Annotated in this window: 366 protein-coding genes, 3 tRNA genes and 4 pseudogenes (1 of these 373 running past the window's edge); 185 read left to right on the top strand and 188 right to left on the bottom strand. The window is 60.9% G+C overall.

What is annotated here, in order from left to right; all coding sequences use genetic code 11:
• Positions 1–652 precede the first annotated feature (652 nt).
• The 23 genes from AB7M32_RS19375 to nudC all read left to right on the top strand — a co-directional run bounded on the left by AB7M32_RS19375 (position 653) and on the right by nudC (position 28,704).
• A complete protein-coding gene (locus tag AB7M32_RS19375; RefSeq protein WP_003201697.1) occupies positions 653–2,062 on the top strand; it encodes a circularly permuted type 2 ATP-grasp protein in 1,410 nt (469 codons plus the stop codon).
• 3 nt (positions 2,063–2,065) lie between these two features.
• Entirely contained in the window at positions 2,066–3,016 is a 951-nt protein-coding gene (locus AB7M32_RS19370; RefSeq protein WP_003201699.1) for an alpha-E domain-containing protein, read from the top strand.
• Positions 3,013–3,810: a transglutaminase family protein gene (locus tag AB7M32_RS19365; protein ID WP_072405718.1), complete on the top strand. Its 798-nt coding sequence runs from the start codon at positions 3,013–3,015 to the stop codon at positions 3,808–3,810. The genes AB7M32_RS19370 and AB7M32_RS19365 overlap by 4 nt, the downstream gene beginning before the upstream one ends.
• Positions 3,811–4,414: 604 nt before the next feature.
• A complete protein-coding gene (locus AB7M32_RS19360; protein ID WP_060742202.1) occupies positions 4,415–5,017 on the top strand; it encodes a transposase in 603 nt (200 codons plus the stop codon).
• 68 nt (positions 5,018–5,085) lie between these two features.
• On the top strand, positions 5,086–6,648 hold the full coding sequence (locus tag AB7M32_RS19355; protein WP_454252172.1) for a ShlB/FhaC/HecB family hemolysin secretion/activation protein: 1,563 nt from the start codon (positions 5,086–5,088) through the stop codon (positions 6,646–6,648).
• A 17-nt stretch (positions 6,649–6,665) separates the two neighbouring features.
• Positions 6,666–8,465, top strand: coding sequence for a DUF2341 domain-containing protein (locus AB7M32_RS19350; protein WP_454250994.1), 1,800 nt, complete (start codon positions 6,666–6,668; stop codon positions 8,463–8,465).
• Between the two features lie 10 nt (positions 8,466–8,475).
• Positions 8,476–8,901 (top strand): ExbD/TolR family protein, encoded by a 426-nt coding sequence (locus AB7M32_RS19345; protein WP_454250993.1) that lies wholly within the window; start codon positions 8,476–8,478, stop codon positions 8,899–8,901.
• Between the two features lie 2 nt (positions 8,902–8,903).
• The gene (locus AB7M32_RS19340; RefSeq protein WP_454250992.1) at positions 8,904–9,608 is read left to right on the top strand and encodes an energy transducer TonB family protein; all 705 of its coding nucleotides are present in this window, start codon (positions 8,904–8,906) and stop codon (positions 9,606–9,608) included.
• Between the two features lie 39 nt (positions 9,609–9,647).
• Positions 9,648–11,339: a putative porin gene (locus AB7M32_RS19335; protein WP_454250991.1), complete on the top strand. Its 1,692-nt coding sequence runs from the start codon at positions 9,648–9,650 to the stop codon at positions 11,337–11,339.
• A 15-nt stretch (positions 11,340–11,354) separates the two neighbouring features.
• Positions 11,355–12,002 (top strand): DNA repair protein, encoded by a 648-nt coding sequence (locus tag AB7M32_RS19330; RefSeq protein ID WP_454250990.1) that lies wholly within the window; start codon positions 11,355–11,357, stop codon positions 12,000–12,002.
• A 22-nt stretch (positions 12,003–12,024) separates the two neighbouring features.
• Entirely contained in the window at positions 12,025–12,504 is a 480-nt protein-coding gene (locus AB7M32_RS19325; RefSeq protein WP_454250989.1) for a YbjN domain-containing protein, read from the top strand.
• Positions 12,501–13,445: a peptidylprolyl isomerase gene (locus AB7M32_RS19320; RefSeq protein ID WP_454250988.1), complete on the top strand. Its 945-nt coding sequence runs from the start codon at positions 12,501–12,503 to the stop codon at positions 13,443–13,445. Before AB7M32_RS19325 ends, AB7M32_RS19320 begins: the two co-directional genes overlap by 4 nt.
• 203 nt (positions 13,446–13,648) lie before the next feature.
• On the top strand, positions 13,649–14,629 hold the full coding sequence (locus tag AB7M32_RS19315) for a LysR substrate-binding domain-containing protein (protein WP_454250987.1): 981 nt from the start codon (positions 13,649–13,651) through the stop codon (positions 14,627–14,629).
• Positions 14,630–14,991: 362 nt separating this feature from the next.
• On the top strand, positions 14,992–15,489 hold the full coding sequence (locus tag AB7M32_RS19310) for a GNAT family N-acetyltransferase (RefSeq protein ID WP_072405708.1): 498 nt from the start codon (positions 14,992–14,994) through the stop codon (positions 15,487–15,489).
• A 97-nt stretch (positions 15,490–15,586) separates the two neighbouring features.
• Complete coding sequence (locus AB7M32_RS19305; protein WP_454250986.1) at positions 15,587–16,081, top strand: hypothetical protein; 495 nt, start codon at positions 15,587–15,589, stop codon at positions 16,079–16,081.
• 92 nt (positions 16,082–16,173) lie between these two features.
• A complete protein-coding gene (locus AB7M32_RS19300; protein WP_454250985.1) occupies positions 16,174–16,845 on the top strand; it encodes a DUF3313 domain-containing protein in 672 nt (223 codons plus the stop codon).
• A 115-nt stretch (positions 16,846–16,960) separates the two neighbouring features.
• Positions 16,961–17,461, top strand: a complete 501-nt coding sequence (gene tpx / locus AB7M32_RS19295; RefSeq protein WP_024779993.1) for a thiol peroxidase — start codon at positions 16,961–16,963, stop codon at positions 17,459–17,461.
• A gap of 191 nt (positions 17,462–17,652) precedes the next feature.
• Complete coding sequence (locus tag AB7M32_RS19290; protein WP_454250984.1) at positions 17,653–18,966, top strand: MdtA/MuxA family multidrug efflux RND transporter periplasmic adaptor subunit; 1,314 nt, start codon at positions 17,653–17,655, stop codon at positions 18,964–18,966.
• The gene (locus tag AB7M32_RS19285) at positions 18,963–22,058 is read left to right on the top strand and encodes an MdtB/MuxB family multidrug efflux RND transporter permease subunit (RefSeq protein WP_454250983.1); all 3,096 of its coding nucleotides are present in this window, start codon (positions 18,963–18,965) and stop codon (positions 22,056–22,058) included. Before AB7M32_RS19290 ends, AB7M32_RS19285 begins: the two co-directional genes overlap by 4 nt.
• 199 nt (positions 22,059–22,257) lie before the next feature.
• Positions 22,258–25,362, top strand: coding sequence for an efflux RND transporter permease subunit (locus tag AB7M32_RS19280; RefSeq protein ID WP_454250982.1), 3,105 nt, complete (start codon positions 22,258–22,260; stop codon positions 25,360–25,362).
• Positions 25,359–26,834: an efflux transporter outer membrane subunit gene (locus AB7M32_RS19275; protein ID WP_454250981.1), complete on the top strand. Its 1,476-nt coding sequence runs from the start codon at positions 25,359–25,361 to the stop codon at positions 26,832–26,834. Before AB7M32_RS19280 ends, AB7M32_RS19275 begins: the two co-directional genes overlap by 4 nt.
• Positions 26,835–27,054: 220 nt before the next feature.
• Positions 27,055–27,867 (top strand): crotonase/enoyl-CoA hydratase family protein, encoded by an 813-nt coding sequence (locus AB7M32_RS19270; RefSeq protein WP_454250980.1) that lies wholly within the window; start codon positions 27,055–27,057, stop codon positions 27,865–27,867.
• Positions 27,868–27,873: 6 nt separating this feature from the next.
• Positions 27,874–28,704: an NAD(+) diphosphatase gene (gene nudC, locus AB7M32_RS19265; RefSeq protein WP_454250979.1), complete on the top strand. Its 831-nt coding sequence runs from the start codon at positions 27,874–27,876 to the stop codon at positions 28,702–28,704.
• Here nudC and AB7M32_RS19260 read toward each other — a convergent pair.
• The 3 genes from AB7M32_RS19260 to AB7M32_RS19250 form a co-directional block, all read right to left on the bottom strand.
• Positions 28,672–29,451, bottom strand: a complete 780-nt coding sequence (locus AB7M32_RS19260) for a TSUP family transporter (protein ID WP_092143641.1) — start codon at positions 29,449–29,451, stop codon at positions 28,672–28,674. The two genes, nudC and AB7M32_RS19260, sit on opposite strands and share 33 nt — an antisense overlap.
• A 112-nt stretch (positions 29,452–29,563) precedes the next feature.
• Positions 29,564–30,736, bottom strand: a complete 1,173-nt coding sequence (locus tag AB7M32_RS19255; protein WP_454250978.1) for a zinc-dependent alcohol dehydrogenase — start codon at positions 30,734–30,736, stop codon at positions 29,564–29,566.
• A complete protein-coding gene (locus AB7M32_RS19250; protein ID WP_454250977.1) occupies positions 30,736–31,557 on the bottom strand; it encodes an SRPBCC family protein in 822 nt (273 codons plus the stop codon). Before AB7M32_RS19250 ends, AB7M32_RS19255 begins: the two co-directional genes overlap by 1 nt.
• 363 nt (positions 31,558–31,920) lie before the next feature.
• Here AB7M32_RS19250 and AB7M32_RS19245 point away from each other — a divergent pair.
• From AB7M32_RS19245 to AB7M32_RS19235, 3 genes are all read left to right on the top strand, one after another.
• A tRNA-Cys gene (locus AB7M32_RS19245) sits at positions 31,921–31,994 on the top strand.
• Positions 31,995–32,187: 193 nt separating this feature from the next.
• A tRNA-Leu gene (locus tag AB7M32_RS19240) sits at positions 32,188–32,274 on the top strand.
• Positions 32,275–32,508: 234 nt separating this feature from the next.
• A complete protein-coding gene (locus AB7M32_RS19235) occupies positions 32,509–32,976 on the top strand; it encodes a hypothetical protein (protein WP_454252171.1) in 468 nt (155 codons plus the stop codon).
• Positions 32,977–33,072: 96 nt separating this feature from the next.
• Here the strand turns inward: AB7M32_RS19235 and AB7M32_RS19230 are convergent, their stop codons facing one another.
• Complete coding sequence (locus AB7M32_RS19230; protein ID WP_454250976.1) at positions 33,073–33,435, bottom strand: NUDIX hydrolase; 363 nt, start codon at positions 33,433–33,435, stop codon at positions 33,073–33,075.
• Between the two features lie 283 nt (positions 33,436–33,718).
• Between AB7M32_RS19230 and AB7M32_RS19225 the strand changes: the two genes are divergently transcribed.
• The gene (locus AB7M32_RS19225) at positions 33,719–33,904 is read left to right on the top strand and encodes a hypothetical protein (RefSeq protein ID WP_060742221.1); all 186 of its coding nucleotides are present in this window, start codon (positions 33,719–33,721) and stop codon (positions 33,902–33,904) included.
• Positions 33,905–33,992: 88 nt separating this feature from the next.
• The gene (locus AB7M32_RS19220) at positions 33,993–34,220 is read left to right on the top strand and encodes a PLD nuclease N-terminal domain-containing protein (protein WP_042731642.1); all 228 of its coding nucleotides are present in this window, start codon (positions 33,993–33,995) and stop codon (positions 34,218–34,220) included.
• A 35-nt stretch (positions 34,221–34,255) separates the two neighbouring features.
• Here AB7M32_RS19220 and AB7M32_RS19215 read toward each other — a convergent pair.
• The 3 genes and pseudogenes from AB7M32_RS19215 to AB7M32_RS19205 all read right to left on the bottom strand — a co-directional run bounded on the left by AB7M32_RS19215 (position 34,256) and on the right by AB7M32_RS19205 (position 35,434).
• Positions 34,256–34,680, bottom strand: a pseudogene (locus AB7M32_RS19215) (hypothetical protein).
• Between the two features lie 117 nt (positions 34,681–34,797).
• Complete coding sequence (locus AB7M32_RS19210) at positions 34,798–35,028, bottom strand: hypothetical protein (protein ID WP_454250975.1); 231 nt, start codon at positions 35,026–35,028, stop codon at positions 34,798–34,800.
• A 151-nt stretch (positions 35,029–35,179) separates the two neighbouring features.
• Positions 35,180–35,434 carry a DUF6555 family protein gene (locus tag AB7M32_RS19205; protein ID WP_060742222.1) on the bottom strand — a complete coding sequence of 85 codons (255 nt, stop codon included), beginning with the start codon at positions 35,432–35,434 and terminating at the stop codon, positions 35,180–35,182.
• Positions 35,435–35,673: 239 nt separating this feature from the next.
• Here AB7M32_RS19205 and AB7M32_RS19200 point away from each other — a divergent pair, with 239 nt between their 5' ends.
• Complete coding sequence (locus AB7M32_RS19200; protein WP_454250974.1) at positions 35,674–36,573, top strand: polysaccharide deacetylase family protein; 900 nt, start codon at positions 35,674–35,676, stop codon at positions 36,571–36,573.
• Between the two features lie 101 nt (positions 36,574–36,674).
• Positions 36,675–36,866 carry a DUF2188 domain-containing protein gene (locus AB7M32_RS19195; RefSeq protein ID WP_072405740.1) on the top strand — a complete coding sequence of 64 codons (192 nt, stop codon included), beginning with the start codon at positions 36,675–36,677 and terminating at the stop codon, positions 36,864–36,866.
• A gap of 186 nt (positions 36,867–37,052) precedes the next feature.
• Here the strand turns inward: AB7M32_RS19195 and AB7M32_RS19190 are convergent.
• The 3 genes and pseudogenes from AB7M32_RS19190 to AB7M32_RS19180 form a co-directional block, all read right to left on the bottom strand.
• Positions 37,053–38,850, bottom strand: a pseudogene (locus AB7M32_RS19190) (DAHL domain-containing protein).
• A 262-nt stretch (positions 38,851–39,112) separates the two neighbouring features.
• Positions 39,113–39,967: an SPFH domain-containing protein gene (locus AB7M32_RS19185; protein ID WP_454250973.1), complete on the bottom strand. Its 855-nt coding sequence runs from the start codon at positions 39,965–39,967 to the stop codon at positions 39,113–39,115.
• A gap of 124 nt (positions 39,968–40,091) precedes the next feature.
• Positions 40,092–40,179: transfer RNA gene (locus AB7M32_RS19180), tRNA-Ser, on the bottom strand.
• 124 nt (positions 40,180–40,303) lie between these two features.
• Here AB7M32_RS19180 and AB7M32_RS19175 point away from each other — a divergent pair.
• Both AB7M32_RS19175 and AB7M32_RS19170 read left to right on the top strand, forming a co-directional pair.
• Positions 40,304–40,975 (top strand): Bax inhibitor-1/YccA family protein, encoded by a 672-nt coding sequence (locus AB7M32_RS19175; protein ID WP_025213780.1) that lies wholly within the window; start codon positions 40,304–40,306, stop codon positions 40,973–40,975.
• Between the two features lie 384 nt (positions 40,976–41,359).
• Complete coding sequence (locus AB7M32_RS19170) at positions 41,360–42,706, top strand: hypothetical protein (protein ID WP_454250972.1); 1,347 nt, start codon at positions 41,360–41,362, stop codon at positions 42,704–42,706.
• Between the two features lie 41 nt (positions 42,707–42,747).
• Here the strand turns inward: AB7M32_RS19170 and AB7M32_RS19165 are convergent, their stop codons facing one another.
• Positions 42,748–43,185, bottom strand: a complete 438-nt coding sequence (locus tag AB7M32_RS19165; protein WP_003202176.1) for an Lrp/AsnC family transcriptional regulator — start codon at positions 43,183–43,185, stop codon at positions 42,748–42,750.
• Between the two features lie 133 nt (positions 43,186–43,318).
• Here AB7M32_RS19165 and AB7M32_RS19160 point away from each other — a divergent pair, with 133 nt between their 5' ends.
• The gene (locus AB7M32_RS19160) at positions 43,319–44,212 is read left to right on the top strand and encodes a DMT family transporter (protein ID WP_454250971.1); all 894 of its coding nucleotides are present in this window, start codon (positions 43,319–43,321) and stop codon (positions 44,210–44,212) included.
• 25 nt (positions 44,213–44,237) lie between these two features.
• On the opposite strand, the gene AB7M32_RS19155 is transcribed toward AB7M32_RS19160, so the two are convergent.
• The 16 genes from AB7M32_RS19155 to AB7M32_RS19080 form a co-directional block, all read right to left on the bottom strand.
• Complete coding sequence (locus tag AB7M32_RS19155; RefSeq protein WP_454250970.1) at positions 44,238–45,863, bottom strand: NADP-dependent glyceraldehyde-3-phosphate dehydrogenase; 1,626 nt, start codon at positions 45,861–45,863, stop codon at positions 44,238–44,240.
• 265 nt (positions 45,864–46,128) lie between these two features.
• On the bottom strand, positions 46,129–47,046 hold the full coding sequence (locus tag AB7M32_RS19150; RefSeq protein WP_454250969.1) for an autotransporter domain-containing protein: 918 nt from the start codon (positions 47,044–47,046) through the stop codon (positions 46,129–46,131).
• Positions 47,047–47,340: 294 nt separating this feature from the next.
• A complete protein-coding gene (locus AB7M32_RS19145) occupies positions 47,341–49,800 on the bottom strand; it encodes an autotransporter family protein (protein WP_454250968.1) in 2,460 nt (819 codons plus the stop codon).
• A 180-nt stretch (positions 49,801–49,980) separates the two neighbouring features.
• Positions 49,981–50,745 (bottom strand): endonuclease/exonuclease/phosphatase family protein, encoded by a 765-nt coding sequence (locus tag AB7M32_RS19140; protein WP_454252170.1) that lies wholly within the window; start codon positions 50,743–50,745, stop codon positions 49,981–49,983.
• Positions 50,746–51,052: 307 nt separating this feature from the next.
• Positions 51,053–51,817 (bottom strand): PIG-L deacetylase family protein, encoded by a 765-nt coding sequence (locus tag AB7M32_RS19135; RefSeq protein WP_454250967.1) that lies wholly within the window; start codon positions 51,815–51,817, stop codon positions 51,053–51,055.
• Between the two features lie 251 nt (positions 51,818–52,068).
• Complete coding sequence (gene glgX / locus AB7M32_RS19130; protein ID WP_072405682.1) at positions 52,069–54,228, bottom strand: glycogen debranching protein GlgX; 2,160 nt, start codon at positions 54,226–54,228, stop codon at positions 52,069–52,071.
• A gap of 226 nt (positions 54,229–54,454) precedes the next feature.
• Positions 54,455–54,808, bottom strand: a complete 354-nt coding sequence (locus AB7M32_RS19125; RefSeq protein WP_072405681.1) for a DUF2934 domain-containing protein — start codon at positions 54,806–54,808, stop codon at positions 54,455–54,457.
• Positions 54,809–54,828: 20 nt separating this feature from the next.
• Entirely contained in the window at positions 54,829–57,615 is a 2,787-nt protein-coding gene (locus tag AB7M32_RS19120) for a malto-oligosyltrehalose synthase (protein ID WP_454250966.1), read from the bottom strand.
• Positions 57,612–59,690 (bottom strand): 4-alpha-glucanotransferase, encoded by a 2,079-nt coding sequence (gene malQ / locus AB7M32_RS19115; protein ID WP_454250965.1) that lies wholly within the window; start codon positions 59,688–59,690, stop codon positions 57,612–57,614. The genes AB7M32_RS19120 and malQ overlap by 4 nt, the downstream gene beginning before the upstream one ends.
• Positions 59,687–61,489: a malto-oligosyltrehalose trehalohydrolase gene (treZ, locus tag AB7M32_RS19110; RefSeq protein WP_454250964.1), complete on the bottom strand. Its 1,803-nt coding sequence runs from the start codon at positions 61,487–61,489 to the stop codon at positions 59,687–59,689. Before treZ ends, malQ begins: the two co-directional genes overlap by 4 nt.
• Before the next feature lie 7 nt (positions 61,490–61,496).
• Entirely contained in the window at positions 61,497–63,068 is a 1,572-nt protein-coding gene (gene glgA / locus AB7M32_RS19105; RefSeq protein ID WP_454250963.1) for a glycogen synthase GlgA, read from the bottom strand.
• A 638-nt stretch (positions 63,069–63,706) separates the two neighbouring features.
• The gene (locus tag AB7M32_RS19100; RefSeq protein WP_454250962.1) at positions 63,707–64,669 is read right to left on the bottom strand and encodes a D-2-hydroxyacid dehydrogenase family protein; all 963 of its coding nucleotides are present in this window, start codon (positions 64,667–64,669) and stop codon (positions 63,707–63,709) included.
• Positions 64,670–64,680: 11 nt separating this feature from the next.
• Positions 64,681–65,712, bottom strand: a complete 1,032-nt coding sequence (locus tag AB7M32_RS19095; RefSeq protein ID WP_072405675.1) for an alpha/beta fold hydrolase — start codon at positions 65,710–65,712, stop codon at positions 64,681–64,683.
• 85 nt (positions 65,713–65,797) lie between these two features.
• Positions 65,798–66,232, bottom strand: a complete 435-nt coding sequence (locus AB7M32_RS19090; protein ID WP_454250961.1) for a YqaA family protein — start codon at positions 66,230–66,232, stop codon at positions 65,798–65,800.
• On the bottom strand, positions 66,232–66,678 hold the full coding sequence (locus AB7M32_RS19085) for a DUF411 domain-containing protein (protein WP_060742242.1): 447 nt from the start codon (positions 66,676–66,678) through the stop codon (positions 66,232–66,234). Before AB7M32_RS19085 ends, AB7M32_RS19090 begins: the two co-directional genes overlap by 1 nt.
• A 219-nt stretch (positions 66,679–66,897) precedes the next feature.
• On the bottom strand, positions 66,898–68,892 hold the full coding sequence (locus tag AB7M32_RS19080) for a methyl-accepting chemotaxis protein (protein ID WP_454250960.1): 1,995 nt from the start codon (positions 68,890–68,892) through the stop codon (positions 66,898–66,900).
• A 239-nt stretch (positions 68,893–69,131) separates the two neighbouring features.
• Between AB7M32_RS19080 and AB7M32_RS19075 the strand changes: the two genes are divergently transcribed.
• Positions 69,132–69,320 (top strand): hypothetical protein, encoded by a 189-nt coding sequence (locus AB7M32_RS19075; RefSeq protein ID WP_454250959.1) that lies wholly within the window; start codon positions 69,132–69,134, stop codon positions 69,318–69,320.
• 9 nt (positions 69,321–69,329) lie between these two features.
• On the opposite strand, the gene AB7M32_RS19070 is transcribed toward AB7M32_RS19075, so the two are convergent.
• Both AB7M32_RS19070 and AB7M32_RS19065 read right to left on the bottom strand, forming a co-directional pair.
• On the bottom strand, positions 69,330–69,710 hold the full coding sequence (locus tag AB7M32_RS19070; RefSeq protein WP_060742244.1) for a hypothetical protein: 381 nt from the start codon (positions 69,708–69,710) through the stop codon (positions 69,330–69,332).
• Between the two features lie 114 nt (positions 69,711–69,824).
• Positions 69,825–69,989 carry a hypothetical protein gene (locus AB7M32_RS19065; protein ID WP_454250958.1) on the bottom strand — a complete coding sequence of 55 codons (165 nt, stop codon included), beginning with the start codon at positions 69,987–69,989 and terminating at the stop codon, positions 69,825–69,827.
• A 17-nt stretch (positions 69,990–70,006) separates the two neighbouring features.
• Between AB7M32_RS19065 and pvdQ the strand changes: the two genes are divergently transcribed.
• Positions 70,007–72,355: a bifunctional acylase PvdQ gene (pvdQ, locus tag AB7M32_RS19060; protein WP_454250957.1), complete on the top strand. Its 2,349-nt coding sequence runs from the start codon at positions 70,007–70,009 to the stop codon at positions 72,353–72,355.
• A gap of 183 nt (positions 72,356–72,538) precedes the next feature.
• On the opposite strand, the gene AB7M32_RS19055 is transcribed toward pvdQ, so the two are convergent.
• Entirely contained in the window at positions 72,539–73,537 is a 999-nt protein-coding gene (locus tag AB7M32_RS19055; protein ID WP_454250956.1) for a FecR family protein, read from the bottom strand.
• 167 nt (positions 73,538–73,704) lie between these two features.
• A complete protein-coding gene (locus AB7M32_RS19050) occupies positions 73,705–78,534 on the bottom strand; it encodes a dermonecrotic toxin domain-containing protein (RefSeq protein WP_454250955.1) in 4,830 nt (1,609 codons plus the stop codon).
• A gap of 220 nt (positions 78,535–78,754) precedes the next feature.
• On the opposite strand from AB7M32_RS19050, the gene AB7M32_RS19045 reads away from it, so the two are divergent.
• Both AB7M32_RS19045 and AB7M32_RS19040 read left to right on the top strand, forming a co-directional pair.
• Positions 78,755–79,786 carry an Ldh family oxidoreductase gene (locus tag AB7M32_RS19045; RefSeq protein WP_454250954.1) on the top strand — a complete coding sequence of 344 codons (1,032 nt, stop codon included), beginning with the start codon at positions 78,755–78,757 and terminating at the stop codon, positions 79,784–79,786.
• Positions 79,787–79,875: 89 nt separating this feature from the next.
• On the top strand, positions 79,876–80,589 hold the full coding sequence (locus tag AB7M32_RS19040) for a GntR family transcriptional regulator (protein WP_003202123.1): 714 nt from the start codon (positions 79,876–79,878) through the stop codon (positions 80,587–80,589).
• Positions 80,590–81,560: 971 nt separating this feature from the next.
• On the opposite strand, the gene AB7M32_RS19035 is transcribed toward AB7M32_RS19040, so the two are convergent.
• Both AB7M32_RS19035 and AB7M32_RS19030 read right to left on the bottom strand, forming a co-directional pair.
• Entirely contained in the window at positions 81,561–82,511 is a 951-nt protein-coding gene (locus AB7M32_RS19035; protein ID WP_454250953.1) for a PDR/VanB family oxidoreductase, read from the bottom strand.
• Positions 82,508–83,593 (bottom strand): Rieske 2Fe-2S domain-containing protein, encoded by a 1,086-nt coding sequence (locus AB7M32_RS19030; RefSeq protein ID WP_454250952.1) that lies wholly within the window; start codon positions 83,591–83,593, stop codon positions 82,508–82,510. The genes AB7M32_RS19035 and AB7M32_RS19030 overlap by 4 nt, the downstream gene beginning before the upstream one ends.
• 270 nt (positions 83,594–83,863) lie before the next feature.
• On the opposite strand from AB7M32_RS19030, the gene AB7M32_RS19025 reads away from it, so the two are divergent.
• The 4 genes from AB7M32_RS19025 to AB7M32_RS19010 all read left to right on the top strand — a co-directional run bounded on the left by AB7M32_RS19025 (position 83,864) and on the right by AB7M32_RS19010 (position 91,242).
• Complete coding sequence (locus AB7M32_RS19025) at positions 83,864–84,286, top strand: GlcG/HbpS family heme-binding protein (protein ID WP_072405664.1); 423 nt, start codon at positions 83,864–83,866, stop codon at positions 84,284–84,286.
• A gap of 193 nt (positions 84,287–84,479) precedes the next feature.
• On the top strand, positions 84,480–85,316 hold the full coding sequence (locus tag AB7M32_RS19020; protein WP_454250951.1) for an AraC family transcriptional regulator: 837 nt from the start codon (positions 84,480–84,482) through the stop codon (positions 85,314–85,316).
• 53 nt (positions 85,317–85,369) lie between these two features.
• Positions 85,370–85,972: a LysE family translocator gene (locus AB7M32_RS19015; RefSeq protein ID WP_454250950.1), complete on the top strand. Its 603-nt coding sequence runs from the start codon at positions 85,370–85,372 to the stop codon at positions 85,970–85,972.
• 146 nt (positions 85,973–86,118) lie between these two features.
• Entirely contained in the window at positions 86,119–91,242 is a 5,124-nt protein-coding gene (locus tag AB7M32_RS19010; RefSeq protein ID WP_454250949.1) for a dermonecrotic toxin domain-containing protein, read from the top strand.
• Here AB7M32_RS19010 and AB7M32_RS19005 read toward each other — a convergent pair.
• Positions 91,211–92,167, bottom strand: coding sequence for a class I SAM-dependent methyltransferase (locus AB7M32_RS19005; protein WP_454250948.1), 957 nt, complete (start codon positions 92,165–92,167; stop codon positions 91,211–91,213). The two genes, AB7M32_RS19010 and AB7M32_RS19005, sit on opposite strands and share 32 nt — an antisense overlap.
• Before the next feature lie 86 nt (positions 92,168–92,253).
• Positions 92,254–92,937 (bottom strand): murein L,D-transpeptidase catalytic domain family protein, encoded by a 684-nt coding sequence (locus AB7M32_RS19000; protein ID WP_454252169.1) that lies wholly within the window; start codon positions 92,935–92,937, stop codon positions 92,254–92,256.
• Positions 92,938–93,099: 162 nt separating this feature from the next.
• On the opposite strand from AB7M32_RS19000, the gene AB7M32_RS18995 reads away from it, so the two are divergent.
• Positions 93,100–94,662, top strand: coding sequence for a L,D-transpeptidase family protein (locus AB7M32_RS18995; RefSeq protein ID WP_454250947.1), 1,563 nt, complete (start codon positions 93,100–93,102; stop codon positions 94,660–94,662).
• Positions 94,663–94,664: 2 nt separating this feature from the next.
• On the opposite strand, the gene AB7M32_RS18990 is transcribed toward AB7M32_RS18995, so the two are convergent.
• The gene (locus AB7M32_RS18990; RefSeq protein ID WP_454250946.1) at positions 94,665–95,288 is read right to left on the bottom strand and encodes an NAD(P)H-dependent oxidoreductase; all 624 of its coding nucleotides are present in this window, start codon (positions 95,286–95,288) and stop codon (positions 94,665–94,667) included.
• A gap of 82 nt (positions 95,289–95,370) precedes the next feature.
• Between AB7M32_RS18990 and AB7M32_RS18985 the strand changes: the two genes are divergently transcribed.
• From AB7M32_RS18985 to AB7M32_RS18970, 4 genes are all read left to right on the top strand, one after another.
• Entirely contained in the window at positions 95,371–95,994 is a 624-nt protein-coding gene (locus AB7M32_RS18985; protein WP_454250945.1) for a TetR/AcrR family transcriptional regulator, read from the top strand.
• A gap of 528 nt (positions 95,995–96,522) precedes the next feature.
• On the top strand, positions 96,523–99,084 hold the full coding sequence (gene nirB, locus AB7M32_RS18980) for a nitrite reductase large subunit NirB (protein ID WP_454250944.1): 2,562 nt from the start codon (positions 96,523–96,525) through the stop codon (positions 99,082–99,084).
• A complete protein-coding gene (nirD, locus tag AB7M32_RS18975; protein WP_060742269.1) occupies positions 99,084–99,470 on the top strand; it encodes a nitrite reductase small subunit NirD in 387 nt (128 codons plus the stop codon). Before nirB ends, nirD begins: the two co-directional genes overlap by 1 nt.
• Before the next feature lie 180 nt (positions 99,471–99,650).
• A complete protein-coding gene (locus tag AB7M32_RS18970; protein ID WP_454250943.1) occupies positions 99,651–100,091 on the top strand; it encodes a CBS domain-containing protein in 441 nt (146 codons plus the stop codon).
• 187 nt (positions 100,092–100,278) lie between these two features.
• On the opposite strand, the gene AB7M32_RS18965 is transcribed toward AB7M32_RS18970, so the two are convergent.
• From AB7M32_RS18965 to AB7M32_RS18945, 5 genes are read right to left on the bottom strand one after another with little or no spacing between them, the layout of a single operon-like run.
• A complete protein-coding gene (locus tag AB7M32_RS18965; protein WP_454250942.1) occupies positions 100,279–101,172 on the bottom strand; it encodes a helix-turn-helix domain-containing protein in 894 nt (297 codons plus the stop codon).
• Between the two features lie 32 nt (positions 101,173–101,204).
• On the bottom strand, positions 101,205–101,672 hold the full coding sequence (locus AB7M32_RS18960) for a response regulator (RefSeq protein ID WP_092164443.1): 468 nt from the start codon (positions 101,670–101,672) through the stop codon (positions 101,205–101,207).
• Positions 101,669–103,981, bottom strand: a complete 2,313-nt coding sequence (locus AB7M32_RS18955; protein ID WP_454250941.1) for an ATP-binding protein — start codon at positions 103,979–103,981, stop codon at positions 101,669–101,671. Before AB7M32_RS18955 ends, AB7M32_RS18960 begins: the two co-directional genes overlap by 4 nt.
• A complete protein-coding gene (locus AB7M32_RS18950) occupies positions 103,978–104,646 on the bottom strand; it encodes a response regulator (RefSeq protein WP_454250940.1) in 669 nt (222 codons plus the stop codon). The genes AB7M32_RS18955 and AB7M32_RS18950 overlap by 4 nt, the downstream gene beginning before the upstream one ends.
• Positions 104,643–105,827: a sensor histidine kinase gene (locus tag AB7M32_RS18945; protein ID WP_454250939.1), complete on the bottom strand. Its 1,185-nt coding sequence runs from the start codon at positions 105,825–105,827 to the stop codon at positions 104,643–104,645. The genes AB7M32_RS18950 and AB7M32_RS18945 overlap by 4 nt, the downstream gene beginning before the upstream one ends.
• Before the next feature lie 172 nt (positions 105,828–105,999).
• Between AB7M32_RS18945 and AB7M32_RS18940 the strand changes: the two genes are divergently transcribed.
• From AB7M32_RS18940 to AB7M32_RS18925, 4 genes are all read left to right on the top strand, one after another.
• Positions 106,000–106,521: an SgcJ/EcaC family oxidoreductase gene (locus AB7M32_RS18940; protein ID WP_060742280.1), complete on the top strand. Its 522-nt coding sequence runs from the start codon at positions 106,000–106,002 to the stop codon at positions 106,519–106,521.
• 201 nt (positions 106,522–106,722) lie between these two features.
• The gene (locus AB7M32_RS18935; protein WP_192260229.1) at positions 106,723–107,232 is read left to right on the top strand and encodes a sigma-70 family RNA polymerase sigma factor; all 510 of its coding nucleotides are present in this window, start codon (positions 106,723–106,725) and stop codon (positions 107,230–107,232) included.
• Entirely contained in the window at positions 107,232–108,176 is a 945-nt protein-coding gene (locus tag AB7M32_RS18930) for a FecR domain-containing protein (RefSeq protein ID WP_454250938.1), read from the top strand. Before AB7M32_RS18935 ends, AB7M32_RS18930 begins: the two co-directional genes overlap by 1 nt.
• 75 nt (positions 108,177–108,251) lie before the next feature.
• Complete coding sequence (locus tag AB7M32_RS18925) at positions 108,252–110,675, top strand: TonB-dependent siderophore receptor (RefSeq protein ID WP_454250937.1); 2,424 nt, start codon at positions 108,252–108,254, stop codon at positions 110,673–110,675.
• Positions 110,676–110,711: 36 nt separating this feature from the next.
• Here the strand turns inward: AB7M32_RS18925 and AB7M32_RS18920 are convergent, their stop codons facing one another.
• The 3 genes from AB7M32_RS18920 to AB7M32_RS18910 form a co-directional block, all read right to left on the bottom strand.
• The gene (locus AB7M32_RS18920) at positions 110,712–111,113 is read right to left on the bottom strand and encodes a hypothetical protein (RefSeq protein ID WP_060742284.1); all 402 of its coding nucleotides are present in this window, start codon (positions 111,111–111,113) and stop codon (positions 110,712–110,714) included.
• Positions 111,114–111,826: 713 nt separating this feature from the next.
• Positions 111,827–112,306, bottom strand: coding sequence for a nuclear transport factor 2 family protein (locus AB7M32_RS18915; RefSeq protein WP_060742285.1), 480 nt, complete (start codon positions 112,304–112,306; stop codon positions 111,827–111,829).
• 43 nt (positions 112,307–112,349) lie between these two features.
• Positions 112,350–112,913, bottom strand: coding sequence for a TetR/AcrR family transcriptional regulator (locus AB7M32_RS18910; protein WP_454250936.1), 564 nt, complete (start codon positions 112,911–112,913; stop codon positions 112,350–112,352).
• 123 nt (positions 112,914–113,036) lie between these two features.
• Between AB7M32_RS18910 and pssA the strand changes: the two genes are divergently transcribed.
• The 11 genes from pssA to AB7M32_RS18855 all read left to right on the top strand — a co-directional run bounded on the left by pssA (position 113,037) and on the right by AB7M32_RS18855 (position 125,183).
• A complete protein-coding gene (gene pssA / locus AB7M32_RS18905; RefSeq protein WP_072405634.1) occupies positions 113,037–114,380 on the top strand; it encodes a CDP-diacylglycerol--serine O-phosphatidyltransferase in 1,344 nt (447 codons plus the stop codon).
• An 11-nt stretch (positions 114,381–114,391) separates the two neighbouring features.
• On the top strand, positions 114,392–115,408 hold the full coding sequence (locus tag AB7M32_RS18900) for an AraC family transcriptional regulator (RefSeq protein WP_454250935.1): 1,017 nt from the start codon (positions 114,392–114,394) through the stop codon (positions 115,406–115,408).
• A gap of 260 nt (positions 115,409–115,668) precedes the next feature.
• Positions 115,669–116,640 (top strand): NAD-dependent epimerase, encoded by a 972-nt coding sequence (locus tag AB7M32_RS18895; RefSeq protein ID WP_454250934.1) that lies wholly within the window; start codon positions 115,669–115,671, stop codon positions 116,638–116,640.
• Between the two features lie 26 nt (positions 116,641–116,666).
• Positions 116,667–117,410: a glycosyltransferase family 2 protein gene (locus AB7M32_RS18890; RefSeq protein WP_454250933.1), complete on the top strand. Its 744-nt coding sequence runs from the start codon at positions 116,667–116,669 to the stop codon at positions 117,408–117,410.
• Between the two features lies 1 nt (position 117,411).
• Positions 117,412–117,705 carry a lipid-A-disaccharide synthase N-terminal domain-containing protein gene (locus AB7M32_RS18885; RefSeq protein WP_092164466.1) on the top strand — a complete coding sequence of 98 codons (294 nt, stop codon included), beginning with the start codon at positions 117,412–117,414 and terminating at the stop codon, positions 117,703–117,705.
• A gap of 67 nt (positions 117,706–117,772) precedes the next feature.
• Positions 117,773–119,230, top strand: a complete 1,458-nt coding sequence (locus tag AB7M32_RS18880) for an ArnT family glycosyltransferase (protein WP_454252168.1) — start codon at positions 117,773–117,775, stop codon at positions 119,228–119,230.
• 264 nt (positions 119,231–119,494) lie between these two features.
• Positions 119,495–121,159, top strand: a complete 1,665-nt coding sequence (locus tag AB7M32_RS18875; RefSeq protein ID WP_454250932.1) for an AMP-binding protein — start codon at positions 119,495–119,497, stop codon at positions 121,157–121,159.
• 16 nt (positions 121,160–121,175) lie between these two features.
• Entirely contained in the window at positions 121,176–121,937 is a 762-nt protein-coding gene (locus AB7M32_RS18870) for an SDR family NAD(P)-dependent oxidoreductase (RefSeq protein WP_454250931.1), read from the top strand.
• Positions 121,938–121,953: 16 nt separating this feature from the next.
• Positions 121,954–123,141: an acetyl-CoA C-acyltransferase gene (locus tag AB7M32_RS18865; protein ID WP_454250930.1), complete on the top strand. Its 1,188-nt coding sequence runs from the start codon at positions 121,954–121,956 to the stop codon at positions 123,139–123,141.
• A 9-nt stretch (positions 123,142–123,150) separates the two neighbouring features.
• Complete coding sequence (locus AB7M32_RS18860) at positions 123,151–124,278, top strand: acyl-CoA dehydrogenase (RefSeq protein WP_454250929.1); 1,128 nt, start codon at positions 123,151–123,153, stop codon at positions 124,276–124,278.
• A gap of 131 nt (positions 124,279–124,409) precedes the next feature.
• The gene (locus tag AB7M32_RS18855; RefSeq protein ID WP_454250928.1) at positions 124,410–125,183 is read left to right on the top strand and encodes an enoyl-CoA hydratase; all 774 of its coding nucleotides are present in this window, start codon (positions 124,410–124,412) and stop codon (positions 125,181–125,183) included.
• A gap of 660 nt (positions 125,184–125,843) precedes the next feature.
• On the opposite strand, the gene AB7M32_RS18850 is transcribed toward AB7M32_RS18855, so the two are convergent.
• The 8 genes and pseudogenes from AB7M32_RS18850 to AB7M32_RS18815 all read right to left on the bottom strand — a co-directional run bounded on the left by AB7M32_RS18850 (position 125,844) and on the right by AB7M32_RS18815 (position 134,000).
• A complete protein-coding gene (locus AB7M32_RS18850) occupies positions 125,844–126,995 on the bottom strand; it encodes an acyl-CoA dehydrogenase family protein (RefSeq protein ID WP_454250927.1) in 1,152 nt (383 codons plus the stop codon).
• A gap of 3 nt (positions 126,996–126,998) precedes the next feature.
• Entirely contained in the window at positions 126,999–128,105 is a 1,107-nt protein-coding gene (locus AB7M32_RS18845) for an enoyl-CoA hydratase/isomerase family protein (protein WP_454250926.1), read from the bottom strand.
• 134 nt (positions 128,106–128,239) lie between these two features.
• On the bottom strand, positions 128,240–128,947 hold the full coding sequence (locus AB7M32_RS18840; protein WP_454250925.1) for an HPP family protein: 708 nt from the start codon (positions 128,945–128,947) through the stop codon (positions 128,240–128,242).
• 176 nt (positions 128,948–129,123) lie between these two features.
• Positions 129,124–130,504, bottom strand: a pseudogene (locus AB7M32_RS18835) (UDP-glucose dehydrogenase family protein).
• 97 nt (positions 130,505–130,601) lie between these two features.
• Positions 130,602–131,537, bottom strand: a complete 936-nt coding sequence (locus AB7M32_RS18830) for a LysR family transcriptional regulator (RefSeq protein ID WP_454250924.1) — start codon at positions 131,535–131,537, stop codon at positions 130,602–130,604.
• A 58-nt stretch (positions 131,538–131,595) separates the two neighbouring features.
• Positions 131,596–132,129 (bottom strand): hypothetical protein, encoded by a 534-nt coding sequence (locus tag AB7M32_RS18825; protein ID WP_454250923.1) that lies wholly within the window; start codon positions 132,127–132,129, stop codon positions 131,596–131,598.
• 40 nt (positions 132,130–132,169) lie between these two features.
• Complete coding sequence (locus AB7M32_RS18820) at positions 132,170–132,961, bottom strand: putative hydro-lyase (protein ID WP_454250922.1); 792 nt, start codon at positions 132,959–132,961, stop codon at positions 132,170–132,172.
• A gap of 91 nt (positions 132,962–133,052) precedes the next feature.
• Entirely contained in the window at positions 133,053–134,000 is a 948-nt protein-coding gene (locus AB7M32_RS18815; RefSeq protein ID WP_454250921.1) for a LysR family transcriptional regulator, read from the bottom strand.
• A 241-nt stretch (positions 134,001–134,241) separates the two neighbouring features.
• Between AB7M32_RS18815 and AB7M32_RS18810 the strand changes: the two genes are divergently transcribed.
• Positions 134,242–135,483 (top strand): OprD family porin, encoded by a 1,242-nt coding sequence (locus AB7M32_RS18810; protein ID WP_454250920.1) that lies wholly within the window; start codon positions 134,242–134,244, stop codon positions 135,481–135,483.
• A 39-nt stretch (positions 135,484–135,522) separates the two neighbouring features.
• Here AB7M32_RS18810 and AB7M32_RS18805 read toward each other — a convergent pair whose 3' ends face one another.
• Together AB7M32_RS18805 and AB7M32_RS18800 are read right to left on the bottom strand one after the other, a co-directional pair.
• Positions 135,523–136,203: a class I SAM-dependent methyltransferase gene (locus tag AB7M32_RS18805; protein WP_454250919.1), complete on the bottom strand. Its 681-nt coding sequence runs from the start codon at positions 136,201–136,203 to the stop codon at positions 135,523–135,525.
• A 64-nt stretch (positions 136,204–136,267) separates the two neighbouring features.
• Positions 136,268–136,897 (bottom strand): LysE family translocator, encoded by a 630-nt coding sequence (locus tag AB7M32_RS18800; RefSeq protein WP_060742303.1) that lies wholly within the window; start codon positions 136,895–136,897, stop codon positions 136,268–136,270.
• A gap of 152 nt (positions 136,898–137,049) precedes the next feature.
• Here AB7M32_RS18800 and AB7M32_RS18795 point away from each other — a divergent pair, with 152 nt between their 5' ends.
• Positions 137,050–138,432 (top strand): XAC2610-related protein, encoded by a 1,383-nt coding sequence (locus AB7M32_RS18795; RefSeq protein ID WP_454250918.1) that lies wholly within the window; start codon positions 137,050–137,052, stop codon positions 138,430–138,432.
• A 53-nt stretch (positions 138,433–138,485) separates the two neighbouring features.
• On the opposite strand, the gene AB7M32_RS18790 is transcribed toward AB7M32_RS18795, so the two are convergent.
• Positions 138,486–139,109 carry a TetR/AcrR family transcriptional regulator gene (locus AB7M32_RS18790; RefSeq protein WP_454250917.1) on the bottom strand — a complete coding sequence of 208 codons (624 nt, stop codon included), beginning with the start codon at positions 139,107–139,109 and terminating at the stop codon, positions 138,486–138,488.
• 110 nt (positions 139,110–139,219) lie between these two features.
• Between AB7M32_RS18790 and AB7M32_RS18785 the strand changes: the two genes are divergently transcribed.
• Entirely contained in the window at positions 139,220–140,224 is a 1,005-nt protein-coding gene (locus AB7M32_RS18785; protein ID WP_454250916.1) for an NAD(P)-dependent oxidoreductase, read from the top strand.
• 37 nt (positions 140,225–140,261) lie between these two features.
• Here AB7M32_RS18785 and AB7M32_RS18780 read toward each other — a convergent pair whose 3' ends face one another.
• Positions 140,262–141,368: an NAD(P)/FAD-dependent oxidoreductase gene (locus AB7M32_RS18780; RefSeq protein ID WP_454252167.1), complete on the bottom strand. Its 1,107-nt coding sequence runs from the start codon at positions 141,366–141,368 to the stop codon at positions 140,262–140,264.
• Positions 141,369–141,400: 32 nt separating this feature from the next.
• On the bottom strand, positions 141,401–142,948 hold the full coding sequence (locus tag AB7M32_RS18775; RefSeq protein WP_454250915.1) for a TerC family protein: 1,548 nt from the start codon (positions 142,946–142,948) through the stop codon (positions 141,401–141,403).
• A gap of 333 nt (positions 142,949–143,281) precedes the next feature.
• Between AB7M32_RS18775 and AB7M32_RS18770 the strand changes: the two genes are divergently transcribed.
• The 3 genes from AB7M32_RS18770 (at position 143,282) to AB7M32_RS18760 (ending at position 146,603) form a co-directional block, all read left to right on the top strand.
• A complete protein-coding gene (locus tag AB7M32_RS18770; protein ID WP_454250914.1) occupies positions 143,282–144,811 on the top strand; it encodes an amino acid permease in 1,530 nt (509 codons plus the stop codon).
• Positions 144,808–145,599: an SDR family NAD(P)-dependent oxidoreductase gene (locus AB7M32_RS18765; RefSeq protein WP_454250913.1), complete on the top strand. Its 792-nt coding sequence runs from the start codon at positions 144,808–144,810 to the stop codon at positions 145,597–145,599. The genes AB7M32_RS18770 and AB7M32_RS18765 overlap by 4 nt, the downstream gene beginning before the upstream one ends.
• A 92-nt stretch (positions 145,600–145,691) precedes the next feature.
• Positions 145,692–146,603: a helix-turn-helix domain-containing protein gene (locus AB7M32_RS18760; RefSeq protein ID WP_454250912.1), complete on the top strand. Its 912-nt coding sequence runs from the start codon at positions 145,692–145,694 to the stop codon at positions 146,601–146,603.
• A gap of 221 nt (positions 146,604–146,824) precedes the next feature.
• Here the strand turns inward: AB7M32_RS18760 and AB7M32_RS18755 are convergent, their stop codons facing one another.
• Positions 146,825–147,280 (bottom strand): DNA methylase, encoded by a 456-nt coding sequence (locus AB7M32_RS18755; protein WP_454250911.1) that lies wholly within the window; start codon positions 147,278–147,280, stop codon positions 146,825–146,827.
• A gap of 416 nt (positions 147,281–147,696) precedes the next feature.
• Here AB7M32_RS18755 and AB7M32_RS18750 point away from each other — a divergent pair, with 416 nt between their 5' ends.
• The 3 genes from AB7M32_RS18750 to AB7M32_RS18740 are packed head-to-tail and all read left to right on the top strand — an operon-like array spanning position 147,697 to position 151,546.
• Complete coding sequence (locus AB7M32_RS18750; protein ID WP_454250910.1) at positions 147,697–148,152, top strand: (2Fe-2S)-binding protein; 456 nt, start codon at positions 147,697–147,699, stop codon at positions 148,150–148,152.
• A gap of 49 nt (positions 148,153–148,201) precedes the next feature.
• Entirely contained in the window at positions 148,202–150,334 is a 2,133-nt protein-coding gene (locus AB7M32_RS18745; protein ID WP_454250909.1) for a molybdopterin cofactor-binding domain-containing protein, read from the top strand.
• A 21-nt stretch (positions 150,335–150,355) separates the two neighbouring features.
• Positions 150,356–151,546 carry an XdhC family protein gene (locus AB7M32_RS18740; RefSeq protein WP_454250908.1) on the top strand — a complete coding sequence of 397 codons (1,191 nt, stop codon included), beginning with the start codon at positions 150,356–150,358 and terminating at the stop codon, positions 151,544–151,546.
• A gap of 16 nt (positions 151,547–151,562) precedes the next feature.
• Here the strand turns inward: AB7M32_RS18740 and AB7M32_RS18735 are convergent, their stop codons facing one another.
• On the bottom strand, positions 151,563–152,471 hold the full coding sequence (locus AB7M32_RS18735) for a LysR family transcriptional regulator (protein WP_454250907.1): 909 nt from the start codon (positions 152,469–152,471) through the stop codon (positions 151,563–151,565).
• Positions 152,472–152,638: 167 nt separating this feature from the next.
• On the opposite strand from AB7M32_RS18735, the gene AB7M32_RS18730 reads away from it, so the two are divergent.
• From AB7M32_RS18730 to AB7M32_RS18680, 11 genes are all read left to right on the top strand, one after another.
• Positions 152,639–152,956: a DUF3861 domain-containing protein gene (locus AB7M32_RS18730; protein WP_454250906.1), complete on the top strand. Its 318-nt coding sequence runs from the start codon at positions 152,639–152,641 to the stop codon at positions 152,954–152,956.
• On the top strand, positions 152,953–154,095 hold the full coding sequence (locus AB7M32_RS18725; protein WP_454250905.1) for a DUF3500 domain-containing protein: 1,143 nt from the start codon (positions 152,953–152,955) through the stop codon (positions 154,093–154,095). The genes AB7M32_RS18730 and AB7M32_RS18725 overlap by 4 nt, the downstream gene beginning before the upstream one ends.
• Before the next feature lie 195 nt (positions 154,096–154,290).
• The gene (locus AB7M32_RS18720; RefSeq protein ID WP_454252166.1) at positions 154,291–155,010 is read left to right on the top strand and encodes a response regulator; all 720 of its coding nucleotides are present in this window, start codon (positions 154,291–154,293) and stop codon (positions 155,008–155,010) included.
• A complete protein-coding gene (locus tag AB7M32_RS18715) occupies positions 155,007–156,422 on the top strand; it encodes an ATP-binding protein (protein ID WP_454250904.1) in 1,416 nt (471 codons plus the stop codon). Before AB7M32_RS18720 ends, AB7M32_RS18715 begins: the two co-directional genes overlap by 4 nt.
• A 362-nt stretch (positions 156,423–156,784) precedes the next feature.
• On the top strand, positions 156,785–157,279 hold the full coding sequence (locus AB7M32_RS18710) for a DoxX family protein (RefSeq protein WP_454250903.1): 495 nt from the start codon (positions 156,785–156,787) through the stop codon (positions 157,277–157,279).
• A gap of 22 nt (positions 157,280–157,301) precedes the next feature.
• Positions 157,302–158,483 (top strand): efflux RND transporter periplasmic adaptor subunit, encoded by a 1,182-nt coding sequence (locus tag AB7M32_RS18705; protein WP_454250902.1) that lies wholly within the window; start codon positions 157,302–157,304, stop codon positions 158,481–158,483.
• Positions 158,483–161,578 (top strand): efflux RND transporter permease subunit, encoded by a 3,096-nt coding sequence (locus tag AB7M32_RS18700; protein ID WP_454250901.1) that lies wholly within the window; start codon positions 158,483–158,485, stop codon positions 161,576–161,578. Before AB7M32_RS18705 ends, AB7M32_RS18700 begins: the two co-directional genes overlap by 1 nt.
• A complete protein-coding gene (locus AB7M32_RS18695; protein ID WP_454250900.1) occupies positions 161,575–162,951 on the top strand; it encodes an efflux transporter outer membrane subunit in 1,377 nt (458 codons plus the stop codon). The genes AB7M32_RS18700 and AB7M32_RS18695 overlap by 4 nt, the downstream gene beginning before the upstream one ends.
• A 733-nt stretch (positions 162,952–163,684) precedes the next feature.
• Complete coding sequence (locus AB7M32_RS18690) at positions 163,685–164,350, top strand: class I SAM-dependent methyltransferase (RefSeq protein ID WP_454250899.1); 666 nt, start codon at positions 163,685–163,687, stop codon at positions 164,348–164,350.
• Positions 164,350–165,039 carry a lipopolysaccharide kinase InaA family protein gene (locus AB7M32_RS18685; protein ID WP_454250898.1) on the top strand — a complete coding sequence of 230 codons (690 nt, stop codon included), beginning with the start codon at positions 164,350–164,352 and terminating at the stop codon, positions 165,037–165,039. Before AB7M32_RS18690 ends, AB7M32_RS18685 begins: the two co-directional genes overlap by 1 nt.
• Before the next feature lie 163 nt (positions 165,040–165,202).
• The gene (locus tag AB7M32_RS18680; protein WP_454250897.1) at positions 165,203–165,748 is read left to right on the top strand and encodes a hypothetical protein; all 546 of its coding nucleotides are present in this window, start codon (positions 165,203–165,205) and stop codon (positions 165,746–165,748) included.
• A 44-nt stretch (positions 165,749–165,792) separates the two neighbouring features.
• Here AB7M32_RS18680 and AB7M32_RS18675 read toward each other — a convergent pair whose 3' ends face one another.
• The 10 genes from AB7M32_RS18675 to gabT form a co-directional block, all read right to left on the bottom strand.
• Positions 165,793–166,428 (bottom strand): hypothetical protein, encoded by a 636-nt coding sequence (locus tag AB7M32_RS18675; protein ID WP_454250896.1) that lies wholly within the window; start codon positions 166,426–166,428, stop codon positions 165,793–165,795.
• A gap of 214 nt (positions 166,429–166,642) precedes the next feature.
• On the bottom strand, positions 166,643–167,269 hold the full coding sequence (locus AB7M32_RS18670) for a hypothetical protein (RefSeq protein ID WP_454250895.1): 627 nt from the start codon (positions 167,267–167,269) through the stop codon (positions 166,643–166,645).
• Positions 167,269–167,967, bottom strand: a complete 699-nt coding sequence (locus tag AB7M32_RS18665) for a hypothetical protein (protein WP_454250894.1) — start codon at positions 167,965–167,967, stop codon at positions 167,269–167,271. Before AB7M32_RS18665 ends, AB7M32_RS18670 begins: the two co-directional genes overlap by 1 nt.
• Before the next feature lie 94 nt (positions 167,968–168,061).
• The gene (pstB, locus tag AB7M32_RS18660) at positions 168,062–168,823 is read right to left on the bottom strand and encodes a phosphate ABC transporter ATP-binding protein PstB (protein ID WP_025214260.1); all 762 of its coding nucleotides are present in this window, start codon (positions 168,821–168,823) and stop codon (positions 168,062–168,064) included.
• A 75-nt stretch (positions 168,824–168,898) separates the two neighbouring features.
• Entirely contained in the window at positions 168,899–169,810 is a 912-nt protein-coding gene (gene pstA, locus AB7M32_RS18655) for a phosphate ABC transporter permease PstA (RefSeq protein WP_060742349.1), read from the bottom strand.
• The gene (gene pstC / locus AB7M32_RS18650) at positions 169,810–170,775 is read right to left on the bottom strand and encodes a phosphate ABC transporter permease subunit PstC (protein WP_454250893.1); all 966 of its coding nucleotides are present in this window, start codon (positions 170,773–170,775) and stop codon (positions 169,810–169,812) included. Before pstC ends, pstA begins: the two co-directional genes overlap by 1 nt.
• Positions 170,776–170,847: 72 nt before the next feature.
• On the bottom strand, positions 170,848–171,879 hold the full coding sequence (gene pstS / locus AB7M32_RS18645) for a phosphate ABC transporter substrate-binding protein PstS (protein ID WP_454250892.1): 1,032 nt from the start codon (positions 171,877–171,879) through the stop codon (positions 170,848–170,850).
• A gap of 295 nt (positions 171,880–172,174) precedes the next feature.
• The gene (locus tag AB7M32_RS18640) at positions 172,175–172,663 is read right to left on the bottom strand and encodes an Lrp/AsnC family transcriptional regulator (protein WP_008146530.1); all 489 of its coding nucleotides are present in this window, start codon (positions 172,661–172,663) and stop codon (positions 172,175–172,177) included.
• Positions 172,664–172,709: 46 nt separating this feature from the next.
• On the bottom strand, positions 172,710–173,366 hold the full coding sequence (locus AB7M32_RS18635) for a 2-haloalkanoic acid dehalogenase (protein ID WP_454250891.1): 657 nt from the start codon (positions 173,364–173,366) through the stop codon (positions 172,710–172,712).
• Between the two features lie 90 nt (positions 173,367–173,456).
• Entirely contained in the window at positions 173,457–174,749 is a 1,293-nt protein-coding gene (gabT, locus tag AB7M32_RS18630) for a 4-aminobutyrate--2-oxoglutarate transaminase (RefSeq protein WP_454250890.1), read from the bottom strand.
• A gap of 286 nt (positions 174,750–175,035) precedes the next feature.
• On the opposite strand from gabT, the gene AB7M32_RS18625 reads away from it, so the two are divergent.
• The 4 genes from AB7M32_RS18625 to AB7M32_RS18610 all read left to right on the top strand — a co-directional run bounded on the left by AB7M32_RS18625 (position 175,036) and on the right by AB7M32_RS18610 (position 178,108).
• A complete protein-coding gene (locus AB7M32_RS18625; protein WP_454250889.1) occupies positions 175,036–175,962 on the top strand; it encodes a 2-hydroxyacid dehydrogenase in 927 nt (308 codons plus the stop codon).
• Positions 175,963–176,188: 226 nt separating this feature from the next.
• Entirely contained in the window at positions 176,189–177,046 is an 858-nt protein-coding gene (locus AB7M32_RS18620; protein WP_454250888.1) for a GNAT family N-acetyltransferase, read from the top strand.
• A gap of 49 nt (positions 177,047–177,095) precedes the next feature.
• Positions 177,096–177,803, top strand: a complete 708-nt coding sequence (locus AB7M32_RS18615; protein WP_454250887.1) for a cupin domain-containing protein — start codon at positions 177,096–177,098, stop codon at positions 177,801–177,803.
• 83 nt (positions 177,804–177,886) lie between these two features.
• Positions 177,887–178,108 carry a twin-arginine translocase TatA/TatE family subunit gene (locus tag AB7M32_RS18610; protein ID WP_072405590.1) on the top strand — a complete coding sequence of 74 codons (222 nt, stop codon included), beginning with the start codon at positions 177,887–177,889 and terminating at the stop codon, positions 178,106–178,108.
• Positions 178,109–178,269: 161 nt separating this feature from the next.
• Here the strand turns inward: AB7M32_RS18610 and AB7M32_RS18605 are convergent, their stop codons facing one another.
• The 11 genes from AB7M32_RS18605 to AB7M32_RS18555 all read right to left on the bottom strand — a co-directional run bounded on the left by AB7M32_RS18605 (position 178,270) and on the right by AB7M32_RS18555 (position 192,732).
• Positions 178,270–179,349 (bottom strand): tartrate dehydrogenase, encoded by a 1,080-nt coding sequence (locus AB7M32_RS18605; RefSeq protein WP_454250886.1) that lies wholly within the window; start codon positions 179,347–179,349, stop codon positions 178,270–178,272.
• Positions 179,350–179,383: 34 nt separating this feature from the next.
• A complete protein-coding gene (locus AB7M32_RS18600) occupies positions 179,384–180,841 on the bottom strand; it encodes an NAD-dependent succinate-semialdehyde dehydrogenase (RefSeq protein ID WP_454250885.1) in 1,458 nt (485 codons plus the stop codon).
• Between the two features lie 210 nt (positions 180,842–181,051).
• Positions 181,052–182,209: an acetylornithine deacetylase gene (gene argE / locus AB7M32_RS18595; RefSeq protein ID WP_454250884.1), complete on the bottom strand. Its 1,158-nt coding sequence runs from the start codon at positions 182,207–182,209 to the stop codon at positions 181,052–181,054.
• A gap of 70 nt (positions 182,210–182,279) precedes the next feature.
• On the bottom strand, positions 182,280–184,121 hold the full coding sequence (locus AB7M32_RS18590) for an ABC transporter ATP-binding protein (RefSeq protein WP_454250883.1): 1,842 nt from the start codon (positions 184,119–184,121) through the stop codon (positions 182,280–182,282).
• A 1-nt stretch (position 184,122) separates the two neighbouring features.
• Positions 184,123–184,998, bottom strand: a complete 876-nt coding sequence (locus AB7M32_RS18585; protein WP_053121195.1) for an ABC transporter permease — start codon at positions 184,996–184,998, stop codon at positions 184,123–184,125.
• Positions 184,995–185,951, bottom strand: a complete 957-nt coding sequence (locus AB7M32_RS18580; protein ID WP_454252165.1) for an ABC transporter permease — start codon at positions 185,949–185,951, stop codon at positions 184,995–184,997. The genes AB7M32_RS18585 and AB7M32_RS18580 overlap by 4 nt, the downstream gene beginning before the upstream one ends.
• 40 nt (positions 185,952–185,991) lie before the next feature.
• Complete coding sequence (locus AB7M32_RS18575; protein WP_454250882.1) at positions 185,992–187,638, bottom strand: ABC transporter substrate-binding protein; 1,647 nt, start codon at positions 187,636–187,638, stop codon at positions 185,992–185,994.
• 84 nt (positions 187,639–187,722) lie between these two features.
• Positions 187,723–188,997 (bottom strand): NAD(P)/FAD-dependent oxidoreductase, encoded by a 1,275-nt coding sequence (locus tag AB7M32_RS18570; RefSeq protein WP_454250881.1) that lies wholly within the window; start codon positions 188,995–188,997, stop codon positions 187,723–187,725.
• Between the two features lie 36 nt (positions 188,998–189,033).
• Positions 189,034–189,702, bottom strand: coding sequence for a haloacid dehalogenase type II (locus tag AB7M32_RS18565; protein ID WP_072405582.1), 669 nt, complete (start codon positions 189,700–189,702; stop codon positions 189,034–189,036).
• Between the two features lie 357 nt (positions 189,703–190,059).
• Positions 190,060–191,385: an NAD(P)/FAD-dependent oxidoreductase gene (locus AB7M32_RS18560; protein ID WP_454250880.1), complete on the bottom strand. Its 1,326-nt coding sequence runs from the start codon at positions 191,383–191,385 to the stop codon at positions 190,060–190,062.
• A gap of 462 nt (positions 191,386–191,847) precedes the next feature.
• Entirely contained in the window at positions 191,848–192,732 is an 885-nt protein-coding gene (locus tag AB7M32_RS18555) for a LysR family transcriptional regulator (protein WP_454250879.1), read from the bottom strand.
• 96 nt (positions 192,733–192,828) lie between these two features.
• Between AB7M32_RS18555 and AB7M32_RS18550 the strand changes: the two genes are divergently transcribed.
• The 3 genes from AB7M32_RS18550 (at position 192,829) to AB7M32_RS18540 (ending at position 195,973) form a co-directional block, all read left to right on the top strand.
• Positions 192,829–193,965 carry a DSD1 family PLP-dependent enzyme gene (locus AB7M32_RS18550; RefSeq protein ID WP_454250878.1) on the top strand — a complete coding sequence of 379 codons (1,137 nt, stop codon included), beginning with the start codon at positions 192,829–192,831 and terminating at the stop codon, positions 193,963–193,965.
• On the top strand, positions 193,955–194,359 hold the full coding sequence (locus AB7M32_RS18545) for a RidA family protein (RefSeq protein ID WP_454250877.1): 405 nt from the start codon (positions 193,955–193,957) through the stop codon (positions 194,357–194,359). Before AB7M32_RS18550 ends, AB7M32_RS18545 begins: the two co-directional genes overlap by 11 nt.
• A gap of 126 nt (positions 194,360–194,485) precedes the next feature.
• Positions 194,486–195,973: an aldehyde dehydrogenase family protein gene (locus tag AB7M32_RS18540; protein WP_454250876.1), complete on the top strand. Its 1,488-nt coding sequence runs from the start codon at positions 194,486–194,488 to the stop codon at positions 195,971–195,973.
• Positions 195,974–196,025: 52 nt separating this feature from the next.
• Here AB7M32_RS18540 and AB7M32_RS18535 read toward each other — a convergent pair whose 3' ends face one another.
• The 7 genes from AB7M32_RS18535 to AB7M32_RS18505 all read right to left on the bottom strand — a co-directional run bounded on the left by AB7M32_RS18535 (position 196,026) and on the right by AB7M32_RS18505 (position 202,613).
• A complete protein-coding gene (locus AB7M32_RS18535; RefSeq protein ID WP_454250875.1) occupies positions 196,026–196,526 on the bottom strand; it encodes a lipocalin-like domain-containing protein in 501 nt (166 codons plus the stop codon).
• A gap of 72 nt (positions 196,527–196,598) precedes the next feature.
• Complete coding sequence (locus AB7M32_RS18530) at positions 196,599–197,921, bottom strand: NTP/NDP exchange transporter (RefSeq protein ID WP_454250874.1); 1,323 nt, start codon at positions 197,919–197,921, stop codon at positions 196,599–196,601.
• Positions 197,922–197,989: 68 nt separating this feature from the next.
• The gene (locus AB7M32_RS18525) at positions 197,990–199,036 is read right to left on the bottom strand and encodes an oxidoreductase (protein ID WP_454250873.1); all 1,047 of its coding nucleotides are present in this window, start codon (positions 199,034–199,036) and stop codon (positions 197,990–197,992) included.
• A gap of 44 nt (positions 199,037–199,080) precedes the next feature.
• Positions 199,081–199,341, bottom strand: a complete 261-nt coding sequence (locus AB7M32_RS18520; protein WP_072405574.1) for a DUF2790 domain-containing protein — start codon at positions 199,339–199,341, stop codon at positions 199,081–199,083.
• A 112-nt stretch (positions 199,342–199,453) separates the two neighbouring features.
• On the bottom strand, positions 199,454–200,845 hold the full coding sequence (locus tag AB7M32_RS18515) for a heavy metal sensor histidine kinase (protein WP_072405573.1): 1,392 nt from the start codon (positions 200,843–200,845) through the stop codon (positions 199,454–199,456).
• Entirely contained in the window at positions 200,845–201,549 is a 705-nt protein-coding gene (locus AB7M32_RS18510; RefSeq protein WP_092253525.1) for a heavy metal response regulator transcription factor, read from the bottom strand. Before AB7M32_RS18510 ends, AB7M32_RS18515 begins: the two co-directional genes overlap by 1 nt.
• A 131-nt stretch (positions 201,550–201,680) precedes the next feature.
• Complete coding sequence (locus AB7M32_RS18505; RefSeq protein ID WP_454250872.1) at positions 201,681–202,613, bottom strand: LysR family transcriptional regulator; 933 nt, start codon at positions 202,611–202,613, stop codon at positions 201,681–201,683.
• A gap of 124 nt (positions 202,614–202,737) precedes the next feature.
• Between AB7M32_RS18505 and ilvD the strand changes: the two genes are divergently transcribed.
• The 15 genes from ilvD (at position 202,738) to AB7M32_RS18430 (ending at position 221,250) form a co-directional block, all read left to right on the top strand.
• The gene (ilvD, locus tag AB7M32_RS18500; protein ID WP_454250871.1) at positions 202,738–204,450 is read left to right on the top strand and encodes a dihydroxy-acid dehydratase; all 1,713 of its coding nucleotides are present in this window, start codon (positions 202,738–202,740) and stop codon (positions 204,448–204,450) included.
• On the top strand, positions 204,447–205,730 hold the full coding sequence (locus AB7M32_RS18495) for an aconitase X (RefSeq protein WP_454250870.1): 1,284 nt from the start codon (positions 204,447–204,449) through the stop codon (positions 205,728–205,730). The genes ilvD and AB7M32_RS18495 overlap by 4 nt, the downstream gene beginning before the upstream one ends.
• On the top strand, positions 205,727–206,209 hold the full coding sequence (locus AB7M32_RS18490; RefSeq protein WP_454250869.1) for an aconitase X swivel domain-containing protein: 483 nt from the start codon (positions 205,727–205,729) through the stop codon (positions 206,207–206,209). Before AB7M32_RS18495 ends, AB7M32_RS18490 begins: the two co-directional genes overlap by 4 nt.
• Before the next feature lie 93 nt (positions 206,210–206,302).
• A complete protein-coding gene (locus tag AB7M32_RS18485) occupies positions 206,303–207,580 on the top strand; it encodes an FAD-dependent oxidoreductase (protein ID WP_454250868.1) in 1,278 nt (425 codons plus the stop codon).
• An 81-nt stretch (positions 207,581–207,661) separates the two neighbouring features.
• Positions 207,662–209,026 (top strand): MFS transporter, encoded by a 1,365-nt coding sequence (locus AB7M32_RS18480; protein WP_454250867.1) that lies wholly within the window; start codon positions 207,662–207,664, stop codon positions 209,024–209,026.
• Positions 209,027–209,140: 114 nt separating this feature from the next.
• On the top strand, positions 209,141–210,370 hold the full coding sequence (locus tag AB7M32_RS18475; protein ID WP_454250866.1) for an OprD family porin: 1,230 nt from the start codon (positions 209,141–209,143) through the stop codon (positions 210,368–210,370).
• Positions 210,371–210,419: 49 nt separating this feature from the next.
• A complete protein-coding gene (locus AB7M32_RS18470; protein ID WP_454250865.1) occupies positions 210,420–211,784 on the top strand; it encodes an MFS transporter in 1,365 nt (454 codons plus the stop codon).
• Between the two features lie 332 nt (positions 211,785–212,116).
• The gene (locus AB7M32_RS18465; protein ID WP_454250864.1) at positions 212,117–214,342 is read left to right on the top strand and encodes a type VI secretion system Vgr family protein; all 2,226 of its coding nucleotides are present in this window, start codon (positions 212,117–212,119) and stop codon (positions 214,340–214,342) included.
• 16 nt (positions 214,343–214,358) lie between these two features.
• On the top strand, positions 214,359–214,817 hold the full coding sequence (locus AB7M32_RS18460; protein ID WP_454250863.1) for a DUF6484 domain-containing protein: 459 nt from the start codon (positions 214,359–214,361) through the stop codon (positions 214,815–214,817).
• 14 nt (positions 214,818–214,831) lie between these two features.
• Positions 214,832–215,944 carry a DUF2169 family type VI secretion system accessory protein gene (locus AB7M32_RS18455; protein ID WP_454250862.1) on the top strand — a complete coding sequence of 371 codons (1,113 nt, stop codon included), beginning with the start codon at positions 214,832–214,834 and terminating at the stop codon, positions 215,942–215,944.
• A complete protein-coding gene (locus tag AB7M32_RS18450; RefSeq protein ID WP_092326538.1) occupies positions 215,941–216,981 on the top strand; it encodes a 3-oxoacyl-ACP synthase in 1,041 nt (346 codons plus the stop codon). Before AB7M32_RS18455 ends, AB7M32_RS18450 begins: the two co-directional genes overlap by 4 nt.
• Complete coding sequence (locus AB7M32_RS18445; RefSeq protein WP_454250861.1) at positions 216,981–218,171, top strand: PAAR-like domain-containing protein; 1,191 nt, start codon at positions 216,981–216,983, stop codon at positions 218,169–218,171. The genes AB7M32_RS18450 and AB7M32_RS18445 overlap by 1 nt, the downstream gene beginning before the upstream one ends.
• A 23-nt stretch (positions 218,172–218,194) precedes the next feature.
• The gene (locus AB7M32_RS18440; protein ID WP_454250860.1) at positions 218,195–219,118 is read left to right on the top strand and encodes a hypothetical protein; all 924 of its coding nucleotides are present in this window, start codon (positions 218,195–218,197) and stop codon (positions 219,116–219,118) included.
• A 33-nt stretch (positions 219,119–219,151) separates the two neighbouring features.
• Positions 219,152–220,411 carry a TIGR02270 family protein gene (locus AB7M32_RS18435; RefSeq protein WP_454250859.1) on the top strand — a complete coding sequence of 420 codons (1,260 nt, stop codon included), beginning with the start codon at positions 219,152–219,154 and terminating at the stop codon, positions 220,409–220,411.
• A gap of 59 nt (positions 220,412–220,470) precedes the next feature.
• Complete coding sequence (locus tag AB7M32_RS18430; protein ID WP_454250858.1) at positions 220,471–221,250, top strand: SDR family NAD(P)-dependent oxidoreductase; 780 nt, start codon at positions 220,471–220,473, stop codon at positions 221,248–221,250.
• A 132-nt stretch (positions 221,251–221,382) separates the two neighbouring features.
• On the opposite strand, the gene AB7M32_RS18425 is transcribed toward AB7M32_RS18430, so the two are convergent.
• Positions 221,383–222,264: a LysR family transcriptional regulator gene (locus tag AB7M32_RS18425; protein ID WP_454250857.1), complete on the bottom strand. Its 882-nt coding sequence runs from the start codon at positions 222,262–222,264 to the stop codon at positions 221,383–221,385.
• A 153-nt stretch (positions 222,265–222,417) separates the two neighbouring features.
• On the opposite strand from AB7M32_RS18425, the gene AB7M32_RS18420 reads away from it, so the two are divergent.
• The 10 genes from AB7M32_RS18420 to AB7M32_RS18375 all read left to right on the top strand — a co-directional run bounded on the left by AB7M32_RS18420 (position 222,418) and on the right by AB7M32_RS18375 (position 233,750).
• The gene (locus AB7M32_RS18420; RefSeq protein WP_454250856.1) at positions 222,418–223,626 is read left to right on the top strand and encodes an MFS transporter; all 1,209 of its coding nucleotides are present in this window, start codon (positions 222,418–222,420) and stop codon (positions 223,624–223,626) included.
• A 137-nt stretch (positions 223,627–223,763) separates the two neighbouring features.
• Positions 223,764–224,783 (top strand): LacI family DNA-binding transcriptional regulator, encoded by a 1,020-nt coding sequence (locus tag AB7M32_RS18415; protein ID WP_454250855.1) that lies wholly within the window; start codon positions 223,764–223,766, stop codon positions 224,781–224,783.
• Complete coding sequence (locus tag AB7M32_RS18410) at positions 224,767–225,771, top strand: ABC transporter substrate-binding protein (RefSeq protein WP_407804323.1); 1,005 nt, start codon at positions 224,767–224,769, stop codon at positions 225,769–225,771. Before AB7M32_RS18415 ends, AB7M32_RS18410 begins: the two co-directional genes overlap by 17 nt.
• A gap of 15 nt (positions 225,772–225,786) precedes the next feature.
• Positions 225,787–226,641 (top strand): ABC transporter permease, encoded by an 855-nt coding sequence (locus AB7M32_RS18405; RefSeq protein WP_454252164.1) that lies wholly within the window; start codon positions 225,787–225,789, stop codon positions 226,639–226,641.
• Positions 226,638–227,432, top strand: a complete 795-nt coding sequence (locus AB7M32_RS18400; protein WP_092326518.1) for an ABC transporter permease — start codon at positions 226,638–226,640, stop codon at positions 227,430–227,432. Before AB7M32_RS18405 ends, AB7M32_RS18400 begins: the two co-directional genes overlap by 4 nt.
• Complete coding sequence (locus AB7M32_RS18395) at positions 227,429–228,460, top strand: ABC transporter ATP-binding protein (RefSeq protein ID WP_454250854.1); 1,032 nt, start codon at positions 227,429–227,431, stop codon at positions 228,458–228,460. The genes AB7M32_RS18400 and AB7M32_RS18395 overlap by 4 nt, the downstream gene beginning before the upstream one ends.
• 25 nt (positions 228,461–228,485) lie before the next feature.
• Entirely contained in the window at positions 228,486–229,316 is an 831-nt protein-coding gene (locus AB7M32_RS18390; RefSeq protein WP_454250853.1) for a phosphodiesterase, read from the top strand.
• A 189-nt stretch (positions 229,317–229,505) separates the two neighbouring features.
• Positions 229,506–230,825: an OprD family porin gene (locus AB7M32_RS18385; protein WP_454250852.1), complete on the top strand. Its 1,320-nt coding sequence runs from the start codon at positions 229,506–229,508 to the stop codon at positions 230,823–230,825.
• A 198-nt stretch (positions 230,826–231,023) separates the two neighbouring features.
• Positions 231,024–231,497 carry a (2Fe-2S)-binding protein gene (locus tag AB7M32_RS18380; protein ID WP_072405555.1) on the top strand — a complete coding sequence of 158 codons (474 nt, stop codon included), beginning with the start codon at positions 231,024–231,026 and terminating at the stop codon, positions 231,495–231,497.
• Positions 231,498–231,509: 12 nt separating this feature from the next.
• Complete coding sequence (locus AB7M32_RS18375; protein WP_454250851.1) at positions 231,510–233,750, top strand: molybdopterin cofactor-binding domain-containing protein; 2,241 nt, start codon at positions 231,510–231,512, stop codon at positions 233,748–233,750.
• Between the two features lie 33 nt (positions 233,751–233,783).
• Here AB7M32_RS18375 and AB7M32_RS18370 read toward each other — a convergent pair whose 3' ends face one another.
• Positions 233,784–234,851 carry an alpha/beta fold hydrolase gene (locus tag AB7M32_RS18370; RefSeq protein ID WP_454250850.1) on the bottom strand — a complete coding sequence of 356 codons (1,068 nt, stop codon included), beginning with the start codon at positions 234,849–234,851 and terminating at the stop codon, positions 233,784–233,786.
• 329 nt (positions 234,852–235,180) lie between these two features.
• Positions 235,181–236,686, bottom strand: coding sequence for a methyl-accepting chemotaxis protein (locus AB7M32_RS18365; RefSeq protein WP_454250849.1), 1,506 nt, complete (start codon positions 236,684–236,686; stop codon positions 235,181–235,183).
• Between the two features lie 179 nt (positions 236,687–236,865).
• On the opposite strand from AB7M32_RS18365, the gene AB7M32_RS18360 reads away from it, so the two are divergent.
• Positions 236,866–238,014 (top strand): MalY/PatB family protein, encoded by a 1,149-nt coding sequence (locus AB7M32_RS18360; RefSeq protein ID WP_454250848.1) that lies wholly within the window; start codon positions 236,866–236,868, stop codon positions 238,012–238,014.
• A gap of 71 nt (positions 238,015–238,085) precedes the next feature.
• Here the strand turns inward: AB7M32_RS18360 and AB7M32_RS18355 are convergent, their stop codons facing one another.
• Positions 238,086–238,490 (bottom strand): VOC family protein, encoded by a 405-nt coding sequence (locus tag AB7M32_RS18355; RefSeq protein ID WP_072405549.1) that lies wholly within the window; start codon positions 238,488–238,490, stop codon positions 238,086–238,088.
• A 187-nt stretch (positions 238,491–238,677) separates the two neighbouring features.
• Here AB7M32_RS18355 and AB7M32_RS18350 point away from each other — a divergent pair, with 187 nt between their 5' ends.
• Positions 238,678–239,535: an SDR family oxidoreductase gene (locus AB7M32_RS18350; protein ID WP_454250847.1), complete on the top strand. Its 858-nt coding sequence runs from the start codon at positions 238,678–238,680 to the stop codon at positions 239,533–239,535.
• Between the two features lie 177 nt (positions 239,536–239,712).
• Here AB7M32_RS18350 and AB7M32_RS18345 read toward each other — a convergent pair whose 3' ends face one another.
• Genes AB7M32_RS18345 through AB7M32_RS18335 form a run of 3 tightly spaced genes read right to left on the bottom strand, consistent with a single transcriptional unit; the run spans position 239,713 to position 241,198 of the window.
• On the bottom strand, positions 239,713–240,162 hold the full coding sequence (locus AB7M32_RS18345; protein WP_454250846.1) for a DUF421 domain-containing protein: 450 nt from the start codon (positions 240,160–240,162) through the stop codon (positions 239,713–239,715).
• A gap of 7 nt (positions 240,163–240,169) precedes the next feature.
• Positions 240,170–240,688 carry a hypothetical protein gene (locus tag AB7M32_RS18340; RefSeq protein ID WP_454250845.1) on the bottom strand — a complete coding sequence of 173 codons (519 nt, stop codon included), beginning with the start codon at positions 240,686–240,688 and terminating at the stop codon, positions 240,170–240,172.
• A gap of 9 nt (positions 240,689–240,697) precedes the next feature.
• On the bottom strand, positions 240,698–241,198 hold the full coding sequence (locus AB7M32_RS18335; RefSeq protein WP_413791057.1) for a CinA family protein: 501 nt from the start codon (positions 241,196–241,198) through the stop codon (positions 240,698–240,700).
• A gap of 168 nt (positions 241,199–241,366) precedes the next feature.
• On the opposite strand from AB7M32_RS18335, the gene AB7M32_RS18330 reads away from it, so the two are divergent.
• Complete coding sequence (locus tag AB7M32_RS18330) at positions 241,367–241,978, top strand: Yip1 family protein (RefSeq protein WP_092441755.1); 612 nt, start codon at positions 241,367–241,369, stop codon at positions 241,976–241,978.
• Positions 241,979–242,175: 197 nt separating this feature from the next.
• On the opposite strand, the gene ligD (AB7M32_RS18325) is transcribed toward AB7M32_RS18330, so the two are convergent.
• Genes ligD (AB7M32_RS18325) through AB7M32_RS18310 form a run of 4 tightly spaced genes read right to left on the bottom strand, consistent with a single transcriptional unit; the run spans position 242,176 to position 248,329 of the window.
• On the bottom strand, positions 242,176–244,788 hold the full coding sequence (gene ligD / locus AB7M32_RS18325) for a DNA ligase D (protein WP_454250844.1): 2,613 nt from the start codon (positions 244,786–244,788) through the stop codon (positions 242,176–242,178).
• The gene (locus AB7M32_RS18320) at positions 244,785–245,948 is read right to left on the bottom strand and encodes a carboxylate-amine ligase (protein ID WP_454250843.1); all 1,164 of its coding nucleotides are present in this window, start codon (positions 245,946–245,948) and stop codon (positions 244,785–244,787) included. Before AB7M32_RS18320 ends, ligD (AB7M32_RS18325) begins: the two co-directional genes overlap by 4 nt.
• Positions 245,920–246,933 carry a methyltransferase gene (locus tag AB7M32_RS18315; protein WP_454250842.1) on the bottom strand — a complete coding sequence of 338 codons (1,014 nt, stop codon included), beginning with the start codon at positions 246,931–246,933 and terminating at the stop codon, positions 245,920–245,922. The genes AB7M32_RS18320 and AB7M32_RS18315 overlap by 29 nt, the downstream gene beginning before the upstream one ends.
• 10 nt (positions 246,934–246,943) lie before the next feature.
• Positions 246,944–248,329, bottom strand: a complete 1,386-nt coding sequence (locus AB7M32_RS18310; protein ID WP_454250841.1) for an iron-containing redox enzyme family protein — start codon at positions 248,327–248,329, stop codon at positions 246,944–246,946.
• Between the two features lie 397 nt (positions 248,330–248,726).
• Between AB7M32_RS18310 and AB7M32_RS18305 the strand changes: the two genes are divergently transcribed.
• Positions 248,727–250,064 carry a cation:proton antiporter gene (locus tag AB7M32_RS18305; protein ID WP_454250840.1) on the top strand — a complete coding sequence of 446 codons (1,338 nt, stop codon included), beginning with the start codon at positions 248,727–248,729 and terminating at the stop codon, positions 250,062–250,064.
• Between the two features lie 12 nt (positions 250,065–250,076).
• Here AB7M32_RS18305 and AB7M32_RS18300 read toward each other — a convergent pair whose 3' ends face one another.
• Positions 250,077–250,613: a hypothetical protein gene (locus AB7M32_RS18300; protein ID WP_454250839.1), complete on the bottom strand. Its 537-nt coding sequence runs from the start codon at positions 250,611–250,613 to the stop codon at positions 250,077–250,079.
• Between the two features lie 153 nt (positions 250,614–250,766).
• Here AB7M32_RS18300 and AB7M32_RS18295 point away from each other — a divergent pair, with 153 nt between their 5' ends.
• Complete coding sequence (locus AB7M32_RS18295) at positions 250,767–250,997, top strand: hypothetical protein (RefSeq protein ID WP_060742403.1); 231 nt, start codon at positions 250,767–250,769, stop codon at positions 250,995–250,997.
• A 121-nt stretch (positions 250,998–251,118) separates the two neighbouring features.
• On the opposite strand, the gene AB7M32_RS18290 is transcribed toward AB7M32_RS18295, so the two are convergent.
• The 3 genes from AB7M32_RS18290 to AB7M32_RS18280 form a co-directional block, all read right to left on the bottom strand.
• Positions 251,119–253,047, bottom strand: coding sequence for a PAS domain S-box protein (locus AB7M32_RS18290; protein WP_454250838.1), 1,929 nt, complete (start codon positions 253,045–253,047; stop codon positions 251,119–251,121).
• A 101-nt stretch (positions 253,048–253,148) separates the two neighbouring features.
• Positions 253,149–255,467 carry an ATP-dependent DNA helicase gene (locus AB7M32_RS18285; RefSeq protein ID WP_454250837.1) on the bottom strand — a complete coding sequence of 773 codons (2,319 nt, stop codon included), beginning with the start codon at positions 255,465–255,467 and terminating at the stop codon, positions 253,149–253,151.
• On the bottom strand, positions 255,464–257,194 hold the full coding sequence (locus tag AB7M32_RS18280; RefSeq protein WP_454250836.1) for a VRR-NUC domain-containing protein: 1,731 nt from the start codon (positions 257,192–257,194) through the stop codon (positions 255,464–255,466). The genes AB7M32_RS18285 and AB7M32_RS18280 overlap by 4 nt, the downstream gene beginning before the upstream one ends.
• 222 nt (positions 257,195–257,416) lie before the next feature.
• On the opposite strand from AB7M32_RS18280, the gene AB7M32_RS18275 reads away from it, so the two are divergent.
• Complete coding sequence (locus tag AB7M32_RS18275; RefSeq protein ID WP_072405728.1) at positions 257,417–257,641, top strand: YgdI/YgdR family lipoprotein; 225 nt, start codon at positions 257,417–257,419, stop codon at positions 257,639–257,641.
• A gap of 260 nt (positions 257,642–257,901) precedes the next feature.
• On the opposite strand, the gene AB7M32_RS18270 is transcribed toward AB7M32_RS18275, so the two are convergent.
• The 8 genes from AB7M32_RS18270 to AB7M32_RS18235 form a co-directional block, all read right to left on the bottom strand.
• Positions 257,902–259,755, bottom strand: a complete 1,854-nt coding sequence (locus AB7M32_RS18270) for a polyurethane esterase (protein ID WP_454250835.1) — start codon at positions 259,753–259,755, stop codon at positions 257,902–257,904.
• A 171-nt stretch (positions 259,756–259,926) separates the two neighbouring features.
• Positions 259,927–263,013 (bottom strand): autotransporter domain-containing protein, encoded by a 3,087-nt coding sequence (locus AB7M32_RS18265; RefSeq protein ID WP_454252163.1) that lies wholly within the window; start codon positions 263,011–263,013, stop codon positions 259,927–259,929.
• Between the two features lie 183 nt (positions 263,014–263,196).
• Positions 263,197–264,546, bottom strand: coding sequence for a TolC family outer membrane protein (locus tag AB7M32_RS18260; RefSeq protein WP_454250834.1), 1,350 nt, complete (start codon positions 264,544–264,546; stop codon positions 263,197–263,199).
• A 14-nt stretch (positions 264,547–264,560) separates the two neighbouring features.
• On the bottom strand, positions 264,561–265,895 hold the full coding sequence (locus AB7M32_RS18255) for an HlyD family type I secretion periplasmic adaptor subunit (protein WP_454250833.1): 1,335 nt from the start codon (positions 265,893–265,895) through the stop codon (positions 264,561–264,563).
• Positions 265,892–267,670, bottom strand: a complete 1,779-nt coding sequence (locus AB7M32_RS18250; RefSeq protein WP_454250832.1) for a type I secretion system permease/ATPase — start codon at positions 267,668–267,670, stop codon at positions 265,892–265,894. The genes AB7M32_RS18255 and AB7M32_RS18250 overlap by 4 nt, the downstream gene beginning before the upstream one ends.
• Positions 267,671–267,806: 136 nt before the next feature.
• A complete protein-coding gene (locus AB7M32_RS18245) occupies positions 267,807–268,235 on the bottom strand; it encodes an AprI/Inh family metalloprotease inhibitor (protein ID WP_454250831.1) in 429 nt (142 codons plus the stop codon).
• Positions 268,236–268,349: 114 nt separating this feature from the next.
• Entirely contained in the window at positions 268,350–269,804 is a 1,455-nt protein-coding gene (locus tag AB7M32_RS18240; protein ID WP_454250830.1) for a serralysin family metalloprotease, read from the bottom strand.
• Between the two features lie 340 nt (positions 269,805–270,144).
• Positions 270,145–271,041: a LysR family transcriptional regulator gene (locus AB7M32_RS18235; protein ID WP_454250829.1), complete on the bottom strand. Its 897-nt coding sequence runs from the start codon at positions 271,039–271,041 to the stop codon at positions 270,145–270,147.
• 132 nt (positions 271,042–271,173) lie between these two features.
• Between AB7M32_RS18235 and AB7M32_RS18230 the strand changes: the two genes are divergently transcribed.
• Both AB7M32_RS18230 and AB7M32_RS18225 read left to right on the top strand, forming a co-directional pair.
• Complete coding sequence (locus AB7M32_RS18230) at positions 271,174–272,637, top strand: MFS transporter (protein WP_454250828.1); 1,464 nt, start codon at positions 271,174–271,176, stop codon at positions 272,635–272,637.
• A gap of 193 nt (positions 272,638–272,830) precedes the next feature.
• Positions 272,831–273,109, top strand: a complete 279-nt coding sequence (locus tag AB7M32_RS18225; protein ID WP_003201764.1) for a DUF1652 domain-containing protein — start codon at positions 272,831–272,833, stop codon at positions 273,107–273,109.
• Between the two features lie 109 nt (positions 273,110–273,218).
• Here the strand turns inward: AB7M32_RS18225 and AB7M32_RS18220 are convergent, their stop codons facing one another.
• Together AB7M32_RS18220 and AB7M32_RS18215 are read right to left on the bottom strand one after the other, a co-directional pair.
• Positions 273,219–275,687: a UvrD-helicase domain-containing protein gene (locus AB7M32_RS18220; protein WP_454250827.1), complete on the bottom strand. Its 2,469-nt coding sequence runs from the start codon at positions 275,685–275,687 to the stop codon at positions 273,219–273,221.
• An 88-nt stretch (positions 275,688–275,775) separates the two neighbouring features.
• Positions 275,776–275,925 carry a hypothetical protein gene (locus AB7M32_RS18215; RefSeq protein ID WP_454250826.1) on the bottom strand — a complete coding sequence of 50 codons (150 nt, stop codon included), beginning with the start codon at positions 275,923–275,925 and terminating at the stop codon, positions 275,776–275,778.
• Here AB7M32_RS18215 and AB7M32_RS18210 point away from each other — a divergent pair.
• A complete protein-coding gene (locus AB7M32_RS18210; protein WP_454250825.1) occupies positions 275,924–276,619 on the top strand; it encodes a pirin family protein in 696 nt (231 codons plus the stop codon). The genes AB7M32_RS18215 and AB7M32_RS18210 overlap by 2 nt on opposite strands.
• 88 nt (positions 276,620–276,707) lie before the next feature.
• Here the strand turns inward: AB7M32_RS18210 and pgm are convergent, their stop codons facing one another.
• The 4 genes from pgm to AB7M32_RS18190 all read right to left on the bottom strand — a co-directional run bounded on the left by pgm (position 276,708) and on the right by AB7M32_RS18190 (position 283,130).
• Positions 276,708–278,354: a phosphoglucomutase (alpha-D-glucose-1,6-bisphosphate-dependent) gene (gene pgm, locus AB7M32_RS18205; RefSeq protein ID WP_454250824.1), complete on the bottom strand. Its 1,647-nt coding sequence runs from the start codon at positions 278,352–278,354 to the stop codon at positions 276,708–276,710.
• 91 nt (positions 278,355–278,445) lie between these two features.
• Positions 278,446–279,843, bottom strand: a complete 1,398-nt coding sequence (locus AB7M32_RS18200; RefSeq protein ID WP_454250823.1) for an aminotransferase-like domain-containing protein — start codon at positions 279,841–279,843, stop codon at positions 278,446–278,448.
• A 96-nt stretch (positions 279,844–279,939) separates the two neighbouring features.
• Complete coding sequence (locus tag AB7M32_RS18195) at positions 279,940–281,430, bottom strand: hypothetical protein (protein ID WP_454250822.1); 1,491 nt, start codon at positions 281,428–281,430, stop codon at positions 279,940–279,942.
• A gap of 674 nt (positions 281,431–282,104) precedes the next feature.
• Positions 282,105–283,130, bottom strand: a complete 1,026-nt coding sequence (locus tag AB7M32_RS18190) for a zinc-dependent alcohol dehydrogenase family protein (RefSeq protein WP_072405520.1) — start codon at positions 283,128–283,130, stop codon at positions 282,105–282,107.
• Positions 283,131–283,386: 256 nt separating this feature from the next.
• On the opposite strand from AB7M32_RS18190, the gene AB7M32_RS18185 reads away from it, so the two are divergent.
• Positions 283,387–284,301 carry a LysR family transcriptional regulator gene (locus AB7M32_RS18185; RefSeq protein WP_072405519.1) on the top strand — a complete coding sequence of 305 codons (915 nt, stop codon included), beginning with the start codon at positions 283,387–283,389 and terminating at the stop codon, positions 284,299–284,301.
• A 155-nt stretch (positions 284,302–284,456) separates the two neighbouring features.
• Here the strand turns inward: AB7M32_RS18185 and AB7M32_RS18180 are convergent, their stop codons facing one another.
• From AB7M32_RS18180 to AB7M32_RS18170, 3 genes are all read right to left on the bottom strand, one after another.
• The gene (locus AB7M32_RS18180) at positions 284,457–285,011 is read right to left on the bottom strand and encodes a hypothetical protein (protein WP_454250821.1); all 555 of its coding nucleotides are present in this window, start codon (positions 285,009–285,011) and stop codon (positions 284,457–284,459) included.
• Between the two features lie 416 nt (positions 285,012–285,427).
• On the bottom strand, positions 285,428–286,852 hold the full coding sequence (locus AB7M32_RS18175; RefSeq protein ID WP_454250820.1) for an ATP-binding protein: 1,425 nt from the start codon (positions 286,850–286,852) through the stop codon (positions 285,428–285,430).
• The gene (locus AB7M32_RS18170) at positions 286,849–287,511 is read right to left on the bottom strand and encodes a response regulator (protein WP_060742455.1); all 663 of its coding nucleotides are present in this window, start codon (positions 287,509–287,511) and stop codon (positions 286,849–286,851) included. The genes AB7M32_RS18175 and AB7M32_RS18170 overlap by 4 nt, the downstream gene beginning before the upstream one ends.
• A gap of 147 nt (positions 287,512–287,658) precedes the next feature.
• On the opposite strand from AB7M32_RS18170, the gene AB7M32_RS18165 reads away from it, so the two are divergent.
• From AB7M32_RS18165 to AB7M32_RS18145, 5 genes are read left to right on the top strand one after another with little or no spacing between them, the layout of a single operon-like run.
• On the top strand, positions 287,659–287,925 hold the full coding sequence (locus AB7M32_RS18165) for a PepSY domain-containing protein (protein WP_048722823.1): 267 nt from the start codon (positions 287,659–287,661) through the stop codon (positions 287,923–287,925).
• Complete coding sequence (locus tag AB7M32_RS18160) at positions 287,925–288,470, top strand: cytochrome b/b6 domain-containing protein (protein ID WP_454250819.1); 546 nt, start codon at positions 287,925–287,927, stop codon at positions 288,468–288,470. Before AB7M32_RS18165 ends, AB7M32_RS18160 begins: the two co-directional genes overlap by 1 nt.
• Before the next feature lie 23 nt (positions 288,471–288,493).
• Complete coding sequence (locus tag AB7M32_RS18155) at positions 288,494–289,762, top strand: sialidase family protein (RefSeq protein ID WP_454250818.1); 1,269 nt, start codon at positions 288,494–288,496, stop codon at positions 289,760–289,762.
• Positions 289,762–290,361 (top strand): hypothetical protein, encoded by a 600-nt coding sequence (locus AB7M32_RS18150; protein WP_454250817.1) that lies wholly within the window; start codon positions 289,762–289,764, stop codon positions 290,359–290,361. Before AB7M32_RS18155 ends, AB7M32_RS18150 begins: the two co-directional genes overlap by 1 nt.
• Positions 290,361–292,379 (top strand): LTA synthase family protein, encoded by a 2,019-nt coding sequence (locus AB7M32_RS18145; protein WP_454250816.1) that lies wholly within the window; start codon positions 290,361–290,363, stop codon positions 292,377–292,379. Before AB7M32_RS18150 ends, AB7M32_RS18145 begins: the two co-directional genes overlap by 1 nt.
• Before the next feature lie 118 nt (positions 292,380–292,497).
• Here AB7M32_RS18145 and AB7M32_RS18140 read toward each other — a convergent pair whose 3' ends face one another.
• Positions 292,498–293,616 carry an NADH:flavin oxidoreductase gene (locus AB7M32_RS18140; protein ID WP_454250815.1) on the bottom strand — a complete coding sequence of 373 codons (1,119 nt, stop codon included), beginning with the start codon at positions 293,614–293,616 and terminating at the stop codon, positions 292,498–292,500.
• Positions 293,617–293,717: 101 nt separating this feature from the next.
• Here AB7M32_RS18140 and AB7M32_RS18135 point away from each other — a divergent pair, with 101 nt between their 5' ends.
• Positions 293,718–294,101 (top strand): winged helix-turn-helix transcriptional regulator, encoded by a 384-nt coding sequence (locus AB7M32_RS18135; protein ID WP_072405516.1) that lies wholly within the window; start codon positions 293,718–293,720, stop codon positions 294,099–294,101.
• A gap of 66 nt (positions 294,102–294,167) precedes the next feature.
• On the opposite strand, the gene AB7M32_RS18130 is transcribed toward AB7M32_RS18135, so the two are convergent.
• The 3 genes from AB7M32_RS18130 to AB7M32_RS18120 form a co-directional block, all read right to left on the bottom strand.
• Complete coding sequence (locus AB7M32_RS18130; RefSeq protein WP_454250814.1) at positions 294,168–295,616, bottom strand: APC family permease; 1,449 nt, start codon at positions 295,614–295,616, stop codon at positions 294,168–294,170.
• Positions 295,617–295,809: 193 nt separating this feature from the next.
• Positions 295,810–296,550, bottom strand: coding sequence for an IclR family transcriptional regulator (locus AB7M32_RS18125; RefSeq protein WP_454250813.1), 741 nt, complete (start codon positions 296,548–296,550; stop codon positions 295,810–295,812).
• Between the two features lie 58 nt (positions 296,551–296,608).
• On the bottom strand, positions 296,609–297,577 hold the full coding sequence (locus AB7M32_RS18120; protein ID WP_454250812.1) for a helix-turn-helix domain-containing protein: 969 nt from the start codon (positions 297,575–297,577) through the stop codon (positions 296,609–296,611).
• Positions 297,578–297,792: 215 nt separating this feature from the next.
• On the opposite strand from AB7M32_RS18120, the gene AB7M32_RS18115 reads away from it, so the two are divergent.
• The 3 genes from AB7M32_RS18115 (at position 297,793) to AB7M32_RS18105 (ending at position 301,328) form a co-directional block, all read left to right on the top strand.
• Complete coding sequence (locus AB7M32_RS18115; RefSeq protein WP_454250811.1) at positions 297,793–299,166, top strand: aspartate aminotransferase family protein; 1,374 nt, start codon at positions 297,793–297,795, stop codon at positions 299,164–299,166.
• Positions 299,167–299,204: 38 nt separating this feature from the next.
• Positions 299,205–300,659 (top strand): aldehyde dehydrogenase family protein, encoded by a 1,455-nt coding sequence (locus AB7M32_RS18110; protein ID WP_454250810.1) that lies wholly within the window; start codon positions 299,205–299,207, stop codon positions 300,657–300,659.
• Positions 300,660–300,764: 105 nt separating this feature from the next.
• Positions 300,765–301,328, top strand: coding sequence for a cytochrome b (locus AB7M32_RS18105; RefSeq protein ID WP_454252162.1), 564 nt, complete (start codon positions 300,765–300,767; stop codon positions 301,326–301,328).
• 212 nt (positions 301,329–301,540) lie between these two features.
• On the opposite strand, the gene AB7M32_RS18100 is transcribed toward AB7M32_RS18105, so the two are convergent.
• From AB7M32_RS18100 to AB7M32_RS18070, 7 genes are all read right to left on the bottom strand, one after another.
• Positions 301,541–305,287, bottom strand: coding sequence for a M10 family metallopeptidase C-terminal domain-containing protein (locus tag AB7M32_RS18100; protein WP_454250809.1), 3,747 nt, complete (start codon positions 305,285–305,287; stop codon positions 301,541–301,543).
• An 86-nt stretch (positions 305,288–305,373) separates the two neighbouring features.
• On the bottom strand, positions 305,374–306,717 hold the full coding sequence (locus AB7M32_RS18095) for a TolC family protein (RefSeq protein ID WP_072405508.1): 1,344 nt from the start codon (positions 306,715–306,717) through the stop codon (positions 305,374–305,376).
• A gap of 1 nt (position 306,718) precedes the next feature.
• Positions 306,719–308,029, bottom strand: a complete 1,311-nt coding sequence (locus AB7M32_RS18090; RefSeq protein WP_454250808.1) for an HlyD family type I secretion periplasmic adaptor subunit — start codon at positions 308,027–308,029, stop codon at positions 306,719–306,721.
• A 19-nt stretch (positions 308,030–308,048) separates the two neighbouring features.
• On the bottom strand, positions 308,049–309,764 hold the full coding sequence (locus AB7M32_RS18085; RefSeq protein ID WP_454250807.1) for a type I secretion system permease/ATPase: 1,716 nt from the start codon (positions 309,762–309,764) through the stop codon (positions 308,049–308,051).
• A 231-nt stretch (positions 309,765–309,995) separates the two neighbouring features.
• Positions 309,996–311,288 carry a beta-ketoacyl-ACP synthase II gene (gene fabF, locus AB7M32_RS18080; RefSeq protein WP_454250806.1) on the bottom strand — a complete coding sequence of 431 codons (1,293 nt, stop codon included), beginning with the start codon at positions 311,286–311,288 and terminating at the stop codon, positions 309,996–309,998.
• A gap of 53 nt (positions 311,289–311,341) precedes the next feature.
• On the bottom strand, positions 311,342–314,422 hold the full coding sequence (locus AB7M32_RS18075) for an efflux RND transporter permease subunit (protein ID WP_454250805.1): 3,081 nt from the start codon (positions 314,420–314,422) through the stop codon (positions 311,342–311,344).
• On the bottom strand, positions 314,419–315,528 hold the full coding sequence (locus AB7M32_RS18070; protein ID WP_454250804.1) for an efflux RND transporter periplasmic adaptor subunit: 1,110 nt from the start codon (positions 315,526–315,528) through the stop codon (positions 314,419–314,421). Before AB7M32_RS18070 ends, AB7M32_RS18075 begins: the two co-directional genes overlap by 4 nt.
• Before the next feature lie 218 nt (positions 315,529–315,746).
• Between AB7M32_RS18070 and AB7M32_RS18065 the strand changes: the two genes are divergently transcribed.
• Both AB7M32_RS18065 and AB7M32_RS18060 read left to right on the top strand, forming a co-directional pair.
• On the top strand, positions 315,747–317,210 hold the full coding sequence (locus tag AB7M32_RS18065; protein ID WP_454250803.1) for an efflux transporter outer membrane subunit: 1,464 nt from the start codon (positions 315,747–315,749) through the stop codon (positions 317,208–317,210).
• Positions 317,211–317,343: 133 nt separating this feature from the next.
• Positions 317,344–318,129 (top strand): SDR family NAD(P)-dependent oxidoreductase, encoded by a 786-nt coding sequence (locus AB7M32_RS18060; RefSeq protein ID WP_454250802.1) that lies wholly within the window; start codon positions 317,344–317,346, stop codon positions 318,127–318,129.
• A gap of 57 nt (positions 318,130–318,186) precedes the next feature.
• Here AB7M32_RS18060 and AB7M32_RS18055 read toward each other — a convergent pair whose 3' ends face one another.
• From AB7M32_RS18055 to AB7M32_RS18040, 4 genes are all read right to left on the bottom strand, one after another.
• A complete protein-coding gene (locus tag AB7M32_RS18055; protein WP_454250801.1) occupies positions 318,187–319,458 on the bottom strand; it encodes an OmpP1/FadL family transporter in 1,272 nt (423 codons plus the stop codon).
• Positions 319,459–319,505: 47 nt separating this feature from the next.
• A complete protein-coding gene (locus AB7M32_RS18050) occupies positions 319,506–320,285 on the bottom strand; it encodes a thioesterase family protein (protein ID WP_454250800.1) in 780 nt (259 codons plus the stop codon).
• 203 nt (positions 320,286–320,488) lie between these two features.
• Positions 320,489–321,109: a TetR/AcrR family transcriptional regulator gene (locus AB7M32_RS18045; RefSeq protein WP_072405498.1), complete on the bottom strand. Its 621-nt coding sequence runs from the start codon at positions 321,107–321,109 to the stop codon at positions 320,489–320,491.
• Between the two features lie 128 nt (positions 321,110–321,237).
• The gene (locus AB7M32_RS18040) at positions 321,238–321,663 is read right to left on the bottom strand and encodes a VOC family protein (protein ID WP_060742514.1); all 426 of its coding nucleotides are present in this window, start codon (positions 321,661–321,663) and stop codon (positions 321,238–321,240) included.
• 367 nt (positions 321,664–322,030) lie between these two features.
• Here AB7M32_RS18040 and AB7M32_RS18035 point away from each other — a divergent pair, with 367 nt between their 5' ends.
• From AB7M32_RS18035 to AB7M32_RS18005, 7 genes are all read left to right on the top strand, one after another.
• On the top strand, positions 322,031–322,795 hold the full coding sequence (locus AB7M32_RS18035; RefSeq protein WP_454252161.1) for a substrate-binding periplasmic protein: 765 nt from the start codon (positions 322,031–322,033) through the stop codon (positions 322,793–322,795).
• Between the two features lie 145 nt (positions 322,796–322,940).
• Positions 322,941–324,194 (top strand): multidrug efflux RND transporter periplasmic adaptor subunit MexE, encoded by a 1,254-nt coding sequence (mexE, locus tag AB7M32_RS18030; protein ID WP_454250799.1) that lies wholly within the window; start codon positions 322,941–322,943, stop codon positions 324,192–324,194.
• 15 nt (positions 324,195–324,209) lie between these two features.
• Entirely contained in the window at positions 324,210–327,389 is a 3,180-nt protein-coding gene (locus AB7M32_RS18025) for an efflux RND transporter permease subunit (protein ID WP_072405494.1), read from the top strand.
• Positions 327,386–328,807, top strand: coding sequence for an efflux transporter outer membrane subunit (locus tag AB7M32_RS18020; protein WP_072405493.1), 1,422 nt, complete (start codon positions 327,386–327,388; stop codon positions 328,805–328,807). The genes AB7M32_RS18025 and AB7M32_RS18020 overlap by 4 nt, the downstream gene beginning before the upstream one ends.
• Positions 328,808–329,106: 299 nt before the next feature.
• Positions 329,107–330,165 (top strand): tetratricopeptide repeat protein, encoded by a 1,059-nt coding sequence (locus tag AB7M32_RS18015; RefSeq protein ID WP_454250798.1) that lies wholly within the window; start codon positions 329,107–329,109, stop codon positions 330,163–330,165.
• A gap of 231 nt (positions 330,166–330,396) precedes the next feature.
• Entirely contained in the window at positions 330,397–331,899 is a 1,503-nt protein-coding gene (locus AB7M32_RS18010) for an ATPase domain-containing protein (protein WP_454250797.1), read from the top strand.
• Complete coding sequence (locus AB7M32_RS18005; RefSeq protein ID WP_454250796.1) at positions 331,896–333,566, top strand: response regulator; 1,671 nt, start codon at positions 331,896–331,898, stop codon at positions 333,564–333,566. Before AB7M32_RS18010 ends, AB7M32_RS18005 begins: the two co-directional genes overlap by 4 nt.
• Before the next feature lie 202 nt (positions 333,567–333,768).
• Here the strand turns inward: AB7M32_RS18005 and AB7M32_RS18000 are convergent, their stop codons facing one another.
• From AB7M32_RS18000 to AB7M32_RS17980, 5 genes are read right to left on the bottom strand one after another with little or no spacing between them, the layout of a single operon-like run.
• A complete protein-coding gene (locus tag AB7M32_RS18000) occupies positions 333,769–334,146 on the bottom strand; it encodes a response regulator (protein WP_060742522.1) in 378 nt (125 codons plus the stop codon).
• The gene (locus AB7M32_RS17995) at positions 334,139–335,419 is read right to left on the bottom strand and encodes a hybrid sensor histidine kinase/response regulator (RefSeq protein ID WP_454250795.1); all 1,281 of its coding nucleotides are present in this window, start codon (positions 335,417–335,419) and stop codon (positions 334,139–334,141) included. Before AB7M32_RS17995 ends, AB7M32_RS18000 begins: the two co-directional genes overlap by 8 nt.
• Before the next feature lie 5 nt (positions 335,420–335,424).
• The gene (locus AB7M32_RS17990) at positions 335,425–336,012 is read right to left on the bottom strand and encodes a chemotaxis protein CheB (protein WP_072405487.1); all 588 of its coding nucleotides are present in this window, start codon (positions 336,010–336,012) and stop codon (positions 335,425–335,427) included.
• Positions 336,009–336,824 carry a CheR family methyltransferase gene (locus AB7M32_RS17985; protein ID WP_072405486.1) on the bottom strand — a complete coding sequence of 272 codons (816 nt, stop codon included), beginning with the start codon at positions 336,822–336,824 and terminating at the stop codon, positions 336,009–336,011. Before AB7M32_RS17985 ends, AB7M32_RS17990 begins: the two co-directional genes overlap by 4 nt.
• On the bottom strand, positions 336,824–340,306 hold the full coding sequence (locus AB7M32_RS17980; RefSeq protein ID WP_454250794.1) for a response regulator: 3,483 nt from the start codon (positions 340,304–340,306) through the stop codon (positions 336,824–336,826). Before AB7M32_RS17980 ends, AB7M32_RS17985 begins: the two co-directional genes overlap by 1 nt.
• 251 nt (positions 340,307–340,557) lie before the next feature.
• On the opposite strand from AB7M32_RS17980, the gene AB7M32_RS17975 reads away from it, so the two are divergent.
• The 10 genes from AB7M32_RS17975 to AB7M32_RS17930 all read left to right on the top strand — a co-directional run bounded on the left by AB7M32_RS17975 (position 340,558) and on the right by AB7M32_RS17930 (position 352,122).
• A complete protein-coding gene (locus tag AB7M32_RS17975; RefSeq protein WP_454250793.1) occupies positions 340,558–340,938 on the top strand; it encodes a response regulator in 381 nt (126 codons plus the stop codon).
• Positions 340,939–341,015: 77 nt separating this feature from the next.
• Complete coding sequence (locus AB7M32_RS17970) at positions 341,016–342,299, top strand: glycosyltransferase (protein ID WP_454250792.1); 1,284 nt, start codon at positions 341,016–341,018, stop codon at positions 342,297–342,299.
• Between the two features lie 69 nt (positions 342,300–342,368).
• Complete coding sequence (locus AB7M32_RS17965) at positions 342,369–343,274, top strand: AraC family transcriptional regulator (RefSeq protein WP_060742529.1); 906 nt, start codon at positions 342,369–342,371, stop codon at positions 343,272–343,274.
• A gap of 305 nt (positions 343,275–343,579) precedes the next feature.
• Positions 343,580–344,890 (top strand): ABC transporter substrate-binding protein, encoded by a 1,311-nt coding sequence (locus AB7M32_RS17960; protein ID WP_060742530.1) that lies wholly within the window; start codon positions 343,580–343,582, stop codon positions 344,888–344,890.
• A gap of 157 nt (positions 344,891–345,047) precedes the next feature.
• The gene (locus tag AB7M32_RS17955) at positions 345,048–345,983 is read left to right on the top strand and encodes a carbohydrate ABC transporter permease (RefSeq protein WP_053184628.1); all 936 of its coding nucleotides are present in this window, start codon (positions 345,048–345,050) and stop codon (positions 345,981–345,983) included.
• 10 nt (positions 345,984–345,993) lie between these two features.
• Positions 345,994–346,824 (top strand): carbohydrate ABC transporter permease, encoded by an 831-nt coding sequence (locus AB7M32_RS17950; RefSeq protein WP_060742531.1) that lies wholly within the window; start codon positions 345,994–345,996, stop codon positions 346,822–346,824.
• Positions 346,825–346,863: 39 nt separating this feature from the next.
• Positions 346,864–347,967, top strand: a complete 1,104-nt coding sequence (locus tag AB7M32_RS17945) for an ABC transporter ATP-binding protein (protein ID WP_060742532.1) — start codon at positions 346,864–346,866, stop codon at positions 347,965–347,967.
• 15 nt (positions 347,968–347,982) lie between these two features.
• The gene (locus AB7M32_RS17940) at positions 347,983–349,464 is read left to right on the top strand and encodes a mannitol dehydrogenase family protein (protein ID WP_454250791.1); all 1,482 of its coding nucleotides are present in this window, start codon (positions 347,983–347,985) and stop codon (positions 349,462–349,464) included.
• Positions 349,465–349,683: 219 nt separating this feature from the next.
• Positions 349,684–351,171: a xylulokinase gene (gene xylB / locus AB7M32_RS17935; protein WP_454250790.1), complete on the top strand. Its 1,488-nt coding sequence runs from the start codon at positions 349,684–349,686 to the stop codon at positions 351,169–351,171.
• A gap of 12 nt (positions 351,172–351,183) precedes the next feature.
• Positions 351,184–352,122: a carbohydrate kinase family protein gene (locus tag AB7M32_RS17930; RefSeq protein WP_454250789.1), complete on the top strand. Its 939-nt coding sequence runs from the start codon at positions 351,184–351,186 to the stop codon at positions 352,120–352,122.
• An 84-nt stretch (positions 352,123–352,206) separates the two neighbouring features.
• On the opposite strand, the gene AB7M32_RS17925 is transcribed toward AB7M32_RS17930, so the two are convergent.
• From AB7M32_RS17925 to AB7M32_RS17910, 4 genes and pseudogenes are all read right to left on the bottom strand, one after another.
• Complete coding sequence (locus tag AB7M32_RS17925; RefSeq protein WP_060742536.1) at positions 352,207–352,488, bottom strand: DUF1652 domain-containing protein; 282 nt, start codon at positions 352,486–352,488, stop codon at positions 352,207–352,209.
• A gap of 392 nt (positions 352,489–352,880) precedes the next feature.
• A pseudogene (gene ilvA, locus AB7M32_RS17920) lies at positions 352,881–353,879 on the bottom strand (threonine ammonia-lyase, biosynthetic); the annotation flags it as partial.
• A gap of 340 nt (positions 353,880–354,219) precedes the next feature.
• Positions 354,220–355,368, bottom strand: coding sequence for a PQQ-dependent sugar dehydrogenase (locus AB7M32_RS17915; RefSeq protein WP_454250788.1), 1,149 nt, complete (start codon positions 355,366–355,368; stop codon positions 354,220–354,222).
• A 46-nt stretch (positions 355,369–355,414) separates the two neighbouring features.
• On the bottom strand, positions 355,415–355,756 hold the full coding sequence (locus tag AB7M32_RS17910; protein WP_454250787.1) for a hypothetical protein: 342 nt from the start codon (positions 355,754–355,756) through the stop codon (positions 355,415–355,417).
• Between the two features lie 199 nt (positions 355,757–355,955).
• Between AB7M32_RS17910 and ku the strand changes: the two genes are divergently transcribed.
• Together ku and ligD (AB7M32_RS17900) are read left to right on the top strand one after the other, a co-directional pair.
• Positions 355,956–356,846 (top strand): non-homologous end joining protein Ku, encoded by an 891-nt coding sequence (gene ku / locus AB7M32_RS17905; protein WP_454250786.1) that lies wholly within the window; start codon positions 355,956–355,958, stop codon positions 356,844–356,846.
• Between the two features lie 33 nt (positions 356,847–356,879).
• Positions 356,880–358,868 carry a DNA ligase D gene (ligD, locus tag AB7M32_RS17900; protein WP_454250785.1) on the top strand — a complete coding sequence of 663 codons (1,989 nt, stop codon included), beginning with the start codon at positions 356,880–356,882 and terminating at the stop codon, positions 358,866–358,868.
• A gap of 126 nt (positions 358,869–358,994) precedes the next feature.
• On the opposite strand, the gene lpxO is transcribed toward ligD (AB7M32_RS17900), so the two are convergent.
• Positions 358,995–359,894: a lipid A hydroxylase LpxO gene (gene lpxO / locus AB7M32_RS17895; RefSeq protein WP_454250784.1), complete on the bottom strand. Its 900-nt coding sequence runs from the start codon at positions 359,892–359,894 to the stop codon at positions 358,995–358,997.
• Positions 359,895–360,299: 405 nt separating this feature from the next.
• On the opposite strand from lpxO, the gene AB7M32_RS17890 reads away from it, so the two are divergent.
• On the top strand, positions 360,300–361,889 hold the full coding sequence (locus tag AB7M32_RS17890; RefSeq protein ID WP_003181279.1) for an ABC-F family ATPase: 1,590 nt from the start codon (positions 360,300–360,302) through the stop codon (positions 361,887–361,889).
• Positions 361,890–362,075: 186 nt separating this feature from the next.
• On the opposite strand, the gene AB7M32_RS17885 is transcribed toward AB7M32_RS17890, so the two are convergent.
• The 6 genes from AB7M32_RS17885 to AB7M32_RS17860 form a co-directional block, all read right to left on the bottom strand.
• Positions 362,076–366,887 carry an RHS repeat-associated core domain-containing protein gene (locus AB7M32_RS17885; protein ID WP_454250783.1) on the bottom strand — a complete coding sequence of 1,604 codons (4,812 nt, stop codon included), beginning with the start codon at positions 366,885–366,887 and terminating at the stop codon, positions 362,076–362,078.
• Positions 366,888–367,008: 121 nt separating this feature from the next.
• On the bottom strand, positions 367,009–367,509 hold the full coding sequence (locus AB7M32_RS17880; protein ID WP_454250782.1) for a hypothetical protein: 501 nt from the start codon (positions 367,507–367,509) through the stop codon (positions 367,009–367,011).
• A 43-nt stretch (positions 367,510–367,552) separates the two neighbouring features.
• Positions 367,553–370,462, bottom strand: a complete 2,910-nt coding sequence (locus AB7M32_RS17875; protein ID WP_454250781.1) for a hypothetical protein — start codon at positions 370,460–370,462, stop codon at positions 367,553–367,555.
• Positions 370,463–370,491: 29 nt separating this feature from the next.
• The gene (locus AB7M32_RS17870) at positions 370,492–372,774 is read right to left on the bottom strand and encodes a hypothetical protein (protein WP_454250780.1); all 2,283 of its coding nucleotides are present in this window, start codon (positions 372,772–372,774) and stop codon (positions 370,492–370,494) included.
• Positions 372,775–372,823: 49 nt separating this feature from the next.
• Positions 372,824–375,310: a hypothetical protein gene (locus AB7M32_RS17865; protein WP_454250779.1), complete on the bottom strand. Its 2,487-nt coding sequence runs from the start codon at positions 375,308–375,310 to the stop codon at positions 372,824–372,826.
• Positions 375,311–375,486: 176 nt separating this feature from the next.
• Entirely contained in the window at positions 375,487–377,298 is a 1,812-nt protein-coding gene (locus tag AB7M32_RS17860; RefSeq protein ID WP_454250778.1) for a hypothetical protein, read from the bottom strand.
• 194 nt (positions 377,299–377,492) lie between these two features.
• Between AB7M32_RS17860 and AB7M32_RS17855 the strand changes: the two genes are divergently transcribed.
• From AB7M32_RS17855 to AB7M32_RS17835, 5 genes are all read left to right on the top strand, one after another.
• Positions 377,493–382,544, top strand: coding sequence for an RHS repeat-associated core domain-containing protein (locus tag AB7M32_RS17855; protein WP_454250777.1), 5,052 nt, complete (start codon positions 377,493–377,495; stop codon positions 382,542–382,544).
• A gap of 257 nt (positions 382,545–382,801) precedes the next feature.
• Positions 382,802–383,350 (top strand): fimbrial protein, encoded by a 549-nt coding sequence (locus AB7M32_RS17850; RefSeq protein ID WP_454250776.1) that lies wholly within the window; start codon positions 382,802–382,804, stop codon positions 383,348–383,350.
• A gap of 109 nt (positions 383,351–383,459) precedes the next feature.
• Positions 383,460–384,221, top strand: a complete 762-nt coding sequence (locus AB7M32_RS17845) for a fimbrial biogenesis chaperone (RefSeq protein WP_454250775.1) — start codon at positions 383,460–383,462, stop codon at positions 384,219–384,221.
• A 25-nt stretch (positions 384,222–384,246) separates the two neighbouring features.
• Positions 384,247–386,754 (top strand): fimbria/pilus outer membrane usher protein, encoded by a 2,508-nt coding sequence (locus tag AB7M32_RS17840; protein ID WP_454250774.1) that lies wholly within the window; start codon positions 384,247–384,249, stop codon positions 386,752–386,754.
• A gap of 61 nt (positions 386,755–386,815) precedes the next feature.
• Positions 386,816–387,913, top strand: a complete 1,098-nt coding sequence (locus AB7M32_RS17835; protein WP_454250773.1) for a fimbrial protein — start codon at positions 386,816–386,818, stop codon at positions 387,911–387,913.
• Positions 387,914–387,957: 44 nt separating this feature from the next.
• Here AB7M32_RS17835 and AB7M32_RS17830 read toward each other — a convergent pair whose 3' ends face one another.
• The 3 genes from AB7M32_RS17830 to AB7M32_RS17820 all read right to left on the bottom strand — a co-directional run bounded on the left by AB7M32_RS17830 (position 387,958) and on the right by AB7M32_RS17820 (position 394,120).
• Positions 387,958–389,448 carry a hypothetical protein gene (locus AB7M32_RS17830; protein WP_454250772.1) on the bottom strand — a complete coding sequence of 497 codons (1,491 nt, stop codon included), beginning with the start codon at positions 389,446–389,448 and terminating at the stop codon, positions 387,958–387,960.
• 239 nt (positions 389,449–389,687) lie between these two features.
• Entirely contained in the window at positions 389,688–391,820 is a 2,133-nt protein-coding gene (locus AB7M32_RS17825; protein WP_454252160.1) for an autotransporter outer membrane beta-barrel domain-containing protein, read from the bottom strand.
• Between the two features lie 305 nt (positions 391,821–392,125).
• Entirely contained in the window at positions 392,126–394,120 is a 1,995-nt protein-coding gene (locus tag AB7M32_RS17820; protein ID WP_454250771.1) for a hypothetical protein, read from the bottom strand.
• A gap of 344 nt (positions 394,121–394,464) precedes the next feature.
• On the opposite strand from AB7M32_RS17820, the gene AB7M32_RS17815 reads away from it, so the two are divergent.
• A complete protein-coding gene (locus tag AB7M32_RS17815; protein ID WP_454250770.1) occupies positions 394,465–395,649 on the top strand; it encodes an MFS transporter in 1,185 nt (394 codons plus the stop codon).
• A 112-nt stretch (positions 395,650–395,761) separates the two neighbouring features.
• Here AB7M32_RS17815 and AB7M32_RS17810 read toward each other — a convergent pair whose 3' ends face one another.
• Complete coding sequence (locus AB7M32_RS17810) at positions 395,762–396,799, bottom strand: alpha/beta hydrolase family protein (protein ID WP_454250769.1); 1,038 nt, start codon at positions 396,797–396,799, stop codon at positions 395,762–395,764.
• A 184-nt stretch (positions 396,800–396,983) separates the two neighbouring features.
• On the bottom strand, positions 396,984–397,592 hold the full coding sequence (locus AB7M32_RS17805) for an FMN-dependent NADH-azoreductase (protein ID WP_454250768.1): 609 nt from the start codon (positions 397,590–397,592) through the stop codon (positions 396,984–396,986).
• A gap of 129 nt (positions 397,593–397,721) precedes the next feature.
• Between AB7M32_RS17805 and AB7M32_RS17800 the strand changes: the two genes are divergently transcribed.
• Complete coding sequence (locus AB7M32_RS17800; protein WP_454250767.1) at positions 397,722–398,630, top strand: LysR substrate-binding domain-containing protein; 909 nt, start codon at positions 397,722–397,724, stop codon at positions 398,628–398,630.
• Entirely contained in the window at positions 398,627–398,977 is a 351-nt protein-coding gene (locus tag AB7M32_RS17795; protein ID WP_454250766.1) for an MmcQ/YjbR family DNA-binding protein, read from the top strand. The genes AB7M32_RS17800 and AB7M32_RS17795 overlap by 4 nt, the downstream gene beginning before the upstream one ends.
• A 66-nt stretch (positions 398,978–399,043) precedes the next feature.
• Here the strand turns inward: AB7M32_RS17795 and AB7M32_RS17790 are convergent, their stop codons facing one another.
• Positions 399,044–399,466 (bottom strand): DUF1294 domain-containing protein, encoded by a 423-nt coding sequence (locus AB7M32_RS17790; RefSeq protein ID WP_454250765.1) that lies wholly within the window; start codon positions 399,464–399,466, stop codon positions 399,044–399,046.
• Complete coding sequence (locus AB7M32_RS17785) at positions 399,463–400,293, bottom strand: undecaprenyl-diphosphate phosphatase (protein ID WP_060742548.1); 831 nt, start codon at positions 400,291–400,293, stop codon at positions 399,463–399,465. The genes AB7M32_RS17790 and AB7M32_RS17785 overlap by 4 nt, the downstream gene beginning before the upstream one ends.
• A gap of 274 nt (positions 400,294–400,567) precedes the next feature.
• Here AB7M32_RS17785 and AB7M32_RS17780 point away from each other — a divergent pair, with 274 nt between their 5' ends.
• From AB7M32_RS17780 to AB7M32_RS17740, 9 genes are all read left to right on the top strand, one after another.
• Positions 400,568–402,202 carry a methyl-accepting chemotaxis protein gene (locus AB7M32_RS17780; RefSeq protein ID WP_072405467.1) on the top strand — a complete coding sequence of 545 codons (1,635 nt, stop codon included), beginning with the start codon at positions 400,568–400,570 and terminating at the stop codon, positions 402,200–402,202.
• A gap of 178 nt (positions 402,203–402,380) precedes the next feature.
• Positions 402,381–402,944 carry a nicotinamide riboside transporter PnuC gene (gene pnuC, locus AB7M32_RS17775; RefSeq protein WP_454250764.1) on the top strand — a complete coding sequence of 188 codons (564 nt, stop codon included), beginning with the start codon at positions 402,381–402,383 and terminating at the stop codon, positions 402,942–402,944.
• On the top strand, positions 402,941–403,465 hold the full coding sequence (locus AB7M32_RS17770; protein ID WP_454252159.1) for an AAA family ATPase: 525 nt from the start codon (positions 402,941–402,943) through the stop codon (positions 403,463–403,465). Before pnuC ends, AB7M32_RS17770 begins: the two co-directional genes overlap by 4 nt.
• A 320-nt stretch (positions 403,466–403,785) precedes the next feature.
• Positions 403,786–404,232, top strand: coding sequence for a hypothetical protein (locus AB7M32_RS17765; protein ID WP_060742551.1), 447 nt, complete (start codon positions 403,786–403,788; stop codon positions 404,230–404,232).
• Between the two features lies 1 nt (position 404,233).
• Positions 404,234–404,827, top strand: coding sequence for an adhesin (locus tag AB7M32_RS17760; protein WP_454250763.1), 594 nt, complete (start codon positions 404,234–404,236; stop codon positions 404,825–404,827).
• A gap of 59 nt (positions 404,828–404,886) precedes the next feature.
• Positions 404,887–405,870 (top strand): heme utilization protein, encoded by a 984-nt coding sequence (locus AB7M32_RS17755; protein WP_072405463.1) that lies wholly within the window; start codon positions 404,887–404,889, stop codon positions 405,868–405,870.
• Between the two features lie 139 nt (positions 405,871–406,009).
• Entirely contained in the window at positions 406,010–406,690 is a 681-nt protein-coding gene (locus AB7M32_RS17750; RefSeq protein ID WP_072405462.1) for a C39 family peptidase, read from the top strand.
• A 58-nt stretch (positions 406,691–406,748) separates the two neighbouring features.
• Positions 406,749–407,495: a hypothetical protein gene (locus AB7M32_RS17745; RefSeq protein WP_454250762.1), complete on the top strand. Its 747-nt coding sequence runs from the start codon at positions 406,749–406,751 to the stop codon at positions 407,493–407,495.
• Positions 407,496–407,541: 46 nt separating this feature from the next.
• Positions 407,542–408,822, top strand: a complete 1,281-nt coding sequence (locus tag AB7M32_RS17740; RefSeq protein ID WP_454250761.1) for a hypothetical protein — start codon at positions 407,542–407,544, stop codon at positions 408,820–408,822.
• Between the two features lie 159 nt (positions 408,823–408,981).
• On the opposite strand, the gene AB7M32_RS17735 is transcribed toward AB7M32_RS17740, so the two are convergent.
• Positions 408,982–410,307: a sigma-54 dependent transcriptional regulator gene (locus tag AB7M32_RS17735; protein WP_072405459.1), complete on the bottom strand. Its 1,326-nt coding sequence runs from the start codon at positions 410,305–410,307 to the stop codon at positions 408,982–408,984.
• 341 nt (positions 410,308–410,648) lie between these two features.
• Between AB7M32_RS17735 and AB7M32_RS17730 the strand changes: the two genes are divergently transcribed.
• The 3 genes from AB7M32_RS17730 (at position 410,649) to nhaB (ending at position 413,987) form a co-directional block, all read left to right on the top strand.
• Positions 410,649–410,915, top strand: coding sequence for a hypothetical protein (locus AB7M32_RS17730; protein ID WP_013693488.1), 267 nt, complete (start codon positions 410,649–410,651; stop codon positions 410,913–410,915).
• Between the two features lie 184 nt (positions 410,916–411,099).
• Positions 411,100–412,389: a hypothetical protein gene (locus AB7M32_RS17725; protein ID WP_454250760.1), complete on the top strand. Its 1,290-nt coding sequence runs from the start codon at positions 411,100–411,102 to the stop codon at positions 412,387–412,389.
• A gap of 95 nt (positions 412,390–412,484) precedes the next feature.
• The gene (gene nhaB / locus AB7M32_RS17720) at positions 412,485–413,987 is read left to right on the top strand and encodes a sodium/proton antiporter NhaB (RefSeq protein ID WP_454250759.1); all 1,503 of its coding nucleotides are present in this window, start codon (positions 412,485–412,487) and stop codon (positions 413,985–413,987) included.
• A 101-nt stretch (positions 413,988–414,088) separates the two neighbouring features.
• Here the strand turns inward: nhaB and AB7M32_RS17715 are convergent, their stop codons facing one another.
• From AB7M32_RS17715 to gnd, 3 genes are read right to left on the bottom strand one after another with little or no spacing between them, the layout of a single operon-like run.
• Positions 414,089–414,910, bottom strand: coding sequence for an HAD family hydrolase (locus AB7M32_RS17715; protein WP_454250758.1), 822 nt, complete (start codon positions 414,908–414,910; stop codon positions 414,089–414,091).
• Positions 414,907–416,427, bottom strand: a complete 1,521-nt coding sequence (gene zwf / locus AB7M32_RS17710) for a glucose-6-phosphate dehydrogenase (RefSeq protein WP_454250757.1) — start codon at positions 416,425–416,427, stop codon at positions 414,907–414,909. The genes AB7M32_RS17715 and zwf overlap by 4 nt, the downstream gene beginning before the upstream one ends.
• Positions 416,424–417,428: a phosphogluconate dehydrogenase (NAD(+)-dependent, decarboxylating) gene (gene gnd, locus AB7M32_RS17705; RefSeq protein ID WP_454252158.1), complete on the bottom strand. Its 1,005-nt coding sequence runs from the start codon at positions 417,426–417,428 to the stop codon at positions 416,424–416,426. Before gnd ends, zwf begins: the two co-directional genes overlap by 4 nt.
• 251 nt (positions 417,429–417,679) lie before the next feature.
• Here gnd and AB7M32_RS17700 point away from each other — a divergent pair, with 251 nt between their 5' ends.
• Together AB7M32_RS17700 and AB7M32_RS17695 are read left to right on the top strand one after the other, a co-directional pair.
• On the top strand, positions 417,680–417,853 hold the full coding sequence (locus AB7M32_RS17700; RefSeq protein WP_454250756.1) for a DUF6026 family protein: 174 nt from the start codon (positions 417,680–417,682) through the stop codon (positions 417,851–417,853).
• 251 nt (positions 417,854–418,104) lie between these two features.
• The gene (locus tag AB7M32_RS17695) at positions 418,105–419,844 is read left to right on the top strand and encodes a phosphoethanolamine transferase CptA (RefSeq protein ID WP_454250755.1); all 1,740 of its coding nucleotides are present in this window, start codon (positions 418,105–418,107) and stop codon (positions 419,842–419,844) included.
• Positions 419,845–419,868: 24 nt separating this feature from the next.
• On the opposite strand, the gene AB7M32_RS17690 is transcribed toward AB7M32_RS17695, so the two are convergent.
• The 4 genes from AB7M32_RS17690 to AB7M32_RS17675 all read right to left on the bottom strand — a co-directional run bounded on the left by AB7M32_RS17690 (position 419,869) and on the right by AB7M32_RS17675 (position 422,895).
• Positions 419,869–420,363 (bottom strand): GNAT family N-acetyltransferase, encoded by a 495-nt coding sequence (locus tag AB7M32_RS17690; RefSeq protein ID WP_454252157.1) that lies wholly within the window; start codon positions 420,361–420,363, stop codon positions 419,869–419,871.
• Positions 420,364–420,420: 57 nt separating this feature from the next.
• Complete coding sequence (gene zapE, locus AB7M32_RS17685; RefSeq protein ID WP_454250754.1) at positions 420,421–421,542, bottom strand: cell division protein ZapE; 1,122 nt, start codon at positions 421,540–421,542, stop codon at positions 420,421–420,423.
• A 243-nt stretch (positions 421,543–421,785) separates the two neighbouring features.
• Positions 421,786–422,127, bottom strand: a complete 342-nt coding sequence (locus AB7M32_RS17680) for a nuclear transport factor 2 family protein (RefSeq protein WP_003202401.1) — start codon at positions 422,125–422,127, stop codon at positions 421,786–421,788.
• Between the two features lie 51 nt (positions 422,128–422,178).
• Entirely contained in the window at positions 422,179–422,895 is a 717-nt protein-coding gene (locus AB7M32_RS17675; protein WP_454250753.1) for a helix-turn-helix transcriptional regulator, read from the bottom strand.
• 292 nt (positions 422,896–423,187) lie between these two features.
• Between AB7M32_RS17675 and AB7M32_RS17670 the strand changes: the two genes are divergently transcribed.
• Positions 423,188–423,658 (top strand): LEA type 2 family protein, encoded by a 471-nt coding sequence (locus tag AB7M32_RS17670; protein ID WP_454250752.1) that lies wholly within the window; start codon positions 423,188–423,190, stop codon positions 423,656–423,658.
• 1 nt (position 423,659) lies between these two features.
• On the opposite strand, the gene AB7M32_RS17665 is transcribed toward AB7M32_RS17670, so the two are convergent.
• On the bottom strand, positions 423,660–424,583 hold the full coding sequence (locus tag AB7M32_RS17665) for a carbon-nitrogen hydrolase family protein (RefSeq protein ID WP_454250751.1): 924 nt from the start codon (positions 424,581–424,583) through the stop codon (positions 423,660–423,662).
• A gap of 85 nt (positions 424,584–424,668) precedes the next feature.
• Between AB7M32_RS17665 and AB7M32_RS17660 the strand changes: the two genes are divergently transcribed.
• On the top strand, positions 424,669–425,577 hold the full coding sequence (locus tag AB7M32_RS17660; RefSeq protein WP_454252156.1) for a LysR substrate-binding domain-containing protein: 909 nt from the start codon (positions 424,669–424,671) through the stop codon (positions 425,575–425,577).
• Positions 425,578–425,580: 3 nt separating this feature from the next.
• On the opposite strand, the gene AB7M32_RS17655 is transcribed toward AB7M32_RS17660, so the two are convergent.
• Positions 425,581–425,835: a hypothetical protein gene (locus AB7M32_RS17655; RefSeq protein ID WP_003181187.1), complete on the bottom strand. Its 255-nt coding sequence runs from the start codon at positions 425,833–425,835 to the stop codon at positions 425,581–425,583.
• Positions 425,836–425,997: 162 nt separating this feature from the next.
• On the opposite strand from AB7M32_RS17655, the gene AB7M32_RS17650 reads away from it, so the two are divergent.
• Positions 425,998–426,315 carry a DUF883 family protein gene (locus AB7M32_RS17650; protein ID WP_072405449.1) on the top strand — a complete coding sequence of 106 codons (318 nt, stop codon included), beginning with the start codon at positions 425,998–426,000 and terminating at the stop codon, positions 426,313–426,315.
• Positions 426,316–426,517: 202 nt separating this feature from the next.
• Here the strand turns inward: AB7M32_RS17650 and AB7M32_RS17645 are convergent, their stop codons facing one another.
• The 3 genes from AB7M32_RS17645 to AB7M32_RS17635 form a co-directional block, all read right to left on the bottom strand.
• Entirely contained in the window at positions 426,518–428,395 is a 1,878-nt protein-coding gene (locus AB7M32_RS17645) for a feruloyl-CoA synthase (RefSeq protein ID WP_454250750.1), read from the bottom strand.
• A gap of 141 nt (positions 428,396–428,536) precedes the next feature.
• Positions 428,537–429,985, bottom strand: a complete 1,449-nt coding sequence (locus tag AB7M32_RS17640) for an aldehyde dehydrogenase (RefSeq protein WP_454250749.1) — start codon at positions 429,983–429,985, stop codon at positions 428,537–428,539.
• A gap of 105 nt (positions 429,986–430,090) precedes the next feature.
• Positions 430,091–430,921, bottom strand: coding sequence for a p-hydroxycinnamoyl CoA hydratase/lyase (locus tag AB7M32_RS17635; protein ID WP_003202420.1), 831 nt, complete (start codon positions 430,919–430,921; stop codon positions 430,091–430,093).
• Positions 430,922–431,134: 213 nt separating this feature from the next.
• Between AB7M32_RS17635 and AB7M32_RS17630 the strand changes: the two genes are divergently transcribed.
• Complete coding sequence (locus AB7M32_RS17630; RefSeq protein WP_092164833.1) at positions 431,135–431,620, top strand: MarR family winged helix-turn-helix transcriptional regulator; 486 nt, start codon at positions 431,135–431,137, stop codon at positions 431,618–431,620.
• Positions 431,621–431,696: 76 nt separating this feature from the next.
• On the opposite strand, the gene AB7M32_RS17625 is transcribed toward AB7M32_RS17630, so the two are convergent.
• On the bottom strand, positions 431,697–433,004 hold the full coding sequence (locus tag AB7M32_RS17625; RefSeq protein WP_454250748.1) for an OprD family porin: 1,308 nt from the start codon (positions 433,002–433,004) through the stop codon (positions 431,697–431,699).
• Positions 433,005–433,317: 313 nt separating this feature from the next.
• Between AB7M32_RS17625 and mhpT the strand changes: the two genes are divergently transcribed.
• On the top strand, positions 433,318–434,541 hold the full coding sequence (gene mhpT / locus AB7M32_RS17620) for a 3-(3-hydroxy-phenyl)propionate transporter MhpT (RefSeq protein ID WP_454250747.1): 1,224 nt from the start codon (positions 433,318–433,320) through the stop codon (positions 434,539–434,541).
• Between the two features lie 56 nt (positions 434,542–434,597).
• Here the strand turns inward: mhpT and AB7M32_RS17615 are convergent, their stop codons facing one another.
• From AB7M32_RS17615 to AB7M32_RS17590, 6 genes are all read right to left on the bottom strand, one after another.
• On the bottom strand, positions 434,598–437,018 hold the full coding sequence (locus AB7M32_RS17615) for an efflux RND transporter permease subunit (protein ID WP_454250746.1): 2,421 nt from the start codon (positions 437,016–437,018) through the stop codon (positions 434,598–434,600).
• 52 nt (positions 437,019–437,070) lie between these two features.
• Positions 437,071–438,174 carry a WD40/YVTN/BNR-like repeat-containing protein gene (locus tag AB7M32_RS17610; protein WP_454250745.1) on the bottom strand — a complete coding sequence of 368 codons (1,104 nt, stop codon included), beginning with the start codon at positions 438,172–438,174 and terminating at the stop codon, positions 437,071–437,073.
• A gap of 69 nt (positions 438,175–438,243) precedes the next feature.
• A complete protein-coding gene (locus AB7M32_RS17605) occupies positions 438,244–439,605 on the bottom strand; it encodes a DUF1329 domain-containing protein (RefSeq protein WP_454250744.1) in 1,362 nt (453 codons plus the stop codon).
• A 15-nt stretch (positions 439,606–439,620) separates the two neighbouring features.
• Positions 439,621–441,270, bottom strand: coding sequence for a DUF1302 domain-containing protein (locus AB7M32_RS17600; protein WP_454250743.1), 1,650 nt, complete (start codon positions 441,268–441,270; stop codon positions 439,621–439,623).
• A gap of 72 nt (positions 441,271–441,342) precedes the next feature.
• Positions 441,343–442,110 carry a coniferyl-alcohol dehydrogenase gene (locus AB7M32_RS17595; protein ID WP_454250742.1) on the bottom strand — a complete coding sequence of 256 codons (768 nt, stop codon included), beginning with the start codon at positions 442,108–442,110 and terminating at the stop codon, positions 441,343–441,345.
• A gap of 70 nt (positions 442,111–442,180) precedes the next feature.
• The gene (locus tag AB7M32_RS17590) at positions 442,181–443,653 is read right to left on the bottom strand and encodes a benzaldehyde dehydrogenase (RefSeq protein WP_454250741.1); all 1,473 of its coding nucleotides are present in this window, start codon (positions 443,651–443,653) and stop codon (positions 442,181–442,183) included.
• Between the two features lie 284 nt (positions 443,654–443,937).
• On the opposite strand from AB7M32_RS17590, the gene AB7M32_RS17585 reads away from it, so the two are divergent.
• Positions 443,938–445,713 (top strand): sigma 54-interacting transcriptional regulator, encoded by a 1,776-nt coding sequence (locus AB7M32_RS17585; protein WP_454250740.1) that lies wholly within the window; start codon positions 443,938–443,940, stop codon positions 445,711–445,713.
• 342 nt (positions 445,714–446,055) lie between these two features.
• On the opposite strand, the gene AB7M32_RS17580 is transcribed toward AB7M32_RS17585, so the two are convergent.
• Complete coding sequence (locus AB7M32_RS17580) at positions 446,056–446,976, bottom strand: helix-turn-helix domain-containing protein (protein ID WP_454250739.1); 921 nt, start codon at positions 446,974–446,976, stop codon at positions 446,056–446,058.
• Between the two features lie 253 nt (positions 446,977–447,229).
• On the opposite strand from AB7M32_RS17580, the gene AB7M32_RS17575 reads away from it, so the two are divergent.
• Together AB7M32_RS17575 and AB7M32_RS17570 are read left to right on the top strand one after the other, a co-directional pair.
• The gene (locus tag AB7M32_RS17575) at positions 447,230–448,003 is read left to right on the top strand and encodes an L-iditol 2-dehydrogenase (RefSeq protein ID WP_454250738.1); all 774 of its coding nucleotides are present in this window, start codon (positions 447,230–447,232) and stop codon (positions 448,001–448,003) included.
• A 194-nt stretch (positions 448,004–448,197) separates the two neighbouring features.
• The gene (locus tag AB7M32_RS17570; protein WP_072405435.1) at positions 448,198–449,049 is read left to right on the top strand and encodes a CAP domain-containing protein; all 852 of its coding nucleotides are present in this window, start codon (positions 448,198–448,200) and stop codon (positions 449,047–449,049) included.
• Between the two features lie 80 nt (positions 449,050–449,129).
• Here the strand turns inward: AB7M32_RS17570 and AB7M32_RS17565 are convergent, their stop codons facing one another.
• Positions 449,130–450,023: an NAD(P)/FAD-dependent oxidoreductase gene (locus AB7M32_RS17565; protein WP_454250737.1), complete on the bottom strand. Its 894-nt coding sequence runs from the start codon at positions 450,021–450,023 to the stop codon at positions 449,130–449,132.
• 147 nt (positions 450,024–450,170) lie between these two features.
• On the opposite strand from AB7M32_RS17565, the gene AB7M32_RS17560 reads away from it, so the two are divergent.
• Positions 450,171–450,638, top strand: coding sequence for an Rrf2 family transcriptional regulator (locus tag AB7M32_RS17560; protein WP_454250736.1), 468 nt, complete (start codon positions 450,171–450,173; stop codon positions 450,636–450,638).
• Between the two features lie 117 nt (positions 450,639–450,755).
• Here the strand turns inward: AB7M32_RS17560 and mqo are convergent, their stop codons facing one another.
• The 9 genes from mqo to AB7M32_RS17515 form a co-directional block, all read right to left on the bottom strand.
• A complete protein-coding gene (gene mqo / locus AB7M32_RS17555; protein ID WP_454250735.1) occupies positions 450,756–452,399 on the bottom strand; it encodes a malate dehydrogenase (quinone) in 1,644 nt (547 codons plus the stop codon).
• Positions 452,400–452,803: 404 nt separating this feature from the next.
• The gene (locus tag AB7M32_RS17550; protein WP_454250734.1) at positions 452,804–454,195 is read right to left on the bottom strand and encodes a NahK/ErcS family hybrid sensor histidine kinase/response regulator; all 1,392 of its coding nucleotides are present in this window, start codon (positions 454,193–454,195) and stop codon (positions 452,804–452,806) included.
• Complete coding sequence (gene ercA / locus AB7M32_RS17545) at positions 454,179–455,336, bottom strand: alcohol dehydrogenase-like regulatory protein ErcA (RefSeq protein ID WP_454252155.1); 1,158 nt, start codon at positions 455,334–455,336, stop codon at positions 454,179–454,181. Before ercA ends, AB7M32_RS17550 begins: the two co-directional genes overlap by 17 nt.
• Before the next feature lie 132 nt (positions 455,337–455,468).
• On the bottom strand, positions 455,469–455,540 hold the full coding sequence (pqqA, locus tag AB7M32_RS17540) for a pyrroloquinoline quinone precursor peptide PqqA (RefSeq protein WP_003243383.1): 72 nt from the start codon (positions 455,538–455,540) through the stop codon (positions 455,469–455,471).
• A gap of 250 nt (positions 455,541–455,790) precedes the next feature.
• A complete protein-coding gene (gene exaC, locus AB7M32_RS17535; RefSeq protein WP_454250733.1) occupies positions 455,791–457,311 on the bottom strand; it encodes an acetaldehyde dehydrogenase ExaC in 1,521 nt (506 codons plus the stop codon).
• Between the two features lie 268 nt (positions 457,312–457,579).
• The gene (locus AB7M32_RS17530) at positions 457,580–459,355 is read right to left on the bottom strand and encodes a PQQ-dependent methanol/ethanol family dehydrogenase (RefSeq protein ID WP_454250732.1); all 1,776 of its coding nucleotides are present in this window, start codon (positions 459,353–459,355) and stop codon (positions 457,580–457,582) included.
• A gap of 290 nt (positions 459,356–459,645) precedes the next feature.
• The gene (locus AB7M32_RS17525; protein ID WP_454250731.1) at positions 459,646–460,581 is read right to left on the bottom strand and encodes a quinoprotein relay system zinc metallohydrolase 1; all 936 of its coding nucleotides are present in this window, start codon (positions 460,579–460,581) and stop codon (positions 459,646–459,648) included.
• Between the two features lie 16 nt (positions 460,582–460,597).
• Positions 460,598–461,353: a quinoprotein dehydrogenase-associated SoxYZ-like carrier gene (locus AB7M32_RS17520; RefSeq protein WP_060742594.1), complete on the bottom strand. Its 756-nt coding sequence runs from the start codon at positions 461,351–461,353 to the stop codon at positions 460,598–460,600.
• 10 nt (positions 461,354–461,363) lie between these two features.
• Positions 461,364–461,373, bottom strand: the final stretch of a protein-coding gene (locus AB7M32_RS17515; protein WP_454250730.1) for a substrate-binding periplasmic protein. 866 nt of this gene lie beyond the right edge of the window; the window shows 10 of its 876 coding nt (coding positions 867–876); its start codon lies off the right edge, out of view; the stop codon is at positions 461,364–461,366.

The raw sequence follows: 461,373 nt of genomic DNA, 5'->3' as shown, positions 1-461,373 counted from the left end.
AGCCTGCCCGCGACCTTGAGGGAAGTGGTCTACGCTTGGCGTGCGCACATCCGATTGTTTTTGGCTAACCAGCAACAGGTACTGGGGAGGGAGTAGGCCCTTCGAAATCGCCAATGGTTCAATCACCGCCCGCTCATTGATGAGCTGGGGGAACGGCCTGCCTGCTTCACGGTGGGGCGAGGGTATGAATCCGTGCATGTTCCTGCAACGTTGCAGTGCGTTCAGGGTCGCGCCACCTGGGGTTGTTGGCGGCGCCTGAAGGATCGGCCATGGACGAATGAGTAAAAACTTCCCTCTTGTGGGGCGTCGTTGTCCCATTTCACCCGCTCAAGGGCCGCTCAAGCCAGTGCTCGAGACAAAGGGCGCCAGCATTTACGTTCATTCATGTCGCCAGATCGAAAAATAATTTCGCCTTTTTGCGGTTTTGCAATACTTCTTCTATTCAGTACGTGACACCGTCACGCTTAGGCACATCCTTTGCTAAGTATTGAAAACCCGGCCTTTCAGGCCAGGACACACCATCCATGAAGAGCAACAGAGGGCAATCCCAGGACCGCACTCAATCAAGCAGGGTTTAAAGCAAGGCAAGGCCGAACCGTCGGAATGACGAAGTGATAAGAAATGCCGTGTAGAACGCGGCTGGGAGTTGGCTATGCCCCACGCTTTTTTTAATGAAATGTATGACGCAAAGGGTGACTGCCGCCCGCATTACCAAGCCTTCTCGCGCTGGCTGGCGGACACCCCGCTTGAACTGCTGGAGCAACGCCGCCGCGAAGCCGACCTGCTGTTCCATCGCGCCGGTATCACCTTCACCCTCTACGGGGACGAGCAGGGCACCGAGCGCCTGATCCCCTTCGATATCATTCCCCGCAGCATCAAGGCCAGTGAATGGCAAATGGTCGAGCGTGGTTGCATCCAGCGGGTCCAGGCCCTGAACATGTTCCTGGCCGACATCTACCATGGGCAGCACATCCTCAAGGAAGGGATCATTCCGCCCGAGCAGGTGCTCGCCAACGAGGGCTACCAGATTGCGATGCAGGGCCTGAACCTGCACCGAGGTATCTACGCCCATATCGCCGGTGTCGACCTGGTTCGCGACGGTGACGGCAGCTATTACGTGCTCGAAGACAACCTGCGCACGCCAAGCGGTGTGAGCTACATGCTCGAAGACCGCAAGATGATGATGCGCCTGTTCCCCGAGCTCTTCGCCGCCCAGCGCGTGGCACCTATCGATCATTACCCGAACCTGCTGCTCGACACCCTCAAGAGCTCAAGCCCCCTGGAAAACCCCACCGCCGTGGTGCTGACGCCGGGACGTTTCAACAGTGCCTATTTCGAGCACGCCTTCCTGGCCCGTGAAATGGGCGTGGAGCTGGTGGAGGGGGCCGATCTGTTCGTGCGGGACGACCACGTGTACATGCGCACCACCGCCGGCCCTCGACAGGTGGACGTGATTTACCGTCGCCTTGACGATGCTTACCTCGACCCGCTGTCGTTCAACCCCGATTCGATGCTGGGCGTGCCCGGGCTGATCGCTGTTTACCGTGCGGGCAACGTGGTGCTGGCGAACGCGGTCGGCACAGGCGTGGCCGACGACAAATCGATCTACCCTTATGTCGACGAGATGATCCGCTTCTACCTCACCGAAGAACCGATCCTGAAGAACGTGCCCACCTGGCAGTGCCGCAAGCCCCAGGACCTGTCCCATGTGCTGGCCAACCTGCCGGATCTGGTGGTCAAGGAAACCCAGGGCTCCGGCGGCTACGGCATGCTGGTCGGGCCGGCCGCCAGTGCGGCGGAGATCGAAGATTTCCGCGCACGCCTCAAGGCCCGTCCCGAAGCCTATATCGCCCAGCCGACCTTGAGCCTGTCCACGTGCCCGACCTTTGTCGAGAGCGGCATCGCGCCGCGCCACATCGACCTGCGTCCGTTCGTGCTGTCGGGCAAGGAAACGCGCCTGGTACCCGGCGGGCTGACTCGCGTGGCGCTGCGCGAAGGCTCGCTGGTGGTGAACTCGTCCCAGGGCGGCGGCACCAAAGACACTTGGGTAGTGGAGGACTAAGACATGCTTTCAAGAACTGCTTCGGACCTCTATTGGATGTCCCGCTACCTGGAGCGCGCCGAGAACCTGGCGCGCATGCTCGAAGTCAGCTATTCGCTGTCGCTGATGCCCCAGGCCGGACGCAGCGATGGCCATGCCGAACTGGCGATGTCGCTGCTGGCGGCCGGTACGCTGGACGACTACAACGCCCGTTATGACGCCCTCAACACCGAGCGCATGCTGCATTTCTTCGCCTTGGACGAAACCAACCCCGGCAGTATCTATAGCTGCCTGCGAGCCGCGCGAACCAATGCCCATGCCGTGCGCGGGCGTATCACTGCCGACATGTGGGAAAACATCAACGCCACCTGGCTGGAAATGCGCAACATCGCCAGTAACGGCCTGGGGCGCTACGGCATCAGCCATTTCTGCGAGTGGGTCAAGGAACGTTCGCACCTGTTCCGTGGCGCGACATCGGGCACCATCATGCGCAACGATGCCTACTGTTTCATCCGTTTGGGGACCTTTATCGAACGGGCCGACAACACCCTGCGCCTGCTGGACGCTCGCTATGAAATGTTCGGCGAGGAGTCGGAGGAGGTCAGCGACAACTCGGCCCGTGGCTATTACCAGTGGAGTGCCTTGTTGCGTGCGTTGTCTTCGTTCGAGGCGTTCAACGAGATCTACCGCAACGCGCCCAATGCAGAGCAGGTGTCCGAGATGTTGCTGTTGCGGGCCGACGTCCCACGCTCGCTGCATGCTTGTATCGAGGAACTGGATCATATCCTCGCCAGCTTGCCGGGCAACAACGGCCGGCCGGCACAACGCCTGGCCGCCGAGCTGAATGCGCGCCTGCGCTATTCCGGAATCGACGAAATCCTGGCGTCGGGCCTGCACCAATGGTTGACCGATCTGATTGGTCAGATCCGCCACTTGGGCCAGACCGTCCATGAGTCTTACCTGGAGGTCGTATGAAACTGTCCATACGCCACGACACGACTTACAGCTACGCCGATGAAGTCTGCACCAGCATTCAGTTCTTGCGCCTGACGCCTCGGGACACCCAACGCCAGCGCATCCTGGAATGGCATCTGGAACTGCCGCGACTGGTGCGCAGCCAGATTGACCCCTACGGTAACATCCTCCACGTGATGACCATGGACGAGCCCCACGGTGCCTTGGTGCTGACGGCGTATGGCGAGGTGGAAATCCATCAGTCCATCGCGATGGAACCGGACTCTCAGTCACCGCTGCCGTTTCTGCGCACCAGCCGCCTCACCCAGGCGGATGAGACCCTTAGCGCCTTCGCCGTCGAACAATGCGCCGGCCGGCGTGATCGTTCGGCCTTGACCGACCTGATGAACGGCCTGGCGGCGCGGATGCCCTACAGCCCCGGCACGACAGCGGTCAACAGCACCGCCGCCGAGGCGTTTGCCGGTGGAACGGGGGTTTGCCAGGACCATACCCACGCCTTCCTGGCCTGCGCGCGCAGCCTGGGTATTCCGGCGCGCTATGTTTCCGGCTATCTGTGCACCGAAGATGAAAGCCACCTGGCAAGCCACGCCTGGGCCGAAGCCTGGCTGGACGATGGCTGGTACAGCTTCGACGTGACCAACCGCCTGACCCTTCCCGATCGCCACCTGAAACTGGCGATCGGCCTGGACTACCTTGACGCCTGCCCGGTACGCGGCATGCGCCGGGGTGGCGGGGCGGAACAGATGCAGGCGCGGGTGCAGGTGAGTTCGATGGTGCAGGTACAACACCAGTAAAGGCACAGGCCTCCTCGCCAACACCGAGCTCCCACACTGGAAGGGGGGGTGGACACAAACCCTGTCTCCACCCGACAACCCCTGTGGGAACCGAGCTTACTCGCGATGACGGCTGCCCATTCGACATCACCGCCAACTGACCCGCCGCCATCGCGAGCAAGCTCGCTCCCACACTGGGAATGGGTGATGGGCGCAAACCCTGTCTCCATCCGAGAACCCCTGTGGGAGCCGAGCTTGCTCGCGATGACGGCTGCCCATTCCACATCACCGCCAACTGACCCGCCGCCATCGCGAGCAAGCTCGCTCCCACACTGGAATGGGGGGTGGACACACACCCTGCCTCCACTCGAGAACCCTTGTGGGAGCGAGCTTGCTCGCGATGACGGTTGCCCATCCGACATCACTGCCAACTGACCCGCCGCCATCGCGAGCAAGCTCGCTCCCACAAAAAACTCACTCCCTCCTTGCCCTCAAAAATGAAGCTTTCATGACAAAAGTTCGGTAGCACATCGCCATTCCCGTCATGCCTGTGTGACGTCTTCGAGGGGACCTTTCAGGTCGTTTGGAGCCGGGGCGCGAAGCCGGGAGTGAGGCGATGGGGACTATGGAACGTTATTCGAAAGTGGGCATGCAGGAGCTTGACCAGCGGCTGTCGAAGATCGTCGAGGCGGCGCGCAAGCAGCCGGTCTCGGTGTATCGCTACGGCGCGCCGTGGGTCTGGATCGTTTCCCAGGATGACTGGCAGGGCGCGCTCAAGGAAGTGTCCAGCTACATTCCGCAAGGCCATTCACTGGTCTTGCTGCGTCCGCAGATCGACGACCTGCTGGATGACCATCGCGATGTGCTGCAGGGCCTCAACGCCAGTGCCCAGATGCTGATCGCACCGCAGACCGCCATGCACATCCTCCTGCTGCAACTGCTCTATTCGGTGCCCAGCGAGCAGCAACTCTACGAACAACTCAATTACAACCTGCTGTTCCGCTGGTTCGTCGGCCTGGACCTGAACCAGAAGGTCTGGAGCTTCAACGTCCTGAGCAAGGACCTCGCCACGCTGCTGGGCGATGCGCGGGCAGTGCGGCTCATCGAGAAAATCATCGGTGAAGTGTTCTGTGGCGCCTTGCTGCAAATGCCGGAGTTCTCCTTGAACTTCGCGCTTTTGCACACCTGGCTGGCCCGGCACGCCACGACATCGACCATAAGCAATTGAGCCGTACTTTGAATTCAGGGGGTGGTGTGGAGCATTTCTTCAAATCGCGGCCGGCGCTGTGGGGCTGGCTGCTGCTGGCGGTCGGGGGGCCGTCGGCCTTTGCCGCCGAAGGCGGGCAGGCGGCCGAAGCGGCGTCGACGCGCCTGGTGGACGTGAACGAGTATTTCGTGCGCGGCAACACCGTGCTCGATGCCCGGGCCATCGAGGAAGCGGTGTACCCGTTCCTCGGCCCGCAAAAGGCCCTGAGCGACATCGAAGGCGCCCGGGAAGCCCTGCAAAAAGCCTATCAGGCCCGCGGTTATCAATCGGTATTCGTCGAGCTGCCGGAGCAGAAAGTCGAAGACGGCATCGTCTACCTGCAAGTCAGCGAGACCAAGATCGGTCGGGTGCGCGTGGTAGGGGCCAAGCATTATTCACCGGTTGAAATCCGTGAAGACGTGCCGGCGCTGAAGGAAGGCGAGGTGCCGGATTTCGCCCGGGTCCAGGCAGAGCTGGCGCAGTTGAACAAGACCCCGGGACGCCAGGTCATGCCGCTGGTGCGCGAAGGCCAGCGCCCCGGGACCATGGACGTGGATTTGCAAGTCCAAGACCAGGACCCCTGGCAAGCCAGCCTGGGGCTGAACAACGACTACAGTGCCGACACCGAAAAGCTGCGCACGGTCGCCAGCCTGGGCTACAACAACCTCTGGCAACTGGGCCACAGCGTTTCGCTGACCTTCTTCACCGCGCCCCAGGACACCGAAAACGCCAAGGTCTGGTCGGGTTCCTACTCCGCGCCGCTGAGCGAACGCTGGAGTGTGCAGTTCTCGGGGTACCAATCCGACAGCAACGTGGCGACCGTCGGCGGCAGTAACGTTTTGGGCAAAGGACATTCCTACGGGGTGTCGGCGATCTACAGCCTGCCGTCCACGGGGGCATGGGCCAACAGCTTTTCGGTCGGGGTGGATTTCAAGGACTTCGAGGAAGAACTGAACCTGGGCGGTGCCAGCGACAAGGCGCCGCTCAAGTACGCGCCGTTCACCTTCGCCTATAACGGCTTTCGCTACACCGAAAACAGCCAGTTGGGCCTCGGCCTGAGCTTGGTGGCGGGGACCCGGAGCTTGCTGGGCTATGGCAGTTCCGACGAAGAGTTCGACTACAAGCGCTATCGCGCCAGTCCCAGCTTCGCGGTGCTCAAGGGCGACGGCAATTACACCTTCACCTTCGGCAACGACTGGCAGACCGCCTCCAAGGCCGCCTTCCAACTGGCCTCCGGGCCGTTGGTTTCCAACGAGCAATTCTCCGCCGGTGGCGCCACCTCGGTGCGCGGCTACCTGGCTGCCGAGCGCACCGGCGACGACGGCTACCTGCTGTCCCAGGAGCTGCGCACCCCGTCCCTGGCCAAGTTCCTCGGCAGTTATGTCCAGGAGTGGCGCTTCTATGCCTTCGCCGAAGGCGCGCAGCTGTATTTGCGTGACGAACTGCCCGACCAGGAAGCCGATTACAGCCTCGCCAGCGTCGGCCTGGGCACCCGCGCGAGCCTGAGCAAATGGCTGTCCGGCAGCCTCGACTGGGGCTATCCGCTGCTCGAAGGGCCGAACACCTCGAAACAGGAATCGCGCCTGCACTTCAACCTGCAAGCGACGTTTTGAACCCAGGAGTCATGTCCATGCAACGCTTATTGTTATCCCTGTTTATCTGCCTGGGGCTGGTGCTTCCGGCGACCGCCAACGCCTGGTGGCAGGACGACTGGCACTATCGCAAACAGATTTCGGTGGATACCACGCCCCAGGGCGCCGCCATCGCCCAGGCCTTGGGCCGCACCGCGTTGCTGGTGCGCTTGCACACCGGCAACTTCACCTTCGACGGGGTCAAGGACGACGGCTCGGACTTGCGCTTCGTCAGCGCCGACGACAAGACCGTGCTCAATCACCAGATCGAAAGCTTCGACCCGCTGATGGGCATGGCGCTGATCTGGGTCGACGTGCCGAGCGTGGAGGGCGGTCAGCGCCAGGACGTGTGGATGTATTACGGCAACCAGAAGGCGCCGGCCACGAGCAGCGGCCAGTTGACCTTCGATCCGGACTACACCGCCCTATACCACTTCGACGGCGCCACCGGTGTACCGCCCCGGGATACCACGGCCTACGGCAACAATGCCCAGGGCGCGGCCGGCGTGAGCATCGACGGTGTGATCGGGCGGGCCTTGCAGTTCAACGGCCAGCCGTTGTTGTTGCCGGCCAGTGCGTCGTTGCAACACAGTGCCGGCGCAGCGTTCACCTTCAGCACCTGGCTGCGCCAGGACCAGGCCAGTGGCGAACAAGTGCTCCTGGCCCGTCGCGAAGCCGCCACCAGCCTGTTGGTCGGGGTCAACCAGGGTGTGCCGTTCGTGGCGATCAATGATCAACGCGCGGTCTCGACCCTGCCGCTGAACCCCGGTCAGTGGCAGCACCTGGCGTTGACCGCCTCGGGCGACCGGGTCGTGCTGTACGTCAACGGGCGTGAGGCCGCGAGCCTGGCGGTGGCGATGCCGGCGTTCAATTCGCCGATCGCCCTGGGTGCCGATGTCTCCGCCGGAGCCTTCGCGCCTTTCAGCGGCGCCATGGATGAGGCGCGGCTGTCCAAGGTCGCTCGTCCGGCGCCGTTGCTGTTGGCCGACGCCAACGCCCAGGGCGCCGAATCGAAACTGGTGGTCTACGGCGTCGATGAAGAGCAGTCCGGTTTCGGTTTCGGCAGCCTGGGGTTCCTGCTCAACGCCGTGCCGCTCGACGCTTGGGTGATCATCGGGGTGCTGGTGCTGATGATGTTCCAGTCGTGGATCATCATGATCCGCAAGAACCGCATGGTCAGCCGCCTCAGTGCCGCCAACGAAGCCTTCCGCGAGCAGTTCGCCAAGATCGGCACGCGCCTGGAAATGTTCGCCGACGACCAGGACCTCGCCCAGCGCCTGCAACATTCATCGCTGTGGCGCTTGTACTTGGTGGCCGTCAAGGAAATCCGCACCCGCCGTGAGCAGGGCGCTGACACCTCGTCGGTGTCAGCGGCCACCATCGAAGCGATCCGTTGCTCGATGGACGGCGTGCGCACCCGCGAGAACCAGGCGCTGAGTTCGAAGCTTTCGACCCTGTCCAACGCCATCGCTGGCGGGCCGTACATCGGCCTGCTCGGCACTGTGCTGGGGATCATGGTGGTGTTCCTCGGCACGGCCATGGCCGGAGACGTGAACATCAACGCCATCGCCCCGGGCATGGCCGCGGCATTGCTCGCCACGGCCATGGGCCTGTTCGTCGCGATCCCGGCGTTGTTTGGCTACAACCGCCTGATCACCCGCAACAAGGAAGTCAGCGCCGACATGCGGGTCTTTGTCGACGAGTTCATCACGCGCCTGGCCGAGATGCACGGCGAAGGCCAGTCCGGTGAAGCGGCCCATCGTCGCGGTCATCACGTCCAATCGTCCGTACCGGCCTGAGGGAGTCGCCATGGCTAGCGTAAACGCTTCACACGATGACGAAGATGATGCAGCGGTCGACAGCATCAACATCACGCCGCTGGTGGATGTGCTCATGGTGGTGCTGGTGATGTTCATCCTCACGGCCACGGCCCAGGTGTCAGGTATCCAGATCAACCTGCCCAAGGCCAGTGCCTCGGTGTCGTTGTCCGAGGCCAAGACCAAGGCGATTTCGGTGAATGACGGCGGGCAGGTGTTCCTGGATGCCTACCCGGTGACCCTGGCCGAGCTGGAAGAGCGCCTGCGCATCGAAAAGGCGCAGAGCCCGGACTTCCCGGTGATCGTGCGCGGCGACGCGACGGTGCAGTACCAGAAAGTCATTGAAGTGCTGGATCTGTTGCGGCGCCTGGAACTGTCCCAGGTCGGTCTCGTGACCGGCAAACCGAGCCAGGGCTGATCATGACCGCCAGACTTCCCATCGATCCGCCCCCGGTGAAGACTTCGCCGCTGCGCCTGCTCAAGTGGGCCGCCGGCCTGCTGCTGGGCGCCGTCGCGGCCTGGCTGCTGTGGCAGTGGGCCAACGACATGAGTGGCGTGCGCCGCGAAGCCCCGAAGGTGCCGACTATCATCCCGCTGCCGCCTCCGCCCCCACCACCGCCAGAGAAGCCCAAGGAACCGGAACCCCAGGTCGAGGAGAAAGTGGTCGAGCCAGAGCCGACCCCGGAACCTGAAGAGGTCAAGCCCGAGGAAGAGGCGCCGCCGTCGCCCGTGGATGACCTGGCGAACCCGATGCAAATGGACGGCGATGCCCAGTCCGGCAACGACGCGTTCAACATCGGTGCCGGCAAGGGCGGTGGCATGGCCGGGGCAGGGGGCGGACGCCTGGGCAATGGCACCTACAGCCAGTTCCTGGCGTTCACCTTCCAGCGCTTGCTGCGGGAAAACCCCGACCTGCGCAGCCTGGCGTTCTCGCTGCAGGCCGACGTCTGGCTCAGTGCCGTGGGCGAAATCACCCGGGTCGAGTTGGTCAAGTCCAGCGGCAACCAGCAAGTGGACGAGCAAGTGATTTCCGCCCTGCGTGCCGCGCCCCATTTGAGTGAGCGGCCACCGGCCTCCCTGACGTTGCCCGTGCGCCTGTCCTTGCAGGGGCGGCGGCCGGGTTAACCGACTATTTGAAAGTTTGCCAACAGGAGTTGTGTGCAGATGATTTCCAATGTGAATCGATTGTCGTGGGCGATCGGCCTGGTGGCCCTGAGCCTGGCCGGCCACGCGGCCGCCGCTGCGGCGCCTTCGGAAAACGCCACGATCAATCTGATCCGCCTGCTGGTGCAGCAGGGCGTGTTGAAGCAGGACCAGGCCGATGGCTTGATCGCCCAGGCCGAACGAGAAGCCGTGCAGGCCCGCCAAGCCGCCACGGCCGTTGCCGCGACGCCGGTCGGTGCGCCGGGGGACGTGCGGGTGCAATACGTGCCGAACATCGTGCGTGAGCAGATCCGCGACCAGGTCAAGGCTGAAGTCATGGCCACCGCCAAGCAGGAAAACTGGGCCCAACCCAACACCTTTCCGGATTGGGTCTCACGCATCAGCTTCGATGGCGACATTCGCCTGCGGGACGAGTCGCGCTATTACTCTGGCACCAACAGCAACGAAATCGTCGATTTCGCCCGGCTCAATGACAAGGGGCCTTACGACGTCAACCCCAACAGCAGTTCCAGCCTGCCGCCGTTGCTCAATACCCGCGAAGACCGGGAAAACCTGTTCCGCCTGCGTGCCCGCCTGGGCATGAAGGCCGTGATTGCCCCGCAATGGACAGCGGGCATCCGCATCGGCACCGGCTCGGACAACAACCCGGTGTCCACCACCCAGACCCTCGGTGGCGGCTTTGGCAAAAAAGACATCTGGCTCGACCAGGGCTACCTGACCTGGAAACCCTCGGACGAATTGACCCTGACCGGCGGGCGTTTCGCCAACCCGTTTTTCTCCACCGACCTGTTGTATTCCGGCGACCTGAACTTCGATGGCGTGGCGGCGAATTTCAACCACAAGCTCAATCAGGACTGGGGCGTGTTCGGTACCGTCGGCGCGTTCCCGGTGGAGTACACCAACGACACCAGCACCAGCAATGGCAGCGACAAGGAAGAGAGCGACAACAAGTGGTTGTACGGTGCGCAACTGGGGGCCAACTGGGCCATCAACGACAGTAACCGGCTCAAGGGCGCGTTGGCCTATTACCGCTTCGACGACATCGAAGGCCAGCGTTCCTCCCCGTGCCAGCCCTGGGCCGGTGATCCAGGCTGTGACAGCGACGGTTCGCGGGTGGCGTTCATGCAGAAGGGCAACACCGTGTTCCTGCTGCGCGACATCACGCCCAACCCCCTCAACCCGTCCACCACGCCACAGCCGCAATACGTCGGCCTGGCCTCGGAGTTCAACCTGCTGGACCTGAACTTCGCGTGGGACACCGATCTGCCCGAGGACCTGAAACTGCGCAGCCAGGCCCACTACGTCCACAACCTGGGCTATGACGAAGGCGAAATGCGCAAGCGCTCCGCAGGGCAGTTCGCCAACAACCTGGACAGCGATGGCGAGGTGGAAAGCGGCGCCAATGCCTGGATGCTCCAGTTCACCCTTGGCAACTCCCTGGAACTCAAGCGCGAAGGCGACTGGAACCTGTTCGCCGGCTACAAGTACATCCAGCCGGACGCCTTGCCGGACGGCTTCAACGATTCGTCATTCCATCTGGGTGGCACCAACGCCAAGGGTTATTTCCTGGGCGGCAACTATGGCCTGGCGAGCAACGTCTTCGCCACTGGTCGCTGGTTGAGTTCCGAAGCGGTGTACGGCGCGCCGTACGACATCGATGTCTTGCAGCTTGAAATCAACACGCGCTTCTAAGCGCAGGGAGGCCTCATGAAAAGGCGTGCCATCTACCAATGTCCGGCCGCGTTACTGGTGCTGGGCCTGCTTCTGAGCGGCGGTGCCCACGGCGAAGGCCTGGAAGAACGCCTGCGGGCGCAATTGCGCAGCACCACCGCCCAGTTGCAAACCCTGCAAAGCGAACAGGCCCAGGCCAGTGCCGCCCGGCAGGCCGCGGAGAGCCAGGCCAAGGAGGCCCAGGCGCAGATCAAGCAATTGACCGCGCAATTGAGCAAGGCCCAGGCCCTGAATGAGCAACTGGCCGGGCATCAGCAAAACCTGCAAAGCCAGGCCCAGGCCCAAGTGGCGGCCAGCAACGAGCAAATTGGCAAGTTCAAGAAAGCCTACGACGAGCTGCTGGTCCTGGCTCGCGGCAAAGAGGCCGAGCGCGCGCGTCTGGAGGCGCAATTGACCGAGCGTGACACACAAGTGCAGCAATGTTCGGTCAAGAATCAGCAGATGTACGAAGTCGCCAAGACGCTGCTGCATGCCTACGAAACCATTGATGTGACCGACATCGTGAAGATCCGCCAGCCGTTCGCGGCCAAGGCCCGGGTGCGTTTCGAAGAGCTGGCCCAAGGGTTCGGCGATGATCTCTACAAAAACCGTTTCGATGCGCCCCAGGCCTCGATCACTCACTGAACAGAACAAGGATGAATCGAACATGACCTCAATGATTGAAAACGTCGGTGCAAAATCCCTGACCGAGTTGTTGCAGGCGGCGGGTTATCGGGTCAACGAAACCGAGCAGAACGGCATTGTGCAACTGCTCAGTGCCAGCCAGGGCATCGGCTTTGCCGTGCGATTCGGCAATCCGGCGGCGATGGCGGGCGAGTACCTGGACTTCACCTTCAGCTGTGCGTTGCGGGTGCAGGGCCAATTGCCGGACGGGTTGGCAGAACTGTGGAACGCCTCGCGACGTTTTGCCCGGTTGTCGCTGCAAGGCGAATTCCTGGTGATGGAAATGGACGTCGTGGTTGCGGCGGGCGTAAGTGCCGATCATCTGCGCAGTCACCTGGAACTGTGGGACCGCCTGTTGCAGGAATTCATTGTCTACCTGCGTGAGTACAGCCAGAACGCGGCGCGGGGGCAAACCCCGGCCGAGCCCGTCGAGGCGCCCTTGGAGGAGGCCGTCGCATCGTGAAAAAGCCGACCTTCGTCATCAGCGCTGCCGCGCTGGGCCTGATCGCCGTGGCGCTGGTGCTGGGCCTGCGGCCGGGCAACGATCCGATCGCGGCGGTGCCGACCGCCAGCGTTGCTTCGGTCGACTCGCCGAGTTTGGCCCGATTGGGCAACCAGCAGGTCAGCCCCGAAGAGCTCAAAACCTTGTTGGTCGCACTGGCCCCCGAGGTTCGTCAGCAAATGCGGGGTAATCGGGCTGCGTTGGAGAGCTGGATCCGTGCTCGCCTGGCGGAAAAAGCCGTGTTGGAGCAGGCAGATGCCCAGGGTTGGCGTCAGCGGCCCGAGGTGGAGCGGCAGACACGAGCGGCGGCTGAGCAGATTGTGTTTCGCGATTACTTGCAGTCGGTCAGCCAGGTGCCGGCCGGGTATCCCAGTGAAGACGAGTTGAAACAGGCTTACGACGCCGGGAAAGCCAACTGGACCGCGCCGGCATTGTACCGGGTCAGCCAGATTTTCCTGGCAGCCAGCGAGCCGCAAACCGTGGAAACGGTGCGCCGGCAAGCGCTGGAGTTGAGCAAGAAAGCCCAGGCCTCACCCGCTGAGTTCGGCGCCCTGGCCAGTCGTTTTTCCCAGGACCGCACCAGTGCCGAGCGCGGCGGTGATAGCGGTTACCAACCGTTGCAGCAACTGGTGCCGCCGGTGCGCGAGGCCGTGGCACGCTTGAAGGTCGGTGCGGTATCGGATCCGGTGCAGAGCCCGGCAGGGTTCCATGTCATCAAGCTCACCGAGCAACAACCGGCCCGAGAGGCGACCCTGGACGAAGTCCGCGAGCGCCTGACCCAGGCCCTGCGTGCCCAGCGCCAGGAACAGATCGCCAAGGCGTACCTGGACGGCATGCTCGACACGGCGACGTTGAGCATCGATGGCGCGCAGTTGAGCAAGGTGTTGGAGGAGGGGCTTTAGTCCAAGTACTTTGTTTGATGTGAACACCTTTGTGGCAAGAGGATTTATGTGTGGCGAGGGGATTTATCCCCGTTGGGCTGCGTAGCAGCCCCTATCAATATCCCTCAGTGTCAGACCTGATGGAATTCAAGCCAAGGGGGCCGCTTTGCGACCCACGGGGATAAATCCCCTCGCCACTTCGTACAACCGACAGGGAGTCACCCATGACCTTCATCGAGCCCGCAGGACGCCAGGCTGTCACCGCATACCGCACACCGTTGCGTGCCCCCGACCCGTGGCTGACCGTGGCCGGCGGTATCGAGCCGCAGGTGGCGCAGTGCTTCCTGGTCAGTGCCCGTTGCGGCTGCTTCATGCAAGCGGCCCGCAGCCTCAACGTCAAGGCGACCTGGCTGCGCAAGCAGTTGGCGCAATTGGAGGCGCGCCTGCAACGGTCGCTGTTCAGCTTCCAGGGCAGCGCCTTGACCCTCAGTCGCGAGGGCCGACAATTGCAGGCGCGCTTGATCAGCCTGGCCCATGAAAGCGCGCCACCCTTGAACGATCAACCCTTGATTCGCCTGGCTGTGGCCGAGTCGATACTGCATGACATCCTGGGCCGTGACCTGATTTCATTGCTGCGACGCAACGCCAGCGTGCGACTGCAGATCATCACCCTGGACAGTGACCTGGCGCTGCAAGCCGTCAGCGCAGACCTGGTGCTGTGGTTGAGCGATGCCCACACGTTGGTGCCGGGGCCGAGTTTCGCTACATTGCCCGCGGATCGACTGGCACGGCTGGACTATGTGCCGCATATCGCCAAACGTTATTCACGACCGGCCACGCGCCCGGACTGCCTGGACGATCTGAACGATTACATGCTGGTGCAATGGCAGGCGGACCGACACGTGGACGGCTTCGCACCGTGGAACGCCTTGATAGAACAACGCCGGGCCGGTGTGGTGCAGGTGCAATCCTACGAACTGATGCTGGAAATGATTCGCTGCAGCGCCTGCATCGGCCTGTTGCCGCAGTACATGAGCCGCTTCGACCGAGGCCTGGTGGCGTTGCCGCAAGTGTTCGGCCTGTCGATGCAACGGCACTTGTGGATGGCCGTCAATGCCCAGGCCGAAGATTCGCCAGAGGTGCAGATGCTTCGGGAACTGATCCACCACACGCTGGATGAGCGGCGTGAGTGGTTCCAGGCCTGACCGAAGCCGGAAGTAGCCTGTCTGTGGGAGCGAGCTTGCTCGCGATAGCGGTCGTTCATTCAACATTAATGCCGGCTGGAAGGGCCTCATCGCGAGCAAGCTCGCTCCCACATGGGTTCTTGGGTGTCCACAGATTCAGCATCCACCAACAATTCCCTGTGGGAGCTGAGCGTGCTCGCGATAGCGGTGGTTCAGCTTGCATTGATATTGAATGTGCCGCCGTCATCGCGAGCAAGCTCGCTCCCACATGGGTTCTTGGGTGTTCACAGATTCAGCATCCACCAACAACTCCCACTGGTTCCCGATATAACCTGACGCGGCTTATAGTGGTCGGCCTTGTCACGTCTCCAGGAAGGAGCCCCATGTCCGAGTCTTCGATTACCCTCGCACGCTTCACTGAAGCCCACATCGCCGGTGTCACCGCGCTCTACAACGACCCGGCGGTGACTCGCCAGGTGCTGCAAATGCCTTTCCAGTCCACCGAAGTCTGGCGCAAGCGCTTGGCGACGGATGACGAGCGTTTGTTGAAACTGGTGGCCCTGCACGCGGGTGACGTCATCGGCAATCTGGGGTTGGAACAGTTTTCGCGGGTGCGTCGGGCCCATTGCGGCAGTCTCGGCATGGGGGTGGCTGTCGCCTGGCAGGGCAAAGGCGTGGGGTCTATGCTGCTGGCCGCCGCGCTGGACGTGGCGGACAACTGGATGAACCTGCGCCGGGTCGAGCTGACGGTGTACGCCGACAATGAAGCGGCCATCGGGCTGTACCGCAAGTTCGGCTTCGAAAGCGAAGGCCTGATGCGCGACTATGCCGTGCGTGACGGACGTTGGGTGGACACCCTCGCCATGGCGCGGCTGCGCTGAAGGATCAGTCACACAGGTAAAGTGGCTTTTACGTACGCCGGCGTCTTGGACCTGTCATCATCCAGCTTCGCAGCACTCTCTAACCGAGGAACGGCCCATGGACGATGTACAGCAACTGGGCGAGATGCTTCGTCACTACGCCGACAGCGAAGCACACAAGAAACAACTGCACCAGGCCCAGTCGGAGGTTTGGGCGCAACAAATCAAGGCGCTGTACGGGCAAATCGAACAATGGCTGGCGCCGGTCATGGCGCTCGGCCTGCTGGAGCTGAGCCGTGAGACGTATGTGGCCCACGGATCGAACGTTCCGGTAGAGACATCCGCTTTCAAGACCGAAAAACTGACCTTGGCCATTACCGGTAAACCGGTGGAGTTCGTGCCGGATGTGATGGGGGTGGGCGGCTTGGTTTCTTTGTCGATCATCGGCCTGGCCGCGACCCGTCACGGCAGCATTTCCCTGGTGTGCCAGCCGCCATCGACGCAATGGCAATGGCGCCGGACCAATGGGTTGAAGGACCCCGACACGTTTGCCTTCGATGCAAACTTCCTCGCACAACAATTGCAGAGCCTGATACCTCGCGAGCGCGGCTGAATCACTTGTTCTTTTCAGGGCAGGCAAAAAACTGCCCATTGGCTATACCTGTAGTTCCGGCCCCGCCTCGTGTGGCTTACAGGAGTGACAGCATGAAGTTCGCGTCAATGATTGGCAGCATCTGCATAGCCTCGCTTGCCTTGGCGGGCTGTTCGAGCAAAGTCACCCAGCCGGATGAATATTCCGGGTTCCTGGGGGATTACAGCCGGCTCAAGGAAGAGAAGTCGCCGTCGGGGGCCGAGGTCATGCGTTGGGTCGATCCGAAGATCGATCTGAACAAATACACCAGCCTCTATATCGAGCCGACGCAGCTTTACCCCAAACCGCAGCCGACCGTGAAGATCCCCCAGGCCACGCTGTCGGGCATCACCGCGTATTACGATCAGGCCCTCATGCGGGAGGCGGGGAAGTCCCTGCCCCTGGCGACCGTTCCAGGGCCGGGTGTATTGGTGATACGAGCGGCGATCACTGCGGTCAGTAGCAAGACCGAAGGCTTGAAGCCGTATGAGGTGGTCCCGATTGCGTTGGTGGCGGCCGCCGTCAGCACCGCCAGCGGTATTCGCGACCAGGAAACCACCTTGGGCACCGAAGCGGTTTTTCTCGACGGTGGCAACAACGCGGTGGTCGCCCAGGTGGTGCGCAAGGGCACGGGCAAGCCACTGTCCAACGAATCCCAGGTCATGAAGCCCGATGACGTCAAAGGGGTCATCGATGGCTGGGCGACGGATTTGCATCAGTCGTTTCTGCAGCTCAAGGCCAAATAGCCGTCGCCGCCGGGGTGTCGACGCTATGCCTTTTTATGTCCGGCCATAGGTCGCGCGAGCATTTCGTGGTTAACTCCGGCCTCACCATTTTCAAACTGTCAGAAGGAATCCGTTCATGGCTCAAGTCACCCTCAAAGGCAACCCGGTCCAAGTCAACGGTCAGTTGCCACAAGCCGGTAGCAAGGCGCCAGCCTTTTCCCTGGTTGCCGGCAATCTGTCGGACGTCTCCCTGAAGGACTTCGCCGGCAAGCGCAAAGTGCTGAACATTTTCCCAAGCGTCGACACGCCGACCTGCGCCACCTCCGTGCGTAAATTCAACGCCCAGGCCAACGAACTGAACAACACCGTGGTGCTGTGCATCTCCGCCGACCTGCCATTTGCCCAGGCGCGCTTCTGCGGTGCCGAAGGCCTGGAAAACGTCCAGAACCTGTCCACGCTGCGCGGTGCCGAGTTCATCCAGAACTACGGCGTGGCGATTGCCGACGGTCCACTGAAAGGTCTGACTGCCCGTGCCGTGGTGGTACTGGACGAAAACGACACCGTGCTGCACAGCGAACTGGTCAAGGAAATCGCCGAAGAGCCGAACTACGACGCGGCCCTGGCTGTTCTGAAATAAGTGGAATGAAATAAGGTATTTATTACAATTGTTAACGGTCTGGCTTTGTCCAGGCCGTTTTCTTTTGTGCTTCAAGGCTTTAGCCAACTATTCGAAAGGTAAGCCCAACGTAAATTGCCGGTAAAGGCGCTTTGCTAAACACCCGCCAGTGCTTATCGTTCAGCCTCTCGTAAAAGAAGTCCACGCGCCCAATGGTTGATCACTCCATGCAATCCTCTGTTTCCCGCAATTCCCGTCGTTGGCTGTTCGGTCTGTTCGTCCTGTTGGTCGTCGCGGCGCTGGCCTGGAAGTTCTGGCCCAGTGGTTCGGCCCAGAAGCCGGGGGCAGGGGACCAGACCGCGGCGGGGCACGTGGGACGCTCGGGTGGCATGCGGCCGGGGTTCGGTGGGGCGACGGGGCCGATCCCGGTGCGTGTAGCGCCGGCGGTGACCGGAGATTTCCCGTTGTACTTCAAGGCGCTGGGCACGGTCACGGCCCTCAATACCATCAACGTGCGCAGCCGCGTGGGTGGCGAACTGGTCAAGATCGCCTTCGAAGAGGGACAAATGGTCAAGGCTGGGGACTTGCTGGCCGAGATCGACCCACGCCCGTACCAGAACGCCTTGCTCCAGGCCGAAGGCACGTTGTTGCAGAACCAGGCCCAACTGAAAAATGCCCAGGTCGACCTTGAGCGGTACCGTGGCCTGTATGCCGAAGACAGTATTGCCAAGCAGACCCTCGACACCGCCGCCGCGCTGGTGGGCCAGTACCAGGGCACGGTCAAGACCAACCAGGCGGCGGTCAACGATGCCAAGCTCAATCTGGAATTCACCAAGATCCGCGCGCCGATTGCCGGCCGCGTGGGCTTGCGCCAACTGGACATCGGCAATCTGGTGGCGGCCAACGACACCACGGCCCTGGCAGTCATTACCCAGACTCAACCCATCAGCGTCGTGTTCACCTTGCCGGAGAACACCCTCGACACGGTGCTCGCCCGTTACCGCAGCGGGGCAAAGCTGCCCGTCGAAGCCTGGGACCGTGGCGACGAGAAGCGCCAGGCCAGTGGCGTGTTGCAAAGCCTGGACAACCAGATCGATGTCACCACCGGCACCTTGAAGTTCAAGGCCCGCTACGAGAACCGCGACCAGTCGCTGTTCCCCAATCAGTTCGTCAACGTCCATCTGCTGGCCGACACCCTCAAAGGCGTGGTCCTGGCGCCGACGGCGGCCATCCAGTTCGGCACCAATGGCACTTTCGTCTACGCCCTGGAGGGCGACAAGAAGGTCACCATCAAGAAGCTGAAGATCGGGGCCAGCGACGGCACGAACACCGTAGTCACCGAAGGCCTGGCCGCTGGCGACCGGGTGGTGCTCGAAGGCACCGATCGCCTGAAGGAAGGCAGCGAAGTGGAGGTGGTCAACGACAGCCAGGACGTGCCCACCACGCCGACCGAGCACTTGCAGGGCAAGTCTGCGGCAGTGCCTGGGCCGGCTGAGGCCGAAAAGGCGAACAAGGGCGGCGCATGAATCTCTCGCGGCTGTTCATCCTTCGCCCGGTCGCCACCACCCTGAGCATGCTGGCGATCATCCTGGCCGGCCTGATCGCCTACCGGTTGCTGCCGGTGTCGGCATTGCCCCAGGTCGATTACCCGACCATCCGCGTGATGACCCTGTACCCGGGCGCCAGTCCCGATGTGATGACCAGTGCGGTCACCGCGCCCCTTGAGCGGCAGTTCGGGCAGATGCCGGGCCTGACGCAAATGGCTTCCACCAGTTCCGGCGGCGCGTCGGTGATTACCCTGCGCTTCAACCTGGACATCAATATGGATGTCGCCGAGCAGCAGGTGCAGGCCGCGATCAATGCGGCCACCAATTTGCTGCCCAAGGATCTGCCGGCTCCGCCGGTGTACAACAAGGTCAACCCAGCCGACACCCCGGTGCTGACCCTGGCGATCACCTCCAAGACCATGCTGCTGCCCAAGCTCAATGACTTGGTGGACACCCGCATGGCGCAGAAAATCGCCCAGATCAGCGGCGTCGGCATGGTCACCATCGCCGGTGGTCAGCGCCAGGCCGTGCGAATCAAGGTCAACCCCGAAGCCCTGGCGGCCAACGGCCTGAACCTGGCGGATGTGCGCACGCTGATCGGTGCTTCCAACGTCAACCAGCCCAAGGGCAACTTCGACGGCCCGACCCGGGTCTCGATGCTCGATGCCAACGACCAGTTGACCTCGCCCAAGGACTACGCCGAGCTGATCCTGGCCTACGCCAATGGCGCGCCGTTGCGGCTCAAGGACGTGGCACAGATCGTCGACGGTGCCGAAAACGAACGCCTTGCCGCCTGGGCCAACGAAAACCAGGCCGTGCTGTTGAACATCCAGCGCCAGCCGGGGGCCAATGTCATCGAGGTGGTGGACCGGATCAAGGCCTTGCTGCCAAGCATCACCGACAACCTGCCGGCCGGCCTGGACGTCACCGTGCTGACCGACCGTACCCAGACCATCCGCGCCTCGGTCACCGACGTGCAACATGAGTTGCTGATCGCCATCGCCCTGGTGGTCATGGTGACGTTTTTGTTCCTGCGTCGCGTCAGTGCCACGATCATCCCGTCGGTGGCCGTGCCGTTGTCGTTGATCGGCACCTTCGGCGTGATGTACCTGGCCGGTTTCTCCATCAATAACCTGACCCTGATGGCCCTGACCATCGCCACCGGCTTCGTGGTGGACGATGCCATTGTCATGCTGGAGAACATCGCCCGCTTCATCGAGGAGGGCGACAGCCCGTTGCAGGCCGCGCTCAAGGGCGCCAAGCAGATCGGCTTCACCCTGATTTCCCTGACGCTGTCGTTGATCGCCGTGCTGATCCCGCTGTTGTTCATGGCCGATGTGGTCGGGCGCTTGTTCCGCGAGTTCGCCATTACCCTGGCGGTGGCGATCCTCATTTCCCTGGTGGTGTCCCTGACCCTGACGCCGATGATGTGTGCCCGCTTGCTCAAGCGTGAGCCCAAGGAAGCAGAGCAGGGCCGTTTCTACCGCGCCAGCGGCGCCTGGATCGACTGGTTGATCGCTGCCTACGGGCGCAAGTTGCAGTGGGTGCTCAAGCATCAGCCACTGACCCTGCTGGTGGCGGTGGGCAGCCTGGTGCTGACGGTCGTGCTGTACCTGGCCGTGCCCAAGGGCTTTTTCCCGGTGCAGGACACCGGGGTGATCCAGGGCATTTCCGAGGCGCCGCAATCGATCTCCTTTGCCGCCATGAGCGAGCGCCAGCAGCAGTTGGCCAAGGTGATCCTTGCCGACCCGGCGGTGCAGAGCCTGTCGTCCTATATCGGCGTGGACGGCGACAACGCTACGCTCAACAGCGGTCGCCTGCTGATCAACCTCAAGCCCCACAGCGAACGGGATGACAGCGCCACCGAGATCATTGCCCGCTTGCAGCCACAGCTGGATCGACTGGTGGGCATTCGCCTGTTCATGCAGCCGGTGCAGGACCTGACCATCGAAGACCGGGTCAGCCGTACCCAGTACCAGTTCAGCCTGTCCTCGCCGGACGCCGAGTTGCTCAGCCTCTGGAGCGGTCGGCTGGTCGAGGCCCTGGGCCGCCAGCCGGAGCTGACCGACGTGGCCAGCGACCTGCAGGACAAGGGCTTGCAGGTCTACTTGGTGATCGACCGCGACGCGGCTTCACGCCTGGGCGTCTCGGTGTCGAACATCACCGATGCGCTGTATGACGCCTTCGGCCAGCGGCAGATCTCCACCATCTACACTCAGGCCAGCCAGTACCGCGTGGTGTTGCAGGCCCAGTCTGGAGAACGGCTCGGGCCGCAGGCGCTGGACCAGATCCACGTCAAGACCACCGATGGCGGGCAGGTGCGGTTGTCGAGCCTGGCCCGGGTCGAAGAGCGCCAGGCGCAATTGGCGATTGCCCACATTGGCCAGTTTCCAGCGGTGATGATGTCGTTCAACCTCGCGCCGGGCGTGGCCTTGGGGCACGCGGTGGAGGTGATCGAAAAGGTCCAGCAGGACATTGGCATGCCGGTGGGCGTGCAGACCGAATTCCAAGGCGCGGCCCAGGCGTTCCAGGCGTCTTTGTCGAGTACCTTGCTGCTGATCCTGGCGGCGGTGGTGACCATGTACATCGTCCTGGGTGTGCTGTACGAAAGCTACATCCATCCGATCACCATCCTTTCCACCTTGCCCTCGGCGGCCATCGGCGCCTTGCTGGCGTTGATCCTCAGCGGCAATGACCTGGGCATGATCGCGATCATCGGCATCATCCTGCTGATCGGCATCGTCAAGAAGAACGCGATCATGATGATCGACTTCGCCCTCGACGCCGAACGCAACCAGGGCATGGACCCGCAGACGGCGATCTACCAGGCGGCGTTGCTGCGCTTCCGCCCGATCCTGATGACCACCCTGGCGGCGTTGTTCGGTGCCATACCGCTGATGTTCGCCACCGGTTCCGGCGCCGAACTGCGCCAGCCCCTGGGATTGGTTATGGTGGGTGGGTTGTTGGTGAGCCAGGTCCTGACGTTGTTCACCACGCCGGTGATCTACCTGTATTTCGATCGCCTGGGCCGCCGCTTTGCCAAGCCGGAAGGGAAAGAGGTGCGGGTATGACGGTCGGGAGCTTCCGGCTGGACCCTGCGCCGGAGAGCTTGGGGCAAGCGCGCTTTTTGTGGCGAGGGGATTTATCCCCGCTTGAGTGCGCAGCGCTCATAAAAGGGGCCGCTACGCAGCCCAGCGGGGATAAATCCCCTCGCCACAAAAGCCCGGTCATTCTTTTCGGTCTTTGGTCTGAAGCTCGGAGCGGTGGCCGATGAACCTCTCCGGCCCCTTCATCCGCCGCCCCGTGGCGACCATGCTCCTGAGTTTCGCCATCATGCTGCTCGGTGGCGTGTGCTTCGGCCTGCTGCCGGTTTCGCCGCTGCCGCAAATGGATTTCCCGGTCATCGTGGTCCAGGCCAACCTGCCAGGGGCCAGTCCCGAGGTGATGGCTTCGACAGTGGCAACGCCCCTTGAGCGTTCCTTCGGCGCTATTGCCGGGGTCAACACCATGAGCAGCCGTTCCAGCCAGGGTTCTACGCGAGTCATCCTGCAATTCGACCTGGACCGCGACATCAACGGTGCCGCCCGGGAAGTGCAGGCAGCCATCAATGCGTCGCGCAACCTGTTGCCTAGCGGCATGCGCAGCATGCCCACCTACAAGAAGGTCAACCCGTCCCAGGCACCGATCATGGTGCTGTCGCTGACCTCGGATGTGTTGGAAAAAGGCCAGCTCTACGACCTGGCGTCCACCATCCTGTCCCAGAGCCTGTCCCAGGTGTCGGGCGTCGGCGAGGTGCAGATCGGCGGCAGCTCGTTGCCAGCGGTACGCATCGAACTGGAGCCACAGCTGCTCAATCAGTACGGCGTGGCCCTGGACGATGTGCGCACCGCCATCGCCGACAGCAACGTACGCCGGCCCAAGGGCTCGGTGGAGGACGACCGGCGCATGTGGCAGGTGCAGGCCAATGACCAGTTGGAGAAGGCCAAGGACTACGAAACGCTGATTATCCGCTACCAGGACGGCTCGGTGCTGCGGCTCAAGGACGTGGCGAAAGTCACCGACAGCGTCGAGGACCGCTACAACAGCGGTTTCTTCAACAACGACGCCGCCGTGCTGCTGGTGATCAACCGCCAGGCCGGGGCCAACATCATCGAGACGGTCAACGAGATCAAGGCGCAACTGCCGGCGTTGCAGGCGGTGCTGCCGGCCAGCGTCAAGCTGAACCTGGCGATGGACCGTTCGCCGGTGATCAAGGCCACCCTGCATGAAGCGGAAATGACCTTGCTGATCGCCGTGGCCCTGGTGGTGCTGGTCGTGTTCCTGTTCCTCGGCAACTTCCGCGCCTCCCTGATCCCGACCCTGGCGGTACCGGTGTCGCTGGTGGGGACGTTCGCGGTGATGTACCTGTACGGTTTCTCCTTGAACAACCTGTCGCTGATGGCGTTGATCCTGGCGACCGGGTTGGTGGTGGACGACGCCATTGTGGTGCTGGAGAACATTTCCCGGCACATCGACGAAGGCGTGCCACCGATGAAAGCCGCCTACCTGGGGGCCGAAGAAGTCGGCTTTACATTGCTGTCGATGAACGTCTCGCTGGTGGCGGTGTTCCTGTCGATCCTGTTCATGGGCGGCATCATCGAAAGTCTGTTCCGTGAGTTTTCCATCACCCTGGCGGCCTCCATCGTGGTTTCGCTGGTGGTCTCGCTGACCCTCACGCCGATGCTCTGCGCCCGCTGGCTCAAGCCTCACGTACCGGGGCGGGAAAACCGCTTGCAGCGCTGGAGCCAGGGGCTCAACGAGCGGATGGTCCGTGGTTACGCCACCAGCCTGGACTGGGTGCTGCGCCATCGGCGCCTGACCTTGCTGAGCCTGCTGGTGACCATCGGCGTGAACGTCGCGTTGTATGTGGTGGTGCCGAAAACCTTCATGCCACAGCAGGACACCGGCCAACTGATCGGTTTCGTGCGTGGCGACGACGGGCTGTCGTTCAATGTGATGCAGCCCAAGATGGAAACCTTCCGTCGTGCCGTGCTCAAGGACGAGGCGGTGCAGAGCGTCGCCGGTTTCATCGGTGGCAACAACGGCACCAACAATGCCTTCATGCTGGTGCGTCTCAAACCGATCAAGGAGCGTGGGATTTCCGCGCAGAAAGTCATCGAGCGCCTGCGCAAGGAAATGCCCAAGGTCCCCGGCGGTCAATTGATGTTGATGGCCGACCAGGACCTGCAATTCGGTGGCGGTCGCGAGCAGACCACTTCACAGTACTCCTACATCCTGCAAAGTGCCGACCTGGCGTCACTGCGCACCTGGTACCCCAAGGTCGTGGCGGCCTTCCGGGCCTTGCCGGAGCTGACCGCCATCGACGCCCGCGACGGTGGCGGGGCGCAGCAGGTGACGCTGGTGGTGGACCGCGACCAGGCCAAACGCCTGGGCATCGACATGGACATGGTCACCGCGGTACTCAACAACGCCTACAGCCAGCGGCAGATTTCCACCATCTACGACAGCCTCAACCAGTATCAGGTGGTGATGGAGGTCAATCCCAAGTATGCCCAGGACCCGAGCACCCTCGAGCAGGTCCAGGTGATCACCGCCGACGGCGCGCGGGTGCCGCTGTCGGCCATTGCCCATTATGAAAACAGCCTGGAGGACGACCGTGTCAGCCATGAAGGCCAGTTCGCTTCCGAGGGCATTTCCTTCGACATGGCCGAAGGCGTCACGGTGGAGCAGGGCACCGCGGCTATCGAGCGGGCGATTGCCAAGCTCGGGATCCCCGAGGATGTCATCGCGAAAATGGCCGGTACCGCCGACGCGTTCGCCGCCACCCAGAAGAGCCAGCCGTTCATGATCCTCGGCGCGTTGCTGGCGGTGTACCTGGTGCTGGGTGTGCTGTACGAAAGCTATATTCATCCGCTGACCATCCTGTCCACCTTGCCATCGGCCGGGGTCGGTGCGTTGCTGTCGATCTATGCCCTGGGCGGCGAGTTCAGCCTGATCTCGCTGTTGGGGCTGTTCCTGCTGATCGGCGTGGTGAAGAAAAACGCCATCCTGATGATCGATCTGGCGCTGCAACTGGAACGTGCCGGGCAGACGCCACTGGAATCGATCCGCAGCGCTTGCCTGCTGCGGTTGCGGCCCATCCTGATGACCACGCTGGCGGCGATCCTGGGTGCCCTGCCACTGCTGCTCGGCACCGCCGAAGGCGCGGAAATGCGCCAGCCGCTGGGCCTGACCATCATCGGTGGGCTGGTGTTCAGCCAAGTGCTGACGCTCTATACCACGCCGGTGGTTTACCTTTATCTCGACAAGCTGCGCCATCGCTTCAACCGCTGGCGTGGCGTGCGCACCGATGCTGCCCTGGAAACTCCGCTATGACCGACCGTTCGCCTTTCAATCTTGCCGCAACGCTGGCGACCGCCCGTGGCTCGCGGGTACTGAGCCTGGTGCTGTGCGTGGCGATGCTCAGCGCCTGCGCCGTCGGTCCGGATTACCAGCGCCCCGAGGCGGCCGCCCCGGTGCAGTACAAGGAGGCCCAGGGCTGGCGCCAGGCCAACCCCAGCGATGCGCTGGCCCGGGGCGCCTGGTGGGAGCTCTACGGCGATACGCAACTCAATGGCCTGGTGGACAAGCTCAACGCCTCCAACCAGACCGTGGCCCAGGCCGAAGCCCAGTACCGGCAGGCCCGGGCACTGGTGCGCAATGCCCGTGGCGCGTTTTTCCCTACGGTGGACCTGAGCGTTGGCAAGACGCGCTCCAGCCAGGGCACCGGCAGCAGCAGTTCGAGCTTGAGCAGTTCGTCCAGTGGCATTCGCGACACCTACAGCGCCCAGGCCGGCGTCAGCTGGGAGGCAGACGTGTGGGGCAAGTTGCGCCGCACCCTGGAGGCCGACGAGGCGAGCGCGCAAGCCAGTTTCGCCGACCTGGCGGCGATGCGCCTGAGCCAGCAGTCGGAACTGGTGCAGAACTACTTGCAGTTGCGGGTGATCGATGAACAGAAGCGTTTGCTGCAAACCACCGTCGACAACTATCAGCGCTCGCTGAAAATGACCGAAAACCAGTACCGTGCCGGGGTCTCCGGCAAGGACGCGGTGGCCCAGGCGCAAAACCAGCTCAAGACCACCCAGGGCGACCTGATCGACCTGATCTGGCAGCGAGCCCAGTTCGAAAACGCCATCGCCGTGCTCATCGGCCTGCCGCCGGCGGAATTCAACCTGGCCGAGGTCCAGGACATCCCAACACTGCCGCAGATCCCAGTGGCGCTGCCCTCGCAACTGCTCGAGCGCCGGCCGGATATCGCCTCGGCAGAGCGCTCGGTGATGGCCGCCAATGCCAACATCGGCGTCGCCAAGGCCGCGTATTACCCGGACCTGACGCTGAGCCTGAGCGGCGGTTACAGCAGCAGTACCTATGACAACTGGGTGAGCGTGCCGAACCGCTTCTGGTCGGTAGGGCCGCAACTGGCGATGACGCTGTTCGATGGCGGCCAGCGTTCGGCGGAAGTCGATCGCACCGTCGCGGCCTACGACCAGACCGTCGCCACCTATCGCCAGACCGTGCTTGATGGCTTGCGCGAAGTGGAAAACTACATGATCCAGCTCAAGGTGCTGGAAGACGAAGCCCGCGTGCGCCAGGAAGCCCTGGACGCCGCCCGGGAATCCCTGCGCCTGACGCAGAACCAATACCGGGCCGGATTGATCGCCTACCTCGACGTGGTCACCGTCCAGGCCACCGCGTTGAGCAACGAGCGCAGCATGCTGAGCCTGCAACAGAGCCGGTTGATTGCCAGCGTCCAATTGATTGCGGCGTTGGGCGGTGGTTGGGATGGGCAAATGGAGGCGCGCGAGTAATCACACATCGATGCCCCCTGTGGGAGCCGAGCTTGCTCGCGATGGCGGTGGGTCAGCTTGCATCAATATTGAATGTTCAGCCGTCATCGCGAGCAAGCTCGGCTCCCACAATGAATCTTGCGGTACGCAAGTCCCGCTTTTGGCCGATGCACTGCCTACGTCCTGTCGCGATGGCTTGTTATAGTTCAGGCCTCTTTTCAGCCAGTAAAGGATCACTGCCATGTCGCAATACCAAGCGTTCAACGTCGAACTCGCCGACAACATCGCCCATGTGCAGATCAATCGCCCGGAAAAGATCAATGCGATGAACGCTGCGTTCTGGCGCGAGATCATCGAGATCTTCCAATGGGTCGACGACACCGATGAGGCGCGGGTGGTTGTGCTCAGCGGTGCTGGCAAGCATTTTTCCTCCGGCATCGACCTGATGATGCTGGCCGGTGTGGCCAACGAGCTGGGCAAGGACGTGGGACGCAATGCACGGCTGTTGCGGCGCAAGATCCTGCAACTGCAAGCCTCTTTCAACGCCGTGGACAATTGCCGCAAGCCTGTGCTCGCGGCCATTCAAGGCTATTGCCTGGGTGGGGCCATTGACCTGATCGCCGCGTGCGACATGCGTTATGCCACCGAGGACGCCCAGTTCTCCATCAAGGAAATCGATATCGGCATGGCTGCCGATGTTGGCACATTGCAACGCTTGCCCCGGATCATCGGGGACGGCATGCTGCGTGAACTCGCTTATACGGGGCGCACCTTCGGTGCCGAAGAAGCGCGCAGCATCGGCCTGGTCAATCGTGTCTACAGCGACACCGCCAGCCTGCTCGACGGCGTGATGGGCATTGCCCGGGAAATCGCCGCCAAGTCGCCGATTGCTGTGACCGGCACCAAGGCAATGATCAGCTACATGCGCGACCACCGCATCGACGACGGCCTGGAGTACGTCGCCACCTGGAACGCCGCCATGCTGCAATCGACCGACCTGCGCGTGGCCATGGCCGCCCATATGAGCAAACAGAAACCCGAATTTCTGGATTGACTGACCATGATTTCACGCTGGACCACCGCAGTACTCGATACCGATCTTCCTGGCGGCTGGGCCGTGGCCCGTAGCCCGGAAGGCTTTCTGTTCGACGACAACGGCGCGCTGTTCCCCCGCGAGTGGCTCAAGCGCCAAGACCTGTCGATCCTCGCCGAACACGGCATCGGTCACCTGGATGGCGAGCCGGTCTACCTGTTGGAGTTGCACAGCCCACTGGACATTCCTGGCTGCAGCTGGAAAGGCCTGCGGGCGTTCATGCTCGAGGGCGACCACACGCTGTACAAGGTGTTGAGTTATGCGGCGCAAATCGGCACCTGGGCCCGGGAGCATCGCTTCTGTGGCAGTTGCGGCAAGCGCATGAGCCAGATTCCGTTGGAGCGGGCGATGTATTGCGACGCCTGTGACCTGCGCCACTACCCGCGGATTTCACCGAGCATGATCGTGTTGATTACCCGCGGCGATGAAGTCCTGCTGGCCCGTTCGCCGCGTTTCCTCACGGGCGTCTACAGCACCCTGGCGGGGTTTGCCGAGCCCGGCGAGTCAGCCGAGGATTGCCTGGTGCGGGAGGTACGCGAAGAAGTCAGTATCGAGGTGAAGAACATCCAGTACATGGGCAGCCAGTGCTGGCCATTCCCCCATTCGATGATGCTGGGTTTTCACGCTGAATATGCCGGCGGCGACATTGTGCCCCAGGAAGATGAAATCGAGGACGCTCAATGGTTCAACGTCCACGACCTGCCACCGTTGCCGGCCTCGCGCTCGATCGCTCGTTACCTGATCGACCTTTATGTGGCGCGGCGCTTAGGCCACGCTGAACCAGTGTTGCCAGGCTAGGCGCACGGTCAAACCCAGCACCACCGTAATGAACACCGGTCGGATGAACTTCGCGCCGCCGCTGATGGCGGTGCGAGCGCCGAAGAACGCGCCGATCATCACCGACAGGCCCATGCTCAGGCCGATCACCCAGTCCACCTGTCCGGAAAAGATGAACACCGACAGCGCCGCGATGTTGCTGACGAAATTCATGCTGCGCGCCACGCCACTGGCCTTCACCAGGTCGATGGGGTAGAGCAGCAGGCTGCTGACCGTCCAGAACGCACCAGTACCCGGCCCGGCCACGCCGTCATAGAACCCCAGGCTGAAACCCTGGGGCGACTGCCATGTTTTCTTGATCGGTGCGTCGCTGTCCAGCGGCGCCTTGGGCGTGCCGCCAAACAACAGGTACAGGCCGCAGGCGAAGACGATCACTGGCAGCATCTTGTTCAGCCACTCGGCAGGCAGGTAATGGGCGACGATGGCACCGGTCAGGGCTCCGACCAGTGTACCGACGAGGGCGTGGGTCCATTGCCTCGGGTGGAACAGCTTGCGCTTGTAGAAGGTGAAGCTGGCTGTTGCCGAGCCGAAGGTCGAGCTGAGTTTGTTGGTCCCCAGGACCAGATGAGGCGGCAAACCTGCGGTGAGCAGCGCCGGCGTGGTCAGCAGCCCGCCGCCACCGGCGATGGCATCGATGAAGCCGGCAATGAAAGCGACAACGGCAAGGATAGCGAGGGTAGTGAGGTCAACGCTGAGTTCGAAAGGCATGGAATGGGCTTACTTGGCAGGTCGCAGAAGGGCTGCGGGAAGGCCGGTATGTTACCCATAATGGTGCAGGGCTGCGACTGGTGGTGAGTGCGCAGCCCTGCAAACACCGCAATCACTCTGGCCGAAACACTGCCCGGACACAATTCTGTGTCTTCTCCTTGAACATTGCATAACCTTCCACCGACTGTTCGAGCCCCATTGGATGGGTCAGCAGATAGGAGGGGTCCAGCTCACCTTTCTGGATGTGCTCGAACAATCGTCCCACGTAACGCTGTCCGGGCTGTTGGCCGGAGCGCAAGGTCAAGGCTTTATTGACGATGGCACCCATGGGAAATTTGTCCAGCAGACCGCCATAGACGCCGACCACCGAGACCGTGCCGCCTTTGCGACAGGCTCGGATCGACTGGCGCAGCACCGTCCCGCGTTCGGTGTGCAGGCGCAGCATCTGCTTGGTCTTGTCGTAGAGATAATCGACCTCTGTACCATGGGCCTCCATGCCCACACAGTCGATGCAGCGATCCGGGCCCCGGCCGCCGGTGAGTTCCAGCAAGGCGGCATGCACGTCCGTGGTCTCATAGTTGAGGGCGATGGCGCCGGTCTTTTCTTCGGCCAGTTGCAAGCGATCAGGCAGACGGTCGATGGCAATCACCCGTTCGGCCCCCAGCAAATAGGCACTGGACATCGCCATCAACCCGACCCCGCCGCACCCCCATACCGCCACGGTATCGCCCCGTTGGATATTGGCGTTATCGGCGGCGAAGTAACCGGTGGGCACCGCATCTGAGACGAATACCGCCTGCTCGTCGCGAATGCCTTCGGGAATCTTGAACAGGTTGACGTCGGCAAACGGCACACGAATATAGGTCGCATGACTGCCTGCATAGCCGCCAAACGCATGGCTGTAGCCGATAATCCCGCACGCCGGTTGGCCGTAGGCGATATCCGTGGCGCCGGGATTGGGGTTGGAGTTGTCGCAGCAGGAAAAATCCGAGCGCCTGCAATGTTCGCACTCGCCGCAACCCAGGATCGACACCGTGACGACCCGGTCGCCTTTGCGCAATGAACTGACGGCTGAACCAATCTCCACGACTTCACCCATGAATTCATGGCCAATGATATCGCCGGCCTGCATGGTCGGTACGTAGCCTCCCAGCAGATGCAGGTCTGACCCACACACCGACGACATCTTCACCCGGACGATAGCGTCGCGGGGGTTGATAATGGACGGGTCATCGACAGTTTCAACTTGTAGCTTGTTCGGGCCTTGCCAAGTCAATGCGCGCATCAGGCGTTACCTCCAGTGGACGGCTGGTGGGTCGGTGTTTGAGGGGTATCGGTGGCCGGGTGGACGAACAAGAAGTCTTTGGTGCCGGGGGCGTGCATTCGATGAGTGGCCACCTCACCGGTTTCCAGTTGCTGCTTGATGCTGCGCAACAGGTGCAACAAGGCTTTGTCCGAGAACTTCGAAAGGGCGGCTGCCAGTGCATATCCCGCAGCACTGGGAAGTGTCTGGCAGGCGACGATGACCTTGAGCTGCGTGCCTCGGCCGGCCGGTGCATCACTGAAGTGCATCTGGATGTCATGCTTGAATCGTGTACCTGGAGCGGCCGTCCAATGCAACTTGCGGCCGTCCTTGGGTTCGTCTTGTTCGATGTCGCAATGCAGGGTCTTATCCATCGGCCCGTGGGCGACCCAGCGGTAGGTGCGTTCACCGGTCTGTTCGATTGCATCGACCCAGGGTACCAGCGCACCGAGGTTGCCAGGGTTGCGACAGAACGCGAAGACCGCTTCCCTTGGTTTACCCACGGTAATGCTGCGAGAGATCACCTTGCTGCCGTCCCAGTCTCGATCCTGCTCGAAAGCTTGTTCGAAGGGGGTGTGGGTCAGTGCGCGCTTGATCCTGCAGGTGCCTGAACAACCGCGCCAGGCGGCACAGGCACCCAACAGCACTTGCGGCCAACCCTGGAGCCCGCCCTGGCGCAGTCCATTGGCGATCAATAGCGTGCCAGCCAGCAAAGACACCGCACGCTCCGGTGTGCCGAGATTGGGATGCGACGGGGTCGGCACCGCTGCCCGGCTCGCAACCAGTTTGGGTCGTTCAGACATGATGGTTTCCTCATTCTCCAAGGGCGATATAAGGAATGAACCGGGGGGAGGTGCGGTTGTTCCGTCGACATGCGAGCTTTCCGATGAGGCGAATCATGGCGCTGCACTTCAAGGGTGTGCCAGGGCGGTCCGGTATTCGCTGGCCGGTTTGGTCGGGGAAGGGGAAAGCTGACCGTTCGACGATTTTTTTTTGAAATCAAGGGGTTGTCAGTCTAGGCAAATGAGTACATAATTGCGCCCATCGAACGCACTGGGACGTAAAAAATCTCAATGTTTTCAAGGAGATAGCGCTGAGTAAGTGGCTTGTTTCCTGATCAGGTTTGTACCGCGGTTGATGTGGCTGCATCGCATCAAGCGTCTTGAGGCCGAATAGCAAAATGGTTATGCAGTGGATTGCAAATCCACCTACGCCGGTTCGATTCCGACTTCGGCCTCCACTTTTAAAAAGCTCTGTAGATCTATGATTTACGGAGCTTTTTTATTTTCGAAGCATTGAAAGGTTTTGTCTTGAAAAGGGCATGAGCTACCTTGCTTCACAGGGGAGGGATGTATATATTCCCCCTCTTGCTGCACCAGCCAGGACTTCGGCCATTGGATTTTGCCGACGTTCTCATGGCTAACCGCGCTACCGCCCGAATGGCGAAACTGGTAGACGCATGGGACTTAAAATCCCCCGCTCGTAAGGGCGTGCCGGTTCGATTCCGGCTTCGGGCACCATCTAAAATCAAGGGTTTGCGAGCGAAAGCTGATGCAAACCCTTGTTCGTTTCAGTTTCTGAAAAACTGTCGAAGAAACGGAGTAGGGCCTCCGGGCACTTCCATGCATAAGCCTCTACACTCGGCGTTGCGATTAGCAAGGTGGAATGGCCAAGCGGTTATCTGCCGTCCAGGTCCCGCCTGATACGCTAATCCTTTGACCATGGAGAGGTAGGAAGTGAAGACAATCGCAACGATGAGCCTGTTGGCCTTGATGAGCAGTAGCGCCGTATGCGCTGGGGAGACAACATCCGCTGATGGGAAAACCCTGGCCGTGAACTTTGGCGAGCCGACCGTCAAGCAGGTTCTGCACTATCGGAAAATGTACGACAAGAAGCCTTTTCCCGATGCGGAAATTTATTACTACAGCAACGGTTTATACAAAATCATTTCTCAAGGAGAAAATCATTACGGCGTCTACGTCCTGCAGGGCCAACACACGGACGAGACTTATACCGTGAAGTTCATCTCACTGCCTTCCCCAGACTGGGGTAATAAAACGGCGTATCACCAGCTCACCTTTATTCGAGGTGATGCACAAAACGTGTTTATCCAGAACGCGATTGTCGACACCGGCGAAGCCATAGCGCAGCAGAACGGGACCTACACGCAGGAAAAGAACACCGTGCTCAACCCCATCAGCACCGCCTGGAACAAAAAGTGAGTCCGTCTAGCTAAAAATTATTTCTTATATATAACAATAGGTTGCATGATTATTCTCATGCAACCTATTTGGTGTAAGTCAGCTTGTACCGGCTCATTACAACCGTCGGCGAAACGCCTCAAGAATATCCCGCGTGCCTTTTTTCATGTGCAGTTGGGCAATGGCATCCAGTGGGTGCCAGAGGCAATCGCTGATTTCATTCTGTGGCCGGGCCGCCGCCGAGTCGCTGACTGACGCTTCGAACACGTGATGCTCGGTTTGCCCGTCATTGATTCGCATCAGGTAGAGCAGGTTCTCGACGTCCAGGCCAGTTTCCTCCGCCAGTTCCCGGATGGCTGCTCCTGCATGGGTTTCCCCGCGTTCGACGGTACCGCCGGGTAGCGTCCAGCGGCTATTGGCTTTGCGAACCAGCAGCACGTGCCGATTGTCTTCGCAGATGACGGTCGCTCGAATTTTCATAGTGGTGTTCGATCCGTGACTGTCATTAAACTGAAATATATCTGCAATATTTGAGCATGGCATCAGTCGCTCGTTCAAATATCGATTTTTCAGGGTCCTGTCCGTACGACCACGAGGGGATGGGAAAGGCTGAGTTCATTTGAGTCTGTCATCGCTCCCGTCGATCTTCCTTACCGTCAGCGCCGGGCTTTCGACCGGCTATCGCCTCAAAGGGAATCAGCTTCGAAAAAATGAATCCATGTTGGGTGCAATGGCTGCCCCCGGTAGGGGGAAGGACAGACAGATGACCACCGTTGAAGACTTCAAGATCAAATCCCATGAACTCCTGGTGGAGCTCGATACGGCAACAGCGGAAATGATGAAGCTCATATGTGTCCATCAAATGAGCGGATCGACTTGGGATGAGGCGGTTCAGCGTCAACATGAAGCCTATGAGCGGTGGGTCGCCTATCTGAATGAGCGGGGGTAGCAGCCATCCACGCACCATGGGCGAAAATTCTTTGAACGGCGCTTGAACGGCTGTGCCTAATTCTTGGGACCGACAAGAGGATTAGGCCATGTCTGAATTAGCCAGTTACTTCTGGATCGCTGTCGCGGTGCTTTTGCTGCTCGTGGATCTCTGGGCGATTGTCAGTGTCTTTCGAAGCGACAAGTCGGCCGGGACCAAGGCCGGTTGGGCGCTGCTGCTGATCATCCTGCCGGTGTTGGGGCTGGTCATCTGGGGCGTAGCCGGGCCCCGTGGCATCAAAGAGGGGCCATCGTCACCGGAACACAGCAAGGGCTAGGAACGAACAAGCTGCGCCGCACGTGCGCCGGCCTGTCACTGGTTTTTCCACTCGCCGCCAGTGTTTTCGCAGTCTTCCTGGGCCTGCTGTAGCTGCTCGACACTGTAGTAATACCAGGTCACTTTGGCATTATCGGGAAGGTTGGCTGATTCACCTGCTTGTCTTTGCTGGTCGAGCGCGGGTTGGCCAACGCTTCCTGGGTCAGCCTGGCCTGGCAGGTCGCCACATATCCCTCGGCACAACGCTCGACTTTACGCTTTTGGGTGCTGAGCGTTCCCTTGCTTTCATTGCTGCAAGACCAATCCAGGGTTTCGGCGGGCATGCCCTTGTATTCGTAGCAGCTATGGCTTTCGATCACCGGAACCGACTGGCTCTGGGATTGGGTGATGACGTCGCAGCCCTGGGCCATGACGGCGGCGGGGCTCGCACAAGCGATCAATAGCAGGATTCTGGCATTCATGTGATTCTCCCTTTGCGGCTTTTGCACCGGTGCCTATGGATTTCGAGGCGCAAAAAATGTCCGCGTTCCATCAGTTTTCCAACCGGTAGAACTCAAGGGGAACCCTGACGTAGCGTGTCAGCGGAACTTGGGCAGCGGCCGCTCAGCGGGCTTGAGTGACGTCAGCGCGTGCTGGATCGACGGAGCGTCTTTGTCTATGTCGTTGAGCCGGTCGCGGATACGCACCGCGGTAGGGTGTCCACCTTGGTGGTCGACCCAGTCGGCGATTTCCTTGCAGGCTGCCGTGAGCCTGGCCTGACGCGATTCCAGCAGGGTGAGCAGGGTGGTGATGGACTCTTTTTCGGACATGTCACACCTCCATTCAGGGTTGATGAGGCAGCACGAAACCCGCCAGGGGCGGGTCATGCTGTGGTTTAAGCGTAGTTGAGTTATTTCGGATCTGTCGAAGAATCCGGCGCCCGGCCAGACAACCGGCGCGCCGGAAGCGGTACACGTTATTTCAGCCGGACTCCTTGACCCAGGTCGGCGCGACGCTCGCCCGCCAGCGGACATCGGTAATGCCGTATTTTTCCGCCAGGGGCTTGGAAACTCGTTTGACCTTCTCCCTGCCGAATTTCGGTATGCGCCCGACTCCCGCGTCGCAACTGGCCCAATGCCAAGCCTCGGAGTTATTCATCACTTCTGCGCGAATAATGAATGACTTGGGTTCGCCATGGAGTATGTAGTCAATGATGTAAAGCGATGGCCCGCCCATAAATCCTCCCTAATATAGTCCTATACGGATGGATGCAAAGGCATTGGGAAAATTCCATCGAATTTCCAGACGGTCAATTAATAACGCTCAAGCTCAAGCACGGGGGCGATAACAGATTTTGCGAACGGCCATTATTTACTGCAAGGAACCAAACCCGGTTACCCTTCTCCAAGGTGGGCTTCAACACCGTCGGCCAGGGATCAAAGGCGAAGCAACGCAGCATCAACTAAAGGCAAAACATGAAAAAAATCGCCGGGGTCCTGTCCATCGCAGCCCTCGCCATCGGTTTATCGGGATGCATTGGCGCTCCCATCGAACTGACGCCACAAACTGAACAACGCTTGCACGAACAACCCCCGATCCGTTTCCTGCTGACATTCGATGACGGTCCCAGCGCCTCGTCTATCTGGAACCCTAGCCTGGAGGTGCTGGACGCACTCGCAGACAACCCGATACAGCCCGGCATCAAGGCCGTGTTTTTTCTACAGACACGCGGGCCGCGGGCCGGCGGCAGTGATATCGGCCGCTCGGTGATGCGTCGTCAGCAGCAGGAAGGCCATGTGCTGGGTTTCCATACGGCGACCTACTGGCACACCAATCATCGGTTCCTGAGCCCTGATGAGCTGGAACAATCGCTCACCCGCGGCGGGAGTGATATTGCCGCCATGACCGGCGCGGCACCGTCCCTGGTCAGGCCTCCTTTCTGGAGTTTCGACAGGCGTACCGCAGCTGCCTACCGGCAACATGGCCTGCACATTTTGTTGACCGACCTGAGCGCCAATGACGGCAAGGTCTGGGGCATCACGATGAGCCCTCGGCGGCGGATCAACCTGACCCGACAACTCTCCGAGGTGCGCGAGCGCATCGCCGCCGGGCAGTTGCCGGCGGTGGATGGGGTCATCCCGGTGGTGGTGACCTTTCACGACATCAATCGTTATACCGCCCGGCATGCCCGCGAATACCTGCAGATCCTGCTCGACAGCGCCAAGGCGACCGGCATGAGGACCGCCGCCAGGCCGTTCTATGATGACCATCAGGCATTGGAGCGAGCGGCCTTGGCCCGGACGGTCGATCGCAGCGCAGAGCCCGTCCATTTGCCGGGATTGTGGGACTGGTTGTGGGATTCGGATTCCCACTGATGGCATCACGGGTGCAGTCGGCGTCGCGACGTCCGGTCGGCACCCGCGGGTAATCAGCGTGTATGGTAGGCGATGCACCCTTGTTAAAGTCGGAGGTGATCATGAGTACTGCGATGATGACGAAAATGCACATCAACGGTTACGACGTGCTCAGCGTAAACAGCGGCCCATGGCGAGTCTGTACCCAGGCAGACCGCTTGGGCTCCTTTGCTTCCCGCGAGGAAGCGCTAGCCTACGCGGCCGCCTTGCCGACCCGGAGAAGCCGTAGCGGCCGGCCTGGGAACACGAAATAGGCGGGAGCGAGCCTGCTCGCGATGCTGTCAGTACATTCAAAATCCGGGTGACAGCCATACCGCCATCGCGAGCAAGCTCGCTCCCACAGGAGATCTCTGGTGGGCACACTCTTGATGCTCACCCGGGAAAACTGTGGGAGCGAGCTTGCTCGCGATCTCGGTGGGTCAGCCTGCATCCTTCGCTGATCAGGCGCGCGCCAACTCCAACGGAATCTCCAGGGTAAAAAGGGCACCTTGCCCGGGGCCGTCGCTATGGACATGGAGGCGGCCGTTCATTTCAACCGCCGCCAGGGCGCAGCTGTGCAGGCCAAAGCCATGACCGTCCTTGCGGGTGGTGAAACCATGGTTGAAGATGCGCGCCAGGTTCTCCGGGGAAAATGCCTTCTCCGCGGTCCTGGACGCTCAAGCACAGCTTGGTTTCGTCGAGGATACGGATCCCCAGGGTCATTTCGCGCGGATGTTCGCTGATGTGCGACATGGCGAATTTGGCGTTGCTGATCAAGTTGATCAAGATCAGCAATAACCTGTGCTTGTCCCCCATGATCGCGGGTACGTCCTGGAAATCCTTGATGACCGTGACGTGATGCCGGCTCAGGGCGCCCGAGTTCATGCGCAGCGCATCTTCGAACAGGTCGCTGACATTGAGCGGTTCGATCAGCCTGGCGGCACCTGCGTAAGTCTGTTGAGTCGTGACGATTTCCTTGATGTGATCGATGCTCTTGGTCAACTGTGCCAATTCATCGATCAGCAGTTTCTGTTCGGCGGCAATGGAGTCGACCAACTCATTGAAATAGCGCGGCAGCAACCGGCCTTTTTCATCAAGGGTAATGAACCGGCCAAGATCCTCGGCATGTTCGTTCATCATGTTGACCGCTTTCGTGAGTCCGAGCGTCTTGCTGCTCCTCAACTTGCGGGTCACCAGCTCGGCGGAAATATTGACGCTGTTGAGCACATTGCCGACGTTGTGCAACACATTCGTCGCGATTTCGGCCATGCCCGCCATTCGGGCCGCATCCACCAGTTCGCGTTCGGCTTCCATCAACTCACGGGTACGTTCCTGCACGCGCTCTTCCAGGCGTTCGTTGGACGATTGCAACGCTTGGTTGATCTGATTGATCACGGCATAGCTGCGAACCAGGCGCACCGCCAGGTAGATCATCAACAAGGCCATCAGGCTGGCGCACACGGCCAGGTAGATGTGGTATTGACGGTCGGTCGCGGCGGTCCTGCGCTGTGTCTCATTCAACAGCTCATTGATGTTATCCAGTTCCTGGGCAACCGGAATGACGCTGATGCGATCAAGCAGGTCATTGACCACCGGTTGCTCCTGGACAATGGTCTTGACGTGTTGGATGAGGCTGATGAAGGGCGCCTGAGAGGTGGCGGGCAACTGGTGAATGTAAGGCTCCAGCTCAGTTAACTTGCCTTGTATTTCCTGGGCTTTGTCCGCCGTGACATAAAGCCCGAACTCCAGTGTTGTCAGGGTCAACTCAAGCACATTGGACGCTGCGGTCAGGCGCTCCATGGGGCTTTCGATATGCATGTCCTTGAGCAGCGTTTGAATCTGATCTTCGGCCTGCGGCAGCGCATCCAGGGACGTGCGCAGTTGGGCGTTGTGTTGTTCGAATTGCTCCACCAGCAAGGTCTTGTTGTTGACGGCATCCACATAACCCTTGCGCCGGGACGCCCAAAGCGCCGCCAAGGGGCCGGAGTTGTTGAGTCGTTCCAACTGCTGCCAGCGACTGTCGGCCTCCGGGGGCGGGGCCAGTGAGAGGTTGTTGTTGATGCCGATCTTTTTCCTCAGGATCTTGCCGTTCCAGTTCGCATCGGACTGTTTAAGTTGACGAATGAAGTCGCGGGACTCGAAGTAGGTCGATGAGTCGTACGTGTATGACTTGATCAAAAAGAATATCAGCGCGGAAAACACAATAAGCGCGACGGCCAACAGGGCGGGCCATTTATATTTTTTGATAAGAGTGGTCACGCTACTCTCCTGTCCAGGGTGCTTATCGAATGCGTCGGTGAACTGCCGAGGGGAGGGAGTTGCTCAAGGCATGAGCCGAAGGGGAGGCAAGGTAATCGTCGTACGGTGGGGCGTGTCGGTCTGCTTTTGCCTGGGTACACGTTGAGCTCCCTGCTGACGATGAACATTGGGTTCATTGGCAGTGTAGCGCTAGAGAAGAGCGACGCTTGCTCGGGGCGCTCCGGGATGGAGCGTGCGCGGCCGGGGAGGCCGCGCCAGGGGGTTACTTGATGTCAATGAAGGGCAGGGCGCTGTTCGGCAGCACGGTGGTGGGCAGCACGCCATTCCAGCGTTCGGCCTTGGTCAGCTCCACCAGGTTCTGGTTGCTGGCCAGGGCCTGGGCCCGCGCCTTGATGGCCTCGGCTTCGGCTTTGCCGCGCAGCTCGGTTGCCAGTGCGTCTGCCTTGGCCTGGGCCACTTGCGAATCGGCTTCCGCCTGGGCCTGAGTCACCCGGATCTGCGCCTGGACCTGCTCGGTGGCGAGTTGTTGTTCGCGGGTCTTGACCTGGACTTCAGCGGCCATGCGCGCTTCGATGGCTTTTTCGTAGGCATCGCTGAAATCGATGTTTTCGACCTGGACGCTGTCGATGATCACGGGCCCGGTAATGGTGGCCTTGATGGCTGTGGAAATATCGTTGACCAGCTGGACGCGGTTCTGCACGGCAGCCACGGCGTTGAACCTGCCAAAGACGTTTTCAACCTGGGTCGGCACCTGGCGGCTGATCATCCGGTCGCGGATGCCTTCAAGATCCTTGAACTGGGTATAGACCTTCGCTACATCGGAAGGGGCGATATGCCAGGACACGGACACCTTGAGCTGGGCGGATTGTTGATCCTTGCTGTAGGCCTGCAGGTCTTCGTAAGCGGTGACTTGGCTCTGGACGCTGATCATGCGTACCGATTCGATGAAAGGCGTCTTGAAGGACAATCCCGGTTCAACCACCCCGACCAGCGCCCCATTGCGCAGCAACACGCCGCGCTCGGTCTCGTCGACTGTGTACCAACTGCCGAACAGCACGCACAACAAGACGATGCCGATGATTGCAGCAACGACGGAACCGATGGTTTTGCTGGTCACTTTTCTTTCCTTGTGTGGCGGGGCGGGGTTTGCCATAGCGATGTCCAATGCTGAAGCTGCAATAGGTATTCTGAATGCCGGACACGAAAAAGCCCTGAATAATCAGGGCTTTAACGTTAGAAGATGGCGGAGGCGATGGGATTCGAACTCATGGACCTGTTACAGTCGACGGTTTTCAAGACCGTTGCCTTAAACCACTCGGCCACACCTCCGTATTGCGTTGCGGGCGCCATAATACCCGAATGAAACACACTGTCAAACTCTCTACGTAGCTTGTTACAGAGCGTCTGTTATGATCCTTGCCACTGAATGTTTCAAAACCGGAGGAGTGTCGCCATGCGCGAACAGGATTACGCAGTGAACAACAGCGTGCAGGCTGAGCAGCTAGAGGTTAGCCGCGTCCTGCGCAACACTTATGGCCTGCTGGCACTCACACTCGCTTTCAGCGGTGTGATGGCCTACGTCGCACAACAGATGCGGGTCGGTTACCCGAATATCTTCGTGGTGCTGATCGGTTTCTATGGCCTTTTCTTCCTCACCAACAAACTCCGTGATTCGGCCTGGGGCCTGGTGTCGGCTTTCGCCCTGACCGGCTTCATGGGCTTCCTGCTCGGCCCGATCCTCAATCGCTACCTGCAAATGCAGGGCGGCGCCGAAGTGGTCAGCTCGGCCTTTGCAATGACCGCGCTGGTGTTCGGTGGGCTGTCGGCCTACGTGCTGATTTCCCGCAAGGACATGAGCTTCCTCGGCGGTTTCATCACCGCAGGTTTCTTCGTCCTGATGGGGGCCGTGCTGGCCAGCTTCTTCTTCCAGATCAGCGGTCTGCAACTGGCGATCAGCGCCGGCTTCGTGCTGTTCTCGTCGGTCTGCATCTTGTATCAGACCAGCGCCATCATCCACGGCGGCGAGCGCAACTACATCATGGCGACTGTCAGCCTGTATGTATCGATCTACAACCTGTTCGTCAGCCTTCTGCAGCTGTTCGGCCTGATGGGTCGTGACGACTGATTGTATCCGCGATGAACGAAAAGCCCGCTTCGGCGGGCTTTTTTTCGCCCGTGTTTCGGGTTGTGGCCAATGGCCAACAAAAAATCTGAAACAGATGGCACCTTTGAATAAATGATCTACACCTATGGAAATGGAAGCGTATTGCCATGGGAGGCAAGAAGTGGATCGCCTGGTTACCTATCTGAAGTTCCCCCCCATCACGTATTCGGCCACCGAGCCCGGTCTGGTCGTGGCCGTTCGTTGGGCTTGGGAGGCTATCAAGGCGACTCCGCAGGACCGTGAGCAGGCTTGGGCATCGTGCTGCAGCCTGATAACAGAAGGAGGCCCTGCACATCGGCCAGGAATCCGATGCGATAGCAGGCGTTTCCCTATAAGGAGATATTGATGAAGCAGCCTCAAGGAAAGATCATCGCGTGGCTGGCCCTGACGGGGGCACTGTCCACCGCTAGCGTCCATGCCGGAGTCTTCCCCGATTTCGGCTACGCCCCGCCCAAGAGTGCATACTCCGGAGCGCCGTTCCAGCTCAGCCAGGATTATCCGAAGGTGGCCCCGGGCGCATCGTCGGTACCGGCATTCTTCCGGCATTTGCCCAAGACATTCTCCAATGACTTCGAAACCTGGCGCCCGTACATGGAGGAAGTGAAGAAGTACTGCTTGGAAGGCAATACTGAAATCGGCTGGAAGGTACAGAACAACAAGATTCGCCGGTGGTATCACATGCCCTGGCAGCATTACGGCCCCAACGGTCGTGAAGGCATCAGCGGGCTGACCAAGGAGGCACCGATTCAGCCCGGGCAGTTGGCAAGTACCCAGACCGAAAGCGGGCAGACCTACGCGGTGGGTATCTATAACGACATAGGGGCCTACACCATCGGCCAGGTCTGGAAAGACCCGGATAATCCAGACCCAAGCTATACCTCCAAACCCAAGAGCTTTGCCAACGGTACGGTGGTCTGCAAGGCGCTGTTCGCCGATATAGACGTCAAAACGGTGCCGTTCCTGGCGAACCCATTGCTCTGGAACGCCTACACCACCGAAACCTTCAGCTCGACAAAACGTTCCGTCACCAAGGTGGCGCTGATTCAGATGGACATTGCCGTGCGCGACACCCGTGTGAGCGATACCGGCTGGCTGTTCGGCACGTTCCAATACAACGGCGCCAAGACCGGCAAGGCGAATTGGAACAACCTGGTACCGGTGGGGATCATGTGGGGCAATGATCCCCAGGAAACCGGCAACGACTTTACCAACCCCAAGCCGGTGGTCACCAAGATCAACCCGGCCCTGAAACAGACCGCGATCAATGCCACCCAGGAGCTGCCACCGACCCACCTGGGTTGGAACGGGCGACTCAATGGGCCGGTGGACAACCCCCAGGCGTCCTGCCTGAGTTGCCATATGACTGCCGAGTACCAGCAATTGGCGATCATGAATCCGACGTTCCAGGCCAACCCGCCACCTGTGGGAGGCGATGTCTGGATGCAATGGTTCCAGAACATTCCGGCCGGTCAACCGTTCAGCCCGGGCACACAAAGCACGGACTACAGCCTGCAACTGTCCGGAGCCCTGGCCAATTTCTATGACTGGAAGTGCAACCACAGCGGCGTCTATGCCGATGGCGTCAATGCCTGCACCAAGCTCCAGACGCTCAGGTTGATCAAAGCGAGCAACGCGCCTGAGGAACAAGTGCACAAAGTGCAGCGTAGTCCCGAGTTGGAAGAGCTCGAATAACACGCTTTCCCGGCCTCGGACGATCCGAGGCCGGCTTCCACTCACGCCATCGGCGGCAACCGCCGCTTGACCGGGGTCTTCTTGACGATGGCCGTATTGGTCTCGGCGTGGACATTGAGCTTGTCCAGCAAGGTATCCAGCTGTTCCATCGAGCGCACATGCAGGCGCGCGATGAAGCAGTCGTCGCCTGTGACCTTGTCGCATTCGGTGAATTCAGCAATGGCCTGGATCTGCCGCTCCACTTCCTGCAACTGCCCTGGCAGCGGGCGGATACGCACGATGGCCTGGAGTTGATAGCCGAAGCACTTGGGGTCCACCTCGACGGTGTAGCCCCTGAGCACGCCGCGTTCCTCGAGCCGGCGAAGACGTTCGGCGACACTGGGGGAGGACAGGCCGCTGAGGTTTGCCAGAGCCTTGAGGGAGCGTCGGGAGTCTTCCATCAGGGCGCTGATGAGGATCTGGTCAATGTCGTCAGTCATTTCAGCTCCATTAGGCGAATGCGTGAAGTTGCCTTGATAAAAAAGGTCGAAACGCAGTTTAGCCTTTTTCAATCCATGGAGAAGGCCCCGGTCGGCTCGGCATACTGTGCCCACTTGCTGAAGGAGCCTGAAGATGGACAAGACCTTACGCCGCGGTTCGCTGGAAATGACCGCCGCCATGCTGATCTCTGGAACCATTGGTTGGTTCGTGCTGGTTTCCGGTTTGCCGGTGCTGGATGTGGTGTTCTGGCGCTGCGTGTTCGGTGCCGTGACGTTGCTGTTGATCTGCGCCGGCTTCGGCTTTTTGCGGCCCGGCATCCTCACCCGTACCACCTTCCTGCTGGCGGTGCTCAGTGGCGTGGCGATCGTCGGTAACTGGGTGTTGTTATTTGCTTCTTACTCCCGTGCTTCGATCGCCATCGGCACGGCGGTGTACAACGTCCAGCCGTTCATGTTGGTAGGGCTGGCGGCGTTGTTCCTGGGGGAGAAGATCACCGCGCAAAAACTGTTCTGGCTGGCGGTGTCGTTTCTCGGAATGCTGGCCATCGTCAGTGCCCATGGTGAGCAAGGGCAGGGTGGCGGTGACTATCTACTGGGCATTGCGTTGGCGTTGGGGGCTGCGTTGTTGTACGCGGTCGCGGCGTTGATCATCAAGCGCCTGACGGGCACGCCGCCCCATCTGATCGCCCTGGTCCAGGTCAGCACCGGCGTGTTGCTGTTGGCGCCCTGGGCGAACTTCTCGACGTTACCGCAACACGCCCAGGCCTGGGCCAGCCTGTTGACCCTGGGCATGGTGCACACCGGCGTGATGTACGTGCTGCTGTACAGTGCCATCCAACGGTTGCCGACCGCGTTGACCGGGGCGCTGTCGTTCATCTATCCGATCGCGGCGATCTTCGTCGACTGGTTCGCCTTCGGCCATCGCCTCGAACCGCTGCAATGGCTGGGGGTGGCGGCGATCCTGCTGGCGGCTGCCGGCATGCAACAGGGCTGGGGCATCAAGTGGCGTCGCCCAGCCCTGTCGTAGCCCACCGTTCGGGCGAAGACGTGGCTCAGAAGATGTAGTCCGTGGTCAGGAAGTTGGAATCCCGCTCACGGATGATGTCGCTGATCAACGCCTTGTTGCTCTCCTGGAACTTGGTCGCCACCAGCGTGCGGATGGAAAAGGTGCGTAGCGCATCGTGGACGGACAAGGTGCCCTCGGCCGAGTTCTTCCGGCCGTTGAACGGGAAGGTGTCCGGGCCACGCTGGCACTGGGCGTTGATGTTGATGCGGCCGACCTGGTTGGCGAAGGTGTCCACCAGCTTGCCGACTTGTGCCGGGTTGGTGCCGAAAATGCTGAGCTGCTGGCCGAAGTCGGACTCCAGCACGTAATCGACCACGGTATTGAGGTCGCGGTACGGCACGATGGGCACGACCGGGCCGAACTGTTCTTCGTGGTAGACCCGCATCGCCGTGTTCACCGGGTACAGCACCGCCGGATAGAAGAACGAATTGCGCGATTCGCCACCGTGGGCATTCTTCACTTCCGCGCCCTTGGCGACCGCATCGGCGACCAGTGAATGCAGGTAGTCGACCTTGCCCGCCTCGGGCAGCGGCGTCAGCGCCACACCGTCTTCCCACGGCATGCCGGGTTTCAGGCCGGCCAGCTTGGCGTTGAATTTCTCGATGAATGCCGGTGCCACGTCTTCATGGACAAACAGGATTTTCAGCGCCGTGCAGCGTTGGCCGTTGAAGGACAGCGAGCCGGTCAACGCCTCGCTGACCGCGTTGTCCAGGTCCACATCCGGCAGCACCAGCCCGGGATTCTTCGCATCCAGACCCAGTGCGGCACGCAAGCGGTGCGGGCGCGGGTGGAGCTTCTTCAGGTCGCTGGCGGCCTTGTTCGTGCCAATGAAGGCGAAGATGTCGATCTTGCCGCTGGCCATCAGCGCGCTGACGGTTTCCCGGCCGCTGCCGTAGATCACGTTGATCACACCCGCCGGGAAGCTGTCGCGGAAGGCTTCGAGCAGCGGCCGCACCAGCAGCACACCGAGCTTGGCCGGCTTGAACACGACGGTGTTGCCCATGATCAAGGCCGGAATCAGGGTGGTGAAGGTTTCATTCAGCGGATAGTTGTAGGGCCCCATGCACAAGGCCACGCCCAGGGGAACGCGGCGGATCTGCCCGAGGGTGTCCTGTTCCAGCTCGAACCGGCTGGAGCGGCGGTCCAGTTCCTTGAGGGCATTGATGGTGTCGACGATGTAATCGCAGGTGCGGTCGAACTCCTTCTGGGAGTCCTTGAGGTTCTTTCCGATCTCCCACATCAGCAACTTGACCACGGCCTCGCGCTGCTCGCGCATGCGCGCCAGAAAGGTTTCCACATGGCGGATGCGTTCGGCGACGCGCATCGTCGGCCATTGGCCCTGGCCGCGATCGTAAGCCCGTACGGCGGCGTCCAGGGCGGTGAGAGCGGTCTCGGCATCCAGCAGGGGGGTGCTGCCGAGAATCACTTGTTCATCACCCAGCTCGCCGGTCAGGTAGACGGGGCTGCGGACGACGGCCAGTGGCCCTTGCCAGGTTTGCAGGACGCCGTCGACCAGGTATTCGCGCTGCTCGATCCGACCTTCGAGGCGGTAGGCGTCGGGGATGTCGGCGGCACCGGGGAACAGGTTGGCGAGGAAGGGGGCTGTGGTCATGTCGTTACTCCATCAATGAAATGAGCCATGGGTGGACGGCTTGCAGGTATGAAACGCTTTTAGCGTTATACGCCTTAATGGAGGTGTTTTTTAAGTGGCAGCAGATCGCTTGCGCCGGACGATGCTGTAGGAGCTGCCGAGCGAAGCGAGGCTGCGATCTTTCCCTGGCCACTTGAGTTTCAAGCGGAAGATAAAAAGATCGCAGCCTCGTTGCACTCGACAGCTCCTACACAGCTCCTACATAGCTTCTGCTACGGGATCGGGATCACCAGCGCATCCGCACCCCCATGCTGGTAATGATGCCGTTGAGGTCGTTGTCGTCGACGTCACTGCTGTAATCGGCGCTGACATACAGGCTTACCACCGGCGTGACCCGGGCCACCAGGCCCAGGCCGACTTCAACGGTGGAGGATTTTCGGCTGCTGCTGATCTTGTCGACCTTGTCCAGGGACACCGTGCCGGCGCTCTGGACGGTGTGCCACAGGTTGGTTCGCAGGTAAGGCTCCACGCCGAGGCCGTTGACCTGGTAATTACCTTTGAGGCGTGCGCCAACGCGGCCACTCCAGCTGCTCAGTTCATCGCCGGTGCTGCCGCTCTCGGCATTCGGCGTGTCGAGGGTGACGCGCTGGTTGATCAGTTGCGCCTGGGGTTCGACCACCCAGTGGGTGCTGATGCCGATAGGGAAGCCACCTTCGACCGACAGCGTCACCGCATGGCCTTCGGTGGCCTGGCGCTGGCCTTGTTCGGTGCGGCTGTAGCCGTTGACCCGCCCGCCGCTGGCGCTCAGGTCGACATGCCAGCCTGCGGGGCCGGTCAGGCTCCAATAGGCGCCTAGGCTCGAACCTTTCAGGTTGAGGACATCTTTGTCCGGGTCGGCCAGCGCGGGCATCACCAGCAGGCCGCCACCGGTTGAAATGATCTGGTGTTGCCCACTGATCAGTCCCATGCGCTGGGTATGGCCGTAGTCGTTGCGCAATGTGAACAGGGTGGGGCTTTTGCCGGAAGGAGGTTCACTTCCAACAAGTGCGGTATCGAGGTGGGTGAATGATGTTCGGTCGTACCAGGGCTGCACGCTCTCCTCGGCAGGCCAGGCCTGGACCTCCATGGATGAAAGCAGCAGCAACGAAGTCGAGACGGTATGGAAAGTGGTGGTGAACTCTTGTGGGCGAAGGGACGTTTTCATGGGGGCCTGCCTTGCAATCGCATGCGTTTCTCGCTTTTTTGGCGTCTCTCCTACCCCGAATGAGGGGCGACCGAATGGATTGGGACAAGCCTCTGGCGGCCCGTCTTGACGGGTTCCAGAGGCCTGCCCCTGACTGTATTTCCGGGGGTAGTATGGTGTAGTCAAGAAGACTGATGGCGGTGCGTCAAGAAAATGAACGATGAATGGCATGGTGAAATCAGCGCTAATAAAGCGCTGATTTCAATTGGTTATTGTGGTGGATATTCGGGCGTCAAGCCTCTGTCGTAGACCTGCCTACCAACTGATCCGCAAACCGACGTTGCCCATGACACTGTGTTGCTGGTTGCTGTCGAGGTTTTGGCTGTAGTTCGCGCCGGCGTACAGGGCGACGGTGGGCGCCAGGCTCACGGTGACGCCAATCCCGAGGTCGCCGGTGGAGGCGCGCTGCTGGGTCTGGACCCGTTCGGTGTCGTCGAATATCACCGAATCGGTGCCGGAAAACGTATGCCAGAGATTGGCGCGCAAGTACGGTTCCACGGGCATGCCGCTGACCTGGTAGCGGCCCTTGAGGCGCGCACCGAGGCGGCCGGTCCAGGTACCGTCGGAATCGAATTCGACCTTGGAGACCCCATCGTTTTGGGTATCCAGGGACACTTTTTGGTAGATGATCTGGGCCTGGGGTTCAAAGTCCCAGTCAGTGGTCACCTTGAAGGGGTAGCCGGTCTCCGCCGAAGCGGTCAAGGCGTGCCCGCGATTGTCGATTTTCAGGCCGCGCTCGGAACGGTTGTCGCCGTTCAATCGCGTGCCCATCACAACGGTGTCGACGTAGCCGCCGTTGGGGTCGGTGAGCGTCCAGTAGAGCCCGTAGCTGTCGCCGTCGAGTTCGATCTTGCCGGCGTGCCGGCCTTCGAAACCCAGGTTGAAGCCTTTGACATGGCCGTTCAATTCCGTGTGCCCGACGAAGAAGCCAATGCGCTGGGTCTGGCCGCCGGACAGAAGCGAGCTGTACAGGTCGTTGCCCACCTGGAACCCCTTGATCGATCCATCGAACTGTGGCGTCACCGTACCGGCCCAGGTTTTATCCAGGTCTACGCCATAGACCCGGCCCCAACCCGCGCCGAACGCGCCGGTTTCGGTGAGCAGGCGCTGGTCGCCTTGACGGTCATGGAACGTGCCGAGGGCCATCAGGGTCAGTTGCGCCGCCGCCGGAGGCAATACCGACCAGGTCGGCACTTCCGGGCGATACAACGGGATAGGCGCCGCGCCGGGCACGGCCGTTGGCAAAGACGGTAGCGTCGGGACCGGGGGCGCGCCCGGCGCGGGAGGCGCCGTTGGGATGGGGGCCGCTATCGGTCCGGCGACCACAGTGGAGCGCAGGTACCAGTTGTCTGGGTTGCCGCTCACGCCGCCCTTGAACAAACGGTAATCGAACGCACCGGCCGAGACGGACTGCGCCAGCGAAAAGGCATTGACGTTACTGACCGCGCCACCCTGGGCCTGGACCACTTCGATGCCATCCTGAGTCGTCAGTGCACCCGTGCCACCCAGGTTCGTGACCGTGATGGCGGTATTGCCGGTGAGCGTCCCGCCATTGACCACCAGTTTGTCGCTGGCGGAGCCATCTGCGCCGACTGCCGTTTGCACGTGCAACTGGCCGTTGTCGCCGACGTAATTGCCCTGGACGGTGAGGGTATCGTTGGTACGAGTGTTGCCCTGAGTGAGGTCCACCGTGCCGGCGTTATTGAGCGTCGCCAGCTGGCCGGCAGTAAAAGGGGCGATGACACCTTGGGACGCTGTCAGCGTGCTGCCGCTTTCGATATTGAGCGTCCCGGTGCCGGTGGCGCTGTCACCCAAGGTCAGCGTGTCGTTAAGGTCCAGTTGCGAGCCCTGGGTGAGGTTGACCGTTTCCCAGTTGAGATAACGGGCGCCGGTGCTGGAAGTGCTGCCACTGAAGGTCAGGACGTCCTGGCCCAGGCCACCGTTCAGGCTGGGTGTGGTAGCGAGCTGGGTTTCATTGAGGTTGCTTAACAACGCGGTGTCGCTGCCGTCACCCATCAAGATGGCCGAGTGAATGAGGCCGCCGCTCCACTGGAACTGGTCATCGCCGGCACTGGCCCGGACCTCGCCGAGGATTTCCCCGCCGCTGACGGTAATGCTGTCGTTGCCGCCGCTGACACTGACATTGCCGCCGATGCGTCCGGCGGAGAGGATGATGGTGTCCTGGCCGAAACCGGTCACCAGGTTGCCGATGATGTTGCCGCCGGACATATCGAAAACGTTGTCATCGAGCTTCATGTCGACCCGGCCGATGGTACCGCCCGTCATTCTGGCGATGTCGCCGTCTTCGAAGGCGTCGACGATGGTGCCACCGGTCATCAGGAATTGATCGAGGCCGTCGCCTTGGGCCAGGGAGAGAATCCTGCCGCCATTCATGATGAAAGCGTCGGCTTCCGAGCCTTGCTGGACATCACCGTCAATCACGCCGTTGGCGTTGATCTCGATGGTGTCGACGCCGCTGCCGAACGTGACATCGCCGGTAATGATGCCGCTGCCGTTGGCGGGCATGGTCAGGCGGTTGTTACCTGAAAGGTCCGTCAGCCCGGGGCTGGTGCCGCTGTCGCAGACATAGGTGTCATCGCCTGCGGTTGGCGCCAGCGTGCACGCTGCCATCGCGGCGGGTGCGGGTAACAGGAAGGGGGCCGATACCCACAAGGCGTTGAACAGCCGATTGAAACCTTTATCGTGCCGAATCATGTGCTATCCCTCTGCATCGGCATCCCCATGGATACCGGTTTCAGCATCGGTTGCGCAACAGATGGCACACAGGGCCTGGCAACGCTCGCTGTATGGAATGGCACGCTAGCAACGAATAAAGAGCGTCGCTACTGTCAGAACTTACAGGTCCACGGACAAAAAGCGTGGGGAGGGCGCGCGCTACAAATGCACTTCCACCGAAAGCGGAAGATGATCGCTCAGGTGGGTCCAGGGTTTGTTGCCCAGTATTTGCGGGGAATGACTGCTGGCGTTGCGCAGGTAGATGCGGTCCAGGCGCAACAGCGGGAAGCGGGCCGGATAGGTCCTGGCGGGGCGGCCGAGGTGGTGTTCGAAGGCTTCGTGCAAGTAACCTCGACGGGCGAGAGCGAGGTTTCCGCGCAGTTGCCAGTCGTTGAAGTCACCGGCAATGATCACCGGGGCGTCCTCGGGCAGCGAATCGAGCAATTGGCAGAGCAGTTTGAGCTGTAACTGGCGATGGCTTTCCAACAGGCTCAAATGCACGCAGATCCCGTGGACCGCGGCGTGGCCTGGCACATCCAGCACGCAATGCAACAACCCGCGCCGCTCGGGGCCGGTGATGGACACATCGAGATTGCGGAATTGGCGGATCGGGTACTTGGAAAGCAAGGCGTTGCCATGGTGGCCATCGGGGTAGACCGCATTACGGCCATAGGCGAAGTCGCTCCACATGCTGTCGGCGAGGAATTCGTACTGGGACGTCTGGGGCCAGTTTTCGTAGCGTGACGCATGGCGGTCATGTTCGCCGAGCACTTCTTGCAGGAACACCAGATCGGCGCCGGTACTGCGCACCGCTTCGCGTAATTCGGGCAGGATGAAGCGCCGGTTGAGGGCGGTGAAGCCCTTATGAGTGTTGACCGTCAGGACCCGCAGGCGATGAACCGCCGCAGGCGCGTCCGATGGCATTGGTTCGACAGCTCGCCAATCGGGATCTTGAGTCACGTTCACTCCTGAATCAGACGTACTTGTTCATGCGACTGATCCAAGGCATCGGCAGTTCCGGATTTTTCGTGTCCCCGCCGATCGCTATCGCAAGCACGCTCGCTTCACATTTTTTGGCTGTGTGCCCAGATGTTGCGTACACCACCGCTCCCACAGGGGGCCTGCAGAGGTTGCATTCCCAAAGATCCAATGTGGGAGCGAGCTTGCTCGCGATAGCGGTGTATCTGAACCACCGCCATCGCGAACAAGTCCAGTTCCTGCAGGCAGGCGTTCAGATGAAGACAATCTCATAGGGCAAGCCCATCCTGTCTAGGATGACCCTGGGCAACAGTGGGGCGATGCCGCTCGCCGGTTCGCCGGCGAGTTGGCTGACGTAGGCGTGCATGGCGTGACGTTTGCGGGCGGTGGTCCAGACGTCGAGACGCAGTTTGCGGGCGCGGTGCCAGGGGATCTTATTCTGCTCGCGGACTGGCCAGTGCCAGGCCCACACCGGCAGCTCGTTGAACGCCACTCCGATCCTGTCGGCGGCCAGGGCCCCGGCGCGTCCGACGGTGTCATGGTCGCTGTCGCCGTCCTGGCGCCAAGTGCTGAACACCACGTCACCGGGTTGCAGGTGACGGGCAATAAACGTGGCCAGTTCGGTTTCGTGTTCGGCCAGGTTTTTTTCCGGAAAACCGCCGCGCACCCATTGCAGGTCATGGGCGTCGATACCCAGGCGATGCAGGGCGTCGACGCTTTCCTGGGGGTGAGGGCGGTGGGCACGCAGGCGTTCGTCGTGCCACAGCGGTGAGCCGGGGTGGAGCAGGGCGCCATCGGTGACCGAGATCAGCAACATGGGCTGGTCCAGATTGTTCAGCAATTGCAGCAATCCGCCACAGGCCCCGATCTCATCGCCCGGGTGCGGGGCAAGGATGACGGCGCGAGCGCCGGCGGGAATGAGGGTCTGGGTACTGATGATCGGAATATCGGCCAGTTGCGCAGCACTGTTCCAGATTTGCGGGTGCTGCCGGCCAGGCAGGCGAGAGGCGGGCTTCATAAGCGACATCCTTGTATGTATTCAATCTTTCAGCCATGCACCGGGCCTACTGTCCGATGGCACCGATGGGGCATGACTGCGATTCACAGCGCTCCGAATCCTGGAGACTACCGCAGGGGGAAGTATTGACCATGTCAGCCGATCCGTCTCGTGACATGTGCATCTGAGCTGCATTTTTTTCTTGAATCTGGACGGTGTGGAATAAAAAACCGCGTCCTTGCGGTTCCTTATGGCTGTTTACAGCAGGTATTTCAATCCTCTTCTTCGCGTTGCAGCTCGAACAGCAGCAGCGAGCGCCCGGTGACCGAGTATTCGGAATCGAAATCGAAGCGCTCCTGCCCACGAACGGTTGGCTGGTTGGTGTCGACCATGCAGGTCCAGAAACTGCCCTCCGGGACTTCCGGCAAGCGGAAATTGACGATGTCATGATGGGCGTTGACCACTAGCAGCAGCGTCGCATCGCCCCCTTTGCGCCGAATACCGGTTTCCTGGGCGCGGCCATCCATCAGCATGCCGAGGCAGCGACCATGGCTGTCCTGCCATTGTTCGATGGTCATTTCACTGCCGTCCGGGGCCAGCCACGTCACGTCCTTGACGCCGATGTCCTCGTTGTAATTACCCACCAGGAAGCGTCCGCGTCGCAGGATCGGGTAGGTCAGGCGCAACTTGATCAGGCGCTTGACGAACTTGAGCAGCGCCGCGCCATCCTCGCTCAAGTCCCAGTTGACCCAGCCAATCTCGCTGTCCTGGCAATAGGCGTTGTTGTTGCCGTGCTGGGTACGGGCGAACTCGTCGCCGGCGACGAGCATCGGCGTGCCTTGGGCCAGCAGCAGGGTGGCGAAGAAGTTGCGCATCTGCCGATGGCGCAGCGCGTTGATCTCCGGATCATCCGTCGGGCCTTCGACACCATGGTTCCAGGACAGGTTGTTATTGCTGCCGTCCTGATTGTTCTCGTCGTTGGCTTCGTTGTGCTTGTCGTTGTAGGACACCAGGTCATGCAAGGTGAAACCATCGTGGGCGGTGACGAAGTTCACCGACGCATACGGCCGCCGGCCACGTTGATTGAACATCTCGCCCGAGGCGGTCATCCGGCTGGCAAAATCGGCAAGCTGGCCGTCATCACCCTTCCAGAAGGCTCGTACCGTGTCGCGGAACTTGTCGTTCCACTCGACCCAACCCGGCGGGAAGTGTCCGACCTGGTAGCCCCCGGGGCCACAGTCCCAAGGCTCGGCGATCATTTTCACCTGGCGCAGCACCGGATCCTGGCGGCAGGCGACGAGGAAGCTGTGGCGCTCGTCGAAACCGTCATGGTAACGGCCGAGAATGGTCGCCAGGTCGAAGCGGAAGCCATCGACGTGCATTTCCGTGGCCCAGTAGCGCAGCGAGTCAGTGACCATTTGCAGCACGCAGGGATGGCTCAGGTCCAGGGTGTTGCCGGTTCCGGAGTCGTTGATGTAGTAGCGCTTGTCGTCGGGCATCAGCCGATAGTAGGAGGCGTTATCGATGCCGCGCATGGACAGGGTGGGGCCCTGTTCGTTGCCCTCGGCGGTGTGGTTGTAGACCACATCGAGGATGACTTCCAGGTTGGCCTCGTGCAGGTGGGCGACCATCTCCTTGAACTCGGCGATCTTGCCGCTGGCCAGGTAGCGCGGGTCAGGCGCGAAGAAGGCAATGCTGTTGTAGCCCCAGTAATTGGTCATGCCTTTGTGCAGCAGGTGCTGGTCATTGACGAAGGCATGGATGGGCAGCAGTTCCACCGAAGAGACACCCAGCTTGCGGATATGCTCCAGCACATCGTCGACCATCAGCCCGGCGAACGTACCGCGCAGGTTCTCGGGCACCGACGGGTGACGCATGGTGAGGCCGCGCACGTGGGTTTCATACAGGATGGTCTTGTCCCAAGGCACGCTGACGCGCTGGTCGTGGCCCCAGGTGTGTGCGGGGTCGATGACTTTGCACTTGGGAACGAACGGGGCGCTGTCGCGCTCATCGAAACTGAGGTCGCCGTCGGGGTGGCCGATGGTGTAGCCGAACAGGGCTTCGGACCACTTCAGTTGGCCGACCAGTTGCTTGGCGTAGGGGTCGATCAACAGCTTGTTCGGGTTGAAGCGATGGCCGTTCGCCGGATCATAGGGGCCATAGACCCGGTAGCCATAGATCAATCCCGGGTGGGCATCCGGCAGATAGCCGTGGTAAATCTCGTCGGTGTACTCCGGCAGCTCGATGCGTTCGAGTTCGACTTCGCCGGCATCATCGAAAATGCACAGTTCGACCTTAGTGGCATTGGCTGAAAACAGCGCGAAATTGACCCCGAGGCCATCCCAGGTTGCACCCAGTGGAAAAGGCAGCCCTTCACGAATCCGCGAAGCCTCGATAACGGGCGGCGGCGTGGTTTTATTTGGACGGGTCATAATTGCTCCTGCAAAAAAACAGACAGATACAGCGATGCGGTTCACTTGAAGGGGATGGCATCACCCTTCACCTGTGGCGAGGGGATTTATCCCGTTACGTGGGACAAAGTTGCTTCACTGTGAGAGCAAGGCTTGTCCGCGACGAAGATGGGTTCCTCCGGACATCGAGGCGCCTGTTTCGCGAGCAAGCGTTGCTCCCACTTGGCGAGGAGACCGGTAGGACGACTCAAACCGCCGGCGGCTTGCGCGGTGCCCGAGGTTTTTTGTCGGCGGCCTTGTTCGCCGGTGGCACGATCGCTGCGGTCGCCGCAGAAGGTTTGGCCGCTGGCTTGGCCTTGGGCGTGGTGTTTTTCGCGACGGTCTTGGCCGCGGTGCCCTTGGTTGCGGCAGGCTTGGCGCCATCGGTCTTGCTGGCCGCCGATTTACTCGCGGCCTTGGGTGGCTTGCTGGGCGCAAGCGCTTCGGCTTCAGCCAGTTTGCGCGCCATCTCCCAGTGGCGTTTTTCCTGCCCGGCAGGCTTACCTTCGGACTCCCAGATCTGATAGGCGAATTCGCGAATGCGTTTATCGTCGGTACTCATCGCAGTGCTCCTGATTCAACTCAAGGTTGGATAAAGACATTGACCGGGAAATTCCCCAGCGCGGTGCTGATCAGCAGCTCCCTTTGGGGTGTGACTGTTGCGCTTGAAAAAAGTCCCTTCAGTTTTTCATCCTTGGCGGCGAACGGTAACGATACGCGGGTATCGCCCCAATCCGACGCAGCCACCAGCGGCACGGCACTGTTTTCCAGCAAGTGCGCCGCATGGACAGGTACGACAACGATCGCCCGTTGTTGCGAGTCCTCACGCATGAAGGCCAATACCCGATGGGCCTGCTCACCGAGCACTTCCAGCGGTTGGTAGCGGCCCTGGCGCCATAGCTGCGGATACTCGGCCCGCACGGCCAGTGTCCGGGCGATCAATGCCTGCTTGATCCGGCCGTCACGCCAATCGCGTACCAACGCGGCTGGGGTGTTGTCGGCCTGCATCGCTTCGCGGCGTGCCTGGAAATCCACCGGGCGGCGGTTGTCCGGGTCCACCAGGCTGAAGTCCCAGAACTCGTTGCCTTGGTACAGGTCCGGTACGCCGGGTACGGTCATGCGCAGCAAAGTTTGCGCCAGACTGTTGAGGGCGCCCGCCGGCGCGACGGCCTGGACCGCCTCGGCGATGGCGCTGCGCAAGGGCAGCCCCTCTTCGCCCAGCAGCAGACGTTCGAGGAACATTTGGGTGGCTTGCTCATAAGCGTCGTTGACCGCCGCCCAGCTGCTCTGCAACTTGGCTTCGCGCAGGGCCTTGCGTTGCCATTGCCACAGGCGCTCGTTGTAGGCGGCCAGCGCCTGGTGGTCCTGGAGGTCGAGGTCCAGCGGCCAACTGCCGAGCAGCGCCTGGTACAGGATCAGTTCATCGCCGGCCGAGGGCGCCGCCGGGTCGCTGTGCAGCGAAGGTGAGAGGATGCGCCATTGTTCCACACAGGCGGCGTACCAGTCGGCGCGCTCGCTGAGCACGGCCAGCCTGGCACGGGTGTCTTCGCCGCGCTTGTGGTCGTGGGTGGCGGTGGTCATCAGGTTGTCGGGAAAATGCTCGAGGCGTTCGGCGCACACCTGGTGGAACGCCTGCGCCGGGGCGCTGAAGCGCTCGGTGTTGTAGCCCACGTCATTGCGCGACAGCAGCACCGCCGAGCGATAGAGGGCGGTGTCCTCCACGGCCTTGGCGGCGGCCGGCGAGGTCAGTTGCTGGAAGCGTACGCAGGCGTGGCGCAGGCGTTTGCGCTGGCTGCCGCGGGGGCGTTGCCGCCAAGGCATGCCACCGAGCCAGCCGGCCAGGCAGTCGAGCACCGGCCAGTCGGCTTCGCTGAGGGTTTGCCGGGCGCCTTCCAGGGCCTGGTTGAAAAACACCTCGTCTTCAGCAGAGCGCCCCCACGGTGTGATGTAGGTGCGATACACCGGGAAATGCACGATCAATTCCTGCAAGGCCCGCCGAATCGCGCCCAGGGTCAGGTCGCGGGTCATCACATCGTCCCGGGCCACTTGCAGCAGGGCCTGGGCAACGCTTTCGAAATCCCCGGCCAAGGAGCCATTGAGTATCTGCTGGCGAGCCAGGCGGGCTTCTTCGATGAAGTGCGCCGGCCGCTCACTGTGCCGGCTCCAGAATTCGGCAAGGGGGGCGGCACCGTCCGGGTCATGCTGCAACAGCGAGACCTGGTTCATGAACTCGTAGCCGGTGCTGCCGTCGATGTTCCAGTCCCGCCGCAACGTCTCGCCATCGCCGAGGATCTTCTCGACGAAAATCGGCAGGTGTCGGGTCGGCGACAGCGAGTTCACGCGCCTGCGCAATTTGCGGCAGTAACCACGAGGGTCGGCAAGACCGTCGATGTGATCGATCCGCAGCCCATCCACCAAGCCTTCGCCGATCAATTCGAAGATCTTGGCATGGGTGGCTTCGAATACCGCCGGACGCTCGACCCGCAGCCCGCCCAATTCATTGACATCGAAAAAACGCCGCCAATTGATGTCGTCCGCCGCGGTGCGCCAACTGGCGAGCCGGTAGCTCTGGCGCTCCAGCAACTGATGCAGGCGTTCGAAACCCTGGGGCTGGGTAGAGTCGTAGCCAGCCAGGTTGTCCTCGATGGCGGACAGGATGCCGGCGTGTGCCGCCAGGTCTCGCAACTCCGTTTGCAGCGGGCGGGCGAGGGCGTGGGCATCGGTCTGGTAATTCAGTGTGGTGAAGCGCTCAGCCAGGGTCTTGAGCGATTCGGCCTGCTCGGCGGGCAGGGTTTCGGCGGGTTTGAGCAGCTCGCCGTAGTGCATCGGGCAAATCGGGAAGCGGTGTTCATAGTGTTCGACGTAGAAGCTGCCGTGGGTGGCATCGAAGCGTACTCGCAAGGTGCCTTCCTGCAAGGCCACGCCGTAGTCGCTGCCCAGGAACGGCAGCAACAACTGGCCTTCCATCAGCGGGTCGGGGGAATGCCACTGGATATCGAAAAACTCGCCGTAAGGGCTGAGTCGACCCCATTCCAACAGATCCAGCCACCAGGGATTGTCATTACCGCCGACGGCCATGTGATTGGAGACGATGTCGAGGATCAAGCCCATCCGGTGCTCGCGCAAGGCTGCAACCAGGCGCTTGAGCGCGGTTTCGCCACCCAGCTCGGGGTTGACCAGGGTCGGATCGACCACGTCGTAGCCGTGCATGGAGCCGGCCCGGGCCTTGAGCAGCGGAGAGGCATAAATGTGGCTGATGCCCAACGCGGCGAAGTACGGCACCTGGGGGATGGCATCGTCCAGGGTGAAGCCTTTATGGAACTGCAGGCGCAAGGTTGCCCGCAGAGGTTGGATCAATGGCTGTTTCATCGGTCACGCTCGTTCGCCTGAAGTCGCGCGCAGGCGAGTATTTCCAGACGCCGGGCGGCGTCCGGGTGATCCAGCAACGCCTGGCTCTGCTGGGCCAGGCGGCGGCGCCAATTGGGATGGGTATCGATGGTGCCGGGCAGGTTGGCCTGCTCCTCGATCCCCAGGGCATCTTCGAGTGGCAACAACACCAGCGGCGCGCGGGTGTGGCCGAGGAAACGCACGCTGGCATCCAGCACCTGGTCGGTCTCGCGGTGTTCTTCGCGAAAATTCTGCGGATCCTGATTCAGCGCATGGCGCAGGCCTTCGCGTTCGCGCTCGCGGTGTTTGCGCCAGTCCATTTCGGTGTGGGAGTCGATCAGGTCCAGCCGGGCGTTCCAGTCGATGTCGTGACCGTGCCACCAGCCGTTGAGCGTCGGCAGGTCATGGGTGCTGGTGGTGGCCAGGGCGTTGTCTGGCCAGTCGAGGATGGGTTTGAAGTAGGTGTTGTCCTGCTCGAACAACAGCACGCGCATGCCGAGGATCGAGCGGGCGCTGAGTTTGTCCCGCAAGCCTTCCGGCACGGTACCGAGGTCTTCGCCCAGTACAATGGCCTGGTGCCGATGGGATTCCAGTGCCAGCAGGCGCAACAGGTCGTCCACCGGGTAATACAGGTAGGCACCGTCGCTGGGTGGGGCGTCGTTGGGAATCACCCAGAGCCGTTGCAAACCCATGACATGATCGATGCGCAGGCCGCCGGCGTGGGCAAAGTTGGCCCGCAGCATTTCAATGAAGGCGCGAAAGCCGTTGCGCACCAAGCCCTCCGGGGAGAACGCCGAAATGCCCCAGCCTTGGCCGGAGCGGTTGAGAATGTCCGGCGGTGCGCCTACGGTCAACGAGGCGAGCAGTTCGTCCTGCCGGCTCCAGGCCTGGCTGCCAGCGCCATCGGCACCTACCGCGAGGTCGGCGATCAGGCCGATGCCCATGCCGCTGGATTTGGCTGCGCTCTGGGCGCGTTCCAGGCAACGGGCGATCAACCATTGGCAAAAGGCGTAGAAACCGATTTCGTCGGCATTTTCTTCGGCGAAATGGGCCAGGACCGCGCTGCGCGGATCGCGCCATTCTTCCGGCCACTGCCGCCAGTCGAGGCTTTCGCCCCGGGCGGCGCGTTCGGCCTGCAAGGCCTCGAAGCGGCAATGGTTTTCCAGGGCTTCGCCGCTGGTGTGGCGGAAACTGCTGAAGTCTTCATGTAGCGGGTGCGCGCCCTGGCTGAATCCGTCGTACAAGGCGCGGAGGATTTTCTGCTTGGCTTGGGCGGCGATTGGCCAATCGATCAGCGGCTGCTCTTCCAGGTTGCGCAGTTGGTTGGTCAAGCCGGTGGCGTCGATGGCGGTGCGCAGGGCACGTTCACCGAGGATAGTGCCGGGGGCGGCGTACAGGCTGTTGAGGAACAGTCGGCTGGACGGCGAATAAGGGCTGTAGCGCCCGGTGTCGCTGCTGAACATCGCGTGCATAGGGCTGATGGCAATGGCCTCGGCGCCGCGCTCGCCGGCCACCCGCACCAGTTCCTCCAGGGCCTGGGTATCGCCGAAACCGCCGTCCCCGGGACGTCGCAGGGCATACAGCTGCGCGCTCAGGCCCCAGGCCCGTGGCGTCGGGTCGTCCACCGCATCGGCCACGCTGTAGCAGCGGGCGGGTGCGACGGCCAGGGTGAAATGCTGGTCCCGGATGTGGACGTGCTGATAGCCCACCGGGACCATGCCCGGCAGCTTGGCTTCGGCATCGAGGTTCAGATTCAGTGTCGCGCCGTCTTCGAGTTTGATTTCGCAGGGGGTCCCGGCCTCGAAGTAGCGGCTCAAGTCCAGGCTGGTCCCGACATCGGCGGTGATCAGCGGTGGCAGTTGATGGTTCTGTTGATCCTCCTGCAACTGCAGCAGGCTGGCATCGATTTCCTGGGCGCTGCCGGCTGGATGGCCCAGGCCAGTGAGGACCGAACGCAAGACGGCCGGCGAGACTTTCTGGGGCCGGCCATTGGCATCGATCCAATCCACCGCCAGGCCCGCTCGGCCGGCGAGGATTTCCAGTTGCGCATCGCTCATTGGCGCTCTCCAGTGATGTTGGGCAAGGTTGTCGCCTGCGTCAGACTGACCAGCGCGCTGTAGGGCGCAAGGACGCCCTGTTGCAACAGACCCACGACCTGCTGCGGATGTTCGAAAAGAATGCGGGCCTCTTCCGGGGCGTGGTGCGCGACGGGCTGGTCGCCAAGGTTCAGGTCGATGCGCAACACACTGCCATCGCCCAGTCGCCAGCGTGCGCTGACAGCACCATGGCCCAGCACATCGGCTCCCAGGCCCTGGGCACCGGGCAGGCGCGGGACGATCTCTTCACGGCGGATTTTCAGCAGTTGGCGATACAGCGCCTCGCTGGCCTGCTGCTCTGCGCGTTGCGATTCCAGGCTTGGACGGGAAACCTCGAAGGTGCTGGCCGCGTTGGGGTCGGGAATCCGCTCGCGTGTCTGCGGATCGGCAAAGGCACTGAACGCCTTGAACTCGTTGCGTCGGCCTTCGCGCACGAGTTCTGCCAGTTCGCCGTGATGACTGGTAAAGAACAGGAACGGTTGTTCGGCGGCCACCTCATCGCCCATGAACAGCAGCGGAATCATCGGTGACAACAGCAACAAGACTGTCGCCGCTTGCAAGGCCTGGGACGGGGCGAGCTGATGCAGGCGTTCGCCCAGGGCACGGTTGCCGACTTGGTCATGGTTCTGCAGGAACAGCACGAATGCGCTCGGTGGCAGGTGACCGCTGGGTTCGCCCCGGGATTCGCCGTGGCGATTGGTGTGGCCCTGGAAGACGAAACCCTGGCTCAGGCAACGTGCCAGTTGTTCCGTCGGCTGCTCGGCATAGTCGGCGTAGTAGGCGTCGGTCTCGCCAGTCAGCAACACGTGCAAGGCATTATGGCCATCGTCGTTCCACTGGGCGTCGTAGCCCAGTTCCAGCAGGCTGGCCTGGTTGTGTTCGTTTTCCACGGTCAGCCAGACATGCCGACCGGGGTCAACCTGTTCGCGCACCCTGGCCGCCAGCTCCTGGAGAAAGTCCGGGTCTTCGATGGCGTGTACCGCGTCGAAGCGCAGGCCGTCGAAGCGGTATTCCAGCAACCACATGAGCGCATTGTCGATGAAGAAGTCCCGCACTTCGCGGCGGCGGAAATCGATCGCCGCGCCCCAGGGCGTGTGCTTGTCTTCGCGGAAGAAACCCTTGGCATAGCGGTGCAGGTAGTTGCCATCGGGACCGAAGTGGTTGTAGACCACATCCAGGATGACGGACAGCCCATGTCCGTGGGCGCTGTCGATCAGATGCTTGAGCTGTTCCGGTGTGCCGTAGGAGGCTTGGGGCGCGTAGGGCAGGACCCCGTCGTAGCCCCAGTTGCGATCGCCGGGAAACTGCGCCAGGGGCATCAGCTCGATGGCGGTGACGCCCAGCCCGGCCAGGCGGGCCAAATGCTGTTCGACACCGTTGAAACCGCCCAGGGCGCCCACGTGCAATTCGTAGATGACGGCTTCGTGCCAGGGGCGGCCGGACCATTGGGTGTGCCGCCATGGGTAAGCATGGGGGTCGACCACCACGCTGTGGCGGTCAATGTCGCCGGCCTGGGCGCGAGAGGCCGGGTCCGGCACCTCCAACTCGCCATCGATGTTGTAGCGATAGCGGGTGCCGGCGGGGCAACGGGTCTGGATCATGAACCAGCCGTCGGCTTGGGGCAGTAGCGGTATGGAGTCTCCAGTGTCGAGTTCGACACTGACAAAAAAGGCATCCGGGGCCCAGAGGGCGAAGCGGGTGTGCTCGTCATCCAGCATGACCGCCCCGTGGGTCCATGTATCAGGCGTCCTTGACGTCATTGTTACCTCATTGTCTGGCCGATTTTCCCAGTGACTTCGCCACCAGCTGTTCGTAGAGTTCGGCGTAGGGTTCCACGGCCTGGCGCCAGTTGAACGGTGCCGACATGGCCCGGCAGCGCATGGCGTTGAGCAGGCCGGGGAACTCGAAGACCTTGAAGGCCCGGCTCAAGGCCTGTTGGTAGCTCTCCACGGTTGATTCATCGAACAGGAAACCGGTGACGCCATCTTCGATGGTGTCCGCCAGGCCTCCGGTATTGCGCGCCACCGGCAGCGAGCCGAAGCGTTGGGCGTACATCTGGCTCAAGCCGCAGGGCTCGTAGCGCGACGGCATCAGCAGGAAATCGCTGCCGGCGAACATCCGCCGCGCATCGGTTTCGTTGAAGCCGATGCGCACGCCGATGCGGCCGGGGAAGCGCAGTGCCAGTTCGCGCATGGCCTGTTCTTCCTCCGGTTCGCCACGACCGATAATGGCGATCTGGCCGCCGGATTCGACGATGAACTCGGCGACCGCTTCGGTCAGGTCCAGGCCTTTCTGGTAGACCAGGCGCGAAACCACGGCGAACAACGGGCCAGTGGAGTCGTCGAGACCAAACAGTTCACGCACATGGCTGGCGTTGACGGCCTTGCCTTCCCAGTCGCCCATGGAGAACTGACGGAACAGGTGGGTGTCGGTGGCCGAGTCCCAGCTTTCATCGATGCCGTTGGGGATGCCGCTGAGCAAGCCTTGTTGGGTCTTGGCGGCCAGGAAGCCGTCGAGTCCGCAGCCAAACTCAGGGGTGGTGATCTCCTGGGCATAGGTGGCGCTGACAGTGGTGATATGGCTGGAGTAGGCCATTCCGGCCTTGAGGAACGACAGTTTGCCGTAGAACTCCATGCCTTCCTGTTGCAGGGCGTGCTCGGGGATGCCCAGTTCCGGGCAGGACGCCAGGCTGACCACGCCCTGGTACGCCAGGTTGTGGATGGTAAACAGGGTTGGGGTGCGTTGCCCGCGCCAGTGCATGTAGGCTGGGGCCAACCCGGCTGGCCAGTCGTGGGCGTGGACCAGGTCCGGGCACCAGTGGATCTGTGCCAGGTTGGCGGCGATGTCGGCGGCAGCCAGGCCCAGGCGGGCGAAGCGAATGTGGTTGTCCGGCCAGTCGCGACCGTTGTTGGCACCGTAGGGAGAGCCTTCGCGGGCAAACAGTTCCGGGCAGATCAGTACGTAGATCACCAGGCCGTCGGCCATGTCCATGCGCCCGATCTTGCAGGGCGGCAGTGCTGCGTGGCCGCCCAGTTCGCCGACGATGTGGATCGGATTGCCGCTGTTCATCACTTGCGGGTAGCCAGGGATCAGCACCCGGACATCATGCAGCCCGGCCATGGCCCGAGGCAGTGCCGAGGACACATCGCCCAGGCCGCCGGTCTTGACCAGGTCGGCGATTTCCGAGGTGACGAACAAGACTTTCTTGCGATTGGGATTCTGTCGAACGACGGGGAGCAGTGCCTTGCCGCCGGTGACCAACACCGGGGCCGTCGGCGATTCGGCCGCCGGCGGTAATTGAGAACGGACTTGTTGTGGTTCCAAGGCAGCACTGATCATAAATATCTCCCATTTTCTCGATCTGTTTCCGGCAAGCGCCAGAGCTGTTGTTTCATTGGCCAAATCCTGCGGCCAGGCGCACAAGCGCTACGCAAGGAAAGCGAACGGCTACCCAAACGCGGCGAAGCGAATCAGCTGAAGGAGCTGTTGCAATGACCAGTGCAAGGACTGCACCAGTCGCTGTTGCCCTACCTCTAACCTGACCTGTCGCCGTTGCGAAAAGTTTCGACTTTTTTTCGTCTGGATGACCGGTCGGTTTTCTCCCCGGTTTGGCAGTCTAGGTCATATCCTAGAGCGGTGCGCCTCGGTTCGTCGTATTGTCCGACAATCACGTTTTTTAGCGGCAATGTCTTACACGACGATGGGGAGTACGCACCGACGAAGTGCAGTTTCCTGCAAAGAAAAAAGTGTAGGGGGAGGGCGTTGGTTCATTGGCGTGCGCGATGGAATGGCGCGACGCACCATTGGAGGGCGGGTGAGATAGAGGCACTTTGATGGCTAATAACTTCCTTGGAAGAGCGCCGTTTCCTGTGGGAGCGAACTCGCGATAAAGGTGTGTCAGTCACAACCTGCAACTGATCCTCCGCCATCGCGAGCAAGCTCGCTCCCACAGAAAAAGGTGGGATGCTCCTCCGGGTTCAGCCCGTCGGCGTCAGCAACCGAATCGGCTGGCCCGCCGTCCAGGCCAGCAAGTCTTCGATCATCTGGGAATAGAACTGCTGGTAATTCTGTCGACTGACGTAACCCACATGAGGTGTGGCCAGCACGTTCTCGAGGGTGCGGAATGGATGGGCGAGGGGCAAGGGCTCCTGGGCGAAGACGTCCAGGGCGGCACCGGCCAGGCGCCGGTGCAGCAGGGCGTCGATCAGGGCGGTCTCATCGACGATCGGCCCGCGGGAGGTATTGACCAGCAGCGCCTCGGGTTTCATCCAGCCCAGCGCCTGGGCATCCACCAGGCCGCGGGTGCGTTCGCCGAGCACCAGGTGGATCGAGAGAATGTCGGCCTGTTCGAACAACGCCTGCTTGCTGACGTAGGTCACACCCGCTTCGGCGGCCCGTTCGGCGCTGAGGTTCTGGCTCCAGGCGATGACCCGCATGCCGAACACCTGGCCGAACTGCGCCACTCGTGTCCCGATGCTGCCCAGGCCGAGGATCGCCAGCGTCTTGCCGTGCAGGTCGCCGCCCAGGCCTTGCTGCCACAGACCGGCGCGCAAGGCATTGGCTTCCGGCACCAGGTTGCGGGTCAGGGCCATGATCAGTGCCCAGGTCAGTTCGGGCGCGGCGTGCTTGTAGCTGTCGGTGCCGCACACCTGCATGCCCAGCTCGGCTGCGGCCTTCAGGTCCAGGGCGGCATTGCGCATGCCGCCGGTGAGCAGCAGCTTGAGGTTGGGCAGGCGGCGCAGCAGGCCTTCATCGAACACAGTGCGCTCGCGCATCACGCAGATCACCTCGAAGCGCTGCAAGCGTTCGGCGAGGGTGTCGCGGTCGGCGGGATAGTCGTGGAGAAAGGTCACTTGGCCGACGCTGTCGAGCACCGACCAGTCCACCACACCGCGTGCCACATCTTGCCAATCGTCTATGACTGCTATTTGCACCGCCATGGAACACCTCGTCAGGGAATGGGTTTGTCCAGCCAGCCCAGCAGGGCCTTGTGGAACCGATCCGGCTCTTCCATCTGCGGGGCATGCCCCAGATTGGGGAACTCCACCAGGGTCGAGCGGGGAATCAGCCCGGCGGTCTGCTTGCCCAATACCTCGTAGTGGCCCAGTTTGGCCTTTACCGCCGGCGGCGCGATGTCGCTGCCGATAGCGGTTGTGTCGGAGGTACCGATCAACAGCAGGGTGGGTACGGTCAGGTCCTTGAACTCGTAATAGACCGGCTGGGTGAAGATCATGTCGTAGATCAGCGCTGAGTTCCACGCCACTTGCGTATGGCCCGGCCCCTTGTTCAAACCGGCGAGCATGTCCACCCAGCGGTCGAACTCAGGTTTCCAGCGGCCGGCGTAATAGGTCGTGCGCTCGTAATTGCGAATGCCCTCGGCGGTGACTTTCAGCTCACGGGCGTACCATTGGTCCACGGTGCGGTAGGGCACGCCCAAGGCTTTCCAGTCTTCCAGGCCAATGGGATTGACCATTGCCAGGCGCTCGACCTGATCGGGAAACTGCAAGGCGTAACGGGTGGCGAGCATGCCGCCGGTGGAATGGCCGAGGACGATGGCCTTCTGTACACCGAGGGCCTTGAGCAAGGCCTGGGTGTTGGTCGCCAGTTGCTGGAAGCTGTACTGGTAATGCTCGGGTTTGCTCGATGTGCAGAAGCCGACCTGGTCCGCGGCGATGACCCGGTAGCCGGCTTCGCTCAGCACCTTGATCGAATCGCCCCAGGTGGCGGCGCAGAAATTCTTGCCGTGCATCAGCACCACGGTGCGGCCATTGACCTTGCCTTGGGCCGGCACATCCATGTAGCCCATCTGCAACGATTGGCCCTGGGACTGGAAGGCGAAGTGCTTGAGGGTATAAGGGTATTCGAAGCCCTCCAACTGGGCGCCGTAGGCCGGGCCTTCCGGCGGATTGGCGGCCTGGGCGAGCAGGGGCAGGGCGGCGCTGAGGAACAGGCTGGGCAACCAGCGGGTGGGGGTTCGGGACATGGTCAATCTCCTTGTGGCCGTCGCCGATCCTGGCGCGACCCGATTATGGCGACATTAACCACAGGCAACCGAACGGCCCAAATGTTCAACCCATCCAGCCCAGCGTGGCGAGGGCGAGAGCGCCGTAGCGCAGGCCTTTGGCAACGGTCACGATCAGCAGGAAGCGGCGCCACGGCTCGCCCATCACCCCGGCCACCAGGGTCAATGGATCGCCGATGATCGGCAGCCAACTGAGCAGCAGCGACCAGCGCCCGAAGCGCTGGTAATGCACACGAGCCTTGGCCAGATGCGCCGGGCTGACCGGAAACCAGCGCCGGTCCTTGAAGTGTTCCAGGCGCGTGCCCAGCCACCAGTTCACCAGCGAGCCCAGGACGTTGCCGAGCGTGGCGACCCCCAGCAACAGCCAGACAACGTGGCGCTCGCCGAGCAACAGGCCGACCAACAAGGCCTCCGATTGCAGGGGCAGCAAGGTCGCCGCGCCAAATGCCGCCAGGAACAAGCCGATATAGGCTTCGCCCATCAGTGGGCCGGGTAATCCGCCACTACGGTTTGGGTCCCGTCTTTTTTCAGACCGATCACTTGATAAGCGTCGCTCATGCCGTCCATTTCCATGCCGGGCGAGCCCATGGGCATGCCCGGTGCGGCCACGCCGAGCAGGTCATCGCGCTTGCTCAGCGCCAGCACCTGGTCGGCCGGGACATGGCCTTCGACGAATTTGCCGTTGATTTCGGCGGTGTGGCAGGAGCGCAGGTTCGGCGCCACGCCCAAGCGTTGCTTGACCGAACTCATATCGGCCTCGACATGGTCATTGACCTTGAAACCGTTTTCTTGCAAATGCGAGATCCACTTTTTGCAGCAGCCGCAATTGGCGTCGCGATGCACATCGATGGTGACCGGTTCCGCGGCCTGGGCCAGGGTGGTCATGAACAGGGCGCTCAAGGCGAGCAGGTGCAGGGGGTTGGCCATGAAGGAGGTCTCGTGTCGAACGGTTTGGCGCAAGGATAACAGAGTAGCGGGCACGAGCTGACAGGGGCCTGAGGCGGGGATTACAGAGTTGTCAGGTTGGGAGGGCGAATACAGTCCTGTGGGAGCGAGCTTGCTCGCGATAGCGGTTTGTCAGTCACAACCTTGCAACTGATCCGACGCTATCGCGAGCAAGCTCGCTCCCACAGGGATGGTGAGGTTTTAGCGCACCTTGAACCGACCCATGATCGCATTCACCCGTGTGTTGGCTTCCAGCAGTTGCCGGGTGTTGGTTTCGCTGGCCAGGCCACTTTCCACCAGTTCCTCCACCATGTGGCGGATTTGCACCATGCTGCGATTGATCTCCTCGGTTACTGCGCTTTGTTGCTCGGCGGCCGTGGCGATCTGGGTGCTCAGGCTGTTGATCTGGCTGACCGAGCCTGCCATTTCGTCCAGGCCTGAGTTGACGCGGGAGGTCGCGTCGGCGGCCGACTGGCAGCTGGCCTGGGTGTTTTCCATGGCCGAGACCGACGAGCTCACGCCTTGGGTCAGGCGGGTCAGCATTTCGTTGATTTCCGAGGTGCTGGCCTGGGTGCGGGCGGCGAGGGCGCGGACTTCGTCGGCCACCACGGCAAAACCACGGCCTTGCTCGCCGGCCCGGGCGGCCTCAATGGCGGCGTTGAGCGCCAGCAGGTTGGTCTGCCCGGCGATGGCGCCGATCACACCCAGAATCTCGGTGATGCGCTGAGCGTCCTGTTGCATGCTCTCGACCTTGCGGGTGGCGCTGGCCACTTCATCGATCAAGGCCACCACACTGTTGGAGGCTTCACCGACCACCACGCGGGAGCGATCGGCATGCTCGTTGGCGCGTTGAGTGAACGCCGCGGTCTCGGCCGCGTTTTGCGCGACGCTTTCAGCCGTGGAGCTCATCTGGGTGATGGCCGTCACGGTCTGGTCGGTTTCCGAGGCGTGGCGCATCAGGATTTCGCTGGTGTGGGCCGAGGTCCGCTGCAGATCGCCCAGGCTCGACGCCATGGCGCCGGTGGCCTGGGTGACTTCACCGATCATACCTTGCAGGTAAGCGATGAAGCGGTTGACCGAGTGACCGATCGCCCCCAATTCATCTTCGGCCCGGATGGTGATGCGTCGGGTCAGGTCGGCATCGCCCGTGGACAAGGCGTCGATGTTGCCTTTGAGGACTTTCATGCGATTGGTCAACTGGCGGATCGCGTACAGCTGCATCAAGACCAACAGGATCACCATCGGGATCTGCAGCAGGCTCAGCGTGCTCAGCACGTCATCGCGCTGGGCCGTGATCAGGCGGGTCGGCAATGCGGTGGCAAGGAACCACGGCGAACCTTCGATAGGGCGCATGAAGAAGGTACTGGCCTCGCCCTTGTTGTCGAACTCCACACGTTGCAGCGGCTGGTCGCGCTTGGCCAGGCCTGCCTTGACCTGAGCGGCGAATGGCGAGGTGGCCGCCAGTTCGCTGATGTTCTTCAGCACGATCGGCCCGCTGATGCGCGAACTGTTGCTGATGATCTTGCCGTCGCCTTCGACGATCAGCATCTCGGCGCTCAGGTCGGCTTCCTTGCGTGCCACCAGCTCATTGAAGAAGCCCAGGGTTACGTCGATGGTGGAAACGCCGTAAGGCACGCCGTTTTTCTGGATGGCCATGGCGCAGTTGGTGCGTGGTTCGGCGCTGGCGTCGTCTTTGTAGGCCGCGGCCCAGGCGCATTTGCCCGGTGGGGTGGCCATGCCGCCCTTGTGCCAGGGTTGTTCGTAATAGTTGGGCGCGGCGTCACTGTTCCAGAAGGTATTGACCACCAGTTTGCCGGACGCGTCGCGGTGCCAGAACGTACTGAATTTGCTGCGTCCCTCGGCCCGCTGGTTGGGCAAGGGCCAGATCCCGCCGCCGAAGACTTTCAGCTCGCCGTACTGATCCACCAGCCCCGGCAACACTTTGTCGATGGCATCGCTGTCGAGCAGCGGGATGGTCTGGGTAATGCTGCGTTGCTGCGCCTGCACTTTGTTCAGTTCGCCCTGGATTTGCTCGGCAACCTCGGCGATGCGGTTAAGTGCCACTTCCTCTTCAGTCTGGCGCAGCTTGGGCGCGACCAGGTAACTGATGCCCACCATGGTCAGGAGGGACAGCACCAGCATGAAAACAACCAGAAACAGGGTATAGCGAGCCTGAATCGTTCGGAGTGAGGGCATACGGAGAATCCTTGCACGAAGGCGATTTTCTGAAACTGGCGAATGGGCAGTTCCGTATATATCGGCCTGGGAGGACGTAGCTTTAGATGTCAGTCAGCCAAGGGTCAAAACGAGCGGATTGCACGAAGGCGGGCCTTCGGCTGTACCATGGGGCCCCGTTGGTGAGTCGTCATGCCGGCAAATGAGGTATGGATCGGCAAGCCTTCGGATACAGAACGGATACATTCAGGAAATTGGCAATGACTCATTCGCAACGTTTGAAATACTCGATTCTGATCGTCCTCGTCGTCCTGGCAATCATGCTCGGGCTGTCCTGGATGCAGGGCAAAGGCATGATCAGCGAGCAGCTGTTTCAATACATCGCCATTGCCGTGGCGGTCATCGTGGTGGTGATCAACGGCGTGATGCGGCGCAAGGTCAAGCACTGAGCGCCGGTTTCATTCCTCGGCCTCGAGCACGGCCATCGCGCTGGGGTGCAGGCGGTAGCTTTTATCGGGGTTGAGGGTCACGACACCCTCGCTGCACAGGCGCTTCAACACCTCGCGCACGCTGAGAAAGGACAACGGAATGTCCAGCCCCAGTAACTGACTGTGCACACCACGCACGCCCAGGCAGCGGTTTTCGTGGGCGGCCTTGAGCAACGCGTCGATGACTTTGAGGCGAATCAGGCTGGTCCTGAGCCCGAAGCTCTTGAGCAGGCGCCTGATATGGTCATTGCCGCCGCGCTCTGGCGGCCTCTCGAATTCACGGTGGGTGGCGCTCAGCGAGACGCCGGTCGGCCTTGGCTTGCCCTCCATGGGCAGTTGCGCGTTACGCATGCAGAAACTCCTTACCAGCCAGATCAGAAAAGGTCACGAATACTCTCCTGTTATAGGACGAACGAGGATGCGCAATCATGAGGGCGGTGATGTGAAAAAATTGCCCCTGCTTCGTCAAACCCCCGTATTCAAGCGGCGTGCGACCATTAATTTTTTTTCATCCGGTTCGTTTTCAAGGTAGGCACATTCCGGTTCAGCATGCGGCGTGTGATTTCCCAGGCGGGCCGAGTGCTTGTCTACTGGCGCACCGGTAGCCGTCCTGGTTTCTGCAGTTTTCATCAGGAGTGAACGTGAGAATGTCCGGGCAGTTATCGAGGGTTGGCCTTGCGGGTGCTTTTCTAGGGATCGCCCTCGGGCTCAGCCCCGTGGTCAATGCACAGGACAATGGGCAGCAGGCCAGTGCCGAGATCCGTCGCACCCGTTTTGGCGTGCCACATATCCGGTCTCAGGACGAGCGTGGGCTGGGTTATGGCATCGGTTATGCCTACGGCCAGGACAATCTGTGCCTGCTGGCCAATGAGATCGTCACGGTCAATGCCCAGCGCTCGCGTTATTTCGGGCCCGAGCAGGTCACGGTCGAGCAGCGGCAGAACCGCGTCAGCGATCTGTTTTTCAGCTGGCTCAACACGCCGCAAGCGGTCTCCGGTTTCTGGCAGGCCCAGACGCCTCAAGTGCAACAACTGGTCGAAGGCTACGCGGCCGGCTACAACCGCGCGTTGGCCGAGCGCAAGGCCAAGGGCCTGCCCGAGCAATGCGCCAGCGACTGGGTGAGGCCGATCACAGCGCTGGACCTGGTCAAATTGACCCGTCGGTTGTTGGTGGAAGGCGGCGTCGGCCAGTTCGCCGAAGCCCTGGCTGGCGCGCAACCGCCCCAGGCGACGGCACGCGCGCACGCCCAGGTCGAAGGTTTCGCCGCCGCCGCCACCCGGCAGCAGCGTTTTGCCCTGGAACGCGGCAGCAACGCCCTGGCCATCGGCAGTGAGCGCTCGTTCAACGGTCGCGGGATGTTGCTGGCGAACCCGCATTTCCCGTGGGTGGGCGGCATGCGTTTCTACCAGATGCACCTGACCATTCCCGGCAAGCTGGATGTCATGGGTGCGGCGCTGCCAGGCTTGCCGATGATCAATATCGGTTTCAGCCAGCACCTGGCCTGGACCCACACCGTCGACAGTTCCAAGCATTTCACCCTGTACCGGCTGCAGCTCGACCCGAAAGATCCGACCCGCTACCTGCTCGACGGCAAATCCGTACCGATGAGCCAGCAGACCGTCGCGGTGGACATCAAGCAACCCGACGGCCAGGTGCAGACGGTTTCCCGTGTGGTCTATGGCTCGCAGTTCGGCCCGATCGTGCAATGGCCCGGTCGGCTGGACTGGGACAACCAGTTCGCCTACAGCCTGCGGGACGCGAATCTGGAAAACGATCGCGTGCTGGCCCAGTGGTACGCCATGAACAAGGCGCTCACCCTCAAGGATTTGCAGGACGCGGTCCATAAGATCCAAGGCATTCCCTGGGTCAATACCCTGGCGGTGGACGACCAGGGGCAAAGCCTCTACATGAACGTGTCGGTGGTGCCGAACGTCGACGCCGACAAACTGGCCCGGTGCAGCGATCCCAGGGCCGGATTGCAGCTTATCGTGCTGGATGGCAGTCGCAGCGAATGTGCCTGGGGCAGCGATTCCAACGGGGTGCAAAAGGGCATTTATGCCGCCCACAAGCTCCCGCAGTTGCTGCGCCGCGATTATGTGCAGAACTCCAACGATTCGGCCTGGATGGTCAACCCTGCGCAGCCGTTGTCCGGTTTTTCCCCAGTGATCAGCCAGCAAGGCCAGCCGCTGGGCCTGCGGGCGCGTTTTGCGCTGGAACGGATGGGCCAATTGGCCAAGGACGGGCCGGTGAAGGTCGAGGATTTGCAGCGCATGGTCATGGACGATCAGGTTTACCTGGCTGACCAGGTGATGCCGGATCTGCTCGGCGTTTGCGTCGCAGACCTGGGGGGCGATGCATCGGCATTGGCCGAAGCCTGTACCAGCCTCAAGGCCTGGGATCGCAAGGCCGGCCTGAACAGCGGTCTGGGATTGGTGTACTTCCAGCAGATCATGGAGCGGCTGCAGGCGGTGCCTGATTCATGGCGCGTTGCGTTCGATCCCAAAGACCCGCAACACACCCCGCGTGGCTTGGCGATCGAGCGACCGCCGGTGCTCAAGGCCGTGCGCGAGGCCATGCTGGCTTCGGTGGAGGCGGTGAAGGTTGCGGGGTTGTCGAAGGACAGCCTGTGGCAGGACGTCCAGGTGGGCAGCAGCGGCAGCCGACAGACGCCGATCCACGGCGGCCCCGGGGAGTTGGGCATCTATAACGCGATCCAGAGTGTGCCGGGGGCAAACGGCAAGCGGGAGGTGGTCAGCGGTACCAGTTACCTGCAAGTGGTGACGTTTGACGGTAAAGGTCCGCAGGCCCAGGGGTTGTTGGCGTTCTCCATTTCCAGCGACCCCGCTTCACCGTATTCGGCCGACCAGACCCAGGCGTTTTCGCAGAAACAGTGGAGTGTGCTGCCCTTCACCGAACAGCAGATCAAGGCCGATCCGCATTATCAGGCCGTGATTATCCGTGAGCGTGATGAGGCGGGCAGGGTGGCGACGCAATAACCGCGGTTGTGCTTGCAGGCGTCATCGCGAGCAAGCTCGCTCCCACAGGGGCTTTCTGGTGGTTGGGAAATGACAGACCAACAGCGATCCAAACTGTGGGAGCGAGCTTGCTCGCGATGAGGGCGGTACATTCGATCCATGGCTATCGCGAGCAAGGTTTGCTCCCACAGGGGAGCCCTTCAGTTATTGGACCGGCCGCTGCCCGATGGAATTGAGCACCGGGTTGCCGTCCTTGTTCTGGGTCAGGTAGACCGGCAGGACTTTGGGCAACGAAGCCACGAGGTTCTGTACTTCGCTGATGTTGTAGACACCGCCGACACGTAGGCCGCCGGTGCTGGTGTCAGCCAGCATGACGGGACGCTCGAGGTAGCGGTTGATCAGCGGCAGCGCATCGCTCAGGGCGAGGTCATCCAGCACCAGCTTGCCGTTGCGCCACGCCAGCGAGCTGTCGTTCGGGGCCGTCTCGCGAACTTGGGGCTCGTGGTCGCCTGCTTTGTAGCTCGCCTGCATGCCCGGCGAAAGTTGCAGGCCGTTACGGGTGAGCGCTTGGTTGCTGGTGACCCTGACCGAGCCTTCCACCAGCGTGACCCGCACCTGGTCCTGGTACATCCAGACATTGAAGCGAGTGCCGCTCACACGCACCTGGCCTAGGCCCGCGCGCACCACAAACGGATGCTGTTTGTCATGGCTGACGTCGAAAAAAGCCTCGCCCTTTTCCAGGGTGACCCGGCGCTCGTTCTTGTAGTTGGCGAAGGTCAGCTCGCTGCCCAGGTTGAGTTCCACCTGGCTGCCATCGCTCAGGGTGATATGGCGCACGCTCGTGCCGGCTTCGAACCGCTGGTAGGAATTGGCGATCCAGTCCAGGTTCCAGCCAGTGTAGGCGGCCAAGGGCAGGCCGACGACGAACACCGCGGCAGCGACAGCCAACCGGCTCCAGCGCGACCGAGGCCTGGACGCTGGAGTGGCGGCGAGTGCCTCGACACGCGGCAGATGATCGGCCACATCCCAGATTTCCAGCATGGCTTCGTATTCGAAAGCATGCAGGGGATCGGCATCGTGCCACTGCTTGAATGCCTGCCGTTCGGCATCGGTGCAGTCGACCGCATGCAATCGCATGCACCAATGGGCCGCGGCATCGGTAATGGCGTCGTATTCGGCTTCCGAGAGGGTATGTTCGGTCATTGATTCGTCCTGGTTTGCCGCATTCTAACCTTCGGCATGAGCTGCCGAGAACTGCCGTCATGGCGTTTGCGCATCAATGAGCCTGTTTTTTTCGCTCAAACATCAGTCGTAGCCTACCGTCGCATACTTTGCGTGAAAAAAAGATCAACATCCCCCTCTTGTGCAGCTCACGGCACGGCAAGTTGCCGGGAGGGACTCACATCGAGTTGCCGCCCTAGTTCACAAATCAATAGTGTGATCGAGTCGGCGTTGCGGAGTATGACGTCGATGCGCTTGCCCGGCAAAATCGGATCCAGAAAATCATCGCGGGCGATATCCATGGTTCTGGCGCCAGTGATCTTCAGGATCTCCCGGGCTGTTTCTTTGTATAAAGGCAGCAGCTCCAACTTCTTGTAGGTGTTGTCTGCGCTATCCCATTGCGTGAAAAGTTTGGATTTGGGGGTGGTCAACGAAAGTCCGTTGAGCTGCAGCTCCTTTTGCTTGGCGTATTGCACTTGCCCTAGATAAGTCGTTGTCGAAATCAAGTCGAGGAATGGCAGTACCGCGTCCAGATAGATGATATCGAGGGTATCGAACAGCTGATGGGAGACTTCATGGATGAAGGTCGCTGCCTGGGCATGGGCGTCGACATTAAAGGTGCCGGGGACGACGGCCTTGTACCAATCCAATCCCATGTCGAAGAAGAACTGTGTGAGGTAGATTCTTCCAACGGCGGTCGGCTCGAGCACGAATGCAGTGGCTCTATCCTCCAGGTGCTTGAGGTGGCCGACAACGATGCGGTTCGCATTTTGCAGTTCCCAGGAAGGATCGGCCAATGCCTGGCATATCGGTGAGATCGCTGTCTCTATTTTGCTGATAAGACTGGCATCGACGTTGCTGACGCCAAAAAACAATCTAAGGTAGCTGTCCAGTCGAGAGCCCGGAAGAACGTGTTGCTTGAATTGGTGGAGGTTGTGGAGGGCATTGAACGAGTAGAGTCGCGCGGTCTCCAGCGCTTGCACGATCGCATTGGCCCGATGGGGATATTTCCGGCGTATTTCCGTCATGCCCCGCGCTTCAATGTTCAACGAACCTTTGGCTTTGAAGTCGCTATAGGTGATGGCCATCTTCGACCCAGCCTTGCCAAAGCGGATGGTTTGGCGTTGTGGGTCGATCTCCCATGTCCGGCCATCCGGGGACTTCTTCAATAACGGCCCCTCGCCGTGTTCATCGATGATTCGCCAGGTTTGGCCGGCTTTTGCCACTTGAAAGACTTTGCCGGCCAAGGGGATATAAAGCTTGCCGTCTTCTATGGCCTTGTAAGTTCCCTCAGTCAGGTTTTTTTGCAGGTCGGACAAACTGACGCCCGTGGCTTCGAAGACGCCCAGGTCGGTACGCAGTTGGCCGGTGGAAGCGATGTCTGTCCAGTTGAGCCCCGATGGGATACTTGGCAAGGCGGGTTCAACGGGATCGAGCAGACCGAATGTATCGTCGCGATTGAGCAGGCCCAGCGAGACCATCTCTGCGGCGCCGGCGATGAAGTTGTACAAGCCGGTTTTCCAGTCATGCGCTTGCAAGGCTTCGGAAGACGCTTTGAAGTCCTGGTAGCTTTCCCACAGCGTTTCTATGAACGTCAGTTTGCCCGGCAACTGTCTTCCCACTAACCGGATGCCCGAGCTGAACAGGTGCAAGGCGGTACTCCAGTCGAATTGGCGTTTGTCCTGTGCCTGGGAACCCAACAGCTCTGCCAGCAACCTCGTGTTGTCATCGAACAGCGTGTCGAGCAGGTTTGTGCGGATAGGGTTGGAACCCAGGGTGATTTCCGAAAGGTGCCCGAGTGTCGAAGCGAACAGGTTCTTGAAAAGGGCTTGCTGGTCCTCGGGAAGCCGATGGATCAGCAAGTCCTGGAGCGCGCCGGGCGTGTTGAATGCCGCGACCACACTCGCTTCGTCCTTGAACTCGGTAAAGCAATGACCTGAGTGATAAGGGGCATACAGAACAAGGGGGTTGGTTGCCCGGGCGCTCGAACCCACCAGGTAAAGGCCAAGGGTCTTGACCGCCGCCGCGCCGCCGGTCTTGATCAGTTCCACTGGGCGAAACACTGCGCTGGCACCTTCGACCGCGCTACGGGCGACGGCATCCGGCATGTCCAGTACCTGGCGAATCAGGTCGAATGCCTTGCTGGAGAGATGTTGCTGCAGGTGCCGGGCGTGAGCATGTTGCAGCAGTTGCCAGGGGAGTTGTCGGCGGAACCGTCGCTTCCTTTGCAAGACCGGCGCGGCGGCGCCGGACAGCTTGTCCATGACCTGTGCTTTATAGGCGGTGGGAATATCCAATGACGATAATGTTTGCCTGACCGCCATCTCGTTCAATCCGTCAGGCAGTTTGTGCGTGGAGGTTGACGAGACCTTGAAGCCGTTTCGGGTCACATCGACATGATGCAAGGCAAAGTCGGTCAAGGCGCTGGCCGGTCCCACGACGGCAAGGTCCGGTGTGATCTGGAGGGTATCGGGGTCAAGGTTTTTTCCAGGGAAACGTGCGTTCAGTAACACTTTGAGTTTTTTATGCACGTAGGTGCGCAAGGGCTCGATACCGTCGAGATAGTCCTTGTCATCGGCATCGGCCACGCTGTTCTTGTACTGCTCGAGCAGTTCGATATGCAGGCGTTGATCTTCCAGGGATGCCGTACCGAGCCAGGCGGGCAGTGTCTGTTGCCGCCGGTTGGCTTGGGCGATGTCCTTGGCCCGCTTCAGGTTGGTGGGCGCGCCTTTAGCCAGCAACGCGTCGAGGCTGTTGCGCAACGCCGATCCGCTGAGTTTCCAATCTCCGATCTTCAATGTGCTCAAGTAATTGCGCTCGGCCTTGAACTGTTCGATGAACGAGTTCATCCGATTCACCAGCACATTGTCTTCCAGCAGTTCATAGGCCTGGAGTTGGTAGCGTCCGTGGGGCATGCGTTGAGCGGGCGCCAGGTTCGAGAGCCAGGCAAAGCGTGTTCGAGTGTCCAGCAGGTTTTTGTTCAATTGCTCCGTGGCCAGGTCTACGCTCGCAAAAGCCTGTAGGCCGCCAGTGGGGGACCAAAGGATGGCCATGCCCGAGTAGGGGGTATCCAGGCCGCCGCGCTCGGTCATTAAAAAACAGTTGGACAGGCGTAGGGAAATCACGCGCTCTTCAGTACGGCACGTCAGCTTCAACGCATAGACATCTGGTTGAAAGCCTCTGACGCCCAGGCGCTGCGTGCGGTCCGGGTAGTCGCCGTCGTAGGCGAAAACGTTCCTGATCAAGTCATGGGCGGCGGCCGGCAGCGTTCCGTCACGTTCTCTGAGTTCGGCCTCGGCGCGCAGGCCCAGTGAGAAGACGTTGGTCAGTTCAGGCATTAGTTTGTCCAGCCCGCTGTGCAGCGAGGCGGTGTTGGCGGGCGGCAGCTTGATGAAGTGGGTGTGAAAAGTGTCTTCGACATCGGTGTAGCTCTTGATCTTCCTCGCCAGTTGGTCGGCCATGAAGCTGGACGGTCGCAAGTCTCCGTAAAACGCCGGTCGTGTGCCCCAATGCCCATCGGTTTTCTGGTCCAGCAACCTCTTGTTGATAAAGGTGCGGATATCCAGCGCCTTGTCGATGAGTGAGTGAAGGTTGACGTCGCCCTGGCGGGACATTTCCAACGCGTAGTGCAAGTTGTCCAGCTGTTTGGCAATGATCGCGTCAGCCAGGGATTCAGCCACTGGCAAGTTCACCGATTCGCCCGACACGTGCGGCTGGTCGAAGCGCAGAAAACGGTTGCGTTCTTCCAGGCTCAAGAGGTTGTAGAGCGCTTGCCCGGGCTCGACTGTGGCCGTGGGCTTGAGCAGCGCATCCTTGAAACCCAGGTAGTCGGCGACCTTCTGCAGGCCGTGGCTGGGGGTGTAGAGATAATGATCCTTGCCGCTGATCATCAACGAACCGGCCAGTTCGACGAAACGCGGCGCATATTCCCAGAGGCGAATCGTTTCGATGAACAGCAGTGGCTCTTCCCGACGCGAAGGCCTGAAGAGTCGAAGCAGCTCCTGGCTTTGGGCCTGGGTCAGTTGTCCTTTTTCGCGCTCGATCAGGATCGCGGCCCGCAATGCGTCGCGAATGACGCGGGCAAGAAAGTGGCGGCGCGACAGGTGGAAGGGGCTGTTCGCCGCCCAGTAGGCATCGATGCATTGGCTGAGCTTGGGAATCAGGTTCCTGGCCGTTGCCTTGATGATGCCTTCCCATTGTTGCGCCGTGTGTGCACTGGTGCCGGGGTGCGTCAGGTCGACGTCATGGCCGGCAGGCCAACCCTGATGGTGAAAGTACACCAGCACGGCGTCGCTCAGCGCAATGCTCTGAGTGACCGGGATTGCATGGGTATCGCCCAGCGGGACACCCTTGCGCAAGGCGACGCGGGCCTGGCGATGATCGAAGTCGGGAAGCCGCTCGTTCAATGCCTGGTCAAGCATCGAGGTCAGTGTGGGCAGTTTGATCAGCTCATCCACCATGGCCAGGGCGTTGAGGCTCTGGGCGTAATCGATGGATTCGATCTGCGCCTTGAAAACGTCTTCGTTGATGATCTGGCTGGTTTGTGTGATGTCGGTCGTGCTGTTCAGTTCGCTGCGCTGGGAAATCGACAGGTAGCGAAACAGATCGTCGCGCCCCGCGGCGTCCTGCAGCATTTCATCGATCTTGTTTTCGAGGGCTTGCGGGTCGTTGAGTCGGGTGATCCCCTTGTCCGGCGTGTAAAGGAACGCAGACTTGAGGTCGGCTCCGTCGGTATCTGGCAGGGCCTTGAGGATAAAGCAGCCGGCCAATGGAATCGGCGCCTTGTCCTCGGCCTGGAGCAGGATCGTTTCGGCGGACATCGGCGGCCTCTGCGCCGCACGTTGCGCATGGCTGGGCAGGGAGACATGGTGCAACCAGTCGAGGTCGGCCTGGGTCAGCCCGTGAGGGGCGGTCAATTCGTCCAGGCGAGTGGCGTTCAATACCTCGGGAAATAGCAGTGGCTTGGTTTCAGTGGTCATCGTTGCTTCTCGATCAAGGCGCCGCAAGACGGCGCGAGTAGGGCGCAAGCGTTCAGGCTAGGCAACGATGGATGGGCAAGGGTGGTACATAGTTATTGCACGCCAGGCTTCTTTGATCTGCGGTGGGGAAGGATTGACAGTGCGCGCCTGAAACAGTGTTTAATCACCGGGTGGGTCCTTCACGCTGTTGCTACCTCCAACAATCATTCCGGAGCTTCAGATGTCTGCGCCATCCGATCATGCCGCTTCTTGCACCCTGTCCTTCGATGCTCTGGTGAGCTTGCTGGAGAAGATTTTCCTGCGTCATGGCACGTCGACCGAAGTCGCCCGGTGCCTGGCTGAAAACTGCGCCGGGGCCGAGCGCGACGGTGCCCATAGCCATGGCGTGTTTCGCCTTCCCGGTTACGTCTCAACGCTGAACAGCGGCTGGGTAAACGGCAAGGCCGTGCCGGTGGTCGAAGACGTGGCCTCAGGGTTCGTCGCGGTGGATGCCGGTAACGGCTTTGCCCAGCCAGCCCTGGCCGCCGCGCGGCCATTGCTGGTGGAAAAAGCCCGCAGCGCCGGTATCGCCGTTCTGGCCATTCGCAACTCCCATCACTTCGCGGCGCTCTGGCCGGATGTCGAGCCGTTTGCCTACGAAGGCCTGGTGGCGTTGAGCGTGGTCAACAGCATGACGTGTGTGGTTCCCCATGGCGCGGATCGCCCACTGTTCGGCACCAATCCCATTGCCTTCGCCGCACCACGGGCCGACGGTGAGCCGATTGTCTTCGACCTGGCCACCAGCGCCATCGCCCACGGTGACGTGCAGATTGCTGCGCGCAAGGGGGAGTTGTTGCCGTCGGGCATGGGTGTGGACAGCCTCGGTCAACCGACCCGCGACCCCAAGGCGATTCTCGAAGGCGGAGCGCTCCTGCCGTTTGGCGGACACAAGGGCTCGGCGCTGTCGATGATGGTCGAGCTACTGGCGGCGGCCCTGACCGGGGGTAACTTTTCCTTCGAGTTCGACTGGAGCAATCATCCGGGCGCCAAGACGCCGTGGACCGGCCAGTTATTGATCGTGATCGACCCCAGCAAGGCCGCCGGGCAAGACTTCGCCGAGCGCAGCCGGGAACTGGTCAGACAGATGCATGGTGTCGGGCTGCGGCGCTTGCCGGGAGACCGTCGTCATCGCGAGCGCAGCAAGGCCAATGAGCAGGGGATTGCCCTGGACGAGCAGACTTTGGCGCAGTTGCGGGAGTTGGCGGGCATTTGAACCACCGGCTTTTATCGAGGCCTTGCACTGTCGTGACACGTTGAGCCAAGCCTTCTACTATGACGGCTTCTTTCTCTGGAATCGCCTGGATGAGTAAGCCCGGCCAAACGGTGCTGGTTGCGCTGCGCAAGATGATCGCCTCGGGCGAGCTGGCCGCTGGCGAGCGCTTGATGGAAATTCCCACGGCTGAGCTGTTCGGCGTATCGCGCATGCCGGTGCGCATGGCGTTCCGCACCCTGGAGCAGGAAGGGCTGCTGGTGCGCTTTGGCGGGCGAGGTTTTCAGGTGCGTTCGGTCAGTGCCGAGCAAATCGCCGGGGCTGTGGAGGTACGTGGCGTGCTGGAGGGCCTGGCGGCACGGCAGACGGCCGAGCATGGTTTGTCTGAAGAGGCGCGCGCGATACTCGAGCAATGCCTGGTGCAGGGGGATGAACTGTTCGCCAAAGGTTATGTGACCGAGGATGACCTGGAGGTCTATCACGACCTCAACATGCGCTTTCATCAGGTGATCGTCGAAGGCAGCCACAACCCGGCGATCGCCGATGCCCTGGCTCGCAACGATCATCTGCCTTTCGCTTCAGTCACCGCCTTGGCGGTGGATCGCCAGAACATGGCCGGCGAGTTTCGCCGCTTCAACTATGCCCACATGCAACACCATTCGGTGTTCGACGCACTGATCAATCGCCAGAGCGGCCGTGCCGAGGCGATCATGCGCGAGCATGCCAATGCGACCCTGCGCTACGCCGAAGTGTTCGGCTCGACGCTGGCTGACGAGCGGATGACGGTGATTCTGCGTTCGGAGTAACTCGGCCCGGTCGCAGGTAACGGCAGAATTTCCTCTTGCCCAGATCCCTTGTGAGAGATCCCTTGTGGGAGCGAGCTTGCTCGCGATAGCGGAGTGTCAGTCGCCATTAATACCGCAGAGCCGACGCCATCGCGAGCAAGCTCGCTCCCACAATGGTTTTTTGAGGAATTGCAGGATTTTTATTGACCATAAATTCCCTGTGGGAGCGAGCTTGCTCGCGATAGCGGAGTGTCAGTCGCCATTAATACCGCAGAGCCGGCGCCATCGCGAGCAAGCTCGCTCCCACAATGGTTTTTTGAGGAATTGCAGGATTTTTATTGACCATAAATTCCCTGTGGGAGCGAGCTTGCTCGCGATAGCGGAGTGTCAGTCGCCATCAATGCCGCAGAGCCGACGCCATCGCGAGCAAGCTCGCTCCCACAATGGTTTTTTGAGGAATTGCAGGATTTTTATTGACCATAAATTCCCTGTGGGAGCGAGCTTGCTCGCGATAGCGGAGTGTCAGTCGCCATTAATACCGCAGAGCCGGCGCCATCGCGAGCAAGCTCGCTCCCACAATGGTTTTTTAGGGGATTGCAGGATTGTTATTGACCATAAATCCCCTGTGGGAGCGAGCTTGCTCGCGATAGCGGAGTGTCAGTCGCCATCAATGCCGCAGAGCCGACGCCATCGCGAGCAAGCTCGCTCCCACAATGGTTTTTTGAGGATTGCAGGATTTTTATTGACCATAAATTCCCTGTGGGAGCGAGCTTGCTCGCGATAGCGGAGTGTCAGTCGCCATCAATACCGCAGAGCCGACGCCATCGCGAGCAAGCTCGCTCCCACAATGGTTTTTTGAGGAATTGCAGGATTTTTATTGACCATAAATTCCCTGTGGGAGCGAGCTTGCTCGCGATAGCGGAGTGTCAGTCGCCATTAATACCGCAGAGCCGGCGCCATCGCGAGCAAGCTCGCTCCCACAGTATTCAGCGTTAGAGATCCAACACCAGCAGCGGGGTTTTCGACCTGGAGCAGCACGGTGTGAACTGGTCGTTGCAGGCCTGTTCAGCCTCGGTCAGGAACATATCCCGATGCTCCGGCACGCCTTCCAGCACGCGGGTCAGGCAAGTGCCGCACACGCCTTGTTCGCAGGAGATCGGGATCTCGATGCCATGGCTCTCCAGCACCTGCACCACGCTGCGGTCCGCTGGCACGTCGAAGACCTGGCCAGTGCGGGCGAGCTTGACTGAAAAGCTGCCGTCGGCACGAGTGTCGGCGGGGGCGGCGGCGAAGTATTCGCGGTGCAGGCGATCTTCCTGCCAACCCTGGCCCTTGGCGGTGTCGAGGATGTGCTGCATGAAACCACCGGGCCCGCACACGTAGAGGTGCAGGTCGTCATCGGGTGCGGCCAGCACCCTGGCGGCGTCCAGCAGGGTTTCTGGTTCTTCATCGAAATGCAGAAACACCCGGTCAGCGTAAGGGGCCTGGCGCAGGCGTTCGACAAAGGCAGCACGGTCTCGGGAGCGGGCGCAATAATGCAGCTCGAATGCTGCTCCGCTCTGGGCCAGGTGCTCGGCCATGCACAGGATTGGCGTAATGCCGATGCCTCCGGCAAACAGCAGGCTGCGCCGGGCGTGGGGAGCGAGCGAGAACAGGTTGCGTGGTTCGCTGATGTGCAAGCGCATGCCTGGCTGGATCAGCTCATGCAGGCTGCGCGAACCACCACGGGACGCCGGGTCCTTGAGCACACCAATGAGGTAGCGATGCCGTTCCTCGGGATGATTGCACAGCGAGTACTGGCGAATCAGCCCGTCGGGCAAGTGCACATCGATATGGGCGCCAGCGGTAAAGGCCGGCAATGGCTCGCCGTCGACACGGGTCAGCTCGTAGCTGCAGATATCGAGGGCTTCGCTGTGTCGCGCCGCGACCTGGACTTCGATCATGGCCGTTGCTCCGCCAGCTGTGGCTGTTGGCTGCTGGCGATCAAGCCGGCCTGAGGTTCGCGCTCCCGTGCGATCCAGCGCTCCAGCACCCGCCGGGACTGCACGCCGCCGGCATCGATGTTGAGCTTGAGCAAGTTGCGTTGCGGATGGTCCAGCAGGTTGCGCTGCTGGCGTTCGAGCATTTCCAGGTCTTCGCTGAAAATCTTGCCTTGGCCTTCGCGAATGGACGCGGTGAGGGCTTCATCCTGCGGCTGGAAGTGCCGGGCCATGCCCCAGAAATACCAGATCGAGGTCTCGGTTTCCGGTGTAATGAAATCCACCACGATGCTCGACGCCTTGAACTGCGGCGCGGCGTGATAACCGCCGTTGCCAGCATGGGCCACGCCCACTTCGATCAGCACATGGCTGGGCGGGGTGAAGCGGCAGATCTGCCAGCGGTCCACCGGCACGTCGTCGGCCAGGTTGTTGCCACGCAGGGCCATGCGCCAGAACGGCGGAGCCATGATGTTTTCCATATGCCGGGCGGTGACCACTTCATCGCCTTCGACGGTGGTCACTGGTGGCGCCTCGTCGATTTCCTTCTGGCCGATGCTCGAGGCGTGGACATAGGTTTCGTGGGTCAGGTCCATCAGGTTGTCGATCATCAGGCGATAGTCGCACTGGATATGGAACAGACCGCCACCGTAGGCCCATTCATCACTTTCGGCCCACTCCAGATGATGGATGAGGTCCGGGTCGGCCAGCGCCTGATCACCGGGCCAGACCCAGATGAAGCCATACCGTTCCTGCACCGTAAAGGTCTTGTTGCAGGGGAATCCTCGTACCCGTTGCCCTGGCATCTCGACGGTCTTGCCATCACCGCCCATCACCAAGCCGTGATAGCCGCACACCAGGTTGCCATTCTCGACGTAGCCCAGAGAGAGCGGGGCGCCACGGTGGGGGCAGAAGTCTTCCACGGCTGCGACCTTACCTTCATGCCCTCGGTAAAAAACCATCTTTTCACCGCAAATCTGCCGGCCCAGGGGTTTGTCGGCGATTTCATCGGGGGTGCAGGCAACGTACCAGGCGTTTTTGGGGTACATGACGGATCTCCAAGCGGATGTTGTTCTTGTCTGTGGATCCATTAACTCTCTTAACTAATTTCGTTGTCAACGGTTTTGCTGGATAAATGGATGATTGGCTTGCTTAGTGGATCCATTAGTGGCCGGTGGACGATCGCAGGCCGCTGGCATCCGGGGCTTCATCGAACGGCTGCAGGTGCGCTATGGTTCGCAGAACGAAGTATTCCTGGACCTGCTGGGCGGGTGTCTGATTGTCTTGCGGGCTTGCTGCTGCACAACACGGAGTGATTCATGAAGACCAAAGCGGTACTCACTGAGCAGGACGTTGCGCAATTGCTGGTGGCGGCCAAGGAGCTGGCGCACCAGCGCCAATGGGCCGTTTCGGTCTGTGTGGTGGACGACGGCGGTCATCCTCTCGGGCTGTTGCGCCTGGACGATGCCTCGCCGTTATCGGCCTATATTGCGACGGAAAAAGCCCGCACGGCCGCCATGGGCCGGCGCGACAGCAAGGTTTTCGAAGACATGATCAATGGTGGGCGCTACGCGTTTCTCAGCGCTCCGCACCTGCAGGGCATGCTTGAAGGTGGGGTGACGATCCGTCATGACGGTCAATGCATCGGCGCCATTGGCGTGTCCGGGGTCAGGGCCGAGCAGGATGCGGAATTGGCGCGGCTGGCAATGGAGGCGGTGCTGCCTATAACCCCGCAAGCCTGACGCTGAGGACGAGGCTGATAACCTGTGAGAGCGGGCTTGCTCGCGAAGGCGGTGTGTCAGTCGATGCATGGGTTGGCTGATACACCGCCTTCGCGAGCAAGCCCGCTCCCACCGGGAATTGCACAAATCTTCCAGACGTCATCCCTGCGAGCGGTTAATCTGCTTCGGTCGGGTACACAAAACGAGGCGGCTCATGACGGCGCGCAACTGGATCGATCTCAAGCAGGACGCCACGTCCGGTATCGAGACCGTGCGTGCGCATTTCAAGGGGCATGCCTATGATCCCCATTGGCATGACACCTACCTGGTGGGCGTAACCGAGCAGGGTGTGCAGCAGTTTCATTGCCGCCGCCAGCAGCACAACAGCACGCCGGGCAAGGTGTTCCTGCTTGAGCCCGGCGAGTTGCATGACGGCAACGCGCCCCACGACCACGGGTTTACCTACCGCACGTTGTACCTGGAACCCCAATGGCTGGAGCGCGAGTTGCGTTCCTTGTTCGACGTGGCGCCGGACAACGCCCAATTGGGATTCGCCGCCACCCTGACCGACGATGCGCGGCTGGCGAGTGCCACGGCCCTGGCCTTCCAGAGCCTGCATGAGCAGGAAATCCGCATCGTGCGCCAGACGGCCCTCGATACCTTATTGGCCAACCTGACCCGACACCTTCACTGGCGGGCGCGGATCAACCCGGATCCGCGGTTGCCATTGGTGGCGCAGCAGGCCCGGGATTACCTGCACAGCCACCTGAGCGACGACATCGGTCTGGACGACCTGGCGCGGGTCACCGGTGTGGATCGTTTTCGCCTGAGCCGTGCATTCAAGGCCGCTTTCGGCCTGGCTCCCCATGCCTATCTGATCCAGTTGCGCCTGGCCCGCGCCCGGCGCTTGCTGGCCTCTGGCGAGAGCGCCGGGACGGTGGCGGCCATGCTCGGTTTTGCCGACCAGAGCCACTTGGGGCGCTGGTTCCAGCGTGCCTATCGCCTGAGCCCGGCGGACTACCGCAAGCGCTGCTCAATTGTTCCAGACTGAGCGGGCCTTCGTGGGGATGATCGAGTGACGATCATTCACCGAGAAGTTGCTCCATGGACCAGTTACTGCCGTTTGCCTTGTTCGCCTTTGTCGCCTCCATCACCCCGGGCCCGACCAATATTCTGGTGCTGAGCCATAGCTCGCGCTTCGGCCTGGCCACCACCTTGCCGATCATCCTCGGCGCGTGCGCGGCGGCAGCCTTGTTGGTGCTCCTGGTCGGCACCGGATTGGGGGATGTGCTCGCGCGCCATGCCACGATTCAAACATTGCTCTCATGGGCCGGTATTGCCTGGTTGAGCTGGATGGCTTGGCAGATTTTCAGCGCCCCGGCCCAGGCCATTGACCCGGACCGTCCGGTTGAAGGCCCGCGACTGGGCCTGGTGGGGGCCGCCGGGTTGCAACTGGTGAACCCCAAGACCTGGATGATGGCGCTGGCGGTGGTCAGCGTGTTTGCTGGCGCCGAGGCCGACCGGACGGTCCGGGTCCTTTGGCTGTCCCTGGCATTTTTCGCGATTTCCATTCCCTGCATGACCGTCTGGGCCTACCTGGGCTTGGGGGCCGCCAGGTTCTGTCGCTCAGCCGTGGCGATGGGACGCTTCAATCGCAGCATGGCGGTGTTACTGCTGGTGTCGGCGTGGTTGACGCTGGTGGTGTAGCCGTTTGCCGGCCCCCGTTCGCGCAACCCCTTGCAATGGTTGGACGGTTTCAAAAGAGGGCCATTTCTTAGAGCATCGGGCTCGCATCTATTCAGCGTACGTTACTTGTCGAATACCCAATCGCCCCCAAGGATGGAGGTTCCACCATGTCTACCCTCGATAACCATGTCGAGTTTATCCAGGCCAGGCTGCCCGCCTGGCTGAAACGAGCCCCACGGCCCCAGCAGGAGCGCTTCAGGGTACTCACCCGGCAACTGCAACACGACAGCGACGCACTCAACGCATTGCTCAAGGACCTGCCGACGCCCTATGCCTTTACCCTCGATCTGCTCAAGGTGCAGCCGCAGGTGCAAGGCTGGAGCCAGGTCAATGGCCGCGGTGATATCGCGGAGGCGCTACGTCGGGCAAGGGTCCGACGCAGCTCGTTCATCACGGATCCCTCGCTGTCGGTCGTCGAAGCGGCCATGCGCAACTACCCTCCCGACGATGCAGTCACCGGCAGCGCGTTCGATCAAAAGGGCGAGCTTTTCATCAAGGGCAAGCCCGGGGAGTTCTATCGTTGGGGCGCCCCGACGGACACCACGCCGCTGCCCATGACCCCGGCCAGTTTTGCTCGCCTGTGCCGCAGCATCGATGTGGGCGGGGCCTATCGGCGCTCGCTCGAATGGCGGCTGCCGCGTATCGGCCATCAAGTGCCCGTCGTCGCCACGGCCTATATGGCCTATGCACGCAGCCAGCTCACCTATGACGCCTACGAGGCGAAGCTGGATGGTCGCCTGGACAACACCGGTGAGCGCTTGCTGGCCCACGTCGGCGTCCAGTTGGAAGATCGGCCCGTGGCGCCCCTGGCCTGCGAGGTCAAGGCGTTGGCGTTGCTGTCGGCACCGCTGTTCGGCGCTCGGGTGTACTGGGGGCTGGCAGGGGATGCCAAGGGTGTTCGCCCGATCGTGCTGCACATGCCCCATGATGCGGTGGCACCGCTCAAACAGTTTCCCAGCCTGCAGGCACTGTCGGCCGAGCTGACCGAACGGGTCCGCAAACGCAGTTACCGCCAGACCCTGTTGCGTTATCTGCCGCTGCGTCTGCAGGCCAGCCTGGGGTCGGCCCTGCACGATCAGGTGGAGTGGGAGGTCACGGACAACCTCAATCTTTTCCAGGAAATCCATGCCCGAATCACCGGGTGGCGCGAGGGCGAGCGAGGCGAGGACGGCAACCCTCGACGCATTCGGATCCCCACGCCCAAGGTGGCCTGGGGCCTGGATGACCTGCGCGAGGATCCCTGGCACGCCACCTACCACGAATGGCGTGGTCATACCCTGGCCAACGCCTCGGCCTTGATGGTTCCGACCCGGGATCAGGACTGGCGGGCGCTGCTGGCTCGCCTCGAATACTGGGAAAGCCTGGTCGAGCGTTCGCTGATGGTCGCCGCGACCTTTTTCCCGTTCTGCGCACCGGTGGGCCTGGTTGCCGCCGCAGTAGGTGGGGTGCGCCTGGTGTATGAAATCTTCGAAGGGATCCAGGCGTTCAATGAAGGTCACGCGCAAGAAGGTATCGAGCATATCTTCAACGCGTTGTTCGGGGTGGCCCAGGGCGCTTACCTGGGCTTCATTGGCGCAGCCATCGAGCCCATGCCCGTGGCTGATGGCACCACCCGGTTGTGGAATGGCGACATGCGCCCCTTTGAAGCACAGCGTTTGCCTCCCGTTGACGCCGAGCAGGACGCCTGGGGTGTCTGGCGCACGGCTGACGAGGCCTGGGTGCGGATCGAGGATCGTTACTTCGAAGTGCAAGGCACGCGGGACAACGTGAATCTGCGCCTGCCTCCCGGGCATACAGGCGTTGCGCCGCCGCTGGAATGGAACCGCACGCGAGGCTGGCAGTGGGCGCATCGCAACCCCTTGCAGCGAAATGGCCTGGAGCTGTTGCGAACTTTCACCGAGACGCCCGCGGAACTCGACGACCCTACGATCCTGGCCGTGCAACGCCAGGTCGGTATCGGCGACGCGCATTTGCGCTATCTGCAAGTGGAGGCGCGGCCAATGCCGGCCATATTGGCCGATGCCCTGGACGAGGCGCGGAACTGGCAATGGGTGCGACACACCATCGAACGCCTGCGCCGTGGCGAAGCGCCACAAGGGAGGCATTTTCGCATTGTCCAGACCCTCGTGGAGTTGCCGGGCTGGCCGGAAGACATGACCTTGCGCTACCACGATGGCGTCAATCTCTACCCCGTAGGCGATACGGCCGACACCCGCTCCATCCTCCTGACGAAAACCGACCTGGCCCATGACGCCTGGGCCGCTCGCATCCTGGAAGGCTTGAGCAGCGACGAGCAAACCGTACTGCTGGGGCAAAGCAGTATCGGTTTGCCACCGCTGGAGCGAAGTCGCCTGTTGGCCGACCGTTGGGCCGTACGCCTGGAGCGTGACGCCAGGCGGGTGACGATGGCCATGGGCAGGTCCACCCGGCTCGATCCACTGGCCGTGCCCTTGGTCCAGGCATTCCCGAACCTGCCTGAATCCATCGCCAACGAGCTCGTTCGCGATGTGACAGGCAACGACCGGCTGCGCTTGCTCGAGGGTCGGGTGGCCGGGCAGCTCGGCAGGCAGGCGGCCGAAGCGTTGCGTGAGCTGCGTTTGAGTCGTGCGCTGCGCGCCTTGGAGCGTGGCGAAAGCAGCGTCGATCGGGATCGCGTCATCATGGGGCTGCTGGCGGATATGCCCACTCTCCGCGGGCGTCTGCACCTTCGGCTGTGGTTGCGCGAGCTGGCGGATCCGATCGGGCTAGGGGACGCCGGGCCGCTGAAAGTCATCCGCCAGGAAGGTGAACTGTATCGACCCTTCGACGAAACCGGCGAAGAACTGGCGAACGCCGTGGCCCTGGAGGCTGCGCTGCTAAGGGCCATGCCGGACGAGGCTCGCAGCGCCCTGGGCCTGAACATCTGGGAGACGGAGCGGCTGCGCAGCCAACTGCTGGCACAGGCCCTGGAAGACCGGCAAGCCCTGCGTCCGTATTTGGCGATGCGTCACCTGGGCAGCCTCGGGTCTCGTCCGCAATGGCTGAACGGACACCTGGTTTACCCGCTCAGCGGCCGTGGCCGACTGCCGTTGCAGGAGTGGCAAGGCAGCCTGCGTCAGCGTCTGGAGCGGCTCTATCCCGCCCACGCGGGAAATGCACTGGAACGGCTGCAGCTTGGCCTGACCGAACAGGCCGGGCTCGAGGGCATCAGCCTCAACGATGTGATCACCCGCCTGGAGCACGAATGGACCACCCTGGACGAGGGGCTGCGCCAATGGGTCGACCAGGAAGGCTTTCATCATCCCGCCGAACAGGTTCTGGACCGTGAGGCGCTGGTCGCGCAGCGCCAGGTCATTGCGAGGGAAATTCGCCGGGCCTGGCAGCGCGCGCCTGACCCGGGCAGGGAGGGCGCAGAGTTGGTATTGCGGATAGAAAACATCAACGTCGGCCGGCTGCCCCCCATCCCGGTTCGTTTCGAGCACATCGAATCAATGGTGCTGGCCAATCTGGAGCTGGTCGAGGATCCTTCAGACTTCCTGCGCATGTTCCCCGGCATCGAATCGCTGAACCTGCGGGGCAATCACCTCACGGCCGTCCCCATAGCGGTAGGTGAGTTGCGGGCGCTGGTGGATCTGTCATTGGCCCGCAACCCGTTGCACTTGAGCGCGGATGTGTTTGTCCCTCTGTTGGGCGATGATCCTTCGATCCCGTTATGGACCCTGGACGTGTCCGGGATCAGCAGCGGCGCGGCATCGGGAACCAACGCCGAGGTGCTTGCCGCCATTGGCAGCCTGGCTGGGCTACCGTCCCTGCGTGAAGTCATCTGGACCGACAACCTGGATTTCACGCCCGAGCAGTTGCAGGCCCTGACTGCCACATTGCCCGACCTGCGGGCGCTGAACCTGGCACGCTGCGGCCTGCGGCTGGACGAGGAGGGCAGCGCCTTCCTGCGCAGCGCCACCGCTTTGCAGGAACTGCGCCTGAGTGAAAACAACTGCCGGGACCTGCCGGAGCTCCCCGAGCTTGCAAACCTGATGACGCTGGAGCTGGGCAGGACCGGCCTGGATCGGGTGCCCTCGTTGGCCTTGGCGGTGCTGGCCAGGCATTCCGATGTGTTCATTTCCGACACGTTCGTCGTTGACCTCAGCGGCAACCGTATCACCTCTATCCAGGATGACCTGCTCCCTGCGCTCAACCGTTTGCGGAGCCTTGACACACTTGGGGTCTGGCTTGACGACAACCCCTTGCCCAGCGCCCAGATCAATGCCCTGCGCAATGTGTTTCCCGAGGCGTTTCACTACACCGTCGACGAGTGGCTCTATATTTCTGCCTCGCTCCAAAGGGCACTGGAGGTCGCCCGTGACGATCCCGGGATGCGGGGGTTCATCGATTGGTTTTCTGGCCGCGTCCGCGAAGCTGACGAGGATTCCCCAGCCGGGCTGGCGTTCGGCGTTCGCCAGAGGGCCGGGGCCGTTCTGCAGCACTTTATCGGTTATGGAAATGTCTATGGCCGCCTGCCCACCTTGATTGGCGATTTCGATGTGCAACTTCGCCAACTGCGCACGCGTTTGCAAATCCGCAGCCAAGACAGGGAGCAGCCGGACATCGGCGAGCTGGAGCTGCACTTCACGATGTTCGAGTCGGTGATGCGTGCACGACTGTCCCGGGACGGGGCGCCGTTCGCGAGTTTCCTGGCCGAACACCTCTCCCATTGGGACTTCGCGCTGATGGATCGCTATATCGATCCCTTGCAGCGCCATGCGCAGATGAGCCGAGAGGCGTTCATCGAATGGCTCAGCGACGCCCAGGATACCTTCGACAGCAACGATCAAACCCCGCGTACCGGCGAGATGACCTGGCGGCCTTACCTGGGCCTGATGTCCCGCGAATGGACCGATGGACTGGCGATCTGGGAAATGGTCGATGACGACCTGGTGAACGCCTTCAGCGAGCCTATCGATCCGTCCCGCTGGCCCCAGGTCATGCTGGATAACCTGGTTTCGCCGGACCCCGAATTACCCAGCCCCTTGGAGCCGGTCACCGAAGGCGAGCGGATCGTCTGGCGGCGCACGGGGCTCGAAGCCGTTGCCGATGTGGATTGGAGGGGCGGCCAGCCGGTGACGCTCAACGAGGATCAGTTGCGCCGCACCATGGCCGTCTACCGCTCGGTCAAGAGCCGGGAGGTCGAGGCCCTGGTACGCCGGGTGACCAGGAGCCTGGTCACCGCCTGGTGGCCGGTGCTGCCGCTTTGAAGACCAGCGCCTTCAGGCCACATTGCACGTCGGCATCGGGAAACTCTGGTGGGTTGGCCAGCCGCTGCTCGAACGTCAGCCCGGGGGCTTCGCGGGTGACCCCGTCGATGAGGAAGTCCGGGCCGGTGGCCGGGTCATTGCTGCAGGCCAGGACCGTGCCGTCGGCCGTCAGCAGTTCCGGTAGGCGGCGCAGGACCCGCTGGTAGTCCTTGGTCAGCAGGAAGCTGCCTTTCTGGAAGGTCGGCGGGTCGATGATCACCAGGTCATACGGCCCGCTATTGATCACCTTGCCCCAGGATTTGAACAGGTCATGGCCGAGGAAGCTCACCTGGCCAAGGTCATGGCCGTTCAGGCGATGGTTGTCACGGCCTCGACTGAGGGCCGCGCGCGACATGTCCAGGTTGACCACATGCCGCGCACCGCCGGCGATGGCCGCCACCGAGAAGCCGCAGGTGTAGGCGAACAGGTTCAGTACCCGCTTGCCACTGGCGTTGGCCCGCACCCAGTCGCGACCGTAGCGCATGTCGAGGAACAGGCCGTTGTTCTGTTTCCTGCCCAAGTCGATCCGATAGCGCAGGCCACCTTCGGTCAGGGTCCATTCGTCGATGGGGTCGCCCACCAGCCACTGGGTGAGGCTCTGGGGCAGGTAGCGGTGTTGCACGGCGAGGGTATGGGCGCCGCTGTTTTTCCACGCGGGCGAGGCGGCGAGAGCGAGCAGTATGGACATCAGGTCATCCAACTGCACTGGTTCCGGTTCTTTGAACAACGAAACCAGCACAATCCCTTGCAGCCAGTCGACGGTGATGTGCTCCAACCCTGGCCAGCACCGGCCGCGACCATGGAACAAACGGCGGGTTTCTTCCGGCGGGGAGGCCAGGGCTGTCAGCAAATGGGTCTGCAGATCATTTAGAACTTGAGGGGTCATCAGGCAAGGCCGGCGATTCGAAAGACCGGCATTTTAACCTGTGGCGCGGGAGCTTGCTCCCGCTCAGTTGCGCAGCAACGGCCTGTTCAGCCACCGCTGCTAGACAGAATGCTCGCCATCTGTTGCGGCTGGCAGTTGAGATACGCCGAACGCTTGAGCCAGCCCGGATCCGGGTACCAGGAGAACATGAATTGGCCGCCCTTGAGCTTGTCGATCACCTGCCGCGCCACTTGCGGGCGCACGGCCGGGCAACCCTGGCTGCGCCCGATACGCCCCTGGCGCACGCTCCACAGCGGATTCACGTAGTCGGCGGCATGGATCACGATCGCCCGGTCACGGGCCAGGTCATTGAAGCCCGGTTCGAGGCCGTCCATGCGCAGTGAATAGCCGTGGGTGCCCTGGTAGCTTTCCTGGGTACGGAACAGCCCCAGGCTCGACTGATAGCTGCCCAGGCGATTGGAGAATTGCGTGGCGAAATTTTCCCCGGATTTCTGCCCATGGGCCACCAGGTCGCGCAGTACCAGTTTTTTCTGGCGCAAGTCGAAGATCCACAAACGCCGGGCCGTGGACGGTTGCGAGTAGTCGATCACCGCCAGGTGACGGGCCTGGCCGGCGCCATTGGCGACCGCGCATTGCATAGCGCTCAAGGCACTTTTGAGCGCCAGGGGATTGAGTTCCGGTGCCGCCTGGGCGAGGCTGTGGTAAAGCGTCTGCGACTTTGCCTTTTTTTCGGCCAGCGCCGGGCTGCAAATGATGCCCAGGCCCAGCATGACCAGGCAGAGTCGGCGCAAAAAGCCCGATACAGGCGAAGGGGTTCCAACGTGGTGTTCGTTCGCGGCATCCCGTCCGATTTCGTTTGTCTGCATGATGGCGGGTCGTACCTGTCGCAAAATTCACCGTCAATGAGACGGCCATGGATTGGAGTAAAGCAGTTGTTCAAAAAGTCCGCATGTTACCTGAGCCTTTTATTGCTCACTGCGCCATTGGTCGCCACAGCCGAAGACAGCGATCCGGCACTCGTGCAGACCACCCTGGCGCAATTGGCGGTCGCATGCCCGGCCGTCACAGTGGGTGTCGGGTTTCCGACGCTGCTCGACTTGCAGGCGTTCTATCAGCAAAACGCAGGCCAGGAAGTCTGGTCGAACGACGAACGACGGGGGGCGTTGCAGGTCCAGTTGCAACAACTGGCCGATGACGGCCTCGATCCCGCGCGCTATGGCTTGCCGGTCGAGGGGGCGCTCCAAGGCCCTCATTGTGCCGACATCGCCATCAGCCAGCGCTACCTGCAAGCCTTGCATGACCTGCGTTTCGGCTACCTGCCTCAAGACCGGCTGGAACCGGTGTGGAAGGCCAACCCACCGCCACAGGACCACCCGGCCGTGGTGCTGGCCATCGCCGGGCTGGGCTTGCAGAGCCTGGCCGACGCTTTTGAACAGGCACGACCGAACCTGGACCTCTACCGCAACCTGCGCGGCCTCTATGCCCGATTGCGGCAACAGCCTTTAGCCGAATGGCAAGCGGTGCCGGGCGGGCCGTTGCTGCAACCGGATAAACAGGACGCCCGCGTACCCGCCCTGGCCCAACGACTGTTCAACGAGGGTTACCTGAGTACGCCGCCGCAGGTGAGCGACGAGCATTACAGCCCCGTGCTGGTGGAGGCGATGAAGAGCTTCCAGGCCCAGCATTCGTTGCAGGCCGATGGTGTGGTGGGACCATGGACCGTCACCGAGCTGAACATCAGCCCGGCCATGCGCCGCGAGCAGTTGCGCATCAACCTGGAGCGCATGCGCTGGCTCGCCCAGGACGTGGAGACCGACAGCGTCCTGGTCAACGTGGCAGCGGCGCAGTTGACGGTTTACCAGGGTGGCGCGCCGGTCTGGCAAACCCGCACCCAGGTGGGCCGTGCGCAACGGCAGACGCCGCTGCTCAAATCCCACGTCACCCGACTGACACTCAACCCGACCTGGACCATTCCGCCGACCATCATGCGCGAAGACAAACTGCCCGAGATCCGCCGGGATCCGGAGTTTCTCAGCCGCCACAACCTGAGGATTCTCGATGGTGATGGGCTGCCGTTGCTGGCGCAAGACATCGACTGGGAGCACCCGGGCAACCTCATGTTGCGTCAGGATCCAGGTCCGAAGAACCCGTTGGGCAAAATAGCGATCCGTTTTCCCAATCCGTTTTCGGTGTACCTGCATGACACACCAAGCCAGGCGTTGTTCAGTAAAGGCCCGCGGGCATTCAGTTCAGGCTGCGTGCGGATCGAGCAAGTGATGCACCTGCGCGACCTCCTGGTAAGCCCGGCCGAACGCGCACGCACCGACACGCTGCTGGCCAGTGAGTCGACCCACGAGTTCAGGCTGGCCCGGCCCGTGCCGATCCTGCTGGGCTACTGGACAGCACAAGCGGACAGCCAGGGCCAGGCGGTGTACGTCCCGGATATCTATGGGCGTGACGCGACACTGTCGGCCGCCCGTGGTCGCGCGCTCTGAGCTCAAGCGCATGCGGGCGCATGGATGGTTTCGTCGAGTGTTGCGAATAACCGCTGGCCGATAACGCCGGCGGCCTGCAAATGCTGTTGCGGATCGGCGGTTTCCGAGTCGAGCAAACGCTGGGAACTCACTACCCGGGCACCGCAATAACCGAAAATGCCATGGTCGATCTGCGTGGTCATCGCCTCACCGTAGCCGTGGCGCTGGAAGCTGTCGGCATCGGCGCCACCGACTTCCACCAAATGGACCCGCAGGTGCTGCAGCTTCTGGATAAACGGCTTGTCGAGGCTGAAATCGAACGCCCAGCCGTTGGAAAACACCCGGTCGATCCAGCCCTTGAGCAGTGCCGGCATGGACCACCAATAAATCGGATAGACCAACACCAACGCGTCGGCACGGTCGATTCTGGCTTGTTCGGCCAGCACATCCGCTGGCGGCAAGGCCTCGCGATGGTGCACGGCGTGGTCGGCGAAGCTGAAGCGCGGATCGAAGCCTTCGGCAGCCAGGTCGGCGATCTCGAACGTATCGGCAGGGTTGGCGCGGGTAATGCCCTCGGCGATTTTTCCGGCCAGGCTGTGGGTGAGGGAGCGCGGATCGTGGTGAGCCACAACGATGAGTGCATGCATGGCGAAACTCCTTCTGGTCACGAGGTCTTGATGACAGGTATGCTTAAGTTACGCTTAGTAAGTTACGGTTGGTAAAGTTAGCATGTCAAGCACTGACGAACATTCGCAGGCTTCACCTCGTCGTCGTTTATCCCGGCACGACCGGCAGCGCCAATTGCTGGATGCCGCCTGGCGACTGGTGCGCGAGGAGGGCAGCGACGCCTTGACCTTGGCGCGGCTGGCGGACCAGGCGGGGGTGACCAAACCCATCGTCTACAACCACTTCATTACCCGGTCTGGGCTGCTGGCGGCGCTTTACCAGGATTTTGATGCCCGTCAGACCGCACTGATGGATGCGGCCCTGGATGCCAGTGAGGCCACCTTGCAAAGCCGCGCGGCGGTGATCGCTTCTTCCTACGTCGAATGCGTGTTGTTGCAAGGTCGAGAGATTCCCGGGGTAATTGCAGCGTTGACCAGCTCGCCGGAGCTGGAACGTATCAAGCGCGAATACGAGGGCATTTTCCTCGACAAGTGTCGCGCGGTGCTGGAGCCGTTCGCCGGCACGAAGGGCGTCACCCAGGCCGGTTTGCGGGCGATGCTGGGAGCGGCGGAAGCATTGTCCAACGCCGCCGCCACTGGGGAAATCAGCGCTGACGAGGCGAAGGAAGAGTTGTTGGCCAGTATCGTGGCGATGGTGACCAGGACCGCCGATAACCCTTCAAGCTGATCCACTGCTATCGCGAGCAAGCTCGCTCCCACAGGGGAGTTGCGGTGGATTCCGAATTGAGCCCCACCCTATGTGGGAGCGAGCTTGCTCGCGATGACGGTCTTACGTTGAACGACTGCACTTTTATGAAGCCGCAGGCGGGGTGATCGCACCATCGCAAGGCAGTTGGCGGTGCTTGCGAAACAGCGCAGGAGGCTGGTCAGCTTGCGGTGGCTGAGCCGGCGGTTTCGCGGTCAGGCCCGCTCCCACTGGGATCGTCGGCGAGTGCGGGGTTGTGAATACAGTCGCGGATGAGGTTTGGCACGCTCGCTGCAAGAGGCTATTCAGGCCCACCGTGAACACAGTCGAGTGGGCAGCCCCGTCGGTCAACGAAGATCGAGCGCCAGCAGGCCGGGGGACAACGGTAGGTCAAGGCGCAGTCGCCGGGCCGATACCGCACAGAACAGGCAAAGACGCCTGGAACCGCAAGGTTTCAGGCGTCTTTTTTTTGCTTTCAAAATCGTGATGGGCTTTTGTCGGGTGCTTTTTATGAATTCCAACGTTGCTTCTCTGAACAAGCTGCAAACGCTGATCGTGATCGGCAATGGCATGGTCGGCCATCACTGCGTCGAGCAACTGATCGAACGCGGTGCCCTCAATCATTACCGCGTGCATGTGTTCAGCGAGGAGCCGATGCGAGCCTACGACCGCGTGCACCTGTCCGAGTACTTCTCCGGGCGTGATGCCGAGTCCCTGGCCCTGGGCGAAGCGTCGTTGTACCAGACCCCCGGTGTCACGTTGCACCTGGGCGTACCCGTGCTGGAAATCGACCGCCAGGCGCGCCAGGTCGTCACCGCCCGGGAGCGCATCAGCTACGACAAACTGGTGCTCGCCACCGGTTCCTATCCGTTCGTGCCGCCGATCCAGGGCGCCGAGGGGGATTCTTGCCTGGTCTACCGCACCCTGGAAGACCTGGATGCGATCCGCGCCGCTGCCAGCAATGCCCGCCGCGGCGTGGTGGTCGGTGGCGGTCTGCTGGGCCTGGAAGCGGCCAACGCCCTCAAGACCCTGGGCCTGGAAGCCCATGTGGTGGAATTCGCGCCACGGCTGATGCCGGTGCAGTTGGACACGCAGGGTGGCTTGGCCCTCAAGGCGCGCATCGAAAGCCTGGGCGTCGGCGTGCACTTGTCCAAGGGCACCCAGTCCATCAGCGCCGGTGAGCAGTACCGTTATCGGATGAATTTCGGCGACGACGATTTCCTGGAAACCGACCTCATCGTGTTTTCCGCCGGTATTCGCGCCCAGGATGCCCTGGCTCGCCAGAGCGATCTGCAGATCGGCCCGCGCGGTGGCGTGGTGATCGACGATCATTGCCGGAGCAGCGATCCGGACATTTACGCCATCGGCGAATGCGCAGCCTGGAACGGCAGCATTTTCGGCCTGGTCGCCCCGGGCTACCAGATGGCCCGCAGCGTCGCGGCCCGGCTGTGCGGCGAAAGCGCTGAAGCCTTTACCGGTGCCGACATGTCCACCAAGCTCAAGTTGCTGGGCGTGGACGTCGGCTCCATCGGCGATGCCCATGGCAACACTCCAGGTTCGCGCAGCTTCCAGTTCATCGACGAAACCAGCGCCAGTTACCGGCGCCTGGTGGTGGACGCCGCCGGCAAGCGCGTGATCGGCGCGGTGCTGGTGGGGGACAACAGCTACTACGACACCTTGCTGCAATACATGCAGAACGGCATCGCCTTGCCCAAGGACGCTGCCAGCCTGATCCTGCCATCGTCCGAAGGCGCCCCGACCCTGGGCCCGGCGGCGTTGCCCGAAACCGCCACGATTTGCTCGTGCCACAACGTCACCAAGGGCTCGATCTGTTCGGCCATCGATGGCGGCTGCACCGATCTCGGCCAGCTCAAATGCGACACCAAGGCCGGTACCGGTTGCGGTGGTTGCGCGGCCCTGGTCAAGCAAGTGTTCGAGCACGAATTGATTGCCCGCGGCGTCAGCGTCGACAAGAGTCTGTGCGAACACTTCGCCTACACCCGCCAGGAGCTGTATGCGCTGGTGCGGGTGGAAGGCATCCTGAGTTTCGAAGAACTGTTGGCCAAGCACGGTCGAGGCCACACCGGCTGCGACCTGTGCAAGCCGGCGGTGGGCTCGATCCTGGCGTCGTGCTGGAACCAGCCGATCATGGACCCGTCCCTGGTGGCGCTGCAGGATACCAACGACACCTTCATGGCGAACATGCAGAAAAACGGCACCTACTCGGTGGTGCCACGCATCGCCGGCGGGGAAATCACCGCCGACAAACTGATCGCCATTGGCGTGGTCGCCAAGAAATACGACCTCTACACCAAGATCACCGGCGGCCAGCGCATCGACCTGTTCGGCGCCCAGTTGCACCAGTTGCCGGACATCTGGGCCGAGCTGATCGAAGCCGGTTTCGAAACCGGCCATGCCTACGGCAAATCCACCCGTACGGTGAAATCCTGTGTGGGCAGTACCTGGTGCCGCTACGGCGTGCAGGACAGTGTGCAGATGGCCCTGACCATCGAGGACCGCTACAAAGGCCTGCGCTCGCCGCACAAGCTCAAGTTCGCCGTGTCCGGTTGCACACGCGAGTGCGCCGAGGCCCAGAGCAAGGACGTCGGCGTGATCGCCACCGAGAAGGGCTGGAACCTCTACGTGGCTGGTAACGGCGGCATGCGCCCGCGTCACGCCGAGCTGTTCGCCACCGACCTGGACGACGCCACGCTGATCCGCTACATCGACCGTTTCCTGATGTTCTACATCCGCACCGCCGACAAACTGCAACGGACCTCGGTCTGGCGCGAAAGCCTGGAAGGTGGCCTGGACTACCTCAAGGACGTGATCATCCACGACAGCCTGGGCCTGGGCGCCGAGCTTGAAGCCCAGATGCAACTGGTGGTCGACCGCTACGAATGCGAATGGGCCAACACCTTGAAGGACCCGGAGAAGCTCAAGCGTTTCCGCACCTTCGTCAACGACAAGCGCGGCGATCCGGACGTTCACTTCGTCCGCGAGCGCGGCCAGCGTCGGCCGGTTCACGCCCATGAACTCCACCTGATTCCCGTTACCGAGGAGGTGCTCTGATGAGCCAGTCAAACGTCGTTCGTATTCCCGCCCGTGATGTCGCCCAGGAACCTTTGCAGTGGCGAGCCCTGTGCAGCCGCGCCGACCTGGTGCCCAACTCCGGCGTGGTCGCCTGGCACGACGGCAGCCAAGTGGCGTTGCTCTATCTGCCGGAACATGAGGACAAGCCGCTGTACGCCATCGACAACCGCGACCCCAAGTCCGGTGCGAACGTCATCGGCCGCGGCTTGCTGGGCAGCATCAAGGGTGACCTGGTGATTGCCTCGCCGATGTACAAGCAGCATTTCCGCCTGGAAGACGGCCATTGCCTGGAGTACCCGGAACAAAGCCTGCGGGTGTGGCCGGTGCGCTTGAATGGCGATGTGGTGGAGATTGGCGAGGACTGATCCGTGAGTTGAAAGCTGAATGAAAACCTGTGGGAGCGAGCTTGCTCGCGATGGTGGTGCATCAGTCAACAACCCTGCTGCTGATCCAACGCTATCGCGAGCAAGCTCGCTCCCACAGGGGATGTTTTAACTGACAGCATGATGTTCGAGCATGCCTTTGGCTGAATGTGGGGATGAACAATGAAAACCGCTGCCCAACTGGTGAGACTCAAGAGTGTGCAAAACCAGCAGGTCCACAGCATCGCGCCGGAGCAGACGGTGCTCGAAGCGCTGCAGATCATGGCCAAAAAAAATGTCGGCGCGCTGCCGGTGATCGAGGACGGCCAGGTCGTGGGCGTGTTCAGCGAGCGGGACTACGCGCGCAAGATGGTCCTCAAGGGGCGGTCGTCGGTGGGTACGACGGTGCGCACCATCATGAGCGCCCCGGTGGTCACCGCCGACAGCCAGCAGAGCATCGACCGCTGCATGGAAGTCATGACCGACAGCCACTTGCGGCACTTGCCGGTGCTGGATAACGGGCAGTTGATCGGCCTGCTGTCGATTGGCGACCTGGTGAAAGAGGCGATTGTCGAGCAGGCCGACCTGATCCGGCAGTTGGAACACTACATTCGCGGGCACTAAACCCCGCTGATTCCTTTCCCTCCCGGATCAAATGAATACAGGCCTGGCAGAAAATACCTGTGGGAGCGAGCTTGCTCGCGATAGCGGTGGACCCGTTGCCATCAATGTTGACGGGTCTGACGCTATCGCGAGCAAGCTCGCTCCCAGAGTGGTTTGTGTACGGCCACATTGTGGCGCCATCAGGCCTTTACTTGCGGTAATGACTCGGCGCCACGCCCACTTCGCGACGGAATACCTGGGAGAAGTGACTGGCGCTGCCATAGCCGACTTCCAGGCCGATATCGATGATGCTGCGCTCGGTTTCGATCAGCAGTTGCCGGGCCCGGGTCATTCTCAGGTGGATGAAGTACTGCGAGGGCGAATGCCCGGTGGCGCGCTTGAACAGGCGGCTGAAGTGGTATTCGCTCAGGCCGATGGCCCGGGCCAGGTCACCGAGGTTGAAGGGTTCGGCCAAGTGTTGTTCCATTAACTGGATCACCCGCTTGAGTTTGAAGGCGGGCAGGGCGTTGCGGCCGGACATGTCCTCGGCCCCGGCATCCATATAATGCCGCGCCAGGTGCACCGCCACGCATTGCGCCACGCCCTGGACCAGCAAGGCACTGGTTTCACCGCGTCGGCTCAGCTCCTCCCGGATCTGCTCCAGCAGGGCCGAGAGCACTTCATCCCGTCCGCCCGAGACTTCCCGCAGCTGGATCGCTCCGCCGCCCGCTTCGGCGATGGCGCGTTCCAGCAACGCCAGGCCCAAATACACATGCATGACCACGAACGGCTCAGGGCTGGTCACTTGCCAGCGCATTTCATAAGGCACAGGGGAGGTGGTCAGGAAAAAATCCCCGCGGCCCACCGTATTCGCGTCCCACGGCTCGTGGGCGGTGCGCTCTTCGACGATGGCTTGCCCGGACAACACCCAGACAAGCAACGGTTCGGCCACCGCGGGCACGACGATGTGCGCTTCGCAACGCTCACGGACAAAGATCTCCACCAGGATATCCTTGCTCGATACGCCGTCGGAGGTGGCCAGGCGTTCGCCGCGAATGTGCGCTTGCAGGCCGTTTGCCGATGTTCGTTCGGTGACTTCCATGCTTCGATGGCCTCGATGAAACGGTCGCCAGACTAGACCGGGTCGGCGGCGGGACGGTGCTGGCGCAACAATTCGATCTGCTGGGACGGGATCAACTCGCGCAACGCTTTATAGAGCGCCCGGGTTTCCAGCAGGTTCCAGATGCGCAGCATGGTTTCCAGGGCATCCAGGGGTTTGCTGATGAAGTCCCGGGCGCCGAGGGCCAGGGCCCGCAGGCGGGTGTCACGGGTCGCGTCGGCGGTCAGGACCAGGATCGGCAAGTAGTCGTTGGCCGGGATGCGCCGGTTCAGTTGTTCCAGCACGGCAAAACCGTCGAATGCTGGCATGTGCAGGTCGAGGATGACCAGGTCCGGCTCGAAGCTGTTGAACAGGTCGAGCGTACGCAAGGGCTCGGTGCTGCTCAGCACATTATGCAGCCCTTCGCGGGCCAGCAGTTGTTCCATCAGGTCCAGGTTGGGGCGCTGATCGTCGACGATCAGAATGCGCAAGTCGCGATTCATGCGGGCTCCGGTAAATAGTGCTCGAGGTGGCCGAGAAAGGCCTGGATATGGATAGGTTTGGTCAGGATCGCCGTGGCCCCGGCGTCGCGCAGGGCACGATGGGTCAGGTCGCTGGCATCGGCGGTGATCATCAGTACCGGCGTGGCCGCGGTGGCCGGGGATTGGCGCAGGCGCCGCAAGACTTCCAGGCCTTCCAGGTCGGGCAGGGTGACGTCCAGCAGGATCAGTTGCGGCGAGTGCTGACGGGCGAGGTCCAGGCCCATCTGGCCTTGCATGCTCGATAACAGCTGAATGCCGGGACGGCGTTGCATCAAGGTCTCGATCAACGCCAGGCTCGACAGGTTGTCTTCAATGCAGAGGATTTTGCCGTGGTAATCCACGGGGGCGCGCGTCACGGCCAGGGCGGCGATGGGCGGCAAGTGCGTGCCGATCACCTGGGTGGCGGGCAGGTGCAGGGTAAAACAGCAGCCGTGCCCGGGCTCGCTGTGGACCTGCAGGTTACCCTGCATCATCTCCAACAGGTTCTTGCTCAAGGACAAGCCAAGGCCGGTACCTTCGACCTGCGGATCGGCGCCCAGGCGTTCGAAGGGCTTGAACAGCTGGCCCAGTTGTTCAGGGGCGATGCCATGGCCGGTATCGTGGACGGCGATGCTCACCTTGTGGGCCTGGACGCTCACTTCGATGCGCACCTCGCCGCCGGGCCGGTTGTACTTGATGGCGTTGGACAACAGGTTGAGCAATACCTGCACCAGGCGTTGGCGGTCGGCAAGCACACCGCTGTCGTCGGGCAGTGCAGGCAGGTCGATCAAGTGGATCCCGGCGTCGGCGGCCATGGGTGAAACCAGCGTCAAGGCTTCGTGCAGCACCGTCGCCAGGGCGATCGGTTCGATGTTCAGGGGCAGGCGCCCAGCCTCGATCCGGGCGATGTCCAGCACCTCGTTGATCAACGCCAGCAAGTGCTGGCCGGCCCGCAGGATATGGCTGACCTGCGGGCGCTGGCCGGCGGTGGAATCCATATCCAGCAGTTGAGCGAAACCCAGGATGGCGTTCAGTGGTGTGCGCAGTTCGTGGCTCATGCGCGAAAGAAATTCGCTCTTGGCCCGGCTGGCGCTTTCCGCTTCTTCACGGGCCGTGCGCAGGGCGATTTCGGCGGCGCGCCGGTCGGTGATGTCGCGGGTGATCTTGGAGAAGCCGCGCAAGGCGCCCCTACCATCGTACTGGGCGGTGATGACCACGCTGGCCCAGAAACGGCTGCCGTCCTTGCGGCAACGCCAGCCTTCCTCCATGTAATGGCCGTCGCGGGTGGCTTCGCGCAGGGCCATGTCCGGGTGCGCCGGGCATTCTTCGGGCAAGTAGAACAGGGAGAAGTGCTGGCCAAGGATTTCCTGCTCGGTGTAGCCCTTGATCCGCTGAGCGCCGGCGTTCCAGGTGGTGACGTAGCCCTGGGCATCCAGCGCGAAGATCCCGTAGTCCTTCACCCCGTCGATGATCAGCCGCAAGCGCTCCTCGTTATCGCGCAGGGCCCGCTCGCGTTCTGCGAGTAACTGTCCGGCCTCCACCAGCCGCGTGCCAAGCTGGCCGATTTCGTCCTGCTCTGGCGGTTGCGGCAACAACGGTTGCCCCAGGGCCAGGCGCTGGGCGTTGCCTTGCACCTGCTGGACCCGGGCGACGATGCCCTTGGATAGAAACAGCACCGCGACAATGGCCCCCAGCAACCCGCACACCGCCGCCAGCAACGTGGCGAACAGCAGGCGCATGCGCGTGGCCGAGGCGGCGGCACTGCGCTCGGCGAGCAGGCCATCTTCACGTATGCGCATAGCGCTGATCTGCTCGCGCAGCACGTCCAGCACCTGCTTGTTTTCGATCAGGATCGCGGTGATGGCCTCGGGGTCGTCACGCTTGCCGTTGCGCAAGGCGAGCAAACCGTCGAGTTTGTCGGCGATCAGCGGGGTGATGGTCTTGAGGTGCTCGCGCATCCTGGCATCGCGAATGTTCTGGTCCAGGCGCTGCAACGCCGCATGGATCAGCGGCGTGGCTTGTTCGTAGCTGGGCAGGAAATCTTCGCGCCGGGTCAGCAGGTAACCGCGCACGCTGGCCGCCGCCTCGGCCAGCAAGGTATGGACCGTCTGGATGTCCCCCTGGACGAGCAGTACCCGGCGCACATCCTCCTCGGCCCGTGCGGTCTGCCGTTCGGTGATATAGATCAGCACCAGCGACAGCAGCAGGACCACCAGGGGCAGGGAAATCACCACCAGGGCCTTGCCCCGCAACGGCAGGTCAGCCCAGCGGCGGGCGGCGAGAAACCTCATGGCCATTGCCCGGCGGGTTGCGCCACCAGCCCCAGGGCGACGCCGCGTACGGCGGCCTGGGTCCGGTCGGCGGCGCCCAGTTTGCCGATGACGCGCTCGACGTGGGCCTTGGCCGTGCCGGGTGCGATACCCAGCTTTTCACCGATTTCACGATTGCTGAAGCCACCGGCCACCAGCCCCAATACCTGGCGCTCACGGGCGGTCAAAGCCTGGACCTGGGGGGCGCCATTGGCACCGCGCTCGGCCATGCGGCGCAGCAGGCGCGCGCTGACTGAACTGTTCAGCGCCTCGTCGCCCTGGGCGACCCGCTTGAGGGCGTCGAGCACTTCATCGCGGCTGGCATCCTTGAGCAGGTAGCCGACCGCGCCCGCACCGATGGCGGCTTCGAGGTGGTCGGGGCTGTCATCCATGGTGAAGATCACCACTTTGATCCCGGGCTGGCGCTGCTGCAGGATCCGCGCCGCGCCCAGGCCATTGAGGACGGGCATGCGGATGTCGAGAATCGCGATGTCCGGCTGTAGCCGCTCGCACAAGTCGAGCGCCTCCTGGCCGTCGCGGGCCTGGCCGACGACTTCGAACCCCGGGCTGTCGGCGAGCATGCTGATAAACCCGGTGCGGGTGACTTCATGATCATCGGCCAGCAGCAGGCGCAAAGGACGGCTCATGGCTGCACTCCGGCGGACGGTAGCGGCACGCTGGCCAGCAGGCGGGTGCCGCCGCCGGGTTGGCTGCAACAGGCCAGGTGGCCGCCCAGCAGGTTGGCGCGTTCCTGCATGGCGGCCAGCCCCAGGTGGCAACTGCCGTTGGTCTCGATGGGTTGCTCCAGGGCAAAGCCACGGCCATCGTCTTCCACCCGCAGGCTGGCGTGGCCATCTTCCACCGCCAACCCCAGGCCCACATGACGGGCCTGGGCGTGCTTGAGAATGTTGTTGATGCCTTCCTGGGCAATGCGAAACAGGGCGATCTCGGTGTTGCCCGGCAGGCGCGCGCTGCTGTGTTCGGCCCAGCTCACCGTCAGGCCCGCGTCACGCAGGCGGTCGGCCTCCTTGTCGACGGCTTTGTACAGGCCGAAATCATCCAGCACGTGGGGGCGCAGGCCACCGATCAGTTGCCGGCCCTCGCCGACGCAGCCTTGGGCCAGGTCGAGGATGGCCTGCAACTCGCTCGCCAGCGCCGGCGCTAGCGACGGGCAACGACCGGCGAAGCCCTGCAAGCGCTGGTGCAAACCGGCCAGATTCTGCGCCAGACCGTCGTGCAGGTCGTAGGCCACGCGCTTGCGTTCGTCTTCCTGGGCGCTGAACAAGCGGTGGACCAGTTCGGACATGGTCCGCTCGCGGGCCTGTAGTGCTTCGACCAGGCGGCTGTTCTCCAGATGCGCCGCCAACAGCGTCGCCAGCAATTGCAGCGACTCGATGTCTTCGTTGTCCGGCGCGCCGAGGGCGACGCTGTTGCCCAGCAACAACGCCCCGAACGTCACGCCATCGGAGGTGCGCAGTGGAATGCGCAAGACCTGGGGCAGGGCGCTGCCGGGGGATTCCAGCCAATTCGGGCCGGGCGTTTGCGGCTGGGCCAGGTTGGCGAGGAAGTCGACCCGCTCCGCGCTCCCGTGGCTGGCGAGGGTGCGCAGCGTGTTGTCCGGCGCCCACTCCAGCAGCAGGCCGTGGTCCATCGCCATGAAGGCGCACGCCCGTTGCAGCGCACGCTGACGCATGGCCGGCAGGGGCAACTGCGTCAGCTCGTGGCCGGTGCCCAGCAGCAGCCCCAGGCGCGCGGCACGGCTTTGCGACTGGCGATACTGACTGCGGATGGCCAGGGCGCTGCCGGGATCATGGGGCGGGCTTTGCATGGGGAGCTCCAGCGTGGAAAAAGATCGGACGGTTCGCGGTGACGCCATTAGACCGTGTCACCGGCACCAGGCCTATCTGCCAAATGGCATAGGCGATTGGCACCGGTTGGCCGATGGCGAGAGCCGTGAAGGTCGGCAAAGTGGGCTCATTGAAACCCAAAGGAGCTTTCCGATGAAAATGAAAACCTGTGCCATCGCTGCTTTTTTCCTGCTGAGCGCGCCGCTTGTCCAGGCTGTCGAGGTCACACCCTACGTGTATCGCACAGTGGCCGAGCAGCCCAAGAACGTGAATGACCGGGAAATCGCTGCCCTGTTCGATCGCTGGAACGCCGCGCTGCAAACCGGTAGCGCCACCGCCGTGACCGGCCTCTATGCCCCGGATGCGATTTTGCAACCGACCGTCTCCAACAAGGTGCGCAACACGCCAGCGCAGATCCAGGACTACTTCGAGCATTTCCTGGCCGCCAAGCCGGTCGGACAGATCAACTACCGGGAAATCCGTCACCTGGGTCCCGACGCGGCGATGGACAGTGGTGTCTATACCTTCACACTCACCCAGGCCGATGGTTCCAAGCGTGAGGTCCAGGCGCGCTACACCTTCCTCTATGAACGCCTCGATGGCCAGTGGAAGATCATCAACCACCACTCTTCGGCCATGCCGGAAGTGCCGAAGACCTTGCATGCCAGTCACTGATCGCACTGCGTGCAAAGACCAGACTGTGGGAGCGAGGTGGCGACCACCCAGCGTGACCCACCGCTATCGCGAGCAAGCTCGCTCCCACAGGGGGAGGGGGCTTGCATCCGTTTTAGACTCACTTTGCATAAACAACTTGGATTCCTGCGCGAACATTAATTAGAATCAGTCTCATTTAAGACCTTGCGCAGGCTTCTGGACATGTGTGATGCAGTTACGCCGACGGAGCAATCCCTCCATGCGTTGTACCGTGACCACGGGAGTTGGCTGGAAGGCTGGTTGCGACGGCGCATGGGCAATGCCTGGGATGCGGCGGACCTGCGCCAGGATACCTTCCTGCGGGTGCTTGCCAGCTCCCAGACCTTGACGGACCTGCAAGAGCCCCGGGCCTATCTGCTGACCGTCGGCAAACGCCTGTTGAGCAATTTCTACACCCGACGCAATCTGGAACAGGCGTATCTCGACGCTTTGGCGAACCTGCCTGAAGCCTGCGCACCGTCTCCGGAACAGCGTTGGCTGCTGCTGGAAACCCTGCAAGCCCTGGACGAATTGCTGGATGGCCTGCCGCCCTTGGTGCGGCGGGCTTTTTTATGGAGCCAGCTCGAAGGCCTGGGCTATCGCGAGATCGCCGAGCGCTTGCAAGTCTCAGAGCGCACCGTGAAGCGCTACATGGCCCAGGCCTATGAGCATTGCCTGTTGGTGGATTTCTGATGCCATCGACGCCATCACCGGAGGCTCGTGAAGCGGCACGGGCGGCTGCCCGTTGGTTGACCCTGATGGAATTCGACGGGGATGCATTCGACTCGGCGGCCTTGCAACGCTGGCGCGACAGTAGCGCTCACCACGAGGCGGCCTGGCAGAAGGCCCAGCGATTGCGCCAGCGTTTTGCCGGGGTACCGGCGTCTCTGGGCATGGCAACCCTGGACCGTCCGGTACTGGCCCGGCGCGCGGTGCTCAAGCGTGCATTGGGCGTCGCCGCGTTGGTCCCGACCGCCTGGCTGTTGGGGCGGGAGCTGCCGCTGGAGGCTTGGCGCGCCGATTTGCACACCGCCACGGGCGAGCAACGGCGCTGGTCGCTGATCGATGGCAGTGCGCTGCAACTGAACACCGACAGTGCCGTCGACCTGGATCTCAAGGCCCGGCGCCTGGTACTGCTGCGCGGTGAGATGGCCCTCAAACTCGCCGGGAGCACGGCGCTGTCCGTTCAGTCACCCTATGGGCTCGTCACGATCCATCGTGGCGAAGTTTGCCTGCACTTGGGCGAGGGCGACTGCCGGGTGTCGGTGGTCAGCGGTTCGGCGTACCTGCAACCCCTGCGGGGACCATCGCTGAGTCTGGAAGAGGGCCAGCAGGTCAACGTCCAGGCCTCGGGCGTGGGGCCGGTGCAGGTGTTCGATGTGGCACAACTGGGCTGGCGTGATGGGGTGCTGGTGGCGCAGGACCAGCCGCTGGGGCATTTCCTGCGGGAGCTGAGCCGCTATCGCCCCGGCGTTCTGCGCTGGGACGAAACCCTGGAACCGCTGCGAATCACCGGCAGCTTCCGCCTGGACAACACCGATCGGATTCTCGCGCTGCTGGCGGCCAGCCTGCCGCTGGACGTGCACATGCGCACTCGTTACTGGGTCACGTTGACGCTTCGCAAAAATCTGGCTTGAGTCCGGTGGGCCTGTCCCCTTTTTTTGTCTCGCTTGTCATTCAAGGCAACTGAACAAAAACGAGAGCGCTTTCCAATGTCCGCAGTTGTACCTTTGCGTTTGCGCCCGGCCTTTGCCGGCCGGCGTCCGCTGTTGAACCTGAGCCTCATGCTGAGCCTGGGTGCCAGCCCGTTTTTCATGTCATCGAGCCAGGCCGAAGAAGCCGCCCGGCGCAGTTATCAGGTGCCAGCCGGCAGCCTCAGCGCGGCGTTGACCCGGTTCGCCGGGTTGGCGGGAGTCAACCTGTCGGTGGACCCGGCCTTGGTGAGCGGACGCAACAGCGCCGGGCTTTCAGGGGAGTTTGAGGTGGAAGAGGGGTTTGCCCGGCTGTTGCGGGGTTCGGGCCTGCAGTTGCAGCCGGTGGGGGAGCAGGCCTACATCCTGATGCCGGCGCCAGAAGGCGGCAGCTTGCAACTGGCGCCCACCTCGATTCTCGGCTCCACGGCTTCGACGGACAGCCCGGTGTACGCCGGCGGCCAGGTGGCACGGCGTGGTTCGCAAGGCCTGCTGGGCTCGCGGGACTTCATGGAAACGCCGTTCAGCATGACCACCTACACCAGCGAGACGGTCAAGAACCAGCAGGCGCGCACCCTGGGCGACCTGATCGCCAGCGACCCCTCGGTCCGCACCACCAACCCGGCGGGCGGACGCTTCGAGCAGTTCACCATTCGCGGTTTCAGCCTGTTCAACAGCGATGTCGCCTACAACGGTCTCTACGGCATCCTGCCGACGTACACGATCGACATGGAGATGGCCGAACGCGTCGACATCCTCAAGGGACCGAGCCAGCTCATCAACGGTATCTCGCCGCGGGGCAGCGTGGGGGGCGGGATCAACGTGGTGCCCAAACGCGCCACCGACAAGCCCATCACCTCGTTCACCGGCAGCTATGCCTCCAACAACCAGCTTGGCGGGGCGGTGGATGTCGGTCGACGCTTTGGTGAAGACGACAAGTTCGGTATTCGTTTCAATGGTGTGAAGCAGGCAGGCGACACCGAATGGGATCACCAGAGCGTGGACCGCGAGATGGCGGTGCTGGGCCTGGATTTTCGCGGTGAACGCCTGCGCCTCTCGACGGACATCGGCCACACCGAACGCAACACCGACGCGCCCCAGGAACGCGTGCAGGTCGGTGCCAATGCTCAGGTCCCTCACGCCAGTGATGTGCGCGACAACTACGCCCAGTCGTGGACCAAGGCGCGCACCCAGGATACCTTCGGCACGGTGAACGCTGAGTTCGATGTCAGCGATTCGGTGATGCTGTATGGCGGTGTCGGCGCGCGCAAGAGCGACCACGACTTCCTTAGGCACAACGTTTCGGTCACCAACGACGCGGGCGACTTCACCGTCCAGCCACGTGACTTTACCCGGGAGGAAAATGTCCGCACGGCCACGGCCGGGGTGCGCAACTGGTTCCATACCGGTCCGGTGAGCCATGAGGTCAACCTGGCCGCCAGTTATTTCTATATGGACTTCGAAAATGGCGGCGCCCGTTACGCCAACGGTCGCAGCAACCTGTATGACCCGGTACAGACCCCGACGCCGAGCACCCCGACCCGACAGGACGACAAGGTCTATACCGAGAACCGCTTCAGCGGCGTGGCCTTGTCCGACACCCTGGGGCTGTTCGAGGATCGCTTGCTGCTGACCCTCGGCGCTCGCTGGCAACGGGTGAAGGTTGATGACTGGACGAATAACGTCAAGGGCGACACCGCCTACGATGAGGAAAAGGTTTCGCCGTCGGGCGGGATCCTGTTCAAGGCGACTGACAAGCTGTCGCTGTATGCCAACTACATGGAAGGCCTGAGCCAGGGCAAGATTGCGCCGTCGACGTCGGTGAACGAGGATGAGATTTTCCCGCCGTTCATCAGCCGCCAGGTCGAAGTGGGCGCCAAGTATGATGCCGGCCCGTTCGCCGTCACCGCCGCCGTTTTTCGAATCAAGCAGCCCGCCTATGCGACCGACGCTACGACATGTGTCTTCGGCCCGAACGGCAAGCGCGAAAACACCGGCGTGGAGTTGAGTGTGTTCGGCGAGCCGCTGAAGGGAACCCGTCTGCTCGGCGGCGTGATGTTCATCGACAGTGAACTGACTGACACCACCGACAGCACCTTCGACGGCAACCGCGCACCGGCCACGCCGAAGTACAACGTCAACCTTGGCGCCGAATGGGACGTGCCAACGGTACAGGGCCTGACTCTGACCAGTCGCGGCATTTATTCCAGCTCGCAGTACCTGGACCAGTCCAACACCAAGGAAATCGACGCCTGGACGCGTTTCGACGTAGGCGCTCGCTACGCGTTCAAGGTCGACGAAAAACACATCACCCTGCGGGCCAACATCGAAAACGTGGCAGACAAGCGCTACTGGAGTTCGGCGGGTGCATCGGATGACAGTGAGCCGGGCTTGACGCTATCGACCCCGCGCACCTACCTGCTTTCCGCGACCGTTGATTTCTAGGCCGATGGGCCGCTCCTGGGAAGGAGCGGCCCAGGTTCAGGTATCGCGAAACAGATCGTGGGCATCCAGCAGTCGCCAGGCGATCTCGGGACGTTTTTCCAGCCCGCGGCGGATGGCGGCGGGGATTGACTGGCGAATCTTGCGGCACAGGCCGGGTTGTTCCTGGAACTCGATGGCGATGCCGCGCATGGTCCGCACTTCGTTGTAGCCGGGCTCGACGCGCAGGCGGATCCCCAGGTTTTCGTACAGGCGTTGTTGCAGGCGCTGGAGTTCGTCGAGGCTCTGGATGTTCTCCAGACGCTCGAGCAGGCGTTTTTCTTCCTGGCGATTGAGACACAGGATGCGCAGGTCGCTGCCAGGCGCTTGCAGCAAGGCATCACGTCCGCAATCGCAGACGCCGGGCGGGCAGGGGGGACGGATCGGGATCGACGCGGTCATGGGCTCCACAAAGTCTGCTGCACAACGAAACAGCGAGCTTATCGCCAGCCTGGGCAATGTGATACCTGGCGGCATGTGGGTCAAGCCTGTTGGAGGGGCCGCTGGTCTGGCAGCGACTGCAGTACTGTGGGAGCGAGCTTGCTCGCGATAGCGGTGGGTCAGTTTGCACACCTGTTGGATCTGCCGCCGTCATCGCGAGCAAGCTCGCTCCCACATTTTTGGATTCCGGCGCACACAAATGCTGTGCTCGACCTCAATCTCCTGTGGGAGCGAGCTTGCTCGCGATAGCGGTGGGTCAGTTTGCGCACCTGTTGGATCTGCCGCCGTCATCGCGAGCAAGCTCGCTCCCACATTTGGATTCCGGTGCACACAAATGCTGTGCTCGACCTCAATCTCCTGTGGGAGCGAGCTTGCTCGCGATAACGGTGGGTCAGTTTGCACACCTGTTGGATCTGCCGCCGTCATCGCGAGCAAGCTCGCTCCCACATTTGGATTCCGGCGCACACAAATGCTGTGTCCGACCTCAATCTCCTGTGGGAGCGAGCTTGCTCGCGATAGCGGTGGGTCAGTTTGCACACCTGTTGGATTTGCTGCCGTCATCGCGAGCAGGCTCGCTCCCACATTTGGATTCCGGCGCACACGAGTGCTGTGCCCGACCTCAATCTCCTGTGGAAGCGAGCTTGCTCGCGATAGCGGTGGGTCAGCCGAGAGGGTTACAACCCCAACTCGGACAATCCCGGATGATCATCCGGCCGGCGGCCCAGGGGCCAGTGGAACTTGCGCTCGCTTTCCTTGATCGGCATGTCGTTGATGCAAGCGTAGCGGTTGTACATCAGACCTTGCTCATCGAACTCCCAGTTTTCATTGCCGTAGGAGCGGAACCAGTTGCCCGAGTCGTCGTGCCATTCGTAGGCATAGCGCACGGCGATGCGGTTATCGGTGAAGGCCCAGAGTTCCTTGATCAGCCGGTAATCCAATTCCTTGGCCCATTTGCGGGTCAGGAACGCCTTGGCTTCTTCGCGGTTGTGCGCGAATTCGGCGCGGTTACGCCATTGGGTGTCCAGCGTGTAGGCCAGGGATACTTTTTGCGGGTCGCGAGAGTTCCAGCCGTCTTCGGCCAGGCGAACTTTCTCGATCGCCGATTCACGGGTGAACGGCGGCAGTGGCGGACGAACTTCAGAAGAGGCAGACATGGCGAATCTCCAATGAGTGGATGAATGACGCAGGGTTCAACGATCAGGTGTGTAGCAATATCTTCAACAGGTCCTGGGCGTGGTCAGCCGCGCTGTGGTCGCCCATGACCAGCGCCACGGTAATGGCGCCGTCGATCAGAATCAGTAGCTGGCGGGCCAGGGCGTCCGGATTCTCGACGCCTTGTTCGACGCACAGTCGGGTCACGTAATCGAGCAGCTTCTGTTTGTGCATCTTCGCCACCTGGCGGACCGGATCCTGTGGATCGCCGGTTTCGCCGCTGGTATTGATGAAGGCACAACCGCGAAAACCTTCGCTGTCGAACCAGCCCTTGAGCACGGTGAACAGGTTGAGCAGTCGCGCCGTCGGCGTGGGCGCCTTGTCCACTTCGCTGCTGAACCAGTGCATCCAGCGCTCGTCCCGCCGCTCGAGGGCGGCCACGATCAGGTCGTCCTTGTTGGCGAAGTAGCGATAGACACTTTTCCTGGAAACGCCGGCGGTTTTCACCAGAAGGTCCATGCCGGTGGCGGCGATGCCACTTCTATAGATCAACTTTTCGGCGACATCGAGGATGATGTCTCGTGTTTCATTACCAGTGATTTCGTTCATGGGGTAAAAGTAGAACGATCGTTCTCCTTGGTCAAGTTGTTTTTTTCTTGACGACAGGAAGACCCGAACCCATCCATGGTGTAAGCTCATCCGTTCTATGGAATCGACCTTTTTGCGAGCCCTATGCCGTCGCTCTTCAAACGCTCCCTGCTGCCCAAGCTGCGCAGCTTTGCACTGACCGCCGACGCGGTGACCATCCTCGATGGCGCTGCCCAATTCCGCCGTTGCCTGCTGGAGAAAATCGCCCAGGCCACCCAGCGCATCTACATCGTCGCCCTCTACCTGCAACAGGACGAGGCTGGCCAGGAAATTCTCGATGCCCTGCATGCCGCCAAAGCGGCGCGTCCGGAACTGGACGTGGTCGTGGTCGTGGACTGGTTGCGAGCCCAGCGGGGGCTGATTGGCGCCAAGAAGCAGCCGGGCAACTCGGCGTGGTACCAGGAACAGACCCGTACCCATGCCAGTGAAGTGCCGATCTACGGCGTGCCGGTGCAGACCCGCGAACTGTTCGGCGTGTTGCATTTGAAAGGTTTCGTGATCGATGACTGTGTGCTCTACAGCGGCGCCAGTCTGAATAACGTCTACTTGCACAAGTTCGATAAATACCGCTACGACCGCTACCACCTGCTGCAGAACACGGCACTGGCCGACTCGATGCATCACTTGGTGCAGCATGGCCTGATCACCTCCAGGGCCGTGCATCGCCTGGACCTGCCCAACCTGCCCAGCACCCGTAGTTTGCGCAAGGACATCGGTGACCTGCGCAGCCGTCTCAAATATGCGACCTATGACACCAGCGTCGGCAGCCTCGACAAGAGCGGCCTGTCGGTGAGCCCGTTGCTGGGCGTGGGCAAGAACAACCCCCTGAGCCGGGTGATCGGTGAACTGATCGCCAGCAGCCGCCAGCAACTGACCATCTGTACCCCGTATTTCAACCTGCCCCTGGCCGTGACCCGGGAGCTCAACCGCGCCCTGGCCCGCGGGGTCAAGATCGACATCATCGTTGGCGACAAGACCGCCAACGACTTCTACATTCCGCCAAGCGAGCCGTTCAAGATCATCGCGGCGCTACCATATCTCTACGAAATCAGCCTGCGACGTTTCGCCAAACGGCATCAGCACGCGATCGACAGCGGCCAATTGAACCTGCACCTGTGGCGTGACGGGGACAACACCTATCACCTCAAGGGCATGTGGGTCGACGAGCGCTACACCTTGCTGACCGGCAACAACCTCAACCCGCGGGCCTTTCGTCTGGACCTGGAAAACGCGCTGTTGCTGGATGACCCCAAGGGCGAATTGCTGGCGCCGCGCCAGGCCGAGCTTGAGCGGATCTACTGCCACACCCGCCGGATCGAACGTTACCTGGACCTGGAAACCCTGCCGGATTACCCCGAGGCCGTGGCCAGGTTCCTGAAGCGGGTCAGCCGGGTGCGGATAGAACGGCTGCTTTACCGGATCCTGTGAACACCCGCGCCATGTCGGAAAAAGACACCATCTCCATCCAGCTGGTGCGTGAGGCATTGCTGCAAAGCTGCGCACCCGGGGCGGCCACCGAGGAGGTCCTGAGCCAGGTCGGCATAGCCCCGGCGCTGCTCGACGATCCCCAGGCGCGGGTCCCGGCCCATGCCTATGCGCGGCTCTGGCGGTTGCTGGCCCAGCGCCTGGATGACGAATTTTTCGGCATGGACCCGCGCAAGCTCAAGTCCGGCAGCCTGGCATTTCTTTGCCAGTGCGCCATGGCCCAGCCCACGCTGGCGAGCGGCTTGACGGCGGGGCTGGGGTTTCTGTCGCTGATGCTCGAACGCCTGCCGGCCCAGTGGGTGCGCCAGCAAAGCCTGGCGGAGATCGTGCTGCTGGAAGACGATCAGGCGCCGCGCCGAGCGTTTACTTACTTCACCTACTGGATGATCGTCCATGGCGTGGCCTGCTGGCTGGCCGGGCGGCGCATTCCCATCCTGTCTGTCGAACTGCGCTGCCCGGCGCCGGATTTCTGCGACGACTACCGGGTGATGTTCTCCCAGAACCTGCGCTTTGACCGGCCGCGCACCCGGATGATTTTCGCCGCCGAATGCCTCGACCTGCCCATCCGGCGCAACGCTGACGAGCTCAAGCGCTTTCTGGCCCGGGCCCCGGCCAACATCCTGGTCAAATACCGCGATCCGCAAAGCCTGGCCAGTCGTATCCGGCACGACCTGCGGCAACTGCCCGCCGAACAGTGGCCGGAAACCGAGGCCCTGGCCCAGCAGTTGTGCGTGTCCGCCTCGACCCTGCGCCGACGTCTGGCGGAGGAGGGCCAGACTTACCAAGGCCTCAAGGACAGCGTGCGCAAGGATCTGGCGATCACCTGGCTGGCCGAGCCGTCCATCAGTTTCGTCGAAATCGCCTCGCGCCTGGGTTTTGCCGATGCCAGCTCCTTCTACAAGGCGTTTCGCAAATGGTCCGGGTCCAACCCGGGGCATTATCGCAGCCTGATTCTCAACGACCCGGATTGATCCATCGGGCGGTCTCCAATCTTGTGCCGACCCAAGCCCCCTGTGGGAGCAAGCTTGCTCGCGATAGCGGTGGTTCAGTCGCCTCGTCATTGACTGCCATACCCTCATCGCGAGCAAGCGCGCTCCCACAGAGGCTTTCGCTTGGCAAGTTGGCACGCTCATAAAACCGTCATTTTTCTTTGATACAAGCCTGTGCAGGCGCCGGAAAAGCCGGGCCATCCATCAGGGTAGTGTATGCACGTGACCGTTTTGGGCAGCGTATGAGCGTATTGGTCACCGGTGCCGCAGGATTTATCGGTTTTCATACCGCCAGACGGTTGTGCAACGAAGGCCATCAAGTCATCGGCATCGACAACCTCAACAGCTACTACAGCGTCGAGCTGAAACAGGACCGACTTGCACAGTTGGCCGAATGCCGCAACTTCCGCTTCCAGCGGCTGGATGTGGCCGACAAACCGGCGCTGCTGGAGTTGTTTGCGCAAAACGCGTTCGAGTCCGTCGTCCACCTGGCGGCCCAGGCCGGCGTGCGCCACTCCATCGATAATCCCGACCTGTATGCCCAAAGCAACCTGGTGGGGTTCCTCAACGTGTTGGAAGCCTGTCGTGCCCACCGGCCGGCGCATCTGGTGTTCGCCTCGAGCAGCTCGGTGTATGGCTTGAACGACCAGTTGCCGTATGCCACGACCGATCCGGTGGATCAGCCCGTGTCTTTTTATGCGGCGACCAAGCGCGCCAATGAACTGATGGCCCACGCTTACTCGCATCTCTACGGGATTCCCACCACCGGCCTGCGGTTTTTCACTGTATATGGGCCGTGGGGACGGCCCGACATGGCACCGTTCAAATTCACCGACGCCATCCTCAACGGTCGCGCCATTGATCTCTATAACGACGGCGCGATGTCGCGGGACTTCACCTACATCGACGACATCGTCGAAGGCCTGGTGCGGTTGTTGCCGCGCCCGCCTGCCAATGAAACAGGCGTGCGCCACAAGCTCTACAACATCGGCTTCGGCGCTCCGGTGAAGCTCTTGCAGTTTGTCGAGTGCCTGGAAGAGGCCCTGGGCATTCCCGCGATCAAGCATTTCTTGCCGTTGCAAGCGGGTGACGTGGTCGACACGTGGGCGGACACGCGCGAGCTGGAAGAGCACATAGGGTTTCGCCCGCAGGTCGCGGTGCCCGTCGGTGTGCAGTCGTTTGTCGATTGGTACCGCGCGTATTACCGCGTTTAACCCCTCAGCTTTTTTACTGGAGCGTCATGCACGAAACCCTTTATGTGTCGGTCCTGATTCCGGCAAAGAACGAAGCCGGCAACCTCATTCCACTGCTGGAAGAGGTGCGGGCGGCGCTGGTCGACGAGGCCTTCGAAGTCATCGTGGTCGACGATGGCAGCACAGACGCCACCGCCGCTGAACTGCGGGCGTTGCAAGGCAGTGGCTATCGCCAGTTGCGGGTACTCAGCCATGCCCGTTCCCTCGGGCAGAGCACCTCGATCTACCACGCGGCTGAAGTGGCCCGCGGGCATTGGCTGGCAACCCTCGATGGCGACGGGCAGAACGACCCGGCCGACCTGCCAAAGATGCTCGACCTGGTGCGCGGTTCGGAGGGAACGCCTGCCGGCGTGAAGCTGGTGGCGGGGCATCGCGTCAACCGCCGGGACACGACGAGCAAGCGTTGGGCCTCGCGGTTCGCCAACAAACTGCGGGCCAGCCTGCTCAAGGACCAGACGCCCGATACCGGTTGCGGCATCAAGTTGATCGAGCGCGAGGCGTTTTTGCGCCTGCCGTATTTCGATCATATGCATCGCTTTATTCCGGCGCTGATCCGCCGTCACAACGGCCGGATGCTGGTTCACCCGGTGAATCACCGTGAGCGCGGGGCCGGGGTGTCCAACTACGGCAACCTCGACCGGGCGCTGGTGGGCATTGTCGATCTGTTCGGGGTGTGGTGGTTGATAAGACGCACCCGCCTGGATATCAACGCACAAGAAACCGAGGTGTGACATGGGCAGAGAAACGTTGTGGCTGGCCGTTGGCTTCGGCGGCCAGTTGGCCTTCACCGGACGTTTTGTCCTGCAATGGCTGTACAGCGAGTACAAGAAGCGCAGCGTGATACCCGTGGGTTTCTGGTACTTGAGCATCATCGGCAGCGCGCTGTTGCTGGCCTATGCCATCTACCGCGAAGACCCGGTGTTCATTGTCGGCCAGTCCTTCGGCTTCATCGTTTACCTGCGCAATTTGCAGTTGATCGCCAAGCATCACGAGCAGGAAAACCGCGAACTGGCCGAGAAGGGCTGAGACGGTGCGGATACAATTGTCTTCCTCGCGACTGGAGCTTCTGGCGCTGGTGGTATTGGCCTTGATCATGGTGGGCGCCGGCCTGGGTTGGCGCCAACCGATGAACGTCGATGAAGAGCGCTTCCTCGGCGTTGCCCTGGAGATGCTGCAGGACGGCTCATGGTTCATTCCCCATCGCGCCGGGGAAATCTACGCCGACAAGCCGCCGTTGTTCATGTGGGCGGTGGCGTCGTTCGTGCAATTGGCCCACCTGCCGAAAGTCGCCCTGTACCTGCCCGCGCTGTTGGCCGGCGTCGTCACCACCGCATGCCTGTATGACCTGGGCCGGCGCTTGTGGGGGCGACGCGTCGGAGGGATCGCCGCGCTCTTGTTTCTGGCCACCTACCAGACCTACAGCATCCTGCGCACCGGGCAAATCGATGGTTTTCTTGCACTCTGGACCAGCCTGGGGATCTATGGCTTGTGCCGGCATTTGATGCTCGGCCCGGCGTGGCGCTGGTATTACGTGGCCTGCGCGGCGATGGGGCTGGGGGTCATCAGCAAAGGCGTGGGTTTTTTGCCGGTGTTGATGCTGATTCCCTACGCCTATGGTGTGCGTCGAGGGTGGAAAGGCCTGGTGTCCATGCCGGGCAAGGCAGGGGCCTGGTGGCTGGGGCTGGTTGTGGCGCTGGTGGCCATCGCGCTTTGGCTTGGGCCTTTGTTGCTGATTGTGTGGCAGGGCAGCCCCGACAGCCTGGCGTACGCCCAGGAAATCCTGCTGAAGCAGACGGCGGGGCGTTATGCCAATGCCTGGGAGCACCGCGAACCCTTCTGGTATTTCTTCGTTCAGGTGATTCCGAAATACTGGCTGCCGATCTTTTTCATGCTGCCATGGCTGGTACCGGCCTGGCGCAGGCAGTTGCTCAAGCATGACGGTCGCGTGCTGGTGCTGCTGGGGTGGGTGATGCTGGTGCTGTTGTTCTTCAGCCTGAGCAGTGGCAAGCGCAAGCTGTATATCTTTCCCGCGTTGCCGGCCTTGATCCTGCTGGTCGCGCCGCTGGTGCCGTGGATGCTGCACCGCTGGTTCAGCCGGCGTCCGAGGGGCAGGGCGGTATTCACTGCCTTGACGGTGGTGTGGTTGTGCGCCTGGTTTGTGCGCGGCTTCATCGAGCCCTACAGGGAAGGCATCAACCCCCACCAGACCTTGATGCGTGATGTCGCGGGGCTGACTTCAAATGCCGAGTTGGTGCTCGTCGGGTGGCGCGAGGGCCATTGGCTGTTCGCCCAGCAGCCCATCGTGCACTTTGGCTTCCATGACCGCCAGTCCCTGGAACGATCCGCCACCTGGCTGCGCGGCCACCCGCAGGCCTTTGCCTTGGTGCCCGCTCGGGACCTGGCGCGCTGCTACGATCCGCAAAAGGCGCGCCGGGTCGGCGATACCTCGCGGGCCGAGTGGTTCCTGGTGGGGCCTGATGCGGACAACCAGCGCTGCCAGTCCCCGGTGCCGGAGAAGGTTTACTCATTTGCCTGGAAGCAGCCCTTGTAGCGGCTGGACTGCCGCCATCGCGAGTAAGCTCGCTCCCACAGAGGATGTGAGGTGGGTCTCGATTCTGTGATCGCCCAACCTCCCCATGTGGGAGCGAGCTTGCTCGCGAAAACGGCCTGACTGGCAATACCCCCCTCGAACCATGGCCAAACCAGTCAAGCAACTTGATGGCTTTGACCATTGCCGCCACCGCCCTTCGGCGCGAGTATTTGTCTGCTCTTCACGGTTCCCCCAGCCAATAAAAAGTACAGAGGGATTCTGGTCATGCGCGATTATTCGTCCGCCACGTCACAGTTCGATTACCTGCAAACCGTCAACGCCGCGCTGCACGGCTCGCTAGAGGCGCTCAATGCCTGTGTCGAGTGTTGCGACCGGCATGCGTTGCCGGGTCGCATCGCTTTGTTCTGGGAGGGCCGTGACGGCAGCGAAGCCACCTGGACTTACCGCGACCTGCAGGACAATGCCGCACGGTTCGCCAACTTCCTGCGCGCTCAAGGCGTCGGCAAGGGTGACAAAGTGGCCGGCCTGCTGCCGCGCACTGCGGAACTCTTGATCGTCGTACTCGCCACCTGGCGTATCGGGGCGGTGTATCAACCGCTGTTCACCGCGTTCGGGCCCAAGGCCATCGAGCACCGCCTCGGCAGCTCGGGCGCACGGATCGTCGTGACCGACGCCGTCAACCGTCCCAAACTCAATGAAGTCGCCGGTTGCCCCACCATCGTCACGGTCGGCGGCGAGAAGGGCCAGGGCATCGTGCGGGGCGATTACAGTTTCTGGGCCGAAGTGGCGAACCACTCCAACCAATGCGAACCGCTGATGCTCACCGGCGAAGATCCGTTTTTACTGATGTTCACCTCCGGCACCACGGGACCTGCCAAGGCGCTGTCGGTGCCGCTCAAAGCCATCGTGGCGTTCCGGAGCTACACCCGTGACGCGGTGGACCTGCGCCCTGAAGACGCCTTCTGGAACGTCGCCGACCCGGGTTGGGCCTACGGCATTTATTTTGGCGTGACCGGGCCGCTGGCCATGGGGCATCCGATCACCTTCTACGATGGCCCGTTCACCCTGGAAAGCACCTGCCGGATCATCAACAAGTACGGCATCACCAACCTGACCGGCTCGCCCACCGCCTATCGGCTGTTGATCGCCGGAGGCGAGCAGTTTGCCCGCTCGATCAAGGGCAAGCTGCGCATCGTCAGCAGTGCCGGCGAGCCATTGAACCCAGAGGTGATCCGCTGGTTCGCCGACAACTTGAACGTGGTGATCCACGACCATTACGGCCAGACCGAACTGGGCATGGTGCTGTGCAACCACCACGGGCTGGAACACCCGGTGCACCTGGGGGCGGCCGGTTTCGCCTCGCCGGGCCACCGGATTGTGGTGTTGGATGAAGAGCAACGCGAGCTGGGTGTGGGCCAGCCGGGCATTCTCGCGGTGGACCGCAGCCAGTCGCCCATGTGCTGGTTCGCCGGTTACGAAGGCGCGCCGACCAAGGCTTTCGTTGGCGACTACTACTTGAGCGGCGACACCGTGGAGCTGAATCCGGATGGCAGCATCAGCTTCGTCGGCCGCAGCGACGATGTGATCACCACCTCCGGCTACCGGGTCGGTCCGTTCGATGTGGAAAGTGCGCTGATCGAACACCCGGCCGTGGTCGAGGCGGCGGTGATCGGCAAGCCTGATCCAGAGCGCACCGAGTTGGTGAAGGCCTTCGTGGTGCTCAGCACCCAGTATCGCGCCTCACCGGAGCTGGCGGAGGAATTGCGCCTGCATGTGCGCAAGCGCCTGGCGGCCCATGCCTACCCCCGTGAAATCGAATTTGTCAGCGACTTGCCGAAGACCCCGAGCGGCAAGTTGCAGCGCTTTATCTTGCGCAACCAGGAAATCGCCAAAGCCCAAGAAGCTACGGCGCAAAACGTTTCAGCTTGAATCCAAGGAAACCATGATGCAGATCGACAACAAGATTTTCCTCGTCAGCGGCGGTGCTTCCGGCCTTGGCGCGGCCACCGGTGAAATGCTGGTCAAGGCCGGCGCCAAGGTGATGCTGGTGGACCTCAACGCCGACGCCGTGGCCGCCCAGGCGCAAAAGCTGGGTTGCCAGAGCGTGGTGGCCGATATCAGCAACGAAGGGGCGGCTGAAGCGGCAGTCAAGGCGACGGTCACGGCGTTCGGCGGTCTGAATGGCCTGGTGAATTGCGCCGGTATCGTGCGCGGCGAGAAGATCCTCGGCAAGAACGGCCCTCATGGCCTGGACAGCTTCAGCCAGGTGATCAACGTCAACCTGATCGGCAGCTTCAACTTACTGCGCCTGGCGGCTGCGGCCATCGCCGAAACCGAGGCCAACGCCGACGGCGAGCGCGGGGTGATCATCAACACCGCTTCGGTAGCGGCCTTCGACGGCCAGATCGGCCAGGCCGCCTACGCGGCCTCCAAAGGCGCCATCGCCAGTCTGACGTTGCCGGCCGCCCGTGAGCTGGCGCGCTTCGGTATCCGGGTGATGACCATTGCCCCGGGGATTTTCGAAACCCCGATGATGGCCGGCATGACGCCTGAAGTGCGTGATTCCCTGGCCGCCGGCGTGCCGTTTCCGCCGCGCCTTGGGAAGCCTTCCGAGTACGCGGCGCTGGTCAGGCATATCATTGAGAACAGCATGCTCAACGGCGAGGTGATCCGTCTCGACGGTGCCTTGCGTATGGCAGCCAAATAAGTAAGGAGGATTCATGATGTCCAACGATCCTATTGTCATCGTCAGCGCCGTCCGTACCCCCATGGGCGGTTTCCAGGGCGAACTGAAAAGCCTCACCGCGCCGCAACTGGGTGCCGCCGCTATCAAGGCCGCCGTGGAGCGGGCCGGTATCGCGCCGGGTGCGGTTGAAGAAGTGCTGTTCGGTTGCGTGCTCGCCGCTGGCCTGGGCCAGGCACCGGCACGTCAGGCCGCGCTGGGCGCCGGGCTCGACAAGTCGACCCGCTGCACCACGCTCAACAAGATGTGCGGTTCGGGCATGGAAGCGGCTATCCTCGCCCATGACATGCTCATCGCCGGCAGCGCCGAGGTGGTGGTGGCCGGTGGCATGGAGAGCATGTCCAACGCCCCGTACCTGCTGGATCGCGCCCGCGGCGGTTATCGCATGGGCCATGGCCGGGTGCTTGACCATATGTTCCTCGATGGCCTGGAAGACGCCTACGACAAAGGTCGGCTGATGGGCACCTTCGCCGAAGATTGCGCCGAGGCCAATGGCTTGAGTCGCGAGGCCCAGGACGCCTTTGCCATTGCGTCCACCACCCGCGCCCAGCAGGCGATCAAGGACGGCAGTTTCGACGCCGAGATCGTGCCGTTGCAGGTCATGGCAGGCAAGGAACAAGTGACCATCCGCCACGACGAGCAGCCACCCAAAGCGCGGATCGACAAGATCGCCTCGCTCAAGCCGGCGTTCCGCGAGGGCGGCACGGTGACGGCCGCCAACGCCAGTTCCATTTCCGATGGCGCCGCTGCCCTGGTGCTGATGCGCCAGAGCCAAGCGGTCCAGCGCGGCCTCAAGCCTTTGGCGGTGATCCACGGTCACGCGGCGTTTGCCGATACTCCGAGCCTGTTTCCCACCGCACCGATTGGCGCTGTGAAGAAACTGATGCACAAAACCGGTTGGTCGCTGGATCAAGTCGACCTGTTCGAAGTCAACGAAGCCTTTGCCGTGGTCGGGCTGGTGACCATGGACAAGCTGGAGATTGCCCATGACAAGGTCAACGTCCACGGCGGCGCCTGTGCGCTGGGCCACCCGATTGGCGCGTCTGGCGCACGGATCCTCGTGACCCTGCTGTCAGCCCTGCGCCAGAAGGGTCTCAAGCGCGGCGTCGCGGCGATCTGCATCGGCGGCGGCGAAGCCACGGCCATGGCCGTTGAATGCCTGTATTAAGGAACCACCATGCTCCCGACTGAAGAACAGACCCAAATCCGCGACATGGCCCGGCAGTTCGCCCAGGACCGCCTGAAACCGTTCGCCGCCGAATGGGACCGCGAGCACCGCTTCCCCCGGGAAGCCATCGCTGAAATGGCCGAGCTGGGCTTTTTCGGCATGCTGGTGCCGGAACAGTGGGGCGGCTGTAACACCGGTTACCTGGCCTATGCGATGACCTTGGAGGAAATCGCCGCTGGTGACGGTGCCTGCTCGACCATCATGAGCGTGCACAACTCGGTGGGCTGCGTGCCGATCCTCAAGTTCGGCAACGATGAGCAGAAGGCGAAATTCCTCACGCCCCTGGCCAGTGGCGCGATGCTTGGCGCCTTCGCCCTGACCGAGCCCCAGGCCGGTTCGGACGCCAGCAGCCTCAAGACGCGGGCGCGGCTGGAGGGGGATCATTACGTGCTCAACGGTTGCAAGCAGTTCATCACCTCGGGGCAGAACGCCGGGGTGGTCATTGTGTTTGCGGTGACTGATCCGAGCGCCGGCAAGCGTGGCATCAGTGCGTTCATCGTGCCGACCGATTCGCCGGGCTACAGCGTGGCGCGGGTCGAAGACAAACTCGGCCAGCATGCGTCCGACACCTGCCAGATCCTCTTTGAAGAGGTGAAGGTGCCGGTGGGCAACCGCCTGGGCGAGGAGGGTGAGGGCTACAAGATCGCCCTGGCGAACCTGGAAGGCGGACGGGTAGGCATCGCGGCGCAAGCGGTGGGCATGGCTCGGGCCGCGTTCGAAGCGGCCCGGGATTATGCCCGGGAGCGCTCCAGTTTCGGCAAGCCGATCATCGAGCACCAGGCCGTGGCGTTCCGCCTGGCCGACATGGCGACCCAGATCGCCGTGGCCCGGCAAATGGTGCACTACGCCGCCGCCCTGCGGGACAGCGGCCAGCCTGCTTTGGTGGAGGCATCCATGGCCAAGCTGTTTGCTTCGGAAATGGCCGAGAAGGTCTGCTCCATGGCGTTGCAGACCCTGGGCGGTTACGGTTACCTCAACGACTTCCCGCTGGAGCGCATCTACCGCGACGTGCGGGTCTGTCAGATCTACGAAGGCACCAGCGACATTCAGCGCATGGTCATTTCGCGCAATCTTTGAGTAGGAGCTGCCGCAGGCTGCGATCTTTTGATTTTGCTTTCGTTCAAGACTCAATTGGCGGGAAAAGATCGCAGCCTTCGGCAGCTCCTACAGGGCATCGAGTCAAATACAGCGTTTAACAGGAGTCCTGCATGAGCTACGAAACGATTTTATTGGAGATCAAGGACCGCGTCGGCCTGATCACCCTCAACCGTCCCCAGGCCTTGAACGCCTTGAATGCGCAGATCGTCAGCGAGCTGAACCAGGCGCTGGACAGCCTGGAGGCGGATCCGAGCATTGGCTGCATCGTGTTGACGGGCTCGAAGAAAGCCTTCGCCGCCGGTGCCGACATCAAGGAAATGGCTGAGCTGACCTACCCGCAGATCTACCTGGACGACCTGTTCAGCGACAGTGACCGCGTGGCCAACCGTCGCAAGCCGATCATCGCGGCGGTGAACGGTTTTGCCTTGGGCGGTGGCTGCGAGCTGGCGTTGATGTGCGACTTCATCCTGGCCGGTGACAATGCCAAGTTCGGCCAGCCGGAAATCAACCTCGGCGTGCTGCCGGGCATGGGCGGCACCCAGCGCCTGACCCGGGCGGTGGGCAAGGCCAAAGCCATGGAAATGTGCCTGACCGGGCGCTTTATCGACGCGGTAGAAGCCGAACGCTGCGGTATCGTCGCCCGGATCGTACCGGCCGATGAACTGCTGGACGATGCGCTGAAAACCGCAGCGTTGATTGCCTCCAAGTCGGTGCCCATCAGCATGATGGTCAAGGAAAGCGTCAACCGCGCGTTTGAAGTCAGCCTGTCTGAAGGCGTACGTTTCGAGCGCCGGGTATTCCACGCGGCGTTTGCGACGCAGGATCAGAAAGAAGGCATGGCGGCATTCGTGGCCAAGCGCGCGGCGGCGTTTCAGGATAAGTAAGGCGGCGTTCCGGCTGACGCCATCGCGAGCAAGCTCGCTCCCACAGTGGATTTGAGGTGTACGCGTCATCTGTGTACGCCATCAAACCCTGTGGGAGCGGGCTTGCCCGCGAAGACGCCGGCACATCCAGCATAGAAGTCACTGACCCACCGCTTTCGCGAGCAAGCCCGCTCTCACAGTGGATTTGGGGTGTACGCGTCATCTGTGTACGCCATCAAACCCTGTGGGAGCGGGCTTGCCCGCGAAGACGCCGGCACATCCAGCATAGAAGTCACTGACCCACCGCTTTCGCGAGCAAGCTCGCTCCCACAGTGGATTTGGGGTGTACGCGTCATCTGTGTACGCCATCAAACCCTGTGGGAGCGGGCTTGCCCGCGAAAGACGCCGGCACATCCAACATAGAAGTCACTGACCCACCGCTTTCGCGAGCAAGCTCGCTCCCACAGTGGATTTGGGGTGTACGCGTCATCTGTGTACGCCATCAAACCCTGTGGGAGCGGGCTTGCCCGCGAAGACGCCGGCACATCCAGCATAGAAGTCACTGACCCACCGCTTTCGCGAGCAAGCTCGCTCCCACACTGCATCTCAGGTGTACGCAGCATTTGCGTACACCACTGGACACTGTGGGAGCGAGCTTGCTCGCGATGCTTTTTCCAGCCATCACACCAGGTAGTGTTTCAACTCCCGGGCGATGACCATTCGCTGGATCTCGCTCGACCCTTCATAGATCTGGGTAATCCGCGCGTCGCGGTAGTAGCGCTCTACCGGATAATCCTCGAGATACCCGTACCCACCGTGAATCTGTATGGCCGAGGAGCAGACTTTCTCGGCCATTTCCGAGGCAAACAGCTTGGCCTGGGAGGCTTCCGACAGGCATGGCTTGCCGGCGCTGCGCAGGCGGGCGGCGTGGAGGATGAGCAGGCGGGTGGCGTTGATGCGGGTGTGCATGTCGGCCAACAGGTTGGCGATGCTCTGGTGCTCGATGATCGGCTTGTCGAACTGGACGCGATCGCGCGCGTAGGCCAGCGCCGCTTCGAACGCCGCGCGGGCGATGCCCAAAGCTTGCGCCGCGATGCCGATGCGACCGCCTTCCAGGTTGGACAAAGCGATGGCCAAGCCTTTGCCACGCGCGCCCAGCAGGTTGGCCTCGGGGATGGTGCAGTTGTTCAAGGTAACCGCGCAGGTGTCCGAAGCGCGGATGCCCATCTTGTGTTCGGTGCGATCGACGATGAACCCGGGTGTATCCGTGGGCACCAGGAACGCCGAAATGCCTTTTTTGCCCAGCTCCGGATCCGTTACGGCAAACACGATGGCCAGTTTCGCCCGCTTGCCGTTGCTGACGAACTGCTTGGCGCCGTTGATCACCCACTGGCCATCGCGCAGCTCGGCCCGGGTGCGCAGGTTGTGGGCTTCGGAACCGGCCTGGGGTTCGGTCAGGCAGAAGCAGCCAATGGCCTGGCCACTGGCGAGCTCGGCCAGCCACGTCTGTTTCTGTTCAGCGGTGCCAAAATTCAGGACCGGCCCGCAACCCACCGAGTTGTGAATGCTCATCAGCGCCCCGGTGGCGCCGTCGCCCGCGGAGATTTCCTCCACCGCCAGGGCATAGGCCACGTAATCGACGTAGGTGCCGCCCCATTCTTCCGGAACCACCATCCCCAACAGGCCCAGTTCACCCATCTTCGCCACCAGGCCGTCGTCAATCCAGCCGGCCTTTTCCCACGCCTGGGCATGGGGGGCGATTTCACCTCGGGCGAAGTCCCGGGCCATGTCGCGGATCATCACTTGTTCTTCGGTCAGTTCGAGGTCGTGCATGGCTCAGCTCCCGTGGTCGTCGAAGCCGTCGAAGAAACTCGCCACATGGTCGGCGTCCAACGCCTCCAGGGTCGGCGGGTTCCAGCGGGGGTTCTTGTCTTTGTCGATCAGCAAGGCGCGTACGCCTTCGATCAGGTCTCCGCGTTCGAACCATTGCCGGTCCAGGTGCAGCTCCAGGGCAAAACAGTCTTCCAGGCTCAGATGCCGACCGCGCCGCAGCATTTCCAGGGTCACGGCCATGGCCAGGGGCGAGCGACTGTCCAGCACGTCGGCGGTCTTCAGCGACCATTCGTGGCTGTTGGCGACAGTGACCTGGCGCAACTGCTCGACCATGCTTGGCACATCGGGCAGGGCAAAGAAATGGTCAATGGCCGGCCGCAAATCGGCCAGAGGGGGCGCAGGGAGCTGTTGCTGGCCGAGTTTGGCCAGCAGGCTTTGCAGGTCCTTGAGCGGCATGTCGTGCCACTCAAGTCGATCGAGACGCTCGTCGAGCTGCTTGAGCTTGTGGCTATCGAGGTACCAGTCGGCGAGCCCGCAATACAATGCATCGGCGGCGCGGATCTGTACGCCGCTGACCCCCAGGTAGATCCCCAGCTCACCGGGAATGCGCGACAGGAAATAACTGCCGCCCACGTCCGGGAAATAACCGATGGCGACTTCCGGCATGCCCAGGCGACTGCGTTCAGTCACGATCCGCAGGTCGGCGCCTTGCACCAAACCCATGCCGCCACCCAGCACGAAGCCGTCCATCAGGGCGAGGATCGGTTTGCGATAATGGTGGATCGTCAGGTCGAGGGCGTATTCTTCGACGAAGAAATCTTCATGCAGGGTGTCGCCCTGCTTGTGGCTGTCGTACAGCGAGCGGATATCACCGCCGGCGCAGAAGGCCTTGTCGCCCGCGCCACGCAGTACCACCGCGCGAATGTGTGGGTCGAGTGCCCAAGTATCGAGTTGTTGCTGCAAGCTGCGCACCATGCCCAGAGTGAGGGCATTGAGGCCGGCGGGGCGGTTCAGGGTCAAGTGGCCAATGTGATTGCGAACGTCGACCAGCACCTCGTGGGCCACGGTTTCCATGGTTTCCGCAGCTTGGGATGAAACCTGAGCTGTCATCGCTAACTCCCTGCTTTTATTGTTTTTTACGAATGGTGTCGCGCGTACCCGTTCAGGATCGTACCAGTGCAAATTTGCCTTGCACAACCGGGATACGTGCAGGTCATGTCTGCATATTTATAGCAGCCACAGGCTCAACCGCGACCGGAAAGCACCTCCGCGATGCTGCGGCGCCTGGCGTTTCGTTCGCTGGCATGGATCAATTGCTCAAGATCTTCCGGGGTGACGTCGAAGAAGGCCTCCATTTCCGCCAGGGCTAATTTCAGGTCTTCGGCGGTGATGGCGTGTCGGTCGACGGGAGGGTGGTCAGCCGGTATGACGGCCGCCGGTTCGCTGGCGCGCTTGGGATAGCGCACACGCGTGAGGTTGTTGTAGCCCAGTGCAAAGGCGAGCAGCCCGCAGCCGGCCAACATGGCCGCGCCGACCGCCTGCCAGTCCAAGGCAACGATGGACGGATCCGCCAGCACCAAGGTCGCCGCCAGGGCGCCTGCCGGTGGGTGCAGGCAACGCAGCCAACACATCAACACCAGCGCCATACCGGCCGCCAGGCAGGCGCTGCCCAGGGTCCGCCCCAATACATGGGCCACCAGCAGTGCCACGACCGATGCACAGAGGTAGCCGCCGACAATCGACCAGGGCTGGGCAAGGGCGCCCGAGGACACGGCAAACAACAGCACGGCCGAAGCGCCGAGAGGGCCGATCAGGTGTTGCGCCACCTCAAGGCCAAAGACCTGACCACATAGCCAGACACTGAACATTGTTCCCAGCGCCATGCCGATGGCGGCGCGGCTCCATTCGGTGGGACGGGTATTGATAGCGGCGGGGAACCAGCGAGAAAGCATTAAGCGAGAATCCAAAAAACGAACAAAAAAAGGGGCTTACGGGAAAAACCCAGAAAGCCCTTTAAGTGTTCCAACAGTTGGGGGAGGAACGGTGCACAGTGTGCCTCCCACAACCTTTGCTTACAAATTCATATTAATGCAGGTTGAGTGCATTAATTTTGAGGTAACGGTCAGGTTCAAGCGCTTCTTGAGGCGGGGTACCACGTTTGCTGGGCGATGGGCAGGTTGCGTGATTGGCCGCGGCCCATCGGAAAATAGGTAAAGCCCTTGTCTGCCATGCGTTCCGGGTCGAACAGGTTGCGACCGTCGAAAATCACCGGGGCCTTGAGCCGCTGCCGGATCAGGTCGAAGTCCGGCGCCTTGAAGGGCTGCCATTCGGTGCAGATGACCAGCGCGTCGGCCCCCGGCAACACCGATTCCGGCGTGCCCATCAGCATGAGTCGGGTTTCGTCTGGATAGAGCAGTTGGGTCTGTTGCATCGCCTCCGGGTCAAAGGCGCGGACACTGGCTCCCGCAGCCCAGAGCGACTCCAGCAGGGTGCGGCTCGGCGCATCGCGCATGTCGTCGGTGTTGGGTTTGAAGGCCAGGCCCCACAGCGCGAAGGTCTTGCCACGCAGGTCGCCCTGGTAGAACGCGTTGATCCGCTCGAACAGCTTGTGTTTCTGCCGATCGTTGATGGCTTCCACCGCCTGCAGCAGGTCACTGGAACAGTGAGCCTGCTCGGCGGTGTGGATCAGGGCGCGCATGTCCTTGGGAAAGCATGAGCCGCCATAGCCGCATCCCGGGTAAATGAAATGGTAGCCGATGCGCGAGTCGGCGCCGATGCCCAGGCGCACGGACTCGATGTCGGCCCCCAGGTGTTCGGCCAGTTCGGCGATCTGGTTGATAAAGCTTATCTTGGTCGCCAACATGCCGTTGGCGGCGTATTTGGTCAGCTCGGCGCTGCGCAGGTCCATGAACAGGACCCGGTCGTGGTTGCGGTTGAATGGTGCGTACAGGTCGCGCATGGTTTCGCGCACTTCATCGCGCTCGCAGCCGATCACGATGCGATCCGGACGACGGCAATCGGCGACGGCCGAGCCTTCCTTGAGAAATTCGGGGTTGGAGACGATATCGAACTGCAGCAAGCGACTGGCCTTGAGCAGGCATTTGTCGATGTGCGCTCGCAGAACGTCACCGGTGCCCACCGGCACGGTGGACTTCTCCACCACGATGAGCGGTTGCTCGCGATAACGGGCGACGGCCTCGCCAACGGCCAGCACCTGGCTCAGGTCGGCACTGCCATCGTCCCGGGAGGGGCGTGCCTACCGCGATAAACAGCACCTGGCCGTGTTGCACGGCAAGCTGCTCGTCACAGGTGAAGTGCAAACGCCCGGCCTCCAGCCCTTCGCGCACCAGCGCGGCCAGGCCGGGCTCGAAAATACTCACCTGGCCTTGCCGAAGGCTGTCGACCTTGCGCTCGTCGATGTCCATGCACACCACGTCATGGCCCACCTCGGCCAACACGGCGGCCTGCACCAACCCTACGTAACCACTTCCGAATACACTGATCTTCATGGCGGATTCCCTGGATCATTCCGAGCGAGCGACATGCACAACCAGCGTTCGCCGCAGTGCGCTTGGTTCAGAATAAGTCGGGGATATTGCAGTTCACTTACAGCCCACTGAAGTCTTGCGCCGTCAATCGGTACGCGGCTGGCAGTTGCGCGACGAACTCGCCGACCACTTCCCGGGTCAGGCTGACGATGTCTTCCACCCGTTCCATTCCGGCGCCGGTCCGCCAACTGGCGACGATGTCCATGACCGATGGCAGCGGCACGCCCTCCACCAAAGTCAATGTGCCCTGGGCCAGTTCACCGACCACCAGCGCCGCGGGCATGGCGCCGATGCCGAAACCGTCGCGAACCAGGCGGGTGATGGCCGAGGCCGAGTTCACGCAGTTGATGCGGGGCGAGACGATGTTGGCCGAGTGCAGCAGGTTGAGGATGTCCTGGTGGGGCCGTGAGTTGCGCGAGAACGTTACGATGCGTTCCTGGGACAGATCTTCCAGTGACCCATAGGCTCGGTCATAGGCGGAACCGGTGCGCACCACCCAGTGCATCGGGTAACGGGTCAGCAACGCATTGCGCACGCTGTCCAGGCGCAGGATGTCGGTCTGGAAAATGATGTCCTGGTAGCCTTTTTCCAGCTGTGAGCAGAGGTTGCTCGCGGTGTCGGCCGACAGTTCGATTTCCAGGGCCGGGTAGCATTCCATCAGGCGTGTCACCAAGGGACTGAGCCAGGTGTGGATCACCGTATCCATCGCGCCGATGCGGATCCGGCCGCGCACCTGGCGCGGGTCCTTGATCACGGCTTTCATGCTCTGCATGGTGTCCATGATGCGCTCGGCGTATTCCAGCACGCGCTGGCCCTCGGAGGTCAACGACACCCCTTTGGAATCGCGCACGAACAGGCGCACGCCCATTTCGTCTTCCAGGGCGGCGATCCGGCTGGAAATGGAGGCCTGGGTGGTGAACAGTTTTTCCGCGGTGAGGCGAAAGCTCTTCAGGCGGGCCACCCAGACGAAGGTTTCGAGAAACTTGATGTTCACTGGGGGCGGTTCCTTGGAACAGTCATGCAAGACTCCTGAAAGCGCGGGGTCGGCCTGGTCAGAGATCCGTCACGTAGTGGATCACGTCCTGAAGCGCGCCCGAATCCGGCGCGTTATCAATCATCGCCTCGGGCCGGCACCATGGATAGTCCAACGTCGATACCCAGGCCATGATCATCGGCAGATCGGTCGCCGACAGGGTCTTCATGTGCTCGATGGTGATGGTCAATCGCTCGACCCGTTGCGACTGCGGATCGAACTGCCAGTCGTACAGGCCACAACCGACACGCGCCTCGCCGCTGTTCTTGTCTGACATCGCCACCAGCCATTTGCACTGGAACGCTTCCGCGTTTGCCGGTGGAGGGGCGGCCAGGCAGAACGTGTAGACGTTTTCGAAGGTCTGGCTGAAGCGACGGACCATCACATCGCCAATGGCGGCACGGCCTTCAACGTGGTCGGGAAACGAGATGGAGCCGGTGTGCACGACCATGTCCAGAATAGCCGAGGCTGTAAAGGCCTGGTCCAGCAGGTGCGGGCGGTTGCCGTCCTTGGCACGGATGTACTGTTGAATCGAGAACTGAGCAGTATTCATCTTGTATTCCTTCAAGTCGAAAAGCAGCCTGGTTCGAGGCCTACAAATCACTGTTCCATAAGTCCGTCACCAGCATGCAGCCCGGGGCGTGTGTGATGCACAGCGGTGGACGCGAGGCCTGGACCACCGATTGAGGCGTCACGCCGCAGGCCCAGAACACCGGGATCTCGTCCGCTTCCACCGGTACGGCATCACCGTAGTCCGGCGTGTCCAGGGATTGAATGCCGATCAGTGATGGATCGCCGATGTGCACCGGGGCGCCGTGGACATTGGGCATGCGCCCGGTAATCTGGATCGCCTGGATGGCTGCGGCGGCTTTCATCGGCCGCATGGTCACCACCATCTTGCCAGACAGGCGGGCGGTGGGTCGCGTGTCGATGTTGGTCTGGAACATCGCGACATTGCGCCCCAGTTCAATGTGCCGCAAACGGATGCCGGCCTCCAGCAAGGGTTGTTCGAAAGAGAACGAACAACCGAGGGCGAAGGCCACCAGATCGTCCTGCCACAGGTGTGCGATGTCCAGCGGCGATTCGCTCAACTCGCCGTGGCGATAGACCCGGTATTGAGGCACTTCATGACGGATATCGATGGCGGCGCCCAGGTTGCGGAAGAACGGATCCCCTGGCTCGGTCACGTCAAGCACCGGGCAGGCCTGGCGGTTGAGGGTGCAGTAGCGCAGGAATTCATTGGCCCAGTCGCCGGGCAGAATCACGATATTGGCTTGCACGCGACCCTGGCCCAGGCCGCTGGTATGGCCCTGGTACTGGCCGGCGGCGATGCTTTGGCGCAGGACGAGAGGCGTGCATTGCTGCAGTTGTTCGAAGGACGTCATCACGGGGTCTCCAAGTGTTCGTTCGCTACTTTGAGAACAGCGTGGTGAGGACGTCCAACAAGGAATATTGGTACCCCGCGACAACTAAAAGTTATTCGAGCGGCGCCTGGCTGTTCAGGCCGGGGGCCGCCACCATGCGCTGCGGCCCGACATCGACGGCGTATTGGCTGACCACCTGGCGGCTCATCTGGACGATGTTCTCGATCAACTCCAGGCCGACGCCAGCGCGCCAGGACGCAACGACGTCCAGTTGGGGCAGGGCGGTACCGGGTTCGAGCTGGATCAATTCGCCGCTGGCCAGGGGCTTGGCCACCAGCGCGGCCGGCAAGGCGCCGATGCCGAAACCGTCACGAATCAGCCGTGTCATGGCCGAGACCGAATTGACGCAACTGACCCGCGGTGCACTCACGCCCTGGGCGTACAGCAGGTTGAGCACGTCCTGATGCGGTCGCGAATGCTTGACGAAGGTGATGATGCGCTCGCTGGCCATCTCCGCCAACGACCCATAGGGTCGGGCATAGATCGACTGGCTGGCGGCGATCCAGTGCATGGGGTAGTGCCCCAGTTCCAGATTGCGCACGCTTTCGTGGCGCACCAAATCGGTCTGGAACACGATGTCCAGGTAGCCTTTCTGCAATTGTTCACAGAGGTTGCGCGCGGCATCGGCGGTGATTTCGATTTCCACGGCGGGGAAGGCTTGCATCAGCATCGACATCAATGGGCTGAGCCAGGTGTGGATCACCGTATCCATCACGCCGATGCGCACCAGGCCTTGCTGCGGGCTGCTGGTGTCCAGTGATTGCTTCAACGCCCGTTGGACGTCGAGCATCTGTTGCGCGTAGTCGAGCACCTTGAGGCCTTCGGGTGTCAGCGAGACCCCGCGCGAATCCCGCACGAACAGGCGCAGGCCCAGTTCCTCTTCCAGCGAAGCGATTCGGCTGGAGATCGCCGCCTGGGTGCTGAACATCTTTTCGGCGGTGAGGCTGAAGCTTTGCAGCCGGGCGACCCAGACGAAGGTTTCGAGGAATTTGAGGTTCATGAAGGCTCTCTGGGGGGCGTGTGGTTCTTATGATTGCAATTGTTACTCCAGATCGGGCCATCTGACGCATCAAATTTTCTTATGCCCGATCCGGCTTTTTTCCCGTTTGACGCTGCGCGGATCCGGCACCAAGAATCCGCTCCACGACGCAGCCCCACCGCGCCGATACCCCCATGACAACAATAACGAGGCGTGCGCACAGCCCCTGTGGGTTCGCTCGCGCCCATAAAAGGAGCGCGCCATGCAACATGTCACATTCCCTCGATGGACCTGCACCTCGGCGGGCACCTTGCTCGGCCTGAGCCTGATCGGCGTGCCGTGCGCGCAGGCTGATTTCATCGCCGACAGCAAAGGCAGCCTGGAGGCCCGCAACTTCTACTTCAACCGCGACTTTCGCCAGGAAGGGGCACGGGACAAGGCCGAGGAATGGGCCCAGGGCTTTCTGCTGCGGATGGAATCGGGATACACCGCCGGGACCGTGGGTTTCGGCCTCGATGCTTTGGGCATGGCCGGTTTCAAGCTGGACTCCGGCGGCGGCACGGCCGGCACCAATCTGTTGCCGGCGGATTTGTCTGGCGGTTCCCAGGATCGTTATGGCGAATTGGGCCTGACCGCCAAGGTGCGCCTGTCCAATAGCACCTTGAAAGTGGGAACGTTGCAGATCAAGGACCCGGCGGTGAGTTCCAACGACACGCGCCTGTTACCGGGAACGTTCAAGGGTGGGTTACTGAGCGTGCAGGAAATCGATCGTTTGAAGCTGACCGCTGGGCAACTCACGCAGATCAACTTTGTCGACTCCACCGACTACCAGGACATGACCGCCAACCGCATCGGTGGCAGCAGTGACAAGTTCCAGTTCGCCGGAGCGGACTATCAGTTCCTGCCGAACCTCACGGCGCAATACCGCTATAGCCAGTTGCAAGACATCTACCAGCAAAACTACCTCGGGTTCGTCCATACCCTGGACCTTGGCGCAGGCCAGTCATTCAAGAGTGACGTGCGTTATTCCCGCAGCACCGAAGACGGCAGTTTCCGCGATCTCGACAACCAGGCCTTCGGCGCCTTGTTCACCTACAGCCTGGCGGGCCATGCCGTGGGCCTGGGCTATCAGCGCATGAGCGGCGACGATCCTTTCCCCTACATCGGCCGCAGCGATCCGTACCTGGTCAACTTCGTGCAGATCGGCGACTTCGCCAACATCGACGAGCGTTCCTGGCAAGCGCGTTATGACTACAACTTCGCGGCGATTGGCGTGCCCGGGCTGACCTTCATGACTCGATACATCAGTGGCGACAACGTCCAACGCAGCGCCGCGAGCGAAGGCAAGGAATGGGAGCGCAACACGGACATTGCCTATGTGGTGCAAGACGGCAAGTTGAAGGGGCTGGGCTTGAAATGGCGCAACGCGACGGTGCGCTCGAATTTTGGCAATGACCTGGATGAAAATCGGCTGATCGTCAGCTATACGATGGCGCTGTGGTGAAGATATTCCGGTAATACCGAAGGGGGGACGGTCGAGTCGCTAACGCCATGGCGGGGATTGCTCGGCCACCAGAAGCAATGACTGCGGCACCGGGCTTTGCGGGTGCTGCGGCTCCTGCAGGCCCACCAGACGAAAACCCGCCATGTCCAAGGCATTGAGCCAACTGGACAAGGTGCGCAAGTACCACGGCATCGGCTGCCATTGGCCTTTGAACCCATCGAAGGTCTCTTCTCGCCAGCCGTCCTGATAATTACCCGCCGCCACGGTCCAGGGGTGCAACGTCTGGACCACCAGTGCACCGCCAGGGCCGAGTAAGGCGTTCATCGCGGCGAGCAGCGGGATGATGTCCTGATGCAACAGGGCGAAGTTGGCGCAGACCAGGTCGTAGCCGCTGCCGACGTCCACCTTCGCCTCTACCAGTGCTTCATAGCTTGCCAGATGCACCGGCGAGGATCCCGACGCCCGGGCCGCATCGACCAAGGTCGCGTCGCCATCCACACCTACCGCCTCGACGCCCCGTTCAACCAGCGCCCGCAACAACCAACCTTCGCCACAACCCAGATCCAGCACGCGCTCGGGCTGACGGCTCAGTACCGCCAGCAGCATGGCCTGGTCGGTGACCGTCTGACGGCTTTCGATGGCGCCGGTGCGGATGGCTTCGATCCAGGCTTGGGCATTGTGGTGCCAGCTTTGGAGGAGGGTGGTTTCGGAGAGCGACATCGATCCAGCTCCGGCAATAGGTCGAGTAAGCATAGGACAACGGCTGGCGCAGGGGCGTCGCAGGTCAAAGCGGTCGGTCAAGAAACAACAGGCGTGCCGCCAGCGCTGCCATGACCCCGGCAAAACCATAGGTGCCCAGGCGTCTTGAAATCCCACCGCTTGCCAGTTTTGCCCTGAGCTGGGCGGCGCCAACACCCAGCAGCGTATGGAAGACCAGTGCAATCAGTGCCAGCAAGGCTCCAAGGAAGATCAACTGCAGGCCCACGCCGCCGGCCTTGAGGTTGACGAACTGGGGCAGGAACACCATGAAGAACAGCAGCGCCTTGGGATTCAAGAGGCTGTTGAGAGCGCCTCGACAGAAGATTTTCCACAGCGAAGCCGCCTGGAGCTGGCTATCCTGCGTCGCTGCCGGGGTTCGCAGTGCTTGCCAGGCCAGCCACAGCAGATAACCGGCCCCGGCCAGGCGCAGCACGTCGAACGCTGGCGCCCAGCTCATGACCAGCGCGCCAATGCCAGCGCTGACCATCAGCGTCATCAGCGCGTCCGAAAAGGCAATGCCGAGGGCGGCTGCGACGCCGGCACGCCAGCCGTGGGCCAACGCATGGCTGGTGACAAAGGCCATGTTGGGCCCCGGAACGATCAGCAGAAGTACGACAGCAACCACGAACAGGTAGAGATTGGCGGTATCCGGCATGGGGAACACTCCGTGGGATGAGGCACGACAGTAAGCGAAGGGCGAGGAGGGCGTCAGTTACAGTCCGGGCTTATCTGATAGCAACAGTCGTCTCGCGATGAATCACGGTTGTCGCTAAACTGCGGCCCCGAATTCAGCAAGGAAGTCGATGGATGCGTTCGCTTGTCGGCAGTGTGCTTCTTTCCACGGCGCTGGCAGCCTCGGTCATGGCCGAGCCGCGGGCGTTTTCGGTGAATGATCGCAGCGGTCAGTACCTGATCGACGTGCTGTTCCCGGAGCCGCCGGAACATCCACATCAGCTGGCACAAGCGTTCATTACCGTGCGCGACGGCAAAACCCTCGAAGCCCTGCAGCAATTGCAGACGCCCGCCGGCAATGTGCCCGTGGACCGCAACGGTAAGGTCGATAACTGGCTACTTGGCCCCCAGAGCCTGTTGTACTTCGACGACTTCAACTTCGACGGCCGCCAGGACTTGGCGATTCGCAACGGCAATGATCCCGAGGCGAGCTACAAACCGACATTCGACGTCTACCTGCAAGACCCGCAGAAAACCCAATGGGTCCTCAACCCGGCCCTGACGAACCTGGCAAAGGAGGACAGCAAAGGCATGTTCTCCGTCAGCCCGCTGGACGGCATCCTGCTTTCGCAAACCGACCGCGACTGCTGCTGGACGCGTGCCACCCACTGGAAAATGCGTGGCGACGAGTTGGTGCTGCTCTATTCGAGCACCGAAGAGCAAATCCAGCCTACCGAGCCAGGCGAAAACACCAGCATGCCCAGCGGTTACACGCTGCGCACCACGGGTGAATTGAAAGAAGGCCAGTGGCACGAACAATCGCGCCTGGAAGGTCCGGAAAAGGAGGATCCGGTGATCCTTGCCGGCACCCTCGACGCCAAGACCCCGGTAGAGCTCTGGTATCAGGCGCAAGGCGCCGTGATCATTGGCGAAGTGCGCTATACCCAGGCGGGCAATAGCGAACCGATCAAGCTGCTGGGCATTCGGGAAGACGCTGACGATGACCTTATCAGTCTCCATGAATATGCCGGCGACGGTGGTCAAACGGGTACCTGGCGGATCTCCCGGGAAAACGTCGAACCCTATTTTTTCACCGGTACTTGGGTCAGCGATGCCAAGGGCGACGACCGCCAGCGGGCTGTCCTGCTGCATGATGAAGAACGGGAATTGGATGCCGATAAAATCGACGATGTCGACGCCGATCAGCGCAGCGGCCATTACCGGATGCGCCAGGATGCCTTGGGGCATGACGCGGATCTGGACTTGAAGATCCTCCCGGACCGCGACGCCAATGGGAAAGAAGTCGTCGAGTTCACCGTGACCACGAAGGACAGTGTGACCGAGCATCACATCGTGCCGATGGACGCCGACAACCTGATCATCGTGCGCGAGCCGCAAGCCAGCGAGAAGAACGGGCCGTATCACATTCAATTGGTGAAAGGCTTTGCGGTCATTGGTTACAACGCGGTGCCGGATTCACAGGACGGACTGGCTGGGGTGTATTTGAAGCTGCGTTGAGCACCACAGCAGCCAATCGGACAGTGAGCATCCCGGGTCCGTTACGGCAGTCACTAACGCTGCGTCCCTGTCGGTTCTACGACACTTCGAATCAGTGAAGCGAACGTTCCGATGACCTCGTCTTCGCCGTGCCGCCCCCGTACCAACGCGCCGGACAGGGCTTCTCCCGCGCCAACCAGGCCAATGCAGCATCGCTCAAGTTCGTCCGCTGACCACGTCGCATGAGGTTCGAGCACAGACATAAACATCTGCACACAGTTGTCCAGAAGCTCCTGGAAAACTGCTGCCTTCTCCTCGCTGCCTGCCAGGGCCGCGCCCACGGCATGGAATTCGTCGGTGTTATCGGCCGCGCAATGAATGTAGGCGCTGGCCAGGACCAGGGCCGTCTCCTCCAGGCTCCGCGCAGTCTTGGACATGGCGTCACGGAAAGCGGCGACCCGCTCGGTATCGATCCACTTATAGAGCTCGATCAACAGGCCCGAGCGAGTGCCGAAATGATCGTAGACCACCGGTTTGGACACGCCGGCGCGAACGGCCAGATGCCCCAAGGTCAAGCGATCCGCGTCTTCCTCGCGCACGATCAATAACGCGGTATCCAGCAACTGTCGCCGCCGTTCGGCTTTCGAAAGCCGGCGCGGAGGGGAGCTGATAGCGCTTTGCTCAGTGTTTTTCTGCACGTTTTCGTTCCTGGTTGATAAAAACCTACCAATGGTAGGTTGAAGTGTGTGATGTTGTGTTAGCTTACCTACTGAAAGTAGGTTTAAACCAGAGACAAGGAGAACACACCATGTCAATTGATCCTATCTTGCTAATGGGCGGTTCTGGCGCCATTGGCCACCACACCGCCCGGGCGCTGCGCGCCGCTCATCCCGACGTACCCCTGCTGATCGGTGGTCGCGACCTGGCCAAGGCTCAGCGCGCCGCGGAGCACATTGGCGGGGCGCAGGGCGTGGTGATTGACTCTGCCGCCGACGACCTGGGCCTCGGCGATCACCCGCTCAGCGCCGTCGTGGTCTTTTACATGGACCACGCCCTTGCCGGGTTGCGCTTTGCGCAAAAGCGCGGCGTGCCGCACCTCAGCATTTCCTCCGGTGTTTTCGAGATCGCACCGGAAATCGCGACATACATGCACAGGCCTGACGCCTCGCCCATTGTCCTGGGTTACGAATGGATGGCTGGCGCGACAACAGTGTCGACGCTGAGCATTGCCCGGGCATTCAGCCGAGTCCACGATATTCGTATCAACGCGCTGGTCGATGAGCAGGACACCGGCGGCCCGACCGTCGCCACCGACTTTGAACACCTGAACAAAATGCTGCCCGCCGCGCTGACACGACGCGACGATGTGTTCGTCTGGCGCGAAGGGGAGGAGTCCAAGGCAAGATTCCACGCGGTGGATGGGACGCAAATCGAGGCTGGGGGCTTCTCGTCCATTGATGTCGTTGGCCTGGCGGCGGCGACGGGTGCACCGAATGTCCAGTTCAACATGGCCACCGCGGTGAGCTCAAGCCGACGCCAGGGGCGGCCGATGTCTACCGAGATCATCATCGAACTCGTTGGCGATGACCTCAAGGGCGAACCGCTGCATACCCGTCATGCAGTCATCCACCCGGCAGGCGCTGCGCCCTTGACCGGCCTCAGCGTCGCTATGACTCTGGAGCGGCTGCTCGGGTTGGACGGCCAGCCACCGACTCCGCCAGGGCTTTATTTCCCTTATCAACTGTTGGACGCCAGCGCGTATCTGGAGCGTCTGAAGGAGGAGGGCGGTGAGTTACGCAAGCTGCAGGGGTAATGACCTGCGCAGTCCCGAGCCAGGCGGTCCGCGGTGGCTAGCGTTCAAGCAGCCCCCGAACCCGCCTGGCAATGGCAAGGCAAGAGGTCAACCCAGGCGATTCGATCCCGAACAGATTGATCAATCCCGGAACGTTATGCAGCCGTTCACTGCTGATGAGAAAGTCGCTGGCAGGTTCGCCAGGTGCGGAAATTTTCGGGCGAATCCCGCTGTATCCGGGTTGCAAGCTGTTGTCCGGTAAATCGGGCCAATAGCTGCGAATCGCTGAATAGAAGGCATTGGCCCGCGATGGATCGACCTGATAGTCCTCAGTCTCGACCCATTCGGTGTCCGGGCCGAAACGCACTTGGCCGCCCAGGTCCAAGGTCATGTGAACCCCGAGGCCGGCGGCCTCCGGCGCAGGGTAGATGAGATGTGTGAAGGGTGCGCGCTTGGCCAGGCTGAAGTAGCTGCCTTTGCACAGGTAATCCCGGGGTACCGTTTGTTGCGCCAAGCCCTCCATGCGCCTGGCTAATGCAGGCGCATGGAGGCCGGCCGCGTTGATCAGCAGGCGACAGGACAGCACGATCGGTGCCGTCCCTCCGACATTGAGAAGGAAACCGTCGGCGGTGACTTGGGCGCTGATCAGGGGCGAGTGGAACGCGATGGTGGTGCCCGCCGCTTCAGCATCGCCCTGCAGCGCCAACATCAACGCATGTGAGTCCACGATGCCGGTCGATGGCGAATACAACGCTGCGATGCATTCAAGCGCAGGCTCCAGCGCGAGGGCCTGATCACGATCGAGCAGGCGTAGACCCTCCACGCCATTCATCCGCCCTCGCTCGAGCGAGACTTCCAGTTGGCGAACTTGCGCTTCATCCTTGGCGACGATCAGCTTTCCAGTTTTACGTGTGCTGACACCATGGCTATCGCAGTAGGCATAAAGTAAATGCCGGCCCTCGACGCACAACTGGGCCTTCAGGCTGCCGGGCGGGTAGTAGATCCCGGCATGGATCACCTCCGAGTTACGCGAGCTTGTGCCGATACCAATCGCTTCTCCGGCTTCAATCACCAACACTTCATGACCTGCCAGGGCCATTTCCCGCGCGACGGCAAGACCGACGACACCCGCACCCACGACTACGCAATCGATATCGACACTCACCGTCATGGCTCCTTTCAATTGCATCTCTGTGCTTATTCCTTACGCAACAGCACCCTGGTCACTCGACGCTCTTCAACTTCCATCACGGTCATGCTCCATCTTTGGCAACTGAGCGTGTCGCCAACGATCGGCAAACGATCCAGCAGGCTCATCACCAAACCAGCCAGCGTTTGGTAATCCTCTGTCGCTTTCGCCTGGAAGTCGATGTGTTCGCGGACCTGACTGAGATTCAGGGCGCCGCTGACCAGGAAACCGTCTTGCTGGGGAACAATATTCGGGCCTTCGATTTCACTGGCGTCCGGCAGTTCACCTGCAATGGATTCCAGGATGTCAGTCATGGTGAGGAGGCCGACGAAATCGCCGAACTCGTTCACCACGAACGCGATGTGGGTCGACTCTTTACGCATTTGCTCCAGTGCATTGAGGATCGTGAAGCTGTCGAGCAGGTTGATGGCTTTGCGCGCCATGACTTCCAGGTTCGGCTGATTGCCCGCCAGTATTTCCTTAAGCAGCTCTTTCTTATGGACATAGCCTAGCGGCTCATCCACGCGCCCTTCGCGGATCAACGGCAAACGCGAGTAAGAAGAGTGCATCAATGCCGTACGGATTTCCTGCGCAGCGTCTGCCACGTCAAGGTGGTCAATTTGCGCACGAGGCGTCATCACGCTGCGTATCGGGCGCTCGGCCAATTGCAGCACGCCACTGATCATGACCCGTTCGCGCCGATGGAAAACTTGCTCCGGCTCATCGCCTTCCAGCATGTCGGCGATTTCCTCGCCGACTTCATCGGCCCCCAGCTTCTGACCGCCCAGCAGGCGCAACACCGCATGGGCAGTACGCTCGCGCATCGGTCGAAGACCTTGCAGGCTTTTCTTGCGACGCGAGCGCGCCAACTGGTTGAACAGCTCGATCAGGATCGAGAAGCCAATCGCGGCGTACAAGTAGCCTTTCGGGATGTGGAAGCCCAGTCCTTCAGCCGTGAGGCTGAAGCCGATCATCATCAGGAAGCCCAAGCACAGCATGATGACGGTAGGGTGGCCGTTGACGAATTTTGTCAGCGGCTTGCTCGCGATCATCATCAAGCCGATCGAGAACATCACCGCGATCATCATGACCGACAGGTGCTCTACCATCCCCACGGCCGTGATCACCGCATCCAGGGAAAAGACCGCGTCGAGCACCACAATCTGCGCAACGATAGGCCAGAACATCGCATAGGCGACATTGCCGGAACGTTGCGCCACGTGGCCCTCGAGTCGCTCATGCAACTCCATGGTCGCCTTGAACAACAGGAACACACCACCGAATAGCATGATCAGATCCCGGCCCGAAAACGTCTTGCCGAACACCTCGAACAGCGGGTTGGTCAACGTCACCATCCAGGAGATGCTGGCGAGGAGGCCAAGGCGCATCAGCAACGCCAGGGACAGGCCGATGATGCGGGCACGGTCGCGCTGCTCGGGCGGAAGTTTGTCGGCCAGGATGGCGATGAATACCAGGTTATCGATGCCGAGCACCAGCTCTAGTACGATCAACGTCAGCAGGCCCAGCCATGCCGTGGGGTCAACGATCCATTCCATGGTTTATTCGCTCCCTCGGACGATCAATGCGAGGGAAGGGGGCTGCAACGAGCGTATGCAGGCCGCTAGGGCGCAGGAGAGAAAACGGTTCTTTGAAGGGCGACTGGGAGGTTCCTGAAGGGTGTTCATACAGACCTGGCAATGATGGGGGAAGAAATCCTACAACGGTTTCCAATACTTCATACGGGACGATTTATTACAGGATCTGACAAGGGGAGATTGATGAGCACGATGCGTCGACATGTCCCCTTGGAGACATAGGCAGCTTACGTGGTGCATTCGAAGATGACGTACGGGGAGTTTGCCCTGAACGAGATATCGGAGGATCACCGCGTGGACAGAACGACAACAAAAGCGCCGATGACGGCGACGGCGGCAGCCAATCCATCAGGAATCAGCTACCAGAGCGTAGAAAACGGTTACTTTGAACAGCGTCGTCTGCAGCGTCACGCAGGGTTCTTCACTCTGCTGATTCTCGGTGTCGGTGCGGTGGTGGCGGGGCAGTATTCCGGTTGGAACCTTGGCTTGGCTCAAGGCTTCGGTGGCATGTTCTTGGCCTTGTTGATCATCGCCGTCATGTACCTGTTTCTTTGCTCGTCAATCGGCGAAATGGCGGCTGCGCTGCCGCATACCGGTGGTGCCTATTCTTTTGCTCGCACGACAATGGGCCCGTGGGGGGGATTCAGTACGGGGCTTGCGGAGAACATCGAATTCATCCTGGCCCCTGCGGGGAATATGTTTTTCATGGGGGCCTACCTGACTGCAATTTTCGGCACCGGCCCTGAATGGCAACCTGTCTGGTGGGTGGTCGGCTATGCCTGCATGCTGATGCTTTCGAACCGGGGTTTGGGGGTGTCGATGCGCGCGGTCGTGCTCATTACCATCGCGGCGGTATCCGTGCTGGTCGTGTTCTTTATTACGGCTTACCCGCATATGGATTTCACCGGCAATGCCCTGAACCTTGCCGCCGACACCACAGGCAAACCGGTCGAAGTGCAGGGCGGTAACGGACCATGGCTACCGTTCGGACTAACCGGCGTCATGCTTGCATTGCCGTTTGCCGTCTACATGTTTCTGGCCATTGAACAATTGCCACTGACTGCCGAGGAGTCGCATAACCCAACCCGGCATTTGCCGCTGGCATTGGTCTGGGGCACGGTGATTCTTGCGGTATTGGCATTGGGCGTGTTGTTTTTCAGCGCATCGATCGGCGGCGGCAGCTTCTTCATGAGTACGTCTTCGGAACCGTTGCTTGATGGCTTCCGGGAAATTTTCGGGCATACCGCAAGCAAGCTGTTGTCAGCGGTGGCAGTGCTGGGGTTGGCGGCGTCGTTCCTGGCGGGCAGCTTTGCCGCAGGACGCAATATCTACTCGCTGTCGCGTGCCGGTTACTTGCCAACCGGGCTATCGGTTACGCACCCGACCCGCAATACGCCGAATATTGCACTGGCTACCGGGGCGCTGGCTGCACTGGGTATCCTGATGCTTTGCTGGTTTACTTTCGGCAAGGATAACAACGCACTAATGGGCGGAATTCTGGTGAGTATGATCGTGTTCGCCGGAATGATTTCCTACATCTTGCAAAGCGTCGCTTACATTCGCTTGAAGCGCTCCTTCGCTAATTTGCATCGGCCTTATCGCAGCCCTTACGGAATATTCGGAGCCGTCGCGGTGATCATCATTGCAACCGCGACACTGATTTATCAGTTTCTCGATCCTCTCTATAAATGGGCGGCCCTCGCTGCTGCCTGCTGGTACCTGATCGGGATTGCCTACTTTGCTTTCTATCGTCGTCATCGCCTGGTGTTGTCACCTGAAGAAGCATTCGCCGTAAGTGGCGGTCGTGAAGGAAATCCGCAATGACTAGTGTTGAACGATTCAGAGACAAGGGCCGTCTGGCCGGAAAAGTGGCCATTGTCACCGGCGGCGCCGGTGGATGCGGCGCGGCAGCAAGCCGGTTGTTTGCGGTGGAAGGGGCCAAGGTGATCATTATCGACTTGAATGGGGAGGCCGCCGTCAACCTGGCGTCGCAGATCATTGCCGAAGGCGGTCAAGCATTGGGGCTGGGCGCCGATGTCTCGCAAGCCGTTCAGGTTCGTGAGGCTATCGCCCGAGGGCTGGCAGAATTCGGTCCGGCGGACGTGCTGTTCAACCACGCCGGCACCTTGATCGTGAAACCTTTTCTGGACGTGCAGGAGCATGAGTGGGACTGGCTCATGGCCGTGAATGTCAAGAGCATGTACTTGGTCACACAGGCGGTGCTTCCACAGATGCTTGCCAAGGGCTCGGGCAGTATCGTGTGCACTTCGTCGATCTCCGCGCAGTATGCGACTCCAGGCGAGGTCGTATACAACGCCAGCAAGGGCGCATGTCAGATGTTCGCGCGCGCCATCGCCGTCGAGTTTCGTGATCGTGGTATTCGCTGCAACGCAGTCGCCCCGGGTTTTATCCGTACCCCTCACGGCGAGCGGGAGCTGCGCGACTTGCAACTGATGGGCGTGGATGCCAGTGAAGCGGCGATCAAGTTGCAGCAAGGGCGGCTTTGCGAGCCGGAGGAGGTCGCACGGGCCGCATTGTTCTTAGCCAGCGACGATGCTTCGTTTGTAAGTGGCGCACAGCTGTTTGTGGACAACGGCTTTTCAGCGGTTTAAATCAATCGTGGCAGGAAATATGCTTGCTCTTTATCGCTGGGTTAAGGGTGCGCTCACAAGTAGGGCGCACTGGATAAAGACAAGGGGATGGCATGGCAATTTCAGTTCCGGATGGCAGAAGTGGCATGGATGCCGCGCCCGTCCTTGATGCATGGCACTGCGCGACGCCCGGCTTGGTCGCGTTACTGCAGTGTGATGGCTTTGCCCGACAGTTGGATGAGGCTTTGTGGACCGTTGTGAATTTCGACCAAAGCTGCGTGCTGTTTTACCCAGTGGACGGCTCACCAGTGTTACTGCACAACAATCTGCAAGGTATTTGCGAACCGGGAGCGATGCACAGCTATCTTAACGGTACGTATTTGCTGGATCCGGTTTATACCGCCTGCGCTCATGGCCAGGCGAGCGGACTTTATCGCATGAGCGAATTGGCCCCTGATGCTTTCTTCGAGGGTGACTACTTCAATTCCCCTGACGTGCATCCTTGTATTTCCATGCAATCGGGTACATTGGCGGAAGAAATTGTCTTCATCTCCGCATTGCCGGGCATCGGTCACCTTGCTTATTCACTGATGCGACAGAACGCTTCTCCGACGTTTTCCGCTTTGCAGTTCGAAGGTTTACAGGGCTGCCGTGCGATGGTCGATGTATTGCTGCAACGCCACTATCAAGGTGTCTGCGCTCATCACGACGACAGTGCATCGGCCTTGAAAGAGCACTTGAACAACGCTTTTTCGCGATTCGCCGCTGATCAGCTAACCCCCCGTGAACAATTGATCGTCAGCATGATCCTGCGTGGACACTCCAGCCTTTCGATTTCACTGCACCTTGGTATCGCGGAGGGCACGGTAAAAAACCATCGCAAGCACCTGTATTTCAAGCTCGGCATTTCCAGCCAATCCGAGCTGTTTCATCTGTTCGTGAATTTTGTCCTTAGCCATACCTCAAATGTTCCGTTTGCCAATGCGGGTAACGCGCTGGTGCTCCAGGAAGCTTTTGCCAACTGACGACGTTCAGTGTCGCTGTCACGTATGGAAGTTTTGGGCTGTGGCTGACAGCGGGTAGCACAGCGAGAAAGCCTGCACTGGGCGCCACCTGATCTGATCATTGACTACACATAATGTATATTATGTTAAACAAGATGTTTATAAGGTTCCTGTCCTCTCCATCCATTTCCACTAACCTCTGTCGCGTTCCACAAAACAGCCAGGCGGTACTCTGGCTCCACTCAACGTAAAGATCCCTTTGTAGATTGTCTTTCAAGCACTGCCGCTGCCTCGCGCATGAAGATCTCCACAGTCTTCGGGCCAACGCCTTCGAAGCCCAAAAGCCAGTGTCGGAACGTGGAGACGTCCATCCCACCATTGCTCAGGGCAATCAGCTGAGAATCCAATTCCCCGGACACGCGGGTCGCCAGACAATGCAGCAGCCTCGCGGTAGACTCATCGTAACGGGCATAGCCAGCTTGGCCGAGATATCTGACCAGATCGCGATGCGAGCGACGAGCCAATTTGTCAGGCGTATCCAAGCCATTTCGATCAACCAAGTTCCGGTACGCCTCAACGGCGACAGAGGAACGGATCCTTTTACCGATCAGAAAACTGGCGAGCAGCCACTTATACAACCCATGGCCGCTCGGATCCTCCATATCGATATCAAGGTCAGCAGCGGTGACAGAAATCATCCCTTGGAGCGCCTTGGGGTCGGGCTCAGATGATAGTTGTCCATTGCCCTGCTCCTCCACTCTGGATCGATAAGGGCACGCCGTTGGGGCCGTGCTCTTGGACGCCTTCAGTTTTCGGTTGCATCGTGGATCGTCCTTTATTGATATTTGGAGGGGCGCAAGGTCTCGACGTTCACTTGGCTTCATTGTTTCTGGATATAGCGCTCAGGTCATGGGCTTCTGCGACGCCAGCCACCAATGAATGACTTTGGTGCCCGTCTGATTGTTTGTCCCCCCTGCACAGATCATTCAATTCTCCTGTCTTTATGATCGGAGCGCCCGACTTGTAAGCTTCGTCTCAATCCCTATGCCCCCTACAGCATTGCGGCCATCCGTTAACCATGGCGGATCTTTGCGGTCGCACACAGGAGTTAACGATGAAGCTACAGGTCAATGGACAGGAATTAGACGTGGATGCGCCCGCCGACATGCCGCTGTTGTGGGTACTGCGTGATCTCATGCACATGACCGGCACCAAATTCGGCTGCGGGATGGCCCAATGTGGCGCCTGTACCGTGCATATCGACGGTTCGCCGCAGCGCAGTTGCGTCATGCCGCTCGGAGCCGTGACCGGCAAAAAGATCACCACGATCGAAGGTCTATCAGCAGATGTCAGCCATCCGGTACAGCGTGCCTGGGCCGAACTTGATGTAGTCCAGTGCGGTTACTGCCAGTCTGGGCAAATCATGAGCGCCGCAGCGTTGTTAGCAAGCAACCCCACCCCCACCGATGCCGATATTGATCAGGCCATGGCCGGGAATATATGCCGTTGCGGTACTTACCAGCGAATTCGCAACGCAATTCATCGCGCTGCCGAGTTAAGCAAGACCTGACGCTCTGCCCTCTCTTCCATCGGCCCTATTCCAGCCAAGGAGTTCTCTGATGAACCCCGTTCTTGTCCCCTCTCGTCGCGGTTTTCTCAAGTCTAGTGCGGTGCTCGGCAGTGGGCTGATCGTCGGCTTCTCGGTTCCCGGCGCCAAACGCCTGATGGCTCAGACCACAGACTCCGAATTCGCGCCCAATGCCTTTCTGCGGATCGCGCCGGACGACAGCATTACCATCCTGCTGGCTCACTCTGAAATGGGTCAGGGAGTCTGGACCACACTGACGATGCTCATCGCCGAAGAGCTGGATGCCGATTGGAGTCGACTCAAGGTCGAACACGCGCCAGCGGCTGCGGCGTACGCCAGCCCTCAACGAGGGGTTCAGGCCACCGTCGGTTCATCCAGCATTCGCGAAGAGTTCGAACGCTACCGTCGGGCCGGTGCAATGGCCCGCACCCTGCTGATCCAGGCAGCGGCCATTCGCCTTGGGCAAGCGCCCAGTACATTGCGTACCGAAAATGGTGTGGTCATCACCGGGAATACCCGTCTGCGTTATGGCGAATTGGCCGAACAGGCTGCCCTCCTCCCTGCACCGGACCCAGCCACCCTCACCTTGAAAGAACCGGGTGCCTGGACGCTAATCGGCAAAGGCGCCTTGCGTCTGGACTCGCCAGAGAAAATCAGCGGACGTGCGCAGTACGGCATCGACGTTCAACTCGACGGCTTGCTGTGCGCGGTGGTAGCACGTGCGCCGATGTTAGGCGGTACTGTGCGTGCATTCGATGCGACCCAGGCCCGGGCACTTCCCGGCGTGCGCAACGTGGTTCAGGTCCCCAGCGGTATCGCGGTGATCGCTGATCACTACTGGGCGGCCAAGAGGGGTTGCGATGTGCTGCAGGTGGAATGGGAAGCAGCGAGCGGTGCCGTCATCCTCGACAGCGATCGGCAACGCGAGGATTTCGTCAAGCTGACCCATACCCCCGGACTGGTCGCGACACAGAACGGTGACTTCGAGAAAGCCCGAGAGGCCGCGCATAAAGTGGTCGAGATGCAGTATTTCGTGCCCTACCTCGCACACGCCGCCATGGAGCCGCTGAACTGCACGGTGAGGCTCGGTGCCGACAGCTGCGACATCTGGGTGGGTAGCCAGATGCAAACCTTCAATCAACGAACTGCCGCAAAAATCACCGGCCTGGCCCCGGAGCAGATACGCATCCACACCACCTTCCTGGGCGGTGGTTTCGGTAGACGCGCCGTGCAGGATTTCGTGGCGGAGGCCGTGCAGGTCGCCAAGGCCGCGGGAGTACCGGTGAAAACGCTCTGGAGCCGCGAAAATGATATGCAGGGCGGCTATTACCGCGCAGCCTTCGCGCAACGTCTCAGGGTTGGCCTGGGTCGTGACGGCCGACCGCTGTCCTGGTCGCAGACCAGTGCCGGACAGTCGATCTTCCCCAATGCCGAGGGCATTCACCCGACATCGATCGAAGGTATGAGCGACTCGCCCTATATCAAGCACACACCCGCCTATCGAGTCGAAGCGCACTCGCCCCGCTCCAACGTTCCCGTGTGGTACTGGCGCTCGGTTGGACACAGCCATAATGCGTTTGTCATGGAAAGCGCGGTTGATGAACTGGCGCACGCAGCCGGCCAGGATCCATTGGCTTATCGACGTCTGCTGCTCAAGACTGAACCCCGTCACCTGGGGGTGCTGAACCTCGCCGCCGAGCGCTTTGGCTGGGGACGTAAAGCAGCGGCTGGTCGAGGCCAGGGTATTGCCGTGCATCAGTCCTTCGGAAGTTTCTGCGCTCAGGCGGTGGAGATATCCATTGAGCGTGACGAGATCCGTGTCCACCGTGTGGTCTGTGCGATCGACTGCGGAATCCCGGTCAACCCGGACAACATCAAGGCGCAGATGGAAGGCGCTATCGTCTTCGGACTGAGCGCGGCGCTGTTCGGGCAGATAAGTATCAAGGAGGGGCGCGTCCAGCAGTCCAACTTCCACGATTATCGGGTACTGCGCATGAATGAGATGCCGCGGATCGAGGTGCATGTCCTCCCCAGCACCGAGGGCCCCGGCGGAGTGGGCGAACCTGCGACGCCCCCAGTGGCACCGGCGGTGGCCAACGCGCTGTTCGCCCTGACGGGCCAGCGCTTGCGCGAGTTGCCGTTACGCCTCTCAAGCCGTGCATAAAGCAGAATCTGGAAGGTGCATATGTCAGGTATGAGCGACTTGTTGGCAGCGATCACCACTGCCGAACGCAATGGTGATGACTCGGTACTGGCCAGTGTGGTCAAGGTCGAAGGTTCTGCGTATCGACGTCCCGGTGCGCGGATGCTGATTCCTGTGTTCGGTGGGACGGTCGGCACCGTCAGTGGTGGTTGCCTGGAAGCTGAATTGGCCAAGAAGGCCTGGTGGTTCACTGAAGCAGGAGCTCCCGTGGTACGTCGCTACAGTACCAATGCCGACGACACTGAAGATGACCCGGACCGCTCGCTGACCTTCGGGTTGGGTTGCAACGGGACTGTTCATGTGATGCTCGAACGCCTTGTCGCTGGTAAACCATCGGCGGTGGTCGACTTGCTGCACTGCGTCAGACAGAGCCATTCACCGGCAGCCATGGCGACCGTCATTTCGAGTTATCGCAATGCCTTGGTGCGAGTCGGAGAGCGGATCATTCTGAATCCCTCCGGGCAGTACATTGGTGGGTTCAGAAATCCGCGACTGCAGGCGAATGTGTGCAGCGACTTGGCCGACGTCCTGTCACTGCGTAAATCCGGATGGAGGTTCTATGCCGATCAACACGGAGCGACCGAGGTTTTCCTCGAATACCTGCCGCCCCCCACCCGGCTGGTAATATTTGGTGCCGGACATGACGCCCACCCCCTGGTACAGATGGCCAAGCTACTGGACTGGCATGTGACAGTGGTCGATGGCCGAGCCCATTTCGCCCGCACGGAGCGTTTTCCCTTGGCCGACCAGGTGACAGTCGCAGATCAGGCCACAGTCACCAGGCAGATCGGGTCACTGCAAGGCGCGGCGGTGGTAGTGATGACTCACAGCTATGTGCAGGATCGACAATGGCTGGACATAGCCCTGACATCGGCCGCGGCCTATATCGGCCAGCTCGGGCCGCGGGAGCGGACCGAACGTCTGTTGGATGACCTCAATCGACGGCCAGCAGAACTTCCGGCACTTGACCGCCTTCACTATCCGATGGGGCTGGACACTGGCGGGGATTCGCCCGAAACCGTGGCCATGGCGATTCTAGCGGAGATCACCGCGGTGCTGAACCATCGACAAGGCGGTCGGTTGAAGCATCGCGGCACACCGATCCATCCAACCGAAGCCGCTATCTATCAGGCGCTGACACCTGCCTCGGAGCACCTGACGGACCAGCGATAAGCAGGCCCTGCTCTTCTCAGGTCAAGGGCCCGAAGCGCTGGGCATATAACCCGCTCACCCACTCGACAAAAACCTTCAGCCTGGGGGAAAGCTGGCGATGATAGGGATACAGTACCGAGACCGGCAATCCGGCGCTGGGCCAGTTGCCCAGGACCTCCACCAACTGCCCTGTTGCCAGGTACTGCTCCACGCGAAACCGCGGAACTTGGATCAGGCCACAACCGCTGAGTGCACAGCTCCTGTAGCACTCAGCATCATTCACCGATATCCAGCTGCCCAGCTCCTGATCGACCACCTGGCCGTCGATGAGAAAACTGAAGGGATAACGAATGTCGTGATTACTGGCAAAAAAACCCACCGCCTGATGTTCGCCTAGCTGCTCGGGGGATGTCGGTGTGCCGTGCTCCGCCAGATAGCCGGGACTGGCACAAACGACCTCTGGCATCAACGCCAAGCGCTTGGCGACCAGTGAAGAGTCGCGAGGGTTACCCGCACGTACCACGCAATCGACGCCTTCGCTCACCAAGTCCACCAGCCGATCACCACTACTGATCGCCAGGTTGATTTCGGGATAGCGCCGACGGAAGTCTTGGATGTTGGGCAAGATGATCTGGGTCGCATGCGAGCCGTGCAGATCCAGGCGCAACGTGCCACGTGGATTTGCCAGTACCGTGCTGAGCGAAGACTCGGCATCTTCCAGATCCCCAAGGATACGCTTGCAACGCTCATAGAATGCCTGGCCGTCCAGCGTTGGCCGAACCTGCCGCGTCGTGCGCTCGAGCAGGCGTGCACCGAGCTGTCGTTCCAGTTCCTTGATGGCCAGGGTAGCAGTGGCTCGTGGAATGTTCAGGGCATTGGCGGCACGGGTGAAGCTGCCCTGCTCGATGATACGGATGAAGAGTTGCAAGGCGTCGAATTTGTCCACCGTGGAGCGCCCTATTGTTGGCAAGGGGTAAATAGTCTTACCAGTTATTCCGCATTTATCCATCCCCTGGAAGCAATCAGAATTACTTTCGTGGCTCCGGTGGTTTCGCCCGAGGCGTGCCATGGCGGCACATATGTCGTTTCGAATCCGTCTTGTGAGAGGCAGCGATGAAGGCCAACCATTATCAAATCAGTATCCAGTCATTGGATGAGCAGAGCGAGGGCGCCCCCCCTGCCCTGCAGTTCGAATTCGTCAACCATGACGACGTGTTGCATATCGTTGAGCTGGTCCAGGCTGGTCTGAGCTATGCACCTGCCTCGACCGCCGCGCTGGTAATCGGGGTGAAACTGTTCAGCGCGGTGATGCTGGCAAACCGTTACGATCCGTTGTTCGCGGATATCGACCCGGCCATGCGCACGTTCATTCGCAAGTTCAAGCAGCGAGTGTCAGCGGTTGGTCCGACGTCTGGAGCGACGCAGTCATGAAGCGTTTTCTAGCGGAACAAGGCAGGCATCTACGTCGGCTGGGCGGAACGATACTTTCCCCCGTCACAGCCTTTTTGTTCCTGGCCAGCCCGGTCTCTTCGGCGATCGAACCCTACAGGGGTATCGCTTACGACGAACGCGTGGATCCGTCGCTGCACAAACGCAAATCCACAGGCGTCAGTACGCAAGCGATCGCCGAGGCCACCACCCATCTGCTGGATGGCTTGAGTGCGACACAGAGACAGCAGGCGAGCTTCGCGGTGGACAGTGAACAATGGCGGGTATGGAGCAACTTCCACCGCTCCAATGAGCGCCTTGGCCTACGCCTGGGGGATCTGTCTGCGACCAGCCGCGCCGATGTCTTTGAGTTGCTGCGCCAGTCGCTCAGCGCCAAGGGACTGAAACTCAGCGAGGACATCATCAAGTTGAACCACGTGCTGGGCGTCATCACTGGCGACACCCGCAGTTTCAACGAGGACGAGTATTACTTGGCGCTGTTCGGCCGTCCTTCGGATAACGAACCCTGGGGGTTTCAGTTCGAAGGACACCATCTGGTCATCAACTACTTCATTCTCGGCGATCAAGTGGTGATGAGTCCGACTTTCTGGGGCTCAGAGCCCATGTACAGTCCGCCTGACGCGGCACTACCGCCACGTTACCAAGGATTGTCCGTGCTACAGGTTGAACGTAGCGGGGCCATGGACTTTCTCGCCTCTCTGAACCCGGAGCAGGCCAAGAAGGCCCGCCTGCGCGGTTGGCAGTCGTTCATCTCGGGAGCGGGCAACGACAATGCCAAGGTTCCACAAGAAGGCATACGCGGCAATGAGTTGCAGGGCAGCCAGCGCCAGGCGCTGGCCGCCTTGATCGAAAACTTTGTCGGCAATTTGCGTGAAGGCCACGCGGACATTGCCATGGATGAGGTCCGGGCGCATCTCGACGACACATGGTTTGTCGCCCGGGAGCGCGATGATGGTCGAATCTACTATCGGATTTTCAGCCCTGTGATTCTCATCGAGTTCGACGAGATCCACGGCACATTCACCGATCATCAGCATGTACATGCGGTAGTGCGCACACCCAATGGCAACGACTACGGCCAGAGTCTGTTGCGCCAGCACCTGGAGCAGCATCCGCACTGAAAGAGGTCACTTTCCAAGGGCAGTCGATGCCCGTTGCCTAGCCGTTTGTCGCGAAATATCACATACAGCTCAACGGGCACAGATTGATAAGAAATAGTTGGAAACCTGCCGGTCCGGGGACTTTCCCAGGTGCGCGAAATACTCAAAAATCTGCGCATATCCGGCCTGAACGGTTTATGGCACATGGAGTTTCCGATGGAGTCGTCCCCCCACATCATTGTTGTCGACGACCATCGCGATATCCGCGATCTGGTCGGCAAGTACCTCGGGCAACATGGTTACCGGATCAGCATGGCTGAAAGTTCGACGGCGCTGCGAAGGTTGATGGAACGCAGTTCACCGGACCTGATTATTCTCGACGTCATGATGCCTGGAGAAGACGGGTTGACCGTCTGCCGCCAACTGCGTAGCAGCACCGACATCCCGATCATCTTCCTCACCGCGATGACAGAAGAGCTGGACCGAATCATCGGTTTGGAACTGGGAGCGGACGATTACCTCTCCAAGCCCTTCAACCCTAGAGAGTTGCTGGCACGAATCAAAGCCGTTCTGCGCAGGGTCAACAGCCTGCCTCCGCAGCGCGGTATCTCCAAGTCGAAGGTGCTGCGCTTCGATCATTGGGTGCTCAATGTTGGCCGCCGGGAGTTGCTCGGCGCCGACGGTGTCGCCATTCCTTTAAGCACCGCAGAGTTTCGGCTGCTGAATGTGTTCCTCGATCACTCGGGCATTGTGCTCAGTCGCGACCAGTTGCTGGATCTGACTGTTGGCCGTACCTCGGACTACTTTGACCGAAGCATCGATAACCAGGTCAGCCGTTTGCGCAAGAAAATCGAAGTCGATCCGCGCAACCCGGCCTTGATTAAAACACACTGGGGCGGAGGCTACAGCTTCACGGCCCAGATCGAGCGGGCATGATGGGTATCTGGCAACGCAGCCTCGCTGCGCGTTTCATCCTGTTGTTATTGCTGGCCCTGGCGCTGTCCCAGGGCGCGGGTTTCCTGATCTCCTGGGATGAGCGTGGGCAGGCACTGCGTAGTGCTATCAAAAGCGAATTTTTCAGCCGCACCGCCTCACTGACACTCCTGCTGGAGAGCACTCCGTCGGCGTTACACAGCGATATTCTGAATGTCAGCGGGACCAACTACAGCCGGTTCTGGGTCTCGACCGAAGCCCCCAGGGACGCCTCGTCTTGGTGGCAGGACGCACGTGCGCAATTGCTCAAGCCATTACCCAACCGCACGGCGCCGCCAGGGGATGCCGATGAACAGGAGGCATTAACAAAACTGACCGCAGTGCCTTCCGAGGGGATCGAGTCCGGCTCGATCTGGAGCCAACTGCCCTCCACCTCCTGGCCGCTTTCCCGCCCTACCTTGTACCTGCCCCTGGAGACCGCGAACGGATCAGGGCTGGCCGTACGGCTCGCCGACGAAGTCTGGCTGAATGCGGTGTATGCCAAATCGATACGCAATTCACCGCTGACCCTGCAATCGTTGTTGTCATTGGCGATCACCGCACTTGCACTTTCCCTGATCGCGATTGTGGTCGCGCGGGGCATTACCCGTCCGATGCGACACCTGGCGGCGGCGGCCGAGCTGTTGGGACGCGGCGAATCAGTTCCGTATCTGCCGGAGTCGGGCCCCGATGATATCCGGCAAACGGTAGAAGCCTTTAACCGCATGCAGGCACGTATCCAACGCTTCGTTGACGACCGGACCCGGATGCTGGCGGCCATCGGTCACGATTTGCGCACACCGATCACATCACTGCGCTTGCGCGCGGAGTTCGTCACCGACCCCGAGGTCCAGGAGAAAATGCTCGCGACCATCGAGGAGATCCGCAGCATGACCGAGGCTGCCATCGCCTATGCACGTGAAGAAGCGACGGTTGAGGCGACCCGTGCGGTAGATGTTTCGGCGCTGGTTGAAAGCCTGTGTGATGACCTTGCGGAGCTGGGTATGCGGGTCAGCTATATGGGCGGTCCGAAGATCATCTACCGCTGCCGACCCGACGCACTGCGCAGAGCGATGCGTAACCTCATCGAAAATGCCGTCAGGTATGGCGAACAGGCTCGGGTCAGTATCCACCACGCCATGGAAGGTATCGACATCATCATCGAGGACGACGGGCCCGGTATCCCAAACCATGCCCGGGAACAGGTGTTCGCCCCGTTCTTCCGGCTGGAGGATTCCCGCAGTCGCGATACGGGAGGTATTGGCCTGGGCCTGTCCATCGCCCGGGCCATAGTGCGTCACCATGGAGGTGATATCAGCTTGAACAATCTGGATGTGGGCATGCGTGCCCTGATCAATCTTCCACTGACCCGTTAACCCCCTTTTTCTTTGCTCGAAGCACGGAGCAATGCCTCAACGCTTGCGCAAAATGTCACCCGAGCCCCCTTCCCGACATTTTGCGACAAAGCGCCCTCCTCTCGACAAAGTCTGCATACAAGCGCTGGGCAAGCTCTGGATCAGGACTCGCCACCTGGCTGTCGACCTTGTCGGCAGGCCTTCTGGAGCAGGTGTGTCTGCCCATCAGCGATTGTTTATCCGAGATGAATAGTAATGGCAGCTTATGCGGATTTATCCACTGGCAAACAGCGCCCCACAATACCGGGTCGGTGCGCGCTTCGTTGTAACAGCGATTCGACGCACTTGCACCGCCCCCATTGAACAATGCCAGGACACCTCAGATGAAATCGACTCCTCACTCCTCAGATGCAGAACTGCAACCGAAGCTGCTGATCCCGGCCCTGGGCCCTTTTTATCAATGGGGCGAACCCCTCGCCTACGCGTTGCTGAGGTTATGCCTGGGCATCGTCATGCTGACCCATGGCCTGCCCAAGCTGTTGGGAACCTCACACGGCTCCATGGCCGACCCTATGGCGGGTTCGATCCGCTTGATCGAAAACATCTTGCATCTTCCTGCGCCCGAACTCTTCGGCCTGTTCGTCGCCTGGCTTGAAGGGCTCGGCGGATTGTTACTGGCGCTGGGGCTGGCAACCCGGGTGCTTGCGGTGGCCATGGCCCTGCAGATGGCGGCAATCGCCTACATCCTTGGTCCAACCTGGCCCTGGATCGATCGCGGCATCGAGTACCCGGTCCTGATGGCGTTTCTCTTCATCTACATCGCCTTCAGGGGCGCCGGCCGCCACTCACTGGACCGCCTGCTCGGGCGGGAACTTTAAATCCTTTAGGGAAGTTGCCGTCATGTCGCAATCCAAGATATCCAGGACCTTTTTCAGTGTGTCTCTGACAGTCGGCAGCCTGTTGACCCTGGGTGGCTGGACTTACTGGTTGTGGCCGGGTCAGTCCGCGGCAGCCGTGACCACGACCCCGCCGTCCGTACCGGTCAGTGCGATCGAGGTACAACATCAAGACGTCCCGGTGTTGATTCACGCGATCGGCAACGTACGCTCCTTGCACAGCGTGGAAATTCGCTCGCAGGTCGACGGCTTATTGCTAGAGTTGCCTGTCAAAGAGGGGCAACGGGTCAAGCGTGGCGATCTTCTGGCTCGGATTGATGATCGCGCCATAGTCGCCGCCTTGGAGCAAGCCAAGGCCCAACTGGCCGTGGCCCAGGCCCAGCTGGCTTCGGCATCCGTTGACCTCAAGCGCTATCGGGCCCTAGCCACGACCCAAGCGGTTTCCGCACAGACCCTCGACCAGCAGCAGGCACTTGTCGCCCAACTGCAAGCAACGGTGCAGAGTCAACAGGCGACTGTCTCCGCCAACCAGGTGCAACTGTCTTACACGCGGATTCTGTCCCCTACCGATGGTCGGGTCGGTATCCGTAACTTCCATCAAGGCAGCTACGTCCGGGCGAGTGACGCGCAGGCATTGTTCTCCGTGGTGCAACTGGATCCGATCAGTATCGAGGCTGCCCTTCCCCAGACACTCCTGCCACAGTTGCAGGCACTGGTTGCTGGCTCGGGACAAGCACCGGTGATCCTGCGCGCTTATTCGGGCGACGGTGGTGCGCTTCTGGGCGAGGGTCGCCTGGGCCTGATCGACAACCGGGTTTCCGACGCCACAGGGACGGTACGGATCAAAGGCGATTTCGCCAACACACAGGGGCGTCTGTGGCCGGACCAATCGGTGGTGGTCAACCTTCAGGCAGCGACCTTGAACAACGCGCTGGCGGTGCCACAGCGCGCCTTGCGCCAAGGTGCGCAATCCACCTTTGTCTGGCGCGTCCGGGACGGCAAGGCATCCCCACAACCGGTGCGGGTCACCTATGCAAACGCGGAGATCGCAGTGGTCGAGGGCATCGCAGCGGGTGACCGGATCGTCGACGATGGCTACTCGCGGCTGCGCCCCGGAACCGAGGTGCACATACTCGAGCCTGACGATGCGGTTCACTCCACTGTCGCCAGCGGAGGTGTCTTGTAATGGCCAGCCGCAATGTCTACACCTGGTGTATGGATCATCCCATCGGCACCATCCTGTTGAGCTTCGCCTTGGTGTTGCTCGGCGTGATTGCCTATCCGCGTCTGTCCATTGCACCACTGCCGGAAGTTGATTTTCCGACGATCCAGATCATTGCAACACTGCCGGGTGCCAGTGCCGAGACCATGGCCTCCTCAGTGGCGACGCCGTTGGAAGTTGAACTGAGCTCGATCCCCGGTATTACCGAGATGACCTCGGCTAGCTCGTTGAGCATGTTGACCCTGACGCTGCAGTTCACGCTGGATAAAAGCATCGACGCCGCCGCCCAGGAAGTCCAGGCGGCGATCAATACGGCGTCGGCGCGTTTGCCCAGCGACATGCCGAGCTTGCCGGTGTGGCGCAAGGTCAATCCAGCTGACAGTCCGATCCTGATCCTCAGCGCCTATTCGGCCAACCTGTCGCTGATCGAGGTCAGCGACCTGGCCGATACCGTGCTCTCGCGTCAGCTCAGTCAACTCGAGGGGGTGGGGCTGATCAACGTAGTGGGCGAACGTCGTCCGGCGATCCGTATCCAGGCCCGCCCGGAAGTCCTCGCCGCGGCGGGGGTAACACTGGCGGACATCCGCTCGGCGGTGCAGAGGGCCAGCGTCAACCTGCCCAAGGGCGCCCTGTTCGGTGGACACCGAGTTTCCAACCTGGAGGTCAATGATCAACTGTTCGAGCCCCGGGAATATGACGATGTCATTGTCACTTATCGCAATGGATCGGCCGTGCGGGTGCGCGACCTGGCTCGGGTTACTCTCGGGTCGGAGGACGACTACACGCAAAGCTGGCCCAATGGCGAATCCGGCGTGGCCCTGGTGATCCGGCGTCAGCCGGGAGCCAATATCGTTGCCACCGCGGATCGCATCCTGCAAGCCCTTCCCCGCCTCAAGGCATCCTTGCCGGCGGACATGACGGTCGAAGTGCTGAACGACCGCACCCGTACCATTCGCTCCTCCTTGCATGAAGTGGAGTTGACGCTGGGCATTGCGATCGTCTTGGTCATAGGGGTGATGGCGCTGTTCCTGCGGCAGTGGTCGGCCACATTAATCGTCACCACCGTGCTTGGTGTCTCTCTGGTGTCGACGTGCGCGGTGATGTACCTGGCCGGGTTCAGTCTGAACAACTTGACGCTGGTAGCCATCGTGATTGCAGTCGGTTTCATCGTCGACGATGCCATCGTGGTGATCGAAAACATCCACCGTCACTTGGAACTGGGCGAGAACAAGCGTACCGCGGCGCTCAAGGGCATCAGTGAAATCGGCTTCACCGTGGTGTCCATCAGCGTGTCGCTGATCGCCGCCTTTACTCCCCTGCTCTTCATGGGCGGCGTGATTGGACGGTTGTTCCGCGAATTCGCCTTGACCGCCACTGCTGCCATCGTGATTTCAGTCCTGGTCTGCCTGACTCTGGCCCCTACCCTGGCCTCTCTGTTCATGAAAGCCCCCAATCATCACGACGAGCCCGACAAAGGTTTCTTCGCCAGCTTGCTCAAGGTCTATGATCGCGCCTTGAGTTGGGCACTTGGGCACCAGCGCATCATGCTCGGCGTGTTTTTCACCAGTGTGGCGCTCAGCGTGGCCAGTTTTATCATGATCCCAAAAGGCTTCTTCCCTCTGCAGGACACTGCCTTCATCCAGGGCTTCACCCAGGCATCTGCCGATATCTCCTACGATGAGATGGTCGAAAAGCACAAACAACTGGAAGCGGTCTTCAGCAAGGATCCGGCGGTCATCAGCTATAACCACGCCATCGGCGGCAGCACTACGGACTCGATCGGCAATGGCCGGGTCTGGCTGGTATTGAACGATCCCGGGGAGCGTGACGCGACGGTCAGCCAGGTCATTGATCGGTTACGTCCACAACTGGCACAGGTTCCCGGGATCCAGGTGTTCCTGCGCGCCGTGCAGGACATCAACCTCAGTGCTGGCCAGCCCCGGGCCCAGTATCAATATGTATTGCGCGCGCAGAGCAGTGCCGAACTGGCGACCTGGGCTACCGCCCTGGCCGATCGCCTTCGGGCAAACCCACTGTTTCGCGATGTTTCGCATGACCTGCAACTGGATGCCAACATCACTCGCATCACCCTGGACCGTGATGAGGCTGCACGCTATGGCTTCACCGCCCAGGACCTGGACAACGCGCTTTACGATGCCTTCGGTCAACGGCAGATCAGCGAGTACCAGACCGAGGTCAACCAGTACCAGGTGGTGCTCGAACTGAGTACGGCACAGCGTGGCAATGCCGAAAGCCTTAGCTACTTCCACCTGCGTTCGCCGCAGACCGGCCAGATGGTACCGCTCCTGACATTTGCCCGGATCGAGCCACCGGCAAGTGGTCCGGTGGTGATCAACCACAATGGCATGCTGCCGGCGGCCAACCTGTCTTTCAATCTCGCTCCCGGCGTTGCCCTGGGCCAGGCGGTGAGCGCACTGCAGGCCATAGAACGGGACATCGGCACGCCGACCTCGGTGAGCGGTACCTTTCAGGGGGCGGCCCAGGCGTTCCAGTCGTCCCTGGCCAGCCAACCGTTTCTGATTCTGGCCGCGCTGGTGGCGGTCTACATCATCCTTGGCGTTCTCTATGAAAGCCTGGTGCATCCGCTGACTATTCTTTCGACCCTGCCGTCGGCAGGTATCGGCGCCATCCTGCTGCTGTGGGCCTGGCAGTTGGACTTTTCGATCATGGCCCTGATCGGCTTGATCCTGTTGATCGGCATCGTCAAGAAAAACGGCATCCTGCTGATTGATTTCGCTATCCACGCCCAGCGTGAACGCAACCTGTCCGCCCGAGACGCCATCCATCAAGCATGCCTGGCGCGCTTGCGGCCGATTCTCATGACAACCCTGGCAGCCCTGCTGGGTGCCGTGCCGCTGATGATGGCCTTCGGTACCGGCGCCGAGTTGCGTGAGCCGCTCGGGGTTGCAATCGTCGGAGGCCTGATGCTCAGCCAGGTGTTGACGCTGCTCACCACACCGGTGGTGTTCCTGGCACTCGACAATCTGTTCCACCGACGCAAAGGTCAGCCGGTTGCCGGCCTGGAGCACAGCGCATGATGAACCGAACCTCGCTCATGACCTTGGCCCTGTTGTCCGCGCTGGCAGGGTGCAGCAACCTCGTGCAGGAGGGATCCCCGACGACAGGTAACCAGGCGCATGGCCAAGACCTCGCGCCCTCTCTTGCCACTCAGGCGCCGCGCTGGTGGGAAGGTTTCAACGATCCTGCACTCAATGGCCTCATGGAGTCGGCGTTACGCAACAACCTGGATCTGGCCAGCGCCGTGGAACGAGTACGGAAGGTCCGGGCTCAGCGACGCCTGGCCGCGGCCCAACGGTATCCTGACATTGGCCTGGCGGCGAACTACGATCGCTCGCGCACAGCACTGAACGGCACCAATGAGGACTACTTCTACGGCCTGGACCTGAGTTGGGAGGTGGATCTGTTTGGTCGTCTCAAGGCCCTGCGTAATGAAGCCGATGCGCAGTTGAAGGCCACGCAACAGGACTACCTGAGCCTGCGGATCAGCCTGATGGCCGAGGTGGCCAACAATTACTTGCAATACCGTCTGGCGCGGCGAGTGGAACAGATTGCCAGCGAGGCCAGCGCCGCCCAGAAACAAACCGCGGATGTCACCCGGGCTCGCCTGGAACAGGGCACCAGCAACCGTCTGGATCTGGAGCGCATCGAGTCCCAAGTGGCTGTCACCCTGGCCGAGGTACCGGTCGCTCGGCAACAGGCGCAGACCGCTCGCTACAACCTCGCTTACCTGCTGGCCAGTGAGCAGCCCGTGGTCGATCGGCTGTTGGCGGGTGAGGATCCTGCGGCAGTACCACCATCCCCCTCCGCCCTTTTGTTGTCCTCGGTGCCTGTGGAGGTACTGCGCGAGCGGCCGGATGTGCGAGCAGCCGAGCAACGCTTGCAGGCAGCCGGTGAGTTTCTGGCAGCGGAAAAGGCAGCGCGTTACCCGCAACTGACATTGGGGCTGCTGTCCGGTTTCGAGCAAGGCGCTGGCGCTTCGACCTGGGCGCTGAGCAGTCAACTGTTTCAGCCGTTGTTCGACTTCGGCCGCATCAGCTCACGCATCGAAGCCGGCGATGCCCGACACGAACAGGCCAGACTCGCCTACAAGTCGAGCCTGCTGCAGGCGTTACGAGAGGTACACACCGCGTTCCAGGCTTACAACCAGGGTATCGAGCGACAGGGCAATCTCGACCAGGCGACGGCTGCTGCCGTACGCGCTGTCGACCTTGCCAAGCAGCAATATGCCGCCGGCACGGTTTCCATGCTGGAAGTACTGGATGCCGAACGCAGCCTGTTCGAGGTGCAGCGCAGCCAGGTACAGGCCAGAGCGGACGTGGCGCTGCGCTGGGTCGAGATCAACCGCACCTTGGGTATCGCCCCACCGGGGGCGTCTGTTGCAACGCTATAGAGATTTCAGCAGCAACGGCACGGCATATTTGTTTCCACGCGCGCCGAATACCGTTAGCAGCCCTATCGAATGCATAGGGCTTCCGGGAGCCGCCGGCACCTGTTCGTAATCCATGAAGGGAAAAGTCGGTTTTCATTAGCCTGTCGAATCATCTTCGCTCCAGTCGGCCGCTGCTGGCCATGGCGTTTTCTGCCGGTGTTGTCACCAATGCAGCAGCTCATACCGATGCGCAAGCCAACCCCATGACCGCCATTCATTCGCGGCATGCACCGTACACATTGGGTCGAGGGCAATCTCGCAGGCAATTAAGACAATCAGGTTTCTTAATCTCATGAGTGGCTCCATTCAGGCTCGTGTATTGCAAAATTACTGGCAAGGTCAGTCTTGCCGCCGCAAAAACTTCCGACGGTTCAGCCCTGAACAGTAAATGAGTGTTTATGCCAAACCATGTCTGCAGCAATAATCCGTCCGGCCTTGACTCACAGCTATGTCAATAATCGTCAAGATTGTCGCAAGATGTAATAAATCGGCAAAACCCATACACTTTGATAAGGTATGGCTATTTTTCATTGCATTATTCTTTGGTGTAACGGATTGTTATTTAAAGCTGAATAGACTTTGCAGGGAGCAGAATTTATTTCGTTCCTCGGCTCTTTCAGAATCCATGCTGTGGACTTGATACAAGCCTCCCATCATCCGATTTTCTTCTGACGCACTCATATGAGAACAACGCATGACTGAACGACATGAATTTTCCGAGAAATACAATCGCGAACATGCCGAGCGTTATCTCAGAAAGCATCGAACCGGATTTTCTCGCAAATTATCGCATTGGCGTGAAGTGCAAATAGCCCGCAAAGCACTGCAGCTTGCCAATCAACCAAACCTGATTCTTGACCTGCCATGCGGTGCCGGACGGTTCTGGCCAATGCTTGCGGAAAAAAGCAATCGCTCCGTCATCGGCGCCGACAACTCGTTGGACATGCTGGCGGTAGCCTGCAACGCGCAACCCGCCGAGGTGGTCAAGCGCGTCAGCCCTCTGCATACCTCTGCCTTCGAAATAACGCTTCCGGACAAGTCCGTCGACAGTATCTTTTCAATGCGCCTGATCCATCATATCGGTCTGCCCGCCGATCGTCTTGCCATGCTCAAGGAGTTCTGTAGGGTGACGCGTGACAGCGTCATCATTTCACTCTGGGTGGATGGAAACTTCAAAGCCTGGAAACGCAAAAGAGCCGAAGCCAACCGAATCCAGCACGCCTATCAAAATCGCTTCGTCATTCCGACTGAAGTCATTGAAGATGAGTTTCGCCAAGCTGGATTTACCGTGGAAAACCATATTGACTTCATTCCCCTGCTCCATATGTGGCGGGTATATGTACTAAGAGCGGTCAAATAATGGCGACCAGCTCGGCAGTCGGTTCGTTCGATAAAGCTGATATGGACCTATGGCTGCAGATGCCTGGCACTTGGGTTGAAGCGCCTAATCTTCGTCGTGGCGGGGAAAGTGGCGTGCAGCGCGTATCAACAAGTGAGCATCAACTTTATTATCGAAAGCAGCAAGTTGAGCACCTCTACTACGACTGGCACCATCCGTTCGGCTATCCAACTGCAATGCGTGAATACAACGCACTCTTACAGGCTCGAAAACTGGGGGTTCGGGTACCTCGCGTAGTTTATGCAGGATGTCGAAAACAGAATAAGCGTTGGCTGGCATTACTGGTCACTGAAGCGCTGCATGGCTATAGCAGCCTGGAGGATTGTTACGCTCAAGGTGAACATGAGCGCTGGGGAGAACCCCTTCACTGCGAGATCTTACGCAGGTATGGCAGCAGCCTGGCCAGATTGAATGCAGGCCGTTGGCAACATGGCTGCCTGTACCTGAAACATGTGTTCATTCGAGTCGATCGCCGTGGGATCGATATTGCCTTGATCGATATGGAAAAGGCCCGCCAGCGCATCAGCGCGAAACGGGCGGCCAGACATGACTTGCGCCAGGTGAAACGCCGCTCATCATGGACAGAGTCGCAATGGCAGTCCTTTCTCGAGGGCTATCGAAGCGTTTTCCCGACTGCGGTTCGCGAGTAGACCGGCTCTATCGACCTTTCGGTGAACAGCAGTTATCGGGGCATGTGAATGACTGATCCGTTCACACGATGTTCAAGTACGTCATTAACCTTTCCCTACCCTTGATGGCTCAGGGCTATCAGTCGATAATCACGCCTTCTAAAAAAGCACATAAGGATTTGCTGTGAAGAAGCTCTACCTGGCTCTACCGTTCTGCGCATTGCTGCTCCAGGGCTGCGGCGTGACCATGACCCGCTATGAACCCAATTTCCAGAACGTTCAGCAGCTCAAGAAAAATGAGCCCATGCAGTCCTTGCGCGAGACGCAGGTGAATGCGGATACGGGCCAAGGGTCGCTGATGGTGCGCCTGAACCCGATTTCTTCGCCCGTGGGCAGCGTTCCACTGCACATCCAGGCCGCGATCAACGATGAGCTCCGTCAGGCTGGTCTGTTGGATGCTCGTGCTGACCGGCAGTTGCAGGTTCAGTTGATCAAGAGCCAGCTCACCGCCGGCGTGGGCACTGGGCACGGCGAACTGGCTGCACGCTTCACCCTGCGTAAAGGTGATCAGGTCCTGTACGAAACCACTAAAGACGTGCAGCGTGAGTGGGACAGTAGCTTCTTCGGTCCGATTGCCATTCCGGCGGCGGCTAACAACTACAACCCTATGCTGCAAGATCTGCTCAAGAGCTTGTACAACGACCCACAGTTCACTCAAGCGTTGAAGTGATCAAAAAAAAAAGAGCCGCGACTGCGGCTCTTTTTCTATCGGTCTCAACCCCGTGGGATGTGAGTATCGACAGCGGAATATTTCATGCGGTTGTTGTCGACCCAGTTTTTCAGCAGCGCATTGACCTGGCGATTGAAGGTGTCAGTGATGGCAGCCTTGGGCGTGTTACCCGCCAGCGGCAGGAACCAGATACCCATCCAAGTGTTGACCGCGTCATGATTGCTGGTCTTGCCCAACGGCTGGCCCTGATTGTCCAAGGTTTCCAGGCTCATGGTGTACTGGTCGGTTGCCAGCGCAGGAATGATCGTGAACGTGAGGCCACTGATGAACGCCAAGACCATTTGCCCACCGCCTGGCGCATGGTTGTAGACCTTCAGGCGAAGGCTGTAGTCGCCGGGTTGCTTCTGGAACTCGTCGAACACTACGCGCCCGAAAAGCCCTGATTCATCGAAGGTTCGCTTCAGGTCGGGCTTGAGCATGTCACGAGCCTGGGGCACCTCGGTGGCTTTGGCATTGTCGGGCTCGCCCTGATAGAAATCGAAGTCGACATAGACGTTCGGCTTGTTCGAATAGCTGGCCATCGAAGGCAGATTCACGGGTGCGACTTCATCTTTGGTGAAACTGGCGCATCCACTGAGGCTCAAGGCCAAGGCAAGGCCTATGGCTTTTCCAAATTGCATATCGACTTCCTTGCTTAATGTATTGATGCCGCTCACAGAGAGGGGGGACGGATTCTAGCGACATCCGCTTAAAATCAAAAGGCCATCATTCCCTGCCCTCGCTCCCGTTTTTCCATTGACGAGGCTGAGGGATGAGCTGGAGCGACTGCGTCAGGACACTGAGGGATACCGAGCGCGTTCGACCTGCGAAAGGGATGCGGCTCGCAATCACCCGCTAAACAGTCGGCACCCGACGTAACGAAGGTCGTTGGACAGGCATCTGCTGCCAAGCCAGCTGCGCCTGAACAATGGCGACCGCCTCCAGCACTTTATGCGCCCAGCCCTCATCTTCCGGGTGCACCACGACAACGCGAAAGCCATGGTCATCACCTTCAATCTGCACGCCCTCGGAATCATCGACGTGCAAGTCGATATCGAACGCCGGCGGATATTTCGAGGGTGCATTCGACAGCCCATGGACCGTTAGCGCTTGATTGTGCAGCACGCTGTTGACCACGCCGTCGACGCGGATGCCGTAGAGCAACAGCCAACGCCGGATGTAGGACGGCGTGCGACCGGACGATGTATAGACCCAGATGCTGCAATCCTGGCGGCGCAGCTCTCGGATCAGGGAGCGTGTCCCCCTGCGCAACGGCTCACCCAGCCAGCGATGAATACAGGCCGGCAATCGGCTTTGTTCGACTTCGCAGTGGTGGAGTTGGCAGGCGAGCGTGTCATCGATATCAAACGAAATGCGTATGCGCTGCCGCCTGGGCATCTGCATCGGGATGGCCCAGCGGATGGCCTGCCCTGCCCGGCTGCCGAAGGCTCTGCATTTGGCGAGCGCTGAATTCCCGCTCATCAATGGCCACCCTGAGAGATGGGCAAAGACTTGCCCTTGAGAAAAAACTTCATCGGGTCAGGCGCTTGTTCTTCCAGGAAGGCTGCGTATTTTTTCTTGATCTTGGGCAGTTCGTACAACGCCTTGACTCCATGTTTGGCAGAGTTGCGTATAACCGATGACGGGTTGAAGTAGCCCTTGGCGTTTTCCAGCGTCAACACGAAAGGCGGCAAGCCCGCGCGCATGAGCAGGTAGCTGACGATGAGCGAGCCACTGCGGTTGTTCCCTTCAATGAACAACTGCGGCTTGCTGAGAATGCGGACATAGACGCCAGCCGCACGCTTCCAGACGGATTCGCTGCGGTACGCGCAATACCAATTGAACAAGTCCTTGATGCCTCCCTCAACGTTGTTGAAGAAATGCGCCTCGGTCGCGGCCAGGTGCTGGGCGTATTCCACGCGGCGCGTCGGGTCTCGTCCACAAAGCACCGTGGCGTTGATCTCGAGCATCAGGTTCAGGTGTTGAAGGTCAAACAGATCGACGCCGCGAGCAACATAGTCGTCAATCAGCGCGTAGCCTTCAAGCACGTTGTGCAGCACTTCGTCAGTCAAGGGGTCGCGTGGCTCCGTGAAGTGCCGGCTGAGTTCGGCGAAGCGGTTCTGCACTTCGCGCAGTGCATGTTCAATCGCAGGCAAATCAAGGCGATGCGTAGCAGGCATTGGTGCTCCTTGGAAACGCTTGGTAAATGTCTACCGGATGCCCGCCAAATCCATTTGGCTTCTGCAGGTATGCGGCCTTGACCGGATGTGTGGCTTAGCTGAACTTGCCGCTGATGTAATCGCCGGTCATCTGTTCACGTGGGTTGTCGAAAATCTGCGTCGTTGGGCCCATTTCAACCAGATAGCCGGTGCGCGTCCCCTGGGAAATATCCACCGAGAAGAACGCCGTCGTGTCAGCGACACGGATGGCTTGCTGCATGTTGTGGGTGACCAGCGCGATGGTGTAATCCTTCTTCAACTCGACCATCAACTCCTCGACCCGCCGGGTAGCGATCGGGTCGAGTGCCGAACAGGGTTCATCCAGCAGCAGGACTTCCGGCTCGGTGGCGATGGCGCGGGCGATGCACAGTCGTTGTTGCTGGCCGCCGGAGAGCGACAGGCCGCTGACCTTGAGCTTGTCCTTGACTTCATCCCAGAGGGCGGCGCCTTGCAGCGCATGCTTGACCCGATCGCCTATATCGCCTTTGTAGCGGTTGAGGCGCAGGCCAAACGCGACGTTGTCGAAGATGCTCATCGAGAACGGGTTCGGTTGCTGGAACACCATCCCGATGTAACGGCGCACGACCACCGGATCAACGCCCTTGCCATAGACATCCTGCCCAAGGAAATGCACGTGGCCCTCGAAACGGAAACCCTTCACTAGGTCGTTCATCCGGTTGAGGCTGCGCAGCACGGTACTCTTGCCGCAGCCGGATGGCCCGATGAAACCGGTGATCTTGTTTTTCTCGATCGGTACATGGCTGTCACGTACCGCCATGAAGTTGCCGTAGAAAATCTTGTCCAGTTTGCAGTCCATGACTACAGGCGCCTGGGTGACAAACGGAGCGGCTATTTGCGCAGTGGATACGTTCAAGATCAGATGCTCCCGTTCTTAATACTTGGGCTTGCCGAAGATACGGCTGATGATATTTACGACCAGCACGATCATCACCAGCACCAGTGAGGCCGCCCATGCGAGCTCGAGCTGGTTGTCGAAAGGCATGCCGGAGAAGTTGTAGATCAGCACGGCAAGCGATGCCGTCGGGTTCATGACCTCGAGGCTGCCTTGGTGGTAGATCCAGTAGTTGCTGAACAATGCGGTAAACAACAGCGGCGCTGTTTCGCCCGCCGCCCGTGCCACCGCCAGCATGACGCCGGTCAGGATCGCCGGCATGCCGGTGGGCAAGACGATTTTCCAGATCACCTGCGAGCGAGTGCAGCCCATGCCATAGGCGGCATCCTTCATGATCTTGGGCACCATCCGCATCGACTCTTCCGCCGTCAGCACGACGATAGGCAGCATCAGGACTGCCAGCGCTACGCCACCGGCCGGTGCCGAATAAGTGCCGGTGGTCATCACCACCAGGGCATAAGCAAACACCCCGGCCAGAATCGAAGGCAGCCCCGTGAGCATCTTGGCGGCAAAGCGCGCCGCGTTCGCCAGCTTGCTGTCCGGCCCCAGTTCAGCCAGGAAAATCGCCGCCATGATGCCGACCGGCACCGCGATTGCCGCCGCGATACCCACCATCACAAAGGTACCTGCCATTGCGTTGCCGAAGCCCCCGCCCATCTCGAAGCCAGTCGGCGGCAGTTCGGTGAACACTTCCAGGTTCAGCCGAGCACCACCGCGGGTGATCAGCATGTAGAGCACGGAAATCAACGGTACGCTGGCCAGCAGCGCCCCGCCCCAGACCAGGGTGGTCAAGATCAGGCTGCGCAGGGCGCGGCCCTCGAACTTGCGCTGCAGGCTGGGCATCGCGCCTGCTGGAGCCGTCAAGTCTGTTGCAGCAGTCAGGTCGGTCATCACTTATTACCCCGTTGGGCGTACATCATGATCAAGGAGCCGAAGACGTTCACGATCAACGTGATCAACATCAGCACCAGTGCGGCATACATCAACACCTCGATCTCGTTCGGCCCGGCTTCGGGGAAGTTCAGGGCCAGCAAGGCCGCCAGGGTGTTGGCCGGTGCGAACAGCGAAAGGGAAATGTTATTCGCGTTGCCTACCAGCATGGCCAGTGCCATCGTTTCACCCAACGCGCGTCCCAGGCCAAGTACCAGAGAACCGAAAATGCCCGTGGCGGCCGACGGCACCATCACCTTGAGAATCGCTTCCCAGTGGGTGGTCCCCATGCCGTAGGCGGCCTGCTTGGTTTTCATCGGTACGCCCGTGAGCGCATCCTGCGAAACAGCGGCAATGGTTGGAAGAATCATGATGGCGAGCACCAACGCGGCAGGAAGCAGCCCCGGCCCGCTCAAGGATGTGCCGAAAAATGGCACCCAGCCGAGTTCGCTGTTCAACCAGGTGGTCAGTGGCCGAATCGCCGGGATCACCACGTAGATCCCCCACAGGCCGTAGACGACGCTGGGGATGGCCGCGAGTAATTCGACAATGGTTCGGAAAATGGCGGCGAGCTTGGGAGGCAGGAAGTCCTGGGTCAGGAAAATCGCCATGCTGACGCCGAAAAAGCCCGCGATCAGCAATGCGATGAAGGCACTGTAGAGCGTGCCCCAGATTGCCGGCAGGATGCCGTATTTGCCCTGGTTAACGTCCCAGACGGTGCCGAGGAGCACATCGAATCCGTGCTTTTCCATGCCAGGCAGGGCTTTGCGTCCCACTTCGAATACGAGGGCAAATACTAGCGCCAGCACCAGGACCACCCCAATACGCGCAAGCGCACGAAAGGTGCGATCAACCAGAAAGTCCTTCGCGGACGGTGGCTGGCAGGCGGAGTCTGGATTCACCGGTACGACAAAGGGTTTGTTCATTGGGTAAGTCCGGAGCAGGGGGAAAGCTCTCCCGGCATGGCTGACAGCACACGCCGAGAGAGGCCTCATGCGTTACTGAATGTTGGCAGACGCTTTGCGAACCTGGTCGACAACCGACTGCGGTAACGGGATATACCCCATCGAGTCGGCAATCTTCTGCCCTTCGGTCAGGCTGTATTCGACCATTTCACGCATGGCTTTGGCCTTGGCCGGATTGCCGTTGTCCTTGCGGAAAATCATCCAGGTGTAGGACGTGATCGGGTAGGACTTGGTGCCGTCTGGATCAGGCAACCAGGACACCAGGCTCTCTGGCATTTTCACCGCTGCCAGGGCCTCGGCACCGCTCTCGGCGTTTGGCACGACGTATTGGCCGGCCTTGTTCTGCAACTGGGCGAAGTCAACCTTGGCAAGTTTGGCAAAGCCGTATTCGATGTAGCCAATCGCGCCCGGCGTCTGGCGCACGGTAGCCGTCACACCATCGTTCTTCGGCGACTTGATGAACTTGTCACTGGCCGGCCAGTTGACGGTGTTGCCCTCCCCCAGCGCCTGCTTGAATTCCGGATTGATGGTTGCCAGGTGCTTGGTGAATACCGCGGTCGTACCGCTGGAGTCCGCACGTACAACCACCGTGATCGGGGTATCGGACAGTTTCAGGTCCGGGTTGGCAGCCACGATCTTTGGATCGTTCCAGCGGGTGATCTTGCCCAGGAAAATGTTTGAGTACACATCGCGTGGCAACTTAAGGCCTTTAGGATTGCCCGGCAGGTTATAGGCCAGCACGATTTCCCCGGCGGTCATCGGCAGCAACTGCACGCCTTCGGCCACCTTGGCGATATCTTCGTCCTTCATTGCCGAGTCACTGGCGGCGAAATCAACGGTTTTATTCAGAAAGTCCTGTACACCCGCGCCGCTGCCCTTGGATTGGTAATCCACGGTGACACCGTCGGATTTCTTGCTGAAATCCTTGAACCAGGTCAGGTAGATCGGCGCCGGGAAACTCGCGCCAGAACCCGTCAGACGGACGCTTTCTGCAGCGAACGACGCCGAAGTGGCACCAAGAGAAAGCGTAACGGCGAGCGCAACAGACTTCATCAAACTTTTCATTGAAAGAATTCCTTGTGATGACGGGCTGGGGAACTCTGCAACAGTCGTGTTACGGTTTTATGAATATCGAATTGCAAAGGGACAAATGTCCCCGTTTTGCGCCACGGCACCGACGTGAAAGCTCGCGCACACCCACCCCCGGCGTTTGCGCAGGACCTTGGGAAGTTGAATTCACACGCCGATTGATCGGATCGCAATGCCGAGGCGCATTGACTCCGGTGGCGCTGGGGCTGCTTGCAGGTCGTAAGGACCCGTTAGAGGGATTGCCGTCATGGACGGCTATCGCTGGGGCGTATCAGTGACGCAGCAGCCTACGCAGCGGAACCCCATCCTTGAGCACGGGGGATTTGATGACGATGTAGCTGAAGTACTTGGAAATGCCGATGTTCTTGTCCAGCAACCCTTCGATCACTTCCTGGTAATGCTGGATGCTGCACGTCATGAAGCGCACCAGGTAATCGTAACCGCCGCTGATCAAATGGCACTCCAGTACCTCATCGACCAAGCGAATATTGGATTCGAACTTGGCGAAGTCTTCCCGCTTGTGGTCGCTGAGGGTGATTTCAGTGAAGACCGTGACCGAGTCAGTGATCTTGGCCAGGTTGAGATGAGCCCTGTAGCCGGAAATATAACCGGCCGACTCAAGCCGCTTGACCCGCTGCAGGCACGGGCTGGATGACAGGCCCACGGCATCGGCGAGACTGACGTTGGTCATTCGACCGTCCTTTTGAAGTTCAACAAGGATACTGATATCAATTCGGTCTAGTTTTATTAAACCTTCCATCGGGTACCCCTCGGTTGTCTTCAGGTTGACAGTGGTTTTAGCAAATTCAACGCCGCAAAGATAGCTGATGCTGAGCGACGAGGTCGGCCATGCTGGTGATGTAGAAATCGGCGGAATATTCTTGATTATCAGACTCATGGCCACGGCGGATCAGGCACAAGCCCGCCGACTTTGGCGGAGACGCGGGCGGCCTGGACACCTGCATGATGTTTTCAGGCTTGAGCTTGTTCGCCAGCAACCATGCCTCGTCCTCCAATGGATTGTTGGCGCGCGAATGCAGGTCCTCGAGGGGAATCCCCAAGCGCTCGCAGAGCGGGTCACGATCCTCGGCATCACGATCGCAGTACACCAGAAGCCGGTAGAACTTTCGCAGGTACAACATGGCACCCGGCGCGTCCTCGAACAGCGACCAGTTGCAGGCCGAACGGGCAAAGCTCATGCCCTCCTCCCAACTGACCTTGAGCCCCAGACGCTCTGCCAGTTGACGATGGGCAAAGCACAACAAACCACTGAAGCCCAGTTCGGAAAACCGCGGATAGAGCCCGCGCATCGCCTCGTCGAACTCAGCCAGCACTGCTTCTTTGCCTGGCGTGCCCGGATGGTTGTCGAGCAAAGGTTGCAGGGCCGTCCAGACACCGGAATCCCGATCGACCAGGACGTCGTCGCAATCGATCAGCAGCGCACGATAATCAGTCAGGTGCATGTGTCGCCTCCCATGATGCATTCATCGATCCATATGCTCTAAATGCCCCCGGTCGGCACATCGCTACAGCGGGCCGACCGAGACCTGAGATTAATCCAACACGCGGAGCAATGCTGCTTCAAGGATGGTCAGTGCTTCGTCGATCTGACGTTCTTCGGTAACCAGGGGCGCCAGGAAGCGCAGGACATTTCGGTACACCCCGCATTTGATCACCAACAGCCCGCCTACCCTGGCCTGGTCGATCAGTTGTTGGGTGAGTTCGGCATCGGGGCTGCGGGCCTCATCGTCTTTGATCAATTCGATGGCCAGCATGAAGCCGGTACCGCGCACGTCACCAATGCGCGGGTGACGCGCCTGCAAGCGTAGCAGGCCCTGACGCAGCCGATCGCCCAGGACCTGGCCACGCTCGAGCAAGTGCTCCTGTTCGTAAGCGTCGATCACCGCCAGCGCGGCGGCACAGGACAAGGCGTTTCCACCGTAGGTGCCGCCGAGCCCACCGGGCAGTGGCGCGTCCATGATGTGCGCACGCCCCACCACGCCCGAGATGGGCAAGCCACCTGCCAGACTCTTGGCGACGGTGACCAGGTCCGGCTGAATGCCGGCGTGCTGAAAACCGAACCATTTGCCGGTACGGCCGAAGCCGGTCTGGATTTCATCGAGGATGAGTACGATGCCGTGTTGCTCGGTCAGGGTCCGCAGCGCCTGGAGAAACTCGGGTGGCGCAGAAAGGAAACCGCCGTCGCCCTGCACCGGCTCGATGATGATCGCCGCGACCCGATCCGGAGCGACTTGGGTCGCCAGCAACTCATTCAGGGCCTGCAACGCCATCTCGCTGCTGAAACCGCGATAGGCATTCGGGTATGGGGTATGGAAGACCTCCGGCGCGAAGGGCCCGAAGTTCTGCTTGTAGGGCTGGCTCATGCCCGTCAGCGTCGTACCCAGCAAGGTACGCCCATGAAAACCGCCACGAAAGGAAATGACGGCGGGACGATTGGTATGGGCGCGGGCGATCTTCACCGCGTTCTCCACCGCCTCCGCGCCAGAGGTGAACAGCGCCGCCTTGTAGGCTTGCTGACCACCCACCAACTCGCACAGGCGCTTGACCAGGTCTAGATAGGGCTTGTAGGCCACCACCTGGAAGCAAGCATGGCTGACCTTTTGCAATTGGGCCTGCACTGCCGCGATCACCTTCGGGTGATTGTGCCCGATGTTCAAGACACCAATGCCGCCGACGAAGTCCAGGTAGCGCGCCCCGTCCACGTCCCACACTTCAGCCCCCTGGGCCCGGTCGATGACCAGCGGATGTGCGGTGACTAAACCCCGGGGCACGAATTGATCGCGTTGACGGAGCAAGCTTGGGGTTTCTTCGACTTTACTGTTCATGGCATCTCCCACAGTGAACCTTGCAACCGGGAAACGGCTGCGATGTGTTCCACAGGTTAAGCGTTCGACGCAATTGTCTAAGCCGAACTTGGCCTCTGGGAAATTCGGATCGACTGTTTTCACCCCGGCAAACAGCAGATTCCTTCAGCCGTCTCCAACCCCATGGAATCTGCCGGCAGATGCCCTATACAACGCAGCGATGTGTGATTACGCAGGCTCTTTTGATACATCCTGCTTTGCCACTCGGGCATGCTGGAGGTTCCCTATCCAGTATGAGAAGTGACCCATGGCCCTGCTTTATAAAGCCGACCCGGTACGCGGCGAACAATGGAGACGTCTATTCGCCGAGCACGCACCGGATATCGAATGGCGTGCCTGGCCGGACATCGGCGATCCGAAGGATATTCGCTACCTCGCCGCCTGGCAGGCGCCGGACGACCTCGAAACACGGCTGCCAAACCTGGAGGTGCTGTTTGCCTTATCGGCCGGGGTCGACCAGCTTGACCTTGATCGCCTGCCCGCGTCCCTGCCGGTGGTCCGGTTACTCGACCCCGGTATTACCCGGGGCATGTGCGAATACGCCAGTTTCGCCGTGCTCAGCCTGCACCGGGACATGCTCCGTTATCGCCAGCAACAGGTCGCCCGGTGCTGGCAGGCTCACTTGCTGCAGCCGGCGGCCCAGCGTCGGGTCGGTGTCATGGGGCTAGGCATGCAGGCCCAGCAGATCCTGGCCACCTTGCAGACCTTTGGCTTCGCCTTATCAGGTTGGGCACGCAGCGAACACCGCATCGCCGGGGTGGATTGCTTTGCCGGTGACGAACAGCTCCCGGCGTTCCTCGGCCAATGCGACATCGTGCTGTGTGTCTTACCATTGACCGAGCAGACCAAAGGGATTCTTAACCGCCAGTTGTTCCAACATCTGCCCAAGGGGGCTGCCCTGGTCAACATGGGCCGTGGGGGGCACTTGATCGAAGAGGATCTGCTTGAGGCTCTAGCCAGCGGCCAGCTCAGTGCCGCGGTGCTCGACGTATTGCAACAGGAACCAGCAGCACCGGATCACCCGTTCTGGCGGCATCCGCAAATATTGCTGACACCACATATCGCGGCGATGACCCAGCCCGAAAGCGCCTTTGGCGTGTTGCTGGACAATATCCGTCGCCATCAACGCGGCGAACCGATGCTCGGCCAGATTGACCCTCAGCGACGTTATTGACCCACGCTTGTCATGCACCTACGAGATAAGCACCTACAAAAAATCCGCTGATATTTGCTGCTGAGCCTGCTCCCGATTTGAGCAATAACTGCGGCGTGCGAAGCCGCAACTTATGCAATCTACCGAATCAATCTCCGGCTCTTGTCAGGCCTGGCGGCAGGTGAGATACCAACACTTTCAGCGGAGAAATCCGACCGGTCACGCTCCCTGTCCATGGAGATCTGTCATGTCCAACACGCAACGCCCCGCCTATACCTATCGCCCCATGACGCCTGCCGATGTGACATCGGCTCATGCCTTGTCCATGCAGTTGAAGTGGCCCCACCGCCTGGAAGACTGGGCCATGCTGCAGCGTGTCTCGCAGGGTTTTGTCGTAGAGGACGAAGGCCGCCTGATCGGTACGGCGTTCACCTGCCCGCAGGGTGATTACGCCACGATCGGTCTGGTGATCGTCAGTGATGAGTACCAGGGCCAGGGCATCGGTCGCAAATTGATGGAGCTGGCGCTCCAGGCGTGCGGCTCGCAGACCGCCATGCTCAATGCGACGCTCGCCGGTACGCCCCTTTATGCCAGCCAGGGATTCGTTGACTTTGGCCATATCCAACAACACCAAGGCAACGTATCGCCTCCGGCCCTTACGGACCTGCCATCCGGTGAGCGCCTGCGCCACCTGACCGAAGCCGATCGAAACGACCTGATCGAACTCGCCAACGCCGGCAGCGGCCTGGACAGGCATGCCGTGCTCAACGATCTGTTCGAGAGTGTCGAAGACGTCGTGGGTATCGAGCGTGAGGGTCAATTGCGAGCGTTCGCCCTCCTGCGTCCCTTCGGTCGTGGTCGTTCCATCGGTCCGGTCGTTGCAGAAAACCCGGAGCAGGCCAAGCACCTGATCGCGGTGTTGCTGACTCAAGTGCCGGGTGCTTTCGTGCGCGTTGACATCCCTTCCGACTGTGGCCTGGGTCCTTGGTTGGAAGAAGCCGGGCTGAAACAGGTCGACACCGTCGCACAAATGGTTCGTGGGACCCCACCCCAGGCCAGCGGCGGCGTGCATCAATTTGCCCTGGTGACCCAGGCCATCGGCTGACGCCCTTACCTCATAACGACACCATCCATTCTCCTGGAGAAACACCCTCATGCCAGAACCCACCGCCGTGCTGCTTGCACATGCCAACGGCACTCCCGCGTCAACAGCATTCACCTCCGGCACATTGGGCGCCAACGATCCTTTTGACAGACAGATTGCCTATGTCGGGACGGATGACATTGCTGCCGGCGTCGTCCAGGCGAGCGGACAATTCAGCGTCGATCGATACCCCTACAGTGAAACGATCGTGGTCCACGCGGGGCGCGTCACCTTGCAGAGCCAGGATCACGCGCTTGAACTCAATCCGGGTGACAGCGCCGTGATTGCCCGTGGCACGTCGGTTCAGATCGAGGCGCTGCCTGGCTCGTTCTGGGCATTCTGTGCCGATATCCAGCCTATTGAAGCCGGCACTGTCGGACTGACTGCCCTTCCCCCATACCCCCTGCTCTCCCCTTCGACGCCTCCGAGTGAAGAGTTCCTGCTGAGCCCGACACCGCAATGTCGCTCGAACAACGTGTTCGTCGAGGTTCCGACCAACCTGCGCATCGGCATCTGGGACTCGACACCCTATACCCGCAAGGCACGGCCACACACGATGCATGAGCTGATGCACCTGATCGAGGGCAGCATCATTCTCCAGATCGCCGATGGTTCCGAACTGGCGGTCAACACGGGCGATACGGTGTTCGTGCCTCGCGGCGCCCCCTGTGCCTGGAAGAGCAGCGTCTATGTGCGCAAGTTCTACGTCTGCAAGTAACGCCAACCGCATCACCCCGGCAGATGAGCATTCCTCTGCCGGCCTCACCCAGTACCGATCACATCACTTGCGGAGTAAAGAACATGGGATTAGGTGGCTTGAGTATCGCAAAACTGCTGATCGTCCTGGCAATCCTGGTCCTGCTGTTCGGCACCAAGCGTCTGAAAGGCCTGGGGGCGGATATCGGAGACACGATCAGGGGATTTCGCACGTCCATGGGCGACGATAAGCCTGGCCCTGAGGCGCCCGGTGACTCGATTGACGTTCAGGCACGCATGCTCGAAGACTCGGCAAGAAAAGAATAAGCATTTCCGCGTACACGAGAAACCACTAATCCCTCAATAGCAACATCGCTTGCTCGACGTTCTCGGCAGACCGGTATTGCGCGGGATAAAAAAAGCCCGCAGTGAGACGGGCTAAAGAGCGACACAACAAGAATGACTAGCCTACCGGAAGCTGCCTCGGATCAGAGCGCGGCGGCGATTGCCGCTCCGACCTCCTGAGTCGAGCCCTGCCCGCCTAGATCAGGCGTGATCGGCCCCTCGGCGATCACCTGCTCGATGGCCCTGAGAATCCCATCATGAGCCGCACGGTAGCGCTCATCGCCATTGCCGAGGAAGTCCAGCATCAAGGCGCCGGACCAGATCATCGCAATCGGGTTGGCGATGTTTCGTCCATAGATATCCGGCGCCGAGCCATGGACCGGTTCGAATAGCGAAGGGAAGCGGCGCTCCGGGTCGAGGTTGGCCGAAGGGGCGATGCCGATGGTGCCCGCGCAGGCAGGGCCCAGGTCGGACAGGATGTCGCCGAACAGATTCGACGCCACGACCACATCGAAACGGTCGGGTTGAAGCACGAAGCGCGCGCAGAGGATATCGATGTGTTGCTTGTCCCAGGTGACGTCCGGGTACTGCTGCGCCATGAGCGCGGTGCGTTCATCCCAGTACGGCATGCTGATGGAGATGCCGTTGGACTTGGTCGCCGCGGTCAGGCGTTTGCGCGGCCGGGTCTGGGCCAGGTCGAAAGCGAACTTGAGAATCCGGTCCACGCCGCGGCGAGTGAACACCGACTCCTGCAGCACGAACTCATGCTCGGTGCCTTCGAACATCTTGCCGCCGATCGAGGAATATTCGCCCTCGGTGTTTTCGCGGATCACCACGAAGTCGATGTCCCCGGCTTCGCGTCCGGCCAGCGGGCACGGTACGCCGGGAAACAGCCGCACCGGCCGGATGTTCACGTATTGGTCGAAGTCCCGACGAAACTTCAGCAGCGACCCCCACAGGGAAATGTGATCCGGCACCTTGTCCGGCCAGCCCACGGCACCAAAGTAAATCGCGTCGAAGTCCTTGAGCTGTTCGAACCAGTCGGCAGGCATCATCTGCCCGTGTTCCAGGTAATAATCGCAGTGAGCCCAGTCGAGCACTTCGATGCTCAAATCCAATTGCCATTTCTTCGCGGCCTGCTCCAATACCCGCAGCCCTTCCGGCAGGACTTCCTTACCAATGCCGTCGCCGGCAATCGCGGCGATTCTGAATGGTTTGCTCATCAACCGTGCCTCCTCTCTTCAAATGCTGATCGGATCACAAGCCACCCATGTGGAAGGCTTTGACTTCAAGGAACTCGTCCAGGCCATACTTGCTGCCTTCACGCCCCAGGCCCGATTGCTTGATACCGCCAAAGGGGGCGACGTCCATGGAAATGAGCCCGGTATTGAGACCGACCATGCCGAACTCCAGCGCCTCGCCGAACCGCCATGAGCGGCGCAAGTCCTGGGTGAAAAAATAGGCGGCCAAGCCATAAGGTGTTGCGTTGGCCGAGGCCAGTGCCTCTTCTTCAGTGCTGAAGCGCATCAGTGGTGCAACGGGACCGAAGGTCTCTTCATTGGCCAGCAGCATTCCGGCATGGGCCTCACCGAGTACCGTCGGGTGGACGAACTGGCTGTCGCCCTTGGGAATTTCACCACACAGTAGACGAGCGCCCTGACTCAATGCCTCGTCGATATGTCGAGCGACCTTGCTGACCGCCGCCGGATTGATCAGTGGACCTATGTTTACGCCATTATCCAGCCCATCGCCGACCTTGAGCTTGCCCACTTCCTCCACCAGGCGCTGGGCGAAGCGCTCGTAGATCCCGTCCTGCACCAGGATCCGGTTGGCGCAGACGCAGGTCTGTCCGGCGTTGCGGAATTTGCTGAGCATGATGCCGGTCACGGCCTGCTCCAGATCAGCGTCGTCGAACACGATGAACGGCGCGTTACCGCCCAGTTCCAGGCTCAAGCGCTTGATGTGTTCGGCGCTCTGGCGCATCAGCAGGCGACCGACCGCAGTGGAACCGGTGAAAGACAGCTTGCGCACTGTCGGGTTGCCGGTCAGTTCTTCACCAATGCCGGCGGGCATGCCGGTCACGACGTTGAACACCCCGGCCGGAATCCCGACCCGCTCGGCCAATACAGCCAGGGCCAGGGCCGACAGCGGGGTCAGGTCCGACGGCTTGACCACGATCGTGCACCCGGCGGCCAGGGCGGGCGCGCACTTGCGGGTAATCATCGCGTTGGGGAAGTTCCACGGGGTGATCGCGGCGCAGACACCGACCGGTTGCTTGAGGGTCAGCAAGCGGCGATCACCGCTGGGGGCCTGGATGGTTTCGCCGTAGACCCGTCGGGCTTCTTCGGCGAACCATTTGACGAAGCTGGCACCGTAGCGAATTTCGCCCTGGGCTTCTGCCAGCGGCTTGCCCTGTTCGCAGGTCAAGATCAACGCCAGGTCGTCGAGGTTGTCGATCATGGCCTGATACCAGCGATCCAGCAGCGCCGCCCGCTCTGCCGCCGGACGTGCACGCCAGGCCGGCCAGGCACGATCGGCGGCTTCGACGGCGCGCCGGGTTTCACTGCCTTGTACCGCGGGCACCCTGGCGAGCACTTCGCCGGTGGCCGGGTTGATAACGTCCACGGTCGCGGCGTTGTCGGCGCCGACCCACTGATCGTCGATGTAAGCGCGTTCTACCAGCAGGCTGGGGTCTTTCAGGCGATTCTTGAGCATGGTGTCGGGTCCTGTTTTGAGACAGCCTTCAGTCTATTGTTTCGCTCTGGACGAGGATGCTGAAAACGCCGGCCCTACAGCCGTGAATGCTGAAAATCAGCCTTCGACGGCATGCTCTACCGTGGGTGGGGATTGATCGCCGTGCGCCTCGATCAGGCGATGAAAGCCTTGGGGTTGCAGGCGTGGTGACGGGATGTTCAATCAGGCACATTAGCGGTGCATTGAGCCCACTAACCCTTGCAGGAAACGCTCGCCAGCGTCCATCTGGCTGATCTCGATGAACTCGTCAGGCTTGTGCGCCTGTTCTATCGAGCCTGGCCCGCAGACCACCACCGGCACATCCAGGCGTTGTTTGAACAAGCCACCCTCGGTGCCGAATGAGACTTTGGCCGTGCCGGTGTCTGGGGCGGCAAAGTTTTTCAGGAAGCGCACCGCTTCGACGCTCGGGTGGGTATCGAGGCCCGGGTAGACATTCAGGGTCTCGATTTCGATAGCGGCCACGCTGGAGAGCTTCCTGGCTTCGCCGACGATCAGTTCGGCGCGCTCGCGCATCTGTTCCAGGAACCCGTCCAGGTCGTCCGCCGGCAAGTTACGCACTTCAAAATCCAGCGTGCACAAGTTGGGCACGATGTTCAGCGCCTTGCCGCCGACAATCTGTCCAACATGCACGGTGCTGTAAGGCACGTCGTAATCGGTGTCCCGGGCCCCCTGCTCTTGCAACTGCTGCTGGCTCAGGCGCAGCGCGGCAATGAAATCGCAGGCCACGTGAATCGCATTGACCGAGCGCGGCGCGAGTGAGGAATGCGCCTCCAGGCCGCGACAGTAAGTACGGTAAGAACCCTTGCCCTTGTGCCCGAGCACGAACTGCATATTGGTTGGCTCGCCGATCACACAAAAAAACGGCCGGACCGGTGCCAGGTGCAGCACATCGAGCAAACGACGCACCCCCACGCAACCGATCTCTTCGTCATGGGACAGTGCCAATTGCAATGGCCGGCTCAATGGCTGCTCGGTGGCCTCGAGCATGGCGTCGACAGCCAGTGCGATAAAACCCTTCATGTCGCAACTGCCGCGGCCATAAATCCGCCCGCCCTGCACCGTCGCCTCAAACGCCGGAAAGGTCCAGGCCTGCCCCGCCGCCGGCACCACGTCGGTATGCCCGGACAGCAGGATCCCCGGCACGTCTCGTGGCCCGGTGCTGGCAAACAGATTGGCTTTCTTGCCGCTTTCATCCTGGACGATCAGTGACTCGATGCCCTTGGTCAGCAGCAGATCGCGCACATACTCGATCAAGGCCATGTTCGACTCCGAAGAGACCGTATCGAAGGCCATCAGCCGTTTGAGAATGTCCAACACACGGGGTTTCATGAGGCCTTGCTCCATTGCTCGACTGAAAAGAAGAAGCGCTTAATGTCGACCAGCCTGACGAACCGCCGGTTCATGCATATGCCGCCACGGTCACGCTGTTGGACTGCTGGGTCTTCATCAGCTCCGCACTGTCGTGGTGGCAGAGGATTTCACTGCCGCCCACAATCATCCGCCGTTGCGGCGCGACGCAATTGCACAAGCCGTCGACCCGAACCGGGCAGCGACTGAGGAAGGTGCACAGGCCGGGCACGTTGGCTTTAGGGCCAACGGGCGGCAGCGTCTGGCAGGTCGTTGCCCCACAGGTTTCCAGCCAGCCCTGGCGCAGTTCCGGTACGGAATGGATCAGCAGATCGGTATACGGATGGAACGGTGCCTCGGCATAGGATTGGCGCGTGCCGGCCTGGATCTTGTGCCCGCTGTACATCACCACGATGTCGTCACACAAGGCGCGCACGGTGGAGATGTCGTGGCTGATGAACAGATAGGACACCCCCAATTGCTGGCGCAGATCGCGCAGCAGTTCGAGAATCGCCGCACCGACCACGGTATCCAGCGCCGAGGTCACCTCGTCGCAGAGAATCAGGTCCGGCTTGGCCGCCAAGGCCCGGGCCAGGTTGACCCGTTGCTTCTGCCCACCGGACAGTTCGTTCGGACGCCGCTGCGCCATCGCCCGCGGCAAACGCACCAGGTCCAGCAACTCGCCGATACGCTCGCGCAACGCCGCGCCCTTGAGGCCGAAATACATCTTCAGCGGACGGCTCAGGATCGTGCTGACGCTGTGCATCGGGTTGAGCGCGGTGTCGGCATTCTGGAAGACCATTTGAATACGTCGGAACTGCTCGGGAGTACGCGACGACAGGCTGCCCCCCAGGGGTTGGCCATCGAAGGTCAACCCGCCAAGGGCCGGCACCAACAAACCGGCCACGACCCGTGCCAGGGTCGACTTGCCGGAACCTGACTCACCGATGACGCCGATGGCTTGGCCTCTGCGAACCGTCAGGTCAATGTCTTCCAGCACGCGAATGGCTGGCATGCCCTGGGCATTCTTGTTGCCGTAGCCGGCGGTCAGCCCCTGGATGGTCAGCAAAGGTGTCTCTTGGGCAATGTCGCTCGGCGGACGGATCGTCGTGTCCGGTCGCGCCGCCGCCAACAAGCTGCGGGTGTATTCGTGGGCCGGGCCCTTGAGCAACGGTGCCGTGGCGCTGTGTTCGAAGATTTCGCCGCCGTTGAGCACCACGATCTGGTCAGCCATCTGCGCCACCACCGCCAGGTCGTGAGACACATAGACGGCCGTGGCCCCACGTTCACGGACCACTCGCTTGAAGGCCCGCAGTACATCGATCTGGGTGGTCACATCGAGGGCCGTGGTCGGCTCGTCGAGCACCACCAGCAACGGATCGCTGATCAGCGCCATGGCCGCCATCACCCGTTGCAGTTGCCCGCCGGACACCTGGTGGGGGTAGCGCTGGCCAATGCGCTCAGGGTCTGGCAGGGCCAGGTCGCGGAACAACTCGATGGCCTTGGCTTCAAGCACCGCCCGACTACCCAGGCCATGAATCAGAGCGCCCTCCACCACTTGGTCGATCAGCTTTTTCGCCGGGTTGAATGCCGCTGCGGCACTCTGGGCGATATAGGACACCCGGTTGCCCCGCAACTTCTGCAACTGGCTTTCGCTCGACGCCAGCATGTCATGCTCGCCGATCTGCACCACACCGCCCGCCAGGCGACAACCGCGCCGGGCATAACCGAGCAGCGCCAGGGCGATGGTGGTCTTGCCGGAACCGGACTCACCGATCAACGCCAACACTTCGCCTTTTTCCAGGGAGAAGCTGACCCCCTTGACGATGTCCACTTCGCCGCGCTCGCCACAGGCGACCACGCGCAGGTCCTGTACTCGAATCAATTCGCTCATTTCAATGACCTCCCGAACGTCGGCTACGTCGCGACGACAACCGGTCGATGAACAGATTCACACCGATGGTCAGGGTGCCGATGGCCAGGGCCGGAATCACAATGGCCGGCGCCCCCTGATTGAGACCACCGATGTTCTCGCGCACCAGCGAGCCCAGGTCGGCATCCGGCGGCTGCACACCCAGCCCCAGGAAACTCATGCCGCTGAGCAGCAGCACGATGAAACCAAAACGCAGGCCAAGGTCCGCCAGCACCGGATTGAGTATGTTCGGCAGGATTTCCACGCAAGCGATGTACAGCCGGCGCTCGCCACGGGTACGGGCCACTTGCACGTATTCCAGGGCTTCGATATTCACCGCCATGCTGCGGGCGATGCGAAAAGCGCCGGGGGTGTAGCTCAACACCGCCGTGCAGATCAGCAAGGTGACCGAGGAGCCGAAGGCCGAGACCATGATCAGCGCCAACATCTTGCTGGGGATCGAGATGAACGCGTCCATCAGGCGACTGATCAGCTCATCCAGCCACTTTGGCGACACCACCGACAACAGCGCCAGACTGGTTCCCAGGGTGCTGGACAACACCGCGGCCACCAAGGCCAGGCCGACGGTGAAGCGTGCGCCGACAAGGATCCGGCTGAGCATGTCGCGGCCCAGGTAATCGGTGCCGAACGGGTACGTCGCGCTGAGGCTGTCGAAGACGTTGTCAGAGACCACCTCGCCCACCGGGTGCGGCGCCAGCCACGGGCCGAAGATGGCCACCAGCAACCAGATCACACACATCGCGGCACCGACCAGGCCAAGCCAGGACTTTGCGTGGGCGTCTTTGCCCAACCCCAGCGCAACGGCCGCCGTCGGGGACTTCACAATGAGGTTGTTCATTGGTTTCTCAGCCTCGGGTTGGAAAGAATCGCGCACAGGTCGGCAATCAACACCAACGTCAGATACGCCGTACAAAACAACATGGTGCAGGCCTGGACCAGGGCCATGTCGCGGTTGGTCACGGCATCGACCATCAGGCTGGCGATGCCGGGGTAGTTGAAGATCGTTTCCACGATCACCACCCCGCCCAGCAGATAGGACAGGCTCAAGGCGATGGCATTGGCGATGGGGCCAATGGCATTGGGCAAGGCATGGCGAAGGACGATCCGGATATTGCTGACGCCCTTGAGCCGGGCCATTTCCACGTAAGGGCTGTCGAGTTGATCGATCACCGCTGCCCGGGTCATGCGCGACATTTGCGCGACAATCACGCAGCACAGCGTCATTACCGGCAATGCGTAGGTGCGCATGAATTGCCAGGGTGAGGTGATGTCACTGGCGTAGGACAGTGCCGACAACCAGCCCAGGTTCACCGCGAATATCAGCACCGCCAAGGTGGCCACCAGAAACTCCGGCACCGCCACCATGGTCAAGGTGAAGAAGCTCAGGAAGCTGTCGATACGCCCGCCTCGCCCCATCGCCGAACCGATACCCAGGGTCAAGGCCACAGGCACCGACACCAACGCCGTGGCAGCCGCCAGCATCAAGGTGTTGGGGACGCGACCGGCCATCAAGTCGACGACCGGCATGGCATTGGACATCGACATCCCCAAGTCACCGCTGAGCAGGCTCGTCAGCCAATGCAGGTAACGCAACACACCGGGCTGGTCCAACCCCATTTTCATCCGCAGGGCTGCCACTTGTTCCGGCGTGGCGAACTGACCCAGCGCCTGTTGCGCCGCGTCCCCCGGCAGCACTGCCGTGATGGCGAACACCACCATGGAGACAATCAACAAGGTCACGACCGCCGCCCCCAGGCGGCGGCCGATCAACCAGAGTGTGTTGCTATTCATCATCCGACCCTCATGCAATATGGCCAAAACCCGACGGTCATCAGGCGTCCAGCCAGACTTGCTCGGCAAACATGTAGCCCATGAAACCGCCCAGGGGATTGGCGCCATAGCCCTTTACGCGCTGATCGGCGCCATCGATGTTGCTGATGAACACCGGTACGCCGATGCCGCTGTGCTCATGCACCAGCACCTGCATGTCGCCGTACATCTTGCCGCGCTTGACCTCGTCGGTTTCACCTCGGGCCTGTACCAACAGCTGGTCGAACTGTTCGTTTTTCCAACCCGATTCATTCCACGGTGCGCTCGACTGGAAGAACTGCGAGAACAGCATGTCGGCATTGGGCCGCGGGTTGATGTTGCCAAAGCTCAGCGGGTGCTTGGCCCAGTGGTTGGACCAGTAGCCGTCGCTCGGCAGGCGGTTGACGTTGAGCTTGAGTCCCGCCTCCTTGGCGGACTGCTGCAGCAACACCGCGACGTCCACCGAGCCGGTCGCCGCTGGCGAGCACATCAGCGGCATGCTGATGTCTTCCATGCCGGCTTTCTTGAGCAGGAACTTGGCCTGTTCCGGATCGTAGGCCCGTTGTGGCAACTCGGCATTGTAGAAGCGTGCACCGGGGGCGATCGGGTGATCGTTGCCGACCCTGGCGTAGCCCCGGAAGATCGCCGACTTGATCTGTTCCCGATCCAGCAGCAACTTCATGGCCTGGGTGAATTCCGGACTTTTGCCCGGCATCTGGTCCTGGCGGATGATCAGGTCAGTGTAGTTGCCCGACGGTGAATCGATGACCCGGTGCTTGGCGCTGGCCTTGATGCGGGTCGTCGAGCGTGGGTTGACCTCGTTGACGATGTGCACGTCCCCCGACAACAGGGCGTTGATCCGTGACGATTCGTCGGCGATGCCGATGAATTCGATCTCGTCCAGGTACGGCAAGCCGGGTTTCCAGTAGTTGGTATTGCGCACCCCAATGGAGCGCACCCCAGGCTTGAACTCCTTGACCTTGAACGGGCCGGTACCGATGCCCTGGCTGAAATCGCTGGTGCCCTCGGGCACGATCAACATGTGGGAGACGGCCAGGATCGACGGCAGCTCAGCGTTGGGGCCGCTCAATTGTATCTGCACTTCGTGGGTGCCAACGGCTTTGACTTCGGCGAACTGCGACGCCAGCGGCAGGACCTTGGAACCGGTGATCGGGTCCTTGTGCCGCAGCAGCGAAAACACCACGTCGGCGGCGGTCAGGGCCTTGCCGTTGTGGAAGGTCACTTCCTTGCGCAGGCTGATCACCCAAAGCGTGGCGTCGGTGGTGTCGATACGCTCGGCCAGTTCCAGCTGCGGCACCATGTGGCTGTCGAAACGCGTCAGCCCGTTATAGAACATGTAATGGCGCACATAGTCGGTGGACGATGAACCTTTGGCCGGATCCAGGGTGTCGGCGGTGGAACTGGTCGAGCCTGCGACGCGAATGCGCCCGCCAGGCTTGCCTTTGCCAGGGGCGGCGGCCTCCTCATCGGCGAGCAGCTTGCCGGCGGCGCCGAACAGGCTGCCCGCGCCCGCCACGGCCACCCCGGCCAATCCCAGCATTTGCAATGCATTGCGGCGTGACATGCCGCGATTGAGCCCTTCGAAAATGCGCAGACTTTCCGTACCTGTTATCAGCTGGGTGTCGATACTGTTTTTTTTGTCAGTCATGTCAGTTCTACCTTTCGGAAATGATAAGGCTCGATTGCTCGCGATTAACGCAATGTGTTGAAACGTGAAGCGTCTCCCCGCAACTCAGTGCAAATAGTCTTGAAGGCGGTAGTACGCACCGACCAGAGGCAAAAACCAGGGTTTGCCAAAATGACCGGGAATGGCCGGCCAATCGAGTTCGCGCCAAGGGTTGGCCTCGACCTTGCCCGCCATGACGTCGGCCATGACCTGCCCCATGTGCACCGACATCTGCACACCATGGCCGCTGTAGCCCATGGAGTGATAAACCCCCCCGTGCTGGCCGGCCCGGGGCAGCCGATCGGAGGTCATGTCCACTAATCCGCCCCAGCAATAATCGATCTTCACCTGGGCCAGCTGAGGGAACATCTGCACCATCGCCGCGTGCAAGACTTTGCCGCTCTTGGCATCGGACACGCTGTCAGACATGGCAAACCGCGCACGGCCGCCAAACAGCAGACGGTTGTCCGGAGTCAGGCGGAAGTAGTTACCGATCATGCGGCTGGTGACATAGGAACGGTGTGCCGGCAGCAAGCTGTCGATCAGCGCCTGAGGCAATACCTCGGTGGCGATCACGAAACTGCCCACTGGCACGATCCGCCGCCGATACCAGCCCAACCCACCCTGCTGAGAGGTGCCGGTGGCCAGCAGGACCTGCGTGGCCTGTAGCGACCCCTTGGTGGTATTGACCCGATAGCCGCCGGCACTGGCTTTCCAGTCCGTGACGGACACGCCCTGGAAAATCAATGCGCCGTGACGGGCGGCGGCCTCGGCCAACCCGACCCCGAAGCGCCCGACGTGCATCTGCACGCCATTGCGTTGCAACAAGCCGCCATGGAACTGGGCCGAGTTGACCTCAGCGCGGGTCTCTTGCGCAGACAGCAACTCGACCTCGGCATCGACCTCCCGCCGAATCAACTCGCAGGTGCGCGCCAAACCTTCGTAATGCATGGGCTTGGCCGCCAGCTTGAGCTTGCCATTGCGCTTGAGGTCGCAGGCAATCTGCTCCTGCTCCACCAGCGCGACGACGCTCTGCACGGCGCTTTCATAGGCCTGGTAATAGGCGCGCGCTTTATCGGCGCCGAGGCTGGCACTCAGGGCCGCGTAGTCCTGGGCCACGCCGGTATTGCACTGGCCGCCATTGCGGCCCGACGCCTCGCCAATGATCCGCCCGCCTTCCAGCACCACCACATTGGCCCCCTTCAAGGCCAGGGCCCGGGCCGCGGCCAGGCCAGTGAAACCACCACCGACGATGGCCACATCGACCTGCCCGGGCAACGCACCGAGCTGGGCACCGGTAAATGCCGGTGCGGTATCGAGCCAATAAGACTCACTGCCCATGTCTAACCCCTTATGCCTTGAAGAGTGCCCAACGACTCAGAGACCGACCAGGCCGGCCAATCCGCCGATGTCCGGGATCTGGTGGTAGTTGTAGCCAGCGTTTCCAGGTAGTTCATGACCACGGGCCACGAACGCTTTGTGCTTGATCTTCATGTCGTGGGCCGACATCAGGTCATAACGGAAGCTCGAGGACACGTGCAGGACATCTTCCGGCCCGCAGCCGAGGTTATCGAGCATGAATTCGAAGGCCGCCAGGCGCGGCTTGTAGGCTTGGGCTTGTTGAGCCGTGAAGACCTTATGGAACGGTGCGCCGAGCTTGTCGACGTTGGACATGATCTGCTCGTCCATCGCGTTGGAGAAAATCACCAGGGGAATCTTGTCGGCGATTTTCGATAGACCGGCCGGTACGTCGGCATGCGGCCCCCAGGTCGGTACGGCATCGTAGTACAACTGACCTTCGCCTTTGTACTCGACACCCCAACGCTTGCAGACCCGAGCCAGGGCAGTCTTGAGGATTTCATCATAGGGCCGCCAGTCACCCATCACCTGGTCCAGGCGATAGGCCGAGAAATCCTTGACGAACTGGTCCATCTGCTCGGCAGGGACCCGATCGGCGAACAGTTCGCGTGTCATGGTCCCCATCTGAAAGTTGGTCAACGTGCCGTAGCAGTCAAAGGTAATGAACTTGGGGCGAAGGAAGCTCATGAGTGCAAGTCCTGAGTGATGGTTGAGGTCATGAGGGGCAAGCGATTGCGCCGTTCCGAAAGCCTGGGTGCAACGCTGCATCACGGATTTATTACAGCATCATGAGACCGTGCATAAACTGTTAAAAGTATAGGCCCCTTGGCACAAACCACCGTTTTTCGGGGCCTGCTCAGCAGACTGTGCGGGATGCGCCATGCACGGGCATTTGCGCCGTTTTCAAGGCATTTGCGGACGTTTATGGTGCGTAGAAAAGCTCTGGAAACGCCACAAGCGGCAGAATCTACGCCGGCAAACGAAAACGGGCGCATCCCCTGAGGACGCGCCCGTTCATTGTTTTGCGGATGAGTTTCCGGTGCCTCAGAACTCCGCGACTTTGCCCCAGGCCGAAGATTGAAAACGGTCCGGGTGATAGGGACGCGGATCAACCAGCGGGGGCATGTCACAGACAATGTCGGCGATCAAATGACCCGCACCTGGACCGATGCCGAAGCCATGACCGCTGAACCCCGCCGCCAGCACCAGGCCAGGCAGGCTCGCCATCTCGCCGATGCCCGGGACGCCATCAGGCGTGCTGTCTACATAACCTGCCCAGGCTGCGGTGACTGACGACGTTTTCAGCATGGGGATCAGGTCTACCGCGCGCTTGTAAGTCAACTCAACCGTCGAGGCATCTGCCTTCGGATCCAGAATTCGCATGCGCTCCATCGGCGTTGGTTGGTCCAATCGCCAGCGGCTCAAGCCTTCGTGGCCCGACTGAAAGCCTTCCAGGCCGCCGGGGGCCAGCTTGCGCCACCGGCGCTGGAACATCGGCAGGAACTGGGGGGCGAAACGCAGCAATTGCAAGGTAGGGTCAACACGCCCTCGGCCACTGATGGCCAGCGTGATACCGCCATCGGCGCGACGGGTCATGGAGACTTCATCCGTGTGGAGCGCGTCCGGTATCTCTTGGGCGCTCTTGGAAACCGACAGTATCGTCTGACGAATGGACGCCTGGGGAAACCGGATGCCGTACTGACGGCAGAAAGAAGACGCCCACGCGCCACCGGCGAGCACCGCGACCTTGGTGCGAATGGTGCCCTTCTCGGTGACGACGGCAGACACCTGGCCGCCCTCGGTCTCGAGGCCACGGGCGGCGCAGCCTTGGTGCACCGTGCCGCCCAGTTTAATGATGGCCCGTGCGACCGCCGGAGCGGCACGGGATGGGTCTGCCGTACCGTCGGTAGGTGAAAAGACCCCGCCTTTCCAAGGCTTGCCGGTCACCCGGCCATGTTGAGCGGCCTGCTCCGCCGTCAGCATGTGGGTTTTCACATTGACGGTACGGGCAAACTCCCCCCATTTTGCCCAACCAGCCAGCTCTTTCTCGTTGTTGCTCAGATAGAGCAAGCCACACCTTCTGAAACCTGTGTCCTCACCGGTCTCTGCCGCGAACTGCTCCCAAAGATCCAGGCTCTTGGTCGACAGCGGCAATTCGCGAGCATCTCGATTCTGCTGACGGCACCAGCCCCAGTTTCGACTCGATTGCTCTGCCCCCACACGGCCTTTTTCCACCAGCGCGACCTTCATGCCGCGCTTGGCCAGGTAATAGGCCGTGAAGGCTCCGATAATGCCGCCGCCGATCACAACAACGTCAGCGTGCGTCGGAAGCTCAGAATTCGTCTCTACGGAAATTAACGGTGCTGGCATTTTAGGGATGTCCATGAAGGCCGGGGATTTGAAGGTACATCGTCTTCAGGCGGTCGCGGGTGCATCGGCCATGCACTGAGGGTGGCGACCAGGGCAAGCCGCTACTTCGTTCTGGAAGCATCAGTGCCACGCTGAATCATGGTGTTATTACAACACCAAGAAACCGTGCATAAACGGTTAAAAGTATAGGTCGCCTGGTACAAACCACCGTTTTACCGGACGTGTTCAGCAGACTTTGCGGAGTGCTTCGGATTGGAGGTTTGGCTTATCTGTTTGGCGGAACACGTCCCGGCATTTATTTAGCTGGACCACCGCTATCGCGAGCAAGCTCGCTCCCACACTGGTTTTTTGGCAGACAAAAATATGTGCTTAGTACCCTGTGGGAGCGAGCTTGCTCGCGATGAGGGCGGCACATTCAACGTCTCGTTGACTATGAAACCACCTTCGCGAGCAGTTCGCTGGTCATACTTTCAATGCCTCCTCCAGAAACGCCACCAAAGCCTGCACACGCGGGCTACGCAGTTTTCGGGACGGCACCAACAGGTTGATCGGCGCACTGTCGAATTGCCAATTCGCCAGCACCCGAACCAGACGCTTGTCGGCAATGGCGTCACTGACATCCCATTGCGAACGCAGCACCAGCCCCAGGCCTTGCTCGGCCCAGCGTCGAGCCACGCTGCCATCGTTGCTCAGCATCGCGGGCTCGATGCGCAGGGTTTTGCGCCCCTGCCCCTTACGCAGATGCCACAGCGTGACATCTTCATCATTTTCACGGATGCAGATGCAGCGGTGCTCGGCAAGTTGCTCAGGCGACGACGGCGTGCCGTGCTGCTCCAGATAGGCAGGGCTTGCGCATAACCATCGTTCATTTGACGTGAGGCGTTTGGCGACCCACAGGCTGTCATTGAGGTGACCGATGTGAATCACCGCGTCGCTGTCGTGACGATCCGGCCATGGTGTTTCGCGTAGATCCAGGTGCAGGCACAACTGAGGGTGCAGCCTGGCGAAGCGCGCCAGCAGCGGTGCAATGCGCTGCCGCCCATAGCCGAACGGCGCCGCCAGCCTGAGCGTGCCAACCAACCGCTCGTCCCGGTGCTTGAAGGATTCCGGGAGCGCTTCCAACTGCTCCAGCAAACGCGCGCTTTCACGGGAGAAACGCTCGCCATCGGCGGTGAGACTCAGGCGTCGGGCATCGCGATTGGCCAGTGTCAGGCCGAGCAGCGTCTCCAATTTGCGCAAACGCATGGACAGCGCAGGGGGTGAGACATTCAGGCTTCTGGCGGCGGCGCTCAACGATTCGCAGCGCGCCAGCGTCACGGCCAGACGCAGGTCCTCGATGGAGATCATTCAATTCTACTTAATGATTGATGACATCTCATTGAACCATACCTTTACGACAGCTTTGTAGAGTGGACCCTGTACCCAGCCATTCGAGTCCTCCTTATGTCAGCCTCTCTTACCGCCCTCGATACCCCCGCCGCGCTCGTGGATGTGCCGCGCATGCAGCACAATATCCAGCGCATGCAACAACGCATGGATGCCTTGGGTGTGCGTTTGCGCCCGCATATCAAAACCAGCAAATGCCTCCCCGTGATCCAGGCGCAGCTCGCCGCGGGAGCCTGCGGCGTCACGGTTTCGACCTTGAAGGAAGCCCAGTACTGTTTCGCTGAAGGCATTCGTGACGTTTTCTATGCTGTCGCCATCGCGCCAGGCAAACTGCCCCAGGCCTTGCTGCTGCGGCGCCAGGGCTGCCAGTTGAGCCTCCTCACCGACAGCCTTGCCGCTGCCCAGGCCATCGTCGCCTTCGGCCAGCAACACAACGAACGTTTCGACGTCTGGATCGAGATCGACTGCGACGGCCATCGGTCCGGCCTGCACATCGAAGACGACTCACTCGTTGAAGTCGCACGGATACTCAGCGAGGGTGGCATGCCGCTTCGCGGGGTGATGACCCATGCCGGGTCAAGCTATGAACTCGACACCCTTGAAGCGCTGCAAGCCCTGGCCGAACAGGAACGCGATCTTTGCGTCAAAGCGGCCCAACGGCTCCGCGAAGCCGGGTTCGCTTGCCCGGAGGTCAGCATCGGCTCGACGCCTACGGCCTTGTCGGCACTGAACTTGGAAGGCGTCACTGAAGTACGCGCTGGTGTCTATGTGTTCTTCAATCTGGTGATGCACAACATCGGTATCTGCCACGCCGACGAGTTGGCGCTGAGCGTGCTGAGCACCGTCATCGGTCATCAGAAAGACAAAGGCTGGATCATCACCGATGCCGGTTGGATGGCCATGAGCCGTGACCGCGGCACGCAGCGCCAACAGCGGGACTTTGGTTATGGCCAGGTTTGCACCGAAGCCGGCGATTGGATCGAGGGCGCGTTGCTCACGGGAGCCAATCAGGAGCACGGCATTATCTCCCTTGAAACGGACGAGGGTGTCGACGTCACCGCGTGCTTTCCCATCGGTAGCCGCCTGCGCATCCTGCCCAACCATGCCTGTGCCACAGGCGCGCAATTCCCGGACTATCACGCGGTTGACGCCGAGGGTGGCGTGCACACCTGGAGTCGCTTGCATGGCTGGTAATCATACAGGCTCGATCCATTTGATCAGCACGTCCAACGCCGCGGCGCCGGGCGGACATTACGCCCAGGCGGTCGTGCATCAGGGCGTTCTGTATGTGTCCGGACAACTGCCTGTACGCGCCGATGGCGTCCACAGTGCCGACCAACCGTTTGAGGTCCAGGCCGCCATCGCCCTCGATAACCTGGTGGCAATCCTCGGCGCAGCAGACCGGAGCACGCGCGACCTGCTGAAGGTCACGGTCTATGTCGCAGGTATCGAACACTGGCCCGCGTTCGATCGAATCTACGCCCGTTACCTGGGAGAGCATCGGCCCGCGCGAGCGGTAGTGCCCGTTCCGGCCTTGCATCATGGCTACCTGATCGAAATCGAAGCGATGGCCCTCGCCGCGGGGTAATGCCAAGTTATCCGGGCAGATACGGCAGATTCTCCTTTGCGCACTTGAACAACGGCATCTTTTGTCTGGGCTGCTTTGTTAGCTTATTGAGCAGGCTCGACATACCGCTCTAAAGGAACACCTTGGATGATGACTCAATCTTCGAATAGCTACAGCGTTGATCCGCAAACCGCCCAGCTGTTTTATATCAATGGCGGTTGGTCTGCGCCGGTAAGCCCGGCCAGTTTGCCGGTGGTCAATCCGGCAACCGAAGAGGTCGTCGCCCAGGTCGCCAGCGGGTCTGCCGAGGATGTCGATCGGGCGGTCGCGGCGGCGCGTGCCGCGTTTGCCGGTTGGTCTGCCACTTCCACAGCGTCGCGCGCGCAGGTGCTGGGCAAGCTCCATGAGCTTATCCTTGAGCGCAAAGAAGATTTTGCCCAGGCGATCTCCCTGGAAATGGGCGCAGCCATCGGTTCTGCACGGGCGATGCAAGTGCCCCTGGCAGCCGAGCATGTCCGTGTCGCTCGCGATCTGCTGTCCACTTATCGTTTCCAGACCGTCGAGAACGGGACCGCGATCCAACGCGAACCTATCGGCGTCTGCGGCCTCATCACCCCTTGGAACTGGCCGCTTTATCAAATCACCGCAAAAGTCGCCGCGGCGCTGGCGGCTGGATGCACGGTGGTCCTCAAACCCAGTGAACTGTCGCCGCTGAGCGCCCTTCTGTTTGCGCAAGTGGTCCATGACGCGGGCGTTCCAGCGGGTGTCTTCAACCTGGTGAACGGCAGCGGCCATGTCGTCGGCGCTGCGATGGCCGCACATCCCGATATCGACATGATCTCGATTACCGGCTCAAACCGCGCGGGCGCGCTGGTGGCACAGGCGGCCGCCCCGACGGCGAAACGGGTCGGGCAGGAATTGGGCGGCAAATCCCCGAATATTCTGCTGCCCGACACCGACTTTGCCAACGCCGTCCCACTGGGGGTGATGGCGGCGATGCGCAACGTCGGGCAATCGTGCAGCGCCCCTACCCGGATGATCGTACCCAAGGACCGGCTGGCGGAGGTCGAAGCGCTGGCGGCCGCCACCGCCAACGGGATCATCGTGGGTGATCCACAATCACTGGAAACGGTACTCGGCCCCATTGCCAATGAAGCCCAGTTCAATCGCGTACAAGCCATGATCGAGGCCGGCCTGCAAGAGGGAGCAAAGCTGCTGTGCGGCGGGCTCGGACGCGTGCCGGGGTTTGAGAAGGGCTTCTACACCCGCCCCACTGTGTTCTCCGAGGTGGATAACGCCATGCGGATCGCCCAGGAAGAAATCTTCGGGCCGGTGCTGTGCATCATTGCCTACGAAACCATCGACGAGGCGGTCGCTATCGCCAACGACACGGTCTATGGGCTTGGCGCCCATGTTCAATCACAGGATATTGAACTGGCGCGTGCAGTGGCTGCGCGTATCCGTGCGGGGCAAGTGCTCCTGAATTACCCGGCCTGGAACCCCATGGCGCCATTCGGGGGCTACAAGCGCTCGGGCAATGGCCGTGAGTACGGTGTCTTCGGCCTCGAGGAATACCTGGAAACCAAGGCGATCGTTGGGTTTGGCGAATCGCCTGAAGGTTCTTCGCGTACCTAGAGCTTCGGTGCCAGCCGTCCATACTTCGATGGGAGATGTGCCCTCGGGCACATCACTTCACACGCTCCCAGACGATGTGAACCTTCGCCCCATCGGGGCGGCGAAAATCTTCCACCATCTGGTCTCCGTCGACCTTCAACTGCAGGTCGTCACGGGTACGCACGGCACCCACCCAGTTCGGGAACGTAGAACCTTGGACAGTATTGCCCGTGAACTCACCGTTCTGGTCAACGGTGTATCGCCCGAAAAAACCGATGCTCCCCGCCATCGCTGCCCGGTTTTCCTCATCGGTGCCTTCGCCACGCACATTGGATCGAAACACCGGCACGCGCGGATCGGTGAGTACTTCGATAAACGTCAGCTCTGGCGTGAAGACGAGCCAACCATGGGGATTGGGGCCATAAGCCTCCGATCGGCTGCCCTGGCTCTCAACGGTTGCGCTGACCATGCGCCATGTCCCGACCAAGGCGTTTTCTTTGCTCGCGAACACGCTGGAGAATGCCGAGAAGGCAATCACCGCACCGACGGCCAATACCTTGTTTTTCAGACTCATCAGCATCACCTTTCACTCGCCGCAACGATGCGACGGACAATAAAGTAGGTTTGATCTTGGTTGGCAGGGGCTTCATGCCCTGGCGGCGATGGCCGCCAAGCGCAACTCCCGGGAAGCGGCGTTATCCGCCCGCCGTCCCAGTTGCCAGCCCAAGTACCCCCACAGCAGCGCGCAACAGGCGCCAATCATCGCGGCCGGACCGGCGCCCTGCCCTAGCAGGTCGAGCAGGCTCTTGGCCCAGCCGCTCATGGCGTCACCCGCGCGGTACACCACGGTGTCGATGAAGTTCTTGGCCTTGTATTTACTCTCGGCATCCAGGGGGGTGAACAGCATTTCCCGGCCCGGTCGGACGAACGCGTACTCACCGATCCGTCGCACGATCATCAACGCCGCCAGCAGCGCGAACCCCGGTGCCAACGCCAGGCCGAGGAAACCGATGCACATGAGCAGCGGCACGATGGCCAACAAGGCACGCACCCCCAGCTTCGGCGCGACACGCCCGGTGATGAACAGCTGGGACAGCAACGCACCGGCCTGCACGATGATGTCTAGGGTGCCGAAAATGCGCACTTGCGCCGCACGATCCGGATAGAGCTCGGCCACCAGACGCGCCTGCTCGAAGTAGAGAAAGGTGCTGACCGTCGCCAACAGCACAACGAACCCGGCGATTCCCAACAGGTAAGGTGACCTGAGCACCGCCGTCAAACCGCTGAACGGATTGCCCTGCAAAGGCTGCCGAGGGCTTTGCGTCGGCGCGGCGCCGGGACGGCCCGCCCCACCCTTTTCGCGCCACCCCATCAACGCTCGTTTCAACACCAGCGTGGCGCCCAGCAGCAAGGCCGCCAGCAACATCAACTCCGAGGCGCCGAGAGGACCGATGAGCAGCGCGCTCAAAGCCGGCCCCAGCAGGCCACCAACGCTGGCGCCCGCGGCGATGAAGGCAAACAGGCGCTTGGCCTGCTCGCTGTCGAATACATCCGCCATCAGGCTCCAGGCCACGGAGACGACGAACAGGTTATAGACCGAGATCCAGACGTAAAAGACCCGGGCCAGCCAGATACTGTCCGGCTGGAACTGGAACAGCTCGACAAACATCAGCAGGTTGAAGCCAAAGAAGCCGTACACCCAGTCGATCAGCCGCAGGCGCGGCACTCGGGCGCTGAGCCAGGCGAACAAAGGCACGGCCGCCAGCATGACCAGAAAGGTCGCGGTAAACAGCCATTGCAAATTCTCCACCCCCGCTGCGATGCCCATCGACTCACGGATCGGACGCAGCATGAAGTAACCGGTGAAGAGGCAAAGAAACAGCAGGAACCCGCACAGCGCCGGACGCAACTCACCATCGCGGGCGTTCAGGGCGAGACTCAGCCGGTGCACATAGGAAGGCGTACTCATAGGAACTCCGGGAAGACGGCAACAAGGCAAAGGTCAAGCGCGGACGGACGCCCGCGCCCAGGGTTGCATCAGCGATAGGTCACGCCGGTCAGGCGCTCGGAGACCGCCCAGAGCCGCTCGGCATCCGCCTCCGTGCTGGCGGCGGGCGGCGTCTTGGCGACCCCCAACGGACCGCGTCTTTCTCCGTCGCCGGTCGGGCCGTAATAAGCCCCGCCTACGGCTTGGGCAGCCGTAGCGGCATATAACGTGGGCAGCGCCCCTTGTGCCGCTGAGTGGTACGCGTCGCGGTCCTTTGCCCAGCGCCGACCGAACTCGCTGTCGAGGCCTGGCCCCCGTTCGACCAACTCGGTCACGGCAACGCCGGGGTGCGCCGCGATGCTGCGAATGCCCCAGTTTTCGGCGTCACTGCGCCGCTGCAAGGCAAAGGCCCAGTGCAGCACGGCCAGTTTAGATTGTGCGTAGGCCGCGTAGGGGTCGTACTTCTGCTCGCTCTGCAGATCGTCGAGGTTCATCGCGCCACGCGCCGCGGCAATGCTTGACAGGCTCACCACGCGGGCATCCTCGCTTTGACGCAAGAGCGGCACCAGCAGGCCGGTCAGGGCGAAGTGTCCCAGGTAGTTGGTGGCCAACTGAAGTTCAAAGCCATCGGCGGATGTACCTCGCTCGGGAGGCGCCATGACGGCGGCGTTGTTGATCAACACATCGAGGCGCGGCAGTCGCTGATTGAGCCGCTGGGCCAGGCCGCGCACCGATGATAGATCGGCCAGGTCCACGGCCTCGAACTGTACCTTGGCCTCGGGCACGGACTGGCGAATACGCGCAATGGCCTGCGCGCCGCGTTCCGGGTTGCGCGCGGCGATGATCACGTCGGCGCCGGCGCGTGCCAAGGCCAGTGCATCCTCGTAGCCCATGCCACTGGTGCCCCCGGTGATCAGGACAATCCGGCCTTTCTGGGACGGCATGTCGGCGGTCGACCAGTCTGGTTTCGGTGCGACGCGAGCGGACGCTTCGATACTCACCGCACTGAGCAGCGCGACGCCGGCGGCAAGGGTTTTCGCCAGTCTTCCAAGCCGGCTCATGCGGCCACGGGCGGGTGTTGTTGTGCTATTCCACATGGTGATGGTCCCTGTCTGAAAAATGAACCGGCATCGCCGGACGGTCACTGCTTCGAGCACGCCTCGGCCAATTGCAGAAAGCTGAGGTGTTTCTTAATCCCTTGGGTATTCAAGTAGGTCATCTTCGCTTGCACGACCTCGCACATCGGCGATGTCGGTGTCTCGATACGGATGACCTTGGCGATGTCCAGCGGCATGCCATATTCGTAGGCCGGGACCTGCGTTTGTTCTTTGGCGAGCAGCGGCGAGCCGCTCAGGGCGATGACGACCAGCAGGCCGGCAATCGACAGATTTTGAGTGTTCATAGTGGACTCCACGACACTGTGTCCTCGGGGGACGGTCGTAGCACTCTAGGCGGGGGCGACTGACGTCAAAGTGACTGCTGGCTGACGGGAAGATGTCAAACGCGGGCGGGTTTTACCCCCGGGGCGACGACCAAGACGTCGCCTGGTTCATCAAGGAAAATCCGAAGGTGTTGAGCCCATTCTCGCTGTGGGCGAACACGCGCCCGCCGTGCATGGACGCCACCGCACGCACGATGGAAAGGCCCAGGCCGTGGTGTGCATCGCTTCGCGTCCGGGCGGCGTCGGCGCGGTAGAAGCGCTCGAACAAACGCTCCAGGTGCACGGTGTCGATGGGCTCGCCGGCATTGGAAACGCTCACCTCGACCTGCATGCCGTGGTTGACCAGGCTTACCGTGATAGTGCTGGTCGGCACCGCGTACCGCGCCGCGTTCTGTAGCAGATTGGCCAGGGAACGGTGAAAAAGACGTCGGTCGATGCACACGCGCATGTCGCCCTGGATCACCACGCTCAGCTGTTTGTCGTGCAACACCGGCTCCAGATACTCCACCGTCTTCGCCGCCTCTTCATACAGCGAGACATCGCTGAGCTCGGTTGCCCGTTGGCCGCTCTCGGCCCCGGCAAGGAACAGCATGTCGTTGACGATAGTGCCCATTCGCTCCAGCTCTTCGAGGTTCGACTGCAGCAAGTCCTGGAGCTCACTCACCTCGCGCCCGTGGGCCAATGCCACCTGGGTCTGTCCGATCAGGTTGGTCAAGGGCGTTCGCAGTTCATGGGCCACATTGGCATTGAACCCTTCGAGCTGGCACCAGGCCGCTTCCTGGCGAGCCAGGGCGCCGTTGAACGACACCGCCAGTTCCTGCAATTCGCCCGGCAGCGCCTCGGTGTCCAGTCGTTGTTTCGAATCCCCCGGCGGCAGGCTATTGGCTTGATGGCTCAAGCGCCTCACCGGCCCCAGGCCGAAGCGCGCGATCCAATAACCGAGCAGCGCAACCAGACCGATGCCCAACGCCGAGGTCAGGATTAGTATTTTGGTGAAGTGGTCCAGGGTCTTCCTGAAAGGCGTTGAATCCAGCCCCACGATAAAGCGCAGTTCCGGACGGTCGCCCATGGCCGCAATGGTCTTGAGCAACACCATCATGGGTCGCTCGCGCTCAGGGAGATTGAGGGTAAATAGCCCATCGGAGCGCGTCGACCAATCCTGGCCGTCCGGCATCGCCCCGCCATAACTGAAGGCCGGGTTATCAACCAGGATCCAATAGCGAACCCGTTCATCCGCAGGCGTGAGGTCGTCGAGCTTCTGGCGCAAGCCGACCCAGAACGCTGGCGAATCGTACTTCGCCAGCACCGGGTCGAGCACAGAATGGCGCAGGATCAATTCGTTCTGCATCTGCTCATCGAGCGATTGTTTCAAGGAACAACGCAACAGCGTCGCGCTGATCGACATGATCAGCAGGACAGCGAGGGCGAACATCAGGGCGAGCCGCTTGGCGATCGATCGTTTCATCAAGACGTACCGCTTTGCCTGCCACTTTCCTCGCGGCTTTCCAGTACATACCCCATGCCGCGAACGGTATGCAGCAGCTTGCGTGGATACGGGGCATCCACCTTGGCCCGGACCCGTTTGATCGCAACCTCGACCACATTGGCGTCACTGTCAAAATTCATGTCCCAGACCTGCTCGGCAATCATCAGCTTGGAAAGGATCTCGCCCTGGTGCCGCGCCAACAGGCTCAACAGACAGAACTCCTTGGCCGTCAGGTCCAGCCGCAGTCCCCCCCGGGTCACTTTGCGCGCTTGCAGATCGACCTCTAGGTCGTCGATGCGCAAATGCGTCAGGTCGGCCGTGTCACCCGTGCGGCGACGGATCAAGGCCTGGACGCGCGCGACGAGCTCGGCAAATGAAAAGGGTTTGCCCAGGTAATCATCGGCGCCCTCGCGCAGCCCGCGAATGCGATCATCCACCGTCCCCCTGGCCGACAACATGATGACCGGGGTTTTCTTTTGCAGGCGCAGGCCTTGCAGCACGTCGTAGCCGTCCTTGCCCGGCAGCATCACATCCAGGATCACCACGTCGTAGTCCCATTCCAGCGCGTAATGCAGCCCGTCGATGCCATTGGTCGCGACGTCGACAATATAGCCAAGCTCGGTCAAGCCACGATGGACGTAGGAGGAGGTTTTTTCTTCGTCCTCGACAATGAGCAAACGCATCAGGTGACTCCTCTGCAGCAGCGGGGCAACCTAATGAGTCTAGACAGCGAAGGTGTCTGGAGGCTGACCGCTTCCTGACATTCTTGTCAGAAACGGCTCATTGGGCAACGTCGACGCACAATAACCACGGCTCAGATGGATACCGTTTCCGCAGGAGAGAAATCGGCGAGCAATTCGATGAAGGATTGACGCAACCAACGATTCGCCGGGTCATGGTGGAACCGCGTATGCCAGTAAAGATGAATGTCGTAGCCGCAGATGGCCCAAGGCAGCGGCACCAGACGCACATTGGTGATTTCGGCGAAACGTCGGCCGACCGCCAGGGGCACGGTGGCGATCATGTCGGACTCGGCCACCAGAAACGGCACGCCCATGAACCGTGGCAGGCTGAAGCGCACCCGGCGCGTGACGCCATGGGCGGCCAGTTCACGGTCCAGCACGCTCATGCCACGCTCTTCGGCCTGGACCGCGACGTGCACGGCCTGCTGATACTGTTCGGCGCTTATGTTGTCGCCGATGGTGGGGTGATCGTTGCGCACGATGCACACGAATGAGTGACTGTACAGCGCCCTATTGCGGATCGAGGTGTTGAGCAGGCGCGGGAAATAACCGATGGCCGCGTCCACCTCACCGGCGTCCAGGCCCTCCTCCAATTGCTCCGACGACAATGCCTGGGTGCGAATTCTCAAATTCGGCGCGGCTTTGTCGAGCATGCGCATCAGCCGGGGCAGGAACACCATTTCGCCAATGTCCGACATGCACAGTACCAGTTGTCGGTCGGAGTGTTCGGGGATGAAGCCCGTGGACGGCAACACTTCGCTGCTGACCATCTCCAGGATCCGTTGCACCGGCTCGGCGATCTGCAGGGCCCGGGCGGTAGGCTGCATGCCGCGGGAAGTACGGATGAACAAAGGATCGTCGAACAGTGTGCGTAGCTTGGCCAGGGCGAAACTCATGGCAGGTTGGCTGAGCCCCATGAGATCGCCGGCCAGGGTCACGCTTTGCTTTTTGCGCAGCGCATCGAAGACTTTCAGCAGGTTGAGATCGACGTCCTTGATATCCATATTTTGGATTTTATCTATAAGTGAAATAAGGTTTTCGGATTCTAGGTCGAAGCCTAGACTCGGCACAAGATCGTTAACTCGATTAACCGAATTGACATCTCCCATAACAATAACGGAGCACACCATGCCCAAGAAGCTGCGCAGCAATTTCCCCTATGGCTCTTATTTATGGGCTGTGCGCGCCGCCCAGTGGCGTGCCTTGGGCATCGACGAAAGCGAGTTGGAGAAACCCAAGATCGCCATCGTGAACTCATCTTCCAACCTGGCGATCTGCTTCAGTCACCTGGATGGCATCGCGGACGTCCTCAAGCAGTCGATACGCGATGCTGGTGCCCTGCCCTTCGAGATTCGCACTGCCGCCCCCAGCGACTTCATCACCGGTGCCGGTGCCGGCGGCGCCTACATGCTCGCCGCCCGTGACCTCATCACCAACGACATCGAAGTCGCGGTCGAAGGTGCCCAGCTCGACGGCATGATTTGCCTGGCCTCTTGCGATAAAACGGTACCCGGCCAACTGATGGCTGCCGCCCGCCTGAATATCCCGACCCTGGTGGTGGTCTGCGGCTACCAGCCAAGTGGCGAGTACAACGGCAAGCATGTCGATATCGAAGACGTCTTTATCAGCTCCATGCACGTGGTGACCGGCAAACTGCCGGTCGAGGAGCTGGCCGGCATGGCCCGCAATGCCATCAAGGGCCCCGGGGTCTGTTCGGGGATGGGCACCGCCAACTCCATGCACCTGGTGTGCGAAGCCCTGGGCATGGCCCTGCCTGGCAGCGCGCCGATTGCCGCTAACAGCCCGCAGATGTTCGATTTCGTGCGCCAGGCCGGCCAGCGCATTGTGGAAATGGTCGAGGAAGACCTCAAGCCTCGGGATATCCTGACCCCCAATGCCTTTGCCAACGCCGTCGCGACCATTCTCGCCGCGGGCGGCTCCGTCAACACCATAAAACATATGCAGGCGGTGGCCGCCGAAGGCGACGTCGAGGTCGACGTCTATCAACTCTTCAGGGACCTGGGAAACAAGGTGCCGGTGCTGGTCGGTGTGCGGCCGGTGGGAGAACACAGCATCGAGCAGATGGAGGCCGCGGGCGGTGGGCGTGGGCTGCTCAAGCGCCTGGAACCGCTGCTGCATGGCGACGTGCTGACGGTCACCGGGAGAACCCTGAAGCAAAACCTGCAAGGGGTGACCGTCAGCGATGACGCGGTGATCCGTCCGCTGGACAACCCTTTCGCCACCCAGCCCGCCATCGTGATGCTCAGTGGCAACATCGCGCCCCAAGCGGGCATCGTCAAATACGGCATCGACCCGAACAAGATGCGCCGCTTCGAAGGCCCTGCAATCTGTTTCGAACGCTCCGCCGATGCCATCCAAGCCTTGCAGGATGGCCGCATACAGCCTGGCCACGTGGTGGTCATGCGCGGTGCCGGTGTGCGCGGCGGCCCGGCCATGGGCGGTGGCGCTTCGAAAGTGGTGTTCGCCATCGACGGTGCCGGGCTCGGCGACCACGTGGCCATGCTGACGGACGGCCATCTTTCAGGGTTGGTGTGCAAGGGGCTGGTGGTGGCCGAAGTCGCGCCTGAAGCGGCCGTCGGTGGCCCGTTGGCGCTGGTCGAAGACGGCGACATCATCACCATCGACCTGGACCACAACAGCCTCGACGCCGATGTCAGCGAAACCGACATGCAGGCGCGGCGCGACCGTTGGCAGCCTCTGGCGCCACAGTTCGGCGGCGGCTGGCTGGATATCTACCGCCATAACGTGTCCTCCATGGAGCGCGGTGCGGTACTGATCAAGCCGCGTGACATCACCCACGCTGGAGAACAACCGCAATGAGGTTGCGCGACGACGAGAAAGCCATGCTTGCCGGCGATCAAGGCCCGGCCGTGCAGAAAGCCATGGACCTGCTGGTGCGTTATGGCGAGGCCCTGGATGCGCAATGCCTGGTGGACACGCGGAATGTGGCCGGAACCATCGGTGCCACCACCCCTTTCTTGCGTCAGTACGCCGAACGTGAGGGCGGCATGGACGCGGTGTTCAGCGAGTTCAACCTCGACAGCGCCGAGGTGGTCCAGATTCCCAAGGTCAAGGTCTTCAGCAGTCATCTGCAACAAGGCATCGACCCTCGGCACGCCAAGCGTCAGGGCATTGGCGAGGACGTGGTACGCATTTATGAAACCGGCCAGGCCTACAGCAGCGGCCTGGGCGTACAACCGTTGAACACCTGCACGCCCTATCAAGTCGGCAACGTACCGGTGAAAGGCGAACACTGCGCCTGGATGGAGTCTTCCGCCGTGATCTACATCAACTCGGTCCTCGGCGCCCGGACCAACGCCGAGGGCCGGGAAAGCACGGGCGCGGCGATGCTGACCGGCAAGATTCCCTATTGGGGCCTGCACCTGGACGAGAACCGTCGCGGCACCCACCTGATCCAGTTGGACATCGACGTGAGCACCACGGCCGATTGGGGACTGCTCGGTTACTGGGTCGGTGAACAGGTGCAGGATTGTATCCCGGTCATCGAGGGCGTGAGCCACCAGCCCAATCTGGCTCGCCTCAAGCACTTCGGCGCGGCGGCAGCTTCCAGCGGTGGCGTGGAGATGTATCACCTGGTCGGGGTCACGCCGGAAGCACTTACCCGCGAGCAAGCGTTCGGCGCCTCCCGGCCTTCAGCCATCTTGCGCTTCGGTGAAGCCGAACGACGCTGGGCCTACGAGCAAGTCAACGTCACGGCGCACGATGCACAAGTCGATTTCGTCATGCTGGGCTGTCCGCATTACAGCCTCAAACAAATCTGGGAAGTCTGCCAACTGCTGGAAGGCCAGCGCCTGAGTGCGAACACCGAGCTCTGGATATTTACCGCAGCGTCGATCAAGCAACTGGCTGACGTGGCCGGTTACACCCGCATCATCGAACAGGCCGGCGGGCATGTGATGACCGATACCTGCTCGGCGATCGGCAAGGTGCTGCCCAAGGGCACGCGAGTGGCGGCCGTGGACTCGGCCAAACAGGCCCATTACCTGCCGGCGATCATGGGCATCCAGGCGTGGTTCGGCACCACCGCCGAATGCGTCCAGGCGGCCATCGACGGCCGTTGGAAAGGAGTATTGAGATGAGCGCAACCTTTACGCTACGAGGCCGCAAGGTCGTTGGTGGCTGCTTCGAAGGCGAAGCCCTGGTGACCCATGACCGCATCTCTGGCTGGGGCGGCATCGACCCGCGCAGCGGCACCGTCATTGAGACCCGCCACGAACTCAAGGGCATCAGTTTCGCCGGCAAAGTCCTGGTGTTTCCGGGTGCCAAGGGCTCGTCCGGCTGGTCCTCGCAGTTCCATATCGCCCGTCTCGCCGGCGTGGCCCCTGGCGCCATGCTGTTCAATGAAATGACCGCGAAAATGGGCCTGGGCGCGGTGGTCGTGCATGCACCCGCCATGACCGGCTTTACCGAGGACCCGCTTCAGCGGATCCGTACCGGGGACTGGGTGCGCGTCGATGCCGACGCCGGGATCGTCGAAGTGACCCCACGCCCATCGCGCAGTGACCCGCCCACACCGCAACAGCCCAACGGTCCGCAGCGAACGCCAGCACCGTCGTAACCCGAAGAAACCTGCTGAAAACAACCGCTCCCCGTGACCACCGGTCAACGGGTTCGGGGTCGGCTGCCTTTTTTACACCACAAAGGAAGTTTTATGGCTCATGTCATTCGCACGGTACGCCGTACCAGCGCCCCCACCCCGCAACGCCTGCAGGCTGATGTTTGCATTGCCGGCGCGGGTATTTCCGGTATTTCCGCCGCCCTGGAGGCCGCCGCGCTCGGCAAGCGCGTCGTGTTGTTCGATGCCCTGCCCATGCTCGGCGGCCAGGCGGTCGGCTCGATCATCGGAACTTTTTGCGGCTTGTTCTCCAATGGTCCGAACCGCCAGTTGCTGACCCATGGCATCGCCGACGGCATCCTTCGCGACCTGGGCGCTTCGGGCGATTTGCACCAGGCCATCGGTCCCTTGACCACCGTGGTTTACTACGACGAAGTGGCCCTCGGTCGCTGGATTGGTCAAAAGGTGCTCGACGCTGGCATCACCGTGGTGCTCGGTGCGGTATTGCGTGAGGTGGTGCGCGAAGGCACGCGGGTCCAGGAAGTGGAGTTGGCCACCCGTTATGGCGACGTGCGCGTGGCGGCCAACGGCTTTATCGATGCCAGCGGCGATGCGGCGCTGGTCTGGAATGCCGGGCTCGCCTGTCGCGAGCCGGACACGCCCATCTACGGCACCCAGATGTTCGTTCTCGAGCATATCGATGAAGCCCACCTGCCGACGCGTGCGCAATTCACTGAACGGGTCAAGGAAAAAGCCAGGCACTACGGTATCGAGCGCGACGACGGCCTGTTCTTCCAGTTCCCCGGACGCGGCACGGCGGCGTTCAACATGACGCATATCGAAACGCCCCTGGATCCGGTCGCCGCGTCTCACGTCGCCCTCGCCGGGCGCCAACAGGTGGACCAAGTGATCCAGTTCCTCAAAGCGGAGTACCCCCAGGCCTACGGCAAGGCCAAGGTACGGGCGTATGCACTGCCCGGCATTCGCCAGACCCGCTGGATTGTCGGCCAACATCACCTGACCACCGATGAAGTGCGAGCCGCTACGATGTTTGCGGATGCGGTGGCGCGCACGTCCTGGCCGGTGGAATTGCACGGCGACAGCACCGGTTACCAGTGGGAGCCCTTTGGCGACGATCATGTCCACAGTGTGCCGTTGCGCAGCATGCTTCCCGAAGGCAGCGATAACCTGGTGGTCGCGGGCCGCTGCATTGACGCCGACGCGGCCGCGCTGTCGAGTGTGCGCGTGATGGGGCCGTGTATCGCCATGGGGGCCGCGGCCGCCCATGCACTGGATCTGGCTGGCCCGGACGGTCGCCTGAGTGATATACCCGCGCAGGTGTTGCGCGAACGGCTGGCGTTCAATCTGGAATAGGTTTCAAGCAGTTCGATGCGCCCGCCATGTGAACGGGGGGCGCCACTCCGACAACAATAAAAAATGCAGTGGAGAACGCACATGTCACAGTCCCGTACCTTGGATGTCGCGGCGCTTATAGAGGCGCGCAAACTGTCACGTTTCAACTACGTGGTGATTCTGGTTTCGGTCTTGATCACCTTCCTCGACGGCTTCGACTTGTTGGTGCTCTCCCACACCGCCTCCTACATTGCCGATGAGGTCGGCCTGGACAAGATCCAACTGGGCGAAATCTTCTCCATCGGCCTGCTGGGCATGATGCTGGGCGGGTTCTTCTTCGGTTACCTGGGGGACCGCATCGGACGGCGCCCCACCATTCTGTTTTCCACCTGCTCGTTCGGCCTGTTGACGTTGCTGTTTGTCATGGCCGACAGCTACGCGTCGCTGATGGTCCTGCGTTTCTTCAACGGCTTCGCCCTGGGCGCCATGTTGCCGTTGTGCTGGGCCTTGAACATCGAGTTCGTTCCCAAGCGTTATCGCTCCACGGTGGTCACGATTATCATGGTCGGGTTCAGCCTCGGCAGCGCGATGGCCGGCCCGCTGACGGTGTGGCTGGCGCCGCATATCGGTTGGCAGGGCGTGTTCGTGTTCGGCGGCGTGGTCACGCTGTTCGCCTGGGTGCTGTTGTTGTTCACCCTGCCCGAATCGGTGCGTTTCCTCGCCAGCAAGCGTCAGGCGCCGGAGAAAATCGCGGCGATTCTCAAGCGCATGGACCCGAACCTGGACGTGCTTCCTACTGACCAATTCGTCCTGCTGGACGAGCCGGACATCGGGCGCCAGGCATTTCGGGTCAGCCAACTGTTCATCGGTCGCTTGAAATGGATCACGCCCATGATCTGGCTGGGTTACTCCGCCAGCTCCATGGCCATGTATTTCCTCGCCTCCTGGAGCCCGCTGGTCTATCAATACGCTGGCTTCGATCGTGCGACAGCGTCGTGGGTCAGCTCGATCGCATCGTTCAGCGGTGCGATGGCGGGCCTGGCGATGATGCGCTTCGTCGATACCCGTGGACCGTACATGGTGATGATCTATCCGTTGCTGGCCTTGCCTTTCCTGCTGGTACTGGGCATCACCGGCATGCAAGGCACCGCGTTCCTGATGTTGAGCCTGGTCGGCGGCGTGTTCGTCAAAGGCTCCCACTATGGAATCCTCAGCATCGCCGGGGTGTTCTATCCCAGTGCCATTCGCGCCAATGGCGCCGGCTGGGCCACCTCCATCGCCAAGATCGGCTCGATCCTAGGCCCATTGCTGGGCGCCTATGTGCTCAGTAGTGGCCTGCCGGTGGTCAAGAGTTTCCTGGTCCTGGCGGTCTGCCCCGCCGTGCTGGCGGCCTGTGCCTTCGTCATTGGCCACCTGACACGCCGCCATCGCGGGGCAGACCCACTGCCCGCCCCGTCACAAACCTGAGCACCTTTCTGCCGGCTTACCGCGCCTGACCCAGGCAGCCCGTACCGCGTCGCTATCGACGCGGTCAGGCAAGACTCGTCCTGAATAATCCTACTGATCCTGAGACCAATAAAAATGAACAGGAACCTTCTCCTCACCACCGCCCTGACGCTCTGTGGCCCAGTCACCTGCGCCCATGCGGACTTCATCAAAGACAGCAGCGCGACGCTGACGACGCGCAACTTTTACTTGAATCGCGATTTCCGCCAGAGCGACGCGCCTCAGGCCAAGGCCGAGGAATGGACCCAAGGCTTCATTGCCGAGCTTCAATCGGGCTACACCGAAGGCACCGTTGGCTTCGGACTCGATGCCCTGGGTGAACTGGGGATCAAGCTCGATTCCGGCGCGGGCCGCCGTGGCGGTGGGCTGTTGCCTTATGGCCCCGACAGCAATCAACCGGTGGACGACTACAGCGAACTGGGGCTGACCGCAAAAATGCGCCTGTCCAAGACCCAGCTCAAGGTCGGAACGCTGATGCCGATTCATCCGCTGGCGTATTACAGCGATACCCGGCTGCTGCCCTCCACCTTCACCGGCGCCTACCTGACGTCCGGCGAGCTCGACAACTTGACCGTCACCGCGGCAAGACTGACCAAAGCCAATGGCCGCGACTCATCCAGCAACGACGACATCAGCTATGCCGGCCAAAGCACTGATCACCTGGACCTGCTCGGTGGCGATTACACCGTCGGCAAGCAACTGACCCTGCGCTACCACTACGGTGAGCTGCAAGACATCTACCGTCAGCAGTTCGCCGGCCTGATCCATGTGCTGCCCCTGGGGGAAGGCGTGAGCCTGCGCTCCGACCTGCGCTACGTCGACAGCGACGATATCGGTGTTGGAAAAGCCGGGAAGATCGACAACCGCAACTTCAACGGCATGTTCACCCTGACCGTCGGGGCCCAGCGCTTCTCCGCGGCGTTCCAGCGGCTGTCGGGTGAAAGTGTGTTTCCAGTCATCGATACCGGCACGCCCTATGTGGCGAACCTGGTCACCTACAACTCGTTCACCAAAGCCAACGAGAAGTCCTGGCAGTTGCGCTACGAGTATGACTTCGCCGCGCTCGGCATACCCGGCCTGACGTTCATGACCCGCTACGTAAAAGGCAGCGATATCCACACGCGCACGGTCAGCGACGGCAGTGAGTGGGAGCGCGACACCGACCTGGCTTACGTTTTCCAAAGCGGTGCCCTGGAAGGCCTGAACGTGCGTTGGCGCAACCTCACCTTCCGCTCCGGAAACGGCCTGACCCAGCAACTCGATGAGAACCGCTTGATCGTGGCTTACACCTGGAAACTGTGGTGAGCCCTGCCCACCGGGGCCCGCTCGCATACGTCTTAACGGGAGAACACCCATGACGTCGTCTCGCGCCGTTGATGTCGCCGCCCTGATCGAGGGGCGCAAACTATCGGGCTTCAACTATCTGATCATCTGCGTGTCGGTGTTGATCACCTTCCTCGATGGTTTCGACTTGTTGATGCTGTCCCATACCGCCGCCTACATGGCCGAGGAAATCGGCCTGGACAAACTGCAACTGGGCAACATTTTCTCCATCGGGTTGTTCGGGATGATGCTGGGCGGGTTCTTTTTCGGTTATCTCGGCGACCGGATCGGACGCCGTCCGACCATCATTTTGTCCACCAGCGCCTTTGGTGTGCTGACGCTGCTGTTCACCTTTGCCGACAGCTACGCCTCGCTGCTGGTGCTGCGTTTTCTCAACGGTTTTGCCCTGGGCGCCATGCTGCCGCTGTGCTGGGCACTGAATATCGAATTCGTGCCCAAGCGCTACCGTGCCAGCGTGATCACCATCATCATGGTCGGCTTCAGCCTGGGGGGCGCGGCAGCCGGTCCACTGACCGTATGGCTCGCACCACAGTACGGCTGGGCCAGTGTGTTCGTGCTGGGCGGTATCGCCACGCTGCTTTCCAGCGTCCTGTTGTTTTTCTCCCTGCCGGAGTCGGTGCGGTTTCTGGTGAGCAAGCAGAAGCAACCGCAAACCGTGCTGCGAATCCTCAAACGCCTGGATCCGGGCATCGATGTGCGCGCCGGGGACCGCTATTTTCTGGCCGATGAAATCGACATCGGCCGCCAGCCATTTCGGGTCGGCCAGCTGTTCATCGGCAAACTGAAATGGATCACGCCCATGATCTGGATCGGCTTTGGCGCAAGCTCCATGGCCATGTACTTCCTCGCGTCATGGAGCCCGCTGGTGTATCAGTATGCGGGCTTCGACCGGGCTACGGCGTCCTGGGTAAGCTCCTTCGCGTCCTTCAGCGGTGCCATGGCAGGGCTTGTGCTGATGCGAGTCGTCGACACCCGAGGGCCCTATGCAGTGATGATCTATCCCCTGCTTTCATTACCCTTCCTGCTGGCGCTGGGCATTGGCGACCTGCAAGGTAACGCCTTCATTGCGCTGAGCATGGTCGGCGCCATCTTCGTCAAGGGCAGTCACTACGGCATCACCAGCATCGCCGGAATTTTCTACCCCAGTGCAATTCGCGGCAACGGCGCCGGATGGGCCGCCTCCATGGGTAAGTTCGGCTCGGTATGCGGGCCGCTGCTCGGTGCCCATGTGCTCAACAGCGGCATGCCTGTCGTGAAGAGCTTCGCGGTATTGGCCCTGTGTCCTGCGGTGCTGGGCGTGTGCGCCTACACCGTGGCGCGCATCGATAGACGTTCAGCCATGGAAGCCGAGCAATTGAGCCCGGCGAAACCCTAGAAGAACAGTAGCGGGTACGCAGTTTCGCCCCCCCTATGGCCAGGGGGGCGAGTCAGCATTCACTTTCCTCGTTATTCGATTAAAGAATCATCTATATAGCCAATGAAACTAAGCAAACGACCTTTCAGTCACCTATCTTGACCTCAGCATCTGCCAATCTGGCCACATGCTAAAGACCGCCAGACCGATAAGGAGATCACCTCTGTGGTGGATGTGCAGCAAACGTTGGACTCGATTTCCCTTCGCATTCCCTTTGGCGGCGCCCTTGCCTACGGCGCCACCTTTCTTACGACGGCCAACTGACGCCCGAACCCGAGCCAAGGAAGCCGCTCATGGCAATCACCCAAAACCACCGTTTGGTGCAGGTCGACAGCCCTCTGGGCGGCGACGTCCTGTTGCTGCAAAGCATGGAAGGCAGTGAAGAGTTGGGGCGGTTGTTCCACTACGAATTGGACCTGACCTCCGAAGACCGAGCGATCACGTTCGACCAGTTGCTGGGCAAACCGATGGGCCTGACCCTGGAGCTGTACGACGGCGGCAAACGCTATTTCCACGGCATCGTCTGCAGTTGCCGGCAGTTGACCGGACACGGCCAGTTCGCCGGTTACCGCGTCAGCCTGCGGCCCTGGTTCTGGCTGCTCACGCGCACCTCCGACTGCCGGATTTTCCAGAACAAGACGGTGCCGGACATCATCAAGCAGGTGTTCCGTGACCTCGGCTTCTCCGATTTCGAAGACAGCCTGAGCGGCAGCTACCGCGAGTGGGAATATTGCGTGCAGTACCGTGAAACCAGCTTCGACTTCGTCAGTCGGCTAATGGAGCAGGAAGGCATCTATTACTACTTTCGCCATGAAAAAAACCGTCATGTGCTGGTGCTGGCCGATGCCTATGGTGCCCACTCCTCGGCGGCGGACTATGCCTCGGTGCCCTTCTACCCGCCCGATCGGCAAATGCGCGAGCGCGATCATTTCTACGACTGGCAACTGGCACGGGAAGTCCAACCCGGCTCGCTGGCGCTGAACGACTACGACTTCCTGCGCCCGCGCGCCAGCCTTGAGGTGCGTTCCAGCGTACCGCGCAACCACACCAACGCCGACTACCCGCTCTACGACTACCCCGGTGAGTACGTCCAGAGCAACGATGGCGATCACTATGCCCGTACTCGCATCGAAGCCATTCACAGTCAGTTCGAGCGTGTGCAGTTACGCGGACGCGCCCGCGGAATCGGTTGCGGTCATGTGTTCACGCTCACGGGATACGACCGTGCGGACCAGAACCGCGAGTATCTGGTGGTGGCCGCCCGTTATCAGATTCGTCAGGATGCCTATGAAAGCGGGCAGACGGACGTCGCCGAACAGTTCGTCAGCGAGCTGGACTGCATGGATGCCAACCAGGCCTTCCGTCCTCTGCCCCTCACGCCGATGCCCATCGTCCGCGGACCGCAGACTGCCGTGGTGGTGGGGCCCAGTGGCGAGGAGATCTGGACCGACCAATATGGCCGGGTCAAAGTGCATTTCCATTGGGACCGCCATGACCAGTCCAATGAAAACAGCTCCTGCTGGATTCGCGTCTCCCAGGCCTGGGCCGGCAAGAACTGGGGATCCGTGCAGCTCCCGCGGATCGGTCAGGAAGTGATTGTCAGTTTCCTCGAGGGCGATCCGGATCGGCCGATCATCACCGGCCGCGTCTACAACGCCGAACAGACCGTGCCCTACGGGTTGCCCGCCAATGCCACCCAGAGCGGGGTGAAAAGCCGTTCAAGCAAGGGCGGCTCGCCGGCCAACTTCAATGAAATCCGCATGGAGGACAAGAAAGGCGCCGAGCAGCTGTTTATCCACGCCGAGAAAAACCAGGACATCGAGGTCGAGAACGACGAGACCCACTGGGTTGGCCATGACCGCCGCAAGACCATCGACAACGACGAGACCGTGCACGTTAAACACGACCGTACCGAAACCGTCGATAACAACGAAACCATCACCATTGGCGTGGATCGCAAGGAAAAGGTCGGCAATAACGAAACCATCTCCATTGGTGTGAACCGCACCGAGGATGTCGGCAGCAACGAGAAAATCACCATTGGCGCCAATCGCACCGAGAGCGTGGGCAGTAACGAGACCATCACCATCGGTGCCGACCGCACGGAAAAAGTCGGTGCGAACGAAAAAATCACCATCGCCAGCAACCGGACCGAGGACGTGGGTGGCAACGAGACCATCGGCATCAGCGGCAACCGTAACGAAACGGTCCAGGGCAATGAAGGCATCGAGATCAACGGCAACCAGAGTACCCAGATCGGCCAGAACGAATCCCGCGACGTCGCCCAGAACCGCAACACGGGCATCAAGCAGAACGACAGCCTGGACGTGGGCAAGCACTTCGCCCTCAACGCTGGCGACTCCATCAGCCTGACCACGGGCGCGGCCAGCATCACCATGAAGAAGGACGGCACCATTGTGATCAGCGGCAAGAACATCACCATCGACGGCTCCGGCGCCATCAACATCAAGGCGAACAAGAACGTAGTCGTCAAAGGCCAGAAAATCCTGCAGAACTAGCCACGGAGTGGGCGCCATGACCGTTGAATATCATTTCCCCGTCTCCTCTACCGCCACGCCCGCGCGCGTGGATGGCGTCGTGATTGGCGTGCTGCTGGATGTGCCCGGGGCGGACGCCCTGGTGGTGGCCTTCCCGGGCTGCCCCGGCGAAACGGGCCTCGCCGCGCGCACCACCACCCCGCTCTCCCGCGAAGACATCGGCGCCCAGGTCGCGCTGATGTTCGAGGCCGGCGACCTGACCCGACCGCTGGTGATCGGTCGCATCCAGCGCCTACCGCAAACCACGACGCCAGCCGTCGCCCACCTGGACGGCGAGCGCTTGGAGTTTACAGCCGAGCGGGAAATCGTCCTGCGTTGCGGCAAGGCGAGCATTACCCTCACGCGTGAGGGCAAGGTGCTGATCCGTGGGACCTATCTTTCGAACCGGTCATCCGGCGTGAACCGTATCAAGGGCGGTTCGGTGCAGATTAATTAGAAGGTAGGCGATCCATGGAACTGCTCAACGCCAGCAAATTGGTGGCTGCCTACACCCTGGGCATTGCAAGCGACGGCCGCGAATCCCTGGTTGTGGTGGCCAAGGGTACTTTCGATCTTCCGTTGGACGGCCGCGCCGCGACCCTCGCTGACACCCAGCAACCGTTGCTGATGGCCGACACTTTTCTTGGCGAACCGGGCCTCAGCGCTCCTCTGCAGGAAATGGACTTCGCCCCGGTCAAGCCATTTTGCGATGTACTGGTGTGTGGCAAAGCCTACGCACCAGGCGGCCGGCCCGTGACGCAGTTGACCGCGGGCATTCGGGTTGGTCAGATGACCAAAGCCTTTTCCGTCCTTGGTCCCCGGCAATGGCAACCAGGACTATTGGGTGCTTCTCCTGGCTTACCCCAGCCCTTCACCGAGCAGGACATCTCGTATGCCCAGGCCTTTGGAGGCAGCCATCCGATGGCGAACGAGCCCGACATGCGTCACTGCTACCCAGCCAACCCGAGCGGTTGCGGCTGGTATCCGCACCGTCTGAATAGTGCTGACATCCTGGGCATGCCAATGCCGAACACCGAGGAATTGGGCAAGCCGATCGACAGCCCCTCTGGCGACTTTCGCCCCATGGCCCTCGGCCCCCTCGGCCGTAGCTGGCCGCAACGCGCCCGCTTCGCCGGTACTTACGACGATGCCTGGTTGGCCGACTGCTTTCCGTTTCTGCCAGGGGATTTCGACAATCGCTACTTCCAGGCGGCCCCTGACGACCAGCAGGTTCCTCACCTGCGTGGCGGCGAGAACGTACAGCTGCTCAACCTCACGCCCCAGGAGCGCGCAGGCTTTCGCATCCCCGAAATGGATGTACCGGTGACTTTCTTCCTGAAAAAAGGCGGTCATGAAACGGTGTCGGCGGTGATCGACACCTTGCTGATCGACACCGACGCTCGCCAGGTGCAGTTGACGTGGCGTGTCGCTCGCCCGCTACGGCGTAGTATTTTCGAGATTGCCCAGGTGCTGGTCGGCACGATGTCCACAGCGTGGTGGCGTGCCCGTGAGCTGGGCAAGGATTACTACCCGTCACTTGGCGCCTTGGTGAAAGCCAAGCGCTCTCCCGAGGAGACGGGCTGATGAGCGCGCTTTGCATCATTGGATCGGGAATGGTCAGCGCTGTCGGCCTCAGCGCGCCGGCGAGCTGCGCGGCGATCCGCTGTGCCATCGACAACTTCCAGGAAACCCGCTTTATCGACGGCGCCGGTGAATGGCTGATTGCCGCGAGCGTGCCTTTGGAGCAACCCTGGCGCGGCCGCACCAAGCTGATCAAGATGGCGGCCCGCGCCATTGCCGAGGCACTGCAGAGTGCTCCGGGGCTCGACCCGGAAAAGACCCCGCTGTTGCTGGGGCTGGCGGAAGCTGAACGTCCCGGTCGCCTCGCCGGTCTCGATCAGGGACTGCTGCAGGCCATCGAAGCCGAACTGGGCATCCGTTTTCATCCTGGTTCCTACGTCATCGCGCGAGGCCGGGTCAGTGCCGCCGTGGCCCTGCTCAACGCGCGTGCGTTGATACATAAGGATGGCCATCGTCACGTGATCATTGCCGGGGTCGACTCCCTCCTTAATGGAGCGACCCTGACCGCTTTCGAACAACGCGAACGCCTGCTTACCAGCGAGAATTCCAATGGCTTTATCCCCGGCGAAGGTGCCGCAGCGGTGGTGCTGGCCGCTCCCGTTGCCAATGAACAGCCGCAATTGATCTGCATCGGTCTGGGTTTCGGTGTGGAACAGGCCACGGTGGAATCCGAAGACCTGCCCCTGCGCGCCGAAGGCTTGACCCAGGCCATACGGGCCGCCCTGGGCGAGGCCGGCTGCGGGTTGGAGCAGATGGATTATCGCCTGACGGATATTTCCGGCGAGCAGTACTACTTCAAGGAGGCCTCCCTGGCCCTGAGCCGCAGCCTGCGGGTACGCAAGGAGTTCTTCCATCTTTGGCACCCTGCCGACTGCATCGGCGAAGTCGGCGCCGCCATCGGCCCCGTGATGCTCGCCGTGGCACTGGCGGCCAGCCGCAAGGGTTACGGCGAAGGACCGAACATTTTCTGCCACCTGGGCAACGACGCCGGCCAACGTGCCGCCGCGCTGCTCAGTTACCAGATTGTGAGGGCCGCCTGATGGCCAACGAAGTCTTCGCCAATAATATGGAAGTGTCCTGCAAGGCGGCTGACGGCAAGTCGATCGCCTGCTTCCCGGATGTCTGTTTCACCCCACCCCAGGCCCCGCCCACCCCGCTCGGTGTGCCCATTCCCTACCCCAACACCGGCATGGCCAAGGACACGACCAAGGGCAGTCGCACGGTGAAGATCAGTGGCAAGGAAGTGATGCTCAAGGACAAGAGCCACTTCAAGACCAGCTATGGGGACGAGGCTGGGAATGCGCCGAAAAAGGGGATCGTCACGACGCGGAACAAGGGGAAGGTGTATTTCACTTCCTGGTCGATGGATGTGAAGTATGAAGGCAAGAATGTTGTCCGGCATATGGACCTGACCACCCATAACCATGCTTCCCAGCCGGGGAATACCGTGCCCTGGCCCTATACGGACAGAATGGCTCTTGCCAAGGATGTGGCCCAATGCGAAGGCGAAAGGGAACGAGCCAACACCGCTTGCGAAGGCACCAATAAAGAAACGAGCTGCCCGGATACCGAGAAGCTGAAAAATGCCATCAAAGCCCGCAGCGCCGCAAAAAAAAACGCCGGTGATGCATTTAAAACGGATCCGGCCTATCTGGCTGCACACGCCGGGGTCCAAGGCGAGTATTCGTCCTTGGCAACGAGTATCAACGCAAACGCTTGCCAAAAGGCGCTGCGTTGCTTTCTCGCCCCGTATAAACCCAACAGATGTTGCCCGGGACAAACCGGAGACCACCTCATAGATTCGGCTTCCTTTACGGACGGCCCGGCCTCCGTCGGTCAACCCAGGAACCAGCATCCGACGAAAGCCGGCTGGAGCAAATACAAGACCGACAAGGCCCCGGTAATGTGCGTCGAGGGGCCCAATCAGACCACCGCCACCCACGGGCAGATGCATACCCGGCGTGGGGTGGTGGCCTTGCATGAGGCCGATGCAAAAGGTGAATGGTCAAGGGCCAAGGCTACAGAGACAGGGGCCAAAGCGGCCAGGAAAACCTTCCCTGACTCTGATTGTTCTCAGGAGTGCCTGGAAGGCCAGTTGAATGAGTATCACGACAGGGCAAAGGACCCGGGCGAGGAGAAGCCGATCAATGCCAGTGTGTCCATGACTAGCGATCCGCAAGAGCGAGCGAGGGCTGCGGCTGAGATGATTGGAGTCGTATCTCGCCGTTAATTTACTTACATCAGGAGATCAACATGGACACTCAAGATTCACGCTTCAGGGGCCTTAGCGTCGGCACTGGGGTTGTACGCTACTCGGATCTCAGCTATTTGATTGCCACTCACGACGCAGCTATCAGCGAAGGTTACATCGATTCGATATTGATCACCCTGGATCGTGGAGCCTGGGGCGCCGCCACGGTGCCATGGCTTGCCTGCTCCGGTACGGTCTGCCATGTGCCGATCGAGCGCTACGTGATGCTGGGCACAGATGGATCGGTAGAAGCCAGTGGCGGCGGCACGGTAAAGGAAGAGGCCATCGCAAACTGCGGAGTAGACCCAAAAAAACGCGGCCCTCTTCGCGAAATCCGCGGCATCGCCAAAGGCCGGGCCTACGCCGTAGGCACCTGCCGCCAGGCCTACGTCCGCGATGACGAAGACCAGTGGCGTTGCATCGACCAGAGCGCACAGGTCGGCGACACCCCCATCACCGACACCAGCTTCGAATCGATCGACGGGTTCAGCGAACAGGAAATCTACACAGTCGGCTGGGAAGGCGAAATCTGGAAGTACGACGGTTCCGTCTTCACCCAGCAGAACAGCCCGACCAACCTGGCGCTCTACAAGGTTCGCTGCGCGCCGGACGGTTTTGCCTATGCCTGCGGCCAGCTCGGCACCTTGCTGCGGGGCCGCGATGACCAATGGGAAGTGATCGAGCATGACAGCACCCGGGAAGACCTCTGGGGCATGGAGTACTTCGATGGACAGCTGTACGTGTCGTCCACCCATTTTGTCTATCGCCTCGAGGACGGCAAGCTGATCCCCATCGACTTTGGCGACGACGCACCGCGCACGTGTTATCACCTGAGCGCGGCCGATGGGATCATGTGGTCCATCGGGCCCAAGGACGTCATGGAGTTCGATGGTGCGAACTGGAAGCGGTGCCTGCAAATTGACTGACCCTGCCTGCCCGTACATCAGGATCGATGGCTGATGAAAACACTGCCCATCGTCCTTGACCTGCATGTCGAAGAAGCCAGTTTCCTGGCCGTCCTGCGCGACTATGCATTACGCGCACCTCACTACGACCTGGACGATCTCCGCACACTCGACGAGCGCATCGACGCCCATCTCGACGGCCTGCGGATCGCCGGCCCCACGGGTTTGCAAATCCTGCTGGCCCAGCTCAGTCCCCACGCCACCGGCGAGATGTTCGCCAGCGTGGTGCTGGCTTTCGAAGCGGCTAACGGCAAAGTGCTGTCGCGGCTCAGCGAGCATTTGCGCAGTGCCTTGCAAACTGAGCGCGGTTACCTAATGGCCCTGGGGTGGCTCGACTGGGAGCACATATCGCCCTGGATCGACCGCATGCTCGCCTCCTCCGAGCCCCTGTTCCGCCGCCTCGGCCTGGCCGCCTGCGGCATGCATCGCCACGACCCCGGCCCCGCCCTGCTGGCCGGACTTTCCGATACCGACCCAAGCGTGCTGGCACGTGCCGCCCGCACGGCTGGCGAACTGCGTCGGCGTGACCTGTTCCCGACGATTCGTGCCCACCGCCAGCACGCAGACGCCGCCACGCGCTTCTGGGCCAACTGGGCCACCACCCAAATGGGCGATCAGCAGGCCTTGGAGCCTCTGCGCTCATTCGCCGAGCAACCGGGCGAGTTCCAGCACCGCGCGCTCTGCGTACTGCTGGCTTGGCAAGAACGCGAATCCAGCATCGCCTGGATACGGCAGTTGGTACAGGATCCCCGGGATCGGCGCATCGGCATCCAGGCCCTTGGCCTGCTGGGCGATCCGGTCAGCGTGCCCTGGTTGATCCAGCAGATGAGCGACCTGCCCTATGCCCGGGTCGCCGGTGAAGCCTTCAGCCTGATCACCGGCGCTGACCTGGCGTTGCTCGATCTGGAATTGCAGGCCCTGCCGGATTTCGATGCAGGCCCGAACGACAACCCTGAAGATCCCAATGTCACCATGGACCCCGATGAAAACCTGCCCTGGCCCGACCCGCAGGCAATCGAAAGATGGTGGCAAGCCAACGGCGGACACTTTCAGGCGGGGACTCGTTACATGCTGGGATTGGCCCATAGCGAACACAGCTTTCGGCAAGCCCTTGTTCGCGGCCAGCAACGCCAGCGCATCGCCGCGGCCTGCGGTCTCGCCCGCTTCCGCCCAGACGAGGTGCTTTTCCCTACCAGCGCACCGGCTTGGCGGCAAAAACGGTTGTTGGGGATGACAGCGGTGTTCGGGCGTTGATCAAGATGTTTATATAGCGCCCCGCCACTTGGCAATCACTTACCCCCTCTGGAGGCACCATGCCAAACGCAACTGGACAGAACCCTGTGGCACTCATCAGTGGGGTTGGCAGTGAGATCGGAATCGGCATGGCGATCGCGCGCAGGCTGGGCGCCGCCGGCGCCCGATTGATCGTCACCGCGAGTAGTGCACGCATCCACGAGCGCGTCGCGCAGTTGCGTGCCGAAGGATTCGAAGTCGAAGGGCGGGCCATCGACCTTACCGATGAAAACCAGGTGCGTGAGTTTATGGTGTGGGCAGAGTCCGTCTGGGGGCAGGTCGATATTCTGGTGAACAACGCGGGCATGGCCATGCAAGGCAGTCCGGAGAGCTTTTCCGAGTTGGCGGTCATGGACCTGCACACCTGGAACCTGACACTGGCGCGAAATCTCACCACGGCTTTTCTGCTGACACGGGCTGTTCTGCCCGGTATGCGGGCACGCCGATACGGGCGCATCGTCAACATCAGCTCCACGACCGGCACCCGCTGCAGTAACCCTGGTGAAGCGGCTTACAGCGCCGCGAAGGCCGCGATGGTCGGAATGAGCATGAGCCTGGCACTGGAAGTCGCCCAGCAAGGGGTCACTGTAAACAGCGTTGCTCCCGGCTGGATCGCCACAGGGTCGACCACTGCCGAGGAAGCCACCGCGGCAGGCTACACGCCGATGGGCCGGGCGGGACGTCCCGAAGAGGTGGCGGCACTGGTGGCTTTTCTGGCGTCTTCAGAGGCGAGCTACATCACGGGTGAAGTCATCGTGGTGGATGGCGGCAACTGCCTGGTGGAGAACAAGGCCCCTTGACCTGAATCCATGGCAGTACCTTTTCCCTGTGGGAGCTAGCTTGCTCGCGATGAGGGTAGCCAATCCAGCATCCCTGTCACTGAACCACCGCGATCGCGAGCAAGCTCGCTCCCACAGGGGGGGCTGGGCCAGTCATTTAAATAGTTCACTGCTCATGAAATCAATGAACACCCGCAGTTTCGGCGCCAGGTGTTTGCTTGAGGGCCAGAGCATGCGGAAGGTGCTCTGATGCCTGTTGAAGTCGTCCAGGACGGTGACCAGCTCACCGGCCGCGATGGCCTTACGCACAGTGAAATCCGGCACGCAGGCAATCCCCAGCGCATCATGCACCACGTGCAGCAACGCCTCGGTGGTGTTGCAGACCAGGTTCGCCGGCAGGTTGAGTTCCGGCTCCCCGTCCCCGTTTACCGGCCAGACTTGCATCTTGCCAGTACTGGGAAACTTGTATAACAGGCAGGCATGGCGCAGAAGATCCTTTGGTACATGCGGTGTGCCGTGTTCGGCGAAGTACCTGGGCGAACCGACCACAACGAGCTTGAACGGGCCCAACGGACGGGACATCAGCCGGGAGTCGTTCGGCTCTCCGGTCCGAATGACCGCATCGAAACCCTCCTCGATGATGTCCACCAACCTGTCGGAAAAATCCAGGTCCAGTTCAATACTGGGGTAGTGCCGCATGAAGGCGATCAGCGTCGGCATGACCAGGTCCGCAACGAGGGGCAGACTCACGCGCAGCTTGCCCCGTGGCGCTTTGCGGGTTTGCGACAGTTCCTGTTCGGCCGCTTCGACTTCGCAGAGAATACGCCGGCAACGTTCGAGGAACAGCGTCCCTTCCGCCGTCAGCGTGATACTTCGCGTGCTGCGATGAAACAGTCGCACACCCAGCCGCTCCTCGAGCCGGGCGACACTTTTGCCCACCGCCGAAGACGAAATGCCCAGCGCCCTGCCCGCCTCTGAAAAGCTGCGGGTTTCGGCCGCGCGCACAAAAAAATCAATCCCGCTCAGTGATTCCACGCCAGCCCCCCATTGCGGACATTTTTTCCGATGTGTTGTGCACTCTAGCATTCTTGTCTCGCCAAAGACGTGCACCTACCGTAGTCGACACTTATCAATCTGCGATTGACCGCGTCGTCCCGGCGGGTCAGGAGCGCTCCAAGCAGGTGACACATGACGATTGCCAACACCCCTATCGACGCCGATGCCGAGGTTGTCCAGGACACCGCGCCGCTCCCCATCGGATCACTGTTTGCCCTCGCACTGGCAGCGTTCGTGACCATTCTCACCGAAGCCTTGCCCGCCGGTCTTCTTTCACAGATCAGCGAAGGGCTGGCGATCTCCGAAGCCCTCGCCGGCCAGTTGGTCACGGTCTACGCGATCGGTTCCTTGCTGGCGGCTATTCCATTGACCGCCGCGACCCAAGGCATGCGACGCAGAGCGCTCTTGCTGACGGCTATCGCCGGTTTCGCCGTTGCCAATACCGTCACGACGTTTTCTACCCATTATGGTTTGACCCTTGTCGCGCGCTTGCTGGGTGGCGTATCGGCCGGCCTGCTGTGGGCCTTGTTGGCCGGTTATGCCGCCCGCATGGTGCCCGAAAGCCAGAAAGGCCGAGCGATTGCAATCGCCATGGTGGGCGCGCCCTTGGCGTTATCTCTGGGCGTACCGGCTGGCACGCTGCTGGGCAATCTGGTCGGTTGGCGAATGAGCTTCGCCCTCATGAGCCTGTTCGCCGTGGCCTTGATGGTCTGGGTACGACTCAAGGTGCCTGACTTTCCCGGGCAGGCCTCCAACAAACGTCTTGCCTTGGGCCAGGTCTTCACCCTGCCGGGCGTTCGTTCGGTGTTGTTCGTGGTACTGGCTTTTGTCCTGGCACACAACATTCTCTTTACCTATATCGCTCCGTTTTTGACGGCGGCGGGCCTGGGCGATCGAACGGATCTGGTCCTGTTGGTCTTTGGTGTCGCGTCGTTGCTGGGGATCTGGGTCGTCGGCGTGCTGATCGATCGCCATCTGCGGGCGTTGACGCTTGTGGGTACGGTGCTGTTCGCCCTTTCGGCAATGATGCTCGGGGCAATGAGCGACAGGCCTGCGGCGGTGTATATCGCGGTGGCCGCTTGGGGAGTTGCTTTCGGAGGGGCTGGGACGCTGTTCCAGACGGCCATCGCCAAGACTGCCGGAGACGCGGCGGATCTGGCCCAGTCAATGCTGGTCACGGCCTGGAACCTCGCCATTGCCGGCGGCGGGATCGTCGGCGGCATCCTGCTCGACCACTTGGGAGTCGTGGCGTTTGCGCCGGTCCTGGTCGTTCTCCTGCTGCTGACGTTGGCGGTGGTGTGGTCGGCCAGGCAGTACGGTTTTACAGCAGACATGGGTTGAACATGCACTCCGCTCAATGAATAGCCATCAGCGATAGACACCCGTCACTGACATCAAATCGTCATTACTGTGTCGCCGAAATGTCACGCTCCCTGGGTACTGTCCTCGCCAATGAGATCGATCTCAAGCGAGTGACAATGGCTGACTTGAAAGAAGTGGCACGTTTGGCAGGGGTTTCGCGGGCAACCGCGGCCCGCACCTTTGCCTCCCCTGAAGTGGTGCGTCCGGCGACCCGCGAGCAGGTGTTCGCCGCCGCCCGCCAGTTGGGTTTTCGGCCCAATCGTCTTGGTCGTCAGTTGCGCCTGCAAGTGACCAAGTTGATCGGCGTGGTGGTCCCCAACCTGCTCAACCCCGTGTTCGCCGAACAATTCCAGGCCATGGAGCGCGCCGCGCGTTTGCGTGGCTACAACCTGCTCCTGGCGACGACCGACTACAGCAGCGAGCGCGAAAGCGTGGTGGTCGAGGAGTTGTTGCGCCAGCGGGTTGATGGCCTGGTCCTCACGGTAACCGACGCCGAAAGCAACCGCGTGCTGCAAAGCCTGGACAGCGAGGACACGCCGTTTGTGCTGGCCTATCACCAGCCGGGCAATCCGCACTACAGCGCCGTGTCGGTGGACAACCGCGCCGGCATGGCCCTCGCCACTCGCTATCTGCTGGAAGCCGGGCATTGGCGCATTGGCATGGTCGCCGGCCCGGCCCTGCAATCGGACCGTGCTCGCCTGCGTTACGCCGGTTATTGCGACGCCATGGGCGAGGCCGGCCTCGACAGCCTGCCGGTGATTGAAATGCCCGCCCATACCCAGGCTGACTTCGCGGCCATCGAGCCCTTCCTGCAGGGGCCGCAGGCGCTCAGCGCGCTGGTTTGCTCCAACGATCTGTTGGCTATCAGCCTGATCGCGCAACTGCGTCGCAACGGCTGGCACGTGCCCCAGCAGCTCTCGGTCATGGGCTTCGATGGCATCGCCCTTGGCACTCAAATGCACCCGACGTTGTGCAGTGTGGTTCAGCCCATCGAGACCTTGGCCTGCACCGTCATCGATCAATTGCTGGCGCAGATCGCCGGCGCCACACCGGTTTCCCATTGCCTGCCCTGCCATATCCGGCCGGGGGAAAGTACTCAATCCTACGAGGAGACACTTGATGATCCGCTTCAGTAAAACCCTGGCGACGTTGCTGTTGTGCGGCGTTGCCAGCCTGGCCCAGGCCGCCGAAACGGCGATTTGCTACAACTGCCCACCGGAATGGGCCGACTGGGGTACACAGCTCAAGGCCATTGCCGATACCACTGGCGTGCAGGTCCCGCTGGATAACAAGAACTCCGGGCAGGCACTGGCGCAACTGGTCGCCGAGCAGGCCGCGCCCGTGGCGGATGTGGTGTATTACGGCGTGACCTTCGGTTTGCAGGCACAAAAAGCCGGGGTGGTCGGCACCTATCAACCCAAGGGTTGGGAACAGATTCCGGCAGGCCTGAAAGACCCACAGGGACACTGGTTTGCCATTCATTCCGGCACCTTGGGCATCATGGTCAACGTCGATGCCCTGGGTGGCTTGCCTGTTCCGCAAAGCTGGGGCGATCTGCTCAAGCCCGAGTACAAAGGCATGGTCGGCTACCTTGATCCATCCAGCGCATTTGTCGGTTACGTTTCCGCAGTGGCGATCAACCAGGCGATGGGCGGCAGCCTCGATGACTTCACGCCAGCGATCGATTACTTCCAGAAACTGGCGAAAAACTCGCCCATCGTGCCCAAGCAGACCGCTTATGCGCGGGTGTTGTCCGGGGAGCTGCCGATTCTGGTGGATTACGACTTCAACGCCTATCGGGCGCGTTACAAGGACAAGGCCAACGTGGCTTTCGTGATCCCCAAGGAAGGCAGCATCAGCGTGCCCTACGTGATGAGCATCGTCGGCAACGCGCCGCATCGGGCCAATGCCGAGAAGGTCCTGGATTTCGTCCTGTCCGACCAGGGCCAGGCGCTCTGGGCCAAGGCCTACCTGCGACCGGTGCGGGCGACGAAGATGCCTGCCGACATCGCTGCGCAGTTCCTGCCGGACAGCGATTACGCAAGGGCCGGCGTGGTCGATTACCAGCAGATGGCGGCAGTACAGGAAGCCTTTTCCGCACGTTATCTGAAAGAGGTCAAGTAAGTGACCGCCTCGGTAATAAAAGCCCGAGGAGTCCCTTCGGGCCAGTCCACGGCGCCGCGTTTGCGGCTGACCGCGGCCTGGGCCCTGGCGCCTGCGGCGGCGGTGTTGTTCGCATTCTGGTTGTTGCCGCTGGCGCACCTGATCGTGCTGGGCGGGCAACATCGCGACGGCGGCGAAAGCGGCTATTGGCAAGTACTGGGCAGTGCGCAATACCTGGGCAGCCTGGCACAGACCTGCCTGCTGGCCTTGGCAACGACCCTCGCGGCGCTCCTGGTGGGCGGCATCAGTGGCTTTTTTCTCAGCCGCCAACGTTTCTTCGGCCGTTCGCTGCTGGTCGCCTTGTTGACCTTCCCGTTGGCATTCCCCGGCGTGGTGGTCGGTTTCCTGGTGATCCTGCTGGCCGGGCGCCAAGGGTTGTTCGCCAGCCTGGGGCTCGAGCTGGCGGGTGAACGCTGGATCTTCGCCTACTCGCTGATGGGCCTTTGTATCGGCTACCTGTACTTCTCGATCCCGCGGGTCATTCTCACGGTGATGGCCGCTTGCGAAAGCCTGGATCGCAGCCTCGAAGAAGCCGCTCAATCCCTGGGGGCCGGTCATTGGCGGGTGGTCTGTGATGTCATCGTCCCCGGCCTGGCACCGGCATTGGTGTCGTGCGGGGCGATCTGCTTTGCGACTTCCATGGGGGCGTTCGGTACGGCCTTCACCCTCGGCACTCGTCTGAACGTGACCCCGGTGGCGATCTACAACGTGTTCACCAACTACGCCAATTTCGCCGTGGCCGCTGCGCTGTCGGTGGTGCTGGGGGCGCTGACCTGGGCGGTACTGCTGCTAGCCCGACGGCTGGCGAAAAATTCGAGGACTGTCTTGTGAAACGCTCAACGCTGTTTATCGGCCAGTTGGTGTTTACCCTGCTGGTCTGCGCATTCATGTTGGTGCCCGTGCTGATGTCGCTGCTGGCCGGGCTGACGCGCAATTATTTCCAGGGCATCGCCAGTGGCCTGACGTTCGATTGGTTGCAGCAGGTCTGGCAGGCCTATTCGCCGACGGTCTGGCTATCCCTGCAACTGGCCGTGGCCTGTGCACTGTGCGTCTGCGTGGTGGGTGTCCCGGCGGCTTACGCGCTGGTACGGATGAACAACCGCTTCAGCCGTGCGTTCGAGGAACTGATGGTGCTGCCGGTGGCGATGCCAGGCTTGGCCAGCGCCCTGGCGTTGCTGCTCACCTATGGGCAATTCGGTGACTTTCGCAGCAGCTGGCTGTTCATTCTCGTCGGCCATGTGCTGTTCACCTTGCCGTTCCTGGTGCGCCCGGTGATGGCGGTGATGCAACGTCAGCACTTGCCCGTGCTGGAAGAAGCCGCGGCCAGCCTTGGCGCCGGGCCGCTACGACGATTCTTCAGCGTAGTGGTACCCAACTGCCGGGCGGGGATCCTCGCCGGGGTCTTGATGGTCGTCACGCTGTCGTTGGGCGAGTTCAACCTGACCTGGATGCTCCACACCCCGATGACCAAAACATTGCCGGTAGGCCTGGCTGACAGCTATGCCTCGGCCAGGTTGGAAGTCGCCAGCGCCTACACCCTCATATTCCTGCTGATGATCGTGCCGCTGTTGATTGCGTTGCAGGCCATCAGCGCCCGCCTTTCCCGTGGAGAAAAACGATGACCGGAACCACCATTCGCCTGGCGGGTTGCCGCAAGGCGTTCGCGGACGGCACCGTTGCCGTACATGACCTGGACCTGACCATCAATGCCGGGGAAACCCTGGCGATCCTCGGCCCATCCGGTTGCGGTAAAACCACGACCTTGCGCCTGATCGCCGGTCTTGAGCGTCCGGATGCCGGGCAGGTGTTTTTTGGCGACACCGACGTCACCCGCCTGCCCATCGAACGGCGCGACGTAGGCATGGTGTTCCAGAACTATGCGTTGTTTCCCAACCTGGATGTGGCCGGCAACGTCGTCTACGGCTTGAAAATTCGAGGCATGGCGCCTGCTGAGCGAAACAAGCGTTGCTCGGAGTTGCTGGAACTGGTGGGGCTTCAGGATCATGGCAAGCGCAGCATCCACGAGCTGTCCGGCGGTCAGCGCCAGCGAGTCGCCCTCGCCCGCGCCCTGGCGCCCAAGCCTCGGGTACTGCTGCTTGACGAACCGTTGGCGGCGCTGGATGCGCAGTTGCGCGAGCGCCTGCGCAGCGAGTTGGATCAGTTGCTACGCCATCTGGGCATTACGGCGGTGTTCGTCACCCATGACCAGGGCGAAGCCATGGCCTTGGGCAATCGGATTCTGGTCATGGAACACGGTCGCGTCGCGCAGTTGGCCAGCCCAAGGGACATCTACCAACAACCGGCCAACACGTTCGTCGCCAGTTTTGTCGGCAACCTCAACGCTTTCCCAGTGATCGAGCACGCACCCCAAGGCTTGAAAGTCCATGGCGGAGAGTTGCCATGGCGGGGGGCTGGCCGGCCTGCCACCGTCTATTGCCGCCCGGAGCATTTGCGGGTGATGGACAGCGAGGGGCATCTGCGCGGGCGCCTGGTGGGCCAGTTTTTCCAGGGTGCTCAAAGCCGCCTGTTGGTGGAGGTCGGTGCCGCCCAGCCATTACTGGTAGACAGCACCGACAGCGTCATCCACGCCCCGGGTGCCCTGATCGCCTTGGCCGTCGAGCCGCAAGGGCTGTTCACCCTGTCATCGTGACATTCGTATTTTCAGAGGGTTTGTCTTGAAGCGTCCGTTTCTTGTTGCGCAAATCAGCGATTTGCATCTTAAAGCCGGGGGAAAGCTGACTTATGGTGTGGTCGATACCCTCGCCGCGTTGCGTCGTGCGATCAATCATTTGAATACCCGCGTGCCGCGTCCCGACGTTGTGGTGATCAGTGGCGACCTGGTCGACTTCGGTCGCCCTGATGAATATGCCGTGCTGCACCCCGAACTGGCGCGCCTGCACATGCCTTGCTACTTGGTGCCCGGTAACCACGACAACCGCGAGCATCTGCGGGCGGCATTTGCCGATCACGACTACTTGCCAAGCCTGGCCGGAATCCCCTTGGATTGGGTCGTCGAGGCGCATCCGCTGCGCCTGATCGGCCTGGACAGCACCATTCCCGGTGCCCATGGCGGCCGCTTGCTGGACAGCCAGTTGCGCTGGCTCGACGAACAGCTGGCCGCCCGCCCCGATGCGCCAACGTTGCTGGTTTTGCATCATCCGCCGTTTATCAGCGGCATCGGCCACATGGACCGTGAACCGTTTATCAACGCGCCGGCATTGGAGCAGGTCATCGCTCGCCACCCACAGGTTGAGCGTTTGCTGTGCGGGCATTTGCATCGGCCGATGCAGCGGCGTTTCGGCGGCAGCCTGAGCTGTGTATGCCCTGGCGTCTCCCATCAAATCGTGTTGGATCTACAGCAAACCGCTCCAGCGCATTTCAATCTGGAGCCGCCCGGGTATTTGCTGCATCACTGGCATGCCCAGGGACTGGTGACCCATAACGGCGTGTTGGGTGAGTATCCCGGGCCCTATCCTTTTTATGACGCTCACGGATTGATCGACTGATAACTCAAGGACTTTCATGGTGCTGTTCTGAAGGTGCTCCTCGGAGGTTTGAATCACTGCCCCACTCAATTGATTGAAGTTTCTTAACGTTTTTCATTCACGCCTCGGCCAATCGACTGATCGGCTGAAGGCTTCCTGCTGCCTTTTCAATATGCCCGGAACAGCGATTCCGCGGTGGAGTTCGTCCTGATGAAAGCCCTATTGCAAACACTGAGTCTTTTAACTGGCGGTGTGAGTCTGGTCCTGAGTCCATTGGCGTCGGCTGATTTTATCAGTGACAGCAAAGCCAACTTGAACTTGCGCAACTTCTACTTCAACAACGATAACCGTGATGGGGCCGCCGCGCCTTCGAAGACCGAAGAATGGGGTCAGGCCTTCATGCTCAATTATCAGTCGGGGTTTACCGACGGCACCGTGGGGTTCGGCCTGGATGCTATCGGGTTGCTGGGCCTGAAGCTCGACAGTGGCGCGGGCCGTCATGTCGGTGGCTCGATGTTTCCCAATGATGGCGACAAGGCGGCGGACCAGTGGGCGCGTCTCGGTGCCACGGCCAAGATGCGCGTCTCCAAGACCGAGCTGCGGTACGGCACCTTACAGCCGAAATTGCCGATCCTGGTCTCTAACGATGGCCGTTTGTTGCCTCAAACGTTCGAGGGAGGGCAAGTCACCAGCAATGAAATCGATAACCTGACGTTCACCGCTGGCCAGTTGGAGCACGCCACGGGGCGTGCTTCCAGCGACAGTGCCGGCCTGGCCGTTGCCGGCGGCACCCAGGAAAGCAATAAATTTACCTTTGCCGGTGGCGATTACAAACTGACCAAGGATCTGACCGCGCAGTATTACTACGCCAATCTTGAGGACTATTATCAACAGCACTTCGCCGGTTTGCTGCATGTATTACCGTTGGGTGAATACGGTTCGTTGAAAACCGACCTGCGTTACTTCAAGACAACGTCCGATGGCAAGAACAGCAGCGCCGCCGGTCGCGCCAGTGGTTACAAACTCGGTGGCTATACCAAGGACGGCAGTGGTGAAATCGACAACGATACCTGGAGCGCAGCGTTCATTTATTCGTTGGGTGGCCATGCCATTACCGCAGGTTATCAGCGTGTTTCCGAAGACAGCAACTTTACGCAACTGAACCAGGGCGGCCTGGTGGGCAAAGGTGAAGGCGGCGCGAGTCTTTACCTCTACACCGACCGCACCATCCAGACGTTCATTCAGGCCGGCGAGCGCACTGCGTTTGCTCAATATGCCTATGACTTCGCAGCACTTGGCGTTCCAGGCTTGAAGGCATCGGTCATGTACCTCAAGGGCGATAACATCCAGACGGCCAGCGGCCAGGACGCCAGTGAATGGGAGCGTGATATTTCCCTGGACTATGTGATCCAGAGCGGCGCATTGAAGAATGTCGGCTTCGGCTGGCGCAACGGGATGTCGCGAAGCGATATTGCCCGCGACCAGGATCAGAATCGCCTGTTCGTGAGCTATAGCATTCCGTTGATGTAACCTGCAGAAAGAAGGAGCCGGAAGCACGCCCACTGCGGCGCCTTTGCTCCTTCCCTGTTGCGCTGATACAACAGCGTGCACCTTCGCGGGGCACGCTGATTCGCATGATCAGGCAATAATCAGCCCGGATCGTGCAATCCCCCCCAACCATTCCTTCCTATAGTTAACCAGAGCCAAACCATCTGGAGCTGGTCCCCTATGAGCGCCCTGAACATCAACGGCCGTGAGTACACGGTCGACGTCGACCCTGGCACCCCTATTCTCTGGACCCTGCGCGACACGCTGGGCATGACCGGCACCAAGTTCGGCTGCGGCGCGGCGCTGTGTGGCGCCTGCACCGTGCACCTGGATGGCCAGGCCATTCGTTCCTGCGTGACGCCCATCTCCGCCGCTGAAGGCAAGAAGATCACCACCATCGAAGCGGCAACCAACGGCAGCGATCCGGTGGGCAGCGCCGTGCACGAGGCGTGGGTCAAACACGACGTGGCGCAATGCGGCTACTGCCAGAGTGGCCAGATCATGAGCGCAACGGCTTTTCTAAAGGCCCAGCCCAAGGGCAAGCAGCCTACGGCGGCCGAGATCGACTCGGCCATGGCCGGCAATATCTGCCGCTGTGGCACCTACGCCCGAATCCGCGCCGCGGTGGCAGATGCCGCCAAAGCCCTTGCCTGATCGGAGCTGACCATGCTGAACGAAATCTTCCCACACGAGCTCCCTCGCGCTTTGCAACATATGCTTGAACGCGGCGAGGATGACGGCCTCGCTGCCCTGCCCCGGCGCAGCTTTCTCAAGATCGTCGGCATCGGCGGGCTGGCCTTGGGGGCGTTTCCACACCTGGCCCTGGCGCAGGAAGCCAATGGCGCCGTCGCAGCGCCGCTCAAACCGACCCAGCAACCCTCCGCCTTCGTGCAGATCGCGCCCAATGGCGAGGTCACGGTAACCATCAATCGGTTGGAGTTCGGCCAGGGCGTGCAGACCGGCCTGCCCATGATTCTCGCCGAAGAACTGGATGCCGACTGGAGCCTGGTGCGCAGTCGCAACGGCAGCAACGACGCGGCCTACATGGACCCGGCGTTCGGCATCCATCTCACGGGTGGTTCCAACACGATCAAGAACAGCTACACCCAGTACCGCGAACTCGGCGCGCGAGCGCGCGCCATGTTGCTGAGTGCGGCCGCCGCGCGCTGGAACGTGGACGTGGCGAGCCTGACCACCCAGGCCGGCATGGTGCTCGGCCCGGAGGGCCGTAAAGCGAGCTACGGCGAACTGGCGCAAGCCGCGATGGCGATGCCTGTACCCGAGCAGATCACCCTCAAGGATCCCAAGGATTTCCGCATCATCGGCCAGGCCACCACACGCATCGATGCCAAGGCCAAGAGCAGCGGCCAGCAGGATTTCGGCATCGACATGCACCTGCCGGGGCAACTCACGGCGGTCGTCGCCCGACCACCGGTGTTCGGCGTCAGAATCACCTCTCTGGACGACAGCGCGGCGCGGGCCACCAAAGGTATAAAAGCCGTGCTGCGCGTACCGCTGGATGGCGGCGCTGAAGGCGTCGCGGTGGTCGCCGACAGCTACTGGCAGGCAAAGCTGGCACGCGATGCGCTGAAGGTGCAATGGAACACGTCCGCCGTGGAAAAGGTGGACAGCGAAAAACAATTGGCTCAATACCGCGAGCTGGCCAGCCAGCCCGGCCCGTTGCACTTCGATGCCGACATGACGCCGCTTGCCAGCGCGCCGCATCAACTGGACGCCGAATTTGTGTTCCCCTACCTCGCCCATGCCCCCATGGAACCGCTCAATTGCACCGTGCAGCTTGCCGGCAATGGCGCTCAGCTGTGGGTCGGCACGCAATTCCCCGGCGGCGATGCGGCGGCCGCCGCCAAGGTGCTGGACCTCAAGCCCGAGCAGATCCAGGTGAACGTGCAAACCGCTGGCGGAGGTTTTGGCCGGCGCGGCGTACCCACCAACGATTTCGTGGTGCTGGCTTGCGAAGTGGCCAAGGCCGCCCGCACTGCCGGAGTCGATGCGCCTATCCGCACACTCTGGAGCCGGGAAGACGACATCAAGGGCGGCTACTACCGCCCCATGCACCTGCACCGTGCGCGCATCGGTTTTGATGACAGTGGCAAGGTTCTCGCCTGGGACCACGCCTTGGTTGGCCAATCGATCATCACCGGCACCGTGTTTGGCGGGCGGGTGAAAAATGGCATCGACCCGACCGCTACCGAGGGCCTGCGCAACCCGTATCCGCTGCCCATGCGGCTGACGGTGCATCACCCGAAACTCAACGTCCCCGTACTGTGGTGGCGCAGCGTCGGTTCCACCCATACGGCTTTTGTGATGGAAACACTGATCGACGAGATCGCCCGCACCACCAAACAGGATCCGGTGGCGTACCGGATGAAGTTGTTTGGCGACCAGAGCCCACGCCATAGCGCGGCGCTGCAATTGGCCGTGGACAAGAGCGAGTACGGCAAGCGCCAGCTACCGGCGGGCCATGCCTGGGGCGTGGCGGTCCACGAGTCGTTCAGTTCGGTGGTGGCTTATGTGGTCGAGGCCTCGGTGCAGGATGGCCGTCCGGTGCTGCACAACGTGACCGCTGGCGTGCACTGCAACCTGGCCGTCAACCCACGCAGTGTCGAGGCCCAGGTCCAGGGCGCGGCGCTGATGGGCTTGTCGATGTGCCTGCCCGGGGGCGCCATCACCCTGAAAGACGGCGTCGTGCAGCAGAGCAATTTCGCTGACTTCAGCGTGCCGCGCATTACCGACATGCCGGAGTTCGCCGTCCACATCGTGCCCAGCGCCGAGCCGCCCACGGGAATGGGCGAACCCGGCCTGCCTGCGTTGGCCCCGGCGTTTGCCAACGCCGTGGCGAGCCTGACGGGCAAACCGTTGCGTGAGTTGCCGTTCAAGTTGACGTAACGGGCGACGGTTTCACCTGCTTCGGTTTCGCTGTTAACGCAGATGATCAGCATCGATCACAGCCTGGGCGAACGCCTGCGGCGCCTCTTGCGGCAGGTTGTGACCGATGCCGCCATCGATCAGGCGATGCTCATATTTGCCGGTGAAGCGCTTGGCATAGGCTTCAGCGGGCGGATGGGGAGCGCCGTTGGCGTCGCCTTCCAGGGTGATGGTCGGTACGCCGATCGACGGGAACGTTGCCAGTTTCTTTTCCAACCTGTCGTACTTGGCTTCGCCCTTGACCAGGCCCAGGCGCCAGCGATAGTTGAAGATTGAAACCGCGACATGATCGGGGTTCTGCAAGGCGGCGGCGCTTCGGTCGTAAGTCGCGTCATCGAAGTTCCACTTCGGCGACGCCAGCTTCCAGATCAGCTTGGCGAAGTCGTGGGTATTTTTCTCGTAACCGAGGCGGCCACGCTCTGTCGCAAAGTAGAACTGATACCACCACTGCAACTCCGCGGCCGGCGGCAACGGCGCCTTGCCGGCCTCCTGGCTGCCGATCAGGTAGCCACTGACCGCCACCAGCGCCTTCACCCGCTCCGGCCAAAGGGCCGCGACAATGTCAGCGGTGCGTGCACCCCAGTCATAACCACCCAGCACGGCCTGCCTGATGTTCAGCGCGTCCATGAAATCGATGAGGTCGCTTGCCAGTGCGGAAGGCTGGCCGTTGCGCAGGGTCTTGGCAGACAGAAAGCGTGTATCGCCATAACCGCGGGCATAGGGAATCAACACGCGATAGCCCTTATCCGCCAGCGCCGGCGCCACATCTGCATAGCTATGGATGTCGTAGGGCCAACCGTGTAACAGGATCACCACGGGCCCATCGGCGGGACCGATCTCGGCATAGGCAACGTCCAGCAACCCAGCCTTGACATGCTTGAGCGGGCCAAACGATGTGTGGCTGCCGGGGGTAATCGCGCCGACAGTGCTCGCCGGCACATCGGCCGCGTTTGCCTGGGACGAGGAAAATCCCAAGGCACCAAGCTGCATCATGGCCAACGCCAGAAGGGTTGGCGCGAGCAGGCGGCGATGCCGGGGAGCGCAGGTAGGGTTTATGTCCATGTGAAGCTCCTTGCGAACGACGTGGGGTGAGCCGGTGAGACGGCTTGGACTGTCTCGTTGGGCCCCATTTGACGTTGGCCAGGTATCGCGAATGTGTCGGCGACGGGCTTGAATGCAACGGCTCGTATCGGTCGTGAGCCTGGATACACAGAGATACATTCGTATCAGGAGGATCTGTTTTGTGTAGGAGCTGGCGAAGCCTGCGATCTTTTGATCTTTCGCTTGAGACTCAATTGTTTGGGGAAAGATCGCAGCCTCGTTGCACTCGACAGCTCCTACACGGCTCTCACCGCTTGCTGCGGGGTTCTATCGAGTGGACAGCCAGTCGCTTAAAGTGGCTTCCCATGAAACGCCTGTCCCAACACCGCCAACCGCTCCGCCAACGGTGGCAAGCATTGGCTGCTGCGGGTCAGGATGCCGATGTTGTCGGCGTTGCGCTCGGCCACGGCCTGCACGCTTTGCAGGCGCTGGCTGATGCCCATCGACGCCTTGGATTGTTCCTGGGTGGTGCTGGCGATCAGGTCGTTGAAATGATTGATCACGGCGATGTCTTCGACGACGGCGTGCAACAGTTGCGAAGCCTGTTGGCTGGCGGACACGCAGCGCTCCACCCCATCGCGGCTGTCTTGCATCGCGACGGCGGCCTGGCGGCTGCCTTGCTGCAGTTTGGCGATGATCTGCTGGATCTCGGTGGTGGATGTCGAGGTCTTTTGTGACAGGGTGCGGACCTCGTCGGCCACCACCGCGAACCCGCGGCCCTGCTCGCCAGCCCGGGCCGCCTCGATGGCGGCGTTGAGGGCCAACAGATTGGTCTGCTCGGCAATGCCATTGATCACATCCAGCACCTGGCCGATCTGCTGTGCCTGGTCGGCCAGGACCTGCACGGTTTCGTTGGTCAGGTTGATGCGCCCTGCCAGCTCGACAATCTCCTCCCGGGTCTGGTCAACCGTGCTGCGCCCGCGGTTGACCTGCTCGTTGGCCTGGCCGGCGCGCTGCAGGGTCTGGTCGACATGGCCAGCGATGTTTTCCATGGCCTCGACCAGGTGACTGATCGCACCGCTCATCTGCGCCACTTCGTCGAGTTGGTGACGGGCGCCGGTTTCCAGGGTCTGGCCAACCTGGGACAGGTCCTGGCCCAGGTCCGAGAGGTTGCGGGTGTCGCGCACCACGCCGTCCACCAGTTGGGTGACCTGCTGGAGGAAATGATCGAAACGCTCGCTCGAAGAGACCTTGACGCCGTCGCTGCGCTGCTTGTCGGCGTCGTTGCTCAACTGCGCGGCCGCCGCCAGCACCTTGTCGAGCACCTCCTGGTTTTCCGTGGCGTCGGCCAGGCTCTGGTTCGCCAGGTAAATCAGGATCACGCTTTCCACCACCACGTAGAACGCGTGAAGAAAGATCATCGACCAGCCACCGTGGGTGTCCATGACGAATACCGGATAACCCTGGTGTTGAAGCCAGTGAAAACCAAGGTGATGAACCGCGATGGTGGCGGCGGCAACGATAATCGGCAGCCAGTCACGGTAGAACGTCAGCACGGCCAGCAGCACGAAGATCCCGAAGTGAAATTCGATCACGCCGTGGGTCTGGTTGATGTGCAATGCCGCCATGACCATCAGCGCCACCGCGATGACACAGCGCATGGCCCGGGTGCCGGCCAGGACGCGATAAAGCGCGGTGCTCGCCACGCAGGTGGTCGCCCCCACCAACAGCGCCTGGGTGAACGTCGAGTGCAGGAATGCCAGGCCCAGGGAATACAGCAGCGTGAGCCAAAGCAGCCCCAGCATGATGCGGTCGGCTTTACGGTGGTGATCGTTAAAGCGCACAGGCGATGTCATGGGGGTCGTCCTTTTCGAAGACTTGAGGTCCGTTACCGAATGCCGCTAACGACTTAGCGGCGTTTCGAGACGAAACTTTAACTGATTATCATCAATTAGTGGCACTAAGCCACTAAGCTTTTCTCAGCGGCCTTTGCTTTATGATGTCCGCCATCTCATGACTGACTGATGGAACCCCCATGACTTTCGATTTCGACACCGTATTGGAGCGCCACGGCACCGGCAGTACCAAATGGAGCCGCTACCCGACCGATGTGCTGCCAATGTGGGTGGCCGACATGGACTTCCCCGCGCCACCGGTGGTCATCGACGCGCTGCACAAGCGCCTCGAACATCCGATGCTGGGCTACAGCGTCGCCCAGGACAATCTGCGCGCGGCCATCGTGGCTGACCTGTGGAGCAAATACGCCTGGCGCGTCGAGCCTCAGCAGATCGTGTTCCTGCCCGGCGTTGAGCCGGGTTTCAACATGGCACTGCATGCCCTGGTGGAGCCCCGGCAGAATGTCGTGGTGCAGGTGCCGAACTACCCTCCGCTGCGCCACGCCCCCGGTCACTGGCAGTTGAACAAAGTGGAATTGCCGTTCACCCCGGTCAAGGGCGAATTCCATACGCCGTTGGCCGCGTTGCGCGAAGCGTTGCAGGGCGGCGGCGCCCTGTTGCTGAGCAACCCCCACAACCCGCTGGGCAAGGTGTTCGAGCGCGAAGAACTCAAGGCCGTGGCCGACATTTGCCTGGCACAGGACGCCTGGATCATCTCCGACGAAATCCATGCCGAACTGTGCTTCGACGGCCGCATGCACATTCCGACCGCCTCCCTCAGCCCGGAAATTGCCGAGCGCACCATCACCTTGATGTCCGCCAGCAAGGCCTACAACATCGCCGGGCTGAAAACGTCGTTCGCCATTATCCAGAACGCCAAGCTGCGCGAGCGGGTCAACAACGCGCGGGCCGGCATGGTCGACAGCGTCAATGCCCTGGGCCTGGAAGCGACCCGCGCGGCCTACAGCGAAGCCGGCCCATGGCTGGAGGCCTTGAAAGCTTATCTGCAAGCCAACCGCGATTACCTGGTCGAGGCGGTGAGCACCCGTCTGCCGGGCATCACCATGACCGTGCCCCAGGGCACTTACCTGGCCTGGCTGGATTGCTCCGGGCTGGGGCTGGATAACCCGCAAGGATTCTTCTTGAATGAAGCCAAGGTCGGGCTGAGTGCCGGGCTGGATTTTGCTGACGATGCCGGGCAATTCGTGCGCCTGAACTTCGGCTGCCCGCGGGCGTTGCTGGAGGAAGGCATCGCGCGGATGGAGCGCAGCCTAAAAGCCAGGGGCTGATTCAACTGCCAATGCCTCCTGTGGCGAGGGGATAAATCCCCTCGCCACAATAGTCATCTGCCGCGATCGTTTTATTCATGCATATCCGGTGCATGGACAAAGCACAGCTTGTTCCCCTCCGGATCGCGGCAATAGGCTCCGAAATAGCCTTCGCAATACTGCGGCCTCGGACCCGGTGGACCTTCGTCGGTACCGCCCATGGCCATCGCCTGCTCCCAGGCGGCGCGGACGGTTTGCGGGGAATCGGCGGCGAAGCTCACTTGCATGCCATTGCCCCAGGTCGCGGGCAGACCATTGAAAGGCAACTGGACAAAAACCTGCGGCCAATGCTTGCCGGGCTGACGCCAGCCTTCTCCCGGCGGGCCCGAATCGTTTTCGCCCTCGATACGCTCCAGCCCCAGGCAGCCGAGGACTGCATCATAAAAAGCGACCATTGTCGGCAGGTCGCGCGCGCCGATCTGTATGTGGCTGAACATTGCCCCGCTCCTTAAACGACCCCTGTACTGACATTGGAGAATACAGGCTCGTCCAATGTTCGCCAGGCCCCTCTATTCGCCGACGAAACGCTCCTTATCACGCTCATCGACTGGCCGGACAATCCGACCGAACTCTGCCTGAAAACCCAAAGTCCACCCTCCATCGCAACCCACCAGGAGAACGACGATGGTCGACTACCCTTTCCCGCCTTTCCCTAAACAAAGCCAGCCGGTGCCTGGCACCCAGCGCAACATGGACCCTTACCCGGACTGCGGCGAACAGAGCTACACCGGCTCCGGACGCTTGGCGAACAAGATCGCCCTGATCACCGGCGCCGACAGCGGCATCGGTCGCGCCGTCGCCATTGCCTTCGCCCGTGAAGGTGCGGATGTGGCGATTGCCTACCTGGACGAGCATGACGACGCCAAAGAAACCGCACGCTGGGTCGAGCAGGCCGGACGCCAGTGCCTGTTGTTGCCCGGTGATCTGGCGGACAAAGGCCTGTGCCGCAAGATCGTCGATGAAACCGTCGCCCGCTTCGGCCATATCGACATCCTGGTCAACAACGCCGCGTTTCAGATGACCCACGAAAACCTGGAGGACATTCCCGACGAAGAATGGGTGCGTACTTTCGATATCAACATCACGGCGATGTTCAGGATCTGCCAGGCTGCCGTGCCGCACATGAAACCGGGTGGTTCGATCATCAACACCAGTTCGGTCAACTCCGACATGCCCAAGCCGACGTTGCTGGCCTACGCCACCACCAAAGGCGCCATCGCCAACTTCACCGGTGGTCTTGCGCAGATGCTCGGGCCCAAGGGCATCCGCGTGAACAGCGTGGCGCCGGGACCGATCTGGACGCCGCTGATCGTGGCAACCATGCCCGAGGAAGAAGTGCAGAATTTCGGTTCCCAGACACCTCTTGGTCGTCCTGGCCAGCCGGTTGAAGTGGCGCCGATCTATGTGCTGCTGGCTTCGGACGAAGGCAGCTACATCTCCGGAGCCCGTTATGGGATTACCGGGGGCAAGCCGATGCTTTAGCATCGGCGCGGTGTTTTACCTGTGGGAGCGAGCTTGCTCGCGATAGGGGCAGCCCAGGCAACATCAATGGTGACTGGTTCACCGCTATCGCGAGCAAGCTCGCTCCCACAGTGGACTGTGCCCAGCCAGTCGATCGGTAACAGCAGTGCCCTTGACACAAAGTACCCGTGACAGTGCTCAGGACGGCTCCTTGGCAATCACCGATATCTTCCCGTTGCGCTCAATGATCGCAAACTTGATCTGTTCCAGGGTCTCGATGCCCTGGCTGGAGCGTGCCGCTTCCATGATGTCTGCCTCCTCCAGCCGCGCATGACGCATCCGCCCGCGCAGGATTCGTCCGTCCTCGACGATGATGGTCGGACCACCGTCGATCAGTCGCGACACCCATTGGGAGCGCAGTTTGAGCAATGAAAAGCCGACATCGATGGCAATCAGCGTCACGATGACCATCAGCGCGTTGGTCATCGAAAAATCATCCCCCAACAGCGCCTGTTGAGTGGCCTCGCCGATGATCATCAACAACACGAAATCAAAGGTGGTGAGTTCTGCCAGCGAACGTCGCCCGGCGATCTTGAACAACACCATCAACGCCGCGTACATCACGGCAGCTCGCAGCACCGAATCCATAGGTCACCTAAGGAAAAATGAACTGATTGAAACTCACCGAGGCACCGCCGGGGGTTGCGATACGACTGTGATAGGTCCCGAAGCCGTCGCCGAGCAATGACAGGTGCAGACTGGCCTGGCCTCGTTCATCGGCCTGTACCCAGAGGGTCATGCCCTGCCCCGCGCCCGCCGAACGCATCGGTGGAGGTTGCAGCGTTTGCACCTCGAAGCCTTCCAGCCAATCGCCGCCCAACTCGACTTCCAATACGGCGTTGGGCTGGCCCTTGAGACGGATGACCAGGGCGTTGCTGGAGCCGTTGCGGTGGAAGGCCTGGTACTCGACGCCAAGGCTGCCGTCGTTGCTGTGCAGCTCCCGGTTGCTTAGCGGGCCACGGGAAAACAGCCCCAGCAAGGCCAGGATCACCAACAGCACCAACACGTACCAGCCAATTCGCTCGAAACGCCAGACCTTGTGCTGGAACGCCATGTCTTCGCGTACCGGAAACTGGCGGCTGCGGTGGTCGTCCTGCTCGTATGGATCGCTCATGGCCGTCCCCTAGCGCCGCTCGCCGGCCACGGCGCGCTGGTGAAAACTGGGCAGTTGTTGCAGTACATATTCGGCGGCCCACAATTGCACCTGACAGCGACTGCCGAAGAACCGCACGCAGCGACTGAACAGTGCTCGCTGACCGTTCACATCGAACGCCCAGGCAAAGCAGACAGTGCCGGCGGGTATTCCGTCCTTGTCGTCTGGCCCGAGCAGGCCGGTGGTGGCGACCGCCGCGTTGGCATTGGCATCGTGCAAGGCACCAAGGGCCATCTCCTCGGCGACTTCGCGGCTGGTGAGATTGAACGTCTCGATGGTGCGTGGGCTGACACCGAGCAAGCGTTGCTTGGCCTCCGGGGAATACACCACATAACCGCTTTCGATCAGAGACCCACTGCCGGGCACCTCGGCCAGCAATGTGACGATCTTTCCGGCGGTACAGGATTCGGCCGTAGTCAGGCGCAGGTCATGATCGCGCAGGTAATCAACCAGGATTTGAGCAACAGTCATGGCAGACGGTCCTTCAGGGGGGCTGATGGGTTGACCTTTGCCGTTGTGATTCATTCCCTTTATCGCCCCGTCGGCCGGGAACAGCAAATAAATGAAACCCGCGTCTTTTTCTGTGCCTCAAACCCAATAAGGGCCTCATGCAGAGGCCATCCTGATCAGGAGGTCGTCATGTCCGCACCTTTCGTCAAACTGTTCACCCAGCCCGAATTCGCCTGGGCCGACATACGCGAGCAAGAACAGGCACATCCACGCCATTACCTGGCGCATTTGCTGCTGCTCGCGCTGATTCCCGCGGTATGCCTGTTCATCGGCACCACCTGGACCGGATGGAGCCTGGCCGAAAACGAAACGGTACGGCTCAGCAGTGCCAGCGCCCTTCAATTGTGCGTGCTGCTGTATCTGACCAGCGTCGTCGGCGTCACGTTGATGGGGCTGTTCATCCGCTGGATGTCCCGTACTTTCGAAGCGCGCCCGACGGTCAACCAATGCATCGGTTTCGCCGCCTATACCGCAACGCCGTATTTCCTGGCCGGAATCTTCGGGCTTTACCCGAGCCGCTGGCTGGCCGTGGCAGTGCTGTTGCTGGCGTCGGCCTACTCGACATTTCTGCTGTTCGTCGGGCTGCCCAAGTTCATGGGTCTCAAGAAGGAACAGGGCTTGCTGTATTCGGCAAGTGTCTGGGGCGTGGGCCTGCTGGTCCTGGTGACGATCCTGGTGGAAATGATCCTGCTCTGGTTCAACTACCTGCAGCCGGAATATCTGCGTGTGCCGGTGGGCTGAACGCATTTCAGACTACCGATAACAGGGGCTTGAGATGATCAGGTTCATCCTGGGGGAGCGAGCTTGCTCGCGATGGCGGTGGTTCAGTCACATGGATATTGGGCTTGCTGGCCTCTTCGCGAGCAAGCTCGCTCCCACAGGGGACCGCGTCGTATATAGAGTTTGTGACTCCTAAACATCCGAATAGCCGCTATACCTCAGACTTTCTTCATACCGATACGCCTGCGCATCTCAGCCGTAATAGTCTGCCGAGTCTTCTTCAGCCCAGCCCAAGGCTCATGACCCACCTCCGCCAAACGCTCATGAACATTGTGCACATTCCACAGGTTCGCCCCCTTGAGCTCAGCCACCTCCTCACGAAATATCGGCACCGACACCGGCAACCCCTCCCGGGTCCGGGCGGCGTAGGCACAAATCGTCGTAGCGCCCAGCCCATTGCGCAGGTAATCGATGAAGATCCGCCCTACCCGGTTCTTAGGTCCGGACACCGCCGAAAAACGGTCCGGCAGCAGCTTGGCCATGTGACTGACAATCGCATGACTGAAGCCCTTGACCTCGTCCCAGCCCAGTTTGCGCGTCAATGGCACCACCACATGAATGCCCTTGCCGCCGCTGGTCTTGAGGAACGCCTTGAGGCCTAGTTCATCGAGCACCGACAAGGTGAGCTGCGTCGCCTCGACCATGCTTTTCCAGGGCAGCGCCGGGTCCGGGTCAAGGTCGAGGACGAAGCGGTCGGGCTTGTCCAGATCGACAGACGTGGCATTCCAGGTGTGCAGTTCCACCGTGCTCATCTGCACCGCGCCGATCAGCGCCTCGGCGTTGTTGATGATCATCACCGGCTGCCCGGTCAGTTCCTTGTCCAGGCTGGTGATACCGGGAATCGCCAGGCGCTCGGGGTTCTTCTGGAAAAACAGCTCACCGGCGATGCCATCCGGCGCCCGGACCAAGGCGACCGGGCGATCTTCCAGTTCCGGCAGGATGAACTCGGCAACGCTGGCGTAATACTCGGCCAACTGCAGCTTGGTGGTGCCACTGCTGGCGTCGATGACCCGCTCCGGGTGAGTGATGCGGACCTTGCCGTCCACGGCCGGGGCCTTGGCTTTTGTCCTGGTCTTTGCCTTGTGTGGTTTCGCGTCGGGTTCATCCTGGGTGCTGGTTTTTTTCGCCGCAGTGGTTTTTTTCACGGGTTTGGCAAGCTCCTGAGTGATGTCCTTGGCCGGCTTGTCGTTGCGCAAGCCATGGAAGACCGCATGGCGCACCGAGCCTTCCTTGGTCATTTCGGCAAAAGCCACTTCGGCCAGCAGCTTCGGTTCCAGCCAGTGCACGCCCTTGGCTTCGTAGCCGGTGGGTGGGTTCACCACGGCGGCCTTTTTCGTTTCCAGCGGCAGCAATTGCTGGTAGATGCTTTTAAGGGTGGTTTCGTTGAACCCGGTGCCGACCTTACCGGCGTAGCGCAACTGGCCGCTGTCGGCATCATGCAACCCCAGCAGCAAGGCACCGAAGGCACTGCGAGCGCCTTTGGGATCGCTGAAGCCCACCACCACGAACTCCTGGCGATTCTTGCATTTGAGCTTGATCCAGTCGTTGCTGCGCCTGGATACATAGGCGCTGCCGACGCGCTTGCCGATCAGCCCTTCCATCTGCATCTGGCAGGCGCTGTTGAGCAGCGCTTCAGGGGTTTCTTCGAAGGCATCGGAAAAACGCAGCAAGGGGCTTTCGTTGGGCTCCAGCACGGCGGCCAATGCGGTCCGGCGGTCTTGCACCGGCACGTTGCGCAAGTCCATGCCGTTGAGGTAAGGCAGGTCGAACAGGTAATAGGCGATTTTGCCGCTGCTGCCGGCCTCGAAGGCGTTTTGCAAAGCCTGGAAGTCCGGCACACCCTGCTCGTTGGCGACCACCATCTCGCCGTCGAGCCAGGCCGATTCCAACCCCAGCGCGGCCAAGGCCTCGGCCTGTCTTGGCAATTTGTGGGTCCAGTCATGACCGTTGCGGGTGAGCAGCCTGACGTCACCGTTTTCGATCCGCGCCATGACCCGGTAACCGTCGAACTTGATCTCATAGAGCCATTCGCCGTCGGGCGCGCTTTCCACCAGGGTCGCCAGTTCCGGCTTGAGAGTTTCTGGCAGCGGGCCGGCGACCGCACCGCTGAGGGAGGTTTTCGAGGCGCGTTTCGGCGATTTCGGCCGCGCGGCTTTTTCCGGTTGTTTCACCGCTTTGGCGGCGGCCTTGCCTCGCCGCTTGGGCACGAGGGTGCGGTCGCTGAGCACGCTGTCCGGCTCGGCCTGGACCACGTCGTATTCGCTTTCGGGACGGGCGGCCTGGTCCTGATGCTTGATCAGGAACCACTGCTCCTGCTTGCCGGGCATGTGGGTGCGCACCAGGTTCCACAGGCCGCTGAGCTTTTCCCCCTGCAGCTCGAACTTGAGCCGGCCTTTTTCGTAGGCCTCATGGGGATCCCCCTGGGGAATCCAGACGCCCCGGTCCCAGACGATCACGTCACCGGCGCCGTAGTGGCCTTCAGGGATGTTGCCCTCGAACGTGGCGTAATCCAGCGGATGATCTTCGACATGCACGGCCAGGCGTTTGGCTTTGGGGTCCAGGGAAGGCCCCTTGGGCACCGCCCAGCTCTTGAGCGCACCGTCCAGCTCCAGCCGAAAGTCGTAATGCAGCCGCGAGGCATCGTGCTTTTGAATGCAGAACTGCAAGGCGTGGGCGGTTTTTGCCGACTTGCGCGATCGTTTCGCCGCCGGTTCCGGGGTGGCGGCGAAATCTCGCATGCGGTTGTAGTCATCCAGGGTCTTGCTGCTCATGGACCACCCGCCACCTGTTGCAAGGCTGGGTCGGCTACCGGCATCCCAGCGGTTTCCGCGAGCAACTGATCGACCACCCGGCTCAAGGCCTGTTCGACTGAATCGCCCAGCAGCAGGCCTTGTTCGTAGAGCACGATTTGCCGATCGGCGCTGGTGCCTTCCTGGACGATCCGGCGGGCCTGCTTGAACACGTCCTGGACGCCCAGCTCGGCCGCGGTTTCACCGAAAGTCTGCTCTGCCAGGGTCAGCCACTCGCCAATCAGCATCGGCTGTTCCTGCCCTTCGACGATAAACTCCGCGAGAATCCCGTGACGCTTGGCCCGCCAGCGGTTTTCCTTGAGGATCCACTGGGACATCTGGCTGTAGTGAGCACCAGGCCGGCGCTGCGTGACGGCATGGGCCACCATCAGGCGAAACAGCGAGACCAGACAAAGGACGTCGTCCGCTCGCGGGCAGGCATCGCAAATGCGCAGTTCCAGCGTGGGATAACGTGACGAAGGCCGTATCACCCACCAGCAATCGCTGGCCTGACGAATCGACCCGGTGCGCATGAGCATGTCGACGTAGCCGCCGAACGCCGACTCATCTTCGAAATACTCCGGCACCCCCATGCGCGGCCATTCATCGCAGGCCACCTGTCGATAGCTGCTGAAGCCGCTGTAGCCACCGTTCCAGAATGGCGATGACGCGCTCAGGGCGAGGAACATCGGCAACCACGGCAGGACCTCATTCATGATTCGCACCCGATCCTGCGTGGCCGGGACTTCCACGTGTACATGCAGGCCCGACAGCACGCTGCGCCGCGCCACCCGCTGATAATCATCGAACAGTTGCTGGAAGTGCAGCTCGTCGGTGGGTTGCAACACCTGGGTGGCCATCGGGTGTGAACCGGCACTGAGCAGGCCCAGGCCATAGCGCGCCAGGCGCTGGTTCAGGCCCGTACGCACTTGGTTCAGGTAGTCGGCAGCCTCGGGCAGGCTGCGAAAGATGGGCGAGGCCATTTCCACCTGGCATTGGAACATCTCGTGGGCGAAATGCTTGCCCAGTTCAGCCTGGCACGCTGCGATAGCCTCCGCAGGGGGTTCACCCGGCATGCACCGGGTGTTCAGGTCCGTGATGAAATACTCCTCTTCAACGCCGAATTTCATGCGCCTGTTCATCGATAGTCCCTCCGATAGCCCCGCCCAGACCTGCGCCAATGCGGGTTACAACCAACGCCACCACGGCGATCCTTTCCACGTCCTGATAACCCGACGTGAGCAGTTCTTCACCGAACACGTCCGGGTCCAATTCCTTGTAGGTCCAGCCGAAATCCGCCGAGTCACGCCATTGCCCCAGCGCTTCGAGGAATGGATCGCGCCCATCCACCATGGCCACGCCGGTGTAGAGCACCAGCGAGCCGCCAGGTGTGAGCCGGGGCAAGGCTTGTTCGACGATGCGCAGCGACAGCCCGGCGCCCAGTGTGCCGCCGCCATGGCGATAGGCGCGCTCGGAGGGATCGGCCATGTACGGCGGGTTGGCGACGATCAGGTCGAACTGGCCTGGCACGTCCTGCAACACGTCGCTACGGGCGACCTCGACGTTGGCCACCTCCGCCAGCGCGGCGTTCACGGCGCTCAGGCGCAGGGCCTGGGGATTGATGTCCACGGCCAGCACTTGCGCTTCACGGCGGGCGCGGGCAATCACGATGGCCCCGACACCCGCGCCGCAACCAATGTCCACTGCGCGCTGCACGGCCGTGAAGTTCTGTTGCAGATGAGTATGGATCAGTTGGGCGAAACGATAGCTGTCGGGGCCGAAGAACACTGCATCGCTGGCTTGCGTGGGAAACTGCGAATGGGCAAACAGCAAGCCATCCAGGCTCGACCAGCGCACCCGGCTACGTAGCAAGCCGTCGTGCGCTTCCAGCACCTGGGCGTCTTGCAGTTGCCGCTGTTCGTCGGTGCTGATCAGCCCCGGCGCAAACGGTCGCGACCAGCCGAATACGTCCCGCAAGGTCTTGGCGCGCTCATTGCCGGGACGCTGGTTGACCCGTTCATGGGTCAACGGGGTCGGGGTGATGAAACGGTAGCCGTCGGCTTGCAGGCGTCGGCCCAGCTGCAGCAGTGCAAGGTCCGGCTCGGACAGGCGTTCTTCTTCATTCATGCAGGGCTCCCTAACGAAGTGCGGATTTGAGTTCGATGAACCGGCGAGTCGCCAGCAGCCCGGCCGGATGGCTGTGGCAGCGGGCACAGAGCCAGGGCATCAGGACTTGCATCTGCTCGTCCGGCGTGCGGCCTTGCAGCGCCTGTTGCAGGCTTTGCACATCGGGATCGTCCATCGGCGTCGCGGGCGCGCAAGCCGCAACCGGCGCACGCCGGGCACCGGATTTCGCACCCTCGTCCAGCCAGTCACCGGCGATCCAGTCATGCAGCAGCTGTTTTTCGTAGGGGCTGAACACCCCGAACATGGCCGCCCCTGCACCGTCGATCAGGGTCCAGAAGCGGCTGAGTTGCGGGTCTTCATGGCGTTTGATCCAACCTTTGTTCTGCATGGCCGTCAGGAACCCTTCCAACTGGCCCGGCGCCGAGAGCCACTGGTTGACGGTCTTGCCTTCGAACTTGCAGTAATCGGAATGCATGTGCTGACCGAACGGGCGTTTGCGTTCGAGCATGTCCAGCACTTCGCGATCCAGGTCGAACGAGCCGATGATGCCCCGGCTGCCCTGCCCCAGGTCATTGAGGCGATAGCCCAGCGTGACTCGCTGCCAGAAGGCCTCGCGGTCCGCTTCCATCGGTATCAGTTGCAGCAGCGCTTGCACGGCCTTCTGGGCATGGCCGGTGCTGGCGTTGTCGATGGTGACATGGAGGGTGAAATAGTACGGATCGATGTCCAGTTCGCTCAGCTCATAGGCGCTGATCAACAGATGCAGGGGCAATTGCTCGTAGCCCAGGTTGTAGCCGATGACCTCCGGCAGGTACTCGTCGCCGGCATAGCCCAGGGCCAGTTGCACGGCGCCTTGCAGATAAAGATCGTCATCGATGTCCGGGGCGTCCGACAGGTCGTATTCGGCGAGCAACTTGCGATAGAGCACCACATGATTTTGCGCGGGATGCCCGTCCCCCAGCTCTTCCAGATAGGTGCACAACAACCCTTCGAAACGGTGGTCGTGCCAGTGCTTGACCACGCCATACAGCCAGGCGCCGTCCACCCGTTTGGTCGGGGCCACGGCCTGGAGGAAGTACAGGGCGTGGGCCTTGCCGCTGAAGAACTCCCGCGGGCCGCCGTTTTTGCGCCGTTGCAGGTAATCAGCGTATTGCCGGGCCACGCCGGCGCTGTGTTGTTCGACCCAGGCCTGCAGCGTCGTGGGATCAGAGGGCATTTCCTGGGGGAGCGCCTCGGCTTTGGCGATGCATTGCTGGAGGAACGTTTGGGCAACGGCTTGCTTGTCGGCATCGTCGGGGCCCTGGAACAGCCGTTCATAGCATTGGCGCACCTGTCCGTTATGGATGACGGGGTGCACGGTGGCCGGCTGGGATTGGAGGGGTGTCAGCGCAGTCATAAGGGCCTCTCGGGTTCTTGGCGGACGCTGAATCAGAACGTCTCTTCTTTTGCAGAGCGCGGGGAACAGCGAAAAATTCCGTCGGATTAAATGGCAGGCGGATAAACGGAGGCTTGCTGCTTTGGTGGGAACCCTCGCTTCGCTCCGGGCCTCGAATACTCAGAACCCGCCCGGTCGTTGAATGTGGCTAGCGTGCCGTTGTGGCGAGGGAGCTGGCGACACACTGTAGGAGCTGCCGAAGGCTGCGATCTTTTGATCTTTCGCTTTCGACTCAATCGGTAGGGACAAGATCGCAGCCTCGTTGCACTCGGCAGCTCCTACAGGACCGAGCGGAAAGCGACGCCCTCACCATCCATTCGCCCGGCGGTACCAGGCGCTATCCATCCAAGGAGCAACGATGACGTTCACAGTATGGGTAGCGGTGCTCGGCGCGGTGTTGCTGACCCTGGCCCTGACCTCCTCTTATTTGCGCTGGATGCCGGTCACCACCTCGGCGATGTGCCTGGTGCTGGGTGTCGCTATCGGGCCGCTGGGGCTGGACGTGCTGAAGCTGGACATCAGCGACTCGTCGGTCTGGATGGAACACCTCACGGAAGTCGCGGTGGTGTTTTCGCTTTTCGTCAGCGGCCTCAAGTTGCGCCTGCCTCTCAAGGACCGCACCTGGCGCGTGGCCTATGGGCTGGCCGGGCCGGTGATGATCCTGTGCATCGCCGGCCTGTGCCTGGCGTTGCACTATCTGCTGGGCCTGGGTTGGGGCGTGTCGATGCTGATCGGCGCGATGCTGGCGCCCACCGACCCGGTGCTGGCGGCGCTGGTGCAGGTCAACGATGCCCGGGATGACGACCGGGTACGGTTCGGCTTGTCGGGCGAAGCGGGACTGAACGACGGCACGGCGTTTCCCTTTGTAATCCTGGGCCTGTTGATGCTGCGTGAGGACGGCAGTGGTTTTCTCGGTGAATGGCTGCTGCGCAACGTCCTGTGGGCCGTGCCGGCGGGGTTGCTGGTCGGCTACTGGATGGGCCGCGGCATCGGCAAGCTGACCTTGTCGATGCGCATCAGGAATGCCGACAGCACCTTGTCGCCCAATGATTACCTGGCCCTGGCGCTGATTGCCCTGGCCTACGTCGTGGCCGAGTGGATCCAGGGTTATGGCTTTCTCTCAGTGTTCGCCGCCGGCCTGGGGCTGCGTCGGGCCGAGGTTCAATCCACCGATGAAGGAGCGCCACCGGCAGAGCACCTGGTGCAACCAGTGGTGGGCCACGAAACCGTCGACCCCCAACAGGCCGTCGTGGGCGATACCGAGACGCTGGACGATGGTCAATTGGCCGCCGGGGTGATGATGAGCGACATGCTGGCGTTCGGCAGCTTGGTGGAACGGTCGATGGAAGTCTTCCTGGTGACCCTGCTGGGGGTCGTGCTGGCCAGCCATTGGGACTGGCGAGCCTTGGTGATCGGTGCCCTGCTGTTTTTCGTGATTCGCCCGTTGAGTGTGCTGGTGGTGCCCTGGCGGCGATTGCTCGACGGACCGCAACGATTGTTGATCGGCTGGTTTGGCATTCGCGGGATCGGCAGTCTGTTTTATCTGTTCTTCGCCCTGAACCATGACCTGCCGCCAGCGGTGGCGCAACTGTGCATCAATCTCACCTTGTCGGTGGTGGCCCTGAGCATTCTGGTGCATGGCGTCACCACCCAGCCCACGTTGGCATGGTACGAGCGCCGTAAGCAGTCGAGTTGAGGCGAGTGAGCCTCAACCGCCTGGATTGCTCAGCTGGATATAGACCGAATACGCCCCCAGCAATACCCAGAACGTGGCGAAGATCCAAGGAGTACGCAACGAAAACAGCAACGACTTGCGGTAGCCCTTGTGGGTCGACTCCCGCTCGCTGAACAGCGGCGATTCGTCATAGGCCAGACCCATCAAGGGTTCGGCGCGCAATAGTTCGCTCTGCTTGAAATGCCAGTGATCGATGATCTCGTAGGCCGCCTTGATGCCCGGCCAGGCATTGAGCGAACTGAGGAATCCCAGCAAGGCCAGGAATGGCGGCACGACCAGCGTGAACAACTTGCCCCACTCCGGGTTCAGGTTGGCCATGCAGGAGGCAAAGGCGATCACCAGGAAGGATTGGGCGGCCAGGTAAGCATCGGTTCGATTGGCCAGGATGCTGGTTTCGTATTGGATCTCCCGGCGATAGAAGTCCAGTCGCTCCTTGGGCGAGCCAAACAGTTTGGCGTTGTGTTCCGTCAGTTCTTCTTCCGGGGTGGGTCCGGTGAGTATTCTGGGCATTGCGCAGGTGGTGCCTCGATGATGATTCGGACTCATTAGAAGAACTCGGCGCGCGGCAAGTTCAAGCCAATGGACCACAGGTGCAGCAAAGTCCGAGGAAACGCTGCCCGCGCGCCAAGGTCTTTAATGTGTAAAGGGCAAGAGGACCGCTGCGTGGATTATCTTGGATGGGTGCAATGGCCGGCGATGCTCGTCACGGTACTGGCCGCCTGGTTGATCGGCTCACGCCAACCCCGCCGCAGGGTGGCGGGATTCAGTTGTTTTATCGCGAGCAATATTCTGTGGGTGGTCTGGGGGCTGCATACCCATGCGTATGCATTGATCGTGTTGCAGTTTTGCTTGTGTGCGATGAACTTGCGTGGGTTCAAGAAGAACACTGAATAAACGCCATAAGCGCCTGCTCTTGTGGCGAGGGAGCTTGCTCCCGCTCGAGTGCGAAGCGCTCGCGACATTGGGGCCGCTTCGCGACCCAGCGGGAGCAAGCTCCCTCGCCACAGGAGGCTGACTACTTCATCGTCTGCCCAATCACCTGCATCAGGTCAATCTGCTTGAACGGCTTGATCAACCGAGGCAGTTGTGTGGCGAATCCTTCCAGGCGTTCGGCATAACCGGTGGCCAGGATGATGGGCAGGGTCGGTTGGCGGTCGCGCAACAATTTTGCCAACTGCGCGCCGTCCATTTGCGGCATGGCCATGTCGGTGATCACCAGGTCGATGTCCGGGTTCTGCTCGTACAGCTCCAGCGCCTGAGCCCCCGACGGGGCGCAAAGGACTCGGTGCCCGAGGTCTTCGATCAGCAAGCGCGTGCTGGTCAGCACCAGGCTGTCATCGTCGACCACCAGCACTTTCAACTCGTGGACCGGCGGCGCTGCCTCTACAATCGCCGCTTTGCCAGGGGCCGTATCGCCGGCCACCGGCAACCACAATTCGGCGGTGGTCCCCAGGCCTTTCTGGCTTTTGAGTATCAGGCGGCCACCCAGCTGTTCCGCCAGGCCATGCACCATGGACAGCCCCAGGCCCGTGCCCTTGCCGACGCCCTTGGTGGTGAAGAATGGGTCCACGGCCGAAGCCAGCGTGGCGTCATCCATGCCCTCGCCTTCATCGGTCATCGCCAGGCAGATGTAGCGTCCGGGAGCCATCGGCTTGTCCGGCCCGGCATCAGCCCCTTGCCGCTCCTCGGCGGCAATGACGATCCGGCCGCCATGGGGCATGGCGTCCCGGGCATTGGTTGCCAGATTGAGAATCGCCAGTTCCAGTTGATTGACATCGGCCAGCACCGGCGACAGCGCCTCGGCGAAACGGATCTGGATGTGTATCGACGGACCCAGGGAGCTTTGCAGCAGGCCGCTGATGCCCTGTACCAGAGCCGACAGCTCGACCGATTCGTAGGTCAATTTCTGCCGGCGGGCAAACGCCAGCATGCGCTGGGTCAGCGAAACCCCGCGCAGCGCGCCCTGGGTCGCGTTGTCCAGCAATTGAGTGAGTTTCGGTTCGTTGGCCATGCGCTTGCGCACGATTTCCAGGTTGCCAAGGATGACCGTCAACAAGTTATTGAAATCATGGGCGATACCACCAGTGAGCTGACCGATGGCTTGCAGTTTCTGGGATTGAAACAATGCCTCACGGGCCTGTTCAAGGGCCTGCTGGGCCTGGGTGGCATCGGTTATGTCGCGGGTGATCTTGGCAAACCCCAGCAGCGTGCCGGTATCGCTGCGAATCGCATCGATGACCACGTGGGCCATGAAGCGCGTGCCATCCTTGCGCATGCGCCAGCCCTTTTTCTCGAAACGCCCTTCGCTGGCAGCGATGCTCAATGCGCGCTGCGGCTCGCCGGCATCACGATCCTCGGGGGTATAGAACATCGAGAAATGCCGGCCGATGGCTTCCACCGGAAGGTACCCCTTGATCCGCTGCGCCCCCAGGTTCCAGTTGGTGACCTGACCTTCCGGGTCGAGCATGTAGATGGCGTAGTCGGTGACGCTCTGCACCAGCAGGCGAAACTGCTGCTCGCTTTGCTTGAGGGTTTCCTCGGCTATCTTGCGATCGGTCAGATCGCGGGTGATCTTGGCGAAGCCGAGCAAGGTACCACTCTGGCTGTCGATGATCGGATCGATCACCACATGGGACCAGAACAGCGTGCCGTCCTTGCGCACCCGCCAGCCCTCGCCTTCGAAACGTCCCTCATGCAGGGCCGTGTCCAGCGCCCGTTGTGGCAGACCGGCGGCGCGGTCCTGATCGGTATAGAAACGGGAAAAATGCTGGCCGAGGATCTCGGACTCCTCATACCCCTTGAAACGCCTGGCGCCGGAGTTCCAACTGGTGATGATGCCCGAAGGGTCGGTCATGTAGATGGCGTAGTCGACCACCGCGTCGATGAGCAGGCGAAAGCGCTGTTCTTCGTTCATGAGCGGGGGTTTGGGGGCATTCTCGAGCATCTGGCCGGGGCATCCGTGTGGATTTTTTGCGGATTATGGAGCAAGTCTGGTGCCAGGAAAAATGATTGAGCGTTGGGAGCGCAATACTCAGCGCTCCCAGGCTATTCACAAACCCAAGCCCTACTGGATTCCCCTGTGGCGGGGTGTGTTTCCTGAGTGACAGACCACCAGCGCGGCAATAAGTGCTGCACCCTGGCCTCGCCGAACCGATCATCGATCAGCATCACCACCCCGCGATCCTGTTGGGTACGGATCACGCGGCCTGCCGCCTGTACGACTTTCTGCAATCCGGGATACAGGTAAGTGTAGTCATAGCCATCGCCGAAGATCGCCGCCATGCGTTGCTTCATCTGCTCATTGACGGGGTTGAACTGCGCCAGCCCCAAGGTGGCGATGAACGCACCGATCAGGCGTGAACCCGGCAAGTCGATGCCCTCGCCGAACGCGCCACCCAGCACCGCAAAGCCAATGCCCTGGCTGTGTTCCATGAATCGTTCGAGAAACGCCTGCCGGGGGGCTTCGCCCATGCCCCGCGATTGCGTCCAGAGGGCTATCTGCGGGTGCCGCTCGGCAAACAGTCCGGCCACTTGCTGCAAGTAATCGAAACTGCTGAAAAAGGCCAGGTAGTTGCCCGGGCGCTCGCTGAATTGGCGGGCCATCAACGTGACAATCGGTTCCAGGGACGCCTGGCGATGGGCGAAGCGCGTGGAAATGCGGCTGACCACTTGTACGTCCAGCTGCTCGGCCTTGAACGGCGATTCGACGTCGATCCACACCGTATCGCCCGGCGTTCCCAGCAAGTCTGCGTAGTAATGTCGAGGGCTCAGGGTCGCCGAAAACAGCACGCTGCTGCGGGCCGCCGTCAGCCTGGGCCGCAAGAACGCGGCCGGCACCACGTTGCGCAGGCACAGCGTCGACAGGCTACGCTGGCGGCCGAGTTCGCGCTTGTGGATGTCGAACAGAAAGTGCTCGTCGAAGGCTTCCGCCACCCGGCCAAACTGCAAGGCGTCGAAGTAGAACGTCTGTAAGCCGCTGTCCAGGCCCTGGGGGTGATCGTTGAGGTAATCGCCGATGGCGGTGGTACAAGTGGCCAGGGCCTGGAGCAGCTTTTCCGGCAGTTTTTCATAGGCCTGATAGGCCGCCACCTGGGGCGTATGCAAGGCGTTCCACTGGCGATTGACCCGCTCCAGGGATTTCTTCAGCGCTTCGGGGGCGGTTTTGCGCACGCTGCTCAACGTGGCCTGGTCAAGGGTCGCGCTGTACATCTGCCGTCCGCGCTCCACCAGGTTATGGGCCTCGTCCACCAGGGCCGCGACCGTCCAGCCATTGGCCTGGGCCAGGCTAAAGAGCAAGGCGCTGAAGTCGAAGTAATAGTTGTAGTCGGCCACCACCACGTCGGCCCAACGGGCCATTTCCTGGCTGAGGTAATACGGGCACACCTCATGGGCCAATGCAATGTCGCGCAATGCCGCCTGATCGAGCAAAGAGACTCGGCTCGCTGCTGCCCGGGCGCCCGGCAGGCGGTCATAGAAACCACGGGCCAGGGGGCAGGATTCGCCATGGCAGGCGTTTTCCGGGTACTCGCAGGCCTTGTCCCGGGCGATCATTTCCAGCACCCGCAACGGCATCGACGGCGCGCTGTGGGTAATCACCCGCGCCGCATCCAGGGCCAGCTTGCGCCCCGGGGTTTTCGCTGTGAGAAAGTACACCTTGTCCAGTTGCTGCGGCGCCAAAGCCTTGAGCATCGGGAACAAGGTGCCGACGGTCTTGCCGATGCCGGTGGGCGCCTGGGCCATCAGGCAGCGGCCGGTACTGATTGCCTTGAACACCGACTCGGCCAGGTGCCGTTGCCCGGGCCTGAAACCCGCATGGGGGAAGACCAGCGCCTGCGCGCCGAGGTTACGTGCTTGTCGATGGGCCATTTCCTGCTCGGCCCAGGCCAGGAACAGCGCGCATTGGGCTTCGAAGAAAGCTTGCAACTGGGCCGCCTCGAAGCGTTGGGTGAGGCAGGTTTCCTTTTCGCTGACGATGTCGAAATACACCAGGGCCACGTCGATGTGCGGCAACTGCAGCTTTTGGCACATAAGCCAGCCATAGATTTTCGCCTGGGCCCAATGCAACTGGCGATGGTTGGCCGGCTGCTTGCTCAGGTCGCCCCGATAGGTCTTCACCTCTTCAAGGCACTGGCGGACCGGGTCGTAGCCGTCGGCCCGACCTTTGACCGTCAATGTTTGGTAGTGACCCTCGAGGGCCACTTCAGCCTGATAACCCTCGGTGCGCCGCGAGGCGACGGTACGATGGCCGGCGATGCCTTCCAGGGCTGTCGGCGAGGGGGTGAAGCGCAGGTCAAGGTCGCCCACCTTGGCGGTGAACTCACACAGCGCCCGCACGGCGATGCTGTAGCTGGGTGCCGGGGTCATGGGACCCCATCGCGAGCAAGCTCGCTCCCACACTTGATCTGTGGTGACTCATTCCCTGTGGGAGCGAGCTCGCTCGCGATGGCAGACGCTGCCCATTGCACATAGCAAACGGCGACGGGCATCTGGTGCTCGTGACAGAACTCCAGCCAACGCAGTTGGTTGTCTTGCAGGCGATCACCGGGGCCTTTGACTTCGATCATGCGGTAAGTCTTGTGCTGCGGCCAGAACTGGATCAGGTCCGGCATGCCGGCGCGGTTGGCCTTGATGTCCAGCAGCAGGCGCTGGAACCAGTGCTTGAGGTGTTCGGCCGGCAAGCAATCGAGGGCCTGTTCCAGCAAGGGCTCGGACAACGCGCCCCAGAACACGAAAGGCGATTGCATGCCCCACTTCTCAACGTAACGACGACCGATGGTCTGCCGATAGCGGCCATCGTCCAACTCCGCGAGGCAGGCTTCGAACAAGTCGGCGCGACGGGCATGGAAATCCTCATTGAGCAGGTCGACCGGCCCGCGCTGGAACGGGTGGAAAAACGCGCCCGGCAACGGTGCGAAGATCGCCGGCCAGCACAGCAGGCCGAACAGTGAATTGATCAGGCTGTTCTCGACGTAATGCACCGGCGCGGTTTCATCGTGCAGGTGGGCCTGGACGTGATATTCCACGGACAAGCCCGGATCGACGCGCGGCAGATGCAGTTCAAGGCGCTCCACTTCCCGGGCTATGGTCCGTGACACCGGCGGGCCGCCCAGCTTGCGCCGCAGCCGAGGCACGATCCGAAGCAAGGCCTGGGTTTCGGCGGCGTTTTGTGGTGCCTGCGCCGCCGCCTCGCCCAATTCAAGGGCCAGGGCATACTCGCCGATTCGCTCCAATACCCGGACCATCCGCAGTCGCGCGCCCGGGTAGGTGCAATCGCGATAGATGCACAAGGCCAAGGCCCAATCGCCGAGGCGCTCGCCGTGCTGGCCGATCTGGAACAACAACTTGCCCCGGCGTCGCTCCAGCCACGGATTATCCAAGGACAATCCGTTGACCTGGGCGACGATCGCTTCCAAGGGCTCGCCGGCTTCGAAGCGCTGCTGGCAGTCGTGCAGGAACAGGCAGGCATCGACGTCTTCGCGACTGCGCAAGCCTCGCGACTCGGCGCTGAACTCAACGGTTTCGTAGGTGAAGATGCCCAGGTCAGCCAGGACGAATTCCGACCAATCCTGGTAGAGGTTGCCAAAGAACATCAAGCGCAGCCTGTCGCACAGGTGCATGATCGTCAGGCTGTACAGGCGGTCGTCAAGCTGCGGACACCAGGTACGAAAAGGCTGGAGCGGGCTGGGGTGATTATCCAGGGCCTGGAGCCATTCGGTCTTTTTCGCCTTGGGGTGTTCGATCAGGTGACCCAGGCACAGAAGGATTTCCGCCTTGAGCAGCACTTCGAACAGCTCAACGAGCCCGATGGGGGCCTGTTCCTCGACCCATCCCAGGGCCAATAGCGGCGCGACGGCGGCGCCAATGTCGCCGATTTCCGGGTAACTCAGCTTGCTATGACGAAACCGCAGCCCCTTGCGCATCACCATGCGCACCAATAAGCCCTGGGAAGCACGGGGCAGCGCCGTGAAGTCGTCGATAAAGCGCTGCTCTTCGCTGCTGAGCACGTCGGCATAACGCTGGCTCAACCACGCGAGCACTTGCTGGAAGTTGTTCAGGTAGTAAAACGGATCGTCGAGAGAACGGGCTGCCACGGAAAGAAAACGCCAAGAAGGTCGGGGTACTGGTTATGCATACAGATAACAGCTGTAAACCACTCAGGCAACCGCAAAAGATGAACGGTCTCCTATATTTAAGGTGAAATCCTTCAGCTAGCGATGAACTTTCCTACGGCAAGCGAGACCAATGGCGGTTAGTTAATGTGATGGCGCGGTCGAATCAGCTGCTCCGTGTCCTTTGATTGAGAGGTTATGGTTATGAACATCAGGTTTCTGGGCATGCCCCTGGTCGCCGTGGCATTTATGGCTCTGGCTGGCTGCGCGTCGCCCACGGTAGTGACCTTGCAAAACGGTACCCAGTATTTGACCAAGGACACCCCTAACACCCGCACCGCCGACGGTTTCTACGAGTTCGAGGATATATCCGGCAGGCAAGTCCGGGTCCGCGCCGATGATGTGGCAACCATTCGCAAGGAAGACTGATTTCCAGTGATTCGCCTGTAGGCGGCCATCGCGAGCAAGCTCGCTCCCACATTTGTTTTCCGGCGCTCGCAGAATCCTGTATTCACCACCCATTCCTGTGGGAGCGGGCTTGCTCGCGAAAGCGGTGGGTCAGTTTGCAATGATGTTGAATGTTCAGACCCCCTCGCGAGCAAGCCCGCTCCCACAGGGTCCGGCGGTGAACACTAATCCTGCGTACACCGAAATCCCCCGTGGGAGCGAGCTTGCTCGCGATAGCGATATCAGGCGAACACGATCCCTTCGCCGCCTATCTGACCGATACCAACGCCCACCAGGGTCACGGAACTGTCGCCGACCTTGAGCAGCGTGTCATTGCCCACTTGCGACAAGTGCTCACTGTAGTCATGACCGGCCCCGGCACCAGGTACGCCGAGGAACACCAGTTTGTCCCCCGCCTCGTAACCGCTGATCCGGTCCTGGCCGAACGCGCCGTTGAAAAGGAAGGTGTCGCTGCCAGCGCCCGATTGCATCAGGTCGTTGCCCGCACCGCCGACGAAGGTGTCGTTACCCGCGCCGCCCACCAGCACATCGTTGCCGTCCTGGCCGAACAGCCAGTCACCCTTCGCGCTCGCCACCAGGGTGTCGTTGGCCGTACTGCCCTTGACCGAAGACGCATACGCCGTCAGGTTGCCGCCCGCCACCAGACCATTGACGGTGACGGCGTGGCTCACCTCATTCTTGAGCAACCCCCAGAACAATCCGGGTTCCTTACTGACCAGCGTGCCGATGTCGCGGGTGATACTGATCCCGCCATGGCCATCGCGCAGGTACAGCGTCCCCGCCCCGTCATGGGCAAAACTGAAATCCTTCACCGACTGCTGCAGTTGCAGGCTATTGCTGCCCTGCCCGCCCAGTATCACGTTGTAACCGCCGCCATCGCGAAAGGTGTCATTGCCGGCACGACCTTCCAGGTAGTCGTTGCCCTGGCCGCCCAGGATCAGGTCATTGCTGTCGCTGCCGATGATGAACGTGCTGCCGGTATGGGTTTCAGCGTTGCGGTTGAGGTCCTGCACCCAGGTATTGGCCCGCGCTGGGTCTGACAGGTTGGCGACGATGACCGTGGAGTCTTTCTCGGTGAGGTCGTAGAACGCGGAGTCCATGATCCGGCCCATGCCATCGCCGTAGCCGCTGGGCAGGTGGGAAATCCAGGTGGGGATGTTGAGGATGGAGAATGGCAAGACGTTCCATGCCGCCGAAGCGTAGTGGTCATTGAAGTTGACGATGTTGTTGGTGGCTGATTCCTGTTGCCCATCGTGCACGCCCACAGACGCGAGGTTGAACGTCGAGCCGTCCAGGACGCGGAACACCGGATCGTTCTCGTAACCGATATTCAAGACCTTGTCGGTACTGCTCTGGGTCGGCGAAGCGTAGGCGATGTAGTTGGCATCGGCGTAGAACCCCGACCATTGGCTGGTGCTCAAGTCCGCCAGGCTGTTGACCGCCAACCCGCCCAGGCTGTGGCCGCTGACCAGCACGTCCGCGCCCGTCAGGCCATGGGCCTGAGCAAACTTCGCGACGTCCCCCAACAGGTTGCCAAAGGCTTCGCCGGCGTAGTTTTTCGCATAGTCCTTGGGCCCCAGGGCGGCCATCAGATCGTTGATCGCGTCGCCAATGGAATCGCCAATCAGGTTTTCCCGAGGGCCGCTGGTGCCGCGAAACGACACACCGATTTCCTGCAGGTGACCCGCGGCGTCGTACTTGCCGAGGATCTCGACCTGCGCGGTGGTGTAACCGGCTTTTTCACCAAAAAACGTCCCGCGGCCATCCACCTTGCCAGCGTAGCCCAGTTGCGTGGCGCTGATGGGCGTCCAGCCGGCCTTCTGCACCGCCTCCAGGGCGAGCTTTTCCGAATCCGGGTTCCACGGCACGCCGGGAATCACCCCTTGGGAGTCGGTGCTCCCCAGCAGCGCGGTGACCAGAGTCGCCGGCAGACCGGCACCGAAGCCGTTTTGCTGGTACCCGGCGGCAAAGCCATGGTCGAGGTTGTGATAGGAGTACAGCATGATCGCCATTGCGTCGCTGACCAGTGCCTTGGATTCGGCGGTGCCGAGGTTTTTGTAGTCGTAGATACCCATGGTTGTTGCTCTCTTTTTGTTGTTGGAATGCTAAAACCGGGAGGTAACGTTTTTTGTGGCGAGGGAGCTTGCTCCCGCTCGGGTGCCTTGCAGCCGCCCTGGGGAGCGCTTCGCACTCCAGCGGGAGCAAGCTCCCTCGCCACAGGGGCATGTCCAGCCCCTTCTTCATGGTTAGAACTGCCAATCCAGGGTCAGACCCACGCCGTGGGTTTTATCCCGGGAGCCGATCAGGCCGTTGTAGTCCAGGTTGACCCGCACATCCTTGGCGACCGCGAGCCCGGCGCGGGCGCCGACCACGGCGGCGTTACGGTCCATCGACACGCTCTGCACCGTGAAGGTGTTGCTGCTGCCGGCGAAGGCCAGGTCCTGTTCGGACGTGGTATGGCTCAGGTTGTGCTGCCAGCCGAGGGAGCCGGACAGCTGCAGTTGCTGTTGATCCGACAGCGCCAGGGTGTGGCTGGCCCGCACGCCCAGGGTCGAAAGCACGGCATCGCGGCGGTCGCCGCCGCCGTGCAGGGCTGCGTTGTCGCCTTTCTCATGAAAGCTGTCGCTGTCCAAGTGCACATAAGCCAGGTTGGCGAACGGTTCCAGGGCCACCGCTTGCCCGTCCAGGCGATACGCCGCTTCGGTGAAGAGCTGGGTGGTCCGGGCATCGCGCTTGGTTTTCTCCCGGCCACTGACGTCGCCCCATTGCAGGTCGCGCTTGACGTCGATGCGATGCCAACTGTGGGCGCCGCCGACGGTCAGGCGCAGCGCGTCGATCTCATGCCCCAGATAGACACCCAGGTGATAGCTGTCGGCCTTGGCCGAAGAATGGGTGCCATCGCCCATGCTCAGCGAACTGTCGCTGTAGCCGGTGACGAAGCCCAGGCGTGTCTGGTCGCTGATCAGGCCATCTACACCGGCCAGCAATCCATCGATGGAGCTGGTGGTACTGGCTTGATCATGTCCACCCTCGTTCTTGCCCCAAGCGCCCAGTACCTTGAACCAGGCATTGCTGCTGGCGTCGGTCGGCGTACCGGCGTCGTAGAGCGCGTCCTGGCGCAGGCGATCACCCACGGCGTCGCGCAGTTGACGGCTGTCATTGATCAGCAGCGTGCCGATGGCCGGATGGATTTCACCGGACAATTGCTGGAACGCCTGCTGTGCCACCGCGGCGCTGGGCGCCAGCAGCAAGGCCTCGTACAACCCGTTGCCCGCGCCCAATTGCTCGGCGGCAGTGGCCACGGAGCGCTGGTTAGGGGTCAAGCCGAGGCTGGCAAATGACGCGTCGTTACGCTCGACCGCCAGTTGAATGCCGTTGGCGCTGTACGTCAGGTCGCCCCCCAGAAACGCGTAGTTGGGCAAGACTTGCGCGAAACGCCCATCAATGCCGGCGGCGGCCTGCAAGATATTGAACTGCCTGCCCAGCAGGCTTTTCACGTCGCCAGTTGTCAGCAACGTCGGGCTGTCTTCCAAGGACAGCGACACCGTCGCCCCGTCAATGGACGCCTTGCCGCCCGCCACGATCAGGTCACTGGAGGTGGGCGAGACTTCCACTGCGTAGTTCGAGCCGGGTTGGAACGTGACGTCGCCGACCACTTGCAAAGTGCCGATGGAGTTGCCCGGCGCCACGCTACCGCCGCGGCTGGCGGTCAGTCTGGCGATGCGCCCGTTGCCGCCGAGGATGCCGCCGTCGTTGACGGTAACCGCCGACGCCAGCGAGCCATTGATCGCCAGTCGCCCTTGATTGACCAGGGTCGGCCCGCTGTAGGTGTTTTCGCCGGTAAGCACCAGGGTGCCGATGCCTTCCTTGGTCAACCCGCCGTGACCGGCGATGTCGTTGCGCCAAACGTCCAGGCCACATTGGACGCCGCTGCACACCCGTTCCGTGGGTTTGCCCGCATCGATGATCGCGCCGATGCCCGGCAGGTCCGCCACGAACTGACCGGAACCATAGGCGCCATCGATGCGGAACTCCGCGGGGATGTCCTGTTCGGTCACCAGCATCGACGGACCGTCGATGGCCTTGCCAAGGTTGATCATGCCCCAGCCGTACAACGAGTCGACGCCCGGCGCGCCCATGTCGGTGGCCGTGGTACGCAGCACGCTCGCGACCTGGGCGCCGGTCATGTAGGGAAAACGCTCCATCAACACGGCCACGCTGCCAGCGACATGGGGCGCGGCCATGGACGTGCCGCTCTTGTTGGCGTAGCCCACGGTCAGGTCGTCGGCACTGGTGCCGCCGATCACGGCGCTGTAGACCCGGGTGCCCGGTGCCGACACGCAGAAACTGGCGGTGTAGCCGCAGCGCGACGAAAAGGTACTGATGGTGTATGGATTGGCGCTGGCGGTGTCCGGGTTGACCTGCAGCGCCGCCACGGTGAGCCAGTTCGGCGCGATGTCCGGGACGAAATACGCCAGGCCCGCGATGGCATCGGGGTTATTGAGGTTGTAGTCGTTGCCCGCGGCGAAGATCGTCACGATCCCGCTGCGGGCCGCCGCGATGGCGCCCTCGTAGGCGCCGCCGGGCTTGGTGCCCAGCAGGGGTTTGATCTGATCGAATTGCAGTTGCGCATCCTGCACGGTGAAGTGCGGGAACGCCGGATCGCGACCGCCCTGATCAAAGCGGTCGGTGATACCAATGCCCCAGCTGTTGTTGATGATCCTTGCGCCGCTGGCGATCAGCGCGTCCCAGCCCGCCTTGTACACCGCGCCATCGTTGCCCCGGATGATGCCGTCTTCGGGCCCTGGGTCGCCGTTGTCAGCGCTGATGATCTGCGCATTGAACGCCACGCCGTGCATCGGGCTGCCATCGCGACTGCCGGCGGCGATCCCGCCGACATGAGTGCCGTGGGACCCCAGCTTACCGTCCGAGCCAACGGTGGGTGAACCGTCGTAGCGGAACGGATCACCGGCCTTCACCGGGATGTAGGGGTCGGTGTATTCACGAATGCCGCTGGTGACCAACGTCACGACTTTGCCGGTGCCGGAGAACTCCGGGTGGGCCGCGTAGACCGGCTGGTCGAAGATCCCCAGCTTGACGCCCTTGCCGGTGTATCCGGCGGCGTAGGCCTGCTGCGCGTTGATCGCCCCCAACCCCCATTCGGCGTTGAATTCGCCGCTGCGCCAGCTGTCCGGGTCACCCGCCCTGCCGCTCTCGACATAAGGTGCCGCCTGGGCCGTGCCCAAGGTCGCCAGTGCGCAGAGCATGGCGTGGTTGAGAGCCTTGAGCAGAAACAGGCGACCTGTCGGCCTGAGTTGTTTTTTACTATCCATTTTCATCACGAACCATCCTTAGTAGCGCTTTATCAATTGTTGTAAACACCTCTGTGGCGAGGGGATTTATCCCCGCTCGACTGCGAAGCAGTCGCCTGAGGGCCCGAGGTCTGTCCGGAAGAACACGGTGTTTGGGGTGGGGCCGCTTCGCAGCCCAGTGGGGATAAATCCCCTCGCCACAGGTCATTGAATGGGCGCCCGGGATACAAACGCCTCATCCACCTTCGCCAGGTCCTGTGGGCCGAGGGTGCCGGCGTAGTAATGCAGCTTGGTCCAGGCCATGAGGTAGTCGTAGCGGGCCTGGGCCAGGTCGCGGCGAGTGGTGTAGAGCTGTTGCTCGGCATTGAGCGCGTCGAGGTTGACCCGCTCGCCGCCGAGGATGCTTTGCCGGGTCGATACCACCAGCGCTTCGGCGGAACTGAGGGCTTTCTGGTAGGCGCGCAGTTTGTTCATCCCCGACACGCAGGCGCTGAACTGACGGCGCAGTTCGATCAACGTCTCGCGGGTCTTGGCCTCCAGTTCGTATTCGGCCTGTTCCATGTTGCGGCTGGCCTGGCGGGTCGACGCCGAGACTCCACCGCCGGCATACAGCGGCACGCTGACTTCCAGGCCGATGGTGTTGGTGTCGTAGCGCTGGTTGTAGGTGTTGCCGCTTTCCGATTCGTTCTGGCGCATTGTTGCGTAGGCACTGACCTTGGGCAGGTGTCCGGCGCGGTTGCGTTCGACCTCGAAGCGCGCCACATCCACCGCCTGGCGCTGGGACGCCAGGCTGGGGTTATTGCTCACCGCCAGTTCGTGCCAGGTATCGAAGCTGGCTGGCTGCAAGGCAAAGGTCTGGAAGGTGTCGTGCAAAGGCGCCAGGTCGCCGATATCCAGGGCCGGGACGCCTATCAGCGAGCCGAGCTCACGCAAGGCGGCATCCTGCTCGTCCCGCGCCTCGATTTCTTCGGCGATTGCCAGTTCGTAGCGCGCCTGGGCTTCGAGGATGTCGGTGCGCGTGCCTTCGCCCTGGCGAAATAGCTGTTCGTTCTGCTGGAATTGCTGCTCGAACGCCTTTTTCTTGGCCAGGGCAATGTCGATCTGATCCTGGGCGAACAGCGCCTGGGTGTACTGACTCAGCACCCGCACCAAGAGCGCCTGGCTCTTGTCCCGAAAACTTTCGTCGGCGAACAATGCCTGGGCCACGCCCTTTCGATAGGCCGCGTACGCTTCGTAGTCCAGCAAGGGTTGTTGCAGCGTCAGGCTGGAGCCGTAGCTGCTGTAGTTGCGATCGTCATGCTGGCTGGCGCCACGGTCATTGAGGTACGTGACCTTGGATTGGTTGCGGCCCTTGTTGTAGCTGTAGCCCAAGTGCGGCAACAGCCCGGCCCGGCCAATGGCGCGGTTCTCCAGGCCCGCATCGCGCTCCTTGATCGCGCCCAGGTAGACCGGGTCATTGCGCAGGGCCTGCTCATAGAACTCGAAAGGTCCCATGGCCCAGGCGTTGTTGCACACGGAAACGGCCAGCACGGCCATCCAATAGAAACGCTTCATGCCACCGGACATCCTTATTCTTCGGTCAACGCAGAGCCAGCTCGGTCGAGCAGCGGCTTGAACAGGTAGTTGAGCAACGAGCGCTCGCCAGTACGTACGAACATTTCAGCCGGCATGCCGGGCTTGATCACCAGGCCGTTGAGCTTGTCCATCGCCACGTCGCTGACGCTGCTGCGCAGCACGTAATACGGCGCGCCGGTCTTCTCATCGAGCATCTGGTCGGCGGAAATCAGGCTGACTTCCCCCGGCACCCGCGGCGTGCGGTTCTGGTTGAAGGCGGTAAACAGGATGTCCACCGGCAAATGGGGCCCGACCTTGTCGATAAGGTGCACCGGCAGGTGCCCTTCCACCTCCAGCCGCGCGTCCTGGGGGACGATTTCCAACAAGGTGTCGCCCTGGCGCACCACCGCGCCTTCGGTGTGCACGCCCAGGTTCACGGCGATGCCGTCGGCGGTGGCGAGGATTTCGCTGTGTTGCAACTCGAACCCCGCGGATTTCAGTTGCTGTTGCAAGGTTTCGCTTTTGAGCTGGGCGTCGGCCAACTGACTGCGCACTTCTTTCTGGTACTCCTCGTTGTGCTGCTGCAACTTCAGGCGCGACTCGACGATCCCCTGCTCCACCCGCCCGCTTTCGCCGCTGTTCTGCGCCAGTTCCTGCTGCACTTGCGACAACTGGCGCTGATAGTCCAGCAGGCGGTTGCGCGGGATGTAGCCGTTGTCGGCCAAGGGCTGCAGGTTGCCCAGTTGCAGACGCAGGGATTCGGCCTGGGCGGTCAAGTCGCCGCGGGCCCGACGCATGCCGGCCAATTGCGCCGTGGCGCCCTCGATGCTGGCGCGCAGCGCCGCTTGCTCGCGGGCGAAGGCTTCGCGGCGACTGCTGAACAGTTGCCGCTGGCCTTCGAGCACCAGGGCCAGGCGTGGATCGGGATCGCGACTCAGCTCGGCCGGGAAACTCACCTGCAACAGGTTGTCCCGCTCGCTTTGCCAGCGCGCCAGGCTGGCCCAGGTCATCCGGTACTGTGCCTGCAACGATTGCACATCGGCGTCGGCCTGGGTCTGGTCCAGGCGGAACAGCGGCTGGCCCTGCTTCACCGCCTCGCCTTCACGCACCAGGATCCGGCTGACCACACCGCTGCTCATCGACTGCACCGCCTTGCGCTTGCCTGAAACCACCACGGTGCCTTGCACGGGGATGCCTTGATCCAGTGGCGCCAGGCTGGCCCAGGTGAAAAAACTGCCGGCGCCCACCAGCGCCAGTATCCAGCCCATACGGGTGAAGAAACGGGCGTCGCGCTCCGGGCGCTCAACGTCCTGAGCCTGTTCGAGGTTCATCTCGCACTCCTTGCTCATACGCCACCCGGTTTGCTGGCAGCATGGTACTGGCGACTCATACTCAGTCCGTTGGGGGTTGCCTGGGAGCGGTCCCGTTGTGGTGCCTCCGATTGGCCGGACAGCGCCCGCAGTACTTCCTGACTAGGCCCGAAAGCCTGTAGCCGGCCCTCGTTGAGCACCAGCAGCTTGTCGGCCTGGGCCAGCACCGAGGAGCGATGGGTCACCAGCACGACGCTGGTACCCTGGGCCTTCATTTGCGCGATGGCGCCGGCCAGCGCCGCTTCACCGACCGTGTCGAGGTTGGAGTTGGGCTCATCGAGCACCACCAGGCTCGGCCGGTCGTACATCGCCCGGGCCAGGGCCACCCGTTGCTTCTGCCCACCCGACAAACCGCTGCCGTCCTCCCCCAGCACGGTGTCGTAGCCCTGGGGCATGCGCAGAATCAATTCATGGACGCCGGCCTGTTGTGCGGCAGCGACGACCTTTTGCGGATCGGCCTCGCGAAAGCGGGCGATGTTCTCGGCGATGCTGCCGCTGAACAGCTCGATGTCCTGAGGCAGATAACCGATATACGGGCCGAGCTGGTCGCGATTCCAGCGATGAATATCGGCCCCATCGAGCCGCACCGTTCCCCCCAGTGTCGGCCATACACCCACCAGCACACGAGCCAGGGTGGATTTACCGGAGCCCGAAGCCCCCAGAATCCCGAGTACTTCCCCAGCCGCCAGGCTGAAGCTGACCTGCTGCAGGGTGGCGTTGCGTCGCCCCGGCGGGCCGGCGCTCACCTGCTCGAAACTCAGGTGGCCCTTGGGCGGCGGCAACACCATCGCATCATCCTGTGATGGGTAAGCCTGCAACAGGGCATCGAGGCGGCGGTAGGCGAGCTTGGCGCCACTCCACTGTTTCCACACGGCAATCAACTGGTCGATGGGGCTCAATACCCGGCCCATCAGGATCGAGCCGGCAATCATCATTCCGGCGGTCATCTCGCCCTTGATTACCAGCAACGCGCCCAGGCCCAGCACCAGTGATTGCAGGCACAGGCGCAAGGTCTTGCTCAGAGAACTGATCACCGCGCCAGTATCGCTAGCCTGGTTTTGCAGGCCGAGAAAGCGTGAGTGCACCGCAAACCAGCGGCTGCGCAGCGCCACGAGCATGCCCATGGCCTGGATCGTTTCAGCGTTGTGCAAATGACTGGTGGCCAATTGGCTGGACTGCTGCGAGTAGACGCTGGCCTGCCCCAACGGCTTTTTGGTCATGACTTCGTTCAGGCAGGCCAGGCCGATCAGCAGCAGTGTGCCGACGGTGGCGAATACGCCGAGCCAAACGTTGAACAGATAAATCACCAGCAGGTAAATGGGGAACCATGGCGCGTCGAAGAAGGCGAACAATGCGGGTCCCGTGACAAATTGGCGGACATGGGTAAGGTCGCCCAGGGATTGCCCGGCATTGCCCTCGCCCTGACACAGGTTGCGCTCGAACGCAGCCTTGTACACTTGGAGATTGAAGCGTCTTTCCAATTGGCTGCCGATGCGGATGACAATGAAGCTGCGCACCATCTCCAATAGCCCGATGAATACAAAGAACCCGACCACCATCAACGACAGCATCGCCAGGGTGGTTTCGTTTTGGGATGACAACCCGCGATCATACACTTGGAGCATGTATATCGAAGGCGCAAGCATCAAGACGTTAATCAACGCCGTAAAACAACCGACACTGATCAGAATGTGTTTATAAGCGCCCAGCGCTTTAAACAACGGCACGGCGACAGCGCCCCGGCTCTTAGTCATGGATCTTCCTGCTGTTGGCTTCGCCGGATATCCGGCTGTTATGCACTACCAATCTTTAATTATTAAATCGGCCCCGGCCGATGCGCACGCCTGATTGAACATACGCGCCTTGCCACGGAACAAATGTAACAATTTGTTAATGCTCGATCGGGCGCTCAAGCCTGAGTATCAGGCCGGACTTCAACGTGACCTGATAATGATGTTCTTGGCGCAACTCCAGATGCACTCTAGAGTTCTGTCTGCCAATCAGGGAAAGACCATCGGGTTCGGTAAACCAATGGACCGGCTCTTCCCCCAGCCAGTGCCCCAGGCATTCGGTTTGTCCACCCAGGGTCTGGTCAGCCCGAAGCTCGACAAGGCAAGTGTTGGACGGTTTGTCCTGTATCGCCTGGCTTTGCACGGTGTCCTGCGGGTTCGACAAAACGGCCAGCCACTGACCGGCCAACTGCGAGGGTTCTGCTAACAACAGGCTGCGCGCCATGGCGACTTCTCCACAAAACATCATCAGCGTAGCGAGCAACCCGACGGTTGCCTGAACGCTACAGGGCATCGACTTTCTACACATTTGCTTGATCCTGGCCGGGGTCCTGTAGGCGCTGTCGAGCGAAGCGAGGCTGCGATCTTTCCCCTACCACTTGAAAGACCGCAGCCTGCGGCAGCGCCTACAGGGGTGTTAGCCTTACGCCACGATATCCGAGGCCGCCGCCTGGCCAACGGTGCTGACCAGGAAGTCAGCCACGCCGTGCCCGGAGAAGTCCACCGACAGCAGGCTGTTACCACCTGATGTCGACAGCACCGCATCGCCCGCCGCACCGGTGAAGGCGCTGACGAAATGCAGGCCCGCGCCCTGGGTGATGCCGGTCAGGTCGATCTTGTCCAGGCCGCTGACGAAATCGAGGATCTGGTCCGTCGTGCCCGGCCGCGAATCGGAACTGGCGGCGAACACGAAGGTGTCCGAACCCGAGCCGCCCCAGAGCTTGTCCGCACCACCGGCGCCCCAAAGGATATCGTTGCCGGCACCGCCCTTGAGCTCGTTGGCCACCGAGTTGCCGATCAACAGGTCGCTGCCCGAGCCGCCGATGGCATTTTCGATGACGGCACCCTTGGCGATGGACACGTTACCCACCATGCCACCCACGTCAGAGAACGAGGCGTCATTGAGGTTGATCTTCTGGTTCTGGGTGAACCCGGAGAAATCCAGGGTATCGCGGCCACCCGCGTCCCATACCGAAAAGACCACTTTGTCCGACGACGAAGAGGCACTGAGAAAATCGCGACCGGTGTTGGAATTGAAACCGTAGGTCGAGTCGCCGGTACGGGTCGAAGTGTTGGCACCGTAAAGCTTCTGGATGGCCGCGATGTCATCCATCAGCGGCCCCGAGGCATAGGCTTCGACGCCACCCTTGCTGAAGTTCTGGTTGGTATTGCTTTCGCTCCAGTAGCTCATGACGCTGTAGCCACGGGTGTCCTGGCCATAGGTGGCGTCATCGTAGGTCGGGCTGCCTTCGCCGGCGTTGTAGTCACCCGGGTGGGCCAGGCCGAGGGTGTGACCGATTTCGTGGGTCAGGGTCTGGCGGCCGTAGTTGTTCAGGTCCGGATTCTTGTTCTGGGTATAGCTGCTGTTGATCAGGTACCAGGACGTCCCGTCATAACCGGCGCCTGTCCCTGGCAGATAAGCAAACGCCGCCGCGCCATCCTGGCCGCCGCTGTAGTTGCCGAAGGTCATGTGAGCGTCGCCACCGCTGGCTTTTTCGGTGAAGGTGACATTGGCCACGTCCGCCCAGGATTGCATGGCCAGGGCGGCCTGGCCTTTCTGCTGGGCGCTGAACTGGCTGAAGCCGCTGATCCCATGCTTGTTCATGGTGCTGGAAGAGGCAGACGTCAGGAAGGTATAGGTCAGCTCGATCTTGCCGCTGGCGTCCCGGTCCTGGTAAGCCGCGCCGTCGCGCAGCAACTGAGTGGCCGCCTCGTCGACGGAGTACGATGGTTTGCCGTTGACGGTCAGGTTACCGCCGCGGTCGTATTGGTGGCTGAAACTATTGATCTGGTTGAACGCATTACTAGGAGCTGCCAGTTGCGGGGCCCAGAGCAATTGTTCGGCAGAATCGATAGCGCTGTTTTTGACTTTCGACATAAACACACTTCCTTGTTTGCAAATGGAACAATTTAGTCAGACAGACGATCTCTGGCGAGATCGTCCTATCACTCGCCCAATGAGGACGCAAGAAACCTGACACAATTTGAAATCAAACGTCTAGTCATTTTTTTCGTTCAATTTCAAGCACTGCCCCTTAACGCCCATAAACAATAGGTTTCTGCCTTACTAGTGCGCACGTTCAACTGCCCGAGTTGCAGATTGTCGGACAAAACTCTATTTAAATATTAAATATGGGTAACTAGTCAGTTGCGAACGACGTCGCACTTTCGCCAACTAAATGCCAGCGAAGTGCTATTAATGAATATCTACTAAGCCTCTACACCTTACTTGCGCACACTTCCCGCAAACAGCCTCGAAACCAGCGATGCACGGGGTCGGCGTCCATTCGCGGATGCCAGAGCATGGCGATCGTGAACCCAGGCACCGGGACCGGCAGCGCGAAACTGTGTAGACCGATCCGCAGGCTCGTGGTGTAGCGCTCAGGCACGCTGGCGATCAGGTCGCTGGCGCGGGCCAACCCCAGCGCCGAGGAAAAACCTGGCACGGTGGTGACGATTTCCCGGGACAGGTTCAGCGCCGCCAGGGCCTGATCGATAAGGCCATGGTCCAACCCGCGCATCGAGACCCCGACATGCCCACCCGCCGCATAGCCGGCGGCGCTCACCGCCGCGTGGCTCAGCGGGTGCCCCATGCGCACCACGCCAATCAAGCGGTCGCTGAACAACGCCTGGGTTCGCAACTCCGGGCTGGTGTCCTTGTCCACGACGGCGGTCTCCAGGTCCACGGTGCCTTCGCGAAGCGCCGTGCTGTCCCGGTCGGTCTTTTCCATGAAGCGCAACCGCACACCCGGCGCTTGCTCGTGAATACGGGCGATCAGGTCGATGGCGAAATTTTCCACGAACCCCTCGCGAGTGCGCAGCGTGAAGGTACGGCTCAAGCGCCCGAGATCCGGCGTCGTCACCGGGCGCAGCACCGCCTGAGCCTGCTGCACCAACTGACTGACCTGTTCACGCAACTCCAGCGCACGGGGGGTCGGCACGAGCCCTCGCCCGGCTCGAACCAGCAGCGGGTCACCGGTGGTTTCCCGCAACCGCGCCAGTGCCCGGCTCATGGCCGACGGGCTGAGCCGCAGCCGCCGGGCGGCGCCGGCCACGCTGCCTTCCGAGAGCAGCACATCGAGGGTGACCAGTAGATTGAGGTCAGGCGCAGACATGGCGAAGTCTCAAATTGAATAGATGGCGTCTGGTGCAGCTATAACCTGCAAACGCTGCGTCTTCCGCCATGTTATGCCTAGCTGTAACGTTCTGACAGCGCCATTTCGAACGCCACGAATACAGGTGAGACGATGAACCCCATCAACACGCAACCAAGCCGGCCGGCAACCGCACCCGCGAGCCGGTTCTCTTCACCTCGTTGGGCCCTGGCCAGCCTTGCACTCTCGACGCTGCTGGCCTCTCTAGGCGCCAGTGTGGCCGCCGTGGCGCTGCCCACGCTGGCCCAAGCGCTCGATACCTCCTTCCAGCAGGTCCAATGGGTGGTGCTGGCCTATCTGCTTGCCATGACCACGCTGATTGTCAGCGTCGGCCGCTTGGGTGACCTGATGGGCCGTCGCAAGCTACTGTTGGCCGGCATCGCCTTGTTCACCTTGGCCTCGGTGCTTTGCGGCCTGGCCCCTTCGCTTTGGCTGCTGATCGCAGGTCGGGCGCTGCAAGGCCTGGGGGCCGCCATCATGATGACGTTGACCCTGGCCCTGGTCGGCGAAACGGTCGTCCAGGAAAAAACCGCCAGCGCCATGGGGCTGCTGGCAACACTGTCGGCGGTGGGCACGGCCCTTGGGCCGTCCTTCGGCGGCCTGCTGATCAGTGGGTTCGGCTGGCAGGCCTTGTTCCTGATCAACATCCCCCTCGGCCTACTGACGTTATGGCTGGCGTGGTACTCGCTACCGGTGCGACAAGCACCGCCGAAGGCGCAAACGATTCGCTTCGATATTACCGGCACGGTGCTGTTGGCGTTGACGCTCGCCGCCTATGCCTTGGCCATGACCGCCGGGCGCGGGAGCTTTGGCGGGTTGAACATTGCGCTGCTACTGGCTGCGCTGGTGGGCGGCGGGCTGTTCGTTAGGGTTCAGTCCCGGGCCGTGTCGCCGCTGATTCCCTTGGCCTTGTTTAGCGACAAGTCATTGGTCTCGGGCCTGGCGACGAGCGCCCTGGTCGCAACAATCATGATGGCGACGCTGCTGGTCGGGCCTTTTTACTTGTCCATCACCCTCGGACTGCCAGCGACCTTCGTCGGGTTGGCGCTGGCAACAGGGCCGACCGTCGCGGCGCTGGCCGGGGTGCCGGCCGGACGCCTGGCGGGTCGGTTCGGTGTGCACTCCATGCGGTTCGCCGGTCTGGCGATCATGGCCCTCGGCTGCCTGATGCTGTCACTGGTTCCCCCTGCTCTTGGCATCGCCGGCTACATCGGCGCCATCGTGGTCACGACCCTGGGCTACGCGTTTTTCCAGACTGCCAACAACACGGCCGTCATGGCCGATGTGGCCGCCCAAAGGCGGGGTGTCATCGCCGGGCTGCTCAACTTGTCGCGCAACCTGGGTTTCTTCACCGGAGCCTGCGTGCTCGGCGCAGTGTTTGCGACCGCAGCGGCGACGAATGACATCACCCGCGCCAGCCCCGAAGCCGTGATGACCGGCCTGCACACCACCTTCGCCGCCGCCCTGGCGGTGGCGGTCCTGGCGGTGGTCATCGCCTTGAAATGCCGTGTGCCAGAGCGGTTGGGCGACGCCGAAGACACGCCCGACCAAGCGTGATGACATTCTGAGCATCGCCGCTTAAGTCGTGATCCAAATCAAAAAAAGTGAACCAATCGCAAAACGGACTGAAAAAATCCACATGAGCTTCATTTTCAGGTGCTATTTTTAGTTCTCACTGGTAGAGCCATGATGGCTCTTCCTTCCTGACATGAGCAAAAGGAAGCGCTCGATTGAAGACGGCGGGCAACACATGAATAAAGGATCTTTCAGCAAGGTTACGTTCCCCAATGCTTGCCAGTTGATGCGCTGGCACTTCCATCCCATGGGATTCGAAGCGAGCATGGATGCGCCTGGCAGTATGGTTGCCCGGCTATTCGACCGTGCCAGCGGCGAGACGATGATCGCCATTGCAGGGATCCCCTGCGCGACAGTGATGAATGCGCCGGATGTGGAACGAATAATCGAGGCGGTGGAGGCCGAGCTGGAAGCGTTTGTACCACCGGTAGGGTTACGGCGGTTCGCTTCCTGACGGCAACACCACTGAGCTTCTGAATGCGGCGCCTTCCTCTCCAGGGAAGGCGCCGCTTTTCTATGCCTCTGGAACGCGTTCACCCCGCCACTCGGGGCTTATGTTTGCTTCATCCTTTGCGGGCACGACGATGGTCAGCGAAAAAGGGCTTGTCCGCTGCAATACGATCCGACGCCTTAGGCGCGTTGACCGCCTGGCCGTCCTGGCCATCGACGTACCAGTAACAATGCTGCACGGCGCGAGTGATGCCTACATACGCCAGGCGCAGGATTTCGTCTTTTTGCGCCGTGTCGTAGGGTTCGGCGTCCGCATCCTGGCCTAGCCCGGCCATTCGATAGACCTGGTTCTTGTAGGGTGAACTGCTCAGGTGCTGGCAGTCGCCCAACAAGAACACCGCATCCGCCTGAAGCCCCTTGGCGCTGTGGTAGGTCATTTGCCTGAGCCGTCGAGCATCGTACGGCAAGCTAGAATCGACATTAACTGTTGGCTGAATATATTTTTCTATCAGTAGTTTATCGCTACTTTTTCGATACAGCATCAAGATGGAATCGCCCTTGCGATAGTGCTCCTCTAATCTCAGGGCCAACCCTTCGTCGTCTCGATCCAACACATTGACTGGGCTCGGCGATCGGGGCACGCCACTGGCCTTGGCTTTTTTGCCTGGGATAGCCGCGGCGGCGCGCACGATGTGCTCGGCCGCGTCGATGATGTGTTGGTGGCTGCGGTAGTTGTCGGTGAGCATCACCCGGGTTGTCGCCGGTGACGGGAATTGCTTGTTGAATGCCATGAAGTAGCTCGGCGAGCTGCCGCGCCAGCCATAGATCGATTGCCAATCGTCCCCGACACACAACAAGGAAGAACGCTGGGCGCCGCGCCCCACATGCAGCGCAGGACCACGACTGCGGACTTCCCGAAGACTGGCGCGAAGCCAGGAGACGATCTGCGGCGATACGTCCTGGAATTCGTCGATCATCAGGTGCGAAAGCGGCCTGAGCAAGGCATCACCCAGCAACTTGAAATTTTCCGGCGAATGCTCGCTAAACAGCGCGAACATACGATTGTAGGTCATGATCGGCGGCGATTGATCGAGTAAATGGTCTTCGAATGCCCGCCAGTAACGGCTCAGCGCCTCGAAGAAATACCGATCGGGGTCATCCTGGGCAAAGGACATCCGGCCCACGGCATCCGGGACGTCCAGGCCAAGGTTCTCGATAAAGCCCGCCGCCGCGACAAAACAGTCCAACAATGGCGCCGAACCCAGTTCACCCTTGACCTTATAGTCGAACCCGGGACCGGCGCTGGCGTCGCCGGCCATGGATGCCACCACACGCTTTGACATCTCGTAACTTTCCAACCATATCAGTGGCTTATGGCAGAAAGCTTGAAAAAGAGTGCGCTTTACCGCCCACTCCGCGCGGATACTCAACTTGGCGCCCGGACGACTGAGGCGGGCGTCTTCCCGCGGATCGAAACCCAGCATCACCCAGGCATCCAGTGAGGGCGCGTAGCCATGGCAGTGGAATGTCGAACCATTGATTTCGAACGTTTGTCGCTTTGGCTCGATCCCCTTGATTGGCCAGGCACCGGCGCGAAACCACAGGTCTTCCACGGCATCGCACAATTCTTCGTCGCGCTGGGCCGCCAGTTCGGTCACGGCCACCCGTTTTTGCACATCCGGGTGATCGCGCTCCAGCTCCTTGAGTTGCAGGGCATGGCGGGACAACGGCTGTATCAGCCCACGGAAACGCGCGTCCCGCTGATAAAGGTTGTAATAACAGGCGTTGAGTTGCTGACGCTGGACATCATTGATGCGCAATTCAAAGGGGTTGCCTTGGGCATCGTCGTCCGCTTCGGCGCGATGGCTCAGGGTCTCGAAGGCCTGGAGCCGCTCGAACCCGGGCAGGCTGCGGACCATGGGCAAGATACGCGAATGGAAGGTGCGCACCAGATCACGCGCTTGCTTGAGGCTGACGGTTCGTCCCCACAGGGCAAACACTTCGATCAATTTCTGGATGAAGTCCTTGCGCGATTCCCGGGTAAACGTCACCACGGTCATTGAGTCCAGTTCGAAGCCCAGGTAGTGGGACAGCAACACAATACGCAGCACCAGGGTCGTCGACTTGCCCGCACCCGCCCCGGCGACCACCGAGGTAGACGGCGTATCGCTGAAAATCATCTTCCATTGCGCGGCGCTCGGTTGTGCATGCGCCGGCAGCAATCGGGCAACGTCTGCCTTGATGCGTTTCTTCAGCTCGTTGGTCAGCGGCAGGCGCCAGTCATCGAACAGCAAATCATCCACCTGCGGTGCCGGATGCTCTGTGCTGCGGGAATCACGGATCAACAGGACCTGGCGGCCCTCCTCGAGCCCTTCGGCCCTGCCTTCCCTATAGCCATAGTCGAAACCGGCAGTATGACCACTGCGGAAGCCATCGGCCTGACCGTGCAACCAGGACGCCCGGTGCTGGGCGCGCAGGCGCGTCAGGCCATGACCGAAGAGCCGGGCGGCCAGGCGCTTGAGCAAGGGCATCTGGCCCAGGGGTAGGAACTCGGGGGGAAGATCGGGAGTGTGTTGCGACACGCTGGGGACTCCGGTGTTCATGAACCATGACGGCTATGGTGTCTGTATTTGCTGCCAGGTTCCACCCAAAAGCTTTTAAGTCATGGGTTTAGGCGATGAAGTGAAAGTTGGCTCGCGAATTCATATCTAATAAGACGATAGGTTTGACGCGTTTTTTACGCTTTTTGTCGATGATTTCCTTCGCGAGAATAGCGCCATCAACCATCGCTTTCGCTCCCAGCGAAAAGGACACGAACATGCTCGAACTCAGGCCTTTCGCCACCTTGGGCGCCGCCAACCACGGCTGGCTGGATGCCCATCACCACTTTTCGTTCGCCGAGTATTACGACCCACAACGCATGCACTGGGGCAACCTGCGCGTCTGGAACGACGATGTCATTGCCCCCGGCAGCGGTTTCCCCCAGCACCCGCACCGGGATATGGAAATCATCACCTATGTGCGCGAAGGCGCGATCAGCCACCAGGACAACCTGGGCAACAAGGGCCGTACGGAGGCTGGCGACGTACAAGTCATGAGCGCGGGCACCGGGATCGCCCACAGCGAGTACAACCTTGAGTCGACGGCCACGCGCATTTTCCAGATATGGATCATTCCCAACGAAGAAGGTCTGGCACCGTCGTGGGGCGCCAAACCGTTTCCCAAGGACTCGCGCGAAGGCTTCGTGACCTTGGCCAGTGGCAAGGCCGGCGACGACCAGAGCCTGCGCATCCGCGCCGACGCGCGACTGGTAGCGGCCAATCTCAAGGCGGGTGAGAGTGCGGAATATCGGCTGGACGCCGGGCGACGAGCTTATCTTGTGCCGGCCACAGGGTTGATAGAAATCAATGGGTTGCGTGCAAAAGCTCGAGACGGTGTCGCGATTGAAGACGAACAGATATTGCGGGTGACCGCGATCGAAGACAGCGAAATCGTGCTCGTGGACCTCGCCTAAACCCTGTATCGCTGCACTGCTGCGCTTGTGGCGAGGGAGCAAGCTTCCTCGCCACAAGAACACATCACATGTATCACTTACATTGGTATCACTTGCTGGTGATCGCCCCATCCACCAACGTTTGCGCCTCAGCCACCAGTTGCTTGAGGTGCGCATCGCCAATGAAGCTTTCGGCGTAGATCTTGTAGATATCCTCGGTACCGGACGGACGCGCCGCGAACCAGCCATTTTCGGTCATGACCTTCAGGCCACCGATGGCCTGGTCATTGCCCGGTGCATGGCTGAGGATGCTCTGGATCTGTTCCCCCGCCAGTTCGGTAGACGTCACCTGATCCGGCGACAGCTTGCTCAACAGGGCCTTCTGTTGCGGGTTGGCCTTGGCATCGACGCGTACCGAAAACGGTTCGCCCAGTTCGTCGGTCAAGCCGCGGTAAGCCTGGCTCGGGTCGCGGCCAGTGCGCGCCGTCATTTCAGCCGCCAACAACGCCGGAATCAGGCCGTCCTTGTCGGTGCTCCAGACGCCGCCATCCTTGCGCAAGAACGAAGCACCGGCGCTTTCTTCACCGCCAAAGCCCAGGGAGCCATCGAACAGGCCGTCGGCAAACCACTTGAAGCCCACCGGCACTTCATAGAGACGGCGCCCCAGGCGCTTGGCGACGCGGTCGATCAGGCCGCTGCTCACCACCGTCTTGCCCACACCGGCATCGGCGCGCCACTGCGGGCGATTCTGGAACAAGTAGTCGATGGACACCGCCAGGTAATTGTTCGGCGCCAACAGGCCGCCGGACGGCGTCACGATGCCATGACGGTCATGGTCCGGGTCGCAGGCGAAGGCCACGTCGAAGCGCTCCTTCAGGCCAATCAACCCTTGCATGGCGTGGCTGGAGGATGGGTCCATGCGGATCTGCCCATCCCAGTCGACGGTCATGAAACGGAAGGTGGAATCCACGTGGGTGTTCACCACGTCCAGGTCCAGGCGGTAATGCTCGGCAATGGCCGGCCAGTAGCGCACGCCCGCCCCGCCCAGCGGATCGACGCCCAGGTGCAACCCGGCGGTGCGGATGGCATCGAAATCGATGACATTGATCAGGTCCGCCACGTAAGTGTTGACATAGTCGTGCCGGTGGGTGGTATCGGCTTTCAGGGCCTGCTCGTAGCTGACTCGCTTGACGCCAGCGAGTTGGTTGGCCAGCAGTTCGTTGGCCTTGGCTTCGATCCACTTGGTGATATGGGTATCGGCCGGGCCGCCGTTGGTGGGGTTGTACTTGTAGCCGCCACTTTGCGGTGGGTTGTGGGACGGCGTGATGACGATACCGTCCGCCAGGCCCGAAGTGCGGCCACGGTTGTAGCAGAGAATGGCGTGGGAAACCGCCGGGGTCGGAGTGTATTCATCCCCCTCGGCGATCATGACGGTCACACCGTTGGCCGCGAAGACTTCCAGTGCGCTGGCGCCCGCCGGGGTCGACAGCGCGTGGGTATCGATACCGACGAACAACGGCCCGTTGATGCCCTGGGCTTCGCGGTACAGGCAGATCGCCTGGCTGATTGCCAACACGTGCCACTCGTTAAAGCCCAGATCGAAGGAGCTGCCACGATGACCGGAGGTGCCAAAAGCCACGCGCTGGGTCGCTACCGAGGCATCGGGTCGGCCAGTGTAGTAGGCCGTCACCAGTCGCGGGATATCGATCAACAACTCTGCCGGTGCCGGCTTGCCCGCAAATGGACTGACTGTCATGCAAAACCTCTGAGTGGAGTGGCTCGGGAAATGGAGTGCAGTTTACTGACAGTTCGACCGTGGCGCGACGGGTTCGATCCATCGCCGCCGATTACGATTGTTCCAGCCTCAGGGCATCGGCCAGCGCGCAGAGTGCAGCGTCCAAGTCCTGGGCCCCATTGAGCGCATGGGTCAGGCGCATATGTTGCCCGTACAGGCCATGAAGGCTGAACAACTCCCCCGGTGCGATGACAATTCGCTGGGCCAGCAGCCGATGGAAAACCCGCCGCAAATCAACCCGTCGCGTCGAGCGCATCCAGATCGTCGCGCCACCTTGGGGTTCTGCCCATTGCAGGCTATCGCCCAGGCGCTCGCGCAGCAATTGAGCGGTCGAAACCGCGCTCTCGCGCAGCAGGCGCCGCAACACCAGCAAATGCTGGTCAATCCGACCGTTGCTGTACAGCCGGGCGATGGCTTTCTGGCGAATAGGCGACAGACGAAACGCGCGAAGCAGGAAATGTCGTTGCAGGTGCAGTGTCATCTGGCGCGACAACACGTAGCCGTATGGAGCCTCTGGGCCGATGGTCTTCTCGAACGTGGAATAGACGATCAACCGGTCCGGGTCGAGCATGTCCCGGAAAGGCGTCACCCCTGCCTCGAACGCCAGGTCTGTATGGCTGTCGTTCTCCAGCACCCAGGTGCCATGCCGTCCCAGCAATTGGGCGATGGCACGACGGTTTTCTTCAGGAACCAGCGAACCCGTTGGCATGTTCAGGACCGACGACAGCACCACCAGCCGTACCGTTTCGCTTTCCAGCAGTTGCTCCAACTGCTCGATGTCGATTCCCCCCCCGGCCAGCAGTGGCAGCTCGATGATGTTGATGTCGGCGGCCTGCAGCAAGCGCAATACCGCCCAGTCGCAGGGCGATTCGATCAGCACTGTGGCGCCCCTGAGTGCCAGCACGGCGATCAGGATCTCCAGGACACCCCGCAGGTCGGCGCCGATGTAGACGTCATCGGCATTCCAACAACGGGCCGGCGAAGAGGTGTAGCGGGCCGCCAGCGCGGCGCGCAGTTCCAGCTCGCCCCAGGGTTGCGAGGGCGTCTGCGAGGAACGTGGATACTGGCGCAGCAGCTCGCGCTCGAGCAACAGCAACGGGCTGTCCAACGGCTGCATCGACGCCGGCTCGTCCGCGCTGAGCACCAGCATGCCGGGTCGCCGGGCATTGACGTACAAGCTCTCAAGCAAATCGTCACCGCCCTCCAGGGTCGTCATGCTGGGCGCCGGCAACGCGTAATAACCGGACTTGGCGATCGAGTAGACCCGCCCTTCCTTCTCCAACAACGAATACGCGTACTGGATGGTCGATATCGACACATTCAGACGCTCGGCCAATTGCCGCAGCGAAGGCAGGCGCACCCGAACATCCACCTCCAGTTCGTTGATCAACGTGGTCAGGTAGCGATAAACCGCCTGGTAGGCGAAATCTGTCTCCCGGCAACCTTTCATGGAATCACGCCAGGTGCAAAGGTTGCAGTTGGCCGGGCCGCAACGCCGGGTGTCACGCCCCGGGACGAGGTAGACGAGTCCATCAAACCTCGTTCCTCAATGCCTTGCCGAGCGTTCGTGCGGCTCATCGGCGGCCTGTCCGGCTTCTACGGTATCAACGTCGTCAAGAGCCTGTTGCAGATCAGCTCCCGGAACCGCTTCCGGTTGTTCCGGCACGGTGACGCTCGCCCGGTACAGTTTGCCTAGGATGTCGATGGGCAGGCCACTGACGTCGACCATCCATTGCGCGATCTGATCGGCGACCGTCGCGCCCTGCATGGCCTTGTGCAGGTCCGGCATCGCCACCAGCATGCCGGGGTGGCAACAGCGCAGGAAGTGTTCCAGGCCCGCGCCCTGCCCCACGAATGGCGCGAAAAGCATGCAAACCAGTTGCGTTTCGCTGAGCCCCAAGACCTTCTGCGCTTCGAGGGCGGCGTAGGCGCGGCGCTCGGGAATTGCCGAAGGTGAGCCGAACAACGCCCGAGCCTGCTCGCAGGCTTGTTCCGGCAGTTGCTTGCGATGCATGATCATGATCGCCCGCTGCACGTAGTCGCTGTATCCCGTTTCGTAGCTGCGCCCTTGCACGTAGCAGGCCTGCAGGCCATGCAAATGGGCCGACAGCAGCGGGCTGAGGTATTCGTTTTCAATCGCCGAGGGCATGAGGCCATCGGTCTGTACCCGCAGGAATTCGTTGAAAAGCGGCCAGTTGGTGCCCTCCAGACGATCGACGATCAGGTCGTCGATGCCGATGTGGCTCATCCGCCGGCAGGCCTCGAAATGCCCCTCGGGCTTCCAGGCACCAGGACGCTCGGGACCGTAGAAATGCTCGTAGAGGTCACTGCTCAAGGTATCGAGGTGCGCGAAGAGGCTGTCGAAGCAACCGATATTGTCGGTCGGCAGACCGATTTTGCGGGCCGCGCGACGCAGGCCTGAAATGAAGTGTTTTTGCTGGCGCGGCGTATCGCTGCTGACCATCGAATCCACGCCAGACTCCCACCGGGCCATGTGCCGATAGAATTCGGCCATCGCCAGGTAGCCGTCGCTCCCGATTTCCAGGGGACTGTCGACCGAGCGAAGGTGCCCCAAGGCCAGCAGGTCCATGCGATTGGCCTCGTGCCCCGCCACCGACAGGGGCTGCCGGTGATTGAACGGCAACACCTCGCGGTTATCCGCCATCAGCAATTCGACCCGGGGATCGTCATAGACAAACAGTGCGCTGTAGCAGCGGTGGATGTTCTCCAGCGTCGCCTGGGTGGTTTCGCTCAGGCGCGGCGTGGCAACGCGCAAGGCGAAGGTCACCGGATGCCGGCCCGCGATGCTCAACTGGGCGGCCCGCAAGGCGGTCAGTACATAAAAGCTCTCCCGGCTCCCGTTCTGGACTGTCAAAACACGATAGTCGCCAATCCGATCGACGCCTCCGGCGGCGACAATCAAGCGCTGGATCAAAAGCTGCAACGCGGTCCGTTCGGCCCGGGAATAAAAACCCAACAATCGTTGCAGTATCTGTTGATATACGTGAGTCATTGCCTGCTCATGAATTGCACTCATAGCCATTTACCTGAAATTCAACTATCGGCGCCGCACCCGCACCAACGTGACCGCGCGACGTGTTGGTCTAATGAATCGTTCTAGTACTCAAAGAGTATTAGCAATACGCTCAAGCGTTGCTTGTCGTAATTATTTGATACATACGAAGAAAGTCACCCTATGCTCCTGGGACCGCCGCTGCGCCCCCTGAAAACACTGGGACTTGCCGGGCTGACGGTACGTCCTAGGAGAATTCCGACAACGTCCCACAGACAATGAGTACGAGAAATAAGGAACTTACCGAACTTCAATCGACCTTCTACCCCACCCTGTTTTCTCCAGGATCGATAGATAGCCCCTTGCCAATTAACGCTCGCTGTACCTTGAATGCAGCTAGAAGGATGAAAGCCTTCGAAAAAGTTACACCGCACCACGACTTCTTCCTTGATATGGAAATCAGCGTTCAATTATCAGGACTTAAATAATGATTAGAAGATACAGATTGAGGGCAAAAACCAGTTCAGATGTGCACCGACAAACCGTTTCTGCTTCGAGAGAACCGGGACAGGCTGCTTGAGGGGCTTGCGAGGCACGAACGCGCCGCCGCCAGGCTGGCAGTGCGTGGGAAAAGGGGGGATGGAGATCGAATCGAAGACAGCGCAAGAGCCGGCAATGACTCTTGCGCAAGACAGGTATCAGGCGGGATCGACGACCTGAAGGGCAACGCGCTCACGGCAAGGGCATTCACCCATGTACCGGTGCGCTTCGACAAACTCGGAAAACGGGAAGACCCGAGTCTTGAGTGGCAACAGCACGCGATCGGCGGTCAGTTGATTGATATCGCGCAACGCTCGTTGCAACGCCACCTGGTCCTGGACGATGCCCAGTTCCGGCTTGCCGGTAAAATTGCCGATGCAATGCACGAAGAACTGAATGTTCTTCTGGAACGCCGCACAGGCCGGGAACGGCGTCTGGTTGCCACCCTGCAAGCCATACAACACCAGGCTGCCACGGGGTGCCAGCACATCACCCAACAGCGACATCTGCGGCCCGCCAAGGCCGTCGAATACCACATCGACGCCACGGCTGTCGGTGAGCTTGTTGATTTGCATCAGCAAGTCCTGCTCTTCGGTGACGATGACTTTCTCGGCGCCCAGTGACAACAGATATTCACGCTCGTCGGCCGTCTTGGTGGCCGCGATCACCCGGACTCCCAAGGCCTTGCCCAACTGGACAAAGGATGGGCCGGCGCAATGGCTGGCATCGGTGACCAAGGCGAATTGCCCCGGCTTGACCCGCGCCAGGTCCATGTAGGCGAAATAGGCGATCAGCAGCGGCGTGTAATGCACCGCGGCTTCGATCGGGCTGAGCACGTCGGGATAACGGGTCAGGGCGGTGCGGGGCAGCACGATGACTTCACCGTACACCGGATAATCGTTCGGACTTTCGGCCGGAAAGCTGGCGACCTTGTCGCCCACGGCCAAGTCATCGATACCATCGCCGACGGCCGTGACCACGCCGGCCATTTCATGGCCCAGGCCCGAAGGCAGGCGTGCCTGGGAGGACGCCAAGTTCTGGCGCCACAAGGTGTCGTACCAACTGATGCCGATCGCTTCGACGCGGACCTGCACTTCTCCTGGCGCAGGAAGAGCCGCCGCATGCTCTTCGCATTTGAGCACCTCGGCACCACCAAACTTGTGAAAACGGATCGTGCGGGACATCGCAAACCTCGTCAAAGTAACCTCTAATGCCATGAACTCTATCCGGGCTTTGTAGCCAAGACCATCAGTGGCTATTAATAGTCGACATGCCTGTCATTGATTCCGCAGCAAGAAAACCAACCACTCCTGTAGGACTTAACCTAAGAAAACTCAATTAGCCGGTGCAGAGTACCAGCCTTTCCCCGTAAGATTCATGCCGGCCATTGTTCCCATATGGCCGTTCACGTCAAGCTTACCGAATCTGCCAGGACCCCAGATGAATCGTAATGACCTGCGGCGTGTCGATCTGAACCTGTTGATCGTGTTCGAAACGTTGATGCATGAACGCAGCGTGACTCGCGCGGCCGAGAAGCTGTTTCTCGGCCAGCCGGCCATCAGTGCCGCACTGTCGCGCCTGCGCAGCCTGTTCGATGACCCACTGTTCGTGCGCACCGGCCGCAGCATGGAACCATCGGCCCGGGCGGTGGAGATCTTCGCCCTGCTCTCTCCGGCCCTGGATTCGATTTCCACGGCGGTCAGCCGCGCCGCGGAATTCGACCCGGCCACCAGCACCTCGGTGTTTCGCATTGGCCTGTCGGACGACGCCGAATTCGCCCTGCTGCCCATGCTGCTCAAACGCCTGCGGGCCGAAGCGCCGGGCATTGTGCTGGTGGTGCGCCGGGTCAACTACATCCTGATGCCGGGCCTGCTGGCGTCCGGTGAAATCTCCATCGGCGTCAGCTACACCGACGACCTGCCGGCCAACGCCAAGCGCAAGGTCTTGCGGCGCAGCATGCCCAAAGTGTTGCGGGCCGACACCGCACCGGGGCGACTGACCCTGGATGAGTTCTGCGCTCGCCCCCACGCCCTGGTCTCCTTCGCAGGGGACTTGAGCGGCTTCATCGACGAAGAACTGGCGAAGCTCGACCGCAAACGCCATGTGGTGTTGGCCGTGCCGCAGTTCAACGGCTTGAGCACCCTGCTGTCGGGCACGGACATCATCGCCACCGTGCCCGACTACACCGCCGACGCGCTGACCGCCGCCGGTGGCGTACGCGCCGAAGACCCACCCATACCGGTGCGCAGCTTCGAGCTGCACATGGCCTGGCGGGGTTCTCAGGACAATGATCCTGGGGAGCGCTGGTTGCGTTCGCGGATTCAGATGTTCTTTGGGGACCCCGATAGCTTGTAATAGAGTTCCAGCAAATCCCATAAAACTGTTTTATAACAAACGCTTATTGGTGATTTCGGTCACTGCCGCCTGTCGAAATCCAATGTCTGAAGGAAACGCGCGACATTGCCCGCGGCGCGCGGCGCGATGTGGCTAACTATCCGGAAACCTGCGGTTTACTTGCCCAGAATGTTCTTCAACGCAGCGGTATGGCCGGCCGGGTCGTTTTCGCTGGACATCACTTCGATGATGGTGACCTTCTGATCGTTCATCGTCATCAACGAGGCCATCAGTAGTTTCAGGCCGTTGAAATCGTCGGTGCCGTCCAGGCGGTATATCTTCAAGCCGTTCACCTGAATGGTCTTCTCGCTAGTCATGCGAAAGTTGGGTGACGCGGCTTGCTGCTTTTCCTTCAAGGTATCCACGGCAAGGGGAAACGCAGCGTCCGGGGTAGTGCCCGCAGTCGGCGCCGGACCTTCGGTAACGATGATGGCCTGCTCGCTTTTTGGATCGAAGTACATCGTGCCGCCGTTTTCGCTGTTCAGGGTACGGGCCTCGACGCCTTTCAGCATGAACTTCAGCTTGCCGCCTGCCAGGGACACCGATTGGGTGTCCGATTCCGCCGCAGCGGTTTTTTCAAGCGAGGCAGCAACTGCCATGGTGGCCGCGCAGCTCAAGGCAGCAAGCATGCACAAGGAACGGGTCCAGCCCAACAGCAAATGCTTCGACATTGATAGCGCCTTTATTTTCAGGCTGTCGAATACCGACGGCCTGTCGTGCGAACAGCCTAGCTTACTTGCCTGCTCACTTGTCCAGGATGTTGTTCACAGCCGCAGCGTGTCGCTTATATTTGCGGTCAGCATGGGATTGATACCCTTCGCGAGGAGCGTTGAACTCTTGGAGTGATGAGGGCGTATTTACACTGCGCCTTACCACTGACCGGGTATGCGATAGATTCGAGAGCGGCACGCTGTTCTGCGGGCAATGGTCAATGCATTCCAACACGCTGATTGCATTGCTGGCCCTGTCTCGCAAACAAATATTACCTACGTTGTAGTCGGTGGCTGGAATCGGTCGAATCGCCATTGGCAATCCTTCGCACGCCAACACACATCAGATGGCCTGTGCTGACGTGATCGGAGCCTCCCTACGTTGTCATGGTGACCGATGTATTGTTCGTATTTGCGAGAGCGTTATAGGGGCTGCTGGCCTGGCTCAGGCCGAGTTCTGCACATACGCCCCCGCTTGTTCGATTATAAATCTGCAGGGTGCAACCAATTTTACAAGTGATCATCTGTACGATGGCTAATCCCAAGCCCGCGCCATTGGCATTGCCTCGGCTATAAAATCGCTCGAACAGTCTTGCAAGCTCCCCTTCTTCTATTCCCGGCCCGGTGTCTTCCACCCTCAAGCAGGCCACGCCCGCCTCGTCCTTGCGCACCACCACAGTCACCTCGCTGCCTGAGGAAGAAAAGTTGAGGGCATTGGTCACCAGGTTCTGCATGGCAATAGCTAACGCCATCGGCTCGGTTTCTACCCAACACTCCTCATCACACTCCAGTACCAACTCCACGCCCTTTTCCATGGCCAGCGGCGTGAGTTCGGCCAGTTCTTCGCGGACCAGTTCGGTGAGTTGCACGCGTTGATACAGGGGATTGTTCAGTTGCGGTTCGATACGGGCCATGGTGAGCAGTTGGCTGCCTATACGGGTGGCGCGGTCGACACCATTGACCAGGAAATCCAGCGCCTCGCGCCGCTGTACTTCGGTGACGGCGCTTTGCGCGTTCTGGGCATGGATGCGCAGGATTGCCAAGGGTGTACGCAGTTCGTGGGCGGCGTCGGCGATGAAGCGGCGCTCGCGCTCCAATAGATCATCCACCTGATCCAACAGGCGGTTGAGCGCGGTTTGCATGGGTTCCAGGTCGCTCGGCAGCGGTTTGAGGTGCAACGGCTGCAAAGAATCGGTGGTGCGCCCGCGGATAGAACGGGCCATGGCGCGCAAGGGGTTGAGGCCCCATCCGATGACCAGCCAGATCAATAAGGCCAGCAGCGGCACACCGATAAGCGTGGGCCACAGCGTGTGGCGAACGATGCGCTGGATAAGGTCCTGGCGAATGTCGTCGCGCTCGCCCACCCATATCAACAGGCCCTGCTGCGGGTCAGCCAGGAGGAAGGCGCACCAGTCGTTGCCTTTGTCCATCAGGTCGTGGGAGCCCAGGGTGACGGGCGGCGCATCGAGGATCGGTGCTTCGGCGGAGCGCACCAGCAGTTGGCCGTCGGTGCGCCAGACTTGAAAGGTCAGGCGGGTTTCGTAGGGATGGGCTACGCCGTCTGCGCCGACACGGCTCATGGCTTGGTCGAAGGCTTCGTAGAGACGGTCCCAGTCGGCCTCGCCGGGGGCGCGCTGATGCAGCACGCCTTGCAGCAGGCGGGCACTTTGTGCGAGTTGCGCGTCGTAGACCTCTTCGATTTCGTGGTGGCTGTCGCGCAGGACCAGCCAGCTGATCAGGGCGTCGCCCAGCAGGATCAGCATCAGTACCGGGACGAGGATGCGCGCGCGGACGGAGATCATGGTTTGAGCGCCAGCACGTAGCCGACACCACGCACGGTACGGATCAGTTCGGTGGAAATTTTTTTGCGCAGGTTATGGATCAATACTTCGAGGGTGTTGCTCTCGACGCGGTCCTGCCAGCCGTACAACGCACGCGATAGTCGCTCGCGTGTCACCACTTTGCCGGGTCGCACCATCAACTGGTGCAGCAGTTGATATTCCATCAGTGTGACGATGATCTCCTCGTCCTGATACCGAACCTGCTGGGTGGCTGGGTCGAGGCTGACGCCAGCATGCTCCAACAGCGGTTGCGCGCGGCCCTGGCTGCGGCGCAGTAACGCACGCACGCGGGCCTTGAGCTCCTCCACGTCGAACGGTTTGATCAGGTAATCGTCAGCGCCCGCATCCAGCCCGGCGATACGCTCGGCGGTGCCGTCGCGTGCGGTGAGGATAAGCACTGGCAGGTCGTGTTGCTCGGCACGCAACTGCTGCAACAGATCAAGGCCATCCAGGCGCGGCAGACCGAGGTCGAGCAGCAGCAGGTCGAAGCTTTCGCTGCGCAAGGCATGCAATGCGCCCAGTCCATCCTGCAGCCAATCAAGGGTGTAGCCTTCGGCGCCCAATGCCACGCGAATCCCCTGGCCGAGGGCACGATCATCTTCGACGAGGAGTAGGCGCATCGCAAAATCTCTCTAGGAATCGGCGGCATCATGCCGGGTTCTGTCGGGGGCTATTCCGGCAAAGATGTTACAGCTCATTACCAACTAAGGTTTCACTAAGGTTGATTTTGCACTGTGCAATCTCCCACAAACGCTGAGAGCTTTTCCATGCGCAAAATTCTCCTGCTGTCCCTGATTATCGCCAGCCCTCTGGCCGTCGCCGGCCCGCAATGCACCACCGCCGAACGCTCGCAATGGCAAGACGAAAAAGCCTTCCAGGACAAGCTCAAGGCCGAAGGTTACGAAATCAGCAAGTTCAAGGTCACCGACGGCAATTGCTATGAAATCTACGGTTTCGACAAGGACAAGCGCAAAGTCGAGATCTACCACGACCCGGTGACCGGCAAGGCCGTGAAGACTGAGATAAAAGGCTGATGCAAGGCGAATCCCTGCGCCTTTGGGACCCGCTGGTGAGGCTGTTTCACCTGTCTATCGCCGGGGTCTTTGTTGCCAATTACTTCTTCAATGAAGCGGGCGACGACTGGCATGTCTGGCTGGGCTACTACGCCATGGCCTGGCTGTTGGTACGAACAGTGTGGGGGTTCGTCGGGCCGCGCAGTGCGCGCTGGTCAGACTTCTGGCCGACACTGAAACGGCTCGCGGCCCACCTGCGCTCGCTGCTCAGGGGGCGCCCGCAACATCGCCTGGGTCACTCGCCGCTCGGCGCCCTGGTGATGTTGGCGATGCTGTCGGCGCTGCTGACCCTCGGTATCAGCGGCTTCCTGATGCAGGAAGTCGATGCTTTATGGGGTGCCGATTGGCCACTGCAAATCCACGAAACCGCGGCCAATGTGTTGCTGGGACTAGTGGGCATCCATGTGCTGGCAGCACTGTTTGAGAGTTTCCAGCTGCGGGACAACCTGCCGTTATCCATGCTGACCGGTCGCAGGAAGCGTCTGCCGGATGAGCGTGCACCGTAATCTTTTTCCTGATTGGTTTCCCTATGCGCTCCGCCTTCCTGATCTGCAGCCTGCTGGGGGTATTCTGCGCCGCCTGGTTCAGCCATCCCCCCCATGTATTGGCGCCGTTTGCCCCTATCAGCTCGAACACCGCGAAGGCCGCCGCGCCGCCGCAGTACACCAGTCGTTTTGTGTCTTCGCAGCTCAATGACTTTGTGCACGCCTCATCGGTCACCGCCCTGCCCGGTGGCGACTTGATGGCCGTGTGGTTTGCCGGCTCGCGCGAAGGTGCTGCCGATGTACAGGTGCGCACCGCACGCTTTGATGCCCGCAGCGGCGAATGGGGCGCCGAGCATGTGCTTGCCACGCGGGAAAGCACGCGTGACGGCACCCAGCGTTACATCCGCAAACTGGGCAATCCGGTCATAGCCCTGGCGCCGGACAAACGTTTGTGGATGTTTTATGTCTCGGTATCGGTGGGTGGCTGGGCCACCAGTGCGATCAATGTGATGGTGTCCGATGACCTCGGCGCGAACTGGTCGATACCTCGGCAACTGGTGACCTCACCATTCTTCAATATCAGCACGCTGGTACGCGCCGCACCGGTGTTCCATGCCGATGGCTCTATCGGTCTGCCGGTCTACCACGAATTCATGGGCAAGTTTGCCGAGTACTTGTACTTGAGCGCCGACGGCGCGGTGATCGACAAATTCCGCATCAGCCGCGGCAAGAATTCCCTGCAACCCACCATCGTGCCTTTGGACGGCAACCGCGCCGTGGCGATGTTGCGCTATGCCGGCGACACCCATCACCGCGTCCTGGCAAGCCGTACCGAAGACGCCGGGCAAACCTGGAGCGAACCGTATCCGCTGGAGCCAGCCAACCCCAATTCGTCGCTGGCGGCAGTGGGCACGGTGGACGACGGTTTGCTGGTGGCCCTCAATGACCTGCAGGACGGCCGCTTCAGGCTCAGTCTCTACGGCACCGACGCCCAGCTCAGCCAATGGCGTACGGTGGTGGAACTGGACCAGTCACCCGATCCGCTCGGCCAACCCTTCTCGCCCGACGTCTACAAGGAAATCATCGGCGAAGGCTTCCGTGCCTCCAGCGGCGCACGGCGCCTGCCGTTGGAACAACGCTTCCTCAGTAACCTCGACTACCGCGTGTGCAAACCCCAGGGCTGCGATTTCGAATACGAGTACCCGTACTTCAGCCGCAGCCCGGACGGCACTTACCACGTGGTGTACTCATGGAATAACACCTTTATCAAACATGTCAGCTTCAACGAAGCCTGGCTGGCGGAGCGGCTGTGATGGTTTCTTTATGGCAGGCCCACTTGAGTTTTGTGCTGTTGGGTTTTTTGCTGCTGAGCACGTTTCGATTCAGCGCGTCCTGGCGCCCGTGGTGGTTGCCGATACTGGCTGCGATGAGTTTTATCCCGGTCAATGAGCTGCCGCTGGCGGCGTATGTGCGCAGTTTTACCGATGACCTGGCGCTCAGCACCGTGGTGCTGTTGGGGTGGGTCGCACTCAGCAGATTGGGCGTGGTGCAGCCGCTTGGGCCTCAACATCAGGTGCAATTGTTGACGCTGTTCGGCGTATTGAGCCTGTTGCTGTACCCCGCCACCTTGGGCCTGACCTATTACGATCCGTACCGTTGGGGGTTCAACCCGCGGCCCATGATTGTGCTGGTAGGGGCTTTGGCGCTGCTGATGCTGTGGCTGCGCAATTCCCTGGCCGTGTGGATGCTGGCGATCGGCACCCTGGCGTTCGCGTTGCGACTCAAGGCTTCGGAAAACTATTGGGACTATTTGGTCGACCCGCTGCTGACCGGTTACTGCCTGGTGGCCGGGTTCGGCCTGCTGATCGGCGCCGCCTGGCGTCCCCTTTTGAAATGGCACAGAGGTCAATGATGGGTGTGTTGCAATCTCGCCGCCTGCGTTACGGCGCAGGCTCGATCGCGTTGGTATTTGCGTTGCTGGCGGCGTTGCGGCTGGTGTTTGTGCTGGGTTTTTCCGGCCTGGCTTTGAACACCCCAGCGCTCCTGGAAACACTGGGCATCGGCCTGCGTTTCGACCTACGCCTGACGGTGCTGATTCTGCTGCCGCTGGCCGTGCTGGCCTGGTTGCCACGCTGGAACCTGACCACCCTGCCGATCTTGCGCTGGCTGGCACGGGGTTATCTGCTCATCGCGCTAGCGGTGGTCGGCCTGGTGTACATCATCGACTTCGGCCACTACGCCTACCTTGGCGTGCGCATCAATGCGACGGTGCTGCGCTACCTGCAAGACGTACAGATTTCACAACAGATGGTGTGGGAAACCTACCCGGTGTTGTGGATCGCTTCGTGCTGGCTGACGGCGGTGGCGCTTTGGGTTTGGGCGCTGATACGCCTTGAACGATTGACCCTGGATCAGGAGCGTAAAATTATCAGCAAGTGGGCACTGGTGCCGGTTTCCGTGATGGGCGTCGTAGCAGTGCTGTTGGCCTTGCTTGGCCGCGTCGCCAACCTCAACCTGGAAAACCCGGTGCCGCTGCGCTGGAGCGATGCGTTCTTCTCCGGCAACAACCAAGTAGCGGCGGTGGGCCTGAACCCGGTGCTGTTTCTGTATGACACGCTCAAGGTCGGTCAAGCGCAATTTGATGAAGCCCAGGTGCGCGAGCACTACCCGCAGATCGCACAGTACCTGGGCGTCGATCAACCTGACGCCCAGCGACTTGATTTCGTCCGCGAGCAAGGCGTGCAGCCTTATCGACTGGCCGGTGAGCGCCCGCCGAATGTGATTTTCGTCATGCTCGAATCCCTCGGCACCAGCGCCGTCGGTGCCTATGGCAATCCGCTCGACCCCACGCCGAACCTGGACAGACTGGCCACGCAAAGCTGGTTCTTCAAGCACTTCTATGTACCCGTTACCGGTACCGCCAAGACCGTATGGGCCAGTATCACCGGCGTGCCGGATGTGACCCGCCAGGAGACCGCCACCCGCAACCCGCTGATCACCCGCCAACACACGTTGATCAACGCGTTCGAGGGGTACCAGAAGTTCTACATGATCGGCGGCAACGCCGGCTGGGCGAATATCAATGCGCTGATCCGCCAGAGCATCGACGGCGTGCAACTGTTCGAGGAAAGCCACTGGCGCTCGCCCCGCGTGGACGTGTGGGGCATTTCCGACCTGGACTTGTTCAAGGAAAGCGACCGACTGCTGCGTGCCGTGCCCAAGGGCCAGCCATTCTTCGCTTACCTGCAAACCTCCGGCAACCATCGGCCGTTCACCATCCCCGAGCAAAACGACGGCTTCCAGGTCAAGGACGTGACACTGGAGCAAGTCCAGGCCGCCGGTTCCCGTAGCGTCGAGCAATATAACGCCGTGCGCCTGCTGGACTACAACATCGGCCGCCTGATGGAAATCGCCAAGGCCGGCGGCTACTACGACAACAGTATTTTTGTGTTCTTCGGCGACCACAACACGCGTATCAGCCAGATCCCGCACATGGCCCCAGCTTTCGAACAACTGGGCCTGGAAAGCAACAACGTGCCACTGCTGATCCATGCGCCCGGTCTACAACCCCGAGTGATCGAAGAGGCCGTCGGTCTCGTGGACCTGCTGCCGACGGTGGCGGGCATGGCGGGTATACCGTTCAGAAATGGTGCGCTGGGCCGGGATATCCAGCAGCCGGCACCCGAGGGCGAGCGCGTGGTGCCGCTGGTGCTGCGCGAGGGTACATTCCCGATCATTGGCGGCGTTACCAAGGACTTCCTGCTGCAGATGCAGCACGACGGCAGTTCACCGACCCTGCACGACTTGGCATCACCCACGCCGCGTGACGATGTGGCCGCGCAGCATCCCGAAGAGTTTCGGCGCTTGAATGGGCTGACACGGGGACTGCACGAAACGGCGCGGCTGATGCTCTATCGCAATATTCCATGACGCTGCGGTTCTCATGCTCAATGACTGGTCCTAGAGCCTAGTCAAACCATTCTTCGGTGATCCGGATAGCTTGTGATGCTGCGTGGCCTGGGTGTAAATGCCCGGGCCACACTGCAATTCAAACCAATTCAGCTAAAGATGCCGGATTGAAGCCCTTCAGGTCCGCGTAATCGCCTCTTTCCACCTTGGCGACCCAATCCTTGTCACTCAGCAACACACGCCCTACTGCGATCAGGTCGAACTCTCCGCGCTCCATACGCTCGATGAGTCGATCCAGGCTCGCAGGGACCGATCCCTTGCCGGCGAAGGCGTTAGTGACATCATTCTCCAGCCCAACCGAACCGACGCTGATGGTCGTGGCTCCAGTGACTTTCTTCGCCCAGCCCGCGCAGTTCAAGCCGTTCTCCCCGTCAATTTCGGGAAACTCAGGCTCCCAGAAGCGGCGCTGCGAGCAGTGCAGGACGTCGACACCGGCCTCGACCAGTGGCAACAACCAGTCCTCCATCACCGCTGGCGTTTCAGCAACGCGTACCCCGTAGTCCTGTTGCTTCCACTGGCTGACGCGCATGATGATCGGGAATTGCGGACCAACAGCCTGACGAACGGCAGAGACGACCTCACTGGCAAAACGCGAGCGTTCCTTGATTGTCGGGCCGCCGTAGCGGTCGGTGCGCAGATTGCTACCAGACCAGAAAAACTGATCGATCAAATAGCCATGGGCTCCATGGATCTCAACGGAATCGAAGCCCAGTCGTTTGGCATCTGCCGCAGCCTTTGCGAACGCGGCTACCGTGTCGGCAATGTCCTCCTCACTCATCGCCACCCCACGCAGGTCACCTGGAGAAACCAGGCCCGACGGGCTTTCAACGGGTGCATCTGGCTCCCAGTCGTTGATGTAACGCGTGGAGCCGGTGTGCCAGATCTGCGGTGCCATGCGCCCGCCAGCGTTGTGGACCGCATCGATCACGTTCTTCCATCCCGCCAGCGCCGCTTCGCCGTGAAAAAAAGGAATGCCGGCATCATTGCGCGATGCCGGGCGATCAATCACGGTACCTTCCGACAGAATCAGGCCCACACCTCCCTCCGCCCGCCGCCGGTAATAGGCCGTGCTTGCTTCACCCGGGATACCATCGGGTGAGAACAGACGCGTCATCGGCGCCATGACAATCCGGTTTTTCAGTTCGAGCGACCGGATGGAAAAGGGACGGAATAAGATGCTGGTATCAAGGATCGACATCGGATGGACTCCATTTGTTTTCGGAGGCCATAAAGTATATTTTGTAAACCTGATGTCAATTAGGCACTTAAAATCGCCTAGGTATACGTGAGGAAACTTCGATGCTGGAATTAAAGCCGCAATGTTTTTCGTCGGAGTGCCCGAGCCGGGCGTTGTTCGACCAGATCGCGGATAAGTGGTCAATGATGGTTCTGGCGGTGCTCGATGACGGGCCGCATCGCTTTAACGCCATCAAGCGTCGCCTGGAGGGCGTCACCCAGAAGGCACTTACCCAGTGCCTGCGGCGGCTGGAACGCAATGGTCTCGTCTCGCGCCAGATCATTTCGTTCTCGCCCGTGGCAGTGCAGTATGAGATCACCCCACTGGGGCGAACACTTCAACAGCCATTTCGCGAATTGCATAAATGGACGCTCGACAAATTGCCTGAGGTTGAAGCGGCCCGGTCGAAGTTTGACGAGGCCGCGGAGTCTAAGCTGATGGAGTGATTCGGTTAGCCGCCAAGCTACAAGAGATGCACACAGTATCTGACCCATGTGTCCAAAATGGGGCGTTTAGAGCTTATGACTCCCCAACCCCAAATACCGCTGCGGCGCCACCTTGCGCAGTCGCGCCGCCAGAAACACACCCGCCAGCAAGGCCGCGGGGATGATCGCGCAGAGGCCGTATGACAAGGCCTTGCTCGCGCCGGTCAGCACATCGAAATGCACCACCGCGATGACCAGGACCGCCAGCAGGGCCACGCAAGAGAAACCGGGGAAAATCCGTCCACGCCAGATCCCCAGTTTGAGTTCGGGGTGGCGCTGGGCAAAGACCCAGACCGCTGCGGAAGTCAGCGCCATTAGCAAAATCACGCACAGCGTCGCCAGGTTGGAAAGCCAGGCGAACAGTTGCAGGATCGGATCGGCATCCATGGCGGCGAAAATCAGTACCACCACGGCGGAGATCAAGCTCTGCAATGCCGAACCCATGTGCGGGCTCTGGTGGACGCGATGGGTGGTGCCCAACCGGCTGGGCAGCAAACCGTCACGCCCGATGGCGTAGAAGTAACGGGCCGCGGCATTGTGGAACGCCAGCAGCCCAGCATAGATGCTGACCATGAACAGCACGCGGATGACTTGGGTCAGGTGTGGGCCGACAAAGTGGTCGGACATGCCATAGATAAACGTCGTCGGGTCCTGCAAGGCCTGAAGCGTGGAGACAATTTTGTCCGCCCCCACGCCAATCACCATCGACCAGACCGACAGCGCATAGAACCCGCCAATCAGCAAAACCGAACAGTAGGTGGCAATCGGGATCGTGCGTTGCGGGTTCTTGGCCTCTTCGCCATAGATGGTGGTGGCCTCGAAGCCGATGAACGCCGCGAAACAGAACAGCAAGCCGATGGACGGCGTGCCGCTGAACACGTGGCTGCGATCGAACGCGTCGAGATTGATGCCGCTGTCGCCGCCCGTTTTGAGAATGGCGAAATCCAGGAGCAGGATCGCCAGGTATTCGGCGATCACAATGACCGACAGCACCCGAGCGGACAGATCGATCTTGCGATAGCCGAGAATAGCAACGCTGGCCATCGCCATCAGCGAGTACGACCACCAGGGCAAGACCAGGCCGAAGACACTTTCCGTCGTGCCGCTGACCACGCCACCGAACATGCCATACAGTCCGACTTGCAGGATGTTGTAGGCAAACATCGCCAGCACCCCCGCCGCTCCACCGGCCAGGCCACCCAGGCCGCGAGAAGTGAAGGCATAGAAACCGCCGGCGTTGGTCACGTGCCGGGACATGGTGGTGTAGCCCACCGAAAACGCCAGTAACACCAGCAAGGCCAGGATCAGCAAGGCCGGTGTGCCGGCGCCGTTGCCCAGCATGATGCCGATAGGGAAGCCGCCGGCGATGACGCTCAAGGGGCTCGCCGCCGAAACCACGAAAAAGATGATGAAGCCGACACCCAGGGCCCCACGCTTGAGCTCCGTGGAGCTATTGACCGGGAGAGGTACACTCATGTTTTCTTGACCTTATTGTATGAGGCAATCGCTGTAGAATCGGTGCAGTCAATCCCTCGCCGTCACCGGATAGCGTTATTGTTCGTGTCGCACGCTGGACTCGATCCTATGCCTCTCCCCGAACGCTCCATTAGCCCAAATCGGTAATCGGCGCGTTCCCCTCGAAAAAGCCAGCCGTCCAGCTGTGCTTGCCTTATTGCGAGGCAATACGCGCCGTCAGTTCCGACGCCGCGCCGGTGACCAGGTCGCACAGGTAGCCCTGCTGGAACGCATGAAACCGCTCGCTACGCCCCACCAGGGTCATGCTCCCGAGCACTCGGCGTTTTTCGTCGAAAATCGGTGCCGCGACGCCACTGCGCCCCGGGTGCAGCTCGCTTTCGCTGATGCAGTAGCCCTGCTTGCGGATAGCGAGCAACTCCTTGGTGAAGGGTTTCCACTCCAGCCCTTGATGCGGCACTTCAGCGGGGTTCGCGTGGACGTCGTAGATGCGGCGGATCTGGCGCGGCAGCAGATAGGCCAATACGACCCGAGCGGTCGCGCTGTGAAAAAGATCGATCGGCCGCCCCCGGTCGCCACCCACGGGGCCGGCGTCGGACCCCCGCTGGATCAGCACATTGACCACTGAGTCGCCATGCCATTCGCTGACCAGTGCGTCCAGGCCCGTGTCGGCCACCAGTCTGTCCACCAGGCCGCGGCTGCAGGCTAGCAATGGATCGTAGTGGGCCATCTGGTGTTCCAGCGTGACGATGCGTGGGCCGAGCGCGTAGCCGCGTGGCAATCGCTTCAAGAAACCCGCGTCGCCGAGTTCGCGCAAATAACGATAGGCAGTGGCGGGCGTGTAGCCGAGTTCCCGACAAATCACGTCTACATCGATGACCGGCTGTTCCGGTCGGAACAAGTCGAAGACCCTGAGCAGACGGCGAAGGCTATTCATCTTTTCGACATCCTTGTGCAGGCCAGCCGGCCCGCTGCCGGGTGCAGCGGGCAAAGGCTCAAGCAAGGGCGCAACCGCTGATGGCAGCGCGCGCGGTTTGGGACGGCAATTCTGCGAACAGCGCCTGGTACTCCGCCGCAAAATGGCTGAGGTGATAGAAGCCCCACTGGGCTGCGGCGTCGCCAATCGAAAGATGCGTCGCGGGAGTGGACATCAGGGTTCGGCGCACACCGTTCAGCCTCACGGAGCGCAGGTAATTGACCGGCGTCGTCTCGGTCACCGAGCGGAAGCTGTTCTGCACGGTACGTCGACTGACCTGGAGTCGCTGGCACAACTCGTCCACGCTGGGCACGTTGTTCAATTGCGCGGTCGCCAGGCGGTGGCACTTTTCGACAATGTAGCTGCGCGTGGAACTTGGCGTACGCTGCTGCTTGTCGCAGGCAGGGTCGGTCATCAATTGCAGCAGCTCGCCGAGCATGGTCTGCTCCAGCGCCTGCTCCCGGTCTTGCGCATTGTCGAGTTCTTCACTCAAGAGCGTCTGGGAGAACGCCGCCAGCATTCGGCGGCGAGCCTCGGCATAGCGCTGAGTGGACACCTTGATCACCGGCTGACGCAACAACTGAGCGATTTCCTTGGCCGACGCGGTTTGCGCCAACGCGTCTTCGAACAACTCCCGCTCGAAGGTGATCGCCAGCAGTTCCATGCCCAGCGGCATATGGAACATGAATTCCTCGCCACCATGAAGAAAGAACAGGCTGCTGTCGTCCACTTCCCGCCCTTGCATCCGGATCGAACCCGGGACGGTGATCGGCACGGCGAAACACATCTTGCCCCGTGGGGCCACGCCGTGCTGCACGACACGCTGGTTGATCTGCTCGCGAAACACGTGGCAGCGCGCCGTCGTCAACTGGATAAGCGAGCTCTCAGCCGTACCAGCGGTCAACTGGTTGTAATCCTGGTTCCACTCCTGGACGGTGGCGGCGTGGACATGAATGTCGTGGAAATGGCTGATGTTCTGGTTTTTCATGATGACGAAAGCCTCGGCCAATATTCTTGTTTTTGGATCGCCCTCCAGAGCGATATTCTCACATAAAGAGAATTCTGCAAATTTTCTTTGGGGAGTGTCTATGCTCCGGTGCTGGCGCGCAAGGCGGTCCATCCAATGTGCCGATTCGGGCTACCGGCCGGGAACAGGCCACGGGGATGATCGGCACACTGAAACCGACATCCTGAGAGACCGTCATGAGCGAAGCCAAACTTGAAGCCCTCCATTTCGCGGATGCCCCGCGGATTACCTCTACCATTCCCGGCCCCCGGACCACCGAGGCGCTGGCATTGTCGGCGCGTACCGAATCCATGGCACGCGGCGGCGGACGCATGCCGGTGGCTATGGACCGGGCGTTCGGCGCAACCTTCAAGGACGCCGATGGCAATACCTACATCGACTTGTCCGCTGGTGTGGGCGTCAGCAGCGTGGGCCGTTGCCACCCGAAGGTGGTGCAGGCCATTCGCGAACAGTCCGAAGTGCTGATGCACGCCCTGGAGGTCAATAGCACCCGGCGCACCGAACTGGCCGCCAAGCTCTCCGAGATCGCGCCCGACGGCTTGCGCGGCGACTGCATCACGTTCTTCACGCAAAGCGGCAGCGATGCGCTGGAGGCGGCCATCAAGTTCGCCAAGCGGGTCACCGGGCGGCACCAGATCATCGCCTTCCACGGTGGCTACCACGGCGTGTGGAACGCTTCCGGCGCCCTGACGACAGGCACGGCCTATCGCAAGGGTTATGGTGCCCAGATGGGCGGCGTCATTCACGCCCCCTACCCTTATGCCTACCGTTTCCCCTTCGACACCACGCACAAAAGCGCCGAGCAGATCGCCGGTGAGTACGTGGATTACCTGCTGAACACCCCCTACACCGCCGCCGATGACGTAGCGGCCGTGATCGTGGAGCCGGTGCAAGGCGAAGGCGGTTATGTGCCGCCCTCACCAGAGTTCCTGCAACTGTTGCGCAAGGCCTGCGACCGCAGCGGTGCGCTGCTGATCGTCGACGAGGTGCAGTCCGGCGCCGGGCGTACCGGCAAGATGTGGGCGGTCGAGCACTCCGCCGTGAAGCCCGACATGCTCACCTTTGGCAAGGGCATCGGCAGCGACCTGCCAATGGCCGGCCTGATCATGCGCTCGGACCTGGCGGCGGCAATTCCTGACGGCTCGATGCCCAACACCTTCGCCGCCAACTCGTTGTCCGCCGCAGTGGCGCTGACCAACATCAGCATCCTCCAGGACCCGGAGCTCGATCTGCTCAACCGCGCCCACACACTGGGTCTGGAAGCACAAGAGCGCATCCGTGGCTTCGGCAGCCCGCTGGTGGGTGAGGTCCGCGGTCGCGGCCTGATGATCGGGATCGAGCTGGTCTCGGACCCGACCACCAAGGCACCACTGGCACCGGAAAAGATTGGCCAACTCATGGGTTACCTGCTGAGCCACGGCGTGCTGATGATTCCCTGCGGTCGCTACAGCAACGTGATGCGTGTCATGCCCTCGCTGACGATCTCACGGGCGCTGTTCTTCAAGGCTTTGGACATCTTCGGCGACGCCCTGGACGCCCTCGATGCGTGACCTGCCCCGACTCCTGCACATCACTCATGGACTTCAAAATGACTGAGCACTTGAAACACTTCATCGCAGGCGCGTCTTTCGAAGCCTCTGACGGCCGCTGCATTAACCTCGTCAACCCCGTGACGGAACAGGTCTACGGCAGCTGCGCCCGCGGCACCGTCGAGGACGTGGACCGCGCCGTGGGAGCCGCACGCCACCAGCTTGAACGTGGTGCCTGGAGCCAGCTCGACGGCGCCCAGCGCGCTCGACTGCTGTCAAAACTGGCCGATCTGGTGGAACGCGACACCGACGTGCTGGCCGATATGGACGCCGACGCTATCGGCCGCTCGCCGATCGAACCGCGCCGGCTGGATGTACCTAACGCGGTCGCCAACCTGCGCGCCTCTGCCGGCTGGGCCAATCAGCTCGAGGGGCGGACCATTCCATCCGGTGGCTACTTTGGCACCAAGTCCCTCTCGTACACAGTACGGGTGCCAGTGGGCGTGGTCGGAGCCATCGTTCCCTGGAACTCACCGCTGATGATCACGGTCTGGAAACTCGCCGCCTTGTTGGCGGCAGGCTGCACCGTGGTCATCAAGCCGTCGGAAGAGACGCCACAGTCGGCGCTGCACCTGGCAACGCTGGCCCAGGAAGCGGGCTTCCCTGATGGGGTGATCAACGTCGTCACCGGCTACGGCAACGAGGTGGGTCGCGCCCTGTGCGAACACCCCCATGTCGACAAGATCAGCTTCACCGGCAGCCCCGAAGCCGGACGTGAGATCCAACGCACTGCCGGCGTACTGTTCAAGCGCGTGGCCCTGGAGCTGGGCGGCAAGAGCCCGCAGATTGTCTTCGACGATGCCGCCTTCGACGACGCGCTGTTCGGCTGCTCCCTCGGCCTGTTCGCCAACCAGGGCCAGGTCTGCGCGGCTGGCTCGCGCATCCTGGTCCAACGCGGCCTCGCCGATCGCTTCGCCGCAGCGCTGGCCGATGCCGCGCGCGCCGTCAAAGTGGGCGACCCTCGCCAACCCGGCGTGCAGATGGGGCCGGTGGCCAAGAAAGCTCAATTGGATCGCGTCAACCGCTACATCCAACTGGGCATCGACCAAGGTGCGTCCCTGCTGGCCGGCGGGGTATCGAACCCTGAACAGGGTTGGTTCGTCCGGCCGACCATCTTCGCCAACGCCCGCAATGACATGGCCATCGCCCGGGACGAGATCTTCGGCCCCGTCGGCACGGTGATCACGTTCGACAGCGAAGAAGAGGCCGTCGCACTGGCCAACGATTCCAACTACGGCCTTGCAGCCACGGTCTGGACGAGCGACCTGGCCCGCGCGCATCGCGTGGCTTCGGCGGTGAAGGCCGGGGCCGTGGGCATCAACTGCTGGAGCCCGCTGGACGCCAACCTGCCCTGGGGCGGCGTCAAGGCCAGCGGCATTGGCCGGGAAGGTGGATTCAGCGGCGCACTGGCCTACACCGAGGAGAAGGTGATCACCGTGCTGCTGCCTGGCTAAGCGTAAACCCGCACTGCCCCGGCCACCCTCCACGCCCCTGTGTTGTAGAGGGTGGCCGTTCAAACGTGCATTCCCCTGGCTCTGATGATCGATGGAGAAACCGTGATGAATCCGGTAAATCAAACAACAATTGATCGGTATCCGACATCCCTGCGAATTTTGCACTGGGTACGCGCCATGCTCATCGCTGGCCTCCTCTGGGCGGGCTGGCACATGACTGGGCTGGCTGACGAAGTGGCGAGCAAATATGAGTTCTATTACCCGTGGCACAAATCTTTTGGGGTGCTGGCATTCCTGGTGGTTCTGGTCCAGATCGCCGTGCGGGTGAGAGCGGCCAGGCTGCCACAACCGCCAGAGACGCTGGCACGGTATGAGCGGGTGTCTTCAAGGCTCGCCCACCGTACCTTGTACGCGCTGCTGGTGATCGTGCCGTTGATGGGCTATTCGATGTCGAGCACCTACACGATGAGCGACGGTGTGTTTTTCTTTGGGGTGAACCTTCCCGAGCTACTGGGCAAGAATGACGACTGGTTCGTGGTTTTCCAATGGCTGCACAAAGTGCTCGCCTACACCCTGCTCGGCCTGATCCTGGTGCATGTCGCCGGTGCCCTGAAGCACCGGTTTTATGACCGCGACCCTCGAAACGATGTCCTGCGCCGCATGCTGTGACTCGATCAGGCGTTGGCGAAAAATGCCAACGCCTTCATGGCTCCCACCGACGAGCCTCGGTAAAGTCCGCCGGCAAAGCGACTGGCTTGACGAGTTCCGCATCCTCCGGCAGCAAGTGACCGGGCGCCAGCGCAAGCAGTTGGCACGTGGTGACAATGCGGCACTTGATACAGTAGAAAGGGCCCTGGATTTTCCTCACAGGGCCCGAGCTATCAAACGATCAGATCGTTGGCGTTGAGGGTATTGACACCCGTCAGCTGGATTTCAAAATCCGCGCCCAGATCACCATTGACGTTGCCGTACAGCACTTGGTCGATGAAGCGCAGTTGTCCCGCTGCCGTGAAATCATTCGAATCGATGAAGCTGAACGAGTCGACAAACGTGGTCAGGAGATTGGCATCGAATTTCGACAGGTCCAACTTGTCGCCCTGCAGGCTACTGAAGTCGGAAATGGAGTCACGGTTAAAACCTGTGCCCAGCTCACCCAGCGTATTGAAAACAAAACGGTCGCTTCCGCCTCCTCCAGTGAGGCTGTCACTGCCCAGGCCACCAATCAGTGTGTCATTGCCCGCCCCGCCATCCAGCAAGTTACGCCCGGCGTTGCCGATCAGCACGTTATCCAGGTCGTTACCGATACCTATGAAGGCAGTGCCAGTCAGCGTGAGATTCTCCAGATTGGCCCCCAGGATCCAGCCAACCGAGGAGCGCACGGTATCGATTTCACTGCCCAGGACGGTGGTTTCTCTAATGACATCACTGAGGTTGTCGACCCAATAAGTGTCGTTGCCGGTACCGCCAATAAGGGTATCGATACCGCTACCGCCGTCCAGGGTGTCGTTACCTGCCCCACCACTCAGTACGTTGTTGCCGGTATTGCCGATCAGTACGTTGTTCAGGGCGTTGCCGTTACCATTGAGGTTGGCGCTGCCGATCAACGTGAGATTCTCCAGATTGACCCCCAGGTTCCAATTCAGGGAGGAGCGCACGGTATCGATTTCACCGGCCAGGGTGCTGGTTTCACTGACGATATCCTTGAGATTGTCGACCACGTAGGTATCGTTGCCAGTGCCGCCAATCAAGGTATCGGCACCTGCCCCCCCATCAAGAACATCGTTGCCTGCTCCGCCCTGAAGGTTGTTCACGGAGCCGTTGCCCAGCAGGCTGTTATTCAGCTCGTTGCCAACCATCGTGAATGCCCCAATGCCGTTCAGAACGACGTTTTCGACGTTGCGCAGATTGCTCAAGTTCAGGTTGAGGACACTGCTCGACGAACTCGCGGCGTAAGTGACGATCAGGCCATCACTGCCCTGATTGACACTCTCTTGTACCAGGACCAATTCATCGGCTCGATCGAGCACATAGGTGTCATTTCCCGCCCCGCCGATCAGGGTGTCCCGCCCGACTCCACCGTTCAGCACGTTATTACCGGCATTGCCGGTCAGCACATTGTTCAGAGCGTTGCCGGTGCCATTGAGATGAGCGGAACCGGTCAGGATGAGGTTTTCCAGGTTGGCGCCCAGGGCCCAGCTCACCGAAGAACGCACGGTGTCGATTTCGCTGGTCAGGGTGCTGGTTTCGGTGACGACATCCTTGAGGTTGTCGACCACGTAAGTGTCATTGCCGCTACCGCCAACCAAGGTATCGATACCGCCGGCCCCATCCAGAGTGTCACTGCCTGCTCCACCACTCAGCACATTGTTGCCGGCGTTGCCAATCAGCACGTTGCCCAAAGCGTTGCCGGTGCCATTGAGCAGGGCGGACCCAGCCAGGATCAGGGTTTCCAGATTCGCGCCCAAGGTCCAGCTCACCGAGGAGCGCACAGTGTCGATTTCGCCGGCCAGGGTGCTAGTTTCGGTGACGACATCTTTGAGGTTGTCGACCCAGTAAGTGTCGTTGCCGGTACCGCCAATAAGGGTATCGATACCGCTGCTGCCGTCCAGGGTGTCGTTACCTGCCCCACCACTCAGTACGTTGTTGCCGGTATTGCCGATCAATACGTTGTTCAGGGCGTTGCCGTTACCATTGAGGTTGGCGCTGCCGATCAACGTGAGATTCTCCAGATTGACCCCCAGGTTCCAATTCAGGGAGGAGCGCACGGTATCGATTTCACCGGCCAGGGTGCTGGTTTCACTGACGATATCCTTGAGATTGTCGACCACGTAGGTATCGTTGCCAGTGCCGCCAATCAAGGTGTCGGCACCTGCCCCCCCATCAAGAACATCGTTGCCTGCTCCGCCCTGAAGGTTGTTCACGGAGCCGTTGCCCAGCAGGCTGTTATTCAGCTCGTTGCCAACCATCGTGAATGCCCCAATGCCGTTCAGAACGACGTTTTCGACGTTGCGCAGATTGCTCAAGTTCAGGTTGAGGACACTGCTCGACGAACTCGCGGCGTAAGTGACGATCAGGCCATCACTGCCCTGATTGACACTCTCTTGTACCAGGACCAATTCATCGGCTCGATCGAGCACATAGGTGTCATTTCCCGCCCCGCCGATCAGGGTGTCCCGCCCGACTCCACCGTTCAGCACGTTATTACCGGCATTGCCGGTCAGCACATTGTTCAGAGCGTTGCCGGTGCCATTGAGATGAGCGGAACCGGTCAGGATGAGGTTTTCCAGGTTGGCGCCCAGGGCCCAGCTCACCGAAGAACGCACGGTGTCGATTTCGCTGGTCAGGGTGCTGGTTTCGGTGACGACATCCTTGAGGTTGTCCACCACGTAAATGTCATTGCCGGCAGCGCCAACGAGAGTATCTATACCGCCGCCGCCATCCAGGGTATTGGCGCCGGCGTTGCCGTTGATGCGGTTGCTCAACGCGTTGCCCGTGCCGTTGAGATTGGCGGTTGAGCTCAGCGTCAGGGTCTCGATGTTGGCACCCAGGGTGTAATTGACCGACGAGATGACAGTGTCAATTTCGCTGGCCAAGGTGCTGCTTTCCTGCGCCCTGTCACCGATATTATCGACAACATAAGTGTCGTTGCCCGCTCCACCGATCATCGTATCCTTACCGGCACGACCGTTCAGAAGGTTGGCCAATGCATTGCCGATCAGTGTGTCGTCATTGGCCGAGCCGACCGCGTTTTCAATTTTGGCCCCGTAGGCGATCGCCAAGCCTTCATTGAAGGCCGTCTGGGTGTCGAGTTTCAGAAACGTTTGGCCGATCTTGCTGAACTGGCCTTCATTCAAATTGATGCGCACCGCTGTCAGCTGATTGCTTGCGTCGATCGTGTCATTGCCACCTGCGTCCCAGATCGTCTCGAAAACCGATTGGCCGACGGCCCAACTGTAGGTGTTATTACCCGTCTGCCAATGGGTGTTTGCGCCATAGAGACTCTGAATGGCGGCAATATCCAGCAGCATGGGCGTGGTTGGCTCATAGGCGTACGCGGTGTTGTAGCTCATGATCGTGTAACGGACATCATCGAACTGAGCAGAAAGCACGGTCGAGTTTGACGAGCTGGGGGAAAAGGGATGCTTGAGGCCCAGGGCGTGGCCGATCTCATGCATGAATACCAGGTAGTCGTAGCTACCTTTGGCGGGAGCCGGGTTGTTCGTGACAGGCCCCAGCCAGACATCACCGGCGCTGGGGGTGTTACCCGGGAAATAGCCCCAGGCAGCGGTGTCATCGTCCATATACAGATAACCACCGAATCGCAAGTCACCAACGTTGCTAGCCGTCTCGCTGACCTGCCGGAATTGAATGTTGGCAACCGAACTCCATGTGCCCAACGCGCTGACAATGCCATTCTTTTGCGCGGACGATAGGACATAACCAGCCTCGTATTCATTTTCGCTGCTGTAGTTGCTGGCGAACAACGAACTCATGGTCATGAAGCTGTACGTCAGGGACGTGGTGCTCAAGCTGCCAGCCCAGTAAGTGCCATAGAGCAAGCTATTGACCTGTGCGTTGCCGGTCAGCTTTGCGTACGAAATGGATGAATAACCTAATGGACTGGGCATGTATGTTTCCTGTGGACTCTCTGCGGACCTTCCTGGATGCGGCCGCTACATAGGGTTATTTTGCATGAGAAGCGTTGAGATTGACATCACTTAGCCACTATTTTTGATCCCAAATCAGACGATGGCGGCGCAACCAACCACTCATTCGCCCGACGAATATCCCCATCTCCCAATCGACCGCTCCAGCGATGCAGCACCAGCAAACTGGTCACGAACTTGTATTGGGACTGATAGAAATCACGCCGTGCACGAAACTCTTCCTTGATGCTATCGAGTACATCGACGGCATTCTTGACCCCGTAGCCAAAGGCTTTTTCCGTGGCCATGCGTGACTTCTCGGCAGACTCCAGCGCACGCCGTGTTGCCTTGATCCGGCTGAGTTCGGCGCTCATGCCGAGATAAGCCGTGCGGGTTTCCTTGATGACCTGGCGACGCAAGGCCTCCAGTTCTTGCTGGGCGACTTCCTTGTCACTTTCGGAACTCGATACTCGTGCCCGGGTGGAGCCGCCGCTGTAGAGCGGCATCTGCAAATCCAGGGAGGCAACGAGGTTGTCCGAGCGAGGCGTCACGGCGCCTTCATAACCGATATCACTGCGTTGCGCCGTCAAGTTCAGGCCCAGCCGGGGAAGATGCCCTGCCTTGTTTTCAGCGATGGCCGCCTCGGCAGCAAGGACACTGTGCTCCCGGGCTTGCAGCGCCGGGTTGCTGTCGAGTGCCGTCTGCACCCAGTAGTCCTGCGCTTGCGCCGGCAGGCTGAAGGCTGGATTGTCGCCGATGCGCTTGAACCGCTCGCTGACATCGCGCCCCACCAGTTCGGAAATCGCTTCACGGCTGACCAGGACCTTGTTGCTGGCTTCGATCTCGTCTGCCTTGAGCGCATCCACCCGCGCCTCAAGATCCAGTGCGTCGGTCACCATCGCCATCTGTCGCGCGTACAAGGCCTTGACCCGCTTGAGGTTACGCTCCGTCGCCTGCAGTTCGCTGCGCACCAACGACAGCTCGTCTTCCGCGGCAAGCACGGCGAAATAGCGCTCGGACAGGTCGATGCTGGCCTGCACCTGGGTATCGGTCGACTCGTAGCCACTCTGCCGGGCCAACTCGATGTACTTCTGGTAACTGCGCCAGACCTGCGGATCGTAGATCACCTGATTGAGCACCACGGCCATGCGCTTGCCGTTGTACTGGATACGGTTCAGGTCGTCGTCGCGCCGGCCGCGGTTGACGCTGCCGCTGGCGTTGAGTTGCGGCAACAATTGACCGAAGGCTGCCCGCTCCTTGCCCTCGCCACTTCGGGTCAGGGCTTGTGCCCGCAGGACGCGCGGATCGGCCCCCTGCGCCTCCTGGTGCAATTGCCACAGGTCGACATAAGTGTCGTCAGCGAGGGCTCCCAGTGGCATGAGGACCAGGCACAGGATGATCAGGCGCTTCATCTCAGTCCTCGATCAACGAACGGGCGAACACATTGCTCGCAGGCTGCATCAAGTATTGCAACAGCGTCCGCGCGCCCGTATTGACCAGCACTTCGACCGGCATTCCCGGCACCAGGGTAAGGTTGCCCAACGCCTGGCGCCCTTTGTCCGTCAGGGCTACGCGTGCCAGGTAATAAGCCGTGCCTGTGTCCTTGTTGATCAGACGGTCGGCGGAGATCTGCACCAGCCGCCCCTCGATGACAGGCGTGGTGCTGCTCTTGAATGCGCTGAAGCGAATGTCCGCCAACTTGCCCAACGCGATGCGGTCGATGTCCATCGGCGAAACTTGCGCCTCGACGATCAATTCCTCGTTGGCCGGGACGATGTCCAGCAGCGCAGTGCCCGGGCTGACCACGGCACCGAGGGTGTGGACGGTCATGCCCATGACCATTCCGGACTCGGGCGCGAGGATATCGGTACGTTGATCGCGGTCCTGCAAGGTGGCCAGTCGTTCGCGCAACTCATACACCTTGGTCCGCGCATCGCCCAGCAGGCCGGCGACTTCGCTGGCGAAGGCCTTTTTCAATTGCAGGATCTTCAACTTCGCCTCGTCGACATGAACCCGCGCTTGCGCGATCTCGGACTGGCTTTCGGCTATTTCGGTTTGCAGGCGAGCGAGGCTGCGCTCCTGCTCGCGCAAACGCTGTTTGTCTACGTAGCCTTCGGCAAGCAGTGCCCGCAGATCGACTATTTCGTCTTGATAGGAGGCCGCCAGCATCTGTTTGCTGGCGATGATGGCCTTGAATCCGCGAATTTGTTCCTCGATTTGTCCGATGGTCTTCTCTTGCAAACCGATTTCACCCAGCAACGAGGTCCGTCGAGTCTGGAAAATTCGTGCTTCACTGTCCCGGGCCTCTTGTACTCGCGGGTCAGCGGGGTCCAGGGTCGGCACCGCCACAGGCTCGGGCAGTGCGTCACGCTCTGCCTCCAACCGGGCCTGCAACTGGAGCGCGGCGATCAGCTGGCTGCGCGTCGTTTCCATTTCCGAACGCGCCTGGGTGTTGTCGAGCACCAACAACACATCGCCGGTTTTCACCAGGTCCCCGTCGTGGACGCGCAGTTCGCGCACGATGCCACCTTCCAGGTGCTGCACCGTCTTGCGGTAACTTTTGACCGTGACCACGCCCGGCGCGAGGGCAGAGCTGTCGAGGGGGGCCAATGCCGCCCAGCCACCGAACAGACCAAAGGTGACCAGCAGCATGAGGTAGCCGACGCGGCGGATCGGCCTGTCATCGACGGGCAACGCGGAGGATGAGTGCTGACTGTTTTGCATGAAATGGCTCATCCGTTTCCTACGGTTGAATCGCGGCAGCCTGGCGGGCCGCGGGTGTTACGTCTCGCAGGCGCGCCAGGACCTGGTCCCGTGGCCCGAACAGACTCAGTTCGCCATGATTGAGCACCAGCAGCTTGTCCACCTGCGCCAGCACGCCGGATCGATGGGTAATGACAAATACCGTGGCCCTGCTCTGCCTGAGCTTTTGCAGCGCCTCGGCGAGCATTTTTTCTCCGGCATCGTCCAGGTTGGAGTTGGGTTCATCGAGCACCACCAGGCGCGGCTCACCGTACAAAGCGCGGGCCAGGCCGATACGTTGTCGCTGGCCGCCGGACAACCCACCGCCATTGGCACCTATCAGGGTGTCGTAGCCATCGGACAGTTGCAGAATCAACTCATGCACGCCCGCCATGCGCGCGGCGGCGACCACGGCAGGTGCGTTCACCGGGCCGAAGCGGGAAATGTTCTGGCTGATCGTCCCTTCGAAGAGTTCGATGTCCTGGGGCAGATAACCGATGTACTGGCCCAACTCCTCCCGACGCCATTGGCTGATGTCCGCACCGTCCAGGCGCACGGTGCCGACCAGGCTTGGCCAGACGCCCAACAACGCCCTGGCCAGGGTCGACTTCCCGGCACCGCTGGGTCCAATGATGCCCACGACCTCGCCCGCGGCCACCTGGAAACTCACACCACGGATAATCGGTTTGCGAGCGTCCGGCGATCCCGCCGAAAGACCCTCGACGCGAATCGCCCCGTCGGGTGCCGGCAACGGCATACGTTCAGGCTCGGCGGCAATCTTGAGCAGCAATTCGTGCAGTCGGGCATATTGCGAGCGGGCGCCCAGGAAGCCTTTCCAGACGCCGATCAACTGATCGATGGGCGCCAACGCACGCCCTAGCAAAATCGAGCCGGCAATCATCAGCCCGGACGAAATCTCGTGATTGATCGTCAAATAGGCGCCCAGGCCCAGCACCAGCGACTGAACGATCTGCCGGAACGTCCTGGACACCGACGTCATGGTCGCGGCACGGTCGCTGGCCAGGCTTTGCAGGGCGAGAATCTTATGGGTTCGCCCGCTCCAGTGCTCGCGCAAGCTGGCAAGCATGCCCATGGATTCCACCACTTCGGCATTGCGCAAGCTTTTGTTGGTGAACGCAGTGGCCGCCATTTGTTCACGGTTGGCAGCCTGCAGCGGCGAGTGGGTGAGCTTTTCGTTGGCAAAGGCCAGCGCGCCCAGCAACACGGCACTCACGATCCCCATCCAGCCGTACCAGGAGTGAAACATGAACATGACAGCCAGGTAGATCGGGATCCACGGCGCATCGAAAAATGCAAACAGGCCGTTGCCCGTCAGGAACTGGCGCAAACCGTTCAGGTCGCTCAAGGGCTGGGCCGTGGCATTCATGCCACTGGTATTGAGCGCCTGCTTGAAACTGGCGTCGAACAGACGCTGGCTCAGCAGCGTGTCCAGTCGAGTACTGATCCGCACCATGATTCGCGAACGGACCCACTCCAAACCACCCATCGTGATCATCAACAGCAACATGATCAGCGTCAGCATCAACAGCGTCGACAGGCTGGCGCTGCCTACCGCGCGGTCATACACCTGCAGCATGTAGAACGAAGGAACCAGCATCAGCAAGTTGACAAAGAAACTGAAAAAACCAACGGAAAGAAAACTGCCTTTGCAGACGGCAAGGGCGCCTTCCAGTTCGGTCCTGACGTGGGCTGACATGGTTCATCACCTGAGGTCCGATTCTGGTCAAACCTGAAAAATCACAAGGGCACAGGCGCGCGAACGCCTGGAATATCTTTCGGCGAGACACCCCTGGAGCGCCCGCACAATCGGATCTACCGCGCTGTATCGGCACACCTGTGCGGTTCTTAAGGAAAAATTGAAATTGATGTGACAGGTGATACGCCACGCAGGATGGCCCTGCGCGGCGGGCGACACAAGATCAAATACTCAAGTCTCAGCCTCCCAACGACGAAACAGCACGCTGGCATTGACTCCACCGAACCCGAACCCATTGGAGAGCGCATGGGTAATCGGCATCTTCCTGGCCTTCAAGCCAACCAGATCAAGCCCAGCGGCAGCCTCGTCAGGATGAATCAGGTTCAGGGTCGGCGGCACGATCTGGTCACGCAGCGCCAATACCGTGAAAACCGCTTCAATGCCCCCGGCCGCGCCCAGCAGGTGGCCGGTAGCCGATTTAGTCGAGGTAATCGCCACCCCGGAGTGCGTGCCGAACACTGAACGAATCGCCGCCAGTTCCCCACTGTCGCCGACCTGGGTAGACGTCGCGTGGGCATTGATATGCTGCACGTCGGCTGGGCTGACAGCGGCCTGGCGCAACGCCTGTTCCATTGCGCGGCGGGCGCCGTTGCCATCTTCCGGGCCGGCCGTCAGGTGGTAGGCATCGGCGCTGGTGCCATAACCGACCAGTTCGGCCAGGGGCTTGGCCCCACGCGCCAAGGCGTGTTCCAGCGACTCGATGACCAGCAACCCCGCGCCTTCGGCCATGACAAAGCCGTCGCGATCACGGTCGAAGGGGCGCGAAGCTTCCTGCGGGCGGGCGGCAAAACCGGTGGAGAGCGCCCTGGCCGCCGCGAAACAACCCAGGGTCACGCGATCGATCGCCGCCTCGGTACCGCCGCAAACGGCAATGTCCGCCTCCCCGCTCCTGATCAGCCGGGCCGCATCGCCGATGGCCTGGACGCCGGCCGCACAGGCGGTTACCGGTGCACCGAGGGGGCCTTTGAGGCCATGCCGGATGGACACGTGGCCGGCCGCCATGTTGGCGAGAAACGCCGGTGCAGAGAACGGTGACAGCCGACGCGGCCCCCGCGAGTCGGTGGTGCGTATGGCATCGGCAATGGCGCCAAACCCACCCACGCCCGATGAAATGATCGTCGCGGTCCGCTCCTGGTCGGCGGCTTCAGTCGGATGCCAGCCCGCCTGCTCCAGGGCCTCATGGGCGGCCACCAGCGCAAACTCGATGAAGCGATCCATTTTCTTGCGATCCTTGGGCGCGATAAAGCGTTCCGGGTCATAACCGGCAACGGAATCCTCTTCCAGAGAGGGCACCTGGCCGCCAACCCCGACGCCGGTACCCTCAGTGAACGCCTCGGGCAGGCTACGGATGCCGGAACGCCCAGCCAGCAGCCGCTGCCAGACGTGCTCCACGCCACAACCCAGCGGACCGACGATGCCGACGCCCGTGACTACAATGCGTGTTTGACCTGCTGCAATACTCATGGAAACCTCTTCAGTTCTGTAGGCGCTCACTGGAGCGGTATGCGATTAATCGCTTATGCCAGGGTTGCTGTTTCAGTTTGAACGGTATTGACCGGACGGATCTTGAACCAGATGGCATACATCGCCGGCAGGAACACCAGCGTTATGATGGTGCCGACGAAAGTGCCGCCAATCAGGGTGTAGGCCAGCGTTCCCCAGAAAACGGAATGGGTCAGCGGGATGAATGCCAGGATCGCCGCCAGCGCCGTCAGCAGCACCGGACGAGCCCGCTGCACCGTGGCTTCGATGACCGCGTGGAACGGGTCCAGCCCCTCCTTTGCGTTCTGATGGATCTGCCCGATCAGGATCAGCGTGTTGCGCATCAGGATGCCCGACAGCGCAATCAGCCCCACCAGGGCGTTGATGCCAAATGGCTGGTGGAAAATCAGCAGCGTCGGCACCACGCCGATCAACCCCAGCGGCGCAGTGAAGAACACCATGATCATGGCCGAGATCGAGCGCACCTGGACGATGATGATCAGCAGCGTCAGGGCAATCATGATCGGCACCAGCGGCACGATGGCCTGGCCGGCTTTGCCGGACTCCTCGATAGCCCCTGCCTGCTCGATCCGGTAGCCGCCGGGCAGCGTGTCGATGATCGGCTGCAGTTGCTTGATGATCGCACTCGACACATCCGGCGGTTGCAGGCCTTCGGCAATGTCGCCGCGCACGATAATGGTCGGGGTCCGGTCACGGCGGCGCAGGATCGGATCCTCCATGCGCACGTCCACTTCGCCAACCTGGGACAACGGAATACGCTGCCCCGCCGCGCCCACCAGGGTAAAACCCTCGATCCGGGCCGGATCGAGGCGGATATCCCCGGCGGCGCGTCCCATCACCTGCACCGAACGAATGTCCTCGCGAACCGCCGTGATCGGCACCCCGGCCAGCAGGAATTGCAGTTGCTCGGCGACGGCACTGGACGTCAGTCCAACCGCCTGCAAGCGATCCTGATCCAGATTGAAATGCAACGTCGGCGTCAGTGGGCCCCAGTCGGTGTTGACGGTCCTCATCATCGGGTTGGCTTGCATGATGTCTTGGACGCGGCTTGCGATCTCCCGCAGTTTCGACGGGTCAGGTCCCATCACCCGGTAGGCCACAGGAAAGGGTGAGTACGGACCAAAGACAATTTGCGTCGCCCTGACCCGTGCCTCCGGGGCCAGTCCTTCAGCAACCGCTTCGCGCAGGCGGAACTTGAGGGCTTCCCGTGCTTCCTGGTTGTCTGTCAGCACCACGATCTTGGCGAAAGATGGATCCGGCAGTTCCGGCGCGATCGCCAGGAAAAAGCGCGGTGCGCCCTGCCCGATATAAGCCGTGACGATTTTGGCTTGCGCCTGTTTCTGCAGCCACGCCTCAACCTTGGCGGTGGCGGCGCTGGTCTGCTCGATGGAGGTGCCATAGGGCATTTGTACTTCGATCATGACCTCGGGACGGTCCGAGGTCGGGAAGAACTGCTTCTTGACCTGGCCCATGCCCAGGATGGCGACCACAAACAGTGTGATGACGGTGCCGGCCACCAGCCATTTGCGGGCGATCACCCGCGTCAGGATTCGCCGGAAGCGGTTGTAGCGTGGGGTGTCATAGATGGCCGCCTGCCCGCCTTCGACCTTCTTGATGTCCGGCAACATCTTCACCCCCAGGTAGGGGGTGAACGCTACCGCGACCACCCAGGAGGCGATCAGGGCAATGCCGACGATCCAGAACATGTTGCTGGTGTATTCGCCAGCGGTGGACTGGGCGAAGCCGTTGGGCATGAAGCCGATCGCCGTCACCAGCGTACCGGACAGCATCGGGGCGGCCGTGTGGCTCCAGGCGTACGCGGAGGCCTTGATCCGGTCGTAGCCCTCCTCCATTTTCACCACCATCATTTCGATCGCGATGATGGCGTCGTCCACCAGCAGCCCGAGGGCCAGAATCAGCGAGCCCAGAGTGATCCGGTCGAAGTTCTTGCCGGTGGCCGCCATCACCACAAACACGATGGCCAGGGTCAAGGGTACTGCCGCCGCGACCACGATCCCGACGTGCCAGCCCATACTGATGAAGCAGACGACCATCACCACCAGCAAGGCCACGAAGAACTTGACCATGAATTCGTCGACCGCCGAGCTGATGTTCACCGCCTGATCGGTCACCTTGGTCAGCGTCATGCCCAGCGGCATGCCTTCATTGATCTTGCTTGTCTCGGCGTCGAGCGCCTTGCCCAGGTCGAGGCCGTTCCAGCCCTCGCGCATGATCACGCCCAGCAACAACGCCTCTTCGCCGTTGTTACGCACCAGGAAGGTGGCCGGGTCTTCATAGCCACGCTCAACCGTCGCTACGTCCGAGAGCTTCAACGTACGCCCCTGGATGGCCAACGGCGTGTCGCGGATTTTCTCCAAGGTATCGAAGGCGCCCTCCACCCGCAGGAAAACCTGCGGCCCCTTGGTTTCGATGGAGCCAGCGGGCGTCAGTACGTTCTGGCTGTTCAGTGCGGCGAAGATGTCCTGGGGAGAAACACCCAAGGTCGCCAGTCGGTCATGGGAGAAGGAAATGAAAATGCGCTCGGCCTGTTCGCCGATGATGTTGACCTTCTTCACTCCCGCCACATGCAACAGGCGCTGGCGCAGAACCTCGGCATCACGCACCAGCAGGCGCTGCGGCTCGCCCTTGGCCTTGAGGGCGAAAAGCGCGAACGTCACATCCGAGTACTCGTCGTTGACCAGTGGCCCGATCACCCCCGCTGGCAGCTTGGTGGCTTCGTCGTCGAGCTTCTTGCGCGCCTGGTAGAACTCCTCCTGCACCTGCGAGGGTGGCGTGCGGTCCAGCAGCGAAACCATGGTGAAAGCCAGACCGGGACGAGTGTAGGTTTCCGAGCGGTCGTACCATTTCAGTTCTTGCAGGCGTTTTTCCAGCGGCTCGGCGACCTGGTCCTGCATCTCCTGCGCCGTCGCCCCCGGCCATGCAGTAATGACGGTCAGTTGCTTGACCGTGAACGGCGGATCCTCCGCGCGGCCAAGCTTGAAGAACGCGAGGGTCCCGGCGACAGCGATCAGGAAAATCAGAAATACCGTGATGGCGCGCTCGCGCACGGCGAGCGCCGAAAGATTGAAGCTCATTGGCGGCTCTCCGCGACGTTCGCATCGCCCTGTGCAAGCAGCCGGACGGGCTCGCCTTCACGCAGCAGATGTGCGCCCAGGCCGACAATGCGCTCACCGACGTTGAGACGGCCTGCAACGCGCGCCGCGTCGTCGCTCAAGCCCAAGACCTGGACGGGACGCCAAGTCACTTTTGCCGGCTCGCCGTCGATGACCCACACGCCAGTGCCGTTGCCGGGGTCGTACAGCGCCGCAATCGGCACTTGCAGCACCTGCCCCTGGGCCACGCCCTCGGCGATACGCAGTGTGACGGTCGAGCCCAGCGGTGCATTAGCCAGGGCGCCCTCCAGGACATAGCGCGCTTCAAAGGTACGGGTCACCCGGTCAGCCGAATCGGAAAGCAGCCTGAGCCTGGCGGCGACCGCCCCGCTGGTGTTGCCATACAGTGTCGCCTGGGCGCTGGACCCGACGGCCGGCCGCAAGGTCTCGGGCAGTTGCACAACGGCTTCGCGCTGCCCGGCTCGAGCCAGTCGGACCACCGGTTGCCCCGGACTGACGACCTGCCCCGGCTCGGCGAGCGTTTCCATCACCACACCATCGGCGTCGGCGAGGAGCACCGCATAGCCGGACGCGTTGCGGGCCACGTCGGCTTGCGCCTCGGCGGCACTGAGCTGCGCCTTCGCGGTATCGGCGGCGGCTTTGATCTGGTCATAGCCCGACGCCGAAATCGCCCCGGCGGCCACCAGCTCGCGATAGCGAGCTTCATCGTCAGCGGTCTGCTTGGCCCGGGCGCGGGCGGCCGTGACAGCCTCTTGCTGGGCTCGCGCCTGCAAGCCCAGGTCGATGGGGTCCAGGCGCATCAGCGGCTGGCCCTTCTTGACGGTCTGACCGGCGTCCACCAAGCGCTCCAGGACCTTGCCTGATACACGGAAGCCCAGGTCGCTCTGAACGCGGGCCGCCACCACGCCGGTGAAAGAGCGAGCGCCGACGGAGGAACCCTGCACTTGCGCAACCCTCACCAGAGGAGCAAGCGTGCGCGGATCGGTGGCAGTGGATGAGTCGCCACACGCCGTGAGGACAAGAGGCAACAAGCAAGCGGCAAGGGTGACAGGTCGGAGCCGGAGCATAGGTTCCCTTTACTGAACGGAGGATTGGGAACTCATTCTTGCGCTCGTGACCAATACTGTCAATGGTCACATATCACCCGATAGTTTATGCAAGCTGATTTTTTACAGATACCCAGTAAATACTGCGCTTTCAATTCCGAAGGCCACTTCCAGCACTAATTGACAGGGTGTGACCATCATATAATATGGTCACAAATGTCGATCCCAAGGAAACGTCAATGCCCCCCCTGCGCCCCCTTGCTTTTTTAGTAAGCGCCAGCTTGATAACCGGCTGCGCGGTCGGTCCGGACTATCGGCGCCCCGATGCTGCGCTTTCGGATCGTTTTCTGGGCCAGTCTTCTGTCGAACAAAGGACCGGCACAACGCGGACCAGTCTCACAGTCTGGTGGGAGGGTTTTGGCGACCCGGTGCTGACCGATTTCATCACCAAGGCGCTGGAGCAGAACCTCGACCTTGCCCAGGCGACAGCGCGCGTTGCCCAGGCACGGGCAGGTCTTGGCGCCGCCAACGCCGCCTTGCTGCCGTCGGGAAATATCAGCGGCCAGGCCGCACGGGCCTATCAATCCGTCGAGACGCCGCTGGGCCAAGTGCTCGATTCAACCCCCGGTTATGATCGATATGGAAATAGCTATTCAATGGACCTGGGCGCGAGCTGGGAGCTGGATGTGTTTGGTGGCCTGCGACGCGGACGCGAAGCTGCATTGGCCGAGTACCAGGCCTCCGAGGCCGGGGCCGCAGCCACGCGGTTGACCGTCGCCGCGCAGACCGCTGACATCTACATCACCCTGCGCGGCTTGCAAGCGCGGCTGGATATTGCGAACCACCAGGTCAAGACTCAGCAGGACCTGCTGGAAAAAGTCCAGTTGCTCTACAGCAAAGGGCTCGCCGCCAGCTATCAGGTCCGCCAGACCGAGGGCGCGCTTGCCCAGGTCCAGGCAACGGTACCGGTCCTGCAAACCGGGCTGGATGCCGCCATGAATGCACTGGATGTCATGCTCGGCACGCCGCCAGGTACCCACCGCCCGCAGCTGACCGAGACGGGTAGCATCCCCCTGCCCCCACAAATCAGCGAGATGGGTACGCCGGCTGATTTGCTGCGCCGCCGGCCGGACCTCATTGTCGCCGAGCGCCGTCTCGCCGCCTCCAATGCCCGCATCGGTGAAGCCGTCGCCGAGTACTATCCAAAATTTTCCCTCAGCGCGTTGCTCGGCAGCGCCACTACGGCCTCTGCCGGGCACCTTTTCTCCGGCGGCGCCAGCCAGGCGTCGGGGGCACTGGGACTGCGCTGGAGGCTGTTCGATTTTGGCCGGATCAACGCCCAGATCGACCAGGCCAAGGGACAGGAGGCCGAGGCGCTGGCCGCTTACCGCCAGTCCGCGCTGCGCGCCACCGAGGATGTCGAGAATGCCTTCTCCGCCTTGGTCAACCGAGAAGCGCAGGCCACGACGCTCAGCGCAGGCGAAGCATCATTGAGCGAGGCCCGTCGATCATCCTTTATTGCCTATCAGAAAGGCACGGCCAGCCTGATCGATGTCCTCAACGCCGACGAAACGCTGCTCCAGGCATCCGATGCCCGGGCACAAGCACGGACGGAATCGGCACGGGCGGCGGTCGCGGCATTCAGGGCGCTCGGTGGCGGCTGGCAAGCGCCGCAGCCACCCCAGCCCATCGCGAGCCGATGATCTGTCATGAACACCAGGCTGTCATCGCGAGCAAGCTCGCTCCCACAGGGTTAACGCTCATTTCCTGTGGGAGCGAGCTTGCTCGCGATCAGGCAAACACAGCTTTTTCAATCTTCCACCGGAGTCCAGCCACATGAAAACCAATGAGAATTCCTGGGTGCTCATCACGGGCGCTTCAAGCGGCTTTGGCGAGGAGTTCGCCCGGCAATACGCAGCGCAGGGAAACTCCCTCGTTCTGGTAGCCCGCAGGCTGGAGAAACTAGAAGCGCTGTCAAAAGAACTGCGTGAGCGTTTTGGCATCGAGGTGATCAACGAACAAGTCGACCTGTCTTCGATTCCGGCAGTCATCGCGCTGCACAAGCGGCTGGTTCAACAAGGTATTGCGGTTGATGTGCTCATCAACAACGCCGGCCATGGATTGCAGGGCCCGTTCCTGGGCCACGCCATTGACCAATCCCTGGCAATGATCAATCTGGACATCGCCAGCCTGACCACCATGACTCGCCTCTTTGCCCAGGACATGCGCATCCGCCGCCGCGGCCACATTTTGCAGGTCGCCAGCTTGCTTTCCTATCAAGGCGTGAAAAATTTCGCGGTCTATTCAGCGGCCAAGGCCTACGTGCTGCGCTTCTCCGAGGCACTGCATCAGGAACTCAAGGGCGACGGTGTCGTCGTGACCGCACTGTGCCCAGGCATGTCGGATACCGGGTTTGCACAGAGTGCCAACCAGACCCTCACGCCAGCGCTGAAAATGGTGATGATGCAACCCGAGCCAGTGGTTCGCGCAGGCATCCGCGCCCTGCAAGCCGGGCGCATGAGTGTGGTACCCGGCTTCGGCAACAAGGCGCTCACAGTATTGACCTGGGCCACGCCACGCCGATTTCACCAGCGTCTCATGGCGAATGTCATGGGGGCATGAATGCGCTGCGGCGAAGGACCGGGAGCCGCAATGGCTCCCGGCACACGCCCTATTGCGTTAGAAACGATAGCTGACTGAAGTACCAAAACCGCTGGCACTGTTCCGGTATTTGGAACTGTATGCGCCACGGGTCGACGAGGTTTCATTGATGCGCACGCTTTCTTCCTGCAAGTAGGAGTAAGCCACGTCGAGCGTCACCTCTTCCACTGGCGTCCAGCCGGCACCGAAGCTGAGCACCGTGCGGTCGCCGGTTGGTATCCGAGGCCCACGATTGGTGTTGTTGGCGGGCGACTGGTCGACCGACAAGCCCGCGCGCAGGACCCATTGATCGTTGAGCTTATACGCGGCACCGATGGCATGGGCCCAGGTGTCATGCCAATTCTGTTCTTCGCTGACGGTGCTCAACGCGCCGCTCAGCAGCGCAGGCAGGCCGGAGTTCTCGATGGTCAATTCTTTGAAGCGGCTCCAGCGCGTCCAGGTACTTCCCAAGTACATCGTCCAGTCGTCATTGAGCTGATGCGTGACTGAGATGTCCACGGACTCCGGAGTATCCACATCCAGCGACGCGTCATAGCTGCGGCCGCTTACCCCCAACACGCTGAAAATACCGCCGGTGAGCTTGGACTTGGCGTCCAGGTGGTAACTGACCTTGGAGTGGTAAGTCAGCCCCAGGCGAGTCCGGTCCGTCGCCTGCACCAGGATGCCGGCGTTGAAGCCGAGCGCCGTATCGTCGCCATTGCTCTTGAGCTTGCCGTCGTTACTGCCGGGGCTGAGGGGATTGGGCACCATCCCGGAGATCTCACCACTGATCCGGTTGATGGTCGGACCAAACCCGATCGATACCTTGTCGTTGAAGGCATAGCTGACGGTAGGCTGGAAGGTCAGCGTCGTCACTTCGCTTTTGTTGCCGTAATAACGCCCGGCAAAGTCGCTGCCATAATCGGTGATCAAACCAAACGGCACATAAAAACCAACGCCGACAGCCCAATGCTCATCCACCGGCTTGACGTAGTAACCCATCGGCACCGTGGTGGTCGGTACCATGTCACCATCCTCTCGGCCACCGAAAGTGCTGCGGGTCTGACTGATATCGCTTTGGGTAAGCAGTGTCGCAGCGCCCAGGCTGACCTGCTCTTTCTTCAGGCGAGACATGCCCGCCGGGTTGCCGAAGACAGTACTGGCATCTTCAGCGGAAGAGGACCGCCCGGCAAAACCCGAGCCCATCCCACTGATGCTTTGTTCGTTCAGCGCAAAGCCGCTGGCAAACACTTGGGATGTTGCAAACGCAACGGCGAGACTCATGGGGGTCTTGAGCAAGATTCTTTTCATTATTAGGACTCTAGGAACAACTGCTGGGGGAACGGTTTGTTTTTCTACTAGGTAAAAATCGCCACGGTCTGACGCGCCCAAAGCACCCGCCGACCGCTTTCGTCCCAGATCTCCATATCCTGTAGCGAGTAGCCTTCCAAGGCTTGCTGACTGAACGAGCTGATGAGGAACCATTCGCCGCTCACGGCGGGCTGCGGCAGATCGATTGTCCAGGAAGCCGAGCTGATGGCTGCCGGCTCTGTGAAGCAGGTCATCGCGGCGGGCGGCAGACTGTCAGCGAGGGCGATCAAAGCCACCGCCGGGTCCACCCCCTGGGCATCCAGGTGACGAACCCACATCAGTAACTCGGGAGTTTTAGCCCCGGACACCGGCAGTGATCCACCCGCAGGGCGCATTTCGAAGTTGAAGGCGCAAGCAGGTGCAACGGTGTTGTCCAGCGCCAGCGTGGCGTACCGCGACGCATCCTTCACCAAAGGGCATCCCCATGCCTCATGGGTAATCCTGCTGGCTCGTGGTTGAGCGAACAGCAAGGTCGTGCGCAGAGCCAGCTCATCGCCCGACTTGCAATCGACAGACACCGAAGTCACGGATCGCCCTTCGCGCAACACGCTTGTATCGAATGTCTGGGCTTGCGTGACCGGACCTATGAATGACACCTGCGCCGACTTGAACGGAGGAAAGCCCTGTGGGCGTTCGCGCAGAACCGCCTCCAACGACAACGCCGCCGAAAGACCACCGAAGATCGTGCGACCCTGCTGCCAATTGGCGGGAGCAACGAACGGCACGCTTGGATCGAACTGGGCCAGCACTTGAGCAAAACTGGTCATTTGGACGTCCCCGGACCGGCCTGAACGTGAACCCGCAAGAAGCATCGCTAAAGGGATCACTGAAAGTCGATGCCATACTTATTCATGTGACCATTTATGTCAATAGTCACACAACAGGTAAAAAGAGACTACTCAGTCAGGTACAACCCGAATGCAAGGGAAGTCGTTTTTGAATCGGGACGGCTACTCGTCGCAGCCGTCCCTCAGGGCATCAAGCTACGCAGGATGAGGTTGGCGGTGAGCGTCGGCGCCACCTCGACATGATCGAGGCTGTACTGCAGCAATAGAGGATTGACGAAAGGCCGAAGGGTCAGGTGTATCGCCTCAACGGTTTCATCCAGGGGCGTCTTGCGTTCGAACTCACCGCTTTCGCGCCCTTCCCGTACGACCTGCACCACGAATTGCTTGATCCGTGCGTCATACACCTGGGAGCTGGGCCAGCGTTCCGACGCGGAGAATGCGGCAATATCGTAGAGCTTGCGATCATTGAAGAACAGGTCGATCCCCGTGGTAATCAGGGTCTTGACCAGGCGGCGAAAGCGCTCGGTCGAAGAGAGCCCTTCCTCGCTGATGGCCTCCTCCACGGCCGCAACGATCTTCGCAAGACAGCTGGAGCAAATGGCTTCGCCAATCGCCTGCTTGGAATCGAAAAACTTGTAGATGTAGGCCTTGGAAAAGCCGATGGCCTTGGCCAGGTCAGACACGGTGGTCTTGGCGTAGCCGTATTGGCTGAAATGCTCGTTGGCCGCCGCGACAATCTGGTCGCGAATGTCATGGTCGGCTGGGCCGCGAGTGCTGGGCGAAGGTGAAGTTGGCTGATTCATGGAAGCAGCTTACGCATCCCTGCGAGGGATGACAACTTGTGACCACTTATGAACATCGTCACAAAACAGCCGTCCGTCAGTTACGCACGCCCTGCTCCCTCGCCACAAGAACTCCCGATTTATCCGTGTCATTTGGCAAAAAGCTGGCTCATATCCTTGAAGGCCTTGAATTCAAGGGCATTGCCACACGGATCGAACAGGAACATCGTGGCTTGCTCGCCAACCTGCCCTTTGAAGCGGACGTAGGGTTCAATCACAAACTCCGTGCCGAAAGATCTCAATCGTTCAGCCAGTGCCTCCCACGCCTCCCAAGCCAAAACAACACCAAAGTGCGGGACGGGCACATCGTGCCCGTCCACCGGATTGCTCTGGGCGCTTTCCTGGGAAGCGGTCTTGGGTTGCTCATGAATCACCAGTTGGTGACCGTAGAAATTGAAATCGACCCACTGGCTGCTGGAACGGCCTTCTTCCAGGCCAAACACTTCACCATAAAAAGTACGGGCGGCAGCAAGATCGTAGACCGGAATCGCCAGATGGAACGGAGAAAGGCTCATTGAGAGTCCTCTTACGTGTGAGGTTGGGCCATCGTAGCGCCGCGCTTGCGGTAAGAAAACCCTACAGACCGTGTCCAAGCGATGCTGGGAGAGGACGGTTTTTTCGCGGCAGGACCTCGCAGCGCAGTCCGCCGTGCAGGTACACATCCAAATTGACGGCTTGCGCCGAGCAAATGATCTATACCTTCAGAAGCACAGTCGGGCCAAGGCGGCGGCACTGACGTGATGGGATGGAGCGGTTGTGGCGAATCCTGCTGGATCGCTGCATCATGCGCTGCCTTATATAAGAAGCTGGCCTGTAGACGTTGTTTCCGGCGCCTCGTACGCCGGGATTGGCGCACCACTTTCAATGCCTGAAGTATCGTCCATGAGCCTGACTACACGCGTTTTGAACGCATCAACCAAAGCACTTTACCGGCTTTGTCTGTTACTGCCGCTGCTGGCTTCCCATGAGGCGAGCGCTGAGTCTCCGGTCATTGAACTGCACATTCTCGACGCACCGCCGCTGACGTTCGTCAACGACCCCAGGGGCCACGGAATCGTGGGCGATGTCGCTGTAGCCGCGATGACCAGGGCCGGGTACACCGTAAAGATCCATGTGCTTCCCTGGGCCCGGGCGCAAAAGCATGTCAGTGAAGAACATGATCACTTGATCACCCCCCTGTCACGAATCCCCACTCGTGAGGATCGCTTCACCTGGATCGCCTCGATCATGCCCATGGAGCGCGCCTTTTTCAGCCTCGAGCGGCGGGTGAGCAGCTTCGCCCAAGCGAAAGAAACCTACCGCAAGATCGGCGTCGGCCTGGGCAGTGCACAGGAAGATATCCTGCGCAGCGAAGGGTTCAGCGATGAGCAGATCTATCCGTTGGCCATCGGCGACAATCCCGCTCAGATGCTATTGATGGGCCGTATCGATGCCTGGTTCAACGGCGTGCCGGAGAGTCGTTACATCTGGCCGAAGGTGTCCAAGCGCAAGCTGCTCATGAGTTCGGTTGGCAGCAACGCCGACCTTTACCTGGCCTGCTCCAAACAATGCTCGCCAGAAATGGTCGAGCATTTGCGCGACGCGGTTGAAGCGCTCCGCGCGGATGGGACCGTCAAGCGTGTCCATGACGTTTATTTGCCGCGATAGGCTGTGGCGGGGGGAGCCGGACTAGAGCCCTCATTGATGGCTTATATCATTCTGAATGATAGTTACCTTTGCTTCATTCGATTCGTTCCTGTGCCTTGCGCCACGCATCATCCGCCCATTCTCAATACATTGGCGGATGCTATCCATGGAACATTCACTTTCAAAACTGCGTTTTCCCCTCGCGCTGCTGGCGGTGCTGGTGATGAGCGCCTGCGGCAAGACTCCCGACACGGCAGCGTCCATGCCGCCGGCCAAAGTCAGTGTGGCCAAGGTGTTGGAGCAACCTGTCAACGAATGGGATGAGTTCACCGGCCGCCTCGAGGCACCAGAAACCGTCGAGATCCGCCCGCGGGTTTCCGGACAGATCGACGAAGTGGCCTTCACCGAAGGCGCATTGGTCAAGAAAGGCGACCTGCTGTTCCAGATCGACCCACGCCCCTTCCAGGCTGAAGTGCGTCGTCTCGAAGCCCAACTGGCCCAAGCCCGCGCCACCGCTACCCGCAGCGAGAACGAAGCCCAGCGTGGCGAACGCCTGCGCTTGAGCAACGCCATTTCCGCCGAGCTGGCGGACTCGCGCACCACCGCCGCCCAGGAAGCCCGTGCCGCCGTCGCGGCTATCCAGGCGCAATTGGACCTGGCCAAGCTGAACCTGAGCTTCACCCGCGTCACCTCGCCCATCAGCGGGCGTGTCAGCCGCGCGCAGATTACTGCCGGCAACCTGGTGACCGCCGACGTCACGCCGCTGACCAGCGTGGTATCCACCGACAAGGTCTACGCCTACTTCGACGCCGACGAGCGTGTCTTCCTCAAGTACACCCAACTCGCCCGCCAGGGCCAGCGCGGCCAAGCCACGCCGGTCTACATGGGCCTGTCCAACGAAGACGGCAACCCGCACCTGGGGCAGATGAACTTCGTCGACAACCAGGTCAACCCGCAGACCGGCACCATTCGCGGTCGCGCCGTGTTCGACAACAAGGACGGCGCCTACACCCCAGGCCTGTACGCTCGCCTGAAGCTGGTGGGCAGCGGGACCTACTCTGCCGTGCTGATCAACGACGAAGCCGTGGGCACCGACCTGGGCAAGAAATTCGTGCTGGTGATGGACGCCGAGAACAAGCCGGCCTACCGCGCTGTCGAGCTGGGGCCGAAGATCGAAGGCCTGCGCATCGTGCGCAACGGCTTGAGCAAGGATGACACCATCATCGTCAAGGGGCTGCAACGGGCTCGCCCTGGCTCGCCGGTCACGCCTGAAACCGTGCCGATGGCCAGTGAAGAAACCATTGCCGCCCTGGCAGCACAACGTAAAGCGCTCGAAGCCAGCAACCTGCCCCAAGTCGCGCCATCCAAGGCAGCGTCAGGCTCGGCAGGCAAACTGGCCGCTGCGACCCCACGCGGTTAAGGGACTGAATCCAAAATGAAATTTTCCCAGTTCTTCATTTCGCGGCCGATCTTCGCAGCAGTGCTTTCGCTGCTGATCCTGATCGCCGGCGCCATCTCGCTGTTCCAACTACCGATCAGCGAATACCCGGAAGTCGTGCCGCCAACCGTGGTCGTACGCGCCAACTTCCCTGGCGCCAACCCCAAGGTCATCGGCGAAACCGTAGCCGCGCCCCTGGAACAAGCCATCACCGGCGTCGAGAACATGCTGTACATGTCCTCGCAGTCCACCGCTGACGGCAAGATCACCTTGACCATCACCTTCGCCCTGGGCACCGACCTGGACAACGCCCAGGTGCAGGTGCAGAACCGCGTCACCCGGACCGAGCCCAAGCTGCCGGAAGAAGTGACCCGGATCGGTATCACGGTGGACAAGGCCTCGCCCGACCTGACCATGGTCGTGCACTTGACCTCGCCAGACCAACGCTACGACATGCTCTACCTGTCCAACTACGCCCTGCTCAATATCAAGGATGAGCTGGCGCGCTTGGGCGGCGTAGGTGATGTGCAGTTGTTCGGCATGGGTGACTACTCCCTGCGGGTCTGGCTGGATCCGAACAAGACCGCTTCGCGCAACCTGACCGCCACTGACGTGGTCACCGCGATCCGTGAACAGAACCGCCAGGTGGCGGCCGGCGCCCTGGGTGCGCCGCCAGCGCCGAATGCCCAGGCGTTCCAGCTGTCGATCAACACCCAGGGCCGCCTGGTGAACGAGGAAGAGTTCGAGAACATCATCATTCGCTCCGGCGCCGACGGCGAGATCACGCGCTTGAAGGACATCGCCCGGGTCGAGCTGGGTTCCAGCCAATATGCCCTGCGTTCGCTGCTGGACAATCAGCCGGCCGTGGCGATCCCGATCTTCCAGCGCCCGGGTTCCAACGCGATCCAGATCTCCAACGACGTTCGCGAGAAGATGGAAGAGCTGAAGAAGGGCTTCCCCGCCGGGATGGACTACAGCATCGTCTATGACCCGACGATCTTCGTGCGGGGCTCCATCGAAGCGGTGGTCCACACCCTGTTTGAAGCCCTGATTCTCGTGGTGCTGGTGGTGATCCTGTTCCTGCAGACCTGGCGTGCCTCGATCATTCCCCTGGTGGCGGTGCCGGTTTCGCTGATCGGTACGTTCGCGGTGATGCACCTGTTCGGCTTCTCGTTGAACGCCCTGTCGCTGTTCGGCCTAGTTCTGGCCATCGGTATCGTGGTGGACGACGCCATCGTGGTGGTGGAGAACGTCGAGCGAAACATCGAGCTTGGACTCACCCCCGTGGAGGCGACCAAGCGCGCCATGGGCGAAGTGACCGGCCCGATCATCGCCACCGCCCTGGTGCTGTGCGCGGTCTTCGTTCCGGCGGCGTTCATCAGCGGCTTGACCGGTCAGTTCTATAAACAGTTTGCCCTGACCATTGCCATCTCCACGGTCATCTCGGCGATCAACTCCCTGACCCTGTCGCCGGCCTTGGCCGCGGTGCTGCTCAAGGGCCATGACGCGCCCAAGGACCGTTTCTCCAAGTTCCTGGACAAGGTATTCGGTGGCTGGCTGTTCCGTCCGTTCAACCGTTTCTTCGAGCGGGCCAGCCATGGCTACGTGGGTACCGTCGCTCGGGTGATCCGCAGCAGCGGCATCGCTCTGGTGCTCTACGCCGGCCTGATGGTGCTGACGTTCTTCGGCTTCTCCACCACTCCGACCGGCTTCGTGCCTGGCCAGGACAAGCAATACCTGGTGGCCTTCGCCCAACTGCCGGACGCCGCGAGCCTGGATCGCACCGAAGACGTGATCAAACGCATGTCCGACCTGGCCCTCAAGCAACCAGGCGTTGAAAGCGCCGTAGCCTTCCCCGGCCTGTCGATCAATGGTTTCACCAACAGCCCGAACGCCGGCATCGTATTCGTGACCCTCAAGCCCTTCGACGAACGCAAGGACCCGAGCATGTCGGCCGGCGCCATCGCCGGTGCCTTGAACGGCAAGTACTCGGAGATCCAGGAAGCCTACATGGCGATCTTCCCGCCGCCGCCGGTACAGGGCCTGGGCACGATCGGTGGTTTCCGCCTGCAAATCGAGGACCGGGGCAACCTGGGCTACGACGAGCTGTACAAAGAAACCATGAACATCATCACCAAGAGCCGCAGCGTGCCGGAACTGGCCGGGTTGTTCACCAGCTATACCGTGAACGTGCCCCAGGTCGATGCCGCCATCGACCGTGAAAAAGCCAAGACCCATGGCGTGGCCGTCAGCGACATCTTCGACACCCTGCAGATCTACCTGGGGTCGCTGTATGCCAACGACTTCAACCGCTTCGGTCGCACCTATCAGGTCAACGTCCAGGCCGAGCAGCAGTTCCGTCTCGAGTCGGACCAGATCGGCCAGCTCAAGGTGCGCAACAACCGTGGCGAGATGATCCCGCTGGCGACCTTCATCAAGGTCAGCGACACCTCGGGGCCAGATCGCGTGATGCACTACAACGGCTTCATCACGGCTGAAATCAACGGCGCCGCCGCGCCGGGGTACAGCTCCGGCCAGGCTGAAAAGGCCATCGAGAAACTGCTCAAGGACGAACTGCCCAACGGCATGACGTACGAGTGGACCGACCTGACCTACCAACAGATCCTCTCGGGCAATACCGCGCTGTTCGTGTTCCCGCTCTGCGTACTGCTGGCGTTCCTGGTGCTCGCGGCACAGTACGAAAGCTGGAGCCTGCCATTGGCGGTGATCCTGATCGTACCGATGACCCTGCTGTCGGCGATTACCGGGGTAATTCTCTCCGGCGGCGACAACAACATCTTTACCCAGATCGGCTTGATCGTGCTGGTGGGACTTGCGTGCAAGAACGCGATTCTGATCGTCGAGTTCGCCAAGGATAAACAGCTCGAAGGCATGAACCCGCTGGCGGCGGTCCTCGAAGCGTGCCGCCTGCGTCTGCGGCCGATCCTGATGACCTCCTTCGCCTTCATCATGGGCGTGGTGCCCCTGGTGTTCTCCAGCGGCGCCGGTGCCGAAATGCGTCATGCCATGGGTGTGGCGGTGTTCTCCGGGATGCTCGGCGTGACCTTCTTCGGCCTGCTGCTCACCCCTGTGTTCTATGTACTGATCCGCAACTTCGTCGAGCGCAGCGAGGCCCGCAAGGCGGCCCGGGCTTTGAAACTGGAGGCGCAACAATGAGTTTGAAAGCGTTCGTTCCGAGCTTGCTGGCCTTGGCGTTGAGCGCCTGCGCCGTGGGTCCGGACTACAAGGCACCACAAACGGAGGCGGCGACCATCACCACCGCCACCGACGGTGCCGCCGGCCAGAAGAATTTCGACCGGGCCCGCTTCGAAGGCGTCTGGTGGCAGCAATTCGAAGATCCGACGCTCAACGCGTTGGTGACTCGCTCCCTGGAAGGCAACCGCGAGTTGCGCGTGGCCTTCGCCCGTCTGCGGGCCGCCCGGGCAATTCGCGATGACGCCAGCAATGACGTCATGCCCACTATCACCAGCCGCGCCAGCAGTGACTTAGGCAAAGGCCAGATTCCCGGGCAGACCACCGACCGGGTCAACACCGAGCGTTACGACCTGGGCCTGGACATGGCCTGGGAGCTGGACCTGTTCGGACGCATCCGGCGCAACCTGGAAGCCACCGATGCCGATCAGCAGGCGGTCGAAGCCGACCTCTATCAGTTGCAGGTGACGATGATCGCCGAACTGGTGGACGCCTACGGTCAATTGCGCGGCGCTCAGCTGCGGGAAAAGATCGCGTTGGCGAACCTGAAGAACCAGCAGGATTCGCGCAAGATCACCGAAAGCCTGCGCGATGCCGGTGTCGGCGATCAGCTCGATGTGGTGCGTGCCGATGCCCGCCTGGCGTCTGTAGAAGCCAGCGTGCCGCAACTGCAGGCCGAACAGGTGCGCCAGCGCAACCGCATCGCCACGTTGCTGGGCGAGCGCCCGGACAAACTCAGCGTGGACCTGAGCCCGAAACAGTTGCCGGCCATCGCCAAGGCCCTGCCCATCGGCGATCCGGGTGAACTGCTGCAACGACGTCCGGACATTCTCAGTGCCGAGCGCCAACTGGCCGCCGCAACGGCACGCATCGGCGTGGCCAAGGCCGACCTGTTCCCACGGGTCAGCCTGAGCGGTTTCCTCGGCTTCACGGCTGGGCGCGGTTCGCAGATCGGCTCCTCGGCCGCCAACGCCTGGGCGCTGGGCCCGAGCATTACCTGGGCCGCTTTCGACCTGGGCAGCGTGCGGGCACGCTTGCGCGGTGCCGACGCCGAGGCGGACGGCGCCCTGGCGACTTACGAACAGCAAGTGCTGCTGGCCCTGGAAGAATCGGAAAACGCCTTCAGTGACTACGGCAAGCGCCAGCAACGGCTGATTTCGCTGATCCGCCAAAGTGAATCGAGCCGCGCCGCCGCCGACCTGGCCGAGATTCGCTACCGCGAAGGCACCGTGGATTTCCTCGTGTTGCTCGACGCCCAGCGTGAACGCCTGGCGGCCGAAGACACCCAGGCCCAGGCCGAAGTGGACCTGTACCGTGGCATCGTCGCGATCTACAAGGCCCTGGGTGGCGGCTGGAAACCGGAAACCGTCGCCAGCAACTGACCCCGCCCTGCTCAACCGAGCTCCTTTGGTTGGCCGCAACCAACCAATTTTTTGCCCCGCGCTCATTTGGACGCGGGGCTTTTTTTGCCTATCGCCCACACCCCACCGTGAAAGAGCCCATTGTGGGAGCGAGCTTGCTCGCGATAGCGGTGGGTCAGTTGCGGTGATGTCGGATGCGCAACCGCCATCGCGAGCAAGCTCGCTCCCACAGGTCCGCTACCGCTGTGACAAGGTTTGACTCAAGCCGCCACCTGACCGAAGCTTGCGACATTTCACGCTTCTGGTAATGGATTCCCTGCATGCCCTCGCCTCGCCGCCGCTATCTACTCCTCAGCCTCTGTGTCCTGTTGTTGATCGGTCTTGTCGCGGTGTGGCTACGCAGTACCACGCCGCAAATCCCCGAAGCGATCAAGCGTGGTTACAGTGAAGCCCTGGAAAGCGCCCGCAACGGACAGCCGGGGGCGGCGCGCATGCTTTACCAACAGCTGGGGCGTCCGGACCTCTCGCCCAAGCGCCGTGTGTGGCTGCACGCCGAACTGCCCAACTACCCCAGCCCGCAAGCCTTGAAACTGGCCGACGCGGACCTGCACAGCGAATCACCGGACGTGCGTCGGGCCGCCATCGGCAGCGTCGTCGGGCTGGTTCCGACGGGCCAGCGCAGCCTGTTGCTCGGCCCACTCCTGGATGATGACGACCCGAATGTCCGGTTCGCTGCCGTGAATGCGCTGCTGGGCCTCTCGCCAGATGACCTCGGTTTGTATTTCGGCGCGATGCAGATCGCCATCGATACCTGGGAGCAGGTGCTCGAGGATGGTCCGAAAACCGCGGACGCCCACTACCAGCTCGCCCGGCTGCACCTGCACAACGCCGAATTGAAGAAAGCCCAATCGGCCCTTGAGCAGGCCTTGCGTCTGCAGCCGGACAATCTCCCGGCGCTGGTCATGCAGATCGAAGTGCTCGACAAACAAGGCCAGAGCGAAGCCGCACGGCAATTGCTCGCCCGACAGTTGCAAACCCAGCCAACGTCGGCTTATCTGCAACATGCGCTGGGCATGTGGCTGCTGCAACACGGCCAGAGCGAGTATGCGGTGCTCGGTCTGGCAAAAGCCGTGGAACTGGAACCCGAGAACCGGCATTACCGCTATGACCTGGCGACCACCTTGCATGCCGAACAGGAGGTGGAAGCGGCGCAGAAACAGCTGCAGGAAATCGTCCAGCGCTACCCCGCCGACCGCAAGGCACGGGTGTTGCTGATCAACTATTGGAAGGAAACCGGTCAGTTGCAGAACGTTCAAATCCTGTTGGCGCAACTGGAACAGTTGAACCCCGATGACCCGGCGCTGCAACAAGGTCTGTAGGAGCTGCCGAAGGCTGCGATCTTTTTGTTGATTGTTCAACTGCGACCCAATTGCCTGGAGAAAGATCGCAGCCTCGCTTCGCTCGACAGCTCCTACAAAAGTTGTGCAGTACACCGCGTTTTGTAGATGTAAGCGGAACCGCCATCACCGCCAAAGGTCAAGTATTCAGGCAGTCGATTTCAGGCGTTACCCCGCCTGCTGCCCACTTCCCTAGTCATGAGAGGGCTATTTTTGTCTACATCTAACGAGTTGATCAGTGCAAAAGCCGCCACCGGCATCGAAGGACTGGATGATGTCCTTTCCGGTGGTTTATCCCGCGGTCATGTGTTCCTGCTTGAGGGAGAACCCGGGACTGGTAAGACTACGGTCGCGTTGCATTTTCTGTTAGCCGGCGCCAAGGCTGGCGAGCGCTCGTTGTACATCACGCTATCGGAAACCGAGCGTGAATTGCGTCAGGGCGCGACCTCCCACGGGTGGACGCTGGATGACAATATTCATATTTTCGAGCTGACCCCGCCCGAAAGCCTGCTCAATGCCGAGCACCAGCAGAGCCTGCTGTACTCCTCGGACCTGGAACTGGGCGAAGCGACGCGGCAGATTTTCGAAGTGGTCGAACGGGTCAAGCCGACCCGGGTCGTGCTCGACAGCCTTTCGGAGATCCGTCTGCTGGCGCAAAGCTCCCTGCGCTATCGTCGCCAGATCCTGGCGATCAAGCATTATTTCGTGCGCTACGACGCCACGGTCCTGTTGCTCGACGACCTGACCACCGAATCCCTGGACAAGACCGTGCACAGCGTCGCCCACGGGGTGATTCGCCTGGAAGAACTGACCCCCAGCTACGGCGCCGAACGGCGGCGGATCCGGGTGGTCAAGTATCGCGGGCAGAAATACCGCGGCGGTTACCATGACTTCACCATCATGGGCGACGGCGTGCACGTCTTCCCGCGCCTGGTGGCCGCCGAACACCGCGGGCAGTACCTGCGCCAGCAACTCTCCAGCGGCATCGGCGAAATGGATGCGCTGCTGGGCGGCGGTATCGAGACGGGTTCCAGTACCTTGATCCTGGGCCCGGCAGGTACCGGCAAGTCGCTGATCGCGCTGATTTTCGCCGCAGCCGCCGTGCGTCGCGGCGAGAAGGCCGCGCTGTTCATCTTCGACGAAGAGCTGGGCTTGCTGTTCGAGCGCATGAAAAACATCGGCATCGATCTGCAAGCCCTGCTAGAGACCGGCAACCTGCTGATCGAACAGGTCGACGCCGCCGAGTTGTCCCCCGGCGAGTTCTCCCATCGCGTGCGCCGTTGCGTCGATGAAGGCAACATCAAGACCGTGGTCATCGACAGTATCAACGGCTATCAGGCGGCCATGCCGGAAGAGAACGCCCTGGTGCTGCACATGCATGAATTGCTGCTCTATCTCAACCGCAAGGGCGCGGCGACCTTCATGACCGTCGCCCAGCACGGCCTGGTCGGCGACATGCAGGCGCCCGTGGACATTACTTATCTGGCCGACACGGTGATTCTGTTGCGTTATTTCGAAGCACTGGGCAAGGTTCGCCGGGCGATCTCCATCATCAAGAAACGCACCGGCAGCCACGAGTCGACCATCCGCGAATACCGCATCGGCCGCCAGGGCATGACCATCGGCGAGCCACTGGAGGCGTTCCAAGGTGTCTTGCGCGGGGTCCCCACCTACATGGGCGAGAGCAACCCGCTGCTCAAGGATGAACACCGGTGACGCTGGCCGAGCCCCTGTCCGAGCGGGCGCTGATCCTCGCGCCGCTGGGACGGGACAGCCAGATCGCCTTGATGATCCTCAATGAAGCCGGTTTTGCCGGCCTCATCTGCCACCACCTGGGCCATTTGTGCGAAGAGTTGGAAAGCGGTGCCGGCCTGCTGGTGATTTCTTCGGAGGCCTTGGTAGGGCCAGACCTGGAAACGCTGTTCCAGCAAATCGAACAGCAACCGGCCTGGTCCGATTTGCCCATTGTCTTGCTGACCCATCACGGCGGGCCGGAACAGAACCCGGCGGCCCGTATCGGTACGCAATTGGGCAACGTGACCTTCCTCGAACGCCCTTTCCATCCCGTGACCCTGATCAGCCTGGTGACCACCGCCCTGCGGGGTCGTCGAAGGCAGTACGAAGCCCGCGACCGCCTGATCGACCTCAGCAATAGCGAACTGCGCCTGCAGACCACCCTTGAAACCCTCGAACAGCAGGTAGAAGAACGTACCGCCCAGTTGCGCCATAACGAAGAGGCCTTGCGCCAGTCGCAAAAAATGGAAGCGGTCGGCCAGTTGACCGGCGGTATCGCCCACGACTTCAACAACATGCTCACCGGGATCATCGGCAGCCTCGAACTGCTGCGTCGGCGCCTGGCCCGGGGCCGTACCGAGGACCTGGACAGCCTGATCGACCTGGGCGTGACCTCGGCCAACCGCGCCGCCGGCCTGACCCATCGCCTGCTGGCGTTTTCCCGACGGCAATCGCTGGACTCCAAGGCGGTCCAGATGAATACGCTGGTGCTGTCCATGGGCGAGTTGTTGCAACGCAGCCTCAACGAAAGCATTCGCCTGGACATGCGCTTGGACGAACAGCTCTGGGTCGCCGAGGCCGATCCCAACCAACTGGAAAGCGCCCTGCTCAACCTGGTGCTCAACGCCCGGGATGCCATGCCCAACGGCGGAAACCTGGTGGTGCAGACCTGCAACCGACACCTGGACGCCGACTTCACCGATGCCTACAGCAATCTGGAGCCCGGCGACTATGTGGTGCTGAGCGTGCAGGACACCGGTTGTGGCATGCCCGAGGCGGTGATCGGCCGCGCGTTCGACCCGTTTTTCACCACCAAGCCGATCGGCCAGGGCACCGGGCTGGGCCTGTCGATGATCTATGGCTTCAGCAAGCAATCGCGTGGCCACGTGACCATCGACAGCGAAGTCGACAAAGGCACCACCGTGAACCTGTACCTGCCTCGCTTTCGCGGTGAAGAAGTCCACGAGCCCCAGGTCATCACGCAGCACGCGCCGCATGCGCGGGACGGCGAAACCGTGCTGATCGTCGAGGACGATCCGGCGGTGCGGGTGCTGGTGAGCGCGGTGTTGAGCGAACTGGGTTATGCCTTTGTGGAAGCGGCCGACGCCAATGGCGCCGTCCCGATCCTCCAATCAGGCCAACGCATCGACCTGCTGATCAGCGACGTAGGCCTGCCCGGCATGAATGGTCGGCAGCTGGCGGAAATCGGCCGGCAGGTGCGTCCGGACCTGCGGGTGCTGTTCATCACCGGCTACGCCGAGCATGCGGCGGTACGCGGCGGCTTCCTTGACCCGGGGATGCAGATGATCACCAAACCGTTCACCTTTGATTTGTTGACGGCCAAGGTACGGGAGATGATCAAGGTCTGAGGCAATGGGCAGGCATTGGGGCGAGGGAGCTTGTTCCCGCTGGGTTGTGTAGGAGCTGTCGAAGCCTGCGATCTTTTGATCCTTCGCTGGAGACTCAAGCGGCTGGGGAAAGATCGCAGCCTCGCTCCGCTCGACAGCTCCTACCGTGCCCCCCTGTGGGAGCACGCCCCCTCATCTGCCGGGACATGCCCCCTCTCCCTGCCTACGACAACATCGACTGCATGATGCGCTGTAGCTCATCCAGGTCGAACGGTTTATCCAGGATCGGGGCCTTGCGGGTAATGGGGCTATCGGTGTCGCGCACTTCCTGCGCGTAGCCACTGATGAAGATGACCTTCAGTTCGGGTCGCAACTTGACCGCAGGCTCGGCGATCTGCACGCCGGAAATACCGCCCGGCAGGCGGAAGTCGGTAATCATCATGTCCAGATGCGGCTTGCTCGCCAGGATCTCGAACGCCTGGTCACCGTTTTCGGCCTGCAACACCCGGTATCCCTCGCCCGACAGGTAGGCCGACAGCACCATCAGGATCGACGGGTCATCCTCGACGATCAATACAACATCTTGCGCATCTTCACTCATGAGAAGCCTTTGTTCGATCAATAGCTGCTGATACGACCTTAGGGTCTCTCAGAGGTTGCGTCTGTTCGGCGGTTTTGTCCAAGACAGTTTTCTGCAAGGGCAGGCACACACGAAACAACGCCCCTTCATTGAGACGACTGTCGACCGTGATCGTCCCGCCATGGGCCGTGACAATCTGCTCGGAAATGAACAGCCCCAACCCCAGGCCTGAAGCGGCCGCCTTGGACGATACGCGCTCGAACTGCTGGAAGATACGCTTCTGGTTCTCCTCGCTGATGCCAATGCCGTGGTCCCGGACCTCGATGCAGGCATGCTCGGGCGTCTTGTAGACGCGCACTTCGATCGGGCCCTTGCCACCGTAGCGCAGCGCATTGGTCAACAGGTTCGACACCACTTGTTCGATGCGAAACTCATCCCACAGCCCCTCCACCGCCGGCTCGGCCATGCAGGTCAATGAGCACTCGGCGATGGCAATCTGCGGCTGGAAGTTGCGCAGCAGGTTTTCCACCAGTGCCGTCAAGTTGAAGCGGGTCGGACGGATCGACAGCTTGCCGGTACGAATCCGTGACACATCCAGCATGTCCTCGATCAGGCGGATCAGGCTCTTGATCTGGCGCTCGTCGCGCTCGACCATCGCCCGCACCTTGTCCAGGCTGAAGGCCGCGGCATTGTCCCGGGCCAGGTGCATCTTGCGCAGTTGGGTCTCGAGAATCAGGCCATTGAGGGGGGTGCGCACCTCGTGGGCGACAATGGACATGAAGTCGTCACGCATGCGCACCGCCTGCTCCAGCTCGCCGCGGGTGGCCTCCAGTTGCTGCAGCAGGACCTCCTGCTCCCGTCGGCTCTGCTCGAGGGCCACGACTTGCTCCTTCATGGCCTTTCGCTGGCGATACAGCTCGACGAACACATTGACCTTGCTCTTGACGGCCTGGGTGTCCAGCGGCTTGTGCAGGAAGTCCACCGCGCCGTTTTCATAACCGGTGAAGGCATAGTTGCGCTCGCGACCGGCGGCGCTGACGAAAATGATCGGGATGCTGCGGGTCTTCTCGGTACCGCGCATCAGCTCGGCCAGCCCGAAACCGTTCATCTCGGGCATCTGCACATCGATGATGGCCAGGGCAAAGTCGTGTTGCAGCAGCAGGGACAGTGCTTCGTCCGCCGACAGGGCCTTGAAGACCTCGCGGTCGGGCCCCCTGATCAGCGCTTCCAGGGCCAACAGATTCTCAGGCAGATCGTCGACGATCAGCAGTTTGGCTTGAATATCTCTTGGCATGTGGTTCATTCCAGCCCGGCCAGCAATTGGCCGATGCCTTGCAAAGTAAGGATATGGTCAGGCTCATGCAGGGCCAGCGCCGCTTCTGGCATGGTCGCGACCTGGGCTTCAGCGGGGTCCTGGACCACGGTGATCCCGCCCAGCGCCCTGACCCTCGCCAGGCCCCGAGCGCCATCGCCATTGGCGCCGGTCATTACCACGGCCAGCAACTTCTCGCCGTAGACATCGGCCGCCGACTCGAACAGCACGTCGATGGACGGTCGCGAATGATGTACAGGCTCTTCCAGGCTCAACGACAGGCAACGGTCGGCCTCGACCGACAAGTGATAGCCGGGCGTGGCGACATACAAGGTACCCGGTGCAATGTCCTGTTTATCCCGGGCCTCCTCCACCGGCACCGCCAGGCGATGGCCGAGCACGGAGGCCAGTTGGCTATCGCGCTCATCCGGCAAATGCAGTACCACCAGGATAGGCAAGCCGAAACCTTTGCGCAGGTGTCCGAATACCCTGAGCAATGCTTCGACGCCGCCAGCCGATGCACCGACGACAATGGCCTCGATGGGCGGGTTGGATTTGTCCTTCGTCTGGTTCATAACTTGCGATAGATCCGTTCCTGTTTGACCAACGGCTCGAATCGATGACCGTAAGCCGAAAAATCCAATGTCTCCTTACTGCCCAATACCAGGAAACCACGGTGACAAAGGGACTCATGGAACAGTCCAAACGCACGATCTTGCAGCTTTTTATTGAAATATATCAATACGTTGCGGCATGAAATTAATTGAGTTTCTGAAAAAACACTGTCGGTCGCCAGGCTGTGATCGGCAAAGGTCACGTTCTCGCACAGGCTTTTATCGAACATCGCATAATCGTAGGCGGCGGTGTAGTACTCGGCAAATGATCGCCGTCCTCCAGCGTTCTGGTAGTTCTGCGTATAGGTGCGCACGTTTTCCAGGGAGAAAATGCCCTGCTTGGCTTTTTCCAACGAACGCGGGTTGATATCGGTGGCGTAGATCAATGTGCGGTCCAGCAGGCCCTCTTCTCGCAGCAGGATCGCCATGGAGTAGACCTCTTCTCCCGTGCTGCAACCGGCGATCCAGATCTTGATCGAAGGGTACGTCCTGAGCAGCGGCACCACTTCCTCGCGGATCGCCAGGAAATGCGAGGGGTCGCGAAACATCTCGCTGACGGGGATCGTCAGCAGCTGCAGCAACTGCATGAATGCACCCGGGTCGTGCAGCACGCGTTCCTGCAAGGCCGAGATGGTCTTGCACTCGAACTGGCTCAACGCATGGTGGACCCGGCGCTTGATGGAGGCGCCGGAATAATCGCGAAAATCGTAGCTGTACTTGAGGTAAATCGCTTCGATCAACAAACGAAGTTCAATGTCAGTGTCACGTTCCACTAAATTCTTTCCATATTCGGCAACCACACGCGAATCAGCGAGAACAGACGATCCAGATCGATCGGCTTGGCCAGGTAGTCATTGGAACCCGCCGCCAGGCAGCGTTCCTGATCGTCCTTCATGGCCTTGGCCGTCACGGCGATGATAGGCAGCTTGCGCCAGCGCGGGTCCTTGCGGATCAGCGTGGTGGCTTCGAAACCGTCCATCTCCGGCATCATCACATCCATCAGCACCAGGTCGATGTCGTCGAATTCATTCAGTCGATCGATCGCCTCCAAGCCATTGCGGCCGATGACCACGATCGCCCCCTTTGCCTCCAGGGCGCTGGTCAGGGCAAAGATGTTGCGCACATCGTCGTCCACCAATAGCACCTTGCGGCCTTCGAACACCTTGTCACGGCTGCGGGCGGTCTTGAGCATCCGCTGTCGTTCATGGGACAACCGGGATTCGACTTTGTGCAGAAAGAGTGTCACCTCGTCCAGCAAGCGCTCTGGCGAACGGGCGCCCTTGATGATGATCGAGCGGGAGTACTTGCGCAGTTCGGCTTCTTCGTCCCGTGTCAGGTTGCGCCCGGTATAGACGATCACCGGCGGGAAGGAACAGATATCCTCGCTGGACATGCGCTTGAGCAGGTCATTGCCGAGCATGTCCGGCAACTTGAGGTCGATGATCATGCAATCGTAGACATTGGTCCGCAGCAGGTCCAGGGCCTGCTGGGCCAAGCCAACGGCGGTGATCTCGATGTCATCGTCGCCGATCAGGCGGGTAATACTGTCGCGTTGCAGATCGTCGTCTTCCACCAGCAGCACCCGCTTGACCTTCTGGGTCAGCTTGGCCTCCAGGCGGGCGAACACGTCCTTGAGTTCTTCACGGGTCGTCGGCTTGACGGCATAACCGATGGCGCCCATGTGCATGGCGGCTTCGACACGGTCTTCGACGGAAATCACGTGCACCGGGATGTGCCGGGTTTCGGCCTGCTCCTTGAGACGCTGCAACACCGTCAGTCCTGAATGGTCTGGCAGGCGCATGTCCAGCAGGATCGCGTCGGGAGCCAGTTGCAAAGCCAGGTCGAAACCTTCGTCGGCGCCGTGGGCCACCAGGCACTGGTAACCGAGCTCGTGGGCCAGGTCGAATAGAATCCGGGCGAACTTGGGCTCGTCTTCGATCACCAGGATGCACCGGGTGTCGAACGGCGCCTTGTCGCGGTCGTCGGCGAACCGGACAATCGGCGTGTCCACATCGGCTATCAGCGGCGCCGGCGCGGCTTTGGGCGCGACAGGCGCCGGCGCGGTGGCCGTCGGGGTGAAGGTCATCGGCGCTATCGGGGTGTCACCGGGCTCGACATAACGCTCAGGCAATACCAGCGTAAACACACTGCCCTGCCCCGGCTCGCTGGAGACCGAAATCGAGCCGCCCAGCAACATGGCCAGGTCCCGGGAAATCGACAACCCCAGGCCGGTGCCGCCGTAGCGACGGTTGGTGGTGCCATCGGCCTGGCGGAACGCTTCGAAAATGCTTTGCTGTTGATCGGCGGCGATGCCGATCCCGGAGTCCCGCACCATGAACGCGATGCCCGAGCCTGGCTGACCGGCCACGGACAGGCTGACGGAGCCTTGCTCGGTGAACTTCACGGCGTTGGACAGCAGGTTCTTGATCACCTGCTCCAGACGCTGGCGGTCGGTGTAGAGCATCGCCGGCGCATCGGGCAGCACCTGGACCTCGAAATTCAGGCCCTTGTCCGCCGCCAACGGCTTGAACATATCCTGCAGCCCTTCCACCAGACGCTGCACGCTGGTGTTTTCCGGACGCACTTCCAGCTTTCCGGCCTCGACCTTGGAAATGTCGAGAATGTCGTTGATCAGGTTCAGCAGGTCGTTGCCGGCGGAGTAGATCGACTCGGCAAACTTGACCTGCTCCTCGCTGAGGTTGTGCTGCGGGTTCTCCGCCAGCAGCTTGGACAGGATCAGCGAGCTGTTGAGCGGCGTGCGCAACTCGTGGGACATATTGGCCAGGAACTCGGACTTGTACTTGCTCGAACGCTGCAGCTCTTCGGCGCGCTCCTGCAACTGGATCTGGGCCAGGTTCAATTCGCTGTTCTTCTGATCCATGGCGTCGCGCTGCTCGGCCAATTGCTCGTTGGTCTGCTCCAGTTCCTGTTGCTGGGCTTCCAGGTGGACCTGGGACTCCTTGAGGATGCGCGACTGTTCTTCCAACTCTTCGTTGGCGGTCTTGAGTTCTTCCTGCTGGACTTGCAGCTCTTCGTTCAACTGCTGGGTTTCGGCCAGTACTTCCTGCAGACGCTGGCGATAACGGGCGGCTTCGATGGAAGTGCCGATATTACCGGCGATCAGTTCCAGCAACTCGATGTCACGCTCGGTCAATGGCCGCAGGAATCCCAGTTCAATGACACCGTTGATCCGGTCATCGTCACTGGTGGGCACTACCAGCACGCTGTTGGGCAGACCTTGCCCCAATCCGGAGCTGACTTTCAGGTAATCGTCCGGTACATCGTCCAGGCGGATAAGACGCCCCTGCTGCACGGCCTGACCAGCGATGCCCTCGCCGGCGACGATCACTTGCTGTTGTTCTTCATCCTCCCGGGAGAGCCCGTAGGTGGCGACACGCCTGAGGACGCCACTTTCTTCCCGCGCATAAAGCGCAGCGACAGCGACACCCAGATACTTCGCACAGAACTGCAGGATATTGCGGCCCAACAGGTTCAGCGACAATTGCCCCAGGACCTGCTCGGCCAGTTGCGTCTGGCCGCTTCGAAGCCAGGCCTGTTTCTCCAGGTGCAAGGCGCTGCGTTGCTGGACTTTCAGGCTGGCACTGTAGCTTTCGGACAGGTTCAACAGATCCCGGCGGCCGACGTAGGCCAGGAGCCCGCTGACCGCTGCGACGAACAACAGGTAAAAGGCAATGCTCCAGACGGTCGTGGTGCGCACGTCCTGGTTGCGCGCCGCACGCAATTGTTGCTCGGTCTCGACGACCTCTTCGAAAGACTGGCGAATTTCGTCGGTCAGGCGCTTACCGCGCCCGGCCTTCACCGCCCCCCGGTAATCGCCGCTGCTGCGTTGCAGGTCGATCATGCTTTGGGCGTAATTGGCCCACTCCGTCTGGAGTGCTTGGATCTTGTGCAGACGGTCGGTCTGGACGGGGTTATCGGCTGTCAATTCCAGCAATGTGTCCAACGCCACGGCAATCCGTGGCTTGGCCACTTCATAGGGGTCGAGGAAGTGCTCGTCACCACTCAATAGGTAGCCGCGCATGCCGGTTTCCAGGTCCACGCTCAGCTTGAGCGCTTCGTTGGCATTATTGATCACCCTGTCGGTATGGCCGACCCATTGGATTACCGACAGCAGGTACGTGATAAGGATGATGAAAAACACCGCGCTGAGGGCGCCTATGCCCAACGGCAGGCTGATATTACGGCTAAGGAGCTTGCGAAAACTTTGCTCGTCGACCGAAGACGAAGGAGTCATGGAAAGGGGCCTTGGTGGACAGTTGAAATCGGTGGAGTTTGCCCGAAAAACCGCGCCTGGATCCACATTTTCTGACAAGTCAAGGAGGTAAATCCCACGACAATCCGTCTTATAGCAGGGAAGCGACTATCCTTGTCAGCTCTTGTACTATAGATCCTTTCTTGTACAACCTAGGGAACTTGTGCCGCCTTGGCACTTACTCATGAATGAGGCCATTTTTTTCGTGCCCCTCCCGCTCCCATCTTTCGAGAATGTCGACTATGCCCACCACCCCTGCCACCACCCAGCCCACCATCCTGGTAGTCGAAGACGATGACATCGTGCGGATGTTGATCGTCGACGTGCTGGAGGAACTGGAGTATCAGGTGCTGGAGGCGGACGGCTGTGAGCAGGCGCTGAGTTTTTTGCGTGACCACCAACAGGACATCGCCTTGATGATGACCGACGTCGGCCTGCCGGTAATGGACGGACGCGAATTGGCCAAGCAGGCTCGACTCGAGCGGCCACAGCTGCCGGTGCTGTTTGCCAGCGGATATGCCGAAAGCATTGATGTGCCTGAAGGCATGTCGGTGATCGGCAAACCCTTCTCCATCGATCAATTGCGGGACAAGGTCAAAAGCATTCTTGCTTGAGCCGGATCGCATTCTTGGTCACTATCGGCGCCCCGCGCGCCGATGGCGCCTGATTCGCTCCGAGGAACACCTTGCTCATGACTGCCACCAAAGTCCTGGTTATCGGCTATGTCTGGCCCGAGCCGCGCTCATCGGCGGCCAGTGGGCACGTCATGCAGATCCTCGACACCTTCCTCGGCCAAGGCTGGGACATCACCTTCAGCAGCCCGGCCGGCCCGGGCGAGCAGCGCGCCGACCTGGTCGCGCTGGGTATCCGCGAAGTGCCCATCGAACTCAATAACAGCAGCTTCGACGCGTTCATCCATGCACTTGCGCCGGACATCGTGCTGTTCGACCAGTTCATGATGGAAGAACAGTTCGGCTGGCGTGTCGAAAAGCACTGCCCCGGCGCATTGCGGGTGCTGGAGACCTCCGATCTGCAAAGCCTGCGTCACGCCCGGCATCAACGTCTGAAAGAGCGCCTGAAGCGCGATGAGGCGAGCGAGGACTTCAGCGATCTCTTCGCCCCGGCCCTGGGCGAGGAGTTCCAACGGATGGCCGACACCGACCTGGCCAAGCGGGAAATCGCCGCCCTGTATCGCTGCGACCTCAACCTGATGGTGTCCGAGGTTGAAATCGAACTCTTGGTGGAGCACTTCAAGCTGCCTCGCAACCTGCTGCACTGGTGCCCGTTGATGCTGGACCTGCCCAGTGAACCGTCGGTACCGTTCGAGGACCGGGCGCATTTCCTGAGTATCGGCAACTTTCGCCACGCGCCGAACTGGGACGCTGTGCTCTGGATGAAAAACGCCATCTGGCCGCTGATCCGCCAGCAATTGCCCGGCGCACAACTGCACCTGTACGGCGCCTATACCCCGCCCAAGGCCGCCGCACTGCACAATCCGGCCCAGGGTTTTCACATCATGAACTGGGCCGAGGACGCCTTGCAGGTCATGTCGGCGGCACGCATCTGCCTGGCGCCGTTGCGTTTCGGCGCCGGGATCAAGGGCAAGCTGATCGACGCCATGCTCTGCGGTACCCCCAACGTCACCACGCCCATGGGAGCCGAAGCCATGCACGGCGACATGCCCTGGCCCGGGTCGATTGCCCAGAGCGCCGAAGGCATCGCCGACGCGGCGGTGCAATTGTATCGCGACCAGGCGCGCTGGACCCAGGCCCAGCACACAGGCCTGGAGCTGCTGGCGAGCCGATACCGGCAACAGGTGCATGGGCCGGCGCTGATCGACAGCATCAACGCTTGCCGAGCGGACCTGGCACAACGACGCCGGGACAATTTCACCGGTAGCATGCTGCGTCACCACCAGCACAAAAGCACCCAATACATGTCCCAGTGGATCGAAGAAAAAAACCGCAACGGTTAGACGTCAGGGTGGCACCTGCCTGGCGAAGGGGGCATTATCCATGGCGATAACAATAAAAGCGCCAGGCCCATGACCCGAACAGCCAGAGTCACCGACCCCTCCTACGAGTTGATGGACGACCATAACGGGCTGTCCATCATCTACCGCCAGCACGGCTTTCCCTGCCCGCTGGTGCGCTGGCATTTCCACAAGGAATACGAGCTGCACTTGATCGTCGCCAGTTCCGGCAAGGTGTTCATTGGCGACTACATTGGCAACTTCTACCCCCAGTCGCTGTTTCTCACCGGCCCCAACCTGCCCCACAACTGGATCAGCCAGGTGGCCGAGGACGAAGTGGTGCCCAAGCGCGACATGTTGGTGAACTTCACCGACGAGTTGTTCGAAAGCGGCCACCAGGTATTCGCCGAACTCAAAACGGTTGCACCGTTGCTCGAACGCGCCCAATACGGCATCGAGTTCCGTTGCAAGCGCACCATCCGCCAGGCCATGAGCCTGATGCAGCGCATCGCCGACTCCCAGGGCATGAGCCGCCTGGGGCATTTTTTCATTCTGATGGAGCTGCTGGCCGCCACGGATGACTACCAACTGCTGTCCGGCGCGACCGCCCCACAAACGGCGGACGAACACAGCATCGACCGCACCAACCGCGCGGTGGACTACATCTTTGCCCATTACGCCCGGGAGCTGCCCCTGGAAGAAGTCGCCGAACACCTGGGCATGAAACCCACCTACTTCAGCCGGGTGTTCAAACAGGCCACTGGCCGCTGCTTCATCGAATTCGTCAATCGCCTGCGCATCAGCAAATCCTGCGAATTGCTGGCCGACGGCGACAAACCGGTAACGGACGTGTGTTTTGAATCCGGCTTCAACAACATCTCCAATTTCAATCGACGTTTCCAGCAGCTCAAGGGCATGACGCCTTCCCACTACCGGCGGCTGGCGGTGCAGCGGCTGACCGAGCAGAACCAGGGCTGAGACTTTTTTTGCCTCGCCCTGTGGCGAGGGAGCTTGCTCCCGCTGGGCGCGCAGCGGCCCTGTTTTTTGGGTCTGCTGCGCAGCCCAGCGGGAGCAAGCTCCCTCGCCACAAGTGCTGTATCCGACCTGAACGGATAGGCGCTCCCTCCATCCAGTGCAAAAAAGTATCAGTGCAAGTGCGACGGATGATTTGTCACACCGTCCATTGAAGGCTGTAATCAGCGCACATTCTTCCCTTCATCCGGAAGACACAAAAACAATAACTGTCCTTCTGCAGCCTTCTGGGCGCGGAAAAGGAGTGCGCGATGAAACCTTCGGTAAAAGCTCTGCTTGTCTCCACCTGCATGACCCTCAGTAGCGTCAGCTTCGGCGCACAGACCCTCACCATTGCCACCGTCAACAACAGCGACATGATCCGCATGCAAAAGCTCTCGAAAACCTTCGAGGCCGAGCACCCGGACATCAAGCTGAACTGGGTGGTGCTCGAAGAAAACGTCCTGCGCCAGCGCCTGACCACCGACATTGCCACCCAAGGCGGACAGTTCGACGTGCTGACCATTGGCATGTACGAAGCTGCACTCTGGGGCGCCAAGGGCTGGCTGGAGCCGATGAAGGATTTGCCGGCCTCCTACGACCTGGACGATGTCTTCCCTTCCGTGCGCGATGGTTTGTCGGTCAAAGGCTCGCTATACGCCCTGCCGTTCTATGCTGAAAGCTCGATCACCTATTACCGCACCGACCTGTTCAAGAACGCCGGGCTGACCATGCCCGAACACCCGACCTGGACCCAGATCGGTGAGTTCGCGGAAAAACTCACCGACAAATCCAAGGAGCAATATGGCCTGTGCCTGCGGGGCAAGGCTGGTTGGGGAGAGAACATGGCGCTCATTACCACCCTGGCCAACGGTTACGGCGCACGCTGGTTCGATGAGAAGTGGCAGCCGCAATTCAATGGCCCCGAGTGGAAAGACGCACTCAACTTCTATGTCGACAACATGAAGAAATCCGGCCCGCCGGGCGCCTCCAGCAACGGTTTCAACGAAAACCTGGCGCTGTTCAACAGCGGCAAATGCGCGATCTGGGTGGATGCCAGCGTCGCCGGCTCGTTCGTCACCGACAAGACTCAGAGCAAGGTGTCCGATCACGTTGGTTTCACCTTCGCCCCCCACGAAAAAACCGACAAAGGCACCTCGTGGATGTACTCCTGGTCGCTGGCTATCCCGACCAGTTCCAAAGCCAAGGAAGCCGCCACGGTCTTTACCACTTGGGCGACGTCCAAGGAGTACAGCCAATTGGTCGCCAAGACCGACGGCATTGCCAACGTACCACCAGGCACCCGCACCTCGACCTACAGCGACGAGTACATGAAGGCCGCGCCGTTTGCCAAGGTGACCCTGGAATCGTTGAAAGTCGCCGATCCGAAAGCGCCAACCCTCAAGCCTGTGCCCTACATCGGCATCCAGCTGGTGACCATTCCCGAATTCCAGGCCATCGGCACCCAGGTGGGCAAATTCTTTTCGGGCGCGCTGACCGGCCAGCAGACCGTGGACCAGGCGTTGACCGCCGCGCAGTCCACCACCGAACGCGAGATGAAACGCGCTGGGTATCCCAAGTAGTCAGCTCATTGAGGCCCGCTCCCGATACCTGTGGGAGCGAGCTCGCTCGCGATGAGGGCCTCCCGGCCAATATCACGAGTGACTGACACGACGCCATCGCGAGCAAGCTCGCTCCCACAGTGGATCTTCATAGGCCCGCAAAAATCGGTTCAATGCCATGAATAGCTCAACTACAACCGCCAAAGCCCCCATCGAGATTGCTCCGCCGCCGGCGCGCAAGATCCGCCTGGCCAATCCCGGCTGGTTCCTGGTCAGCCCTTCGGTGGCCTTGTTGCTGCTGTGGATGATCGTGCCGCTGGGCATGACCGTCTACTTCTCGATGATCCGCTACAACCTGCTCTACCCCGGCGAAAACGAATTCGTCGGGCTGGAGAACTTCACCTATTTCCTGACCGACTCGGGTTTCATGCCCGGCGCCACCAATACCTTGTTGCTGGTGGGCAGCGTGCTGTTGATCAGTATCGTCCTCGGGGTATTGATCAGCGCGCTGCTGGAGGCCAGTGAGTTTTTCGGTCGCGGCATCGTCCGTGTGCTGCTGATCTCGCCGTTCTTCATCATGCCCACCGTCGGAGCGCTGATCTGGAAGAACCTGATCTTCCACCCGGTCTCGGGCATCCTCGCCTCGGTGTGGAAACTGTTCGGCGCCCAGCCGGTGGACTGGCTGGCCCATTACCCTCTGCTGTCGATCATCATCATCGTGAGCTGGCAATGGCTGCCCTTTGCGATTCTGATCCTGATGACCGCCATGCAGTCGCTGGACCAGGAACAGAAAGAAGCCGCTCGCCTGGACGGTGCCGGCCCCATTGCGATCTTCTGGCACCTGACCCTGCCGCACCTGGCCCGCCCGATTGCCGTGGTGCTGATGATCGAAACCATCTTCCTGCTGTCGGTGTTCGCCGAGATCTTCACCACCACCAACGGTGGCCCCGGCTATGCCTCCACCAACCTTGCCTACCTGATCTACAACCAGGCGCTGGTGCAGTTCGACGTCGGCATGGCTTCGGCCGGTGGCCTGATTGCCGTGGTCATCGCCAACATCGCCGCCATCATCCTCGTCCGGATGATCGGCAAAAACCTCACCGACAAGCATTGAGGCCGTCGCCATGACTCTTCAACAATCCCGTCGCCTGCAAAGCCTGCTGCTGGGCACGCTGGCCTGGGCCATCGCGATCCTGATCTTCTTTCCGATCTTCTGGATGGTGCTGACCAGCTTCAAGACTGAAATCGATGCGTTCGCCACGCCGCCGCAGTTCATCTTCACCCCGACCCTGGAGAACTACCTGCACATCAACGAGCGCAGCAATTACTTCAGCTTCGCCTGGAACTCAGTGGTGATTTCCTTCAGCGCCACCGCCCTGTGCCTGCTGATCGCGGTACCGGCGGCCTACTCCATGGCGTTCTATGAAACCCAGCGCACCAAAGGCACGTTGTTGTGGATGCTCTCCACCAAAATGCTGCCACCGGTGGGCGTGCTGATGCCGATCTACCTGCTGGCCAAGCAATTCGGCCTGCTGGACACGCGTATCGCGTTGATCATCATCTACACGCTGATCAACCTGCCCATCGTGGTCTGGATGATTTACACCTACTTCAAGGACATTCCTCGCGACATCCTCGAGGCCGCGCGCCTGGATGGTGCCACGCTCTGGCAGGAAATGGTTCGCGTGCTGCTGCCGATTGCCAAGGGCGGCCTGGCGTCCACCGTGCTGCTGTCGCTGATCCTGTGCTGGAACGAGGCGTTCTGGTCGCTGAACCTCACCTCCTCCAAGGCCGCGCCCCTGACGGCGTTGATCGCTTCCTACTCCAGCCCGGAAGGTTTGTTCTGGGCCAAATTGTCGGCCGTCTCGACCCTGGCCTGCGCGCCGATCCTGATCTTTGGCTGGATCAGCCAGAAACAGCTGGTGCGCGGTTTGTCCTTCGGCGCGGTGAAATAACGCGCCCTACACCATTATCAGAAGTGGAGGCCCATCATCATGGCCAACCTGAAAATCAAGAATTTGCAAAAGGGTTTCGAAGGCTTCTCCATCATCAAGGGCATCGACCTTGAGGTGAACGACCGCGAGTTCGTGGTCTTCGTCGGCCCGTCGGGCTGTGGCAAATCCACGCTGCTGCGGCTGATCGCCGGTCTGGAAGAGGTCAGCGACGGCACCATCGAACTGGATGGCCGGGACATTACCGAAGTCAGCCCGGCCAAGCGCGACTTGGCCATGGTGTTCCAGACCTACGCCTTGTATCCGCACATGAGCGTGCGCAAGAACATGTCCTTCGCCCTCGACCTGGCCGGTGTACCCAAGGCCGAAGTCGAGAAGAAGGTCAACGAAGCGGCGCGCATCCTCGAACTGGGGCCGATGCTCGAGCGCAAGCCCAAGCAACTGTCCGGCGGCCAGCGCCAGCGCGTGGCGATCGGCCGGGCCATCGTGCGCAACCCGAAAATTTTCCTGTTCGACGAACCGCTGTCCAACCTCGACGCCGCCCTGCGGGTGCAGATGCGCCTGGAACTGGCACGCCTGCACAAGGAGCTGCAGGCGACCATGATCTATGTGACTCACGATCAGGTCGAAGCCATGACCCTGGCCGACAAGGTGGTGGTGCTCAATGGCGGGCGCATCGAACAGGTCGGCTCGCCGCTGGAGCTGTATCACCAGCCGGCCAACCTGTTTGTCGCCGGGTTCCTCGGTACACCGAAAATGGGCTTCCTCAAAGGCAAGGTCACCGCCCTGGACAGCCAGGGCTGTGAGGTGCTGCTGGACGCCGGCACGCGCATCAACCTGCCGCGCAGCGGTGCCAACCTGAGCGTCGGCGGCGCGGTGACCCTGGGGATTCGTCCGGAACACCTGAACCTGGCGCAACCGGGCGATTGCACGTTGCAAGTCACCGCTGATGTGAGCGAGCGCCTGGGCAGCGACACCTTCTGTCACGTCGTCACGACATCCGGCGAAGCCTTGACCATGCGGGTTCGCGGCGACCTGGCGAGCCGTTTCGGCGAGCAACTGAACCTGCACCTGGACGCCGAACACTGCCACTTATTCGATGCCGAGGGCGTGGCGGTGAGCCGCGCGCTGCGCGCCGCCGCCTGATTGCCGAGAATTGCGATGAAACTCAACCGACAAAACCTGCACAACCTCAACCCTGACGTAGCCCTGCCCGCCTACCCCTTGGGCGACATCCGCCAGGGCATCGCCCATATCGGTGTCGGCGGTTTCCACCGGGCTCACCAGGCCTACTACACCGACGCGCTGATGAACACCGGCGCCGACCTGGACTGGGCCATCTGCGGCGTGGGCCTGCGGGCCGAGGATCGCCGTGCCCGGGATGACTTGGCCAGCCAGGATTACCTGTTTACCCTGTACGAACTGGGCGACACCGATGACACAGAAGTCCGGGTGATTGGCGCGATCAATGACATGTTGCTGGCCGAAGACGGCGCCCAGGCACTGATCGACAAACTGGCCGATCCGCAGATCCGCATCGTTTCGCTGACCATTACCGAAGGTGGCTATTGCATCGACGACAGCAATGGCGAATTCATGGCTCACCTGCCGCAGATCCAGCACGACCTGACCCATCCCGAGACACCGAAAACCGTCTTCGGCTTCCTCTGCGCTGCGCTGGCCAAGCGTCGCGCGGCCGGCATCCCGGCGTTCACATTGATGTCTTGCGATAACCTGCCCCACAACGGCGCCGTGACCCGCAAGGCGTTGCTGGCCTTCGCCGCGTTGCGCGACGCGGAACTGGGGCAGTGGATCGACCGCAACGTCAGCTTCCCCAACGCCATGGTCGATCGCATCACGCCCATGACCAGCGTGGCCCATCGCCTGCAACTGCATGACGAACATGGCATCGACGACGCTTGGCCGGTGGTCTGCGAACCGTTTGTGCAATGGGTGCTGGAAGACAAATTCGTCAACGGTCGCCCGGCCTGGGAAAAGGTCGGCGTGCAGTTTACCGATGACGTTTCTCCCTATGAAGAGATGAAAATCAAGTTGCTCAACGGCAGCCACCTGGCGTTGACCTACCTGGGCTTTCTCAAGGGTTATCGCTTTGTCCACGAGACCATGAATGACCCGCTGTTCGTGCGTTACATGCGCGCCTACATGGACCTGGACGTGACGCCGCAATTGGCACCAGTACCGGGCATCGACCTGACCGACTACAAGAACACCCTGGTGGAGCGCTTTTCCAACCAAGCGATTGCCGACCAGTTGGAGCGGGTCTGTTCGGACGGCTCGTCGAAGTTTCCAAAATTCACCGTCCCGACCATCAACCGCTTGATTGCCGACGGCGGCGAAACCCGTCGTGCGGCACTGGTCGTGGCGGCCTGGGCCGTGTACCTGAAGGGCGTGGACGAGAACGGCGTGATGTATTCTATCCCGGACCCACGGGCAGCGTTCTGCCAGGCATTGGTGGCTGACGATGCGCTGGTGACCCAGCGGATGTTGGAAGTCGAAGAAATCTTTGGCACAGCGATCCCCCGCTCGCCGGAGTTCGTGGCAGCATTCGAATGGTGCTGCAACAGCTTGCGCGAGCACGGGGTAACACGAACACTTGAGCGGGTATTGGCTGACACAGAATAAGCCTGCGGATGCGGTCGCTTTTTGTGGCGAGGGGATTTATCCCCGCTGGGACGCGAAGCGTCCCCAAGACACGAACAACTCAGTGAATCTGACACACCGAGTCGTCAGTGTCAGGGCTGCTTCGCAGCCCAGCGGGGATAAATCCCCTCGCCACAAGTTCCACCATGTCCCGGTCCAAAACAGTTCTGTGTTGACGGTTCATTGATATCAAGGACTTCTATGGCAAACCAACAACTGTTCCTGGGCATCGACTGTGGTACCCAAGGCACCAAGGCGTTGATCCTGGATGCGATCAGCGGCCAGGTACTCGGCCAGGGCGCCGCTGCCCACAGCATGATCAGCGGGGCCAACGGTCGTCGTGAACAAGACACCCAGCAATGGCTCGATGCATTTACCCAGGCGACTCATCAGGCCTTGGCCTCTGCCGGGGTCGATGGCCAGGCGATCCTCGGCATCGGCGTGTCCGGCCAACAGCACGGTTTGGTGCTGCTTGACGACCAGGGCCAGGTTTTGCGCCCGGCCAAGCTGTGGTGCGACACCGAGACGACGCCGGAAAACGATCGGCTCCTGGCGCACCTGGGCGGTGAAGACGCCAGCCTCGAACGCCTCGGCGTGGTGATCGCGCCGGGTTACACGGTTTCCAAACTGCTCTGGACGCGGGAGCAACATCCCCAGGTATTCGAACGCATCGCCAGCGTCCTGCTGCCTCACGACTTCCTCAACTACTGGCTCACCGGCCGCCATTGCAGCGAATATGGCGATGCCTCGGGGACCGGCTATTTCAACGTGCGCACCCGCCAATGGGACGTGCAGTTGCTGCAACACATCGACCCCAGCGCACGCTTGCAAGCGGCGCTGCCGGAGCTGATCGAGGCCCATCAGCCCGTCGGACGCATCCTGCCAGCCATTGCCGCGCACCTGGGCATCAACCCCGACGCGGTGGTGGCCAGTGGTGGTGGCGACAACATGATGGGCGCCATCGGCACCGGCAATATCCAGCCCGGCGTGATCACCATGAGTCTCGGTTCCTCCGGCACGGTCTATGCCTATGCCGCCGAACCCGCGGTCAGCCCGCAACCGTCAGTGGCGACGTTCTGCTCCTCCAGCGGTGGCTGGTTGCCATTGATTTGCACCATGAACCTGACCAACGCCACCGGGGCGATTCGCGAGCTGCTGGACCTGGACATCGACGCCTTCAACGCCCTGGTCGTCCAGGCCCCGATTGGCGCCGAGGGTGTCTGCGTGCTGCCGTTCCTCAACGGCGAGCGGGTGCCTGCCCTGCCCCATGCCACCGGTAGCCTGCTGGGCCTGACCACCACCAACCTGACCCGGGCCAACCTGTGCCGTGCCGTGGTCGAAGGCACGACCTTCGGTTTGCGCTATGGCTTGGACCTGTTGCGGGCCAACGGGCTCAAGGCCCAGAGCATTCGCCTGATCGGCGGCGGTTCGAAGAGCCCGGTGTGGCGGCAGATCGTCGCCGATATCATGGACACCACGGTCATTTGCACCGAACAAAGCGAAGCGGCTGCGTTGGGTGCGGCGATCCAGTCGGCGTGGTGCCATTCAGGCGCACAAGACAGCCTCGCCGAACTGTGCGCGCGCTGCGTCAAGCTCGACCCGGCCAGCGAAACCCGGCCAATCGCCGCCCATGTCACGGCGTCCCAGCAGGCCTATGAACGTTATCGACAACACGTCGCAACCCTTTGAGAGCGGGCAACTATGTATCTGGTGTGTGGTGAAGCGCTGTTTGATTTCTTCAGTGAAACCGAGGCGGATGGCCCTGCCTCGCAGGTGAACTACAAAGCGATTGCCGGTGGCTCGCCGTTCAACGTGGCGGTGGGGTTGCGCCGCCTGGGTATTGAATCGGCGCTGTTTACCGGATTGTCCACCGACTACCTGGGCCGTCGCTTGCAGCAGGTGCTGCTCAACGAAGGTGTCAGCCCCCGATACCTGCTGGACTTCGACGCGCCGACCACCCTGGCGATGGTCGCCGTAGGCGCCAATGGTTCGCCCCACTACAGCTTTCGCGGCGAAGGCTGTGCCGACCGGCAGCTGAGCCTGGCCCATCTACCGGAGCTGGGCCCTGAAGTGCGTGGCTTGCATGTCGGCTCGTTCTCCCTGGTGGTCCAGCCCGTTGCCGACACGCTCCTGGCCCTGGTGCAACGGGAAAGCGGCCGGCGCCTGATCAGTCTCGACCCGAACGTGCGGCTTAACCCGCAGCCGGATATCGAACTATGGCGTTCGCGGATCGCGACACTGGTGCAATATGCCGACCTGATCAAGGTCAGTGACGAGGACTTGGGCCTGCTCTACCCAGGGGTCGAGCCCCAGGCGGTCATCGAAGGTTGGCTGAAGCACCGCTGCCAATTGGTCTTCCTGACGCGTGGCGGCCAAGGGGCTACGGTCTTCAGTCGCCAGCACGGCACATGGTCGCTGCCAGCATGCCCGGTGAAGATCGCCGACACCGTGGGTGCAGGCGACACCTTCCAGGCCGCGCTGATTGCCTGGCTGACTGAACAACAGTTGGATTCGATCGAGGGCCTGCAGACACTGACCCGCGAGCAGATCAGCGCCATGCTTGAGTTCGCCATTCGAGCCGCAGCACTGACGTGCGGCAAAACCGGGCCGGACCTGCCCTATCGGCAGCAACTGGCCTGATTTTGCGCGTTACAACTGAACAACTGGACGCTGGGTTCGGACATCACCGGACCCGAGCGTCAGAGGAAAAATGACAAGGCCGTATCAGCGCCCGGTCATTCGATGGTGTTGCTGATGAAAGTGATTGCCAGCGGCGGGGTTGTGGTCAAGCTCCGTACGCAACTCGGCGATCAGGTCGTTGATGGCTCGGCACCCGGTGAGTTTCCTGGCATCGATGTTCGTTTTGAGCAAGGCCACATGGTCGGTCCTGTGGTCATCGAAGATCTTGATCGTCATCGTCAGCTCAGGTGACAACGTGCATTGCGAGCGCTTGGGCAGCAAGCTGCTTTCAATGATGTTTCGCATTTCGAGGGCAGATAAAAACATGGCGACTCTCTCCTGTTGAGGCGGCCAATTTATGTTCACGACGGCGGTACTTTCGTCCGTTTTCTTCCCTGCGGACTGGGACTCTGGATACCGTGCCGTTCGTTCTTTTCTTGGCGTTTTCAGTTAACGAGTTCGTTCAAGCGAACTCCTGAACCATCCCGCAAAAAATATGCCTGTATTGACAACCTTCCGAATTGATATGAATCAAGCGCTTAGCTTCGTCCCGCGCCGGAGAGCTCGTGCAATATGCATGGAAAGGTTGTTTTTTCCATGCAAACTGCAATCACTTTTATCCTGTTCGCAACCTAGATTAGCCCCTATTGCGAAGGAGGAAGTGGGCATCCGTCGCCTGGTATAAAAAAAGTGTGACGTAGCGTAAAAACTTAAAGAGCTCCCACCGCCGCCCGCTCCGCCACGTGGCGCAAACTGTCGAAATTGATGTTGGCACCCGAATCGATCGCGACCAAGGTCTCGCCTCGCGCGCCCGTGCGCGCCACGTATTGCTTGATGCCCGCCACCGCTAAGGCCCCTGACGGTTCGGTGATCGAACGGGTGTCGTCATAGATGTCCTTGATCGCGGCGCATAGTTGGTCGTTGGTCACGGTCATCACCTCATCGACACAGAAACGGCAGATATCCAGGCCATGGACGCCGATCTGCGCCACGGCCACGCCGTCGGCGAAGGTTCCCACCTCGGGCAAGGTCACCCGCTCCCCGGCGATCAGCGCAGCCTGGAGACAGGCAGAGTGCTGCGACTCGACGCCAATGATGCGAATTTCCGGGCGCAGGTACTTGACGTAGGCCGCGATCCCGGCGATCAGCCCCCCGCCTCCGACCGGAACGAAAATCGCGTCCAGTCGGCCGGGATGCTGGCGCAGGATTTCCATGGCGACGGTGCCTTGGCCGGCAATCACGTCCGGGTCGTCGAATGGCGAGACGAACTCCCGCCCGGTCTGCTCGGCCAACTCCAGCGCGTGGGCCAGGGCAAACGGGAAACTGTCCCCGTGCAGCAGCGCCTCGGCGCCGCGGTTGCGCACACCCAGCACTTTCAGTTGCGGGGTGGTCACGGGCATGACGATGCTGGCCGAAATACCCAACTCCCGTGCCGCCAGCGCGACGCCCTGGGCGTGATTGCCGGCTGAGGCAGTGATGACACCTCGGACCCGCTGCTCCGGGGTCAGGTGCACGAGCTTGTTATAGGCACCGCGAATCTTGAAGGAAAAAGTCGGTTGCAGGTCTTCGCGCTTGAGCAGGACCCGGTTGCCCAGGACCTCGGACAGCGCGGGCGCCGCTTGCAGTGGCGTGCGTACGGCCAGTTCGTAGACCGGCGCGGCGAGGATTTTCTTTACATAGTGTTCAAGCAGGGTTTGCTCGGTATGGGCAACGGTCATGGCGATCTCCTGGTTCGCTCGGAGCCCAGGAGACAGAAAGAAAAAACCCGCCTCGAGGGCGGGTTCGGTGCAGCCGTCAGCTAGCCCGCCAAATAAGGAATGGCGGTAATAATGCTTGGCTGGCTGCGCAATACGGGTGAGTTCATGCCTGGAAATTAGCGGTGCGTTGGTGGCAAGTCAATGGGCAATATCAAGTGCCAGCCGATATTCGCTGCATTGGCCTTAAGTGAACAGCATCACCTGTGGGAGCGAGCTTGCTCGCGATAGCGGAGTATCGTCAGCATCAATGTCAGCTGCCCCTAGCAATCGCGAGCAAGCTCGCTCCCACAGTTTTCTTCAATTATTTGAGGCCGACTTTGTACAAGGCTCCGTCGTCCTCATCCGTCAACACATAGAGATACCCATCCGGTCCCTGGCGGACATCCCGGATGCGCGCCTTGAGCTCGCCCAACAGGCGCTCTTCATGGACGACCTTGTCGCCTTGCAATTGCAGGCGGATCAGTTCCCCCGACACCAAGGCCCCGATGAACACGTTGTGTTGCCAGGCCTTGAAGCGTTCATGATCATAGAACGCCATGCCGCTGAGACCGGGTGAGACCTGCCAGACATGATAGGGGTCAACGGCGCCTTCGACGGACTTGCCCTGGGCTTCAGGAATCGGAGCCCCGGAATAATTGATGCCGTGGGTCGCCAGTGGCCAGCCGTAGTTCTTGCCGCGCTCGATGATGTTCAATTCATCGCCGCCCCGCGGGCCGTGCTCGTTCTCCCACAGGGTGCCGTTCCAGGGATTGAGGGCGGCGCCCTGGGGGTTGCGCATGCCGTAGGACCAGATCTCGGGACGCACGTCTTTCTGACCGACGAAGGGGTTGTCGTCAGGGACCTTGCCGTCGGGATAGATGCGCACCACCTTGCCTTGCAGCTTGTCGAGGTCCTGGGCGGTGGGCCGATCGTTGTTTTCCCCCAGGGTAATGAACAGATAACCGTCGCGGTCGAAGACCAGTCGAGAGCCAAAGTGGTTGCCCGTGGACAGCTTGGGTTGCTGGCGGAAGACCACGTCGAAGTTCTTCAGGCTCTTGAGGTCTTCGGCCAGTTGCCCCCGCCCCACGGCGGTGCCAGCCTTGCCGTCTGCGCCCGCCTCGGCATAAGACAGGTAGACGGTGCGATCCTGCTTGAAGTCCGGCGACAGTACCACGTCCAGCAGGCCGCCCTGGCCCTTGGCCCACACGTCGGGCACGCCGCTCAAGGGGGCGGACAATTGGCCATCGGGGCTGACCACGCGCAGGTTGCCCCCTCGCTCCGTCACCAACATGCCCTGTTGGCCAGGCAGGAACGCAACGGACCAAGGGTGCTCCAGCCCCTTGACCACGGTGGTCACTTCCAGCGTGCCCTCCTCGCTCTTGAATGACTGGGTGGGCGCGGCACTGGCCGGGGTGGCAAGGGTCAGGACAGCGCTGGCGCAGAACGCGGCCAGGAGTGTTTTACGCAACATGCACATTTCCTTCTGCGGTGTTGAAAGAGAACAACAGCGCCAGCGCCTAGCGGTTGCCATTCTGGTTGTTGCGCGATGGCGCAGGAGACTCGATGGTCGGTCGCGGCGAACCCGATGGCTGGCCGGAACGGGGGTAGCCATTGCCGATGCCGCCATTTTCCAGGGTCGGTGGCCGTGGTACTGGCACTGTCGGGTTGTTATGAATCGTCGGCACATTGGGCCGGGTGCCCTGCATGCTGTTGGGATTGGCCCGGCGCGTCGGGCTGTTATAAGGATTGTTGTTGCCCGGCAGGTTTTGGGCCAGGACCGTTGGGCCTGCGCTGGGCGTGGCGGCCTGGGCAGCGGCAGTCAGTGATAGCGTAATGATGACGAGCACCAGCCTGTTCATTGGGACACCTCTTGGGTTCAGGCATATCGAAAGCACGCTACGCCGCAGGTTCGCCCTTGTTAAGCGAAATATCCCGGTGAAGATGTAACGAAGCGTCTCCAAACACAGGTGGGAGCAAGCTTGCTCGCCCCACAATGGAAACTTTTCCCGAGGCGCGAAGGTCACCAGAGAGACATCAATCGGCAAGGAAAACACCACCATGGCTCGGGCAATCTGGAAAGGCGCAATCAGTTTCGGGCTGGTCCACATCCCCGTAGCGCTGGTGTCGGCCACCTCTTCACAGGGGGTGGATTTTGACTGGCTGGACAAACGCAGCATGGACCCGGTGGGCTACAAGCGGATCAACAAGACCACGGGCAAGGAAGTGACCAAGGAAGACATTGTAAAGGGCGTCCAGTACCAGAAAGGCCAGTACGTGCTGCTCAGCGAAGAGGAGATCCGCTCCGCCCACCCCAAGTCCACCCAGACCATCGATATCTTTTCCTTTGTCGACAGCGAGAAGATCCCCCTGCAAAACATCGACACGCCTTACTTTCTCGCCCCCGACAAGCGTGGCGGCAAAGTCTACGCTCTGCTGCGCGAAACCCTGGTCAAGACCAACAAGGTGGCCCTGGCCCACGTCGTGCTACATACCCGCCAGCACTTGGCCGCCCTCATGCCCCTTGAGTCCGCCCTGGTGCTGGTGCTGCTGCGCTGGCCTGCGGAGGTGCGCGAGCTGGATATCCTGGAATTGGGCGACGAGGTCACGAACCCGACCCTGGCCAAGGGCGAGCTGGAAATGGCCAAGCGTCTCGTGCAGGACATGAGCGCCGACTGGGAGCCGCAAGAATACCGGGACAGTTTCGCAGACAAGATCATGGAACTGGTGGAGAAAAAGGCCAACGAAGGCCGCCTCGAAGCCGTGGAGACCGATCCGGGCGAAGAACAACGCAAGACCGCCGATGTCATCGACCTGACCGAGTTGCTCAAGCGCAGCCTGGGCGGCAAAGGCAAGGCAACCGACAAATCCGCCGGGAAGCCCCCGGCAAAATCCGCGAAAACCGGTAAATCCGCGCCTGCCAAAAAAGCCACCAAGGCCTCCCGGGGCTAAAACCCTGGCGTGTGCAATACAAGGGAATCTGTCATGGCCAACGCCGAGAGTGAATCTGCTCGTTTGTCCGATGCCGAGTCGGACGCAACGACGCCCCGCAACCCAGGACGAGGGGGCAAGGCAGCCCCGGGCACCGGCCTGCCCGAGCGCCTGTCGCCGCAGCTGGCCACGCCCGTGGACGAGCCGCCCACCGGTGAATGGCGCTACGAAGTCCAGTTCCACGGTTATCGCCTGCTGACTCGCATCGAACACGGTGAAGTGCGGTTATACAACCGCAATCACCAGGACTGGACCGATCGGCTGAAGCTGCATGCCGACGCCCTGGCCAGATTGGACCTGGGGGACAGTTGGCTGGACGGCGAACTGGTCCTGCTCGATGAAACCGGCCACTCCGATTTCGCCGCCCTGCGCGAGGCCTTCGAAATCAGCCGCACCGTTGACATGGTGTATTTCCTGTTCGATGCGCCCTTTCTCAATGGCATCGACCTGCGCCAGGCACCCGTGGAAGAACGCCGTGCAGCGCTGAAAAAAGCCCTCGGCAACAACGCCAGCAAGCGCCTGCGCTTTTCCGAATCGTTTTCCGCCAGCCAGCACGACATGTTCGAAAGCGCCATCGCGCTCTCACTGGACAGCGTGGTCGGCAAGCGCCTGGGCAGCCCTTATATATCCCGCCGAAGCGCCGACTGGGTAAAGCTCAAGTGCCGGTTGCGCCAAGCCTTCGTCATCGTCGGGTTCACCCGCCCCCAAGGCAAGCGCAGCGGTTTCGGCGCACTGCTGCTGGCCGTCAACGGAGCAACGGGGCTGGTGTATGCCGGCCGGGTCGGCACAGGGTTCAGTCAGGTACAGATCAAGCAATTGCATGAGCAACTGTGTACCCAGCAGCGCGAGACCTCGCCACTGGCTGCGCCGCTCAATGGGGTACAGGGACGCGGCGTGCAATGGGTCGAGCCGACCCTGACCTGTGAGGTCGAATTCACCGAGTGGACCCGCGATAACCAGGTGCGGCAGGCTATTTTCCTGGGCTTGCCGCCCCATACGCTCGCCAGCACAGTGGTTCGGGAGCAGCCCCTGCCGATAAAGCCCTCCACGCCAAAACCCCAGCGTCGCAAAAAAACCAGCACCGCCAAAGTCGACGGGGTGACGATCACCCACCCCGAGCGGGTCATCGACAGTGTCAGCGGCGTGCAAAAGGCCGAGCTGGCGCAGTATTACCTGGATATCGCCCCTTGGATCCTGCCGCACCTCAAGTTGCGCCCGGTCGCGCTGCTGCGGGCACCGGACGGTATCGGCGAAGAACTGTTCTTTCAAAAACACGCCGATCGCCTGGAGATTCCCCACATCAAGCAGCTGGATCCGCAACTGGATCCGGGCCATGCGGCCCTGATGGAGATCGATGATATCCACGCGCTGGTCGGCGCGGCGCAGATGGGCACGGTGGAATTGCACACCTGGGCCGCGACCCACGATCGGATCGAGACGCCTGACCTGTTTGTCCTGGACTTGGACCCGGACCCGTCACTGCCCTGGAGCGCCATGATCGAGGCGACCCGCATGACCTTGGCGGTGCTTGACGAGTTGGGTTTGCAGGCCTTCCTCAAGACCAGCGGTGGCAAAGGCATGCACGTGATCGTGCCATTGGCGAGAAATGAAGGCTGGGACACCACCAAGGCGTTCGCCAAAGCCATCTCTCAGTTCTTGACCCGACAAATGCCCGAGCGCATCACCGCCACCATGGGACCGAAGAACCGCGTCGGGAAAATATTCGTCGATTACCTGCGCAACGCCCGTGGAGCCAGCACCGTAGCCGCCTATTCGGTACGTGCCAGGCCAGGCCTGCCGGTCTCGGTGCCGATTGCCCGGGCCGAGCTGTCGACCCTGCGCAACGCCCAGCAATGGGACATGTATACCGCGCTGGAACGGGCCAGAAGCTTGGGCGCCGATCCTTGGGAGGGCTACAACCACCGCCAGCGGATTACCGCCAGGATGTGGGAACAACTGGATGCGCAAAAACCCAACGATTGAACACCTCCGTAGGAGCTGCCAAGCGAAGCGAGGCTGCGATCTTTCCACAGCCCATTGAATCGAGAGCGAAAGATCAAGATCAAAAGATCGCAGGCTTCGCCAGCTCCTACGCGCAGGGACGCACACTTAGATCCAGATGAAAATCGCCAACAGCCCACCGAAAAAAGCCCACTTCTGCAGGTAATACAGCGTGCGATTGCGCTTCTTCAGGGCCTTGCCTTGCAGCCGGATCTTGTAGAGCCTGGAGAACGCCCGGTTCAGGCCGCCCGTCTTGTCGCCCGCGTCGTTGGGCGCACCGGCGGCCGCCATCACCGTACGGCTGAACCAGCGGTTGAAGGCGGTGGCCCAGCGAAACCTCATCGGCCGCTCCACGTCGCAAAACAGGATGATGCGGTTATGAGCGGTGGTGTTCTCGGCGTAATGGATGAACGTTTCGTCGAAAATCACCGCTTCGCCATCACGCCAATGATAAGGCTCGCCATCGACATTGATGTAGCAGCCGGCATCGTTGGGCGTTTCCAGGCCCAGGTGATACCGATAGGACCCGGCGTAAGGGTCGCGATGGCGGACCAGCTTGGACCCCGGCGGCAACTCGGCAAACATCGCCGCCTTGATCGAGCCGATGCTTTGCACCAGTTCAGTGGTGCGCGGGCACAGCTTCATGGCCGAGGGATGGCTGTCGCCGTACCACTTCAGGTAGAAACGCTTCCAGCCGGTCTTGAAGAATGAATTGAAGCCCACGTCGTCATACTGATTGGAGCGCTTGATCTCCCCGGCGCGCAGCAGGCTTTGGCCTTCGGCCCGGATCTGCTCCCAATGGGCCTGCAACGGGCTCAGGTCGGGAAACTGCACCGGGTTCAGGAAAGGCTTGTTCGGCAGTTTCGAGCACAGGTAAAGCAGGCAATTGATCGGTGCCAGAAAAGACGAATGATCGCTCAACTGGCGCCCGATCTTATGCCGCACGCGTCCGCGCAGGTGAACGTAGCCAATGGAGAGGAGGTAAATCGCGACAATGATGAGCTTCACGAAAGTCCGTCACAATGCAGGAGTGAACAGGCTGCGTCTCCAGGCCAGCCAAGCGGCAAGGGAGATGGCATCGGGTGAGATGGCATTTTAGCCACAGGTTGTAAGCAAAAGTTATCCCAAAGTTGTGAAAAACTGTCTTGGCCGGGCAATCCCCTATCGTTTATGCGGCCAGATCAGTACAATCGCCGCCAATTATCACGCGCCCCCTTTGGCCGATACTGCAAACCGCGGCTTCGGCGTACGTCTACCCGGGCCAGGCGCTCCGTATGCTGCTGTCCTCTTATGCCGGATGGACCCTTGCGCTTGCGACCTCGACGCCTTTGCGCGGTCGGAACATGCGCAAACAGGTACTGAACAGGTACTGCCGCACCCTTAGCTACTCTGAATGTTCCGCAGGATAAACCTTTGATCTCTACAGCTAACATCACGATGCAGTTCGGCGCCAAGCCACTGTTCGAAAACGTCTCTGTCAAGTTCGGCGCGGGTAACCGCTACGGTCTGATCGGCGCCAACGGTTGCGGCAAGTCGACCTTCATGAAAATCCTCGGCGGCGACCTCGAGCCGTCCGGCGGCCAGGTCATGCTCGAACCGAACGTGCGCCTGGGTAAACTTCGCCAGGATCAGTTCGCCTACGAAGAATTCACCGTGATCGACACCGTGATCATGGGTCACGAAGAGCTGTGGAAGGTCAAGGCCGAGCGCGACCGCATCTATTCGCTGCCGGAAATGACCGAAGAAGACGGCATGGCCGTGGCCGAGCTGGAAACCGAGTTCGCCGAGATGGACGGCTACACCGCCGAATCCCGCGCCGGCGAACTGCTGTTGGGCCTGGGGATTGGCATCGAGCAGCATTTCGGCCCGATGAGCGAAGTGTCGCCAGGCTGGAAACTGCGTGTGCTGCTGGCCCAAGCGTTGTTCTCCGACCCGGAAGTGCTGCTGCTCGACGAGCCGACCAACCACCTGGACATCAACACCATCCGCTGGCTGGAAAACGTGCTGACCCAGCGTTCGAGCCTGATGATCATCATCTCTCACGACCGTCACTTCCTGAACAGTGTCTGCACCCACATGGCGGACCTGGACTACGGCGAACTGCGCCTGTTCCCGGGCAACTACGACGAATACATGACCGTTGCGACCCAGTCCCGCGAGCAGTTGCTGTCGGACAACGCCAAGAAGAAAGCACAGATTTCCGAACTGCAGTCGTTCGTCAGCCGTTTCTCGGCCAACGCCTCGAAAGCCAAGCAGGCCACCTCCCGCGCCAAGCAGATCGACAAGATCCAGCTGGCCGAGGTCAAGCCATCGAGCCGCGTCAGCCCGTTCATCCGTTTCGAGCAGACCAAGAAACTGCACCGCCAGGCGGTCATTGTCGAACGCATGGCCAAGGGCTTCGACGGCAAGCCGTTGTTCAAGGACTTCAGCTTCACTGTCGAAGCCGGTGAGCGCGTAGCGATCATTGGCCCGAACGGTATCGGCAAGACCACTTTGCTGCGCACCCTGGTCAATGAACTGGAACCGGATGCCGGTACCGTGAAATGGACCGACGCCGCGGAACTGGGCTACTACGCCCAGGACCACGCCCATGACTTCGAAGATGACGTCAACCTGTTCGACTGGATGGGCCAGTGGACCCAGGGTGGCGAACAGCTGGTGCGTGGCACCTTAGGCCGCATGCTGTTTTCCAACGACGAGATCCTCAAGTCGGTCAAGGTCATTTCCGGTGGGGAACAGGGCCGCATGCTGTTCGGCAAGTTGATCCTGCAGAAGCCAAACGTGCTGGTCATGGACGAACCGACCAACCACTTGGACATGGAATCCATCGAAGCGCTGAACCTGGCGCTGGAAAACTACCCGGGCACCTTGATCTTCGTCAGCCATGACCGGGAGTTCGTATCGTCCCTGGCCACCCGCATCATCGAACTGAGCGCCGACGGCGTGGTCGACTTCAGCGGCACCTATGACGACTACCTGCGCAGCCAGGGTGTGGTGTTCTAAGGGCAGCTGCGAGTTGCAAGCTTCAAGCGGCAAGTAAAAAGCCCTGTCCACTGTGACAGGGCTTTTTGTATTTCAAGGCGCATATCCCGTGATGCAGTTCATGCAAGAAAAATGAGGAAATCCATGCGTCATGAACACGCTGGGCTTTAACAGCACAGTGAAGGGATGGCGTTGCGCGGGTTAGGCTTATAAAGCCATTCTAATATTATCCGCTCTCCATTTCTGGTCGCTGTCCCCACTCTGCAGCACGCGCCTATAACTAGCGTCATTGTAATTAGGTGGTGCATCTCCAGGGTTCGGTGGCATGATTCCTAGTTTTCCTGTTGATTTAAAATAACTCGGCGGACTAGAAGGAAGGGGAGCAGTAGGAGCGTATGGATCGCCAGACCCTCCCGACGCTGAGGATACAGAAAGCCGGGGAGCAGTAGGAGCGTATGGATCGCCAGCCCTTCCCGACACTGAGGATACAGAAAGCCGGGGAGCAGTAGGAGCGTATGGATCGCCAGCCCTTCCCGACGCTGAGGATACAGAAAGCCGGGGAGCAGTAGCAGCGTATGGATCGTTAGTCGGTCTCGGCACATTGCCTGTAGGGCGAGAAGCAGTTCCAGCGCGAGACCGTGGATGCGCAACGGGCATTCTATTCGGCGCTGGGGTCATCCTAAATGCCGCCACGCCTAAACCAATCGACGCCACACCCGTTACCGAAGCAATGGCGGTCAACACAATGCGAGCCGTGTCGTTGTCGGCGTTAGCTGCACCAATACTTGTGGCGACAGTTATAATGCCTAAAAGCAAGGCGCCCAACGCCGCGTTAACAACGAAGTGCCCCGTAGGGTCTACCTCATCGAGCGGCCTCTGGCTGTATGCATACCCATTGAGCCCCCCCTTGCCGAATGGACTCCAGCTGTCCGGGCTATTGAATCGCATGAGCACCGGGCTATACACCCGGTAACCCTTTCCCAGCATATATCCTCCGGTCTGAGCCTCCCTCAGTTCACCATTGAAACCCAGTTCGGTACTGATAGGTTGTTCGGCGCTACGATGGCCATAAGGGCTGTAAGCAAGAGAATGGGTTGAATCGGAGCTGACTTCATTCATTACACTGTTGGTGAAATTACCGGCCAGTAACAGCGTGTTGTCGCCCTGACGCTCTGCCAATAAATGGTCATCGCCGCGCATGAAGGTACTGCTCCGCTCCCCGTCCACAAGGTTGGCGATGTGATCGCCCTTGTAAAAATGTTGCTGGGAACCGCCACTGTCATCGTTATTGGATAACCGGTCCAACGGATCATACTGGAAGTTACCCGTTTTACCCGATCCGGACTCACTCACACTGAGCAGCCGATTAAGCGCGTCATATTCCAGGACTCGGCCTTGCTCGTCTTGAATCAGGTTACCGTTGGCATCATAGGAAAGCACCAGCTCGTCTGGATGCCCCGCATCCCCTGAGTGGGTGACTCGACTCAGCTGGGCAGGGTCTTGCGGGTTTTCATAATGATATTCGGCTATGTTGTTTTTTCCATCGACCGTCTCTGTGATAACGATGATCAAATTATCCATCGCATCGAAGATAAAGGTTTGCCCCGAGAGCCTGTTGCCATACGGATCAATTGGCGGTTGGCTGCCCGCACAGGTATACGTCTCCAGGCGTCCACGAAGATCATAGGCATAGGTTTCGTCACGCAGCGTCTGGGGGCCTTCGGTCAAGGTGCGTCGCACGAGACAGTCAAACTCGTCGTATACCTGATCCAATACCTGGATAACGCCATCAAGGTCGAACGTACGCTTTATTTCACGATGAAACTCATCGTATTCAAGGCTGATACCAAGGGTTCTCGCCGGTGCGCCGTCGACAATGTCCTGCGTGGTGATGGTAGCGACACGCCCCAAGGCGTCGTAAGTGAAGGCCGACGAAGTCGTCCCCAAGGATGTACGCTCCAATCGACCTTTAGGGTCATATTCATACTGCTGTACTTGATCGAGCACATCGGTATAGCTGAGCAAACGACTGCGAAAACTATACTCGTAGGCCATCGCGAAAGTTTGCCCATCCGCTTCAACGGTTTCGCTCTTGGGCTCGCCAAAACTGAAATAAGTACGTGCCAGTGTCCGCCCGCCCACGCTGGCCTTCGTCAATCGCGCGTTGGCCGGGTCATACTCGTAGTTACAGATGTCCCCACCTGAAAGTTGGCGACGCAGAGGTTCATCACTCAACTGTGGCATGTACTGGTATTCGACCGTTTCACCACTGGCGGGGGTCACGGTCTTAGGTCGGGTCTGCTGCGGATCGTATTCATAGCGTTGCAAACGCCCTCCGGTGACCGACTCGGTCATGCGGCCCAGCCCGTCGAACGTTTGCGTTCCCAGTTCCTGTCCATCCACGCTGATGCGTGTAGGCCAATCTTCAGCGCTGTGCTCGGCATATTCGCGCACAATCCTGGCACCTTGTGGCAAGGTGGTTTGCGTCATACGGTCGAAAGCATCATAGCTGTACTCGGTAACGCGCAACGGAGTCCTGAGGCCCAACTCTTCCTTCACCGACCGTCCCAACCCGTCATAACTATACTTTTGCCGACTGATTACGCTTTCATCCAAGGCCAGACGCTCTGTCTGGACAGGCTTTTCAAACAGGTTGAGACGCGTTTCAGTGATCCCGCTGAAGTGGACCTTCGTCAAATCCTGCTCCCAGCTTCGTTCAATCGGGCCTGACCAGTTTCGATCGCCAATCGGATTGACTTGCTTATAGCGCTCCACGCCGTCCGGACCGATCTCGCAGAGGGGCTGATTCCAGTCGTCGAACAGAAACCGTGTCTTGAAGGGTTTCTCCTGCGCTCCCCACCAATCGTATTCGGTCTGCTCGATCAGGTTCCCGAAAACATCGTACTGGGCGGCGTAGGTTTGGCGCATTGTCGGTTGGCTGCTGTCGGCATCGTTGCGCTCTTCGTAAACCGCCCTGTTAAGCCCATCGAATGCCGTCATGGTCTTCACGCCCTTGACGTCGAACAACCATTGCTCGGCCCGTTGCCCCATGCTGGCGGAGAGATAATATTCATAATTGCGCGTTGCCTTGTAGCGTGGGTCGTTCGGTGCCACGGTTTCACTGGTGACCCGATTCAGCACATCGTAAGTGCGGCTTATCTCTACGTCATTGTCGTCGCGCTCAAGCAGCGACTCGCCGTTGAGTAGCGAGCTTTCCAATGTAATGATTTTGTGCACCTGATCGAAGTCTGTCGTCAGCGTTTCCACTGTTTGCATAACCGTCTCGTCGGCCAGGGTGCCCATCGTCACCCCGTACGTGTAGTCGGTTATCGTTGTTTTTTCATTCAAGGCAACCGACTGGCGCTTCAGGCGTCCATGCACCTCATGCGCCTGCGCGTCGTCCTTGTCGTGGTAGTACTCATAGGACGTGCTACGTAATTCCATGATGGCGCCGGGAGCCGTTCGCGTGAGCGTTTCACGTTCGAGCGCAAGCCACGACGAACGTCCGCTGCCGTCCAGCGATGGATACAGCACGTAGCGATAATCGGTCCGCAGGGTCGGCGCACCGGCCACATAGCCAGGAGCGGGCGTCTGGGTTTGACTTTTGAGATTGCGCACGAAGCCATCGGGGTCTTTCGGGCAGCCATCTTCCCCGTCCTTATCGTAGTAAAAACTGGTTTCGACAACACCTGTGGGATGGGTCTGGACCCACAGATTGCCGTAGCTGTCATAGGTGCTGCTGGACTTTTCGCTACGTAATTGGCTACCCAACCGCCAGCGGTGGGTGACCTCGTGAGGGAGTTGAAACCAGGCCGGCTGGCCATCGAACCCACCGGGGATCTGACCATACACAGTTTCGACCTCCTGCTGTGCCGTGTTGCGCGTCGTGGTCTCCAGGGTGAGCAAGTGAAACTGGTTGAAGGTACGTTTGATACGCTTGACCTCCACCCCTCCATTCATCAGGTGCTCGGTGCAACCGTAGGCGTAATGGCTGCCAGTGAATTGATAGAGGTTATCCAACCCTTCATCGTTCCAGGTCAGCGCCAGATTGCGACCCAGGAAATTATTGGTCTCCAGGTAGGTCGAACCGTCGGTGAAACTGTAATGCGTTTCTACCATGGGCTGTCCGCTGCCAGGGAACACCCGGTGTTCTTTCACACGGGGTATGGGCTGACGACCACTGCCGGTGGGAAACTCATGGCCCTGCGCGTCATAGACCACTTCTTCCCGCCCGCCCAGTGGCGTTTCCACCGACACGATGCAGGTGTATTCGCCCACAGGCCTGTAATTCAGACGCCAGGCAACGTTCCGACCCGCTTCGCTCGGCAAAGTAATGACGTTGACGTACTTCTCGGTGCCGGAATCCAGCGTCATCGAATAGCGCGCCAACGGCGTGCCGTTGGCGCCGGCAGTGGGGTGCAGGTCCAGGATGACGCTGCCTTCCTGACGGTCTACCTTCAGCAAATCGCCGCGCTCATCACTGATGCTCGCAAGCCGGAAATCATGGGCACCGAAGGGCAAGTACCCCAGCGTCACCGCATGACCTTCCGGCGCGATCATCCGGACAGGCAAGGCAACCGCATCGTCTCCCCGGCCATGGACCCTGAGTTCTTCGACCAGACCGGACTTATGCACCAGCCGGTAGAGTTGATCGTCGTCTTTATCACGGTAAAAACGGAAGGTGTTGAGCTTTTTCTCTTTCATCAGAAGCTCGACCAGAAGCCCTTCCTCCCGTTGCGCTGTAACCTTGTAACGCTCGCCGCTGCTCAAGGTCAGGATTTGCCGCTGAACCCGATATTGCGATTGCTGCAAGTTCCAGCCGGTGCCGTAACCGCTGTCATGACGGTTCATGGGATTGAAGCCCATGGCCAGGGACAGCAACGGACCGTTCAAGTAGTTGGGTTTGAATTCGGGAAAGTTGATGGAAAAAGTGTATTGATTGGTTCGAGGATCAACCCCGCCCGCTACGTAACTCATGAAATTGAAAGCGTTGGAATGTACCGCCGTGGAGTCGGTCATGATTGCCACCTCTGGAAAGAAACAAACTCAGAAAACCACGCGCCAATATTGAGTAACCTTGAGCTTCTCGACCGCTTGCTTTTAGATTTCACCGCCAAAAGTGAGCGCCAGGCAAGCATGATTAACTTGCAGGCGTACCTGGCCATATATACACACAGGACAGCTTCCCTTCGACATTCTCATTATTTTTGTTTTTCCCATCTACAAACATCACTCCCGGCTTGAGAAGTTGCCCAGGTGTTGCCGACCTCAGCGTACCCGGAATTGAAATCAGGGGGCTATTGGTGGGCTGGATATAGGTTTTCACCCTGTAGTACCAATCCCCGGTATAGTCTGGCCCTACCGCTCGGCAGTTATATTCCGAACCGAAGGCAATCTGCACGGCAGAATCCACATTATAGAGGGTAAAAAAACTGTACATATCATTCGTACAGTTGTTTGTATCATCATCTCTAAAATTATAGGCTTTGTATTCAGTACCAACATCAAGACTACAGGTGCCACCAGGATCCTCTATACTACCTTTTTGATATAGCTTAATACTTCCCTGAGCCAGAACAACCGTCATCGCCTGAACGGCAACAATCAGCAAGCCGGCGCTTATTTTCGTAAAAATATTCATTCTCAGTCACCTATAAAGTTCGACCAATGGACGAAGGGAAAGATCATAAACGCGTATTAGTCAGAAAGTTACGATGATAATAGGTACCCTTGGGCTTGAATGAAATTCTCTGTTTGTGAAGATTGCCGTTTTTGTCTCGCAAGGCAACCTTCAAATCTTGATCCAATCGCGGACGCGGATGGACGCGAGGCCTAATGAACGGGATGTTATCGTTTCGACACAGTAAAACAGCAAAGGTAAAGGGTTCATACCACTTGGATTTGCCGACATCCAGAAGCCGAGGGTCTTTTACAACATCAGGCATGAACTCATCGAAAGCCACCTTGTTTTTTAAATCATTATTTCCAGTAACATCTTCAAAGTAATAGCCCAGCCAACTGAACATAGTCTCTTCCAGCTTTTCGCTTTCCCAGCGAATGGAAGACACATTAATAAATTCCGGAACACCCGGTTCTAATTGGTCAGGAAGTAGCCATTCGAGCATGATAAAGTCCTGCCCCCTGCATTTGAACGTCCACCAATCCTGGCTGTTAAGAATCAAATCGAAGTCAGCGTTATCATTGCCCGGTTCGCCTCCGCTGCCACCGGCTATGCGCTCCCGAGTGAGATCATATACAAACTCTGCGGGCTTCACGGACCTGACGGTGATTCGTTTACCGATGCCCTCTTCCCCCTCTTTCGCTGTATCGATCCACTCACCACCGCCATCGGCGCTGTCTTTCTGAAATCTGGCATGCAGCGTTGCGGTGCTATTGACGGGCGCAACGGAATGAAGATAGAAATCCTGCTCGACCAGAGAATCATTTGCTCGCAGAGCGTCGGCATTCGGTGCGTGACCGGGATTACTTGGAATGGCCAGGTCGAAGTAAGGACTCAGGATTTTATGCACTTGCAACTCTTGTTTCGCCCCCGGATCGACTCCCAGGTCCTCCACCGGTATAAAAGGCAGCTCCTCACCATTTTTGTAGACCAGGCGCATGCTTGCCAACTCCGTCAAACTCAGTTTGTAGTACTTGAGCTCTTCGTCTATTGGATCCCACACACCATTAGTCTGGGTACTGACCTCAACATGAAGTTGCTGGTAACCATTGGCCAGCACATTACCTTCCGTTTGCAGCTCCGGCCCACCCACCACTTTGATCGTGAACAGGGCCAGGGGGACTTCCCAGGTCGGATCCGGGTCCTGCTGTTTTTCGCCGATCACGCTGTAGCCCCGGAAAAACACCACGCCGTTACGTACGATTTCGCACAACACCACGCTCGTCTGCTCCACCCCTTGCGGTGGGGCGGTGTAAAGCCCTTCGTCTACGCTGCCGCCACCACTGACCACTCGCCACCGCCGCGGCACCTGGGGCATCAGAGCAACATTGTGGTTCAATTGCACCGTATTGGCGGCGTTGAGACGCTCCACCACAGCCGGCTCGACGTTCAAAAACGACTGGGCATTGTCCAGCAGCAGGGTAGATTGCGTTGTTTTGACGTCAGCACCGAGTGTCTCGCACAGCACCTTCTGAATCGAGAAGCCCTTGAGCTCAGCCTCGGCGCTGGCCACGAACCGCCACTGCGTGTCGGCAACCCTGCTCAGGCTGCCTTGTAGCGGCGCAAGCAGGCTGCATCGGGCTTCCTGCCCCATCGCAGTCGCGTTCAGTGTAACTTCGCCAGGTGCCTTCTTGAGCAAGTGGGTGACCAGTTTCGGCGCGATTTCCACTTCGCTGTAGTCCACCCTGAGCAGCGTCGAGGCCGTGTAGGTTTTGTCGTTGTTTTCATAGGTAGCCGTCACCAACACACGCAACGAGCGGTAGCCAATACGTTGCGGCGACACCGCCCTATACAAGCCATTGTCTATGGTGCCGTGCCCGTCCTCGGAGTGACTTTGCAAGCTGACGGCTTCCCACGTTTTGGCCGTCAGCGTCCTGCCTTCCCAATCGAGCAGCCGGAATTGCTGTCGCCCCCCGGCCTCGATGACCGGGAACGCAGGTTCCAGGCGTATGCTGGTCTGTGCGGGGCTGATGCGACCAAACGACACCAGGTCATGAGGCGTGTGTTGCGCGACTTCTTCGTAGAAATTCAGTCCGGGGAAGGATAGATGCGCCGGTAACTCCACGTTGTTATTGCTGGCATACCTCAGCATGTCCCGGGATAACACCCACAAGGCGGTGTATTTGCGATCACCACCAGGATTGGTGTCATCGGGCATCAAGTAAGGGAAGTCGGCACCGAGTTCTTGCCCCGGGCCACTACCGGCCAGTAGTTCGATCAATGCGAGCACCACACCATCGCCTTCATTTGCCGCACCTCTGACCTTCGCCCCGGGTGCAGCCTGGGTCCGTAGGCGGAAACGCCTTGGGGCAAGCCCGTGGTAGCCCTTGAGGCCGATTCGTCCCAGCTGAAACACGGTCTGGTCCGACGACAATTTGTCAAACTGCTCTTTAAAATAGACACCGAGGCGCTCTGCGTGCTCTCCGCCCAAGAGATCGCAGGTAAAGGTACTGGCCCCCTTCAAATCCATCGTGATACGGCCTTGCCGATCGACTTCAGCCACCACCAAGAACAAGTTGACCTTCATCGTCAGGGTGAAACCCTGCTGTTCGGTGATGTAACCCGTGGACAATAGAGCGTCCGAAGCGCCCACTCGAGATTGCCACGTCTTGATTTCCCCGCCCACGATATTCATCGTCACCGTGGCGCTGGAGTCCGCTAAGGTCGCACTCTCGAAAGACACCTTCGGCGCACCGAGAACGATTGATTTAACCTCGACAGACTGCCCCTCAGGCGCGTTAATGGCAGTGCGACCATTCAAATAGGGTAAGAAAGTGAATTCTTCATAGCGCGTTACATATTGCTGCTCCAGAAGATAATTAATGCGAAGGCGGTCGCATATGAATAATGCATCCCAACCCCGGGTAATCAGTCTACCCTGCATAAGCGCAAGAACTTCATTCAACGTAGCCATGGTAAACCCTCTTCCAATAAAAGGATCAATTACAAACTCAACGCACGAATGACCGCACCTGAATTGGCTAACGGTAATGGCACGATGGTGTAACCTTCAAATAGACCAAGCACGGGTTCAACAAATTTTGCGCCAATGACGACGCAAGGTTGTGCACTGGGTCCGCCTTCACGATATAACCCCGTATCGCTATCGATTTCTCCGGGACCGCCGAAGGGGAGGAACCACTCCGGCTCGATGGAATTGTGGTTAATCGTGGCTCGCAACTGAAGTTCACCTTCGGCGGAATATTCAAGATCGGGTTTTATAACCATCATCGCGTTTTTATGTTGTGCCACCACATAACTTGACCATGTATTGCCGCTGTCTTCATCGGTCACGTTGATTTCATCGAAAACAAAGGTGGCCTCACCCGTGATCTCGTCGGCGGCAATATAGTCGTATCCACCGGTGGCAGGATTGGGGACCAAATCTCCACTTTCGCCTGGTACCCGATTCTTTATTTCCCACGTCAATGGTCCGCCACCGATGGAGCCCGCCAAAAACGAAATGCGATCCTGCGGGTTGCACACTTCAATAACGGGATTGACCACAAGACTTTCCCTGATCACTGTTACTACGACCACACTTCGCTCGTCACTGGCCTCATCATGGGCAATGACCAGTACCTGAAGAGGGGCTGCGCCCAGTGTATGGGCCGGCGGTGCCCGGTACTCCCCTTCAGGCGTCATCCTTCCAGGATCCAAAGCACCCGGCGCCTCTACCGTGAAACTGACTCCGGGGGCGGCCGGTTCCACCTCGAACGAAACTATTTCCCCAGGCAATAACAGCGTTTTCGGCGCACGGATCGTGAACGAGGCGCTGGAGGAAAGAACCCGGCCAAAGTCGACATAATCCTGTGGGAGCGCCACGACTTCCGATTGCAACCGGTGGGCGCCCGCCAGGTCTACATCCGCCAAAAAACCTTGGGTACCGGTGGCCGTCAGGCATTCGGCGTACTGCTCGATCAACGCGGTTTTAACCGCATGCCCGATAAACGCCACGATCCGGTCGCGCAGGAGTTGCGGTGTGTTATCCGGCAGGCCACTGATGTACGTCACGTCCGGCGTCTGCGTGCGTGGCACAAATAACTCGGCACCGACTTCGTACGGCGCGAACTCATCGACCATCATCCGGAACACCTGCTCAAGGCTGAAGCTGAACGTCACCGTAAAAGAGGTCCATCCCCCCGTGCTGCCCTGGAGCCGATAACGCAGTGGCACATCGGCCCTGGTTTGCCAGTGCTGAACGGCCCGAGTCAGTTCAAATCCGGCCGTCAGTGGCTGAGCTCCTTGCACCAGCGAGATACCAAAAGTGTCACAGCCAAAGTCGTAAAGATTGTCCTTATAATCGCGAGCCGTAATGGTCAACTCGCCCGAGGTGGCTTTCATGCCTATCACACGTCCATCGTCTTCCATCAGTTCGAAGTGATTGCTGCCAAACATGCTCAACAGTGCCCCACCGAACGCGGCCCGATTGATCAGCCTGGACGAGAACAGCGCGGTGCTGGCGTAGTCCTTCTCGGCGTCATTGGCGATCAGGTATCGGTATTCGCTCGGTTTGTTGCCGGGCCTGCCCATCGCCATGGTTTGATAAAACAGCAACGCCCCTTCGCCCGCGACCTCGCCGCTCGATTGAGTCCCGACATCAATGGACTTGATACACAGGAAAGGATTTTCCTGATCCGGGAACCTGGCCAACGGAAATACGGAACGTTCATTGGCCAAGGCTTCAAATTGCGCCTTGAAGAACTTGCCGCCAGCGACCTGTTCCTCCAGCACCGGTGAACTCGTCAGCCTGAGTTCTTCCGCCAACGTCAGGTCCAGCACGACCTGCGCATCGCGTCCGGCTGCTGCTTCTTGGAAAGTAACCGGTTGCTCGTCTGTGACCAACTTATAAGCATTAAGTGGGCTAAAGAGAAAAACCGACTGGATAAGCTGTTGATCAATTTTTTTTTGCATGATCACTTCTTGGCCGCTGCTCACTTGCAGGGATAAACCCACGGCATTCGATACATACGACGTTGCTGGAAAGGAAATCTCGGGATAACTCAATGAGCACCCGATCAAGTGATGGGTAAGCGGAGTATCCGGCACTTCGTAACTTCCGGTGATGCCATTCAGGCTTATGCCCTGGCTCAATCGGAGTGCATGGTCCTTTTGTAGCGCCTGGTTCACCGAATGACCCGACAAGGCAAACAATGCATCCCACTCGCGCATCTGGCTGGTGCCCTGCATCCAGCCTAACAGTTCGGTTACCGAATAACTGGCCATCGCTACTTTCCTCATTTAATAAAGGGTTGCAAGCAAGTCGTTATACAGATCAATAAGCCAGGCCTGTCTCGCCATCAGTCTCGGCAACACTCAGCGGCACATCGGGAATATCGTGCAAGGGCAGCGCGAGCAGTAGATGACCCTCTAGAATACCCAGAGGCCCCGCGTCATAGGACGCTCTGATGAACACGAAAGCCTGCGGGGCCATTTCGTCAACCTTATAGACGCCTGGGGTTTCGCTGTGCCATGAGCCGGGGCCGTTGAATTCAATACTCCATTCAGCATATTGGGTTAAATCCATGTTATTGAATTTGGCTCTTAAAGCGACTTCTATCAATCCTTCCAAGCTATCAGGGGCTTGAATGGTGATCCCGGGATTTGTCTGTGTAACCACCATGTAAACCGACGCCGTATACCCCTTATAAGTCGCCACGATTTCATCCATCACATAGGTTTTCCCTTCGACGACGTCTTTATTCGAGACATAGGTGTAAACGCCATTATTGGATTCGATAGAACCGCTCTCCCCCGGAACCGGGTTGTTGATGACCACCGTAGGCGCAGGGCTGTCCTCATCGTCCTTCAGATAGCCAAGCTTTAACGGTACACTCTCGTCTAAATTGCAAATCTGAATCAGTGGATTGATCGTCAAGCGCGAGCGCACTACCGTCACCAAGGCAGAACTGCTGAACTGGGTAACAGGGTCGGTTGCGGTGACCCGTACACGGGTGAAACGCCCCTCGATCTGATTCGCTGCCGGAGGTGTGTAGACCCCTGTATTTTCATCGATCGTACCTGCGCCGACAGCACGACGCTGCAGGTCTTCAACAGCCCATTTCAGGCCATTTCTTTCAGGAAAAACCTCAAAAGCATAGAATGGCGTGCCGGCGGCGAGGCGGGGTTCCGATTCGGTAATGGCGAAGGTTGTCAGCCTAGGATTGATGCGCCCAAATACGCCTGCGTCGTATGGATACCGTATCTCTTCTGGGACAAGAGTGTTGCCGAAATAAAATTCCAGATTCTCCTCGATGAACTCAGAGGCAGAAAAAGCAAAACTAAAATTTTTTTCAATCGCCACCTTAATTCTTTGTTCGAGCAGCCCAGCCTCAAATAAATATCCTGACTCCTCCGTGAGATATATCTTTCTCGACAAAGTTTCACTAAACCGTGCACTCGCCCTCGCCACCTCCCCAGCCGGATGCTCCTCGCTGAACTGAGCAGCAAATACTTCATCACCAAATTCTGGCACACCCATTACTCCAGACATGCCTCTTGACGAAACCAAGCCGGACACACACGAAAAATTCTTCAGCACTATGAGCCCTGCCGATTCATCCAACTCATATGTAACACTTACAGAAACAGAAAAGTCTGGTGTCAATCGACCGGCATCTCCCCCGGATATCGGAGCATTAACGTACACATACTCAAAAATACCTGGAAAACGTAGCAACACCTCCCATTTCACAGTCACTTCATGCGCCCTAACCTCTATAACAAATCCGTTACTTGCTGGAAGTACGAAGGGCACAACTCGGAACTGCGGATCTGCCCAAATAGTACCTCCCTGCTCGCCAAAACCATATTCGTAAGTCAATCTTTCCAACGGCACGGGCTGCCCCCCCGGAATAGCGACCCCCCCTTCCAATGCTGTGGCAGAGGCAACACTATTGCCAAGAACATATCTAAAATCAGTACATCCGATCGCCCCTCCTATGCTCGAAGTCAACGCCGACAATAATATCCGTTGCCGCTTAATTAATACTGTCGCGGAGTAGTCCTTGTCAGCGTCCTTCGGAATCAAATAACGATAAGCAGTACCGGGATCATCCCCCTCGTCCCTACCTTCCATACGCACCAAGGCCAGTATCGCTCCGTCGCCAGGCTGGGCCCCTTTTTGAGTGCGCAATCTGAACGACCGGGGTCGCAATAAGACATGATTGCCGCGCTTGATCGTCCCCAGCGTCCAAACACGTTTTTCGTCATCCAATCGATTGAAGAGTGTCTTGAAAATCCGTCCTGCGAGCTCCTGCTCTGCCAGAGTCTCCGCGAACATCAATCGGAAGTTGTCACTCTTGCTCAGGTCCAGTCGAACCTTGTCATCCGCTGAGATATCCCCCGATACTTGCGACAACAATAAGTCGAGGAATAATTGCGGCCCATCCAAAGGATCGTAGTTGAGGATTCGAGTGACTTTCCAGCGGTTCACCTCTTTCTCGATCGACGCCTGATTTCCCGACAGCACAGCCATTCGCAAATTGGCCCGTGAACCATCAAGACCGGTATCCTCATAAGACAAACGAGGCACATCCATCACAAAGTTTTGAATATACTCACGAAAAGCAGTGCCTCCTGTAGGAATCGCCCCTGTAATGGGACCGATACGGTCACCCTGGGAAAACTTCACAATGTAGTCTTGGATCAACAGCAAATTGGTTTTATTTCTTTCAAAGGCGAGCACTGCATCCCAGCCCACCGTGCGATCCTCACCCCTCATCCAGCTCAGAAGCTCTGCCAACGTATAGGTAGTTGCCATTTCCATACCCTCAAATATCAAAATCAACGGTGAGCCGAGCCGTCTCGCACACTTACGACTGGGCGCTTCCTATCGAGATAAACGTCACAAAACCATCTGATCGCCAGAACAGCGAAAAGCAATTACCGAACCGTGCCCTTCAACGACAATCAGTCTTTCCATAAAAAATAGTGCGTTCAGGGCGCCAGAAGAAACAGCCGTTCATCCACCTTCTTATAAGTGCTGCCCTGGTCGTAACTCAACTGAACCAAGATAGAAAGTTTTTCAGCCATTACCAGCGAATTTAAAAAGCCCTTATCAAGCGCTGGCAATATATATCCATCGTAGTATTCATCGTCGGTAAGGGGCTGCGTTTCGTCACGCATCGTATGAGTTACTACCTCGTGTGTCGCTGACGATACGCCGCTTGCCTGAATGTTTAGAAGTTGCCCTTCTGCAATGAAATGCCACCTTTCCAATTTAAAGAGCATGACCGGGTCGGTGATCTCGCTCAACTTGATATAGCCACCGCTAAGTCTCGGCCTTTCGGCCTGGACCTGCGGCCAGCCACTGTCGAAGTTTTTTATGTCCAAATCATAAAACGGTGAATTGTGAGGAACGGTTTCATCTGGCGGCAGAACTTCGTAATGAATCACAACATGTTTCCCCACATTCATCGGTACGGCCGTACGGGGAATGTTGAATCGCCTGTCGTAGCCGACCGCGGGCATCGTCACCACCAGCGGATCGCCAAAGCCGTCCCAGATCATGCTGACCCTGTCATCGTTGCCAATCACGGAGTCCTGCGGGATATCGATGACGGCCCCGGTCAGCACATCAGCGGCCTTCACCCACCCCTTGACCACGCCCGACCCGTCGTCATCGTAAAGAGTGGCCTTATCCACATTTGGTGTATACAACTCAAGGGGGCGCCGAACCATCAGCGTCAACGGGCGCGAGCTGAACGAAGCCCCTGCCCGCGCATAGTGATAAAGCAGCTCGACAACCTTGCCGTTGTTCTCCTGTAACCAGCGGTGTTCGAGGACCAGCGTGATGATCCCGCTCTCGACCGCCGACACATCCAGCAGCGCGGTAGCGAGCAGGTTGGTGTCGCCTTGCGCATATACCGTCACCACGTCACCCGGCTGCCGGCTGTCATACAGTGGCACCTGCACGGGCAAGCCATCGGGGTGTCGTGCCGGGTCAATCGAGCCACTGTCGGCACCCGCGACAATCAGTTCGGGCAACAACGGTTCAAGGGTGTCCACTGCCGTAATGGTCTGTTCGGCGGAAGTTGATTCGGGCGTGAGCGGATCCTGTGGATCGGCGTACTGCACCTGGTACTGCATAACCCCATGACCACCGTTCTGGATCAATGTGAGTTGTGCCTTGGGCAAAGACCACTCCAGGGTTTTGCCCACGTCATCGGCGCTCAATGTCCGGCGTATCGTATGGGGCGTAGGGGTCCCTCCAGTAGCGCGATGGGCCACCCAAGTGAAAGTAAGCTCATCACCTTCGGCCATCGCCTGATAAGGCGCCGTGGAGATGAGCGCGGGGCCGGCGATGGCGCTTGGGTCCACGCACAATGCGTGAGATTCCTTCATCTGAGCCACAGGCAAGCTCAGAAGACCGACGCGCTTGCCCACATAAAAAAACAGACGCCGGGACTCTTCCCCCAGTGGTCCGCCATCCGATTGCCGATAGGAGTAAAACACTTCCCCCTGATCCAGGCTGACGAGTTTGGCGTTCTCAATCACTATCGGCATTCTTGGATGACCGTTCTCGTCATGTTCCAAACGGTCATCGACATCCTGGTAGTTGGTTTCATCGATCGCTTCGCCCATCGGGCTGCGCCCTCGCCAGTTGGGTTCGATCCCATGACCTATTGCAAGTCCTGGATACTGCACATAGGTCAACAAGTCGTCTGTTCCCAACACATCCAGATCGATCACGTTATCGCGACCGAGTAGCGGAATGTGGGGAGCCGGTGGGGCATCTTTTGTATTCATGGGTTTGACACCCTCGTTGAGTTTTCATGCAGCGATAAAGACGTTTTACCCCTGACCGATGGCGCCGACCACTATCAGAACTGTTAGGTTACTGGCGCTCTACAGACTGTTACCGTATCGACAACTCGCCGTAGCCCTGCCGTTAAAAGGCGCCATTCATTATGGCTTTCGATGACTCATTGAGGTGTGCCCCCATGAGTGCCGATACTTCCGTTCCCTCCAACGCATTCAACTTCATGCAGTCGCTGCAAAGTGGCGTTGACCCACGTACCGGGCAATACCGGATATCCCTCGACTTACCCGAACTCAAGGGCAACGATTTGCGCGGCCCGGGGTTTTCGCTGGCATTGGCTTTCAGCGCTCTCAACACAACGGACAGCGGCTATGGCATCGGCTGGAATGTGCAGCTGTCCGAATACGATATGAACAAGCAGGTTTTATCCACGAGCACAGGCGAACGCCACACCGTGACCGCCAATGGCGTGGACGGGGAACTGCTGATGGAGACCAAAAAACTCGACAGTTTCCGATTCTTCGAATACACGCCATTTCAAGATAAGAAACAGTTCATGCTGGTGCACAAGACCGGCACCGTGGAAATTTTGCGAGAGCGCGGTATGGGTAGCGACCGCGTCGCCGTTCCGATCGAAATCTATAGCCCCCTGGGCCACAGGCTGGTCCTTGCCTATACCTCATTCAACGGACACACGCTGCTGCAATCGGTCAACGACGACGCGGGGATCCCCTTGTTGAGCGTGCGGCGCGACGCCGGCAAACTGGATCTGGATGTCTACCCCGATGTCGATGAGGCGCTCCCTGCGCGGGCGCGCTATACGATGACTTTCGACTCGGGCGAGCTGAAATATGCCCGCACCATTGCCCTGCCTGCCGATGAATCCGGCCAACGAGGTTACTGGCGATTCGACTACACGATCAAACATGGGCACACCGTGGTGACCAAGGTGGAAAACCCGTTGGGCGGTAGTGAACTGATCGTCTATGACAGCGAACACAGCTTCCCCGGCCCGTCAGGCCGCTACCTGCCACGTGTCAGCCGTCACGAGATTTATCCCGATGGCGCCCCTGACAACCCGGACAAGGTGCAAGTCGAATACACCTATCCGGATGATAAGAACTTCCTGGGCAACACCTTGCCGATCCAATGGGGCACCGACAACAAGGACCCGCTGATCTATCAGAGCAGTACTTACGACTACAGCACCGTGGAAACCCATTACCTGGCGGGAACACCTGTGCGTAGTGTCAAACGCACGTTCAACCGTTTCCACTCGCTCATACTCCAGACCACGACACAAGGTGACAACATCCAGGAAACCGAAACCGTTTACCCTTTGCGCAACGGCTCGGTGCTGGATCAACCGAATACCTATCAACTGCCTACGCAGGTGATCAATCGCTGGCGGCTTAAAAGCAACCCGACACGTCAACGCGCAGAAACAGAGACCTACACCTACGACAGCTCCGGCAATGAACTGACCCACGTTGAGGCCAGTGGCATCACCACCACCAACGTCTACTACCGCGCTTCTGGCGAAGAGAACTTCCCCGATAACCCTTATGGGTTTGTCTGCAAAGTCAAGAGCAGCACGGTGACGCCCGCACCGGACCACGAGCCGGCCCCGACTTTGCGGACCCACTACCGCTACATCGAAATACCTCCACTGGCCAGGACCCCGCTCGCGAGGCCCGTCACGCTCGACGAGCAAGTTCTGGTTCAAGTGCACGATGCCGGCACCCCCCAGGAACGAGAGGAGGCGTTGCAGAGCACCACCTACCAATACTGGACTGACCTGAACGACCCTTTACGTCATGGTCAATTGTCGCGGCAGGCTGTATGCCTCAATGGCGCCACCACCTACACTGATACTGATTACCAAAGGCTCTTCGGCATCGACTTCCCCGAACCCGCCATCCAGCTCACCACGACCTTGAGTACCGATTTCGACGGTGTTAAGAAAGTCAATATCGAGCAAACTTCGGCACTGACCGGAAAGCTATTGTTGTTGCACTCGAGCGACGTGGAAATCCGCTATGAGTACGACAAACTAGGACGACTGGTTCGTGAAACCACGGCGCCCCGAAGCAGCGAATTCAAGGCTGTACGCACCTATCGGTATTTCCCTTCTGCCGGCGTGGGGCACTTCAGTGGGCGAGATGCCGTCAACACACGTGGAATCACCACCCGCACCCAAATTGACGGACTAGGACGCCAGATTTATGAAGAGCGCGATAATTTCAGCGAAACCAACCCCACGCGCGTCGAACAAACCTGGAAGGCTCGTTACAACGGTTTGGGCGAGCTGATCGAAGAAACCCGCTACGACTATTTTGAAGGGCGCTCCTTCGCCTACACCACCACCTATGAGTATGACGACTGGGGCGAACAGTCCTGTGTCACTGGCCCTGACGGTGTGCAGGCCCACACCGAATTCAACCCCATCGGCATCGCCGTCGGTCACCCATCTCCCTGGAACGGTCTGGTGGAAACCCGGTGGCGGCAAGGCCCTGGCCATTCTCCGATAATCAGTGGCAAAAGCGAGACCCGCATCAACTTGCTGGACAAACCGGCGCAGACAGCCAGCCTTGATGCACAGGGCCAGGTGCTTGCCACCCGCACTTACCAGTACGATGGCCAGGGTAACTGCACACAAGAGGTCGACGAACTCAAACGCAAGACGCTTTACAGCTATGACCCCTGGTCCCGCATGGTCACCACCACCTTGCCGGACAAGTGTGTAGTATCACGCGAATATGCCGCCCACAGCCGCTCGGATCTGCCCACGGCGCTGAGGGTGAAACCTGCCTCCGGCAGTTCACCCCACCCCGTGTTGATCGGCACCCAGACCTTCGACGGCCTGGAGCGCCTGACCGAAACCCAGACCGGCATGCGCAGCGAAACGCTCGGCTACATCGACGATCAGTTGCAACCCAACACGAGAACCACCGCCGCCGGCGCGGTGATCACCTATGAATATAAAAATCTGCAACTGACCGATCAGCCCACCGCCATTCATTCGCCCGACGCACAGAGCACCTTTGACTACCATCCGATCTCGGCTCGTCTGGTCAAGGCGCAGAACGAGCAAGGTTCGCGTCACTACGAATACGACATCACCAACCAGGTGCGCAGTGAGCAATGGGTCGATGAGCAGGGATTGTCCTGGGAAACCCAATACATCAGCACATCGGGTGGACAACTGCGCAAGCGCTTGGATATCAACCACCTCAACACCGTCGAAAACGTCTACGAATACGACAGTGCGGGACTCGTTACGCGCAGCGTTCAGGGTGGCCTGGAAGCGACATTCGAATACGATGCGCTCAGTCGCTTGAGCAAAACCACCAGCGTTGATACTGACGCCAACACCACGCTCATCACCGAGTTGACGTATGACGATCAGGATCAGGAAATCCTGCGGACGATCACATTGCCGGGGCATTCGACACGGACCATCGAGCAGGTGTGGTATCCCGACGGGCAGCTCAAGTCACGTCATCTGCAAGTCGAGGAGGCTAGCCAACTGAACAGCCTGCTCCTGGAGACGTTCGACTACGACGACCGTGGCCGCTTGAGCGTCCATACCTGCTCGGGCCGGGATTTGCCCAAGGATCAAGCCGGTCGCGCCATCGAGCAACAAATGTACATTTTCGATGACCTGGACAACATCACCCTACGAGTGAGCCAGTTTTCGGGAGGGGCCAGCGAGGTCAACGAATACTTCTACGCCGACGCCGCCGACGACCCCTGTCGCCTGGTCAGGATGACCCGCAGCCTCGATGGAGGCCCCACGGAGGAACAGACCTTCGACTACGACGATAATGGCAACATGCGTAATGACGAGCTGGGGCAATTGCTGCGCTACGACAGCCAGAGCCGCCTGCTGGAAGTCCGCTCCGTCAGCCAGCAATCGGTCATGCAATACCAGTACGATGGGCATGATCGCCTGATCAGTTCCCAGGCGGGTACCCTGGCGAAATCCTTGCGCCTCTACCAGGGTGACGAACTGAGCTATACCGTCCAGAGCGCCGCACAGACCCACTTCTTCACCGCCACAGACCAGGTCCTGGGCCAACACCAACCGGGTGATCCGTCGAAAAACCTGCTGTTGTTCACCGATGCCAATGGCAGTGTACTGGGCGAATGCCAAGGTGCCGCGTTACGCGCCGCCATCTATAGCGCCTACGGCGAGCGCAGCAGCGAAGAACCTTTATTGAGCGTGCGGGCCTTCAATGGCGAGGTGCGGGAAAGTAGCAGTGGCTGGTACCTGCTGGGCAACGGTTATCGCGCCTACAACCCGGTGCTGATGCGCTTTCACAGCCCGGACTCCTTCAGCCCTTTCGGTGCCGGTGGCGTCAATCCCTACTGCTATTGCCTGGGTAACCCGATTCGCTTCAAGGACCCGACGGGCCATGTGAGTTCGGTCTCGCGCATGAAACACCCGGATGAGGATCGGGTTCCGGGCGCGTACAAACGAAGTAAAAACTGGGTCGCTGTCGCTATCAGCGCCGCCGTGACTGTCGTTGCGGCTGTCTTTGCTGTCATTACCTGGGTCCCCACAGGCGGCCTGAGTGGCCTGGCATTGGCTGCCGCTGTGGTTGCTAACGTAGCATCAGTGACTGCCGTAGGTTTGGGGTTCGTTACTACGGCGATCAGAGCGGCAACAGCCGATGATAATGAGGACGCTTTGCTGGTGGGCCAGATATTGGACTACGCGGGCATGGGAATTGGCTTGGTTGGCGCGGTCGGTGGTTACGCTGTAGGACGCGCTCTAGCAAACCAGACGCCTAAGTGGTTCAACGGGCTCGTCATGAGTGGGGTCAGCGAACTCCCACCGCCGCCCCTGGAAATACCCAAAGCGGTACTGAGGCGTAACCTGCCTTTCTATCGCAGTTCACCCACGGTGAGTTCGGCAGGACAAACTGCAGCGCCCCCGCCCCCTCCCGCCGGTCGTCCTCCAGTGAAGCCTCCCCAACCCGCCGGTCGTCCTCCAGTGAAGCCTCCCCAACCCGCCGGTCGTCCTCCAGTGCAGCCTCCCCAACCCGCCGGTCGTCCTCCAGTGCAGCCTCCCCAACCCGGCGCGAATGAGGCCCTTAGCAAGACTGAGCTCCAATTAGTATTGGAAAGGTTAAACCCAAGATTCCACACCGATGTCGGTGCTAGTGCCAACGTTCAACAAGCTGTGTCAGAAGTACGAGACATAATTGCAGCAATGCGGCGCTCCTGAACCGCCTAATCCCCCTCATTCACCTGAACACCAACCTGACCGAGAACACCTCGGTCTCGGTTGGTGCCTGCCCCCGAAACATTCTGTTCCACCTCCCTGACACCCCACGCTCACAATGAGAACTCTCTCATATCCCGCCCCCCACGCCTCTTCTTAAACTTATCCAGAGAGACCTTATCGACACCGGCCAAATCGCAGTGCGCCCCGTCCGGTCTCACGCCTTGAATGCCGAGCACTGCATCCACTGGATTCCCACCATGAAAAAAACTTCCCTCGCCCTGTGCCTTGGCCTGGCAACCAGCCTGGCAGGCACCGCGGCGCTTGCCAACACCGGTACCATCCACTTCCAAGGTGAAATCACCGCCAGTACCTGCCCCATCGAAGTCGTCAACCCAGGCGATGGCACCATCGGCAATACTGTTTACATGGGCAGTGTCGATGCCAGTCACTTCACCCAGGTCGGGGATGAACTGCTGGGCAAGGACTTTGTCCTGCGCGTCAAAGGCGGCTCAGGCTGTGTGATCGCCCCTGGCCAAACCGCCACCACGACCTTCAACGGTGCCGCCGACAGCAGCGGCGACTACTTTGCCGTTGCCCAGACACCGGGCCATGCGAAGGGCGTGTCCATTGCGATCCGCGACAAGTCGGGCGCCGCCATCGCACCCGGCACCAGCTCCGTCGCGTACAACCTGGTCGCCGGCGGCGAAACCGACATGCTCTTCCATGCCCGTTATCGCTCGACCGCTGCCACGGTAACGCCGGGACCTGCCTCGGCGCACATCATGTTCCTTGTGAACATCATCTGATTTCCGCCCGCGCACGCCATGAGGTGCCGGCTTGTACGCCGGATTCCCCCTGGCGCAAGCGCACTGCACCTCAGGCGCAGTTCCGCGCCTGATCCACCGGTACTTTTCTATGTTCACGTTCATCAAGCAGCCTGGGGCCGCGCGGTCAATTCTTGGCGCCTGCGCGGCACTGTCGATCTTGTTTTTCCAGAGTGCCCAGAGTCAGGCGGCGCTGAGCCTGAGTGGCACCCGCGTGGTGTTCGACGGTGACAAACGCAGTGTTTCGCTGATCATCGCCAACCCCAGCGAGAATATTTTTGCCGTTCAAACCTGGGTCAACACCGCCACCGACGACACCACCACCGCCGTCCCCTTCATGCCGTCACCCACGTTGTTCCGGCTCAACCCCGGCAAGGAGCAACAAGTGCAGATCAATGCACTCCCCAACACCTTGCCGACGGACCGTGAATCGCTGTTCTATTTCAACGTCCAGGAAATTCCCCAGGCCGATACCAGCCACGCCAACGCCCTGAATATCGCACTGCGCACACGGATCAAACTGTTCTATCGCCCCAGCCAAATCAAGGACAACCCGCAAGCCCGCCTCAAGGATCTGCAGTGGTCAATTGAGCAGGTCAACGGCTCGGCGCAGTTGGTGGTCTACAACCCAACCCCCTTCCATGTCTCATTCAGCCGGCTTGAAGTCAGCGACCAGCGCCAATCCGAAGAACTGAATAACCCGGCCATGTCGGCACCGCTGCAACGCCAGACATTTGCCTTGGGCCGGATCAAACCGACAGCCGGCTTGCAGGTCACTTTCGCCACAGTCAATGACTACGGCGCTTTCAGCGCGCCTTTGACCGCCCCCGTGCAGCTCCCTTCAACACTGTGACGCCATGCTCTCTCGGACACTTTTAATGACTCGACTCTTGAAACGCTCGGGTATCGGCGGCGAAGCACGCCTGGCTCACTGGGTCGCCCTGGGTGCCAGTACGGCACTGCTCGATATCACACCCGCGCTGGCCGATGCGACGGTTGAATTCCAATCCGGTTTCCTGCGCCAGCATCCGGAATACACTCACGATGCCGGGGCATTGGCACTCAGTGCGCTGGGCCAGCGTCAGGACCTTGGGCCGGGGCGCTATCGGGTCGAACTTCAAATCAACCGGCGCTCCTTTGGCCTGCGTGAGCTCGACTTCAGCCTCAGCCCCGAGGGCGACCTGCTGCCCTGCCTATCGTCCGATTTGCTTCAAGAGCTGGGCGTACGTCTCGACGGCCTGGCCGACAACCAAGCGCTGAACACCGACTGCATCGACCTGGCCAGCGTAATCCCCGGGGCCAATATCGAGTTCGAAGGCGCCAAGCTGTGGTTGTCACTCTCGGTTCCCCAGATCGCCATGCGCAGGAATCAGTCAGATTATGCCGACCCCGAGCGCTGGGATCACGGTATCAACGCGGCCTTTATCAATTACCAGGTGTCGGCGCAGCAGAGCAATCATCAACAAGGCGGCTCCAGCCAGAGTGATGACCTGTACCTCAACAGTGGGCTGAATCTGGGCGCCTGGCGTTTGCGCAGCAACCAGACGTTACGCCGCAATGAACAGAACCAACGCGAGTGGAGCAGCGCCTATACCTATGCACAGCGCGATCTTCCCGGCTTGCAAGCCAATCTGACCCTGGGTGAAACCTTTACCCGGGGCGATGTGTTCAGGAGCCTGCCCATCAAGGGCGCGATCGTTGCTTCGGACCCAGACATGCTGCCTGATGCCCTTCAGGGGTATGCCCCTGTCATACGAGGCGTGGCCCAGACGCGGGCCAAGCTCGAAGTCCTGCAAAACGGTTACCCGATCTACTCCACCTATGTCAGCCCCGGCGCTTATGAAATCGATGATCTCACTACCGTGGGCGGCAGCGGTGAACTGGAAATCGTATTAACCGAAGCCGATGGCCGGGTTCATCGCTACACGCAGCCTTACGCCACACTCAGCAATCTTTTGCGCGAAGGTCTCTGGCGTTACAGCGCGACAGTGGGGCATTACAACGCTATCAGCGAGGGTGACCACCCTCTGCTCTGGCAAGGTACGCTGGCCTGGGGGCTCGGCTGGAGCACGACGTTATATGGCGGCGCGATGGGCAGCGACTTTTATCGGGCCGTCACATTGGGGGCCTCCCGGGACTTGGGTGCGCTGGGCGCCCTGGCCTTGGACCTGAGTCACTCCGATACGCAGGCAAGCCAGGACGTGCAAGGCAAGAGTTACTCGGTCAAATACGGCAAATCATTCCAAAGCGGGACCCAGCTGCGTTTCGCTGGCTATCGCTATTCCACCGAAGGTTACCGCGATTTCGACGAAGCTGTGCGCGGCCGCGAGCACGACGTCCGTTTTTTCGGCAGCCGACGCAGCCGTCTCGAAGCGGCAATCAACCAGAAAATCGGGAAACACAGCGCCGTCAACCTGACGTTCTCGCACCAGGATTACTGGCAAACGAATAACACCCAACGCCAGTTCCAGTTCAACTTCAATACCCAACACAAAGGCGTGACTTATAACGTCTATGCCTTGCAATCGCTCAGAGATAACGACAAACGCAACGTGAGCGAGCAGCGCCAAATGGGGTTGAGCGTATCATTGCCGCTGGACTTCATGCCTTCGAGCACTGCCACGTTCGACGTACAGAACAACGCTGGACGCCACAGCCAGCGGGCCAGCCTGAGTGGTAACAGTCTTGAGAACCGGCTCAACTATCGAACCAGCATCAGCCACGACTCGCAACAGCGACAGTCAGCCGAGTTGGCTTTAGGTTATCAAGGGGCCACTGGCAGCGTCGGCGCCGGGATCACTCAAAGCAGCCACTACCGCACGACCTCACTGAACGCCAGCGGCGCATTGCTGCTTCATGCCGATGGTATTGAAGCCGGCCCGTACTTGGGAGAAACGCTGGCGTTGGTTGAGGTACCGGATATCCCCGGTGTGGGAGTCAAGAACGCGACAGGCGTGAAAACCAATGCCCAAGGCTTCGCGCTGGTCCCTTACCTGCGGCCCTATCGAATGAACCAGGTGTCCCTGCAAACGGATGATTTGGGGCCTGAAATCGAGATCGACAATGGCACCGCGCAAGTCGTCCCACGCCGCGGGGCCGTGGTCAAGACCACCTTCACCGCGCGCACCATTAATCGCCTGCTGATCAGCGGGCAAACGGCTAACGGCCAGGCCCTGCCTTTCGGGGCTCAGGTCAGCGATGCCCAGGGCACTGTCCTGGGTACCGTGGGCCAGGCCGGCCAGGTATTGCTCTCTGTAGGACCCGAGCCCCAACAACTTAACGTGCGCTGGGCACCGGGCGACGCCCCTCAATGCCGGCTGGACGTCAATCCGCAGACGATGGAGCAGGTGCAGGGTTACCGCATTCAGGCGCTGACATGCCATTGACACCCGCCACCCAGCCACTGGCAAACAGCCTATTGTCATGCCCGATCTCACAGGAAACACCATGAAACAATCGACACGACTGCTGCTGGCATCTCTGGTGCTGGTCACCGGCAGTTCGACTTCATCTGCGTTCGCCGCAGCCGATACTTGCTGGTGGGAGGCCGGAAGTGGGCCCCTGAATTTCCAGCCTCAATTGGGCACGCTTTATGTCCCTCGGGACGCTGCCGTAGGAAGTGTCATCGGCACCTTGAACAAACACACCTTCACCAGCGGCGGTGGTTCGCAACTGGACTGCAGCGTCGATACCCCCGGCATCATCCTTAACTTCCAGGCCCAGCCAACCGCCCCGCTGTTCGCCGGCCAGTTGCCGCCGGTTGACGGGATCGATGTGAACGGCAAGGTATTCAACACTAATATTCCAGGCGTGGGCGCCTTGATCCGCCTGGATTTTCCCTTCGATGGCAGCGGCAACAACACCTTTATCCCCATCGGCGGACCGACCTATCGCCCGATCGTGCCTTTCGATGGCTATCAGGATCAGATCACCACGTTTATACGCTTTACACTGCGCAACCTGCGGACCTACACCACCCTGATCAAAACTGGCCCCATTGCGACCGGTCCCAACCCACTGGATGGCCGCGAACTGTTCAGCGGGACCTTTACCGGCGTCGGCAAAGGGTTCGGCGTAGGCCCCGTGGGCACGGTGATTCAGGCTCATTGCGGCATCTCGGGCAACCCGGTAAGCGTCAATCCAGTGCCACTAGGGACCTGGGACACCTCCGAGTTCACAGGCCCCGGCTTCGGCACAACCCTCGCGCCTTTTACTATCACCCTCAGCGCCTGCGAAGCCGACCCGTCAGATGGCAATATCGCCGTCGCAACGATCAAGCTCGATGGTGTTCTGGGGTCCGTCCCCGTCGATGAAAACAACGGCGTTTTCAGCCTGACCGCAGACTCTGGAGCATCGGGCGTAGGTGTTCAGATCCTCAGGGGCGACGGCCTGACCCCTGTCGCACTGGGTATGGAGGTTCCCCTGGTGCCCATCACATCCGGCACGACGGTGCTGGACTTCAACGCACGGTTCTACCAGATAGCGCCTCACGTCGATCCCGGTGTGGCCAAAGGCGCGTTGAACTTCACCATGACCTACAAATGAGCGCGAGGCGCATCGCTGAAACGGCAATACTTCATACTCACGGGTCAGTTGGTTAATTGAGGATCTATGGTTGGAAAGTCGTGCCAGGTCTGCTTATTGTCAAAGCTGACCTTCGCGATGAAGGTCAGCTTTTCACCGATTTGAAATCTGCGAAGCTCCGTCTTGAGTATCTGCCCTGCTTGCATTTCACCCACCGAAGTCACAGGCTGAGCATCGAGAATCGTCACGGTGTGAGCGCCTCCCGCACTCAGCAATCCCCTCATCTCGACCCTGAGGAACTGTGACGTCGCCATGTACTTCCAGCTACCCAGCCTGAGAACAGCCGCCCCGCCCTCAGGAATATTGGCCAAGCTCAACGTCGTCGCATTAAAACTGGTGGACTGAAGGACCGGCAACCCGCCGCTCAGGCTGGAGATCGTCAGGCTGTGCGTCTGAGACTCAAGCGGTGTGGGAATATTGGGACCGGTCACCTCGAAGATTATCGGTATGTTTTTTCGCAGGTTTCGGGCGACATACTCCTTGGGAATGCGGTACTCCCGCCCTCCTGTAACGATGGGTGTGTCAGCTCGATAGAATCCGAAACCACCTTCTTCACCAAACAATACGGCGGCGGTCTCCGTATCGGAGATGATCGCGTTTTGAGGGATGGCAACTATGACGCCATTATTGACGACAGCCGCAAGGTTTGGATCGAGCCGACTGGCCTGTGGGTTGCCGGAGGCTTCTTTCACCCATGGATAGGACAGATCACGCGGTGTCGGTGCAGCCTTCACATCCAGCTCAACCCGCCCCGACAACTCACTGATGTTCCCCGCCCGGTCCTGGACACGATATCGCGCATACCCCACACGATCGCCAAAGTCGCGAAACGCCTTTCCCTCATACACGCCCTCAAGAACGTTGGGCACCGGGTGCGGAACAGTCAATTCACCGACCTTTAGCTGATCTGGCTCTCCGGTTCCGTTTTTTTCGTTCAGATACAAGGTAATGATATCGCCGACCTTGGGGCCACCCCGCTGCTCATCGTAACGGGGGATACCGACCTTCACTTGATCGTTGTTCTGGTCTAGATATTGGGCCGTTACCCCACCTGTCAGGATCGCTTCAGGAAACTGCGCAAGGTCGTCGGTCTGGTTGAGCAGCGGCTTGAGGGTATCAATGGTCAGGGTAAGATCAAAAGAGTCATCCTCGGCATCGTTATACAGGTGTAGAACATAATAAAGTGAATGTTCACCATGGATGAGTAAAGGGACGGGAACATAAAATACCCGATCCGCATCGGGCACCGGGGCGGTCCAGGTCTTTGTTTCCAGATCAACGTCTCCCCAATACAGCTTGACCCACTCCGGCTCATGGGGCTTGGGATCGGAATTCAACCACTTGGGAATAGTGACGGGCAAGGGCGCTTCCAGGGCGCTCTTATGCAGCAGATTGGTTTCGCCTCCGTCGATATTTGGCAACGCCACGACCGTAGGCGGAGCGTAAATCGGGACTTGGTTTTTGCCGAACGTTCTGGAATTTTTCGAATTTGACATCATGGACCCTCCTATCAACACATGAGTAACCACGCCTCCAAAGCCACTCCTGTCCAGAGAGGCCCCATTAGATTCCAAAACCAAACCGTTGAGTACTAACAGAACTGCTCAGTTGACAGACTCCAAAAAAGAGTTCATGAAAAATGAAACAAGGACCGTTACGGTCCTTGCTCGTTTGACTAACTCTCATGCCGTCTCGTGAAAACAATCCACGGATCTGACCTTTTAAACAAAGCTGATCAGAACTTGTATTCCATGCCGAAGTTTATTCCCCATGGCTGATCAATCTTTTTGCCTTGGCTGTAATCGACGTCGGCGTGCACTTGCACTTTATCCGCGACTTTCATGGCAACGCCACCTCCCAACTCCAGGCGAGAACCGGAAAGGTCATTGTTGAAGCTTGTGCTATTGACCTTGACCTGATTGTCTTTGGCGAACTCGTTGACCAGCGCTGCCTTGAGGTAAGGCTGAAGCATCTGTCCATTACCCAGGTCGATATCCCGACCGGCACTTGCACCCACTTTGCCCAGCAAGGAGTAACTCCGGTTGCCATCGGCAGCCATGCCATTATCCAATTGGTAACGTTTGCCCTGAACCGCCAGCGCCGAGACTTGCCCAAAAGGCTCGATGAAATAGCCTTCGTCCAACTTGATATGCCGACCAAACTCCAGCGTGGTGCCCAATCCATGGGTGTTGTACCGCCCCTTGGCCTGTGCCCCGTCACTGAGACTGACCTTGGACTCATTTTGGAAGCGGTTAAACTTGAGCACGCCGTCGAAGTAGTAGCCGCTCTCGGCGTCCAGCCAAGTGGCGTAAGAACCGACATAAAAGCTGTTGACCGTGCCCGAGGTCCCATGAATCAGGTCCAGGTCGGACCGGCTATAACCACCCATCAGGCCAAACACCCACTGTCCATCCCCAACTGACGGCACGGGGGTATCCACACCAAAAGCCAATCCCTGCTGGGTCTGCCTATAGGCCATTCCGGAGTCGGCAGAAACATCGAAGCGGTTGCCATACGCCCGCATCCAGCCGCCAGACTGCCCCTGGTTCATCCGCACTTCGCCCATGCGCGAACGCAACGTGCTCAGTTCGCCATACCAGACCGTACGCGAGGCATCGAACAGCGCCAGCACCGACGCCGTACCAGGACTGATGGTTTTGCTCGCACCATCGAGATACCAGTCATTGGCGCCATCCTTGAGCAAATCATAGGAATAAATACCCAAGTCTACCCGGCCATTGATCAACGAGAACGCAGCATCGCCGCTGGCTGCGTGGACGACATGGATGCGCTGGTTGGTCAGCGTCGGTTCCGCACCGGTACTGGCCACGTCAAGCGTATGAGTACCGGTTGCTGCCCCCGTGATATTCAGAAAATCGGCTTGCCCGTTGGAAAAGTCCGCATGCATGATGAAGTTGCCGTTACCACTGAGATTCTCCACCGACAAGGTATAGAAACTGCCAGGCTGACCAAACTGAACCTCCCCCCCTGCCATTGACAGATTCTTTAGCTGACTGTCTTCGACCATGACCCATTTGCCCGAGCTATTGACCGCCAGGGTATCGACGTTGTCCAGGCGCCCGGTCAAGGTGGCGAAGTTGCTCAAGGCCACCTTCGCGATACTGCCCGCTTCGGCCACCACATCACCGAGCAGAACGCTGTTATCGACGTTCAGCGCCGCCATGCCATCGTTCGTAACTTGCAGCATCACACCATCGCTGCCCTTGAGGGTCGAGCCATTGCTCACGTCGATCACCGCTTCGCGATCAGGGAGTCCGGCAACGCTGCTCACAACGATGGCCGCACCATTGAGGCCTTCGACATGGCTGGCATCCAGCGTTAGCTGGTTTCCCTTTACCGAAGAGATGTCATTACGCAAGAGAACACCGTTCCGACCGCCCGTGATTCGGGTGTTGTTGCTAGCCTGGACCGTTCCACCGAAACTGACGATACCCGTGCCCGTGGCACCCGTTGCAGTCACCGTGGCGTTGCTCAGCGTCAGCTCACTTGCAGCACTGAGGGAGGCGCCGCGGGCGCCGCCGATGAGCGAGCTGTCCGTGACCGTGGCTTTGGCCCCCAACACATTGCCCGTCAAGGCCAGCGCTGTACCGTTGCTGGTCACGGTGCTGTTGGCGGCAATGTTTGCAGTACTATCGACCAACTGCACGCCGTTACTGGACCCACCTGTGACTGTCGTGCCATTTAGATTGACCGTGCCACCGATAGCCACCCGAATATCCTGGGTGGAGGCACCATTGGCGGTCAGGGTGGAGTTACCAAACAGCTGATAATTGTCGGGACGGCCCCCAGCGCCAATGGCCAGGTCTTCGTCCGTCAATGTACGGGCCTGAGTGAATTGACAGACCATGATAAACGGGGCAACGGAGGCCAGCGCAAGACACCGCGATATAGGGTTTAATGCAAACGTGCAATTGGAAAATATCATGCTCGATTCCCTGGAGAAGGAAAGTTAATTCCAAGTGTCATATCCAGGCTAGCAACTCGCCGGGCAACACTTAATACGGCCGGCGAGTCTATAGATTAGCCCTGTGGGCATATGTAGGACTTTTCTGATTCGCTACCGACAACTCCTTCTTTGATCACGCAAAAGTAAACAGACCTAACTCCAGCGGCAAAGGGGTCGCACCTTCACCGCCGGATACGTGATGATGATCAAGGGACTAGGCACGAGCCGTTACCTAGGAACATGGTCACCCGCGCCTCGCTCTCCTCAGAAGTTATCGTCTCTCCACCATCTACAACATAGGAGTAGCTGATTCGCCCTCGCCCCTCACTGCCCCCCGGACCATCTGGGTCATACGTGGGCAGAAGGTGCGTTTCGTAGGGTTGTACCCGCCAGATGAAGCCTGTCACCGGCCAGGTTGTGTCATCCAGGGTGACCGTTTCATTCTTCTCGGCCCCATCGATCGGCGTTTCTCCAGCGGTACCCGCCAGCGCGACCCAGTGCAGGGTCACATCATCCCCGATGCCCAAGTTGTAAGGCGGGCCCGATAGATCAGGCACTTGCACACGAATGGCGTAGTCGGGACCATCGAGCGAATCGCAATTCAAGAACTGGCCCTTTTTATCGGGAAAGGTCGGCGCAGGGGGCTGGAAGATGACCGCGTTCACCTCGACCAGCGTGTCGTCCGAACGTTGGCGGTTGGGAGAGTTGGGAGAATTGATCCAGTACCACACCGGCACCTCGTCGCCATTGCCGCCCTTGTCGATGTAGGACCACGGAATGATTTGCGTTTTTTCATAGCCCTCTTTATCAGTGGGCAAGACCGTATAATCGGCTTCGACGACGTGCTCGCCGTTCCAGTAAATCTTTACGATTTCGTCCGCCTTCACATTCGGGTACAACTCAAATACAAAGTCGGCATTTTTATTATTGTGCGCTCGGGTCAAAACGTTAGGCGTTGTTGAATTCTCGCCAAAGACGTCACCCAATGGGATGTCACCATTGATCGGATTAGGCCAAGGATCGGTGGGCGTGGGCCCCGGTAGCCAAAAATTGGTCACGACCGTAATCCCTGTTTCGATGTCCGAACCATAAGGCACCGTGCCTCGCAATACGCGATAACTTACTTGAATACTAATCGGCCCGGTCGCAGCGCCGTATTCGCTACGCAGCACGTCCGGGTCGATGCGGATGCTCTTGGTTGGGGCCAAACCCATGTTTTCCAAAGGAAGCACTGTCGTTCCCCAGGTCACCTCAATGAAATCGTTCCCCTTTCGCCCCGTATAGGTTTTGACGACTGCATCCACGCCATCCAGAGCATCTTGAAAATCGAGGAACCCCTTGAATGTCGCTTGCGGTACTTCGATTCTTTGAAGATCAGGGGGCGGCCAAGTGCCCAAGGCCACGCCCAAGGCGGTTACGTCAGACAGTGGAGTGCGATTCTGCGCTTTGTCGCGCAGTGCATACACCGCATAGCAGCCACCATCGCCCACCCTCTGAATGACGTCGACAGGTATCCGTAATATCAGGTCATTCGGTACAAAATCTGTGACCGTAGGCGGGGTACCGGGCAGGTTATCCGGCAACGGGAGTGTTCCGTACCACAGAAAATATTGATCGCTTGCCGCGCGGTCGTCATATTCGTCAAGGATCGCCGGCACCCCAGTAGGATTAGCCGCCAAAACAGCATCGGTAATGGGAGACGTAATGGTTAACGGTTTGGGCTCCTTATGGTTATAGGGGGGCGTGCTATCGAAAATACGAGTGGTGGGTAGTGACTCGTCGTGGCTGTCGTTGTAACTATCTAAATACGCTCTGAATGTATAAACGCCATCGATGGCAAAGTGCTTGCGCTCAAGGGTCAGTTCAAACGGAAAATCGGTGGACGGGTCGACCGGATGAGGAAAGCTTCTTTCAGCAACGTTTTCATAATCTGCTTCAGCAGGCGTCGCACCCGAAGCGAACTGCAAATACATGATCGACTCATCATCCGGAAGTGCCGGCAAGTCAGAGAAACCCAAGAATTTGACTTGCAGATCCCTATCCAGATCTTCGCTATGGAGCGTACCGTCTGTGCTATCGACCACCCTGGCCAGAAGCTCAGGAGGATCCAAAGCCTTGGGCCCTGAATGCTGTTCACGTCGCTGCGCGAGGTAGTCAATACGAGCCTGCGCCGCACTGGTTTTCTTGTCCACGCTTGCCATATCCGATTCTCCTGATATCCAGACCGTCGTGATTGAAGCCATCGCCGTAAGGCTCGGCAAACACAATGCCCATGGACACCTCGAAGCGTTTCACATCGACCAATGGGGCCTGCGACTGATTGAACGCCCTCTTTCATATCTTGGATACTGTCAGAGTTGACAGGTCGTCCTTTTACAGAGCACAAGCAGCGACTGCCCGCCAGAAAAGCCGAGTGTTCAAACCAAGGGACTATTCGCCAAGCCCGGGCCGCATCCCGTGCCAGCACATTTAGTTAGCCTGCTTTCTTTTATCCTCACCTCGCGCCATGATGAGGTTCTCTTACCGCTGCCCGCGAACGAGCCCCATGCCCACGCCTTCCTCCGCTCCCAGCTCCTTGTCGATCACCCTGCAGATCGTCTCCATCGTTTTCTACACCTTCATCGCCTTTCTCTGCATCGGCCTGCCGATTGCCGTGCTGCCCGGGTATGTGCACGAACAGCTGGGCTTCAGCGCGGTGGTGGCCGGGTTGACCATCGGTTCACAGTACCTGGCGACCCTGCTCAGCCGTCCCATGGCCGGGCGGTTGTCGGACAGCGTCGGCACCAAGCGCGCCATCGTCTACGGGCTGTCGGGGATTGTGCTCAGCGGCGTGCTGACGCTGATTTCGACCTTGCTGCAGAGCTTTCCCCTACCCAGCCTGTTGATACTGATCGCCGGCCGCCTGCTGCTCGGCGTGGCCCAGGGGCTGATTGGCGTGGGCACCATCAGTTGGTGCATGGGCCAGGTGGGGGTGGAACACACGGCCCGCTCGATTTCCTGGAACGGCATCGCCTCGTACGGGGCCATCGCTATTGGCGCGCCATTGGGGGTGGTGATGGTCAGTGAATTGGGTTTTGCCAGCCTGGGTATTGCGTTGTCGTTGCTGGCTGGGGCTGCGCTGTTGATGATTCGCAACAAGCCGTCGGTGCCGGTCATTCGCGGCGAGCGCTTGCCTTTCTGGGCGGTGTTTGCGCGCATTGCACCGTTCGGGGCGGGCCTGAGCCTGGCGTCGATCGGCTACGGCACGCTCACCACGTTCATCACCCTGTTTTACATCAGCCGCGGCTGGACCGGCGCGGCATGGTGCCTGACGGTATTCGGCGTCTGCTTCATCCTGGCGCGGTTACTGTTCATTTCCAGCATCGCCCGCTTCGGTGGCTTCAACTCGGCCATTGCCTGCATGAGCATCGAAACCCTCGGGCTGGCATTGCTGTGGCTGGCGCCGTCCACCCCGTTCGCCCTGGTCGGCGCCGGATTGGCCGGCTTCGGGTTGTCGCTGGTGTATCCGGCGCTGGGGGTGGAGGCCATCAAGCAAGTGCCCAACACCAGCCGTGGCGCGGGCCTGAGCGCCTACGCGGTGTTCTTTGACCTGGCGCTGGCGATTGCCGGCCCGTTGATGGGCGCGGTGGCATTGAACCTGGGCTATTCGTCGATCTTCTTCTGTGCCGCCTTGCTGTCAGTCAGCGGGCTGGGGCTGACCATCCTTCTTATGCGACGCGCGGCCCCGTAGGAGCTGGCGAAGCCTGCGATCTTTTGATCTTGATCGTTCGCTCTCGACTCAATTGTCTGGGACAAGATCGCAGCCTCGTTGCACTCGGCAGCTCCTGCAAGGGAATGCGAGGTCAATGATCGGCCGTCTTCATCCCTGCCCGGGTCGGCTTGCCCAGGGCCTCGCCGAAGAAGCGGCCGGCCTCGGAAATCATGGTGCGGTGGATGTCCTTGCGATCGACACCGTCGGCATCCGTGCAAAGCGCTGGCATCGCAGCGATCTGCTCCTCGGTGCATGGCGCCAGGAAGACAAAATGGCCCGCGCCGGCCAAGGTCTTGAAATCCGGTGCGGTGGGCAGCTTACGGGCCAAGGCGGCGGCATTCTTGTCGAAGGCCACGAGTTTGTCGCCATCACCGCTGTACAGCAGCACCGGCACATGGACATCGGCCAATGTATGACGACCGAATTTCAGGCTCAACGGCGCCATCAGCAGCAGCGCCCGGACCCTGGGATCGGCCACGGGTTGCAGGTCATCGCGATCGGCGATCAATTCGCCCTGGGTGTTACAGGCGTCATGGTCGTCCGGCCGCTGCGCGCAGTAGCGGCGCAGACGATTGAGGTCCGGTGTCGCACCGGACAGGATCAGCGCGGTTTCGCCACCGGCCGAGTAACCGATCACCCCGACCTGTCCGGCATTGACGAACGGCGACAGCATCGGGTCATTAAGCGTTGCGGTGATGGCTTCGGAAATCTGGATTGGCCGTCCGTACAGGTTGCTCAGGGTGCCAAGCCGGCTGTGATCCTGGACGTTGTCACCGGGATGAATCACCGCCACCACGACAAACCCCTTGCGCGCCAGCGAAGTGGCCAGGTCATGCAAGGCCAACGGCGTGCCAGTGTTGCCATGGGACAACATCAATAGCGGAAAGCGGCCGATGGCGATCTGGGCGTCCGGCGCGGCATCGATCTGGTAGCCACCCAGCAGGCTGGATTGTTCCCGGTCGGTGGACGGATAGAAGGCGATGGCGTGCATCGGCTGCTGATCCAGCGGATCGAGAAAGCTCAGCTCATGGAAACCGGCGCTCCAATGCGGATGCGGCCCCGGTGCTGCCTGCACGGAACCGAGACTGGCTAACCAGCAAAGCAGCAGCGCTGCACCAAAACGTGTCATCGAATCTTCCACCTTCACCAGCGCCCGGGAAGGCCCCGTCGCTCGCACATTTGGCCGTGCATAACCTGCGCCAGAATCCTCGGCGCCGAATGCAGCAAAACTCTGCATCCCGGCCATCCAATGACGACGAGAATACAGGGTTTTGCGAAGGTTGCCCGAAGCGCTTGCTGCCTTTACGCAGGTTTTACGCAGCGGCGAACTGTTCGCCGATCTGCGCCTGGGCTTCGTTCATGCCCTTATTGCGCATGTCATCGCCCTTGGCCAACCCTTCCGCACGGACGAATTCGATGTCGGTGATACCCAGGAAACCGAACATCACTTTCAGGTAATCCTCATGGCCTGCACCACTCGGCTGGCCGGCGTGCACACCCCCGGCGGTGGAAACGATCACCAGCTTCTTGCCACCGCACAGGCCTTCGAAGCCCGCTTCGGTGTAGCGGAACGTCTGGCCGGCCACGGCAATACGGTCGATCCAGGCCTTGAGTTGAGTCGGAATGCTGAAGTTGTACATCGGCGCGGCGATGACCAGCGCATCCGCCGCCTGGAACTCTGCCATTGTCTCGGTGCTAAGGTCGGCTTCGTACTTGAGCGCAGCGTCGCGCAATTCGGCGCTGGTACCGGCGGCAACCAGCGTCTGGGCGGAAAAATGGCTGATGGCATCGGCGGCCAGGTCACGGTAGGTGACGGTGATGCCTGGCTCGGCAGCTTTCCAGGCTTCAACCACTTCACGGCTCAATTGGCGGGAAGCGGAGTTGTCGCCGAGAATGCTCGAATCGATGTGCAGCAGTTTCATATCAATGCTCTCCAAATGAGGACCGTAACCAGGCGATCAATTGGCGACCATCCTATCGATGAAGCCAATGATCGATAAGTCAGCATAAATGCGATAGTTTGTCCCACTCACAGGACAATCGAGTTCGCCATGCAAGACCTCAATGACTTGTACTATTTCGCCAAAGTCGTCGAAGCCGGTGGTTTCGCGGCGGCCGGGCGCTTGCTGGGCATTCCCAAATCGCGGTTGTCACGGCGCATCGCCGAGCTGGAAGAGCGCCTGGGCGCGCGGCTGCTCCAGCGCACCACCCGCCAGTTGAAACTGACGGCGGTCGGCGAACGTTACCTGCGCCATTGCCAGGCCATGTTGCTGGAGGCCGAGATGGCCGACGAAGCGGTGGCGAGCATGTCCAGCGAGCCCCGCGGCCGATTGCGGGTGTCCAGCCCCGTGGGTCTGGCCCACCAGTTCCTGCCGGTGGTGATCGAAACCTTCCTGGTGAAATACCCCTTGGTGCAACTGGACATGACCCTGCTCAACCGGCGGGTGGACCTGATCGGCGAAGGCATCGACGTGGCGTTGCGCGTGCGTGACCTGGGGGACGAAGACCCGCTGTTGATGACCCGGCGCTTGCGCCGGGCACGACTGATGCTGGTGGCCAGCCCGGCCTTCGTTGAAGGGCGGCGCATAGAAACACCGGACGATCTGGAGCAGTTGCCAGTGCTGGGGGCGTTGGAAGCCGATCGCCTGGTGCATCTGCGTCTGGTCAAGGCCGATGGAGAGCGTGTGGAACTGAGCCTGGAGGCCCGCCTGGGCATCGATGACTTCATTGTGCGCCGGGCCTGCGCCCTCGCCGGCCTGGGCTGCACTTTATTGCCGAGCATGTATTGCGAGCAGGAATTGCGGGACGGCACACTGGTGGAACTGCTGCCGGGATGGTCGTTGCCCGACGGCTGGCTACAGGCGGTCTACCCGCATCGGCGCGGCATGTTGCCAGCGGTGCGCGCCTGGATCGATCATTTGGTGGAAGCCTTCGAAGGCTGTGGAGATAGAACGCTATGAGTTTGAGCGAAGAGGATGTCGCGCAGTTTTGCCTGGGCTTGCCCGGTGCCAGGGAAGACTACAAATGGGGCGGCGTGCGGGTGTTTTCCGTTGCCGGGAACAAGATGTTCGCCCTCCAGGGCCTGCGGGGCGACTCGTTGGCGTTCAAGGTCGACAAGGATCTGTTCCTGGGCCACTGCGACCGGCCAGGCATTCACCCCGCGCCTTACCTGGCGCGGGCCCAGTGGGTCATCATGCAGGTACCCTACCCACTAGGGGCCGAAGAACTGCGTGGCCTGCTGCAACGCTCGCACCAATTGGTGGTCGGCAAGTTACCGAAGCGTACCCAAGTGGGGTTGTTGCTGTAGTGGCGGCGCGACTGAACCACCGCCATCGCGAGCAAGCTCGCTCCCACAGGTTTGAACTGTCCAAGACTACGCCAACAGGTAACCGCCCAGGAACAACTGGTCGATCCAGAACACCTGATGCAACAGTACGATGAACCAGAACACCACTTGAAACGAGACTTTGCGGGTTTTGTGGCGAAACAGCTGCTGGGCCAGCAAGGCTCCAGGCCAACCGCCGGCCAGCTCCAGTGCATGCAGCACGTTCTCCGGGGTGCGCCAGGCGTCGGCGCGCGCTTTGCGCTTGTCGCTCCAGTACAACAGGAACGCCACCACACTGACGACGCCGTAGGCTGCCATCGGCACCCACGACACCGCCCGCAGCCCGAACAACAGCGAGCCGAACAGCGGCAAGGCGCAGAGCAGCGCAAAGACCATCAGCTTGAGCCGCAGGTGCTGCACGGCCCCACCGGCATTGCCACCTGCGCTTTTACGGGCGCGTGAATCGTTCATGGCTTGGCGGCGGTCCAGTCCACCCAGCCGAACTGCCAGGTGGCCAGGATCAACAGGCCAAAGGCGATGCGATACCAGGCGAACACCGCGTAGCTGTGACTGGCGATGAACCGCAGCAGGCCCTTGACCGCGATCATGGCGAAAATGAACGCCGTGACGAAACCAATGGCGAACACTGGGAAATCCGCCGGAACGAACAGTTCGCGGTACTTGTAGCCCGAGTAGACGGCCGCGCCGACCATGGTGGGCATCGCCAGGAAGAACGAGAATTCGGTAGCGGTTTTACGCGACAGGCCAAACAGCAAGCCACCAATGATGGTCGCACCGGAACGGGAGGTGCCCGGAATCATCGCAATGCACTGGGCCAGACCGACCTTCAACGCGTCCTTCCAGGAGATCTCGTCCACCGTTTCGGCGTGCACCTGGTGCTGGCGCTTCTCGGCCCAGAGCATCACCACACCGCCCACCACCAGGGCGGCGGCTACGGTGATCGGGTTGAACAGATAGTGGTGGATCCAGTCTGCAAACAGCACGCCCAGGACTACGGCGGGCAGGAAGGCGATGAGCAGGTTGGCGGTAAACCGGCGGGCGCCGGGTTGCGTCGGCAGGCCCAGCACCACGTCGAAGATCTTGCGCCGAAACTCCCAGACCACCGCGAGGATCGCGCCAAGCTGGATAATGATGTTGAATGCCATCGCTCGTTCGCCACCGAACTCGAGCAAGTCGGCGACAATGATCTGGTGCCCCGTGCTGGAAATCGGCAGAAATTCCGTCAAGCCTTCCACTACGCCAAGAATCAGTGCCGAAAAGGCGGTCCACAAATCCATTCATCCCCCAAAAAAAGACGCTGTTCATGCAGGTCTTATCAATATTCAAGTGTCATGCAGGTACCCGCAGCGGCTGCACGATAACCGCGACCTTTCAAAAAAAACCAATGAAAAATCAGAACAGGCTCAGGTTTTGCGCTGCGGGGCCGAAATCCTATCAGACAAGCCCTGATAACGCTGCCGCGTTATGACCCAGATCAATCATGGATAGCCGCCAGGCGCTAAAGTGCCGGCCGTCGTTAATGACAAGAATAAGAAACCGGAGTGACAGCGTATGAATAGCTTGCGCAGTGTGTCGATCAGCCGACGCTTGTGGCTCATCCTGGTGGTGGCCGTCGTGATGTTGTTCACGCTCGGTGCCTTCATGCTCAAGCAGATCCACACGGACCTGTATCAGGCCAAGGTGCAGAAGACCCAGCATGTGGTGCAGACCGCCAGTGGTGTGCTGAGCTACTACCATGGCCTGGAAACCGCTGGAACCCTGACCCGCGAGGCAGCGCAAAAGCAAGCCCTCAGCGCGGTACGAGGCCTGCGCTATGACCAGAGCGACTACTTCTGGATCAACGATCTGACGCCGGTCATGGTCATGCACCCGACCAACCCGAAGCTCGAAGGCCAGAATCTCTCGGCGATCCGCGACCCGAACGGTTTTGCGCTGTTCAACGAGATGGTCGCCATCGCCAAGGCCAAGGGTGCCGGGATCATCGACTATCTCTGGCCCAAGCCGGGCGCCGAAGCGCCAGTCGGCAAGACCTCCTACGTCAAATTGTTCGAACCGTGGGGCTGGATCATCGGTTCCGGTGTTTACGTGGACGACGTCCAGGCAGAATTCCAGTCCCAGTTGATCAAGGCTTCGTTGATTGGCTTGGCGATCACCCTGGTCATGGGCCTGCTGCTGACCCTGATCGTACGCAGCATCGTCCGCCCGCTCCAAGAGACCGTCAATGCCATGGCCAATATCGCCAGTGGCGAGAGCGACCTGACTCGCACCCTCGACACCCACGGCCAGGACGAAGTCACCCAACTGGCCCGGCACTTCAACGCCTTTACCGCCAAATTGCGCCAAGTGGTGAGCCAGTTGCAGGACTCGGCCAGTGCACTGGGGCAATCTTCCAGCGAATTGGGCAACGATGCGGCTCAAGCCCAGGAACGCAGCCAACAGCAGTCGCAACAAATGGAACTGGTGGCCACAGCCATCAACGAAGTGACCTATGGTGTGCAGGATGTGGCCAAGAATGCCGAGCACGCGGCCAGTGAGATGCGCGACGCCGAATCCCAGGCCCAGCAAGGCCAGGTCAACATCGATGGCAGCTTGCAGCAGATCGACCGGCTGTCCCAGACCATCGATCAAGCCGTGGAAGTGATTCGCACCCTGGCCAGTGAAAGTACCCAGATCGGCAGTGTGCTGGAGGTGATCCGCTCCATCGCCGAACAAACCAACCTGTTGGCCCTCAACGCCGCGATCGAGGCCGCCCGCGCCGGCGAGCAAGGCCGAGGCTTTGCGGTGGTCGCCGATGAAGTGCGGTTGCTGGCCCAGCGCACACAGAAATCCACCGCCGAGATCCAGGCGATGATCGAGCGCCTGCAAACCCATTCCGAAGCCGCCGTGAAAGTCATCGGCGACAGCAGCCGTGCCTCGCAACTGACCATCGAACAGGCCGGCCTCGCCGGTGCCAGCCTCAACGCCATAGGCCAGGCCCTGCGCAACCTCAACAGCCTGAACGCCTCCATCGCCAGCGCCACCCTGCAACAGGCCCATGTGGTGGAAGACATCAACCAAAACGTCACCCAGGCCGCCGGACTGTCCCACAGCACCGCCATGGCCGCCGAACAATCCAGCCAGGCAAGCGTCCGCCTCAAGGCACTGAGTGAACAGTTGAACGGGCTGCTCAAGCAATTCCGAGTCTAAAGATCGGTGGATGATCCCTGTGGGAGCGAGCTTGCTCGCGATGGCGGTCGCACATTCAGCATTGATGCAAGCTGACCCACCGCTATCGCGAGCAAGCTCGCTCCCACATTGGTTTGTGGAGCTATCCACACCATAGCGTTTACAATCGCCGCCCTCTCCTCTTTCCCAAGGAACCGCCATGTCCGGGCTTGAACTGTTTGCCGCAGCCCTCGGCGTGATCGCCGTCTGGTTGACCGTCAAGCAGAACCCCTGGTGCTGGCCGATCGGCCTGGTCATGGTACTGCTGTACAGCTGGATTTTTTTCGAGGTGAAGTTGTACTCGGACATGCTGCTGCAGGTCATCTACGCGGTACTGCAACTCTACGGCTGGTGGCAATGGACCCGTGCCGGGCGCAATCATGATGGGCGCCAGGTCAGCCGCCTCGGTGGGCCATCGGTGTTGCTCGGCCTGGCCATCGGCGCGGCGGGCAGCCTGATGTTGGGTGCCGCCATGGCCCACTGGACCGACGCCGCCCAACCCTGGCTCGACGCCGCGCTCACGGGGTTCAGCCTCGTGGCCCAGTGGTGGATGGCGCAAAAACGCGTGCAATGCTGGCCGCTGTGGATCGCCCTGGACGTGATCTTCGTTGGCTTGTTCATCTACAAGGGTTTGCACCTGACCGCCGCACTCTATGCCCTGTTCACCCTGCTGGCCGTGCAAGGCTGGCGCGAATGGCGCGCCGACCCGGCCCTGCGCGCATGAAGGTGGTGGTCCTGACCGGCCCGGAATCCAGCGGCAAGAGCTGGCTGGCGGCGCAATTGCAGGAACACTTCGGTGGCGTGCGAGTGGATGAGTACGTGCGCCATTTCATGGAACAGACCCAACGCGATACCTGCCTGGCGGACATCACCGACATCGCCTCCGGCCAACTGGCCTGGGAAGACCAGGCGCGTGCCCATCGGCCGGCGCTGCTGATCCTCGACACAAATCTGTTGAGTAACATCCTCTGGAGCCAGACCCTGTTCGGCGATTGCCCGGAGTGGCTCGAACCGGCGCTGCTGGCCCGTCATTACGATCTGCACCTGTTGTTAAGCCCAGAGCAGGTCGAATGGACTGGCGACGGTTTGCGTTGCCAGCCCGAGCTGATAGAGCGGCTGACCTTTTTCCAGACGATCGAGTCTTGGCTGAAGCGAAATCGGCAACCTTTCCAGGTCATTCAGGGCAACTGGGTGCAACGCCGCCAGCAAGTGTTTGCAGCCGTTACCCAACTGCTTGAAGCCTGATCGCCTTTGTTTGTTTCACTTCTGAAACAGTGCACTCCCATGAAACCCGGATTCAACCCCGTTTCACGTCCTTGCCATCAAGACTGTCAAGCTGCTGATACACCCGCCTAAAAGCCTGGATCCAGAGCCCTGGAACGGCTGATGGCCATTTGGCCGCCATGCGCACTGTCTCAGCGCTGAAACAGGATCCCGTCCCGAAGCTCCCCGCCTGAATCCAACCCATTGAATTGGCGGGTATTTCAAAACACGGCACAACACCTGCTCTTCCTCATTTCGCAACGCTGGACCAGGGCCAGCCCACCGAAGAAGGAATCGATGCCGTGGGGACTTTCGAAAGAAGTTTGACCTGTCTGCTAGTGATCGGCTGCGCCGCCAGCGCAACGCTCAGCCTGCCCGTACAGGCCGAGGGCAACGGCGTCATCGTGCTCAGCCGTGACGTACAACCCATCGCAATCGGTCGCAACGGCGGCAAAGATCCCTACCCGACCACCGTCAATGCCAACCCCTCCGAACGAATCAACCAAGCGACCGCCAGCACCGAACTGAGCGATGGCGAGTTCGCCAGCGTGGCCAGCGGCTCGTCGATCCGCAACATCGTCACGCCGAATACCGGTGTGCAGGGTTTGAACGTGGTCACCAACCCCAACGGCATGCCGGGCATGAATGCCGGTCACGGTGGCGGGAGTGGTGGCGCGATCTCAGGCACCATCAACCGCTCGTTGAGTTCCGGCCTGGCACCGCTGGGTCGGTTGGCGGGAGGTCAGTGACATGAAGCCCGTGCTGTTTCTACTCGCCCTGATCATGCTTTCCCTGCTCAGCTCTTTCACCGTATTCGCCGATTCGAGTGCTGCGGTGGTCAGCAGCGCCAACCTGCAGGACTCCGGCAGCCATTACACCGGCAATTTCAACGTCAACCAGGCGGCCGGCGACCAGATCCAGCAAACCAACACCCGGGCCATCGCCATTGGCAGCCACGCCCAGGCAAGCACCCACGTGCAGCAACGTGTCGACACCCAGGCCACCCCTTCCATGAACGCCACCGCCCGCATCGGTGGCCACTCCTTCAGCAACGGCAACGGCGTGCTGGGCGTCAACCAGTCCGCCGGGGCCAACAACCAGATGGCCAATGTCATGCGGGTCGGCATCAGTGCTCATCCGCAGAGCATGGACGACAGCGCCCTGTCTCAACAGAACGTGGCGTTGCTACCGAACTCAGGAGCAACTGGCGCCCCAACCGGCAGTCGCCAGGTCGTTACCAGCGACCAGGCCTTCACCGGCAGCCGAGGGGTAATCCAGGTGAACCAGAGCGCCGGGGTGGGGAACCGCATGGCTAACACCCTGAGCATCCGGGTCGCTGATTGACCCGGGGGCTACATAAGAAAGTACCGACACTTAACCAACGACACGCAAGGAGAAACACCATGAAACCTACAATGGCACTCAAACCATTGGTTTTCGCTCTCGCCGCTGTCATGGCAATGGCTGCACAAGCCGATGGTAACGGGCGGGGCAACGGCCACGGTAACGGCCACGGCAACCAAGGCCCAAGAGGTCCGTCGCTCGAGCAACTGCTCTCGATCACTGCCGGGGCCGGCGCGACCGTGCTGGATGAGCAGAACAGCGACGGCAACGTCGTGACCAACCAAGCCACCCGCAACACCGCTGAAGCCACTGACTCGCTCAATGGCAGCAACGGCAACATGGGCGCCAACATTGCCGGCGGCGACGGCAACCAGCAGGACAACGCCGCCGCCCTGGCCACCGCCGACGAAAGCTTCATCTTCGGCTCGGCTGTCGCCGCCTCCAGCGCCACGCAGGTCAATAACAACAACTACGTCAAGAACAACTCCACGCAAAACAACGCCTCGCTCACCAATGCGGGCAACAACGGCTCCGGCAACATCGGTATCAACGTGACCGCCGGGAACTTCAACCAGCAGAAAAACAACCTGGCCATCGCCGTATCCGGGGGCCGCGTCGCACAGGCCTCGGCCTCGGCCGACCAGTCCTCCACCGGCCTTGTGGTCGACAACAAAGGCGTGCGGACCTACAAGACCGACACGCTCACCAGCACCTACAGCGCCTCAGGCACGTTCAAGGCCAAAGGTACCGGTACCGCCGAAGACAACGATCATGGCGGCTGGGACAACAGAGGCGGCTACGGCGGCGGTCATGATGACGACAAGTTCAAGTTCTCCGCCGTGGGGACTTTCGAACTGGCCGGCAGCAACACCCAGCAGGTGCTGACCCGCGACGGTTGGAAAAACCCTGTGATCAACAACGCCACCATGACCAACTCCATGAACGGCTTCTCCGGTAACGGCGGCGCCAACGTGTCGGCGGGCGTGGGCAACCAGCAAAGCAACTCGCTGTCCATCGCGGCCGGCTGCAAGGCTTGCATGTAAAAAAGTACCACTGTGGGGGTGAGTTCGCTTGCGATGGCATTGGATCAGTGACCTTTGTGTTGCCTGACACACAGCTATCGCGAGCAAGCTCGCTTCCACAGGGGGGCTTTTTCCTGGACGTCCACTAGGCGTATTGATCATGCGTGTCACTGCCGTTTCCCTGCTGCTCTGCCTGGCTTGTATGGCCGAAGCGGCGCAGATGCCGGTCGCCGCCCTGCCTGGCGGCATGCTGGTCTACAAACCGGTGCAAAGCGTACGCGAGCGTAAATTCAGCGACATCGTCGAGCAGAAAACCGATTTCAGTTGCGGCGCCGCCGCGCTGGCCACGGTGCTGCGGCAGGCCTATTGGCTTGACGTCGATGAGGAGCACGTCATCAAAGGCATGCTGGTCAATGCCGACCAGGACCTGGTTCGCACCCAGGGGTTTTCCATGCTGGACATGAAGCGCTACGTGGAGACCATCGGCATGCGTGCCCGAGGCTACCGCATACCGCCAGAGAAACTCGAAGCGGTGACGATTCCGGTGGTGGTCCTGATGGAAATACGCGGCTACAAGCACTTCGTGGTGTTGCAGCGGGCCGACAAGCAATGGGTCTACATCGGCGATCCGGTGCTGGGGCACAAGCGCTACGCCCACGATGAGTTCGTCAAAGGCTGGAACGGCATCGTCTTTGCGATCGTCGGCCCGGGCTATGACAAGACCAATGCACTGCGCAGCCCTCCTCAACCCCTGACAGCCCGTAACAAGCTGGACGGTTTCAACCCGGTCAGGGATGCGGAACTGATGGATTTCGGCTTCATACAGAGCGACTTTTTCTAATCGCCGACCACTGCCAACAATAAGTACAAAAAGGAGCAGGACGCTCCGGGAGCAGCACATGAAAACGTCACACTGGCTGTCGCTGGCCTGCCTGCTCGCGACCGCCTCGGGCTATGCCCATGCCGGCTTCAAACCTATCGAAGTCAAGGACCAGGAGCTTGCCGAGCTTCGCGGTCGATATGTCATGCCCGGCCGAGTCATCAGCTTCGGCATCGTCATGAGCAGTACCTGGCGCAACGCCAGCGGCGACCTGATCGGCGCCACCAGCACCATGCAGATCCAGGCTGCCACCGTCAAACCCGAGTTCTATGTCTCCACCATCAAGCAGACGGGCAATGGCGGCGTCCCGGAACAGGGCAGCGGAAACATCACCGGTGGCGCCGGCCTTGGCACGAGCCAGGGCGTGACCCAGAGCGTGCGTGCCGCCGGCGACGGCAACACGGCCTACAACAACGTCAACATCAATGTGAAAGAGAGCAGCCAGGCGCCGGCGCTCGTGCCTTCCCAGGGCCAACTGCTGACCAAGGGCCAGACCATCAGCGGCAGCAACGCCGCCGGCAGCGTCGCGGTCACCGCCACCGGCAACGGCGTGCAAATGGCGATCCAGGCCAGCCACAACCAGGGCGGCACCCTGCAACAAGTGGCCCAGGGCGGCTTGCTGCAAAACACTCGCCTGCTGGGCAATAGCAACCTGGTCAACAACATGACGCAGCTCAACGTGGTGCTGAACAACAACGGCCCCAGTGCCGGGGCATTGGACTGCAACCTGACCCAACTGCGCGGCCTCCGTAACCTCGGTTATTGAACTACGCTGTTTTCCGACCATTGGGCAAATAGGGACGGCATATTTCATGTATCGATCCGTATCGTTGCGCGCTGTGATGTGTTTAAGCACGCTGTTCCCGGCAGCCGTGTTGCAGGCGGCCCCGGACGCCGACATCGAGGCCCTGAAACAGGAACTTCTTGAGCTCAAGCAACGATACGAGGTCCAGCAGAAAGCCCTGGCGGTGCTCGAACAGCGGGTCCGCCAAGTGGAGGATCAACCCGCCGCGCCACAGCCCAAGCGCCTGGCCAAATCCCCGGCCGACATGAAAGGCAACCAGACCGTGGCCGGCAGCGGTGCGGCAGCCGGCGGCAGCGGCTATGGGCAATCCCTGGCCGATGATTCCCAGCCGGCCCAGAGTGTCTCCAACCTCTATGACGAGGCCAGCGGCTTCTTCGGCGGTGGCAAGTTCAGTTTCGAGACCGGCGTGACCTATTCGCGCTACGACACGCGGCAACTGATCCTCAACGGCTTCCTGGCCCTGGATTCGATTTTCCTGGGCAACATCAACCTCGACCGGATCAAGGCCGACACCTGGACGCTGGACCTCACCGGCCGCTATAACTTCGATAATCGCTGGCAGTTTGACCTTAACGTGCCAGTGGTCTACCGCGAATCCACGTATCAGTCAGGCGGCGCGAACAACGGCGCGGCCGGGGTCACCAGCGAAGAAACCGTGACCCGCGATCCCACCATCGGCGACGTCAACTTCGGCATCGCCTACAAGTTCATGGATGAGTCGATCAACTCTCCGGACGCGGTGGTCACCCTGCGGGTGAAGGCGCCCACCGGCAAGGACCCGTTTGGCATCAAGCTGCGCCAATCCCAGGCCAACACCAACCTGTTCGTGCCTGACGACCTGCCCACCGGCAACGGCGTGTGGTCGATCACGCCTGGGCTCTCGCTGGTCAAGACCTTCGACCCGGCGGTCCTGTTCGGTACCCTGTCCTACACCCATAACTTCGAAGAATCGTTCGACGACATCAGCTCCACAGTCAACCAGAAGGTACCGGGCAAAGTGCGGATCGGCGACAGCTTCCAGCTCGGTGCGGGCATCGCCTTTGCCTTGAACGAGAAAATGAGTATGTCGTTCTCGGTCTCTGACCTGATCCAAAAGAAAAGCAAGCTCAAACAGGACGGTGGCGACTGGGAGTCGGTGACCTCCAGCGACGCCAACGCCGGTTACTTCAACATCGGCATGACCGTCGCCGCATCCGACAACCTGACCATCGTGCCCAACCTGTCCATCGGGCTGACCGACGATGCGCCGGATTTCACCTTTAGCCTGAAATTCCCGTATTACTTCTGATGCCCTCAGGGGTATGTGATGGACACCTATCCCGAGGGCACTGCAAAACTACTGTGGGAGCGGGCTTGCTCGCGAAGGCGGTGTGTCAGTGACATGGATCAACCTGACACACCGCCTTCGCGAGCAAGCCCGCTCCCACAATGGGTTGTGTGTAGGCTTCTAGCGAATCTGATGCTTGTGGAGCAGACGATAGAACGTCGGCCGGGATACGCCCAGCACCCGGGCGGCCACGCTCAGGTTGTCGCTGTGCCGGTTGAGCACATCGCTCAAGGCCTGGCGCTCGGCGCGGGTCTTGTAATCCTCCAGCGTGCCCATCGGCGCCGCGACGCCCTGCTGGCTGGCCAGGCCGAGGTCCCGGGCTTCGATTTGCCGCCCTTCGGCCAGGACCAACCCGCGACGGACGCGGTTGGCTAACTCCCGCACATTCCCGGGCCAGTCGTGCATGCCCATCGCCACCAATGCATCCTCGCTGAAGCTGCGGGGGCGACGGCCGGTTTCCTGGCTGTAGAAATGGGAAAAATGACTGGCGAGCATCGCCAGATCGCCATGGCGTTCGCGCAAGGGCGCCATCGCCACTTGCAACACGTTCAGGCGGTAGTAGAGATCCTCGCGAAAACGCTTTTGCTCGATGGCCGCCTCAAGGTCCACATGGGTGGCCGCCAAGACCCGCACATCGACCGCAATCGGTTGGCTGCCCCCGACTCGCTCAATGTGCTTTTCCTGCAGAAAACGCAGCAGGTTGGCCTGCAATTCCAACGGCAGGTCGCCAATTTCATCGAGAAACAGCGTACCACCATGGGCCGCCTCGATCCGTCCGATCTTGCGTTGGTGCGCCCCCGTGAATGCGCCCTTTTCATGACCGAACAGCTCGGATTGGATCAGGTGCTCCGGAATCGCACCGCAGTTGATAGCAATGAACGGTTTGTTACGCCGATGAGACTGACAATGCAGGGTCCGCGCCACCAGCTCCTTGCCGGTGCCGCTCTCACCGCGAATCAACACCGGCGACTCGGCAGGCGCCAACTTGCTCAATAACTTGCGCAGTTCGCGGATCGGTTTGCTGTCGCCCAGCAGTTCATGTTCCGGCTGATCGATATGAATCGAGCCCTGCCCCCGCAGGCGCGCCATGCCAAACGCCCGGCCCAGGGTCACTTGGACCCTGGACACGTCGAACGGCAAGGTATGGAAGTCAAAAAACCATTCGCAGACAAAATCACCGACGTTTTGCAGGCGCAGCACTTCCTGGCTGAGCACGGCAATCCATTCGGTGCCACTGCGGCTGATCAACTCCTTGACCGCTTCCGGACGCTCCAGGTGAAAAGGCTGCAAGCGCAACAGGCCGACGTCACAGGTCCGATCGCCGGCGTGTTCGAGGGCGCAACTGTCCACGTCCCAGCCAATGGCGCGCAGACCTGGCAATAGGCGATGACAATCGTCGCAGGGATCAACCACGAGCAGACGACGTGACGTACTGGCTTCGACCATGACTGATCCTTGGCGCCAAAATAAAGAAATATGAGTAGAAACAGTCGTTTGGCAAACCTGCATGTAACAGTAGCAAGAAGTTGACGCCCCCTTGTATCAATTGATTATCGAGATCACCTCAAACTGGTTATAAGCGAGTGTTTCGTTAGTTGTCACAGGCGCTTTTCTTTCATGGCGCTTTCAAACAAAAGACCAAAAGCCTGGTCTGAAAGAAAATCGAAATTTATTTAAATAATGTGTGACCCGCCTACGGGTTCGGGACATCAGTACAAGTAACCAGCCGCACGGTACGCCCAACCGACGGCACATCATTTGTTTGGGCACACTTAAGAGAAAATGCCATGAACGCCCCGCTCCGTATCAACGAAGCTCTTTTGATTGCCGACCGCGCATTCCGTCCTTTCCAATGCGTGGCCTGGGCTCCACAAGACGGTAACGGTGAACTTAGCCTGACCGTCATCGACCGCACCAATACCCATATTGGCCGCACGCAGATTCCAAGCAGCGCCTATACCGACCCGGTCCAACTGGCCGATCTGTTGAAACAGGCCCGTGCCGAATTGAGCCAGGAAGGCTACACCTTGCAATCCTGGTCGATGCCTGAATAAAACGTCGGTAGAGCCTGTTATCGATTGCAGGCTTGGCATTGGGTTGTAAAGCCATTGTTATGGCACGCATCGCCCCTGTAACTGCAGTACCTGACAGTTGTGCATTGTCACATTCAGGGATTGAATGTTGCCCTCATGCAGTCATCGCCCCTTCGGGCCGGTCGACACGCAAGGAGAGGCAGGCATGCTCGATCAGTTCGCGTTTGTACTCCCCCAGGCCATGACCCGTGCCGGGCAACTTGACCCAGGCTTTGCCGCCAACGGCAAAGCCTGGGTTCATTTCGAAGACAGCACCTCGAGCCTGATCACCGGGTTGACCCTCGACCGTGCCGGCCGAATCCTGGTCGCGGCCAGGATAGAAACCGCCCATGGCAGCCGGTTCGGGTTGGCGCGACTCAACCACGACGGTTCGACCGATCCGGGTTTCGGCAGCCACGGCTGTGTGATCGGTGCGTTCGAACAGGGCTTCGAAGCGACGGCGGGCAAAGTGATCGAGCTGCCCGACGGGCATATCCTGCTGTCCGGCCTGCACTACGAAAACAACGAACACACCCTTCCCGCCCTGGCGCTGTTCGATCAACAGGGCCATGCCGTCGAGAGCTTCGGCAACGCTGGCCAACACATCATCCGGCTCTGCGGCCACCTCTCCCAAGGCCTGCGCGATCCCTGGCTACCGCCCGGCGTGCCGGGGCTCGAGGCCTGCGACATGCAAGTGCAGGCCGATGGCCGGATCCTCTTGCTCGCCAACCATCACTACCAATTGTCCGACCATGTCGGCGTACTGATCCGGCTCCTGCCGGACGGGACCCTGGATACCTCGTTCAACGGTCGCGGCTTCGTGATGGTCCGACGCGCGTTGAAAAATACCTGGCTCGGCTGCCTGATGCTCCAGGCTGACGGCCATATTGTCGTCGGCGGCGCCATTGACTTGCCCCAGCATGGCTTGATCGCCCGCTATGACAGCAGCGGCAAGCTCGATGACAGCTTCGGCGAAGAGGGTTTCCTGTCCATCCTGGCGCAGGGTCATAGCGTGATGGTCAGCCAGATCGTTCAGGATGCGAACGGCGATTTACAAGCCTTTGGCAGCAGCCGCGATCCGATGCATAGCCTATCCCTGAAGGTGCGCCGGGACGGCACGCCGGATCGTCATTGCAATCAGGGCCAGTGCCAGCTCATGGCGATCGGGCGCAACGCCAGCCAGTGGACCGCCGCCCAGCTTCAACCGGACGGCAAGCTGGTGACCGCTGGCGCGACCATCGGTGGTATCGAAGCCGACTTCGTGCTCGCCCGGCATTTGCCGGATGCCAGCCTCGATCCGGATTTCGGTGAAGGCAAGGGCTGGGTCCGCACGCGACTCGGCTACAGTCTGGACACCGCCACCGCCCTTGCGATGCAGGCTGATGGCAGAATCCTGGTGGGGGGCTACTCGCTCCAGGGGCATTATCGAGCGGTGATTGCGCGGTATTGGGCCTGAGTCAGGTCGTCGTAGGCGAACGGTATTCATGCCTACGCTTGATATTCCCCATTTGTTACGGCAAGTTGCGCGCTTCTAATTAAAAGGAGCAGCCAATGTCCGGTTCGATGGCTCAAGCTTTCGCGCACAACTTTCTTGGGCATTCCCCGCGCTGGTACAAGGCGTGCATCATCACCTTTCTGGTTCTCAACGCCGTGGTGCTGTGGACCCTCGGTCCGGTAGTCGCCGGCTGGATGCTGGTCGTGGAGTTCATCTTCACCCTCGCCATGGCCCTCAAATGCTACCCGCTGATGCCTGGTGGTCTGCTACTGGTCGAAGCCCTGCTGTTGGGCATGACCACACCCAAGGCGCTGTACGATGAATTGCTGCATAACTTCCCGGTCATCTTGCTGCTGATGTTCATGGTGGCCGGAATCTACTTCATGAAGGACCTGCTGCTGTTTCTGTTCTCGCGCCTGCTCCTGGGTGTGCGCTCCAAGGCGCTGTTGGCCTTGATGTTCTGCTTTCTCTCGGCATTTCTGTCGGCGTTCCTCGATGCCTTGACCGTCACGGCGGTGATCATCAGCGCCGCAGTGGGTTTTTATTCGGTGTACCACCGCGTGGCATCGGGCAACGATCCGCGCCAGGACAGCAGCGTCGACGAAGACCACGACTTGCCATCGCTGCATCATGGCGACCTGGACCAGTTCCGAGCGTTCCTGCGCAGCCTGCTGATGCATGGTGCCGTCGGCACGGCGCTGGGCGGCGTCTGCACCCTGGTAGGCGAACCGCAGAACCTGCTGATCGGCCATGAGATGGGCTGGCATTTCGCTGACTTTTTCCTGAAAGTCGCGCCGGTGTCGCTGCCGGTGCTCGCGGCCGGGCTAGTGACCTGTGTGGCCCTGGAAAAGCTGCGCTGGTTCGGTTACGGCACGCTGCTGCCGGACAACGTTCGCACCGTGCTGGCCGATTACGCTGAGCAGGACAATCGCGAGCGCACCGCACGCCAGCGCGCAGCCCTGATCGTCCAGGGTCTTGCCGCGCTTATCCTGATCGTCTGCCTGGCCCTGCACATTGCCGAAGTCGGCCTGATCGGCTTGATGGTCATCGTGTTGATTACCGCCTTCACCGGCATCACCGACGAACATCGACTGGGCAATGCGTTCAAGGACGCCATGCCGTTCACGTCGCTGCTGGTGGTGTTCTTTGCAGTGGTGGCGGTCATTCACGACCAGCAGTTGTTCACGCCGCTGATCCAGTGGGTTCTGGCTTTGCCCGCCGACCAGCAGCCCGGCATGCTGTTCATCGCCAACGGCCTGCTCTCGGCCATCAGCGATAACGTGTTCGTGGCGACCATCTACATCACCGAGGTCAAGCAGGCCTTCATCTCCGGCCACATGAGCCGCGAACAGTTCGAGACCCTGGCGGTGGCCATCAACACCGGCACCAACCTGCCGAGCGTCGCGACACCCAACGGCCAGGCTGCCTTCCTGTTCCTGCTGACCTCGGCGATTGCACCGCTGATTCGCCTGTCTTATGGCCGGATGGTCTGGATGGCCCTGCCCTACACGGTGGTGATGGGCGGTTTGGGCTGGTATGCGGTGACGTACTGGCTGTAACCCTTGTGGGAGCGAGCTTGCTCGCGATGAGGCAGCCAGCATTCATTCGAATGACAGACCGCTATCGCGAGCAAGCTCGCTCCCACAAGAGGTCGGGCGGTCTATCGCGGCAGGATGTACCGCTCGATCGCCAGGGCTGCGCCGTCTTCGGTAACGGCGGCGGTGACCACATCCGCCTGGCGCCTGATCGCCTCCTCCGCCTGGCCCATGGCAATCGACAATCCCGCCCGATGAAACATCGCCGGGTCGTTGCCACCGTCGCCCATGGCCGCGGTCTGCTCCAGCGGCACGTCGAGGAAGGCGGCCAGGGTCGACAGCGCTTCCCCTTTGTTCGCCTTCATCGCCGTCACATCCAGGTAGATCGGTTGCGAACGCGACACCTGGGCCTGGCCCTTGAGCAGCGGATGCAGCCGAGCCTCCAGCTCCACCAGCAGCTCGGTGTTGGCGCTGGTGGCGACGATCTTGTCGATCCGCTCCAGGTAAGGCTCGAAACTCTCGACTTCAACCGGCGGGTAGCCCAGGCCACGCGTCTCCACCGGCACCATCGGCCCGTGGGCGTCGCGTACCAGCCAGTCGCCATCGGCGAATACCCAGACTTCGATGCCCGGCTGATCGGCGTACAGCGCCAGTGTGGCCAATGCCGCCTCCGGCGGCAGGTAATGGACAGCGAGGAAGCTGCCGTCGGGATGAACCAGGGTGCCGCCGTTGAACGCCGCCGTGGGCAGGTCGACGCCCAGGGCCTCGATCTGCTGCAACATGGCCCGCGGCGGCCGCCCGGTGGCAAGGCTGAACAGCACACCGGCCTCACGCAATGAGCGAACCGCTTCGATGGTGCGCTGGTTGAGACTGTGATCAGGCAGCAGCAGTGTGCCGTCCATGTCGCTGAGTAAAAACCGGATGGGGCGCTTCACCAGATCACTCATCCCAGGCCATGCCAGACGCGATTGTCGCGGGTTAGCAAGTCATCGGCCGCCGCCGGGCCATCTTCGCCAGCCTTGTAGGGCTGGACCGTTGCGTCCTGCTGCCATGCATCGAGGAACGGTTGCACGGCGCGCCAGCCGTTTTCGATATTGTCGGCGCGCTGGAACAGAGTCTGGTCACCGGTCAGGCAATCGTAGATCAGGGTTTCGTAACCCGTGGACGGCTGCATTTCGAAGAAGTCCTTATAGGCAAAGCCCAATTCGATATTGGCCATGTCGAGCGCCGGCCCCGGCCGTTTGGCCAGCAGGTCGAACCACATGCCTTCATTGGGCTGAATCTGGATTCTCAGGTACGTGGGTTGCAGTTCGTCGACTTCAGTGTCGCGAAACTGCGCGTAAGGTGCCGGCTTGAAGCAGATGACGATCTCCGTGTCCCGCACGCTCATGCGCTTACCGGTACGCAAGTAGAACGGTACGCCCACCCAACGCCAGTTATCGATCATGACCTTGAGGGCCACGTACGTCTCGGTGTTGCTGTCGGCGGCGACGTTGGCTTCCTGGCGATAACCGGTCACCGCCTTGCCAGCGACCTCACCGGCGGTGTACTGGCCGCGGATCGAGTTGGCGCGGGCCTGTTCCACCGACCAGGGCCGGATCGCCCCGACGACCTTGGCCTTTTCCCCACGCACCGCGTCAGCCCCAAATGCCGCTGGCGGCTCCATGGCCACCATCGCCAGCAATTGGAACAGATGGTTGGGCACCATGTCCCGCAGGGCGCCGGTGTGTTCATAAAAACTGCCACGGGTTTCCACACCGACGGTTTCGGCGGCGGTGATTTGTACGTGGTCGATGTAGTGGTTGTTCCAGAACGCCTCGAACAGGCTGTTGGAGAAACGGCTGACCAGAATGTTCTGCACCGTCTCCTTGCCCAGGTAATGGTCGATACGATAGATCTGTTTCTCGCTCATGACCTTGAGCAGGCAGGCGTTCAGCGCTTCGGCGGTTTGCAGGTCGGAGCCGAACGGTTTTTCGATCACCACCCGCCGGAAAGCCCCCTGCTGCTCCTGAAGCAGCCCGGCCGCACCGAGGCGGCTGACCACTTCACTGAAAAAACGCGGCGCGGTCGCCAGGTAGAAGACCGCGTTGCCGGTGCCGCTGGCGGCGATTTTCGCCGCCAGCGCCTGGTAGGTGTCGTCATCGAGGAAATCACCCTGGACGTAGCTGATGCCTTGGGCCAGCTTGGCCCACAGCGCCGGATCGAGCGCGCGGTCGGCATCACCGCCCTTGCTCGCCGCTTCGTTACGGATGAAGTCTTCGAGCTTCTTGGCAAAATCCACATCGCTGATGGCGTTGTGGTCAACTCCGACGATGCGCAGCCCATCATCCAGCAGACCGTCGCGGCTGAGGTGGTAAAGCGCCGGCATGAGCAGCCGCTTGACCAGATCGCCATGGGCGCCGAACAGGAACAACGTAGTCGGCGGCGCGGGTTCTGCCTTGGATTTGCTGACGATCGAGGTCATTTCTTCGGCGTCTCCACGTGGCCGCCAAAGCCGAAGCGCATGGCCGAGAGCATTTTGTCGCCGTAGGTACTTTGCTGGCGCGAGCGGAAACGGGCGAACAGCGAGCTGGACAGGACCGGAACCGGCACCGCTTGCTCGATGGCGGCCTCGATGGTCCAGCGCCCTTCCCCACTGTCGGCGACTTCACCGGAAAAGCCGTCCAGTTTCGGATCGCTGGCCAACGCGTCCGCGGTCAAGTCCAGCAACCAGGACGACACCACGCTGCCGCGCCGCCAGACTTCGGCGATATCGGCGACATTCAGGTCAAAACGCTGCTCCGGGGGCAGGCTTTCGCTGGATTTGGTCTTGAGGATGTCGAAGCCCTCGGCGAAGGCCTGCATCATGCCGTATTCGATGCCGTTGTGGATCATCTTCACGAAATGCCCCGAACCCGCCGGGCCCGCGTGGATGTAGCCACGTTCGGCACGGTCATCGTCGGATTTGCGGTCACGGGTGCGCGGGATGTCGCCCATGCCCGGCGCCAGGCTGTCGAACAGCGGGTCCAGGCGCTTCACCACCTCGGCCTCGCCGCCAATCATCATGCAGTAACCGCGTTCCAGACCCCAGACACCGCCGGAGGTGCCGACATCGACGTAGCTCAGGCCTTTTTCCGACAGGGCCTGGGCGCGACGGATGTCGTCCTTGTAATACGTGTTACCGCCGTCAATGATCACATCGCCCGGTTCGAGCAGCTCGCTGAGGACATTGATGGTGTCTTCGGTGGGTGCGCCGGCCGGCAGCATGACCCAGACCGCCCGTGGTTTTTCCAGGCCGGCAACCAGCGCCTGCAGGTCCGCGACGCCCGTGGCGCCTTCCTGGCGCAGGTTTTCGACAAAAGCGGCATTGCGGTCATAGACGACGGTGGTGTGCCCATTGAGCATCAGGCGCCGCGCAATATTGCCGCCCATGCGGCCCAGTCCAATGATCCCGAGTTGCATGTGCTGATGCTCCCTACTACAAATAAAGGTGTGTCAAAGATTTAACACTATCGACTAATGGAGGTTAGTCCAGAGCATTGCTGCATAGTTTCCGGGTAATTCGAGCGACCACAAGGGATAACGCTCAAGATCCGGCCCAAGACACAGCCGACCATGAAAAATAAAAAAGTTCCAATCACAAGCAAAAGAAATCAGAATCGGCGCCGATAGTAGAGGTGTCGACCAAATCATGGCGACATCTCTATAGTTGATGTACGCCATTTGCGAGGTGAGCAATGGGCCCTGTCGTTACCGCACGTCCTCCCCAAACCCTTTATGTGACCATTCGTCGCGATGAATTGCGCCTACTCAAGGAAGAACGCGATCTGCTGCTCGATGAAGTGACGAAGTTGCGCATGCAGCTGCAACACGCACAGCTGTCCCACCAGAGCCAGTCCCTGGCTCGGTAACCGCCCCAGAGGCACAGCACCAGAAAAGTGGCACTGGCTCCAAGCCAGTGTCGCTGATACTCCCTCGCCGCAAGATGGGCACCTCGTCCTCTGTCTTGTCATCGCGGCCTTCCTTGCGTTTTGTATCCGAAAAACTCACAAAGTTTTCACAACCGGCTCGCAATACTCCCCGCCTTTAGGGTTGCTCGGCGCAGGCCTGCGGTCACCAATCCGGTGCTGGCAGCTTCGTCGATATAAGGCTGGAGCGCTTGATGAGCTTGTTCAAACGCAGCAAAACGACTGCGAAAGGTTTCGACTGGGCCGGACTCGGCTGGCTGTTTCTGTTCTTCTGGTACTTCTCGGGTATCACCCAACTGCTCATCCTGTTGAGCGACACCTCCGGTTTCACCGGCTTTCGCCAAGCGTTCGTGATGAGTGCGGTGTGGCTGGCGCCCCTGCTGCTCTTCCCCGCCCGTACACGCTTGCTCGCGGCATTGATTGGCGTGGTGCTGTGGGCCTGCTCCATGGCCAGCCTGGGCTACTTCTTCATTTACCAGCAGGAATTTTCCCAGAGCGTCATCTTCATCATGTTCGAATCGAACGTGTCTGAAGCCGGCGAGTACTTGACCCAATATTTTGCCTGGTGGATGGTGGCGGCGTTCCTGGCCCACACCGCCGTGGGTTATTGGCTCTGGTCCCGCCTGCGTCCGGTGTACCTGCCTCGGGGCCAGGCCATGGTCGCCGCAGCCGTCATCGTGCTCGCCGTGGTCGGTTATCCGCTGGTCAAGCAGACCCTGCGCACCGGCAGTTTCGCCGGTGGCCTGGAGAAATTCGAAGATCGCATCGAGCCGGCCGTGCCGTGGCAGATGCTGGTGGCCTATCGTCGCTACGGTGAACAGCTGGAAAACATGCAAGGCATGCTCCACAGCGCCAGCAAGATTGCTCCCCTGAGCAATCTCAAGGATGCAATGGCAGAACAGCCGGCCACCCTGGTACTGGTGATCGGCGAATCCACCAACCGCCAGCGCATGAGCCTGTACGGTTACCCGCGGGAAACCACGCCGGAGCTGGACAAGCTCAAGGACCAGCTTTCGGTGTTCGACAATGTCATCACCCCGCGCCCCTACACCATCGAAGCGCTGCAGCAGGTGCTGACGTTCGCCGACGAGGAGAATCCAGACCTGTACCTGAGTACGCCATCATTGGTGAGCATGATGAAGCAGGCCGGCTACAAGACCTTCTGGATCACCAACCAGCAGACCATGACCAAGCGCAACACCATGCTCACGACCTTTTCCCAACAGGCCGACGAGCAGGTGTACCTGAACAACAACCGCAACCAGAATGCCGCGCAGTACGATGGCGACGTGATCGAGCCGTTCAACAAGGCCTTGGGCGACAGTGCCCCGCGCAAGCTGATCGTGGTGCACCTGCTCGGCACCCACATGAGCTATCAGTACCGGTATCCGCCGACGTTCAACAAATTCACTGACCGCCAGGGCGTACCGGCGGGCCTGCGCGACGATCAGGTCCCGACCTACAACAGCTACGACAACGCCGTCCTGTACAACGACTTTGTCGTGTCGAGCCTGATCAAGGATTACGCCAAGACCGATCCCAACGGCTTCCTGCTATACCTCTCGGACCACGGCGAAGACGTGTTCGACTCGCCAGGACACGGCACGCTGGGTCGTAACGAAGGCAAACCGACCGCACCGATGTACACCATTCCCTTCATGGCCTGGGCTTCGCCCAAGTGGCGCGAAAACCATGACTGGAACTTTGCCGGCGACCTGTCACGGCCCTACAGCAGTTCACACCTGATCCACACCTGGGCGGACCTGGCCGGCTTGAGTTTTGACGAGCTGGACCACAGCAAGAGCCTGGTCAGCGATGACTTCAAGGCCCGCCCGCTGCTGATCGGCAACCCGTATCAAACCCCACGCAAGGCCCTGATCGACTTCAGCCTGATGCAGCCCAAGGCACCACTGGCCGAAGTCGTGCAGAAATAACCGAAACCGACCGGATGCCCGCTTTTACAGGGGCTTGATCCAGAACTGCATAGGGCCGTGGGCTGGATCGAACATGCCGGGGGCAAAGCCGAACTTGGCGTAGCTGCCCTGTGCCACGGCATTTTCCTGGAGCACTTCCAGGGTAATCTTGCAGCAACCGCGCTGGCGGCAAATATCCTCGACCTTCTGCAGCATCTTCTGGCTCAACCCGAGGCCGCGAAACTCCGGCATGACCGCCACGTCGTGGATATTCACCAACGGCCGGCAGGCAAAGGTTGAAAAACCTTCGAAACAATTGACCAGCCCCGCCGGCTCGCCGTTGACGAAAGCCAGCACGCTGAAAGCATGAGGACGCTTGGCCAGTTCTTCGGGCAGGTGCAACAGGACCTCGACCGGCAGCGGATGTCCTCCGCCCATCGGGTCCTGCGCATAGCCGTTGAGCACATGACAGATCGCTTCGGCGTGGACCGGGTTGGTATAGCTGGCTTGCAGAACAAGAATGTCCTTGGCTTCTTCCATGACCTTCCATCTCATTTCGGTAGTACCGGCGGCTCGATGCCGTCGGCGGGATACAGGTCAGGCTGGCTGACCGAAACGTTGCATTTGCATTTCCTGGAGGCGACTGAGCGTACGGCGAAACGGGAATTGCAGATAGCCCTCGGTGTACAACTCATCCATCGGCACCGCAGCCGAAAGGCACAGCGGTACCTTGCGGTCGTAGCATTCATCGACCAGGGCGATGAACCGCCGCACGCCGTCGTCGTGGACCGACAACTGCGGCAACTCACGGTCACCGGCCACGACCCGTTCAACGCCGTCCTCGGTACCACGGGCAATGCGCCCTTCGCGCTGTTCGGCGCTCAGACAGGGCACATCACTGAGCAGGATGACGCTGAAGCGGTCGCACAGCGCCATGAAATCCAACGCCGAGAACGGTTGCTCACACAGGTCGGCGTAACGGCTCCAGAGCACCGTATCGCTGGCCTGGACCGGTTCAAGCAGACGATGGCCCACGTCAATCGGCGCGCGGCTCGACACCTGCCCTGCGGTCAACAGGTTGAAGACATCGCCCAGCGGATCGGGCTGCCCGGGATCGCGCAGCCAATAACGCTGCTGCAATTGGCCTGGGTGCTGGCGATGGTCTTGCCAACCGTTCACCGGCACGATCTGCATGTGCTGCTTGATCGCGGTGATGGTCGGCAGGAAGCGCTCACGGTTGTGGCCGTTGGCATAGAGTTCTTCCGGTGGCAGGTTGGAGGTGCTCACCATCACCATGCCCAGCTCGAACATCACCTGGAACAAGCGCCCGAGGATAATCGCATCACCAATGTCGTTGACGAACAGCTCGTCGAAACACAATACCCGTACTTCTGCGCTCAACTCCCGGGCCAGGGCTTGCAAAGGATCGGGCGTGCCGGTGAGCTGGAACGAACGCTGGTGCACCCACGCCATGAAATGATGGAAGTGCTGACGGCGGGCCGGCACCTTGAGGCTTTCATAAAAGCGGTCCATCAGCCAGGTCTTGCCACGCCCCACCGGGCCCCAGAGATAAACGCCCTTGATCGACTTGCGCCCTTCATGCAACGCCTGGTGGCATTGCTCCAGCGCCATGATGGCCAGTTCCTGGGCCTCGTCCTGGACGAAGCCGTGGTGTTCGATGGCATGCTGCCAGGCAGTCAAGGGGGAGTCGGAAGTCATACGGCCCGGGTCCGGAAAACGAAGGTGGGGAGTATGCCATGGCGGGCGATTGCAGGAACCCTGCACAGAGCCGTGACGAAGGGGTTTATCTGTGGGAGCAAGGTCTTGTGGAAGCATGCCCTGTGGGAGCAAGGCTTGCCCGCGATGAACGATAACGCGGTTTGGCTGTTGGACCGCGGCGCGACTATCGCGGGCAAGCCTTGCTCCCACAAGCCTTGCTCCCACAGACCTGGGTACGGAACTTTAGATTGAGATATCCAACCGGCTGATCTTGCCCTGCTCATCGAGTCGAAAGGTATAACGCAACTCCAGCGGGCTGCCGGGGAATGTTCCGGAGATCAGGTTCTGCACCAGCACCTTGCCAGTGCGTTGCTGCACATTGAGGACTTCCACCCGCGGCTGGAATCGCTGGGCGGTGTCTTCCATCCATTGGGCGATGGCCTGGGTGCCAACGCGGTGCTGGCCTTCATCGAACACGTTGGCATCCTCGGCGAAAAAACGCGTCACCGCCGAACTGTCACGGGCATTGGCAGCCGCAATGTAGCCGGCGATGGCCGGGGCCAGGGAAGAGACGGGATTGGACATGGTACGGCTCCTTGTTTTATCGATCTGGCACCATGCTAGAACAGCGTTGTGTCAGTTTTTGTCAGGAGTGAAACGCCCGGTTTCGTCCAACTTCATCAACGCGAACCAGTCCCGCAACAAATCGCTGCGCCGGCCCGGATACCGCTCGCCCTGCTCGGTGGCCGAGGCAATCCGGTCGGTGCGAAAGGTGCGATAGGCGCCACGCAATTCGCACCAGGCCACCACCACCCGCGCCTCATTGAAAAAGCCCAGGGCCAGCGGCCAGATCAGGCGTTGACTCGGGGTCTTGTTGACGTCGGCGTAGTCGATGTGCAGCTTGGCCTGGGCACGAATGGCCTGGCGGTAGACATTCAGCTCCACGGTGTTCTGCGGATAGCCATAACCCGGTGGGCCAGGCAGTACCGTAGGGTTGCGCAACGCATCCCGCACGTCAGGGGCCAGCACTGCGGCAACCTTCGCCAGGGCGTCGGCGGCCGCCTTGCCCAGCACCTCGTCGGCGCGCTGATCCACGTAGCGCAAGCCCAGCACAATGGCTTCGATTTCATCGGCGGTGAACATCAGTGGCGGCAGGAACAGGCCGCTGCGCAATACATAACCAATGCCCGCCTCGCCCTGGATCGGCGCGCCGAGGGCCGTGAGCTCGGCAATGTCGCGGTACAAGGTGCGCTCGGATACCTTCAGCTCACCCGCCAACGTCGCAGCGGTGACCGGACAACGCTTGCCTCGCAAGACTTGCAGCAAAGTGAGCAGCCGAGTGGTACGCGACACGATGGACTGTCCGCAAAGAAAAAGATGACGCAGATTAGCAGAGGCTGGTGTCAGAAACTGTCAGGAGCCCCCCTTACTATCCAATCGCTGTGGCATGGGCTTTTGTGGCGAGGGAACTTGCTCCCGCTGGGCTGCGTAGCGGCCCCAAGCTTCTGCGGTTGCTGTGCAACCGAGCGGGAGCAAGCTCCCTCGCCACAAAAGCGCCCTATCCAAGGGTTCGTGGGTTGCCGTGGGGCACCTGTGGGGTATCGTGCTCAATCGCTTCCGGTTTTTATTCTTTGAGAGTCAATCCATGCGCAGAATCCTTGGCCTTTCCGTATTCCTGATCCTGCTCAGCCTCAACGCCTGTGCCCTCTTCCCGCACCGTGACCCGCTGAACATCAACGTGGTCGGCATCGAACCGCTGCCCAACCAGGGCCTGGAGGTGCGCTTCGCCGTGAAGCTGCGTGTGCAGAACCCCAACGAAACGACCATCGACTACAACGGCGTGGCGCTGGACCTGGAGGTCAACGGCCGTACGCTGGCGACCGGGGTCAGTGACCAGACCGGCTCGATCCCGCGCTTTTCCGAAGCGATCCTGAGCGTCCCGGTGAGCATTTCGGCGTTTTCCGTGCTGCGCCAGACTCTGGGCCTGAGCCAGACCCAAAGCCTGGACAACCTGCCCTATGTGCTCAAGGGCAAACTCGCCGGCGGCGTGTTCGGCACCATGCGCTTCGTCGACCGCGGGACCCTCGAACTACCGGGCTCCGCGGCGACGTGGTGAATCATGCCATGAAACGCACGCCAGGCTTGGCGCGCTCGTCCACCACCAGTTCGAACACATCCGGCCTGGCGTAGTGGCCGACCACGTCATAGTCGTAGCGCGCCCGCACCAGGTCATCGGTATCGATTTCGGCGGTCAGTAGCCCGGCGGTGTCTTTCAACGGCCCGGCGAGCACATCGCCCATGGGCCCGATAATCACGCTGCCACCGGCAATCAACGGCCGCTCGGCCGGCCAGTGCGCGACGTCGATACCCAGCGCCTGCGGCGAGGCCTGGACCTGACAGGCACTGACCACAAAACAACGCCCTTCGTGGGCGATATGCCGCATGGTCACCTGCCACATCTCCCGCTCATCCACCGTTGGCGCACACCAGACATCCACTCCCTTGGCGTACATCGCGGTGCGCAGCAGCGGCATCATGTTTTCCCAGCACATCGCCGCGCCAACCCGGCCAACCTGGCTGTCGATCACCGGCAAGGTCGAACCATCGCCTTTGCCCCAGATCAGCCGCTCGGTGCCGGTGGGCATCAACTTGCGGTGCCGGGCCACCAGGCCCGCATCGGGTTCGAAATACAGCGCGGTGCAGTACAGGGTGCTGCCGACCCGCTCGATGACACCCAGCACCAGGCTCGCCCCCGTACGCGTCGACAGCCCGGCCAGCGCTTCGGTTTCCACGCCGGGCACATCAATGGCATTGGCAAAATAGCGGGCGAACGCTTCACGCCCCTCCGGCAGCCGGTAACCCAGTCGCGTCCCGAACCCCTCGCCCTTGGGATAGCCACCGAGCAACGCTTCAGGCATCACCACCAGGCGTGCGCCGGCTTGGCAAATGGCATCTTCGTAGGAAAGAATCTGCGCCAGGGTCTCGCCCTTGCCGCCAGGCAACGAACCGATCTGCAGGGCAGCCACAATGGATTTGGGCATGGTTTTCAACTCCTTGGTCATCAGGTGTTGCTGATTCTCAAGGAGCGGCCGATCATGAATAAAGCCCCGAATGCTGCTAAATGATATGAGCCTCATGAATATCGGCGACATCGACCTCAATCTGCTCAAGACTTTCGAAGCCCTGCATGACGAATCCAGCGCCAGCCGCGCCGCCGTGCGCCTGGGGGTGACCCAGTCGGCCATCAGCGCCGCATTGCGCAGGCTTCGCGGGTTATATGACGATCAATTATTCGTACGCACGGGCCGGGGTCTGGCGCCGACGCTGCGGGCCAACCAGTTGAAGCCGGTGATCAGCGAAGCCTTGGACAAATGTCGCCAGAGCTTGGCGATGGTCGATCCAGATGCCAGCCATTATGACGGCCGCTCGGTCATCGTCGGGCTGTCGGATGATTTCGAGATTGCCCATGGGCGGCGCCTGATCGACGAAGTGGCCCGACGTGCGCCAGGCCTGCGCTTGATTTTCCGTCAGACCCACAGCCAGATCGTCGGCAGGGCCTTGATGGAGCGCGATCTCGACCTGGCGATCACGGCGGGTGGTTTCGCGCAGCGGTTGCTCAGCCGCCAGGTGTTGGGTGAAGGCGATTACGCCTGCCTGTTGGACGCGGCAAGCCTGGCGCAAGGACAGCAATCCCTCAGCCTGGAGGCGTTCGTGGCCCGCGAGCATCTGCTGGTATCTTCGGGGGGCTTCATCGGCATCACCGACGAAGGACTGGCCGGGCTTGGCCTGAGTCGGCGAGTCTGTGCCTCGACCACCCATTTTGCCGCGCTGCCATTCCTGCTCAAGGGCAGCCAGGCCGTAGCGACGATTCCGGCCCACGCCGCCCGGGCCATCGCCGACCTCAGCGGCCTGGCCTTGCTGCCCTGCCCCCTGGCCTTGCCCCGCTACCCCATCGAACTGGGCTGGCGGACCCACACGCAAATGGATCCGGCAATGCTCAAGGTGCGCGAGGCCATTAGCGCGACGTTTGCCTGAGGTTTACTTGTTGGCGGCCATCAGTCGATTGACTTCACTGCGCACCATGTTGGCGTATTCCGGCGGCGACATGCCGTCCAGTTCGGCACGCACCCACTCGGCCCACTTGCCCTTGCGTTTGGAGCGCTCGCCGAACAGGCGGGCGGCATCGCCCTTGGCCTTGCCCAGGTTGTTTTGCCACAGTTCAAAGAGTCGGGATTTTTCGTCTTCCAGCGCGGCGCGCTCGGCCAGGGGCTTGTCAGCCAGATTGAAGCTCATGGGAATTACCTGTTGCGTAAATAGGCGCCATCTTACACCTTGCAGGGAAACGTCTTAACCACGATTTGCGATGGACTGCCCTGCCAAGGCCAAGCGCTGCAACTTTTTAACCGGCGCGGCACTCCATTGTTCAATGCCATCATCCACACAAGGAGTATTTCCATGGCCCGTAAAGGCACCGTGCAAGCGAACGGAGAGCAAATCAAGGATCAGGCCTTCAGCGAATTGACGGCGCTGATTGAAGAATCGGAAAAGCTGCTCAAAAGCAGTGCCTCGCTGGTGGGCGAAGAGGCCGAAAACCTGCGAGACCAGATATCCCAGAAACTGCAACAGGCGCGCGACTCGGTCACCAGCGCCCGGGAACGTACCCGTCCCATGGTCGATGCCACTGAGGTCTATATTGGCGGCCACCCCTGGCAGACCGTGGCGATTTCAGCGGGGTTCGGGCTGGTGGTGGGTTTGCTGCTGGGACGGCGTTAAACAATAGCAACCAGCCCCCGGACCTGATGTGAGAGCGAGCTTGCTCGTTCCCACAGGGGATTGATAGTGTCTGCGATGCTGTGAACGCCTCAAAAAATGTGGGAGCGAGCTTGCTCGCGATGACGGTGTATCAGGCAACATCTCTGCTGCCGAACCACCGCCATCGCGAGCAAGCTCGCTCCCACAGGGACTTGCGGTTGCCTTAAACGGCGGCCCCCCCCCGCAGGATCGACGCATCCTCTCCTCGGTACAACGCCTCCACCTTCCCCGCCCGCCACTGCAACACCGCCCGTTGGTTGATCGACCCCTTATCGGTGATTTCACCACGGTCGATGGACGCCGGTTCATCGAGCAAGGCTATCCACTCCATGCGACTGGCGTTGCCGCTGGCTTCGCGGTTCAGGCGTTGCAGCCAGTCGGCGAACCATTGGCGTACCGGCGGACTGGCGAGGACCTGGGCATCGCTGGCATCCGCGCCCAGGCCTGACAGGCGCCGGCATTCAGCAAGTCGTGGAAACACCAGCGCGCCCAGGCACTCGCGATCCGGTGCGGTGATCACCAGGTCCTGGACGTAGGGTGTACCTTCCAGCACCGCCCGGTTACGCAACGGTCCGACGCTGACAAAGACACCGGAAGACAATTTGAAGTCCTCGGCGATCCGCCCGTCGAACATCAGCCCCAGTTGCGGATTGCTGGCATCGGCCAGTTTGATCGCATCCCCCGAGCAATAGAAACCGTCCTCGTCGAACACTTCGGCAGTCTGCTGCGGCGAACGCCAGTAGCCAGGCATGATGTGCGGCCCGCGAAAACGCCCTTCGAACTTGCCGTCCACCGGCACCAGCCGGACCTCGCAGCCGGGCGCCGGAAGACCGATGTAGCCGGCCATGGACAAGGGCCCGGTGGTGAAGGTGCAGGACGGCGACGCTTCGGTCATGCCCAGGCCCGCCATCATGCGGATACGTTCGCCACAATGCTGCTCGGCGACCTTGTCGAGCCGGTCCCAGGTACTTTGGGACAAGCCCGCCGCGGCAAAGAAGAACAGACTGATGCGCTTGAAGAAACGCTCGCGCAATTCACCGTCCTGCTCCAAGGCGCTGACCAGTTCTTCCCACCCCTTGGGTACGGTCAGGTAGGCGGTGGGCGAAATTTCCTTGAGGTTGCGCAGGGTCTCGGCGAAGCCCTGGGCGGTGGGTTTGCCGTCGTCCAGGTAGAACGTGCCGCCGTTGTACAGCACGATGCCGACGTTGTGGCTGCCGCCGAACGTGTGGTTCCACGGTAGCCAGTCCACCAGCACCGGCGGCGCCTCACCGAACACCGGAAAGGTTTGCAGCAGCATCTGCTGATTGGCACACAACATACGCTGGGTGGTGATCACGGCCTTGGGCAGCCTGGTGGAGCCCGAGGTAAACAGGAACTTGGCGATGCTATCCGGGCCGGTGGCGGCGAACGCCTGCTCGGCCTGCGCGCCGCCGGGTTGGGCCAACAGGCTGGCGAAGCTTGTCCTGGACCGGCCCGCCATCTCGCCGCGCACTGTGATCAAGGGAACGTTCGCCGGCAATACGGCATTGATCGCTCGTTCGAACGGGGCGGCTTCGCTGACAAACACCAACCCCGGCTGCAACAGATCGCAGACGTGGCGCAGCTTGGCGAAATCCTGGGACAGCAATGAATATGCCGGCGACACCGGGCAGTAGGGAATGCCGGCGTACATCGCGCCGAGGGCCATTTGCAGGTGTTCGATGTCGTTGCCGGAAAGCAGCGCCAAGGGTTTTTCCGCTGACAAACCGTAACCGAGCAGGCTCTGGGCGATGGCCCGGACACTGTCGAGCATCTGCGCATAGCTGACCCGACGCCAGTCACCGCCCGCTTCACGGGCCGCGATAAACGTCTGCTGCGGGCGCACCTCGGCCCAGTGCACCAGGCGCTCGAGCAAACGCGCCGGCAGCGGGGCCAGGGGTTCCAGGGAGCGCATGTGCAAAATGCCGCGCTCTTCCCGGACTTCGACGGCAGGATGACCAATCGACACCTGGCGATAACGCCCGGCCTCGGGTCGGGAGGACGATCTGGACTCGGAACTCACGTACATTTCCTCCACCAAGGCACGCTCGGGTCGCGATGCGAGCGGAGCGTGGCAGCGCAGGGCTGCGGCCTTGTCATTGTTATTCTGGCCTGCATCCGGGCGGCGGCTTTCGAGGCTCGACCGCCCATGATGCGATGGGTTTCAGATTGGGTAATGCCGGGGGCCGTTCTGCAAGGTCACCCAACGCAATTGGGTGAAATGCTCGATGGACGCCTTGCCGCCAAAGCTGCCATAACCACTGGACTTGACGCCGCCGAAGGGCATCTGCGCCTCGTCGTGCACGGTCGGCCCGTTGATGTGGCAAATGCCCGACTCGACCCGCTGGGCCAAGGCCAACGCGCGGGTGGTATCGCGGCTGAAGATGGCAGCCGACAGGCCGAACTCGGAATCGTTGGCCAGGCGCAACAGCGCTTCATCGCCCTCACCGCGCAACAGCACCGCTACTGGTCCGAAGGATTCTTCGCGGTACAGGCGCATCTGCGCAGTGACACCGTCGAGCAAGGTCGGCTGCAGGATGCTGCCTTCCAACTGGCCACCGGTGACCAGCGTTGCGCCTTTGGCCAAGGCATCGTCTATCAGCCCCTTGATGCGCTGGCCGGCACTGGCATCGACCAACGAGCCCAGCACCGAATCGCCCGCTGCCGGATCACCGGCACGCAAGGTGGCGATCTTGGCGGTCAGCTTGGCGATGAACGCATCCGCCACGCGGGCATCGACGATCAATCGCTCGGTGGACATGCAGATCTGGCCCTGGTTGAAGTAGGCCCCGAAGGCTGCCGCTTGCACGGCTGCGTCCAGATCGGCGTCGTCCAGTACCAGCAACGGCGCCTTGCCGCCCAGTTCCAGCAACGCTGGTTTGAGATGGCGCGCCGACAGTTCGCCGACGATGCGTCCGACGTGGGTCGAACCGGTGAAATTGACCCTGCGCACCGCTGGGCTGGCGATCAACCGCTCGACAATGGCCGGCGCATCCGCCGGTGCGTTACAGATCACGTTGACCACACCGTCACCCAGCCCGGCGTCCTGCAACACCTGGCCGATCAGCCGGTGCACCGCCGGGCTGATCTCGGAAGCCTTGAGCACCACGGTGTTACCGCAAGCCAGGGGCATGGCGATGGCGCGGGTGGCGAGGATCACCGGGGCGTTCCAGGGCGCGATGCCCAGCACGACGCCACAGGGCTGACGCAGGGCCATGGCGAAACTGCCTGGCACGTCGGAAGGAATGATTTCGCCGTTGATCTGGGTGGTCATGGACGCCGCTTCGCGCAGCATGTTCGCCGCCAAGTGCACGTTGAAACCGTACCAGTTGGCCATGGCGCCAGTCTCGCCGGCCGCGGCGATAAACTCGCCACTGCGGGCCTGCAACTGCTCGGCGGCACGCAACAGACGCGTGCGGCGTTCGTTAGGTGCCAACGCAGCCCAGGCGGGAAACGCCGCTTGGGCTGCGGCCACGGCGGCATCGGCATCTTCCAGGGTGGCGGCGGCCACACGAGACACCACTTCACCGGTCACCGGGTTGCAGCGCTCGAAGGTCCGGCCGTCGCGGGCCGGGCACGACTGGCCGCCAATCAACAGGGGCACGTCCAGCATGGTGATTCCTCTTTATTATCTTTATCGGGAATACGTTCACAGTAGCGCCGAGGGCCTTGGGCGAACAGCCCGCGGACGCACGATAGCGCCCGCCGCGCGGTTGTCTCAGCGCTTGTAGGTCTGCAGGCCCGGCTTGATGCTCTTGTCGTCCAGGAATTGCTTCATCCCTTGCTCGCGGCCACCCTCGGTATCGAGCAGGCGCGACTGATCGAGCTTGGCGTACAGGTAATCTTCGTTCTGCTCCCAGGTCAGTTCGCGGCAGCGCTTGAAACCATGCTTGGCCGCCCGCAGTACCACCGGGTTCTTTTCCAACAGGTTGCGGGCCAGTTCCACGGTGACTTCACGCAACTGCGCCAAGGGCACGCTCTCATTGACCAGGCCCATTTCGGCGGCTTTCTGCCCACCGAAGGTCTTGCCGGTCATGATGTAGTACAGCGATTGGCGATGGCCCACGGTGTCAGCCATGGCCTTGCTGACGAGGTTGCCCGGCGGGATGCCCCAGTTGATTTCCGAGAGACCGAAAGTCGCTTCGTCGGCGCAGATCGCCAGGTCGCACGCCACCAGCGGGCTGAAACCGCCACCGAAACACCAGCCATTGACCATGGCGATAGTTGGTTTGGCGTACATGCGCAGTAATTTCCACTGCCATTGCGACGCTTCGCGACGGATTTTTTCCTGGAGGATTTCCGGCCCGGCATCCACTTCGCGGAAGTATTCCTTGAGGTCCATGCCAGCGGTCCAGGCATCACCGGCCCCGGTCAGCACCAATACTCCTGCGGCCGGATCCTGCTCCAAGGTCTCGAGCACGTCGATCATCTCGCGGTTGAGGGTCGGGCTCATGGCGTTGCGTTTTTCCGGGCGATTGAGGGTGACCCAGGCGATGCCCTCCTCGATATCGACCTTGACCGTTTTCCAGCGACCTTCGTAATTGCTCATGATGCGTGCACTCGTGTTCTTGGCTGAAGATGATCAAAAACTAAACCGGAAATTTAGTTATGTCAATTAACTATTAATCGGTTTATCTGTATTTTTCAGAGGCTGAATCGAAAGTTAAAAAATTCGAATATGCACAAGCCCGTAGCCAGAGCGTCGCAACCCCGGCAAACTGGATAGCCTTGTTAACCACTTACCTTGAGGACACTCACTTCGATGGCCAAGTCTTCCAAGCTTGCCGAACCCGCCGAGCCCCTGGTCGCCGGTACCGACGCACAGGTGCCGCTGGACTCCGCGTTGGACGACCTGATCGGTTACGCCCTGCGCCGCGCCCAGTTGAAACTGTTCCAGAACCTGATTGGCCGGCTCGCCGTCCACGATCTGCGGCCGGCCCAGTTCTCGGCCCTGGCAATCATCGACCAGAATCCCGGCCTGATGCAGGCCGATTTGGCCAAGGCCCTGGCAATCGAACCGCCGCAAGTGGTGCCGCTGCTCAATAAGCTGGAAAGCCGAGCCCTGGCGGTGCGCGTGCGCTGCAAGCCGGACAAGCGCTCCTACGGGATCTTCCTGAGCAAGACCGGCGAAACCTTGCTCAAGGAACTCAAGCAAATCGCCGCCCAGAGCGACCTTGACTCCACCGCTGCCCTCTCGGGGACTGAGCGCGAGGAGTTGCTGCGGTTGTTGAAGAAGGTTTACCAGTAGCGAGCCTGGCGCGGGTCCCTGCGGCACCGCCATGTGGGAGCAAGCTCCCACATGCGCTAGCCAACCGACTCGAAACTCACCAGATCGGCACGCTGTACGTCACCAGAAACCGAGTCTGGTTCTCGTCACGAAACGCCGCCGTACCTGGGAAGTTGTTGCGATAGATCGATTTGCGCGCCAGCAACCCGACGTTCTTCAGTGGGCCGCCCTGGATCACGTAACCCAACTCCATCTGGAACTCACGCTCCTTGCGATCCTCGGCATTGAGGGCGGCCAATTCGATGTGATCACCACGCACATAACGCAGTCGAGTCCTCAGGCCCGGCACGCCTACGGCGGCGAAATCGTAGTCATGGATCGCCTGCCAGGTGCGTTCCTTGGCATTGAGGAAGTCCGAGCTCATGGTCATTTCACTCAAGCCCATCAACTCGGTGCCGGACACATAAGGCGTGGCCGTATCGCCACTGGCGTGCATGTAGCCCAAGCTCACGCGATGCCCGCCCAGGCGATAGCCGACCAGCGCCGAGACATTGCGGTTATCCACCTTTCCGGCCTTGGCCGCGCCGTCTTCGTCACTGAAAAAACTGCGCAGGTCGGTGGTCAGGACGCCATCGCCCACGGGCAGGTTATGCAACAACGCCAGGGTGTTCTGCTGGTACAGATCCGCCACTTCGGCGTGGTAGGCCCGCAGGCTGAGGTCTTTATTGACCTGGTAGTCACCGCCCACATACGCCATATGGGAAGAGGTCGCCGCGCCGTTGAATCGCCGGTTGGGCGAGGCGATGCTCATCGGCTGGTAATCGGTGGAATCGCGGCGGGCGATGCGATCGATATAACCGGTGTTCAACGTCAAACCGTCGAAATCCTTGGAACTGAGCGTCGTCCCGCGAAAGGTCTGCGGCAGCAGCCGCGACGGGCTGGCAAAGGCAAACGGCAGGAAGATCGATACATCGCCGGTCTTCACCGTGGTTTGAGCGAAACGCAGCTTGCCGGTCACGCCCAGGCGCGAATACTCATCCGCCGCGCGCTTGTCGCTGGCGGACACCGGTAACAGTTCAGTGCCGCTGCGATCCGGCGACGAATCAAGCTTGATGCCCAGCAGTCCCCTGACATCCAGGCCGAACCCGACCGTGCCTGGGGTGAACCCCGACTCCATGTTCATGAACACACCCTGAGCCCATTCCCGCGCTGCAGTCTTGGCGCCGTCGTCCTTGTAGTCGCGGTCCATATAGTAGTTGCGCAGGGTCAGCGTACCGTGGCTGTCGTCGATAAAGCCTTCCGCCCACGATACGGGAGAACCGAGGCTCAGCCCGAGACAGGCCAGCAGAGGGACGAGGGATGAAACAGGGCGCGCGGTCAGCGTGTCCCGAGCAAGGTTTGGCATGTTCGGTGTCCATTTATTGTTGTTGTTTTGATCGGCCCAACCTTGGCGAGGGGGGCCGTGCGGACAAAGAATGGAAACGGCATGGGTGCTTCGTCAATCATCAATGTCCGATAATCGAACATTAATATAATTAACTAATTTACCAATTCACCCGTGAATTCTTGCCAAGCCTCTGATTTTCATACTGAACTGGCCGCTTATTGACGGCCTTCTGGCGGCCTTCATTTTTTAGTTAGCTTTGTTAATCTTAAACCCACCCGCCGGTTTTCCTCCGAGCGGTGTCCCCCTCACAAAAACAATAAGAGGATTTGCCATGGACCGTCCGGCGCGTCGTGCGACGCTGACCATTGCCTTATGTTTCATCGTCGCGTTGATCGAGGGCTTCGACCTGCAGTCAGCCGGTACTGCCGCCGCAGGCCTACGGCAGACGTTTGCCCTTGACCCGAAAATGATGGGCTGGGTGTTCAGCGCCGGAATCATCGGGTTGCTGCCAGGCGCCTTCTTCGGTGGTTGGATCGCTGATCGCATCGGGCGCAAGAAAATCCTCATCGCCGCTGTCTTGCTCTTCGGCGTGTTTTCCCTCAGCACCGCTTATGTCGAGCACTTCTCCAGCCTGTTGCTGGTGCGTTTCATGACCGGCCTGGGCCTGGGCGCCGCCCTGCCCAACCTCATTGCCCTGTGTGCCGAAGCCGTGGGTGAGCAGCGCAGAGGCACGGCCATTAGCGTGATGTATGCGGGGGTGCCGTTGGGCGGTGCATTGGCCGCCGTGGTCGCGATGCTGTTTGGCGAACACTGGCAGATGACATTTTTCATCGGTGGGTTGGCGCCGTTGCTGGTGGTGCCGCTGATGCTCCTGTGGCTTCCCGAATCCAGCGCCTTTCGCCAGGCCCAGGATGGCGGCCAACGGCGCGGCTCTACGGTCCAGGCACTGTTCGGTGAAGGTCGCGGCCGTACCACCTTGGCCCTGTGGCTGAGCTACTTCTTCACCCTGACGGTGATGTACATGTTGCTCAACTGGCTGCCGTCATTGTTGCTGGAACAGGGTTTCAGCAAACCCCAGGCTGGCCTGGTGCAGATGCTGTTCAACATCGGTGGCGCCCTTGGCTCGTTGCTGGGCGGCCTGTTGCTGGACCGTTGCAATGGCATCAAGGTGGTGCTGTTCGTCTATGCCGGCCTGCTGAGCGCCCTGGCCGGGGTCGGGTTGTCCGTTGGTATCGTGCCCATGGCCCTTGCCGGGTTCGCCGCCGGGTTGTTTGTCATGGCCGCGCAGCTGGTTCTCTATGCCTTGGCACCGCCCTCCTACCCTACGGCCGTGCGTGCGACGGGGGTTGGTGCCGCGGTGGCCATCGGGCGTCTGGGGTCGGTGGCCGGACCTCTGGCCGCCGGGCAGATCCTGGCGGCCGGGGGTGGGACCACGGCTGTATTGCTGGCGACTTCCCCTGGGTTGGTGGTTGCGACGTTGGCTGTTCTCAGTGTGATTCGCCATTCGGCGGGACCGCGGTTGAGGGCTTCGACCCCGGTTGTGGAGAACTCCTGAGTGGCTGCGCATATCCGTCATCAGGTGACGGATATGCGCCCCCATCCTAGAGCATCTCAGCCCCTCACCCATCCCGCCTGCCGACTCGACTCAGGCTTTTTTACGAAGACCTTCTGCGGCAGCAGCCACCACGCCAAGGCGGGCAACAAGATCAAGGCCCCAAGCATGTTCACCAGGAACATAAAGGCCAGCAGAATCCCCATGTCAGCCTGGAACTTGATCGGCGAAAAAGCCCAGGTCGACACCGCCACAGCCAATGTCATGCCCGTCAGCAACACCACTTTGCCGGTGAACAGCAGCGCCTGGTAATACGCCTGGGCCAGGGTGTCGCCGGCACGCATCCGCGCCAGGATCACGCTCAACACATAGAGCGCATAATCGACCCCGATGCCCACGCCCAGCGCAATGACCGGCAATGTCGCGACTTTCACCCCCATGCCCAACCCCACCATCAGCGCCTCGCACAGGATCGAAGTGAGCATCAGCGGCAGCATCGCGCACAGGGTCGCGCGCCAGCTGCGGAAGGTCAGCAAACACAGCAGGCTGACCGCACCGTAGACCCAGAACAGCATCTCGCGCATGGACTTCTTCACCACGATATTGGTTGCAGCTTCGATCCCCGCGCTGCCGGCCGCCAGCATGAATTTGACCTCCGGCATCTGATGCCCGGCAATGAATTGCTCGCTGGCCTCCACCACCCGGTTCAAGGTGTCAGCCTTGTGATCGGCCAGGTAGACGTACAGCGACAGCATCGAACAGCCCTGATTGAACAACTCTCGCGGAGCACGGGTCTGCACGGCACCCAGTGCGCCGTCATTGGGGATCAGTTCATACCATTTGAAGTTGCCTTCGTTGTAACCGGCCGTGGCGATCTTGCTCAGCGCCGCCATTGAGGTGGTCGACTCCACGCCGGGCAATTGCTCCAGTTGCCAAGCCAGCGCATCGACCGCAGACAGACTGGCGTAACGGGTGCATTGATCCTCCGGAGTCTTGATCATGACCACGAAGATATCCGAGCTGGCCGCGTAGTTCTGGGTCATGAACAATGCGTCGCGGTTGTAGCGCGAGTCGGCACGCAACTCTGGAGCGCCGGGGTCCAGATCGCCGATTTTCAGATGCAGGCTCACGGCAAAACCAAATGCGGCCAACAGCAAACCCGCCAACATGGCGCCAATGGCCCAGCGCCGTTGGGTGAACAGGTCAAGCATGCGCCACAGTGGATGTTTGATCTGTGCCTGTTGCTCGGTGGTTTCCGCACTCAGGCTGCGTTGCGCCGCCGCCGGGCTGACGCCGATATAGCTGAGCAGGATCGGCAGCAGAATCAGGTTAGTGAAGATCAGCACCGCCACCCCGAGGCTGGCGGTGATCGCCAGGTCCTGGATCACTCGAATGTCGATCAGCAGCAACACCGCGAAGCCCACCGCGTCACAGAGCAAAGCGGTGATGCCGGCGGCGAACAGTCGGCGGAAAGTGTAGCGCGCGGCGACCACCCGGTGGGTGCCACGGCCAATGTCCTGCATGATGCCGTTCATCTTCTGCGCGCCATGGCTCATGCCAATGGCGAACACCAGAAACGGCACCAGTGCCGAGTAGGGATCCAGCTCATACCCGAGCAGGGCCAGCAGCCCCAGTTGCCACAGCACAGCCGCCAGTGAACAGGTCACCACCACCAGGGTGCTGCGCGCGCAACGGGTGTAGCCAAACAGCACCAGTACCGTCACCAGTACCGCCACCACGAAGAACAGCAGGACTTGGGTCATCCCCTCGATCAGGTCGCCGACGATCTTGGTAAAGCCGGTGATGTGAATCCGCAGGTCATCGGTCTGGTACTTGTCCCGCAACGCCTCCAGTTGCCGGGAAAACTCGCCATAGTCCAGCGCCTTGCCCGTCTGCGGATTGATTTCCAGCAACGGCACGAAGATCACGCTGGACTTGAAGTTGCCAGCGACCAATTGACCGACCTCCCCGGAGCGGGCCACATTGGTCCGCACCTGTTCGATGCTGGTGGTCGAGCCATCGTAGTCGTCGGGAATCACCGTGCCGCCGTCGAGCCCTTCTTCGGTCACGGCGGTCCAGCGTGTGGTCGGCGTCCATAGCGATTTCATGTAAGGTCGATCGACCCCCGGCAGCAGGTAGAGCTCGTCGTTGAGCTTGGCCAGGGTGTCGAGGTAATCCTTGGTGAAAATGCTCCCCTGCTTGACCTCCACGGCGATGCGCAGCGAGTTGCCCAGGCCGCTCAACTCACTGCGGTTCTCGAGGAAATTGGCGACGTAGGGATGCTCGGTGGGAATGGTCTTCTCATAACTGGCATTGATGCCGATGCGCGTGGCTTGCCAACCAAGCACCAAGGTCACCAGCAGGCATAGCAGGATCACCAGCGGTCGATGGTTGAAGATCGCCCGCTCGGCGAAGTTGCCCGACGCCCGGTCGAAGTCTTCCTGGCGGCCGATCACGGTTTGGATTCTGTCGTCTTTCAAGTTTGACTCCTGTTGCACGAGCCGTGGCCCGATAGCGCTACACCGTGAAGTTTCAAGGTTTACCGGAGGCCCGCGGGTCCTGATCCGCGGCCACGCCGGTCAAACCGACGCTGGCCAGGCTGCCGTCGACCGCCTGTTGCACGGCAGCGACCGTCCCGCCGCTGCGGCTCTGACGCTTGTCAAAGCTGCGACCCTGGTCATGACTGAAGAGAAGCTCACCACTCTGGCTGGCCAACAACAGGCCGCCGTCGCGCAGTTCAAGGGCGCTCGCCAGTGTTGATTCGATACCTGTGTCGAGGCGTCGCCAACTGCCGCCACGGTCATCGGACCACCAGGCGTTTCCGCGCAAGCCATAGACAATCAAGGCCCCATCGCGAGTGCCGAGCAGGCCGAAAAAGCTGCCCTCATAAGGTGACTTCAAGGCCTGGAATGACTGTCCGGCATCGGTCGAACGCAACAGCAGACCGCGCTCCCCCACCAGCAGCAGATCCTTGCCCAAGGCGCGGATGCCATACAGGTTCAAGCCCTGGGGGTTGTCCACATGCCGCATCCACGGTTGCCAGCTTCGCCCACCGTCATCGGTACGGTAGATCTGGTTGTAGGCACCCACGACGTAACCGTGCAGGCGGTCACTGAAGTACAGGTCGAGAAACGGTTTATCCGGTCCGTCATCGAGCATGTGCCGTGCCTGTGCCAACTGGCCCGCACCGTCGGGTTGATTGGCGTCGCGCTCGGCGACTTGCACCGCCAGGGTGATGGCGCGCTCACCGTCGAGTTGTTTTTGCCAGGTTTCCCCGCCGTCCTGGGTGTGCAGCACCACCCCCAGATGACCGACCGCCCAGCCCTGCTCCGCATCGACGAATTGCACCGCCGTCAGGCTGACGCTGACCGGTACCTTGGCCTGGCGCCAACTCACGCCAGCATCATCCGAGAGCAGCACGATCCCGCGCTCGCCCACCGCCACCAGGCGCTCGCCCGCCCGGGCCAGCCCGAGCAATACCGCGCGCGGGGCCTTGGTCGTCGGCAGTGCCGGTTGCTGCAGCACCGCCAATGTCGTGGCCTGTGCGACCCAGGGCACACTCGCCAACAGGCACCCCATCAGGGCGCAAACACCCCATAGCGGACCGCGGCGCGCAAAGATTTTTTCAACGTTCATATGATTATTCCGCCTGGAAAATCGTAAGCGACCGCGACGAACCTCCTCTTCGCCACGGCCGCCACAGGTTCAACGCATGTTTTCGTTGGCCATGGCATCCGGCGTGAAGTAGGACGCCGAAGGTTTCGCGACCTTCTGGTACTGAACCGCTAGGTCGTTGCTCGATGAGTTGAGGAAGTAGGCCCCGGTGTCGAGGTTGTAGCTGCCCCACATGACCTGTGCGGTAAGGGCCGGCAGGTCCGGTGCCAGCAGCGTCAACGAATACATCTGCCGGCCGAGCTTGCCCTGGGCGTCATAACCGTCGGCCATCAGGATTTGCCAGGAGTCTTCGTCGACGTAGTAGGTCCGACGCGGCACGACATGGCGCTTGCCGGACTTGAGCGTGGCCTCGACCACCCAGACCCGATGCTTCTCCCAACGCACCAGATCAGGGTTGAGGAAGTTCGCCTTGACCAGGTCGTCGCTCTTGGCCAGCGCGGCGCGGTTATTGTTGTAGCCCACGATCAGCTCTTTCTTGCCCACCAGCTTGAGGTCATAGCGATCGGTCGGCCCGAACAGCATGAACGCCTCGTCGAACAGGCCGACGCCGGAGGTCACGAAGTCCGGCGTGTCATAGGCAATGTTCGGCGCCCGACGAACCCGGCGCTGGCCGACCAGATACTGCCAGGCCGCTCGATTGGCCGGGTCCAGGTCCCAGTGGGTCATCAGGCCTTCGCCGGCCTTGGACGACGGCAACTCAGTGAACAGCTTGCCCAGCAGATACTTGCCCGAATAGTTTTCCAGGCTGCCGCCTTCGACATAGTAGGGAAACTGATAGGTGTATTGGGCCCGGGTCGCCTGGACTTTCTTGCCACCGGCGGTCATCAGCCAGGTATCGAAAGGCGAGCTGATGGTGTCGCCGCCCTGCCACGACAACCGATAATTCCACAGCACTTGCGCACCGTTTTCCGGGATCGGGAACGGGATGCCGCCGTAGGCGTTGGAGACCTTCTCACTGTCCACGTCCAGCGTGGCGCGGGTGGCATTCTTGCTGGTGTTGTCATACACCCATTGCGGCGCGGCGGCCGAACGATGGGTCGGGTACACGTCAAGGCGATAGTCCGGGTACTTCTTGAGCAGCAGCTTGGTGCCTTCGGCCAATTCGCTGGCGTACTGCTCCATATTCGCGGCTTTGATCGAATACAGCGGTTTCTCACTGGCGAATGGATCGGGGCGCTTGTCTCCCGGTTTGTAGCCGGGCGCGACCTGGGTATAACCGCCCTGCCAAGCCGGGATGCTGCCATCGGCATTGGCAGCACGCTCGCCACCCAGGGGGGTCAGATCGGTTTTCAAACGTGCGGCCTGTTCAGGCGACACCGCCGCTTGCGCCAGCCCCATGCCGGCGAGGGCCAGGGTCAGGACGCACGTGCTCAGGAATGCTGTGTTCTGCATGGCGAATCCACCTTATTAGAATGAGGTTTTCACGTAGAGCGAGACGAAGTCGCGGTCGGCCAACGACTGCCCATAACTGAAATTGCCGTCTTCGCGCAGCCCGGCTTTCGGTGCGCCGAAGAAGTTCACGTAGTTGAGGCCGACATCCCAGCGTTGCAGATAGGTGGCTTTGAGCCCGACACTCCAGTCACCGGAATGGGTGTTGCCAAAGCCGGATTTGTTGACCGCCGATGAACGCCCATCGAGCACCACCCCCATGCCGATCGGCACGGTCAGGTCGATTCCGTCGACAATCTGGAAATACGCCGGCTCGATCAATACCCGCAGTGCCGTGGCATCGCGGGTGGTGTTGGAATCCAGCGCGGCAGCGTTCTTGGTCACGCTCAGGGTGCGGTTCCAGGCCAGTTCGGCCAGGGCCGAGCCGCCGTCCCAGAACGCGGTGGGCGATAACAGGTAGATCGCCGACAGGTTGGCGTGAGCGGTCTTGCCCCTGGCGAACAACTCATTGTCACCACCATCGGCCTCCATGCCGGGGGTCACCACTTGCAGGTTGCTCACCAGCGGTGCGTTCCAGCGTACCGACGTTTCACCGGCAAAGTTGAACGGACCGTAGGCGGTGGAGAAACTGACGCCAGCGGTCTTGATGTCTTCGGCGTAGACCTGCCGATAGGAACCCAGGATGGGCAATCCGGTGGCCGCTGCCGCCGGACCGTCCAGGTATGCGTACAACCCGATCGGTGCCTTATCGTGATACTGGGCCGCGTAGAAACCCAGCTCCAACTCGGTGCCGCTCGGCTTGAAGCGGATCTGCATGCCGCCCTGCCCCGAATTGCGCGGCTTCAGATCGCCGCCATTGACCGTGTCGTTGCCGAACACTTCGCGTAACGGACCACTGCCGTAACCGATGGCATCGACATCGCTCAGGTAGCTGCCAGCGCCGGGCAGATTGGAGCGTTCCCACTCAAACTGGTAGTAAGCGCCCACCGACAACTGCGGGTTGATCTGCAACTGCCCAGAGATTTGATTGACCGGACGCAGGATCTCCTTGAACTGTGTCCCCGGCACGCTGAGTAACTTGACGACGTCGGTCGGGCCCTGGGCATTGGCAATGCCGTTGCCGCCGTAGAACAGGCTTTCCCCATAGATCAGGCTGTGTCGACCCAGACGCGCCACGCCCTGGGAGTCCTCACCGAGGTCACCGCGCAAGAACACGAAGGCATCGAGAATTTCCGCGTCACGACCGTGGAGCTTGCGGGTTTCGCTGAGGAAATGCGGTTGCTCGCTGCTGTCGGTGTCCTGGTTGTAGATATCGTCGTACCAGGCTGCGCCGCTCACGCGCAGCCCGTAGTTTTGCCGGCTGAGGTCCATTTCGGAAAACAGATCCAGGCGGTTGGAGACCAAGCCGCTGCTGAAGTTCTTATCGCCCTGGCTCTGGATCGAGGGATACAGACCGTTGGCGGTTGGTGCGTTGACCAAGCGGCTGTCCTGCCCTTGCAGGCGCCAGGCCTGGCTGTACTTGATGGTGTTGTCCCAGCGCAGTTTCCAATCGGAGTCACCCAGGTCCATTTGCATGGCCTCGACCCGATCGACCATCACACCGGTGCTGCACAACGCCAGGAACAAGGCGCAGTGCTTGAAACGAAAGCTATCTTTGAAGTTATCCATGGACGCTTCTCATTATTGTTATTTTTGGGCATGGCTTTGGCAGCCAACACGCTCAGGTCGCGGGTGCGCATTTCAGATGTAGGTGGAGGCCAATCCACCATCGACCGGCAGGTTGACGCCGTTGATCCAGCGCGACTCGTCGGCACACAGGAAAGCGATCACCGCCGCCACCTCATCGGCATATGCGGGACGTTTCATGCGATGGGCATCGGCCTGGGTCCGGGCCTCGCCGAGCATGCTCACGAAGTCGTCGAGGATGGGCGTGAAAACCGGGCCTGGCGCGACACTGTTCATGCGCACCGAATGCTCAAGGAACCAGGGTTGGGCCTGCAGGTAGTTCCAGACGATCAGGGCTTCCTTGAAGTACTGGTAGCAGGTCTGGTCCGGCACTGGGTGGTCGGCCAGCCAGGCTTGCGCGGCGGCAAAATCTTCGATGCGCGCCAGCGCCTTGTGCTGTTCCAGGCGTAACGGCCACTCGGCACCGAGGATCGAGGCAATATTGACGATGCTGCCACCCGCGCTGATGCGCGGCAGCAGCGCACGGCTCAAGTGCCGCAGCCCTAGGTAGTTGACCCGCGCCAGCAGTCGCGGGTTGGCAGTGCCCGGCACGCCGGCAATGTTGCACAGGCTGTCGAGCCGTGCAGGCAGCTGTGGCAGCAACCGTTCGATGTTCTCGGCGCTGCTCAAGTCGCCCTGCACAAAACCGTCCAGGGTCAGGTGCGGCGCCTTGAGGTCCACGCCAATCACCTGGGCGCCGTGAGCACGCAGCAGGCTCGCCGTGGCAGCACCGATACCCGACGAGACACCGGTCACCAGCACAATCTTGTTGTCGAGTTTCATGTTGAGTCCTCTTATTATTTTTGTGTACTCGCAGGGCCCTCGCTCATCGGGCCCGGTAAAGACCGGCCTGTCAGAACGGGTAGATCGGCGCGGTATCCTTGACCGTCACCCACTGCCATTGGGTGTATTCGTCCCAATCCGCCGGGCCACCGACGCTGCCGCCATTGCCCGAGGCGCCGCGCCCGCCGAACGGGTTGACGCACTCATCGGCGACGGTCTGGTCATTGATGTGCAACATGCCGCACTGCAACCGCTCACCGATGGCCATGGCCCGGCCCACGGACGGTGAAATGATCGCCGCCGCCAAACCGTACTCGGTGCGATTGGCCAACTCGATGGCTTCGTCATCGGTGGCGAAGCTGACCACCGTTGCCACTGGCCCGAAGACCTCCTCGTCGAAGGCGCGCATGCCCGGCTTCACACCGCTGAGCACCGTGGCCTGGTAGAACAGCCGATCGTGATCGCCGCCGGCCTCCAGTCGAGCCCCGGCGAGCAAGGTGTCGCTGACGATGTCGTGCACCCGTTGCAACTGCCGTTGATTGATCAGTGGCCCCATGGCGGCTTCTCCCCGGGCGGCGTTGCCGAGGGTCATGGCCTGGGCCTTTTCCACCAGTTTGCGGGTCAGCTCGGCGGCGATGGATTCATGGGCGAGGATCAGCCCGGTGGCCATGCAGATCTGCCCTTGGTGCAACCAGGCACCCCAGGCCGCGTTCCGGGCCGCGAGGTCGAGATCGGCGTCTTCGAGAATGATCAGTGGGTTCTTGCCGCCCAACTCCAGGGCGACCTTCTTCAGGTTGCGCCCGGCCACTTCAGCGACCTTGCGACCGGCACCGGTGGACCCGGTAAAGGCGATCATCCGCACATTAGGGTCGCGGCACAGCGCCTCCCCGGCATCCGCCGCGCCAGGCAACACTTGCAACAAGCCCTTGGGCAGGCCTGCCACTTCGAACAGCCGGGCGATGAGGAAACCGCCACTCACCGGGGTCTGCGGATCCGGCTTGAGCACCACCGCGTTGCCCGCCGCCAGGGCCGGCGCGACGGAGCGCATGGACAGTACCAGGGGAAAGTTGAAGGGCGAAATCACCCCGACCACGCCATGGGGCTGGCGCCGCGCATAGGACAGGCGCCCTGCCTCGCTGGGCAGGACCACCCCATGGGCCTGGGACAGCAGGCCGGCGGCCTGATGCAGCAGCACAATGGCTTCGCGCACTTCATGCTGGCCCTTGAACAGCGCGGCACCGGTCTCCCGGGCCACGTACAGCGCCAGTTCGTCGAAGGACTGCTCAGCCACGTCGGCGGCCTTGCGGAAAATCGCCGCCCGTTGCCGCGGGCCCAGCGCCGCCCACGCCGGCTGCGCCAGGGCGGCGTCGCGACTGGCCTTGGCAATGTCGGCGGTGTCGGCCATGGCACAGCGCATGAGCCGTTCACCGGTGGCCGGTTCGATGATCGATTGCAGCGGGCCCGAGGCAGGTACCCAGTCACCGTTGAAGACACATTCCGATTCGATCACCTGGGACAGCAGGTGGCTTTTGGGTGCAGACATTTAACACTCCGGCTCTTTGTTGTTGTCATTGTTTGCCGCACCTGGAAGGTATCGACGCAAACGCCGTGCAAGTGCTTGAGCAAGCGCTGTGCCGATTTTGCCCGCGGGCCTTGATAAACCTGGTGCAAGGCTCTGGATCAAGGTTCTTCGCCAGGCATGACACACAGGGCACCTCCGCAGACCTGGCCGTTGGCCAGCGGCCGCTTGTTCATTTGATAAAGTTATGCTTAATAACTATCTCGCTAGGTGATCATTTCGATCACCCCGTCATCAGGGGCATAACAATGAATAATCCCCACTGCCAGTTGCCGGATCACCGGATCGCCACCGAACATTTCCATCCACGGGGTGATAGCAACGAGTTGAGCGACAGCAGTTCGCCCACGCCGGCAGAACTCACCGCATGCCTGTTTTTCTCCCCCGACGATGGCCGCATCTGGCTCAACGACCAGCGCATGCTGCTGTTGCACAGTTCCTCCTTCGGTGCGTTGCGCCGGGAAATCATCGAGCGCCAGGGGTTGGAGCAGGCTCGAGGCATGCTCACCCGCACCGGTTATTCCTCCGGCGCCCGCGACGCCCGGCTGATTCGCGAACGCTGGCCCCACGCCGACGCCGCGGCGGTGTTTCGCGCCGGCACGCATCTGCATACACTCGAAGGCATGACCAAGGTCGAGCCGCTGCATTTCAAGTTCGACGCCGATTCGGGGTTCTATGAGGGGGAGTTTCTCTGGCATCACTCCTGCGAGGCCGACGAACATGTCGCCGCCTATGGCACCGGGCAGGATCCGGTGTGCTGGACCGAACTGGGCTACGCCATCGGTTTCGTCAGCGGGCTGTTCGGGCAACTGGTGGTCTTTCGCGAAGTGGAATGCCGGGGCATGGGCCACGAACGCTGCCGAGTGGTCGGCAAGACCGCTGAGCAATGGGGTGACATCGAGCAGGACCTGAATTACCTCAACGCCTCACCGCCGACCGTCGTCGCCCGCGCCGACACGCCATCCGACAGCGTGGCCGGAACCGTCCCGTTGCCGGACAGCGAACAGCCACTGATCGGTGCCAGCGCCGCCTTCAACGCCGCGACCCAGGCTTTGCAACGGGTGGCCTTGACCCCTGCCACCGTGCTGGTCAGCGGCGAATCCGGCGTGGGCAAGGAGATGTTCGCCCGCCAATTGCACCAACTGAGTCGCCGACGTGAGGGGCCGTTCATCGCCCTCAATTGCGCGGCCATCCCCGACAACCTGATCGAGGCTGAACTGTTCGGCGTCGAGCGCGGAGCCTACACCGGCGCCACTCATTCACGCCCCGGTCGTTTCGAGCGCGCCCACGGCGGCACGCTATTCCTGGATGAAATCACCTGCCTGAGCCTGGCCGGGCAAAGCAAGTTGCTGCGTGCCTTGCAGGAGCGGGAAGTCGAACGGGTCGGCGGTGGCCACGGCATCAAGGTCGACGTACGGGTCGTGGCGGCCACCAACATCGACCTGCGCAAGGCCGTGGCGGACGGCGCATTCCGTGAAGACCTGTTCTACCGGCTCAACGTCTACCCCATCGCCCTGCCACCCTTGCGCGAGCGCCGCGATGACATACCGTTGCTGATCAACGCCTTTCTCACGCGCTTTTGCCAGGAATACGGCCGCACGCCGATGGGCCTGACCATGCGCGCCTTGAAGGTGCTGTTGCGCTATGACTTTCCGGGCAACGTGCGGGAATTGCAGAACCTCATCGAACGGGGCCTGATCGCCAGCGAAGAAGGCCAGGCCATTGACCTGGTCCACCTGTTTCGCAATGAGCAATTGCCGGTGGACGCCTACTCGGTGGACCATCTCGGCGGCCTCTCGCCGATGGGCCTGGCCGCCCACGATGCCGGGGAAAAACCGGCGCTGCTCCAGTCCCTCAGCCAACTGGACGCGGACTTCTCCATTGACGGCCTGGAATCACGCCTGATCAACGAAGCCCTGCAACTGAGCAACGGCAACTTTGCGGCGGCCGCACGTTCGTTGGGGCTGAGCCGGGCGCAGTTCGCGTATCGATTGAAGAAGCATCAAAAAGGTGCCCCAGGCTAAACACCGAACCGGGGAGATGCTGCAAAGGTAGGTCTGGGGCCGCTTCGCGACCCAGCGGGAGCAAGCTCCCTCGCCACGGGTCTATCGCCGGCCTTAAGTGAACAACATTACCTGTGGGAGCGAGCTTGCTCGCGATGGCGGTGGGCCAGTTGGCATTGATATTGGAAGTATTGACGTCATCGCGAGCAAGCTCGGCTCCCACAATGAATCCGGGTGTTCCTTGCACCCGCGTCCACCGTTAATCCCCCTGTGGGAGCGAGCTTGCTCGCGATGGCGGTGGGTCGGCTGCATTGAAGTTGAATGTGCCGTCGTCATCGCGAGCAAGCGCGGCTCCCACAGGGGTTACCGGGTGGCGGCTCCGTCAAACAGGGCAAAAGCGCCCCGTCGATACTCGCTGGGGGTCTGGTTCATCTCGATGCGGAAATGCCGGTTGAAGTTGGACAGGTTGTTATAGCCCACTTCAAAACAGATGTCGGTCACCGGCATCTCACTCTGCAACAGCAAGCGGCAGGCGCGCTGGACCCGCAGCTTGCGCATCAAGTCGATGAAACCGTGCCCGGTGATGCGCTTGAAGAACCGCGAGAAGCCCGGCTCGCTCATGTCCAATTGGCGGGCGATCACCGACAGGCGCAGGTCGCCGGTGAGTTCGGCTTGCAGATACTCGAAGGCTTTATGGATACGCTCGGAACTGCGCGCATCCAGGGTCGGCGCATAGCAAGGGCTCGCCAGGCTCAGGGCCTCGTCGCCGGGAGCTTGATTGAGGGTGTGGAGCAGTTCCAGGAACCGCGTCAATCGCGCCAGCCCCTGGGCCGGGCCGATGGCTTCCAGCAGGTGCGCGGCCTGCTGCGCCGTATTGCCACTGAAGGCCAGGCCACGGCGGGCGCGTTCGAACAGCCCCTGCAGGTCCCCCAGTTCAGGCAAGGTGCGACGCAAGGCCAGCAACGTGGCGCCGTCGAATTGCAACACCACATCGCGCCCGGCCAAGTGCTCTTCCGGTGCCAGGTCGCCCATCCAATCGTGGGGCAAGTCCGGACCGATCATTGCCACATGGCCCGGGCCAAACGGGCCAATGTAATCGCCCGCCAACAGTTTGCCGCTGCCCTGGCGGATCAGGTGGATTTCGAATTCAGGGTGATGGTTCCAGCGCGCCAGCGGGTACGGGTAGTCGTGCTCGTACCAGCGAAAACTGTGTTCGGGCTCGGGCAGGATGACTTCCAGTTCGGCCGGTCGCTGCTCGAACAGGGGCGTTCTGTGATCAGGCATGTCGCGCCTCTTTATCGTTATAGCGGGCACCTTACGCCGAGTGCGCAGCGCTTCGCCAGCCTCGGCCCGCCCGCCCACCGATACTTTTTTAACCCGGACTGGAGACACCGGCACAGGTTAAAAAAGTACCACTTCACCATCCTTCGCGGGTTTGTCGGTTTCCCACGGCACTGCTGTAATCGGCCTGTCATCGCCATTTGGTGAGTGCGACGCTGATTAGCCTCTGATGCCATTGCAGCAAGGACCAAGCCCCATGAAACGACTGGAAGGAAAAAGTGCCCTGGTGACCGGCGCCGCCCGGGGTATCGGCAGGGCGTTTGCCCAGGCCTACATCGATGAAGGCGCCACGGTGGCGATTGCCGATATCGACCTTGAGCGCGCCCAGGCCACCGCCGCCGAATTGGGCGACAGCGCCTACGCGGTCAAAATGAACGTGACCGATCAAGCTTCCATCGACCAGGCCATCGCGGCCGTGGTGGCCCGGGCGGGCAAGCTGGATATCCTGATCAACAACGCCGCGCTGTTCGACCTGGCGCCCATCGTGGACATCACCCGCCAAAGCTACGAGCGGCTTTTTTCCATCAACGTCGCCGGCACGCTGTTCACGCTGCAGGCGGCTGCGCGGCAGATGATCCGCCAGGGCCACGGCGGGCGGATCATCAACATGGCCAGCCAGGCCGGCCGGCGTGGCGAGGCCCTGGTGGCGGTCTATTGCGCCACCAAGGCGGCGGTGATCAGCCTGACCCAGTCCGCCGGGCTGGATCTGATCAAGCATCGGATCAACGTCAACGCCATCGCCCCCGGCGTAGTGGACGGTGAGCATTGGGATGGCGTGGACGCGTTGTTCGCCCGCCACGAAAACCTGCCGCAGGGAGAAAAGAAGCGCCAAGTCGGGCAGCAGGTGCCCTATGGCCGGATGGGCACTGCGCAGGACCTCACCGGAATGGCGATTTTCCTGGCCTCGGCGGAGAGCGAATACGTGGTGGCGCAGACGTACAACGTCGATGGCGGTAACTGGATGAGCTAATAATCCGGGTTTTTATGGCCTTGAAACGACGGAAATGGACCTATTCGCTTGAAAATTGATCCCACTACTTGAGGATTGTCCCGAACGGTACCCAACGGTGCCGTTCCAAGGGATTTCAAGAGAGCGTGAATACCGTTGCCCCAGCGGGGCAAAAATTGCGCATCATAGGCGCCGTCCGCTCAAGGGAGATTTACATGCGTGCCATTTCATCCGTCATGGGTCTTGTCGTGCTGTCGCTGGGCCTGGTCTTCGCTACCAGCGCCACGGCCACCGAAGAGACGCAACTGGTCGAGTCCATCAACCTTTATCGCAGCCAATCCCAAAGCTGTGCCGGCCAGGCCTCGTTGGAGTTGCCGCCGCTGGCCATGGACTCCCGGCTGATCCTGTCGGCCAGTGGCATCGGCGACCTGCAACAGGCGCTGGCGCGGGCGGCCTATCCCATGGTCAACGTACAAGCCATCAGCCTGTCCGGGCCGCGCGATGCGCAATCGGCCATGAAAGCAGTGCAGGAAAGCTTCTGCCAGGTGGTGCTCGACCCGCAGTTCGTCGACATCGGCGTCAGCCGCCTGGATCGCGAATGGCGCATCGTGCTGGCGCGCCCGTTGTTGTCGGCGCGCCTGGGTGATTGGCAAGCCGAAGGCCAGAAACTGCTGAAGCTGATCAACAGCGCCCGCGCCCAACCACGTCGCTGCGGCACCGAAGCCTTCGCCGCCACCACGCCGCTGGCCTGGAACGCCACCTTGGCCCTGGCAGCCGTCACTCATACCCGGGCCATGGCCAACAACAATTTCTTCGACCACAAGGACCGCGACAACCGCACGCCAGGCGACCGCGCCGAACTGGCGGGCTATCTGGGCCAATTGATCGGCGAGAACATCGCCGCCGGACAAGACACCGCGCTCAAGGTCGTGGACGGCTGGCTGGCCAGTCCGGGACACTGCGCCAACCTGATGAACCCGCAGTTCCGCGAATTGGGCGCCGGGTATGCGACCGATCCGAAAAGCGATGCGGGGATTTATTGGACGGCGATGTTTGGCACCCAGTAGTACCGGCACCGGCGCCATCGCGAGCAAGCTCGCTCCCACAGGGCTCACTGCCTCAATAGGGGAACGAGCCTGCTCGCGATTCAATGCCCCCCGAAGATCAACGACCGATGCACGCCTGAGCCCGCCCTCACCCCGTCTCCCACCGACAGCGCCACCGAACCGAAGGGCATGGCCGCGTCGCCACAGGCGAACACCCCTGGCACGCTGGTTTCCCGGGTCATGTCGCTCTGGATGAAGGCCCCCATCGGCCCGTCCTCGAACTTACAACCCAGGGATTCAGCCAACGGACTGGCGACGCGGGTGCGAGGCAGGACAAACAGGCCATCGATGCTCACCACTCGACCATCGGCCAGCACCACGTCGGCCCGGTCGCCTTCGATGCGCTCCACGTGCTCGGGCACCACCGTGACCCCGCGTCGTTCCAGGCTGGCGCGCTGCTCAGGGTCGGGCTCGAACACGCCGCGGGTGAAGAACGTGGTCGGGCCCCAGTCCGGAAGCATCAGCGCATGGTGCAAGGACATTTCCGAGGTCGCCAGCACGCCGATCGGCCCTTGCTCCAGCTCGTAGCCATGGCAATACGGACAATGAAACACGCTTTTGCCCCAGCGCTGCGCCAGCCCTTCCACGTCGGGCAGCTCATCGATCACACCGGTGGCCAACAGCAGCCGGCGGGCATCGAAGCGCTGCCCGTCGCTCGTTGCCAGGGTAAAGCCGTCCGCCATCCGGCTGGCGCTGATCGCGGTGTCCGATACCCATTCCACGGTCGGATAGGCCATCAGTTGGCGGCGCGCATCCTCGGCGATGTCCCCGGGAGCCCGCCCATCCTGGCCGAGAAAACCATGGGAGCTGGCAGCGAAGCGATTGCGACGCTGGCCGGCATCGATCACCAATACCTTGCGCCGGGCACGCGCCAGTTGCAGGGCTGCGGACATACCGGCGTAGCTGCCGCCTACGATGATGACGTCATGGCGCATGATCATTCTCCAAGAAAGGTTTCGACGGGTGCGGCAAAGTCACGACACATCGTAAGTTCCTTGAAAAGCGCCTGTCAACGATCTCGTAACTTTTGCAATTACAGGTGATACTCACACCCGCCTCCGCCACGGAATACCGCAACGACCATGAGAACCGACACCCGCCTGTCCCGCATGCTGCATGTGCTGATCCACATGGACCGCCACCAGCAATCCGCCACCTCCGATACCATTGCGCAGATGCTCGGCACCAACCCGGTGGTGGTGCGTCGGACCATGGCCTTGCTCAAGGAAAAAGGCTATGTCACGTCGGAAAAAGGCCATCGCGGCGGCTGGACCTTGAGCAAGCCGCTGTCGGAGATGACGTTGCTCGATATCCACCAGGCCTTGGGCAGCACGTCGATCTTCGCCATCGGCCTGTCCACCGATCATCCGCAATGCCTGGTGGAGCAAGCGGTGAATGCGGCGTTGACGGATGCGTTCGATGAGGCCCAGGCGTTGCTGCTCGAGCGTTTGGGCGGGGTGACCCTGGCGCAGTTGGCGGAGGATTTTGATGTGCGGTTTCGACAGGTTTGCGCAGAGGACGGGGCTAACCTTTCGCAGATGGGGCATTGATATTGGTGGGTGTACCGTTATCGCGAGCAAGCTCGCTCCCACAGGGTTAACCGAGCCCCAAAAAAAACGCCGCTCAAAATGAGCGGCGTTTTTTTGCCTCACCAGACAGTGTCCGGCTTACAGCGCCATGTCAGCCGCTGGGTTGGCTTCACGGGCCTCAGCCGGCTTGGCCGGTGCCGCAGGAGCACCTGGCTTGCCGATGGCTGGTGGCGGGTCCAGTTGCAGGACCTCGCTGGTGTAGGCCCATTCCTGGGCTACGCGCTCAGGGCTATCGTTGAGCTTGGTGCCGTAGCTCGGCACGATCTGACGCAGTTTTTCCTGCCAGGCCGGGCTGGCGACCTTGTCCTTGAAGACCTTCTCAAGCACAGTCAGCATGATCGGTGCAGCGGTCGAGGCGCCAGGCGAAGCACCCAGCAGGCCGGCGATGCTGCCGTCCTGGGAGGCAACCACTTCGGTGCCGAGTTTCAGGACGCCGCCCTTCTCTTCGTCACGCTTGATGATCTGCACGCGCTGGCCGGCCTGCCACAGGCGCCAGTCTTCCTGCTTGGCTTCCGGGAAGTATTCTTTCAGGGCGTTGAAACGATCTTCATCCGACAGCATCAGCTGGCCGGCCAGGTATTCGACCAGTGGATACTGTTCGATACCGACCTTGGTCATCGGCCACATGTTGTGGGTGGTGGTGCTGGTCAGCAGGTCGAAGTACGAGCCGTTCTTCAGGAACTTGGTGGAGAACGTTGCGAACGGGCCAAACAGGATCACGCGCTTGCCATCGAGCACACGGGTGTCCAGGTGTGGAACCGACATCGGCGGTGCGCCCACCGAAGCCTTGCCATACGCCTTCGCCAAGTGCAGCTGGGCAACGGTCGGGTTTTCGGTGACCAGGAACGAACCACCCACCGGGAAACCTGCGTATTCACGGGCTTCCGGGATGTCGGACTTCTGCAGCAGGTGCAACGCACCGCCACCGGCGCCGATGAACACGAACTTGGCGTCGGTCTCGGTTTCGGTACCGTCTTTCAGGTTCTTGTACGAAACGCGCCAGGTGCCGTCTTCGTTGCGGGTGATCTCTTCCACTTCGCTGGACAGCTTAAGGGAGAAGTTCGGCTTGGTTTGCAGGTAAGCCGCGAATTGACGGGTGATTTCGCCGAAGTTCACGTCAGTACCCAGGGGACTCCAGGTGGCCGCGACTTTCTGGCTCGGATCACGCCCTTGCATCATCAGCGGAACCCACTTGCTGATCTGCTCGCGATCTTCGGAATACTGCATGCCGGCGAACAGCGGGCTGGCCTGGAGGGCTTCGTAGCGCTTCTTCAGGAACGCGATGTTCTCGTCGCCCCACAAAAAGCTCATGTGTGGCGTGGAGTTGATGAACGAGCGCGGGTTCTTCAGCACACCGTTCTTGACCTGCCAGGACCAGAACTGACGGGAGATCTGGAAGGCCTCGTTGATTTCGATGGCCTTGGAGATATCGACCTTGCCGTTCTTGTCTTCCGGCGTGTAGTTCAGCTCGGCCAGCGCGGAGTGGCCGGTACCGGCGTTGTTCCAGCCGTTGGAGCTCTCTTCGGCAACACCGTCCAGGCGCTCGACCATTTCCATGGTCCAGCCCGGCTCCAGCTCGTTGAGCCAGACGCCGAGTGTCGAGCTCATAATGCCCCCACCAATGAGCAAGACATCCACTTTTTTTGCCTCGGCGGCGTGCGTGGTCGCAAGACCCATCGCCATCGCCAGGCCCAGTAGCGCCGTGTGTGTTTTCTTCAACATGTGTGTATCCCTAGGATGGAACGCCATTCCGCCCTCCGGTTCTATTCAAGGATAAACCACGCCCATGGCCAGCGACGCCAGCACGGTGGTTATCGAGAAAAACCGGAGGATGGACCTACAGGGCCGAGCAATACGTCGGCCTCACATTTATGTCTCTCCGGCGCTGACTTCTTGTAGGTCTTGGCTTCAGCTGGGTGAGGGACACTGCAAAACGGTCGTCATCGGGCCTGGCTTGGCCGTGCCCGATTGTCGCAGCGGGGGGAGTTTACATAATGAAATAACTAGACCGAAGCCCCTTTTTTACATTCCTGACAAAAACACTGGGTAAACAAGGGCATTTTGATGGCTCCGCCTGACGTTTAACCGGCAACGGAGCCACAGCCACCTGGCTGTTCAGAGATATTTCAGGAGGCCGATGGAGATCGCTCCCCAAGCATCTGACTCAACACCGCCCGCAACTTGCCAGGCTTGACCGGTTTGTTGAGTAGCGGTGCATCCAGCTTGCGCAAGGCGCGGCGGCACTGGTCGCTGCGGTCGGCGGTGATGATCACTGCCGGAATCGTCTGGTGGAAATGCTCGCGCAGGTGCTTGACCACTTCGCAACCCACGACCCCATGATCCAGGTGGAAATCCGCCAGGATCAGCTCCGGCGCCCGGCCTTGCAGCACATCAAGGGCGCCCGCCTCGTCAGTGGCGGTCAACACGTCGCAGCCCCATTGCCCCAACAGCGCGGCCATGCTTTGCAGGATGCTCAGCTCATTGTCGATCACCAACAAGCGCCGCCCCGGCAGCGGGTTGCCGGCGACCGCCTGTACCGGGGCCAGCGCCACGGGCAGTGGTTTTTCACTGGACAGCGGCACCTCGATACTGAATACCGAGCCCCGTCCCGGCCGCGAACGCACCTGCACCCGGTAGCCGAGGATATGGGCGATGCGTTCGACGATCGCCAATCCCAGGCCCACGCCTTTGCGATCCGCCGCCCGGCCGACGTCCAGTTGGTTGAATTCGAGGAAAATCGATTCCAGGCAATCGGCGGCGATCCCCCGCCCCGTGTCCCAGACTTCCAGGCTCAAGCGCCCTCCCCGGCGCCGGGCCGCCAGGAGAATGCCGCCCCGGTCGGTGTAGCGGCAGGCGTTGCTCAGCAGGTTGCGCAGGATACGGCTGATCAATCGCAGGTCGGTCAGTACCGCTTCGTCGCCAAACCGCACTCGCAGCTCCAACCCGGCGGCACCGGCCACCGATTGAAACTCCGACACCAGCGGCCCCAGCAACTCATCCAGCCGATATGGCGCCAGGTCGGGTTTGACGGCGGCCTGATCCAGCCTGGAAATGTCCAGCAGGTCGGTGAGCAGGTCTTCGGCGCCTTCGAGCGCCTGGTGAGTGCGTTCGACCAGCACGTGCTCGGCGGCAGGCAGTTCGCGTTCACGCAACGTAGAGATCAGCAAGCGAGCCGCGTTGAGTGGCTGCAACAGGTCATGGCTGGCGGCGGCCAGGTATTTGTCCTTGCTGCGGTTGGCGGCCTGGGCGACGTCCCGGGCATCGCGCAATTGCTGCTCTACCCGTTCGCGCTGGGCAATCTGCTGCTGCAGGTTGTGGTTGGCCTCCAACAGCGCATCGGTGCGCTCGGCCACCCGCTGCTCCAGTTGGTCGTTGAGCTGTTGCAGGTGTTGCCGGGCCTGTTCCAACTCATCGAGGCGCGCCGTCAGTTCCGGATAATGACTCTTGCGCGTCGAGTGATTGCCCAGCCCCAACAGTCCCTCCAAGGCTTTTTGCAGCTCGTCAGAGGGCTTCGCCATAGACGACCTCGACATCCCGCTGGCTCGACTCCCGAGGATTGGTGAGGATGCACGGGTCGTGCATCGCATGTTGCGACAGGAACGGGATGTCCGAGCTGCTCACGCCGTGCAGGCCCAAGGTCTCGTGGAAACCGATGGTGTGCTTGAGGGCAATCAGGTGTTCCACCAGCCGGGTGCGGATCTCCCGGTGATTGAGCCCCCGGCAATCGATGCCCAGGGTCTCGGCAATCACCTTGAAACGCTCCGGTGCCGAGTTGTAGTTGAACGCCACCACGTGCTCCACCAGTACCGCGTTGCACAGGCCATGGGGCAAATCGAGGAACCCGCCCAGGCTGTGGGACATCGCGTGCACGGCCCCGAGGATCGCGTTGGAGAACGCGAGCCCGGCCTGCATGCTGCCCAGCATGATTTTTTCCCGCAGGGCGATGTCCGCCGGATTGGCGATCATCTGCACCAGGTTGCCATTGATCAGGCGCATGGCTTCCAGGGCATGGGGGTCGGTCAACGGGCCGTGACCGGTGGACACGAACGCCTCGATGGCATGCACCAGCGCATCGATGCCGGTACAGGCGGACAGGAACGGGTCCATGCTCAGGGTGGTTTCCGGGTCGATCAGCGACACGTCCGGTACCGCCGCCTTGCTGACGATGGAGAATTTCATGCGTTCTTGCTGGTTGGAGATGATCACGAATTGCGACACGTCAGCCGACGTCCCCGCCGTGGTGGGTATCAGGATCAGCGGCGGGCTGGGCACGTTCAGGGTGTCGACGCCTTCGAACTCGAGGATATTGCGGCCGTGGGCAACGACAATGCCGATGCCTTTGCCGCAATCCATCGGGCTGCCACCGCCCACCGCGACGATGACATCGCAATGGTTTTCCCGGTACAGGTCGGCCCCGAGCATCACTTCCTCGACCCGTGGATTGGGCGAGACCGCGCTGTAGATGCAGTAATCGATACCTTGGGCCTGGAGACTGGCTTCGACGTCGGCCACCCAACCGGCGGCGATGACCCCGGGATCGGTGACGATCAGCACTTTGCGTGCCCCGAAGGTCTTGGCGTAGTTGCCGACATTGTGCCGACAACCGGCACCGAACATGATTTCAGGAGAAACGAACTTGCGCAGCGGGCTGAGGCTCATCTTTTCAGTTACGTGGCTCATCGGTAAGCCTGTTGTTATTGTCAGGGGATACCTTGAGCCTAAAGCATCCCGCTGTGAATGCAATCAGACCAATGGGTAGCCCGGCCTGAATGTCCCAGGCCGGGCCGGCACTCATCGGTTGGCGAAGTACATCGTCACTTCAAAGCCGATACGCAGGTCGGTGTACGCGGGTTTAGTCCACATGGGTCTTTCCTCTTCTTGTACCGGGCCATTCCGGCAAGGTCATTAATGCACGCCACGCCTGGGGCTCGAATGCTACTTTCGAAGCGGTGGGTGGGGTGCGTTGGTATTGGGTGGATGGCATGCAATCGCATAACCCTTGTGGGAGCGAGCTTGCTCGCGATGAGGTCGGGGCATTCAACACTGATGTTGACTGATCGGCCGCTATCGCGAGCAAGCTCGCTCCCACAGGGTGTAGCGCTGTGTTATCGGGTTAGAAGAACCCCAACGGATTGATGTCGTAGCTCACCAGCAGGTTCTTGGTCTGCTGATAGTGATCGAGCATCATCTTGTGCGTCTCACGCCCCACGCCGGACTTCTTGTAGCCACCGAACGCGGCATGGGCCGGGTACAGGTGGTAGCAGTTGGTCCATACGCGACCGGCCTTGATCGCCCGGCCCATGCGGTAGGCGCGGTTGATGTCGCGGGTCCACAGGCCGGCGCCGAGGCCGAACTCGGTGTCGTTGGCGATCGCCAGGGCTTCGGCTTCGTCCTTGAAGGTGGTCACACCCACCACCGGGCCGAAGATCTCTTCCTGGAACACACGCATTTTGTTGTGGCCCTTGAGCAGGGTCGGCTGGATGTAGTAGCCGCTCGACAAGTCACCTTCCAAGTGCTCGGCCGCACCACCGGTCAGCAACTCGGCCCCCTCTTCCCGGGCGATTTCCAGGTAGGAAAGGATTTTGTCGTATTGCTGCTGCGAAGCCTGGGCGCCAACCATGGTCTCGGTATCCAGTGGGTTGCCACGCTTGATCTTGGCGATTTTTTTCATCACTTCGGCCATGAATGGCGCATAGATCGACTCCTGCACCAGTGCCCGGGACGGGCAGGTGCAGACTTCGCCCTGGTTGAAGAATGCCAGTACCAGGCCTTCGGCGGCCTTTTCGATGAAGGCGGGCTCAGCCTGCATGATGTCTTCGAAGAAGATGTTCGGCGACTTGCCGCCCAACTCCACGGTGGACGGGATGATGTTCTCGGCGGCGCATTTCATGATGTGCGAGCCGATCGGGGTGGAACCGGTGAAGGCGATCTTGGCGATGCGCTTGCTGGTGGCCAGGGCTTCACCGGCTTCGCGGCCAAAACCATGGACAATATTCAGCACGCCAGGTGGCAGCAGGTCGGCGATCAGTTCGATGAACACAGTGATCGACAGCGGTGTCTGCTCCGCCGGCTTGAGCACGACGCAGTTACCGGCGGCCAGGGCCGGGGCGAGTTTCCAGGCAGCCATCAGCAGCGGGAAGTTCCACGGGATGATCTGCCCGACCACACCCAGCGGCTCGTGGAAATGATAGGCCGTGGTCAGTTCGTTGATCTCCGCAGCCCCACCTTCTTGGGCGCGGATGCAACCAGCGAAGTAACGGAAATGGTCAGCCGACAGCGGCACGTCGGCATTGAGGGTTTCGCGTACAGCCTTGCCGTTGTCCCAGGTTTCTGCAACGGCGAGGACTTCCAGGTGCTGCTCGATGCGGTCGGCGATTTTCAGCAGCACCAGGGAACGGTCCTGCACCGAGGTCTTGCCCCAGGCGTCGGCGGCGGCATGGGCGGCATCCAGGGCCTTGTCGATGTCCGCGGCGTTGGAGCGAGGGAATTCGGCAATGACTTCGCCGTTGACTGGGGACGTGTTGGTGAAGTACTCGCCGTTGACCGGTGCGACGAATTCGCCGCCAATGAAATTGCCATAGCGCGGCTTGAAGGAAACGACGGCGCCTGGGGTTCCGGGTTGTGCATAGATCATGATGGGGCCTCTGCCTGGTCGATGCCTGTCACGGGACAGGCGATAGGCCGATGGTAGAGAGCCCCGCCGGCCGGACGAATGCGTCGTTGGCAGGGGGGACTCTCGTTATTTGGTCGTAGGTTTTGCTGCGATCCGAGGATGAACCGGGCTTTTTTGTGGGAGCGAGCTGGCTCGCGATGAGGTCGGCACCTCCAGCATGGAGGGTGGCTGATCGACCGCTATCACGTGCCAGCTCGCTCCCACAGGTTCGCTATTTGCCAAGGTTGGCTCAGTGCTTGGCGACAAGCTCTTTGGGCAACTTGAAGGTCCAGAGCATGCCGCCCTGGTTGAAGTCCTTCACACGCTTGGCCACTTCGCCACCCCACAGCGGCACCGCGCCGCCCCAGCCGGAAACCACGGAGACATATTGCTCGCCGTCCATTTCCCAGGTGATGGGCGAGCCAAGCACGCCGGAGCCGGTCTGGAATTCCCAGACTTTTTCCCCGGTCTTGGCGTTGAAGGCCTGCAAGAACCCTTCAGGCGTGCCGGTGAACACCAGGTTGCCCTTGGTGGTCAGGACCCCGCCCCACAGCGGCGCGAAGTTCTTGTGGCGCCAGACTTCCTTGCCGGTCTTGGGGTCGATGGCCCGCAGCACGCCGATGTAGTCCTCGTTCAGCGGCTTGATGGTGAAACCGGCCCCGAGAAACGCCGCACCTTTCTTGTAGGCGATGCCTTCGTTCCAAATGTCCATACCCCATTCGTTGGACGGCACGTAGAACAGACCGGTGTCCTGGTTGTAGGCCATGGGCATCCAGTTTTTCGCGCCAAGGAAGGCCGGCGCCACGAATACCGAACTGCCCTTGGCTTCGCTGCCCGGCGCACCCGGACGGCTGGCCTCGTTGTAGATCGGCCGTCCGTCCTTGTCCAGGCCGGTGGCCCAGGTGATCTTGTCGACAAACGGGAAGCCGCGGATGAATTTGCCGTTGGTGCGGTCGAGCACGTAGAAGAAGCCGTTACGGTCGGCGGTGGCCGCCGCCTTGATGTCCTTGCCGCCTTCCTTGTAGTTGAACGAGATCAGTTCGTTGACGCCGTCATAGTCCCAGCCGTCGTGCGGCGTGCTCTGGAAGTGCCATTTGATGGTGCCGTCGTCCGGGTTCAGGGCCAGACGCGAGGAGGAATAGAGGTTGTCGCCAGGACGCAGGTGGGAGTTCCAGGGCGCCGGGTTACCGGTGCCGAACAGCAGCAGGTTGGTTTCCGGGTCGTAGTAGCCGCCCAGCCAAGGCGCGGCACCGCCGGTTTTCCATAGATCGCCCGGCCAGGTCTTGCCGGCCTCGCCGCCGGAGATACCGTTCTCGACCGCCTTACCATCCTTGTAGACGTAGCCCATGTGGCCTTCCACGGTCGGGCGGGTCCACAACAGTTCGCCATTTTTCGGGTCGTAGGCGCTGATCTGGCCAACCACGCCGAACTCGCCCCCGGCCACCCCGGTAATCAGCTTGCCGTTCACCACCATGGGCGCGGCGCTGATGGAATAACCTTCCTTGTGGTCGGCCACCTTCTTGCTCCACACCACCTTGCCAGTGTCCTTGTTCAAGGCCACCAGCTTGGCGTCGAGGGTGCCGAAGAACACCAGGTCCCCATACAAGGCCACGCCGCGGTTGATCACGTCGCAGCAAGGGCGAATGTCATCGGGCAGGCGCGCATCGTATTGCCACAGCTTCTTGCCGGTGCGCGCATCCACCGCGAACACCCGCGAATAGGAACCGGTGAGGTACATCACCCCGTCCTTGATCATCGGCTGGGCCTGCTGGCCACGCTGCTTTTCGCCGCCGAAGGAGAACGCCCAGACCGGCCGCAGGTCCTTGACGTTATTGACATTGAGGGTATCGAGCGGGCTGTAGCGCTGGCCCTGGACGCCCAGGCCGTTGGTCACGACCTGCTGTGGGTTTTTCGGGTCCTGGAGAATTTCCTGATCGGTCACGGCTGCAAGGGCCGAACCGGACAGCAGCATGGCACTGAGCAGCAGGCTCACGGCGAAGGGTTGGCGGCGTGCGGGATGACTCATGACGGCTACCTCTGCGGTTATTGTTATACCCGGGAAATTTTCCCGGTCTGCCACAGATTCTTGGCCTCGGGGCCGTCGCCAACAATTGCCCGCTGTGTTGAGTTTTCTAGTTCCTTGGTACATGTGGGTCTTGCACACACCCGTGGCGAGGGAGCTTGCTCGCGCTGGGCTGCGAAGCGGCCCCCTTCGCGCGCTACCCTTATTATCGGTGTTGTTGCAGACTTTTTAGGGCCGCTGCGCGCCCCAGCGGGAGCAAGCTCCCTCGCCACAGGGACCTCATACGACCAAGGCTATTGCGGCCTGGCGTCCACCCGTTTCATCACTGCCCGCTCATAACGTGGATAGAGATGGCTGACACTACGAATCAACTCATACCGACTCAGGCTGATCCCGGCGAAGCGCTCGGGGATGGGGCTGCGGATCATCTCGGCCATGTCGTCGCCCCGGGCCGCGCCGTCGCGCATCAGTTGGTCGAGCCAGCCCAGGTAATCGCGCATCTGCGCAAAGGGTTGGGCGTCAGTCGCCACTGGGCCATGACCGGGCACGATCTGCTTCCAGGGCAACGCCTGCAAGGTGTCCAGGTCGTTGAGCCAGACCTCCAGCCCCGGGCTGTTGGGGGTGGTCAGGGCCCGTTCGTAGAACACCAGATCGCCGGCAAACAACACGCCGGTGGTTTCGTCGAGGATTGCCAGGTCGGCCCCGGTATGCCCGGCCAGTTGCAACAGTCGCAAGGTGTGATTGCCCACCGTGAGCACACCGGGCGTCAACACTTGAGTGGGCAACACCACTTCGGTGCCGCGCATCCAGTCGCCCACCAGACGGTACATGTTTTCCGCCATGGCATCGCCCTGCTGCCGCAGCAAGTCCGTGGTCCCCGCCAAGGCACCGATGGGCACGTCGCTGAACGCCTGGTTGCCCAATACATGGTCGGGGTGATGATGGGTCAGCAAGACCTGGACGACCGACTTATCGGTGGTCGCCGCAATGGCCTGGCGCAGCGCCTCGCCGTAGCGCTTCGACGGCCCGGTGTCGATCACCACCACGCCGGCATCGGTGACGATGAAGCCGGTGTTGACGATGTTGCCGCCGTTGGCCTTGGCAAAGTTCTCGGTGCTGCCTTCCAGCAGCCAGGTGCCTTCGGCGATCTGCCGGGGCTTGAGTGAATAATCGGTGGCGGACCATGCCGGCAGGCACAGGCCAAGACAGATCAGTAATAGCCAGCGCATGGCGCGTTCCTTTTGGTCAGGGAATGGCCGCCTCGAACGCGTTGCCGCTGTTATCACGCAGCACCAGGCGGGTCTGTCCTGGGCCTTGGATATCGAAGCCCAGGTTGGGGTTTTCGCTGACCGCCGGGAACAGCTCCAGGCGCGCCAGCAGCTTGCCGTCGGCGTCCAACAGTTGCGCCTGGTTGATGAAGAATTCCGGGATGCCGCTCACCAGGCCGTTGTCCATGGGGTGGGCAATTTGCAGGCGCAAGCGACTCGAATCCCCTCGCGGATAACGACCACCCAGCACCTCGCCCAGATGCTCCTCCCAACCCGGCTGGGTGCGCACCACGCTGGGCGCAGTACAACCACCACCCGCCGCGTCGATCAGGGTCGAGCCGACATGCCACAGACCATCACGGGTCTGCACGGCGGCCCGCAACGGCGTGGCTTGTTCGATGCGAATACGGATCGACAACCAGGGCAGCACCCGCTCCCCCGGTTGGAAGTCGACGATTTTCGGCAACGGATTCAGCTCGGCCCAGGCCAGCACCCGCACGACGTCGCCGGCGAAGGCCCGGGCATCGATTTCCAGCGGCACCTGGCGCGCGTCTTCGGCAAAGGGTGGCGCCAGCAGCCGTACCCGCTCGTCGAACACGAACGGCGCCTCCCCCAACAATTGCTTGTGATAAAAGGCCCACATCACCGACGGCACCGGATCCTTTCCTGGCTCGACCGCCATCGCCAGCCACGGCAGGCACCACAACAGCAGGCCATACGCTCGCCAGTTCATCCCTGCGCTCCTATTGGTAC

This window comes from Pseudomonas sp. R151218B TE3479, assembly GCF_053629195.1.
This window is presented reverse-complemented; position numbering and strand designations above follow the sequence as displayed.

Coding starts and splice junctions, on each gene's coding strand:
- AB7M32_RS19375 (WP_003201697.1), top strand. CDS start 653: ATGCCCCACGCTTTTTTTAATGAAATGTATGACGCAAAGGGTGACTGC.
- AB7M32_RS19370 (WP_003201699.1), top strand. CDS start 2,066: ATGCTTTCAAGAACTGCTTCGGACCTCTATTGGATGTCCCGCTACCTG.
- AB7M32_RS19365 (WP_072405718.1), top strand. CDS start 3,013: ATGAAACTGTCCATACGCCACGACACGACTTACAGCTACGCCGATGAA.
- AB7M32_RS19360 (WP_060742202.1), top strand. CDS start 4,415: ATGGAACGTTATTCGAAAGTGGGCATGCAGGAGCTTGACCAGCGGCTG.
- AB7M32_RS19350 (WP_454250994.1), top strand. CDS start 6,666: ATGCAACGCTTATTGTTATCCCTGTTTATCTGCCTGGGGCTGGTGCTT.
- AB7M32_RS19345 (WP_454250993.1), top strand. CDS start 8,476: ATGGCTAGCGTAAACGCTTCACACGATGACGAAGATGATGCAGCGGTC.
- AB7M32_RS19340 (WP_454250992.1), top strand. CDS start 8,904: ATGACCGCCAGACTTCCCATCGATCCGCCCCCGGTGAAGACTTCGCCG.
- AB7M32_RS19335 (WP_454250991.1), top strand. CDS start 9,648: ATGATTTCCAATGTGAATCGATTGTCGTGGGCGATCGGCCTGGTGGCC.
- AB7M32_RS19330 (WP_454250990.1), top strand. CDS start 11,355: ATGAAAAGGCGTGCCATCTACCAATGTCCGGCCGCGTTACTGGTGCTG.
- AB7M32_RS19325 (WP_454250989.1), top strand. CDS start 12,025: ATGACCTCAATGATTGAAAACGTCGGTGCAAAATCCCTGACCGAGTTG.
- AB7M32_RS19315 (WP_454250987.1), top strand. CDS start 13,649: ATGACCTTCATCGAGCCCGCAGGACGCCAGGCTGTCACCGCATACCGC.
- AB7M32_RS19310 (WP_072405708.1), top strand. CDS start 14,992: ATGTCCGAGTCTTCGATTACCCTCGCACGCTTCACTGAAGCCCACATC.
- AB7M32_RS19305 (WP_454250986.1), top strand. CDS start 15,587: ATGGACGATGTACAGCAACTGGGCGAGATGCTTCGTCACTACGCCGAC.
- AB7M32_RS19300 (WP_454250985.1), top strand. CDS start 16,174: ATGAAGTTCGCGTCAATGATTGGCAGCATCTGCATAGCCTCGCTTGCC.
- tpx (WP_024779993.1), top strand. CDS start 16,961: ATGGCTCAAGTCACCCTCAAAGGCAACCCGGTCCAAGTCAACGGTCAG.
- AB7M32_RS19290 (WP_454250984.1), top strand. CDS start 17,653: ATGGTTGATCACTCCATGCAATCCTCTGTTTCCCGCAATTCCCGTCGT.
- AB7M32_RS19285 (WP_454250983.1), top strand. CDS start 18,963: ATGAATCTCTCGCGGCTGTTCATCCTTCGCCCGGTCGCCACCACCCTG.
- AB7M32_RS19280 (WP_454250982.1), top strand. CDS start 22,258: ATGAACCTCTCCGGCCCCTTCATCCGCCGCCCCGTGGCGACCATGCTC.
- AB7M32_RS19275 (WP_454250981.1), top strand. CDS start 25,359: ATGACCGACCGTTCGCCTTTCAATCTTGCCGCAACGCTGGCGACCGCC.
- AB7M32_RS19270 (WP_454250980.1), top strand. CDS start 27,055: ATGTCGCAATACCAAGCGTTCAACGTCGAACTCGCCGACAACATCGCC.
- nudC (WP_454250979.1), top strand. CDS start 27,874: ATGATTTCACGCTGGACCACCGCAGTACTCGATACCGATCTTCCTGGC.
- AB7M32_RS19260 (WP_092143641.1), bottom strand. CDS start 29,451: ATGCCTTTCGAACTCAGCGTTGACCTCACTACCCTCGCTATCCTTGCC.
- AB7M32_RS19255 (WP_454250978.1), bottom strand. CDS start 30,736: ATGCGCGCATTGACTTGGCAAGGCCCGAACAAGCTACAAGTTGAAACT.
- AB7M32_RS19250 (WP_454250977.1), bottom strand. CDS start 31,557: ATGTCTGAACGACCCAAACTGGTTGCGAGCCGGGCAGCGGTGCCGACC.
- AB7M32_RS19235 (WP_454252171.1), top strand. CDS start 32,509: ATGAGCCTGTTGGCCTTGATGAGCAGTAGCGCCGTATGCGCTGGGGAG.
- AB7M32_RS19230 (WP_454250976.1), bottom strand. CDS start 33,435: ATGAAAATTCGAGCGACCGTCATCTGCGAAGACAATCGGCACGTGCTG.
- AB7M32_RS19225 (WP_060742221.1), top strand. CDS start 33,719: ATGACCACCGTTGAAGACTTCAAGATCAAATCCCATGAACTCCTGGTG.
- AB7M32_RS19220 (WP_042731642.1), top strand. CDS start 33,993: ATGTCTGAATTAGCCAGTTACTTCTGGATCGCTGTCGCGGTGCTTTTG.
- AB7M32_RS19210 (WP_454250975.1), bottom strand. CDS start 35,028: ATGTCCGAAAAAGAGTCCATCACCACCCTGCTCACCCTGCTGGAATCG.
- AB7M32_RS19205 (WP_060742222.1), bottom strand. CDS start 35,434: ATGGGCGGGCCATCGCTTTACATCATTGACTACATACTCCATGGCGAA.
- AB7M32_RS19200 (WP_454250974.1), top strand. CDS start 35,674: ATGAAAAAAATCGCCGGGGTCCTGTCCATCGCAGCCCTCGCCATCGGT.
- AB7M32_RS19195 (WP_072405740.1), top strand. CDS start 36,675: ATGAGTACTGCGATGATGACGAAAATGCACATCAACGGTTACGACGTG.
- AB7M32_RS19175 (WP_025213780.1), top strand. CDS start 40,304: ATGCGCGAACAGGATTACGCAGTGAACAACAGCGTGCAGGCTGAGCAG.
- AB7M32_RS19170 (WP_454250972.1), top strand. CDS start 41,360: ATGAAGCAGCCTCAAGGAAAGATCATCGCGTGGCTGGCCCTGACGGGG.
- AB7M32_RS19165 (WP_003202176.1), bottom strand. CDS start 43,185: ATGACTGACGACATTGACCAGATCCTCATCAGCGCCCTGATGGAAGAC.
- AB7M32_RS19160 (WP_454250971.1), top strand. CDS start 43,319: ATGGACAAGACCTTACGCCGCGGTTCGCTGGAAATGACCGCCGCCATG.
- AB7M32_RS19155 (WP_454250970.1), bottom strand. CDS start 45,863: ATGACCACAGCCCCCTTCCTCGCCAACCTGTTCCCCGGTGCCGCCGAC.
- AB7M32_RS19150 (WP_454250969.1), bottom strand. CDS start 47,046: ATGAAAACGTCCCTTCGCCCACAAGAGTTCACCACCACTTTCCATACC.
- AB7M32_RS19145 (WP_454250968.1), bottom strand. CDS start 49,800: ATGATTCGGCACGATAAAGGTTTCAATCGGCTGTTCAACGCCTTGTGG.
- AB7M32_RS19140 (WP_454252170.1), bottom strand. CDS start 50,745: ATGCCATCGGACGCGCCTGCGGCGGTTCATCGCCTGCGGGTCCTGACG.
- AB7M32_RS19135 (WP_454250967.1), bottom strand. CDS start 51,817: ATGAAGCCCGCCTCTCGCCTGCCTGGCCGGCAGCACCCGCAAATCTGG.
- glgX (WP_072405682.1), bottom strand. CDS start 54,228: ATGACCCGTCCAAATAAAACCACGCCGCCGCCCGTTATCGAGGCTTCG.
- AB7M32_RS19125 (WP_072405681.1), bottom strand. CDS start 54,808: ATGAGTACCGACGATAAACGCATTCGCGAATTCGCCTATCAGATCTGG.
- AB7M32_RS19120 (WP_454250966.1), bottom strand. CDS start 57,615: ATGAAACAGCCATTGATCCAACCTCTGCGGGCAACCTTGCGCCTGCAG.
- malQ (WP_454250965.1), bottom strand. CDS start 59,690: ATGAGCGATGCGCAACTGGAAATCCTCGCCGGCCGAGCGGGCCTGGCG.
- treZ (WP_454250964.1), bottom strand. CDS start 61,489: ATGACGTCAAGGACGCCTGATACATGGACCCACGGGGCGGTCATGCTG.
- glgA (WP_454250963.1), bottom strand. CDS start 63,068: ATGATCAGTGCTGCCTTGGAACCACAACAAGTCCGTTCTCAATTACCG.
- AB7M32_RS19100 (WP_454250962.1), bottom strand. CDS start 64,669: ATGGCGGTGCAAATAGCAGTCATAGACGATTGGCAAGATGTGGCACGC.
- AB7M32_RS19095 (WP_072405675.1), bottom strand. CDS start 65,712: ATGTCCCGAACCCCCACCCGCTGGTTGCCCAGCCTGTTCCTCAGCGCC.
- AB7M32_RS19090 (WP_454250961.1), bottom strand. CDS start 66,232: ATGGGCGAAGCCTATATCGGCTTGTTCCTGGCGGCATTTGGCGCGGCG.
- AB7M32_RS19085 (WP_060742242.1), bottom strand. CDS start 66,678: ATGGCCAACCCCCTGCACCTGCTCGCCTTGAGCGCCCTGTTCATGACC.
- AB7M32_RS19080 (WP_454250960.1), bottom strand. CDS start 68,892: ATGCCCTCACTCCGAACGATTCAGGCTCGCTATACCCTGTTTCTGGTT.
- AB7M32_RS19075 (WP_454250959.1), top strand. CDS start 69,132: ATGACTCATTCGCAACGTTTGAAATACTCGATTCTGATCGTCCTCGTC.
- AB7M32_RS19070 (WP_060742244.1), bottom strand. CDS start 69,710: ATGCGTAACGCGCAACTGCCCATGGAGGGCAAGCCAAGGCCGACCGGC.
- AB7M32_RS19065 (WP_454250958.1), bottom strand. CDS start 69,989: ATGAAAACTGCAGAAACCAGGACGGCTACCGGTGCGCCAGTAGACAAG.
- pvdQ (WP_454250957.1), top strand. CDS start 70,007: ATGTCCGGGCAGTTATCGAGGGTTGGCCTTGCGGGTGCTTTTCTAGGG.
- AB7M32_RS19055 (WP_454250956.1), bottom strand. CDS start 73,537: ATGACCGAACATACCCTCTCGGAAGCCGAATACGACGCCATTACCGAT.
- AB7M32_RS19050 (WP_454250955.1), bottom strand. CDS start 78,534: ATGACCACTGAAACCAAGCCACTGCTATTTCCCGAGGTATTGAACGCC.
- AB7M32_RS19045 (WP_454250954.1), top strand. CDS start 78,755: ATGTCTGCGCCATCCGATCATGCCGCTTCTTGCACCCTGTCCTTCGAT.
- AB7M32_RS19040 (WP_003202123.1), top strand. CDS start 79,876: ATGAGTAAGCCCGGCCAAACGGTGCTGGTTGCGCTGCGCAAGATGATC.
- AB7M32_RS19035 (WP_454250953.1), bottom strand. CDS start 82,511: ATGATCGAAGTCCAGGTCGCGGCGCGACACAGCGAAGCCCTCGATATC.
- AB7M32_RS19030 (WP_454250952.1), bottom strand. CDS start 83,593: ATGTACCCCAAAAACGCCTGGTACGTTGCCTGCACCCCCGATGAAATC.
- AB7M32_RS19025 (WP_072405664.1), top strand. CDS start 83,864: ATGAAGACCAAAGCGGTACTCACTGAGCAGGACGTTGCGCAATTGCTG.
- AB7M32_RS19020 (WP_454250951.1), top strand. CDS start 84,480: ATGACGGCGCGCAACTGGATCGATCTCAAGCAGGACGCCACGTCCGGT.
- AB7M32_RS19015 (WP_454250950.1), top strand. CDS start 85,370: ATGGACCAGTTACTGCCGTTTGCCTTGTTCGCCTTTGTCGCCTCCATC.
- AB7M32_RS19010 (WP_454250949.1), top strand. CDS start 86,119: ATGTCTACCCTCGATAACCATGTCGAGTTTATCCAGGCCAGGCTGCCC.
- AB7M32_RS19005 (WP_454250948.1), bottom strand. CDS start 92,167: ATGACCCCTCAAGTTCTAAATGATCTGCAGACCCATTTGCTGACAGCC.
- AB7M32_RS19000 (WP_454252169.1), bottom strand. CDS start 92,937: ATGCTGGGCCTGGGCATCATTTGCAGCCCGGCGCTGGCCGAAAAAAAG.
- AB7M32_RS18990 (WP_454250946.1), bottom strand. CDS start 95,288: ATGCATGCACTCATCGTTGTGGCTCACCACGATCCGCGCTCCCTCACC.
- AB7M32_RS18985 (WP_454250945.1), top strand. CDS start 95,371: ATGTCAAGCACTGACGAACATTCGCAGGCTTCACCTCGTCGTCGTTTA.
- nirB (WP_454250944.1), top strand. CDS start 96,523: ATGAATTCCAACGTTGCTTCTCTGAACAAGCTGCAAACGCTGATCGTG.
- nirD (WP_060742269.1), top strand. CDS start 99,084: ATGAGCCAGTCAAACGTCGTTCGTATTCCCGCCCGTGATGTCGCCCAG.
- AB7M32_RS18970 (WP_454250943.1), top strand. CDS start 99,651: ATGAAAACCGCTGCCCAACTGGTGAGACTCAAGAGTGTGCAAAACCAG.
- AB7M32_RS18965 (WP_454250942.1), bottom strand. CDS start 101,172: ATGGAAGTCACCGAACGAACATCGGCAAACGGCCTGCAAGCGCACATT.
- AB7M32_RS18960 (WP_092164443.1), bottom strand. CDS start 101,672: ATGAATCGCGACTTGCGCATTCTGATCGTCGACGATCAGCGCCCCAAC.
- AB7M32_RS18955 (WP_454250941.1), bottom strand. CDS start 103,981: ATGAGGTTTCTCGCCGCCCGCCGCTGGGCTGACCTGCCGTTGCGGGGC.
- AB7M32_RS18950 (WP_454250940.1), bottom strand. CDS start 104,646: ATGAGCCGTCCTTTGCGCCTGCTGCTGGCCGATGATCATGAAGTCACC.
- AB7M32_RS18945 (WP_454250939.1), bottom strand. CDS start 105,827: ATGCAAAGCCCGCCCCATGATCCCGGCAGCGCCCTGGCCATCCGCAGT.
- AB7M32_RS18940 (WP_060742280.1), top strand. CDS start 106,000: ATGAAAATGAAAACCTGTGCCATCGCTGCTTTTTTCCTGCTGAGCGCG.
- AB7M32_RS18935 (WP_192260229.1), top strand. CDS start 106,723: ATGTGTGATGCAGTTACGCCGACGGAGCAATCCCTCCATGCGTTGTAC.
- AB7M32_RS18930 (WP_454250938.1), top strand. CDS start 107,232: ATGCCATCGACGCCATCACCGGAGGCTCGTGAAGCGGCACGGGCGGCT.
- AB7M32_RS18925 (WP_454250937.1), top strand. CDS start 108,252: ATGTCCGCAGTTGTACCTTTGCGTTTGCGCCCGGCCTTTGCCGGCCGG.
- AB7M32_RS18920 (WP_060742284.1), bottom strand. CDS start 111,113: ATGACCGCGTCGATCCCGATCCGTCCCCCCTGCCCGCCCGGCGTCTGC.
- AB7M32_RS18915 (WP_060742285.1), bottom strand. CDS start 112,306: ATGTCTGCCTCTTCTGAAGTTCGTCCGCCACTGCCGCCGTTCACCCGT.
- AB7M32_RS18910 (WP_454250936.1), bottom strand. CDS start 112,913: ATGAACGAAATCACTGGTAATGAAACACGAGACATCATCCTCGATGTC.
- pssA (WP_072405634.1), top strand. CDS start 113,037: ATGCCGTCGCTCTTCAAACGCTCCCTGCTGCCCAAGCTGCGCAGCTTT.
- AB7M32_RS18900 (WP_454250935.1), top strand. CDS start 114,392: ATGTCGGAAAAAGACACCATCTCCATCCAGCTGGTGCGTGAGGCATTG.
- AB7M32_RS18895 (WP_454250934.1), top strand. CDS start 115,669: ATGAGCGTATTGGTCACCGGTGCCGCAGGATTTATCGGTTTTCATACC.
- AB7M32_RS18890 (WP_454250933.1), top strand. CDS start 116,667: ATGCACGAAACCCTTTATGTGTCGGTCCTGATTCCGGCAAAGAACGAA.
- AB7M32_RS18885 (WP_092164466.1), top strand. CDS start 117,412: ATGGGCAGAGAAACGTTGTGGCTGGCCGTTGGCTTCGGCGGCCAGTTG.
- AB7M32_RS18880 (WP_454252168.1), top strand. CDS start 117,773: ATGGTGGGCGCCGGCCTGGGTTGGCGCCAACCGATGAACGTCGATGAA.
- AB7M32_RS18875 (WP_454250932.1), top strand. CDS start 119,495: ATGCGCGATTATTCGTCCGCCACGTCACAGTTCGATTACCTGCAAACC.
- AB7M32_RS18870 (WP_454250931.1), top strand. CDS start 121,176: ATGCAGATCGACAACAAGATTTTCCTCGTCAGCGGCGGTGCTTCCGGC.
- AB7M32_RS18865 (WP_454250930.1), top strand. CDS start 121,954: ATGTCCAACGATCCTATTGTCATCGTCAGCGCCGTCCGTACCCCCATG.
- AB7M32_RS18860 (WP_454250929.1), top strand. CDS start 123,151: ATGCTCCCGACTGAAGAACAGACCCAAATCCGCGACATGGCCCGGCAG.
- AB7M32_RS18855 (WP_454250928.1), top strand. CDS start 124,410: ATGAGCTACGAAACGATTTTATTGGAGATCAAGGACCGCGTCGGCCTG.
- AB7M32_RS18850 (WP_454250927.1), bottom strand. CDS start 126,995: ATGCACGACCTCGAACTGACCGAAGAACAAGTGATGATCCGCGACATG.
- AB7M32_RS18845 (WP_454250926.1), bottom strand. CDS start 128,105: ATGACAGCTCAGGTTTCATCCCAAGCTGCGGAAACCATGGAAACCGTG.
- AB7M32_RS18840 (WP_454250925.1), bottom strand. CDS start 128,947: ATGCTTTCTCGCTGGTTCCCCGCCGCTATCAATACCCGTCCCACCGAA.
- AB7M32_RS18825 (WP_454250923.1), bottom strand. CDS start 132,129: ATGAATACTGCTCAGTTCTCGATTCAACAGTACATCCGTGCCAAGGAC.
- AB7M32_RS18820 (WP_454250922.1), bottom strand. CDS start 132,961: ATGACGTCCTTCGAACAACTGCAGCAATGCACGCCTCTCGTCCTGCGC.
- AB7M32_RS18815 (WP_454250921.1), bottom strand. CDS start 134,000: ATGAACCTCAAATTCCTCGAAACCTTCGTCTGGGTCGCCCGGCTGCAA.
- AB7M32_RS18810 (WP_454250920.1), top strand. CDS start 134,242: ATGCAACATGTCACATTCCCTCGATGGACCTGCACCTCGGCGGGCACC.
- AB7M32_RS18805 (WP_454250919.1), bottom strand. CDS start 136,203: ATGTCGCTCTCCGAAACCACCCTCCTCCAAAGCTGGCACCACAATGCC.
- AB7M32_RS18800 (WP_060742303.1), bottom strand. CDS start 136,897: ATGCCGGATACCGCCAATCTCTACCTGTTCGTGGTTGCTGTCGTACTT.
- AB7M32_RS18795 (WP_454250918.1), top strand. CDS start 137,050: ATGCGTTCGCTTGTCGGCAGTGTGCTTCTTTCCACGGCGCTGGCAGCC.
- AB7M32_RS18785 (WP_454250916.1), top strand. CDS start 139,220: ATGTCAATTGATCCTATCTTGCTAATGGGCGGTTCTGGCGCCATTGGC.
- AB7M32_RS18775 (WP_454250915.1), bottom strand. CDS start 142,948: ATGGAATGGATCGTTGACCCCACGGCATGGCTGGGCCTGCTGACGTTG.
- AB7M32_RS18765 (WP_454250913.1), top strand. CDS start 144,808: ATGACTAGTGTTGAACGATTCAGAGACAAGGGCCGTCTGGCCGGAAAA.
- AB7M32_RS18760 (WP_454250912.1), top strand. CDS start 145,692: ATGGCAATTTCAGTTCCGGATGGCAGAAGTGGCATGGATGCCGCGCCC.
- AB7M32_RS18755 (WP_454250911.1), bottom strand. CDS start 147,280: ATGATTTCTGTCACCGCTGCTGACCTTGATATCGATATGGAGGATCCG.
- AB7M32_RS18750 (WP_454250910.1), top strand. CDS start 147,697: ATGAAGCTACAGGTCAATGGACAGGAATTAGACGTGGATGCGCCCGCC.
- AB7M32_RS18745 (WP_454250909.1), top strand. CDS start 148,202: ATGAACCCCGTTCTTGTCCCCTCTCGTCGCGGTTTTCTCAAGTCTAGT.
- AB7M32_RS18740 (WP_454250908.1), top strand. CDS start 150,356: ATGTCAGGTATGAGCGACTTGTTGGCAGCGATCACCACTGCCGAACGC.
- AB7M32_RS18730 (WP_454250906.1), top strand. CDS start 152,639: ATGAAGGCCAACCATTATCAAATCAGTATCCAGTCATTGGATGAGCAG.
- AB7M32_RS18725 (WP_454250905.1), top strand. CDS start 152,953: ATGAAGCGTTTTCTAGCGGAACAAGGCAGGCATCTACGTCGGCTGGGC.
- AB7M32_RS18720 (WP_454252166.1), top strand. CDS start 154,291: ATGGAGTCGTCCCCCCACATCATTGTTGTCGACGACCATCGCGATATC.
- AB7M32_RS18715 (WP_454250904.1), top strand. CDS start 155,007: ATGATGGGTATCTGGCAACGCAGCCTCGCTGCGCGTTTCATCCTGTTG.
- AB7M32_RS18710 (WP_454250903.1), top strand. CDS start 156,785: ATGAAATCGACTCCTCACTCCTCAGATGCAGAACTGCAACCGAAGCTG.
- AB7M32_RS18705 (WP_454250902.1), top strand. CDS start 157,302: ATGTCGCAATCCAAGATATCCAGGACCTTTTTCAGTGTGTCTCTGACA.
- AB7M32_RS18700 (WP_454250901.1), top strand. CDS start 158,483: ATGGCCAGCCGCAATGTCTACACCTGGTGTATGGATCATCCCATCGGC.
- AB7M32_RS18695 (WP_454250900.1), top strand. CDS start 161,575: ATGATGAACCGAACCTCGCTCATGACCTTGGCCCTGTTGTCCGCGCTG.
- AB7M32_RS18690 (WP_454250899.1), top strand. CDS start 163,685: ATGACTGAACGACATGAATTTTCCGAGAAATACAATCGCGAACATGCC.
- AB7M32_RS18685 (WP_454250898.1), top strand. CDS start 164,350: ATGGCGACCAGCTCGGCAGTCGGTTCGTTCGATAAAGCTGATATGGAC.
- AB7M32_RS18675 (WP_454250896.1), bottom strand. CDS start 166,428: ATGCAATTTGGAAAAGCCATAGGCCTTGCCTTGGCCTTGAGCCTCAGT.
- AB7M32_RS18670 (WP_454250895.1), bottom strand. CDS start 167,269: ATGAGCGGGAATTCAGCGCTCGCCAAATGCAGAGCCTTCGGCAGCCGG.
- AB7M32_RS18665 (WP_454250894.1), bottom strand. CDS start 167,967: ATGCCTGCTACGCATCGCCTTGATTTGCCTGCGATTGAACATGCACTG.
- pstB (WP_025214260.1), bottom strand. CDS start 168,823: ATGGACTGCAAACTGGACAAGATTTTCTACGGCAACTTCATGGCGGTA.
- pstA (WP_060742349.1), bottom strand. CDS start 169,810: ATGACCGACCTGACTGCTGCAACAGACTTGACGGCTCCAGCAGGCGCG.
- pstC (WP_454250893.1), bottom strand. CDS start 170,775: ATGAACAAACCCTTTGTCGTACCGGTGAATCCAGACTCCGCCTGCCAG.
- pstS (WP_454250892.1), bottom strand. CDS start 171,879: ATGAAAAGTTTGATGAAGTCTGTTGCGCTCGCCGTTACGCTTTCTCTT.
- AB7M32_RS18640 (WP_008146530.1), bottom strand. CDS start 172,663: ATGGAAGGTTTAATAAAACTAGACCGAATTGATATCAGTATCCTTGTT.
- AB7M32_RS18635 (WP_454250891.1), bottom strand. CDS start 173,366: ATGCACCTGACTGATTATCGTGCGCTGCTGATCGATTGCGACGACGTC.
- gabT (WP_454250890.1), bottom strand. CDS start 174,749: ATGAACAGTAAAGTCGAAGAAACCCCAAGCTTGCTCCGTCAACGCGAT.
- AB7M32_RS18625 (WP_454250889.1), top strand. CDS start 175,036: ATGGCCCTGCTTTATAAAGCCGACCCGGTACGCGGCGAACAATGGAGA.
- AB7M32_RS18620 (WP_454250888.1), top strand. CDS start 176,189: ATGTCCAACACGCAACGCCCCGCCTATACCTATCGCCCCATGACGCCT.
- AB7M32_RS18615 (WP_454250887.1), top strand. CDS start 177,096: ATGCCAGAACCCACCGCCGTGCTGCTTGCACATGCCAACGGCACTCCC.
- AB7M32_RS18610 (WP_072405590.1), top strand. CDS start 177,887: ATGGGATTAGGTGGCTTGAGTATCGCAAAACTGCTGATCGTCCTGGCA.
- AB7M32_RS18605 (WP_454250886.1), bottom strand. CDS start 179,349: ATGAGCAAACCATTCAGAATCGCCGCGATTGCCGGCGACGGCATTGGT.
- AB7M32_RS18600 (WP_454250885.1), bottom strand. CDS start 180,841: ATGCTCAAGAATCGCCTGAAAGACCCCAGCCTGCTGGTAGAACGCGCT.
- argE (WP_454250884.1), bottom strand. CDS start 182,209: ATGAAACCCCGTGTGTTGGACATTCTCAAACGGCTGATGGCCTTCGAT.
- AB7M32_RS18590 (WP_454250883.1), bottom strand. CDS start 184,121: ATGAGCGAATTGATTCGAGTACAGGACCTGCGCGTGGTCGCCTGTGGC.
- AB7M32_RS18585 (WP_053121195.1), bottom strand. CDS start 184,998: ATGAACAACCTCATTGTGAAGTCCCCGACGGCGGCCGTTGCGCTGGGG.
- AB7M32_RS18580 (WP_454252165.1), bottom strand. CDS start 185,951: ATGAATAGCAACACACTCTGGTTGATCGGCCGCCGCCTGGGGGCGGCG.
- AB7M32_RS18575 (WP_454250882.1), bottom strand. CDS start 187,638: ATGACTGACAAAAAAAACAGTATCGACACCCAGCTGATAACAGGTACG.
- AB7M32_RS18570 (WP_454250881.1), bottom strand. CDS start 188,997: ATGGGCAGTGAGTCTTATTGGCTCGATACCGCACCGGCATTTACCGGT.
- AB7M32_RS18565 (WP_072405582.1), bottom strand. CDS start 189,702: ATGAGCTTCCTTCGCCCCAAGTTCATTACCTTTGACTGCTACGGCACG.
- AB7M32_RS18560 (WP_454250880.1), bottom strand. CDS start 191,385: ATGCCAGCACCGTTAATTTCCGTAGAGACGAATTCTGAGCTTCCGACG.
- AB7M32_RS18555 (WP_454250879.1), bottom strand. CDS start 192,732: ATGATCTCCATCGAGGACCTGCGTCTGGCCGTGACGCTGGCGCGCTGC.
- AB7M32_RS18550 (WP_454250878.1), top strand. CDS start 192,829: ATGTCAGCCTCTCTTACCGCCCTCGATACCCCCGCCGCGCTCGTGGAT.
- AB7M32_RS18545 (WP_454250877.1), top strand. CDS start 193,955: ATGGCTGGTAATCATACAGGCTCGATCCATTTGATCAGCACGTCCAAC.
- AB7M32_RS18540 (WP_454250876.1), top strand. CDS start 194,486: ATGATGACTCAATCTTCGAATAGCTACAGCGTTGATCCGCAAACCGCC.
- AB7M32_RS18535 (WP_454250875.1), bottom strand. CDS start 196,526: ATGAGTCTGAAAAACAAGGTATTGGCCGTCGGTGCGGTGATTGCCTTC.
- AB7M32_RS18530 (WP_454250874.1), bottom strand. CDS start 197,921: ATGAGTACGCCTTCCTATGTGCACCGGCTGAGTCTCGCCCTGAACGCC.
- AB7M32_RS18525 (WP_454250873.1), bottom strand. CDS start 199,036: ATGTGGAATAGCACAACAACACCCGCCCGTGGCCGCATGAGCCGGCTT.
- AB7M32_RS18520 (WP_072405574.1), bottom strand. CDS start 199,341: ATGAACACTCAAAATCTGTCGATTGCCGGCCTGCTGGTCGTCATCGCC.
- AB7M32_RS18515 (WP_072405573.1), bottom strand. CDS start 200,845: ATGAAACGATCGATCGCCAAGCGGCTCGCCCTGATGTTCGCCCTCGCT.
- AB7M32_RS18510 (WP_092253525.1), bottom strand. CDS start 201,549: ATGCGTTTGCTCATTGTCGAGGACGAAGAAAAAACCTCCTCCTACGTC.
- AB7M32_RS18505 (WP_454250872.1), bottom strand. CDS start 202,613: ATGGATATCAAGGACGTCGATCTCAACCTGCTGAAAGTCTTCGATGCG.
- ilvD (WP_454250871.1), top strand. CDS start 202,738: ATGCCCAAGAAGCTGCGCAGCAATTTCCCCTATGGCTCTTATTTATGG.
- AB7M32_RS18495 (WP_454250870.1), top strand. CDS start 204,447: ATGAGGTTGCGCGACGACGAGAAAGCCATGCTTGCCGGCGATCAAGGC.
- AB7M32_RS18490 (WP_454250869.1), top strand. CDS start 205,727: ATGAGCGCAACCTTTACGCTACGAGGCCGCAAGGTCGTTGGTGGCTGC.
- AB7M32_RS18485 (WP_454250868.1), top strand. CDS start 206,303: ATGGCTCATGTCATTCGCACGGTACGCCGTACCAGCGCCCCCACCCCG.
- AB7M32_RS18480 (WP_454250867.1), top strand. CDS start 207,662: ATGTCACAGTCCCGTACCTTGGATGTCGCGGCGCTTATAGAGGCGCGC.
- AB7M32_RS18475 (WP_454250866.1), top strand. CDS start 209,141: ATGAACAGGAACCTTCTCCTCACCACCGCCCTGACGCTCTGTGGCCCA.
- AB7M32_RS18470 (WP_454250865.1), top strand. CDS start 210,420: ATGACGTCGTCTCGCGCCGTTGATGTCGCCGCCCTGATCGAGGGGCGC.
- AB7M32_RS18465 (WP_454250864.1), top strand. CDS start 212,117: ATGGCAATCACCCAAAACCACCGTTTGGTGCAGGTCGACAGCCCTCTG.
- AB7M32_RS18460 (WP_454250863.1), top strand. CDS start 214,359: ATGACCGTTGAATATCATTTCCCCGTCTCCTCTACCGCCACGCCCGCG.
- AB7M32_RS18455 (WP_454250862.1), top strand. CDS start 214,832: ATGGAACTGCTCAACGCCAGCAAATTGGTGGCTGCCTACACCCTGGGC.
- AB7M32_RS18445 (WP_454250861.1), top strand. CDS start 216,981: ATGGCCAACGAAGTCTTCGCCAATAATATGGAAGTGTCCTGCAAGGCG.
- AB7M32_RS18440 (WP_454250860.1), top strand. CDS start 218,195: ATGGACACTCAAGATTCACGCTTCAGGGGCCTTAGCGTCGGCACTGGG.
- AB7M32_RS18435 (WP_454250859.1), top strand. CDS start 219,152: ATGAAAACACTGCCCATCGTCCTTGACCTGCATGTCGAAGAAGCCAGT.
- AB7M32_RS18430 (WP_454250858.1), top strand. CDS start 220,471: ATGCCAAACGCAACTGGACAGAACCCTGTGGCACTCATCAGTGGGGTT.
- AB7M32_RS18420 (WP_454250856.1), top strand. CDS start 222,418: ATGACGATTGCCAACACCCCTATCGACGCCGATGCCGAGGTTGTCCAG.
- AB7M32_RS18415 (WP_454250855.1), top strand. CDS start 223,764: ATGGCTGACTTGAAAGAAGTGGCACGTTTGGCAGGGGTTTCGCGGGCA.
- AB7M32_RS18410 (WP_407804323.1), top strand. CDS start 224,767: ATGATCCGCTTCAGTAAAACCCTGGCGACGTTGCTGTTGTGCGGCGTT.
- AB7M32_RS18395 (WP_454250854.1), top strand. CDS start 227,429: ATGACCGGAACCACCATTCGCCTGGCGGGTTGCCGCAAGGCGTTCGCG.
- AB7M32_RS18385 (WP_454250852.1), top strand. CDS start 229,506: ATGAAAGCCCTATTGCAAACACTGAGTCTTTTAACTGGCGGTGTGAGT.
- AB7M32_RS18380 (WP_072405555.1), top strand. CDS start 231,024: ATGAGCGCCCTGAACATCAACGGCCGTGAGTACACGGTCGACGTCGAC.
- AB7M32_RS18375 (WP_454250851.1), top strand. CDS start 231,510: ATGCTGAACGAAATCTTCCCACACGAGCTCCCTCGCGCTTTGCAACAT.
- AB7M32_RS18370 (WP_454250850.1), bottom strand. CDS start 234,851: ATGGACATAAACCCTACCTGCGCTCCCCGGCATCGCCGCCTGCTCGCG.
- AB7M32_RS18365 (WP_454250849.1), bottom strand. CDS start 236,686: ATGACATCGCCTGTGCGCTTTAACGATCACCACCGTAAAGCCGACCGC.
- AB7M32_RS18360 (WP_454250848.1), top strand. CDS start 236,866: ATGACTTTCGATTTCGACACCGTATTGGAGCGCCACGGCACCGGCAGT.
- AB7M32_RS18355 (WP_072405549.1), bottom strand. CDS start 238,490: ATGTTCAGCCACATACAGATCGGCGCGCGCGACCTGCCGACAATGGTC.
- AB7M32_RS18350 (WP_454250847.1), top strand. CDS start 238,678: ATGGTCGACTACCCTTTCCCGCCTTTCCCTAAACAAAGCCAGCCGGTG.
- AB7M32_RS18345 (WP_454250846.1), bottom strand. CDS start 240,162: ATGGATTCGGTGCTGCGAGCTGCCGTGATGTACGCGGCGTTGATGGTG.
- AB7M32_RS18340 (WP_454250845.1), bottom strand. CDS start 240,688: ATGAGCGATCCATACGAGCAGGACGACCACCGCAGCCGCCAGTTTCCG.
- AB7M32_RS18335 (WP_413791057.1), bottom strand. CDS start 241,198: ATGACTGTTGCTCAAATCCTGGTTGATTACCTGCGCGATCATGACCTG.
- AB7M32_RS18330 (WP_092441755.1), top strand. CDS start 241,367: ATGTCCGCACCTTTCGTCAAACTGTTCACCCAGCCCGAATTCGCCTGG.
- ligD (WP_454250844.1), bottom strand. CDS start 244,788: ATGAGCAGCAAGACCCTGGATGACTACAACCGCATGCGAGATTTCGCC.
- AB7M32_RS18320 (WP_454250843.1), bottom strand. CDS start 245,948: ATGAACAGGCGCATGAAATTCGGCGTTGAAGAGGAGTATTTCATCACG.
- AB7M32_RS18315 (WP_454250842.1), bottom strand. CDS start 246,933: ATGAATGAAGAAGAACGCCTGTCCGAGCCGGACCTTGCACTGCTGCAG.
- AB7M32_RS18310 (WP_454250841.1), bottom strand. CDS start 248,329: ATGACTGCGCTGACACCCCTCCAATCCCAGCCGGCCACCGTGCACCCC.
- AB7M32_RS18305 (WP_454250840.1), top strand. CDS start 248,727: ATGACGTTCACAGTATGGGTAGCGGTGCTCGGCGCGGTGTTGCTGACC.
- AB7M32_RS18300 (WP_454250839.1), bottom strand. CDS start 250,613: ATGCCCAGAATACTCACCGGACCCACCCCGGAAGAAGAACTGACGGAA.
- AB7M32_RS18290 (WP_454250838.1), bottom strand. CDS start 253,047: ATGCTCGAGAATGCCCCCAAACCCCCGCTCATGAACGAAGAACAGCGC.
- AB7M32_RS18285 (WP_454250837.1), bottom strand. CDS start 255,467: ATGACCCCGGCACCCAGCTACAGCATCGCCGTGCGGGCGCTGTGTGAG.
- AB7M32_RS18275 (WP_072405728.1), top strand. CDS start 257,417: ATGAACATCAGGTTTCTGGGCATGCCCCTGGTCGCCGTGGCATTTATG.
- AB7M32_RS18270 (WP_454250835.1), bottom strand. CDS start 259,755: ATGGGTATCTACGACTACAAAAACCTCGGCACCGCCGAATCCAAGGCA.
- AB7M32_RS18265 (WP_454252163.1), bottom strand. CDS start 263,013: ATGGATAGTAAAAAACAACTCAGGCCGACAGGTCGCCTGTTTCTGCTC.
- AB7M32_RS18260 (WP_454250834.1), bottom strand. CDS start 264,546: ATGAAGCGTTTCTATTGGATGGCCGTGCTGGCCGTTTCCGTGTGCAAC.
- AB7M32_RS18255 (WP_454250833.1), bottom strand. CDS start 265,895: ATGAGCAAGGAGTGCGAGATGAACCTCGAACAGGCTCAGGACGTTGAG.
- AB7M32_RS18250 (WP_454250832.1), bottom strand. CDS start 267,670: ATGACTAAGAGCCGGGGCGCTGTCGCCGTGCCGTTGTTTAAAGCGCTG.
- AB7M32_RS18245 (WP_454250831.1), bottom strand. CDS start 268,235: ATGTGTAGAAAGTCGATGCCCTGTAGCGTTCAGGCAACCGTCGGGTTG.
- AB7M32_RS18240 (WP_454250830.1), bottom strand. CDS start 269,804: ATGTCGAAAGTCAAAAACAGCGCTATCGATTCTGCCGAACAATTGCTC.
- AB7M32_RS18235 (WP_454250829.1), bottom strand. CDS start 271,041: ATGTCTGCGCCTGACCTCAATCTACTGGTCACCCTCGATGTGCTGCTC.
- AB7M32_RS18230 (WP_454250828.1), top strand. CDS start 271,174: ATGAACCCCATCAACACGCAACCAAGCCGGCCGGCAACCGCACCCGCG.
- AB7M32_RS18225 (WP_003201764.1), top strand. CDS start 272,831: ATGAATAAAGGATCTTTCAGCAAGGTTACGTTCCCCAATGCTTGCCAG.
- AB7M32_RS18210 (WP_454250825.1), top strand. CDS start 275,924: ATGCTCGAACTCAGGCCTTTCGCCACCTTGGGCGCCGCCAACCACGGC.
- AB7M32_RS18215 (WP_454250826.1), bottom strand. CDS start 275,925: ATGTTCGTGTCCTTTTCGCTGGGAGCGAAAGCGATGGTTGATGGCGCT.
- pgm (WP_454250824.1), bottom strand. CDS start 278,354: ATGACAGTCAGTCCATTTGCGGGCAAGCCGGCACCGGCAGAGTTGTTG.
- AB7M32_RS18200 (WP_454250823.1), bottom strand. CDS start 279,843: ATGAAAGGTTGCCGGGAGACAGATTTCGCCTACCAGGCGGTTTATCGC.
- AB7M32_RS18195 (WP_454250822.1), bottom strand. CDS start 281,430: ATGAGTGCAATTCATGAGCAGGCAATGACTCACGTATATCAACAGATA.
- AB7M32_RS18190 (WP_072405520.1), bottom strand. CDS start 283,130: ATGTCCCGCACGATCCGTTTTCACAAGTTTGGTGGTGCCGAGGTGCTC.
- AB7M32_RS18185 (WP_072405519.1), top strand. CDS start 283,387: ATGAATCGTAATGACCTGCGGCGTGTCGATCTGAACCTGTTGATCGTG.
- AB7M32_RS18180 (WP_454250821.1), bottom strand. CDS start 285,011: ATGTCGAAGCATTTGCTGTTGGGCTGGACCCGTTCCTTGTGCATGCTT.
- AB7M32_RS18175 (WP_454250820.1), bottom strand. CDS start 286,852: ATGATCTCCGTCCGCGCGCGCATCCTCGTCCCGGTACTGATGCTGATC.
- AB7M32_RS18170 (WP_060742455.1), bottom strand. CDS start 287,511: ATGCGCCTACTCCTCGTCGAAGATGATCGTGCCCTCGGCCAGGGGATT.
- AB7M32_RS18165 (WP_048722823.1), top strand. CDS start 287,659: ATGCGCAAAATTCTCCTGCTGTCCCTGATTATCGCCAGCCCTCTGGCC.
- AB7M32_RS18160 (WP_454250819.1), top strand. CDS start 287,925: ATGCAAGGCGAATCCCTGCGCCTTTGGGACCCGCTGGTGAGGCTGTTT.
- AB7M32_RS18155 (WP_454250818.1), top strand. CDS start 288,494: ATGCGCTCCGCCTTCCTGATCTGCAGCCTGCTGGGGGTATTCTGCGCC.
- AB7M32_RS18150 (WP_454250817.1), top strand. CDS start 289,762: ATGGTTTCTTTATGGCAGGCCCACTTGAGTTTTGTGCTGTTGGGTTTT.
- AB7M32_RS18145 (WP_454250816.1), top strand. CDS start 290,361: ATGGGTGTGTTGCAATCTCGCCGCCTGCGTTACGGCGCAGGCTCGATC.
- AB7M32_RS18140 (WP_454250815.1), bottom strand. CDS start 293,616: ATGTCGATCCTTGATACCAGCATCTTATTCCGTCCCTTTTCCATCCGG.
- AB7M32_RS18135 (WP_072405516.1), top strand. CDS start 293,718: ATGCTGGAATTAAAGCCGCAATGTTTTTCGTCGGAGTGCCCGAGCCGG.
- AB7M32_RS18130 (WP_454250814.1), bottom strand. CDS start 295,616: ATGAGTGTACCTCTCCCGGTCAATAGCTCCACGGAGCTCAAGCGTGGG.
- AB7M32_RS18125 (WP_454250813.1), bottom strand. CDS start 296,550: ATGAATAGCCTTCGCCGTCTGCTCAGGGTCTTCGACTTGTTCCGACCG.
- AB7M32_RS18120 (WP_454250812.1), bottom strand. CDS start 297,577: ATGAAAAACCAGAACATCAGCCATTTCCACGACATTCATGTCCACGCC.
- AB7M32_RS18115 (WP_454250811.1), top strand. CDS start 297,793: ATGAGCGAAGCCAAACTTGAAGCCCTCCATTTCGCGGATGCCCCGCGG.
- AB7M32_RS18110 (WP_454250810.1), top strand. CDS start 299,205: ATGACTGAGCACTTGAAACACTTCATCGCAGGCGCGTCTTTCGAAGCC.
- AB7M32_RS18105 (WP_454252162.1), top strand. CDS start 300,765: ATGAATCCGGTAAATCAAACAACAATTGATCGGTATCCGACATCCCTG.
- AB7M32_RS18100 (WP_454250809.1), bottom strand. CDS start 305,287: ATGCCCAGTCCATTAGGTTATTCATCCATTTCGTACGCAAAGCTGACC.
- AB7M32_RS18095 (WP_072405508.1), bottom strand. CDS start 306,717: ATGAAGCGCCTGATCATCCTGTGCCTGGTCCTCATGCCACTGGGAGCC.
- AB7M32_RS18090 (WP_454250808.1), bottom strand. CDS start 308,029: ATGCAAAACAGTCAGCACTCATCCTCCGCGTTGCCCGTCGATGACAGG.
- AB7M32_RS18085 (WP_454250807.1), bottom strand. CDS start 309,764: ATGTCAGCCCACGTCAGGACCGAACTGGAAGGCGCCCTTGCCGTCTGC.
- fabF (WP_454250806.1), bottom strand. CDS start 311,288: ATGAGTATTGCAGCAGGTCAAACACGCATTGTAGTCACGGGCGTCGGC.
- AB7M32_RS18075 (WP_454250805.1), bottom strand. CDS start 314,422: ATGAGCTTCAATCTTTCGGCGCTCGCCGTGCGCGAGCGCGCCATCACG.
- AB7M32_RS18070 (WP_454250804.1), bottom strand. CDS start 315,528: ATGCTCCGGCTCCGACCTGTCACCCTTGCCGCTTGCTTGTTGCCTCTT.
- AB7M32_RS18065 (WP_454250803.1), top strand. CDS start 315,747: ATGCCCCCCCTGCGCCCCCTTGCTTTTTTAGTAAGCGCCAGCTTGATA.
- AB7M32_RS18060 (WP_454250802.1), top strand. CDS start 317,344: ATGAAAACCAATGAGAATTCCTGGGTGCTCATCACGGGCGCTTCAAGC.
- AB7M32_RS18055 (WP_454250801.1), bottom strand. CDS start 319,458: ATGAAAAGAATCTTGCTCAAGACCCCCATGAGTCTCGCCGTTGCGTTT.
- AB7M32_RS18050 (WP_454250800.1), bottom strand. CDS start 320,285: ATGACCAGTTTTGCTCAAGTGCTGGCCCAGTTCGATCCAAGCGTGCCG.
- AB7M32_RS18045 (WP_072405498.1), bottom strand. CDS start 321,109: ATGAATCAGCCAACTTCACCTTCGCCCAGCACTCGCGGCCCAGCCGAC.
- AB7M32_RS18040 (WP_060742514.1), bottom strand. CDS start 321,663: ATGAGCCTTTCTCCGTTCCATCTGGCGATTCCGGTCTACGATCTTGCT.
- AB7M32_RS18035 (WP_454252161.1), top strand. CDS start 322,031: ATGAGCCTGACTACACGCGTTTTGAACGCATCAACCAAAGCACTTTAC.
- mexE (WP_454250799.1), top strand. CDS start 322,941: ATGGAACATTCACTTTCAAAACTGCGTTTTCCCCTCGCGCTGCTGGCG.
- AB7M32_RS18025 (WP_072405494.1), top strand. CDS start 324,210: ATGAAATTTTCCCAGTTCTTCATTTCGCGGCCGATCTTCGCAGCAGTG.
- AB7M32_RS18020 (WP_072405493.1), top strand. CDS start 327,386: ATGAGTTTGAAAGCGTTCGTTCCGAGCTTGCTGGCCTTGGCGTTGAGC.
- AB7M32_RS18015 (WP_454250798.1), top strand. CDS start 329,107: ATGCCCTCGCCTCGCCGCCGCTATCTACTCCTCAGCCTCTGTGTCCTG.
- AB7M32_RS18000 (WP_060742522.1), bottom strand. CDS start 334,146: ATGAGTGAAGATGCGCAAGATGTTGTATTGATCGTCGAGGATGACCCG.
- AB7M32_RS17995 (WP_454250795.1), bottom strand. CDS start 335,419: ATGCCAAGAGATATTCAAGCCAAACTGCTGATCGTCGACGATCTGCCT.
- AB7M32_RS17990 (WP_072405487.1), bottom strand. CDS start 336,012: ATGAACCAGACGAAGGACAAATCCAACCCGCCCATCGAGGCCATTGTC.
- AB7M32_RS17980 (WP_454250794.1), bottom strand. CDS start 340,306: ATGACTCCTTCGTCTTCGGTCGACGAGCAAAGTTTTCGCAAGCTCCTT.
- AB7M32_RS17975 (WP_454250793.1), top strand. CDS start 340,558: ATGTCGACTATGCCCACCACCCCTGCCACCACCCAGCCCACCATCCTG.
- AB7M32_RS17970 (WP_454250792.1), top strand. CDS start 341,016: ATGACTGCCACCAAAGTCCTGGTTATCGGCTATGTCTGGCCCGAGCCG.
- AB7M32_RS17965 (WP_060742529.1), top strand. CDS start 342,369: ATGACCCGAACAGCCAGAGTCACCGACCCCTCCTACGAGTTGATGGAC.
- AB7M32_RS17960 (WP_060742530.1), top strand. CDS start 343,580: ATGAAACCTTCGGTAAAAGCTCTGCTTGTCTCCACCTGCATGACCCTC.
- AB7M32_RS17955 (WP_053184628.1), top strand. CDS start 345,048: ATGAATAGCTCAACTACAACCGCCAAAGCCCCCATCGAGATTGCTCCG.
- AB7M32_RS17950 (WP_060742531.1), top strand. CDS start 345,994: ATGACTCTTCAACAATCCCGTCGCCTGCAAAGCCTGCTGCTGGGCACG.
- AB7M32_RS17945 (WP_060742532.1), top strand. CDS start 346,864: ATGGCCAACCTGAAAATCAAGAATTTGCAAAAGGGTTTCGAAGGCTTC.
- AB7M32_RS17940 (WP_454250791.1), top strand. CDS start 347,983: ATGAAACTCAACCGACAAAACCTGCACAACCTCAACCCTGACGTAGCC.
- xylB (WP_454250790.1), top strand. CDS start 349,684: ATGGCAAACCAACAACTGTTCCTGGGCATCGACTGTGGTACCCAAGGC.
- AB7M32_RS17930 (WP_454250789.1), top strand. CDS start 351,184: ATGTATCTGGTGTGTGGTGAAGCGCTGTTTGATTTCTTCAGTGAAACC.
- AB7M32_RS17925 (WP_060742536.1), bottom strand. CDS start 352,488: ATGTTTTTATCTGCCCTCGAAATGCGAAACATCATTGAAAGCAGCTTG.
- AB7M32_RS17915 (WP_454250788.1), bottom strand. CDS start 355,368: ATGTTGCGTAAAACACTCCTGGCCGCGTTCTGCGCCAGCGCTGTCCTG.
- AB7M32_RS17910 (WP_454250787.1), bottom strand. CDS start 355,756: ATGAACAGGCTGGTGCTCGTCATCATTACGCTATCACTGACTGCCGCT.
- ku (WP_454250786.1), top strand. CDS start 355,956: ATGGCTCGGGCAATCTGGAAAGGCGCAATCAGTTTCGGGCTGGTCCAC.
- ligD (WP_454250785.1), top strand. CDS start 356,880: ATGGCCAACGCCGAGAGTGAATCTGCTCGTTTGTCCGATGCCGAGTCG.
- AB7M32_RS17885 (WP_454250783.1), bottom strand. CDS start 366,887: ATGACCGACTCCACGGCGGTACATTCCAACGCTTTCAATTTCATGAGT.
- AB7M32_RS17880 (WP_454250782.1), bottom strand. CDS start 367,509: ATGAATATTTTTACGAAAATAAGCGCCGGCTTGCTGATTGTTGCCGTT.
- AB7M32_RS17875 (WP_454250781.1), bottom strand. CDS start 370,462: ATGGCTACGTTGAATGAAGTTCTTGCGCTTATGCAGGGTAGACTGATT.
- AB7M32_RS17870 (WP_454250780.1), bottom strand. CDS start 372,774: ATGGCCAGTTATTCGGTAACCGAACTGTTAGGCTGGATGCAGGGCACC.
- AB7M32_RS17865 (WP_454250779.1), bottom strand. CDS start 375,310: ATGGCAACTACCTATACGTTGGCAGAGCTTCTGAGCTGGATGAGGGGT.
- AB7M32_RS17860 (WP_454250778.1), bottom strand. CDS start 377,298: ATGAATACAAAAGATGCCCCACCGGCTCCCCACATTCCGCTACTCGGT.
- AB7M32_RS17855 (WP_454250777.1), top strand. CDS start 377,493: ATGAGTGCCGATACTTCCGTTCCCTCCAACGCATTCAACTTCATGCAG.
- AB7M32_RS17850 (WP_454250776.1), top strand. CDS start 382,802: ATGAAAAAAACTTCCCTCGCCCTGTGCCTTGGCCTGGCAACCAGCCTG.
- AB7M32_RS17845 (WP_454250775.1), top strand. CDS start 383,460: ATGTTCACGTTCATCAAGCAGCCTGGGGCCGCGCGGTCAATTCTTGGC.
- AB7M32_RS17840 (WP_454250774.1), top strand. CDS start 384,247: ATGACTCGACTCTTGAAACGCTCGGGTATCGGCGGCGAAGCACGCCTG.
- AB7M32_RS17835 (WP_454250773.1), top strand. CDS start 386,816: ATGAAACAATCGACACGACTGCTGCTGGCATCTCTGGTGCTGGTCACC.
- AB7M32_RS17830 (WP_454250772.1), bottom strand. CDS start 389,448: ATGTCAAATTCGAAAAATTCCAGAACGTTCGGCAAAAACCAAGTCCCG.
- AB7M32_RS17825 (WP_454252160.1), bottom strand. CDS start 391,820: ATGGTCTGTCAATTCACTCAGGCCCGTACATTGACGGACGAAGACCTG.
- AB7M32_RS17820 (WP_454250771.1), bottom strand. CDS start 394,120: ATGGCAAGCGTGGACAAGAAAACCAGTGCGGCGCAGGCTCGTATTGAC.
- AB7M32_RS17815 (WP_454250770.1), top strand. CDS start 394,465: ATGCCCACGCCTTCCTCCGCTCCCAGCTCCTTGTCGATCACCCTGCAG.
- AB7M32_RS17810 (WP_454250769.1), bottom strand. CDS start 396,799: ATGACACGTTTTGGTGCAGCGCTGCTGCTTTGCTGGTTAGCCAGTCTC.
- AB7M32_RS17805 (WP_454250768.1), bottom strand. CDS start 397,592: ATGAAACTGCTGCACATCGATTCGAGCATTCTCGGCGACAACTCCGCT.
- AB7M32_RS17800 (WP_454250767.1), top strand. CDS start 397,722: ATGCAAGACCTCAATGACTTGTACTATTTCGCCAAAGTCGTCGAAGCC.
- AB7M32_RS17795 (WP_454250766.1), top strand. CDS start 398,627: ATGAGTTTGAGCGAAGAGGATGTCGCGCAGTTTTGCCTGGGCTTGCCC.
- AB7M32_RS17790 (WP_454250765.1), bottom strand. CDS start 399,466: ATGAACGATTCACGCGCCCGTAAAAGCGCAGGTGGCAATGCCGGTGGG.
- AB7M32_RS17785 (WP_060742548.1), bottom strand. CDS start 400,293: ATGGATTTGTGGACCGCCTTTTCGGCACTGATTCTTGGCGTAGTGGAA.
- AB7M32_RS17780 (WP_072405467.1), top strand. CDS start 400,568: ATGAATAGCTTGCGCAGTGTGTCGATCAGCCGACGCTTGTGGCTCATC.
- pnuC (WP_454250764.1), top strand. CDS start 402,381: ATGTCCGGGCTTGAACTGTTTGCCGCAGCCCTCGGCGTGATCGCCGTC.
- AB7M32_RS17770 (WP_454252159.1), top strand. CDS start 402,941: ATGAAGGTGGTGGTCCTGACCGGCCCGGAATCCAGCGGCAAGAGCTGG.
- AB7M32_RS17760 (WP_454250763.1), top strand. CDS start 404,234: ATGAAGCCCGTGCTGTTTCTACTCGCCCTGATCATGCTTTCCCTGCTC.
- AB7M32_RS17755 (WP_072405463.1), top strand. CDS start 404,887: ATGAAACCTACAATGGCACTCAAACCATTGGTTTTCGCTCTCGCCGCT.
- AB7M32_RS17750 (WP_072405462.1), top strand. CDS start 406,010: ATGCGTGTCACTGCCGTTTCCCTGCTGCTCTGCCTGGCTTGTATGGCC.
- AB7M32_RS17745 (WP_454250762.1), top strand. CDS start 406,749: ATGAAAACGTCACACTGGCTGTCGCTGGCCTGCCTGCTCGCGACCGCC.
- AB7M32_RS17740 (WP_454250761.1), top strand. CDS start 407,542: ATGTATCGATCCGTATCGTTGCGCGCTGTGATGTGTTTAAGCACGCTG.
- AB7M32_RS17735 (WP_072405459.1), bottom strand. CDS start 410,307: ATGGTCGAAGCCAGTACGTCACGTCGTCTGCTCGTGGTTGATCCCTGC.
- AB7M32_RS17730 (WP_013693488.1), top strand. CDS start 410,649: ATGAACGCCCCGCTCCGTATCAACGAAGCTCTTTTGATTGCCGACCGC.
- AB7M32_RS17725 (WP_454250760.1), top strand. CDS start 411,100: ATGCTCGATCAGTTCGCGTTTGTACTCCCCCAGGCCATGACCCGTGCC.
- nhaB (WP_454250759.1), top strand. CDS start 412,485: ATGTCCGGTTCGATGGCTCAAGCTTTCGCGCACAACTTTCTTGGGCAT.
- AB7M32_RS17715 (WP_454250758.1), bottom strand. CDS start 414,910: ATGAGTGATCTGGTGAAGCGCCCCATCCGGTTTTTACTCAGCGACATG.
- zwf (WP_454250757.1), bottom strand. CDS start 416,427: ATGACCTCGATCGTCAGCAAATCCAAGGCAGAACCCGCGCCGCCGACT.
- AB7M32_RS17700 (WP_454250756.1), top strand. CDS start 417,680: ATGGGCCCTGTCGTTACCGCACGTCCTCCCCAAACCCTTTATGTGACC.
- AB7M32_RS17695 (WP_454250755.1), top strand. CDS start 418,105: ATGAGCTTGTTCAAACGCAGCAAAACGACTGCGAAAGGTTTCGACTGG.
- AB7M32_RS17690 (WP_454252157.1), bottom strand. CDS start 420,363: ATGGAAGAAGCCAAGGACATTCTTGTTCTGCAAGCCAGCTATACCAAC.
- zapE (WP_454250754.1), bottom strand. CDS start 421,542: ATGACTTCCGACTCCCCCTTGACTGCCTGGCAGCATGCCATCGAACAC.
- AB7M32_RS17680 (WP_003202401.1), bottom strand. CDS start 422,127: ATGTCCAATCCCGTCTCTTCCCTGGCCCCGGCCATCGCCGGCTACATT.
- AB7M32_RS17670 (WP_454250752.1), top strand. CDS start 423,188: ATGCGCAGAATCCTTGGCCTTTCCGTATTCCTGATCCTGCTCAGCCTC.
- AB7M32_RS17665 (WP_454250751.1), bottom strand. CDS start 424,583: ATGCCCAAATCCATTGTGGCTGCCCTGCAGATCGGTTCGTTGCCTGGC.
- AB7M32_RS17660 (WP_454252156.1), top strand. CDS start 424,669: ATGAGCCTCATGAATATCGGCGACATCGACCTCAATCTGCTCAAGACT.
- AB7M32_RS17655 (WP_003181187.1), bottom strand. CDS start 425,835: ATGAGCTTCAATCTGGCTGACAAGCCCCTGGCCGAGCGCGCCGCGCTG.
- AB7M32_RS17650 (WP_072405449.1), top strand. CDS start 425,998: ATGGCCCGTAAAGGCACCGTGCAAGCGAACGGAGAGCAAATCAAGGAT.
- AB7M32_RS17640 (WP_454250749.1), bottom strand. CDS start 429,985: ATGCTGGACGTGCCCCTGTTGATTGGCGGCCAGTCGTGCCCGGCCCGC.
- AB7M32_RS17635 (WP_003202420.1), bottom strand. CDS start 430,921: ATGAGCAATTACGAAGGTCGCTGGAAAACGGTCAAGGTCGATATCGAG.
- AB7M32_RS17630 (WP_092164833.1), top strand. CDS start 431,135: ATGGCCAAGTCTTCCAAGCTTGCCGAACCCGCCGAGCCCCTGGTCGCC.
- AB7M32_RS17625 (WP_454250748.1), bottom strand. CDS start 433,004: ATGCCAAACCTTGCTCGGGACACGCTGACCGCGCGCCCTGTTTCATCC.
- mhpT (WP_454250747.1), top strand. CDS start 433,318: ATGGACCGTCCGGCGCGTCGTGCGACGCTGACCATTGCCTTATGTTTC.
- AB7M32_RS17610 (WP_454250745.1), bottom strand. CDS start 438,174: ATGAACGTTGAAAAAATCTTTGCGCGCCGCGGTCCGCTATGGGGTGTT.
- AB7M32_RS17605 (WP_454250744.1), bottom strand. CDS start 439,605: ATGCAGAACACAGCATTCCTGAGCACGTGCGTCCTGACCCTGGCCCTC.
- AB7M32_RS17600 (WP_454250743.1), bottom strand. CDS start 441,270: ATGGATAACTTCAAAGATAGCTTTCGTTTCAAGCACTGCGCCTTGTTC.
- AB7M32_RS17595 (WP_454250742.1), bottom strand. CDS start 442,110: ATGAAACTCGACAACAAGATTGTGCTGGTGACCGGTGTCTCGTCGGGT.
- AB7M32_RS17590 (WP_454250741.1), bottom strand. CDS start 443,653: ATGTCTGCACCCAAAAGCCACCTGCTGTCCCAGGTGATCGAATCGGAA.
- AB7M32_RS17585 (WP_454250740.1), top strand. CDS start 443,938: ATGAATAATCCCCACTGCCAGTTGCCGGATCACCGGATCGCCACCGAA.
- AB7M32_RS17580 (WP_454250739.1), bottom strand. CDS start 446,976: ATGCCTGATCACAGAACGCCCCTGTTCGAGCAGCGACCGGCCGAACTG.
- AB7M32_RS17575 (WP_454250738.1), top strand. CDS start 447,230: ATGAAACGACTGGAAGGAAAAAGTGCCCTGGTGACCGGCGCCGCCCGG.
- AB7M32_RS17570 (WP_072405435.1), top strand. CDS start 448,198: ATGCGTGCCATTTCATCCGTCATGGGTCTTGTCGTGCTGTCGCTGGGC.
- AB7M32_RS17565 (WP_454250737.1), bottom strand. CDS start 450,023: ATGCGCCATGACGTCATCATCGTAGGCGGCAGCTACGCCGGTATGTCC.
- AB7M32_RS17560 (WP_454250736.1), top strand. CDS start 450,171: ATGAGAACCGACACCCGCCTGTCCCGCATGCTGCATGTGCTGATCCAC.
- mqo (WP_454250735.1), bottom strand. CDS start 452,399: ATGTTGAAGAAAACACACACGGCGCTACTGGGCCTGGCGATGGCGATG.
- AB7M32_RS17550 (WP_454250734.1), bottom strand. CDS start 454,195: ATGGCGAAGCCCTCTGACGAGCTGCAAAAAGCCTTGGAGGGACTGTTG.
- ercA (WP_454252155.1), bottom strand. CDS start 455,336: ATGAGCCTCAGCCCGCTGCGCAAGTTCGTTTCTCCTGAAATCATGTTC.
- exaC (WP_454250733.1), bottom strand. CDS start 457,311: ATGATCTATGCACAACCCGGAACCCCAGGCGCCGTCGTTTCCTTCAAG.
- AB7M32_RS17530 (WP_454250732.1), bottom strand. CDS start 459,355: ATGAGTCATCCCGCACGCCGCCAACCCTTCGCCGTGAGCCTGCTGCTC.
- AB7M32_RS17525 (WP_454250731.1), bottom strand. CDS start 460,581: ATGCGCTGGCTATTACTGATCTGTCTTGGCCTGTGCCTGCCGGCATGG.
- AB7M32_RS17520 (WP_060742594.1), bottom strand. CDS start 461,353: ATGAACTGGCGAGCGTATGGCCTGCTGTTGTGGTGCCTGCCGTGGCTG.